Genomic DNA, 459,839 nt, shown 5'->3' with positions numbered 1-459,839 from the left:
CATCGCCGACGGCCGTCGCGGCGGCGGTTCGCCCTCGCATCCGACGCCCGCCGAGGTGACCACCGAACTCACCGGCTTCGCGGTGGAGGAGGAGAGGAAGGCTCATGTCTGACGTCCTGATCCGGGAACCGGTCGCCGCATCCGCGCAGGCCGCGGCCGGGCCACACGGACCGTCCCGGCTCCGGGGAGCGACGAGCGCCCTGCGCCGCTACGGGGTTCTCGTGGTCTCGACGACCGTGCTGCTCCTCGCCGTCGGCTTCGCCCTGTTCCCCTCGGTCTTCGCGTCCGGTGATCCGCTGCAGGGCGTCCCGGCCGACAAGTTGCAGGGGCCGTCCGCGGCGCACTGGTTCGGCACCGACAACATCGGGCGCGACGTGTACACCCGGGTCGTACACGGTGCGGGCCTGTCCCTGACCGCGACGCTCGTCGCCGTCGGAATCGCTCTCGTCGTCGGCTCGCTCGTCGGGTTGCTCTCCGGTGCGGTCGGCGGAGCGGTCGACGGGCTACTCATGCGGGTCGTCGATGTTCTGCTGTCCATCCCCGCCCTGCTGCTGTCCCTGGCGCTCGTCACCGCGCTCGGATTCGGCACCATGAACGTGGCGATCGCGGTCGGCGTCGGGCTCGTCGCGAACTTCGCCCGCGTCATGCGGTCGGAGGTCCTGCGCGTGCGCCGCGCCCTGTACGTCGAGGCGGCGTTCGCATGCGGTGCCCGCTGGCACACCGTCCTGCGCCGGCACGTGCTGCGCAACTCGTACGCCCCCGTCGTCGCGCTCGCGGCGGTCGAGTTCGGCATGGCCGTGCTCGCTGTGTCGTCGCTGAGCTTCCTCGGCTTCGGCGCGGTGCCGCCCACCCCGGAGTGGGGATCGCTGATCTCCGAGGGCAGGAACTACCTGACCACCGCCTGGTGGATGACGACGCTGCCCGGCCTGGTCATCGTGGCGGTCGTCCTGTCGGCGCATCGCCTCGGTCACGCCATCGAAGAACGGGGCACTCGATGACCGCGCCCCTGCTGGACGTACGCGACCTGCGGGTCGAGTACGGCAGCCGTCGCGACCCGGTCACCGCGGTGGACGGGGTCGGCTTCACGCTTTCCCGGGGTGAGGTCGTCGCGGTGGTCGGCGAGTCCGGTTCCGGCAAGTCGACGACCGCACACGCGATCCTCGGCCTGCTGTCGGGCAGCGGCCGGATCACCGGCGGCACCGTCACGTTCGACGGGCAGCGACTGGACACCCTGCCCGAACGCGCCTTCGAGAAGGTGCGCGGTGCCCGCATCGGACTCGTGCCACAGGACCCCACCACGTCCCTGAACCCGGTCGTCCGCATCGGTGACCAGGTCGCCGAGGTCCTGCGTATCCACGGTCTCGCCGACCGGCGCACCGCGAAGATCGACGCGCGGCGCATCCTCGCGGAAGCCGGGCTCGACGATCCCGAACTCCGTGCCAGGCAGTACCCGCAGGACCTGTCCGGCGGGCAGCGGCAGCGCGTGCTCATAGGCATCGCGCTCGCATGCCGGCCGGACCTCGTCATCGCCGACGAGCCGACCAGCGCCCTCGACGTCACCGTGCAGCGGCGCATCCTCGACCACCTCGACAGCCGCATCGCCGAGACCGGTACCGCGGTCCTGCTCATCACCCACGACCTCGGCGTCGCCGCCGACCGCGCCGACCGCATCGTCGTGATGAGCCAGGGCCGGATCGTCGAGACCGGGCCGGCCCGGCAGATCCTCGAGAACCCCCGGCACGAGTACACCCGGGCGCTCGTCGCCGCCGCACCGAGCCTCGCCGGCGCCGCGGCCAGGCCCGGCCGCGGACCCGCGGAACCCCTGCTCACCGTGTCCGGGGTCTCGAGGACCTTCCGCATCGACCGGCGCACGTCGCTCGAGGCGGTGCGCGACGTCTCCTTCTCGGTTCCGCGCGGTCGCACTCTGTCCCTGGTCGGCGAGTCCGGTTCCGGCAAGTCCACGGTGTCCCGCATCGCGATCCGACTGGAATCCGCCACGTCCGGGCAGGTCCGGTTCGACGGGCGGGACATCACCGCGCTGCGCGGCCGGGACCTGCGCGAGCTCCGCCGCCGGGTGCAGATCGTCCACCAGAACCCCTATGCGGCCCTGAATCCCAAGCTCCGCATCCGCGACGTCGTCGCCGAACCGCTCGAAGCCTTCGGCATCGGCACGAAAAGCGAGCGCGCCGAACGTGTTGCGGAGCTGATCGGGCAGGTGGCGCTGAGCACGGCACACCTCGAGCGCAGACCCGCGGAACTGTCCGGCGGACAACGACAGCGCGTTGCGATCGCCCGCGCGCTCGCGCTGCACCCGGAACTCCTCGTGCTCGACGAGCCCGTCTCCGCGCTCGACGTGTCGGTCCAGGCGCAGATCCTCGACCTGCTCGCTCGCCTGCAGGACGAGCTGGGGCTGAGCTACCTGTTCATCTCCCACGATCTTGCCGTGGTCCGGCAGATCAGCGACACCGTCGCGGTGATGCGGTCCGGCGAAATCATCGAATCCGGGACCACCGCAGAGATTTTCGACAGACCACAGCACGAGTACACGAAACTGCTGCTCGATGCCATTCCAGGGAAGGTTCGGCATGCCCGATAGTTCACAGTTGTTGCTCGCCCTCGAATTCCGCGGAACCGGCACGCATCCGCATTCGTGGCGTCGCACGGATTCACGCGCGGAGGACGTGTTCACCGCCCGCTACTGGGCGGATCTCGTGGGCCGCGCGGACCGTGCCGGCGTCGACCTGGCCTTCCTCCCCGACTCGTTCGGTATCGACTCCGGTGCGGACACCGTGCGCGGCCGGCTCGAAGCGGTCGGCGTCGCCGCCCGGCTGTCCGCCGTCACCTCGCGGATCGGGCTGATCCCTACCGCGACGGTGACCCACACGGAACCGTTCCACGTGGCCAAGGCCGTGCAAACCCTCGACCACACCACGGCCGGCCGTGCGGGGTGGCAGGTCGCCGTCTCCGAGGGTGAGGACCGGGCCGCCCTGTTCGGCCGCAAGGGCACCCAGGACACCGGCTCACTGTGGACCGAGGCCGCCGAGGCCGCCGAGGTCGCGGCCCGCCTGTGGGACAGCTGGGAGGACGACGCCGAGATCCGCGACGTCGCCACCGGCCGGTTCGTCGACCGGGACAAGCTGCACTACATCGACTTCGTCGGCGAGCACTTCTCCGTCAAAGGTCCGTCGATCACGCCCCGGTCACCCCAGGGCCGGCCCCTCGTCGCGGTTGCGGCAGCGGACGAGCAGTCGTTCGACTTCGCCGCGGAACGCGCCGATCTCGTGCGTATCGAGGCCGCCGACCTCGGGTCCGCCGCGAACCTGGCCGAACGCCTGCGCGCGCAGGCCGGTGATCGGCGACCGGCGGTGCTGCTCGACATCGACGTGCTGCTCGCCGCTGACGACGCCACCGCCGCCGCGGACCTGGCCCAGCTCGAGAACTGGGCCGGCGCTGCCTACACCCCGGAGTCGCTGTTCTACCGCGGCGGCCCGGCCGGGCTGCTCGCACTCCTCGGGGACGTGGACGGCCTGGACGGCGTGGTGCTACGTCCGCTGGCCCTCGCCGGCACGGTCGCGGCGCTCACCGAACGGGTCCTGCCGGTGTTGCGGCCGCAGGTCCCGACGTCCACCGGAACCCTGCGGGACCGTCTCGGCCTGCCGCGCCCCGCCAACCCCTACGCCACCGCCTGAGGAGGCCGATCACCATGCCGCAGAACACCGTTCGAAAGCAAGTCCACCTGGCCGCGCACTTCCCGGGCGTCAACAACACGACCGTGTGGGCGGATCCCGAATCGAAGAGCCAGATCGACTTCGAGTCCTTCCTGCACCTGGCCCGGACCGCAGAACGCGGACTGTTCGACTTCTTCTTCCTGGCCGAGGGACTGCGGCTGCGCGAGCACCGCGGCCGCATCCACGATCTCGACGTCGTCGGCCGGCCCGACACCCTCACGGTTCTCGAGGCCCTCGCCGGTGCGACGACCCACCTCGGGCTCGCGGGCACGATCAACACCACCTTCAACGAGCCGTACGAACTGGCCAAGCAGTTCGCCACCCTCGACCATCTGTCCGACGGCCGCGCCGCGTGGAACCTCGTCACCTCCTCCGACGCCTTCACTGGCGAGAACTTCCGGCGTGGCGGCTATCTCGACCACTCGCAGCGCTACGTCCGCGCCCACGAGATCGTCGACGTCACCCGGCGGCTGTGGGACGGCTGGCGCCCCGGAGCACCGGTCGTCGACCGCGAAAACGGCATCTTCGCGGCGGATTCCGACATCGCTCCGTTCGACATCCACACCACGCAGTTCGACATCTCCGGGCGGTTCGAGGTGCCACGCAGCCCGCAGGGACACCCGGTGCTCCTGCAGGCCGGCGACTCGGACGAGGGCCGCGAATTCGGCGCCGCCAAGGCCGACGCCATCTTCACCGGCCACGGCACCCTCGAGGAGGGCCACGCCTTCTACGCCGACGTCAAGGGCCGCCTCGCGAAGTACGGGCGCAGCCACGCCGACCTGAAGATCCTTCCGGCCGCGACGTTCGTCCTCGGCGACTCCGCGGAGGACGCGGCCGAGCGGGCCCGCCACATCCGGCTGCAGCAGGTGAGCCCGCAGACCGCGATCGCGTTCCTCGAGCAGGTGTGGGGCCGCGACCTGTCCGGGTACGACCCCGAGGGGCCGCTGCCGGACGTCGAACCGGAGGACAACCTGAACATCACGCGCGGCCGCGTCCGCCACGCCAAGGATCCGCGCGCCGTCGCGCTGGCCTGGCGGGAGAAGGCCGAGGCCGAGAAGCTCAGCATCCGCGAACTGATCATCGAGGTCACCGCGCGGCAGCAGTTCGTCGGCACCCCCGATCACGTCGCCGCCGAGATCGACCGCTATGTGCAGACCGACGCGAGCGACGGCTTCATCCTGGTTCCGCACCTCACCCCCGGCGGCCTCGACGAATTCGTCGACAAGGTCGTGCCGCTGCTGCAGGAACGCGGCAGTTTCCGCACCGAATACGAGGGCACCACCCTGCGCAGTCACCTCGACCTGCGCCACCCGCACGAGATCGACGAAGGAGTTCAGGCATCGTGACCACCACACTCGACCGAGAGACGTTCACCGAGGACTGGCGGAGCTGGCACGCAGCCCGCGAGGAGGCGCTGCGCCGCCCGGACGGCTGGCTCAGCCTGACCGGGCTGTACTGGCTGGACACCGAGCCCACGATCCTCGACGAGGTGCCCGGATTGTGGCGGGTGGACGGCGAGCGCGTGCTCCTCGAATCCGACGGCGGAACCGAGGTGCACGAGCCGATCGAGGGCGCACCCGGTGTCCGGGTCGCGGCCGGCGACGGCTACGCCGAGATCATCCGCCGCACCGGCCGGTTCGCCGTCCGCATCCACGACCCGAAGTCGCCGGCTCTGACGGCCTTCACCGGAATCCCCGCGTACGAGCCTGCGCCGGAGTGGGTGCTGCAGGGCCGCTTCGAGGCCTTCGATCAGGTGCGGACCGTCACCACCGGCGCCGTGGTCGACGGCCTCGAGCACCACCACAGCGCGGCCGGGCTGATCCGCTTCACCCACGACGGCGCCGAGCACCGCCTCGTCGCCTTCGGCGACGGCTCGGGTCCGCTGCGCGTGCTGTTCACCGACGGAACCAGCGGCGTGACGACCTACCCGGCCGCGCGGATCCTCGAAGTCGCCGCGCCGACCGCCGACGGCTCGGTCACGCTCGACTTCACCCGGGCCGCCAACCTGCCGTGCGCGTTCACCGACGCGGCGACGTGCCCCATCGCCCCGGCGGAGAACCGGCTGCCGTTCGCCGTCGAGGCCGGCGAACGCACTCCGCGCGACGAGGAGGCCCGGTGACGACCGCATCGAATCCGGTGCCGCTCTCGGTCCTCGACCTCTCCCCCGTCAGCGAGGGATCCACCACGGCGCAGGCGTTGCACAACACCGTCTACCTGGCCCGGAGGACGGAAGGGTGGGGGTACCGCCGGTATTGGGTGGCCGAGCACCACTTCGTCGCCGTCGCGTCGTCGTCGCCGGCCGTGCTGATCGGCGCAATCGCCGCCGCCACCAGCACCATCCGCGTCGGCGCCGCCGCGGTTCAGCTCGGTCACAACACCGCGGCCGGTGTGGTCGAGGCGTTCGGCACGCTGGACGCGCTGTATCCGGGCAGGATCGACCTGGGACTCGGCCGGTCGGGACAACGCCGGGCGGAGGCGCTCGCGGCCGCCCGGTCCGGGGCCGCCGAAGAGGAATCGCACCGCGCCACCGAGGTGCGCGACGGCCTGGTCATTCCGCCGCCGTACCAGCCCGGGCCGTTGCTGTCCTCCCCGCGCCTGGCCGCCGGGTTCGCCGCGTTGCAGCAACCGGGGGCGCAGGCCCCGGACTTCGACGGGCAGGTGGACGACATCCTCGCTCTGCTGGACGGGACCTATCGCACCGAGGACGGGATCGAGCTGCACGCCAGCCCCGGCGAGGGCGCGGACGTCGAGCTGTGGGTCTTCGGGACCAGTGCGGGGCCGTCGGCGTCGCTGGCCGGACGGCTGGGTCTGCCGTTCGGTGCGAACTACCACGTCAGTCCCGGCACCACCGTCGAGGCGGTCGAGGCGTACCGCGCGGCGTTCCGTCCGTCCCGCTTCCTCGACCGGCCGTACGTGGTGGTGTCCGCCGACGCGGTCGTCGCCGACGACGACGCCACCGCGCGTGACCTGGCGGCCACGTACGGGCACTGGACGCACAGCATCCGGTCCGGCCACGGGGCCGTCCCGTACCCGGACCCGGCCACGTCGGCACCGCTGAGCGACGAGGAGCGCAGCCTCGTCGACGACCGGCTGATCACCCAGTTCGTCGGCGCTCCCGCCACCGTGGCGGAGCGGCTCGAGTCGCTGCAGCGCGTTACCGGGGCGGACGAGCTCGTGGTCACGTCGGTGACGCACCGGCACGAGGACCGGCTGCGTTCGTACGAATTGCTGGCGCGCGAGTGGGGGCTCGCCGCGCTCCGCGCCGCATGACCCCGGTGGTGAACCCGCCCGGACGGCGGGTTCACCACCGAATCGAGCATTCCCGACCAATTGTGTAGGATATCGCCCATGGCACCTGAGACCGCAGCGACCGTCGTCGCCCGCTGGTGCCGTCGTCACGTCGATCTGGGCCGGACCTCCTCGGGCATCTGTACGGGCTGACCGCTCACAGCCCCTTCCGCCACGTCGCGCCGGAGTACCACCGGAGCGGCGCATTCTCCAGGAGAAAACCCTTGTCGCACAACACTATCCGGACCATTGATCGCCCCCTGCGTATCGCCGTCGAGCTTGCCGGGCCCGAGGGACCGCACTACTGGGCCGATCTGACCACCGGACGCGCCGACGAACCGGCGCTCGACCTGAGCGCCTCGCCGTCGAACGTGGTCCGGATCCGCGCCGCCGACCTGAGGGAGAGCGCGAAGCTCCGCGAACGGGCACGCTCCGAAGCCCGCGCCGACGGTCGCGATCCCGACAGCATCAGCGTCCTGGTCGATCTCGAGGTGCTCGTCGCCGAGGAGGCCCGCGGCGCCCGCAAGCAGTATGCGCTGCTCGACGGCCGTCGTCGCGCAGACACCCTGTCCTACATCGGCACCCCGCACGGCCTCGCCGGACTGATCGCCGACATCCACACCACCCGCGTGGCCGACGGCGTGACGCTCCTCCCACTCGGTGCCGAGTTCACGATCGAGCACATCGTCGACGGCACCCTGCCGTGGCTCGAATCACGGTGGCTGGCAACGCCGTCGCCCGCTGTGGTGGAGGTCCTGCGCCGCTTCGGCACCGGGGACCGCGGGCTCATCCTGGCCTCCTGACCGTCGTTCGAGACGCGGGGCGAGAGCTTCTTCTCTCACCCCGCGTTTCGTCGTCCGGTCCGCGCGTCCCGCTCGGCAGCGGCGCCGGGCGCCGTCCGGCGAGGACCAGAATTGGAATCGGACCGATTTCAACCGTGGCCCGCGCTCCGCCCCGCCCTTAACCTCGCAACAATGTCCCTCGCATTCCATTGGTTTCTTCCCACCTACGGCGACAGCCGCCTGATCGTCGGCGGCGGCCACGGAACGCCCGCCGGGGCGGCCCGCGGTGATCGGCGCGCCACCGTCGGGTACCTGGCGTCGATCGCCCGCGCCGCCGAGGAGTTCGGATTCGCCGGCGCACTCACCCCTACCGGCGCATGGTGCGAGGACGCCTTCCTCACCACGGCAATGGTGGCGCGCGAATCCGAGCGACTCGCCTTCCTCGTGGCGTTCCGCCCGGGACTGATCAGCCCCACCCTCGCCGCGCAGATGGCGGCGACGTTCTCACTGCACGCCCCGGGGCGGATCCTACTCAACGTGGTGGTGGGCGGCGAGGCCCACGAGCAGCGCGCGTACGGCGACCACCTCGGCAAGGACGAGCGGTACGCCCGCGCGGACGAGTTCCTCTCGATCGTCCGACGGCTGTGGGCCGGCGAGACCGTCACCCACTCCGGCACGCACCTGAACGTCTCGGAAGCCGCGCTGGCCACGCTCCCGAGCCCTGTCCCCCCGCTGTACTTCGGTGGATCGTCCGCCGCCGCGGGCCGGGTGGCCGCCGAGCACGCCGACGTCTACCTCACCTGGGGTGAGCCGCCGGCGGCCGTCGCCGAAAAGATCGCATGGATCCGCGAACTCGCCTCCCGGCGCGGACGCACCATCCGGTTCGGCATCCGCCTGCACGTCATCACCCGGGACACCGCCGCCGATGCGTGGGCGCAGGCCGACCGGCTGATCGCGGCACTCGGCCCCGACACGGTGACCGCGGCACAGGCGGGTCTCGCACGCAGCGAGTCCGAAGGACAGCGCCGCATGCTCGCCCTGCACGAGAACAACCGGCGCAGCGGAGACTGGCGCGACGCCCGCAACCTGGAGGTGGCGCCGAACCTGTGGACCGGGGTGGGTCTCGTGCGCGGCGGGGCCGGGACGGCGCTGGTCGGCAGCCATACCGAAGTCGCCGACCGGATCGCCGAATACGCCGCGCTGGGCATCGACGAGTTCGTGCTCTCGGGATACCCGCACCTCGAGGAGCTGTACTGGTTCGGCGAGGGGGTGCTACCGGTCCTGCGGGAACGCGGCCTGTTCACCGGCGGTGCCGACGGCGCCGTGTCCGGAAGCGTTCCCTTCCTTCCCGCCGGGGTCCGCTGAGATGGGCACTGCCGAGGTCACATCCGGGATCGTCGACGGCGACCACGCGCTCGAGACGGCCACGGTGCTGGGCCGGCGATTCGCCGAGAACGCCACGCTCCGCGACGCGAACCGCGAACTGCCGCACACCCAGATCCGCGAGTTCGCCGGATCGGGCCTCGGCGCGGTGACGGTGCCCCGCGCGTACGGCGGGATCGACGTGCCCACCGAGACGCTCGTGGAGATCTTCCGGCTCCTCGCCGAGGCGGATCCGAGTATCGCGCAGATCCCCCAGTCCCACTTCACCTTCCTCGAACTGCTCCGGTCGCAGGGAACCCCGGATCAGCAGGAGTTCTTCTACGGTGAGGTGCGGTCCGGAGCCCTGTTCGCGAACGCGCAGAGCGAACGCGGCCCCCATCCCGTCGACGTGGACACCACGGTGCTCGTCCCGTCCGGTGCGGGTTTCACGCTCTCGGGCCGCAAGTTCTACAGCACGGGCGCCCTGTTCGCGGACTGGATCGCCGTGCGCGCCAGTGTGGTCGGCGACGGCGGCACCCCGGGCCGCGGCACTCCGAAGGCCGTGGCGTTCGTGCCCCGCGACGCCGCCGGGCTCACCGTCGTCGACGACTGGGACGGCATGGGGCAGCGCACCACCGCCAGTGGCACCGTCACCCTCGACGGCGTGACGGTGCCCGCCTCGTCGATCGTCCCGTACTCGGGGCTGTTCGACGGGCCCACCACCTACGGGGCACAGGCACAGATCCTGCACGCCGCGATCGACGTGGGGATCGCGACCGGCGCCCTGCGCGAGGCGGTCGTGCAGGCCGGCCGCGCCCGTCCCCACTTCGAGGCGGGAGTCGACCGCGCGGTGGACGATCCGCTACTGGCTCAGCTCGCCGGCGAGGTGACCGTCACGGTGCGGGCGGCCCAGGCCCTGCTGACCGTCGCGGCCCGCGCGGTGGACTCCGCGCGCACCGACCTCGACGCCGACACCGCCGCGGCGGCATCGATCGACGTCGCCACCGCGAAGGTCGCGGCGACCCGCGCCGCGCTCGACGCCGCGAACGCGGTGTTCGAACTGGGCGGCACCCGAAGCGCATCCGGCGCGGCCAACCTGTCCCGCTACTGGCGCGACGCACGCACCCACACCCTGCACGACGCGACGCGCTGGAAACTGCAGCACATCGGCCGTTGGACGCTGGACGGGACATCTCCACCACGGCACGGGGTGATCTGAGACGACCGCACGCCCGTTCCCCGGCGCCAGTATTGAACTCTGGCCGATCGCAACCGGTGCCATCGCGGGCCCGATTGTCCATCGTTGTGTCGACATCGACGCCACACCGAGGAGCATGACAGGTGAGCAGTTCAACGATCCAGACGCCGGCCGTGACCGACGACGAACTCCGGGAGCGCTTCCGGCCGATTTTCGACCGGATCGCCGAGGGAGCCGTCCAGCGCGAGCACGAGCGCCGGCTGCCGTTCCACGAGGTGCAGTGGCTGCGGGAGGCCCGTTTCGGCGCCCTGCGGGTGCCGGTCGAGTTCGGCGGCTTCGGGGCCACGATCCGTCAGCTGTTCGACCTGCTGATCGACCTCGCTGCCGCCGAGTCGAACCTGCCACAGGCGCTGCGCGTGCACTGGAGCTTCGTCGAGGACCAGCGGCTCGCGGGTGACGGACGAGCCCGGCACTGGCTCGCGGCCGCCGCGGACGGCACGCTCGTCGGCAACGCCATCACCGAACCGGGCGTGGGTGCCGCCGACCGCTACCGCACGACCCTCACCCGCAAGGGCGGCGACTGGGTCCTCGACGGAATCAAGTACTACAGCACCGGAAGCCTGTACGCCGACCACATCCTCGTCGCCGCGGACCGCGACGGCGAGCGGGTCTCGGTACTGGTGGACGCGCGACAGGAGGGCGTCGAGCAGACCGACGACTGGGACGGTTTCGGCCAGCGGCTCACCGCGAGCGGTACCACCACCTTCACGGGAGTCGTGGTGCCGGAGGACCGCATCCTCGGGCCCGGCTACGGCGCCCCGGGCCGCACCTACGCGACCGCCTACCTGCAGCTGGTGCAGCTCGCGGTGCTCGCCGGCATCGCCCGGCGCGCCGAGGCCGACGCCGTCGACTGGGTTCGGGCGCGCACCCGCACGTTCACCCACGCCGTGGCCGACCTGCCACGGCACGACCCGCTGGTCCAGCAGGTGATCGGGAAGCTGTCGGCCGCGGCCTTCGGTGCCCGCGCCGCCGTGCTCGCCGTCGCCGACGACCTCGACGTCCTTCTCGACGCGGGCGCCGACGACCCCGAACTGCTCGACCGCGCCGAGGCTTCCGCCGCCCGCGCCCAGTCGGTGGTGATCGGGCTCGTCCTCGACGCGACGGCGCAGCTGTTCGAGGTCGGCGGCGCATCCATCACCTCGTCGGAGGCGGCGCTGGACCGGCACTGGCGCAACGCACGGACCGTCGCGGCGCACAACCCGCTGATCTACAAGCAGCAGGCCGTCGGCGCCCATGTGCTCAACGGGGATCCGCTCCCCTACGCGTGGAGCGCGGGCCGTCGCCCCGGAGTCATCGCGTGACCCGGCACATCCGCTTCAACGCGTTCGACATGAACTGCGTGGCCCACCAGTCCCCCGGACTGTGGCGCCACCCCGCGGACCGGTCGCACCGCTACACCGACCTCGGGTACTGGACCGAACTTGCCCGGCTCCTCGAACGCGGCCTGTTCGACGGCCTGTTCATCGCCGACGTGCTCGGCACGTACGACGTCTACGGCGGCACCGACGAGGCGGCGCTGCGGCAGGGGGCGCAGGTCCCGGTGGCCGATCCGCTCCTGCTCGTCTCCGCGATGGCCGCGGCGACCGAGCATCTCGGCTTCGGCATCACCACCGGAACAGGATTCGAGCATCCCTACCCGTTCGCGCGGCGGCTCTCGACCCTCGACCACCTCACCCGCGGCCGCATCGGATGGAACGTCGTCACCGGATACCTGCCGTCCGCGGCCCGCAACTTCGGCGAGGCCGACCAGCTCGATCACGATGCCCGCTACGACCACGCCGACGAGTACCTCGAGGTGCTCTACAAGCTGTGGGAGGGCTCCTGGGAGGACGACGCCGTCGTCCGGGACGCCGAGCGCGGCCTCTACATCGACCCGGAGAAGGTGCACCACATCGGGCATCGCGGTGCGCATTTCACGGTTCCTGGCATTCACCTGTCCGAACCGTCACCGCAGCGGTCTCCGGTGATCTATCAGGCCGGGGCGTCGCCGCGCGGCGTGCGCTTCGCGGCGGAGAACGCGGAGGTGATCTTCGTCGGGCCGCCGTCCAAGCGGGTCCTGCGCGACACCGTGGCCCGCATCCGGGCCGCGCTCGTCGACGCCGGCCGCGATCCGTACTCCGCGCGGATCTACGCCCTCGCCACGATCGTCACGGACGCCACCGACGAGGCAGCCGCGGCCAAACACGAGGAGTACAAGCGGTACGCCAGCCTCGAGGGCGCGCTGGTGTTCACCTCCGGCTGGATGGGTATCGACCTGTCCCGCTACGACCTCGACGAGCCGATCGGCAACGTCGAGAGCAACGCCATCCGCTCCGCGGTCGCGGCCTTCCAGGAGGCCGACGACGACGGCCGCGAATGGCGCGTCCGCGACATCGCCGAGTGGGCGAGCATCGGCGGACTGGGCCCCCGCTTCGTCGGCTCCGGCGAGTCCGTCGCCACCCGGTTGCAGGAGTGGGTGGCCGAAACCGACGTCGACGGGTTCAACCTTGCCTATGCCGTCACGCCCGGCTCGTTCGAGGACGTGATCACCCACGTCGTCCCCGTCCTCCAGGAGCGCGGTGCCTACCCGACGACCTACACCGAGGGAACGCTGCGCCACAAGCTCTTCGGCAAGGGCGACCGCCTCCCCGACGAGCATCGGGGCGCCCGCTACCGGCTCGGCGCGCCCCTCTCGACCGTGACCGACCGCCACCGCGCCTACGTCGGCTGATCCATCACCGCCCACCACGAGGAGTTTCCATGACCACCACTCGACGTTCCGTCGCCGTCGTCGGCGCCGGACTGGCCGGGACCACGGCCGCGCTCGGCTTCCTCGATGCCGGATTCGACGTCACCGTCCTCAGCGATCGGAATCGCGAGTCGCTGCGCAACGACGTGCCGGCGACCGGAACGGCCGTCTACTTCGGCAAGTCCCGCGAGTCCGACGCCCGGATCATCGAGGATCTGTACGCCGACGGACCCCATTCGACCGGCATGAGCACGCGCCTGTATTCGGGCGACGGCGACACCCGCGCCGAGGTCCTCGAGTTCGACCCGGATTTCCGGTACGTCGCGCAGGGCGTCGACGTCCGGCTGCGGGCGGACGACCGGCTGGGCCGGTTCCTCGACCGGGGTGGCCGGTTCGAGGTGCGCGCGGTGACGCCGGAGAGTCTCGATGCGATCGCCGCCGAGCACGACCTGACGCTCGTCGCGACCGGCAAGGGCGGCCTGTCGTCGCTGTTTCCCGTCGACGCCGAGCGCACCGTCTACCGCGAGCCCCAGCGCACCCTGCTGCTGGTGACGCTCCGGGGACTCGGGCACGGCCCGGACACGTGGGGTTACCGCTCCGAGGCGGGGGGCGCCCACAACCTGTTCAACCTGCACACCGAGTACGGCGAGGCCTGGCTCGGCCCGTTCCTGCACAAGGACGCGGGTCCGACGTGGAGCTTCCTCGGCTTCGCCAAGCCGGGCAGCCCGTGGGTCGAGCGGTTCGAGGCGGTCACCGACGTCCACAGCGCCCGTCGCACCGTCGTCGAGCTGTACCGCGACTACTTCCCGCAGGACGCCCCCGAGGTGGAGAAGCTCGAGGTCATCGAGGCCGATCCGTACTCGTGGCTGCGCGGGGCCGTCACCCCGACGGTGCGGCGGGCGGTGGGCCGCACGGCCGGGGGCCACGTCGTCGCCGCGATCGGCGACACCGCCATCGCGTTCGACCCCATCGCCGGCCAGGGCGCACAGAACACCGTGGTGCAGGTGGCGGCGCTGATCGAGGCGGCACGCGGCCACGAGGGCGAGTTCACCGCCGACTGGCTCACGGAGCAGTTCGAAAAGCACTGGGACGCCCGCGGTCACGCCGCCGCGGAGGTGACCCGGCTGTTCCTCGGCGATCCGAAGTACGCCGTGCACGCGGAGTTGCTCTTCCCCGCGGCGACCGTGAGTGAGCCGGTGGCCGCCGCGCTGTTCGGGTTCCTGTCCGAACCCGGCACGCTGCTCGGCATCGACACCCGCGACGACGTGCTGGCGTTCATCACCGCGCATGCCGGCGAGCCGGCCGAGGACGTGCTGGCGCGGTTCCAGCCGAGCGGCGGCTTCAGCGCGTCGCCGCTCGCCGGCGCAGCGGTCCAGCCCGCCTGACGACGACCCGGTCCCGACCGTCGCGACCGCTCGCGACGGTTGGGATCGGGTTGATTCCAACGATTGGGTGCGGCGGGTGCGGACGCTTGAATTGGTGCCCATGTCGACCGAACACATCACCCCCGAGATCAAGTTCGCCTACTGGGTGCCCAACGTCAGCGGCGGCCTCGTCACCTCGAACATCGAACAGCGCACCAGCTGGGACTACGACTACAACGTCCGGCTCGCCCGCACCGCCGAGAACAACGGCTTCGAGTACGCCCTGAGCCAGGTGCGGTACGAGGCCAGCTACGGCGCGGAGTTCCAGCACGAGTCCACCAGCTTCTCCCTCGCTCTCCTGCTGGCCACCGAGCGCCTGAAGGTGATCGCCGCCGTCCATCCCGGACTGTGGCAGCCGGCGGTGCTCGCCAAGCTGGGTGCCACCGCCGACCAGCTCTCCGGCGGCCGGTTCGCCGTCAACGTCGTCAGCGGCTGGTTCAAGGACGAGTTCACCCACCTCGGCGAGCCGTGGCTCGAGCACGACGAACGCTACCGCCGCAGTGCCGAGTTCCTGCAGGTGCTGCGCAAGATCTGGACCGAGGACGATGTCGACTTCCGCGGCGACTTCTACCGCATCCACGACTTCACCCTCAAGCCCAAGCCCGCCAACACGCCCGAGCGGCCCAATCCCGAACTGTTCCAGGGCGGTAACTCCACCGCCGCGATCGCCAATGGTGGCCGCTACGCGGACTGGTACTTCAGCAACGGCAAGGACTACGACGGCATCAGCGACCAGATCGCCGACCTGCGCGCCGTCGCCCGCGAGCACCAGCGCGAGGTCAGGGTCGGCCTCAACGGGTTCATCATCGCCCGCGACACCGAGAAGGAAGCGCGCGACACGCTCCGCGAGATCATCGAGAAGGCGAACCGCCCGGCGGTCGAGGGCTTCCGCGGCGCCGTGCAGCAGGCCGGTGCGTCCACCGGGGACAAGAAGGGCATGTGGGCCGACTCGACATTCGAGGACCTGGTCCAGTACAACGACGGCTTCCGCACCCAGCTCATCGGCACGCCCGAGCAGATCGCCCACCGCATCGTCGAATACCGCCGGCGCGGGGTCGATCTCATCCTGGCCGGCTTCCTCCACTTCCAGGAGGAGATCGAGTACTTCGGCGAGAAGGTGCTGCCGCTCGTGCGTGAACTCGAGGCCGCCGATCAGGACGACCGCGAGCCCGTGGTCGTCTGACGCGGCCCGATCACCGCCACGCGGATCGCAGGACCGGCGCCCAGCGCTGGGCGTAGTCCGCGATCCGCGTGTCGGTGGTGTAGGTGGAGTCGAGCAGGTACAGACCCGGCGCCGGGGTGGTGGCACCGAGTTCGACGAGGACCGGCTCGAGCAGCAGGTCCGGGGCCAGGGCGTGGGCCGGGCCGGCGCCGAGCATGAGCGGCACGGCGGTGACATCGCGCAGGCCGTCGCCGGTGGCGAACTGGTCGAGGAAGAGCTTGAGGATGCCGGTGTAGGTGGCCTTGAACGTGGGGCTGGCGAAGACCACGAGGTCCGAGGCGGCGACGGTGTCCACCGCCGCCTTGACGGCGTCGTCGCCCCAGCCGAGCAGGCCGGGTCCGAGGGTGATCACGTCGACGACGTGGTCCGGTGCGGCGCCGGTGAGCTCGGAGGCCAGGAGGGTGGCGGCGTCGAGGGTGCGGGAGCTGGGCTTGGGGTTGCCGGCGACGACGGTGGTCTTCACGCAGGGGCCTTTCCACACACATTCGGGATATCCCGGCGCGGTGCGCTGCCGGGAGGTTCTGGTCGGACCGCGCTCACCATGTGCACAGCTCTATCACCGCGTAGGTGGTGGCGACGTCCGGCCACCGGACCTCGGCGAACAGCCGCCGCAGTAGACCTTGCCTCTCGCACTCCGATTCGCGTGCGGCCGCCGAAGGGCGACCTGTGGGGAGGTCGTCGTGCCCGGGCGTCATGCGCACCGCCTCGTCAGCAGTTCCGTGATGTGCACGGCCGGGTGCGGGTCGAAGCGGTATCCGCTGCCGCGGACCGTGGAGATGATGCTGCCGAACTGCTGCAATTTGGTCCTGATCCGGGAGACGTGGACATCGACGTTCCGGCCACGACTGTCCACCTCCCGCACCCCGTTCCCGAGGTCACGCAGGACGGCCCGGGACACCACGGTCCTCGGGTTGCGGACGAGATAGGCGAGGATCTCGAACTCGCTGTGGCTGAGCAGCACTCGCCGGCCGTCGAGCAGGACGTCGCGGGCGGGAAGGTCGATGATCAACGGGATGGGGGTCGGGCTGAGCACCGTATGGGTGCTCACGCCCGGAACCAGATCCTGGGCGGCCTCGCGAAGGGCATCGGCGAGCGCCGCCAGGTCACGCGAGGAGTGTGTTCCGATGTCGGGCAGTCGCAGGACGAGAACGAGTTCGGCACCGGCGTCGGTGACTACGTCATTGCGAGTGTCGAGGATTTCCATGTGAGGCTCCGGTCGAGGAGGGGATCCGACGAGCTGACGGGCGATGCGGTGCGGCGACAGCTCGGACACTCGTTCCGGAGACTCGGCAGGCGACTCATGATTCACTCCTCCAATGCGACGGGGCGGTGGTAGGCACCCTCGTGGTACAGCAACGGAATACGCTTTCCCTCCGCCGGATTCGGGTCCTCGTGCGCACGAACCACGACACCGACGACCAGAGTGCTGTCACCGAGCGGAATCAACCGGTCGACGACAACCCGGAGCCAGACCGGCGTGCCGTGCAGGACGGGTTCACCGGATTCGATTCGGGTCCAGAGCGACTCGTCGGAGAACCGCTCCGCCGCGCTGCGCGCGAAGCGCTGCGCGAGATGCTGCTGATGCTCGCCCAACAGGTGGATCACCAACGACTCGGCCGAGCGGACGGCGCCGATGCTCGACGACGTGTCGGTGATGTTGAACGAGACCAGCGGCGGATCGAGGGAGAGCGAAGCGAAGGACGTCGCAGTGAACCCGACCGGGCCGGAGCCGGATTCGAGAGTGACGATCGTGACCCCGGCGGGGTGCCGCCGAAGGGCCGAGCGGTATTGGTCGCCACGGACGCCCGGAGCGTGCTCCGATGCGGCGGTGGCGGAGCATTCGAGGGCATTCGACATCGACAGGGACATAGCCGTTCCTTGAAGGAGGTACATACCGAGACGGAGGGAGGAATCGGGAAGACTCGTACTCAGGTCAGGAGGCACAGAGACACGAGCGGGTGCGGCACAGGTCCACGTGCCTGCGGCTCCACGCTGTTTCGGTCATAGTGCTCGATCCTCACCTGTCTGCAGTCGATCGTGGCCGTCCCCGACGGTCTTCGTCGGGGCACAGCCGAGGCGGTGCCGGGGTTGCCGGCGCCCCTAGCTCGTCGGGAAACCCCTTTCGCGCAACGCGTCTCGAAGTCGGCGGCGCGATCCCAGGGTACCCGGATCCGTCAGTCGTGCCACGATTCGCCCGGTCCAGCTGCCCGGCAGGCCCTGTCCACGGTAGAAGTCCTCGGCGCGGGTGTCGTACCGGGCGATACCCGCGTCCTGCGCCTCGAGTCGGTAACGGTCCCGGTGGCACACCACGTCGAAACCGAGTCGCGGCTTGACCTCGGCCCGCTCCGCCGGATCGGGGAAGCCGACCGAGAGGCCGACGACCGGGAAGACCCGCTGCGGCAGTTCCAGGACGTCGGCGACGCGCTCGGGCTCGTTGCGGATGCCACCGATGTACACGGTGCCCAGGCCGACCGATTCCGCCGCGACCACGGCATTCTGCGCGGCCAGGGCCGCGTCGACCACGCCGAGCAGGGTGCCCTCGGCGAAGTCCGCGTTGACGAGTTCTCGGCCGTGGACCGTAGCGATGCGCTCCGAGCGGGCGAAGTCTGCGAGCCAGACCAGGAAGAGCGGCGCGTGGCGGACCGCATCCTGATCGCCCGCAAGGGTGGCGAGCGCATCGATCCGCTCGCGGTCGGTGACGGCGACGACGGACCACAGCTGCAGATTGCTCGAGCTGGCCGCGGACGACGCGGCGGCGACGACGGCGCGCAGATGATCCTCGGGGACGGGACGGTCGAGGAACCGGCGCACCGACCGGTGCGCCAGCTGAGTCGCCAGCACCGCGTTCCAGGGGCCGGCCGTGTCGGCAGCACCGAAGCGTCGTTCGAGAGCACCGCGTCGTTCGAGAGCACCGCGTCGTTCGAGAGCATCGGAGCGAGCGACCACCCGATCCGCGCCGGCGCCGGGGTTCGCTGTGAGTGGGTGAGACGTGGTCACGAGTGGAGCCCTTCTGGCCGGTTCCCGGCCGGTCGACGGATCGCTATCGGCTGCCCACCGGCGAATCGGCGGTGAACCCTCTGGCGCGCTCGGTGTCGGATTCGCTCCACAGCGTCGTCGGCGGTACCTCCGCGCGCACCAGCGGCACGACCTCCTCGGCGAATCGACGCAGGGTGTCCTTCTGGCGTTCGAAGTCGAGCACGTGGTTGACGGATACGGATTGGAGGACGTGGCCGAAGCACTCGTGGTAGTCGAGGATCTTCTCGGCCACGCGATCCGGCGAACCGACCAGGGCCGGACCCCGCTCGACCGCCTCCTCGATCGTGCGGAAGCTGGTGGTCTTGCCGACGGCGCCCGGATCATGTTTCCTCTTGTCGGCCTGGCGTACCGCACCTTCGTAGATGGGCCGGTACTCCTCGATCGCCTTCTCCGTGGTGTCCGCGAGGAACAACCCGCCCGAACCCGATCCGACGTAGGCCTTCGCCGGGTCGTGACCGTGTGCGGCGTAGTGCTCGCGGTATCGATCGATCAGGACCTTGTAGTTCTCCCGGGGCTGCAGGGCGTTGGCCGTCACGATCGGGTCTCCCCACTTCGCCGCCAGGTCCACTGCCCGCGCCGACGTGGCGGATCCGTGCCAGATGCGGAACGGCCCGTCGAACGGGCGGGGCAGCGTCGTGACATCGGCGAGTGCCGCTCGGTACTCACCCGACCAGTCGACGTGTTCCTCCCGCAGCAGCCGGCGCAGCAGTTCGTAGTTCTCGGTGAGGTAGTCGTACTGCTTGCCGATGTCGAGGCCGAACAGGGGGTACTGGAGCACCTCGTTGCCCTTGCCGATGACGATCTCGAGGCGGCCCCGGCTCAGCTGATCGACGGTGCACAGATCCTCGGCGACGCGCACGGGATCGAGCACCGACAGCACGGTCACACCCGTGGACAACAGGATCCGCTCGGTGGCCTGTGCGATGGCACCGAGGACGACGGTCGGGCTGGACGAGAGCACGTCGCCGGCATGACGTTCGCCGACCGAGTAACTGTCGATGCCGAGCTGCTCGGCGAGCACGGCCATCTCGACGACGCGGTTCAGGCGCTCCGCGGGAGCGACGACGTCGCCGGTGACCGGATGCGGCGGGTTGAAGATGATGTCGAGGATCTGGAAGCGCACGAACTACAGAGTCTGCCGTCCCGGTGGGCGTCCGCGAAGGGTTGTCCTCGAGGTGATCGGAACCGTTGCACCCGGCCGGACACGTCGCCGTCGTCGTCTCGGCATCGGCGTCACGGTAGCCGTGCACCGGGGTCCGGACCAGGATTGCGATCGTCGTGATCCGAAATCGGTGCAGGTCGGACCCGCCCGAAAGGGCGTGGGTTGTCCGAGACCCGTCCACTGGATAGCGTGACCGTCCGGCAGCACCGAGGGCGGATTCCCGCCACGAACGGGCCGCGCCCGCGGCCCATCGGAGGAAAGATGGTCGGCACCAGTCACGCGCAGGTCGTGATCGCACGCGTCGTGGGCACGCACGCCCCGGCGTGTTGTTGTCGCTGACAGCCGTCCCACCGGACGCACCCGCGTCTCCCGATACCGACATCTCCTCCGGCCGCCGGTGCCGCGTTGCCCGTTTCCCGGGCACCCGGCGCTCGACGTGGCCCGAAAGGACTCCCTGCGATGCCTCCCTCGACCACCCTGCCCGTCGTCGACCTCACAGGCCTCGACGGCGATGCCGCCACCCGGGCCGCCCTGCTCGACCGGCTGCGTCGGGTCACGCACGAGGTCGGCTTCTTCCACCTGACCGGCCACGGCATCGACCCGGCCCTCGCCGACCGGCTGATCGCGGCGGCACGCGCGTTCTTCGCCCTGCCCGACCCCGTGAAGCTGGAGATCGAGAACTCCCACTCGCCTCATTTCCGCGGCTACACCCGCGTCGGGGGTGAACGAACCCAGGGATACGTGGACTGGCGCGAGCAACTCGACATCGGTCCCGAACGGGCTTCGGTGGCACAGTTCGACCCCCAGCGGCCGTGGGAGGTGCTGCACGGTCCGAACCTGTGGCCGAGCCGGGTGCCGCAGCTGCGGACGCTCGCGCTGCAGTGGATCGAGCAGGCCGGCGCGGTCGGCCGCCGGCTCCTCCGGGCATGGTCCGAATCCCTCTCCGCACCAGCCGATTTCTTCGACGGCGCGTTCGCGGACCCCGATCCGCTGCTGAAGATCGTACGGTACCCGGGCCACGACCGATCGATCACCGGACAGGGTGTGGGCAGTCACAAGGACGTGGGAGTTCTCACGCTGCTCTATCCGGAACCCGGAAGCACCGGCTTCCAGGTGGAGATCGACGGCACCTGGGTCGACGTCGAACCCCTGCCCGGACACTTCGTCGTCAACATCGGCGAACTCCTCGAACTGGCCACCGGCGGCTACCTGAAGGCGACGACGCACCGGGTCCTTCCGCCGGCTCCCGGCACCGACCGGGTATCCCTGCCGTTCTTCCTCAATCCCGCACTGGATCAGGCGTTGCCGCATGTGCCACTGCCCGGCGCACTCGCCGCCGAGGCCCGCGGCGTCGGTGCGGACGAGCACGGTGACGCCTTGCACGCCGTGTATGGGCTCAACGCGCTCAAGTCACGACTGCGGGCCCACCCCAACGTCACCGAGCGCCATCACGCCGACCTCTCGAACTCCCCCCTCCTCGCCGGCCGGCCCGGCGATCTCGACGAAAGCGAACACTCCGAATGACTCTGCGCCGCACCCTGTCCGTGGTCTCCGCCGTCGCCCTGGCCACCGGGCTGGCCGCCTGCTCCGCCTCCGGGACCGGCGAGGACACGCTCGTGATCTCCGCCTCCGCGACACCGCACGTCGAAATCCTGGAACACGTGCGGCAATCCGGTGCGCTCGGCGACGTCGTCCTCGACATCAAGCCCGTGACCGGCGAGGTGGACCCGAACGAGTTGCTCGAAGCCGGTGACGTCGACGCCAACTTCTTCCAGCACCACCCGTACCTCGCCGACTGGCAGCAGCAGAAGGGCGTGGACAACCTCGAGTCGGTCGCCTCCGTACACCTCGAACCGCTCGGCCTGTACTCGAACAAGATCGCCGCGGTTGCGGACCTGAAGGACGGCGACACGATCGCGCTGCCGAAGGACACGACCAATTTCGCGCGTGCGCTCTACCTCCTGGAGTCGGCGGGCCTGCTCGAACTCGACAAGCCGCTGTCCGAAGCGGACATCGCGACGGTCACTGCCGCGAACATCGTCTCGAATCCGAAGAACCTGAGGTTCGTCGAGCTCGAACGCGCGCAGCTCGCGCGCACCGTCGACGATCCGGCGATCACGGCCTCGGTCGTCAACTCGAACTACGCGCTCGAAGCGGGGCTCAACCCCGCGGACGACAGCATCGTCCGGGAATCCGTCGACAACAACCCGTTCGAGAACATCCTCGTGGTGCGATCGGAGGATGCGTCCGATCCCGCCGTCACCGCCCTCGCGGACGCCCTCGAGTCGCCCGAGGTCGCCGCCTGGATCGCCGAGAACTACGACGGCGCGGTCGTACCCGTCCACGAGGTCGGCGCGTGATCGTCGTCGACGGACTCACCAAGTCGTACCCGGCAACGGGCGGCACCGGCACGATCGACGCACTCCGCGGAATCGACCTGAGGATCGACGAGGGAGAGGTCTTCGGCATCGTCGGCCCCAGCGGTTCCGGCAAGTCCACGCTGCTGCGGTGCCTGAACCTGCTGGAACGCCCCACGAGCGGACGCATCCTCCTGCGCGGCGAAGACCTCTCGCACCTGTCCGAAGGCCGGCTGCGCGGGTCCCGTCGCCGCATCGGCACCGTGTTCCAGCAGTTCAACCTCCTGCACTGCCGCACCGTCCGCGCGAACGTCGAGTTTCCGCTCGAGGTCGCCGGCGTACGGAGGACGGAGCGACGGGACCGGGCCGAGACGTTGCTCGAGCTGGTCGGGCTCACCGACAAGCGGGACGCCTTCCCCTCGCAGTTGTCCGGCGGGCAGCAGCAGCGCGTCGGCGTCGCGCGCGCACTCGCCGCCGAGCCCGACGTCCTGCTGTGCGACGAGGCGACCAGTGCCCTCGACCCGGCCACCACGGAGCAGGTGCTCGATCTGATCGCGACCGTCAACCGGACCCTCGGCGTCACCATCGTCGTCGTCACCCACGAGCTGTCCGTGGTGCGCCGGATCTGCACGTCGGCGGCGCTGCTGGACGGGGGCCGCATCGTCGAATCCGGTCCCGTGGCCGATCTCGTGGCCGACCCCGTCTCCCGCCTCGGTGATGCGCTGCTGCCGGCGGGCGTCGGCGAGCAGAACGGGGACGTGACCGCGCTCGTCACCGCCCGCGGCGCTGCCGTCGCCACGCCGTGGCTGTCCCGGCTCTCCCGCGACGTCGGGGTCGACGTCGCGGTCGTCGGCGGCCGGGTCGACCGTGTCGCCGGTACCGACATCGGCAAGCTGCACGTGCGTTTCGACGGCGACGTGGATCGCGACGCGGTGGACCGATTCTTCGCCGCCCTGCCCGACGTCACCGTCGCGTGGACGACCGGCGTCGTGGCGAGGGTCGGGGCATGAACAAACTCAGCTGGTACGACGCCCTGCCCGAGGTGTGGGCCGCCACGCTCGACACCCTCTACATGGTGGGCGTCGCCTTCCTCCTCACCGTCGTGGGCGGGGTGCTCGTGGGTGTTCTGCTGCACGTGACCGCGCCGGACGGGCTGCGCCCGATCCGCACGCTGTATCTCGTGGTCGGGGCCGTGGTCAACGTGTTCCGTTCGCTGCCGTTCCTGGTCCTGCTGATCGCGCTGATCGGTGTGACCCGTCTGGTGGTCGGGACTGCGATCGGGCCGACCGCCGCGCTCGTCCCCTTGACGATCGGCGCGATCCCGTTCTTTGCCCGCATCGTCGAGAGCGCGCTGCGAGAGGTTCCGCGTGGGCGGGTGGACGCGGCCCGGGCCATGGGGGCCTCGAACCGGCAGATCGTCACCAAAGTACTTCTTCCCGAATCACTTTCGTCTCTGATCTCCGGCGCCACCCTCACCGCGGTTCTGCTGGTCGGCTACTCCGCGATGGCCGGGGTCGTCGGCGGCGGCGGGCTCGGCGACTTCGCCATCGTCTACGGGTACCAGCGCTTCAACACCCCGGTCCTGATGGTCGCGGTGGTGGTGTTGATCGTGCTCGTGCAGGCGCTGCAGACCGCGGGAGACGTCGCGGTGCGGGCGCTCGCACACCGGCGATGAAGTTCGCTTCGCGGCGGCGCGGCCATGCCTACCGCGGCCCCGTCTCATATCGAATCGATATGAGGTGATGCCGAAACACCGTCTATCCGCGACGCGCGCCACCCGCCAGGGTGGAGACCATGGCCACTTCTCTCCAGACGCTCTCGGCCCCGGCCGCGGTACGCCTGCGCGCTCCGCTTCCGGGCCTCGCCGTCTGTGCCGCGGCGGCAGCGGCGGCCCTCGTCGCCGCCCGGCTCGCCGGGGGCATCAGCCCCCTGCTGATCGCCATCGTCCTCGGCGCACTCCTGGCCAACACGACCTCGCTCCCGGCGTCCACCGAACCCGGCCTGGCCGTGGCCTCGCGCCGGTTGCTCCGGATCGGGGTCGCCCTCCTCGGTCTGCAACTCCTCGTCACCGACGTGCTCGCCCTCGGCTGGGGCGTGCTCGGCCTCGTCGTGGCCGTGGTGGTCGGCGGCATCGCCGGAACGATGGCACTGGGCAGGATCCTCGGGCTCGACTGGACGCAGCGCCTGCTCGTCGCCTGCGGCTTCTCGATCTGCGGCGCCGCCGCCGTCGCCGCGGTGGACGGGGTCGTCGACGCTCGCAAGCAGCACGTGGTCACCGCCGTCGCACTGGTGGTCGTCTTCGGCACCGCCATGATCCCCGGCCTGCCGCTCGCGGCCTCCGCGCTGGGACTCGACACCACCCAGGCCGGCATGTGGGCCGGCGCCGCGATCCACGAGGTGGCGCAGGTCGTCGCCGCGGGGGAAGCCGTGGACGCCGGCAACGCCGGGGCGCTGGGCGCGAGTGCCCTTGCGGTGGCCGTGACCGTGAAGCTCGCCCGGGTCGCGATGCTCGCGCCCGTGGTCGCCTGGATCGGCGCGGTGTCCCGCCGCCGCAGCCGCGAGCAGACCGAAATGCGGCGGCCCCCGCTGGTGCCGCTGTTCCTGCTCGGCTTCCTCGGCTGCGTGGCCCTGCGCGCCACCGGCCTGCTCCCCGACCCGGCTCTGGACGTCGCCCGGCTCGCGCAGACGGCGCTGCTCACCGCCGCCATGTTCGCGCTCGGCACCGCCGTACGCATCGACGTCCTGCGGGGCGTGGGCTGGCGGCCCTTCGCGCTCGCCGCCGCATCCACGGTGTGGGTCTCGGCGATCGCCCTCACCGGAATTGTGCTGCTGGGATAGCGGATACGCTCCACAGCCGCGCGCCGATCGGCCACACACAACAGTCGTGCCGCACGCGGGTGACCGGAAGGTTCGCGGCTGGACGCGGTGGCCCGGCACGACGGCCCGGCCGAAACGGATCTCGCGGGAAGCACTTCGGGCACCGGTGGCCGCTGTTACCGTCGGCGAGATGACACCGGTGGCGAAGGTGGGCTCCACGATCCGCGTCGCGATCGCCGCGGCACTGTCCGTCGCGCTGCTCGGCGCCTGCACGTCGGCCGGGGACGACTCGTCGGGGACCGCCGAATGCATCCACGTCCCCAACGGCACCCCGCTGTCCGCCGCGCCGCCCGCCCCGTCGACGTCCGAAAGGGACCTGGCCACCAACCCCGAGGTCGCCACCGGCTACCGCGACGACATGACGGCGGTGACGACCGCGTCGTACGCGGTGTCCACCGCCAACCCGGTCTCGACGGAGGCGGCGTGCAAGGTGCTGCGCGACGGCGGCACCGTCGCCGACGCGCTGGTCGTCGCGCAGACGGTGCTCGGGCTCGTGGAGCCCCAGTCGTCGGGGATCGGCGGCGGCGCCTTCCTGCTCTACTACGACGCGGAGACCGGGCAGGTGCAGGCGTACGACGGCCGGGAGACGGCACCGACGTCGGCCACCGAGAACTACCTGCGCTGGATCAGCGACACCGACCGCACCGCGCCCCGGCCCGACGCCCGGGCCAGCGGCCGCTCGATCGGGGTGCCCGGAGTGGTGCGCCTGCTCGAGGAGGTGCACCGCGAACACGGGGGCACGGAGTGGGCCCGGTTGTTCGACCCGGCCATCTCCCTCGCCGACGACGGGGTGGTGATCAGCGACCGGATGGCCGAGTCGATCGCCGACTCGGCGTCCGACCTCGCCGTCGACGACGAGGCGCGGGCGTACTTCCTGAACCCCGACGGCACGCCCAAGACCGCGGGCACCGTCCTGGTCAACCCCGCCATGGCGAAGACGCTCGGCGCCATCGCGTCCGGCGGCGCCGACGCCTTCTACACCGGAGCCCTCGCCCGGGACATCGTCGACGCCACCGCCACCGAGGCGGGCGGCCGCACCCCCGGGACGATGACGGTCGACGACCTCGCCGGCTACGAGGTGAAGAAGCGCACCCCCCTCTGCACGCCGTATCGGGCACACGAGGTCTGTGGCATGCCGAACCCGTCCTCGGGCGGGATCGCGGTGGCCGCGACGATGGGCATCCTCGGGAACTTCGACCTGTCCGCGCTGGGACCGACCGACGTCGACGAGAACGGTGGCGAGCCGACCGCCGACGCCGTGCACCTGATCTCCGAGGCCGAGCGCCTCGCGTACGCGGACCGCGACAAGTACGTGGCGGACTCGGACTTCGTTCCCCTGCCCGGCAATTCGCCGCAGACACTGCTCGACGACGACTACCTGCGCGGGCGTGCGGGCCTCATCGACCCGGGCCGGAGCATGGGCACGGCACAACCCGGCGACTTCGGGCCGGTGCCCCTGGGCACCCCACCACAGGATCGCGAACACGGCACCAGCCACATCTCCATCGCCGACGAATACGGCAACGTGGCCTCGATGACCACGACGATCGAATCGGCGTTCGGGTCGTTCCACATGGTCGACGGCTTTCTGCTGAACAACCAGCTGACGGACTTCGCCGCCGAACCCGTGGACAAGGCCGGGGTGCCGGTGGCCAACCGCGTCGAACCGGGCAAGCGACCGCGCAGTTCGATGGCGCCGACGCTCGTCTTCGATCGCAATCCCGACGGCAGCCGCGGCGACCTGCGCATCGTCGTCGGCTCGCCGGGCGGTTCCGTCATCATCCAGTACGTGGTCAAGACGCTCGTCGGGATGCTCGACTGGGGCCTGGACCCGCAGCAGGCGGTGTCGGCGGTAGCGTTCGGCGCGGCGAACACCCCGGTCACCGGGGTCGGGGGCGAGCATCCGGCGATCGACGGCAGCGACGACGGCGCACGCGATCCGCTGGTGGCCGAGCTGCGCGCGCGAGGCCATCAGGTGGCGGTGCTCCCGCAGTCCAGCGGACTGAGTGCGCTCCGCCGGGACGAGTCGGGATGGGTCGGCGGCGCGGACCCCCGTCGCGAGGGCGCGGTGATGGGCGACGCCACCGGATAACGATCCGACGCGCGGTACGGCCCATCGAGTCACGACTGGATAACCACACGGGGTCTCGTCGACCTGCAGGAATAAGATCGACAACCATCGATCGCCGTCACGGCGGATGACTGGGAGCGGATGGATCGGGGTGCCCGGATGCGGATCGCGGACGTGCTGCGGAACAAGGGGCCGGTCGTGGCCACGGTCGATCCGGACCTCTCGGTCGACGAGATGATCGGCGAACTCGCCCGCCACAACGTGGGCGCCCTCGTCGTGGTGGAGGGCGACGCCGTGATCGGCATCGTCTCCGAACGCGACGTCGTGCGCCGGCTCCACCAGCACGGTCCCGCCCTGCTCGACGCCCGTGTCCGGGACATCATGAGCACGACGGTGTCCACGTGCCTGCCCACCGACACGGTGAACAGCCTGGCCGAGACCATGACCGAACGCCGGATCCGGCACCTGCCCGTCGTGGTGGACGGCCACCTGGTAGGCATCGTCAGCATCGGTGACATCGTGAAGAGCCGGATCGACGAACTGCAGTGCGAACGCGACCAACTCGAGTCGTACATCGAGCACGGCTGAACCCGGGGCACCGGATTTCAGGGGGATTCTCCGGGTGATCCCGGATTACCCTGCGGCGCCTGCCGGACGACAGTGGACCATATGGCGAAGCGTCCGGGGCAGCGGTGGCGGCAGGCGACGGTGTGGCTGCACGTGGTCACGTCCGTGGGATGGATGGGCCAGGCCCTCGCGCTGCTCGTCCTGTTGACGCTGAGCCGCACCGCGGTGGATCCCGCCGTGCGGGTGGCCGGCACGACCATGGCGCAGCACCTCGACGGCACGCTGCTCGCTCCGCTGGCCAACGCGTCGGCGTTCACGGGCTTTCTCCTCGCGGCGGCGACGCCGTGGGGATTCCTGCGCTACTGGTGGGTGGCGATCAAGTTCGTCCTCACCGTGGTCCAGGTGAACCTGGGGATCCTCCTGCTGTCGGCGGGCCTGAACGGCTCGGTGGCCGCCGCCCGCGACGGCACGTCCGGACCGGCGGGACCGATGATCGCGGGCACCGCTCTGATGATCAGCGCCCTCGCGTTCCAGGCGTGGTTGTCGGTCGCGAAACCGTGGGGCCGCACCCCGTGGTCGGCCGGGAAGGCGAAGCTGCCCGCCGCGCCGCCGTGGGTCTTCGCCATGGCGACCGGCGCGGTGGCCGCCGACCTCGCCGTCGCGACTCTGCTCGGCCATCCGCTGCCCGCCTTCGCCGCCCTGGCCCTGGTCGTCGCGGCGACGACCAGGGCCAGAGCGATCCGCGAGGCGAGCCCTCAGCCGGCCTACGGCTGAGGCACCGGCGTGGTCGTCGGGGTGGTGGTTGCGGCCGGCGTCGTGGTCCCGGGGGCACTCGACTCCGCGGTCGTCGGGGCGACGGTCGTCGGCTCGACGGTCGGCAGCGGCTCCACGGCCGGCAGGGGCTCCACGGCCGGCAGCGGGGACGGCGCTGCGGGCGAGGGGGCCGGGGCCGCGGGCGAGGGAGCCGGGGCCGCAGCCGGGACGGGCGGCACCGGTGCCGGCGAAGCCGACGAGGAGGCCGCGGCCCGAGTCGGCGACGCCGGGGTCGACGACGTGGTCGTCGGCGTGGTCGTGGTGGCCCCGGCCGCGGCCTTCTCCACGTCGCCGTCCGTCGTCGGCGGGAGCGGCGCCGGATCGATCGGCTTCGACGAGACGACGAGCTGCGGAGCGGTCGCCTCGGCCTCGGCCTTGTCGAGCTCGCCGCTCTCGGCCTGCTTCGCCAGATGGGTCAGCCATGCCGCCGCGTACTGCGCGGACGTCAGGGGCTTTCCGTTCTCGGGGTCGGAATCGCGCCAGTAGTCGAAGTGGTGCCCGGTGTCCGGCCCGAGGGTCTGCTGGTACGGATCGCTCAGCGCCACCTCGAGGGTGTTCTCGTTGTCGGCGATGAATCCGATGACCTCGTTGCGCAGCTTCGCGGGCAGATAGGTCAGGTCGATCAGCTCACCGGAGGTGATCTCGCCGTCCGTGCCGGTCGAGGCGACGTCGCGGACGGCCGGTTCGTAGGACGGATCCGACACCTTGACGAGGACGTCGAGGAAGGTCTCGTCGCTCTGCATCCAGTTCTCCTGCGACTGGATGTCGGCGAACGCGGCCATGGCGATCCGCCCGAGGACCGTGGCGACGTCCAGCGCGGTCTCCGGGGTGAGCCCGTCGCGCTCGAGCGCGTCGACGTTCAACTGCCGTCCTACGTTCACCGCGAGCTGCAGCAGGGCGATGTTCTCCGGAGCGGAGCAGGTCAGGTCGCCCTCCGAGCAGAACGACGCCACCTTGCCGTCCAGCGCCCCGAAGCTCCCCGAGGTGCCCGGCAGCGAACCGCTGCCCGACGCGCTGTTCCGGCCCGACTGGTAGGCGAGGTCGAATCCGTCCGGGTTGCGGAACTCGTCCTCCGCGCCGGGGAACGGTCCCTCACCCGCCGTGCGCCCGGCGTCGGCCAGGATGACCACACCCACGACCGAATCCGGATCGACGATCTCGTACGACCCGTCCTCGGCGCTTTCCTGGTTGCCGATCTCCATCGCCACGCGGCGCGCCACGTCGGCGCCCTCGCTGTACCCGACGACGGCGAACTTCGTGTCGGGGCATGCCTGGCGGATCGCCTGCATCACGGTCTCGGCGTTGTCCACGCCGGCCTCGACGGCGTCGTCGTACGACGACATGTTCGCCGGGTACTCGACGTACACGGCGGAGTAGGAACCCTCGGGCACGTCGTCCCGCGGCGCGTTCACGACCTCGTCGACCCAGGGGCTGCTGAAGTCGGTGGACGATGCGGCCGGCAGGGGGTTCCCGTCGGCGTCGAGGAGCATCGCGTGGGTGCCGGGGCGGGGACTGTCGTTGCGCCCGCCGACCGCGATGCTGACCATGTCGTGGCACTCGGTGACCGAGGCGGTCAGCGTCGTCGGGGCCGTCGACGGAGCCGACGGTTCCGAGACAGCGACGGCGACCACCGCCGCCGCGCCCAGCGCCACGGGTGCCACCGCAGCCGCGACAATCCGCTTGTTTCGCACCGCCCAGTCAAGTGCCATGGTCAATCCCCATCCGAAGTCGGTCCGTGCCGACGACCCTGATTGTGGTGTCGACGCGTCGGTCGGAAAGTCGTTCGAGACGGCAATCGTGTTACATGTCCGCGTCGTAGGCGTGGTCGCGATGAGTTCCCGGCGCCCGGGCGGTCGGTATCCGGTAGGCGGAGCGACACGGGCATCACGTCGGAAGGAGGGACCCGTTGCGGACACTTGCCATCACCCAGAACGTCACCCTCGACGGTTCGATCGAGATGCTGGGGGACTGGTTCGACCCCCAGGGTCAGGCGGAGGTGGACAATTCGGATCATCTGGCGGAACTGCACCGGCAGGACAGCGAGTCCGACGCGCTGGTGCTCGGCCGACGGACGTTCGAGGACTTCCGGGGCTACTGGCCGGGGCGGACCGAAGATCCCACGGGCATCTCCGCGTATCTCGACCAGGTGCAGAAGTACGTGGTGTCCTCGACCGTGACGGATCCGCAGTGGCAGCACACCACCGTCCTCTCCGCCGAGCCTCTGGCCGCGATACGCGCCCTGAAGGCGCGTACGGGCCGGGACATCGTGGTCACCGGCAGCATCTCGCTGTGCCACGCCCTGATCGAGGCCGGACTCGTGGACGAATACCGGCTGTTCGTCCATCCCGTCGTGCAGGGCCGCGGACGCCGGTTGTTTCCGGACGGATTCGCGTTGCCGCGGCTGCGCCTGCTCGCAGCGAACGCCTTCCGTTCCGGCATCACCTTCTCCCGCTACGCGGCGGGCTGATTCCCCTGCGGCGGCAAACAGCCTCGGCACCGTCGGCGGCGCGAGTAGGCTACCGGGCATGGCCGATCTGTCCGGCGACGTGCGGGCTCTGCTCGGGGCGCGGAACATGGCGCACGTCGCGACGCTCATGCCCGACGGCTCGCCGCACGTCTCCCCGGTGTGGATCGCGGTCGAAGGTGATCACTTGGCGATATTCTCCGCTCAGGAGAACCGGAAGGTCGCCAATCTGCGCCGTGACGGGCGCGTCGCCGTGTCGGTCTGCGATGAGCACAACCCGTATCGGTCGGTCGTCGTCCGCGGCCGGGTCGTCGAGGAACTCGAAGGCGACGAAGCGGTCGCGATCATGGACCGAATGAGCAACCGCTACATCGGCAGCGACTTCCCCATGCGCTCAGCGATCGTGTCGCTCATCGAACCCGAGCGAGTTCACCTGCAGGATCTCCCGTTCCGACATCCCTCGGACGCCGGAACCTGAGCCACAACACTCGAACGATCGGTTCCCGGGCCGCCCCGGCGCGACGGCGACCGTGATCCGCACGCCGCACCGGAATTCGCGCGCTGAACTGCCGCAGCGAATTCCGGTGCGGCGCGTGAATTTTCGGTCAGAGCGGATCCCGACCCCCACCATCCCCGGACCGTAAGCACAATGGCCGTTTTCGCTGAGTGAAATAGATTCTGCCTGATCAATTTTCGCGGTCGACCCCGCGCCGCGGCCGAGTTGACGTATCGCAGCGCGCGCAGTCACAATCCGAACGATCACTCGGTTACGAACAGGTGTGCACTATGCGAACAAGCTCGGATCGGACCGCCGCCCAGGCGCCCCGACACGCAACCCGCTCCGCGAGTCTCGTCGTCGCGCTGTGCTGGGTCGCGGTACTTCTCGACGGCTTCGACCTCGTCGTTCTCGGCGCGGTGAATCCGGCGTTGCTGGACTACCCGGACTGGAACCTCGACGCAGGCGGCCTCACGGTCATCTCGACCGCCGGCCTGGTCGGCATGACACTCGGAGCCCTGGCTATCGGCACCCTCACCGACGTCCTCGGCCGGCGACGCACCCTCATCTTCTCCGTCACCGCCTTCTCGGTGCTGACACTCGCGTGTGCTTTCGCGACCTCGCCGGAGATGCTCGGCGGCCTGCGCTTCCTCGCGGGTCTCGGGCTCGGCGGCGCACTGCCCACCGCGTTGGCGATCGTCGCCGAATTCATGCCCGGCAAAAAGGGATCCGCGTCGACGACCGTCATGACCGGCTATCACGTCGGCGCCGTGGCGACCGCGCTGCTGGCCCTCGTTCTCCTCGAAAGTTCGGGGTGGCGTTCGATGTTCATCGCGGGCACCCTGCCGGCGTTCGTCCTCGTCCCGCTGATGATCCGCTACCTGCCCGAGTCGCCGGCCTACCTGTCGGTGCGAGGCCGGCACGACGAATCCGAGCGCATCGCCGCCGACTACGGACTTCCGCCCATCGATGTGACCACGGTGCCGTCGGACACCGACTGCCCCGCGGATGTCGCGAAGACCTCGAAACCGGGATCGCCGGTGCGGACTCTGTTCTCGCCGCAGCTGCTGCGCACCAGCGTGTCCATCTGGGTCACCTCATTCATGGGCCTGCTCCTGGTCTACGGCCTCAACACCTGGCTGCCGACGATCATGCGGGAAGCCGGATACGACCTCGGTGCGTCGCTGTCGCTGCTGCTCGTGCTCAACGCCGGTGCCGTCGCGGGCCTGCTCGTCGCCGGCCGCGTCGCCGACCGGATCGGTGCCCGCACCGCGGGCATCGCATGGTTCACGCTCGCCGCGCTGTTCCTCGCCACGCTCAGCATCAACCTCGCCTACGGCGTCTACGTGCTGGTGTTCCTCGCCGGGTGCTTCGTCTTCAGCTCCCAGGTACTCGTCTACGCCTTCACGAGCGCGGCCTACCCGGCCGAGGCACGCGCCACGGCGCTCGGCTGGTCCGCCGGCGTGGGCCGCATCGGCGCGATCTGCGGTCCGATCCTCGGCGGCGCGCTGCTGCAGGCCGGCGTCGCCTACCCCTGGGGCTTCTACGCCTTCGCCGCCGTCGGCGTACTCGGCGCCCTCGCGCTGTCGACGAGCCGGCCGGTGCGGTAACACTCGAAACTTGCTCACTGATTCGGAATTTGCCGCGTCAATTGCGTGGGTAGATTCCGAATCGGTGAGCGAATCCGTCGGACGTCGCTAAGTGATGCGAACCGGATCTCTCAGCCCCGCGCCATGTCCACGAACCGCGACAGGTGCAGCTGGTGCGCGACGGTGATGGTGGCGGTCGGACCGTTGCGGTGCTTGCCGAGGATCAGGTCCGCCTCGCCGCCGCGCGGGTCGTCACGTTCGAATGCGTCGGGCCGGTGCAGCAGGATCACCATGTCGGCGTCCTGCTCGAGACTGTTGTGCACCGAGATGCCGTCGGCAACGAAGTTGTGTGTGCCCGGGACGGTCCCGTCGAACACGTCCTGCTCACCGATGCTGGTGACGGACACGATCTCGTCCCAGTACACATTGTTGGTGGCGAGCATTTCGATGTCGGCGGTGTCGAGGACGCCCGCCACCTGGGCCAGACTCGATCGCGAACCCCCTGCGGACCGCGAAGCCGCGGCCGCGACCAGCTCACGGGGGGCGAGCTCCTCGACTGCGAGGAGCCGGCTCAGCGTCGCCTCGACGTCGGGTGTCAGGGTGTCGGCGTCGTGGCGTACGAGCTTCGGCCCGAGCTGAGCGAGCACCCACTGCGCCGCAGTGCCGTGTGCACCCACGTCGTGCAGGAAGACGGCCTGATTCTCCGGACCGGTGACGACAACATCCCAGCCCGAGCCTGTTCCGGCCGCGGCGATCCGAGCGAAGACACCGATTCGCAGGAGAAGGCGGGCCAGGTCGTCGGCGAGGCGCCGGTCTGCGGACGGATACCGGACAGCGGCTCGTCCTTCGACCGCGTCCCACGCGACGATCCCGTTGCCCTCCCAGACGTGGCACACGAGCGCGGCGATCTGTTCCTTCGGCAGCGAGAATGCCTGTGGCGGAACAGAGCTATCGGCGACGGTGCGCTCAGCCAGCGCGACGACGTCGTCCTCCGAGACGGCGTGCGTCTCGAGGGGGGCAGGAACCGCGCGGGGTACTGCGACGCGCTCCCCGGCCGTCAGCTCGCCGAGGGGAATCCACCCGTCCACGGTGAGGAAGGGATGGTTCGCGGTGGCCTCGACCTGACGCCCGGAGTCGAGCGTCAGACGGAACACTTCCTTGCGTCCGCTCGGGAACACCTTGGTCATCGGGCGGGCGACCATACGCATGCGCTCGTCCAGCGACCAGACGACGGGCTGTTCACCACTGGCCAGCAACTCGCCGAGGGTGACCTCGCAGCCGTTGTCCGCGCGCAGGACGCGGGTGCTCGCAGTGAGGCAACCCGACTCGCGAAGATCGGAGACCATCGGCTTCTTGTCGGTGCGCTGCTCGGGGCCACGGTTGAGCTGACAGATCGCGACCACCGGGACCTCGAGCTCCTTCGCGAGAAGCTTGAGGCTACGGGAGAATTCGGAGACCTCCTGCTGGCGGGACTCGACCTTCTTACCGGAGGTCATCAGCTGCAGGTAGTCGACGACGATCAGCCGGATGTCGTGTTTCTGCTTGAGGCGCCGCGCCTTTGCGCGGATCTCCATCATCGTCAGGTTGGGGGAGTCGTCGATGTACAGCGGCGCTTCGCTGATCTCGCTCATCCGCCGGGCGAGCCGGGTCCAGTCGTCGTCGGTCATGCGGCCCGAACGCATGTCGCCGAGCTTGATCTTCGCCTCGGCCGAGAGCAGCCGCATGACGATTTCGGTCTTGCCCATCTCGAGGGAGAACATGACGGAGGCCATGCCGTGCTTGACGGAGCAGGACCGCAGGAAGTCCATGCCGAGCGTGGAGTTGTGGGTGGGGATCATGGACCGTCCGGCGAGGTACAGGTGCTCGCCGTCGACCTCGACGCACCGCACCGGCACGGACTCGACGGGGCGGACGGCGACGATGCGGCGTTCCCGCGGCACCCCCGTGCGGGTCTCCTTGTGCGCCTTGGCCTTGCTGGGGAGGACGAAGACGTCGTCGTCGGTGGCGAAGCGCACCGTGGAGCCGGTGGTGGTGCAGGTGTAGCCGAGGCCGGCCAGGAGCTCGGCGACGTCGTCGCGCAGTCGGGCGCAGTCGGATTCGAAGCGGACGGTGCCGTCGTCGCCGACGTGGCCGCCGGCGTCGAGCAGACCGGCGAGCAGCTCGCGCCGCTGCCGTTCCGACGCCCGCTGGTAGGCGCCGGGGATGCGGGCGCCGAGCGTCATGAGTTCCTCGGCGAACCCGCCCTCGCCCTGCACCCGCATGTGCACGTGGGGATCGGCGGAGGGGCCGCCGAGCCAGGCGCCGAGGGTGAACGGGGCGACGGGCAGATCGGCGACGGGCAGCTGCAGCGCGGCGACATTGCCGACGACGTGACCGTCCGCGAGGGACGCGGCGATCTCCCCGGTGGTGCGCACGCGCGACGGGCCGCCGTCGGAGGTGACCCACTGGTGCTGTTCGTCGGCGACGAGGACGGTGCCGTCGGAGAATTCCACCTCGAAGCACGGCCGGCCGTGCAGCACCTCGGTGGCGGCCAGCACCCGGGTGGGGCGGCCGTGGGCGTCGAGGAGTTCGTCGCCGGCGGCGACCTCGCCCATGGTCGTCCAACCGCCGGGGGTGGGCAGGGGAGTGTCGAGGGCCAGCGCCTTGCCGACGCCCGGACGGGCGGCGACGATGATCATCTGCCCGGGATGGAGGCCGTTGGTGACCTCGTCGAGCTCGGCGAATCCGGTGGGCACACCGAGGGAGATGCCGCCGCGGCTGGCGATCGAGTCGATCTCGTCCATGGTGGGCTGCAACAGCTCTTCGAGCGGGACGAAGTCCTCGGACGTGCGGCGCTCGGAGACCTCGAAGATCTCGGCCTGGGCCCGGTCGACGACCTCGGCGACGTCCTGGCCCTCGGAGCCGGCGTAACCGTACTGGACGATGCGCGTTCCGGCCTCGACGAGGCGGCGGAGGATGGCCTTCTCGGCGACGATCTCGGCGTAGTAGCTCGCGTTCGCAGCGGTGGGCACGGTCTGGGTCAGGGTCACCAGGTAGGCGGCGCCCCCGATGCGGCGGAGTTCTCCGCGCCGGTCGAGTTCCGCGGACACCGTGACGGGGTCGGCGGGCTCACCGCGGCTGTAGAGGTCGAGGACGGCGTCGTAGACGGCCTGATGGGCGGGACGGTAGAAATCGCCGGGCCGCAGCACTTCGAGCACGTCGGCGATGGCGTCCTTGCTGAGCAGCATGCCACCGAGCACGGACTGCTCCGCAACCATGTCCTGCGGGGGCTGGCGGCCGAAGTCGCCGGCCGGCTCCTCGGGCGGTCCCGGGTAGTCGGAATGGCCCCGATCGTCTACTACAGCCACGCGACGCCGTCCTTCCCCTTCTCGGCACCTCCGCCGCGGACAGACCCCGTCCACCGGCGCTCGACACCACTTCTACCCGGCCCCACCGACACGTCGTCCGGGACGCGCGCGCTCGACGTTAGGCACTCGGAGGGCGGCGTCCAAATCCGCCTGTGCACACAACTGTGGATGAATTGTGGAAAGGGGAGGACGGCCTTGTGCACCCCTTGGGGACAACCTGGGGACAACGCATCTCACACTTCGCATCGCTGCTGTTCAGACCGGGAAAAACGACTTTCACAGGTGTGGAGAACAATCGATTCGGCGTGTCGCCACGGATGTGTTTCCGGGCGTGTTCCGTCCTCCCGGCCCCGGAATGCCGTGCCGCGGATCACAAACCTACCGGTACCCCTGTGGGGTTATCCACAGCCCCTGTGGAAAGACGACGAAGAGCCCTGCACACAGTGTGTGCAGGGCTCTTCGGGAGCCGGAATCAGGCGGCCACGACGTTCAGATCGAACTTCGCGGTCACGTCCGGGTGCAGCTTCACGACGACCGTGTGCTTGCCGGTCGACTTGATGTGCGCCTTGGGCAGCTCGATGATGCGCTTGTCGACGACCGGGCCACCGGCGGCCTTGATGGCGCCGGCGACGTCGGCCGCGGTGACCGAGCCGAACAGCTTGCCCGAGTCCCCGGCGGTCTTCACGGCCAGGGAGACGTTCTCGAGGCCCTCGATGGCGGCCTTGAGCTCCTTGGCATGATCGAGGCCGCGCACCGCACGAGCCTCCTGGGCGCGGCGGATGCCCTCGACCTGCTTCTGGGCACCACGGGTGGCGACGATCGCCAGGCCGCGGGGCAGCAGGTAGTTGCGGCCGTAGCCGTCCTTGACCTCGACGGTGTCGCCAGGCGCACCGAGGTTGTCCACGTCAGCGGTGAGAATGAGCTTCATCGTGTGTCCCTCCCTTTCCTTAGCGAGCCGTCGAGACGTAAGGAAGCAGGGCCACCTCACGCGAGTTCTTCACAGCGATGGCAACGTCGCGCTGGTGCTGCACGCAGTTGCCCGTGACACGGCGAGCGCGGATCTTGCCGCGATCGCTGACGTACTTACGCAGCAGCGTCGTGTCCTTGTAGTCGATCTGCACGTTCTTTTCCTTGCAGAAGGTGCAGACCTTCTTCTTCAAAACCTTTTCGCGCGCGGGCGCCTTAGGCATGGTCTTTCTCCGTACTTTCCGAATGTTCCGATCGAAGGTCGGATCAGAACGGGGGTTCGTCGTCCCCGCCGAAGGAGCCCGCCGCCGCCGGCGCGCTGCCCCACGGGTCGTCCCCGCCGGTGCTCGCGCTGGCACGAGCCCCACCCGATCCTCCGGAGGAACCACCGAAGCCGCCCCCGCCACCGCCACGGCTGGCCTTGTTGACCTTGGCCGTCGCGTAGCGGAGCGAGGGGCCGATCTCGTCGACCTCGAGCTCCACGACAGTGCGCTTCTCGCCTTCACGCGTCTCGTAGCTGCGCTGCTTGAGGCGGCCCTGCACGATCACGCGCGAGCCACGGGTCAAGCTCTCGGCCACGTTCTCCGCCGCCTCGCGCCAGATGTTGCAGCGCAGGAACAGCGCCTCGCCGTCTTTCCACTCGTTGGACTGACGGTCGAAGATGCGGGGCGTCGACGCGACGGTGAAGTTCGCGACCGCAGCTCCCGCCGGGGTGAAACGCAGCTCGGGATCAGCCGTCAGATTGCCGATGACGGTGATGACGGTGTCGCCTGCCATGTGGTTCCTCCTGCTGTGTGTGGAGTCCTGATGCGCCCGAGCCTACGGCCGGACGCCGACAGACTCACTTGCCGTGGCGCAGAACCTTGGTGCGGAGCACCGACTCGTTCAGGCCGAGCTGGCGATCCAGCTCCGCAACCGTGGCGGGCGTAGCGCTGATGTCGATCACCGCGTAGATGCCTTCGCTGTGCTTGGCGATCTCGTACGCGAGACGACGCTTACCCCACACGTCGACCTTGTCGATCTTGCCGCCGTCCTGGCGAACGACGTTGAGGAACGTATCCAGCGACGGGGCGACAGTGCGCTCGTCCAGGCTGGGGTCGAGAATGACCATCAGTTCGTAATGACGCATAAGACCTCATCACCTCCTATGGACTATGGGCGGTCACGGACGGTCCGTGACAGGAGGGTCGTTGCGTCAGCAACCCATGCAGGCTACACGATGCGCCCTTGACCAGCGAAATTCGCCTAGGGTGAAGAACATGCGCACGAGTTCCCGGACGCCCGCGCTCGTCGCCGTCGTGACGTGCGCGCTCGCCATTTGGCTCGGCTACCTGAACAAGGCCCGCTGCGCCGCACCACCGTTCGACCCGCAGGGGCGCAGCGTGCGTTTCGACGCGGTCAAGGACGCCACGGTCTGCTACTCCGACATCCAGCAGTTGTGGATCGGTCGCGGCATCAACCTGCACCTGTTCCCGTTCCTCGACGGCGGCATCACCCGCGACGGCGTGCTCACCGGCGGCACCGTCGAGTACCCGGTGCTCAGCGGCATCCTCATGTGGGTGGGGGCCCTGCGCGCCGACACCGACGCCGAGTTCCTCCTGCACTCCGCGCTGCTGCTGGCACCGTTCGGCCTGCTCGTCGCCTGGTACCTCGGCCGGCTGGCCGGGTGGGCCGCGCTGCTCTGGTCGGCCACGCCGCCCCTCGTGATGTACGCGTTCCTGAACTGGGACCTGCCCGTCGTCGCGACCACCGTCGGGGCCGTCGCCGTGCTCGGGGTGCGCCGCTGGCCGCTGCGCACCCGCGCGGTGATCGCCGCCGTCCTGCTCGCCGTCGGGTTCTGTCTCAAGGTGTATCCCGGCATCTTCGTGCTGCCGCTGATCGCATACGTCCTCACCGGCGGGGGCGAGCCCGGGCCGCGGCGGGACGTGCGGGGCGCGGTGGCGGTGGGCGCCGCGGCGGCGGCGACGGTGATCGCCGTGAACCTGCCGTTCGCGCTGCTCGGGTATCCGGGGTGGCGCGCATCGTTCGAGTTCCAGGGCAACCGCGCGGCCGACGCCACGAGCAATTCGATCTGGTACTGGGGGCTGCGGCCCCTCGTCGGGGGCTATCAGGACACCGAGGTCACGGCCGAGTACAACGACCTCGTCTCCGTCGTCTCGCCGTTGCTGATCTGCGCCGCCTTCGCGCTGGCGCTGTGGCTGGGGTGGCGGCGGTACCGTCGCGACGGCTGCTATCCCTGGGTGGCGGTCGGCGCCGCGATGCTGTGCGGATTCCTGCTGCTGCACAAGGTGCATTCGCCGCAGTACACCCTGTGGTTGCTGCCGTTCCTGGTGCTGCTGCGGGTGCGGTGGCCGCTGATCGTCTCGTACCTCACCGTGGACCTCGCGATCGGCATCGGCGTGTTCCTGTGGTTCGACGCGACCATGACCCGGACCGACACCACGATCCCGCTGCTGCTCACCCTCGTCGGGGTGTGGGGCCGGGCCGTGCTGCTCGTCGTACTGTTCTTCGTGTTCGCCGGCGCGCCGCTGCGCCGGCCCGACCCGACCCCACCCGACGAGGAGCGGCCCCGGATGCCGGCGATGAGCGGAAAACCCGGATGAGCACGGCCTGGTACGAGCAGCCGGTGCTCGGCGGCACGCGGATTCGCCTCGAACCGCTGGCCGCGGGACACGCGCCCGGCCTGCTCGCGGCCGTCGACGATGCCGACGCGATCTTCCGGTGGACGTCCGCCGACCTCCGGACACGCGACGACACCGACGCGTTCGTCCGTACCGCGCTCGACGATCCGGACCGCCTGCCGTACGCGGTCGTCGACAAGTCCGTCGGCGCCGTCGTCGGCACCACGTCGTACTACCTGATCGATCCCCGGCACCGGACGCTGGCGGTCGGGCACACGTGGCTCTCGCGCGCGGTGCACGGTGGCGCCGCCAATCCCGAGTCGAAACTGCTGTTGCTGCGCCGCGCCTTCGACGATCTCGGCGCGGTCCGCGTGGAGTGGCACACCGACGAACACAACGCGCAGTCGCGCGCGGCGATCACCCGGCTCGGCGCCGGGTTCGAGGGCTTGCTGCGCAAGCATCGGCGACGCCGCGACGGCAGCTGGCGCACCACGGCGCTGTTCGCGATGACCGACGACGACTGGCCGGCCGCCCGGGTGGGTCTCGAGGCGCGGGTGGCCGACCGTCTCGCCAGGTGACCGCGGCTGGTCTACCCTTCCGCGCGGGGGGACCCCGGAACAGGCTGGGATCCCGATGGGGTGATCGAGGACGACGATGAGCGACTATCCGCAGTACCCGCCGAACAATCCGGGCGGTTATCCCCCGCCGGGCGGATACGGGTACTACCCCGGCCCGCAGTTCGGGCCGCCGCCCGAGAACAACCTGGTGTGGGGCATTCTCACGACGATCCTGTGCTGCCTGCCGCTCGGTGTCGTCTCGATCATCAAGGCGAGCCAGGTCAACTCCCTGTGGGCGCAGGGCCAGTTCGATGCCGCACGCCGGGCGGCCGACGACGCGAAGAAGTGGGCGATCTGGTCGGTGGTGGCGAGCGTGGCGGTGTGGGTGGTGATCGTCGTCTTCTACATCGTCGTCCTCGCCGCGGCGGTCTCGTCGTCGAGCTACTGAGGCATCCGGTCGTGCAGACGCTCGCCGCCCGGCTCGCCGCACCCGTCGGGGTGGCGGCCGTGTCGGCGTGTGTGTGCGCGGCCGTCGCGTGGGCCGACCCGACGACGCCGGGCGGCCCGATCCCGCCGTGCCCGACCCGCGTCCTGTTCGGCATCTGGTGTCCCGGGTGCGGATCGTCGCGGATGCTGTATTCGCTGCTGCATCTCGATGTTCCGGACGCCCTGCGGTACAACGCGCTCGGGGTGCTCGCCGTGCTTCTCCTGGGGTGGTCGTTCGCCGTGTGGACGGCCGGCCGGGTCCGTGACCACCGGATCGCCCAGTGGTACCAGTGGCGGTGGGCGCCGCAGCTCGTGCTGTGGGTCGTGCTGGGCTGGTTCGTCGTCCGCAACCTCCCCGTCGCGCCCTTCAACGCGCTCCGCGTGTAGACGGCGCTCGTCGCGGACGAGCACTCGCGCGCGAAAATGCTTCCCGCGCAAGTTTTTACGCGCGCAGGCAGCACCCGTCGCGCGCGGCTCGGGCCGGGGCTACGGGACGGTGCTCGTCGCGGGTGTCTGCCGATCGGCCGATTCGGGAGGTGATGTCCGCCGGATGCCGGGACGGAGACGGCCCGGGAGCCGGCGCGGGGGAGCGTCGGAGGCATGGTCGAGCACGCCACCCACGGGGTCGTCGACGAAGCCGTAGCGCACGAGATCTTCGGCCGGCCGGAGAATCTGCCGGACGACGAGCGCGCACAGCGCCACGACCGCGAGGTCGCGCAGCAGGACGGTGGTCGTGAACCACTGCTCGGGCAGGCCCTTGTTCTCGGCGCCGAGATAAAAGTACATGCGCGGCACCCAGACGAGGGCGTCGATCGTCATCCACGCCAGCAGGATCCGCCGGTGCGGCAGAGCCAGCACGGCGAGCGGCACCAGCCACAGCGAGTACTGGGGGCTCCACACCTTGTTGGTGAGCAGGAACGCGGCAACCACGAGGAAGCACAGCTGGGCGAGGCGGGGGCGGCGCGGAGCCGTCCACGCAAGCCACGCGATGCCCGCGCAGGCCACGGCGAACAGCAGCAGCGACACCGAGTTCAGCGTGGAGGTGTCCCAGCCGGACCAGCCGGTCAGCGACCGCACGACGTTGTAGATCGAATCGGGGTCCGCGCCGCGGTCGGTGTTGAGCCGGAAGAACTCGGCCCAGCCGCGCGGGTAGAGGACCATGATCGGCAGGTTCACCACGAGCCACGCGACGGCCGCGGCACCGGCCGCCTGCCCGAGCGCCCGCAGCTTCCCGGTGCGCAGGCACAGCAGCAACAGCGGGCCGAACAGCAGCAGCGGATACAGCTTGGTGGCGGCACCGAGTCCGAGCAGCACCCCGGCGAGCACCGGTCGCCGTCGCGCCCAGGCCAGCAACCCGCCGGCCGCGAACGCGGTGGCGAGCGCATCGAAGTTGGTGAAGGCGTGCACGACGACCAGCGGCGAGGCGGCGACGAGCGCCGCGTCCCAGATGCGGCGGCCGGCGGAGAGGGCGGTGGCCCACACGGTGGCCAGCCAGGCCATGGCGAGACCGACGGCGACGATGTCGAAGTAGATCGCCACCTGCAGGCCGCCCGGAAGCCACGACGTGGCGTCCCAGGCCTTCGCGGCCCGCATCGAGACGTACTGGTAGAGGCCGGCGAGGATCGGATACTCCATGTACCGGACCTGGGTCTGCCCGTCCGGGCCGGGCTCCTCCCACGACGTCTTGTACGGGAAGGCGCCGGTACTCAGGCGTTCGGCGCCATAGAGCGGCACGACGTCGGAGTAGCACATGGCGACGTACTGCCGGTTGTCGCTCCAGTCCAGTCCGAGCGCGCCGCCCTCGCCGACCGGTCCCTGTTGGATGCAGGCGGCCTTGGTGAACCAGCCGAGGGCGAGGAACACCACCGCGAGGAGCAGCATCGCGCGCAGCGGCGTGAAGAAGCGAGTGCGTCCGAGCAGGGCGTACCGCCCGACGGGTCCGCCGATGACGGTGGACAGGCGCGACACCGTCGGGTCGGTCCATCCGGGTGCGTCGCGCCAGTCCGCGGATCGGCGGTCTGCGACGAGCGGACCCGGCGACGCGAGCTCTCTCTTCTCGGTCACCCCGCGAGGCTACCCGCCGGGTGTGGCGCCGACGGGGTCCTCCTGGAACCGGCTGTTGCCGGACTGCTGGTCTTCACCGGTGCCGGTCGAGTCGTCCTGTGTCCCGAAGCCCGGCGTGTCCGCCTCCGTGGTGGGAGTCGGCGTGGGCACCCGCTGCGTGGTGGTCTGCGGCGCCACCCCCGGCATGGGGATGGTCACGCCCGGGAGGATCTCGACGTTGCGGGTCGTGATCTCCGGCGGCGTGGGCAGCTCCGGCGTCGTCCGCTCGGTCGTCGTGGGGGTCGGCGTCGTGGTCTTCGGCGGCGCCGGCGCGGAGTACGCCGGCACGCCGGCCTGTCCGGCGATCGGTTCGGGCGTCGGGAACTTCTCGACGTCGGTGCCGTCGAGGGCGCCGTCCATCGTGTCCTTCCAGATGTCCGACGGCAGGCCGGAGCCGTAGATCATGCCGCCCCAGCTGTTCTCCAGGGGCAGGCCCTGTTCGGTGCCGACCCACACGGCCGTGGACAGCGACGGCGTGTAGCCGACCATCCAGGCGTCCTTGTTCGAGCCGGTGTCCCCGAGCTGGGCGGTGCCGGTCTTGGAGGCGGACGGCCGGCCGCCGGCGAGGGCGTGCCCGTTGGAGTACGCGGCGATCGGCATCATCGCGGCGGTGGTGTTGTCGGCGACGGCCTCGTCGACCCGCTGTTCCCCGGCCGGGGTGCCGCGGTCGAGCAGCACCGTGCCGTCGGCGGTGACGACCTTCTGCACGAAGTAGGGCTCGTGGTAGGTGCCGGACGCGGCGAGCGTCGCATACGCCGACGCCATGTCGATCACGCGGGACTGGTACTGCCCGAGCACGATGCCGTAGTTGGGGCCGACGCCGCCCGGCTCGGTGAGGGTCTCGCCGACCCCGGGGATCTCCTCGGGGATGCCGAGCTGGTGCGCCATGTCGGCGATGGCCTGCGGGCCGTTGTCCATCTCGAGCATCATCCGGTAGAAGCTGGTGTTGAGCGACCGCTTCAGCGCCTCGGCGATGGTGCAGGTACCGCAGTTCTCGCCTTCGACGTTGCCGATCGAGATGCCGTTGACGGTGAGCGGGCCGCTGTCGTACATGGCGGACAACGGGTTGCCCTGGTCGAGGTTGGCGGCCAGGCCGAACACCTTGAACGACGATCCGGTCTGCAGGCCGGACTGGGCGAAATCGAACCCGGCGCCGTCGTCGCCGCCGTAGTAGGCGCGGACGGCGCCGCTGCGCGGATCGACGGACACGACGGCGGTGCGCAGCTCCTCCGGCTCGCCCTCCATGTTGGTGCGGACGGCGTCGAGCGCGGCCTCCTGCGCCTGTGGGTCGATCGTGGTGGTGATCTGGAGTCCCTCGGTGTTGAGCAGGGTCTCGTCGATGCCTTCCTCGGAGAGCTCCCGGAGCACCTGGTTGCGCAGCAGGCCCTCCGGCCCGTTGCTCTGGCCGCCGTTGTCGACCTCGGCCAGCGGCACGTACCGCGGGTACTGCATCGACGCCCGGTCGGCCGCGTTCAGGGTGCCGGCGGACACCATCCCGTCGAGGACGTAGTTCCAGCGCGCCTGGGCGCCCTCCGGGTTGGTCTCCGGGTCCAGCAGCGACGGCAGCTGGATGGAGGAGGCGAGCACCGCGCCCTCCTCGACGCTGAGCTCGCCGACCGGCTTGCCGAAGTACGCCGTGGAGGCGGCGGCGATGCCGTACGCACCGCGCCCGAAGTAGATGGTGTTCAGGTAGGCGGCGAGGATGTCGTCCTTGGACCACTGGTTGGCCATCTTGGACGCGAGGACGAGTTCCTTCATCTTGCGGGTGAGGGTGCGCTCGGAGCCGACCAGCGCCGTCTTCACGTACTGCTGGGTGATGGTCGAACCACCGCCGGCGCTCTCCCGGCCGAGGATGTTGTCGCGGGCCGCGCGGGCGAAGCCGCTGACCGAGAATCCCGGGTTGCTGTAGAAGTCGCGGTCCTCGGCGGCGAGCACGGCGTTGCGGACGTGCTCGGGAATCTCGTCGAGCCGCACCTCGGTGCGGTTGCCTTCGGGCGGCACCACCTTGGTGATGACGGTCGAGCCGTCGGCCGCGTAGACGGTGGCCACCTGGTTGGTCTTCAGGTCACCGGGTCGCGGGACCTCCTGGACGACGTAGGCCAGCATGAACGCGAGGATGGGCAGTACCAGAGCCAGCGCCACGGCCGCGTAGCCGACGCGCCGCACGGTGCGCCAGCGCGTCGACTTGGGCTCGCCACCACCGCGGGGCGGCTCGTCGCCACCGCCGCGCGCGGTGGGCGGAGGCGTGGGGGGGACGCCCGCCGGGCCCGGGCGGGCCGCCGGCCGGCCGGTTGGGCGGCTGCTGACGGTTCTGGTTCGGCATCGGGGGCCGGTTCTGGGGCGGCAGTTGCCGGGTGCGGTCCTGCGGCGGCTGCTGCGGTCGCGGCGCTTGTGGGTTCCCCGCGGCGAACTGCTGCGGCGGGTACGGCTGCGGCCCGCCCTGCTGGGGGCGCGGCTGCGGCGGATAGGGGCGTCCCGGCGGCGGCATCCGCCGATCCATGGGCGGCCCACCCCCGGGTGCGCGTCCGGGCGGGGGTCCCCCCACGGGTCCCGGTCGCCGCGGCGGCGGGGGACCTGCCGGTCCGTTCCCGTGCGGCGGCCTCGGCCGTTCGCCCTGCGGATCGTTGTGGGGGGAACTCACGTACTCATCTCCAACCGGTAGCGCGGACGCGGTGGCACGCGTCCTCGTTTCACGTCTGCAGACTTCGGTCTCGTCGGGCAGCGCGCGTTCGGGCAGTGCAGTGTTCTTCGGGCAGTGCAGTGTCACAGGGGGACGGGGTCACCGGGGACGGGGTCACCAGAGACGGGGCGGTTCAGCAGGGGTCGCGCACGGCTCACTCGCTCGCGGTGCGGCGGCTCTGGCCGGTCGACCTGCGGCGGGGCCGCTTGGGCGCGGGTTCCGCCCCCAGGACATAGGACTGGACAAGGTGGTTCCAGCTGCACGTGCGGCACACCTCGACCACGTGGACGGAGAACTCCTCCTGGCTGGCGGCCAGGCGGACCAGTTCCTCCGCGGTGCGGGCCGACCCGGACACCGGGCCGAGCTTGTCGCCGAACACCCACGACACGAGTGTCAGCTGCTCCTTGCGGCAGATCGGGCAGACCACGTCACTGCCCCGACCGTGGAACTTGGCGGCGCGGAGCAGGTAGGGGCTGGCGTCGCACACCTCTGCGACGCCGGTCCGCCCCGAGTAGACCTGGGCGAGCAGCGACCTGCGCTGCAGCGCGTAGTCCACCACCTGCCGCTGTATCCGCACGGGTCCAGAGTACGTGCGGACGGCACGTGGGTGGGCGGGGTGTGGGGCGCGCGACTGCGCGACGCGCCCATATCGGGCGTTCTAGGCTGCCCGGGTGGTGAGCCGACACACGCCGCGAACGCGGGCACGCGACATCGACCGGGCACTGGTCTGTGGCCGTCTCGACACCGCCTACACCGACGGCCAGCTCGATTTCGGGGAGCACCGGGATCGGACGGCCCGGGCGATGTCCGCAAAGACGCTGGGCGAGCTCGCGGACCTGGTCCGCGACCTGCAGCCACCGGAGGATTCCGGGGACCTCGCAGCGCCGCCGCCGGGCCGCCGGCCCGGTCTGCGCCGGCCCGGTCTGCGCCGGGCCGCCGCCGTGACGGTCGCGGTGGCGGCTGCGGCGGCCGGCGCGGCGGTGATGCTATCGGATGGGGACGGCCCGGCGCCGGGACCCGCGGCGGTGCGGGAACAGCCCGCCGCGCCGGTGGCGGTCCCCGACGACGGTGTCGATCCGATCGTGGTGACCCCGGTCCGGCCGCTCGAGCCCGGCGGGTTCGAGGCGGTTCTTGCGGCGGTGCGGGGCCGCTTCGGCGACACGGTCGTGTACCGGCTGGTCCTCCGTCCGGAGCGGGCCCACATCGAACGGGCGCTGCCGGACGAGCCGGGCCGGATCGCGACCTACACCTACGCGGGTGGGGCACTGCGGGCCCAACCGGTGACGGTGCAGCGCTTCCCCGGCTACCAGGACTTCGACCTCGGCGCGGTCGACGCGGGGGCCGTGACCGCCCGGATCGCGGAGGCGCCCGCGCTGGTCGGCCTGCCCGGCGGCACGGTCTCGCACGTGTCGTTCGCCCACGACGGCACCCCGGCGGTGACCATCTACGTCGAGTCCGGCGACGGCACGCGGTACGTGAAGATTCTGTTCGACGGCGGCGTGCTGGGCGTGTTCTGAGCTGCGTCGTTACGATCTCCCGCATGATCGGCCGCCATTCGCCTTCCACCAGGGCACGCGACGCCGATCGGGCTGCGGTCCGGGCGCGGCTCGACGCGGCGTATGCGGACGGTCAGCTCTCGGGCGCCGAGCACGAGGTCCGGGATGCGCGCGCCGGTGCGGCGGACACGCTCGGCGAGCTCGACGAACTGGTCGCCGACCTGCAGGCGAGCCCGGGCGCCGCCGCGGCGGCACGGGTCCGCGCCTGGGGTCCCTGGGTGTTCGCCGGGACCGTGGTGACGGCGGCGGTGGTGGCGGGGGTGGCGACGTTCCGCTGGGTGCGCGCCGACCCGCCACCCGCCGGGGCGCAGCAGGCGCTGTACCTCGACCCGGCGGCGCTGCGACCGGTCGTGGTGCCGACGCCGAGCCTGGTGACCCGGGCGGGCCTCGAGCAGTACCGGGCCGACCACCTGGCGGCGTTCGGGAACACGCTCGTCGACAAGGTGGACTTCTTCGAGCAGCACGCGAGCATCACCCGCTCCGTCCCCGACGTCCCGGACCGCATGGTGTCGTACACCTACCGCGGCGGTTTCGACCCGGACCATGCGCCCCGGACCCGTGCCGTGGACACCCCGGTGGTCGACCTGGCGACGCTGGACGTCGACGAGATCGCCCGCTACGTCGCGGGGGCGCCGCAGAGCGTCGGCGTGCCGGACGGCACGGTCGGCCACATCTCGGTCGGCTTCTCGTACGACCAGCCGTCGGTGCGCATCTTCGTGCGCAACACGGCGGGCGAGACCGGATTCCTCGAGGTGACGCCGCAGGGCGAACTGATCGAGCTGCATCGGTTCGAGAACCGGGGGACCCGGTGAGGGCCCGGCGTGTGGTGATCGCGGCGACGACCGTCGCGGTGGGGGCCGTGACGGGCGCGCTGGCGGGAGTCGTCGGGAACGCGGCGGACGGGCCGGAGCCGCTGCCGGACCTGACGTCGCCGCAGGGGCTGGCTCGGTTCGTCGAGGACTATCGGGCCGAGTTCGGCGACACGCTGGTCGACGACCTGACCCTGTTCCCGGAGCATGCGTCGTTCGACCGGGCGGTGGCCGGCGATCCGCACCGGTATCTCTCGTACACCTTCGACGGCGAGTTCGACTCGTGGAGCAGTCCGAGTACCCGGCCGTCGGATGCGGTGGCCTTCGATCTGGCGGGCCTGGACCTGGTCGCGGTGTCGGAGATGATCCTCGGCGCTCCCGCGACGCTGCGGGTGCCCGACGGCCGGGTGGAGCAGGTCGGCGTCGACGTCGACGACGAGGGCCGGGCCACGGTCGTGGTCCACGCGCGGCGTCCCGGCACCGATCAGGGCGGGCATCTCGTCTTCGCGTTCGACGGCACGCCGATCGCGGTGTTCCCGTACGAACCCTGACCGATTTACCGATACCCGTTGTTACATGCACTCCGCTCCAGTATCGTCCTATATATCGGTGCGATATAATCGACAATCGCATCACTCGGATAAGTTCATCGACACGGTGGAGGAGGCCCTTTGCTCGAGCTGGCAATCCTCGGGCTGCTCCTCGAGTCGCCCATGCACGGCTACGAGCTCCGCAAACGACTGACCGGACTGCTCGGCGCGTTCCGCGCCTTTTCCTACGGTTCCCTCTACCCGACGCTGCGACGTATGCAGGCCGACGGACTCATCGAGGAGGACTCGGGAGCACCCGGCACCGTCATGCGACGAGCCCGTCGCGTGTACCAGCTCACCCCGGAGGGCCGTAAGCGCTTCTCCGAGCTGGTGGCCGACACCGGGCCGCAGAACTACACCGACGACGGTTTCGGCGTGCACCTCGCCTTCTTCAGCCGCACCCCCGCCGAGGCGCGGATGCGGATCCTCGAGGGCAGGCGCCGCCAGGTCGAGGAGCGCAGAGAAGGGCTCCGCGACGCAATCGGGCGGGCGAGCGGCACCTTGGACCGCTACACCCGTCAGCTTCATCAGCTCGGGCTCGAGTCGAGCGAGCGCGAGGTCCGCTGGCTCAACGAATTGATCGCCGCCGAGCAGTCGACAGCACAACGCAACACAGAAGGAGAACCCGACCATGGGTGAGAACAGCACCTCGGTGCGCGTGGCCATTGTAGGCGTGGGGAACTGTGCCTCGTCCCTGGTCCAGGGCGTCGAGTACTACAAGGACGCGGAGGCGGGCACCACCGTTCCGGGCCTGATGCATGTCGAGTTCGGCCGGTACCACGTGCGCGACGTCCAGTTCGTCGCCGCGTTCGATGTGGACGCGAAGAAGGTCGGCTTCGACCTCTCCGAGGCGATCTTCGCCAGCGAGAACAACACCATCAAGATCGCCGACGTACCGCCGAGCGGCGTCACCGTCCAGCGCGGCCACACCCTCGACGGCATCGGGAAGTACTACGCCGAGACCATCGAGCTCTCCGAGGCCGAGCCCGTGGACGTCGTGCAGGCGCTGAAGGACGCGAAGGTCGACGTGCTCGTGTCCTACCTGCCCGTCGGTTCCGAAGAGGCCGACAAGTTCTACGCCCAGTGCTGCATCGACGCCGGCGTCGCCTTCGTCAACGCGCTGCCCGTGTTCATCGCCTCCGACCCGGAGTGGGCCGCCAAGTTCACCGAGGCCGGCGTCCCGATCGTCGGCGACGACATCAAGTCGCAGGTCGGCGCCACCATCACCCACCGCGTGATGGCGAAGCTGTTCGAGGACCGCGGTGTGCAGCTCGACCGCACCATGCAGCTCAACGTCGGCGGCAACATGGACTTCAAGAACATGCTCGAGCGTGAGCGCCTCGAGTCGAAGAAGATCTCCAAGACCCAGGCCGTCACCTCCAATCTCAAGAAGGAGATGGGCGCCAACGACGTCCACATCGGCCCGTCCGACCACGTCGGCTGGCTCGACGACCGCAAGTGGGCGTACGTCCGCCTCGAGGGCCGCGCCTTCGGTGACGTGCCGCTGAACCTCGAGTACAAGCTCGAGGTGTGGGACTCGCCCAACTCGGCCGGCATCATCATCGACGCCATCCGCGCCGCGAAGATCGCCAAGGACCGCGGCATCGGCGGCCCCGTGCTGCCGGCCTCCGCCTACCTGATGAAGTCCCCGCCGGTCCAGATGGCCGACGACAAGGCTCGCGCCGAGCTCGAGGCCTTCATCATCGGCGCCGACGCCTGATCCGCGGCTTCCACCGCCTCTGTGGCCGAATGTCACATTTCTTCGATCCAACTGAAGGAATGTGACATTCGGCCACTTCGCGTCGGGAGCGGGAACTCACACCATCCGGCTGACGACGGACAGCGGCAGCACCTTCATCGCATAGGCGAGCGGCGTCCACGGCCAGCTCGGGACGTACGCCTTGTGCGGTTCCTTCTCGATCGCGGCCGCCAGCGCGCGGCACCCGGTCTCGGTGTCGACGATGAACGGCACGTTCTCGACCTTCTCGTTGATCTCCGAGCGGATGAACCCCGGGAAGATCGTGCTCACCCGGATGCCCGTGCGGGCCAGGTCCGCACGCATGCCCTCGCCGAGCGCCGCGACGGCGGCCTTCGACGCCGCGTACGTCGTGAGATTGCGCGGCATCCCGCGCACCGCACTCACCGACGAGATCAGCACCACGTGACCGGCGTTGCGGGGGCGCATGAGCTCGAGGGCGGCCTCGCTCTGCGCCAGTGCGCCCAGGAAATTGGTGTTCGCCGTCTGCGCATTGGCGCGGAAGTAGCCCGTGCCCAGCGGCTGTCCCTTGCCCAGGCCCGCGTTGACGATCACCCGGTCGAGGCCGCCGAGTTCGTCGTCGAACTCCCGGAACACCGTGAACACGTCCTCGTGCCGGTCCACGTCGAGCCGCCGCACCGCGACGGTGATGCCCGGGTGCTTCGCGAGCAGTTCGTCGCGCAACTCCTCGAGTCGCTCGATCCGTCGCGCCGCGAGGGCGAGGTTGCGTCCCCGCGCGGCGAATTCGCGGGCCATGCCGGCGCCGAGGCCGGAGCTCGCGCCGGTGATCAGGATGTTCCTCCGCGTGCTCATGCACGTCCCCCCTCGATCTCGTCGATCAGCGTGTTGCACCGCGAGTCCAGGTAGCCGACGATCACCCAGAAGTCCTTGAACGCCGGGTTGGTGGTCTGCCCGTGGTGGTAGCGGTAGTAGATCTGCTGGGCGATCACCGCGAGCCGGAAGAGCCCGAAGACCTCGTAGAAGCCCCAGTTGTCCACGGCGAGGCCGGTCTTCTGCGAGTAGTAGTCGACGATCTCGCGGCGGGTGAGCATGCCCGGCAGGTCCGACGGCTGCCGCTTGGTGGCGACCAGCATCGGATCGTCGTCCGCCTGCACCCAGTAGGCGAGGGACGAGCCGAGATCCATGAGCGGATCGCCGACGGTGGCCAGCTCCCAGTCCAGCACCGCGACGGGCTGCAGCGGGTCGTGCTCGTCGAGCACCACGTTGTCGAGCCGGAAGTCCCCGTGGATGACCGCCGATGCCACGTCGGCGGGCTGGGTCTCGTCCAGCCACTTGGTGACCCGCGCGAAGTCCGGGACGTTCTCGGTGCGCGCCTTCTCGTAGCGCGCGGTCCATCCCGCGACCTGGCGCGCGACATACCCCGAGCCGCGACTGAATTCGCTCAGACCCGTGGACGCGGGGTCGACGCCGTGCAGTTCGACGAGCAGGTCGACGATCCGCAGGCACAGCGTGCGGGTGCGCTCGGGTGTCAGGTCGAGCTCGGCCGGCGGGTTCGCCCGCAGGATCGTCCCCGGTACCCGCTCCATCACGTAGAAGTCGCTGCCGAGCACGCTGTGGTCGGTGCACAGGCCGACCATGCGCGGCACGTACCGGTAGGCGGGCGCGAGCAGCGACTGGATGCGGTACTCGCGGACCATGTCGTGACCGGAGGACGGCTTGGCTCCCACCGGCGGCCGGCGCAGCACGAGGTCCCGGTCGGGGTAGCGCAACAGATAGGTGAGATTCGAAGCGCCACCGGAGAACTGGTGGACCTCGGGGGTCCCGGCGATGCCGGCGTGCTCGCCGAGCCAGGCCGCGACGGCCGCGACGTCGAAGGCGTCCTCGTCGCGGACGGCGCGGGCGTTGTCGGGAATCGTCACTTGCGCCCCTCCGGGTTGTTGTACTTGCCGAGTTCGAAGCGGGCCACCAGGCCCTGGTGCACCTCGTCGGGGCCGTCGGCCAGGCGCAGCGCCCGCGCGGCCGTCCAGGCACCGGCGAGCGGGAAGTCGTCCGAAAGACCTGCGCCGCCATGGATCTGGATGGCGAAGTCGATCACCTGCTGCACCACGCGCGGGGTGGCGACCTTGATCTCGGAGACGGCGGAACGCGCGCCGGACAGGCCCTGGGTGTCGAGCAGCCAGGCGGTGTTCAGCACGAGCAGCCGCAGCTGATTGATCGCGATGCGGGCGTCGGCGATGCGCTCGCGGTTGCCGCCGAGGTTGACCAGGGGCTTGCCGAACGCGACGCGGTCGAGGCCCCGGCGGCAGGCGAGTTCGAGGGCGTGCTCGGCGAGCCCGATCAGGCGCATGCAGTGGTGGACGCGGCCGGGACCGAGGCGGCCCTGGGCGATCTCGAATCCGCGGCCGGGGCCGGCGATGATCGCGTCGAGCGGCAGGCGCACGTCGGTGAACGACACCTCGCCGTGGCCGCCGGGCTCGTCGTAGAAGCCCATGGCGGACAGCATCCGCTCGACCTTCACCCCGGGGGTGTCGATCGGCACCAGCACCATCGAGTGCTGCTGGTGCTTGGGTGCGTGCGGGTCGGTGAGGCCCATGAAGATGAGGATCTTGCAGTCGGGGCTGCCGATGCCCGTGCTCCACCACTTGCTTCCGTTGAGCACCACCTCGTCGCCCTCGACGACGGCGGTGGCCGCCATGTTCGTCGCGTCCGAGGACGCGACACCGGGCTCGGTCATGCAGAACGCCGAGCGGATCTCGCCGTCGAGGAGGGGACGCAGCCAGCGTTCCTTCTGTTCGGGGCTGCCGTAGTGGTAGAGCACCTCCATGTTGCCGGTGTCCGGGGCGTCGCAGTTGAAGATCGACGACCGGAACGGGGAGCGGCCCATCTCCTCCGCCAGGGGGGCGTATTCGACGTTCGACAGGCCCGCACCGAGTTCGGAATCGGGGAGGAAGAGGTTCCACAGGCCCTGGGCGCGGGCCTTGCGCTGCAGTTCGCGGAACTCGTCGGGCACCGACCACGTCGCGGCACCCGAGCTGTCGCCGCGCGCCGCGAAGGGGGCGACCCGCTCCCGGCGCAGCCTCTCCTCCACGGGCACCACCTCGGTGGCGACGAAGCTGCGCAGCCGCTCGAGATACTCGCGCGAGCGTTCCGATTGACCGAAATCCATGAGGCCTCCGTGGCTCTAACTGAGCAATGCTTAGTTAGACTAGCCGGGCGCGCAGCACACCATCAAGAGGGAGGGACCATCCGTGAGCACCGAGAAGCGGCGGCGCCTGCCTCCGGAGGAACGCAAACGCCAGCTCGTCGCCATCGGCCTGCAGGAACTGGCCGCCCGGCCCATCCATGCGTTGTCCGTCGACCGGGTCGCCGAGATCGCCGGGATCTCCCGGGGTCTGCTGTTCCGCTACTTCCCCACCAAACAGGACTTCTACGTCGCCGTCGTGGCCGCGGCCGCGCGGCGCCTGCTGCGGGCCGCGGTCCCCGATCCCGACGACACCGATCCGTTGCGCGCCGTCGTGTATGCCTTCGTCTCGTTCATCGACCGGCACGGGCAGAACTATCAGGCGCTGTTCCACGGCGGATTCGGCGCCGACCCACAGATCCGGGAGATCCGCGAGGCCATGCGGGGCACCATGGTCGAACGGACCCTGACCGCGCTCGGCACCGAGGGCGACGCATGGACGATCATGCGGTTGCGGGGCTGGTGGGCGATGGTCGAGTCGCTCTCGATCGACCGGACCGCCGAGCCGTCCGTGTCGGTCGACGACGTCGTCGACCATGCCGTCCGGCTCATCCGCGAGGACCGGGTCTGACCGCCACCAGGCAGCCGGTCGACGGCCGGATCTCGTGGAAGGCCGGCTCGTCGAATCCGGCCCTCCGCAGTGCGCCGGCGTAGTTGCGGACGTCGACGGCGGCGATCGGGTCGACCGCCCGGGCGACGTCCGAGGCGCCGGCCTCGTCGTGACGGTGGCGCATCGCACGGGTCAGGACCCGCACCGTGATCGGGCGGATCCGGTCGGTGGGGTACATGTCGGCGAGCAGCAACCGGCCGCCCGGACGGAGCACCCGGAAGAACTGGGCCAGCGCGTCGTCGCGCCGGTCTTCGGGGATGTGGTGCATCGAGAACGTCGCGGTCACCGCGTCGAACGACTCGTCGGGGTCGTCGAGCTCCTGCGCCGTACCGACGCGGAACTCGCAGTGGGGCAGCCTTCGCGCCCGTGCGGTCGCGTGGTCGATCATCTGCCGCGACGGGTCCACCCCCACCACGTGCCCCGTGGGACCGACCCGCTCGGCCAGAACGCGGGCGAATGCCCCCGGTCCGCAACCGATGTCGAGAACGGCCTGCCCGTGCTGGAGGCCGAGCAGGTCCGCCGCCGCGGCGTCGACCCGCGATCGCCGACCGGCGAAGAAGATCGTGTTGAAGGCGGCATAACCACGGACCCGGGTGATCAGCACCCCCGGTCCGTCGTCGTGGACGGTGGACTGTCGCTGGAAGTCGTTGTGTCTCATGGCTCCATGGTTACGACGGTCGCCGCGCGACGCCAGGAGCGAAACCCCGGAAAGTGTCCGGTTCCGGACACTCGGGCGCACAATGTGCGGTAACGCCGACGACCGCAGGAGAACCCGTGCCGCCCACCGAGGACCGCCGGGTCCGACGGACCCGCAACGAACTGCACCGAGCCCTGATCGAGTTGCTCACCGAGAAGGGCTACGACCGCGTCTCCGTCCGCGACATCCTCGATCGCGCCGACGTCGGCCGCTCCACGTTCTACCACCACTTCCGCGACAAGGACGACCTGCTGGTGGTCAGCTGCACCGAATATGTGCAGCGGGCCGTCGAGGAACGCGCTCGGGGACGGCGGACGCCGTGGGGACCGGTGCGCACCGTGTTCGACCTGTGCGAGCAGCACCCGCGGTTGTACGAGGCGCTGGCCGGCCGGCGCAGCGACGCCGTGCTCGTGCGCGCCACCACCCACATGGTCCACGAGGTCCTCGCCGGCCACCTGCGCGAACAGTGCGAGGCGGGGGAGGCGGAGTGCGATCCGGCGGTGCGGTTCCTCGCGTGGGGGATCGTCGGCCTGTTCGGTCCTGTCGCCGCGGGCGAGCTGACGGCCGCGCAGGCGTTCGCCACGTTCGAGGCCGCGGCGCGACCGTGGCGTCTCTCGGACCCCGGGCCGGTCCGACCCGGGGGTCCGGCGGCGGTACCGCTCACCCCCACGGCGGCGCCATCACCTATCCGGGAATCTGGATCGTCACGCCCGGCAGGACCTCGATCTGCTGCGGCACCTGGATCTCCGGCGGCAGCTCCACCGGCGGCGCCGGGATCGTGATCGGCGGCAGCTCCGGCAGCTGCAGCTGGGGCAGCTGCACGGGCGCCGGGGCGTTGTTCGACGGGGCCGTCACCCCGGTGTCGACGGGCACGCCCGCCTGCCCGCCGATCGGCTCGGGCCACGGGAAGCTCTCGACCTCGGTGCCCTCGAGGGCACCGTCCATCGTGCCCTTCCAGATGTCCGACGGCAGCATCGAACCGTAGATCGACCCGCCCCAGCTGTTCGTGATCGCGGTGCCGTCCGGCGTGCCGACCCACACCGCGGTCGACAGCGACGGGGTGTACCCGACCATCCAGGCGTCCTTGTTCAGGCCGGTGTCACCGAGCTGGGTGGTCCCGGTCTTCGCCGCCGACGGCCGCCCGCCCGCGAGCGCGTGTCCGCGCGAGTACGCGGCGATCGGCTGCATCGCCTGCGTGACGTTGTCCGCGACGGCCGGGTCGAGGCGCTGCTCGCCCGGGGACGCGGGCCGGTCCAGCAGCACCTCGCCCTCCGCGTTGACGACCCGCTGCACGAAGTACGGCTGGTGGTAGGTCCCCGACGCGGCGAGCGTGGCGTACGCCGACGCCATGTCGATCACCCGCGACTGGTACTGGCCCAGCACGATGCCGCCCTCCGGCGCGCCGCCGTTGTGGCTGAGCGTGGGGCCCTCGATGCCGGGAATCTCGAGCGGGATGCCGGCCTCGTGGGCGGCGTCGGCGATCTTCTGCGGCCCGTCCTCCATGGCCAGCATCAGCCGGTAGAAGCTGGTGTTCAGCGACCGCTTCAGCGCCTCGGCGATGGTGCACACGCCGCACGACTCGCCCTCGACGTTGCCGATCTCGAGATTGCCGACGGTCAGCGGAGCGCTGCTGAACCGGGCGTTCAGGCCGATGCCGTCCTTCAGCGCCGCGACGAGGCCGAACACCTTGAACGCCGAGCCGGTCTGCACGGGTGCCTGCGCGAAGTCGAACCCGGCACCCTCCTCGCCGCCGTAGTACGCCCGGACCGCGCCGGTGCGCGGATCGATCGACACTACGGCCGTGCGCAGGTTCGCCGGTTCGCCCTCGAGGGTCTCGCGAGCCGAGTCGATCGCCGCCTGCTGCGCCCGCGGATCGATCGTCGTCGTGATCTGCAGGCCCTCGGTGCTGAGCACCTGGCCGCTGATGCCCGCCGCCTCGAGCTCGCGGATCACCTGGGTGCGCAGCAGCCCCTCCGGTCCGCCGGCTTCGTTGGCCTGCGTCGCCTGCGCGGCCGGCACCGTCGGAGGAAACTCCTGGGCGTCGCGTTCGGCGGTGTCGAGCTCGCCCATCTCGACCATGCCGTCGAGGACGTAGTTCCAGCGCGCCTCGATCGCCGGCCGGTTGAACTCGGGGTCGAGCGCCGACGGGGTCTGGATCACCCCGGCGAGCACAGCGCCCTCGGCCACCGACAGCTCCCCGACCGGCTTGCCGAAGTACGCCTGCGCGGCGGCGGCGATGCCGTAGGCGCCGCGGCCGAAGTAGATGGTGTTCAGGTACGCCTGCAGGATCTCGTCCTTGGACCACTGCCTGGCCATCTTCGTCGAGATCACCAGCTCCCGCATCTTGCGGGTGACGGTCCGGTCGGCGCCGACGAGCACGTTCTTGACGTACTGCTGGGTGATGGTGGACCCACCGCCGGCGGTTTCCTTGCCGAGCACGTTGTCGCGGGCCGCGCGGGCGAAGCCGCTGACCGAGAAGCCCGGGTTGCTGTAGAAGTTGCGGTCCTCGGCCGAGAGCACGGCGTTGCGCACGTGCTCCGGGATCTCCGCGAGGTCGACCTCGACACGGTTGCCCTCGGGTGGCACGATCCGGCTCAGCTCGGTGGTACCGTCCGCGGCGTAGACCGTCGCGACCTGATTGGTCCTCATGTCCGACGGGCGGGGCACGTCCGTCGACATGTACGCCACCGCGAACGCGAGCGCCGGCACGAGCACCAGAACGGCCACCACGGCGAGCGCGATGTTGCCGACGATGCGCCACCGCCGCGCTTTCGCAGCGGCGGTGGGTTTCCTGTGCTGGGGGTTCGACGGGGTCGTAGAACTCACACGTACCACTTTCTCGGAAAGATCCGGGTCCGACGAATGATCGCACCCTCTCGATCGCATGGTACGGAGTTCCGTCCCGATGTGACGGGTACCGCAGGCCGCGCGGACACCGCCCGGCCCGCGCGCCCCGGCGGACAAACCGCCTCCGAGCTGCGGCGATACGGCACCCCTCAGGAGCCCGCGCGCCGCCAGGCCCGGAACGTCAGCCCCCACGCCGCCACGCACCCGAGCAGCACCAGCGACGGGACCACCCCGGGCGAGGCGGACAGCAGCTCGGCGACCGCACCGACCAGCGCCAGCAGCGTGACCATGGTCAGGAACCCGAGCAGCAGCTCGAGCCGCTGCCGGCGCGACGGCCGGCGGCTCACGACTTGACGCCGCCGGCGGTCAGGCCCGCGATGATGCGACGCTGGAAGATCAGCACCATCACCACCAGCGGCACCATCACCAGGGTGCCGCCCGCCATGATCGACGCATACGGCGTCACATACGGGTCGGTCCCGGTGAACCGGGCCATCGCCACGGTCACCGGGGCGGTCTTCTCGCTCGACAGCTGCGACATGAGCAGGAACTCGTTGACGGTCGCGATGAACGCGAGGATCGCGGTGGTGAACAGCGCCGGCGCCGCGAGCGGCAGCATGATCATCCGGAACGCCTGGCCCCGGCTGGCGCCGTCCATGCGGGCGGCCTCCTCGAGCTCCCAGGGCAGCTCGGAGAAGAACGAGGTCAGCGTGTAGATCGTCAGCGGCAGCACGAACGAGATGTTCGGGATGATCAGGGCCTTGTAGCTGCCGATCCAGCCGATGTCGGTGAACAGTTGGAACAGCGGCGTCACCAGTGCGACGACGGGGAACATCGACGCGCCGAGGATGATGCCGGTGACGAAGTACTTGCCGCGGAAGTCGAACCGGGACAGCGCGTAGGCGGTGAAGACACCGACCAGCAGCGCGATCGCGGTGGTGGCCCCGGCGATGATCACGCTGTTGAGCAGCGCCCGGGAGAAGTTGACCTTGGCGGACGGGTCCAGGGCGTCCGCGAAGTTCTGCAGCGTCGGGTTCGTCGGCCACGGCGTGGTGCTGAACGTGTCCGCCGGGTCGCGCAGCGCGGTGACGATCATCCAGTAGCACGGGGCCAGGCCCCACACGACGATGAGTGCGACGCCGGCGTAGGTGCCGATGCTGCCGCGCAGGGCCTTGCCGGTGCCCGGTCGGCTCATGCCGGGGTCCCCTTCCGCTGTTCTTCCTGCGTGCGCACCGCGTTGGCGCCGAGGAACCGGACCAGGACGAACGCCACCGCGAAGATGATGAGAAACGTGATCGTCGACAGGGCCGACGCGGAGTTCGCGCCCTGGCGCATCTGGTCGACCACCAGCACCGAGATGGTGGAGGTGGCCGGGTTGGAGCCCATCATGATGGCGGGCAGGTCGTACATGCGCAGCGCGTCCATCGTGCGGAACAGGATCGCGACCATGAGCGCCGGCTTCACCAGCGGCAGCGTGATCTGGGTGAACCGCTGCCAGGCGGACGCGCCGTCGACCTTGGCGGCCTCGTACACGTCCGACGGGATCATCTGCAGCCCGGCCAGGATGAGCAGCGCCATGAACGGCGCGGTCTTCCACACGTCGGCGACGATGATCGCGAACCGCGCGGGCCACGGGTCGGCCGTCCACAGGATCTCGGTGCCGAGGATCTGGTTGGCGATGCCGTCGTTGGCGAAGATGAAGAACCACAGCTTCGCGGTGACCGCGGTGGGGATCGCCCACGGCACCAGCACCGACGCGCGCAGCAGGCCGCGACCGCGGAACGACTTCGCCATCACCAGCGCCATCGCGAACCCGATGACCGTCTCCAGCGCCACCGTCACCACGGTGAAGAAGAAGGTGTTGCCCACCGAACCCCAGAACTGCGAGCCGAGGGTGCCCGGCGGGCACGGGATCGAGCCCGTCGCGGTGCCGCAGCTCTGCGTGATCCAGCGGACGTAGTTCTCGACGCCGACGAAGCCGCCGGTGACGAACCGGCCCGTCTCGGGATCGAGCTTCTTCGCGTCGCCGTGGAACGACATCCACACCGCCCGGCCGAGCGGATACAGAATGACGACGGCCAGCACGACCAGTGTCGGCGCGACGAACGCCCACACCGGTATCCGCCGGCGCGCCTTCACTGCCGCGGCCGGCGGCTCGGGGGGCTCGGGAGCCCGGTGCCGGCCGCCTCCACGGCCACGGTCGGGACCGATCACTGCGGTCCCGACCGTGGTGGTGGGCGACTGGTCCGCGGGCTCGACCTGCGGCTTCGCCATGTACTACTCCTGCATCAGTTGCCGGCGGTCTCGATGCCGGCCTTGGTGTCCGCGAGCGCCTGATCCACCGTCTTCTCACCGCGGATCGCCGCGTAGGCGTTGTCGCGGATGGCCTTGGAGACCTGCGAGTAGTACGGGGTGACCGGACGCGGCTGCGCGTTGGCCAGGGATTCCTTCAGCGTCGCGAAGTACGGGTACTGCTCGAGGATCTGCGGGTCGTCGTAGACCTCCTCGAGGACCGGCGCGCCACCGGCCTCGGCGTAGTAGGTCTGCGACTTGCGCGTCTGCATGAACTCGAGGAAGTCGCGGGCGGTCGCCGGCGCATCGGAGAACGCGCTGATGCCGACGTTGTAGCCGCCCAGGGTGGAGGCGCCGGGGCCGTCCACGCCCGGCAGCACCGCGATGCCGTAGCGGCCGGCGACCGACGAGGACTCACCGTCGGTGAAGAAGCCCGGCCAGGTGCGCATGAACAGGGCGCGGCCCTCGCCGAAGGCGTTCTGCGACTCGCCCTCGGTGTACGTCTGCGCGGCCTCGGGGATGGTCCCGTCCTTGAACGAGTCGACGACGAACTGCAGCCCCTCGGCGGTCTTGTCGTCGATGGCCGGCGTGGTGCCGTCCTCGGCGACGAAGCTGCCACCGTAGGCGTTGACGATCTCGGAGACGTTGACCGTCAGGCCCTCGTAGTTCTTGAACTGGCCGACGTAGCAGTCGATGCCCGCCTCCTGCGCCTTCGGGCACTGCTCCTTCAGCTCCGCCCACGTGGCGGGGGCCTTGTCGACCAGGTCGGTGCGGTAGTACAGGAACGCGCCGTTGGTGTTCTTCGGCGCCGCGTACAGGGTGCCGTTGTAGGTGGCGGAGTCGACCGTGGCGGGCAGCAGGCCGCCGGTCTCGATCGCGTAGTCACCCTCGAGCGGCCGCAGCCAGCCGTTGGCCGCGAACTCGGCGGTGTTGGTGACGTCCACGGCGATGAGGTCGTACTCGTCGCTCTGGGCCTGCATGCGCTGGGTGATGTCGTCGCGCTGCTGGTCCGCTTCCTTGCCCAGCGGCTTGAAGGTGACCTGCTCGTCCGGGTGCTCCGCGTTCCAGTCGGCGATGATGCTCTCGAGCGCCGTGTTCAGCGGATCCTGACCCTCGACGATCGTGATGGGGCCGCGGCCCTCACCGCCGGCGGCGGTGCCCCCTTCGCTGCCCGAGTCCGAGCCGCCGTCGGAGGAACAGGCCGTGAGCACCAGCAGCGACGCGGCGGACGCCGCGACCGCCGCGCGGCGCATCGCCTTCGAGTTCAGAATCATGAATGACTCCCCGTTGAGATCGTGAGAAAAGCCTCGTCGGCGGCACCCGGCCACCGACATCGGCCCTTACTCTGGCATGGAGGGCACCGGACTGCAGGGATTCCGCGCGACCTTGATCGGTTCCGTGTCGTGCCCTGCCGCTAGGCTCAGCCCAGGCGACGTCCGTCGGATGTGGTGAAGACGTGCACCTGGTCCGGGTCGAACCGCAGGTGCACCCGCTCGCCCTTGTGGGGCGGATTGCGCCAGTCCCCGCGCGCGACGACCTGCTGCGGGCGGCCGGCGATCTGGGCGCGGCCGTAGATGTAGGCGTCGGAGCCGAGTTCCTCGACGACGTCGACGTCCATCCCCAGGCCGTCGGGCGCGATCTCGAAATGCTCGGGACGGATGCCGACCACCACCTCCGACTCGGTGACCCGGCCGACGACGTCGCGCGGCACCTGCACGGCGGTGTCGCCGAGCATCACCCCGCGGTCGAAGACCGGCAGCCTGAACAGGTTCATCGCCGGCGAGCCCATGAATCCGGCGACGAACACGTTGGCGGGCTTGTTGTAGAGCACGCGCGGCGACGCGCACTGCTGCAGAATCCCCTTGTCGAGCACGGCGACGCGGTCGCCCATCGTCATGGCCTCCACCTGATCGTGCGTGACGTAGACGGTGGTGGTGCCGAGGCGGCGCTGCAGCTGCGCGATCTGGGTGCGGGTCTGCACGCGCAGCTTCGCGTCGAGGTTGGACAGCGGCTCGTCCATCAGGAACACCTGCGGCTGGCGGACGATGGCGCGGCCCATGGCGACACGCTGCCGCTGCCCACCGGACAGCGCCTTGGGCTTGCGGTCGAGGTACTGCTCGAGGTCGAGCATCTTCGCGACCTCCTCGACCCGTGCGCGGATCTCCGCCTTCGGCGTCTTGGCGAGCTTGAGGGCGAAGCCCATGTTCTCGGCGACGGACATGTGCGGGTAGAGGGCGTAGTTCTGGAACACCATCGCGATGTCCCGGTCCTTGGGCTCCTGCGCCGTGACGTCGCGGCCGCCGATGAGGATGCGTCCGCTGTGCACCTGTTCGAGTCCCGCGAGCATCCGCAGGGAGGTGGACTTGCCGCAGCCGGACGGGCCGACCAGGACGAGGAACTCGCCGTCCTCGATCTCCAGGTTCAACGCGTCGACGGCAGGCGTGGTCGACCCGGGGAACAGACAGGTCGCGTGGTCGAAGGTCACTGGGGCCATGGCAGGAGAATAGGCGACCCCGTCGCCGTGGTGTCCTTTCGGATCACCACGGGTCCGAAAGGGCACCACGGCGTAGCCTGCCTGGGTGAGTTCGGAGAAGATGCTGACCCGCATCGGTGGCCTGCTCCGTCAGGCGGAATCCACCGACAACCCCCACGAGGCCGACGCGTTCCTCGCCGCCGCGCAGCGGCTGGCCACGGCGGCGTCGGTGGATCTGGCGGTGGCGCGTGCCCACACGGCGGGCCGGGAGCGCCGGGCCACCCCCGTGCAGCGCCTGATCACCATCGGCGAGGCCGGCCGGAAGGGGTTGCGGACGTACGCGCAGCTGTTCCTGGCGATCGCCGCCGCCAACGACGTCCAGTGCGACATCACCACGACGTCGACGGTGATCTACGCCTACGGCTTCGCCTCCGACATCGACGTGTGCGAGGCGCTGTACTCCTCGCTGCTGGTGCAGATGGTCCGCGCCTCCGACGCGTACCTGCGCTCGGGCACCTACAAGGAGGAGACGACGGTGCGCACGGTGGTCGAGACCCGCGGGGGACGGCGGGTGCGGGCCCGGGTGCGCCGGCCCGTCGCGGCCGTCACCGCGCGGCTGAACTTCCAGTCGGCGTTCGCGGCGCGGATCGGCCGGCGGCTCGCGGAGGCGAAGCAGGACGCGGAGCAGGAGGCGGCGGCCGCCGCACCGGGCACGGCCCTGGCACTGCGGGACAAGCAGATCGAGCTGCGAGACTTCTACCGCAGCACGTCCGAGGCGCGCGGCAGCTGGCGCGGGCCGGGGGTGGGGGTGGGGCACTCGTCCGACGCCCGTCGCGCGGGGGACCGGGCGGGACGGCAGGCGCGCCTGGGAACGACTCCGGAACTGCCGACTCCGGCCCGGCGGTTGCCGCGGTGACCCGGCTGCGCGACACCCAGAGGACCGCCGTCTACGAGGCGGAGTCCTTGGTACGCAAGATGTTCGACCGCGCCGACGAGCGCGGACTCCGGGTGGTGGAGCTGGCCGGGTCGCAGGTGACCCTGCCGGTGGAGCGGCGCTTCGCCTCCATTGATTCCGTCCAGGCGTACGTGGACTCGGTGCTGGCGCTGAACTGGGTGCGGGCGCGCTGGTCGCGGGCGTCGGTGCGGGTGCGCGTTCGGGCACGCGCCGGCCATGCCGCCGCTCACTACGAAAGCGATTGCGCCACAATCGCGCTCCCGGAGCACCGCGCGAACACCGCGTGGGCGTTCCGCGAGCTGGTGGTGCTGCACGAGCTGGCGCACCATCTGGATGCGTCCGATCCGGACGATCCGGCGGAGCCGCCGCACGGACCCGCGTTCGTCGACCGGTTCCTGACCCTGGTCGGCGAGATCATCGGGCCCGAGGCGGCGTTCGCCCTGCGCGCCTGCGGCTTCGCCGCCTGCGAGTGACGCCCGCCGACGGTGCGCGGGGAGGCTCAGCGGAGATCGGAACGATGTGACCTGTTCTTGAATCGCCCTTGGGCATTCCTTACCGCGTGGGTGAGGTGGTCGCCGAACTGCTTGACGCGCCCGGAGACCTGGCCGCGCCTGCCCACGCTCTGCAGGTTCTTGTTTCCGGTCCGCTTGCCCAGGTTGTACCGGGTCTTGCCGACCACTTCCTCGGCCTTGTGCATCACCTTGTTGGCGAGGTGAGCCATGGTGCCCTCCTTAGCATTTCTGCGGGGACGGAGCCGCGCCCCGTCGAGGGTTGTCATACCCCAGGGGTGCCGCCGGGAAACACCTCCGGGACATACCGATCGGTCCTTTATCACACCCTGGTGGTGCCGCACGCGCATTCCTGTTGATCGTCAGCGAACCGATGTTTGAAATGCGTAGTGTGGGCTACACCACATTCGAACCGCACCGCGGGCCCGACGCACCGGACCAGACATCGTGCGCAGCCGAGAACCTGCCCGCATCGCGGCCACTTGCAGGCGAAGGAGAATGGTCATGAAAGGTGGGGCACGAGTCGCTGCCGGGGTGAGTATCGGGTACTTCCTCGGTCGCACGCACAAGATGCGGCTGGCGTTGATGCTCGCGGGGGCAGGCCTGACGGGACGCCTGCCGAGCAACCCGCAGGACATCCTCAAGCGTGGGGCCTCGATGGTCGGGTCCTCCCCGGAACTCGTCAAGATCACCGATACGGTTCGTGGCGAACTGTTGATGGCCGCCCGCGCGGCCGCGGTCACCGCCGCGAGCAACCGGATCGATTCGCTCAACGATCGGCTCCAGCAGCGCGCCGCCGGACGTTCCAAGGCTGCCGAGGAGGAGCCGGAGGAAGAGGAGTACGCCGGCGAGGAGCCCGAAGACGAGTACGCCGAAGGCGAATACGAGGAGGAGCCGGGCGAGGAGTCCGCCGAAGAGGAGGAGTACCCGGAGGAGGAAGCCGAAGAGGAGGAAGCCCCGGAGGAGGAAGAGGGCGCTCCGGAAGAGGCCGAGGAAGCCGAGGAGGAGGCCCCGAAGCCCGCGCGGCGGCGGCCGGCCGCCCGACGGCGCACCTCGGAATCCGCGAGCCGTCCCAAGGCATCCCGGGCCAAGTCGAAGCCACAGGAACCGGAGGAGTCCGGCGACGAGGGCGAGGAGCCGTCGAAGCCCCGGCGACGCAGCACCCGCGCTGAGACACCCTCCACCGGACGCGCTCCGGTCCGGCGCACGAGGAAGTGAGTCCGATGACGCGATCACTCGGAGACGCCACCCGCCGGCTGGGCAAGACCGCCACGGAGACCGTCGGCAAGGCCGGCAAGACCGCCGCCGGCACCGCGGGACAGGCCGGTAAGACGGCCACCGGGGCGGCCGGAAGCGCCGGCAAGGCGGTGCAGGACCTCTCACCCACCAAGCACCTGCAGAAGTCACTACAGGGTCTGGCCGGGACGTTTGCCGAGCGTGCCCTGTCGACGGTCTCCGACAAGGTGACCGGGACTGCTGGGCGCCTCAACGACTATGCCGAGGGCGGGGGCGGCAACCTGATGAGCGCCTTGACCGGCGGCCAGAAGTCCGCGGAGGGCGAGTCGTCGGTCAAGTCCGCCATGAGCACCGGCCTGGAGAACATCAAGCAGACCGCCAAGGACAAGTTCGAGGGCGTCAAGGAATCCCTCGGCGGAGGCGGCAAAGGCAAGGGCGCCGGCGGCAAGAAGATCAAGCTCACCAATATCGTCGAGCAGATCGACGTCGGCGTCCCGATCGAACTTGCCTACGACATGTGGACCCAGTTCGCGGACTGGCCGAAGTTCATGAAGAAGGTCGAGCAGGTCGAGCAGGCTTCCGACGAGAAGCTGCAATGGACCGGGAAGGTTTTCTGGTCGCGACGCACGTGGGAGTCGACGATTCTCGAACAGGTTCCGTTCGATCGGATCGTGTGGCGCTCGAAGGGCGCCAAGGGCTACATCGATGGGGCGGTGACCTTCCACGAGCTCACCGACAACCTGACCCGGATCATCATGGTGCTCGAGTACCACCCCAAGGGGCTGTTCGAGAAGACGGCCAACCTGTGGCGGGCCGTGGGTCGACGAGCACGACTGGAGTTCAAGCACTTCGAACGCCATGTGATGACCGAGGCCGTCCTGCACGCCGAGGACATCCAGGGCTGGCACGGCGAGATCCGTGACAGCGAGGTCGTCAAGGACGACGAGACCGCCCGGCGCGAAGAGGAGGAACAGGAGCAGGAGGACCAGGAGCAGGACGTCGGGGACGAAGGCGCCGAGGACGAACTCCCCGAGGACGAGACCGAGGACGAACTCCCCGAGGATCAGGACGAGGAAGACGAAGGCCTGCAGGACGAGGAGGACGAGGAGCCGGAGGAGGAAGACGAAGGCCTGCAGGACGAGGAGGACGAGGAGCCGGAGGAGGAAGACGAGGAGCCCGAGGAGGAACCGGCACCCTCACGGCGACGGCGCGCGGCCACCCGTAAGGGTGGCAGGCAAGGAGCACGCACATGAGCATCCAACCCGCCGGCGGCGGGGGCGGCGGAGGCGGCGGCGGCACCATGGCCCGTCCGAATTCGTCGGGCCTGGCCGATGTCATCGACACCATCCTGGACAAGGGACTCGTCATCGACGCGTTCGTGCGGGTGTCGCTGGTGGGCATCGAACTGCTGACCATCGACGCACGCATCGTCGTTGCCAGTGTCGACACCTATCTGCGATTCGCCGAGGCGGTGAACCGGCTCGAGATCTCGCAGAACGAACCGAAGGGCCTGCCCGACCTCGTCGGTGACATCACCCAGGGCGGCGCGAAGCACAAGACCAAGGGCGCGCTCGAGGCCGCGGGCGAGAAGGTCATGGACTTCCTCGGCGACGTGGAGGACAAGCGGCAGCCGGCCAGCCGACCGAAGAGAAGGGGGGATTGATGTCCACCGATCAGGCCGCAGAGGCACCCGAGAGCGAAGGCGGGCAGAGCACCGCGATATACGTGTACGGCATCGTGCCGGCCGACGTGGAGCCCGAGGAACACGCGAAAGGCGTGGGGAAGCCCCAGAGCGACGTCGCGGTGGTGCGCCACGGCGACATCGCCGCACTGGTCAGCGAGATCTCGGTCGACCGGCCGCTCGGCACGCCCGACGATCTGAAGGCGCACGCGGAACTGCTGGACGGTTCCGCGGCCGTCGCGCCCGTGCTGCCGCTGCGATTCGGGGCGGTGATGACGGATGCGGAGGCGGTGGAAAGGGAGCTGCTCGAGGAGCACCACGACGAGATGAAGGCAGCACTCGACGAACTCGAGGGCCGCGCGCAGTTCGTGATCAAGGGCCGCTACGTCGAGAACGCCGTCCTGCGCGAGGTGCTCGACGAGAACTCCGAGGCCGCCCGGCTGCGCGACGAGATCCGCGACAAGCCGGAGGACGCCACCCGCGACGCCCGCATGGCCCTCGGGGAGATCATCAGCCAGGCGATCGAGGCCAAACGCGCCGAGGACACCCGCCGGGTGGTCGACGCCCTCGAAGCCCTCGAACCGATGGTCAACGACCGCCAGCCCACCCACGAGGAGGACGCGGCCCACGTCGCCGTCCTCGTCGAACTCGACCGTCAGGGCGAACTCGAGGAGGCGGTGGGTTCGCTCGCGCAGGAGTGGGACGGCCGGGTCGAGATGACGCTGCTGGGCCCGATGGCGGCGTACGACTTCGTGATGAAGCGGGAACCGGAGGGCTGACGCATGGGACTGATCTCGTCCATCCTCATGTTGCCGTTCGCCCCGGTCAAAGGCGTGATCTGGCTCGGCGAAGTCATCCAGGACCAGGTCGAGCAGACGCTCCACGACCCGGCGACCATTCGGAGGGAGCTCGAGGAGATAGACGAGGCGGCGGCGGCCGGACAACTGTCGGAGGACGAGAAGGAGAAGGCCCAGCAGGCCGTCCTGGACCGCATGATCCGACCGGGCGGTGGCACGACATCCGCCGAAGGGAGGGAGTGAGACCCCGTGAGCGGCAAGACGACGCCCGAGGATTCCGACGACGTCCAATCGTCGGAACCGGGTCAACTGCCTGCGCTGACGGCAGGCGAGGCCGCCGCGACCGCGATCGAGCAACTCACGCGACTGACCTCGAAGGAACCGCAGGGGGCCACCTCGGTGGAGCCGGCCGATCACGGCTGGACGGTGGAGGTCGAGGTGCTCGAGGATCGGCGCATCCCGTCGTCGGCGGACATGCTGGCCCTCTACGAGGTGGAGATCGACCTGGACGGAAACTTGCTGGCCTACCGCAGAACCAGGCGATACGGCCGCGGCAGCAGCGACATCGGGGGAAGGGACCGGACATGACGGTGATGGGGGGCAGCTCGTCGCCGCAGCCGTCCGGGGGCGGTCACCAGTCGACGAACCTCGGCGACATCCTCGAGCGGGTCCTCGACAAGGGGCTGGTGATCGCCGGCGACATCCAGGTGAATCTGCTCGACATCGAGTTGCTCACCATCAAACTGCGGTTGGTGATCGCCTCCCTCGAGACGGCCAAGGCCGTGGGCATCGACTGGTGGGAGTCGGATCCGTGGCTCAGCAGCAAGGCCCGCAACCGCGAGATCGATCGGGAGGACGACAAGCTCGAACTCGAGAACCGGCGGCTGCGCGAGCGGATCGCCGAACTCGAGTCCGGGCAGGGCCGCGAGGCCGTCGAGAGCGCTCGCGTGGAAGAGGAGGATCGTGACTGACGGAACCGGAGTGTGGTTGTACGCCGTGACGGACGACGGGCTCGCCGAGGAGGACCTCGGCGAGCTCACCGGCGTCGCGGGAGAAGCGGTGCGCGCCGTGACCGCCGGGGGGCACGCCGCCGTCGTGGGTTCGGTGCCGCTCGAGGTGTTCGGGGAGGAGCCGTTGCGGCACAACCTCGAGGACCTGCAGTGGCTCGAGGCGACGGCCCGGGCGCACGACGCCGTGGTGTCCGCCCTCGTGCGGCGGGGTGCGGTGATCCCGCTGCGCCTGGCCACCGTCTATCTCGACGACGCCCGCGTGCGCGATCTGCTGGACGAGCGGCGTGCGGACTTCGAGTCGGCGCTGACCCTGGTGACCGGCCGCACGGAGTGGGGGGTCAAGGCGTACGGCGACCGGCGGGCCCTCGCCGACGCGGTGGCGGAGGCGCAGATCGCGGGCAGCGCCAAGGGCTCCGGCACCGCCTACCTGCTCCGTCGCCGCGCCCAGCTGTCGGCGCAGGAGTCCGTCGAGCGCGACGCCGCGGCCCGCGCCGACGAGATCCACTCCCGGTTGGTGCGGCAGGCCGCCGCCGGCCGGCGTCAAGCCGCGACGGATCCGGCGCTGAGCGGCCGGCGGGACTGGATGGTGCTCAACGGAACCTATCTGGTGGACGACGACCGCGCGGACGAGTTCGCGGCGACGGTCGAGGAACTCGGCAAGGAGATTCCCGGGATCCGGCTCGAGCTGACCGGGCCGTGGCCGCCGTATTCGTTCGCCGGTGTGGAGCGGACATCCCCATGAATCACGTCAGCGAGAGCGCCGACGGCGAACGCCGCATCGCCCTCATCGACCTGCTGGACCGGGTGCTCGCCGGCGGGGTCGTCATCACCGGCGACATCAAGCTGTCCATCGCGGACGTCGACCTGGTGCAGATCTCGCTGCGTGCCCTGATCTCGTCCATCAGCACGCTGTCGGTCACCGGGATCGAACCGCCCGTCCCCCGCGACGCCCTGGAGGCGCCGGATGAGTGAATTCGAGGGCATTTCACCGCGTATCGACTCGGATCCCGAGTCGGTCGAGCGTGGGCTGGTCACGCTCGTCCTCACCCTCGTGGAGCTGCTGCGGCAGCTGATGGAGCGGCAGGCGCTGCGGCGCGTGGACGAGGGGGACCTGAGCGACGAGCAGATCGAGCGCATCGGCACCACCCTCATGCTGCTCGAGGAACGCATGGGGGAGTTGCGTGACCACTTCGGGCTCACCCCCGAGGATCTCAACATCGATCTCGGACCGCTGGGGACGCTGCTGCCCCGGGAGTGAGCCCGCGCCGCTCACATGCCGGCGACCTCGATGCGGTCGTGGTCCGCGACGGCCCCGGCGAGGATCCGCACGTGATCCTCCACGGTGCCGAGCGTGTGCTCGATCGCGGTCAGCCGGCTCACGTAGTGGCCGACCGGGTATTCGGCGGTGATGCCGATACCGCCGTGCATCTGGATCGCCTCCTGCCCGACCTTCCGTGCCGACCGGCCCACCTGCAGCTTGGCCCGCGACGCGATGGTCGGGTCGACGATGCCGTCGGCGAGGGCCATGGTGGCGTACAGGCTCATGCTCGACGCCAGCTCGAGCAGCACGTACATGTCGGCCGCGCGGTGGGTCAGGGCCTGGAAGCGGGCGAGGGGAGCGCCGAACTGCTTGCGCTGCTTGAGGTAATCGGTCGTCAGGCGCAGCGTCTCGGCCAGCGCACCGACCGCCTCCGCGCACAGGGCTGCCTGGGCCCGTACCTGGGCGGCGGTGATCGCCGCCGTGGCGTCCACGGCCTCGCCGAGCGGCACGGCAGCGGCCGAGTCGAGGACGAGTTGCGCGGCGCGGCGCTCGTCGTGGGTGCCGTACGCGGTGCGGGTGACGCCGGCCGCGTCGGCGTCGACGAGGAACAGCCCGACACCGCCCTGGGGAAGACGGGCGGACACGACGAACGTCTCGGCGCAATCCCCGTGCAGCACAGGGTTCTTGCGGCCGGTGAGGGCCCAGGTGTCGCCGGTGCGGGCGGCGGTCGTGGCGACCTCGGTGGCGGGCCACCGGCTGCCGGGCTCGTCGTGGGCGAACGCGAGCAGCAGCGCGCCCTCGGACAGCCGCGGCAGGAGGTCCGCGCGCTGCTCGTCGGTGCCGACCTCGGCGACGAGGCCGCCCGGCAGGAACACCGCATTCAGCAGCGGTTCGGGGGCCAGCGCTCGGCCGATCTCGCCCATGACGGCCATGACCTCCACCGGTCCGGCGCCCATTCCGCCGTGCTCCTCGGCGAACGGCAGGCCGAGCACACCGAGTTCGGCGAGCTGGCGCCACACGTCGTCGCTCCAGCCGCGGTCGGTGTCGGCGACCTTGTTACGGGTCTCGGTGTCGTAGGTGCCCGAGAGCACGTCACGGACGGTCTTGCGGAGCAGGTCCTGTTCGGTATCGAGTTCGAAGTTCATGACAGTGGCTCACAATCCGAGGATGGAGGAGGCAATGATCGAGCGCTGCACCTCGCTCGACCCGCCGTAGATGGACACCTTGCGGTAGTTCAGGTAGGTCGGGGCGGTGTGCTGCGCCCACTCCGGCGAGTCGATGCCCGCGGCGCCGACGGGCAGCGAGTCGGGTCCGGCGATGTCGGTGAGCAGTTCGGTGACCGCCTGCTGCAGCTCCGAGCCGCGCAGCTTCAGCAGCGACGACGCCGGATTGGGCTTGCCGTCGGCGGACCCGGCGACCACCCGCAGCTGCGTGAGCTCGAGCGTGAGCAGTTCGTTCTCGAGCTCGGCGAGGCGCGCGGCGAACAGCGGGTCGTCGATCAGGGTGCCGGATCCGGTCCGGGTCTGCGCGGCGAGCTGCTTGGCGCGGGCGAGCCGCACCTTGGTGGCGCCGACGCGGGCGATGCCGGTGCGTTCGTTGCCGAGCAGGAACTTCGCGTAGCTCCAGCCCGCGTTCTCCTCGCCGACCAGGTTCTCGGCGGGGACCCGCACGTTCTCGAAGAAGACCTCGTTGACCTCGTAGCTGCCGTCGACGAGCTTGATCGGGCGGACGGTCACGCCGGGCGTGGTCATGTCGATGAGCAGCATCGAGATGCCGGCCTGCTTCTTCGGCGCATCCGGGTCGGTGCGCACCAGGCAGAAGATCCAGTCGGCGTGCTGGGCGAGGGTGGTCCACGTCTTCTGGCCGTTGACGATGTAGTCGTCGCCGTCGCGCACCGCGCGGGTCTTCAGGGAGGCCAGGTCGGAGCCGGCCTCGGGCTCCGAGAATCCCTGGCACCACCAGATGTCGAGGTTCGCGGTGGCGGGCAGGAAGCGCTCCTTCATCTCCTGCGAGCCGAACTGCGCGATCACGGGACCGATCATGGACGCGTTGAACGGCAGCGGATCGGGCACCGAGGCGAGCTGCATCTCGTTGAGCCAGATGTTTCGCTGCACGGGGGTCCAGTCCTTGCCGCCCCACTCGACGGGCCAGTTCGGCACCGCCAGACCCTTGGCGTTGAGGATCTGCTGGCTCCGGACGACCTCGTCGCGGTCCAGGTGCCGGCCGGCAGCCACTTTCTCTCGGATCTCGGCGGGGAACTCGGTGGTGAAGAACGTGCGCAGTTCGTCGCGGAACGCGAGCTCTTCGTCGGTGAGCTTCAGGTTCATGGGGGCCTTCCGTCACGGTTGTGCCTGTGCGAGCGCAGCATGGGACCACGGCCCGATCCCGTTTTCACGCTGCATGATTCGCGGAGGGATGGGGGCTCGTTCGCCCTGGTGCTGCGTACACCCGTACTGTAACTTGACACTGTTAGGTTGTCCAGGCCGACCCCCGGGACCGACCCCCGGACCGACGCCGAGGAAGGAGCGCCGATGGCACGACCCCGTACCCCGCTGCTCAGCCGCCCGCTCATCCGCGAGACCGCCCTGCGCCTCGTCGACGCGCACGGACTCGACGAACTGTCCATGCGCAAGATCGCCGCCGAGCTCCATGTCAGCGCGCCGTCGCTGTACAGCCACTACTCGAACAAGGACGAGCTGCTCGACGACATCGCCGACCAGGTCGGCGAGTCCGTCGACATCAGCGGATTCGACACCGACGACTGGCAGGAGGCGCTGCGCGTCTGGGCGAGGTCCTACCGCGCCGCTCTCGCCGAGCACCCGAACCTCGTACCGTTCCTCGCGCGCAGCCCGGGCCGGCGCGAGGTCGCGCTCGATCAGGCCAACGCCGTGCACGGCGGCCTGACCCGGGCCGGGTGGCCGCCACGGACCGCGACCCTGATCGGCGCGTCGATCAAGTACATCGTCGTCGGCTCGGCCATCGCCTCGTTCTCGGGCGGCTTCCTCGACGACCTCACCATCTACCGGGAGCGCTATCCCCATCTGTCCCAGGCACACCGGCTGCGCGAGCACGCGGACGAGATCGACCGCGACGGCTTCGAGCTGGCGCTCGAGTCGTTCCTGCAGGGCCTGGCGCAGCGGTTCGCGAGCCTCACCGGCGCGGATCGCTGACCGGTCTGTAGGTACGGCGCAACCGCACGAACCGCAGATGCCGGCCCGCCGCCCGGTAGTCGGCCTCGCTGCCGTCGACGTCGAAGCCCATAGCCGCGCACAACCGCGGCGCGACCTTCGGGTGCCGGCGCCCGTACCGCGCCATGAACTCCGCCGCCTCCTCCGGATCGAGGAACTCCGCGGCCACCGCGACTCGTTCGCGGCCCGACTCGATCCGCGCCGCGGGATGCGCCCGCAGGTTGCGGTACCAATCGGTCTGCTTCCCGAAGCCGACGGCCACGACGAATCCACCGGACGTGTCCTCGTGGTTCACCACCTCGAGCACCGTCTGCCGCGGCACTCCGCTGCGCCGGCCGACGTGGTGCAGCAGCAGGAACCGGCGGCCCAGCACCCGCCCCAGCCCGATCCGGTAGAGGTGGATCGGAGCGCGCAGGAATCGGCGGCGCAGTCCGGTCGGTGGTGCGGCGGGCTCGGTGATGCGCATTCCTTCACTGTGCGCCCGATCCGTCCGCTGCACCACCGGGACGCCCACACGGATCGGCTGCGGGACCGGCGCGACGGCCCTACCGTTGACTCATGCACCGTCCCATTCGCATCGGTCTTCAACTGCAGCCCCAGCATCAGCCCGACTACGGGAAGATCCGCGACACCGTGCTCCGCGCCGAGGACGCCGGCGCCGACATCGTCTTCAACTGGGACCACTTCTATCCCCTCTCCGGGGACCCGGACGGCGCCCACTTCGAATGCTGGACGATGCTCGGCGCGTGGGCCGAACAGACCGAGCGCGTCGAGATCGGAGCGCTCGTCACCGGCGGCGGCTACCGCAATCCCGATCTGCTCGCCGACATGGCCCGCACTGTCGACCACATCAGCGGCGGCCGGCTCATCCTCGGCATCGGCGCGGGCTGGTTCGAGAAGGACTACGTCGAGTACGGCTACGACTTCGGCACCAAGGGTTCCCGGCTGAAACTGCTCGGCGAATACCTGCCCCGGATCACCGCGCGGCTCGCGAAGCTCAACCCCCCGCCGACCCGGCACATCCCGCTGCTCATCGGCGGCGGCGGACCCCGCAAGACCATCCCGCTGGTGGCGCAGTACGCCGACATCTGGCACAGCTTCGGGGACCTCGACACCCACACGGAGAAGGCGGAGATCCTCGCGGCGCGCTGCGCCGACGCCGGCCGCTCACCGAACGAGGTCGAGCGGTCCGTGCCGTGGCCCGGAACCGCGCACGCGGCCGCCTTCGTCGATGCGGGCGTCACCCTGTTCACCGTCGGTGTCGGCGGTCCCGACTACGACCTGAGCGGCCTCCTCGAGGCGATCGGGTGGCGGGACGAGAACTCCGCACCGCCGCTGTCCGGGCTGGCCTGACCGGGCGGCTCCAGGGCCGGGATGCGGCAACCGGGCGGTCCGGTTCCCGGCTGCCTGCGCGCACATCGTCGTTGCGTCCGCCTGGTCACTCTGTTTACTGTAGTTGAAGCCACGTATGGTCGACCCCCGCGGAAGGCGGTGAGCGGCGTGAACCCTGAAGGCGTGTGGATCGCCGGTGGATACCAGTCCGACTTCGCGCGGAACCTGACCCGGGAGGACCGGAACATCGCGGACCTCGTCGCGGAGACGGTGACGGAAACGCTGCGCGACGCCCGCATCGACGTCGCCGACGTCGGGGTGATCCACGTCGGCAATGCCTTCGGACAGCTCTACACCGGCCAGGGACACCTCGGCGGCATGCCGGCCTCCGTGCTGCCCGAGCTGTGGGGGATCCCGGCCACCCGGCACGAGGGGGCCTGCGCGTCCGGCTCCCTTGCCGTGCTCGCCGCGATGGCCGATCTCGAGGCCGGGCGCTACGACTGCGCCCTCGTGCTCGGCGTCGAACTCGAACGGTGCGTCCCCGGCGACGCCGGCACCCGGGTCATGAACGCCGCGGCCTGGGTGGGACAGGAAGGCGCCGACGCGAAGTACATGTGGCCGTACATGTTCGACAAGATCGCCGACGAATACGACCGCCGCTACGGCCTCGACGACGAGCACCTGAGGGCGATCGCGGAACTGAACATCCGCAACGCCCGCGCCAATCCGAATGCGCAGACCCGCAACCGGACCTACGGACCCGGCAGTTTCGGCCCGGACGAGGCCGCCAATCCGGTGGTCGAGGGACGCCTCCGCAGGACCGACTGCAGTCCGCTGACGGACGGCGCCGCGGGCGTGGTGCTGCTGAGCAACCGCTACCTGAGCCGGCACCCACGCACCGTCGACGACATGTCCCGCATCCTCGGCTGGGGCCACCGCACGGTCGGACTGTCCTTGTCCGGCAAGCTCGCCCGCGACGGCGACGATCCCCTCGTCATGCCCCACGTGCGCGCCACGATCGTCGACGCGTTCGAGCGGAGCGGCATCGGCGGCGTCCGGGACCTCGACCTGATCGAAACACACGACTGCTTCACCGTCAGCGAATACCTGGCCGTCGACCACTTCGGGATCACCGCCCCCGGCCGGAGCTGGCAGGCGATCGAGAACGGCGACCTCGAAATCGGCGGCCGCATCCCCATGAATCCCAGCGGGGGCCTTCTCGGCGGCGGGCATCCGGTCGGCGCCACCGGAGTCCGGATGCTGCTGGACTGCCACCGCCAGATCACCGGCCGCGCCGGCGACTACCAGGTCCCCGGCGCCACGCGAGCCGCGACCCTGAACATCGGCGGAAGTACGACCACCACGGTCAGTTTCGTCGTCGGCTGAAAGGACATCCATGGAACTCGAGATTCTGGGACGGGCACTGTCCACCCTGCCCGCGGACGACGACCACCCGTACCGCACCGGTCCGTGGCGCCCGCAGCACACGGAGCGGCGTGCCGACGACCTCGAGGTGATCGGCGACCTGCCGGCCGACCTCGACGGCGTGTACCTGCGCAACACCGAGAACCCGGCGCACCCGGCACTCGAAGGTCTCTATCATCCCTTCGACGGTGACGGCATGATTCACGTCGTCGGATTTCGCGACGGAAAAGCCTTCTACCGTAACAGATTCGTGAAGACCGACGGCTTCCTGGCCGAGCAGGAGGCCGGTGGCCCGTTGTGGGCGGGCATCGCCGAACGGCCGCAGAACTCGATCCGCCAGGACGGCTGGGGCGCCCGCGGCCGCATGAAGGATGCCTCCAGTACGGACGTCACCGTGCATCGCGGCGTCGCCCTGACCAGCTTCTGGCAGTGCGGGGACCTCTACCGCCTCGACCCGACCACGCTCGAGACCCTCGGCAAGGCGACGTGGGACGGCCGATTCCCCTCCGACTGGGGCGTTTCCGCGCATCCCAAGGTCGACGTCCGCACCGGCGAACTGCTGTTCTTCAACTACGGCACCGACGCCCCGTACCTGCACTACGGCGTGGTCGACGCCGACGATCGGCTGGTGCACTACGTCGACATCCCCCTGCCCGGCCCCGCCTGCCCCACGACATGGCGTTCACCGAGAACTACGCGATCCTCAACGACTGCCCCCTGTTCTGGATCCCGGAGGCCCTCGCGCGCGGCAAGTACGTGCCGCGCTACCACCCCGACCTGCCGATGCGGCTCGGCGTGATTCCCCGGCGCGGCCGTCCCGACCAGATCACCTGGTTCGACGCCGACCCGACCTACGTGCTGCACTGGACCAACGCCTACGAAGACGGCGACGAGATCGTGCTCGAGGGATTCCATCAGGAGACACCGGAACCGCCGGACGACGGCACCGGACCGATCTACCGGCGGCTGTTCCGTTCGCTGGCGCTCGACCGCATGGGCACCCACCTGCACCGCTGGCGGCTGAACCTGCGCACCGGCTCGCTCACCGAGGAACGGCTGTCCGAGTCCGTCACCGAATTCGGGATGATCAATCCGCATCACGGCGGCGTCCGCCACCGCTACACCTACGCCGCGACGGGCGTCCCGGGCTGGTTCCTCTTCGACGGCCTCGTCAAACACGACGTGCAGACGGGGGCGGAGGAGCACTACTCGTTCGGCGAGGGCGTCTTCGGCAGCGAGACCGTGATGGCGCCCCGCACCGGGTCGGCCGCCGAGGACGACGGCTACCTGATCACGATCACCACCGACATGAACCGGGACCGGTCCGAATGCCTGGTCTTCGACGCGCGGCAACCGGGGGACGGACCGCTCGCGCGGATCGGACTCCCCGAACGGGTCTCGAGCGGCACCCACTCGACCTGGGCGGCGGGCTCGGACCTCCCGGGGTGGCGGGACGCGGACCGGGCAGGCGACGTCCTGAACCTATGATCAGCTGTCGATGGCAGGTTCCGGCACGGTCACCGAACTCGAGCCGGGCGGTGACAACGCGATCGCGGTCACCCTCGGCATCCTCGGCGACGAGTGGAACCTGTGGATTCTGCGGTACGCGTTGCAGGGCGACCGCCGATACCGGGACTGGATCGAGCGGGGGGAGATCTCCAACGCGGTGCTGACCGCGCGCCTGGCCCGCCTCACCGACGCGGAACTCCTCGAGCGGGTGCAGTACCAGGAGCGGCCGGCTCGACACGAGTACCGGTTGACGGCCCGCGGCCACGGCGTGTGGCCGGTTCTGCTCGCCATGTGGGCGTGGGAACAGCAGTGGGCGCCCGATCACCGGGGACAGCTCCCGGCCAGGCGGCACGCGGTCTGCGGCGCCCGGTTCACGCCGGTGCTCGTCTGCGGCCACTGCGACCGGCCCGCCGGCGCCCCCGACGTGGACGCGCAGCTCGGCCCCAGCGGACAGTGGCCGCGCAGCGTGCCGGCCGCGAGCGGTCGCCGACGGTCCGGCCGTGCTCGCGCGCCGGAGATCCTGCCGCACACGATGGAACTGCTCGGCGACCGGTGGTCGGCGGCGCTGCTCGGGGCGGCGTTCCTCGGCGCCACCCGCTACGGGCAGTTCGCCGAGCGCATGGGGGCACCTCCGACGGTGGTGGCCGACCGGCTCCGGCGCTTCACCGAGCTGGGCGTCCTGCAGGAACTACCCAATCCCGACCGCCCGGCGTGGGTGACCTACCACCTCACCGACAAGGGGCGGGCGTTCTTCCCCGTCGTCGCCTGCATGATCGACTGGGGGCTGCGCTGGTTCCGCGCACCGGAGGGACCGGCGATCGTCCTGCGTCACCGCCACTGCGGCCACAGCTTCGCACCCGCACTGACGTGCAGTCACTGCAGGGAGCGGCTGCGGGCCTCCACGGTCTCGATCGAACCCACCGGCGGCTGACCCGCCCCGGCACACCCGTCGGACGGCGCGATTCGGATTAGGCTCCCACCATGCCCGAATCCGTGATGGCGAAACGGAGCACCGTGGCGGCGCTGCTCCTGGCGGTGCTCCTGGCGCTGACTGCGACGGCCTGTTCCTCGGGCGGTGGTCGACCGTCGGCTCCCCAGGACCTGTGTTCCCCGCCCGGGGTCGGCGGGGCCTCCGCCGCACCGACCAATCTCGACACGTCGGCCGCCGCCGCGGAGGACCGCTACACCACCCCGGGCGTGGTGCCGCTCGAGTCGATCGACGTTTCCGGGCTGAACCTCATCACCCCCGGTGTGCTCACCGTAGGCACGCTCTCCGACGCGCCACCGAGCATCTGCGTGAACTCCCAGGGCGAGTTCACCGGCTACGACAACGAACTGCTGAAGGCCATCGCCGAGAAACTCGGTCTCCGCGTGGAGTTCGTCGGCACCGAGTTCGCGGGCCTGCTCGCCCAGGTGGCCGGCCGGCGCTTCGACGTCGGCTCGTCGTCGATCACCACCACGGACGAACGTCGCCGGCTGGTCGGCTTCACCAACGGCTACGACTTCGGCTACTTCTCGCTGGTCGTGCAGAACGGCAGTCCCATCCGCGGCTTCGGGGACCTGAACGCGTCCACCCGCATCGGGGTCGTGCAGGGAACCGTCCAGGACGACTACGTCGTCAACACCCTCGGTCTCGATCCGGTGAAGTTCCCGGACTACAACACCGCGTACGCGAACCTGAAAACCGGCCAGATCGACGCGTGGGTGGCGCCGTCGCAGCAGGCCGAGGGCGCGATCGCGCCGGGTGATCCGACGTCGATCGTGCAGAACACGTTCAGCCTCAACAACTACGTCGGCTGGGCCGTGTCCCGGGAGAACCAGGCGCTGATCGACGCGCTCAACTCCGGGCTCGACGCCGTGATCGCCGACGGCACCTGGGCCGAGCTCTACACCGAATGGGTCCCCCGGGAACTGCCCGAGGGCTGGAAGCCCGGCAGCAAGGCCGCGCCGGAACCCGACCTGCCGGACTTCGCGGCGCTGGCCGCCGAAAACACCGCCAGCGGCGAGGAGCCGGCGGCCACGGCCCCGAAGTCCACGCTCGAACAGCTGCGCGAGACGTTCTTCTCGTGGGAGCTGTACCGGCACGCCTTCCCGGATCTGCTGAAGACCGGTCTGCCGAACACCCTGATCCTGGCGCTGACCTCCGGGCTCGCCGGCACGGTCCTCGGCATGCTGCTCGCCATGGCGGGGATATCGCGCACCCGCTGGCTGCGCTGGCCCGCCCGCGTCTACACCGACATCTTCCGCGGCCTGCCCGCGGTGGTGATCATCCTGCTCGTCGGCCTCGGCCTCGGCCCGGTGGTGCAGGGCGCCACGGGCAACAACCCGTACTGGCTGGGCGCGGCGGCGCTGGCGCTGCTCGCGGCCGCATACATCGGGGAGATCTTCCGCTCCGGCATCCAGTCGGTCGAACCGGGGCAGATGGAGGCGGCCCGGGCCCTGGGCTTCAGCTACCGCCGGGCGCTGACACTGGTGGTGATCCCGCAGGGCGTGCGGCGCGTGCTGCCCGCGCTGATGAACCAGTTCATCTCGCTCATCAAGGACTCGTCGCTCATCTACTTCCTCGGTCTGCTGGCCACCCAGCGCGAACTGTTCGCCGTCGGCCGCGACCTGAACGCGCAGACCGGCAACCTCTCGCCGCTCGTCGCGGCGGGCCTGTTCTACCTCATCCTCACCGTGCCGTTGACTCATCTCGTGAACTACATCGACCACCGCCTGCGCACCGGCCGGCCCGAGGCCACCCTCGACCCGCTCGAGCAGGAACTCGTCGTGGAGAGGGGCTGACCGATGCCGACCACCATCCGGGACAGCGTGTCCCTCACCGGGACCGGACTGCACCTGGCCTTCGGCACCAACAAGGTGCTGCGCGGCGTCGACATCCACGTCGACGCCGGCAAGACCGTCACCGTCATCGGCCCGTCCGGCTCGGGCAAGTCGACCCTGCTGCGCGTGCTCAACCGGCTGCACGAACCCGACGCCGGCGACATCCTCCTCGACGACCGCTCGGTGCTGAAGGACAACCCCGACGAGCTGCGGCAGCGGATCGGGATGGTGTTCCAGCACTTCAACCTCTTCCCGCACAAGACGGTGGCCGAGAACATCGCGCTCGGCCCCCGCAAGCTCAAGGGGCTGTCGAAGGAGCAGGCCCGCGCGCTCGCCCTCGAACAACTCGATCTCGTCGGCCTGAAGCACAAGGCCGACTCCCGTCCCGGCAACCTGTCCGGCGGGCAGCAGCAGCGCGTCGCGATCGCCCGCGCGCTCGCGATGGCCCCGCAGGTGATGTTCTTCGACGAGGCCACCTCGGCGCTCGACCCGGAGCTGGTCAAGGGGGTCCTCGCCCTGATGGCCGATCTCGCGTCCGGCGGCATGACGATGGTGGTCGTCACCCACGAGATGGGCTTCGCCCGCTCGGCGTCGGACACGGTGGTGTTCATGGACCACGGCGCGGTCGTGGAAACCGGTCCCCCCGACGAACTGTTCGACGCCCCGAAGACCGAACGACTGCAGCAGTTCCTGTCGCAGGTGCTGTAGGCCGCTCCGCGGCCGGTGCGTCCTTCGGGTTGCCCCAGCCGCCCAAAGGACGCACCGGCGCGGTGCGCGAGGTCAGCCTCCTTCGGAAGTGCTCAACCGCTGCGCCGCGTCGTAGAGCGAATGGGCGTGTAGTTCGAACAGGGCGACGAGATCGACGCTGTCGCCGCCGATCTCCTTGGCGATGAACAGCCCGTCGGCGCCGGCCATCGCGTACGTGGTCAGCAGGGCGACCGAGCCGTCCGACAGGCCGGGCGCGAGGTCGCGGATTGCGTCGACGAGGCGGAGGCGTGCTTGCTCACGCACCTGCAAGAACATTGTGCGGGCGCTCGGTTCGACCGGGCGCCGCTCGAGGGTGAGCATCAGCCCCAGCCGCAGGAAGTCCGGTGAATCCAACAGCGTCTTCGCGACCTGCATCGCCAGGGCCACGATGCGTTCGCGTGGGTTGTCGCCGTCCGGTACGGTCCACCCGGACAGCCAGGTGTCGAAACTGCGCTCGATCACCGCGGCGATCAGCTCGTCCTTGTCCTTGAAATGCCAGTAGATCGAGCTCGCAGGCAGACCGCACTTCTTGCTCACCAGCGCAATGCTGGTGCCCTCGTAGCCGCGCTCGGCGGCGACCTCCACGGCGGCGTCCAGAATCCGGCGACGGGACTCCTCGCCGTTCGCGCGGCGCTGCCGGGTCCTCTTCTGCTCGTCCACGAGCGCTCCTCAGGTTGCGACGGTGTGTATTGACTCACACTGCACGCCAGCTTACTGTAGTGACCACTACAGGAACAATCCCTGATCTTCGGCGGCCGGATTCCACCCCGCCGATCGACACCCTTCCCCGCTCGACGAGAGGTCTCGACGTGACCGACATCCCGCACTACGACGTCGCCGTCATCGGCTACGGCCCCACCGGCGTGACCGCCGCGAACATCCTCGGCCAGATCGGATTGAAAGTGCTTGTGATCGAGCGCAATCCGGACATCTACGGCAGGGCGAGGGCAATCTCCACCGACGAGGAGGTGCTGCGAATCTGGCAGCAGGTCGGCCTGGCGGACCGCCTGCAGGAGGACATGCTCGCCGGCAACGCCGCTACCTTCGTCGACGCGAACGGCGCACCGTTCACGGAGATCGCACCGGTGTCCCACGGATCCGGTCACCCGCCTCAGCAGTTCATCTACCAGCCCGCACTCGAGAAGGTGCTGCGCGGCGGGGTCGAACGATTCCCCAACGTGGATGTCCTGCTCGAGCACGAGTGCCTGCGGGTCCTCCAGGACGCGACCGGGGTCGAGCTGATGCTGGCCGACCTACGGAACGACGCCTTCGAACGCGTGCGTGCGTCCTACGTGATCGCCGCCGACGGTGGCGCGAGCCCCACCCGTGCTCAGCTCGGGATCGGCTACGAGGGCCGGACCTACGCCGAACGGTGGGTGGTCATCGATACGAAGGTGCTGCAGGAGTGGCCGGGCCACGATCGGCTCCGGTTCCACTGCAACCCCGACCGTCCGACCGTGGACTGCCCGACACCGCTCGGACACCACCGGTGGGAATTCCCGGTCCGCGACGACGAGGACGAGGACGAACTGGTCACCGACGCAGCGATCTGGCGCGTACTCAACAACCAGGGCATCACCGACACGCAGGTGAAGATTCTCCGCGCAGTCGTCTACAGCCACCACGTGCGCTTCGCCGACCGCTGGCGCGTCGGCCGGGTCTTCCTCGCCGGCGACGCCGCCCACGCGATGCCGCCGTGGATCGGCCAGGGCATGTCCGCCGGGGTGCGCGACGTGGCAAACCTGTGCTGGAAGCTCGCCGCAGTGCTCGACGGCACCCTGCCCGAATCGATCCTCGACAGCTACCAACTGGAACGCCTGCCCCATGTGCGGGAGGTGACCGACCGCGCGGTCAAGGTGGGCCGGCTCATCACCCAGCGGCACCCTGTACTCGCGGCCGTGCGTGATCGGTTCTTCCGGATTGCCATGCGGGTACCGGGGATTCCCGAATGGCTACGCGACAATCGGTGGATCCCGGACGCCTTCTACCCCCGAGGCCTGCTGGCCGGCCCGAAGGCGGTCGCGTCGGCGGCGGTGGGATGGCTCGTACCGCAGCCGTGGGTGCTGGACGAGAAGGGCAGCCTCGAACGCCTCGACGACGTGCTCGGTGGGCGATGGACGATCCTGCATGTCGGCTCGCCGGACTCGTGGCCCGGCTGGCGCACCGCCGGCGTACCGACCGTGCGCCTGGCCGGTCCCGGCGCCGCCCCGGCCGCCGACACCGTCGTCGACACGAACGGCACCCTGATCCGGTGGATGCGCGCCAAGGGTGCCACCGTCCTGGCCCTGCGGCCGGACGGGGTCGTCTACGCCGCCGCCGGACCCGACACCAACCTGGCGCCGCCCCCGCCGGGAATGAAAGCCACCCCATCCATTCGCCTTTCCGAGGAAACGGAGACCCTCGCATGACCCGCACAGCGCTGACCGAACGCACCGTGACCGTCGCCGGCAAGGACATCTTCTTCGCCGAAACCGGAGAAGGGCCGGCGGTACTGCTGCTGCACGGCGGCGGGCCCGGCGCCTCCGGGGTGTCCAACTATTCCCGCAACATCGACGAGCTCGCCCGGAAGTTCCGGGTGATCGTGCCGGACCTGCCCGGTTACGGACGCTCGAGCAAGGGCGTCGACCGGTCCGATCCGTTCGGCTACCTCGCCGACAACATCCGCGGACTGCTCGACGCCCTGAACCTCGGCCGTGCCCACCTGGTCGGCAACTCCTACGGCGGTGCCTGCGCCCTCCGCCTGGCTCTCGACACCCCGGAACGGGTCGAGAAGATGGTGCTCATGGGCCCCGGTGGCATCGGCACCACGCGCGGGCTGCCCACTCCCGGCCTGCAATCGCTGCTGTCGTACTACACCGGCGACGGTCCCTCACGCGACAAGCTCGAAGGCTTCATTCGCAAGTACCTGGTCTTCGACGGGGCCACCGTACCCGACGAGGTGATCGACGAACGCTACCGGTCGAGCATCGATCCGGCCGTGGTGGCCGATCCGCCGCTGCGCCGTCCCTCCGGGCCCGGCGCCCTGCGCACGCTGTGGGGCATGGACTTCACCCGCGACCGGCGACTGCGCCGGCTCGCCACCCCCACGCTGGTGATCTGGGGCGCCGACGACAAGGTCAATCGTCCGAGTGGTGGCCGCATGCTGGCACACACCATGCCCAACTGCGACCTGCTGCTCGCCGCGAACACCGGCCACTGGGTGCAGTGGGAACGCGCCGACTTCTTCAACGCCGTCACCACGGCCTTCCTCACCGGGAGCACCCGATGACCACCGCGGACTCGCTGTTCGGCTCCGTCCACCTCGGTTACGTCGTCATCGAGACGAACAAGTTCGCCGACTGGCACCGCTTCGGCCGCGACGCGATCGGCCTGCACGCCGACCGGCTTTCCGCCCAGGCCATGCGATTTCGGCTCGACGACCACGAATGCCGGTTCCTGCTGCAACGCGGCGACGCGGAGGACGTCACCGCCCTGGGCTGGGAGATCGACGATCACGGATCGTTCGACCGAATCGTCGCCCGGGTGCGCGACCGCGGCGTCCCGGTCACCGAAGGCACCGACGAGGAGGCGGCCCTGCGCGGCGTCGAACGCCTGCTGCGCTTCCCCGGGCCGAAGGACATCGACCAGGAGATCTTCACCCGTGCCCGCACCACCACCACGCCGCTGGCGATGAGCAACGCCGGATTCGTCACCGGCGCATCGGGAATGGGACACGTCGCGATCACCTCGACCCGGCCGCACACGCTGCACGGCTACTACGGCACCGTCTTCGACGCCCGGCTGTCCGACTACATCGACGAAACCATCAGCGGTGCCAAACTCAAGATCCGCTTCCTGCGCGTCAACGAACGCCACCACTCGGTGGCGATCGCCGCGGTGCGGGGTCTTCCCGTCGACCCGGTCCGCACCCGGATCCAGCACCTGAACATCCAGGTCACCGAGCTCGACGACATGACCCGGTCCTACCAGCGTGTCAAGGAACTCGGCTTCGACATGGCCCTCGGCGTCGGCCAGCATACAAACGATCGCGAGCTGTCCTACTACGCTCGCACACCGTCCGGGTTCGAGTGGGAGGTCGGCTGGAACCCCATCGTGGTCGACGAATCTACCTGGGAGCCGACCACGCACCGCGGCATCAGCATCTGGGGCCACACCCCCGAGGGGCAGACCGTCGTCGACAAGCTGGCCCAGTTCAAGACGGCCGCACTGTCGCTGCGCCGCCCCGAGCAGACCGTCCCCGCGCTCAGCGGAACCGGAATCGCCGACGACTGATCGCTCCTCGGTGGGGGTTCCGCATCCGCACGATACCCGGTCGGTCGCGACAGCAGTCCGAGGTCGCGGCCGACTGGGGGCGCGGATGTGCCGAGGGGCGGGCTCACCGCCCGTTCACCTTCTCGTTCCCTTTACCTGGTTTCGGTCTCCTACGGTGCCCGCGTTGAACCGATTCGACGAGGGAGTACCTGTGAGTCCGAAGCCCCTGCCGCTGATCGTCACGCACGACGGCACATCGTCGCGCGCCGCCGTCACCTGCCGCTACAAGTGCGGCAACGCGTGTTCCCACGCGGTGCCCAACACCTCCGGGGGCGAGTACTTCGGCGACATCGTGCGCACCGCCCTGACCCGGCGCGGCGTGCTGCGCGGCGGCGCGATGGCGGTTCTCGCGGTCGGTGCGGGCGGCGTGCTCGCCGCGTGTTCCGACGACGCGGGCAGCACCGGCGGCGCCACGACGGCGGGCCCGGCGGACCTCGGCCCCGTGCCCACCGGCACCGACTTCACCGCCGTCGCGCCGAACACCGACGACGCCGTGACCGTCCCCGAGGGCTACGACCAGACCGTCGTGATCCGCTGGGGTGACCCGGTGCTGCCCGACGCGCCGGCCTTCGACATCGGCAACCAGACCGCGACCGCGCAGGAGAAGCAGTTCGGTTACAACAACGACTTCGCCGGGCTGCTGCCCGTCGACGGCGTGCCGAACACCTACCTGCTGGTGGTCAACCACGAGTACACGTCCGAGCCGTTCATGTTCGCCGGCTACGACGCCGAGAACCCCACCGAGGAGCAGGTGCGCATCGGCTGGGCCAACCACGGGCTGTCCGTCGTGCAGGTCAAGGGCGAGGCCGGATCCGGGCGCCTCACACCCGAATTCGGCCCGTACAACCGCCGGATCACCGGCCTGACCGAGTTCGCCCTCACCGGTCCCGCCGCCGGAAGCGACCTGGTCAAGACCGCCGCCGACCCGACCGGAACCCGCGTGCTCGGCACCCTGAACAACTGCGCCGGCGGGCTCACCCCGTGGGGCACGGTGCTCTCCGGCGAGGAGAACTTCAACCAGTACTTCGCGAACGCCGAGAACGTCACCGATCCCGTGGCCGCCGAGCGACTGGCCCGGTACGGCCTCGAGGGCGGCGCCTCGGAACGCCTGTGGGAGCGCTTCGACCCGCGCTTCGACATCGTCGCTACCCCCAACGAGGTCAACCGGTTCGGCTGGGTCGTCGAGGTGAACCCGTGGGACGCGACGTCCGTGCCGGTCAAGCACACCGCGCTCGGCCGGTTCAAGCACGAGGCCGCGACGATCCACGTCACCGGCGACGGCACCGTCGTCTCCTACAGCGGCGACGACGAACGCTTCGACTACATGTACAAGTTCGTCTCCTCCCGGACGATGCAGAGCGGCACGTCGCAGGCCGCGATGCGGCACAACATGACGCTGCTCGACGCCGGAACCCTGTACGTGGCCAAGCTGACCGGCGATGCGCCGGACGAGATCGACGGCAGCGGTACGCTTCCCGCCTCCGGCACGTTCACCGGCACGGGGGAGTGGATCCCGCTGCTGCGCACCGCCGAGGACGGCCGCGGCGAGTCCCTGGTCGACGGCATGACCGCCGAGGAGGTCGCCGTGTTCACCCGCCTGGCCGCGGACAAGGTCGGGGCCACCAAGATGGACCGGCCCGAGGACTTCGAACCGAACCCGGTCACCGGCAAGATCTACGTGGCGCTGACCAACAACTCCAAGCGCGGCGAGGAGGGCAAGGCCGCGGCCGACGTGGCGAACCCCCGCAACAACAACAAGAACGGGCAGGTGCTCGAGCTCGACGACGACCACGCGGGCACGTCGTTCACATGGAACCTGCTGCTGGTCTGCGGCGACCCGGAGGCCGCCGACACCTACTTCGGCGGCTTCGACAAGGCTCAGGTCAGCCCGATCTCGTGCCCGGACAACCTGGCGTTCGACCCGCACGGCAACCTGTGGATCTCCACCGACGGCAACGCGCTGAAGTCCAACGACGGGCTGTTCAGCGTCGTGCTCGACGGTCCGCGCCGCGGCGAGACCCGGCAGTTCCTCACCGTCCCCGTCGGCGCGGAGACGTGCGGGCCGATCGTGCAGGAGAACCGCGTCGTGGTGTGCGTGCAGCACCCGGGCGAGACCGACGACGCCACGTGGGACAACCCGTCGTCGCACTGGCCCGACGGGGGCACCGCCCAACCGCGCCCGGCCGTCGTCGCGGCCTGGAAGTCCGACGGCCTGATCGGCGCCTGACCCCGTGCGCGCTTCTGGTAGTAGCCGCTACCAGAAGCGCGCACGGGCGCCGTCAGGCGTCGAGGCGGCGCGCGAGGTCGACGAGGTCGTCGGCGATCACGTCCCAGTCGTGTTCGGCGTGCAGGTCCGTGGTCTGGGCCGGGCCGTGTTCGGTGGGTCGCGCGAAGAACGCGGTCTTCAGGCCGCAGGCGCGCGCGGCCGCCAGGTCCTCGTTGTGGGCGGCGCACATGCACACCTCGCCCGGCTCCAGGCCCAGGATGTCTGCCGTGCGCAGATAGGCCTCGGGCATGGGTTTGTAGGCCTGGGCGACCTCCGCACCGAGGATGGCATCCCAGGGCAGACCCGCGCGCTTGGCGATATCGACCATCATGCTGACGTTGCCGTTCGACAGCGGCGCGACGACGAAGCGCTGCTTCAGCCGCGTGAGCCCCTCGACGGCGTCCGGCCACGGATCCAGTTCGTGCCAGGCACGGTTGAGCTGATCGAGTTCGTGCCCCGGTATGCCCGCCGGGTCGATGCCGAAGCGGCGCAGGGCGTCGTCCAGGTTCTCCCGGTGCAGCACGTCGAGACGCACGAAGGGCCGCCTGCCCTCGCGTACCGCCTGCATGGCCGGTTGGTAGCGCGCGCGCCAGGCATCCGCGAACTCCGCGGGTTCGACACTGCTCCCGTGACGAGCCAGGAACGGTGCCGCCGCGCGCGCGATGCTGGTGCGCCAATCCACCACACTGCCGAACACGTCGAAGACGAGTGCCTTCACGCCGGGCATGCTCATACGGTGCCTCCTGGAATCGACCGACCGTGCCGATGTTGTCACAGTCGGGATACCCGGCGCGTCAGCGCAACACCGCCTCCCCGAGGAACTCGCACGCCTGCAACGCCAGCGCGATGTCCAGCTTGTCGTGCACCGCGGGCGCGCGGGTCGGGTCGCCGAGGGCCTTGTTGATCCGGTACTTGACGGTGTTGCGGTGCAGGTTCAGCCGTTCGGCGGTGTGCAGGTGGCTCTCACCGGTGGCGAAGTAGGTGCCGAGCGTGACCCGCAGCATCGCGGCCTGCTCGGTGTCGTCGGCGAGCGGGCCGAGGATCTCGCCCACCCACGCCCGCGCGGCGTCGAGGTTGCGGGCGAGCAGCGACACCACGGCGACGCCGCGATCCCCGAACCCGATGACCCGCCGGGTGCACGTGGCCTGGGCCACCGCGATCGAATACGCGGCCTCGGCCTGTTCGTGCGAGCGCCGGAAACCGGCGAGGCCGGAGCCGGGCAGGCCCAGCGCGAGGCGGCCGGCGGGATGGGATCGGACGACGGAATCGAGTGCTGCCGTGTCGATCGTCGGCCGGTGCCGATCGAACGGCAGCCAGGCCCACACCGTGCGCCGGTCGATGGCGGTGAGGATCGGCGGGGCATCCGACCCGAGGTGCACCGCCACCGCGCGCACCAGCCGGTCCAGGGGATTGATCGCGCCGTCCGCGGATTCGGTTGTCGTCCAGACGATCACCCCGACATGACAGCGGTCGAGCCGGTACCGGGTCTCCGCCTCGAACGCCGCGACGTCGGTTTCGGATCCGTCGACGAGGCCGTGGATGAGGGCGGAGTGCACGTTGCCGCGCACGGCCGACCACCGGCGTCGTTCCTTCTCGTACGCGTCGAACACGTACAGGGTGATCCAGTCGATGTACCGGTAGACCACCGCGGAGATGTGCTCGATGACGTCGAGTGTCACCTGCGGCGGGAGGTTCATCGACCGCACCTCGTCGAAGCACAGCCGCATGAGGTCGTTCTGTCCCATGTGGTACGCACGGACGAGCGAGTGCGACGGCACGTCGCGCTGCGCCAGCCGCAACGCATATTCCACTGCCGCCGTGGTGGGTTGGAGGTGTTCGGCGGGGATCTCGTTGGTGAGCACGTGGATGATCGTCGCGATGTTGCCGTGCACGCTCGCCTCGAGCAGCTCGACGAGATGCGGATCCTCGTCGAGGTGAGCGATCTCCCGCGCCATCATCGCGGTCATGGAACGGGTGATCTCCCGCTGGCGGGCGTCGAACCGGCGCGCGACCTCGGCGACGACGCGCTGAACCTCGTCGGCGGCCGACGGTGCGCCCGTCGACCGCCCCGAGACCACCGGCTCAGCCACGGCCGGCGCTCCGCAGGTGCCGCAGCGCCGATTCCGCGGCGTTGTAGCCGCACATCCCGTGCGCGCCCGCCCCGGGCGGGGTCGAGGCCGAGCACAGGTAGACCCCGAGAACCCCGGTGCTGTAGGGGTCCAGAGCAATTCGCGGCCGGAACACCACCTGCAGGTCGGCGTTGGCGCCGCCGATGATGTCACCGCCGACCTGGTTGGGGTTCTGTCGCGCGAGGTCGGCGGGCGCGGTGACCGCGGTGGCGACGATGCGGTCCCGGAACCCCGGGGCGAACCGCTCGATCTGGGCGACGATCGCGTCCGTCGCGTCGCCGGTGTAGCCGGCTGGGACGTGGGCGTACGCGTAGAGCGGATGCACGGAGCCGCGGGAGCGGGTCGGGTCGGCGACGTACTGCTGGCCGAGCAGCACGAACGGCCGCTCCGGCATGCGTCCCGTCGCGACGTCCCGTTCGGCCCGGGCGATCTCGGCGAACTCGCCGCCGAGGTGGACGGTGCCGGCCTTCCCGCATTCCGGGTCGGCCCACGGAACGGGACCGTCGATCGCGAAGTCGACCTTGAAGGCTCCGGGAGCGTGGCGGAACCTGCGGTAGGCCTTGGCGATCCGCGCGGGTACCGCGTCGCCCAGGATGCCGAGGGCGGCCTCGGGGGCGACGTCGAGGAGCACGACGTCCGCGGGCGGCAGATCCGCGGCACGGCGGACCCGGACCCCGGTGTGCACCTTGCCGCCGTGCTCCGCGAGCTGCGCGGTCAGTGCCCGCGCGATCGCGGCGGAGCCGCCCTCCGCCACCGGCCACCCGTAGCGATGGCCGGCGGCGGTGATCATCAGACCCACGGCGGACGTGGCGGGCCGGTCCAGCCGGTGGTAGGCGTGAGCGGCGACCCCGCCGAACAGGGCACGTCCCTTGGGGGTGCGGAACCAGCGGGCCGAGGCCGTGGCGGGCAGCAGGGCCCGGGGCCCGAACGCCGCCAGCCGCAGCGGGTGCCGCGGGACGTTGAGCACCGGCCGCATCAGGTCCGCGGCGAGCCCGTCGAACCCGGTTGCGAGGTCGGCGAACATCCGCCGCCACCGCGGGCCGTCCTCGCCGAGGCCGGCCGCGGTGACGTCGAGGGATCGGTGCAGCAGGGCTGCCTCGCCCCCGTCGAGGGGATGGGCGCAGTCGATCTCCGGCCACCGCCACCGCAGCCCGTAGCGATCGAGGCCGAGGGTCTGCAGGTAGGGGGAGCCGGCACCCATGGGGTGGAAGGCGGAGCAGTGGTCGTGGACCAGGCCGGGCACGGTGAGCTCGCCGGAGCGGGTGCCGCCACCGATCTCGTCGGCTGCCTCGAGAACCTGGACGTCCACGCCGCTGCGGGCGAGGTGGACGGCGGCAGCGAGCCCGTTGGGTCCGCTACCGACCACGACCGCCGTACTCACGCTGTGACCTCCCGCTGTGCGGCTGCCCGGTGGGCGCCCTCACGGTCCATTGTCCACTGCACGTCGAACGGGATGGGCCCGTTGGGCAACCAGGGCTGCTCGGCGACGGCGTCGGCGACCCTGTAGGTGCCGCGTTCGATCACGCCGAGGGCCGCGTCGATCACCTTGTATTCCTGGGTGCCCTTGTGGATCGGCTGGGATTCGATCCAGGCGACGACGAACTCGCCGGGCGCGAAGTTGCAGCGCCGCTGGATCGCGGCGATCAGGTGCTCGTTGTGCAGGTGCCCGTCACCGAAGTTGAAGGCGACGATCGAGTTGCAGGAGAACTCGGCCTCGCGCAGGTCGTAGGTGTCGATGTCGTCCCCGAGGTGGCGCATCATCAGGGAGATCAGCGCCCGGCCCTGGCTGTGCATGGACCGCCAGCCCAGGAGCTGGTGCATCACGACGTCCGCGACGTCGGCGGGGTAGGTCGCGAGCAGCTGGGTGCGGGTGTTCTCGGCGGCCCGCACGATGTGCCGGTTCAGCTTCTCCTCCGCACCCGGGGCGAACGCCCAGGTGGCCGAGGCCCAGTTGCCGGCGTACTGCCGCATCGACGGCAGGAACGAGACCAGGTCGGGGCGCAGGTTGCCGAGGACCGGGAAGAAGCACAGCGCGGCGGTGATCGCGCCCGCCAGCCACAGCGACGACATGTCGGTCACGGCGTAGCCGTCCCAGGCGGGGAAGCCCCAGAACAGGAAGACCGTGGCGTAGGCGAACAGCAGGTTCCATTCCAGCGGCACCGCGAGCGGGAACGTCGAGGCGATGAAGAAGTGGAACGCCACCATCAGCAGCACCGCGAGCAGCGTGAGCGTGCGGTTGGTGGAGAACAGCAGCACCAGCGGGGTGACGATCTCGACGAACGTGCCGAGGACGTGGGCGACGCCGCTGCCGAGGTGCGAGGGCCGCAGGTCGTTCGGGAAGCTGCGGTAGTGCATGCGCTTGACCCGCTTGGACAGCATCCACGGGGTGTTGCTGATCATCGGGGGGACCACCATGGCGAAGTGGCGGCCGAACTTGGAGACGCCGGCGCCGACCCAGACGGTGACGATGAGCAGCTTGAAAGCCACGATCATGTCGACGAAGGGCAGGAAGGTGAAGAACACCATCGCCGGCAGGTACTGCTCGCTGCGGGCGGCGATGAAGATGACCTTGTCCCGCAGGCCGATCACGATCAGCAGCACGATCAGCGGCGCCACGACCGCGGGGCGGACGAGGCCGGCGTTGTCGGCGACGAGCGCGTCGACGGAGGCGGAATGCACACCCGGAAGAACGACGGCGACAATCAGATTGGCGAGCAGAAGGGCGTAGAGCGCCACGTCGCCGACGGTGCGGCGGTCACCGGACGTGCCGGGCACCTTGCCCGGCCACGGTGGGAGCCGGATCGTCTCGGGCTTGAGCCAGTACCGGAAGCCACCGGTCATCGGCTTGAAGTGCCCGGCGAGCGGCCCCCACGACCCGGCGAGACCGAGCGCCTCGAGCAGCACGGTCCACAGGATCAGCTTCTGGTAGACGATCGGCTGGTTCCACCACGACGAGACGTCGAGCCACGACAGGCCCGAGGTCAGCGTCGCCAGGGCGGTGCCGGCGCCGATGTAGAGGAACAGCAGCTTGAGGATGTAGACGGTGTGCACCATTTTCGGCGTGCCGAATCCGTAGTCGACCCAGTGGGTCGACATGGCCCGCAACCGATCCCGGAACGGGAGGTCGCGGAACGTGGCGGGGTCCACTTCCGGGAAGTGGCCGGTCTTGAAACCCATGGGAATTCGCCTTTCGGGTAGGGGTTGCCGCCCCACCGGCCCGGGGCCGGCGAGTCGGGGTGGAGCGTGTGGTGTCCTCGGGAGCGGTCAGGCGTGCACGGGAGCACCGTGGCTGCGCCGCAGGCCGGGTTTGTCGATCTTGCCGACGGGGTTGCGCGGCAGGGCGGCGACGACGTGCACCTCGGCGGGCACCTTGACCCTCGTCAACCGCTCGGCGAGGTGGGCGAGCAGTTCGGAGTCGGTGACGGTCCGCTCGGGATAGGTCACGACGTACGCGACGGGAACCTCGCCGTACACCTCGTGCGGCGCGCCGATCACGGCGGACTCGAGGACCGCGGGGTGCGTGGCCAGGGCGTTCTCGATCTCCTTGGGATACAGGTTCTCCCCGCCGCGGATGATCATGTCCTTGATGCGGTCGACGAGGGTGAGGTATCCGTCCTCGTCGAGCCGGCCGACGTCGCCGGTGTGCAACCAGCCGTCGACGACGGTGCGGGCGGTCTCCTCGGGTCGGCCGAGATAGCCGCGCATCACGTTGGGCCCCTTGATGAGCACCTCGCCGGTGGCCCCGGCCGGCAGGTGCCGCCCGTCGGGTCCGGCGATGGCGATCTGCTGGCCGGGCAGCGCGGGGCCGACGGTGCCGAGCTTGCGGGGGCCGTCGATCGGGTTGCACGCCGACGCGCAGGTGCCCTCGGTGAGCCCGTAGCCCTCGACCACGACCAGGCCGAAGCGCTGCTCGACCCGATCGAGAAGTTCCTTCGAGATCGGGGCCGCGCCGCAGATCGCGAAGCGCAGCGACGAGGTGTCCACCGGGGTGTCCAGCGGCTGGGAGACGAGCAGGGCGTAGATGGTGGGCACGGCCGAGAAGTAGGTCGGCCGCAGCCGTGCCACGTCGTCGAAGAACCGGGCCGGGGAGAACCTGCCGGTGATGCTGAGCTGCGCCCCGGCCAGGATCGGCGCCAGGAAGCTGACCGCGATCGCGTTGACGTGGAACAGCGGCAGGATCAGCAGGCAGTGGTCGGCCTCGGTCAGCTGCAGGTGCGTGCGGAACGAGTCGGCCATGAACTGCAGGTTCGCGTGGGCGAGCTGCACGCCCTTCGGGCGGCCGGTCGAGCCGGAGGTGTAGATCAGCAGGGCGGTGTCGTCGGGACGGGGATCGGCGCCGGCCGACCATCCGGCCGGCGGGGCGGTAGCCATGTCGTCCACGTGGATCAGCGGGCGGCCGCCCGACGGGGCGTCGGGACCGGCGCCCAGGACGAGTACGGCTCCCGCATCGTCGATCTGGTACTCGGCCTCGGTCGCGGTGAACGCGGGATTGACGGGGGTGGCCGTCGCACCCAGCCGCCACGCCGCCATGAGGGCGACGAGGAGTTCGGCCCGGTTCGGCAGCATCACCGCGACGACGTCACCCGCAGCGATCCCGTGCTGCTGGAGTTGCGCCGCGAAACCGTCGACTCTGCGGGCAAATTCGGCGTAGGTGAGTTCCCGGTCGTCGTCCCGCACGCAGGGCCGGTCCGATTCGCGGTGCCACACCAGATATTCGATCGTCACTACCGTCGGTCCTTTTCTCTTCGGCTGACCACAACGGTAGTGACGGGGATCACGTCCCGACTACGGCCTCGCGGGCTCGAGTTCCGACGGGGTGTTGTCCTCCGAGCACAACACCGCGCCGCCGGCTGTCGTTGCAGCCGGCGGCGCGGAGCGGATCGTCAGTGGGCCGGATTGCCCGAGGGGGCGGGCTGCGGCCCGCCGGGTCGCGGCTCCGCGTCGACGTGCATCGCCCGGGCCAGCGCCCTCTCCTCCGGCGGGGTGGCCCGTTCGCCCCCGCGCCGGCGCAGGTACCGGGTCTTGAGGTGGTACGCGGCGACGATGACCGCGAGCGCGATCAGCGACTGCACCAGTTCGGCGCGGGCGCCGGTGAACCACATGCCGACGAGGATCGCGACGATGACCGCCGTGACGACGACCGGCAGGACCGGGTAGAGCCACACCCGGAACTGCAGGATCTCCGGCGACGTGCGTTCCCAGCGGCGGCGCAGCACCAGCTCCGACAGGCAGATCATGATGTACACGAACAGGCAGATCGCACCGGACGACGTGACCAGGTACAGGAAGATCGTGTCGGGCCAGACGTAGGCCGCAACGATGCACACGTATCCGACGAACGTGCACGACAGCACGCCCTTCAGCGGGACACCGCGGGAGTTGACGGCCGTCATCCACGCGGGTGCGTCGCGGTGGGCACCGAGCACGAACAGCATGCGCGAGGCGGTGTAGAGCCCGGAGTTCAGGCACGAGAGCACGGCGACCAGCACCACGAAGTTGAGGATCTCGGCGGCCCCGGGGATGCCCAGGACGTCGAGGGCGGCCACGAACGGGGATTCGCCGACGACATAGCTGTCCCACGGCAGCATGGTCACGAGCAGGAACGTCGCGCCGACGAAGAACGCCAGGATCCGGAACACGACGGTGCTGGTGGCGCGGCGGATCGCCGCGGCCGGCTCCTTCGACTCGGCCGCGGCGATCGTGACGAGCTCGGCCCCCGTCATCGAGAAGATGACGGCGACCACCCCGACCATGACGGGGGTGAAGCCGTGGGGCAGGAAGCCGCCGTGTGCGGTCAGGTTGCCGAAGGACAGCTCGGCCCCGGGCCAGACGCCCAGCACGTAGAGACCGGCCAGGACGAGGAACGCGATGATCACCGCGACCTTGATCCCGGCGAACCAGTACTCGGCCTCGCCGAAGTTGCCGACCGACAACAGGTTCACGACGGTCATGATCAGCAGCAGGCCGGCGGCCATCAGCCACAGCGGCACCCCGGGGAGCCAGCGGCCGAGCAGGGTGGCCCCGACCACGGCCTCGATCCCGACGACGACCACCCAGAAGTACCAGAACAGCCAGCCGGTGGCGAAGCCTGCCCAGTTGCCCATGGCGTCGCGGGCGTATTCGGTGAACGAGCCGGTGCAGGGCTTGGCGACGGCCATCTCCCCGAGCATGCGCATGACCAGGAAGACGATGAGCCCACAGATCAGGCAGGTGAGGATGGCGCCGGGGCCGGCCTGGCCGATGATCGCGCTGATCCCCACGAAGAATCCCGCGCCGATCACCCCGCCCATGGACAGCATGGTGAGATGGCGCTTCTTCAGCGCGTGACCCAGGGTGTCGGACCTTTCGGCCGGTGAATCGGTGTGCACGGCACTCCCTTCGAGACCTGGTGTGCGGCGCCGTGGGGTGCCGGTTCCGGCGTCCCGGCGGCGCTGTCGCTCGGATGGGAGAACCCTACGACCGCAATGTGACCCACGACATGTCCGTGATGTACACAATCGTGGGTCACACCCGCCGTCGGGGCGATTGTCCGTCGGATTCAGACCGGCTGCGCCTCATCCGGCGCCGCCTCGGGTGCCTGCGACGTTTCGGGTCCCTGCGCCGCCTCGGGTTCCGAGGGCGCACGATCCGTCACCCGCGGGGTGAGCAGCACGTAGCTGCCCGCGGCCAGCAGCACCGTCACCACCGGGGCGAGCTGCGCCCACGTCGCGCTGACCTCCTGCACGGTGAGCGCGATGCCGGCGACCGAGGAGATCAACCACGCCAGCGCCCCACCGGACGCGGTGCGGGGCATGGCGTGGCCCCGATCCCGCAGCACGTAGACCACCGCGATCGCCACCCAGGCGGTGATCAGCACGCCCTGCCAGGCGAGGGCCTGCAGCAGGTACCCCAGCACGTCGGTGAGCATGAGCAGGTATGCGAGCACGGCGGTGACCACCACCCACACCGCTCGGGGCACGTCGATGCGCAGTGCCCGGTGGACGAACACCTGGAGGTTGGTGGAGGCGAGATAGAAGTTGGCCGAGTTGATGCGGGTCTGGGACACGATGATCAGCAGCACCCCCGCGAAGCCGAGGGAGCCGACGACCGCCTCGACCACGCCGGTCTCGGTTCCGGCGATGTCCCAGGCGCCGAGGAGATAGAGGCCGACGAGCCCGTTCACACCGAAGGTCAGCGCATAGAACACCCAGCCGAAGGTGACGGTGCCGTGGAAGGCGGCGTCGGTGCGGCGACCGAGCCTCGCGTAGTCGAAGGTGTACATCATCAGCACCCAGACGCCCATGTAGACGAGGTAGGCGGTGAGCCAGCCCGGAAGCGGACCCGATGCCACCGTGGCGGTGAGCCATCCGGTGGGGTAGCCCTGGCGCACGGTCGCGGCCACCACGACGGCGACCATGCCGACGAGATAGAACGGCAGCAGGATCCCGTTGAGCTTGTCGAGCCACGCGGCGACACCCCCGATCACCACGGGAATCATGTACACCGTGCAGAGCAGGTACCACAGCCTGATGTCGCCGCCGAAGTACTCCTGCAGAGCCACGGCGACGATGGAACCCTCGAAGACCCCGTAGTAGAGCGCGGTGGCCGCGAACAGCGCCGGGGCGAGCAGTGAGCCGACGGCGCCGAACATGCGCCGGGACAGCAGCTCGACCGACAGGCCGGTGTGGATCGCATAGCGGGAGAGCACCAGATTGACGACGCCGAAGGTGGCGATCGAGGCAGCCATCCCGGCGAGGGTGGCCGGTACCCCGACCGCGCCGGCCGAGGCAACCGCGATGTAGAGCCAGAACATGGCGCTGAACATGGCCCACCAGGCCATCGTCAGCGACCAGCGGGACAGACGCCCGGATTCGGGCACGATTTCCCGCTCCGCGGGGGATCCGGGAGCAGATTCGGTGAGGTGATCGGACATGGGGTCGCCTCTCGGGGGGAGGGAATCCGAACCGGCGCAGGGGCGCACGACCGCCCGCAGCACCGGGGGCGGGAGGTTCGGCAGGGGAGCTTCGAGGGAGGGTGGAGAGCGCGAAACCCGTTGCGGGGCAGCGGTGAAACTGCCCCGCACGGGCTTCAGGACCAGTGCGCGACGGAGCGGGTCCGCAGCAGATCGCGGAACTGGGCGGTGGTCGTGGGCAGCAGCTCGCCGGTACCCCAGTCGACGATCACGCCGTAGCGGCGCACGAGATCGAGCATGGACAGCTCACCGCTGCGGTAGCGGCCGGCGACGGCTTCGGGGTCCTCGTCGAGCCAGCCCTTGCGCGACACGCGGATCTCCTCGCGGACGCGCTCGGTGGCGTCGTGGTCGAGCTCGTAGCGGTCGATCTCGGGGTCCACCGGCACGACGACGACGCCGTAGTCCAGGGCGGCGCGCTCGACGGAGACGTACCCGTCGATCACGTCCTCGAGCACGGCCTCCGGGTCCCGCTGCAGCGGATCCCCGTAGCCACCACCGCCCGCCGACGGCCGCTCGAACGAATCTCCGGACTGGACCGGCACATTCGAGAACACGGACCCGAGGAAGCGCTCCTCGGGGGTGCCGCGGTTGAGCCACACACCGTGCGGGATGGACGGCAGGCCGCCCTCGATGCCCCAGGTGACCGAGCGGGAACGGTCACAGCAGTACGACATCACGCTGCTGTCGCTGTCGGTGAGGATGCCGCCCTTGGACAGGCCGCACCCGCCGCGGTATTCCCCGGGCCCACCGGAATCGGTGATGATGGCGTGCTCGCTGGTCAGCACGGGGGTGAGGCGTTCCTGCCCCTCGCACGGCTGCACGGCCAGGCCGATACCGAACACCGGTGCGGTGGCGCTCGATCCGTCCTTCGAGCTGCGTCCGCCCCAGCCGCCGGCCATCCAGTCGTACCACATGAAGAACGGCCGGTCGTCGGTGCGGGCGTCGCGGCCGCCGACGAGCAGGTACTCGAGGTTGAACGAGCACGCGATGGCGCGGGAGGGCACGACCTTCGACCACAGTTCGAAGATCGCGTTCATGATCTTCTCGTAGGGACCGGAGCAGAACCCGGTCACCGCGTGTGGCCAGCCCGCGTTGACGACGGTACCCTCCGGTCCGAGGTCGGTCCGGATCGCGTTGTACAGGCCCGAGTTCAGCGGCACGTCGGGGAAGAACGACTTGGTGCCCGCCACGATCCCGGAGAACGCGGTGCCGTAGCCGCTGTTGAGGAAGCTGGCGACCGCCGGTGCGCTGCCGGTCAGGTCGTAGCTGAGCTGGTCGCCCTCGATCGTCATGGTGACGCGGATCGGGACGAGCCCCTCGGGCCGGGCGGGATCGGAGTCGAGGTAGTCCTCGGTGGTCCACGTGCCGTCCGGCAGGTCGGCGACCCGGCTGCGCACGATGCGCTCGACGTAGTCCTGGACCTCGCGCATCGCGTCGGTGACGGTGCCGCGCCCGTATTTGTCGACGAGTCGGTGGATTTCACGTTCACACACGCCCGTGGCCTCCGCCTGGGCGTGTAGGTCGCCCATGCTGATCTCCGGCGACCGGGTGTTCGCGACGAGCAGTTTCGCGACGTCCGCCAGGAATCGGCCCTCGTGCCACACCCGGACCGGGGTGATCCGCAGGCCCTCACCGAAATGCTCGGTGGCGGTCACGTCGAACGACCCGGGGACGCTGCCGCCGATGTCGGCCCAGTGACCCTTGTTCTGCGCGAAGGCGATGAGGACGCCGTCGGCGAAGATGGGCCGGACGAAGCTGACGTCGTTGAGGTGGGTGCCGCCCCGGTAGGGGTCGTTGACCATGAAGATGTCGCCGGGGTTGATGTCGGAGCCGAATTCCTCGAGCACGGCCTTGCACTGGAAGTGGAGGGTGCCCACGTGGACCGCGATGTCCTGGCTGCCCTGCATCACGGTGTTGCCCTCGGCGTCGCAGAGCGCGGAGGAGAAGTCCCGCGAGTAGATGACGAACGAGTAGCAGGTGCGCAGGATCTGCTCGGACATCAGGTCGACCGAGGTGGCGAACGCGTTCTTGAGGACCTCGAAGGTGACCGGATCGAGGGTGGGGGACGTGGTGGTCATCGGGTCTCCTGGATGTCGATGCGGATGTTCGCCCACTCGTCGATCGTGGCGGTGGTCCCCGGGGGGACGACGGTGGTGGAGTCGAGCTGGGTGATCACGGCCGGGCCGGGGATGCGCGTACCGAATTCCAGTGTGTCGCGGTCGAAGACGGGGGTGTCGAGCCGGCCGCGCGCCTCGTCGAAGTAGACGTTGCGCCGCTCGACGGGCGCCGGCTCCGCGGTGGTGGGTTCGGAGGTGCGCGGGAAGTTCGGCTTCGGCGTGGTGCCCACCGCGCGCAGCCCGATCTGGTAGATCTCCACGGGTGTGTCGTCGCGCCGGAACGAGTAGTCCCGTTCGTGCTCCTCGTGGAACCGCTCGACGGCCTCCGCGAGGAAGCCGGGGCCGCTGCCGGCCGCGACGGTGAGCGAACGCCACTGCCCCGCGTAGCGCATGCTGATATGACGATCGAGGACCATCCGTTCGGGTTCGACCCCCTCGTGGCGGAGACGCTGCGTGCCCTCCTGCTCGAGCCGCAGGAATTCGCGCTCGAGCGCGGTGGTGTCGACCTCGTCGACGCGGCCCTGGAACATGGCCGACAGGTCGTGCCGGATGTCGACGAGCAGGCACCCCTGCGCCGAGGTGATGCCCGGATGGGGCGGCACCACGACGGTCGGAATGGACAGTTCCTTCGCGAGGGCCGCGCCGTGCAGGGCGCCCGCGCCGCCGCAGACGACGAGGACGAAGTCGCGCGGATCGTAGCCGCGCCGAATGGACAACAGCCGCACCGCATCCGCCATGTTGGCGTTGGCCACCTGGATGATGTTGCCGGCCGCGGTGTCGGCGTCGAGACCGAGCGGTCCGGCCACGCTCTGCTTGATCGCGTTCTCCGCGGCCGCCACGTCCAGGGTGAGGCCGCCGCCGATGAGGGTGGTGCCCAGGCGGCCGAGCAGCACGTTGGCGTCGGTGTTCGTCGGCTCGGTGCCGCCGCGCAGGTAGCAGGCGGGTCCGGGGGAGGCGCCGGCCGACTGCGGCCCGTTGCGCAGCGAGCCTGCCTCGTCGAGCCAGGCCAGCGATCCGCCGCCGGCGCCGATGGTGAGCACCTCGATGCTGGGGAAGGAGATGGGGAAGCCGTACTCGACCTGCCACTGCTTGGTGGTGCGGACCTCGCCGTCGTAGACGAGCGAGATGTCGGTGCTGGTACCGCCCATGTCCAGGCCGATCGCGTTGGGGTATCCGCAGCGGGTGGCGATGTCGGCCACGGCGATCGCGCCGGCGGCGATGCCGGAGGCGGCGAGCCGGACGGGATACTTCTCCACCATCGCGGGGGTCATCGAGCCCCCGCCGGAATGGAGCAGGAGCAGGTCGCCGTCGTATCCGTCGGTGCGCAGCTGCGCTTCGAGCCGGTTGACGTACCCGCTGACCAGGGGTGCGAGCACGGCGTTGGCGACGGTGGTGGAGGCGCGGTCGTACTCGAAGATCTCGGGGAGGATCTCGCTGGAGGTGGAGACGGTGACGTCGGGCAGCTCGGCCTCGAGCAGTGCCCGCACGCGCTGCTCGTGTGCGCTGTTGACGTAGCTGTTGATCAGGCACACCGCGACGGTCTTGATGTTCTTGCGGCGCAGGATGCGGGCGATCTCCCGGACCTCCGACTCGTCGAGCGGGGTGACGACCTCGCCGGCGTAGTCGATGCGTTCGGTGACCTCGTACCGATCACGGCGGCGGATGTAGGGGGTGCCGACGTCGACGTACGTGTCCCACAACTCGTCCTTGGTGCCGTCGCGGATCTCGAGCACGTCGCGGAACCCGCGGGTGGTGACGAGGGCCGCGGGCGGGAAGTTGCGGGTGATGAGCGCGTTGGTCGCGACGGTGGTGCCGTGGGAGAACAGGGTCACCTCGGTCAGGTCGATGCCCGCGGTGCGCACACCGTCGATCACGGCGCGCATGGGATCGTCCGGGGTCGAGGGAACCTTCGCGATGCGGGTGGTCGATGCGCTCTCGTCGAAGATGCACACGTCCGTGAAGGTGCCTCCGACGTCCACGGCGACGCGCAGGTGGGGATTGCGGGATGTGATCATCGTCATACTCCTGGGTCGGGTGGAACCCAGTATTCGGCCTGGTCGCGGGGCCATCAATTGGAGAAAGTGAATCGAGTTCCCCGAATCGTTGGAGATCTTCACACCCATGGGAGAAAGATGTCGGGCATGCTTCCGGACCGTTTCCGGCTCGTCGACCTGCTGCTCGAACCCGACCTCGGGCTCCGGCTGGCGACCGATGCCGACCCCAACGTGGGAATCACCGGCGCGCACCCGATCGAGATCGAGAACCCGACCCGGTGGCTGCGGCCGGGGTCGATGATGCTCACCACCGGCTCGCGCTTCCCCGGCCACGAGCACCCGCAGCAGGCCTATCGCGAACTGATCCGCGAGCTCGTGGGGTCCGGCATCGCCGCGCTCGGGTACGGCGTCGGGGTGATCACCGACGACGTCCCCCGGCCCCTGCTCGACGAGGCCGAGCGCCATCGGTTCGCCGTGGTGGCGATCCCGCCGGAACTGCCGTTCATGGAGGTGGTCGGACGTGTCAATGCCGCGGCGCAGGCGCAGGACTCGATGCTGCTGCGCCGCACGCTGCAGATGCAGAACCACCTGCTCGAGGCGATGACGGCCGAGTCCCCGGAGGCCGACCTCGTGGCCCGGCTCGCCGGGCTGCTCCGCAGCAGCGTGGTCCTCTACAACGAGGTCGGCGACGTCGTGGCCTCGGCGGGTGGCGCACCGGTGCACCTGATCCGCAATCAGCTGCGCGGCCGGGACGGCCGGCTGCTGTTCCGGGTGGGCCGATGGTCGGTGAGCGCGCACTCGATCTCGCCGGGCGGCCAGCACTATTGGTTCGCCCTCGCGTCCAAGAGCAACGAACTCACCGATCCGCTCACCGCGCCCGCCGTCGAGGTGTCGCTGAGGCTGCTCAACACGATCGAACGCACCCGCCAGCGCGCCACCATCGAGAACCGCGCGCGGCACGCCGCACTGGTGCGGGCGCTGGCGTCGGGCGATCCGGCCGATTCCGACACCGTCCTGGACCAGCTCGAGATGCTGCGGTTCGGCCCCGAGCCCGATATGCGGATGCTGGCCTTGTCCGCCGCACCCGACTACGACAACCGCCGATGGGTGTTCCGGGCGAACTCGCTGCTCGATGCCGTCGAAACGGACGTGTCCGGGCTGGCCCGCGACATCGGGCTGACCCTGCTGCTCGCCCGGGGCGAGGGGGGCCTCGTCGGAGTGGTCCCCGCCCGGGCGGAGGCTCTCGACTCCTGGTCGAACAACCTTCCACAGGGGTTGACGTGCGGCTCGAGCGAGCCGTTCACCGATCCCGCGCGCGGGCCCGACAAACTGCGCGAGGCGCGCTGGGCGCGACGGGCCGCCGAGCGGCTCGGCCGCAGCACCCAGCGCTTCGAGGACGTGAGCCTCGCGGACTGGTTGCTGGCGGGCCGCGACCCGGGGCCCGCCCTCGCGCGCGCCACCGCGGTCCTGGCCCCACTGCTCGACGGCCACGACGACCTGGTCGATTTCCTCGTGCTCCACCTGGCCCGGGACCTGGACGTGGGGCGGACGGCGCGGGAGCTGAACCTGCATCCGAATACCGTGCGGCACCGGGTGAAACGAGTCGAGGACCTGCTGGGCCGGTCCCTGCGGTCCCCCCGGGACGTCACCGACGTGCATCTGGCCCTCGAAGTCCTCGCCGAACACCCCACCTCCTAGCCGCCCGGTGCGGGGAAGGATCGTCATCATGGCCATCACCGTGCGTCGGCTCACGACGCTGCCGGAGCTCGGGCTCACTCTCGTGGCGGGTCGCGACGGAGCCGACCGTGTCATCGAGTGGGCGCATCCGATCGAGCTTCCCGACCCCACCCCGTGGCTCTCGGGCGGAGAGCTGGTGATGACCACCGGACTGGAGATCGGCGCCGGCGCCGACGAGCAGTTCGCGTACCTCCAGGGTCTGGTGGGGGCCGGCTGCGTGGCCTTGGCGTTCGACACCGGCACCCGGTTCGACCGCGTGCCCGACGGTCTGCGCGCCGCGGGTGACGCGCTGGGGTTCCCGGTGCTCGCCGTGCCCGCCTCGACGCCCTTCATCGCCATCACCCGGGCGGTCATCGACGAACTGACCGCCGACCAGGTCCGCGCGGTGCAGCGGGTCGTCGATCAGCAGGAGCGGCTGGCCCGGGCCACACTGCGCGGAGGTGTGCCCGCGGTCGTGACCGCGCTCGGTCAGGCCCTCGCCGGAGTCGTCGCCGTCGTCGACGCCGACGATCGCGTACTCGCCGAATACGGGTCCGACACGACGCGGGCGGTCCGGCATGCGCGCGGGGTGGCGGAGTCGGCGTCCCGATCTCCGCGGCGGCGGCAGATGAGCAAGGTGCTGGCCGACGCCGCCGGGCACTACACCGTTCAGAGCATCGCGGCGGCCCAGGACCTCTACGGATACCTCGCCGTCGGCACCGCGGAGCCGCTCCCGCCGGCCGACCGTCTGCTCCTCGCCCACGCCGTGTCGCTGATCTCCATCGAGCTCGGCAAGCCCGCGAAGGTGCAGAGCGCAGAACAGCGGCTGCGGGCCGTCGTCACCCGGACACTCTTCGACGCACCCGAACGCATGGACGCCGGCCTGCTCCGCTATTTCGGGTTCGAACCGACCGACACCGTCGCCGTCGCCGTGCTGACGGAGGTCGGCCCGCTGCTGCCGGCGGAACGGCAGGTCGGCGCAGTCCTCGCCGCGGAGGGCGTACCCCATCTGGCGGCCTCGGTCGGCACGGATGTCGCCGTGGTTCTGCCGGCCGACCGGGCACGCGAGATCGCGACCCGGGTCCAGGACCGGGTCCGCGCGCAGCTCGGCCGGCCGGTCCGGTGCGGGCTGGGCGGTCCGTGCGGCGTGAAGGACGCGAACACCAGTGTGCAGCAGGCTCTCTCGGCGGTCAGGGCAGCGCGGAACGGGGGCCGGACACCGGTGGAGTTCGCCGAGCTCGGTACCTTCTCGGTGTTGCTGGGCATGCAGGACCCGGACGCGCTGCAGGCCATCGCCCGCACCGGACTCGAAGCACTCGATGCCTACGACGCGAAGCACGGATCGAGCGGAAGACTGGTCGAGACCCTCGCCGCGTACCTCGAGCACAACGGCCAGGCCGAGAGCACCGCCGCCGCGCTGGGCATCCACCGGCACACCCTGCGGAACCGGCTCGCCCGCATCACCGAACTCACCGGCCGCGACCTCGACTCGATCCACACCCGGGTGGAGTGGTGGCTGGCCGTCAAGGCCCGGGAGATGCTGGACGGCCGTGGCGGATAGGTGCCGACGTCCGGTCGCAGCGCCTCGACGAGATCCTCACCCCGGCCGCGCCCCGGAAGATTCAGGTGCGGTACGCGTCGGCGCGGTGGGAGATCGCGGTGACTCGGACCTGGCGGGTGTTCTCGTCGATCAGGTACAGCACCCGGTAGGAGCCGCGGCGGGCGGAGCAGGCCGGTGCCAACGGTGGGGCGAGTTGGTTGCCGACCCGGTGCGGGTTTTCGAGGAGGGGTCCGGTGAGGAACTCGTACACCGCGGCGGCGACCTTCTCGGGCAGGGTCCGCTCGAGCGCACGAGCAGCGGTACGGGCCACGATCAGGGTGTAGGGCTCGCCGGGAACGCTCACTCGTCGCCGGGCTTGCCCGCGGACATGATCTCGGCGAGGGATGCGGCATCGAGGCTGTCCCCGGCCTCGATCTCGGCCATTCCCGTGAGGTGGTCGGCAAGCAGGGACTTCTCGGCCAGCACGGCAATGGTCTCGCGCAGCGCGTCGTAGTCGTCGGCACCGAGCAGCACCGCGGCCCGGTGCCCATTTCGGGTGATCTCGAACCGCTCGTGGGTGCGCTCGGCCTCGTCGACCAGACGGGAGAACTGCGCCCGCGCCTCGGCCACCGGAAGAGTCGTCATGTACATAATTGTAGCCAACATTTCGGCTGACCGCTGCGACCTCGACTCGATCCACACCCGGCCGGAGTGGTGAGCGGCCGTCGAGGTCCGGGAGATGCCGGGCGGCCGTGGCGGACGATCCGGACCCGAGCGGGGGATGCAACGCGGCGCAACAGTTGTGGCGCGCGATCGTTTCGAGTGTGCTCCGAGTCACATTCTCACGAGTCGCATTCTCACGGGAAGGACACTCCGATGCTCCACGCTCCCACGGCCGGTCCCGAACTGCGCCGGCGGAGCTGACGAAGAACCCTCGAGGACACGGTCCGCGATCCGGCAGCCGACTCCGGCCACCACACCACTCACCGATCTCCTCGGCCGACGTTCCCCTCGCCCCTCGTTTCGAGGGCATCACAGAAGGTTTCGGTACCCCATGCCCGAACGCTCGCACGCCGACACGTCCCCGGGGTGGCTCGGATTCGGTGTCGCCAACACCGCCGTGATCACCACCGCCTCCGTCGCGGCGTGGTATCTGCTCGCCGACCCGCGGCTCAGCCCGTTCGACCTGTATCCGTTGCCGTTCAACGCCGCCCTGTTCTGGGCCCTGCTGTTCGTCGTGTGGGCCGGATTCAACCTCGAACTCTGGGGATTCGACCGGCTACGGCAACCCTGGCGCGGCATTGCGTTCCTCGGCGCCGCATCGGCTTTCGCCGTCGTTGTCACGTATGCCCTGGCGAGCGGAATCGGCCACCTGTATCCCGACTACGCGGCCGCGCGTCCCGACGGCCTGGGCTACTTCACGGGCGCGTTGTTCGTCCTGTTCGGCTTCTCCACGTGGGTCCTGGTGGTGCTCAACTGGGGACACTGGCCGTGGACCGATCTGGGCCTGAAACAGCCGTGGGTCGGCGCCTGCGAGATCGTCTCCCTCCTCGTCCCCACCGCACTGCTCTATCTCGTGTTGGGTGTACCCGCGGTCTCGGAGACGGTTCGGGAGGGCACAGCACTGGTCGGCATCGACACACTGCTCGGCTGGTACTACTCGATCATCGTCGCGATCGTGCTCACCGGACAGACCTGGGAGAACTGGCCGTGGCGGCTCGCCGGCAGCCGCATGCGGGTCGCACTGGTCTCGACGGTCGGCAACATCGCGCTCGGCACCGTGCTGTTCGCGGCACTGCGCGCCGTGTGTGTGGTGCTCGTCGGTCCCGGCACGGCAGCCGAACCGGGCTTCCCGCTCGATCAGTTCCCGGCCCAGCTGGGCGTGTGCTGGGTCGCATGGATGATTCTGTGGGCCAACGCCTTCGGCAACAGGCCGACGGGCGGCGGGGCCGTGGTGAACCTGCTGTCCCGCGCAGCGATCACGTTCGCCCTCGCCGTGACCACGTTCGTCCTGTACTACTACGTGATCGCCGAGATCGTGCTCCACGAGCCGGCCGTCGCCGGCGGCCTGCACGGCAACGCCCTCGGATTCATGGACTTGTTCGCGTTGGTGACGCTCCTGTACGTCGTCGGCTTCGAGTCCTTCGGTCTGCGACGGCCCGCAGCCACCGTTCCCGCCCCCGAGGATCGCGCCGTCGCGCATCCCTGATCGAGGGAGGGGACGGACGACGGAGGCGCCCGCCGTTCGGTTCGGTGCGGCACGACGCCCGTCCCGCCGCGGCCGGACGCGACGGGACGGGCACTCCTCCGGTTCCTGCCGGTCAGTCCGCGGCTCCACCCAGGGGTGGCGGGGCCGAACGGTACCGGACCGGAGTCCTGGAGAAGCTCAACGGATTTCCGACCTGCGGCGTGGCGCTTCCCGGCACGGACACCACGGCGTCGAGGCCGAGACGCCGGGCGAACTCGAATGCCTCGGCGACGTCGTTGATGGGTCCGGCCGGAACACCCACGCGGGAGAGTTCGTCGTACCAGTGGTCGGCCCCGGCCGTGACGAGGATCGAGGTGATCTCGGCGCACAGTTCCTCGCGGTGTGCGACGCGCAGCGGGTTGCTGCGGAAGCGCGGATCGGTGGCCAGCTCCGGCGCGCCGATCGTCTCGGCGAGCCGCGTGAACTGCTTGTCGTTGCCCACCGCCAGCGCCAGCGGCCGGTCCTTGGTCGTGAACACCTCGTACGGGGCGATGCTGGGGTGCCGGTTTCCGAGGATGGCGGGCACCACCCCGGCACCGAGGTACGCCGACGCCTGATTGACGAGCGACGACAGGAGCGCGGAAAGAAGGTTGGTCTCGACGCGCTGCCCCTCGCCGGTGCGCTCCCGATGATGCAGAGCGGCGAGGATGCCGGCGAGGGCGTGCAGGCCGGTGAGCACGTCGACGACCGCGACACCCACCTTCGTCGGCGTACCGGCCTCGGGTCCGGTGATGCTCATGAGCCCACCGACGGCCTGCACGAGCAGGTCGTAGCCCGGCAGGGCCGCTCCGTCCCCGCTCCCGAACCCGGTGACGGAGCAGTAGATCAGCCCCGGGTTCACGTCGAGCAGCTCGTCGTAGCCCAGGCCGAGCCGCTCCATGGTGCCCACCCGGAAGTTCTCGACCACGATGTCCGCGCGCGCCACGAGCCGGCGGGCCTCGGCGCGGCCGTCCTCCGACGCGAGGTCCAGGACCACGGAGGTCTTGTTGCGGTTCACCGAGTTGAAGTACGTAGCCGAGCCCTCGTCGTCGTAGGGCGGTCCCCACGCGCGGGTGTCGTCGCCGGTGCCGGGACGTTCGATCTTGACGACCTCGGCACCCATGTCCGCGAGCATCATCGTGGCGTAGGGGCCGGCGAGGACCCGGGTGAAGTCGGCGACGACGATGCCGTCGAGTGCGCCCCTGCTCATGCGATCGGCCTCCCGCCGCGAAGGTAGACGGTCGTGGTGTGGGTGAAGAACTCCCGTGCGGCGCGGCCCTGTTCCTTCGGGCCGTACCCGCTCTTCTTCGCGCCGCCGAACGGGACGTGCGGGTCGGCGCCGGCGGATTCGGAGTTGATGTGCAGGATGCCCACGTCCAGGTCGTCGAGTGCCCCGAGGGCGCGGGTGAGGTCCTGGGTGAACACCGCCGCCGACAAGCCGTACTCGCTGTCGTCGGCGAGCGCGAACGCCGTCTCGGCGTCGGCCGCCCGGCACACGGCCAGTACGGGCCCGAACAGTTCCTCGCGCCACACGTCGAGCCGGGTGCCGGGCAGCTCGAGCACGGTGGGCGGCACGTAGAACCCGGCCGCCAGTTCACCGTCCTCGTAGGGCCGGCCCCCGCACAACACTCGGGCACCCTGGCGTACCGCCTCGTCGACCCCCGCCCGGATCGACGCCCGCGCCGCGGCGTCGACCACCGGACCCATGTGGACGTCCTCGTCCAGGGGATTGCCGACGGTCCACTTCCCGATCCGGGCGACGAGTTCACCGACGAACTCGTCGGCGACGTCGTCGGTGACGATGAGCCGGGAGGTCGCCGTGCACTTCTGCCCCGACGACCGGAACGCGCCGAGCAGCACCTGTTCGGCGGCGAGATCGAGGTCCGCGTCGCCGAGCACCACCGCCGCGTTCTTGCCGCCCATCTCCGCCTGCACCGGCACCCCCCGGGCGGCTCCCGCCGCCGCGAGGCTCCGGCCCACCGCCGTGGAACCGGTGAAGGTCAGCGCGTCGACACCCGGATGGTCGGCGATGCCGGCGCCGACCGCCCGGCCACCGATGACGAGGTTGAGCACCCCCGGCGGCAGGCCGGCGTCGGCGAGGGCCTGCATCAGCCGCATGGCCAGCAGCGGCACGGTGCCCGCCGGCTTCCAGACCACGGTGTTGCCGTAGGTCAGTGCCGGGGCGATCTTCCAGGCGGGGATCGCGATGGGGAAGTTGAAGGGGGTGATGACCCCGACCACGCCGACGGGCTTGCGCGCGACCAGGATCTGCTCACCGCGGCGGGGGGAGGCGAACATCTCGCCGGCCTCCCGGTCGCCCTCGCCGCCGTAGAAGCGCAGGATCTGGGCCGCGCGGAGCACCTCGGCGACGCCTTCGCCCCGCGTCTTGCCCTCCTCCCGGGCAAGTTCCGCGCCCCACTGCGACGCGGACGATTCGACGACGGCAGCCGCCCGGGCGAGGACGGCACCGCGCTCGTGCGCCGGGGTTTTCGCCCATGGCCGGGCCGCGGCGCGCGCGGCGGCCACGGCCCGGTCGACGTCGTCGCCCGTGGCCGCACGACCGCGGGCCACGGTGACGTCCGGCTCGGCGGGGCTGATGCTCGCCAGGGCCTCGGCCCCGCCGTCGAACCACTCGCCGTCGATGTAGTGCTGCAGCAGAACGGGTGTCGTCATCGTGTGTCCCTTCGACGCTTCGACGGTGCGGGTCAGCGGAATGCGGCGTGACCGGTCAGGGCGCGGCCGATCGAGAGCAGGTGCATCTCGCTGGTGCCCTCGTAGGTCAGCACCGACTCGAGGTTGTTGGCGTGCCGCAGCGGCGAGTACTCGAGGGTGATGCCGCTGGCGCCGAGAATGGTCCGGCATTCGCGGGCAATGGCCAATGCCTCGCGCACGTTGTTGAGCTTGCCGAGGCTGATCTGCTCGGGGGTGACACCGGACTCGTCCTTGAGGCGGCCGAGGTGCAGTGCGAGCAGGAAGCCCTTGCCGAGCTCGAGCGTCATGTCGGCCAGCTTCTCCTGGGTGAGCTGGTAGGCGGCGAGCGGGCGGTCGAAGACCTCCCGGGAGGCGGCGTAGTCCAACGCGGTCTCGAGGCTGTTCCGGGCCGCGCCGAGCGCGCCGAACACGATGCCGAACCGGGCCTCGTTGAGGCACGACAGGGGAGCCCCGAGGCCGCGGGCGAGGGGAAGCTCGGCCGAGCCCGGCAGGCGCACGTTGTCGAGGACCAGCTCGGAGGTCACCGAGGCCCGCAGCGACAGCTTGCGGTGAATCCTGTTGGCGGTGAAGCCGGGTGTGTCGGTGGGAACCAGGAACCCGCGGACACCCTCGTCGGTCTGGGCCCACACCGTGGCGACGTCCGCGAGATTGCCGTTGGTGATCCACATCTTGGTGCCGGTGAGGATCCAGTCCGAACCGTCCCGGCGGGCGCGGGTGCGCATTCCCGAAGGGTTGGACCCGAAGTCGGGTTCCGTCAGGCCGAAGCACCCGATGGCGTCTCCGGAGGCCAGGCGGGGCAGCCATTCCTGCTTCTGTTCGTCGGATCCGTAGCGGTGGATGGAGAACATCGACAGCGAACCCTGCACCGAGACGAAGCTGCGGAATCCGCTGTCGCCGGCCTCGAGTTCCAGGCAGGCCAGGCCGTAGCTGACGGCGTTGGTGCCGGCGCAGCCGTACCCGTCCAGGTGCATGCCGAGGACGCCGAGGGCGCCGAACTCCTTCGCCACTTCCTTGGGCAGCGTCGCGGATTCGAACCAGTCGCCGACCTCGGGGACGAGCCGGGTCTCGACGAAGCGGCGGACGGTGGCGGCGATGTCGCGTTCGTCGGCGTCGAGCAGTGTGTCGGCGCCGAGGAGTTCGAGCGGTCGCAGCGGACCGGTCGTGCGGGCGGGTGCGGTGGTGGTCATGTGCTGGTCCTCGCGGAGTAGGGAGCGGTGGTGGTCAGAGGGCGGCGAACGCGTCGCGCAGCACCGAGAACGCCTCGGTGAGCAGCTCGTCGGAGATCGACAGCGGCGGCAGGAAACGGAGCACGTTCCCGAACGTGCCAGCGGTCAGGGTGAGGACCCCGTGGGCCTGGCAGTACCGGACGATCTCCGCGACGGCCTCGCGGTTGGGAGTGGTCGTACCGGGCTCGACGAGTTCGACGGCGATCATGGCGCCGCGTCCGCGGACGTCGCCGACGACGGGGTGGTGGGTGCCGATGTCGCGCAGTTCCCGCAGCATCAGCGCGCCGATTTCCTGAGCCCGGTCGAGCAGATGCTCCGCTTCGATCGTCTCGAACACCCCGAGGGCCGCCGCGCACGCCGCGGGGTTGCCACTGTAGGTGCCGCCGATGCCGCCCGGGTGGGCGCGATCCATGATCTCGGCCCGGCCGGTGACGGCCGCGAGCGGAAGCCCGCCGGCGAGTCCCTTCGCCGTGACGATCAGATCCGGCACCAGGCCTTCGTGCTCGCAGGCGAACCATGCTCCGGTGCGGGCGATGCCGGTCTGCACCTCGTCGGCGACGACGAGGATGCCGCGGTCCCGGCAGAAATCGGCGACGCGGCGGAGGAATCCGTCGGCGGGGACGATGAACCCGCCTTCGCCCTGGATGGGTTCGACGACGACGCACGCCACCTGGTCCGCGCCGATCTGGGCGTCGACGAGCAGCCGGAACTGCTCGAACGCCTCGTCCGCGGCGCGGTCGGGCCCGCTCGGCCACCGGTAGGGGTAGGCCATCGGCGCGCGGTAGACCTCCGGGGCGAACGGACCGAAGGAGTGCTTGTAGGGCTGGTTCTTCGCCGTCATGGTCATCGTCATCAGCGTCCGGCCGTGGAAGGCGTGGTCGAACGTGACCACGGCGGAACGACCGGTCGCCGCGCGGGCGTACTTCACGGCGTTCTCGACGGCCTCGCTGCCGGTGTTGAACAGTGCCGTGCGCTTGGCGTGGGTTCCGGGGGTCAGCCGGTTGAGGACCTCGGCGACCTCGATGTACGGCTCGTACGGCGTGGCGAGGAAGCAGGTGTGGGTGAACTGCTGCAGCTGCGCGGTGGCACGTTCGACGACGCGCGGCGCGGAGTTGCCGACGGTGGTGACGGCGATGCCGGAACCGAGGTCGATGAAGGAGTTCCCGTCCACGTCGACGAGCACACCCCCGCCGCCCGCCGCCGCGTAGATCTCGGCGCCACTGGCCAGGCCCGCCGGCAGCGCGGCGGCGCGGCGCTGCGCCAGCTCGCGGGACCGGGGGCCCGGGATTTCCGTCACGATGCGGCGTGCCTGCTCGAGTCCGGGCCCGCCCCGTACGAGTTCCACTGCGGTCATGTCCTTCTCCCTCCGTCGGTTTCCTCGAACTGTAGGGGCGAGAACGCCGGTCACTTATGGACTGGAAGTACAAGTTCTGACGCATACATGGACATCGAGTACATGTCCGTCTCCAGGGGTCGCCCGCAGACTGGCGGCACACCACGGCCCACACCGGGTGATCGAAAGGACACGCCGATGACCACCGATACCGCCACCACGCATCGACACGAACCGCTGCCCACCGACGTCGCCGGGGCCGCGCGGCATCTCGCCGGGTCACGCGGGGAGCATCCGGCCCTCCTGTTCGTCGAGCGCGCTGCCCGCGACGGCGTCGCCGACGCCGTCATGAGGTGGCCGGGCCGCGATCCGTCGCTGTCCGACTCCGTCCACACCTTCGAACACTTCGGGCTGCGGATCGACGATCACGAACACCTGACGGGGGACGGCGAGGATCGCCGGGTGCATCGGTTCGCGTTCGTCACGCCCCCGGAGTGGGGGCCGGGTTCGCCTTGCCGGGTAGCGGCGGTCGTCGACGCCCATGCGCAGGGCCGCACCGTCGTCGACCGGTACGCCCGCCTCGCCGTCGTCGCCGATGTGGACGTGCGGGACATCGCCCTGGTCCGGGCCGCCGGCCGCTTCGCCCGCCAGGCCGGTCTGATCATGTCGGAGCGGTACATCGTCGATACCCTCTGCCGGCATCCAGGATTCGTCGAGGCCCTCGTCGCCTGCTTCGCCGCGCGCTTCGACCCGGACCGGCGCGACCGGGACGTCGCCGCCGAGCGGGCGGAGCGGGCGCTCGCCGCGCGGCGCGGTGCGGCGGAAAGCCTCGACGAGGACCGCATCCTGCGCAGCCTGGAGTCGTTCGTCACCGCCACCGTGCGCACCAACTGGTACCAGCGCGACGAACACGGCGCACCGAAATCGTACGGCGCATTCATGCTCGATTCCGGACGTCTCACCGATCCCGGGCCCGTCGTCCCCCACCGCGAGATCTTCGTCCACTCGGACGACATGGAGGGCATCCACGTGCGGAGCGGCACCGTCGCCCGTGGCGGTGTGCGATTCTCGGACCGCCCGGAGGACTACCGCACCGAGGTACTCGGCCTGATGAAGACCCAGGTGGTGAAGAACGCTCCCATCGTCCCCGTCGGCGCCAAGGGTGCGTTCGTGCGGCGAAACCCGGATGTCTCTCCGGCTCAGGCCTATTCGACGTTCATTCGGGGAATGCTCGATCTCGTCGACAATATCGTCGACGGGAAGATCATGCACCCGGACCGTACGGTCGTCCACGGTGGGGACGACGGATATCTGGTGGTGGCCGCGGACAAGGGCACCGCAGCGTTCTCCGACCTGGCGAACTCCATCGCAGCGGAGTACGACTACTGGCTCGGCGACGCCTTCGCCTCCGGCGGATCCAGCGGATACGACCACAAGGCCATGGGCATCACCGCGCGCGGCGCGTGGGTCGCGGTTCGCGAGCACTTCGCCGACCTCGGCGTCGACGTGGACACCACCGAGGTGACGGCGGTGGGGATCGGAGACATGTCCGGCGACGTCTTCGGCAACGGGATGCTGCTCTCCCCGCACCTGCGCCTCGTCGGCGCCTTCGACCACCGGCACATCTTCCTCGACCCGGACCCGGACCCGGCCCGCGCCTACGCGGAGCGCCGCCGGCTGTTCGAGCGTCCCGGATCGAGCTGGGACGATGTCGACCGCGACGTCCTCTCGCCCGGCGGAGGGGTGTGGCCTCGCTCCGCGAAGTCCGTCACCGTCCCGGAACCCGCACGGCGCCTGCTCGGTCTGCCGCACCCCACCACCACCCCGAGCGAGTTGATCAAGGCGCTGCTGACCGCACCGGTGGACCTGCTCTGGAACGGCGGCGTCGGCACCTACGTCAAGGCCACCTCCGAAAGTCACACGGATGCAGCGGATCCGGGTAACGACGACGTCCGCGTCGATGCCTCCCAGCTCCGCTGCCGCGTCGTCGGCGAGGGCGGCAACCTCGGTTTCACGCAGCGGGCACGCATCGAGTTCTCGGCGGCGGGCGGCCGCATCAACGCGGACTTCATCGACAACGCGGCCGGCGTCGCCACCTCCGACGCCGAGGTGAACCTGAAGATCGCCCTCGAATCCGCCCGGCGCAGCGGACGTCTGACACTCGAGGAACGCAACCGCCTGCTCGGCGACGCCCGTGACGAGGTGGCCCGCACCGTGTTGCGCACGAGCCGGGACCAGTCGGTGGCGCTCGGGCTCGCCGTCTCGCGCGCGGCCCGGCTCCTCGGCCGGCACGAGCGGCTCATCAGCCACCTCGAGACCGGTGACGGGATCCGCCGCAGCACCGAGGTACTGCCCACGGTGCAGGAGCTGGCCGCGCGGGCCGGGGCCGGCCGCGGGCTGACCAGGCCGGAGATCGCGGTGCTGCTCGCGCGGTCGAAGAACGTCGTGTGCCGGGACCTGCTCGAGTCGGATGTGCCCGACGACCCTGTCTTCGCCGACGTCGCCCAGGCGTACTTCCCCGAACGCATGCGCGGACTGCTGCAGGACGAGATCCGGGATCATCCCCTGCGCCGCGAGATCGTCGCGACCCGGATCGCCTCCGACCTCGTCGACCACGTCGGACCGGGGATGATCTATCAGCTCGAGGAACGACTCGGGGTGCGCACGCCGGCGGTCGCACGGGCGTACGCGGTGATCCGGGCGGTGTTCGACACGGACCGGTTGTGGGCCGAGGCGCGGGACCGCCCCGGTTCCGGCGCCGAACGCTGGGCGCGGCTCGGCACCGTGCAGAATTTCGTCGAGCATGCGGCCTCGTGGATCCTGCGGCTGCGGCCGTCGCCGCTCGACGTGAGCGCCGAGATCACCCGGCTGCGTGCCGGAGTGGAGGACCTGCTGAGCGACACCGGGGCGGACGGGGGGCCGGACTTCCGGCTACTCGGCGAGTACCCGGCCCTGGTCGACACGGCGTACACGCTGAACTGCCCGGCGCGCACCGTCGCCCGGGTGCACGCCGGCACGGGTTCGCTGCTGGGGCTCGACGGGACGTCGCCGGACCTGTCCGCCGGATCCCACACCTGGTGGGACAGCACGGCGATCGCCACGGTGCGGGACGAGCTCGCCGAACGCCACCACGCCCTCGTCGCCGCGATCCTGCGCCGGGACGGCACCCCGATCGCTCCGGCCGACGTCGACGAGGTCCTGGCGCGGTGGCAGCGGCGGGTCCCGGACGCGATCGCCCGGGTGACGCGCCTGACCACCGAACTGCGCGAGGACGGGCTCGTCGATCTGCCGCGGGCGTGCACGCTCGGCGCGGAACTGCGCCTGCTCGTGCGCGAGAGTCATTGATTGTGGTGCCCTTTCGGATCGGGGGAGATCCGAAAGGGCGCCACGGCGGCGAGCCACCAGAGTGTCACGGCGGCGAGCCGCCACAGTGTCACGGCGAGCCGCCACAGTGTCACGGCGAGCCGCCACAGTGTCACGGCGGCGAGCCGCCTATATTTCGAGTTCGCCCATGCGGGACCACTCGACGCCGGGGATCTCGGTGTGGAGGATCCGCGGGGTCTCGCTCAGCGCCGGGCGCATGGCGTCGAGCCCCTTGCGGAAGTGGTCGGCACCGACGTGGGCGGCACCGGCCTCACCGTCGCGGAACGCCTCGACGAGCACGTACTCGGACGGGTCGTCCACGCTGCGCGACCACTCGAACCACAGATTGCCCGGTTCGGCCCGCGTCGACTCGGTGAATTCCTTTGTGAGGGCGACCCAGTCGTCCCGGTATTCGCGACGGACCCGGAACCTGACCACGATGAAGATCATTGCGCACTCCCTTCCTGTCGAGCCGTGGTGGGCACGGCGGCGGCCGGTTGCCTCGGAGGGAAGCGACCGACGAGGCCCGGCCGCCGCCGAGACGATCCCCCGGCGATCAGTAGATGTTGGACGGGCGGACCATGCCCTCGGCCAGGTCCCCGAAGCCGGGCGCGTGGATCGCCCCGGGGTTGCCGAAGACCTCCTCCACGATCGCGGTCTCGGTGGTGATGAGCAGCGCCGCGATGGACGCGGCGCTCTCGAGCGCGGCGCGGGTGACCTTGAACGGATCGACGACGCCCTCGTCGAACATGTCGCCGTACTTGCCGGAGAGCGCGTTGAACCCGTGTCCCGACGGCAGCCCCGCGACGACCTCCACGACCTCGTCGCCGTCGAAGCCGGCGTTGACCGCGATCCACCGGAGCGGCTCGGGCAGGGCACGCCGCACCACGTCGCGGCCGATGCCTTCGTCGCCGGGCAGGTCGAGCTCGGCCAGCGCCCGGTGCGCCTGCCCCAGGGCGGTGCCGCCCCCGGCGACGATGCCGTCCTCGAGGGCGGCCCGGGTGGCGGCCAGGGCGTCCTCGACGCGCAGCATGCGTTCCTTGAGTTCGACGCTGGTGGCGCCGCCGACGCGGATGACGGCGACCCGCCCGGTGAGCCGGGCGATGCGCAGCTGGAGGCTGTCCTGGTCGGCGTCGATCCGGGCCCGTCCGAGCTGCGCCTCGAGCTGCGCGATCCGCGCATCGAGGAGACTCTGATCGCCGTGGCCGCCGACGATCGTCGTCTCGTTCTCGGTGACGGTGATGCGGTCGCAGGAACCGAGGTGCTCGGCCGTCACCTCGGACAGTTCGACGCCGGTGTCCTTGGCGACGACGTGCCCGCCCAGCGCGACCGCGAGGTCCTGCAGCTCGGCGACGCGCCGGTGCCCGAAGCCGGGCGCCCGCACGACGACGGACTGCATGGTGTTGTGCATGTTGCCGCCGACGAGGAGCTGCAGGGCGGGGCCGTCGACGTCCTCGGCCAGCACGACGAGGGGCCGATCGGCGCGCTTGGCCGCCTCGATGCTCGGCATGATCTCCTGCACCTGGGTGATCTTCTTGTTGGTCAACAGGATCAGCGGATTCTCGTGGACCGCTTCCATGCGTTCGGGGTTGGTCACCATGTAGCCGGAGATGTAGCCGTGGTCGAATTCGATGCCGTCGACGACGCTCACCGACATCCCGAGGGTCTCGCTCTCCTCGGTGGTGACGATGCCGGACCTGCCCACGTGGGAGACCGCCTCGGCGATGGCCTCGCCGATGGCCTCGTCGTCGCTCGCGGCGAGGGTCGCGATACGCTCGAGATCCTTGCGTCCGTCGACCTGCACCGACCGGTCCCGCAGTGCCTCGACGACGACGGGAACGGTGCGTTCGATGCCGCGCCGCACCCGCATGGGATTGGCACCGGCGTCGACGGCCCGCATCCCCTCGCGGACCATGGCCTGCGCCAGCACGGTCGCGGTCGTGGTGCCGTCACCGACGACGCCGTTGGTCTTCATTGCCACTTCCTTGACCAGCTGCGCGCCCATGTTGGCGAACGGGTCCCGCAGCTGGATCTCGCGGGCGATCGTGACACCGTCGTTGGTGATGGTGGGTGGGCCGGTCAGCTTTTCGAGCACCGCGTTGCGGCCCTTGGGGCCGAGGGTCACCTTGACCGCGTCGGCGAGCGCGTTGACCCCGTACTCGAGAAGGAGGCGTGCCTCCTGGTTGAACCGCAGATCCTTGGCCATGGCTGGGTTTCCTTTCGTGCTGACTGTGCGGGGTGCGGTTCAGGGGACGAGGATCGCGCGGCCGCGGACCCGTCCCGCGTCGAGGTCGTCGATCGCCTGCTGGAACTGCTCGAGCGGATATTTCGTGGTGTGCAGCGTGACTTTTCCCTGGGCGGCGAGGGCCATGAGCTCCTGCAGGTCGTTGTAGGAGCCGACGAGATTGCCGATGAAGTTGATCTCGGTGGAGATCACGTCGATCGTGGGGACGTCGATGTTCTCGCCGTATCCGACCACGTAGTAGTTGCCGGCGCGGCGCAGCATCGCGACGCCGTCCTTCGTGGCGCCGCCCTCGCCGACGAAGTCCACGACGGCCTCGGCGCCGCGGCCGCCGGTCAGCTCGAGGACCTGCTGCACGTGGGTGCCGTCGGCGACGATGCCGTGGTCGGCACCGATCCCGACGGCCAGCGCGACGGCGGCCGGGTTGCGGTCCACCACGATCAGGGTCGCCGCGGAGACCGCCTTCAGGACCTGGATGCCGATGTGGCCGAGGCCGCCCGCGCCGATCATGACGCACACGTCGCCCGGTCGCGTCGCCCGCGCGGCCTTGGCGACCGCGTGGTAGGCCGTGAGCCCGGCGTCGGCGAGGGCTGCGACGTCGGACGGCTCGAGCGAGTCGTCGATCCGGACCACGCTGCGTGCGGTGGTGCGCAGGTACTCGGCGTAGCCACCGTTGGTGTCGATGCCGGGGAACCGGCTGTTCTCGCAGTGCACGTCGTCGCCGAACCGGCACGCGCGGCAGAGTCCGCACGTGATGAGGGGGTGGAGGATGACCTTGTCGCCGACGGCGACGTTGGTGACGGCGTCGCCGACGGCGTGGACCCAGCCGGCGTTCTCGTGGCCGATCGTGTACGGCAGGACGACGCCGCTCTTCTCGGCCCACTGCCCCTCGAGGATGTGGATGTCGGTGCGGCACACGCCCGCTCCGCCGATGCGGACGACGACGTCGAGCGGGCCCTCGATCTTCGGCTCGGGGATCTCCTCGAGCTGGAGCTTGGTGTGGTACCCCACCACCTGCACGGCCTTCATGACACTCTCCTGACGATTGCGGAACAACTGGTTCGGACGTCGGCGACCCGGGGTGTTGCCGATCCGCCGTCGCTGTCGGCGTACCGGGTCGCGAGCAGCCCGCGGCAGAAGTGTGCGTTCCCCTCCATGGAGATCCGCACGGACTTGGCGAACCGCAGCCGCATCGGTACCGCCTCACGGGGGATCGGCCGCCCGTCGTCGTCGACGAACACCCGGCTGGCCGGGCACAGGCTCAGGCCGATGTCGAGCCGCCGGCGTATCAGGGCCGCCTTCTGCCGGCCGGGCGGGATGTCGCTCAGCGTCAGCGACGGGATGTCGTCGACGGTGAGCTCCGAGTGCTTCAGCAGGTTCTCGAGGCAGCGTTCCAGGGCGGCGAGGTGCGCCTTGCGCCGGAACGTGCGGCGCAACTCGTCGAGGTTCTCCTCCGCCTCGGAGCCGAAGGTGCCCCGGTAGCCGGCGTCGGCGGCGAGCCCGCGGTTGATCTTGCCGCTGTCGTGGTGGTCGTCGAGGAGGATCCGCACGTGCCCGATGTCCTCGATCGCCCGCAGGGCGTCCTGCGCGTCGGATGCCATGAGGTAGGCGAAGTTCGGCGAACAGAACGCGGTGGGCAGCCGCAGGTGCACGGTCACCCCGTCGTCGTCGAGGACCACCGACCGCACGAAGCCGAGATCGGTGATCGGTTCGTCCAGTTCGGGATCGACCACGGTGCCGAGCGCGGCGAGCACGTCGCTGCCCGACACCGGAGCCGCGGTCACGACGACACCGCCTGCTGGGCTCCCGCGGCGACCTCGACCCCCTCCTGTCCGGCCGGCTCGGGCAGCCGCAGGTGTTCCGGGACGTCGATGTCGTAGAGCGCCGCGGCGTTGAGGCCGAGGATCTTCTTCTTCTGTTCGACGGTGATCGGCGCGTATTCGGTCATGTCCTGCGGGATCTGGAAGTCCACGAACTTCTCGATCAGCCACTTCGGGGTCCACAGCGCGTAGTCGCTGGCGAACAGGATCTTGTCCTCGCCGATCCAGTAGAGCAATTCGCCGATGATCTGGGCGAAGTACCGGGGACGGGTGTGGATGAACGGCATCGCCACGGCCAGACCGCCGTACACGTTGGACTCCTGGGTGGCGATCCAGCAGAAGTCCTCGAGCCGGGGCAGGCCCACGTGTTCGACGACGAAGCGCAGATCGAGGTAGTCGGTGGCGACCTTGTCCACGTCGGCGACGTCGAAGGCGTCACGGTCCAGCGGCCGGATGGTGGGGCCCTTGTGCACGTGGATGTTCTTGATCCCCAGCTCGATGCACTCCTCGAGGTAGCGCCTCGACCACGGGTCGTCGAGCTTGTATCCGCGGGAGTCGCCGTGCCATTCGGCGGTGTAGAGCTTGACGCCCTGGAGGTTCATCCGTTCGGCGTCCCGGCGCAACTGTTCGAGGCCGGCCTCCCCGTAGCGGGGATCGTAGGCATGGTTGTACGTGAGCTTGTCGGGGTGCTTGCGGGTGAGCCCGAACGCCTCCTCGGTCTGCCCGAACCCGTTGCGGTAGAAGTCGCTCAACAGGGTGGCCTGGAAGATCGCGTGGTCCACGTGACCGTCCACGAACAGGTCCTTCATGAGGCGTTCGCCGCCGTAGTAGGTGTAGGTGTCGTAGTCCCACACCTCCTCCTCGGGGCTGAGGTTCTTGTGGTAGTCGTAGAAGCAGTCGATGAACTGCCGCCCGTGCACGTTCTTCTGGTTCGACTCGCGGCCGTCCCAGATGTGCACGTGCCCGTCCACGATGAAGTACTGCTGCCCGTCCTTCTCGTACATCGCTTCCCTCGTTCTGTCGTGTGCCGGTGGTGGATCGGGAGCCGTCCGGACCCGGTCTGCGGGCCCGGACGGCCGCGGTCAGTGCGCCGTGAGATCGAATCCGATGTACTCGGCGGCGTCCTCGGGACTGGCGAAGAGCATGGTCTTGTCATCGAGGTGCACCATGCGCCCGTAGTGGGTGGAGCTGATCTCCTCGAAGACGGAGCCGTCGAAGTCGGAGCCGAGAGCGTCGGTGAGTTCCTCGTAGTCGAACTCGAGGCGGTTGACGCCGTCGACGCGGATCATCGACGGGTACTCCGTCAGCTGCACGCCGTCCTTGGCGCCCATGACCTCGGCGACCACGCGGCCGATCGGGGTGTTCATCAGGGTGACGCCACACATGTTGGAGAACTCGGTGGACGATCCGAATTGCATGCTCACTTGTCCAGCTCCTTCGCGATGTCGAGCCCGATGTCCTCGAGCAGGGAACGGAACTTCGCCTCGGCCGCCTCGAGGCTGGAGGCGAAGGTGACCGCCTTGTCGGCCGGCTGCGACCAGATCGGCTGCAGGGCGCGCGCGGCGTCGAGGCAGCGCGGCACCCAGGTCGCCAGCCAGGTCCCGAACAGCTCCCTGTTCGATTCGCCGAACTGCTCGTCGCGGGTGAGCAGCCGGAAGAGGTTGCGCGTGTACGCGAGATCCCGGTCGTAGTCGTGCTCACCGGTGCCGACGATCGTCGGCGTGATGTAGTCGCCGTTGCGGGCGGCGATCTGCATGACCAGTTCGCTGCGGAACAGCGAGCCGACGAGCTGCTCGAAGACGATGTTGGTGGCGAAGAGCAGCTCGCACCAGTCCGGCACAGCGGTGAGCCGTTCGACGACCTCGCGGGTGGGCTGCCATTCGGGCGCCGACTGCCAGACCTCCTTGTGGGCGGCCCCGTCGAACGGTATCCCGGCCTCGGACAGGTCGAGGTTGAACAGCGCGAGGTCCTGTGCGAACCGCATCTTGTGTGCCGCGTTGACCGCCACCGCGGTGTTGATCATGTTCGTGGGCCCGGACCGCTGGATGGAGGTGAACACGTGCAGCGCCAGGCCGTTCTCGGCGTGCATCCAGGCGCCGAGGTTGCGTTCGATGAACTTCAGCCACGGCGTGTTCCAGCCGTCGTAGGCACGGGCGCGCTTGGCGTTCTGCAGGCACAGATCGACCTGGCGCACGACCGCCGCGTTGTTGCGGTAGATCGTCTGGTCCCACTCCTCGTTCGGGTCGAGGAAGGCGTGCCAGTTCGACGACTTCGCAGCCGTCCATTCCTTCGGGTATCCGCCCGGTCCGTCGCCGAAGCCGTAGATCCAGCCCTGCGACAGGTGCCGCTCGGGATCGGGCTGCACGTCGACGGTGACGTCCTCGTACATCGTCGACCGCTTCTTGGCCGGCGTGTAGTAGGTGAAGGTGCGGCTGCGGGAGCTGGGAAAGTCCAGCGCGCCGGCTTCGGAGTCGGTGAACTCGATCTTCGGGAAGCTACGGTGCTTGGAGTCGGTAGATGCGGTCATCTCGTTTCTCACTTCTGTCGGTGAAGGAGCAGGGTGGTTTCCTACGGCGCCTACTCGAAGGCGGGGCTGGTGAACTTGTCGTAGAAGATCTGGTCTTTCGGGGTGTTGTGCACCTCGAGCAATTCCAGGGCTGCATCGACCATGGGGGGTGGCCCGCACAGGTAGACCTCGCTCCGGTGGATGTCCGGCTCGCGGCGGTCCACGATGTCGGTGACGTTGCCTTCCTCGACCTCCGGGAGTCCGGACGGCACCGGCTCCGCCGACTCCGAGAGGCAGGGCACGAACACGAAGTCCGTCAGAGTCTTTCCCAGTTCGAGGATCTCTTCGAGGTAGAACAGATCCGCCGGCGTGCGGGCACCGTAGTAGAACCGGACGGGCCGGGTGCTGCCGGTCTCGCTCATGTGCCGCAGGAGCGAGAGGATCGGGGCCATGCCGGCGCCGCCGCCGATGAAGACCACCGGCAGGACGTGACCGTCCTTGAGGGTGAAGGATCCGTACGGTCCGGTCAGGGTGATCTCGTCGCCCACCGAGATGCCGTCCTCGAGCAAGCCGGCGAACTTGCCACCGGGGTACTTCTTGATGAGGAACTCGACATGTCCCGGCGTCGATCGGGTCGTCGCCATGGAGAAGGACCGATGTTCCTCGGTTCCCGGTATCTGCAGGTCGGAGTACTGACCGGGTTTGAACTCGTACTCCGTGGGTTCGACGGGCTGCAGTTGCAGCGACACAATGTCCTTGGTCATCGGCTCGATCGCGGTGATCCGGGTGCGCACTTCTTGAATGGGGATACCACCCAGGAGTTCGTCCTCGTCGAAATTGAGCAGTTCGATGGTGCAGTCGCTGTATGCAGTCGAGCGGCAGAGCAGTACGTGCCCCTCGTCGGTCTCGGCGTCGTTGCAGGCGAACGTCGAATAGTCCTCCATCTGGATGTCGCCGTCGAGGACAAAGGATTTGCAGGCCGAGCAACGCCCCTCGCGGCAGCCGTGCATCAGATGGATGCCCTGCCGGAAGGCGGCGTCGAGGATGTACTCGTCCTCGCCGACTTCCATCTCGATGTCGACGGGCTCGAAATTGATGCGGTGCTTGTCGGCCACGGGGGTGTCTCCTGGGCTCGTGGAATGAATGGTGAGGCGGTGGGTGGCGCCGGAGTGGCCGCGGCGCCACCCACCGAGCCTGAATCAGGCAGGAACTGCGCCGCCGGCGCGGTACGCGGCGATGTGGGCGTCGCGTTCTGCGTCGGACATCTGGTTCAGCAACACGTTCGGGCTCTGGAAGGTGTTGCCCCGCACGTCGTCGAGGGTCCACATCTTCTTCGGGTCGAGGTCGAGATGCGGCTGACCGACGAGGGTCTTGCCGTCGTCGCGCACGTACCCGAGGTCCTGCACGATGTCGGCGAGATCCTTGTCGTGGTGCAGGGTCTCCCATTCACGGAAACCGGTGAGGCGGCCCATGTTCGGGGTGGGACGTCCCTCGTACTCGCTGCGGAACGCGACGGCGTCGGTCCAGTAGCAGGTCTCCGAGCAGTAGGTCCGCCACTGGTCGTCCACCTTCTCCACGACCATGTCCTCGCGGATGAGGGCGGGCACCATGCACGTCCAGCAGCGGTGCGGGTACTGGTATCCCACCTCCTCGAACGCTATCGGCTTGTTGCGGCCGGGGTAGGCGAGGCGGTTGTAGTTCTCCCACCACTTGCCGTACTTGGAATACCAGCCCGGGTACTTGTGCTCGAACCACTCGAAGTCCGCGTCGGTCATGGCGTCGATCCGCCAGTAGTTCACCGGCCAGCCCGTCGCGAAGAACCGGGCCACCTCGTGGACGTAGCCCTTCTCGGTGATGCGCTTCCACGCCTCCTCGACGAGGTCGTGCGGAATGGTCAGCCCGTACTTCTCGAGCGGGATGAGGTAGCTGCGGTAGTAGTCGTCGTAGATCCACCGCCGCCACATCTCGGCGTAGCTCTCGCGATCCTTGCGGCGGTCCTTGGTGCCGTACTCGATGAAGGTGCCGATCGCGGCGTCGACCACGCAGTGGTTGTTCCACCACGCGTAGCGCAGGTCCCGCTCGAGCAGCGGCCGGTTCCGCTCGTCGGCCAGCGCCATGAGCAGGATCGAGTAGCCGTTGGAGATGTGCCGCGACTCGTCGGACTGCACCGAATGGAACACGGTGGGCAGCAGGTAGTCGCCGTTGGCGGCCGCCTCGTCGGGCATCGCCACGAACAGGGTGTTCGTGAAGGCCGTCTCCGCGACCACGGTCAGGTAGATGTTGGCCGCGGTGATCGCGTCACCGGTGATGAAGCCCTCCCCGAACTGCCGGCCGATGGTGCCCGCGTAGTTGTTCGCGAACGCCTTCTCGGTCATGTCGAACCCGGCGGGGTCGATGTAGTTGTTCATGTAGAGCTTCTTGAGGTTCATCTGGATCGTCGAGTGACGAACCTCGTCGATCATCTGCACGGCGAGCCCGTTGTGGATCTCGGGGTTGGGCACCGCGTCGATGGCCATCGGCATCGCGCGGGCCGCCGAGATCTCCGGGAACGGGATGATCGAGAGGAACAGCTTCTGCCACTCCAGCCAGCGCTGCTGGACCTGCCGGAACATGTTCCCGCGGATGGCGCCGTCCATCGCGCCGTAGACCCGGTTGTCCTTCTCCTCCTCCATGGGGAAGTAGGACCGCATGATCTGCTTGAGAGGGTCCTTCTTGGGGGCCTTCTCGAACGTGTAGTCGGTGCCGAAGCGGGTGGCCGGCGTCGCGAACGTCGGTTCCCACGACAGCTCGGTGATCTTCGCATGGGCCTTGGTCAGGCTCTGCCTACTCAATGTGCGCCTCCTGGATCGGGAGCCGGCTCGGTGCCAGCCGTGGACGGTGGGGTGTGGATGCAGATACAACCCGCGGGCGCCACCCCGATCTGTCTCAATGTGAGACGCAGGTCACATTCGGCACAATTACCCTTGTGGACGCAGGGCCCGATGAGAATGTCCCCGTGACAACTCCAGACGACCGGGAGACCGAGGTGGGTGAATTCAGCCGAAGCAGTTCCCAGGACCACACGTCACTCCGGGAGGCACGCGAGGCGTTCCACTCGGCCGATCAGGCCGCGGACGATCCCGGCGACCGCCGGGTCCGGAACTGGCTGCGGGTCTCGTGGCTGCGGTCTCGGGCGGCGAAGGTCGACGTGGACCGCCCGAGCGCCGGCTACGTCGAACCGCTCCCCGTCGACACCGTCCTCACCCGCGCGGCCCGCCCGGTGCTGTCCGCGCTGTCGGCGGAGATCGAGAACGAGCCGGTGTCCCTGATCCTCACCGACGCCAAGGGCACCGTGCTCAGCCGCTACGGCGGCGACCGCGGCCTGCTGACCGCCCTGGACCGGGTCGACCTCGCTCCCGGCTTCCGCTACGCCGAGTCCCAGGTGGGGACCAACGGCATCGGGACCGCGCTCGAGGTCGGTGCACCCCTGCTGATCCGGGGGGACGAGCACTACAGCGGGCACCTGCGGTTGTTCTCCTGCGCCGGGGCCCTGGTGACGCACCCGATCACCGGGACGCTCCTCGGCGTCGTGGACCTGACCACCAAGACCGAGAACACGAACTCGCTGCTGTTGTCCTTCGCCAAGCTGGCCGCCACCCGCATCAGGGAACGGATCCTCGAGGAGGCCAACGAACTGGACCGGGCCCTCCTGCACGACTACCACGCGGCCTGCCAGCATTCGGGTCGCCCGGTCATCGCCGTCGGCGACGAGGTCCTGATGATGAACGCCCAGACCCAGCAGCAGTTCGACTCACGCGACCAGGCCGCGATCATCGACCGGACCCGCGACGCCCGCGGGCGGGCCGAACCGTTCACGATGCTCGCCGACCTGCCGAGCGGGATCACGGCGCGGCTGTCCTACCAGCCGACCTTCGTCGAGGACAGGCTCGCGGGCGGGGTCGTGCGGATCAAGGAGCAACTCGCCCGGACCCGGAGCCCGCGCGCCGCGAAGCAGCCGGCGTTGCGCGCGCTGGCGGGTCGCAGCGCGCAGTGGCAGCACACCGTCCACGGCGTCGTCGAGGCCTGCCGGCGACGGGAATGGCTCGTGCTCGACGGCGAGCCCGGGGTCGGCAAGACCGCGCTGATCCGGGCCGCGCACGAGCACGTCCGGAGCGACCGCGGCCTCGCGGTGCTCGACGCGGCCGCGGTCGACGGCGGGGAGCTGCTGGAGCAGGCGTCGGCCACGCTCGAGGGCGGCTCGGACCTGGCGGTGCTGCACGCCCATGCGCTCGGCGACGACGATCTCGCCGGTCTCGGCCAGCTCCTGCAGACCGTCACGCCGGACACCCTTCCGGACGACCCGTGGGTGGCGCTGACCATGCAACCCCCGCAGGAGGAGAGCGACACCCACTCCCTGCTCCGGCTCTTTCCGAAGACGCTCTCCGTTCCCCCGCTGCGCCATCATCTCGAGGACGTCCCCGAGCTGGTGCGCTTCCTCCTCGACGCCGCCGGCGCCACCGACCTCACGCTCTCGCCGGCCGCGGCGAACCAGCTCATGCGACTGTCGTGGCAGGGGAACGTGACCCACCTGCGCAGCGTCCTCGAGGAGACCTGCCGGCGCCGGCGCTCGGGGACCGTCGAGATCGGCGACCTGCCCGCCGAGTGCCGGGCGACGACCCGCCGGAACCTGACCCGGCTCGAGTCCCTCGAGCGGGATGCGATCGTGGACGCACTGGCCCTGCACGGAGGCGACAAGGCGGCGGCCGCGAAGGCGCTCGGCATGTCGCGGGCGACGATCTACCGCAAGATCCGCGAGTTCGGCATCACCCTCTGATTCCGAATATCAAGTGCCCGTGTCAAATTGAGACATCGGGACACCGCTCCTCAGGAAACACTGCTGAGCGCAGAGACGTTCGCCCCACCAGCCCGGGGTGACCAGACAGGAGTGATCGATGACCGACCACAACGGACTCACCACCGCCGCCGGCGCGCCGGTGCCGGACAACCAGAACAGTCTCACGGCCGGGGCGCGCGGACCCATGCTGCTCCAGGACGTGTGGTTCCTCGAGAAGCTCGCGCACTTCGACCGCGAGGTCATCCCCGAACGACGGATGCATGCAAAGGGTTCCGGAGCATTCGGCACCTTCCGCGTCACGCACGACATCACCCGGCACACCAGGGCCGCGGTGTTCTCCGCCGTGGGCAAGCAGACCGAGGTGTTCGTCCGGTTCTCCACGGTCGCGGGGGAGCGCGGTGCCGCCGACGCCGAACGCGATATCCGCGGCTTCGCCGTCCGCTTCTACACCGAGGAGGGCAACTGGGACGTCGTCGGCAACAACACGCCGGTGTTCTTCTTCCGCGATCCGCTCAAGTTCCCCGACCTCAATCACGCCGTGAAGCGGGACCCCCGGACCAATCTGCGCGATCCCGAGAACAACTGGGACTTCTGGACCAACCTGCCGGAGGCACTGCACCAGGTCACGATCGTCATGTCCGACCGCGGCATCCCCGACGGGTACCGGCACATGCACGGATTCGGCTCGCACACCTTCTCGTTCGTCGATGCCGAGGGCACCCGTTCGTGGGTGAAGTTCCACTTCCGCACCCAGCAGGGCATCAGGAACCTCACCGACGAGGAGGCCGCGGCCGTGATCGCCGGCGACCGCGAATCCGCCCAGCGGGACCTGTACGAGGCGATCGAATCCGGCAACCACCCGAAGTGGACGCTGTACGTGCAGATCATGCCCGAGGCCGACGCGGCGACGTACCGGTACCACCCCTTCGACCTGACCAAGGTGTGGTCCAAGAAGGACTACCCGCTCATCGAGGTCGGCGAGCTGGAACTGAACCGCAATCCGGACAACTACCACGCCGACGTCGAACAGGCCGCCTTCTCCCCGGCGAACATCGTTCCCGGCATCGGGTTCTCACCCGACCGGATGCTCCAGGGCCGGCTGTTCTCGTACGGGGACGCCGCGCGCTACCGGCTCGGCGTGAACCACCACCAGATCCCGGTGAACTGCCCCCGGGCCGCCGCGCACGTGAACTCCTTCCACCGCGACGGCGCGATGCGCGTGGACGGCAACCAGGGCAGCGTCCCGAGCATCGAACCGAACTCGTACGGCCGCTTCCGGGAGCAGCCCGAGTACGCCGAACCGCCGCTCGCGGTGGGCGCGGTCGCGGACCGGTTCGACCATCGGGCGGACGACGAGAACTATTTCGAGCAGCCGGGAATCCTGTTCCGCGGCATGTCCGCCGAGCAGCAGACCGTGCTGTTCGAGAACACCGCGCGTGCCATCACAGGGGCATCGGCGGCGACGATCGAGCGGCACATCGCCAACTGCACCCAGGCCGATCCGGCCTACGGCGAGGGAGTTCGCAAGGCCTGCGAGGCACTCGGCGCGCTGTGAGTCCCGTGGTGTCCCCCGGCCCCGTGCGGGTGCGGGGGACACCGCCTCACCCCAGCCAGTCCAGTACCGCGGCGGCGGTCCACGACTGCTGCATGCTGCCGAGCGGCTCGCCGGTGAACGGCTCGTAGTACTCGGCGAACGAGCCGTCGCTGGCCTGCCGCAGACCCTCCGCTCGCAGCAGGTGAGCGCGCTCCGCCCACCCGCGGCGGGCGAACGTCCACGAGAACAGCCACGTCATCACCGGCCACACCGGCCCGCGCCAGTACTCGCGCGGACGGAAATCCCGGGAGACGGGGGAGGTGGACGGCGGCACCGCGTAGCGCAGGTCGGGGTGGCCGCAGAACTTCGGGCCCTCGAAGGTGCGCAGCAGGGCCCGTTCGGTGCCGCGGGGCAGGCCACCGCACAACAACGGCGCGAACATCGCGAGCGTGTCGGTGGCCATCCAGCGGCCGCTGCGCAGGTCGAAGTCCTTGGCGGCGCCGGTGCGCGGATCGGTGGTGTCGAGCACGCCGCGGCGGAACCGGTCGGCGTACTCGTGCAGCTCGCGGACGTCGGCGTTCGGGCGCGAATGCTCCTCCCCGATGACGGCGAGCACGTCGCACGCGAGCGCGAACACGGCACTGACGAACACGTCCTCGACGGCGAAGCTCATGGCCGTGGCCAGGGCGTCGTCGTCGTAGCGCACTTCCTTCATCTCCTCGAGCAGCCACAGGTAGCGGGCGTACTCGGCGTCCGTCGGCCGCTGACTCGGGTCGCCGACGTGGGCGAGGTCCTCGCGCCGGAACGTCGGCACCGCGCCGGCGACGACGTTCGCGTAGGCCGCGTCCCACCGGGGCGAGTTGTCCATGCCCGATTCCCAACCGTGGTAGAGCGCGATGCGGCCGTTGCCGTCGAGGTCCCGGGCGCGGGCCAGCCACCGGTGCCAGCGCACCAGGTCGGGCCAGCGGCGGTCGAGGAACTCCTCGGCGACGGCGCGGGTGCTGCGGCCGTGCCGGCGGCTGTGGTCGAGGATGCGCTGCACCGCGATGGCGTGCACGGGCGGCTGGGTGATGCCCGACGTCTGCGGGCCCAGTGGCGCGGCGGCGGCGAGATCGGTACAGGCCCAGCGCGCCGGACCCGGAAAGTAACCGTCCACCCCGCTCGCGAACACGATGTGCGGGATCATGCCGTTGCGCCACTGCGCCGAGAGCAGGGTGTCGAGTTCGACGACGGCCCGCTCGACGCTCAACGGGGCCAGCCCCACCGCGACGAACGCCGCGTCCCAGCTCCACATGTGCGGATACAGCTTCGGGGCGGCACTGGTCATCGTGCCGAGGTCGTTACCGCGCAGCAGGTAGGCAGCCCGCGCGGCGAGCTGGGTGTGGGTGAATCCGCGGTCCGGCATCGCATCATTGTGCGACCGTCCCGGCGTGGGCGCGCGCCGAGGGGCAGGTGGACCGCCCGTCGCGGGGTGCCGGAAATCGGACATCTTCACGCGTCCCGACCGTTGTTTCTGTCCGAAACGGCGCATCGATCGGTGCCGACGCCCACCAACCTTCCCGCACGAGACCTACGGTGGGATCCGGAAACCGTCCCGCGGACCCGAGGAGTATCGGCAGATGAGGATCACCGGCGCAGTCCTGGAGGAGATCGGCCGGCCGCGGCCGTTCGCCGAGTCGAAACCGATCAACGTGTCCGAACTCGAGCTCGACGCGCCGGGACCGACCGAGCTGCTGGTAAAGATCGAGGCGGCCGGGGTGTGCCACTCCGATCTGAGCGTCGTGGACGGCAACCGGGTCCGCCCCGTACCGATGCTGCTCGGGCACGAGGCGGCCGGCCGCATCGTCGAGGTGGGCTCCTCCGTCGATGACTTCCGGGTGGGGCAGCGGGTGGTCATGTCGTTCCTGCCGAGATGCGAGGCGTGCGACAGCTGCGCGGAGGACGGCCGGCTGCCCTGCACGACCGGGTCCGCCACCAACAACGCCGGGGAACTGCTGCACGGCGGCCGTCGCCTGCACCGCGACGGCCACCCGGTGCACCACCACCTCGGGGTCTCGGGTTTCGCGACGCACGCGGTGATCGACCGCGCGTCGGCCGTCGCGGTCGACGACGACGTGCCGCCCGACGTCGCCGCGGTGCTCGGCTGTGCCGTGCTCACCGGCGGGGGCGCCGTTCTCAATGCGGCCCGGCCGCGGCCGCAGGACAGCGTCGCGATCGTCGGCCTCGGCGGGGTCGGCATGGCCGCCCTCCTCACGGCCGTCGCGCAGGGTGTCTCGCGCATCGTCGCGATCGACACCCTCGACGACAAGCTCACCCGCGCCCGCGAGCTGGGAGCACACGAGACCTACACGCCGGCCGAGGCGGTCGAGCGGGGCGTCAAGGCCCGGTACGTCATCGAGTGTGCCGGCAGTGCACGGGCGTTCGAGACCGCGTTCGGTCTCACGGCGCCCGGCGGCACGACCGTGACGGTCGGCCTGCCCGCGCCGGCCGCGACGGCGGCGATCTCCCCGTTGACGGTGACCGCGGAGGCACGCACGATCGTCGGCAGCTACCTCGGTTCGGCCGTGCCGCGCCGCGACATCCCCCAGTACGCGCGGATGTGGCGGGAGGGCCGGCTCCCGGTGGAGGAACTGATCTCCGCACGGATCCCCCTGTCGCGCATCAACGAGGCCATGGACCAGCTCGCCGACGGGCTGGCCGTGCGTCAGGTCATCATGTTCGACGACTGACGGTAAGAGGCCGAGTGCCGGTCGGTCCGGGACCAAGGTCCCGGACCGGATATCTTGCGGGAAGTGGTTTTCCGGACGGCCGAGCGACCCGTCGAGCGGCACGGGACGAGGTGCCCGGCCGACCCGGCCACTCGGTCCCTCGCTGGGCGCCGGAGTGCTCCGGCCGATGGGCACAGTCGGCGGGAGACTTTGGGCCCTTTCTCCGAGTCCTCGGTCCCGCCGACGGCGACAGAGTCGAGGGAGCGCTCCCGGTCCCGCCGGTGTGCGGTCGGTGCCCGCACCGCCCGGCTCGCCTGCGCGCGAGCATGTCCACACCTGTGGAACAACCTGTTGATCAGTACCTTTCGACCCGATCGACTACCGCCTCGGCTCCCGCGCCCGTCCCGTCTGTCCGGGCACAGCGGCCGTTGCCGACACCCGCCGCCGGGCCTTCGCCGCCCCGCGGACGTGCTCCACGTCTCATTGCCGATGCCGATGCCACGGTGCAAGAGTCAGCGCGCCGACGGTCGACGGCTCCGCTCCGTTCCGGGACGAACGCCTGCGCCGCCGTCTCGTCGGCCGAACGGGAGGACGCGGATCCACCCTCTCGCGGCAGCAGGTCGGAGGTCGATGCCCCACCCGGACGACGGTGGGGCCGAAGTCAGGAGTCGTGGTCATGGTTGATGTCGCGCCGATACTGAGGAGGCCGGACGCGCAGCGGCCGTATCCTCCGACCCGCCGCCCGAAGGGCTCGACGATCCTCACGGTCGTCACCTCCACCGACCACAAGGTCATCGGCGTGATGTACATCGTGGCGGCCTTCGCGTGGTTCCTCATCGGCGGCCTCATGGCGCTGCTCATCCGTGGTGAGCTCGCCGTGCCCGGCCTGCAGTTCCTGTCCAACGAGCAGTACAACCAGCTGTTCACCATGCACGGCACGATCATGTTGCTGCTGTACGCGACTCCGGTGTTCTTCGGCTTCGCCAACTATCTGCTGCCGCTGCAGATCGGCGCTCCGGACGTGGCCTTTCCCCGACTCAATGCGGTGGGCTTCTGGCTCTACGTCTTCGGCGGGCTCATGGCCGCCACCGGCTTCCTCACCCCCGGGGGCGCGGCCGACTTCGGGTGGACGGCGTATGTGCCGCTGACGAACTCGCTGCACTCGCCCGGCGTCGGTGCCGACCTGTGGATCCTCGGACTCACCGTCGGCGGTCTCGGCACGATCCTCGGTGCGGTCAACCTCATCACCACCATCGTGTGCCTGCGCGCCCCCGGCATGACCATGTTCCGGATGCCGATCTTCACCTGGAACACCTTCATCGCCTCGCTGCTGATCCTGCTGATCTTCCCGCTGCTCGCGGCGGCGCTGATCGCCCTGTTCGTCGACCGCCAGTTCGGCGCTCACATCTTCGACCCCGGAACGGGCGGAGTCATGTTGTGGCAGCACCTGTTCTGGTTCTTCGGTCACCCAGAGGTGTATGTGCTGGCGCTGCCGTTCTTCGGCATCGTCTCGGAGATCTTCCCGGTCTTCTCGCGCAAGCCGATCTTCGGCTACTCGGGTCTGGTCTACGCGACGCTGGCGATCGCGGCGCTCTCGATCGCGGTGTGGGCGCACCACATGTACGCCACCGGCGCCGTGCTGCTGCCGTACTTCTCCTTCATGACGTTCCTGATCGCGGTGCCCACCGGCGTGAAATTCTTCAACTGGATCGGCACCATGTGGCGGGGGCAGGTGACGTTCGAGACCCCGATGCTGTTCGCAGTGGGCTTCATCATCACCTTCCTGTTCGGCGGCCTGACCGGCGTCATCCTCGCCAGCCCGCCGCTCGACTTCCAGCTGCACGAGTCCTATTTCGTCGTGGCGCACTTCCACTACGTGCTGTTCGGCACCATCGCCTTCGCTACCTACGCCGGCGTCTACTTCTGGTTCCCGAAGATGACCGGGCGCATGCTCGACGAGCGTCTCGCCAAGTGGCACTTCTGGCTGACCTTCCTCGGCTTCCACACCACGTTCCTGGTGCAGCACTGGCTGGGCAACGAGGGCATGCCGCGCCGCTACGCCGACTACCTGCCCTCGGACGGGTTCACCACCCTGAACATCATCTCGACCGTCGGTGCCTTCGTGCTCGGCGCCTCGACCCTGCCGTTCCTGTGGAACGTGTTCAAGAGCTACCGGTACGGCCAGGTCGTGACCGTCGACGACCCGTGGGGTTACGGCAACTCCCTCGAGTGGGCGACGAGCTGCCCGCCGCCGCGGCACAACTTCACCGAGCTGCCGCGCATCCGCTCCGAGCGCCCGGCGTTCGAGCTGCACTACCCGCACATGAGCGAAAAAATGCGGTCCGAGGCGCACGTGGGCTGGGGTTCGCACGCCCAGACCGCTCGCGCGATCGAGGGGAAGCACTGACATGGAGGACGGACGCCGGTTCCGCCGGTACACGACACTCGGCGAGACCCGCACCCGCCCCGACCCGACGGCCCTGCTGATCGCGATGCTGGTGCTCGCGGTGCTGCTCGCGTCCCCGTGGTGGCTGGCCCCGGCCCCGGCCGTGCTGCTGATCGTCGCGGCCCTCGCCGGCACGGTCGCGGTCGGTGCCACCAGCCGGAGGACGATCGTGCCGACCCGGTGGTCTTGACGTCCCGCCCGGGCTGAGTACTGCATCGACAGTGTCTGATGTGGGGGTGTGTGGTGGCGCGCGGGCACTGGTCCGGCCGGCGCTGCGCCAGTTCGACCAGTGCCGGCACCAGGCGGAGATTCCGTGGAGCATGTCGTCGCGCCCCTGCGGGAGCGTGGGTACGGCGCCACGGCGTGTGCACGCGAGGCTCCGGCCGCCACCACATCCTTACGGTGCCGTAACTTACGGTGTCGTAACTTACGCTAGGGTAGTCGCATGGCCATCTCAGATCTTCAGGAATTCGCGCATCTGACGGACGCGGATGTCGAGGCCCTCGGCCGAGAGCTCGATGCCCTCCGGCGCGACATCGAGGACTCCCGCGGCGAACGCGACGCCCGATACATCCGCAACACCATCAGGTTGCAGCGCAGCCTCGAGCTCGCCGGGCGAGTGACCCTGTTCGGCAGCCGGCGCCGTCCGCTGTGGTTGCTCGGCACGGGTCTGCTCGGCGTGTCGAAGATCATCGACAACATGGAACTCGGGCACAACGTGATGCACGGGCAGTGGGACTGGATGAACGATCCCGAGATCCACTCCGCGAGTTGGGAATGGGACAACGCCGACCCGTCAGCGCACTGGAAGCAGACCCACAACTATCTGCACCACAAGTACACCAACATCCTGGGCATGGACGACGACGTGGGATTCGGCCTGATCCGGGTCACCCGGGACCAACGGTGGAAGCCGTTCAACGCCGGCAACCTCGTCTACAACGCGTTGCTAGCGCTGCTGTTCCAATACGGCGTCGCCATCCAGCACCTCGAACTCGGCAAGGTCGCCAGGGGCCGGGACGATCGTGCCGAAACCAGCCGTAAGCTGCGTGAGGTGGGCCGGAAGGTGGGCCGACAGATCGGCAAGGACTACGTGTTGTACCCGGCCCTCACCGGGAGGGCGTGGAAGTCCACCCTGACGGCCGACATCACTGCCAACGTGATCCGTAATCTGTGGACCAACGCGGTGATCTTCTGTGGGCACTTTCCCGACGGCGCGGAGAAGTTCACCAAGGCGGACGTCGACAACGAGAGCCAGGCCCGCTGGTATCTGCGACAGATGCTCGGCAGCGCCAATATCTCCGGTGGTCCGTTGATGGATTTCATGACGGGCAACCTCAGCTATCAGATCGAGCACCACCTGTTCCCGGACCTGCCGTCCAACCGGTATGCCGAGATCGCCGTGCGGGTGCGCGCATTGTGCGGCAAATACGACCTGCCCTACACCAGCGGTCCGCTCGCGGTGCAGTACCTCAAGACGTGGCGCACCATCGCGAAACTGTCGCTGCCGAACAAGTACCTCAAAGACACTTCGGACGCCGCCCCCGAGACCGCATCCGAACGCGGCTTCGGCGGGATGCCGGTTGTCGATCCCGTCACCGGCCGGCGGCGCGGACTGGCCACCACGATCCGCGCGAACCGCCGGATTCGTGGCGTGCGGCGACTTCTGGGGATGCGCTGATCGACGCGTAGGTGTTTCGAAGTGCCGTCGTGCGGACTCACAGCCGGGCACGGCCGACGAGATGATCGCCGCGCACCCGCCGAACCAGTGGCGCCGCACCCCCGCCTGCACCGGACCCCGGCGCACCAGGTGCACCGACCTCACCACGGTCGCCGGGTCCCGGGGGCGGGCCGATGGTCATCCGCCGGCGCTGTGGGTTGCGGCGAAGACGACGAACACCACGAACAGTGCCGCGGTACCGAGCACGGCACCGGTGAGGGCCTCCCGATGGTTCGTTGCCAGGCCCTTGTCGACCCGGTCCAGGCCGACCCAGCCGCAGACCACCGCGGCCAGCCCGGCGGGAATCGTGATCAGGTCACCTATGAGGGGAACGAAGGCGAACACCGCGGCGGTGATTCCCGCGACAAGCGCGGTGCTACCCGCACCGTTGCGGAACGGCGACTCGGTGGAACGGTGTGGCGGCATACCAGCTCCCCATTCAGGACAAGGCGATCATGTCCGTCCATGGTGCCTCGCACCGCTGGATCTCGCCGCACTACCCGTGCGCCGGGCAGGGGCGTCTCGGCTCGGCCGCGGCGCATGCCGTGACCGGCGTCCCTGCGTCAAGGCCGGGTCTGCCGGGCACGCAGGGCGGCGATCATACGGTGGAGTTCACCGAGGGTGACCCACAGTCTGCATGCTTCGTCCTCGAATCGTTGGGCACTGACCGCGAAGCCGTGCCGTTGTTCATCGGCGGCGCAGTGCTCAGCAAAGTTGATCCGCGCTGTGACCTGCTCGAATTCTCGCTCGAGCACGCCGAGAAAGAGCTGAGCCTGTGCCCGGTCGGCACGGCGGGCCGCAGCCTCGGCATCGGCTGGCCCCACCGGACCGGGGCGGACGGATGCGATGATCATGAGAGTTCGAGGGTCGCGTCGCGGACCATGTCGAGTGTGCTGGCGTGCGAGGGGCCGGTCGGAGTGCTCGCAACAGTGTGGAGCAGCAGGGTCACGGTCGGGCGCGGGTAACGGTAGCGGGCGCAGGCCGCACCAAGGCAGTCCTCGATCACGGCACTCACCTCGCGTTGCTCCAATGCCGCAGCCGCAGGAATGCTCGCGTCCGCGATGGTGATCGCCAGTTGACTCAGTAGCACCCCGTGGCGGCGCCGGATGTGTTCCATCGCGGCGACCGCACGGTCGATACACGCGTCCAGGCAGCGTTCCCCGGCCCCGGGAGTCTCGAGTGCGCAGCACATCCCCGCCAGGCGCAGGTGCTGTCGGTGCAACACCCGCTCGACGCCGGCATCGATCGTGCCGACGTCCGCGGCGCACTCGGACACGTCGATCCAGACGTTCTGCTTCGGCCGTGATCGGGCGAACAGGTGCCAATGGGCGAGCATTGCGGACCTTCTCCTTGATCAGGTGGCCCGCGCCGTTGCGGGTCCTTCCACCCATACCGCCGCCGAGGATCGAAACGGATGCGTCTTGACGCTTTCCTTAGAGGATGTCTCATTTGGCGAGCTTCTTCCAGCACGTCAGCGCGGCAGCGAGTTGGAGAAAGCCAGCGAAGTGCTCGCCGTGACATTCGTAGCGCATCGTCAGCCGGCGGTAGCCGGTCAGCCACGCCAGAGTGCGTTCGATCTTCCACCGGTACCGGCCGAGACGCTCGCTGCTGTCGACGCCACGGCGAGCGATGCGCGGGACGATGCCCCGCTCACGCAGCCACCGACGGTGGACGGCGGCGTCGTAGCCCTTGTCCGCCCGCAATCGGCCGGGTCGCCGGCGCCGCGGACCACGGCGCGACCGCACCGCCGGGATCGCGGTCACCATCGGTTGCAGCATCACGCTGTCGTGGGTGTTCGCCGAGGTCACCGCGGTCACGAGCGGAATGCCCTCGGCATCGGAGAGGACGTGGATTTTCGATCCGTTCTTCCCGCGATCGACCGGACTGGGACCGGTCAAAGATCCCCCCTTTTGGCCCGGACGTGCGCGGCGTCCAGGATCGCGGCGGACCAGTCCAGGTCCCCGCCGGCCCCGAGCCGGTCGAGAACCTGGCGGTGCAACTCGTCGAACACCCCGGCCTTGACCCAGGTCGCGAAGCGGCGGTGCGCGGTCGGGACACTGACCCCGAACGACGGCGGCAGGTGCCGCCACGCGCAGCCACTGGTGAGCACATAGACGATCGCGGTGAACACCGCCCGATCGTCCAGCGCCGCACGCCCACCGCCCTGAGGCCGCGCCCGAAACCCAGGCAGCATCGGTTCGACGATCTCCCACAACGCATCCGGCACCAACCGGGAAGACAACGCATCAACCACGACATGCATCATGCCGCACACACGATCTAATCCATAAGAGACACGCTCTTATGCTCTGGACCGAAAGCTTGATGCGGTGCTTACTCATCACCCAGCTTCGCGGGGCCCGTGGCGCCCTCGCTCGGAACGGGGGGCGACTGGCGGAGGCTCGGAGCATTCGGCATGCAGATCGGAGTACTCGAGCATCGGAGCGCATCCCGTGCCGGCGGTCGGGTTCGATCGAGCGATGCAGGAGAAGCGAATCGGGGCGCAGGCCACAACGCGGTGTGCTGTTGCCCGCCGTGACGGGCACGGGGCGGCGGCTCCTCGCTCCGGAGGCGTAGAGATTTCGCAAGGATCCGACGGCGAGTCTTCCCTGCCGGGTCGGGGCGGGCCGATGCTCGTTGGTGGTCGAAACCCGTCGACGCGAAGGAAGGATACGTGCGCGTGAGCGACATGCTGACCACGTGGATGCTCCTCGGGGCGTTCGTGACAGCCGCCTTGGTCATCCGCTACCTCAACACCGCTTCGGACCGGCCGACGGCCCGGGCACCGCTGCGCTATGTCCGCCGGCCGGTGCCGCCTTCTGGGATCCCGGTGGTCCGCTACTGCTCGCCGGCTCCGGCCGCAGGGCGGACTCGACTGCAAATTCCCGCCGGCCGACGACGATGTGCTGCTGCTGATCGCGGTCGGATGACCACCCTCGTGCCGCTGTGCGCGATCGGCGTGTTCGTCGATTTCACCCTTGCCCAAACGGCGATGGTGCGGCACTGATGGTGCACGCGTGGGCCCGGGTGGCGCATGCGGATACTGCTCAGTGGTACGGGTACGGTCCTGGCCGGCACCGCCGGTGCCTGGCTCCTCGCGGTTGCTTTGCCGCTGCTGGTGGCCGGGATGTGCACGGTCCGCCGGACGTTCCGGCATCGCCGGTACGTGTGCCGGTGGCCGATGCCGTCGTCTGCCACACCCGCAACCGTCTCGCCTCGGTCCATGCCACCCCGTGCGAGCGTGACCTCTCACTCCGATCGGAGAATCCCGATGTTCGACGCTCTTGCCCCCGTCCTGTTGCTGATCGGCGTCCCCACCCTCGTCCTGCTGACAGTTCGCCGCCTCAACCTCCGCGACTGCCGGCACGAGCCACCTGCCGACAGCCCGCATACCGGAGGCCGCACCGTAGGGTCGGAACCGCCGCACGGCCCTACCGACCCACATCCGCCGGGGTCTCGACGGACCCGCCACACGCCCCCGCGCGGGTGCGGTCCGTCGGTCGCCGATGGGGAGTGTCCTTATCGGACACTCCCTGTCGCGACAACCACACCACCGGTCCGAGTCGGCAAAGCGCGGGGGAATCGGGTCGGAATCGAGGATGACGTGGCGTGAGCACTCGGCGGCCGGCAGCTCGGAGCATCCGCACGCGTGCGCAGTGGAGACCCGTCAGGGGTGGCTCACTGTGTGAGGAACGTTGGCGAGTGGTCGGTGTGGAAGCGGGGCAGGGCGGCGCAGAGGGCGGACAGTTCGTTGCCGCTACGAAGGACGGTGCCGTCGGGCCGGACGATGACAGCGCGCGCCCGGCCGCGGCGTAGCCAGCGGTGCAGATCGGTGTCCGGCCGAGCCAGCAGGACTGTGCCACCCCGTTGTTCGATGGCGGTGCGTTCTTCCGGGGTCGGGGAGACGGAGGTGACCACCGCGAACCGGCCGGCGACGACCTCGGCGAATCGGCGACCCTCGTCGAGGACCGGATTCGGGATCAGGCGGCCCGCTCGGCTTCTGCGTAGTCGGGGTCGCTCGATGAGACTGGAGCGGTGAAGAGCCGGGGTCTCGTTGTCCATGATCTTGTCGTTGAGGCCCGGCACGCGGTGCAACAGCGGTAGGGCGACGCGGCGGATGAGATTACCGAGTTCGCCGCCCTCGGTCATGGCCATTCCGACGAACTTGGCCCGCCGGATCAGCGCCAGTGCGTGGGGCTTGCGTTCGATCTCGTAGGTGTCCAGAGCGCTCTCAGGCAGATCCCCGCGGAGGACGCCTGCAAGTTTCCAGGCGAGGTTCATCGCGTCCCGCATCCCCGCCCCCATCCCCTGTCCGATGAAGGGCGGTGTGAGATGGGCGGCGTCGCCCAGCAGAAACACGTGCCGGTCGCGCCATCGGTCCGCGATCCGGGCTCGAAAGGTGTACTCGGCCAGACGGACCAGCTCCAGGTCTTCGGCCGGTGTGTTCCTTGTCCATGGCGAGATGAGGGGATGCAGCCGGGCCATTTCGCGATAGTCCTCGGCGCTCTCACCGGGATTCAGACGGAACTCCCAGCGGTAGCGCGTTTTTCCGATCCGCATGTACGTTGCCGCGCGCACGGGGTCGCACACCTGGTGCACGCCCTCCCACTCGCCGAGGTCTGCGGTGGTGGCGACGTCGACAACCAGCCAGCGTTGTTCGAACTTCAGATCCCGCATCGTTGCCTGAATCTGTTCTCTGACCATGCTGTTGGCGCCGTCGCAGCCCAACACGTATCTGGTCCGTACCGATTCGTGCACGCCGGTGCTTCGGTCGGTGAAGTCGACGCGAATGCCGCCGGTCTTGTCGTGGGCCAGCCCGGTTACTTCGACGTCGCCGCGCAGAGAGGCCCCTGGGTACCGTTCCAGATTGGCGCGCAGGATCTCCTCGAACTGCGGCTGATCGAACATGTTGGCCTCGGGGTAGCCGTGTACGCCCGGACCGGGGTCTCGGTGGAACTCGGTGAGAATTCGCATGTTCCGGTCGAGGAGCCGCAACCCGAGGCACGGCCGGGAGATCGCCGCGAACTCGTCGGCGATCCCGAGGTGCGCCACGATCCGGTGGATCTCCCCGTCGAGGTGGACCGCTCGCGGCTGCGCATAGACGCCCTCCCAGCGCTCGAGTATCAGGCACTCGACGCCGTGGCGAGCAAGCAGGGTGGCGGCGGTCAGTCCGGTGGGCCCGGCACCGACGATGACGACCGGGACGGCCTGCCCGCTCATCGGATCGATCCGAACAGGACGAGGAGGTAGGCGAGGATCAGCGCACCGACGAAGACGGCGGGCATCATCTCACGCAGGCCGTCACCGTTGCGTACATGCGTGACGACGGCCCCTACCATCAGCAGCAGGAGCCCGACGCCGGCTGCGGCGCCCAGCGCCGGCACGAGCCCGCCGAGCAGGAGCCCGGCAGCGCCGGCGACCTCGAACGCACCGATGCCCCGATACGTGTCGACGGACATTCCGACATGGGCTGCCCGTTCCCGCATCGGCGAGGTCGCCGACATCTTGCTCACGCCGAGGAGGAGACAGAGGACTGCGAGTGAGGTGGCCAGAACCAGTGATGCGACGGTCATTTGCGCACCATTACCTTCCAATTGACGGCGTATCGGTCCAGGATCGCTTCGACGGCCGGTTCACCGGCCGATCCGTGGACCTCGATGGTGGCAAGGATCGAACCGTCCACTACGGACGCGTGAACGCTGTCGATCCCTGCGATGGGGGCAAGGGCATGCTCGAGTTCGCGCCGTGTCGCGTCGGCGCGCAGCGCGAGCTTGTAGGGCTTGCCGACCGCGGTGACGGGCAATGCGTCGAGGATGGTGACCGAGGCAGGTGCCGCGGCCCGTTCGGGGACGTGCTCACCCGCCCAGACCCGTAGCTCCTCATCGGTGACGCGGGAGTCTGCGACGACGGTGACGTACGCGACGGGCACTTCGCCGGCGTGCGCGTCGGGGCGTCCGACGGCGTTGACCGCGGTCACCTCGGGGTGGGCCGACAGGGCGTCTTCGATGATCGCCGGATCGATGTTGTGCCCGCCCCGGATGATGACGTCCTTGGCACGTCCCATCAGGTAGACGAAGCCGTCGTCGTCGACACGGGCCAGGTCGCCGGTATCGAGCCAGCCGTCGATCAGTTTGCCCATGCCGTCGAGAACATGGCCGTATTCGTCGCGGCCGGTGACATAACCCGCGAACACCGTCGGTCCGCCGACGGCGAGGATTCCCGTCGCTCCGGTGGGGAGCTCTTCCCAGGAGCCGTCGTCGCGGACGCGTACCACTTTGACGTGTTGGTAAGGCATCGGCAGCCCGACCGAGCCGGGGCGTGGCGCGTCGGTGAACGTGCGGACACTCGCGCAGGTCGCTTCCGTCAGACCGTAGCCTTCGAGAAGGGACACACCGGTGTGGTGCTGGAAGTTCGCCCTGACGGCAGCCGGTAGCGGCGACGCTCCGACGATCGCCGATCGCAGGCTGCTGATGTCGGCATCGACCGGGTGCTGGGCGAGTGTCGCGTATACGGTGGGCACCGCGCTCATCGCCACGATGCGATAGTGCTCGACGATCTTCCAGAATTCGCGAGACAGTGCCGGGTCGCGGTAGCCGAGCGGGCCGGCCCACACCACGGTCTGCCCTTTGAACAGTGGTGCCAGCAACGTGACCATCAGCGCATTGACATGGAACAGCGGTAGGGCCGCGAATACGACGGAATCGCAGTCCCACGACGAGTTCGCGGCCAGCATCCACGAATTGGCGATCTCGTTGCCGTGGGTGTGGGCGGCCAGCTTCGGGACGCCGGTGGTACCACCGGTGTGGAACAGCGCGGCCAGGTCGAGCGCACGGGGAGGATCACCGACGAAGTCGGAGGAGTCGATACGGGCCGAGAGCGCATCGAGGTAGCCGACCCGCACCCCGTCGACCTCGGGCAGGACCGCAGGCGCTCCGGCGGCGCCGGTGGGCCGCAGCGCCAGCACCGCGTCCACCCCTCCGCTCACGGCAATCTCGTGCGCGGCTTTCCAGATGTCGGCTGCCAGTTCCGGGCCGGCCGCGACGAGCACGCGGGCACCCGAGCGGCGCAACAGTTCGGCGATGTGCTGCGGCGACTGTGCGGCGTTGAGGGGTGCAGCGATGCCCGCGAGTTGCGCGGCGAGAGTCGCGGGGATCGATTCGGCGCAGTTGGGTGCCATCAGGGCCACCGCGTCGTGGCGCCGCACGCCCAGCCGATGGAACAGATTTGCGTAACGATGGACATCGGCAAGCAGTTCGGAGAAGCTGCGCTGCAACGGATCCCGCCACCGCGCGCCGTCGGGCAGGACTGTGAGGGCGATGCGATCCGGCCACAGTCGGGCCGCTCGGGTGAGCAACGCGTAGGTGGACTCCGGAAGCCCCCGATCCCGCAGCGGCACAGCCTCGATCGCCGGCAGATCCGTGGGAGCCGCATATCGCGGCCAGAGCAGGTCGGTGCTCATTGCGCGTACCTCACCACCGTGCGCTGCCGCCCCAAGTCGATCGTCCCGTCGTCTGTGGCGACGGTGGCTTCGATGACGTCGCCGTCCTGTAGATAGTTCGAATTCCTGGCCTGGCCCGCAAAGAAGAGCTTCCATTTGACGGCCGGCGGCAGCAGGGAGGAGAGGATTTCGATCGGCTTCGGTGGGGCGCTCAGCGCCGTCCCGACCGGTGTTCCGGTCAGCAGCAGGTCTCCGGCATCGAGGCGTTGGAACCGGGTCAGCGCCTGCAGAGTCTCGGCCGGCTGGTAGATCATGTCGGCAACGGTCATGTTCTGGCGAGGCTCACCGTTGACCCAGAGCCGCAGGCGCAGGTCGGTGAACCGCTTCAGTTCGTCGGCATCGAGCAGTACGAGCGCGGGGCCGACCGGGGTGAATGTCGGGTACGACTTGGCCTCGTAGAACTGCGTTTTGGGAAGCTGGACGTCGCGCGCGGAGATGTCGTTGGTGACAACCAGGCCGGCGACGTGATCGGCGAGAGTATCTGCGGTGATCGTGGTGCCGACGGGGAGTTCACGCCCGAAGACGAGCCCGATCTCCACCTCGTAATCCAGTAGCCGGACATGGGCAGGACGGATCACGTCGTCGTGGGGACCGCTGATCGAACCGGATGCCTTTCGGAAGAAGGTCAACGGAATGGTGTCGGGGTTCATCCCGGCGTCCTCGACATGCGAGGCGAAGTTCGTCATCTGTGCGACCACCCGGCAGGGGGCGGTGACCGGGGAGAGCAACGAGAGGGTCTCGACGGGCACGGTGCCCTCGCTGGACGCCGCTGCCTCGACGGCTGGTCGGTCGGCCAGCAGTTGAGCGGTGGTGGTGGCCTCGGTGTCTACCCGGGCGGCACCCGTCGGTGTGACGACCCACCAGGCGTCGGCGGTGCGGAGGACAGAGATGGTCATGAGCTGGCAACTTTCAGAAGGCCGCGTAGGCGGTGGAGGTCGAATTCGTTGTCGGCGCGCAGCGCGAGGGCGATGGCGCGCAGTTCCTGGAGTGAGTCCCGACCGGGGCTCAGTCCGAGGAAGTCCTTGGTGGCGGGCGGCCCCCACTGGGCCAGTCCGGACGCGGTCATCGGTGCCCAGCCCGCCTCGAGCGTGTTGTCGAAGAGATCGCCGTCGCTGAAGTGCTCGACCATGAATCCGTCGGGGTCGCGCCAGTAGTCGAAGATCTGGCTGCCTTGGATGTGCCGGCCGATGCCCCAGGACCGGCGGTAGCCCCGGTCGAGCAGATACTCGCCTCCCGCCGCGAGGGAGTCCAGGTCGGCGACCTGATATGCCGAATGCACATAGCGGTTGGCCGGGCCGAGAACCATCGCGAGAGTGTGATGGTCGGTGGGCGTGGCACCCCGGTCGCAGCGGATGAAGCTCATGATCGGGCCCCGGGCCCGTTGCCCCGGGTAGTAGAGGAAGTCGCTGACGATCAGTCCGAGGTGCTCGAGGTACCAGTTGAGCGTTTCGAGGTACTTCGTCGTCTGGAGCACGACGTGACCGAGCCGTTGCACGGTGGCCGGCGCGCGGGGTGGCCGCTGGGTGGCGTTTACCCGCCCGCGGTCGTGTCCGAAATTGAAGTGGAGCGGAGCCTGGGCGGCCAGCGCCGGCAACTCGAACGTGTCGGACACCACGCGGACTCCGAGAGCGCTTGGATCCACGAGATCGACAGCGATCCCGCCGAGGCTCTCGGGGAGGGGCACGACCGCACCTCCGACTGCGTCCGCGAGTCGCAGCACGTCGGTCGAGTCGGCTGCCCGGAAGGCGGGACCGACGAACCGCGATCGCGGGCCTCGGCGGATGAGCACGCAGGGCGACCCGGGGTCTGTCCCGCGCAACTGCAGTTCGTGTGCGGTTCGAAGCGCCGTCGTGAAGCCGAAGGCATGGGCGAACGCCTCTGCCCGCTCGAGGTCGGGCTTCTCGAACTCCAGCCACGCCAGGTCGTGCACCTTGATGATCGGATCGGCGGCCCTGCCCCGATGCTCGCCCGCCAGGCCGCCCTGCTCACTGTGCAGACCGGTATGGGGGTCGTGGTGGACGTTCATCGATCACTCCCTTCGAGTTATGATGATATCGTCACTTACGAGGATATCGTCAGTCAAGAGTTTTTGAGGAATTCGTCACAATTGATGGCGCTCAGGGCGCGCATGGCCAGGTCAGCGGTGAGTTCTCCCACGCGGCGGGGGAGACCCCGAAGTCATGGCTCGACAGCCCGTTCCGGGGGCGCCGTGGTCAACTTCGTCGCACTGGGCGATCGGCGGTGGCCGGGCCCTCTCGAGGGTCGGCCGGCTGCTCGCGACGTGCTACCCCGTTCATGTCGACGCCGACCATTTCGACGACGGCAGGGGAATTGCCGCCGCGTCTCGGTGGCGGACCCAGCACGTCGGACAACCCCGGACAGGTACGGCGTCGACGGGATGCTCATGACTGGAAGGTGAGGGTGCAGCATTTGCTCGGACAAGGCAGATTCAAACCGATTGACGTGGTGACCGAAGTGACCAGCGCGGCCGAGACGAATCGGAACGAGATTCCCGTGGAGCATGTCGTCGCGCTCCTGCGCGAGCGCGTGTACGGCGCGATGACGTGTTTGGCGACGCTCGCCGTCCTCGTCCGCTACACGGCCCCCGAGACGAGCCCACGGGCTCCGTTCCTGGATGTCGCGGTGGCCACCGGCGGGCTCTGGGCAGCGAGCCTGCTGGCCGACTGGGTAGCACACCTCGGCGCGCACCACAGCGCTCCGCGCGGGAGGGCAGCGCTGCGGATGCTGCAGGCCTCCGGCCAGATTGTGGCGGCCGCGGTCTTGCCCCTGCTGATATTGGCGGCCGCCGCCGTGGGACTGCTGCGCACATCCACAGCGATGTGGATCGCGATGGGGATCCTCGTCGTCGAACTCGGCGTAATTGCTCTTCTTGCCGTGCGGATGGCCCAGTTACGTTGGTGGCAGCAGCTGTTGACCGTCCTCGGCATGGTCGGTGCGGGCGTACTCGTGGTGGGAATCAAGATTCTCGCCCACTAGGTTGGACCGTGCGTGGGGACTGCTCACACATCGGGGCATCTACTGAGGTTGAGGAATTCGTCAATATTGATGATGCGCCGGTAAGGTAGGCGAGGTCAGGCGGATCAGGAGAAGGGCGGACAGGCATGACCGAGCAGATCACCGATGCACCGAACCGCCTGGACCGACGCAAGGCGCGTACCCGCGCCGCACTCGTACGCGCAGCCCAATCGTTCATGGCGGCAGGGAAACTGACCGCCCCGATCCTCGAGATCACCCAAGCCGCAGATGTCGGGATGGGGTCGTTCTACAACCATTTCAAGACCAAGGAGGAGCTGTTCCACGCTGCCGTGGAGGAGGCCCTCGACCGCCATGGCGCGGCGCTCGACGAACTGACCGCGGAGCTGGACGACCCTGCCCAGGTCTTCGCGCAGAGCTTCCGTCTGACCGGACGCCTCCATCGCAGGAATCCCGAACTGAGCAAGGTCCTACTCAGCAACGGGCTGAGTCTGGTCAGCTCGGACAAAGGCTTGGCGCCGAGAGCTCGCCGAGACATCGAGGCAGCTGCCCGCTCGGGACGGTTCAGCGTGCGCGATCCCGAACTGGCCCTGACCATCGCAGCAGGGACTGCACTGTGCCTGGGTCAACTGCTGCACGACCACCCCGAGCGTGACGACGCGGAGGCCACCGACCAGGTCACCGAGGACCTGCTGCGCATGTTCGGCGTTTCGGCCGACGAAGCCCACGAAATCTGCCGACGCCCCTTACCCGACGATCGACCTCGGGACGCAATCGGCACATAGCGTGCGCCGAGATGTCCGGACCTGCCGGTTGCTGTGCACAGGTCGACTCCAGCGACTCGGCCTGCCCGGCGACCGGCTCCCGACGGTCCTCCCGGCCCGGCTACCCTCGATGCCATGGGCAGGCAGCGGGAGCGTCGGGCCGCGGCCGGGTCCGGTCGCGGTCCGGCCGAGGGCATCCACGACATCGACACCGGCACCTGTGAACTGGTCAAGGATCGGTACCGGCCCGACGGCTGGGTACTCGAGGTCAACGGCGTACCCAGCTCCCACATCGATCTCACCGATCCCACGCTCCTCGAGTTCGAGTACATGCGGTGGATCGCTCACCTGCTCGAGTCGCAACGACCGCGCGACGAACGGTTGCGGGTCCTGCACCTCGGCGGCGGGGCCTGCACGATGGCCCGCTACCTCGCCGCCACCTACCCGAATGCACGGCAGGTGGTTGTCGAGATCGACGGGCGCCTGGCCGAATTGGTGCGGGACTGGTTCGACCTGCCCCGCGCCCCGCTGCTGCGGATTCGGGTGGGGGAGGGCCGTGCGGTCCTGACCTCCCTGACCGACGCGACCCGCGACGTGATCGTCCGCGACGTCTTCGCGATCAACCGGACGCCCGTCGCGCTGACCACGGTCGAGTTCACCCGGCACGCTCGCCGGGTGCTCGATGCGGGCGGCGTCTACGTCGTCAACTGTGGTGACACCCGGGATCTGACCACCGCCCGGCGGGAGGCGGCCACCATCGGCAGCATCTTCGAGCACACCGCGATCATCGCGGATCCGGCGATGCTCAAGGGCCGCCGCTACGGCAACATCGTCATCGCCGGCAGCGACGCACCGCTCGGCCAGTCCCCGGCCCTGGCCAGGGACCTGCTCGGCGGGGGAGTGCCCGCCCAGGTCTGGACCGACGCACAGGTCCGCCGGTTCGCCGCCGACGCCCGCGTCCTCCTCGACGCCGAGTGCCGACCGCCGGCCACGGTCCCGGCCAACGAGGTGGCCACCGGCTGACCCGTCAGCCCGTCCGGCCGACCGTCCAGGCGAGCAGGTCCTCGACCGGCCACGTGTTGATCACGTCCCCGGCTTCGACCCCGCGTTCGGCGGCCCGTTCGCAGCCGTACCCGATCCAGTCCAGCTGCCCGGGCGCGTGCGCGTCGGTGTCGATCGCGAAGCGGCAACCGAGATTCAGTGCGAGGTCGATCAGCCGCTCGGGCGGGTCCTGCCGCTCCGGGCGCGCGTTGATCTCCACCGCGGTGCTGTGGTCGCGGCACGCCGAGAACACCGTCTCGGCGTCGAACCGCGACTCCGGGCGGGTGCCGCGACCACCCTGCACCAGCCGGCCCGTGCAGTGCCCGAGCACGTCGACGTGCGGGTTCTGCACCGCCTTCAGCATCCGCTTCGTCATGACCGCCCGGTCGGCCCGCAGATTCGAGTGCACGCTCGCCACCACGACGTCGAGTTCGGCGAGCAGACCCTCGTCCTGGTCGAGGGTGCCGTCGTCGAAGATGTCCACCTCGATCCCGGTGAGAATGCGAAAGGGGCGACCGCTGTCCGCGAGGACGCGGTTGAGGTCGGCGACGACCCCCAACTGGGTGCGCAACCGCTCGGCCGTGAGCCCGTTGGCCACCTTCAGCCGGGGGGAATGGTCGGTGAGCGCGCAGTATCGGCGCCCGAGTGCCGCGGCGGTCCGCATCATCTCGGCGATCGGGCTGCCACCGTCCGACCAGTCCGAATGCACGTGGAGATCGCCCTGCAGGGCCTCCAGCAGTTCCGCGCCGCCGCGGCCGATCGGCTCGGCCTCCGCGCGCACCTGCTGCAGGTACGCGGGCACCCCGTCGAAGGCTTCCCGGATCACGGTGGCGGTCTTCGGGCCGACGCCGGCGAGGGCGGTCCAGCTGTCCGTACGGCGCCGTGCGGCGCGCTGCTCGGGGCTCAACCGGGCGACGACGTCGGCGGCGTGGCGGTAGGCCTTCACGCGGTAGCTCTCGGCCCGGTCGCGTTCGAGCCAGAACGCGACCTCCCGCAGGGCGTCCACCGGGTCCATGCGTCCATTCTCGCCACGACAGTCCGTAGCGTGGGGCGCATGCGCACAAATGCGAGGTGGTGGCGGACGGTGACCGGAACCGCGATCGGGGTGGCCGGAGGGACGCTGGCGCTGGCCGGGGTCTCGGCCCGGGTCGCGGCGCCCGCGGCGGGGCGGCTGTACACCCTCGCCGACGCGCCGACGGCGCCGGTGGTGATCGTGCCGGGTGCCCGGGTCCGGAATGGATGGCCCATGCCGATGCTGCGCGGGCGCCTCGACGTCGCCGTCGCTCTGCTCGCGGACGGCCGCGCCCGCAGCGTGCTCGTCTCGGGCGACGCGGGGGGCCGGTCCGGGGACGAGATCGCGGCGATGACCGGCTATCTGGTGGCGCACGGCGTGGGACGGGAAGTGATCGCCACCGACCCCTACGGGCTCGACACATACGACACCTGCCATCGCGCCGCACAGGTCTACGGCGTGACGACGGCCCTGATCGCCACCCAGGACTTCCATCTTCCGCGGGCCGTCGCGCTTGGGCGGCGCGCAGGGATCGACATGGCCGGCGTGGTGGCCGGGTGCGACTGCCGGCTGCGCACCCGGGTGCGCAACGTGCTGCGCGAGTATCTGCTGTCGCGGCCGAAAGCGCTTGTGGAGATGCACTTTCCGCGGCCGCCGCGCGTGGGGTCGGCCACGGACGGCACGTCGACCGGGATCCTCGCCTAGGGTCGTCGCATGCGACCTTCAGCCCTGATCACCGGTGGCGGCCGCGGCGTCGGCGCCGCCATCGCCCGGGAACTCGCCCCCAGCCACGACCTGCTGCTCGGGGGCCGGCGCGCGGAGTCGCTCCGGGCGATCTGCGAGGAGATTCCGGAGGCGGTGCCGTGGCCGGTCGACCTGCTCGACCACGAGGCGGTGGCCACGGCCTGCTCGGGCATCGACCGGTTGGACGTGCTGGTGCACAACGCGGGCCTCGCCGAGCTCGGGACGATCGCCGACGGCGGAATCGCGCAGTGGCGGGAGATGTTCGAGTCGAACGTGGTGGCGGTGGTGGAGCTGACGCGTCTGCTCCTGCCCGCGCTGCGGGCCGCGAACGGCCATGTCGTGCTGCTCAACTCGGGGGCCGGGCTGAACGCGAAGGCCGGCTGGGGTGCGTACGCCGCCAGCAAGTTCGCGTTGCGCGCGTTCTCCGACGTCCTGCGGCAGGAGGAGCCGGCGCTGCGGGTGACATCGGTGCATCCTGGCCGGATCGACACCGACATGCAGCGTGCGATCGTCGCGAGCGAGGGCCGGATCTACGAACCGGAACGCTTCCTGAAGGCGTCGACCGTGGCGCGCGCAGTGCGCCAGGCGGTCCAGACACCGGCCGACGCGCACCCGACGGAGATCGTGCTGCGGCCCCGCTGAGCCGTCGTCAGAACGGCAGCGGAATCACGACCGGCGCCCCGTTCGGCAGCTGGATGCGGATCTGCGGTGGTGGCGGCGGGGCAGGCGCCGGAGCCGGTGCCGGTGCCGGTGCCGGGGGAAGCGGCTCCGGCGCAGGCGGCGGGGGAGGCGGCGGTGGTGGTGGCGGTGGCGGTGGCGGCGGCGGTGGCGGCGGTGGTGGCGGCGGCTCCGGGGGTGGCGCCGGGGCCCGCGGCGCGGGCGCCGCAATGTCCACGTCCGGCACCAACGCGGGAGACGGTTCCGGTGCGGGCGGCGGTACCGGGTCGATCGCCCCGGGTGCCGGTTGTTTGGGGCCGGCACCGATGGGCACCGCCAGCAGATTGCCGGTGGTGACGTCGACGACGGTCAATTCACCGACGGGCGCCGCACCCGGCTGCACCACGAACAGCCGTTCCTCGTCGAGGCCCGACCAGCCCTCGCCTTCGAGATCCTGACCCGAGGACAGGACGGGGGAGAGCAGCGGGCTCCCCGGTGCACACCGCACGCGGGGGACGCCCCGGTCGTCGACGAGAACGACGGTTCCGGCCTCGAGGACGGACTGCACGGGCACCGCGCGCCCGCCGCGATACTCGTGATCGGTGACCCGGGTGTCCGCACGCAGCAGCACCGGCGTCAGTGTGCGCAGGTATCCCCGGGCGTCGGCGACGTCGAATACGTCGAGCCAGGCCTCCTGCTTGGCCGGGTCCTGCTCGAGCGTGCCGGCGAGCCGCTCGCGGTCGCACAGCTCGCGCTCCAGGCTGCCGCCGTAGAGCCCGGTCCGGTCTCCGGACACCGTCACCGGGCCGTCGTCGGGAACGGGAAGCTCGGCCTGCGGTGCCGGTGGAACGGCGACCGGTACCTGGTCGGGCAGGAGCAGGACGCTCCACGGATGCTCCCCGCGCGACGTCGCGAGGTCCAGGCGTACCGGCTCGGTTCGCGACGGACCGTCCGTGGAGCATCCCCCCACGGCGAGCGCAGTCAGCGCGAGTACCATCCCGAATCCGCGCGCAGCGGTGCCGGCGGCCACCCGCCCATGGTAGGCGGAACCCCTCCGCATCTCGGGTGGTTTCGGTCGGCTTCAGCCCTCGGGCGTCAGCCGGAGGCGGGCGATCCGACGGCCGTCCAACTCGCTCACGGTGAGGCGATGGCCGTCGACGGTGATGCTGTCGCCGAGTCGTGGAAGGCGCTGGAGGCGGTGCAGCATGCACCCCGCGACGGTCTCGTAGGGGCCTTCGGGCAGCCCGATCCCGGTGGCGCGTTCGAAGTCCTCGACGATCAGCAGACCGTCCACCTGCTGTGTATCGGGCTGCGCCGGAGCGGGCGTGACCGAGGCCTGCTCGGTCGGTTCGAACTCGTCGCCGATCTCGCCGACGATCTCCTCGACGATGTCCTCGAGCGTCGCGATCCCGGCGGTGCCGCCGTACTCGTCGACGACGAGGGCGATCTGGTCGTTGTTCCGGCGCATCAGCGACAGTGTCGCGAGTGCCGGTTTGGAGCCGGGCAACGAGAGGATGGGCCGGCACACGTCGGCGACGGTCGAGGCGTTCGCCGGATCGGCGAGCAGCAGGTCGCGCAGGTGCACGAAGCCCACGACGTCGTCAAGCGACGATCCGACGACGGGGTACCGGCTGTGCGTACCCGCCAGCGCCTGTTCGCGCGCCGCCGGGATCGGGGTGTCGGCGGGCAGGAAGTCGACCTCGGTGCGCGGACGCATCACCTCGAGCAGCGATCGCTGTCCGGCGTCGAACACCTCCGCGAGCACCGTGCGCTCGTCCTCCGGCACTGCCGAATGGCCGAGCAGCAGTTCGCGCAGCTCCTCGTGGGTGATCTCCTCGCTCCGGCGCGCCGGGTCGGCTCCGAGCAGCCGGACGAGTCCGTCGGTGGAGACCGACAGCAGCCGGATCACCGGTCGCATCAGGGTGGCGAACCGGTCCAGGGCCGGTGCGGTCAGCAGCGACACCCCGGTGGCCCGCTGCAGGGCGATGCGCTTGGGGACGAGTTCGCCGAGCACCAGGGAGAGGTAGGCGATCACGAGTGTGGTGCCGATGAGGGCGGCGGCGCTCGCCGCCGCGGCGGGCAGCCCCCACGACTCGAGGGCCGGGGCGAGGTTCGGTGCGATGGTCGAGGCGCCGTAGGCAGCGGAGAAGAACCCGGCCACCGTGACGCCGATCTGCACCGCGGACAGGAAACGGTTGGGATCCTTCGCCAGCGCGGCCGTCCGGCGGCCGCGCCGGCCGCGTTCCTCGAGTGCACGAATCTGACTCTCGCGCAGCGACACCAGGGCCAGCTCGGTGCCGGCGAAGACGCCGCCGATCAGGACGAACACCAGGACCAGCAGGATGTCGACGAGCGCCGACCCGGTCATGGCGGCCACCCGGGACCGTCGGCCATGTCGTGTCTCCTCACCGGGAAGACGCGGGATACGGCTCCCAGTCTAGGAACGCGGCGGCGGTTCGGATACCGATCGCACGGCCTCCGGAGGGGGATGTTCCACGTGAAACAGTTCGGGTTCAGGAGGCGGGGAGGGTCTGCATGTCCTCCTGGCTCCAGTAGGCCTTCATGCTCGTGATCCGCGCGTCGTCGTCGAAGGTCATGACGTCGATGACCTCCATGACGAGATCCTGCTCGCCGAGGTGGGTGGTGAGCCGGAACAGGAAGGCCGCGTTGCCGGCGGCGATCTTCAGGGTGAGCAACTCGCCGGTCTGGGTGAGCGGCTCGATCATCGAGTAGAACTCACGCAGGGACGCCTCGGTGGTGCGAACGTCCGTGCCGATCGGGTCCTCGACCGTGGCACCGGGGGCGTAGAGGGCGAGCACCTCGTCGGTGGTCCCTTTCGCGACCGACCGGATGTAGGACTCGACGGTGGCGCGGATCGCGGCGGGAGTCGGGGCCATGCGAAAACCTCCGTTGCTAGAACGTGTTCTAGCAACGGAGGTTAGCAGCGCGCGCCGGGACTGGGAATGCCCGGCGTTGCCGCCGCTGCGCCTCGGCCCGCGCACCGGGACCCCCACGCCGGGGGATCAGGCCCCCGCGTCGGCCGTCGGGAGCAGGCGTTCGAGGACGTCGGCGAGGGTGATCAACCCGACCACCCGGCCGTTGTCGGTGACGGTGGCCAGGTGGTTGCGGGTCTCGCGCATGGTGCGCAGCGCCTCGTACACCGGCACCGCCGTCTCGAGGGTCAGCGCCGGGCGCATCAACTCGGCGGCGGTCACCCCGTCGGCGGCGTGCAGGCTGTCGCGCACGTGCACCACCCCGTCGACGTGCCCGTTGCCCCGCACGAGCAACCGCAGGTGCCCGGTGCGCCGGGCGGTGTCCCGGATCTGCGCGGCGTCCGCGTCAGGGGTGACACTGCTCGGGCGGGCGTTGGGGCGGACGATGTCGCCGACGGTGAGGGCCTCGAGTTCGAGCGCGCTGGTCAGGTGCCCGTGGTAGCGCTCGTCGAGGGTGCCGACGGTGGCCGAGTGCTCGACCAGGTGCCGCAACGCATCCGGGTCCTGTCCGGCGCCGACCTGGTCGACCGGGACGACACCGACCCGCCGCAGGCACCAGTTGGCCAGGTGGTTGAGCTGCACGATCACCGGCCGGGTCAACCACATGAACGCGCGCATCGGGAGCGCGAGCATGGTCGCCGACTTCTCCGGGTGCGCGATCGCCCAGGACTTCGGGGCCATCTCCCCGACCACCAGATGCAGGAACGTCACGATGATCAGCGCCAGGACGAAGCCGGCGACGTCGGCCAGCCAGAGCGGAGCGCCCCAGTCCTCGAACACGGGAGTGAGCCAGTGGTGCACGGCGGGCTTGGTCACCGCACCGAGGGCCAGGGTGCACACGGTGATGCCGAGCTGGGACCCGGCGAGCAGGACCGACAGCTCCGAGGCGCTGCGCAGCGCCGCGCGGGCGGCACGGCTGTGCGGGGCGGCGTCCTCGAGGCGGTGCCGGCGGGCGGCGATGAGCGCGAACTCGACCGCGACGAAGAAGGCGCTCGCCGCGATCAGCCCGACCGTCACGGCGAGCACGACCCAGGGATTACTCATCGCCGGTCACCTCACCGTCGGTGCGCACGGTCACCAGCACCGAGGACGGCACGCGCCGGTCGATCTCGCGGACCTCGGCGATCAGCGTCCGCGCCGGGGGTGCGCTCTCGTGCACCAGATCGGCCGGGTCGGGCTCCAGCGGGATCGCGACGGTGTCGCCGACGGCGGGCAGGCCGCCGAACTCGGCGATGACCAGGCCGGCGAGGGTTTCGTAGTCGCCCTCGGGCAGCTCCTGGTCGAGGGTGCGGGCGACCTCGTCGAGGTGCACGTCGCCGCGGATGACCCAGCCCTCACCCTGGCGGGTGATCACCTGCGTCTCGACGGCGGTGTCGTGTTCGTCGGCGATCTCCCCGACGAGTTCCTCGGCCATGTCCTCGACGGTGACGACGCCGGCGAAGCCGCCGTACTCGTCGACCACCAACGCCATCTCCTCCTGCCCCTCGGTCAACCGGGCCAGCACATCGGGCAGCGGCAGCGTCGTGGGCACGATCACCGCGGGCCGGCACACCGTCCCGGCCGTCCCGGTCGTCGCGTCCAGGGCGAGCAGATCGTGCAGATGCACCACACCGCGCAGGTCGTCGGCGGAAAAGCCGACCACCGGATACCGGGTGTGGCCCTCGCTCATCCTCGCCAGCACCCGCGTCACGGGTTCCCCGGCGCGGACGTAGTCCACGCGGGCACGCGGAATCATGGCGTGCTCGGCGGTGCGGGTCGGGAAGTCGAGGATCCGGTCGAGCAGGGTCGACAACTCCGTGGGCAGATCGCCGGCGTCGCGCGATTCGGCCACGATGTGCTCGAGGTCGCGGACGGTGGCCGAGTGCTCCACGTCGTGGACAGGTTCGATCCGCAGCGCGCGCAGCAGCAGGTTCGACGAGGCGTCGAACAACCTGATCAACCAGCCGAACAGCTTCAGGTAGAGCGTGGTGGACAGCGCCAGCCATCGAGCGACCGGCTCGGGCCGCGCGATCGCGAGGTTCTTCGGGAACAGCTCACCGAAGACCATCTGCACCACGGTGGAGAACAACACCGCCAGCACCGTGCCGACCGCCACCCCGACCGCGGTCGGGATGCCGACACCACCGAGGAGCTCCCCAAGGCCGCTGCCGATGAGCGGTTCGGCGACATAGCCGACGAGCAGGCCGGTCACGGTGATGCCGAGCTGAGCGCCGGAGAGCATGAACGAGGTGCGGCGGGTGACCGACAGGGCGCGGGCCGCGGCGGCGTCGCCGGCTTCGGCACGCGCCTTGAGCCGGGACCGGTCCACCGCCATGTAGGCGAATTCCTGGGCCACGAAATAGCCGGTCAGGGCCGTGATGGCCAGGACCACGAGGATGCCGAGTGCGATACCGAGGACGGTCAGCACGGTCGGCTCCGAGGGGCGGTGACGGACGGGGCGTCACTCGGGGGCGGGGAGGGTCTTCGAGGTTTGCGCTTGGCGCGTCTCATGGCTCTCTCTGCAATAGGCGACGACTTCCTGTCACAGAATACGACGAATCGGGCCGCCGACGAGTTCCCTCGTGCGGTGCCGACCCGGTCACAGGGGTCCGGCACCGCACGACGACGCGACACCCGGGCGACGACGGCGCGAATACCGCGCCGAAGCCGTCGGCAGTGCTTGGCTGTTCTGGCAGACGGCCACATCGTGAGGAGCCTCGATGAGCGACACCACCGCTTTCCCCCTGCCCGGGCACGCCGGCACCCTGTCCGCCCGGTGCTGGGTCCACGACGACCCGCGGTACGTCGTGCTGCTGTGCCACGGCTACGGCGAGCACGCCGGCCGCTACGAATACGTGGCCACCCGACTGGTCGCCGACGGTGCCGTGGTCTACGCCGTCGACCACGCCGGGCACGGGCTCAGCGAGGGGGAACGCGTCCTGATCGAGGACTTCGAGAAGGTCGTGGACGACTTCCGTCTGCTCGACGTCAAGGCCCGCAGCGAGCACCCCGGCCTGCCGGTGGTGCTCGTCGGGCACTCCATGGGCGGGCTGATCGCCGCCCGCTACGCGCAGCGCTACGGTTCCGAACTGACCGCGGTGGTGCTGTCCGGCCCGGTGCTGGGCCGCTGGCCCGCCCTCGAGGCGATGCTCGCGGCGGAGGAGATCCCCGACGCACCCATCGACCCCGCGACGCTGTCGCGCAACCCGGAGGTGGGCCGCGCGTACGTGGACGATCCACTCGTCTGGCACGGCCCCTTCAAGCGGCCCACCGTCGAGGCACTGCAGCGTTGCCTCGACGCCGTCACCGGGGCAGGCACCGTCGGCGACGTGCCCGTCCTGTGGCTGCACGGCGAGGACGACCAGCTCGTCCCGCTCCCGGGCAGCCGCGAGGGCTGGGCCACGTTTGCCGGACCACGGTCGACGTCGAAGGTGTATCCCGGGGCACGGCACGAGATCTTCAACGAGACCAACCGTGACGACGTGCTCGACGACGTCGTCGATTTCGTGCGTGGGGTCCTTCCGGATCGGGGGTGATCCGAAAGGACACCACGGCGGCGCAGCCGCCTACTTGACCACGTTCACCATCTTGCCCGGTACGACGATCACCTTCCGCGGCGCGGCACCCTCGAGGAGGGCGGCGATCTTCTCGTCCGCGAGCGCCGCGGCCTCGATCGCCTCCCGGTCCGCGTCGGCCGGCACGGTGATACGGCTGCGCACCTTGCCGTTGACCTGGATCGGGTACTCCACCGTGTCCTCGACGAGCCACTTCTCGTCCGCCACCGGGAACGGACCGTGGGCCAGCGACTCGGTGCGCCCGAGCCGCGACCACAGCTCCTCGGCGACGTGCGGGGCCACCGGGGCCAGCATGAGCACGAGCGGCTCCACCGCCGTCCGCGGCGCCCCGTCCGGGTACGCCTTGGTGAGGTGGTTGGTGTACTCGATCAGCTTGGCGATGGCGGTGTTGTCGCGCAGGCCCGCGTAGTCGTCGGACACGCCCGCGATCGCCTTGTTGAGGGCGCGCAGCGTCTCGTCGGTCGGCTCGGCGTCGGTGACCCGCAGCGCGCCGGTCTCCTCGTCGATCGCGGCCCGCCACACCCGCTGCAGGAACCGCTGCGCCCCGACGACGTCCTTCGTCGCCCACGGCCGGGACTGGTCCAGCGGGCCCATCGACATCTCGTACACACGCAGCGTATCGGCGCCGTAGTCGTCACAGATCTGGTCCGGCCCAACGGAATTCTTCAGGGACTTGCCCATCTTCCCGTACTCGCGGTGGACTTCCTCACCCCGGTGGAAGAACTTCCCGTCGCGCTCCTCGACCTCGTCGGCGGGCACGTACACGCCGCGCGAATCGGTGTACGCGTACGCCTGGATGTAGCCCTGGTTGAACAGGCGCCGGTACGGCTCGGACGAGGTGACGTAGCCGAGGTCGAACAGCACCTTGTGCCAGAACCGCGCGTACAGCAGGTGCAGCACGGCGTGCTCGACACCGCCGACGTACAGGTCGACCCCGCCGGGGTCGTGCGGGCCGTGGATCTGCGGGCGCGGACCGGTCCAGTACGCCTCGTTCTCCTTGGCGCAGAACTCGTCCGGGTTCGTCGGGTCGATGTAGCGAAGCTGGTACCACGAGCTGCCGGCCCACTGCGGCATGACGTTGGTGTCGCGGGTGTAGTGCTGCAGCCCGTCGCCGAGGTCGAGTTCGACGTTCACCCACTCGTCGGCCTTGGCCAGCGGGGGCGACGGCTCCGAGCTCGCGTCCTCGGGATCGAACGACACCGGCGCATAATCCTCGACGTCCGGAAGTTCCACCGGCAGAGTAGATTCCGGCAGAGCGTGCGGGTTGCCGTCGGTGTCGTAGACGATGGGGAACGGCTCTCCCCAGTACCGCTGCCGGGCGAACAGCCAGTCCCGCAGCTTGTACTGGATGGTGCCGGTGCCCGCACCCGACTCCTCGAGCTTCGCGACGACCGCCTTCTTCGCGTCGGCGACGCTCAGCCCGTTGAGGTAGCCGGAGTTCACGAGCGCCCCGTCGCCGGTGTACGCCTCCTCCGAGATGTCGCCGCCCGCAATCACTTCCACGATCGGCAGGCCGAACGCGGTGGCGAACTCCCAGTCGCGCTGATCGTGGCCGGGCACGGCCATGATCGCGCCCGTGCCGTACCCGGTGAGCACGTAGTCCGCGATGAACACGGGCAGCGACTGCCCGTTCACCGGGTTGACTGCGTAGGCGCCGAGGAAGACGCCGGTCTTCTCCTTGCTCTCCTGCCGCTCGAGATCGGACTTCGCGGCGATCGACGCCCGGTAGGCGGCGACGGCCTCGGCCGGGGCGGCGGCGCCACCGGTCCAGCGCTCGTCGACACCCTCCGGCCATGCAGAAGCGACGATCTCGTCGACGAGTGCGTGCTCGGGCGCCAGCGTGACGTAGGTCGCGCCGAACAGCGTGTCGGGGCGCGTGGTGAACACCTCGATCGTGGCATCCGGACAGCCGGCGGCGGATTCCCCGGCGCCTGGCTCGCCCCGGACGGCGAACGTCACCTGCGCCCCGTGCGAGCGCCCGATCCAGTTGCGCTGCATGGTCTTGACCTTCTCGGGCCAGTCCAGGTACTCGAGGTCGTCGATGAGGCGGTCGGAATAGGCGGTGATCCGCATCATCCACTGCTGCAGGTGCTTGCGGAACACCGGGAAATTGCCGCGCTCGGAGCGGCCCTCGGCGGTGACCTCCTCGTTGGCCAGCACCGTGCCCAGACCCGGGCACCAGTTGACGAGGGAGTCCGAGCGGTACACCAGCCGGTACTCGTCGAGGGCGGCGAGCCGCTCCGCCTTCGACAGCGACGCCCAGTCGCGTCCGTCCGCGAGCGCGCGGGTGCCGGCGTCGAGCTCGGCGGCGAGCTCGTCGATGCGGCGCGCCTTGTTCTGCTCCGGGTCGTACCAGGCGTTGTAGATCGTCAGGAAGATCCACTGGGTCCAGTGGTAGAAGTCGACGTCCGTCGTCGCGACCGAGCGGCGCTCGTCGTGGCCCAGCCCCAGCCGGCGCAGCTGCCGCTGCATGTTCTCGATGTTCGCCTCGGTCGTGGTGCGCGGGTGCGTGCCCGTCTGCACCGCGTACTGCTCGGCCGGCAGCCCGAACGCGTCGTAGCCCAGCGTGTGCAGGACGTTGTGGCCCAGCATGCGGTGGTACCGGGCGTACACGTCGGTGGCGATGTAGCCGAGGGGGTGACCCACGTGCAGGCCCGACCCGGACGGGTAGGGGAACATGTCCTGCACGAACAGCTTGTCCTCGGGAACGTCGCCGGCGAGCGGGCCGACCGGGTTCGGCGCGTTGAACGTGCCGCGCTCACGCCACAGATCCTGCCAACGCCGCTCGATCCGGCCGGCGAGATCGGCGGTGTATCGGTGTTGCGGGGTGGCGTCGGACGACGGTGTGGAGGGCTGCGCAGGACGAGTCACGGTGGTCGCTATCTACTTGGCTGACGTCATTTACCTCCGACCAGGGTAGAGCCTGGCCCGACCCGGCCCGACCAGCGGCTGTGCCTCCCACGTATCCTCGAGGGGTGCTGATCGTCGCCATCGTCTTGTTCGTGCTCGCTCTCGCCGTCGGCGGGATCGCCGTCGCCGGACTGACCGGGCGGCTGCCGCGTAACCGGTGGGCGGGCGTGCGCACCGCCGACGCCCTGCGCGACGAGACGACGTTTGCCCTGGCCAACAAGGTCGCCGCCCCCAGTCAGCTCGGTGCGGCAGGCCTGCTCGTCCTCGGCGGCGTGGGCGCGCTCGCGCTCGATACGGTCCCGGGTCTGATCGCCGTCGTGGGTGCCGTGATCGCGGCCTTCTTCACCGCCGGTGTGGGCGGCTCCATCGGCGCCCGCGTCGCGGCGGCCAGCGCACCGGCCGAGACCGCCGGGTGCGGCACGTCGTGCGGGGCGTGCAGCCTGCGCGGCGCCTGCGAGCCGACCGCCTGAGCGCAGCGCACGGCGCAGGGTGACCGCCTGAGCGCAGCGCACGGCGCAGGGTGACCGCCTGAGCGCAGCGCACGGCGCAGGGTGACCGCCTGAGCGCAGCGCACGGCGCAGGGTGACCGCCTGAGCGCAGCGCACGGCGCAGGGTGACCGCCTGAGCGCAGCGCACGGCGCAGGGTGACCGCCTGAGCGCGGTTCCCTCCGGTCGAGAGGTTCTCAACCCCGCGTCCGGGGGAGATACTGACAGGGTGACTCCGGCACTGGCCGGTGCCCGGCTGAAGTCGACGATCCGCGACGCGGCCGCCGCGGCGACGGACTCCGCCGAGTTCCGGGAGGTGGTCCTGGACGCGATCCGCGCCCGGGTGCCGTACGACGGGGTCTGTCTGGCCACCATCGATCCCGCGGCTCTCGTCCCGACCACACTGACGACCCGCGGATACGAGGTTCCGCGGGCCTATGCGTCCGCCCTCGAGTTCGAGTACGGCGAGGACCCCCAACCGGGCCGGTTCGACTCGCTGCTGCACCGGGAGGTCCCCATCCGGACGCTCCGCGAGGTGACCGGCAACCGCGTCAGGAGCAGCCGGCAGTATGCCGAACTGCTCGCGCCCTACGGGATGCAGGACGAGGTACGCATGCTCTTCCGCGGCCGCGACGGAGCCTGCTGGGGCGCGTGCACGATGAGCAGGCGGCCCGGCCCGGAGTTCGCCGACGAGGAGCTCGAGACCCTGGGGACGGTGCTCACCGACATCGGGGAGGGGTTGCGCACCACCCTGTTCCGCGACGGCACCCGCACCCCCCACCCCGGCTCCGAGGGACCTGCCGTCGCGATCGTCGGCCCCGACGACGAGTTCGAGTCGATCACCGTCCCCGCACTCGAGTACTTCGAACGGCTCGGCTGGGGGCCGCCCGGCAGGCCCGTGCCCACCGCGCCCGCGGTGTCAGCAGCACTGTGGCTGCGGCGATCCGGGACGGATTCCGCGGTCTTGCGGGCCCGCACCCTCGACGGTGAGTGGGTCGTGATCCGCGTCGGGCGGTTCGACGGCGAGCACCCGCCACGGCGCGTGCTGATGACCGTGGAGCGGGCGCAACTCCCGGAGATCGTGAGCCTGGTCGCGGCAGCGCACGGGCTGACCCGGCGCGAGTCGGAGGTACTCACGCAGGTTCTCGCCGGCAGGACCCGTCACGAGATGGCCCGTGTCCTGGGCATCAGCCCGTACACGGTGCAGGATCACCTCAAGGCCGTGTTCGCCAAGACCGGCGTCAACAGCCGCGCGAGTCTCGTCGCCAAGCTGGCCCACACCGAGTACGTACCGCGCCTCGGCCAGCGCATCGGCCCCGACGGCTTCTTCACCGAACGACGTTCCCCGGAGCCGGCTTCGGCCCCGAAGAGCTGAACCGCGCGCCCCTCGGCGACTCGGCCTGCGAAGCTCATTCCCAGCGCCGCACGCGCCGGTAGCGCGGGTTCCACCAGAACCGGTGCACGAGCCGCAGCGGCACGGGCAGCTCGCTCAGCACGCGGCGGGCCTGCTCGGGGGTGGCCCCCTCGACGACGTACGGACCCAGCTGCGCGATGTCGCTGTAGGCCAGTTCCTTGACGGCGGCCTTGGACAGCGCCTGCCATTCCTGCGCGGTGATCACCTCCTTGATGAGCGGGAACGCGTCGCGCTCCTCGTGCGCGAGGTGCGACTGCAGCAGCGCCACGAGGTCGTCGATCCGATGCGGCACCTGCCGCGGGCCGTGCTCCCGGTCGTCGAACGCGTCCTCCAGTGCGGCGAGCGTGGGATCGATGAGGGAGTGCTCGGCCTCCATGTCGTCGAGCACCGCGAGGTCGTCGGGGCGGTCCGCGAGCTTGCGGCGCATCAGCGGCCAGATGTGGGTGTCCTCGATCCGGTGATGGTGGTGCAGTTCCCGGCTGAAGCCGCGCCACCCGACGAGCAGGGCGTCGTGCGTCTCGTCGTTCTCGGTGCCGTAGGTCTGGGCCACGTGCGCCAGGCGCGTGGCGTCGCGGCGGAACGCGGCGTGCAGCAGCGTCATCACGTCCATGTCCTCGTCGGTCAATGCAGTGGACTTGGTGGTGGTCATGTCGTCGACCTCGATCCCGTCGTGCTCGAACCCTTGCTTTCGAGCGTGCGACCGGCGAGGGCGGCGCTCAATCCCACATTCGGGGGAGATCGGGAGGCGGGCGGCGGCGGTTCGCCGTTCCCTACGCTGGGCCCGTGACCACCCGCCGCGTGATCGACCCCGCCGGGGCCCTGTTCGGGCTGGGGCTGCCCCTCGTCGCCGCCGGGGCGGCGCTGCTGCTGCCGCGACTGTGGGAGTCGCGCCTGCCCCCGCGGATCGCCACGCACTGGTCCGGGTCGGCACCGGACGGATTCTCGGACCCGGCGTCGTTCTCGTGGACGATGGCGCTGGTGATCCTGCTGGTCGGCGGCGGCTGCAGCGCGATCGCGGCGCTGGCCCCCGCAATGCTGATGATGCGGCGCTACATGCTGGTGCTCGGTCTCGGGGTGACCGGCCTGCTGTTCACCCTGTGCGCGACGGTGCTCGTGGGCCAACTGGACGCGCCGGCCGAGCAGGCGCAGCTGCCGATGTGGAGCATCGGGGCGGGCGTCGCGCTCGGCGTCGCCGTCGGGATACTCGGGGCGTCGCTGCTGCGGGACCACCGGGTCCGGCGATCCGCCGTCGCCCGCCCCGATCCGGCGCTGCCGCGCGGCCCGGTCGAGCTGCCGATCGTCGAGCAGGTCGGCACCGGAACGCGCACCACCCTCGTGCTCGCGGCGCTGGTCCTGGCCCCCGCGGTCCTCGTGTGCGGCGCGGCGCGCAGCTGGTGGCCGCTGGCGATCTTCCTGCCGGTCGCCGTGCTCGTGCTGAGCCTGCTGCGGTTCCGCGTCGTCGTCGACGACACGGGCGTGCGGGTGCAGAACCTCGGGATGACCGCGGTGGACTACGGTCTCGACGAGATCGTCGGCGCGAAGGTCGCTCACGTACGTCCCTTCCAGGACTGGGGCGGGTGGGGACTGCGCGCCAGGGGCCGGGGCCGGTACGGCCTCGTCACGATCACCGGTCCCGCGCTCGTGGTCACCGTCGCCGGAGGGCAGGAGTTCACCGTCACCGCGTCGCAGGCCGAGCGCATGGCCGGCGCGCTCAACACCCTCGCCGATCGTCGCTGACCGGTGCGATCCGAGGACGCGGGCTACGCGAACAGCCCGCGCGTACGCGGCTGATCCGGTCTAATGGGAGCGATTGCCGACGAGTACGGAGGCCGACGTGAGCCATCGGAAGCAGTTGCACCCAGACGGAGTCCTCGAACCGGCGTACACCGGGCGCATCGACAGTGAGCCGGTTCCGGCGCTGCGGCTGCCGAAGCACTCGATGGATCCGGGGGAGGCGTACCGGTACATCCACGACGAGCTGATGCTCGACGGCAGTTCGCGGCTGAATCTCGCCACCTTCGTCACCACGTGGATGGAGCCGCAGGCCGATGTGCTCATGGCCGAGACGTTCGACAAGAATCTCATCGACAAGGACGAGTACCCGGCGACCTCGGCGATCGAGGAACGCTGCGTGGCGATGGTCGCCGACCTGTTCCACGCGCCGGGACTGTCCGACGTCGATCCGGCGTCCGCGACGGGTGTGTCCACGATCGGCTCGAGCGAAGCGGTGATGCTCGCGGGCCTGGCGCTCAAGTGGCGCTGGCGGGCCCGGCGGCAGGCGGCGGGCGAGGACACCTCACGTCCGAATCTGGTGCTGGGCAGCAATGTTCAGGTGGTGTGGGAGAAGTTCTGCCGCTACTTCGACGTGGAGGCGAGGTACCTGCCGATGGAACCCGGCCGCTACGTGATCACCCCCGAGCAGGTGCGGGAGGCGTTGGACGAGAACACGATCGGTGTCGTCGCGATCCTCGGCACCACGTACACCGGTGAGCTCGAACCGGTGGCCGAGATCGCCGGGATGCTCGACGACGTGGCCGACGCGGACGGTCCCGACGTGCCGCTGCACGTCGACGCGGCGAGCGGCGGATTCGTCGTGCCGTTCCTGCATCCGGAACTGGAGTGGGACTTCCGGGTGCCGCGGGTGGTGTCGATCAACGTCAGCGGGCACAAGTACGGCCTGACCTACCCTGGCATCGGGTTCGTGGTGTGGCGCGACAAGGAGTACCTGCCCGAGGACCTGGTCTTCCGGGTCAACTACCTCGGCGGGGACATGCCGACCTTCACCCTGAACTTCTCCCGGCCCGGGAACCAGATAGTCGGCCAGTACTACAACTTCCTGCGGCTCGGCCGCGACGGGTACCGCCGGGTGATGAAGACGCTACGGTCCACCGCGAGCCGGCTGGCCGAGCAGATCGCCGGGATCGAGGGGATGCGCCTGATCTCCGACGGCACCGCCATCCCGGTGATCGCGTTCGAGCTCACCGGGGATCCGGGCTTCACCGTGTTCGACGTCTCGCACGAGCTGCGGACACACGGCTGGCAGGTGCCGGCCTACACGATGCCGGCCGACGCCCAGGACGTGGCGGTCCTGCGGATCGTGGTCCGGGAGGGGTTCAGCGCCGACCTCGCGCGGCAGCTGTTCGCCGACCTCGCGCGGGTGTGCGCCGAGTTGCGGAAGGAGGGACCGCTCCGGCACACCAGCGAACAGCACTTTGCGCACTGACCGCCGGGTCACTCAGTTCCGCTCGACCTCGATGGGGTGCGTGGCCAGCAATGCGAGCGGTAGCGGCTGCCGGCGCAGCACCCGCGCCCACAGGTCGACTCGCGGCGGTCCGAGGATGTCCTGGGGGAGGGCGGAGATGACCATCCAGTCGTCGTTGCGGAGTTCGCCATCGAGCTGGCCGGCGCTCCACCCGGCGTAGCCGGCGAAGATGCGGATGCCTTCCACGAGCGGGCCGATGACGGCCGGGTCGGAGTCGAGGTCGATCATGACCACCCGCCCGTCGATCCGGCGCACCCCCGGCACGCCCTCGACGGAGACGCCGACGCGCAGCGTGCCCAGGCACAGCGCCGAGTCGCGCCGGACGGGGCCGCCGACGTAGAGCGCCTTCGGATCGGCGCTGAGCGCCGTCCACTGCGGCAGCACGGCCTGGACCGCGGTGTCGCTGGTGCGGTTGAGCACCACGCCGAGGCTGCCCACGTCGCCGTGCTCGATGATGTAGACGACCGTTCGCCGGAAGGTCGGCTCGACGAGGTCGGTGGCCGACACGAGCAGGGTTCCGGGCCGGACGGCCGGTGTCGCCGGTGCCGTGCGGTCCTCGGGTTCGTCCTGATGCTGCGCCACCCCGACATCATCCCACCGTCGCCGACGGCGCGTGGCGGCAAGGCGGGGGAGTTGTTCAGGACAGCCCGACGGTCTCGGCGAGCACCGCGAGGTGATGGTCGAACAGCTGCCCGGGGTCGGTGAAGGTGTCGGTGCCGTACTGGCCGAAGACCTCGAAGTTCACGGCCCCGAACAGGGCGGCCCAGACCAGCACGCCGCGCGCGAGGACGGCGTCGGGAACGCCGGTGCCGAGTTCGGCGCGGATCCGGCCCAGGTCGGCGGTGAGGGTGTCCGGCACGGCGACGGTGGTGGGGATGCGGAGGGTGCCGGCGGCGTGGGCGTCGTCGAGGATGCGGACGAGCCGGACGACGACGCGGGTGCCCGGACCCGTGGTCCGCTCGGCGGGGGCGTGGTAGCCGGGGACCGGGCTGCCGAACAGCAGGGCATAGCGCGCGGGGTCGCGCAGCGCCCAGGCGCGCACCGCGTGGCCGAGCACCCGGAACTGCTCGGCGTGGGCGTCCGCGGCGACGTCGGCGAGCGCGCCGTCGACCGTGTCGGCGAGTTCGGTGTAGCCGTCGACGACGAGGAGGGTGAGCAGTTCGTCGCGGCTCGCGACGTAGCGGTACACCGCCGAGGAGACGACGCCGAGGTCGCGGGCGACGGCGCGCAGGGACAGCGCGGCGGCGCCGTGGGTGGCGAGGTGTTCGCGGCCGATCCGCAGGATGTCTGCCATCGTCTGCTGCCGGGCGCGGGCGCGGGGGGTTCCGGTCATGTCCCTCACCCTGCCAGATGTGCGAGCACCGTCAACAACAGTGAGCAGTGCTCTTGACTTTGCCCACTCGGGGGCGCATCGTGGTGTCAGACAGAGAGCAGTGCTCACATTTCGAAGGAGCTGACCACCATGTCGAATCTGCAGGTCGTCACCGGAGCCGGGCCCGTCGGCTGGACCGTCGCCGAACAACTCGCCGACCGGGGCCACCGCGTCCGCGTCCTCACCCGGTCCGGCAACGGCCCCGAGCACCCGCTCGTCGAACGCCGCCGGGTCGACGTCTCCGATCCCGCCCGGCTCGGCCCCGCGCTCGAGGGTGCCGGTGCCGTGTACCACTGCATCCACGGCTCGGCCTACCGCGCCGACACCTGGGAGCGCGAACTGCCGGCGGCGGAGAGCACGGTCCTCGAGGCGGCCGGGCGCACGGGCGCGGTGGTGGTCTTCCCCGAGAGCCTGTACTCCTACAGCGAACCGGACCGGGTCATGACCGAGGACTCGCCGCGCGCGAGCACCACCGGCAAGCGGGGCGTGCGGGCCCGGCTGCTGGACCGCCGCGCCGAAAGCGCCACCCCGACCGTGAGCGTGGTCGCCTCCGACTTCTTCGGCCCCCACGCCCGCACCGCCCACGCGGGCGAGCGGATGGTGCCGGCCATCCTGGCCGGGCGCAGCCCCCGCGTGCTCGGCTCACCCGACGTACCGCACTCGTTCACGTACGTGCCGGACCTGGCTGCCGCCATGATCGCGGCCGCGGCGAATCCCGCGGTGTGGAACCGGGTCCTGCACGCTCCCACCGGTCCGGCCGGCACGCAGCGCGACCTCGTCGCCGCGTTCGCCGCGGCCGCGCAGGTGCCGGCTCCGAAGGTCGGCACGATTCCCACCTGGATGCTGCGCGGCGCCGCGCTGGTCAACCGCGACGCCCGCGAACTGACCGAGATGCTCTACCAGTTCACCGATCCGTTCGTCATGGACTCCGCGTACAGCGAGGAACTCCTCGGCCTGCGCCCGACGCCGCTGCCCGAGGCCGCGGCCGCGACGGTGCGATGGTGGCGCGAGCGGTGACACTCACTTCCCGGTCTGGGAGGCGGCCGCCCGCTCGTCGAGGTCCGCGAGCGTGATCGGGTGCCGCGGGGGCTCGTCGACGACGACGGTGCGGGTGACCCGGAGCTCGCCGTCGACGTGCAGCAGCTCCCCGCAGCGCAGGTCCGACCAGCCCGGATCCTCGTCCATGCGCTCGCTGGCGACCACGACCGCCGGGTGCCGTGCCAGGTGGCCCGAGCGCACCCGGACCGTGCCGGCCTCGCTGGCATGCTCGAGATGGCGGCCGCCGTGCGGGCCGCCGGCGGGACGCTCGAGGACGAACAGGTCGTGGGTGTCCGGATAACGCAGCGCCCACAACTGCGTCGCGGTCGTGAGCACGACGTTCAACGCATAGACGGGCAGATTCTCGGCGGCCCACCGGACCGCGGCGGTCAGCCCCGCGCCGACGGCGCCGCCGTGCTCGTCGATGCGACGGGTGACGAGCGCGAAGAAGCGCTCCGAGTCCGTCTCGCCCGTCACCAGGTCGCGGTACGGGCCGAGCTCGGCCTCGAGCCGCGGCAGATCGCCGAGGACGCCGTTGTGGGCGAACAGCCGCCCGCGCTGCTCGAACGGGTGCGTGTTGCCCACGTCCAGGCCTCCCGTCGAGGCGAACCGGATGTGTGCGAGGAACGTCTGCGAACGCCGCTCCTTCGCCTCCGTGGCGAACGCGCGGTCCTCGTACGCCGCCAGCGGCTGCTTCTCCACCACCGGGCGGCCGTCGTCGGTGAACGTCCCGAGCCCGGTGCCGTCCGGTTCACGCCGGCTCTGCCGGGCGAGCGAATCCGATGCGTCGAGCAGCCAGAAGGTGGCGTGCACCCGGTGCGGCGCGGCGGTCAACCCGAACAGTCGGCACATGACGGGACGTCCCCTCTTCCGGAAGTTGCCGGTTGCGCCGAGGGTAGGCCGGAAAACCTCGCCGGGGAGGCGGAACCGTCGTCGCGGGGCGACCCCGCACCGGACGGATAGTGTCGGACACTGTGCGGGAGTCGAGACGGCAGGCGTGGCGATCCACGGCGACGGCTCTGCGCCGATCGCCGGGACTGGCGCGGCTGACGGTCGTCCGCTTCGCCAGCCAGTTCGGGGACGGACTGTTCCAGGCCGCCCTCGGTGGGGCGATCCTGTTCAATCCGGAGCGCCAGACCGATCCCGCCGCGATCGCCGCGGGATTCGCGGTGTTGCTGCTGCCCTACTCGGTGGTCGGGCCGTTCGCCGGCGCGCTGCTCGACCGCTGGGAGCGCCGGCTGGTGCTGCTCGCCGCCAATGCCCTGCGCGGCGTGCTCATCCTCGCCATGTCGGCGCTGCTCCTCACCGGCGGCGGATCCACCGCGCTGCTGCTGCTCGCGCTCGCCGCCGTCGGCGTCAGTCGCTTCGTGCTCGCCGGGGTGTCGGCGTCCCTCCCGCACGTGGTGCGCCAATCATGGCTCGTACCAGTCAATTCCGTGCTCGCGACGGTAGGATCGGGGATCTCTGCCCTCGGGGCGGGCATCGCGGTCACCACGATCGGCCTCGTCGGGGAAGGCGACTTCGGCTCCGGGGTGGCGGTGGCGCTCGGCGTCTCCGGCTCCGTGGTCGCCGCGCTCGCCGCCGGCGGCTTCGCCCGTCATGCGCTCGGTCCCGACCGTGCCGTGCTGCGCCACCCGATCCGGGCCGTCGCCGCCGGTCTGCACACCGGTGCCACGGCGGTGTGGGAGGCACCGGGGGTCACGGTCGCGATGATCGGTATCGGTGCGCACCGCATCGTGTTCGGCATCGACACACTCATCATGGTGCTGGTGCTGCGCGACGCCGACGGGGCCACGCTGCCGGGCGGGCTCGTCGGGTTCGGCGTCGCCGTGGGCGCCACCGCCACCGGGATGCTCGTCGCGGCGGTCGCCGCCCCGCTCGTCATCCCGCGCCTCGGCCGGCCCCGCACCGTCGTCACGGCACTGATCTGCGCGGGCGTCGTCCAGCTCGTCCTCGTCACCGGGTTCGACGAGACGGGACTGCTCGTCGCCGCGTTCCTGCTGGGTCTCGTCGGTCAGACCATCAAGCTCACCGGGGACGCCGCGATGCAGATCGAGATCGACGACGCCCGTCGCGGGCAGGTCTTCGCCCTGCAGGACACCGTGTTCAACATGGCGTTCCTCGCGGCGATCGTCGCGGGCGCCCTGGTCGTCGCGCCCGACGGCCGCAGCCCGGCGCTCGCGCTCGCCGGGGTGGCGGTGTACGTCGCCGGTCTGGTCGCGGCGACGACGATCCGGCGGCTCCGCATGTGAGTCTCCGCGGTTTCGGGCGCCGGATTTGTTAGGTTCTCCGGGGCATTTCCCCGAGTATCCGGAGGAGAACGCGATGGCACGCAGGCACCGCACGCCGCTGGCTGTTCTCGCCCTGGTCTCGTCGATCCTGCCGCTGTTCGCGCTGCCCGCCCAGGCGTCGCCCGCCCCGCCCGTCAACTCGTGCGGCGAACCGGGCTTCGATCCCGCGGTCGAGCCCCCGGACCCCGACGCGCCGCAGCTGCCACGGATCGAGATCCCGCCCGTCGTGAAGATCCCCCTGCCGTACCCCGAGCTCGTGCCGGTCCCGGTCCCCGGCCCGGCGCCGGACAACACCCGCGTGCCGCAGGAGCCGTTGCCCGCCGACCCGTGCGCCGACCCGTGCCCGGACCTCGGTCTCGCGACGGGCGCTCCCGACGCCCTGCCCGGCGGCTCGAGTGGCTCGAGCGGCTCGAGTGGGTCCGCCGGCCCGAGCGGGTCCTCGAGTTACCTGCCGCGCGTCGAGCTGGATCCGCAGCCGGAGACGATCCCGATTCCCGTGCCCGGCGCGCCGGGTGCACCCGTCCCACCGGCCCCGCCACGGGAGAATCCGCCGTTCGAGCCGGGTACCGTCACCGCCCGGCCACCCGCCCCCGCCGTGGGCGACGTCGAGCTGGTCTCCCAGCTGACCGGTCCCGGCTCGGAGAACCGCACCGATGCGCGCTGGGCCGTGCACGGCACCGACCTCGGCATCATGTGGGAGACGCGCCCCGGCGAGGTCGCCCTCGCCTTCGGGGACACGTTCGGGCTCGAATGGACGCCGCCGGGCGGGGCCGGCGGAGACTGGCGCAGCAACGTCCTGGCATTCAGCCGCGACACCGACCTGGCGGACGGCCTCACCATCGACGCGATGGTGCAGGACAGCCCCTGCCACGCCGCGGAGATCCTCGACGCCTGGCATGTGAAGAACTTCGAGACGACCGTCATCCCCACCTCCGGCTTCGCGATCGGCGACCGCCAGTACCTGAGCTACATGTCGGTGCGACGGTGGAGCGTCGTGCCGGGCATGTGGTACACCAACCACGGCGGCATCGCCTACTCCGACGACCACGGCCAGACGTGGACGAAGGACCCGCATGCCCGCTGGGACAACGTGTTCGGGCTCGGCCGGTTCCAGGTCGCGACGATGGTGCCGCACGGCGACCACGTCTACATGTTCGGCACTCCGAACGGCCGCGTCGGATCGGTGGGCCTGGCCCGCGTGCCGGTCGACGACGTGCTCGATCCCTCCGCGTACCAGTACTGGGTGCACGACCGCTGGATGCCCGTCTTCGAGCAGCTCGCCACCCCGCTCGCCGACGGCGCGGCGAGCGAGCTGTCGGTGCGGTTCGACGTCGGACGAGGCCGCTGGCAGATGAGCTACCTGGAACCGATCGCGGGCGAAATCGTTCTCCGCGAGTCGGATTCGCCGCAGGGCGTCTGGTCCGATGCCGCGACGCTGGTACGGACCTCGGACTACCCGAAGGCATACGGCGGCTTCATGCACCCGTGGTCCCACGGCGCGGACCTGTACTTCACCGTCTCCGAGTGGGACAGCTACAACGTCTACCTGATGCGCGCCCGCCTGAACTGAATCACTCTCGCGCGCAGCGTAAGCCGAGCGAATGTATCGTTCACCTCCTCAGTCCGACGGAACGATACATTCGCTCGGTCAGCGGGCGGCATGGATGCGGACCTCGGTGGCCTTGACGACGAACCACATCGTCGCACCCGGTGCGAGCGCGAGATCGGCGGCCGCGGACGTGGTGACCTCGGCGGTGATTCCGGACTCGGCGGCCCGGACGAGGACGGTGGCACCGTGGACCTCGAGCTCGCCGACGACGACGGCGAACGAGTTGCGGGGACTGCCGTGGGGTTCCCCGGGATAGACCGCGACGGCGGCGGGGGTGAACACCGACACCGCCGAATTCCCTGGGGCACAGTCGTCGTCGAGCACACCGCGGACCCGGCCGACGGGGGTGTCGAGTCCGTCCGCGGTGACGGTGCCGGCGAGCAGGTTCAGGCCCGCGATGCGGGCCGCGAAGGCACTGCGCGGCCGGGACAGCACGTCGCGCACCGTGCCCTCCTCGACGATCCGGCCGTCGTCGAGCACCACGGCCCGGTCGGCGAGCGCCAGGGCATCGAGGGGGTCGTGGGTGACCACCAGCGCCGTGCGTCCCGGACCGCGCAGGACGGTGCGCAGCAGCGACCGCACGGCCGGGGCGGCCGTCACGTCGAGGGCGGCCATCGGTTCGTCGAGCAGCAACAAACGCGGGTCGGCCGCCAGCGCGCGGCCAATCGCGACGCGCTGGGCCTGCCCCCCGGAGAGCTGGTGCGGCCGGCGGTCGGCGAGCTCCGTCGCGTCGACGGCGGCGAGCTGCCGCAACGCCGCGGCGCGGGCGGCCGATCGGCCTCGGCCCGCGCTGTGGGGAGCGAAGGCGACGTTGTCGAGGACGCTCAGGTGTGGGAACAGCAGCGGCTGCTGCGCGAGCAGGGCCACCCCGCGACGGTGCGGCGGCACGGCCACGCCCGCCGCGGTGTCGGTGAGCACGCACCCGTCGAGTTCGATGCGACCGTCGTCGGGCTGCAGCAATCCGGCGATCACGTTCAGCAGCGTCGACTTGCCGGCGCCGTTGGGTCCCAGGACCGCGAGCACGCGGCCGGACTCCACGGCGACAGCCAGGTCGACGTCGCGGGACCCGACCCGGGCACGCAGCCGCAGGCCGGTCACAGGCCGCCCGCGATCCGCCGCCCCCGCGCGGCGACGACGATCACGAGGGCGGCCACGACGAGCAGCAGCGACAACGCCACCGCCGCGTCGGCGTCGGTCTCGCGCTGGAGATAGATCTCGAGCGGCAACGTGCGGGTGACACCCTGGAGGCTGCCGGCGAAGGTGAGGGTGGCCCCGAACTCGCCGAGGGCCCGCGCGAAGGCCAGCACGGTGCCGGACGCGAGGCCCGGCAGCACGAGCGGCAGGGTGACCCTGCGGAAGACGGTGGTGGGCGGCGCCCCGAGCGTCGCGGCGACCGCCTCGTACCGGGTGCCGGCGGTGCGCAGGGTGCCCTCGAGGCTCATCACCAGGAACGGCAGCGCGACGAACGTCTGCGCGAGGACAACTGCCGTGGTGGAGAACGCGATACGGATTCCGAGCAGCTCGAGGTGCTCGCCGATCAGTCCGCGGCGCCCGAAGGTGTACAACAGTGCGATCCCGCCGACCACGGGCGGCAGCACGAGCGGCAGCAGCACGAGCGAGCGCAGCACCGGAAGGAAACGCACCGTGCTGCGCGCGAGCACGGTCGCCATCGGCACGCCGAGCAGGACACACAGCACCGTGGCGGCCACCGCGGTGCGCAGGCTCAGCGTCAGGGCCTGCAGGGATGCCTCGGACGTCACCAGTTCCGGGAAGCGCCGCCAGTCGACGGCGAGGATCAGCGACAGCAGCGGCAGGGCGACGAACAGTCCGCCGACGATCGCGGGGACGTGGATCCACGTCGGCAGCCCGGCCGGTCGGACGCGCGTCACGGGGCCGCGAATCCCTTCTCGGCGAGGATCCGTCGTCCCTCGGGACCGGTCACGTACGCGACGAACGCCGCCGCCGTCACGGGGTTCGCGCCCTCGGCGAGGACGGCGACGGGGTAGGTGTTGACGGCCGCCGCGGACTCGGGGAACGGCACGGCGGTCACGTCGTCGCCGGCGCGCAGAGCGTCGGTGACGTAGACGAGCCCGGCGTCGGCCTGCCCGGTGGCGACCTTGCCGAGCACGTCCGTCACCGAGGATTCCTCGCTGACCGGCTCGAGGGTGACGCCGGCGACGTCCTCGACGCGGGCGGCCGCGGCGCCGCACGGTACCTGCGGCGCACACACGACGACGTCGAGTCCGGGACGGCTCAGATCCGCGAAAGTCTGCACGTCCTCGGGGTTTCCGGGTTCGGTGACGATGGTGAGGGTGTTGGCCGCGAAGTTCACGGGTTCGCCGGCCACGAGACCGGCATCGACGGCCCTGGTCATGTTCGCCGTGTCGGCGGAGGCGAAGACATCGGCGGGGGCACCCTGGGACAACCGCGCGACGAGGTCGGCCGAGCCGGCGAAGTCGAAAACAACATCCGTGCCGGGATTTTCGGCCTCGAACCGCACTTCGATCTCCCGGAACGGTACCTGCAGCGACGCGGCCGCGAACACGGTCAGCTCGCCGGTGACCGCCGTGGCGGGCGCAGGGTCGCCGTCGCCACCGGAGCCGCACGCGGCGAGCATCAGCGCCGAGAGCACGACGACGACTGCCTCCCGCCGTCTCACGACGCACCCGCCGGGGTTTCGACGATCACCGTCGTGGCCTTGACGACGGCCACCCCGAGGCTGCCCGGTTCGAGGCCGAGTTCACGGACGGCCTCGGTGCTCATCAGCGACACGACGCGGTGCGGGCCGCACTGCATCTCCACCTGCGCCATGACGGTGTCGGACACCACGCGGGTCACGATCCCGGCGAACCGGTTGCGGGCGGAGCTGCCCACGCCGAGCAGATCGGGTGCCTCGTCCGCCTGACGGCGGGCGAACTCGGCAAGGTCGGCCCCCTCGACGATCTTGCGGCCAGCCCCGTCCTTGCCGGCCGGGAGGGCGCCCTGGTCGATCCACCGCCGGACGGTGTCGTCGCTGACGCCGAGCAGCCGGGCGGCATCCTTGATGCGAATCTGCGTCACAAAGCAGACACTACTTCCGCTTCTGCGGACATATCAAGCGTACTGAAACGAATTTGCGGATCAGTACACGTCGCGCACGTAGCGCTTCTCGGCGGCGAGCTGCTTGACGTACGTTTCGGCGTCCTCCTCGTCGAGCCTGCCGTGCACCTGCACCACCTCGCGCAGCGTCTCGTCGACGTCCTTGGCCATCCGGCTCGCGTCGCCGCACACGTAGAAGTGAGCACCGTCCTGCAACCACTTCCACAGCTGCGCCCCGTGCTCGCGCATCCGGTCCTGCACGTAGACCTTCTGCCGCTGGTCGCGGGAGAAGGCCAGGTCGAGCCGGGTGAGGAAGCCGTCGGCGTGCATCGCCTCGATCTCGTCCCGGTACAGGTAGTCGGTGGAGGACCGCTGATCGCCGAAGAACAGCCAGTTCCGGCCGGTGTGGCCCATCTCGCGGCGATCGTGCAGGAAGGCGCGGAACGGCGCGATGCCGGTGCCGGGACCGACCATGATCATCGGGGTCTCCGGCGTCCGGGGCGGCCGGAAGTGGGTGCTGCGCTGGACGAAGATGGGGATGTCGACGCCGTGACTGTGGTCGGCGAGGAAGCTCGAGCACACCCCGGCCCGGCCGATGCCCTCGTAGCTGTAACGCACCACCGAGACGGTCAGCTGCACCTCGCGGGGGTTGGTCCGCGGGCTCGACGAGATCGAGTACATGCGGGGCTGCAGCCGCTTGAGCACGGGCAGCCACTCCTCGATCGGCGCCTTGAACGGATACGCCGAGATCACGTCCATCGCCTGTTTGCCCCACAACCACTGCTGCAGCTCGATCTTGTTACCCGGTCGCAGCAGCTTGGCCAGCTCCGTGCTCTGGGTCTGCTCGTGGACGAACCGCAGCAGCTCCGGGGTCACCCGAGCGATCTCGAGGTGCCGGGTGGCGGCCTCGCGCAGGGGAATGGTCGGCAGATCGGCGAATTCCACGGGTGTTTCCGGATCGAGCGCGGTGACCTGCAGCCATTCGTCGACCGTCTCGGGTCCGTTGGTGGGCATCACGCCGAGCGCGTCTCCCGCCTCGTACACGAAGTCCGGGTCGTACAGCTCGAATCCGAACTGGCGCACGTCCTTCGACGACCCCGGCCCACTGAGCGGGACGTTCCGGGTCAGCCGGGTGACGAGCGGCACCTTCCGGCTGTAGGCGGGTTCGGGCTTCGCCGGGGGTCCCGGGGTGGGCGCGGCCGGTGCGGCACCGTCGGGACGCACGAGTTGTTCGACGACGGCGAGCCATTCGCCGGCCGGTTCGTCGTAGTCGGGCTCACAGTCCACCCGTTGCGTGAGCCGGGTGGCCCCGAGTTCGGCGAGCCGCTCGTCGATGCGGCGGCCGTGACCGCAGAAGTCGTCGTAGCTCGAGTCCCCGAACGCCAGCACGGCGTAGCGGGTGTCGGGAAGGCGGGGCGTGTCGTCACTGTTGAGGGCGTTCCAGAAGGCGGTGCCGTTGTCCGGGGCGTCGCCGTCGCCGAAGGTGCTGGTGATGACGAGCAGGTCGCGCACCCCGGTCAGCGCGGACACGTCGTAGTCGTCCATCCCGACCAGGGCGGCGGGCCGGCCCGCGGCGCGGAGGCGCTCGGCGCACATCCGGGCGAACTCCTCGGCGTTGCCGGTCTGCGACGCCCACGCCACCACCACCGGCGGCGCCCCGTCGGCCTCGTCGCGGTCCGGTGCGGCGTGCGCGAAGTGCCCCGCGAGCAGCCCGTCCACCCATGCCCGGGTGGCAGCCGGAAGGGGAGCCGACGCCGGGAGCACCGGCACACCCGCCTGTCCGGACTCCCGGAGTCCCGTGAGAAATCCAGTCAGATAACGCTTTTCGAGATCATCGAGCACGGGCGGCACGACGTCCCCCAGTCCGAGCGTCGAGGCGAGCCGGTCGGCCGGTGCACCCGACGCTTCGGGCCGGGCGGGCGTTGCCACCTTGGTCAGCGACACCGCGCACACCTTGAACTCCGGCTGCAGCGACGCGGGATCGACGGCGTCGTTGGTGACCGCGTTGACCGACAGGTACTCCCCGAACATGTCGTTCCAGTGGAACGGGGCGAAGCAGCATCCCGGCCGTACCCGGTCGGTGACCACGGCCGGCAGCACCGCCCGGCCCCGGCGGGACGCGACCTCCACCTGGTCACCGTCCGCGATCGAGAGTCGTTGCGCATCGCCGGGATTGATCTCGACGAAGGGTCCGGGGTTCAGCTTGTTGAGCTTGGCGACCTTCCCCGTCTTGGTAAGAGTGTGCCACTGGTGCTGGACGCGGCCGGTGCCGAGCACGACGGGGAAGTCGTCGTCGGGCATCTCGGCCGGCAGCATGTGTGGTCGGGGGTGGAACGCGGCCCTGCCGGTGGCGGTGGCGAACCGCAGCCGGGGGGCGGTGCCGTCCTCCGACCTCAGCAGGGTCTGGCTCACCCCGTCGTTGAGATAGCGGATCGGGTTCCGGTCGGTCGCGGCGTCCGGCGGGCACGGCCATTGCACGGGGGTCTCGCGCAACCGGTCGTACGTGATTCCGCGCAGGTCGTATCCGGTCCTGGGGTTCCAGAAGCGCGTGATCTCCTCGAAGATCTCCTCGGGGCAGGAGTAGGTGAACGCCTCGGCGTAGCCCATGGCGCAGGCGACGCGCGCGATGATCTGCCAGTCCGGCAGGGCCTGGCCGACCGGATCGATCGCCTGCTGCAGCAGCGTCAGGTTGCGCTCGGAGTTGACCATCACCGCCTCCGACTCCGCCCACAGCGCTCCCGGCAGCAGGACGTCTGCATACGCGGTGGTTTCGGTCTCGAGAAAGACGTCCTGCGCGACGACGAAATCGGCCTTCTCGAGAGCTTCGACGACGGTGCGTCGATTGGCCACGGAGGCAACCGGATTGGTGCAGATGATCCAGCAGGCCCGGATGGTGCCCGCGGCCATCTGCTCGAACATGTCGACGGTGCCCTTGCCGACCGTGGTGGGGATCGCGCCGGGCGGCAGCCCCCACTGCTGTTCGACGAAGGCCCGCTCGGCGTCGACGAGGACGGAGCGCTGCCCCGGCAGGCCGGGCCCCATGTAGCCCATCTCGCGGCCGCCCATGGCGTTGGGCTGGCCGGTGAGCGAGAACGGGCCGCTGCCGGTGCGGCAGATCGCGCCGGTGGCCAGATGCAGGTTGCAGATCGCGTTGGTGTTCCAGGTGCCGTGGGTGCTCTGGTTCAGGCCCATGGTCCAGCACGACATCCAGTCACCGGCCTCGCCGATCCACCGGGCGGCCGTGCGGATGTCCTCCTCGGCCAGTCCGGTGATCTCCGCGACGCGTGCGGGGGTGTAGTCGGCGAGGAACCCGGGCATGGCGTCCCAGCCCTCGGTGAATTCCGCCACGAACGCCCGGTCGACGTGCCCGTTCTCGACGATCAGGTGCAGCAGGCCGTTCAGCAGCGCCAGGTCGGTCCCCGGCGCGATCTGCAGGAACAGGTCCGCCTTCTCGGCGGTGGCCGTGCGGCGGGGGGTCGACGACGACGAGCTTCGCACCGGCCTTGACCCGGTTCATCATCCTGAGGAAGAGGATGGGGTGGCAGTCGGCCATGTTCGCGCCGCTGACGAAGAACAGGTCCGCGTGGTCGAAGTCCTGGTAGGAGCCGGGCGGGCCGTCCGCGCCGAGCGACTGCTTGTAGCCGGTGCCGGCGCTGGCCATGCACAACCGCGAGTTGGACTCGACGTTGTTGGTGCCGACGAACCCCTTCGCGAGCTTGGTGATCAGGTACTGGGCTTCGAGGGACATCTGGCCGGAGACGTAGAAGGACAGGGCGTCGGGTCCGTGCTCGTCGAGCACCTCCCGCAACCGGCGGGCGGTCTCGGCGATCGCGGCGTCGACCTCCACGGGCACCGGCGCACCGCCGCGTTCGGCGCGACGGTACGCGCTCTCCATCCGCCCGCCGGCGGCCAGCATCTCGGCGCTGGTCGCCCCCTTCGTGCACAGGCGCCCGAGGTTGGTGGGGTGCTCCTTGTCGCCGTACGCGTCGAGCACCCGGCGGGCGCCGGTGGCGGGGTCGAGGCCGACCTCGAGCACCATGCCGCAGCCCACGCCGCAGTATGAGCAGGCGGTCTTGACCTTCGTGATCTCGCCCTGCATCGAACCGCTCCTCACCTGGGTCGGCCACGTTCCTCCGGCCAGGTCTCATGCTCCCGACACCGTGTTTCGTGGGCATTAACCGTGGTGAGTCCCCGGTGACATCTGGCTCACGATTCGCCGCGCGCGGCGGTGAGAGGGCCCGAACGGCCCGATCGGCGGCCCCCGGGCGCCGGAACGACGCACGGCACCCCGCGGGCTGTGTCAGCCGGCGGGATGCCGCACGAGGGGTGTGGATGATCGGCCCCGGGGGCCGATCATCGAGCGCTGCTCAGGCGAGGTCGAACCGGTCGAGGTTCATCACCTTGTTCCACGCAGAGACGAAGTCCTGCACGAACTTCTGCTGCGCGTCGGCGCTGCCGTAGACCTCGGCGATACCGCGCAGCTGCGAGTTCGAACCGAAGACGAGGTCGACGGCCGTGGCCGTCCACCTGACCTCGCCCGTGGCGCGATCACGACCCTCGTACACGTTCTCGGTCGACTCGGACACCTTCCACTCCGTGCGCATGTCGAGCAGGTTCACGAAGAAGTCGTTGGTCAGTGCCTCGGGCCGATCGGTGAACACGCCGTGGGCGGATTGCCCGAAGTTGGCGTTCAGGGCACGCATCCCGCCGACGAGAACCGTCATCTCCGGAGCGGTCAACGTCAACAGGTTCGCCCGGTCCAGCATCAGCCGCTCCGGCGGCAGCTTCTCGCCGGCGCGCAGGTAGTTGCGGAACCCGTCGGCCGCGGGTTCGAGCACGGCGAACGACTCCACATCGGTCTGTTCCTGCGAGGCATCGGTGCGGCCCGGCGTGAACGGGACCGTGATCTCGACGCCGGCGTTCTTCGCTGCCTGCTGGACGGCGGCGCAGCCGGCCAGGACGATCAGGTCCGCGAGCGAGACCTTCTTCGCAGACTGCGCGCCGTTGAAGTCCTGCTGGATCCGTTCGAGGGTCTGCAGCACCTCGGCCACCCGGCCCGGTTCGTTGATCTCCCAGTTCTTCTGCGGCTCGAGGCGGATGCGTGCCCCGTTGGCTCCGCCGCGCTTGTCGGTGCCGCGGAAGCTCGCCGCCGACGCCCACGCCGCGGCGACCAGCTGGGGGATGGACAGGCCCGATTCGAGGATCTTGCTCCCGAGGGCGGCGATGTCGTCCGCTCCGATCAGTTCGTGATCGACCGCGGGAACCGGGTCCTGCCACAGCTGCGGCTCGGGGACCCACGGTCCGAGGTAGCGCGCGACGGGTCCCATGTCGCGATGCAGCAGCTTGTACCAGGCCTTCGCGAATTCCTCCTCGAACTCCTTCGGGTTGTCCAGCCAGCGCCGGGTGATCGGTCCGTAGATCGGGTCGAGTCGCAAGGAGAGGTCCGTGGTCAGCATCACCGGCGAGTGCCGCTTCGACGGGTCGTGGGCGTCGGGGACGGCGTCGGCGCCGGCCCCGTCCTTCGGGATCCACTGCCACGCACCGGCGGGGCTCTTGGTCTTCTCCCACTCGTAGCCGTACAGGGTTTCCAGGAAGCTGTTGTCCCACTGCCGGGGGGTGGGCGTCCAGGCGCCCTCCAGACCGCTGGTGATCGCGTCCCCGCCCACGCCGGTGCCGAAGGAGTTCTTCCAGCCGAGACCCTGCTGCTCGATGGGAGCGGCCTCCGGCTCGGGACCGACGTGGTCGGCCGTGGCGGCGCCGTGGGTCTTGCCGATGCTGTGACCACCGGCGATGAGCGCCGCGGTCTCGACGTCGTTCATCGCCATCCGGCCGAACGTCTCCCGGATGTCCCGGGCCGCGGCGATCGGATCCGGGTTACCGTTGGGCCCTTCCGGATTCACGTAGATCAAGCCCATCTGCACGGCGCCGAACGGGCCGGACAGTTCCCTGTCGCCGGCGTAACGCTCATCCCCGAGCCACGTGTCCTCGGGTCCCCAGAACACCTCGTCGGGCTCCCAGATGTCCTCGCGTCCGAAGCCGAAACCGAACGTCTTGAACCCCATCGATTCGTAGGCGCAGTTGCCGGCGAAGATCAGCAGGTCCGCCCACGAGAGCTTCCGGCCGTACTTCTGCTTGATCGGCCAGAGCAGCCGCCGCGCCTTGTCGAGGCTCGCGTTGTCGGGCCAGCTGTTGAGGGGGGCGAAGCGCTGGGCGCCCTTGCCGCCGCCGCCCCGGCCGTCGGCGATGCGGTATGTGCCCGCGGCATGCCAGCTCATCCGGATGAAGAGCGGCCCGTAATGGCCGTAGTCGGCCGGCCACCACTCCTGCGACGTCGTCATCAACTCGAAGATGTCCTGTTTCAGGGCCTCGACGTCGAGGGTCGCGAACTCTTCGGCGTAGTTGTAGTCCGGGCCCATCGGATTGGAGAGGGGCGAGTGCTGGTGGAGAACCTGCAGGTCCAGCTGGTTCGGCCACCAGTCCCGGTTGGTCCTGGGCCGATGCGGCTTCGGCTCGGGGGACGGGATTACCGGATTTTCGCTTTCACTGTTGGACACGTCGGCCCTTCCTTCCGGGTTTCGGTGAATCGGACGGTGATCACGGATGTGATCGCGAAGCGTGTGCTGCCGAGCAGTCGGGGCACATGCCCCAGTAGATGACCTCGGCCTCGTCGACGAGGAAGCCGCTGTGGTCGGACGCGGTCAGGCAGGGCGCCTCGCCGACGGCACAGTCGACGTCGGCGATGGCCCCACAGGACCGGCAGACGAGGTGGTGGTGGTTGTCCCCGACACGCGACTCGTACCGGGCGACGGAACCGGACGGCTGGATCCGCCGCACCAGACCCGCACCGGTCAGGGCGTGCAGCACGTCGTACACGGTCTGCCGGGAAACCTCCGGCAGACCGGTGCGCACGGCTCCGAAGATCGTCTCCGTGTCGGCGTGCGGATGCTGGTGCACCGCCTCCAGCACCGCGATCCGGGGCCGGGTCACGCGCAGCTCCGCCGTACGCAACTGCTCCACGTAATCCCGCGTCGAGGGCACGTGGATACTATGACGCACTTTTCTGGAATGAGTCACGACTTTGGGTAACCGCAGCGTGATCAGAACTCGCGCGTGTGTTCGGTGGCGCGGGTGGCGGTCGCGCGGACCCTCACCCGTCCGGCTACCCGGCCGCTAGGGCTTCGGCTGCTGCGCCCACCACTTCAGCAGCTCGGCCTCGGCCTCGTCGCGGTCGAGGGGACCACGGTCGAGCCGCAGCTCCTTGAGGAACTTCCAGGCCTGCCCGACCTGCGGGCCGGGTTTCAGGCCGAGCAGCTCCATGATGGCGTTGCCGTCGAGGTCGGGCCGCACCTTCGCCAGGTCCTCCTGCTCGGCGATCCGCTCGATGCGCGTCTCGAGATCGTCGTAGGTGGCCTGCAGCGCCGCGGCCCGGCGCTTGTTGCGGGTGGTGCAGTCCGCCCGGACCAGCTTGTGCAGCCGGGGCAGCAGGTCACCGGCGTCGTGCACGTAGCGCCGGACCGCCGAGTCCGTCCACTGGCCCTTGCCGTAGCCGTGGAACCGCAGGTGCAGGAACACGAGCTGACTGACGTCGTCGACCATCTGCTTGGAGTACTTCAGGGCCCGCATCCGTTTGCGGACCAGCTTGGCCCCGACGACCTCGTGGTGGTGGAAGCTGACGCCGCCGCCCGGCTCGTTGTGCTTCGTGGCGGGCTTGCCGATGTCGTGCAACAGTGCCGCCCAGCGCAGCACGAGATCGGGATCCCCGTCCTCGAGGTCGATGGCCTGCCTGAGCACGGTCAGCGAATGCCAGTACACGTCCTTGTGCTGATGGTGCTCGTCGATCTCGAGCTTCATCGCCGGGATCTCCGGGATCACCCGCTCGGCGAGGCCGGTCTCGACCATGATGTCGATGCCCTCGATCGGGTAGGCACCGAGGATCAGCTTGTCGAGCTCGGCCTGCACCCGCTCGGCGCTGATGCGCAGGATCTCGTCGCCCATGGCCACGATCGCGTCGTGCACCCGCTCCGCCAGACCGAACCCCAGCTGGGAGACGAACCGCGCCGCGCGCAGCATCCGCAGCGGATCGTCGTGGAACGACTCGCTCGGCATCGCGGGGGTGTCGATGACCCCGGCGAGCAGGGCGTCCATCCCGCCGAGCGGGTCGACGAAGTCCTCCGCGCCGGTCGGGCCGATCCGTACCGCCATGGCATTGACGGTGAAGTCGCGGCGGATCAGGTCGTCCTCGAGGCTGGTGCCGTACTCGACGATCGGGTGGCGGGTGACACGGTCGTACGCGTCGCTGCGGAACGTGGTGATCTCGATCTGTTCCGGGCCCTTGACCGCGCTGATCGTGCCGAAGTCGATGCCGGTGTCCCACTGGTGGTCGGCCCAGCCGCGCAGCAGCGCCTGCACCTGCTCGGGCCGCGCGTCGGTGGTGAAGTCCAGGTCGGTGCCGAGGCGACCGAGCACCGCATCGCGGACGCTCCCTCCCACCAGGTACAGCTCGTGACCGGCGGCGGTGAAGCGCTCACCGAGCGGGGCCAGGATGTCCGACAGCGCACGCAGCGTCGCGTCGGCGCCGGCGAGCAGTCGGGCGCGCCGCTCGGTGTCGGTGGAGGGAGAGTTCACGTCTTCGAACCTTACCGAGGTGGCCGAACGCGCAGTCGCGCGATCCGGACGTGCCTGGTTGGACCGCCGGGCACGTCCCGCCAACTAGTATCGATGAGGTGTCGCCCGCAGAACGTGCCAACCGCAACCGCCGCACCTCGCGGCGGCGTGGCGCGGGCGCCAAGTCCGGTGGCCGGGCCACCTCCGACGCGGCGAAGCCTCACCTGCGCACGGTCCGCGAGACATCGGCCGGGGGACTGGTGGTCGACGGCCTCGGCGGGCCCCCCGACAAGTTGTGCGCGGCGTTGATCGGCCGCACGGACCGGCGCGGCCGGCTGCTGTGGTCGCTGCCGAAGGGACACATCGAGAAGGGCGAGACCGCCGAGCAGACGGCGATGCGCGAGGTCCACGAGGAGACCGGGATCCACGGCACCGTCCTCGCTACGCTCGGCAGCATCGACTACTGGTTCGTCACCGAGGGCCGGCGCGTCCACAAGACCGTGCACCACTACCTGCTGCGTTACCTCGACGGCGAGCTCTCCGACGCCGACGTCGAGGTCACCGAGGTGGCCTGGGTGCCGCTGCCGGAGCTGCGCTCGCGCCTGGCGTACGCGGACGAGCGCAGGCTCGCCGACGTCGCCGACCAGCTGATCGCCGAGATGGATCCGTCGATGCTGCTCGGACCCGGCGGACCGGAGGCCCGTCTCGGATGACCTCGGCAGCTCGCCGGGCCGCGGCGGCCGTTCTCGCCGTGCTCGCGCTCGTCCTGACGACGGCGGGTGTGGCCGTCGCCCAGCCGCGCAGCGACGCGTCCGACGCCCCGCGCTTCCTCGAGCTGCGCATCGACTCGGTGACGCCGACGACGATGTCCACCAGCAGCGAGCCGGTGGTGACCGTGACCGGCACGCTCGAGAACGTCGGCGACCGCGATGTCGAGGACATCGCCGTGCGGCTGCAGCGCGCCCCGGCGGTCGGCTCCGCCGAGGAGCTGCGCACGGCGCTGACGTGGGATCAGACCGCCTACGACCGCACCGGGCCGTTCGAATCGGTCACCGACGTCCTCGAGCGGGGTGAGGAGCGGCAGTTCCGCCTCGAGCTGGCGCTGCGCTCGGCCGACAGCCCTTCGCTGGGTATCGACACCCCCGGGGTGTATCCGCTGCTCGTCAACGTCAACGGCGCTCCCGAGTACGGCGGTCAGGCACGGCTCGACGACGCCCGGTTCCTGCTGCCCGTGCTGGGGGTGCCCGCGGGCGAGAGCAGCGAGAGCCGGCCCGTGCCCCCGGACACGTCCGCACCCGTGGGGGTCACCATGCTGTGGCCGCTCGCGGACCGGCCGCGCCTCGCGGCGGGGGTGCCCGGATCGGCGACGGACCCGGTCCGTCTCGTCGACGACGACCTCGCGACGTCGCTCGCCGACGGCGGCCGGCTCGACGGACTGCTCGACGCCGCCGAGCGCGCGGCCACCGCCGAGGACCGCCGCGTCGCCGACGCGATGTGCCTGGCCGTCGACCCCGATCTGCTCGTCACCGTCGCCAACATGACCCGCGGCTACCTGGTGGTCGAGGACACGGCCGAACCGAGGGGCGACGCCCACGACGGGGAGGGGACGGCCGCGGCCGTCGCGTGGCTGGAACGGCTGCGCACCCTGGCCGCGTCGATGTGCACGGTCGCGGTGCCCTTCGCCCAGGTCGACGTGGCCGCCCTCGCCGAACTCGACGACGCCTCTCTCGCCGGGCCCGCGCTCGCCGCACCGACCGAGATCGTGAACACGATCCTCGGGATCACCACGACCCGGGAGGACGTGGTCTGGCCCGACGCCGGGGTGCTCACCGAGCAGGCGGGGGCGCTGCTCGCCGCCGACGGCCCGGTGAAGACCCTGCTCGCCGACACGGCGGTCGACGCCGCGGACTCGGACGCGGGCACGGGTCCGATGCCCGTGCGGGGGGTGGACGGCCTGTCCACGGTCCTGTTCGACAGCGCCGCCGCCACCGCGCTCGCCGCGCTGGGCGACGCTCCCCAGACGCCGTCGTTCACCGCCGAGGACGCCCGCTACGACCTCACCGAGGATTCCCCGGGCGCCCGGCTGCAGGACGCGCTGGGCGCCCTGAGCTGGTCCGCGCTGCGCACGTCGGAGAGCGCCACCCGGACCGTGTCCACCGGCGACGGCGCGTCCGCGGCCCCGGGCTCCGCGCTGTTCGTGCCGCCGCAGTCGTGGAGTGCGTCCGGCGACGACGCCGCCGCGGTCCTGTCGATGGTCGGCACCCTGATCCGCTCCGGCCTGGCCACCCCGCGTCCGTTCGACACCCTGTTCGCACCCGCCGCCGGGGACGCCCCCACCGTCGCGCTGTCCTACCCGGAGCAGGCCATCGTCGACGGTGCGTCGGCGGAGGTGATCGACGCGGCCCGCGAGCAGGCACCCCGGCTCGACTCGTTCCAGGAGGCGCTCGTCGAGGATCCGCAGGCGCAGCTGACACCGCAGCAGTTCACCGCACCGCTGCGCGAGGACCTGCTGCGCGCGATGAGCCTGGCGGGCCGGCGCGGGCCCGACCCCGGCGCCGCCGCGCGCGACGCGGGGCAGCGCGGCGAGGAGGTACGCGACGCCGTCGACGGGATGTTCGCGGGAGTGACCGTGCTCTCACCGGGCGGTGTCTACACGCTGACCTCGGAACAGAGTCCCCTACTGTTGGTCGCGCGCAACGATCTGCCCGTGGGCATCACCGTGCGGCTGCACGTGGACGCGCCGTCGGCGATGAAGATCACCGACATCGGGCCCACCCAGCTGCCCCCGCGCGGCAGCCGCACCCTCACGGTGCCGGCGCAGATCAGCGACTCGCGGAAGATCGGTGTCGAGTTCGCCCTGACCACGGAGTCCGGGCTGCCGCTCGGCACCCCGACGAACGTGACGGTACGGTCCAACGCGTACGGCCAGGTTCTCGCGATCGTCACCGGCTGTGCGGGGGCGCTGCTGCTGTTCCTGGCGGGCCGTCGTCTCCTGCACCGCTTCCGCGGCGAGCCCGATCCAGCCGACGAAGGGTACGAGAAACGATGACCGGGAACCCCACCCGTGAGGACGTCGCCCCGCCCGCCCCCGCGGCGGCGGAGCCGGTCCCGCGCAAGAACCCCGGCCTGCTCGCCGCGACCGGCTCGATCGCCTTCGCGACCCTGATCAGCCGCATCACCGGCTTCGTCAAGCAGGTGCTGTTGCTGACCCTGCTCGGCGCCGCCGTCGCGAGCTCGTACACGGTGGCCGCCCAGATCCCGAACATGATCTCCGAGCTGGTGCTCGGCGCCGTCCTCACCTCGATCGTCGTGCCGGTGCTGGTCCGCGCGGAACGCGAGGACCCGGACGGCGGTACGGCGTTCGTCCGGCGCCTGTTCACCGTCTCCGTCACCGTGCTCGGCCTCGCCGCCCTGCTGGCCACCGCCGCGGCGCCGGTCCTCGTCACCCGGTTCTTCCTCGACGACACGGGCAAGGTGTCGACGACGCTGACCACGGCGCTGACGTATCTGTTGCTGCCGGCGATCCTGTTCTACGGCCTGTCGGCGCTGCTGACCGCCATCCTGAACACGCGGCAGGTGTTCAAACCGGGCGCGTGGGCGCCGGTGCTGAACAACATCGTCGTCATCACGGTCCTGGTCCTGTACTTCCTGCTGCCCGGGGAGATCACCCTCGACCCGGTGCGCATGAGCGACCCGCACCTGCTGCTGCTCGGCTGCGGCGTCACCCTCGGTGTGGTGACCCAGGCGATGTCCCTGGTGCCGGCGCTGCGCCGCGAGGGGATCAGCCTCAAGCCGCTGTGGGGGCTCGACGACCGGCTGCGCCAGTTCGGCGGCATGGCCGCGGCCATCGTGCTGTACGTGCTCATCAGCCAGGCCGGCATGGTGTTCGCGACACACGTCTCGTCGAGCGCCGACGCGGCCGGCCCGGCGATCTACAACAACGCGTGGCTGCTGCTGCAGCTGCCGTACGGCGTCCTCGGCGTCACGGTGCTCACCGCGATCATGCCGCGGCTGAGCCGCAACGCCGCCGAGGAGGACACCCCCGCGGTGGTGGACGACCTGTCGGTCGCGACCCGGCTGACGATGATCGCGCTGATCCCGATCGTCGTGTTCTTCACCGTCGCCGGCCCGCAGATCGGCACGGCCCTGTACGGCTACGGCAGCTTCGGCGAGGGCAACGCCGAACGGCTGGGCCAGGCGGTCAGCTGGTCGGCGTTCACCCTGATCCCGTACGCCCTCGTCCTCATCCATCTGCGCGTGTTCTACGCACGCGAGCAGGCGTGGACCCCCACGTGGATCATCCTCGGCATCACCGCCGTGAAGATCGGCCTGTCCGCGATCGCGCCCGTCGTCGCCCGCAACGACGACCAGGTGGTGCTGCTGCTGGGCGTGGCGACCGGCCTGGCCTTCACCGTCGGGGCGTGCATCGGCGGCTTCCTGCTGCACCGCGCCCTCGGCGACCTGCGGATGGCGAACGTGGGCCGGACCGTGTGGCACGTGGTGATCGCCTCGGCCGCAGGTTCGGGGGCGATGCTGCTCACCGATCGGCTGCTGCGGCTCGGTGCGCTGAGCGACCGGTTCGGCGGCATCGGCTCGATGGTGCGGGTCGCGATCACCGGCGCGCTGATGCTGCTGGTGACCCTCACGGTGATGTGGTTGCTGAAGGTGCCCGAGATCCTGGCGATCACCGCGGCGGTCCGGCGCAAGGTCGACGCGCTGCGCGGACGCACGCCCGTCGAGCCGGCCGTCGCCGAGGCGGATGCCGACGAGATCGCCGAACTCGAGGCGGCCCGCTTCGAGGAATCGGAGGCCGAGAAGACCATCGTGTTGCCGCGCCTGGACTACGGCGACTACGGGGTGGCCCCGTACGACGCGGTCACCGAGGTGATTCCCGCGATCAGGGACGTGCCGAGCCACATCGATGCACACCGGCAACTCCCGTACCCTGGTCGACGGCAGGTTCGTACCACCCGGGACGGATCGCGCCGGTTCGCGGATGCCGGACGGCCTCCCGGTTACCTCCGGGGCGGGCGAGTCGAACAAGAAGGAGTGAGGGTGAGCGACGACCACGCTACCGGTAAGTCCACGGTCGATGAGTCCGCATCGACGGACCCGGGTTCGGTGTCCACGGACGCCGACGGCACGTCGACGCAGTCCCCGCAGGCCGGCATCCCCGACCGTTCCGCCTCGCCGCAGAAGTCCGCCGGCAGCCCCGCCGAGAACCGCTCCGGTGCCGGCCGGCCCCGCCGCGATCCCCACGTCGACACCGGCGTCATCCCGATCGGCTCACCCCAGCTGCCTCCGCTGCGTGTGCCGGGGTCCGCGCCGCGCACCCCGATGCGCGGGCCGAAGCTGATCCCCGGCGCGTCGGTCGCCGGTGGCCGCTACCGTCTGCTCGCCCCGCACGGCGGCGCGCGCGGTCTGCGTTTCTGGCAGGCGCAGGACGTCAAGCTCGACCGCGAGGTGGCGCTGACGTTCGTCGACGCCGAGCAGCGCGCCGGGGACGTGACCGGTCCCGACGGTCCGCAGGCCATCCTGTCGCGCACCCTGCGGCTGGGCCGGATCAACTCACCGGGGCTCGCACGGGTGCTCGACGTGGTCCGCGGCAGCTCGGGCGGCATCGTCGTCGCCGAGTGGACGCCCGGTCGTTCGCTGCGCGAGATGTCCGGCACCGAGCCGTCCCCGCTCGGCGCGGCCCGCGCTGTGCAGGCCCTCGCGGCCGCGGCGGAGGCCGCGCACCGCAGCGGCGGCGCCCTCTCGATCGATCACCCCGACCGGATCCGCATCAGTGTCGCCGGCGACGCGGTGCTGGCCTTCCCCGCCACCTTCGCCGACGCGGACGTGACCTCCGACGTCCGGGGCCTCGGCGCGAGCCTCTACGGCCTGATCACCGCCCGCTGGCCGCTGCCCGAACAGGCCGCGCCCGGGGAGCAGCCCCCGGCGCACACCGGCGGCACGATCGGCGGGATGCGTCCGGCGGACCTGACCGCCGAGGGCATCGCGGTCGAGCCCCACACGCTGCGGCCGGAGGTGCCGTTCGAGATCTCCGCGGTGGCGGTGCGTGCGCTCGCCGCCGACGGCGGAATCCGGACCGCGGCCACCGTGCAGCACATCCTCGGCCAGGCCTCGGTCGTGGACCAGAAGACCGACATGATCCCGGCGCTGCGGCTCGGCCAGCGCAGTGCCGGCGCCACCGACCACGCCCTCGCGGACCCGGAGGCTCTCGCCGAGGAGAAGAAGCGATCCGAGCGGATGCTGTTCGCGCTCGTCGGCCTCGGCATCACCACGGTGGTGCTCCTCGCCCTGATCGGCTGGTGGATCGCGAACCTGCTCGCCGGAGGCAACTCCGACGAGCCGCTCACGAGCCAGGACTTCGGCCTCACCCCGACCTCCGAGGCGCCGTCGGAGCCGGTCGCCCAGGCGCCGGCCCCGGCCGCAGCGGCCGGACCGGTGGCGGCATCGGCGGTGTCGGTGTTCTCCCCGCAGGGCACCCCGGATTCGCCGGCGACGGCGCGGTTGGCCATCGACGGTGATCCGTCGACGGAGTGGAGCACCGACGCCTACTTCCAGCCGTTTCCCGCCCTGAAGAACGGTGTGGGACTGATGGTGGCGCTCGCCGAGCCGGCCGCGCTCTCGTCGGTGTCGGTGACGTCGGACAGCCCGGGCACGAAGGTCGAGATCCGCAGCGCACCGTCGGACCAGGCCTCCCTGGACCAGACCCAGGTGATCGGCTCGGCGACGCTGCGGTCCGGCGTCACGGAGATCCCCGTCGAGGCCGAGGGCCGCACCTCCGATGTGCTGGTGTGGATCACGGGGCTGAGCACGTCCGGCGGCGGCAACAAGAGCTCGATCGCCGAGGTGACGTTCACCGCCGCCGAATAGCCCGGCGCACGCGCCTCCGGTCGCCCACCTCGATCGGCTACCATCCGCGCGTGCGAATTTTGGGGGGGGATCGCAGGAATTGCCGTGTCCGACGCCGAGTTACTCGCGGCGCACGCGGCGGGGGACCGACGCGCGTTCGCGCAACTGCTCGAACGGCACTACGACCATCTGTGGCAGGTGGCGCGCCGCACCAGCTATTCGCCCGAGGATGCCGCGGACGCCCTGCAGGAGGCGTTACTGTCGGCGCATCGTACGGCGGGGAAATTCCGGAACACCGCGGCGGTCCGCAGCTGGCTGCACACCATCGTGGTGAACGCGTGCCTGGACCGCATCCGGCGCAACAAGGCGCGACCGACCGTCCCGCTGTACGACGACGGCACCGATGCCCGCGACGAACGGGATCGCATCGCGGAGCGGGAGATCGCGCTCGATATCGAGGCGGCGTTGTTCACCCTGCCACCGGAGCAACGCGCCGCGGTCGTCGCGGTCGACGTGGAGGGCTGGCCGGTGAGCGAGGCGGCCCGGCGGCTCGGCGTTCCCGAGGGCACGGTCAAGAGCCGCTGCGCGCGCGGGCGCCGTCGGCTCGCGGTGCTTCTCGGTGACCTGCGGGATACGGGGAACCGATCGTGATCGGCGGCCGTCTTATCCTGGTGAGGGCACCGGAAGGCGGGGAGGACGGCGGATGACCGAGGACGAGCTGCCGCGGCCGCCGTATTCTGCCGACCTGCTCGCCGACCTGCACGCCGGGGTCCTGGACGACGACGTCACCGCCGGATTGTGGCCGGCGGTGCGGCGGGATCCGGACGCCATGGCGGTGATCGCCGCGCTCGACTCCGTCAGCCGCCGGCTCCGGGCCCTCGGTGCGGCCGAAGGTGTTGAGAGCCCGCCGATCCCGCCGGAAGTGGCGGCCCGGATCGATGCGGCCCTGACCGCCGACGCCGCCGCGCGTCGACGGCGACGGTGGCTGCTCGCCGCGGCCGGGACGGGGGCTGCGGCCGCGGTGGCGATCGGATTCGCCGTTACCGCCCACGGCGCCGGACGCCCCGATGCCGCGGCGCCGATGGCCGCGCCCGCCGCTGCCGCGCCGGCTTCTGCTGCACCGGCTTCTGCTGCACCCGGTGCCGACGTGCTCGACCCGGCGACCTGGCGCGCGATGATCGGCGCGTCCGACCCCGGCCCGCTGTCGGATCACGCAGTACTTCGAGAATGCCTCGAGGCCAACGGCATCGACGAATCCCGGCCACTGCTGGGGTCACGCACGATCCGGTTCGACGGCCGGGAGGCGGTCGCGCTGGTCCTGGGTGATGCCGCGTCGCCGCGGTTGACGGCACTGGTGGTGGGCACGGGATGCGGCGCTTCCGATCCGGCGACTCTGGTGATCCGTCAGATCGGCTGAGTCGCAAGGAGTTCAACCGTCCGCGGCGGGCAGCAACAGATCGAGGATCCGCTCCCGCAGGGCGGACGTGTCGTCCTCGGCCGCAACGATGCTCGCGAACAGCGCCGCACCCGCGGCGAGGACGAGCACGGCACGTGCGTCGAGGTCGGCGGGAGAGGAGCCGTCGCCGTGGGAGAACAGTGCCGTGCTGGGGCCGCTGAAGGTGCGCCACAGGGTGTTCCGCAGATCGTCGTGATCGCGGAGTGCGGCGATGAGCCCGGGCAGGGCGGCGCGGACGTCGGGGCGGGCGAACAGGTCCGCGCTGCCCCTGACGACCCATTCGATCCAGCCGCGGCGGTCCGTCCCGTGCATCGGGGTCAGGTCCGGCGCGGAACCGAGAAGCGAGTCGAGCACGAGGTGCACCTTCGACGGCCACCGCCGGGTGAGGGCCGCCCGGCTCACCCCGGCCCGGGCCGCGATGCCGCGCAGGCTCAGGTGTTCCCAGCCGACCTCGAGTAGCATCGCGCGGGTCACGGCGAGGACCTCGGCGTCGATGCGCGGATCGCGGGGGCGGCCGGCGGGCGTGGGGGAGCGGTGGGATGCGGTCATCACCGGTAATTGTGGTGCACGGCACGGCGCGGCACTATAGTTGCAACACGTTACAGAACCACTGGCATCGAAAGTAGGGGCATGACCTCGTCGCGACCCGCCGTGTTCGAACCCGTTCGGCTCGGACCGCTCACCCTGCGCAACCGCATCCTCAAGGCCGCGACGTTCGAGGGCGTCATGCCCGGCGGTCGCGTCACCGACGAACTCGTCGAGTTCCACGCCGAGGTCGCCCGCGGCGGCACCGCACTGACCACCGTCGCGTACTGCGCCGTCGCACCCGGCGGGCGCGTACACCGCAACACCGTCGTCCTCGACCGCGACACCGTGCCGGGTCTGCGCCGCCTCACCGACGCCGTGCACGCGGAGGGCGCGCTCGCCTCGGCGCAGATCGGGCACGCCGGACTCGTCGCCAATCAGATCTCCAACGGGACGAAGACCCTCGCCCCGTCCACCCGCATCAGCGCCCCCGCCATGGGCCTGGTGCGGGGCGCGAGTCTCGCGCAGCTCGATCAGGTCGTCACCGATTACGAGAACGCGACCCGCTGCGCCGTCGAGGCCGGATTCGACGCGCTCGAGGTGCACCTGGGACACAACTATCTGCTCAGCTCGTTCCTCAGCCCGAATCTCAACAAGCGCAGCGACCGCTACGGCGGCAGTCTCGAGAACCGAACCGCGTTTCCCCGGCGCGTTCTCGAGGCGGTCCGCAAGGCGGCCGGCGACTCGGTCGCCGTCATCGTCAAGTTCAACATGACGGACGGCGTCCCCAAGGGACTGTGGCTCCACGAGAGCCTGCCCATGGCGCGGCTGATCGAATCCGACGGCCACATCGACGCGATGGAACTCACCGGCGGCAGCTCCCTGCTCAACGGCATGTACTTCTTCCGCGGCGACGTCCCGCTGGCCGAGTTCGTCGCGTCCCAGCCCAGGCTCGTCGGGCTGGGACTGCGGTTCTACGGGCCGCGGCTCTTCCCGACCTACCCCTTCGAGGAGGCGTTCTTCCGCCCGATGGCTCGGCAGTTCCGTTCCGAGCTGCGCACCCCGCTCATCCTCCTCGGCGGCATCAACCGGATCGACACCATCGAGAACGCGCTCGACGAGGGATTCGAGTTCGTCGCGATGGGCCGGGCGCTGCTGCGAGACCCGTACCTCGTCAACAAGTTCCGGGACGAGCACGTGCGCGAAGGGCTGTGCATCCACTGCAACAAGTGCATGCCCACCATCTACACCGGAACCCGGTGCGTCGTGCGCGAATCCCTGCGCGACGTGGAGCACAGCACCTGACGGGGCGCCGGCCCGCAGCTATCCTGCAACACCATGGACGGTGGGCGGTGACGAACGCGACGACCCCGCCCGTGCAGGTGCGGGTGCTGGGCGCCGTCGCCGCGCTCGTCGACGGGCAGCCCGTCGCCCTCGGCGGTCCCGTCCGTCGTGCGCTGCTCGCCCGGCTGGTGGCGGCACGCGGGCACCCGGTCTCCGCCGACCGGCTCGTCGAGGACCTGTGGGGCGGGGCACCGCCGGCCAAACCGGTGGCGGCGCTGCAGGCGCACATCTCCCACCTGCGCCGGGTGCTCGGTCCGGGCCACGACCCGCTGCCACGGAGCGCCGCCGGGTACGCGCTGAACCTGCCTGTCGCCGCGGTGGACGCGTGGGCGTTCGAGGACGCCGTCACCCGCGCCGTCACCGCACCCCACGACCGGCTCCGGCACCTCGGGCAGGCCCTCGAGCGGTGGCGGGATCCGCTGCCCGACATCGATCGATATCCCTGGGCGGCAATCGAATCCGACCGGCTCGGGGAACTGCGCCGCACGGCGGTGGAACAGTACGCCGAGACCGCGCTCGAACTCGGTGCTCCCGTCGCGCCGCTGATCGCGTCGCTGAGCGACATCGTCGCGGCGGACCCCGGCCGCGAACGCGCCGTCGGGCTCCTGGCGCGCGCCCGGTACCGCGCCGACGGCCCGGCCGACGCCCTCGCCGTCATCCGCCGCTCGCGGCAGTACCTGGCCACCGAACTGGGCCTCGACCCCGGTCCGGCACTACGGGCCGCCGAGCACGAGATCCTCACCGGTACGGCCGGTCCTGCCCGGGACCGAGCGCCGATCGCCGACCACGTCCGCCCCGCCGAACTCGGCGTCCTGCTGGACGAGGCCGGACGCGCCGCCCGCGGTGAGACGCGTCTGACGTGGCTGGCCGGGGAACCCGGGGCGGGCAAGACCCATCTCACCACGCTGCTCGCCGGCGCCCTCGAGGGCGACGGCTGGCAGGTTGCCCGCGGCAACTGCCCCGAGGTGGACGGAGCGCCACCGGGGTGGCCCTGGATCGAGATCCTCGACGCCCTCGCCCACACCGACCCCGACGGCACGGCCACGATGACGTCCCGGCTGGCCGTGCCCGGCACCGGCCTCGACACGTTCGGGCTCGCCCGTTCGCTCACGCGGCACCTCGGCCGCATCGCCGCCGACCGTCCGCTGCTGCTCGTCTTCGACGACATGCACCGCGCCGACGAACCGACCCTGCACCTGCTGCGCCTCACCCTCGCCGCCCTGCGAACCCGGCCGCTGCTCGCCGTCGCCACCTATCGGCCCACCGAGGCGGGGAGCGAACTCGCCGCCGTCCGCGCGGCGACGAACGCATGCCCCGGCCGGCAGATCCGCCTCGCCCCGCTGACCGACGACGGCATCGCCCGCCTCGTCCGCGAATGCGGCGTCGTCGCCCTGGCGCCCGAGGACATGGCGTTGCTCGTCGCCCGGACCGACCGAAATCCGTTGTTCGTCAGAGAATTTGCTCTGCTGATCGCCGACCGGGGCGTCCGGGCACTCCATCACGACGTGCCGGCCGGGATCGCCGACGTACTGCACCACCGCATCCACACGCTGCCCGAGGCCACCGTCGCCGTGCTGTCCGCGGCCGCCGCCCTCGGACGCGAAGCCGACCTGGACGTGCTCGCCGCGATGTGCGGAACCGACCTCGAGTCCCTCCTCGAGCCACTCGAGCCGGCCCTGCGCGCCCGCCTGCTCGAGGAACCCGCACCCGAGCGGATCCGGTTCACCCACAATCTCGTCCGGGAAACCCTGTACGCGGGGCAGTCACGCCTCCGGCGCACCCGTCTGCACGGCGCGGCCCTCGCGGCGTTGTCCGCCCTGCGGCCGGCCGAGGTGGCCGCGACGGCACACCATGCGGCGCTCGCGGCCACCCCGTCCACCGCCCACCACGCCGTCGCGCACCTCACCGCGGCGGCCCGTCGCGCCGACGCTCTCGGCGCCCGAGCCGATGCGGTCACCCTGTGGGGCGCTGCGGTGTCGGCACACGAGATGTCCACCGTCGTACCGGAAGACGGCCTGCTGCCACTGCTCACCGGATACGTCGGAGCGCTCGCCCACACCGGCGACGTGGTCACCGCACGCGTCGTGCGCCAACGCGCCGTGGATCTCGCCCGGCGGATCGGTGACCCGCCGGCCCTCGTTGCGGCGCTCACTTCGTGGTCCGCGCCGGTCACCTGGACCGTCCGGGTCGACGACGAACCGGACCGGCGCATCCTCGACCCCGTGCAGTCACTCCTCGCCACCACCGCCCTCGGCGACCACGACCGGGTCCTGCTGCTCGTCACCGCCGTCTTCGAACTCGAGGGCGCCGACTCGGTGGCCGCCCTCGCCGCGGCCCGCCGCGCGCACGCCCTCGCGCGGGGAACCGCCGACGCCGGGCTGCGCTGCCGTGCGCTCAACGCCCTCGGATTCGTCGCGTACGGCCCGGACCTCGTGGCGCAGCGGCGTGACATCGCCGCGGAACTCCTCACCGTCGCCGGCGACGCGGGGGACGCCGCGTATCAGGCGCAGGCACACTTCCAGTGGTTCCTCGCCGCCGCCGCAGACACCGAACTCGACGAGGCCCGTCGCCACGCCGAACTCGCCGTGCGGTACGCGGCCGGCCGGCAGCTCTCCCAGTTGCTCGGCGTGGTCGAACTGTTCCGAGCCCTGGTGCGCCTCCTCGCCGGCGACGAGGACGGCGCACAGCGCGGATATGACACCGTCGCAGCACAACTCGAGGCGGAGGGTACCGCCTCGGCCCGGTGGATCGGTACCGTCGGACGCATCGGTGTGGCCACGGCGCGCGACGACTTCGCTCCGCTCGTCGCCGAGTTGTCCGCACTCGAATCGGCACGGCCGCACAGTGTCCGGTTCCCGTTGGTCCTCGCCCTGCTCGACAGCGGTGAACACGAACGGGCGCGGCAGTTGTGGCGCGCCCAGCGGCCGTTCCGGCGCGACTACTACTGGCTGGCCATGACATGCCTGCGCGCCCGTGCCGCGGCCCGGCTCGCGGACACGGCGACGGCCCGGGACTGCCATGCGCAGTTGCTGCCGTTCAGCGGCCGCATCGCCGGCCTGGATTCCGGCTCGTTCCACGCCGGCCCCGTGGACGCTGCCCTCGCCGAGACCGCGGCGCTGCTCGGCGATGCGGACTCGGCACACCGATTCCACGATGCGGCCGAGACACTCACCGCGACGGTGTCGGCACAACTGCACGACCCGGCGTGGGCGGCGTGGCGTTGAGCCCGTTCCGTCGTGTCGCGGACAGGACGCACAGCCCGATCGCCGCGAACGCGCAACCGCGTGGAATTTCGACGACCAGTCCGGTCACGCCCGGCATCGCCGGAATCGGCAGCAGGAGAACGACACCGCCCGCCGCCATGAGGGCGCCGATCCACACCGGTACCGCACGCGAACGGATCAGCGCGATGCCGAACAGGATCATGCTGCCCATGAAGACGAGTCCGCTGACGGTCTGCAGGAGCACATAGGGCTCGTAGTCGAGGAGGGTATCCGACCCGGAGATCGCCCCTGCCGTCGCCGGATCGCGCGAGAACGGCACGGAGACGAAGGCTTCGATCACCAGGTGCGAGAACGCCACCAGCACCGAGGACAGGAAGTATGTGACGTACGCGACGAGACCGAGCATTCCGGTTCCGGCGGCGACCCAGGCGTACAGCGCGGGCACACCGAGCATCAACAGCAGCGTTCCCGACAGCAGGAGGACGTGGGGGAGGGGATTGATCGGAGCGGACAGCGCCGGCACCGAATGCGCGGCGCCGTCGACGACGGGATGCAGGAGGCCGCCGGCGAGGTTCAACGGGAACGCGGCGACGACGGACACCGCGCCGAGGCGGTACAGCAGTGCGGGAGTTACGGTCATACCGTCAGCGTGACGATTCGGCCTTGCGGTTCCCTTGCCGTCCGTTTGCCGTCCGGGTGGGCAGGGTACGCCTCGGTGTGGCGTGACGCACGGCACTCGAGGAACAACACCCCTTACCCTGTTGTTGACCCATGTTGTGGACCACTGACGTCTTGTGGACCACTGACGTCCCGGTCACGGGCCTCCAGGCTCGACCGTCCCGTATCGAAGTACCAGCAGACAGAAGTACCAGCAGACACCGGAAGGCTCGCATGACCACTGAATCCACGATCCACGACCTGATCATCGTCGGTTCGGGCCCGGCCGGATACACCGCCGGGATCTACGCCGCCCGCGCCGAGCTGTCCCCGCTGCTGTTCGAGGGAACCCAGTTCGGCGGCGCCCTGATGACCACCACCGAAGTCGAGAATTTCCCCGGCTTCCGCGAGGGCATCACGGGACCGGACCTGATGGACCAGATGCGCGAGCAGGCCCTGCGCTTCGGCGCCGACATCCGCACCGAGGACGTCGACGAACTCGACCTGACCGGCCCGATCAAGAAGGTCGTCGCCAACGGACAGACCTACCACGCCCGCGCCGTCATCCTGGCGATGGGTGCCGCCGCGCGCTACCTCGGCATCCCCGGCGAGGAGCAGCTCCTCGGCCGCGGCGTGTCCGCCTGCGCCACCTGCGACGGCTTCTTCTTCCGTGACCAGGACATCGCCGTCGTCGGCGGCGGCGACTCCGCCATGGAGGAAGCCACCTTCCTGACCCGCTTCGCCCGCAGCGTCACCCTCATCCACCGCCGCGAGGAATTCCGCGCCTCGAAGATCATGCTCGACCGCGCCCGCGCGAACGAGAAGATCCGCATCGTCACCAACGCCAAGCCCGTCGAGGTGCTCGGCGACACCGCCGTCACCGGCCTGGTCCTCGAGGACACCGTCACCGGCGAGCGCAGCACCGTCCCGGTGACCGGCATGTTCGTCGCGATCGGCCACGACCCGCGCAGCGAACTCGTCCGCGGCCAGATCGACCTCGACGACGCCGGCTACGTCCAGGTGCAGACCCCGACCACCGCCACCAACCTGCCGGGCGTCTTCGCCGCCGGCGACCTCGTCGACCACCTCTACCGCCAGGCCATCACCGCCGCCGGCACCGGCTGTTCCGCCTCGCTCGACGCCGAACGCTGGCTCGCCGAGCAGGAAGACCGCCACCCGATCACCGTCAACGCCGGATACTGACCCCTTCCACACCCATCGAGTAGGAGCCATCGTGGCCGAGAAGAACACCGTCACCATCTCCGACGCCTCGTTCGTCGAGGACGTCCTGCAGTCCGACAAGCCGGTACTGGTCGATTTCTGGGCGACCTGGTGCGGCCCGTGCAAGATGGTGGCTCCCGTTCTCGAGGAGATCGCCGGGGAGCACTCCGAGAAGCTCAAGATCGCCAAGCTCGACATCGACGCCAACCCCGCCGCGGCGCGCGACTACAAGGTCATGTCGATCCCGACGATGATCCTGTTCTCCGGTGGCAAGCCGGTGAAGACGATCGTCGGTGCGAAGGGCAAGGCGGCTCTCCTCCGCGACCTCGCCGACGTGCTCTGAGTCACCGTTTCCCCGTCGACACGGATGCGCCCGGATTATTCGTGATCCGGGCGCATCTGCGACAATCGAACGATGGTCTGGTGTCACACCGGGCACAGCAGGTCAGCAGCACGGAAAGGGCCGAGACATGCACCGACTGCGCTACGGCGACCATGGCCCTGCCGTCGCCGAAATCCGGAGCACCCTCACCGGCCTCGGATTTCTGCACGGCGAGTCCGACGTCTCCGCCGGCGACAGCTGGGTGGGCTCCGATGCGGTGTTCGACCGTGAGCTCGACAGCGCGGTGCGTGCGTTCCAGCAGCAGCGCGGTCTGCTCGTCGACGGCATCGTCGGTCCCGCCACCTACCGGTCGCTGAAGGAAGCCTCGTATCGGCTCGGCGCCCGCACCCTCATCTATCAGCTCTCCGCACCGCTCTACGGCGACGACGTCGCGACGTTGCAGCGGCGCCTGCAGGATCTCGGGTTCTACGTGGACCGGGTCGACGGCTACTTCGGGCCGCGCACCCACGAGGCCCTGAGCTCCTTCCAGCGGGAGATCGGCCTCGCACCCGACGGCATCTGCGGCGCGGAGACCCTCCGGTCGCTGGAACTGCTCGGCACCCGGGTCACCGGCGGATCGCCGCACGCCATCAGCGAGGAGGAGATCGTCCGCCGGTCCGGTCCGCACCTGAGCGGCAAGCGCATCGTCATCGATCCCGGCCTCGGTGGCCGCGACCACGGCATCATCGTGCGCAGCCCGCACGGCGACATCTCCGAGGCCGACATCCTGTGGGACCTCGCTCGTCGCCTCGAGGGCCGCATGGCCGCGACCGGAATGGAGACCTTCCTCTCCCGGCCGTACCACGCGAATCCGTCGAACATCGAGCGGGCCGGCACCTCCAACGCGTTCGGCGCGGACCTGATGATCTCCCTGCGCTGCGACAGCAGCCCCAATCCGGCCGCGAGCGGCATCGCGAGCTTCCATTACGGCAACGCGCACGGCTCCGAGTCGATGATCGGTCAGGTGCTCACCGGATTCATCCAGCGCGAGGTGACGGCCCGCACGCCGCTGCGGGACTGCCGTAGCCACGGTCGCACCTGGGATCTGCTGCGCCTGACGAACATGCCGACCGTGCAGATCGACCTCGGCTACCTCACGAACACGCAGGACGCCGCAGTCCTCGCCACCCCGCGTTCGCGCGACATCATCGCCGAAGCCATCCTCATCTCGGTCAAGCGGCTGTACCTGCTCGGTCAGGACGACCAGCCCACCGGCACCTACACCTTCGCCGAACTGCTCGCCGAGGAACTGTCGATCACCGAGACCCGCTGAGCGGTTCGCTCAGCGAGTCGCCCCCACCGGGGTACGCCCCGACATTCCCGCGACGGTGAGCGCGGCCTCCTCGAGCAGTCGATCCAGCGCCGCCTCGACCCCCACCTTCCATTCGTGGTCGCGATCGAGTTCGAGCCGCAACCTCGGGAAGCGGTGGTGGGGAGCGACGACCTCGAAACCCATGTCCTCGAGGAAGCCGGCCTCGACCATGCACTCGGCGGGGGAGCAATCCCGTGCGGCCGTTGCCCCGGGAACGTCGCTCTCGTCCTCGCCGGCAGTCCGATACCCGAACGCCTCGATCGCGCGCACGTTGCGGCGGACCAGATCGGAGATCACCGCGCGGATCAGTGCCGCCCCGAGATCGCTGCCCTCCGCGAGCGGCTCGATCCGGACGGTGGTCAGCAGGATGGCATCCGCGCTCACCGGGGACGTCGGGAACAGCTGAGCGCGCGGCACCATGTTCGGCGGGGCGTAGAACGCGCTACCGGCGGGCTTGTCGTCGAGCGTGGCGACCTGGGCGCAGGAACCCCACTGGAGCATGACCATCGACAGCCATGCCTCCTTCTCGAACTCCGGATCGTAGAACCCGCCCGCGTCGTGTACCGCCGCGGGGTCCATCTCCCAGAACACACAGCGCCGGGCGTGTGCCGACAGCTGATCCATTCCGCCCAGGGTGAGTGTTGTGACTCGAGTCGACACTGGGTTACTCAGCCTCCAAGTCCGTATCCTCGACTGTCGTCCTGACGTGCCGAGGCGTCAAGAGGGGTTGGCCTGAGATTCCATCATCGCCACGATCCGCTCCAGGTCGTCGACCGAGCCGAACTCCACAACGATCTTGCCCTTGCGCTTGCCCAGGCTGACTGTGACACGGGTGTCGAAGGAATTGGACAGGCGCTCCGCGACGTCCTGGAGGCCGGGCATCTGGATGGGCTTGCGGCGCTGCTGCGGTGCGGGGTCCTTCCCGTCGCCGCGGTTCGCCAGCATGACCGCCTCCTCGGTGGCCCGCACGGAAAGGCCCTCGGCGACGATGCGCGCGGCGAGCACCTCCTGGGCGTCGGGTCCGGCCTCGAGCGACAGCAGCGCGCGAGCGTGCCCGGCGGAGAGCACACCCGCCGCGACCCGCCGCTGGACGGGGATCGGCAGCTTGAGCAGACGGATCATGTTGGTGACCACCGGCCGGGATCGGCCGATGCGGGCCGCCAGTTCCTCGTGGGTGACGCCGAACTCTTCGAGCAACTGCTGATACGCCGCCGCCTCCTCGAGCGGGTTGAGCTGGACCCGGTGGATGTTCTCCAGCAGCGCGTCACGCAGGAGGGACTGGTCGTCGGTCTCACGGACGATCGCCGGGATCGTGGCGAGACCGGCCTCCTGGCCGGCCCGCCACCGGCGCTCGCCCATGACGAGCTGGTACCGCTCTCCGTCGAGCCTGCGCACGACGATGGGCTGCATGAGCCCGAACTCACGGATGGAGTGGACGAGTTCGGCGAGCGCCTCCTCGTCGAAGACCTGCCGCGGCTGGCGCGGGTTCGGCTCGATCTTGTCCGCCTCGATCTCGAGGTAGACCGCTCCGGCGGGGGAGGGGAGGGGCGTGTCCGCCGGCGCCGGGGCGCCGTTGCCCGCGGCCTTCGCGGCCGGGGGAGTCGCCTGTTCGGTGGCGGTGGCCTTGTTCGACGTGGTTTTCGGAGCGGCGTTCTTGCGGTTGTCGCCGATGATCACGTCGGCCGCAGCGTTACCGAGGCCGGGGGCGGCCGCCGGGCCGGTCGGAATCAGCGATGCCAGACCCCGCCCCAACCCGCCTTTGCGTGTCGCGCTCATTCGTTCCCCTGCTTCTCGTTCCGGTATCCGCGTGCCGCCAGTTCGCGTCCCGCGTCGAGGTAGCTCATCGCACCGCGCGAACCTGGATCGTAGTCGAGAACAGTCATCCCGTAACCGGGAGCTTCCGAGACCTTCACGCTGCGGGGGATGACGGACCGCAGCACCGCGCTGCCGAAGTGGGCGCGAACCTCCTCCGCGACCTGATCGGCGAGCTTGGTGCGGGCGTCGTACATGGTGAGCAGCACGGTCGAGACGTGCAGTTCGGGATTGAGGTGCGACTGGACGAGTTCGATGTTGCGTAGCAGCTGGCCGACCCCCTCCAGCGCGTAGTACTCGCACTGGATGGGGATGAGCACCTCCTTCGCCGCCACGAGCGCGTTGACGGTGAGGAGACCCAGCGACGGCGGGCAGTCGATGATGACGTAGTCGAAGTCCTCATCGCCGAGCGCGGCGGGGGAGAGAGCGTTCTTGAGACGGTTCTCCCGCGCGACCATCGAGACGAGTTCGATCTCGGCGCCGGCGAGGTCGATGGTGGCCGGGATACAGAACAGGCGCTCGCTGTGCGGGCTCTGCTGGATGGCTTCGGCGGCCTTCACCTCCCCGAGGAGCACCTCGTAGCTCGACGGGACGCCGGAGTGGTGCGGCACCCCGAGGGCGGTGCTGGCATTGCCCTGGGGGTCGAGATCGACGACGAGGACGGTCAACCCCTGAACGGCGAGGGCCGACGCCAGGTTCACCGTGGACGTGGTCTTGCCGACGCCACCCTTCTGGTTCGCGATCGTGATGACGCGGCGGCGCGCCGGCTTGGGGAGTGCGTTCACGGAACTCGGGTGAAGTACCTGGCTGGCTCGGTGCGCGGCGGCGCCGATCGGTGTGTCCAACGGCGAGAGCCCCTCGTACGGAATCGGAGAGAACTCGTCCTCGACGGACTCGGACTCGGCTCCCGTCGGCCTCTGCGCCTCGGTTTCACGTGAAACAGCGGATTCAGATCCACCCGACATTGACCGCTCCTTTGTTGTCGACACACCCGGTTGGCACGGTACATCCCCCTCGCGAAACCACGCCGGTGGTCCACGACCGGCCACCCCGGCCGACCACCGTTTCGGTCCCGCGACCGGGCGGAGTGAGCCGAGGCGTAGTGGCTGATGCGTGAACCCGGAAAGCGGGTTGCGCCGGCGCAGGTTGGCGACCCTGCCGGCCCACTCCGTTTCCTCGTTTCGACCAGTATCCCATCCACCTTCCGGAGGAGTGCGACGACGTCGCCGACGAAGATGATGTTTCACGTGAAACCTGACGTTTCACGTGAAACAGAGATCCCCGCCGGTGTCGTTTCACGTGAAACGCCACCGGGTGGCGGCGGCGGACCGGGCGCCATCCGAGCGGGCGGGAAATTATCTGTCACAGTGACGAAATGCCATCGAGTGGATGGATGGGCGGTTGCCGCGAAAGATCCGCACTCCCGGACGAATTCCGTTCGTGATCCCAAAAGCCAAGGCAAGCAACAACTTCGGGCGAAACTGGGATCAAAGGAACGGCAGACGGCGGACTTCCACGCGGTCTCGGCGGCGCAGAACCGGAGTTCGCAGTCGAGGAGGGGATTTCCGGACGCGGCGCACGCGGTGAGCGGCGGGTGATGCAGGTGCCGTCAGGATGCGGCCTTCCGCGTCACGCCATCGGGACGCGAGGGGCGGCTCGCACGGATTGCAGCGACAACAGTGGCGCCTGCTCGAGAGAATCGTTCAGCTCGAGAGTCTCGAGTCGCGCACATCTCGAGTCGGCGCACTCGAGGCGGGGGACCGCTCGAGTGGGGAGGGGGGCGGTTTCACGTGAAACCTGATCAGCGCTTCTTGCGCCGTCGCACCGGCCGCGGCATCCGCTCCGCCTTCACAACGAGGGTGGGGGTCTCGAGCAGACCCACGCCGCACTCGAGGACCTCGAGGTTGCCGGCACCGAGACGGGCGAGTTCGTCGCGATCGCGTTCGATCTCCTCCGCCGCGCTGGAGCCCTTGAGCGCCAGCATCCGTCCGCCCTCGTGCACGAGCGGCAGCGACCACTTGGCGAGCTTCGCCAGCGGCGCCACCGCACGCGAGGTGACGACGTCGGATCCGCCGGCTTCCTTCACGACGCCGGGCTGCTCCGCACGGCCGCGGATGACGAGCACGTTGGCCAGGCCGTGCGTTTCGACGAACTCGGCCAGATACACCGACCGTCGCAGCAGGGGTTCGACGAGGGTCACATGCAGATCGGGGCGGGCGATCGCCAACGGGATACCCGGAAGCCCGGCACCGCTGCCCACATCGACGACACGTTCGCCTTCGTCGATCAGTTCACCCAGCACTGCGCAGTTGAGCAGGTGGCGGTCCCACAGGCGGGGGACCTCGCGCGGACCGATGAGACCGCGCTCCACACCGTCGGTAGCGAGGGAATCCCGGTACTGCTCGGCAAGACCGAGTCGCTCACCGAAGACGCGAACGGCGATCTCGTGGATGCGCGCCTCGTCCTGTTCCACGTGAAACATCCTCTCCCGACGACACTGGCCTCGAAGAAGGGAGGGATCCCGACGCACCCGCCGAGATCCCTCCCACGCACTGCTGTCCGATCGATACTGCTGTCCGATCGATACTGCTGTCCGATCGATACTGCTGTCCGGTCAGTTCTTGACGACGACGACCCGGCGCTGCGGCTCGGCGCCCTCGCTCTCGCTGGACACACCCTCGATCTTGGCCACGGCGTCGTGGACGATCTTGCGCTCGAAGGGCGTCATCGGGGTCAGCTCCTCGCGCTCCCCGGTCTCGAGTACCCGCTTCGCGGCGGCCGTACCGAGCTGGCTGAGCTCTGCGCGCTTGCCCGCCCGCCACCCCGCGATGTCGAGCATCAGCTTGCTGCGCTCGCCGGTGACCTGCTGCACCGCGAGGCGGGTGAGCTCCTGCAGGGCATCGAGTACCTCGCCGTCGCGGCCGACGAGCTTGGACAGATCCTTGCCGCCGTCGATACTCACGACCGCACGGTCGCCCTCCACGTCGAGATCGATGTCGCCGTCGAAGTCCAGGACGTCGAGCAGCTGCTCGAGGTAGTCGCCGGCGATTTCGCCCTCCTCGATCAGGAGATCGTCCTCGGAGTCGGAATCCGCATCGAGATCCGGCGTCTCGGTGGTCACGTCGGCATCCTCCTGTGCCTTGTCCAGGTCACTGGCCATGATTCGCTCTCTCTTCTTCGGTCAGCGCCGCTTGCGCTTGGAGTTCTTCGAGCCGCTGGGGCGTTTCGATCCGGCGACGTTCTTCGGGCCTCCGGCCGGCGGGGCGGACGGCCCGGCACCGCCGGAGGTGTCGTCCGCGGCCGGCTTCTCCAGCGAGATCTCCGAAGCGTCCGCGGCACCGGCGACAGCGTCCTCCCCGGTGGTGGACGGAGCCTTCTTCTTCGCGGCCCGATCGGGACGGGCACCCGGCTTGGGGGCGTTGTCGCTGCGGCGTGCGATCGCGGCCTGCTTCTTGGCCTCTTCCTCCTGGTCGATCTTGCGGAAGACGATGTGCTGCTGGGCGTAGGTCCAGATGTTGTTGCTCACCCAGTACAGGAGGATGGCGATCGGCAGGAACGGGCCGCCGACGATGACGCCGAGCGGGAACACCCACAGCGCCAGCTTGTTCATGATCGCGGCCTGCGGATTCGCCGCGGCCTGCGCGCTCTGCCGCGCGACGGAGGCGCGGGAGTTGAAGTGGGTCGCGATGCCCGCGACGATCATCAGCGGAATCGCCACGAGCGCGATGTCGAGGCGGGAGGGGATGCCGCCGAACGGCTCGAACGCCACCAGCGACGCCTCGGGCTGGGTGATCCACGCCGAGATCGGCGCGCCGAACAGGCGCGCACTGAGGAAGGACTGCACGTCCTCCGGGCTGAACGCATAGTTTCCGAGCTGGGCGTTCTCCTCCGGTGACAGGCCGAGCTGACCGAATCCTTCACCGGTGCGGTTGAACGAGCGCAGCACGTGGAACAGACCGATGAACACCGGCGCCTGCAACAGGACCGGGAGGCAACCCATCAGCGGGTTGAAGCCGTGTTCCTTCTGCAGCTTCTGGAGTTCGACGGCCTGCCGCTGCCGGTCGTTGGAGTACTTCTTCTGCAGCGCCTTGATCTGCGGTTGCAGTTCCTGCATCTGCCGCGTCGTCCGGACCTGCTTGACGAACGGCTTGTACAGGATCGCGCGCAGCGTGAAGACGAGGAACACCACGGACAGCGCCCACGTCGCGCCGTCGTCGGGCTCCAGTCCGGGCAGGGCCGTGAAGGCGTTGTGCCAGACCCAGAGGATCCAGGACACGGGATAGTAGATGAAGTCGAGCACGGCTCTATGTACTCCTCAGGTCGTCCAAGGTCGCCACCCAGCGGCGTCGGTCCGAAGTCTTCAGTGCCGGTCAGGGACCCCGGTCGACCGATCGATGCCGCCGCTCGGGCACCGGATCCCAACCCCCAGGGTGCCAGGGCGCACATTTGAGCAGGCGGACGACCGTCAGCACGGAGCCGACCACGAACCCCCGGGTTCGCAGCGCCTCGACGGCGTATTCGCTGCAGGTGGGGGTGAAACGGCAGGTCGGCATGCGTGTCGGAGACACGTACGTGCGATAGAGCTCGATGCAGAAGATCAACATCCGGGCCGGTGCGGAGCGCACCGACCGCAGCACGCCGTCCGCGTTCATCCCGTCCGTGTTCATCCCGGCCGCCGCGCCGTCGCGACCAGACCCAGTCGGGCGAGGCCGGAGCGAACCTGCCGGTCGAGTTCCTGCGAGGAGGCCGAGGCGGCACCCGGAAGCGCCCGGACGACGACGTCTGCGCCGGCGGGAACCTCGTCGACGAGAGTCGCACAGATATGACGAAGCCGGCGTGCGACTCGATGTCGAATCACCGCCGGCCCGACAGCCTTGCTCACGACGAATCCGAACCGCGGACCGCCGAAACTCACCACCAGCTCGGCCTGCTCCCGCTCGATCGCGTGAACGACCAGATCTCGCCGCCCCTGTCGGCGGCCACGACGAACGGTCTCGGAGAAGTCCGCGCGGCGCCGCAGGCGATACGGCTCAGGTAGCACCCCGAGCTCCCGGAATCGGGGATCAGGCGGTGAGCGAAGTGCGGCCCTTGCGGCGACGCGCCGACACGATCGCACGACCCGCACGGGTCCGCATCCGGAGACGGAAGCCGTGAACGCGCGCGCGGCGTCGGTTGTTCGGCTGGAACGTCCGCTTGCCCTTGGCCACGGTCAACACTCCTCGAAGTTCTATGACGCCGGTCGGCGTCCTCGGTCCAACGTGTACGGAAATCGCATGACACGTGCCGTACGCGAAAAATACTGCGTGGCAGCACGGATCCGTCACTGCTGTATGAGTGACTGTTCGAGGCTACTCGGCGGCAAGCACGAAATCAAACCGCGCCGGCTCGGCACACGCAAGACGACACGCCGCACACCCATTTTCCCGTGCGTCACGTTCGCAACACGAAGTCGTGTGACTCCGTTCACATTCCGGTACGCTCCCGTTCATGGTTTCGCCGGGGTTGTTCCTCGTCGCCCACCACCGCGGTGAGCGGGGCCACTCGCTTCCGCCGCGCGGGCACCGGCGCTGCGCCCGGCCGCCGGTCTGCGCGCGGGCCGGCACGCGCAGTCGCTAGCCCGGGCCGCGCGCGCCGGGCTTCTCGAGACATGTCACACTGGGCACTTCGTGTCCGAGCCGGACCTCGCGTCTCGTCCTCGGTGTGCCCCGCTCTCTACAACTCCCAATCCACATCCCACAGGCCGCCACCCTGTGGTTGTCCACATCTGTGGATAATCGTGTGGAATTCGGATCGAGAGAACTGGGGAGGACGCGACGTGAACGACGAGCCGAACGCGCTGGCCGACGTGTGGCCGGACGTCGTCGCGGAGCTGACCGCCGACGGCGAGGGCCTCAGCAAGGGCCAGAAGGCGTGGCTCGCCCTGGTCAGGCCGATCACCCTGGCGCAGGGTTTCGCCCTCCTGTCGGTTCCGTCCTCGTTCGCGCAGGAGGCCATCGAGCGGGATCTGCGCGAGCCGATCCTCCGCGCGCTCCACCGCACCCTCGGCCATCGCGTCGAGGGACTCGGCGTGCGCATCGAACCCTCGGCGGCCGTCGACGATCCCGCCGAGGACCCCTACGCCGTGCCCCGGGACACGCTGCCCCTCGAGGGCCTGCCGCCGGACCCCCGCGCGCCCGAGCCCCACGCGTTCGATACGCGGCCGATTCCCACCGGACCGCGCGAGACCGACCCCCGCGACATGGTGCATCCGTTCCGGCGGCGCCGCCCCTCCTCCCTCGACCACGGCATGCTCGAGGTCGACACGGGCGAACTCGAGGAGGTCGACGACGACCGGGAGGCCATGACCGCGGTCCGGGAGTCGTGGCCGTCCTACTTCACCCAGCCGCCGCCGCCCGCCGCCGCGGCACCGACCGGCAGCAGCAGCCTCAACGCGAAGTACACGTTCGACACGTTCGTCATCGGAGCGTCGAACCGGTTCGCCCACGCGGCCGCGGTGGCGATCGCCGAGGCGCCCGCCCGCGCGTACAACCCGCTGTTCATCTGGGGTGCCTCCGGCCTGGGCAAGACGCACCTGCTGCATGCCGCCGGGCACTATGCGCAGCGCCTGTTCCCGGGCATGCGGGTCAAGTACGTCTCCACCGAGGAGTTCACGAACGACTTCATCAACAGCCTCCGCGACGACCGCAAGGTGGCGTTCAAGCGCAGGTACCGCGAGACGGACATCCTCCTCGTCGACGACATCCAGTTCATCGAGGGCAAGGAAGGTATCCAGGAGGAGTTCTTCCACACCTTCAACACCCTGCACAATGCGAACAAGCAGATCGTGGTGTCGTCCGACCGTCCCCCGAAGCAGCTCGCGACGCTCGAGGAGCGCCTGCGGACCCGGTTCGAGTGGGGCCTGATCACCGACGTCCAGCCGCCCGAACTCGAGACCCGCATCGCGATCCTCAGCAAGAAGGCGCGGATGGACCGGCTGGACGTGCCGCACGACGTCCTCGAGTTGATCGCCAGCAGGATCGAACGCAACATCCGCGAACTCGAGGGTGCGCTGATCCGGGTGACGGCCTTCGCGTCCCTCAACCGGCAACCGCTGGACCTGACGCTGGCGGAGGTGGTGCTGCGGGACCTCATCCCCGACTCGACGGCTCTCGAGATCAACTCGGCCACCATCATGGCGGTGACCGCCGAGTACTTCGGCACCTCGATCGACGACCTGTGCGGGCCCGGCAAGGCGCGGCCGCTGGCCCAGGCGCGACAGATCGCGATGTATCTGTGCCGCGAGCTCACCGACCTCTCGCTGCCCAAGATCGGGCAGACCTTCGGCCGGGACCACACGACGGTCATGTACGCGGACAAGAAGATTCGCAAGGAGATGACCGAGCGGCGGAAGGTCTACGACCAGGTGCAGGAGCTGACTGCGCGCATCAAGCAGCGCTCCAAGCGCTGAGCCGTACCGCCCTGTGGCAGGGGCCCGGACGATCGCGTCCGGGCCCTTCGTCGTATCCAGGGACGGGCCGGCGGTAGGCGGTGAGTGTGATTCTCGAGACGGATGGGCAGTGACTCACACCTGTGGACAACCGTGTGTACAACGTGGGATCTTTGTGGACGGACGGTGTACCGATGTTGAACACTCTCGAGATGTCCACATCCGTCCTCGAGAATTCCTCGAGTTCATCCTCGAGAGTGCGGGGCTCGAGAAGCCCGCCCCACCAGCGTAGACGGTCGTTCGTCCACAGATTCCACAACCCCTATTACTACTTCTGTGTTTTCTCTCGAAGATTCCTCTTTCAAAACAGGCTTGTGGAGGACTCGAGTGCACAGGGTCTCGAGAGCCGCGTCCCCCTCGAGCCTCCGGCTTTCCAAGTGCTCCATGAGCGCATACCGTGGAGCGACGTCCCCGCTGCCGACCTCGGTGTCGGGGTCCTGTGCCAGACTTCGTTGAATCGATCGACAGCCATCAGAGCGAAAGGATCCGCCGGGCGATGGAGCTTGGAAGCATGAAGTTTCGTGTCGCTCGCGAGGACTTCGCCGACTCCGTCGCGTGGGTTGCGCGCAGTCTTCCGTCGCGGCCGCCGGTGCCGGTGCTCGGCGGCGTCCTCCTCGGCGCCGACGAGCAGGGACTGACCGTCTCCGGGTTCGACTACGAGGTCTCCGCGCAGGTCCATGTCTCCGCAGAGGTCATCACCCCCGGGCAGGTGCTCGTGTCGGGCCGCCTGCTCGCCGACATCACCCGCGCGCTGCCCAACAAGCCCGTCGACGTGGTGCTCGACGGAACGCGGGTGCTCATCAACTGCGGTAGCGCGAAGTTCTCCCTGCCGACCATGCCGGTCGAGGACTACCCGCAGCTGCCCGAGTTGCCGCAGCAGACCGGTTCGCTGCCCGTGGAGGTGTTCGCCGAGGCGATCAGCCAGGTCGCGGTCGCGGCCGGCAAGGACGACACCCTGCCGATGCTGACCGGTATCCGTGTGGAGATCGACGGCACCCACATGGTGCTTGCGGCCACCGACCGGTTCCGCCTCGCGGTCCGCAAGATCGAGTGGATGCCCACCGCCGACACCGCGACCGCCGCGGTCCTCGTGCCGGCCAAGACTCTCTCCGAGTCGGCGAAAACCGTTGGCGGATCTTCTAATTCGCCCGTCCAGCTCGCACTGGGTGCCGGTTCGTCGGTCGGCGCCGAGGGCCTGCTCGGCATCGTTGCGGACGGCCGGCGCACCACCACACGCCTCCTCGACGCCGAATTCCCCAAGTTCCGCCAGTTGCTGCCGACCGAGCACACCGCGATGGCGACCGTCGACATCGCGCCGCTCGTGGACGCGATCAAGCGCGTCGCGCTCGTCGCCGAGCGCGGGGCGCAGGTGCGACTCGAGTTCACCGATGGCGGTCTGCTGTTGTCGGCCGGTGGCGACGACGCCGGGCGCGCGGAGGAGTCCCTCGCCGCGGAGTTCCAGGGCGAGCCGCTGATCATCGCGTTCAACCCCGGGTACCTGCTCGACGGTCTCGGCTCGCTGCACAGCGAGAAGGTGTCGTTCGGCTTCACGACGCCGAGCCGTCCCGCGGTGCTGCGACCGGCGCTCGAGGAAGCGCCCGAGCCCGACGCCTCCGGTACGTTCGCCGCCCCGGACAGCGACTACACCTATCTGCTGATGCCGGTGCGCCTGCCGGGCTGACCCGGGGGCAGGAAACGGTCGGAGCCCGTGTACGTTCGCACCTTCTCGTTGCGCGACTTCCGTTCCTGGGAAGCCGTTTCGCTGAATCTGGCGCCGGGGCCGACGGTGTTCCTCGGTCGCAACGGGCACGGCAAGACCAACCTGCTCGAGGCGCTCGGCTACCTGTCGACGCTGACCTCGCACCGGGTGTCCGGCGATGCCCCGCTGTTCCGGAGCGGGACGTCGCGCGCCCAGGTGGGTGCGGTCGTCGTCAACGGCGGCCGGGAACTGGGTATCGACGTCGAACTCAACGAGGGCCGGCCCAACCGGGGCCGGATCAACCAGTCCCCGACCCGGCGGCCGCGCGAGATCCTCGGCATCCTGCGGACGGTGTTGTTCGCGCCGGAGGACCTGTCGCTGGTGCGGGGCGACCCGGGCGACCGGCGCCGGTTCCTCGACGAGCTGCTCGCCACCCGCATCCCGCGGATGAGCGGGGTCCGCGCCGACTACGACAAGGTGCTGCGACAGCGCTCGGCCCTGCTGAAGACGGCCGGGGGTGCGCTGCGCCGCGGCAGCCGGTCCGGCGACGGGGCGAGCGCCCTGGCGACGCTCGACGTGTGGGACGGCCATCTCGCGGCACACGGGTCCGAGCTGCTCGCGGCCCGCGTCGCGCTGCTGCACGAGCTCGCCCCGCACGTCGCCGAGGCGTACCGATCGATCGCCCCCGAGTCACGACCGGCGCTGCTCCGTTACCGCAGCACGGTGGGCGAGGCGCTGCCGCCGGAGTTCGCCGACCCGGCCCGCGCGCCGCGATCCGACGACCGTGAGGTGCTCGAGGCCGCGTTCCTGACCCGGCTGGCGCAGGCGCGGACGAAGGAGATCGAGCGGGGCGTGTGCCTGGTGGGCCCCCACCGCGACGAACTCGACCTGATCCTGGGTGATCAGCCGGCCAAGGGATTCGCCAGCCACGGGGAGTCCTGGTCGTTCGCGCTGGCGCTGCGCCTGGGCGCCTTCTCGCTCCTGCGGGCCGACGGCACCGACCCGGTCCTCATGCTGGACGATGTGTTCGCCGAGCTGGATCGGCGTCGTCGCACCGCGCTCGCCGCCGTCGCGGCCTCGGCCGAGCAGGTACTCATCACCGCCGCGGTCCCCGAGGACGTGCCGGCGGAGCTGTCCGCGGTCCGGTTCGGGGTGCGGGCCGAGGACACCGACCGGGGACGGCTCTCGGTGCTGACCCGGCTCGACGGCGGCGATCCCTCGCAGCCGGATCTGGACGGAACCGTGGACGGAGCACTGCGATGAGCACCGAGAATCCGGGCGAACAACCCCCCGAGCCGCCGCTGCGCGGGATCGACCTGGCCCGTCGCGCGCTGGAGGAGGCCCGTGCGGCCGCGAAGGCGAGCGGGAAGTCGGTGGGGCAGGGGCGCGCGTCACGCGGGGCGCTGCGACCACGGCGCCGCCGTCGCGGCTGGTCGGGCCCGGGCCCCGACGAGCGGGACCCGCAGCCGCTCGGCGCGCTGGCGAACTCGCTGGCCAAGCAGCGGGGATGGTCGGGGCGCGTGTCGGAGGGCACGGTGCTGGGCAGTTGGGCGCGCGTGGTCGGCGACGATATCGCCTCGCACGCGTCGCCGACGACGCTGCGCGACGGGGTGCTGCACGTGTCGGCGGAGTCGACCGCGTGGGCGACCCAGCTGCGCATGATGCAGGCGCAGATCCTCGCGAAGATCGCCGCCGCGGTCGGGCACGGGGTGGTCAAGGAGCTGCGGATCACCGGGCCGACGGCGCCGAGCTGGCGTAAGGGGGAGCGGCACGTCCGCGGGCGCGGACCGCGGGACACATACGGCTGATCCGACCCTGGATTTATATGTAACCCGATGTTACGTTGAAATCGGCCGGTTGTGCGCTGCCGCACACGTCCGCATCGGGAGGTACGTCCATGTCCACACCACTCATCGAACCGGACCGCGTCCTGCTCCAGGCCCGCAACGTCGAGTTCGACTGGAGCACGCTGCCCCTGCACTGGGTGCCGGGCGATCCGTTCAGCACCCACGTGCTCAACGTCCTGCATCTGTTGCTGCCGGCGGGGGAGGAGTGGTTCGTCGAGACGTTCAAGGAGGCGCTGCCGCTCATCGAGGACGAACAACTGCGCGAAGACGTCGTGGGATTCATCGGCCAGGAATCGGTGCACTCCCACGCTCACCAGGGGGTACTCGAGCAACTCGAGTCGAAGGGTCTCGATCCCACCCCGTTCGCGGACCAGATGCGGTGGCTGTTCGGCCGGTTGCTCGGCCGGCGACCGCTGACCGGACTGCGCGCGGAGAACTACCTCGTCGAGCGGCTCGCCATCATCGCCGCCGTCGAGCACGTCACCGCGTTCCTCGGGGACTGGGTCCTCAATGCGAAGGGCCTCGACGCGGCGGGCACCGATCCGACCATGCTCGACCTGCTGCGCTGGCACGGCGCCGAGGAGGTCGAGCATCGCAGCGTCGCCTACGACGTGATGCGCTACTTCGACCCCGGGGAGGCCCGGCGGATCCGCACCCAGCTCCTCGTCACCCCGGTCCTCGTGTGGTTGTGGATCCGCGGTGCCCGATTCCTCATGGCCCACGACCCGGACCTGGCGCGTGCATCGAAACATGTGCGTGCACCCCATCTTTCGGACTGGCTGGCGGCGAGTCGCCGCGGCACGCTACCCGGCCCGGTGGACCTCGGCAGGCGCATGTCGCGGTACTTCCACCGCTCGTACCACCCGAGCCACGAGGGCTCGACCGGTCAGGCGGTCCGCTATCTGGCGTCCTCCCCCGCGGCCCGGGCGGCAGCCCGATGACCGGGGTGCTGCCGCGGCACCGTCGCCCGTCGGACCTGCACGGGCGGAACCGGACCGACCGTGCGATGGGCCTGCTCGGATCCGTCGTGGAGAGCTACCTGCGTCTCGTCACGGCTCTCGGCTACGACGGCGCCGCCGGTGCCGGGGACCCCGATCTGCAGCTGAATCTGGTTGTCACCGAAAAGGACCCGGTGACGGCCGACGGCGACGTGGTGCGGTTGACGCTGCGTGCCCCCGGCGGCGCCGAGCTGCCGGCGTGGCACCCGGGTGCCCACCTCGACTTCCATCTGCCCTCCGGGCGGCGACGGCAGTACTCGCTGTGCGGCGATCACGAGGACCGCACCCGCTACACCGTCGCGGTTCGCCGGATCCCCGGCGGCGGGGGCGGGTCGCTCGAGATGCATGCCCTCGAACCGGGCGACCCGGTGGCCGTGCGCGGTCCGCGCAACGGGTTCCCGTTCGTCGCCGAGGGTGCGGCCCTGTTCGTCGCCGGCGGGATCGGCATCACTCCCGTCCTGGCGATGACCCGCGCCGCGGACCGTGCTGGAATGGACTGGCGGCTCGTCTACACCGGACGCACCCGGGCCGCGATGCCGTTCCTCGACGAGATCGGAACATGGGATCCGTCAAGGGTTTTCGTACGTCCGGACGACGAGTACGGCACGCCGACGGGCGCCGACCTGCTCGCCGGCGCCCCCGCCGGCGGGGCCGTCTACTGTTGTGGGCCCACCCCGATGCTGGACGCGGTGCGTGCCGGCATCGATGCCACGGGGGCGTCGGCCCTGCACTTCGAGCGGTTCGGTGCCCCACCCGTCGTCGACGGCCGGGCCTTCGAGGTCCAACTGGCGAGCACCGGAGAGGTGCTCGCCGTCCCAGCCGACGAATCGGCGCTCGAAGTGATCCGCCGGCGCCGGCCCGGCATCGGCTACTCGTGCCGGCAGGGGTTCTGCGGAACCTGCCGGGTGCGGGTCCTGTCCGGCACCCCCGACCACCGCGAGAACCGGCTCACCCCCGAGGAACGTCGCGAGGAGATGCTCGTCTGTGTCTCGCGCGCCGACGGTGGCCGGCTCGTACTCGACCTCTGAGGGAGAACATGACCACTCGTACCGTCACGAACGGAGCCGTCCGCCTCCACGTCGTCGAGGAGGGCAACCCGCAGGGGCCGACCCTCGTGCTGGTCCACGGCTGGCCCGACACGCATGCCCTGTGGGACCGCGTGGTGCCCGCGCTGGCCGGCGACTTCCGGATCGTCCGGTTCGACAACCGCGGTGCCGGCGCGTCGACCGTGCCGCGCGACGTCGCGGCCTACCGGCTCGAACTGCTCGCCGCGGACCTGTTCGCGGTGATCGACGCGGTGAGCCCGGACGCGCCGGTGCACCTGCTCGGGCACGACTGGGGGTCGGTGCTGGGCTGGGAGGCCGTGTGCGAACCCGGGGCGGCGGAGCGGATCGCGTCGTACACCTCGGTGTCCGGGCCGAACCTCGACCACCTCGCGCTGTGGATGCGTCGCCGGCTGGGGGAGCGGCGCCCGCTCGGCCCGCTCGAGCAGGCCGTGGCGTCGTCCTACACGGTGCTGTTCCAGACCCCCGGCCTGCCCGTGCCCGCGCTGCGGTGGTGGTTCTCCCGGCACTGGCCGGGATTCGTCGGGTTCTTCGACCGCTCCGACCCGGCCCTGATCGGACCCGTCGCGCCCACGCTCGCCGACGACATGGTGCACGGCCTGAAGCTGTACCGGGCGAACCTGCGCCGGCGGCTCCGCGCGCCGCGCGAGCGGCGCACCGACGTCCCCGTTCAGCTGATCCAGGGCCTGCGGGACCGGGCGGTGCGGCCGGTCGGGTACGAGGACACCGAGAAGTGGGTCACCGATCTGCGCCGGGAACCGCTCGACGCCGGGCACTGGTCGCCGCGCTCGCATGCCGGGGAGCTCGCGGCCGCGACCGCGCGCTTCGTGCGCGACGTCGAGGCGCGGCACACTGTCCGAACCTCGTCGCCCTAGCGATTCACCCTCCCGTACTCGCGACGCCGCGCCTGCGGGCCGGTGAGCGGCGTCGGCGGCCCGTCCTGTGTCGGGCGGGGCAAGTACGCTTCCGGGCAGTAGGATGAATTCCGAATGCGTGCGCGTGTGCGCGAGACCCAGGCGGAAGAAGGAGAGCTACCAACCCGTGGCTGCCCAGAAGTCGAACAAGAGCAACAGTGAGTACGGTGCTTCCTCCATCACCGTCCTCGAGGGTCTCGAGGCGGTGCGCAAGCGCCCCGGCATGTACATCGGTTCCACCGGTGAGCGCGGCCTGCACCACCTGATCTGGGAGGTCGTCGACAACTCGGTCGACGAGGCGATGGCCGGCCATGCCACCAAGGTCGAGGTGACCCTCCTCGAGGACGGCGGCGTGCAGGTCGTCGACGACGGCCGCGGCATCCCCGTCGGGATGCACGCCTCCGGCATCCCGACCGTCGAGGTCGTGCTGACCCAGCTGCACGCGGGCGGCAAGTTCGATTCCGATGCCTACGCCGTCTCCGGCGGTCTGCACGGCGTCGGCATCTCGGTGGTCAACGCGCTGTCCACCCGGCTCGAGGTGGAGATCGACAACGACGGCTACCACTGGGAGCAGACGTACCTGTCGTCGAAGCCCGGCGAACTGATCAGGGGCGAGCCCACGCGGGCCACCGGCACCACCGTCCGGTTCTGGTCGGACCCGGACATCTTCGAGACCACGACCTACAACTTCGAGACGGTCGCGCGGCGCCTGCAGGAGATGGCCTTCCTCAACAAGGGCCTGACGATCACGCTGACCGACGAGCGGGTCGCCCCCGAGGAGGTCACCGACGAGGTCGTCAGCGAACTCGCCGAGGCACCGAAGAAGGCCGAGGAGCAGGAACAGGCCGAGGCCGAACAGCATCACAAGGTCAAGACCCGCGTCTACCACTACCCGGGCGGCCTCGAGGACTACGTGCGGCACATCAACCGCACCAAGCAGCCGATCCACAACTCGGTCGTCGGCTTCACCGCGAAGGGCACCGGCCACGAGCTCGAGGTCGCGATGCAGTGGAACTCGGGCTACTCCGAGTCGGTCCACACCTTCGCCAACACGATCAACACCCACGAGGGCGGCACCCACGAGGAGGGCTTCCGCGCGGCCCTGACCTCGGTGGTCAACAAGTACGCGAAGGACAAGAAGCTCCTCAAGGACAAGGACCCGAACCTCACCGGCGACGACATCCGCGAGGGACTGGCCGCGATCATCTCGGTCAAGGTCGGCGAACCGCAGTTCGAGGGCCAGACCAAGACCAAGCTCGGCAACACAGAGGTCAAGTCGTTCGTGCAGAGGGCCTGCAACGAGCACCTGTCGCACTGGCTCGAGGCGAACCCGGCCGACGCGAAGACCATCGTGACGAAGGCGGTCTCGTCCGCGCAGGCCCGCGTCGCCGCCCGCAAGGCGCGCGAGCTGGTCCGGCGCAAGTCCGCCACCGATCTCGGCGGGCTGCCCGGCAAGCTGGCGGACTGCCGGTCGAACGACCCGAGCAAGTCCGAGATCTACATCGTCGAGGGCGACTCCGCCGGTGGCTCCGCGAAGTCGGGACGCGACTCGATGTACCAGGCGATCCTGCCGCTGCGCGGCAAGATCATCAACGTCGAGAAGGCGCGCATCGATCGCGTGCTGAAGAACAACGAGGTCCAGGCGATCATCACCGCCTTCGGCACCGGTATCCACGACGAGTTCGACATCGCGAAGCTGCGCTACCACAAGATCGTGCTGATGGCCGACGCCGACGTCGACGGCCAGCACATCGCCACGCTGCTGCTGACGCTGCTGTTCCGCTTCATGCGTCCGCTGGTCGAGCACGGCCACGTGTACCTGGCGCAGCCGCCGTTGTACAAGCTCAAGTGGCAGCGTTCCGAGCCCGAGTTCGCGTACTCCGACCGGGAGCGTGACGGCCTGCTCGAGCGCGGTCTCGCCGCCGGCAAGAAGATCAACAAGGACGACGGCATCCAGCGTTACAAGGGTCTCGGCGAGATGAACGCCAAGGAACTGTGGGAGACCACCATGGATCCCAGCGTGCGCGTGCTGCGTCAGGTGACGCTCGACGACGCGGCCGCAGCCGACGAGCTGTTCAGCATCCTGATGGGCGAGGACGTCGAGGCACGTCGCAGTTTCATCACCCGTAACGCCAAGGACGTTCGCTTCCTGGACGTCTGACCGGGTTCCGCGGCGCCGGAGAGGGCGGCGGAAGGGGTGTGTGACGAGGTTCACACCACCGCTTTCGCCGCCCTTCGGCGCGTCGGGTGCGCGTTCCCGGGCCGCGAATGTTACTGGTCGGTAGAGTTTTCGGCTCGGTGACCGGCTCGGGGCGCGACTCCCGCCGGTTCCGGGAGTGGTCGTGCTCCTTTCGTTATCCGCACTCGGACGGATATGGTGCGTGCACTCAGGAACGTCTCTTCCGACCACTCCACCCGCAGCCGCACCTCCTCGACACCGAGCGGTGTGGCGCGGGTGTGGGTCGGCGGCGGAAACCGGGTGGAAAGTGAGCTGTGAAGATGAGTGACGAATCGCCACCTCGGCAGCGGTGGTGGAACATCGAAGGGTGGGGCCTTCGCTGGAAGGTGACCGCCGTTCTCGCCGTTCCCGTGACCGTGGCAATGGTGCTGGGCGGCCTGCGCGTGCAGCAGGAGCTCTCCAACGCCGTCCACTTCTCGTCCGCTGCCGACCAGGTGGCCGTCGTGCCCGACCTCGTCGACTTCGGTACCGCCTTCGGTACCGCCTCCGCGACGCTGGCCGCCGGCACCGGCATCACGAACGAGATCGAGAACCTCGACGCGACACTGGAACGCGTCCGGGCGGTGTCCCAGAATCCGGAGCTGGATCCGGTCATCGCCGCGGACCTCACCCGCACCGTGGCCGCCGCCGAGGCGCTGCGAGACCGTATCGCGGCCGGCAACATCCCGCTCCCCGAGCTCAACGAGCAGACCAATGCCATCCGCAAGGACCTGATCCGCATCGTCGAGGCGATCGTCGAGCCGATCGAGGATCCGTCCGTGCTCGCCGAGGGCACCCGGCTCGTCGACGCCTGGGCGTCGCAGCGCTACCTGTTCGATCAGGTGATGGGCATCGTGGCGATCCTGCGGGACCCGGACCAGCCGGGCACCACCCTGGTGTCCGCGTCCGGCTCCGAGCTCGCCATGCTCGAGACGCTCGCCCGGTCGTATCCGGCGTCCGACGCCCAGATCCAGGAGCTGCGCAACGGCGTCGCCGAGCGCACCGCGATGATCGACGCCGCCGGCGACGGGCCGCTGCCCATCCTGAACCTGCGCTCGTCGCTGCTGCAGAGCGTCGAGGTCTACGGCACCCTCATCGACGAGGCGTCCGACGCGATCAGCGAGACCGTTCTCGCCCGCGCCTCCGACACCCGCTCCGCCGCCCTCCGCGACACCGCGATCGTGCTCGGTGCCCTGCTCGCCGCGCTCGTCCTGGCGCTTCTCGTGTCGCGGTCGCTCGTCGGCCCGATCCGCCGCCTGCGCTACGGCGCTCTCAAGGTCGCCCGGCAGGAACTCCCCGACGCCATCGACCGCATCAAGGTGGGTGACAACGTCGAGGACATCGAGTTCACGCGGGTCCCGGTGCACACGACCGAGGAGGTCGGCCAGCTCGCCCGCGCCGTCGACGACATGCACGGGCAGGCCCTGCGCCTCGCCGGCGAGCAGGCCCACCTCCGCCTGCAGATCAACGACATGTTCGAGACCCTCGCCCGGCGCAGCAAGTCGCTCGTCGAGCAGCAGCTCGGCCTCATCGAACGACTCGAGTACGAGGAGAAGGATCCGGCCCGGCTCGAGAGCCTGTTCCGACTCGACCACCTCGCGGCGCGCATGCGCCGTAACGGCGACAACCTGCTGATCCTCTCGGGCACCCGGATGCGGCGCGGCCACTCCGCGCCCGTACAGCTCGGTGACATCCTGCGTGCCGCGATGTCCGAGGTGGAGGACTACCAGCGCGTCCAGATCGGCTCGACGCCGGAAGGCGCACTCAGCGGCACGGTCGCCACGGACATCGTCCACCTGCTCGCCGAGCTCGTCGACAACTCGCTGCGGGCGTCCCCGCCGGACAGCACCGTGACGTTCAGCTTCGCCCGGGCCGTCGACGGTGGCCTGCTCGTCGAGATCGCCGACCGCGGTATCGGGATCCCGGCCGAGGAACTCGACGCGATCAACGAGCGGCTTGCTCTCGGTGGCGAGGTCGGTCCCGACACCGCCCGCCACATGGGTCTGTTCGTGGTCTCGCGCCTCGCGGCGCGGCACGGCCTCACCGTGCGGCTGCGCCCGACGTTCGACACCGCACGCAACCCGGGCATCACCGCCAGCGTCCACATTCCCGACGTGCTCCTCGTCTCGCCGCTCGCCCTGTCGCAGACCGGGCCGCAGCCGCGCATGGGCGAGGACGGCCGTCCGGCCGAGGCCCTGGCTCCGCGGCCGCCGCGCGACGTCGCGGCCCCGGCCCTGCCGGAACGCACCCCCGCGCCGGAATCGCCGCTGCCGCAGCGCCAGCCGGCACCCGTTCCTCCGGAGCCATCCGCGGGTCTGCCGCAGCGCCAGCCGGGGACCACTCCCGGTCTGCCGCAGCGCCGCCCCGGCTCGACTCCCGGTCTGCCGCAGCGTCAGCCGGGTGTCACCCCGGGTCCTGTGCCGCGCCAGCCCACGCCGCTGTCGGAACTGCCCCGACGGCAACCCGGTCCGACGCCGGTCCTGCCGCCGCGCCGCTCGGAGACGGTCTCGTCTGCTCCTGCTCCCGCCGCGGCCGCTCCGGCCTCGCCCGAGTCGGCTCCGTCGTCCGCGGGCAGCGGTCTGCCGCAGCGCCGGCCGGGTGCCACGCCGGGTCTGTCGCCGCAGCCGGCTCCGGCCACCGCGGGCAATGGTCTGCCGCAGCGCCGGCCGGGTGCCACGCCGGGTCTGTCGCCGCAGCCGTCCGCTGCTGTGCCGGGCAGCGGTGCGTCGGGGAACGGTGCGTCGGGGAACGGTGCGTCGGGCAGCGGTGCGTCGGGCAACGGTCTGCCGCAGCGCCGCCCTGGGAGCACTCCCGGGCTGCCGACGCCGCCGGCCGCCGCCGATTCCTCCCTGCCGCAGCAGCATTTCGAGCAGTCCGCAGACCCGGCCGCCGCGTCCGCCGGCCACGGCAGCGCAGCAGCCGACGGGCAGCCGGGCCGCGCCGCACGGCATCGGTACCGGACGAACCCGGCCAAGACGGCCGCGTTCTTCCAGCCGCGCCCCGACGTCAACTCGCTGCGTCCGGGTGCCGGCACGCCGATCTTCGCCGACATGATGTCGAGCTGGCTCGTCGATCCGACGAGCCTGCCGGAGGACCGTCGGCCGGAGTGGAACTCGCGGGCGGACGTCGGTTGGAGGGCCGCCCAGGAGGCGGCGCAAGCCCCGGTGGAGCAACTCACCACCGCGGGTCTTCCGCGACGTGCACCCGGTCATAGGCTGGTGCCCGGTGCGGTCGCCTCCCCGGCGACCGGATCTGTGCCGGCTGTTCGGCGGCGCGACCCGGAGGCCATCCGGGCCAACCTGAGCCGTCACCAGCAAGGGGTTCGCAACGGGCGGGCCTCCGCGCACGCGTCCACCCAGACCGACGAACAGGGAGTTCGATGAACATTGACCATGGATCCGACGTAACTCGTCCTCTGGACTGGTTGGTGTCGAACTTCGCGCGCGAGGTTCCCGGCGTCTCCCACGCCGTGCTCGTGTCCGCGGACGGCCTCCTGATGGCGGCCAGCGCACACCTGCCTGTCGACCGTGCCGAGCAGCTCGCTGCCGTCACGTCCGGCCTGGCCAGCCTGTCCAACGGCGTGTCCCAGCTCTTCGAGGGCGGCGGAGTGCTCCAGTCCGTCGTGGAGATGCAGCACGGTTACCTGCTGCTGATGAGCGTGGGTGACGGCTCGCACCTTGCGACCCTGACCGCCTCGGAATGCGACATCGGACAGGTCGGTTACGAGATGGCACTCCTGGTCGATCGTGTGGGGGCGTCGGTCGAGGCCACTCCGCGCATCGGTCTGGGGTCCTGACGTCGAGGTGGCCATGGAAGAACGCAAGCCGGAGTCGCCGCCGGCCCAGCCCAGTCTGGTCCGGCCGTACTCACTGACTTCGGGACGGACCAGCCCCGCGGTCGAGCTGGCGTTGGAGGCACTGATCCAGGTCCTCCCGGGCACGGACGACCGTGCCCGGGACCTGGACAACATCAATGCCACGATCGTGGCTTTGTGCAGAGAGTCCCCGTCGGTCGCCGAGATCGCGGCGCGGGTGGGTGTGCCGATCGGGGTGGCGCGCGTACTCGTGGCGGATCTCGTCGAAGCCGGGCACGTACGGATCCTGGCCACCCTGAAAGACGATTCGAGCGACGCGGAGCGTCGTGAGCTGATTGAAAGGGTCCTCAGTGGACTTCGCGAACTCTAACTCCCCGAAGCGGGTGACCTCGACGAAGATCGTGATCGCCGGGGGCTTCGGTGTCGGCAAGACCACGTTGGTGGGGGCGGTCTCGGAGATCGTTCCGCTGCGCACCGAAGCGCTGGTCACCAACGCCAGCGACGGCGTCGACAACCTGAGCGCGACGCCGCAGAAGGCCACCACGACCGTCGCGATGGACTTCGGCCGGATCAGCCTCGCCGAGGATCTCGTGCTGTACCTGTTCGGTACGCCGGGGCAGCACCGGTTCTGGTTCATGTGGGACGACCTGATCCGAGGTGCGATCGGTGCCATCGTGCTCATCGACACCCGGCGTCTGGACGAGAGTTTCGCGGCGGTCGACTTCTTCGAGGCCCGGAACCTGCCGTTCATCGTCGCGATCAACGAATTCGACGACGCCCCGCGGTACCCGACCGAGGACATCCGTCAGGCCCTCGCGGTCTCGGCGGACGTGCCGATCGTCTCGATCGACGCTCGGCAGCGCGAGTCCGCCAAGTCGGCGCTCGTGACGGTCACCGAGTACGCGCTGCGCAAGCTGCATCAGCCGGTAGCGCCCTGATGGACACGCACGTGCACCTGTTCGGCATGGGCACGTGGGTGATCGTCCTGGCGTACGCGACGTCGGCGATCGGGTTGCTCGTGGGACTGGCCAGTGCCCGCAAGTCGTTGTCCGCCGGTTCGGAACGGGCGCGGCTGTACTGGCTGATGCGAGCCGCGCTCTCGACCGGGGGCGTCGGGGTGTGGCTGGCGCACTTCCTGCCGATGGCGGGTTTCACGGTGGACGGCAGCATCATCCGATACGACCTGCTCGGCATCGTCTTCTCGATGGCGGTGGCGCTGGTGTCCGCCTTCGTCGCCATGGTGGTCGTGCAGCCGAAGCGGGTGTCGCGCCGGGCCCGGCCGTCGCGCGGTGCCGTGGCGGCACGGCTGCTGGGCGGGTCGCTGGTCCTCGGCGCCGGGATCGCCGGCGTGCACTACTCGATCATGTGGGCGATGGAACTGCAGGGCACCGTCGCATACGACCTGACCTACGTGGCGGCGTCCGTGGTGGCGGCCTGCCTCACCGCGGTGGTGGTCCTGTGGCTGGTCACGGTCGCCGACAGCAGGTGGATGCGGATCGGCGGCAGCATCTTCGCCGGCGCGGCGGTGATCGGCGTGCACTTCCTCGCGATGGCGGCGGTGCAGGTGACGGTGGATCCGGCGACCGCGGCCCCGTCGGGGGTCGAGGTGTTCGCCGTCCTCTTCCCGGTGTTCGTGCTCGGCATGCTGATCCTGACGGTCCCGATCATGGCGTTGCTCATGGCTCCCGACCGGGTGGCGGCCGCACTGGAGGCCGAGGCCGAGGCGTGGGCGCAGCAGCACAGCCCGGCCGATCCCCGGCGTCCGGCCACCTGAGCGCACGGGGGCGGGACCTGCCCCCGTTCGAATTACATCGATGCGATACGCTCCGATCGCTGTCGAGGGGGCGAAGTCGCAGCCCGTATCGATTCGGTGTGGCGCGCCACCGCACGAGTGCGGACCGACTTCCGCGTGCCACGCTCAGAAGGTCACGATGTCGCACGAAATGCACCACTTCTCCATGGGGATGTGGGTGTTCTTCCTCGCCTATGCCACCTCCGTCGTCGGATCGTTCGTCGGGCTCTCCTGCGCCCGCCAGGCGCTGATCGCCCCGACCGGCCGCGGCCACCGCCGCTGGATGGCCATGGCCGCCCTGTCCGTCGGCGGTGTGGCCGTCTGGCTCATGCACTTCATCGGGATGATGGGCTTCGACGTCCCGGGTACCGCGGTCCGTTACGCGCTGGGACCGACCGTCTTCTCCGTCGCGCTGTCGGTGGCCGCCACCTGGTTCGGGCTCTGGCTCGTGAGCTCCCGCACCGCGTGGGTGAACCGCGTCCCGTCTCTCGTCCGTCTGTTCGTCGGCGGTGTCGGGATGGGCCTGGCGGTCAGCCTCATGCACTACAGCGGCATGTGGGCCATCCGGATCCAGGGCTCGCTCGAGCATGACACGGCGTTCGTCGTGGCCTCGGTGGCCATCGGTGTCGTCGCGGCCACGGTCGCCCTGTGGCTCGCGCAGGCCGCGGACCGGTGGACGCTCCGGGTACCGGCCGCCCTGCTCATGGGCTGCGCGGTCGTCGCGCTGCACTACACCGGCATGGCCGGTGTGCGCGTCCAGGTCGACCCGACCGTCCCGCTGCCGGCGGGCCAGACCGTCACCGCCCTGCTGTTCCCCTCCTTCGTGCTCGGCATCGTCGTTCTCACCGTGCCCATCGCGGCGCTGCTGCTCGCGCCCAGCCGGAGGGATCTGGCACTGGAACAGGAGTTCGCCCGCTGGACCACCGACGACGGCACCGACTCGTCGCGGACCGTTCCGGCGCGATCGTGACGTGAATTCCGGGCGACGTGCAGGGTCGGTCGAGCGGAATCGCCGCATCGGTCGGTGTGCGAGCTGACCTGCACCTATAGACTCGTGTGGTTGCGAGACGCGCGCCGGGCGGAAGCCCGCGGCGTTCGAGCCGAGTAGAAGAAGGAGCTCATGACCGACACCACGTTGCCGCCGGAGGGGCCGGGGCACGACCGCATCGAGCCCGTCGACATCCAGCAGGAGATGCAGAGCAGCTACATCGATTACGCGATGAGCGTGATCGTGGGCCGCGCCCTGCCCGATGTGCGGGACGGTCTCAAGCCGGTGCACCGCCGCGTCCTGTACGCAATGTACGACAACGGGTTCCGCCCGGACCGCGGCTACGTGAAGTCGGCACGTGCCGTCGCCGAGACGATGGGCAACTACCATCCGCACGGCGACGCCTCGATCTACGACACGCTCGTGCGACTCGCGCAGCCGTGGTCGATGCGCTACCCGCTCGTGGACGGCCAGGGCAACTTCGGTTCCCGCGGCAACGACGGTGCGGCCGCGATGCGGTACACCGAGTGCCGGCTCACGCCGCTCGCGATGGAGATGCTGCGGGAGATCGACCACGAGACGGTCGATTTCCAGCCGAACTACGACGGCCGCACGCTCGAGCCGGTGGTTCTCCCCAGCCGTATCCCCAACCTGTTGATCAACGGTTCCGGCGGCATCGCGGTGGGCATGGCCACCAACATCCCGCCGCACAACCTCCGTGAGGTGGCCGAGGCGATCTACTGGGCGCTCGAGAACTACGAGGCCGACGAGGAAGCCACCCTGGCGGCCGTCATGGAGCGCATCAAGGGGCCGGACTTCCCGACGGCGGGCCTGATCGTCGGCGGCCAGGGCATCAAGGACGCGTACACCACGGGCCGCGGCTCGGTGCGGATGCGCGGTGTCGTGGAGATCGAGGAGGACGCCCGGGGGAAGACCTCCATCGTCATCACCGAACTGCCGTATCAGGTCAACCCGGACAACCTGATCACCTCGATCGCCGAGCAGGTCCGGGACGGCAAGATCGCCGGCATCTCCGACATCCACGACGAGTCGTCGGACCGTGTGGGCATGCGCATCGTCGTCACCGTCCGCCGTGATGCCGTGGCGAAGGTCGTCCTCAACAACCTCTACAAGCACACGCAGCTGCAGACCGGCTTCGGCTGCAACATGCTCTCGATCGTCGACGGCGTGCCGCGCACCCTGCGGCTCGACCAGATGATCCGGTTGTACGTCAACCATCAGGTCGAGGTCATCGTCCGCCGGACGCGGTACCTGCTGCGCAAGGCGGAGGAGCGGGCCCACATCCTGCGCGGACTCGTCAAGGCGCTCGACGCGCTCGACGAGGTCATCGCGCTGATCCGCGCCTCGGCGACGGTGGAGGACGCGCGCACCGGCCTGATCGGGCTGCTCGACGTCGACGAGATCCAGGCCGACGCGATCCTGGCGATGCAGCTGCGCCGCCTCGCCGCTCTGGAACGACAGAAGATCGTCGACGAACTCGCCGAGATCGAGCGCGAGATCGACGACCTCAAGGACATCCTCGCCAAGCCCGAGCGCCAGCGCGCGATCGTGCGGGACGAGCTGAAGGAGATCGTCGACAAGTACGGCGACGACCGCCGCACCCGCATCGTCGCGGCCGACGGCGACGTCTCCGACGAGGACCTCATCGCCCGCGAGGACGTGGTCGTCACCATCACCGAGACCGGCTACGCCAAGCGCACCAAGACCGACCTGTACCGGTCCCAGAAGCGTGGCGGCAAGGGCGTCAAGGGTGCCGACCTCAAGCAGGACGACATCGTCAAGCACTTCTTCGTGACGTCCACGCACGACTGGCTGCTGTTCTTCACCACCAAGGGCCGGGTGTACCGGGCGAAGGCCTACGAGCTGCCGGAGGCCAACCGCACCGCGCGCGGCCAGCACGTGGCCAACCTGCTGGCCTTCCAGCCGGACGAGCGGATCCAGGGCGTCATCCGGCTCAAGTCCTACGAGGACGCCCCGTATCTGGTGCTCGCGACCCGCAACGGCCTGGTCAAGAAGTCGCGCCTGTCGGACTTCGACTCCAACCGGTCCGGCGGCATCGTCGCGATCAACCTGCGCGGCGACGACGAACTGGTCGGCGCGGTGCTGTGCTCGTCGGACGACGACCTGCTGCTGGTGTCCGCGAAGGGACAGTCGATCCGTTTCGCGGCGAGCGACGAGGCGTTGCGGCCGATGGGCCGGGCGACCTCAGGTGTGCAGGGCATGCGGTTCAACGAGGACGACGCCCTGCTCTCCCTCAACGTGGTCCGCGAGGGCACGTACCTGCTGGTCGCGACGTCCGGCGGGTACGCCAAGCGCACCCCGATCGAGGACTACATGGCGCAGGGCCGCGGCGGCAAGGGCGTGCTGACCATCCAGTACGACCGCAAGCGTGGCACTCTGGTCGGAGCGCTCATCGTGGACGACGACGACGAGCTGTACGCGATCACCTCGGGCGGTGGCGTCATCCGGACCCCCGCGAAGCAGGTGCGCAAGGCCGGCCGACAGACGAAGGGTGTGCGGTTGATGAACCTGGGGGAGGGGGACACGTTGCTGGCGATCGCACGCAACGCCGACGAGCCCGAGGAGAGCGCCGTACTCGAAGCGAAGGAGTCGTAAGTGAGCACTCCCCAGGGACCGAACGGGGCCGAGCAGGGGCCGCCCGCTCAGCCGCCGAAGGGACAGAACGGACGAGAGGTGCCCGGGAAGCAGGCTCCCGAGGTGAAGCCGGAGGGCGCTGCGGCGCCGTCGGACGCGCCGGGTGCCGCCCGGAACCCCGCCGCGGGAGCGAACCCGGGCGCGCCGGCCGACGGCGCGGCGAAGCAGGGTCCCGCCACGCCGGAGAGCGGGACGTCGCCGGCGGGGCGTCCCGGGCAGCAACGGCCGGGTGGCCCCCCCACGCCGCCGTGGCAGCGCGGGAGTCAGCAGGAGGCGCCGCAGAACGTGCCGCAGACGAATCTGGCCCGCCCGGGTCAGATGTCGTCCTCGACCGGGCGTCCCGCGGTGCCCACCTCGGGCGACGCTGTGGGTGACAAGACCGCCACGCGGCCCGGGAGTGACAAGACCGCCACGCGGCCCGGCGCGGCCCCGACCGGATCGCCGCAGCCCGCAGGACAGCAGCCGGGCCCGGCGAAGCCGGCGGCGGCTCGCCCCGGCGTGAATCCGGCCGGCGGCCGGTCCGGTGCCGCGACGCCGCCGACCCGCCCGGTGGTCACCGGCACGGCGGCCGCCTCGATGAACGCGCCCACGACGGGGATGCCGGGTGCGGACCGGTCGGCGGCCAAGACGAAGGCGGCCGTCATCGACGGTCCGACGCGGCACATCGAACGCAAGGACCTGGCGAAGGACCTGCCGGACCTGTCGACGGTGAAGCATCCGCTGCCGTCCGCGCCGGCCGAGGAATCCGCGGCTGCGCAACCGGCTGCCGTGGTGGCGGCCGCGGCCCGGGTCCCGGGTGAGCCGCTGCGGGCGACCGTGCAGCTGCGCCGCATCGATCCGTGGTCGATGCTGAAGATCTCCTCGGTGATCTCCGTCTCGTTGTTCTTCGTGTGGATGGTCGCCGTGGGTCTGCTGTACGGCGTGCTCGCGGGCATGGGCGTGTGGGAACGGCTCAACAGCGCCTTCACCGACATGGTGTCCGACACCGGTGGGGGTGGCCTCATCACCGCCGGCCAGGTCTTCGGGTACGCGACGGTGATCGGGCTGGTCAACACGATCCTGCTGACCGCTCTGGCCACCCTGGGGGCGTTCATCTACAACCTGTGCACCGACCTCGTCGGGGGCGTGCAAGTCACCCTCGCAGACCCGGACTGAGCTGGGAAAACGTGACCCCGCCGAGCCGATTTTGGACTTCGCGGCTCGGTGGGGTAGTGTTCCAACTCGGTTCGAGGGCCTATAGCTCAGGCGGTTAGAGCGCTTCGCTGATAACGAAGAGGTCGGAGGTTCAAGTCCTCCTAGGCCCACTCCCCGTGCCGAAAGGGCAGCGAGCATGAAGGTTCTTCTCACTGTGGGAACCGTGGTGCTGGTGGCCGTCGGACTCGCTCGGATGTTGCGGAGCGAGGACGAATGGCACGAGGTCACCGGCCGCTGAGGCGGCAGACGGGGCCTTAGCTCAGTTGGTAGAGCGCTGCCTTTGCAAGGCAGATGTCAGGAGTTCGAATCTCCTAGGCTCCACAACGCACACTCGAATATCGACGACAGGCCCGGACATCACGGATGTCCGGGCCTGTCGTCGTGCCCGGTCACTTCTCCTCGGCGAGCTCGTCGAGGACCGCCGAGAGCCGGCGCATCGCGGCCAGTGCGCCGGCCAGGTCTTCCTCGCCCACGGCGTCGGCCAGGCGACGGGCGAAGGCGGCATGCGCCGGATCGATCCCGGACACCGCCTCGCGTCCCGCCGGGGTCGGCGCGACGAGCTTGGCGCGCCGGTGGGCCGGGTTGGGCAGGTACTCGGCGAGGCCTCGCTCGACCAGCAGGTCGGCGATCCGCTGCACGCTCTGGCGGGTGATCCCCATCGCGCGGGCGATGCCGGCGACCGGCAGGGGTTCGCGCAGCACGGCACCGAGGACCTGCCACCACGCCGCGGTGAGCCCGGCCGGGCGCGCGAGGGATTCGGCGACCTCGAGGAACTGTCCGTTGAGCCGGAACGACGTCAGGGCGAGGCCGCTGAGCAGTTCTTGTTCCGGGCGCTCGCTCATCCGGCCATGAGTTCGTAGAAGCCGGCGGGGTCGCGTCGGCCGTAGAGCTTGAACCAGGATTCGAGGACGTGCGGCTCGAACACCTCGAGGCGTTCGAGGATCGCGCGGGCGAACTCGACCGGGGCGGTGGCACTCGCGGTGATCAGATTCCGGTCGGTGACGGCCGGTTCGTCGCGGTAGAGATCCCCGCCCGCGTAGCCCACACTCGCCAGGAACTCGGCGGCGTTGCTCGTGTGCGCGCGATCGTCGAGTAGGCCGGCGAGGGCGAGCCCGCCCGTGGCCCCGCAGATCGCGGCCACCGGGACCCCGGCCTCGAGGAAGTCGCGCGCCCGTTCGGCGAAGGGGGTGAACTGCTCGGTGTTCCAGATGTCGTTGCCCGCCAGGACGAGCATCGCGCTGTTCTCCGGCCGCACCTCGTCCAGGGTGGTGTCGGGGAGGATGCGGATTCCGCCCATGGTGGTGACGGGTTCGCGCGTGGCGCCGACGGTGGCGACGGCGTAGCGGCCGGGATGCTTGTGCCAGAGGGGCTTGTTGATGTGGGCGATCGCATGACCGACCTCCCAGTCGGCGAAGGTGTCGTACACGGCGACATGCACTGTCTCAGTCATGACAATATGCTGTCGATTTGACAGCCTGTTGTCAATAGGGGGCACCCGGAAGATCTCAGCCCGTTTCACGTGAAACGTCGATGAGCTCGAGCAGATCGCGGACCGCCCGGCGGACCTCCTCCAGGTTCCGGCCGGATTCGATGAGTTCGGTGCCCTTGTGGACCACGGCGCCGACCAGTTCGGCGGCCAGTTCCGGATGCGTGGTCCCGTGCTCACGCAGGGCCTCGACGAGGGGGAGCACGAGCTCGCGGTGCAGCGTCTGCATGCGTTCGTCGGTGAAGGCCTGCGGCGTGACCGTGGCGAGCGCTCCGACGAGCGCGTGCTCGCCCTCGGCGACGAGCCGGAGGTTGGCGTCGACGTACGCGAGTACCCGGCCGGCCGGATCGCCGGCCTCGTCCATGGCGGCGATCACCTTCGCGTTCCAGCGCGGGAACATGTCCTCGACGACCGCGCGCAGCAGATCCTCCCGCGACCGGAAGTAGTGGTAGACGCTGGAGCGGGCGAGCCCGGCCCGGGCCGCGACCTCGCCCAGGCTCGGCGGGCGCTCCGGCGACTCGGTCAACAGTGCGTGAGCCGCATCGAGGAGTGCCCGTAGTTGGGTTGCGCGATGCTCGGCGACGGTAGCCGCAGAGATCTTCGGCACGGGCCCTCCTCGTGCGGTCAGCCGCGGGCGTGCAGCCTGCCGTCCACCATCTCCAGGATGCGGTCGCAATGCTCCAGCACGTCGTGGTCGTGGGTGACCATGATGCCAGCCACCCCCGCATCGTGGGTTTCCCGGGCAAGCAACTCGACCACCTCGTGGCTGCGGGTGCGGTCGAGGGCGGCGGTCGGTTCGTCGACGAGCAGCAGCGCCGGCCGCGAGACGAGGGCCCGGGCGATGCCGACCCGCTGGCGTTCGCCGCCGGAGAGCTGTCCGGGTCGCCGGTCGGCGCGATGGCTCATCCCGACCGCCCCGAGCAGCTCGTCCGGATCACGTCCGGGGCGACCGGTGATCTTCGGGACCAGCCGGAGCTGGTCGCGGGCGGTCAGGGCGGGAACGAGGTTCCCGGACTGGAAGACGAAGCCCACCCGCTCTCGCCGCAGCCGGGTCAGCGCCCGATTCGGCAGGGCGGAGACGTCGATCCCCGCCAGCGTGACGACACCCGTGGTGGGGCGGGTGAGACCGCCGGCGACGGCCAGCAGACTCGACTTGCCGGCGCCCGAGGGCCCGACGATCGCGACGAGCTCACCGGCGGCGACGTGCAGGTTCACGTCGTCCAGTGCCACGACGGTGTTGTCGCCGTCGCCGAAGCGGAGGGTGACGCCGGACAGGGCCAGGCCGGTGGTGGGGATGGTCGAGGTGGTCATCGGTTCTCTCCGAGTGCGGTGAGGGGATCGACGCGGGTGACGCGGACGACGGCAACGGCCGCGCCCAGCAGTCCCAGCAGGACCAGGGTCGCGGCGCCGGACGCGACGGGGCCGGTCTCGAGCGCGAACGGCATGCCGCTGCCCTCGAGGCCCGACCCGAGGCCGAGGCCGAGGAGGACTCCGACGGTCACCGACGCGAGGAGCACGACCGTCGCCTGTGCCAGGCCGTCGCGCAGGAGGAAACCCGTGGAGGCGCCCATGGCCCGCAGCACGGCCAGTTCCCGGGAGCGCTGGACGGTCCAGATGCTGAAGAAGGCGCCGACGACGAGGGCGGAGATCGCGTACAGGAAGCCCTTGATGAGGGACATCGTCATCATCTCGGCGGAGTAGCCGGGGGAGGCGTCGAAGGATTCCTCGAGGGTCTTGGCGGCGGTGCCGGCGGCGGCATCGCCCGCGGCGAGGTCGGGCAGCCGGTCGTCGACACCCCGGACGGCGACGACGCTCGCCTCGGTGTAGACGCGCGGATCGGGTAGCTCGCCGGCCCGCGTGCCGGCGTGGATCTCCTGCCAGGTTCGCAGCGGCAGGTAGGCGACGTCGACGTGGCCGAAGGTGCGCTTGTCGGCGGTGAAGCCGGCGACCGTGAGTTCGGTGCCGAGGCGCTCGAGGACGATGGTGTCGCCGACGGCGATGCCCGCCTCGCGCACGGTGTCGCTGACCAGGATGTCGGTGTCGCCGGTGAGGGGACGCCCCTCGGCGGGCGCCGGTTCGAGGAACGAGCCGGGTTCGATGCCGAAGAGGGTGAGGTCGACGGGTGTGCCGGACGCGGTCCGGGCGTTGACGATGGCGTTGCCGAGCAGCGCGGCGTCGGCGACGTCCGGCCGGGCGCGCCACGCGGCGGCCTGGTCCTCGGTGACGACGGATCGCGAGAACGCCGAGTCGGTGCGGGTGCCCTCGGCGAAGGCGAAGGCCTGGACCGGGGTGCGCTGGAGGGCCGAGACGCCGTCTGCCACGAGGCCGGAGGACAGGCCGGACAGGATGACCATCAGCACCGCCACCAGGGCTACGACGGTTCCCATGAGGAGGAAGCGGGTGCGCGCGAACCATAGTTCGCGCAGCGCGAGGAACATGTGGGCTCCTGACGAAGATTTTATCGACGAACGGTCGACATCGTATCGACAATGTGTCGACAAGTTCTGTGAGGCCGGTTACTACTTCCGGTAGTAGAGGGCGCGTATCCTGGCTGCATGTCTGCCGAGAAGGACTTCGCCGCACGCGTGCGCGGCGCCTTCGTCGGCGGCATGTCGGGGGCGGTGAGCATTGCCGCCCATGCGCTCGCCGGCGGGGCCGCGCCGGGACAGGCATCCGCGGTGCTGCTGCTCGCCGCCGCGGCCGCGGCGGGTCTGCTCGCCGCGGGCACGCGCCTGCCGATCGTCGGCGTGCTGGCCGCCGGGCAGGTGGTGGGCCACGGCGTCCTCTCCCTCGACACGGGACACGTCCACGTCCCCGGCGCGGGCATGCTGGCCGCCCACACGGCCGCGATCGTCGTCGCGGCGCTGCTCGTCCGCGGCGCCGAACACGGCTGCCGCGTCGGGCTCACCGCGGTGCGGCGCGCGAGTGTGCCGCCGTTCGCGCCGGCGCCCGTCGCCGTTCCCGGCTGGACGCCCGTCGCACACCATCCCCGGGTGCGGCGCGGCCTGCTCGTCGCCGCAGGTCTCGGCACCCGAGGTCCTCCCCTCACGGTCTGATCCCAGCTCACCTCACGGTCACCGCTACGCGGGACCGCGCGCACGCGTGCGCACCCGGACCGATTTCGGAGAACCTCATGAAGAAGACCCTGTTCCTCGCTGCCGCCGCGGCCGCGACCCTGTTCGCCGCCGGATGCTCGTCCGACGAGCCGGCCGCCGCCTCCGCGGACTCGCTCACCGTCTCCTCGGCGTGGGCGAAGGCCGCCGAATCCGGCATGACCGGTGCTTTCGCCGAGCTCGAGAACACCGGCGACTCCGACATCCACATCGTCTCCGCCGCCAGCCCCAGCTCGGCCCGCACCGAGATCCACGAGATGGCGGCCGGCGACGGCGGCGCCATGGTGATGCGCGAAAAGGAGGACGGCCTGGTCATTCCTGCGCACAGCACCCACTCCCTCGCGCCCGGCAACGACCACCTGATGCTGATGGACCTCGTCGAGCCCGTCCTGCCCGGCACCGAGGTGACCTTCGAGCTGACCTTCGAGGACGGCTCGACCACCGAGTTCACCGCGCAGGTCCGCGACTTCTCCGGCGCACGGGAGAACTACCAGCCGAGCGCCGGCATGGGGGCGAACCACGGTGGCTGAGCTGAGCCGGCGGCGCCTCCTCGGGGGCGGCGCCGCCGTCCTCGGCGTCGCGGGCATCGGCGCGGCCGGGATCGGGACGGGCCTCGGCTATGCCGCCACGCGGGAGCCCGAGCCCACCGGCGGGCGCACCGTCGCCTTCCACGGCGTGCACCAGGCGGGCATCGACACCGAACCGCAGGCCTTCGCCGCATTCGTCGCCCTGGATCTGCGCCCGGGCCTCGACCGGCGGGCGCTCGTCGGGATCATGAAGGTGTGGGCCGAGGACGGCCGCCGGCTCACCGAGGGCAGCCCTGCCCTCGGCGACACCGAGCCCGAACTCGCCCACGATCCCGCGCGGCTGACCGTGACCGTCGGATTCGGTCCCGCCGTGTTCGACGTGGCCGGCCTGGCGGCGCAGCGGCCCGAGTGGCTGCGGCCGCTGCCCGCGTTCTCGATCGATCGCCTCGAGGAGCGCTGGTCGGGCGGTGATCTGCTGGTGCAGGTCTGCGCCGACGACCCGGTCACCGTCTCGCACGCGACCCGCACGCTCGCCAAGAGCGTGCGGTCGCTGGCCACCGTGCGCTGGGTCCAGCGCGGGTTCCGCAACGCGGCGGGCACCAAGCCCGCCGGCACCACGATGCGCAACCTCATGGGCCAGGTCGACGGCACGGTCAACCCGGCCGCGGGAAGCACGGACTTCGACCGGCAGGTGTGGAATCCCGGAACCCCGGCCTGGCTGGCCGGGGGCACGTCCGTGGTGGTGCGGCGTATCCGCATGGAACTCGACACGTGGGACGAGTTGGACCGGCCGGCCCGTGAACTCGCCGTGGGCCGGGACCTGGCCTCGGGGGCGCCGTTGACAGGCAACCGGGAGCACGACGATCCGGACTTCGCCGCCACCGACGTGCACGGCATTCCGGTGATCCCCCCGGAATCGCACGTCGCGCGGGCGCGGCCCCGGAACGCGAACGAGCGGTTCCTGCGGCGCGGCTACAACTACGACGACCCGGACGGCGCCGGGCTGCTGTTCGCGTCGTACCAGGCCGACGTGGACGCCCAGTTCGTTCCGGTGCAGCAGCGGCTCGCCGAGCACGACGCGCTGAACCCGTGGATCACGCCGATCGGGTCGGCGGTGTTCGCCGTCCCACCCGGATTCGGCCCCGGCGGATATCCGGGGGACACCCTGCTCGAGGGCTGACGGGCAGCGCTCCCGGCCGGGATCTGCTCGACGATCCCGGCCGGGGGTCCGTCGTACCTACAGTTTGTATGGTTCCCGTCACGCCCCGCCGAAATGGCGCTACCGTCGAGATGGACACGCGTCCATCCGGGCGAGGGAAGGCGGGCACACTCATGACCACAGCACTGCCGGAACGTCAGGGCTTCGGAACGCTGCGCGCGGGAGGTCTGCACTGGGACGCCTTCCCGCTGCGGCTGTTCGCGAAGGGAAACGCGAAGTTCTGGGATCCGCTCGAGTTGGACTTCAGCCGGGACGCGGCCGACTGGAACGAGCTCAACAGCGAACAGCACCGCAGCGCCACCTATCTCGTCGCGCAGTTCGTGGCCGGCGAGGAGGCCGTCACACAGGACATCCAGCCGTTCCTACGGGCGATGGCCGCCGAGGGCCGGCTCGGCGACGAGATGTACCTGACCCAGTTCTGCTTCGAGGAGGCCAAGCACACCCAGGTCTTCCGCCTGTGGATGGACGCGGTGGGCCTGACCGCGGACCTGCACTCCTACGTCGCGGACAATCCGTACTACCGGCAGCTGTTCTACGAGGAACTGCCCCATTCGTTGCGCGTCCTCGAGACCGATCCGAGCCCTGCCAATCAGGTCCGCGCCAGCGTCACCTACAACCACGTCATCGAGGGCAGTCTCGCCCTCACCGGGTACTACGCCTGGCAGAAGGTGTGCACGAAACGCGGAATCCTGCCCGGCATGCAGGAACTCGTGCGCCGGATCGGCGACGACGAACGCCGGCACATGGCGTGGGGCACGTTCACCTGCCGCCGCCACGTCGCAGCCGACGACTCGAACTGGGATGTCGTACAGCAGCGCATGGGGGAGTTGCTGCCGCTGGCGCTCGGCATGATCCAGTGGGTCAACGACCAGTTCGAGGAGCAGCCCTTCGGCCTCGACCCCGACGAGTTCGTCGCCTACGCGGCCGACCGGGCCCAGCGGCGGCTCGGGGCCATCGAATCCGCGCGCGGCCGGCCGGTCGAGGAGATCGACCTCGACTACAGCCCCGAGGTGCTCGAGGACAAGTTCGGCGCGGAGGACGCCGCGGAGCTGAACTCGCTCACGGAGGGCTGAACTCCGCGGTAGTAGCAACCCGAACGGTCAGAGCAGCGCGACGGCCGCGACGGCCAGCAGCAGGATCACTGCCACCACGGCCCCGATCGCGGAGTAGTTCCTGCTCGGCCGCGTGGTGACGGTGGTGACCGTCGCCCCGAAGGCCTCGTCGGCGCTGCTGTCATCGGACCGGGTGTCATCGGACCGGGCGTCGCCGGACCGGGAGTCGGAGGCGGTCGTTGCCGGGACGGGCGCGGGGCTCCCCGGTGCGCCGGCCGCCCTGTCTCGTTCCGCGGCCGCCTCGGCCCTCGCTCGTTCGGCCGCTTCGAGTTCCCGGATACGTGGGATGCCACCGGTGAGGACGTCGGTGACGTCGTACGACGGTGGCAGTCCGATCCGCGCCTTGACCACGCGCGCGGGCGTGAAACCCGCCGCCAGGATGGCGGCACCGAGGGCGGCGGTCTGCTCGGGGCCGGGGCCGACGAGGGTGCGCACGCCGAGTTTCGCGGCGAGGCTGTCCGCGATGGACTGCACATGCGAGCGGTCGCGCGCGACGAACCCGTCGCCCATCACCACCACGGCGTCGAGGTTGTGCGAAAGCCAGCCGAACGCGCCGAGCGCGGTGGCCAGCTGGGCCGCGGGAGACGGGGCGCTCTTGGCGGCGAAGCGGAACGCCTTGCCGGCCGACACACCGGAGCGCACGAGATTGACGGTCGAGCCGCCGTCGTCGACGTGGAAGATGCCGACGAGTTGGCCGGGGGTCTCCGAGATCTCCGACGCGTACCAGGTGGCCGCGGCCTCGGCGTCCGAGACGAGGGCGATGTGCCGCAGATCCGCGTAGTCGAGCGCGGCCCGCAGCGCGGCCACCGTGGACTGGTCCCACCGCGACGGGTAGGTGGCGGTGACAGCGGGCAGACCCCCGTCGGGCCCGCCGTCCGGCGGCAGCGGCTGGCACTCGTGCAACAGGCAGGCGATCGCCGTGGCCATCGAGTCCTCGGCCCGGTAGATACGCCCGTCACTGGCGGTGACGCCGGCGGGATCGCCGACGCGGCCGAGGAAGCCCGACAGGTAGCGGGCCTCGCCGGCGGGATGCGGGGCGCCGCCGAGGACGGTGGTGCCGTCGGAGTCGATGTGCAGGACGGTGTCACGGGCTATGACGACGGGATCGGGGCTGCCGGGGTCGTTGGAGGCGAGCACCGCGGTGGACACCACGCTCCCGATCCGGAGACCGACTCCCACAGCCATGTCACACCTCCCGTAGACAACGATCGGCGTACATCTTGCTACCGACTCGGCCACGTCCGGGGAAGCCGCGCCGTAGGACCGCGCGGGAGATTGCCGTGCCCACTAGGATCCGCGCGTGACGTAAGCACAGCCCGTATGCCCCTGTGGTTACCAGGCCGATCACCCGGTGGTCGTTCGCCCTGCTGCTGCGGGAGCCGGACTGGTTGCGCGAGCCGCTCGGCCCGGATGTGGATCCGGGCATGCGGTGGCTACCGTTCGTCACGTTCTGGCAGGTCACGCTCGACATGGTGTTCTCCGCCGACGTCCCGTCCGGGTTCGGCCACGCCTACGGGCCGTAGGCCGCGCAGTTGTGGGCGGACATCCTCGCCCCGACGGCTGGGACGACGCGGTCACCCACCGGGTGCAGAACGCCCTGTCCGCCCAGCCCGGCGACGAGTGACGCCGCTCCGTCGCCGTGGCACCGTCAGGTTCTCGGCCGGAACGCCCGCCGGGGCGGGAACGCCTGCCGGGCGTGGGTCAGCAGGAACACGCTGATCACGATCACCCACGCAGGGAAGACGAGCGTGAGCCACAGCGCCTCGGTCACCGCGAACAGCAGGACCAGGGCGAGCAGGTACGTGGGTAGGACCAGCCATCGGGGCATGAGTCCGGTGCGCAGCCAGATGGTGGCCAGCGAGATCATGAAGACCGCGGCCATGCGGATCGAATAGACGTTGCTGATCTGCAGGATCAGCGCGTGCGCGAAGGCGGCGGATTCCTGGGCGGGCACCGCCTCCGCCCGGTCCGCCAGGAGCAGCCCGCCGGCGCTGGCCATCGTGACGAGGATCAGCGCCAGGAACAACAGGCCGCTACCGACGAAGACCGTCGAGAAGAACTGGTCCTCGAGGTCTCCCAGCCGGTGCCGGAGCGCACCGATGAACCACAGGAACGCGATGCAGGCGAACTGGGCCAGCGTCAGCGCCACGGTGAGCCGTGAGCGGCCGGCGTCCAGCCACTCGGTGCTGCCGAAGGGATCGGCGGGGATCGCCTGACGGATCAGGACGATGCTCGTCGCGAACAGGACGGCGAACACGATCCCGACGACGGCGGCGGTGTGCGGTGTGGTCAGTCGGTGCAGTTGCGGTTCGCTGCGCTCCCCGGTCATGACCGGATTGTCCCCGACCAGCGGCGATGCCCGGGGGCGAACGACGGACCGCGGTGCGAATCGGGGTTCGCGAGCCCCCGGATCACGTACTTACGCGCCGGTAAGTTAGGTGTTACAGTGCGTACCGCTTGTGTCGTCCGACACACGGAAAGCTACCTGTGAAGGGACCATGGGGATGGGGATGGGGATGGGGATCACCAGACGGTGGATCGGCGCTGCGGCGACGGCCGCGGCCCTGACAGGAGCGATGCTTGCCACGCCGGCGACGGCGAGCGCGGATGCGAACTTCTACGATCCTCCGCTCGACCTGGTCGGAGCCTCCGGCGACGTCCTCCGCAGCGGGCCGTCCGACCTCTCCATTCGCGTCCCGTCGCCGCAGGGCGTGTTCCCCGCGCAGGGCACCCGGCTGCTGTACCGCAGCCTCGACGCCACCGGCGAACCCAGCGCCGTCGGCGGCACCTACCTCGAGCCGTCGCTGCCGTGGAACGGGCCGGGGCCGCGACCGCTCGTCGCCATCGCGCCGGGCACCCAGGGCCAGGGCGACCAGTGTGCACCGTCCAAGCAGCTGAACTCGCTCGTGTCCTACACCCCGCCGCTCGACCTGTTCACCGAGTACGAACTGCTCTCGATCAACACCATGCTGCTGCAGGGCATCGCCGTCGTCGTCACCGACTACGACGGGCTCGGCACACCGGGGCACCACACGTACGTCAACCGGCTCGCCGAGGCGCACGCGGTGCTGGATGCGGTCCGGGCGGCGCAGAGCCTGCCCGCCACGTCCATCACCCCCGACGGTCCTGTCGGCCTGTGGGGGTACTCCCAGGGCGGCGGTGCCGTGGCTGCGGCCGCAGAACTGCAGCCGACCTACGCGCCCGAGCTGAACGTCGTGGGGGCCTATGCCGGCGCGCCGCCCGCGGACCTCGAGGCCACGCTCAGCCAGGTCGACGGAACGGCGCTCACCGGCGTGATCGGCTACACGATCAACGGCCTCGGCGAGGCCTACCCCGAGCTCCGGGATCTCGTCGACGCCGAGGTCAACGACCGTGGACGCGAGATGCTGCATTCGGTGGCGAACCAGTGCGCGCCGGAGACGATCTTCCGTTACGGCTTCCAGCGCACGAGCGACTACACCCGCACGGGTGAACCGCTGAGCGTGGTCGTCGATCGGTTGCCGGAGGCGAAGGAAGCCATCGCCGCGCAGCGGATCGGACGTCTGCAGCCGTCGGTGCCGGTACTCGTGCAGCACGGGACGATGGACGACATCGTGCCCTACGGACAGGGTCGCCAGCTCGCGGCGGACTGGTGCGCCCTCGGCGCCACCGTCCAGTTCTCCCCGAACACCACCCCGCCCGTCCTGCCGGGCCTGGCCGTCAATCACGCGCTTCCTCTGGTCGCGGGGATGCCCGAGGCGGTCGCCTACCTGAACGACCGGTTCGCGAATCGGCCCGCCCCGTCCAACTGCGGCGCCTTCTGACCCACGACGGCGTCGGATCCGCCGCAAGGGGCGGTCAGCCGCGACAGCGATTGCTGTCGCGGCTGACCGGAGCCCGCGCGGCCGGCGGCCCGTTCACACCACCGGATGGTCGGCGCCGAGGAATCTGCGGGCGAGGTTCTGCTCCACCGACGGCCCGGGCGACCATTCGGCGATCCACGGGCCCGTACCCTCGCTGGGATCGATCACGCCCTTCTCCAGCCAGGTGTAGCGCCCGTCGAGGACGTCGGCCGTGAGCTGCCGGTCGGCATCGTCGGTGTGCGTCCACAACGCGGCGAACAGCGAGTCCACGCGGAGCTTCGCCTGGAGGCAGAAGACGTCGGCGAGTTCGTAGGCCGCGTCCGTATCGGGGTGGCCGTCGGTGTGGTACATCTGCGCCCGCACGCAACTCGCCGACATGGCGAACAGCTCCGCGCCGATATCGACGAGCCGCCCCAGGAAATTCTGCCGCTTCTCCAGACCGCCCTGCCACCGGGCCATGCCGTAGAACGTGGACCGAGCGAGCTTGCGTGAACACCGCTCCACGTAGCGCAGATGGTGTGCCAGGGGACCGAATTCGCCGTACGAGGTGGGTAGCTGGCCCCTGCCCGCCACCAACTGGGGCAGCCACTTGGCGTAGAAGCCGCTCGCCTTGGCGGCGGCCCGGGCCTTCGTGTCCAGAGTGGCTTTCGGATCCGCCAGCTCACCCGCCACCCGCAGGTGGGCGTCGACGGCTTCGCGGGCGACGAAGAGCCGCATGATCTCGCTCGAGCCCTCGAAGATCCGGTTGATCCGCAGGTCCCGCAGGAGCTGCTCGGCGGGCACCATCCGCTCACCCCGGGCCGCAAGCGACGCCGCCGTCTCGTAGCCGCGTCCCCCTCGGATCTGCATCAACTCGTCGGCGATCTCGCAGGCCACCTCGCTGGACCACAGCTTGGCCAGGGCCGCCTCGATGCGGATGTCGTTGCGGTCCTCGTCGCACATCTGGCCGGTCAGTTCCACCACGGCCTCGAGGGCGAACGTGGTGGCGGCGATGTATCCGATCTTGCCGGCGATCGCATCGTGCCGGCCCACCGGCCGACCCCACTGGACGCGGGTGCCGGACCATTCCCGGGCGATCTTGAGCGCCCACTTGCCGGCACCGGCGCACATCGACGGGATCGCGAGCCGGCCGGCGTTGAGGGTGGTCAGGGCGATCTTCAGGCCGTCGCCCTCGCGGCCGATGAGGTTCTCCTTCGGCACCCGCACCTTGTACAGCCGGGTGAGGCCGTTCTCGATCCCCTTCAGGCCCAGGAACGAGTTGCGGCGTTCGACGGTGATGCCCGGGGTGTTCGCCTCGACGACGAACGCCGAGATGCCACCGCGGTGGCCCTCGCTGCGCGGCACCCGCGCCATCACCACCAGCAGTTCGGCGACCACTCCGTTGGTGGTCCACAGCTTCAGGCCGTCGAGTTCGTACGCGTCGCCGTTCTCCACCGGCACCGCCGTCGAGGCGAGACGGGCGGGATCGGAACCCACGTCGGGTTCGGTCAGCAGGAAGGCCGAGATCGCCCCTCGCGCACACCGCGGGAGGAAAGCGCGTTTCTGTTCGGGTGTCCCGGCCAGCTTCAGGGGTTCGGGCACTCCGATGGACTGATGCGCCGACAACAGAACGCCCAGGCTCGGGTGGGCGCTGGCCACGAGCATCAGCGCGCGGTTGTAGGCCACCTGCGACAGTCCCAGGCCGCCGTACTCCTGGGAGATCTTCATGCCGAAGCAGCCGAGCTCGGCCAATCCGGCGACGTATTCGTCGGGGATCCGGGCCTCGCGCTCGATGCGGCTGCCGTCCACACCCTCGCAGAAGCGGCGAAGCTCTGCCAGGAACCCTTCGGTACGGGCCTCCTCGTCGGGGGTGGGCCGCGGGAACGGATGGATGAGGTCGAGGGTCAGACGTCCGAGAAACAACTCCTTTGCGAACGACGGCTTGTGCCAGGTGGTCTCGCGGGACTCCTCTGCGAGCGCGCGCGACTGTTCCTCGCTGGCGTGTACCTGTTGTGCCATGTGATGCCTCCCCGATAGGACTGCTACCGGCGAGTATCCACCTGTTCTGTGATGCACATCACGCGATTCGGCGGATCGGTACCCATGAGTAACCGACGGCGCGGGGGTGGGGCGGATCACGGTCCGACGGGGCTGCCGTCGCGACAGAGCCCCCGCCCGTGTCCGTAGGCTGGACATGTCATCGACGACGTACCCGAGCACCTCCACCTTCCCGCTCGCGCGGACCACCGCTGGAGGCCGACATGGAATTCCTCGCGTCCGTACCTGTTGTGCTGCTGTTGACCGTCCTGATCTATGTCGTGGCCGGCCGGATCGTCGACCTGGAAGTGCGCGTCACCGAACGACAACTGCAGAAGGAAGGGCAGGCCGCGATCGACGCGACCTGCCCCGGATCCGATTCCGTCCCGTGACCCCGGGCGGAACTCAGTCCTGCTTCTTCGGGCCCCCCGCGGGACCGGCCGCCGGCTTCGGCTTCGCCGCGGTTCCCTTGCTGCCGGTGGCCTCGCTCTTCGGCTCGGCGGCCGGCTTCGGAGCCGTTTCCTCCTTGGCCGCGTGCTTTCCGGTCGGGGGCGCCTCGGCCATCCCCTTCGTGACGGTGGTGGGCTCGGCCTTCGGCGTCGCGGCTGCCGTCGGGGTCGCCTTCGGCGCCGGCGCGGGCACCGCGGGGGCAGCCGTCCCGCCCTCGGGCCGAGGTGCGGCCTTCCCCGTCGCGGCCGATTCGGGCTTCGGGGCCACGGCCTCGGGCGTCGCGGCCGGCCCGGGCTTCGCCTCGGGTGCGGCAGCCTCCGGCTTCGGTGCGGCAGCCTCCGGCTTCGGTGCGGCAGCCTCCGGCTTCGGTGTGGCAGCCTCCGGTGTCGCGACCGGGCCGGGCTCGGGGGTGACCGGCTCGATCCGCGGCGGCTCCGGCGCGACCGGCGGATGATCCCCGAGACGGCTGCGGTAGAACACAACTCCGCCGGCGGCGACGACGCCGAGCGCGCCGACCGTCACCAGGATCCTGCGGCCCCGCCCGCGGGGTGCTGCCTCGATCGTCGCCGCGGCTCGCGCGCGGCGGCACTCCCGGCTTCCTGCCATGTTCCGGGCGAGGTCGAGACCCTTGCGGGCGACCAGCAGGCCGGTGAAGAGCGGCCCCCGCGCGAGGGCCGTAGCGCCCTGCCCTGCGAGCTTCAGGTAGCCACCGGCGCCCTCGGACTTCTTCGGGGGGCGCACGAGTTCGCTGCCGGCGCCGGACCCGATCTTGGTTCTGGACTCGCTCACACTCGTCATGTACCCACTTTTGCACAGCGGACCCCCGCGGCCGGGGTTCGCGAGACGGACCGCCCCGGTGTCGCAGACCCGGATGGCACGATGGAGGGGTGACTTCACCTCAAAAGACCGCAACCGCGACTCTGCACACCAACCGCGGCGACATCGTGATCTCGCTCTTCGGCAACCACGCTCCGAAGACGGTCGAGAACTTCGTCGGCCTCGCGAACGGCACCAAGGAGTACAAGACCCAGAACGCCAAGGGGGAGACCAGTGGCCCGTTCTACGACGGTGCGGTTTTCCACCGCGTCATCGACGGCTTCATGATCCAGGGCGGCGACCCGACCGGCACCGGTCGTGGCGGCCCGGGCTACCAGTTCGCCGACGAGTTCCACCCCGAGCTGCAGTTCGACCGCAGCTACCTGCTGGCCATGGCCAACGCCGGCCCGGGCACCAACGGTTCGCAGTTCTTCATCACCGTCGGGCCGACCCCCCACCTGAACCGACGCCACACCATCTTCGGTGAGGTCGCCGACGAGGCGTCGAAGAAGGTCGTCGACGCGATCGCCACGACGGCGACGGACCGCGCGGACCGCCCGGTCGAGCCCGTCGTCATCGAGAGCATCACCATCTCCTGAATCTCCGGAAGAGACCGATATGACGAACCCCGGCTGGGGCCACGCGGCCGGCGGGGGCGGCCACCCGCCCCAGCCGCGGTGCGTCCGGCATCCCGATCGCCCGACCCTGCTCTCGTGCAGCCGATGCGGGCGACCGGCCTGCCCCGACTGCCTGCGGCCCGCCGCAGTGGGTCAGCAGTGCGTCGACTGCGTCGCGGCCGCCCAGCGCGATGTCCCGCAGGCCCGCACCGTCGCGGGGGCGCCCATGCGGGCGCAGACGAACACCCCCCTCGTGACCTACATCCTGATCGCGCTGAACACCGCGATCTTCGCGATCACCGCCGCCCAGTCCGGCAGCGTGATGAACAACGAGCGCTCGTCGAGCCTGTTCTTCGAGTGGGCGCTGTGGCCGCCGATGATCGCGGTGCGCGACGAGTACATCCGCGTGCTCGGCAGCGGGTTCCTGCACTTCGGTGTGCTGCACCTCGCGGTCAACATGTTCGCGCTGTACGTGATCGGGCGTGACACCGAACTCGTCCTCGGCCGGCTCCGGTACCTGGCCGTATACCTGGTGTCCATCCTCGGCGGATCCGCCGCGGTGATGCTGCTCCAGACCGACGCCGTGACCGCCGGTGCCTCCGGCGCCGTGTTCGGCCTGCTGGGCGCGCAGGCGGTGATCCTGATGCGGCTGCGGCGCAGCCCCGCGCCGGTGCTGATGATCGTCGTCCTCAACGTCGTCATCAGCATCACCATCCCGGGCATCTCCCTGTGGGGACACCTCGGCGGCCTGGCCGCGGGTGCGGCGGCGACGGCGGCGCTGTTGTTCGCGCCGCGGGCGCTGGGCGCGGGCGACGACCGTGCCCGCTTCGTCCGGACGGGCTGGCTCGCGCTGGCAGCCGTCACGGTGGTCACCGTGCTGGTCCTCGTGCTGGCGGTCCTGCGCCTGCGGGCTCAGCTCGGCGTCTGATCCGGCGCCAGCCCCCGCACCGCGAGCGCGTCGTACACCGTGCGGGGGTCGGTGCCCAGGTCCCAGCGCCCGAAGATCAGCAGCTGCTCGTCGCCGCGGGGATCGCGCACGTCGATCTCCAGCATCGGCACGCGACGGCCGAGCCGCGGATACGCGACGATCCGCACCCGCATCAGGGCCGCGCGGGGCAGCTCGCGTCGTCCCGACAGACGGGTGACGGCCAGCCCGGCGCCGTCCGGAAGCACCTCGAGCCGCGGACGCTGACGGACCGCGAGGGCCGCGACCGCGAACGCCACCACGGCCGCGAGCCCGACGAGCGTGCGACCGGCGGCATCGGCCGTCGTCGCCGCGGCGACGGCGAGCACGATGCCGCCCGCCGTGAGCGCGGCGATCGCGAGCGGGGGTGTGGACCAGCGGAGCGATTCAGTCGCCACGGGGAGCTTTCCCCAGTTCATCCACAGGTTTGTCCACAGGTGGGGATGAACTACATCCCTGTAACCTCACCGCCATCTCATGGTCATGATCAGGCCGACGATCATGAACCCGAAGCCGATGAGGAAGTTGTACGCACCGAGGTCGTTCATCCACGAGATCTGCTCGGCCGCGAGGTAGTACACCACCAGCCAGGCCAGGCCGACGAGCATGAAGCCGAGCATCAGCGCGACGTACCAGGTGCTCGACGGGCCCGCCTTCACCTTCACGGGGGTTCGGCTCACCGGGTTGATCGTGTAGTCGGTCTTCTTCCGGACCTTCGACTTGGGCATGACGTCCTCGTTCGTGCGGTACCGCGCGGGGCGGACAGGTAGGTTGGGCAGCTACCTGATGTGTACTGCCAGTGTGAGTACACGCTAACGCAGAATCCGGAACGGAGGGTCCACGTGTCGGACGGCCGGGCCCGCGCGCTCGGGTGGACTGCCGCCGCGCTGGCCGTGTGCCTGCTCGCCGGGTTGCTGCTCGGCACCACCCGCGGGGTCTCCGACGGCGCGGAACTGCGCGTGAGCGACTCCGCGCGGCTGTCCGATCTCGTGCGGGCGGCGCAGGCCAAGGCCGACGAGCTCGCCGCCACCCGCGACGACCTCGCGGGACGCGTCGCCGAGCTGCAGGCGCAGGCCGCGGCCACCGACGACGACGTCGCCGCGGTGCTCGCCGACACCGCCGCCCTCGAGGACCCCGCCGGGCTGACCGCACGGCGTGGCCCGGGCGTCACCGTCAGCCTCACCGATGCCCCGCGCGGCGCCGACGGCCGGTATCCGGCGGACGCGTCGCCCGACGATCTCGTGGTGCACCAGCAGGACGTGCAGAGCGTGCTCAACGCGATGTGGGCCGGCGGGGCGGAGGCGATCGCCATGCAGGATCAGCGGATCGTCGCGACGTCGGCGCCGCGCTGCATCGGCAACACCCTGCTGCTGCACGGCCGCACCTACTCCCCGCCCTACGTGATCACCGCGCTGGGCGACCCCGCCCGGCTCGAGGCGGCGCTGGCCGCCGAGCCGGGCATCCGCGTGTACAGGCAGTACGCGGCCCGCTACGGGCTGGGCTACACGCAGCAGGCGTCGGATGCCCTGTCGGTACCCGCCTACACGGGCGGAACGACGCTGCGCTGACGGGTCGGTACCCTTTCCGCATGCGCATCCTCGTCGTCGACAACTACGACAGCTTCGTCTTCAATCTCGTGCAGTACCTGGGGCAGCTCGGTACCCGCGCCGAGGTGTGGCGCAACGACGACGAGCGGCTCACCGGCCCCGGCGCCGCGGACCGGATCGCGGCCGAGTTCGACGGGATCCTCCTCAGCCCCGGTCCGGGCACCCCGCAGCGGGCCGGCGCCAGCATGGACCTCGTGCGTGCCTGCGCCGCCGCGAGCACACCGCTGCTCGGCGTCTGCCTGGGCCATCAGGCGATCGGTGCCGCCTTCGGCGCGACGGTCGACCGTGCCCCGGAGCTGCTGCACGGCAAGACCAGCTCGGTGTGGCACGACGGCACCGGTGTGCTGGCCGGCCTGCCGGATCCGTTCACCGCGACGCGCTACCACTCGCTCACGGTGCTGCCGCAGACGATGCCCGACGAGCTCGTGCCGACCGGATACACCGAGAGCGGCATCGTCATGGCCCTGCGGCATCGCGAGCTGCCGATCCACGGCGTCCAGTTCCACCCCGAGTCGGTCCTCACCCAGGGCGGTCACCGGATGCTGGCGAACTGGCTGGCCGTGTGCGGCGAGGCGCCGGACGAGCAGCTGGTGGCCCGGCTGGAGGCGGAGATGGCGAAGGCGCTCGCGGGCGGCGCCGCCTGAGCCGTCCGCTCCGCGGACCGATATCCGAGCGCAGCTCAGCGGATACCCAGCACGCCCACGCCCACGGTGATGGTCTCCGAGTTGGAGATCTCCGACCCCGGGGGCTGCTGCTGGGCGATGACCTTGCCCACGAGCTCCGGGTCGAGGGTGGCCTCACGGTTCTGCACGAGCTGCGCCGGCGAACCCGTCCAGCCGGCCGCCCGCAGCGCCGTCAGCGCCTCGGACACCGTCCTGTTCGTCAACGCCGGCATCTCGATGCGGTTCCCGTTGGACACCTGGATGGTGACCGTGTCGCCCTTCGTGGCGCTGGTTCCGCCCGCCGGGCTGCTCGACACGACCGTCCCGGCCGGCTGGCTGGAGTCGATCTCGTCGACCACGACGGTGAAGCCCGCGGCCTCGATGTTGTCGCGCGCCACCTCGGTGGCCTGACCCACGACGTTGGGCACGCGGATCTGCTCGGGGCCGCTGCCGAGCGTCACGCTCACCGCGCTGTCGCGGTCGGCGTCCGCTCCCGCGGCGGGACTCTGGTCGACGACGGTGTCGCGTTCGGCCGCCGACGACGGCGCCCGCGCCACATTCGGATCGAGCCGCAGCCCGGCCTCGGCCAGGGTCTGCAGCGCCTCCTGCTGGTTCATGCCCGCGAGCCGCGGGATCTGCACCTGTTCGGGCCCGCTCGAGACCTCGAGGGTGACGGTGCTGCCCTCCTCGGCCTGGACCCCGGCGACCGGCCGGGTGTTGACGACGTTGCCGCTGGCGACCACCGCGTCGGGCTTCATCTGCACCGACACCTCGAACCCGGCATCCTGGAGCCTGCTCTCCGCGATCTCCGCGGCGAGGTTGCGTACGTCGGGGACGGGGATCTGCGCGGCGCTCGAGCCGGGGCCCGAGGTCCACAGGAACACGCCGACGATGCCGACGATCACGACCGCGGCCAGGCCCAGCAGCGTGTTGCGCAGTGCCCGGGAACGTTGCGGCGCGGCCGAGGTCCCACCCGCGACGACTCCGGCGGCCCCGCGGTCCGTGCCGTTGCGCGGTGTCCCGGCGCCGTCGACGGCCCCGAGGATGGTGGTGCGGTCCTCGTCGGTCATCACCATCGGCGCGCTGGGCTTCTGGCCGCTGAGCACGCGGATCAGGTCGCTGCGCATCTCGGCGGCGCTCTGGTAGCGGTTCGCGGGGTTCTTCGCCATCGCCTTGAGGATCACCGAGTCCAGCTCCGGCGGGACGGCGGAGTTCACCGACGAGGGCAGCGGCGGATCCTCCCGGACATGCTGGTACGCGACGGCCACCGGGGAGTCGCCCTGGAACGGCGGCTTGCCGGTGAGGATCTCGAACAGCACACAGCCCACCGAGTACACGTCGGAGCGGGCGTCGACCTGCTCGCCGCGGGCCTGCTCCGGCGACAGGTACTGGGCGGTGCCGATGACCGCGGCCGTCTGCGTCATCGGGCTCGCGGCGTCGGAGATGGCCCGGGCGATGCCGAAGTCCATCACCTTGACCGCGCCGGAACGGGTGATCATGACATTCGCGGGCTTGACGTCGCGGTGGACGATCATGTTGCGGTGGCTGAAGTCCAGGGCGGCGCACACGTCGGCCACGACCTCCATGGCCCGCTTCGGGGTCATCGGCCCCTGGGAGCGCACGATGTCGCGCAGCGTATCGCCCTCGACGTACTCCATGACGATGTACGGCAGCGGGCCGGCCTCGGTCTCCGCCTCGCCGGTGTCGTACACGGCGACGATCGCCGGATGGTTCAGCGCGGCCGCGTTCTGGGCTTCGCGGCGGAACCGGAGATAGAACGTGGGGTCGCGGGCGAGGTCGGCGCGCAGCACCTTGATCGCCACGTCGCGGTCGAGCCGCAGATCCCGGGCCAGGTGCACCTCCGACATGCCACCGAAGCCGAGGATCTCACCCAACTCGTAGCGGGAAGAGAGCTTGCGGGGTGTGGTCATGACTGTCCTCGGGTGACTGGCTCGATCGGGGTGAACGGATTGTCTATGGCTCCGGGTTCGAGACCACCGTCGCCGCCATCCGGCAACGAGACCGTGGTGGTGGTCGTCTCGGCCGTCGTCGTGGTGGCGGCTGTGGTCGTCGTGGCCGTCGTCGTGGTCGGCGGCGCGGTGGTCGTCGGCGCCTCCGTCGTCGTCGGCGGCGGCGGGGTGGTCGTCGTCGGCTCGGGGGTCGTGGTGGGCGCCTGCGTCGTGGTGGGAGGAGCCGTGGTGGTCGGTTCCTCCGTCGTGGTGGTGGTCCGCGGCGGCCGCGTGGTGGTCGTCGCGCGGGTGGTGGTCGTCGGGGCCTGCGTGGTCGTCGTGGACCGCGCGGGGCCCGCGTCACCCGAATTGTCGCCGCCCAGCAGCACCAGCGCCAACGCGACGAGCGCCAGGGCCACCGCCGCCCCGGCCGCCCAGGCGAGGGTCTTCGGGCTGGGGGAGCGCTTGTCGCCGGACGGGGTGGGTCCGGTGGGCGGCTGGTCGCCGCCGTTCGCGTACGTCGGGGCGTAGTACGGCCGCGACGGCGGAGGGGGGGTCGGACCGAGCGCGCGGGTCGCGGCGGTGGGCGCGGTGGTGCCCGGCACCCCGGGCGGCAGGATCCGCGTGGCACCGGTGACCGGCGGCACGTTGCCCGGCGGTGGCACCGGCCGCCCGGCGCGCACCGCGGAGACGGCGTCGGCGAACTCGCCGCCGCTGGTGTACCGGTACGCCGGATCCTTCGTCATGGCGATCTCGATGAGTTCACGCACCCCCGCCGGCAGGTCGGTGGGCAGCGGCGCGGGCGTCTCCTGCACGTGCTTCATCGCGACGGTGACGACGCTGTCGCCGAGGAACGGTCGCCGGCCGGCGAGGGCCTCGTACCCGACGACGCCGAGCGAGTACACGTCGCTCGCCGACGTCGCCTCCTGGCCGAGAGCCTGCTCGGGCGCGATGTACTGAGCGGTGCCCATGACCATGCCGGTGCGCGTCACCGGCGACGCGTCGACGGCCTTGGCGATGCCGAAGTCGGTGATCTTCACCTGGCCGGTGGGGGTGATGAGGATGTTGCCGGGTTTGACGTCGCGGTGCACGACCCCGGCGTCGTGGGCAGCCTGCAGCGCCCGCCCGGTCTGCTCGAGCATGTCCAGGGTGTGCGGCAGCGACAGCCGGCCCACCCGGGCGAGGACGGCGTTGAGGGGCTCGCCGTGCACGAGTTCCATCACGAGGTACGCGATGGACTGGCCCTCGGCGTCGGTGGTCTCGCCGTAGTCGAACACGCCGGCGATGCCGGGGTGGTTGAGCTGCGCGGTGGTGCGCGCCTCGAACCGGAAACGGGTCAGGAAGTCCGCGTCGCCGGAGAGCTCGGCCTTGAGGACCTTCACCGCCACCCGGCGGTCGAGACGGGTGTCGAGCCCCTCCCACACCTGTCCCATGCCGCCGGTGGCGATGAGCCGTTGCAGCCGGTATCGGTCGGCGATCATGGCGCCGCTGTGCAAAGCCATAATCAGCCTCTCTGCATTCCCGCCGCGATCACGGCACGTCCGATCGGCGCGGCAACCGAGCCTCCCGTGGCGGCGAGTGCGCGGTCGCCGCCGTCCTCCACGATGACCGCCACGGCAACTGTCGGCTGCTGGGCGGGCGCAAAGGCGATATACCACGTGTGCGGGGGAGTGTTACGGGGGTCGTCGCCGTGCTCGGCGGTACCGGTCTTCGACGCGATCTGGACCCCCGGGATCTTCCCCTCGCCGCCGGAGAAGTTCTCGGATCCGATCATCAGGTCGGTCAGGGTGGCCGCGACCTGCGGCGACATCGCCTGTCCCGCCGACACCGGCGTGGTCTCCGCCAGCACCGACAGGTCCGGCGACTGCAACTGCGACACCAGATGCGGCTGCATCCGGACGCCGCCGTTGGCGACTGTGGCGGCAATCACGGCGTTCTGCAGCGGGGTGAGTGCGACGTCACGCTGACCGATGCTGGACTGGCCGAGCGCGGCGCCGTCGGGGATCGGCCCGATCGTGCTCGCCGCGACGGGGACGGGGATGTCCACGGACTCGCCGACGCCCAGCGCCTCGGCCTGCTCGGCGAGGGCGTCCTTGCCGGTCTTCAGGCCCATCTCGACGAAGGCGGTGTTGCAGGAGCGGGCGAAGGCCTCGCGCAGGGTGGCGGTGGGGCCGCCGCCGCACGTCGCGCCGCCGTAGTTCTCCAGCGTGGTCGCGGTGTCGGGGAGGGTGATGTTCGGCGCGGCGGTGAACTGGTCGTCGGGGGTGGTGCCCGCGGCGAGGGCCGCGGCGGTCACCACGACCTTGAACGTCGAGCCGGGCGGGTAGGTCTGCGAGATGGCGCGGTTGAGCATGGGCTTGTCGGGGTCGGCGTTGAGTTCCTCCCACGCCTGCGAGGTGGCGGCGCCGTCGTGACCCGAGAGCCGGTTGGGGTCGTAGCTCGGGGTGCTCACCATCGCCAGGATGCGGCCGGTGCTCGGCTCGATGGCCACGACCGAGCCGGTGTAGCCCTTGGACGTGAGCTCGTCGTAGGCCACCTGCTGCATGACCGGGTCGACGGTGGTGACCACGTTCCCGCCGCGCGGGTCCCGCCCGGAGACCAGATCGAAGAAGCGCCGGCCGAACAGCCGGTTGTCGGAGCCGTTGAGGACCTCGTCCTCGGTGCGCTCGAGCCCGGTGCTGCCGTATTGCATCGAGTAGAACCCGGTCACGGGTGCATACGCGAGCGGGCTCATCGGCTGCTCGGGCGCGGCCGGGTACGTGCGCAGGTACTTGTAGCGGCTGTCGGTGGGGACCGACACCGCCAGGACCTGTCCGCTCGCGGAGATCTGGCCGCGCTGGCGTGAGTACTCGTCGATGAGCACCCGGGAGTTGCGCGGGTCGGTGCGCAGGTCGTCGGCCTTGATGACCTGCACGTAGGTGGCGTTTGCGAGCAGCGCGACGACCATGAACATCACCGCCATCGCGACCTTGCGGAGCGGTGCGTTCATCCGCGCCCCAGCATTTCCGTCGGCGCGTCCGCGATCGGTGGCGGTGCCTTCTTGCGTGGGGCGGCGGGTTCGCGGGCCGCGTTGGAGATCTTCACCAGCAGTGCCAGCAGGAGGTAGTTCGCCAGCAGCGACGAGCCGCCGTAGGACATGAACGGCGTGGTGAGCCCGGTGAGGGGGATCAGCTTGGTGACGCCGCCGACGACGACGAACAACTGGATCGCGATGGTGAACGACAGGCCGGCGGCCAGCAGCTTGCCGAAGCTGTCGCGGACGGCGATCGCGGTGCGCATTCCCCGCATGATCAGGATCAGGAACAGGAGGAGGATGGCGCTGAGGCCGATGAGCCCGAGTTCCTCACCGATCGCGGCGACGATGAAGTCGGTCTTGGCGAACGGCACCTGCGCGGGACGTCCGCTGCCGAGCCCGGTGCCGGCGACGCCGCCGGTGGCGAGACCGAACAGCGACTGCGAGATCTGGTAGCCGGTGTTGTTGTAGTCGGCCAGCGGGTCGAGCCAGGTCTCCACCCGCACCCGCACGTGCCCGAACATCTGGTAGGCGAAGTAGAAGCCGACGACGAGCAGGGCACCGCCGATGAGCAGCCAGCCCACCCGCTCGGTCGCGATGTACAGCATCACCAGCACCGTGCTGAACAGCAGCAGCGACGTGCCGAGGTCCTTCTCGAACACCATGACGCCGATCGAGAGGATCCACGCGGCCAGGATCGGGCCCAGGTCGCGGGCGCGGGGGAAGTCCATGCCGAGCACGTGTTTGCCGGCGGTGGTGAACAGGTCGCGCTTGGCCACCAGCACGGAGGCGAAGAAGATGATGAGCAGGATCTTGGCGAACTCGCCGGGCTGGATGCTGAACCCGGGCAGCCGGATCCAGATCTTGGCGCCGTTGACCTCGGAGAAGCGGGACGGCAGCAGGGCCGGGACCGCGAGGGCGACGAGGCCGATCAGGCCCAGCGTGTAGCTGAACCGGGCGAGGAGCCGGTAGTCGTGCAGCAGCGCGAGCACCGCGACGAAGCCGGCGATGGCGAGCGCCGTCCACAGCACCTGCTGGTTGGCGTCGGGGGAGGGGATCGGCTGCCCGAGGTAGAGCGCGTTCTCCTCGTCGGCGAGGTCGAGCCGGTGGATCAGGACCAGTCCGAGGCCGTTGAGCAGCGCGACGATCGGCAGCAGCAGCGGGTCGGCGTACGGCGCGAACCGGCGCACCGCCAGGTGCGCGGCGAGGAACAGCACCGCATACGTCAGCCCGTACTTGGCCAGATCCAGGGTCACGGTCTGTTCCTGGCTCGCCTCGACCAGCATCAGCGACACCGTGGTGATCGCGATGGCGGCGACGATGAGCAGCAGCTCCGTGCCGCGCCGGGTGGACACGGCGGGAGCCGGGGCGAAACCTCCGGGAGGACTGGGGAAGGAAGCTCCGGGTGCGTGGGACACCGACATCAGGCGCCCACCCGGCAGTTCTGGCCCGGCACCTGCGGAACCGTCGGCGTCGGCTCGGGTGTCGGGGTCGGTGCGGGGGCCGGTGCCGCGGCGGGTGCGGGCTCCGACGCGGGAGCTGCCGGCGGGGTCGTCGGGGCCGGTGCGGGCGCCGGTTCGGGCGCCGGAGCCGGAGCCGGTGCGGGCGCCGGCTGTTCCTCGACGCACACCGGGAGCAGGTCGTTCTCGGCGAGACGGTTCATCTGGGTGCGCGCGTCGTCGAGGGATCCGGAGGGCAGGCCCGCCCGCACCTGCTCGCGGGCGGTCGGCTGCAGGTCGTCGACCAGCATGACGCGGCAGTCGGCCTCCTGCGGGGAGGTCAGGGTCAAGGTTCCGTCGTCGGCGAGGCAGCCGACGAGGGACTGCTCCTGCAGCGAGTAGCCGAGGATGTTGCCGGGTACGCCGCGCAGCACCGTGACGCGGCCGTCGTCGTCGCCGACGTAGTAGTAGCTGCGGATCATCGTGCGGCCCACGGCTGCCCCGGCGACGAGCAGTCCGAGCACCACGACCGCGACGAGCGGCCACCACATCCGGCTGCGCTTGCGCTTGGGCTCGGGCTCGTTCTGCACGACGACGCGCTTGGGTGTGGCCCGCGGCGGACGCATCGCGGCGGCGCGGCCCGCGGCGGTGTTGGGCGGCGGGGTGTCCTCGTCGTCGCCGGACGCGGCGCCGGCGACGATCGGGTGGCTCTGGCCGTAGTCGAGGTCGATGACGTCGGCGACGACGACGGTGACGTTGTCGGGGCCGCCGCTGCGCAGCGCGAGTTCGATGAGCCGGTCGGCGCACTCGTCCTGCGTGCCCTCGCTCAGGGTGTTGGCGATGGTCTCGTCGCTGACGACATCGGACAGGCCGTCGGAGCAGATGAGGTAGCGGTCGCCGGCGCGCGCCTCGCGCACGGTGAGGGTCGGTTCGACCTCGCTGCCGGTGAGGGCGCGCATGATCAGCGATCGCTGCGGGTGACTGTGCGCCTGCTCGGGCGTGATGCGGCCCTCGTCGACGAGGGACTGCACGAACGTGTCGTCGCGGGTGATCTGGGTGAGCTGGCCGTCGCGCAGCAGGTAGGCGCGCGAATCGCCGATGTGGGCGAGGCCGAGCTTGCTGCCGGCGAAGAGGATGGCGGTGAGCGTGGTGCCCATGCCGTCGAGTTCGGGTTCCTCCTCGACCTGATCGGCGATGGCGGCGTTGCCCTCGCGCACGGCGGCGGCGAGCTTGCCGAGCAGGTCCCCGCCGGGTTCGTCGTCGTCGAGGTGGGCGAGCGCCGCGATCATCAGCTGCGAGGCGACCTCGCCGGCGGCGTGGCCCCCCATCCCGTCGGCGAGGGCGAGCAGGCGGGCCCCCGCGTACACGGAATCTTCGTTGTTGGAACGAACCAAGCCGCGGTCGCTGCGGGCGGCGTAACGCAGTACGAGGGTCACGGGCGGAGCTCGATCACGGTCTTCCCGACCCGGACAGGTGTGCCCAGGGGTACGCGGACGGCGGTGGTGACCTTGGCACGGTCCAGGTACGTGCCGTTGGTCGAGCCCAGGTCCTCGACGTACCAGTCCGACCCGCGCGGCGACAGGCGGGCGTGCCGGGTGGAGGCGTAGTCGTCGGTGAGGACGAGGGTCGAGTCGTCGGCCCGGCCGATCAGGACGGGTTGGGTGCCGAGCGTGATGCGGGTGCCCGCAAGCGCGCCCTGGGTCACCACCAGGAACTTCGCGGACTTGCCGCGGCCCAGCGAGGGCAGCACCGACTGGTTGCGCGGCGAGTAACGCGGGACCGGACGTGCGGCACCGGCGTAGATGTCCGACCGCAGCGTGCGCAGGATCGCCCAGATGAACAACCACAGCAGGAGCAGGAACCCCGCCCGGGTCAGCTGCAGAATCAGCCCCTGCACGGCTCGCCCTCCTTCTGCGTATCGGCCCGGTGCGGTGTCGTCCGGTGCGCTGCGGTCACCCACAATACGGACCCCGGGCGACGAGACGCATCGTCCGGCGCGTTGCCGACGCGTCGGATGGGTCTCGTGCCGGTTCCGATCGGGTCTCGGTCCCCGGCGTTCAGAGAATGCGCACCAGGATCTCCGAGTGTCCCGCCCGGATCACGTCGCCGTCGGCGAGCTGCCAGTCCTGCACGGGCGCGCCGTTGACGGTGGTGCCGTTGGTGGAACCGAGATCCGAGAGCATGGCCACCTGCCCGTCCCAGCGAATGTCGATGTGGCGCCGGGAGACACCGGTGTCCGGCAGCCGGAACTGGGCGTCCTGCCCGCGTCCGACGATGTTGCTGCCCTCCCGGAGCTGGTAGTAGCGCCCGCTGCCGTCCTCGAGCTGGAGCGTCGCGGTCAGCACCCGGCCGGCCTGCGGGGGCTGGTACGCGCCGGCGCCGTAGCCCTGATCCGCATAGCCCTGATCCGCGTACCCCTGGTCGGGGTAGCCCTGCTGGCCGTAACCCTGCTCCGCGTAGCCCTGGTCGGGGTAACCCTGTCCGGCGTAGCCCTGCTGGCCGTAAGCCTGGTCGGCGTAGCCCTGGTCGTAGCCGCCGGGCTGGGCGTACCCGCCCTGGTAGCGGTCGTCGCCGTAGGCCTGCTGCGACGGGTACTGCGGGGAGTAGTCGCGCCCGTAGTCCTGGCTGTACGCCTGTCCGGAGTGGCCGCCGTAGCCCCGCTCCTCGCCGTAGCCCCGGTCCTCGTGGCCGCCGGCCCGGCCGTAGTCCTGCTGGTCGTAGCCGCCGGCGTCGTAACCGCCCTGCTGCTCGCCGCCGTAGGGCGCCTGCGCGGCGGGATACGCCCCGCCGTTCCGCTGGCCCTGCTGGTAGCGCTGATCCTGGCCTACGTGCGCGTGACCGTTCCGCGCGTACTGCGGTTCGGCGCTCTCGGCGGGGTCACGGCTTGGGTCGTAGCCTGGATTCTGCGTCATCGAGCCAACTCCTGGGTCGGGGGTCACGGTTGAACGGTTGTGCGGTGTCCGCGAGGCCGGGGCGCGCACCGGTGAGCGCCCGACGTCGGGGTCGACCGACCCGTGCGTGCGGAACTGCCCGGTGTGCAGTGCCGCCGACGACTCGAATGCGACCTGGATCTGACCGTAGGTCTGCCACCCCTGCTCGCGGATGAAGTCCTCAAGGTGACGCGCGAACGCCTTCACCGTCAAGTCCCGATCCGCGGCGAGGGCTTCGTGATCGGATTCGCTGATCGTGATCACGTACCGGTTGGGAGCCAGCATGTGGCCCCGGTCGAGCTGCTGGACGCCGTCGGTGGCTTCGCGCTGGAGCGCGGCCTCCACTTCCTGCGGAACTACACCGCCACCGAAGACGCGCGCGAACACGTCGCTGACGGCAGCCTGCAGCTTGCGCTCGAATCGCTGCGCGATACCCACGGCGACCCCCTTTCCGGTCTGCGTGTCGCAATGCAGAGCTCGCTTCTGCATGGTATCGACTTTTCGTCCGATCCGGCCCGGTGGAGGGGGCGGCGCTGCCCCGGCGGGCCGGTGCAGCGCCGGCAAAGGGCCTCTGTGCAGGCGAATCGTTGTTCGGCGGGAGGGTGTGTTACTGTTCTCCAGTCGCTCGGGCGAGTGGCGGAATGGCAGACGCGCTGGCTTCAGGTGCCAGTGTCCTTCGGGACGTGGGGGTTCAAGTCCCCCTTCGCCCACCATGAGCAGTTCCACGAACTGCGACGGACGAGGTCACGGACTCGAAAGAGGTCGTGGCCTCGTTTCGTTGATCGATCGGACGGGCGGTCCGATTCGGGTTCGGTCTTCGGCCGTGTTGTCATAGAGCGGTGATGACCCTGACACAGCCCTGGTGGCCGTACTTCTAGCGGCCTTGTCGACTGTGTTGTCCGGCCGCCTTCTCCGCGGTCGGTGACGCTCACTTTCCTGTACGACGGTGATACCGGTCGGCGGGTGAGGTGGCCTCGATCCGAGAGGAACCACCCCGTGACCCACGACATCGATTCCGCACCCACGACAGGTATCGGCGAGATGCTGATCAGCTCCCGTTCACTGGACGAGTACCGGTCGATGTTCAATCTCACCGACGTGGACCTGTCCCGCACAATCCTGGACTGTCCGGGTGGCGCCGCGGGGTTCACCAGCGCAGTGAACCGACTCGGCGGTGACGTGACCGCATGCGATATGGCCTATTTCGACCGCGAGACCGAACAACTCGCCGTCGTTGCGGTAGCTGAAACCGATCGTGGTAACCGGTACATCCGAGCCCACGCCGAACATTACGACTGGACGTTCTTCGCCGATCCCGACGAGCATGCACGCGTGCGTCGGCAGGCAGTCGAGGAATTCGCCGCAGATATCCGCCGGCATCCGCGCCGCTACGTTGCCGGGCGGTTGCCGTCCTTGCCGTTCCCCGATGCCGCTTTCGATCTCGTGCTCAGCTCGCACCTGCTGTTCAGCTATTCCGACCGCCTCGATCACACCTTCCACCTCGACGCGATCCGGGAACTGATGCGTGTCGCCCGCGGTGAACTGCGGGTCTTTCCGCTCGTGGTCTCGGGCTCCTCGGTTCGCTATCCCCGCGTGGACGAACTGCTCACCGACCTTCGGAACCACGACATCGCCGGTGAAGTCGTCGAGGTCGACTACCGGTTCCAAAGGGGCGCTCACCACATGCTGGTGTGCCGCCACATCACCTCGCATGCTCCGGAAGCTGCAGGTTCGGCCTGATACGGACTCGCGTCTCGGGTCAGGAAGTCCGCAAGGGTGGCCCTCGCCGAGCAGGACGGGTAATGCTCCGGGGAACTCAGGGAAAAGCTCTGGAACGCCTCTGCAGAAAGTGCTGCCGACCAGGTATCGCGAACCGCACACCATCACCTCGGGCCCCCGATCCATACGGATCGGGGGCCCGAGTCGTTGTCCGGTCGCTCGGCGCGCCCGCTCAGGAGCCGGAGCCGGCGAAGCGCGTCCGCAGGTTCGCGATCATGCAGTGCAGTTCCCGCTGGGTCTCGCGCAGCCGCCGGGCCTCCGCCTCGTATCGCTGTGCGGCGGCGACGGAGCCGCTGCCGCGTTCGATCCGCGCGCAGGTCTCGGCGGTCGTGAGTGCCGCGGCGACGCTGTCGTTCTCGCGGTGGAGGATGCCGAGGAACACCTGGCCCTGATGGGCGTCGGCGACGGTGTGCTCGTCGCCGGCCGCCGCGAGGTCGACGAGGTTCGTCGCGCCCCCTCGCGCGGGCCGGGCGGTCGTGCGGGTTGCCGTGCGGGTCGTGCTCATGGCGAGCAGTCTGGCACGTACCCGCGTCCTGCATGCAGGATGCACGGACTGTTTTGCCCGACTCGGGACGTTTGCCCAGATGGTTGAGTGTTCAATCAGTTGCCCTGTGACGGACATCTCCGCGCATCCGCGTCCGGGGACGGTTCCCGGGGCTGAACAGGGCCAAACCTGATGTGACTCACTTCACGGAACTTTTGTTTCCGTACCCTAACCACCCCCTGTTACCCTTTCGATACCGCTGACCGCAGCTGATTTAATCGCTGCGGTCAGTTGTTATTTATGGGGTTTTTACGTTCGCGTGCTAGGTGATCCGGCCGCTCTCAGATTCCTGTGGTGCCCCGCGGATACGCCGCCGTGACGTCCGTCAGCACGTTCACCAGATACGGCACCCCGGACGCGAAGGCCCGGTCCAGCGCCGGACCGAGCTCCCGCGGATCCGTCACCAGCTCACCGCCCGCCCCGAGAGCGGTCGCGACCAGGTCGTACCGCGTGCCCGGCGCCAGGTCGGCTGCCACGTCGTACCCGTACAGCAGCTGCATCGGTCCCTTCTCGAGTCCCCACGCCGAGTTGTTGCCCACCACGATCACCACGGGCAGCTCGTGCCGCACGAGGGTGTCGATATCCATCAGCGACAGACCGGCAGCACCGTCGCCGAGCAGCAGCACCACCTGACTCGACGGCCGCGCCACCCGCGCCGCGACGGCCGCGCCGAGCCCGGCGCCGAGACAGCCGTACGGCCCCGGATCGAGCCACTGCCCGGGCCGCTTCGGCTCGACGAACTTGCCGGCGAACGACACGAAGTCGCCGCCGTCGCCGATGACCACGGCGTCTTCGGCCAGCCGCGGCAGCAGTTCGCCGTAGATCCGGGCCGGGTGGATCGGATCGGCCTCGGCGGCCAGCAGGGCGGCGTCGCGCGCCGCGGCGGCAGTTACTTCGTCGCGCAGTCCGGTCACCCAGACGTCCGTGTCCGGGCGCGACGACAGCGCCGACAGGATGCCGTCGAGGCACGCCGTGAGGTCGCCGGACACCGAGCCGGCGAGTTCGGCGTGTGCCGACACCTGACCGGGGGAGTCGGCCACGTGCACCACCCGGGCCGTGGGCGCGCCGTCGCGCCCACCGAACCGGCCGTAGCCGAGGCGGAAGTCCAGTGGGGTGCCCACGACGATCGCCAGGTCGCAGGTCCCCACCGCGGTGCCGCGGGCCTTGGTGACGAGGAGGGGATGGCCACCCGGGACCACCCCGCGGCCCATGCCGTTGGTGATCACCGGGATGCCGGCCTCGTCGACGAACCGCAGTGCCGCCTCCTCGGCGTGATCGGCCCACACGTCGGTACCCAGCACCAGCAGCGGCCGCCGTGCCCCGGCGAGCAGGGCGGCGATCTCCGCCAGCGACTCGGAGTCGGGCTCGAGCCGGACCGCGGCCGGCGGCGACGGACGCGGCAGGGTGGCACGGCCGAACAGTTCGTCCATCGGCACGTCCACGAACGCCGGCCCCCGGTGCGACGTGCGGGCCGCCGTGAACGCCTCGTCGACCAGCGGGCTGACGCGATCCACGGTCGCCGCCGTCTCGGACAGCTTCGTGACGGTGGACAGCAGCGGCGGCTGGTCGAGTTCCTGCAGGCTGCCCGTGCCCCAGCGGGCGTTGGGTGCGCGGCCGCCGAGCACCACCAGCGGCGACCCCGCGAAGTGCGCCTGGGTGACGGCACTGACGCCGTTCGTCACGCCCGGCCCGGCGGTGAGCACGGCCAGCCCGGGATGCCGCAGGAGCTTGCCGGTGGCCTCGGCGGCGAACACCGCGGTCTGCTCGTGGCGCACGTCGATCAGCCGCATGCGTGCTTCACCCTTGACCGCGGCGTCGTACAGCGGGAACACGTGCGCGCCGGAGAGGGTGAACATCGTCTCGACGCCGTGGGAGCGGGCCACCGCCGCGGCGTGATCGCCGCCGTGCCCCTCGAGGTCCGGGCTCATGGCGCGAAGGGTACGGCCGAGGGCACTGCCGTGGGGCGGGTTCGGGGGAACACGAGCGTGGTCGCCGGGCCGGGGGTCCGGGGCGGAGGCCGGCTTCCGATCGAAAGTTGTTGCAGTACAGCAGGACAGACGCACCGGTGGATGCGTCACGCCCCTCGCCGGGTCGCGAGGCCGACCACGGCGTCGCGCAGGCCCGTCCAGTGCTCGGCGGTGGTCACCCGGCTCGCCGCGTACGACGCCCGCACGAGAAGCCGGGTGGCGCGTCGCCGGGCCCGGTCGTACCGGCCGAGCGCGTCGCGCACGTCGAACCGGGCGAGCAGATCCGCGAGGGTGGCCGCGTCGACGATCGCCTCGCAGGCACCGCGGCCGAGGTTGGGGGTCATGGCATGGGCGGCGTCGCCGAGCAGTGCGACGTTGCCGCGCACGTACGACGGCAGCGGCGGGGACTGGTAGATCTCGTGGTGGAGCACCGTCGCCGGATCCAGGCGGTTCAGCACGTCGCGCACGGCCGGATGCCAGTCGCCGAACCGGGCGACGAGGTCGTCGACGCCGCCGGTGGTGCCGGCCGGCGCGCGGACGGCGGCGAACCAGTTGATCAGGCCGCCCTCGCGGGGCGTGATGCCGAACAGCGCACCCGCCCCCCACGTCTCGGTCGCGGTGTCCACGGTGCCGTCCACCCAGCCGCGCCACGCCGCGATGCCGGCGTGGACGGGCCGGTGGTCCGGGCCGAAGAGGGCGTCACGGGTCGGACTGCCCAGGCCGTCCGCGCCGATCACGACGTCGTAGCCGGCGAGCTCGGTCAGCGGCGGAGCGGGCCGGCCGAGCCGTACCGCCTCGTCGGGCAGGCCCGCGGCGAGCAGGCCCAGCAGGGCCGGCCGGGCGAGCAGTACGGCGGGACGCCGGGTGCGAAACCGTGCGAGCTCGCGGCCGTCGGGCCGCATGATCGCGCCGCGGTCCAGTGCGACGCCGAGCCGCTCGACGCCGCCGCCGAGCCCTGCCGAGGCGAGTGCGTCGAGCGCGGCCGGCCACATTCCCAGGGCCGTCCCGGTGGGCGGCAGCGCGGGGGAGCGCTCGAACACGTCGACGTGCCAGCCCCGCCGGATCAGTGCATTCGCTGCGGTGAGCCCGCCGATGCCCCCGCCGAGGATCGCGGCCTTGCCGCCGTTGTTCCTGGTCATGAAGTCAAGGTACTACGGATGTAGTGTCATGTCACTACTGTTGTAGTGTCGAGATGTGACCGACAAGCGCGCAGCGGTGCTCGACGCCGCGATCGACCTGCTCGGCCGGGAAGGGTTGCGCGGGCTCACTCATCGCGGGGTGGACGCGGCCGCCGGCGTGCCGGCCGGTTCCACGTCGAACTACTTCCGCACCCGCCGGGCCCTGCTCGAGGGCGTCCTCGACCGCCTCGTCGAGCGCGACCGGGCCGACGTCGCCGTCCTCGGCGGCGGAAACCTCCCGCGCACCGAGGAGGAGCTCGTCGACATGCTCGCCGGGTACGTGATGTTCGCGACAGGCCCCGATGCCGTACGTACCCGCGCCCGGTTCGCGCTGTTCGTCGAGGCCACCGCCTCGCCGTCGCTGCGACGGTCCGTGCAGCGCCGCCGCGACGAACTGCGGGGCATGGGCCTGGCGGTGCTCGCCGCCCTCGGGTCCTCGGATCCCGTCGCCGGGGCGCGCGTGCTCACCGACCACCTCGACGGGATGATCCTGCACCGTCTGACCTCGGACGATGTGGATCTCGACCCGCGCGACGACCTCCGCCGGATGGTGCGCGCGCTGCGGTGACGAGGCGCGCCGGGCGGCCGTGCGTCAACCGCGTGTTAACGGGCGGTCACCGGCTCGTTAGGGATGGATAGGGTAGCCTTGGTTGCGTCGTCCCCCGGCGGCTGACATATCGTTGTATGCAACACGGTGGACACACGACGTCCAAGCCGACCGGGAGGTCCGGCCCGAGCTGCCGAAAATTGGCACCCGCATCGTCGCGGAAGGGCGGATACTGAACGGTGATCGGTGCCGATCCACCACGTGTCGGTACTTGCTCACGCAAGTAGATGGCCATCAGCGCTGCTGGTCGTCGCTGCAATCTAACGCAACGAAGGCTAGGTATGAAGCATCTTCCCGGGCCGCAAGGGCTCTACCACCCGGCGAACGAGCACGACGCCTGTGGTGTCGCATTCGTCGTCGACATGCATGGTCGCCGCAGCCGGGACATCGTGGAGAAGGCGATCACCGCTCTGGTGAACCTCGAGCACCGCGGCGCAGCGGGCTCCGAGTCGAACACCGGCGACGGTGCCGGCATTCTCATCCAGGTCCCGGACCGCTACCTCCGTGAGGTCGTCGACTTCGACCTGCCGCCGATCGGCTTCTACGCCACCGGCATCGCCTTCCTGCCGCAGGACGAGAAGGCCGCCGACGAGGCCGTCGCCGCGGTCGACGCGATCGTCGCCGAGGAGGGCCTGCAGGTCCTCGGCTGGCGCGAGGTTCCCGTCGACCCCTCCGACCTGGGAACGCTGGCCCGGCAGGCGATGCCGAGCTTCCGCCAGATCTTCATCACCTCGCCCGACCGGACCCTCGGTGGCCTGGAGCTCGAGCGGCGGGCCTACGTGGTCCGCAAGCGCACCGAGCACGAGCTCGGCCGCGAGGGCGCCGGCCAGGACGGCCCCGGCAGCGAGACGGTGTACTTCCCGAGCCTGTCGGCGTCGACCTTCGTCTACAAGGGCATGCTCACCACGCCGCAGCTCGAGGGCTTCTACCGCGATCTGCAGGACGAGCGCGTCGAATCGGCGCTGGGCCTGGTGCACTCGCGCTTCTCCACCAACACCTTCCCGTCGTGGCCGCTGGCGCACCCGTTCCGCCGTGTCGCCCACAACGGCGAGATCAACACCGTCACCGGCAACGCCAACTGGATGCGTGCCCGCGAGGCGCTCATCGACTCCGACGTGTTCGGCGGCCGCGAGAAGCTCGAGAAGATCTTCCCGGTCTGCACCGAGGGCGCGTCCGACACGGCCCGCTTCGACGAGGTGCTCGAGCTCCTGCACCTCGGCGGCCGCAGCCTGCCGCACGCCGTGCTCATGATGATCCCCGAGGCGTGGGAGCGGCACGAGTCCATGGACCCGGCCCGTCGCGCGTTCTACGAGTACCACGCGGCGCTCATGGAGCCGTGGGACGGCCCGGCGTCGGTGTGCTTCACCGACGGCACCGTCGTCGGCGCGGTCCTCGACCGCAACGGCCTGCGCCCGTCGCGCGTGTGGGTCACCGACGACGGCCTCGTGATCATGGCCTCCGAGGTGGGCGTGCTCGACATCGAACCGCAGAAGGTCGTGCGCAAGCTGCGCATGCAGCCCGGTCGCATGTTCCTCGTCGACACCTCGCAGGGCCGCATCATCGACGACGAGGAGATCAAGAGCGCCCTCGCCGCGGAGCACCCCTACCAGGAGTGGATCGACCAGGGCATCGCCCGGCTCGAGGATCTGCCCGAGAGCAAGTACACCTACATGTCGCACGAGCGGGTCGTGTTGCGGCAGCAGGTGTTCGGGTACACCAGCGAGGAGGTCAACCTCCTGGTCAAGCCGATGGCCGCGACCGGCGGCGAGGCGCTCGGCTCGATGGGCACCGACACCCCCATCGCCGTGCTCTCCGCGCGTCCGCGAATGCTGTTCGACTACTTCTCGCAGCTGTTCGCGCAGGTCACCAACCCGCCGCTCGACGCCATCCGGGAGGAGGTCGTCACGAGCCTGGGCGGCATGCTCGGGCCCGAGGGCGACCTGCTGAACCCGACCGCCGACTCGTGCCGGCAGATCCTCGTCTCCGCGCCGGTCATCGACAACGACGACCTGCAGAAGCTGATCCACGTCAACGACGACGGCAAGTTCCCCGGCTTCAACAGCGTCATCATCCGCGGTCTGTACCCCGTCGCCGAGGGCGGCGAGGGTCTGCGCCGCGCGCTCGAGAACATCCGCGGCGAGGTCTCCGAGGCCATCGAGAAGGGCGCGCGCCTGATCCTGCTGTCGGACCGCGAGTCCGACGAGAACCTCGCGCCGATCCCGTCGCTGCTGCTCACTTCCGCGGTGCACCACCACCTCGTCCGCGAGAAGACCCGCACCAAGGTGGGCCTGCTCGTCGAGGCCGGCGACGCCCGCGAGGTGCACCACATCGCCGCGCTGTGCGGTTTCGGTGCGGCCGTGGTCAATCCGTACATGGCCTTCGAGACCATCGACGAGCTGCTGCAGAACGGCGACCTGCCGGACGGCATCACCCTCGACAAGGCCCTCGCGAACTACATCAAGGCCGCCTCGAAGGGCGTGCTCAAGGTGATGTCCAAGATGGGCATCTCCACGCTCGCCTCCTACACCGGTGCGCAGCTGTTCCAGGTGATCGGCCTCTCGCAGGAGGTCGTCGACGAGTACTTCACCGGGATGCAGTCGCAGCTCGGCGGAATCGGCCTCGACGAGATCGCCCAGGACGTCGCCGCCCGGCACTCCCTCGCCTTCATGGACCGTCCGTCGGAGCACGCCCACCGCGAGCTCGAGGTCGGCGGCGAGTACCAGTGGCGCCGCGAGGGTGAGTTCCACCTGTTCAACCCGGACACGGTGTTCAAGCTCCAGCACGCCACCCGCACCGGGCAGTACTCGATCTTCAAGGAGTACACCAGGCTGGTCGACGACCAGTCGGAGCGGCTCGCGTCGCTGCGTGGCCTGTTCGAGTTCCGCAAGGGTGCCCGCCCGGCGGTGCCGCTCGAGGAGGTCGAGCCGGCGAGCGAGATCGTCAAGCGGTTCTCCACGGGTGCGATGAGCTACGGCTCGATCTCCGCGGAGGCGCACGAGACCCTCGCGATCGCGATGAACCGCCTCGGCGCCCGCTCGAACTCCGGTGAGGGCGGCGAGCATCCGGACCGCTTCACCCCGGACGCGAACGGCGACTGGCGTCGCTCGGCGATCAAGCAGGTCGCCTCCGGCCGGTTCGGTGTCACCGCGCACTACCTGACGAACTGCACCGACATCCAGATCAAGATGGCGCAGGGCGCCAAGCCGGGTGAGGGTGGTCAGCTGCCGCCGCACAAGGTGTACCCGTGGGTCGCCGAGGTGCGTGGTTCGACGCCGGGCGTGGGCCTGATCTCGCCGCCGCCGCACCACGACATCTACTCGATCGAGGATCTCGCGCAGCTGATCCACGACCTGAAGAACGCCAACCCGCAGGCCCGCATCCACGTGAAGCTGGTCTCCGAGATCGGTGTCGGCACCGTCGCCGCGGGTGTGTCGAAGGCCCACGCCGATGTGGTGCTGATCTCCGGTCACGACGGTGGCACCGGTGCCTCCCCGCTGACCTCGCTCAAGCACGCGGGTGCGCCGTGGGAGCTCGGCCTCGCCGAGACGCAGCAGACGCTGCTGCTCAACGGTCTGCGCGACCGCATCGTCGTGCAGGTGGACGGGCAGATGAAGACCGGCCGCGACGTGGTCATCGCCGCCCTGCTCGGCGGTGAGGAGTTCGGCTTCGCCACCGCTCCGCTGGTGGTGTCCGGCTGCATCATGATGCGCGTGTGCCATCTCGACACCTGCCCGGTGGGCGTGGCGACGCAGAACCCGGTGCTGCGCAAGCGGTTCACCGGCAAGCCGGAGTTCGTCGAGAACTTCATGCTCTACATCGCCGAGGAGGTGCGCGAGTACCTGGCCGAGCTGGGCTTCCGCTCCCTCGACGAGGCGATCGGCCGGGTCGACATGCTCGACACCACCAAGGCCGTCGACCACTACCGTGCCTCGAAGCTGGACCTGTCGCCGCTGCTGGAGCAGACCCGTTCGCCGATCTTCTGCGAGCAGGACCTGCACTGCACCAAGGAGCAGGACCACGCCCTGGACAAGGCGCTCGACAACGAGCTCATCACGCAGGCGAGGCCGGCGCTCGAGTCGGGTACGCCGGTGACGATCGAGACCAAGATCGCCAACGTCAACCGCACCGTCGGCACCATGCTCGGCCACGAGCTCACCAAGGTGTACGGCGGGGAGGGCTTGCCGGACAACACGATCGACATCACCTTCACCGGTTCGGCCGGCAACAGCTTCGGCGCGTTCGTGCCCAAGGGCATCACGCTGCGGCTGTTCGGCGACGCCAACGACTTCGTCGGAAAGGGCCTGTCCGGTGGCCGGATCGTCGTCCGCCCGCCGCTGAACGCGGCGCCGGGCTTCGTCGCCGAGGACAACATCGTCGCCGGCAACGTGATCCTGTTCGGTGCCACCAGTGGCGAGGCTCTCATCCGCGGCGTGGCGGGTGAGCGGTTCGCCGTGCGTAACTCGGGTGCCACGGCCGTCGTCGAAGGCGTCGGCGACCACGGCTGCGAGTACATGACCGGTGGCAAGGTGGTCATCCTGGGCAAGACCGGCCGCAATTTCGGCGCCGGCATGTCCGGTGGTGTCGCGTTCGTGTACAACCCCGATCGCGACTTCGAGGACAACCTGAACACCGAGCTGGTCGATCTCGAGGACCTCGAGGGCGAGGACTTCCTCTGGCTCAAGGGCGCCATCGAGCGCCATCGTGACGAGACGGGCTCCGAGGTTGCAGCCCGCATTCTGGCCGACTGGTCGCAGCAGGTCAGTCACTTCGCGAAGGTCATGCCTCGCGATTACAAGAAGGTACTCATGGCAATCAAGGACGCCGAGATTCGAGGCGCGAACGTGGACGAGGCGATCATGGAGGCGGCTCGTGGCTGATCCGACCGGTTTCCTCAAGCACGGCTCGCGCGAAACCCCTGTGCGCCGGCCGGTTCCGCTGCGGCTGCTCGACTGGAAGGAGGTGTACGAGCCGTTCCCGCTCGACACCCTCCAGGTCCAGGCCAGCCGCTGCATGGACTGCGGTATCCCGTTCTGCCACAACGGTTGTCCCCTCGGGAACCTGATTCCCGAGTGGAACGACCTGGCCTACAAGGGCAAGTGGAACGACGGCATCGAGCGCCTGCACGCCACCAACAACTTCCCGGAGTTCACCGGCCGGCTGTGCCCCGCACCGTGTGAGGCCTCCTGCGTCCTGGGCATCAATCAGGACCCGGTGACCATCAAGCAGGTCGAGGTCGAGCTCATCGAGAAGGCCTTCGACGAGGGCTGGGTCGCGCCGGTCATGCCGTCGAAGCTGACCGGCAAGAAGGTCGCGGTCGTCGGCTCCGGTCCGGCGGGTCTGGCTGCAGCGCAGCAGCTCACCCGCGCCGGCCACGCGGTGACCGTGTTCGAGCGCGAGGACCGCATCGGTGGTCTGCTGCGCTACGGCATCCCCGAGTTCAAGATGGAGAAGGCCGTCATCGACCGCCGCCTCACGCAGATGGAGGCCGAGGGCACCGTCTTCAAGGCGGGCGTCAACGTCGGTGTCGACATCACCGCCGACGAGCTGCGCGAGCAGTTCGACGCGGTCGTGCTCGCCGGTGGCGCCACCGAGGCCCGTGACCTGCCGATCCCCGGTCGTGAGCTCGACGGCATCCACCAGGCGATGGAGTTCCTGCCGATCGCCAACCGCGTGCAGCTCGGCGACCTGCCGGAGCCGACCATCACGGCGAAGGGCAAGAAGGTCGTCATCATCGGTGGCGGTGACACCGGCGCCGACTGCCTCGGCACCTCGCACCGTCAGGGCGCGGCCAGCGTGCACCAGTTCGAGATCATGCCGCGTCCGCCGGAGCAGCGCGCCGAGTCGACCCCGTGGCCGACCTACCCGCTGATGTACCGCGTGTCCTCCGCGCACGAGGAGGGCGGCGAGCGCGTGTTCTCCGTCAACACCGAGCAGTTCGTCGGCAAGGACGGCAAGGTCGCCGCCCTGAAGGCGCACGAGGTGAAGATGGTGAACGGCCGCTTCGAGAAGGTCGAGGGTACCGACTTCGAACTCGAGGCCGACCTGGTGCTGCTCGCCATGGGCTTCGTCGGCCCCGAGAAGCCGGGCCTGCTCACCGACCTCGGCGTGGACCTGAACGAGCGCGGCAACGTCGCCCGCTCGACGGAGTGGGCCACCAACGTCGACGGCGTGTTCGTCGCCGGCGACATGGGCCGTGGTCAGTCGCTCATCGTGTGGGCCATCGCGGAGGGTCGTTCCTGCGCGGCGGCGGTCGACCGGTACCTCGAGGGTGCAACGGTGCTCCCTTCGCCGATCACCACCACCACGATGCCGCAGCGCTGAGCGCTCGGTGTCACAGCGCTGAGCGCTCAATGTCACAGCGCTGAGGTAGCAGAACCCACGACGGGCGCGCCCACCGGAAATCCGGTGGGCGCGCCCGTCCCGTTTCGTCCGTTCGGGACGGTTCGCGCGTTATGGTCGTGCGCATGGGTCACCGGATCACGAGACGATCACTTGCGGCAGGAATGCTCGGGGCCGGAACCCTGGCGGCGCTGGCGGCCGCTCCCGCCGCCGCGCAGGCCCCCGGCGAGTGCGTGCGCAACGTCGGCGGCGCCGTCACCGTGAACGGAACGCCGCAGGCGCCGCCGGTGGTCGGGTACGACGGCCTGCGCCTCCTCGGAGTCGATGGGGGAGCGGGGAACTCGTGCATCACGAACGTGGGTCCGGGCGGCGTGTCGGTGACCGTGCCGCCGCGCCCGGCCGCCGGTGCGGCCGGTGAATCCTCCGGCGCGCCCGTCGAGATGCGCGTGGACGGCGGTAACGGCAACGTCGCGGTCACCAACCTCGGCGTCGGCACGGTCACCGTCGACCGCGACCGCACTCTCGCCGGGCCGCCGCCGTCCCCGGAGCGGCCGGCGGGGTCCCCGCTCGCGGGCCTCACCCCCGAACTCACGCTCGACGCCGGCACCGACGGCGTCTACGTGACGAACATCGGCGCCGGCAACGTGACGATCGCGGACCACGATCCGACCGTCGGACCGCTGCCGGCGGAGCTGCTGCCTCCCGGTGTCGTGGTCACGGATCCGTTGACCGGCAACGTCTTCGTCACCAACATCGGCGGCTCGGCAGTGACCGTCGTGGACCGTTCGGGGCAGTTGCAGCGCGTGGTGGACCGCGGCACGGTGGGGACGGCGGTCGACTACGGGGCGGGGAACGTGTTCGTCACCAACATCGGCGGAGGAGTGGTGACCGTCCTGCGCGAGTAAAGATGCTCTCCCATCTCGTTCATCTTTGTGTCATATTTCTTAGGCATCATTTCGTGACGGAGTCGAGATCGGCAGGAGACCTCAGGGGGCCGTGGTGGGGTTGAGAAGTGCGTTGACGCTGGTGGCGGTCGCCGCGGCGACCCTGGTGGGGTCGGTCGCGACGGCCCCCGCGGTCCAGGCCGACCCGGCCGGATGCCCGAAGCTACAGGTCGTCGCCGTGCCCGGCACGTGGGAAACCTCGAATACTCCCGATCCTCAGCGGGGCAACGGCATGCTCGCCGCGGTCACCTCCGGCCTTCCCGCCGGCACCCGGGTGGACTACGTCCGGTACGCCGCGACGGCGTTCCCGTGGGAGGGTGAGGTCTACGGTGCCTCGCGGCAGGAGGCCGTCGACAACGCCCGCGGCATCGTCGCCGCCACCGCGGCCGCGTGCCCCGGCGCCCGGTTCGCCCTCGTCGGCTACAGCCAGGGCGCCGACGCGGCCGGCGATCTCGCCGCCGAGATCGGCACGGGCTTCGGCGTGGTCCCGCCGCACCGGCTCGCCGCGGTCGGCCTGCTCTCCGACCCGCGCCGTTCCGAGGCGGACATCCTGGTCGGTCCGCCCGTCGCGGGCAACGGCGCCGGCGGGCCCCGCATCGGCGGGTTCGGGTTCGTCAGCGGCGACGTCCGCACCTTCTGCGCCGTGGGTGACCTGTACTGCTCGACGCCCAAGGACGATTTCGTCACCCGCGCCGCCGGATTCCTCGCGATGGCCTCCGGCGGCGACCCGTCCGCCGTCGACCGGTACCGCGCCGAGGCCGACGCCATCTACCTGGACCTGATGAACGCGGGCGGTCTGCCCATCCTGCAGTCCCAGCTCACCGAGCAGGCCAACGACGAACGCGAGATCAAGCTCCGGCAGTTCTACGAGTCGCAGATCCACCAGGACTACTCCAACTACGCGGTCGACGTGAGCGGCACCTCGGCGACGACGTGGCTGCGGAACTGGCTGGCTTCCAAGGTCTGACGCCGGCCGGTCCGCGAGCCGCGTCGTGCGCGCACGGTGATGCCGCGCGCGGCGCGCAGGGCGGCGCCTGGAGCGCCGCTACAGCGGGCGATCGGATCCTCGATCCCGGTGTTCGTCGGCCGGCGCCTTCAGCAGCCGGTCCAGTTCGTTCCCGGCCTCGTCGTACCCGGCGTCGGAGATCCGTTGCAGCTCGCGCAGGTCGCCGGCCGCGGCCGCGCGCCGAGTGAGCAGGAACCCGGAGCGCACGGATCCCTCGTCCAACAGCTCGTTCAGCTCCCCAAGGTCACCGGCTGCGTCGGCGAGGTCGGCCAGCCGGTCCAGAGCGGTCTCGTTGCCCGCATCGGCCAGTTCGCGCAGGGTCTCCCGATCGAAGTTCGTGTTCGCCATGACTCCATCGTGCAACCCTGCCCATGGGGAAAGGTCAAGTGGGACGATGGCCGGGTGATCACCATCGGGCAGCTGGCCGGGTACGTGGGTGTGTCGATCAAGACCGTCCGCGTCTATCACGACAAGGGGCTGCTCCCCGAGCCGAACCGCGATGCGTCCGGCTACCGGCGGTACGGCGCGAACGACGCCATCGACCTGATCAAGATCCGGACGCTCGCCGAAGCCGGCGTCCCTCTGGCCCGTATCCGTGATCTGAGATCAGCGACCGGCGAGGAGTTCCAGCAGGCGCTGCGCGAGATCGACGACGAGCTCACCGCCCGCATCCGTGGCCTGCGGGCAACGCAAGGGCGCCTGCGCCAGCTCGCCGCCGGGCATCTGACACCGCTGCCCCCCGAGGTCGGTACCCATCTGGAGCGCCTGGATCGTTGGGGCTTCACGCCTCGATGGGTGGAGCTGCAACGCGACCTGTGGATCCTCGTGTTCGCCACCCACCCGGACCGCGCGATCGCACTGTTTCACGACCAAGCCGAGATCCTGGCCGACCCGGCGCTGCGGCAACTCTTCCTCGACTACGACCACGCGCACGACCTCGACGCCGACGATCCCCGCATCGACGACCTCGCCCGCCGGATCACCGGGGCGACCCGGGAACGCTACGGCAGGGACGAACTACCGGAGCTGGATGAAGCCTCCGATATCGCCGCACTCATCCAGGGCGCGGTCAACGCCTCGTCCCCGGCATGGCAGCGACTCGACACGCTCATCCGCACAGAACTGGACCCGTGAGTCGACGTTGCGGACAACGGTGAATCCGTCGGCGGTCGCCGCGTAACGACAGGGCAAACGTCGCAGGATGCGGTGCTCGTGGAAAGTGCTGCTGCACAAGCTGATCTGCGTTCTCGCTGGTTCTCTGTGCCAGGGTGGGTGTGGCTCGCAGAAGTAGACGGGTATGCCGGTGTCGGCGGTGAATTCGTGGTGACGGGCGGAGATGTCCGACAGATCGCTATAGGCTCGCACCTGGCTTTCCGAAGCCAGTGGTACGTCTCCAGCTACGAGAGGACCATGATGGGCTACATCGCCGTCGGCACCGAGAACTCCACCCCGATCGAGCTCTACTACGAGGACCACGGTTCCGGGCAACCGGTGGTACTCATCCACGGCTATCCGCTGAGCGGCACGTCGTGGGAGAAGCAGACCGCCGCATTGCTCGAGGCCGGCTACCGCGTCATCACCTACGACCGTCGGGGCTTCGGACGCTCGAGCAAACCGACGATCGGCTACGACTACGACACCTTCGCCGCGGACCTCCACACCGTCCTGTCCACCCTCGATCTGCGGGACGTGGTTCTCGTCGGCTTCTCCATGGGCACCGGTGAGGTCGGCCGCTATCTGGGGACTCACGGCTCGCAGCGGGTGGCGAAGGCGGCCTTCCTCGGCTCCCTCGAACCGTTCCTGCTGCGCACCGACGACAATCCGACCGGTGTACCCCGGGAGGTCTTCGACGGACTGCGGGCCGCGGTAGAGGCGGATCGGTACGCCTTCTTCACCGACTTCTTCCGGAACTTCTTCAACACCGACGACTACCTCGGCACCCGGCTGAGCGAGGAGGCTCTGCGAGCCAGCTGGCAGGTGGCCGCGGGGGCCTCACCGTACGCGTCGGTCGCCGCCCAGCCCACCTGGCTCACCGACTTCCGCGAGGACATCCCGAAGATCGACGTGCCGGCACTGATCGTCCACGGCACCGCCGACAACATCCTGCCCATCGACGCCACCGCTCGGGAGTTCGCCAAGCGCCTGCCCGCCGCCGACTACGTCGAGATCGAAGGCGCCCCGCACGGGCTGTTGTGGACGCACGGCGAAGAGGTCAACGCGGCCCTGCTCGAGTTCCTCGCCAAGTAGAACGCCGTGCGGGGCTGCGCCGGCCGGTGCAGCCCCGCACGGCGCTCATCGGTCCGGCTCGAAGCGTGCGCCGAATCGCATCGCCGGCGGGGCGAGCCGGCTGATCCACTGCCGGGCCTTCGCTTCCGGCATCACGGTGACCAGGGCTCGGTTGTGCCGCACCGCGGCGACGATCGCCTCACCGACCTTCTGCGGTGGGTAGCTTCGGGTGCGATACAGCGCCGTGACCCGCTCGCGGAGCTTGCGCTGCTCCCGGACGCCGAGTCCCACCATCTCGGCGCTGGGAACCAGGTTGGTGCCCACCAGCCCCGGACAGATCGCGCTCACGCCGATCCCGTGGCCCATCAGTTCCGCCCGCAGGCAGTCCGTGAACATCAGTACCGCGGCCTTGCTCGTCGAGTAGGCGACGAGGCTTTTCTGTGGGGTGAACGCGGCCGCCGACGCGACGTTCACGATGTGCCCGCCGGTGCCGCGCTCGAGCATCTGGTCCCCGAACGCCCGGCACCCGTACACCACACCCCAGAAGTTGACGTCCATGACGTGCTCGAACGTCTCCTGCGGTGTGCCGGTGAAGGTGCCGATCACGGCGATGCCGGCGTTGTTGACGAGCACGTCCGGCACGCCGTGCTGGGAGCGGACCGTCGCGGCGAATCGCCGCACCTGCTCCTCGTCGGCGACATCGAGTTCGTACGCGTGCGCGCCACCACCGTACACCGCTCGGGAGCCACCGGCCTGGGGGTCGGGCGTGTTGAGCATCTCGGCGGTCTCGCGGGCGGTGTCGAGGTTGCGGTCGGCGACCACGACGATCGCCCCCACGTCGGAGAAGGCCCGGGCCGTCGCACGGCCGATGCCGCTGCCCGCCCCGGTGACCACGGCGAGCGTCCCGGTCAGGTCGTGCAGGCGCTGATGTACCACTGTCCCTGCGCGCCATCGGCGCATCTCCGCGATCCGCGATCCCATGGGTTACATCTTCCTCGCCCGGGCCGCTCGTGCACGGCAAGCGCGCGCGGTACCGTCGAGAGATGACGGAACTGCGCGTGGTGGCGACCATTCCGGCGAAGCCCGGGTCGGAGGATGCGGTGCGCGGCGTGCTGGTGGCGCTGGCGGCCGCGAGTCGCGACGAAAACGGCTGCGTCTCGTACGAGTTGTTCGAATCCGCCTCGGCGCCCGGCACGTTCGTCACGGTCGAGGTCTGGACGGGTCAGGAGGCGTTCGATGCGCACATGACCTCCCGGCACATCACGTCCGCCTTGGCGACCGTGGGGGAGCAGCTCGCGGCCGCCCCGGTGATCCATCCGCTCACGGTCGTGGCGTAGCGGCTCGACCGGTCCGAACTCACCCGTTCTCGACGTCGGTGGACGGGCCCTCCTCGGTGGCGCCGCCTTCCCCGGACCACTCGGCGGGGTCGGACAGGACGTCGTCGTCGGCGCCCGGGGTTCCGCTGTCGGTGTCGGCGGTTGCCCGGTCACCGTCGCCGTCGGGTCTGGTCATGTCGCCTCCTGTGGCAATCGTGTCGGGCCGGGCCGTTCGGGCCCCGGCCCGTATGCGTTCGGTGTACCCGTTCGGCACGCGAGTACGCCTGCCGGTGCCGCACCGGAACGCGGCCGATGCGGCACCGGGCCGGTTCGCGGCCGGGGTCCTACAGCGAGTGCTTGCCCTCCGGAGCAGGCGGGACGATCGGCGCGCCCGCGGCGGGGGAAGTGACGGCGGGCCCACCCCCGGCGGCGCCGGGCGCCGTGTTGCCGCCACCCGGGAGGTGGGCCTTCTCCGCGGCCTTCTTCGCCAGGTCGCCGGCCTTCTCCTGCACCTGCGGTGCCTTCTCCTGCACGGTCGCCCTCGCTTCGGTGACCTTCTGCTGCACGGCAGGCTTGTTCCACAGTTGCGCGGACTGATCCCGCATCTTCTCGTAGGTGTCGCGCCCGGCTCTGGTGCCCAGCACGAAGCCCACGGCGGCGCCGGCGGCGAAGGTCAGAACTCTCATCATGGCAATCTCCTGCTCGTCGAATCTCGGTCGTGAGGCCCGGCATCGTCGACGCCGGCCAGCGGTCGCCCCCGACGGATACTCACCGCCCGGTCGGCTGCGCCCTCGCGGAGCCCGCGTCGTCGCGGCTCCGCCCACCCCGTACCGATACCCGGATCCGGTCCGCTTCACACCGGTCGCGACGAACTACCGGCATCCGTCCGGATTCAGACGCGGAGCATGTCGCGCACATGCCCGGTCTCGTTGACCGATGCGGCCCGCCGGGCGCCGTTACGGGAGACGAGGATGCGGGTCACCGACGTGTACTCGATGGGGAACATCAGCGGCCGGTCGAGCCCGAGCAGATCCTGGAGCAGAACGTTGATGACGCCCCCGTGGGCGAACACGGCGACGGTGTCCCCGTGGTCGCAGGTGTCGACGATGTGCTGCGTGGCGGCGAGAACGCGGGTGCGGAATTCCTCCGCATCCACGAAATCGGGCAGCTGACCGGCGCGGATGCGCGCCACGGCATCCGGCGCGAGTTCCTGCGCGACGTGGAACGGGATGTAGTGGTCGAGGTGGTAGTCGTACTCCGCCAGGCCCTCGAGCTGCGTGATCGGTAGTCCCCGGATCTCGGCGAGCGGCGCCGCGGTCTCGAGGGCGCGGCGCTGCGGACTGCTGAACAGCCGCGCGATGCGGTAGGGCTCGAGCGCGGTGGGCAGCCGCGCGGCCTGTGCGTGGCCCTCGTCGGTCAGCGACGGGTCGGCGCGTCCCTCGCTGACCCGCGCGAGCTCGGGTAGGGCGTGACGAATAAGGAGAAGCTGCACGTCACCACGATCCCACGGCGACCGAACGCGCGCTCGGTCGACCCGGTGTTTCACGTGAAACCGGGGCCTCAGCGTCGAGCGCGCGGCTTGGCGAGGGGGAACGCGAGGGACTCGCGGATGCTGCCGCCGGTGACCAGCATGACGATCCGGTCCACGCCCATGCCGAGGCCGCCCGTGGGCGGCATGGCGTGCTCGAGTGCCTGCAGGAAGTCCTCGTCGAGCTCCATGGCCTCCTCGTCGCCGCCCGCGGCGAGCAGCGACTGCTCGGTGAGCCGGGCACGCTGATCGATCGGGTCGGTCAGCTCGCTGTAGGCCGTCCCCAGCTCGATGCCCCACGCGACGAGGTCCCACTTGGCGGCGACGAGCGATTTCGTCGGGTGCGGGCGCGTGAGCGGGGAGACCGATGTGGGGAAGTCGGTGTAGAAGGTGGGGAACTCGGTGCGGGATTCGACGAGATGCTCGTACATCTCCTGCGCCGTCGCGCCGGCGTCCCACTCGGGGTTGTACGGGATCTCGTGCTCGTCGCACAGCCGGCGCAACTCCTCGACGGGGGTCTGCGCGTCGATCTCGGTGCCGAGTGCCTCCGAGACCGCCCCGTGGAACGTCTTCACCGGCCACTCGCCGGAGATGTCGATCTCGACGGGCCGCCCGTCGGGGCCGGGCCGGACGATCACCTCGCGTCCGTGGGCCGCGACGGCCGCGGCCTGGATCAACTCGCGCGCCAGCACCCGCATGACCTCGTAGTTCGCGTGTGCCTCGTAGGCCTCGAGGATCGTGAACTCCGGGTTGTGCTTGAAATCCGCGCCCTCGTTGCGGAACACCCGGCCGATCTCGAAGACCCGTTCCATACCCGCCACGCACAGGCGCTTGAGGTACAGCTCGGGTGCGATCCGCAGGTACAGGTCCAGGTCGTAGGCGTTGATGTGGGTGGTGAACGGTGCGGCGTTGGCGCCACCGTGCACGGGCTGCAGGATCGGTGTCTCCACCTCGAGGTAGCCGCGGGCCTGCAGCTGCTCGCGCAGCGACCGCACCACCGCGCTGCGAGCCGTGAGCAACCGGCGCGCGGTGCGGTTGATCGCGAGGTCCACGTACCGTTGGCGTACCCGCGCCTCGGGATCGGTCAGGCCCCGCCACTTGTCGGGCAGCGGGTGCAGGCACTTGCCGTCCAGCCGCCAGTCCTCCGCAAGCACCGAGAGCTCGCCGCTGCGGCTGCGGCCCGTCACCCCGCTCACCTCGACGAGGTCGCCGAGGTCGAACACGAAGCGGCGGCCGCCGACGCGGCCGCGGTCGACGAGGATCTGCACGTCACCCGACCAGTCCCGCAGCACCGCGAACAGCACGCCGCCGAAGTCCCGGAGCCGCAGGATGCGGCCGGCGATCCGCACCGCGGTGCCCTCGGGTGCGGCGACGGCCGTCGCGGCGGTGTGCGACGGGGGGTTCGCCACCGGGTACGGGTCCACGCCCGACTCCACGAGCCGCTCGAGCTTCGTCATCCGCACCCGCACCTGCTCCGGCCGCCGGGGACCGGTGCGCGACTCCGGCGCCGGCTCGACGTCGGGGGCGGCACCGTCGTCGTGCAGGGTTCCGGACTCGACGAGCGCCGGGGGAGCGGACGTCTGCGTCCCGGTGTGGCGGCGGGCGCTTCGTTCCCGGCCGAAGCTGGGCAGCGTGAGGAAGCCTTCGGCGATCGCCGACGCGATCCCGACCCGGGGCAGCACCCTGTTGTCCGCGAAGCACAGGAACCGCGGCGCCCACTCGGGCTGGTACTTCACGTTCGACCGGTACAGCGCCTCGAGCTGCCACCAGCGGGAGAAGAACACGAGCACCGAACGCCACAGCCGCAGCACCGGACCGGCGCCGATCCGTGCGCCCTCCTCGAACACCGAGCGGAACACCGCGAAGTTCAACGAGATCCGCGTGATCCCGAACTCGCCGCCGTGGGCGGCGAGCTCCGACACCATCATCTCCACGACACCGTTGGGCGCCTGCGGGTTCCGGCGCATCAGATCGAGCGACACGCCGTCGGCCCCCCACGGCACCAGCGACAGGATCGCCACCACCTCGTCGTGGGACATCGCCTCCACGAGCAGGCAGTTCCCGTCGAGCGGGTCGCCGAGACGCCCGAGGGCCATCGAGAATCCGCGCTCGGTCTCGGTGTCCCGCCATTCGTCCGCGCACCGCATCGCCAGTGTCATCTCCGCCTCGGGGACGTCCCGATGCCGGCGGATGCGCACCGTCACCCCCTGCTTGTGGGCACGCGAGACGGCCTGGCGCACGGGCCGCATCTCCCGGCCGGAGAGCGAGAATCCGGCGGTGTGGAGGATGGCCTCGTCGCCGAGTTGCAGTACCGACAGACCGGCCCGGCGGTAGGCGGTGGCGCCGGCCTCGCTCGCACCCATCACGGCCGGCGCCCAGCCGTAACCCCGAGCGAGCGCGAGCCACTCGTCGATCGCGTGCGGCCACGCCTCCGGATTGCCGACGGGGTCACCGCTGGCGAGGCACACCCCGACCTCCACGCGGTAGGTCACCGCGGCCTTACCGCTGGGCGCGAAGACGACCGCCTTGTCGCGGCGGGTCGCGAAGTAGCCCAGCGAATCGTCGCCGCCACGCTCGAGCAGGCCCCGGATCGCGGATTCGTCGCTCCCGGTCAGTGCGTTGGTCGCCCGCTGCGACCGGAACAGCACGATCACCGCCGCGATCAGCGCCAGCGCCCCCAGCAGGCCGAGCAGGGTGTTGACGAATCCGTGTGGGCGCCCGCTGAACTGGTCGTTGTCGAGCAGGGACAGGGCGGTCACCCGGTTGACCGCCCACAGCAACCGCTCGTCGGACGGCAGGGTGCCGGGGAACAGTTCCACGAGCCCCCACCCGATCAGGGTGCCGACGGCGAGCCCGGCGACGAGGACGCCCAGCGATTTCCACACCGCCCCGCGACGAACCCGCGTGTAGAACTCCGGATACGCCGCGAGCAGGAGCCCGACCGTCGCGACCTGCAGCACCAGACCGATCGCCGCGTCGATGCTGCGGTCCGACACCGCCACGAACCCGTTGTAGATCGCGAATCCGGCCAGGTACACCGTGAGGATCCACCACGCGATCCGCTTGCGGCTCGCCAGTGCCGCCGCGAGCAGGCCGAGCACCAGCGCGTACGACAGGCTGGTGTCGGGCGCGTCGAACAGGTACGTGTCCACGTATTCCCGTGGCGTATGGACGAAGTAGCGCAAGGTGGGGGAGATCGACCACAGCGCCACCGCGACGGCGAAGATCCCGAGGGTCAGGCCCACCACGTGCGGGACCGAGTTCAGGCGGCCGCGGGGCCGGGCAGGCAGGTGGGGGTGCGCCGCAGGTGCCGCAGCAACGTCCGCTGACATGCGTCGACGGTAGCGCCGCCCGGGACGTCGTGCTGCTCGGAACCGGGATTTGGTTACGAATCCGTCGTGCCGGACGTCCGGCGGCGCTGCTCGGACCGCCCCGCTTCGTCCCGCGCGAGTGGCTTCACGGTTCGAAGCGGTATCCCATTCCCGGTTCGGTGAGCAGGTGGCGAGGGTGCGCAGGATCGGGTTCGAGTTTGCGGCGCAGCTGCGTGAGATACACCCGCAGGTAATGGGTCTGGGTCGTGTAGGACGGCCCCCACACCTCTTCGAGCAGTTCCCGTTGGCCGACGAGCTTGCCGCGGTTGCGCACCAGCATCTCGAGCATCCCCCACTCGGTGGGGGTCAGGTGCACCGGTGCGCCGTCGCGGGTGACCTTCTTCGCGACGAGGTCGACGGTGAAGTCATCGGCGTCGATCGTCGGTTCGGTCGTGTCCGAGGTGGTGCCGGCCCGGCGGACCGCGGCGCGGATGCGGGCGAGGAACTCCTCCATCCCGAACGGCTTCGTGACGTAGTCGTCGGCTCCGGTATCGAGGGCGGCCACCTTGTCGAGGGCGTCGGTGCGTGCCGAGAGGACGATGACGGGGGCCGTGCACCAGCCGCGCAGCCCGGCGAGCACTTCGATCCCGTCGAGGTCGGGCAGGCCCAGGTCGAGGACGATCACATCGGGATGCTGCTGGGCGGCGGCACGGAGGGCGGAGCGTCCGTCGCCGGCGGTGATCACCTCGTACCCGCGTGCGGCGAGGTTGATGCGCAACGCACGCAGGATCTGTGGTTCGTCGTCGACGACGAGGATGCGGGTCATCGCGGCACCCTGGCCGGCGCGGCGGCGAGCTCGACCACCATGGTGGTCCCGCCACCGGGTGTTTCGGTGGCGGTGACGGTCCCGCCCATCGCTTCGGCGAATCCGCGGGCGACGGTCAACCCGAGCCCCGCCCCGCGGCTGCTGCGGTGGTCCCCGGCGCGGGGAAAGGCGGCGAAGACGTTGCCGGTGTCGCCGGGTGCGAGTCCGGGACCGCAGTCCGCGATGGTGACGGTGGTGCGGTCACCGGAGGTGCCGGCGCCGACGCGGATCGGACCGGTGGGTGCGTAGCGCAGGGCATTGTCGAGAAGATTGGCCAGGACCCGTTCGAGCAGCCCGCTGTCCGCAGCGACCACGGTGTCGTCGACGTCGACCTCGATGCGTTCGCGAACGTTGCGGGCGGTGTCCGAACCGCCGCTCGAAAGCGTGACCATGGCCCGGTGCACCACCTCGTCGAGGTAGACCGGCTGCAGGACGGGCGTGATCACCCCGGCCGCGAGCCGGGAGGAGTCGAGTAGGTTCGACACCAGGCCGGTGAGCTGGTCGGTGGATTCCTCGATGGTCGCGAGCAGCTCCGCGGTGTCCTCGGGGGAGAACTCGACATCGGTGCTGCGCAGGCTCGACACCGCGGCCTTGACGGCAGCGAGCGGGGTGCGCAGGTCGTGGCTCACCGCCGACAGCAACAGCCGCCGCAGGCGGTCGGTCTCGGCCAGGGCCGACGCCTGGGCGGCCTCGGCGGCGAGTTCCTGCTGCCGGACCAGTCCGGCGGCCTGTCCGGCCACCGCGGTGAGGATCCGGCGGTCGCGGGCGCGCAGCTGCGGACCACCGAGCAGGAGGGCGTACGCGCTGTCGTCGACCTCGCAGACGGTGTCGGCGGCCTGCATCGACGTCGGTGGCGCCGACCCGGCCGTCCCCAGGACCTGTGCCGGCTCCCGGTCGGTGCGGACGAGGCTGACGCCGTGCTGGGCGTAGGTTTCCCGGACCTTCTCGAGCAGCCGGGGCAGGTCCGCACCCCGCAGGACCGCGCCGGCGAACAGCGCGAGCAGTTCGGCCTCCTGGGACGCGAGCCGGGCCTCGCGGGCCCGGGCCGCGGCGGCATCGACCAGTGCGGCGACCGCCACGGCGACGACGAGCAGCACCACGGTGGTGACGAAATTGGCCGGCTCGGCGATGGTGAAGCTGTAGCGCGGCTCGGTGAAGAAGAAGTTCAACAGCAGGGCCGACAGCAGGGCCGCGACGATGGCCGGACCGATTCCGCCGAACAGCGCGACGGCGAGCACGACGACGAAATACAGCGTGTGCTGGCCCTCGAAGCCCGTGAAGTGGTCGATCAGCGCCATCACGCCGGTGGCGACGACGGGGATGACGAACGCAGCGATCCAGGACTGCAGTCGCCGCTCGTGGCGGCCCAGCAACGCCATCCTCGGCCCACGGGCGGTGTGCTCGTGGGTCACCATGTGCACGTCGATCTTGCCGGAGTCGCGGACGACCGCCGCCCCGATGCCCTCGTCGAGGATGCGTGCCCACCGCGGGCGCCGGGACGTGCCGAGCACCAGCTGGGTGGCGTTCACCTCCCGCGCGAAGTCGAGCAGCGTGGTGGGCACGTCGTCGCCGACGACGCTGTGCAGGCTTGCCCCCAGGCTCGCCGCCAGAGTCCGGACCTTCCCCATCTGCGGCGCCGAGACGCCGGTGAGCCCGTCGCCGCGGACGACGTGCACGACCATCAGTTCCGCACTCGCCTTGGCGGCGATGCGGCTGGCCCGGCGCACCAACGTCTCCGATTCGGGCCCACCGGTGACGGCGACGACGACCCGCTCGCGGGCCTCCCAGGTGTCGGTGATGGCGTGTTCGCCGCGGTACTTGGCGAGCGCGAGGTCGACCTGGTCGGCGAGCCAGAGCAGGGCGATCTCGCGCAGGGCGGTCAGGTTGCCCTCCCGAAAGTAGTTGCGCAGCGCGGCATCGACCTTCTCGGGCGCATACACGTTCCCGTGCGCCAGGCGCCGCTGCAGGGCCTGCGGGGTGATGTCCACCAGCTCCACCTGGTCGGCGCGGCGCACGACGTCGTCGGGGACGGTCTCGCGCTGCACCACGCCGGTGATCTGTTCGACCACGTCGTTGAGGGACTCGAGATGCTGGATGTTCACCGTCGACAGCACGTCGATTCCCGCGTCGAGCAGTTCCTCGACGTCCTGCCACCGTTTCGCGTGGCGGCTGCCGGGAACGTTGGTGTGGGCGAGCTCGTCGACCAGGGCGACGGCCGGCCGGCGGGCCAGCACGGCATCGAGGTCCAGTTCCTCGAACACCGCGTCCCGGTAGCCGATCCGTCGGGGCGGGACGGTCTCCAGGCCGGCCAGTTGTTCGGCGGTGCGGGCACGACCGTGCGTGTTCACGATCGCCACCACCACGTCACCGCCCCGGGCGATCCGCCGATGGGCCTCGCCCAGCATGGCGAACGTCTTGCCCGCGCCGGGGGCGGCACCGAGGTAGATCCGCAGCCGCCCCCGGCGCGACGCCTCGGGGGCGGCGGTGCGTGCAGTACCGGTCACGACGCCATCATCCACCCGAGGGGACCCCGTCGCAGTCGGGTGCGGTCAGTCCCAGCGCCACGTTCAGCTCGGGCACGTTCACTCGTTCGGCGCCGAGGAACCCGAGTTGCCGGCCCTCGGTGTGCGCGGCGACCAGCTCCCGGACCCGCTGCTCGGGGATGCCGGTGACCCGCGCCACCCGCGGCACCTGCACCGCGGCGTAGGCCGGGGAGATGTGGGGATCGACGCCGGAGCCGGACCCGGTGACCGCATCGACCGGAATCTCCTGCGGCGGCACCTGCTCGCGCGCGGCGATCACGGCACGCCGTTCGTCGACGAAGGCGGCCAGCACCTCGCTGCTCGGGCCCTGGTTGGACGGCAGCGCGGCGGCCGGGTCGCCCGGCGCAAAGGCGTCTGCGTCGGCGACCGAGCCGACGACCCGAGTGTGGAAGAACGGATCGGGCTCGCCGGGCGCGACCTGCGGGTCGACGCCGATCAGCCGGCTGCCGACGACGCAACCGTTCGTGTCGGTCAGTGGCGAGCCCTCGGCGCTCGCCGAACCGAGCCGTCCCACCGCCCACACCGCCGCCGGATAGGCCACTCCGACGATCACGGTCAGTGCGACCAGCATCAGCAGGCCGGCTCGCGCCTGCCGCATCAACCCTGCGAAGAAGTTACCGAATCCCATCAGTGTCACCCGATTCCCAGACGCACCACGAGGTCGATCAGCCAGATCCCGACGAACGGGGTGATCACCCCGCCGAGGCCGTAGACGAGCAGATTCCGCCCCAGCAGCGACGACGCGTTCGCCGGCCGGTACCGCACACCCTTCAGGGCCAGCGGTATCAGCGCCACGATCACGAGGGCATTGAAGATCACCGCCGACAGGATCGCGCTCTGCGGGGTGGCCAGTCCCATGATGTTCAGCCCCGCCAGTTGTGGGTAGATCCCGCTGAACAACGCGGGCAGGATCGCGAAGTACTTCGCGAGATCGTTCGCCAGCGAGAAGGTGGTCAGTGCCCCGCGCGTGATGAGCAGCTGCTTGCCGATCTCGACCACCTCGATCAGCTTCGTCGGATCGGAGTCGAGGTCGACCATGTTCCCCGCCTCCTTGGCCGCGGAGGTGCCGGTGTTCATCGCCACCCCCACGTCGGCCTGGGCGAGGGCGGGCGCGTCGTTGGTACCGTCACCTGTCATCGCGACCAGCCGTCCGCCCTGCTGTTCCGAGCGGATCAGCGCCAGCTTGTCCTCGGGGGTCGCCTCGGCCAGGAAGTCGTCGACCCCCGCCTCGGCTGCGATCGCCTTCGCGGTGAGGGGGTTGTCCCCGGTGATCATCACCGTGCGGATGCCCATCGCCCGCAGCTGGGCGAATCGCTGTGCCATGCCGGGCTTGACGACATCGGACAGCTCGACGACGCCGACCACCGATGCGCCGCGATCGTCGGATCGGGCCACCACGAGCGGTGTTCCGCCGCCGCGGGCGATGTCGTCGACGACGGTGCTCACCGCCTCGGGGATCCGTCCGCCCTGCTCGGCCACCCAGCGGGTCACCGCGTCGGCGGCGCCCTTCCGGATGCGGACCGGGATGCCGGCGTCTCCGGCGGTGTCGAGGCCGCTCATCCGGGTGTGCGCGGTGAATGCGACGAACTCGGCGGAGCGCTCGGCGCCCGACGGGCTCGGATCGAGGTGGAACCGCTCGGCGCACAACTCGACGATGCTGCGCCCCTCGGGGGTTCCGTCGGACAGGCTCGACAGTCTTGCCGCAGAAGCCATTTCGAGATCCGTGACGCCGGGAGCGGGGTGCAGTGCGGTGGCGCGCCGGTTGCCGTAGGTGATGGTGCCGGTCTTGTCCAACAGCAGGGTGTCGATGTCCCCGGCCGCCTCGACGGCACGACCGGACATGGCCAGCACATTGCGCTGCACCAGCCGGTCCATCCCGGCGATGCCGATCGCGGAGAGCAGGGCACCGATCGTGGTGGGAATCAGGCATACCAGCAGCGCGATCAGCTCGACCGGTCCCTGCTCGGCGCCGGCGTACGCACTCATCGGACCGATCGCGACGACCGCGAGCAGGAACACGATCGTCAACGCCGCGAGAAGGATGTTCAGGGCGATCTCGTTGGGGGTCTTCTGCCGGGCGGCCCCTTCGACGAGAGCGATCATCCGGTCCACGAAGGTCTGCCCGGGTGGTGCGGTGATCCGCACGACGATGCGGTCGGAGAGCACGGTGGTGCCGCCGGTGACGGCGCATCGGTCGCCACCCGACTCGCGGATCACCGGCGCCGATTCTCCGGTGATCGCCGACTCGTCGACCGTGGCGATGCCCTCGATCACGTCGCCGTCACCGGGGATCGTCTGACCGGTCTCCACCACGACGAGATCGCCCACGCGCAGCTCGGTGGCCGATACGGATTCCTCGGCGGCCGGACCGGTGAGGCGACGGGCTGTCGTGTCCTGCTTGACCTTTCGCAGGCTCGCCGCCTGCGCCTTGCCGCGCCCCTCGGCGACCGACTCGGCGAGGTTGGCGAACAGCACGGTGAACCACAGCCACGCCGCGATCGACCACGCGAACAGCGTGGGTTCGACGATCGCCGCGACGGTGGCGACCGCCGATCCGACCAGCACGACGAACATCACCGGATTCCGCGCCACATGCCGGGGATCGAGCTTGCGGATCGCTCCCGGCAGGGCCTCTGCCAGCTGACGGGGGCTGAACACGCCCCCGCCGACACGATGCGGGTGGGAGGTGATGGTCTCCCGGTGGGAATGAAGGTCGATGGTCACCGAAGTATCTCCGTGATCTCCGCCGCGGGGCGGGAGGACGAGCCGTGGTCGCGGCGCCGCAGGTGCGTGTGAGGCGCCGAGGGGGAGACGAGGGTCAATGCAGTGCCTCCGCGACGGGGCCCAGAGCGAGGGCCGGGAAGAAGGTGAGAGCCGCAACGAGGACGGCCGTTCCGGTGAGCAGCCCGGCGAAGGCCGCACCGGTGGTGGGCAGCGTGCCCGCACCGGCCGGGGTGCGACGCTGGGCGGCCAGCGATCCGGCCAGGGCCAGGACGAACACGATCGGCAGGAACCGCCCGAGCAGCATGCACATGCCCAGCGAGGACTGGAACCAGTCGCTGGTCACGGTCAGCCCGCCGAAGGCGCTGCCGTTGTTGTTCGACGCCGAGGCATAGGCGTAGAGCACCTCGGTGAACCCGTGGATCGCGCCCGGAGTGCCCGGATCCCCGGAGTTGCCGAGATACCCGGTGGTGGTGGACAGGATCACGGTGATCGCGGTGCCGGTCAGCACCAGCGCCGGCATCACCAGCACCGCCAGCGCGGCAAGGGTGATCTCGCGCCTGCGCAGCTTCTTGCCGAGGAACTCGGGCGTGCGCCCCACGAGCAGGCCCCCGACGAACACGGCGATCACCGCGAGCACCAGCATGCTGTACAGGCCGGTGCCGACTCCGCCCGGCGCGATCTCGCCGAGCAGGATGTTCAGCAGGACGGCCCCACCGCCGAGCGGGGACATGCTGTCGTGCGCCGAGTTCACCGCACCGGTGCTCGTGCCGGTGGTCGACACCGCGAACAGCACCGAACCGGGGATCCCGAACCGGACTTCCTTGCCCTCCATCATCGCGCCGGCGGCGTTCGCCGCCACGCCCCGCGTGCCGGATTCGGCGGCCAGCGCCACCGCCAGGACGGTGCCGTAGAGCAACGCCATCACGCCGAGGACGGTCAGGCCCTGCCGTCGGTTGCCGATCATCGTGCCGAACGTGCGCGTCAGCGTCACCGGGATCAGCAGGATCGCGAGGATCTCGACGATATTGGTGACGGGGGTGGGGTTCTCGAACGGGTGGGCCGAGTTCGCGGCGAGGATGCCGCCGCCGTTGGTGCCCAGTTCCTTGATCGCCTCCTGTGAGGCGACCGGCGCCAGCGCGGTGGTGACCGCGTTGCCGTCCAGTCCGGTGGCGGAGAAGCCGCTGCGGTACGACTGGATCACGCCCTGGGACAACAGAATCAACGCGATCACGAACGCCAGCGGCAAGAGAATCCGCAGGGTCCCGCGCACCAGGTCCACCCAGAAGTTGCCGATCTCGCCGCCGCGCCCGACGCGCACCAGGCCGCGGATCAGGGCGATCGCGACCGCCATGCCGACCGCCGCCGAGACGAAGTTCTGCACCGCGAGGCCGGCGGACTGGGTGAGTGGGCTCATCGTCGTCTCGGGCACGTAGGACTGCCAGTTGGTGTTGGTGACGAACGAGACCGCGGTGTTGAATGCCACCGCCGGACTCACTCCACCCAGGTCCCGGCCGAGCGGCAGGACACCCTGCAGTCGCTGCACCGTGTACAGCAAGAGCACGCTCGCGAGCGAGAAACCGAGCACACTCGCGGCGTATCCGTACCAGGTCTGTTCTGCGCGCGGATCGATCCGGCACAGCCGGTACATCAGGGACTCGATCCGCAGGTCCTTCCACCTCAGGTCGGTGTCGGTCGTGTACACCCTCGCCATGTAGTCGCCGAGTGGAACGTATGCCAACGCCAGGACTGCAACGACCAGGCCGATCTGCAGTCCCGCGGCAACAGCTGGAGTCATCGGATCGTCAGAACCTCTCCGGATCGAGCAGCGCGATCAGCAGGTACACCACCAGTGCCGTCGTGAGCACGACGAGCGCGACGCTCGCCACCCCTGCCCAGGTCATCGGCTCTCACCTCGCACATGCAGCGCGCGCAGGACCAGAGCGCATACCAGGAACCCTGCCAGGATCAGCACCACGTACGCGGTGTCGGCCATGTCGTCTTCCCTTGTCGTAGAGACGAATCAGGCGCCGATCGGCGCCCCGCACCACACTGTCGCACCGCGCCCGTCCGTGGACCGCGATCCATACGGAATCTTGACGCCCGCGGCCGATGTCCTGACGAATTCTTTACACCCCGGGTCCGGCGTCCCTGCGGCGCAGCGCCCGCGGGCCCCGACGCCGGAACGGCTCGGGGCCGCCGGCATCACCGCAGCGCCACGTCGACCAGGCGCGCACGCACGTCGGCCACCTCGTCGAGCGGGGGGAGCTGCTCACGGTCGTACGAGTAGCGGGTGCGCAGGTGCCCGAGCAGCCGGCGCCGATCGGTGTGCAGGTGCGCCCGGGCGCCCACCCAGCAGATCAACACGTTCGTGCGGACACCGCACCGCTGCACCGACCGCGGCTACCGCGACCGAATCGCGGAGTGCTGCTTCGAACATGTTGTCGCAGCCGGTGATCTGAACCTGCTGCTCTACGACGTGACTACCTTCTACTTCGAGGCCGAGAAGGAATAGGACCTGTTCAGGCTCCTCGCCGCCTCAGTTCCATGCGGTACGAGTACCGACGTGGATTGAAATGAGAGGATGTGAACTCGACGAACTTGCCGTCCGCGTCGTAATAAAGACGCTCGATCAGCAGTATGGCGTCTCCAGCTTGACATCCGATCAGCTCAGCCTCGTGCTCGGGGGCGTTCATGGCGGTGATCTCCTGGCGCGCGCCCATGATCGGCTTGGTGAGGAGTTTTTCGGCCGCCCCGATCACGGTTCCTTCGCCGACCGACGGGACCCCGTCCGCGGCCAGTTTCGCACCGAGTTCGGGTTCGACGTAGTGACGTGTCAGGACGAAGGGGAGTCCCTCATAGGAACGTCGAACGGTGGCCTTGCTGACCTCGATGTACGGCAATTCCAATCGGGCCGCGATGGAGGGCTCGACGACGACGGTGAATGGTTCGATCACCTCGGTGTTCGTATCGGGCCAGACGATAATTTCGTCGAGGGAGCCGATCGAGCGGACATAGCGGCCCCGGGTGTCCTGTTGACGCCCGCTCACATAGGTTCCGCTGCCTTGGACGCGGTAGATCAGCCCGTCCGAGAGCAGTATCTGGAGCGCCTCACGCACCGTGTGGCGGCTGACGTTGTGGACCGACTGCAACACGCTTTCGGTGGGCATTTTCCGTCCCACCGAGTAGACACCTGCCTCGATGTCGGCCCGCAACTTCTCGGCCAACTCTCGGTACGCTGGGACACCACGCTCCGCGGGAGCGGCCTTCTTCGTCACCACGGGCTCCTCCTTCTCCCTGATGCGATCGGCAGGGTGTCATCCACCACACTAGCGCTCGTACGGATGAATCTTCAACGTGGGAGACTCGGTAACGGGAATTTACTGCAACGACAGCATATTCGTGGCGTCAGATTGCTTACTACTTCTGCTACCTCGAAAATTGATACTGATGAATCGAGTGTGGAGGTGTGACCGTCTGCGATCACACCTCCACACTCGGTCCTTCCGGCGCCGGAGTTGGGCGACCGATGGACGTCTGTCACCGCAGCACGACGGACCCGATACGGATGTGGGCCCTGTCGCGGTGGTGCTGGTGTCCCCGCCATCCATGTCGGCGGGCGCCTCAGGCCGTGGTCGGTTCCACCTCAGCAAGCAGTTCGTCGTTGTGGGCGCCGAGCTGGGGCGCCGAGTCGGTGCGTGGCTCCTCGTAGGTGTCGGTCAGGAACGGTGTCCGGATCATCCTTCGGCGACCGGCATACGGATCGTCGATCTCGAGGAACATGCGACGCGCGTCAAGGTGAGGGCACCGGTAGAGCTCGTCCACGGTCTGGGTTTCCCCGGCGGGAAGCCCATGGGCGGCGAAACGTTCGACGATCTCGCGGCGGGTGCGCGACCGTGTCCACCGTTCGACTTCGGGGCGGATCACCGATGCAAAGTTCTCGGCCCGGTGAACGACGGTGTCCAACAGTGGATGGTCGAGCAGGTCGGTCCGCTCGATTGCCACACACAGCCGCCGCCACATTTCGTGGGTGGGCAGAATCAGTGCAACATAACCATCCTCGGCCTCGAGGGCACCGAGTGGAGAGTAGCGATCCACCCCGCGCACTCGATGCTCGCCCGTGAAATCCCACAGCATCAGTTCGCGTTCGAGCAGGGACGCCACGGAGTCGTACATGCTCTGATCGACGAACGCGCCCACACCGGTATTCTGACGTCCCTGTAGAGCGGCGAGCACGCTGACGGTGGCGTGGACCGCGGTGAAGACGTCCGCGAAACCGGTCACCGTCGGCAGCGGCGGGCCCCCGGGTTCTCCGGTCACCGACATCAATCCGCCGACTGCCTGGATGGCGGTGTCGAAGGCCGGCCGTTCGGCAAATTCACCTCGATGCGTCCGCAACCGTCCGTAGCCGCTGATGGCGCAGTAGATCAGGCGTGGATTGGCCTCCTTGAGCGCTTCGTATCCGACTCCCATACGGTCGACGGCACCGGGACGGAGGTTTTCCACGACTACGTCCGCGGTCGCCGCAAGGGTCCGGTATCGGGCTCGGTCGCCTTCTGTGCTCAAGTCCAGCGTGACGGACTTCTTGTTGCGGTTGTAGCTCAGGAACCCGCCGCTCATAGATCCGGTCTCGGTCTGCTCGAGCGGATCGTAGATTCTGCGCGGATCGCCGCCGTCGGGCTTCTCGATCTTGATGACCTCCGCGCCCAGGTCGGCCAGCATCATCGCACAGTAGGGGGCGGCGATGTACTGGCCCATCTCGAGCACCCGAATGCCGTCGAGGGGCCTCACGTCAGATTCCTTCGGTTGCGTGCGGGACGAGCATCGGCTTGATGTCCTCCTGTGCCCGCATCCGCGTCAGTGCCTCGGTCGCCTGGTCGAGCCGGTACCGGTTCGGGACCAGTGCGCCGAAGTCGTACTTACCATGTGTGTTCGTCATGAAGTCGAGAGCCTTGCGATATTCGGCGATGTGCCCGGACCAGGTTCCCATGATGGTCAGCTGCTGTCGGGTGATGAAGCCGGGCCGGACCGGGACTTCCTTGCCTGGACCGTCGATCTGGCCGGTGACCATGTAGCGGCCGCCTTCCTTGATCATTCCCAGACCTTCTGGGAACGCGGTGCGTGCGCCGGAGAACTCGAAGACGACTTCGGCGCCGTGCCCGCCGAGCAATTCGCGGACCGCGGCGACCCGGTCTTCGGGTTCGGGATGTTCGGCGACAGAGACGAGGTCGGTTGCCCCGTACTGCTTGGCAATGGCAAGGCGGGTATCGGGAGCGCCGACGGTGATGATTCGTCCGGCGCCGAGATGATCGGCGAGGGCGGTAGCGAACAGGCCGAGCGGGCCCGCTCCCTGGATAACGACGGTTTCCCAGGGATTCATCTTGCCGATGCGTTCGAAAGAGTGCACAACTGTGCGCAGTGCGCAGCTGGCCGCCGATGCCCAAGAGGTTTCCACCTCGTCCGGCACGCGCACTCGTCCCGAATTGGGGAAGACATAGGCGTACTCGGCGAAGCCGCCGACCAGGTACGGGGGACGCTCGCAGTTGGTGAACATGTAGTACTGCCGGTTGGTGCACAGGGTGGGCTGGTTGTCGAACCGGCAGTGGTCACATTGGTTGCATGAAGCGTGGGTGAAGCAGATGCGATCGCCGATTTCGAGCGGTGTCCCGAAGGTGTCTCGCTCGGCGCCGTCACCGAATGCGATCACCCGCCCGACCATTTCGTGTCCGGGAATGACGGGTAGGTCCAGCGCCTGGCTGCCGCCGAGGGAGCCGTCCCATAGGTGCAGGTCCGAGCCGCACACCGTCGCTGCTTCGATACGGACCAGGAGTGCGCCCGGTTCCAGGGTCTGGGGTACCGGAATTTCGCGGATCTCGAGCGGCTCACTGTGCTTGGTGAGCACCGCCGCCTGGCTGGTCTTGGGGATGTCGAATGTGGTGGTCATCAGTTTCTGCTCCTGTTGGTTCAGCCGAGCTTGAACGGGTCACGGCTTTCACCGGTGAGTTCGACCCAGATGGATTTGGTCTGCAGATACGCGTCGAGGCCTTCGATGCCGTTTTCGCGGCCGATTCCGCTCTGCCCGAAGCCGCCGTACGGGACGTTGTTGGCGAGCACACGGTAGGAGTTGATCCAAATCGTGCCGGCATTGAGCCGGTGCGCCACGCGGTGCGCGCGTTGGACGTCCTTCGTCCACACCGCCGCGGCGAGTCCGTAGGTCGTGTCGTTGCCGAGTTGGACCGCCTCTTCTTCCGAGGTGAAGGTGATGACCGACAGCACGGGTCCGAAGATTTCTTCCCGTGCCACGCGCATCGAATTGTCGACGCCGCTGAGGATGGTGGGCTGGAAGAAGTACCCGTCGGCCAGTTCGGTGTCCTGCGGACGCTCTCCGCCGCACACCACTGTGGCTCCTTCGTCGACTCCGAGGTCGACGTAGTAGCGGACCTTCTCGAGTTGCTCGGCGAAGGCGATGGGGCCCATCTCGGTTTCGATGTCGAGCGGATCCCCCATCTTGATCTGGGGTGCGCGTCGTGCGAGTCGCTCGACGACGGTATCGCGGATCGATTCGTGGACCAGCAAACGGCTTCCGGCGATGCAGGTCTGGCCGGTGGCGGCGAAGATTCCTGCCATCACCCCGTTGACGGCCGCATCGATGTCGGCGTCGGGGAAGATGATGTTGGGGGACTTGCCGCCGAGTTCGAGGGTGACCTCTGCGATGTGGTCGGCGGCGCTCTTCATGACCGCGATTCCGGTGGCAGTGGAGCCGGTGAAGGTGACTTTGTCCACGCCGGGTTCGGCGGTCAGTGCGGCTCCTGTGTTCCCCGCGCCGGTGACGACGTTGAACACTCCGGGCGGGAATCCGGCTTCATCGACGAGCTTGGCGAATTCGAGGGTCGACGTCGGCGTCTGCTCTGCGGGCTTGGCGACAAATGTGCAGCCGGCGGCCAAGGCGGGCGCGAGCTTGCTCGCCAGCAGGAACAGAGGGCTGTTCCAGGGAAGGATCGCGGCGACCACGCCGACTGGCTCGCGGCGAGTGTAGGTGAAGAAGTTCGTCTGGGGCGCGGAGATGGTGTCACCGAAGATCTTGTCGGCAGCGCCGGCGAAGAACTCGTAGGTCGCCGGCAATCCGGCCATCTGGCTGCGCGTCTCGCGGATGACCTTGCCGTTGTCGGTGGTCTCGATACGCGCGAGCTCGTCTGCGTGGGGCTCGATCAGCGCCGCCAGTCTACGGATCAGGGCGCCTCGCTGCGCCGCGGACATCGATCCCCACGGCCCGGACAGCGCGCGTCGCGCGGCCGCGACAGCATTCTTGACATCTTCCGGTCCGGCGAGTGGGGCAGTGGCCCAGGCCCGCCCGTTGTAGGGGTTGACGGTCTCGAAAATCTCACCGGAGATGGCGTCGACCCATTCGCCGTCGATGTACATCTTTCGGTGTTGGAGTTCGCTGTTTCGCCGTTCGGCGATGGCGACGTTCTCGGTCATAGTGCTCTTTCTCGTTTCTCGGCCGGATCGAGTGCCCGGCACTGTTGAATTGGGAGCGTCGGTTTCGGGTTTCGATGTACCCCGCATGTCGAGGGGGACGACTGGAAAAGAGCTGTCCTCACGTTCTGACGGAGATGCCCGCCAAAGTCGCACGGATCAACGGGTCGATGGACGGCGCGTCGGGCAACGTGGCCACGCTGTCGATCAAGGTTTCCAGTTCCTTTGTGGACAGCGGAATTTCGTCTGCGAGGCGTTCGGCATTGCGTACGACGCCGTCGGTGTCCCACGACAGCATCGCATCGGAGTCCTCGATGGCGTCTTGGACCGCGGTCCCGTCGACCAGGCCCACAGTGGCGTGTGCGGTTTTCGCCGGGCGTGCCGACTCGGCGACGAGGTCGATCTTGCCGATGAGGTCGAGCACCTGCGGATCGGTGAAGTGTTGCAACAGGCCGTAGGTGATGTCGCCGTGGACGAGCCCGGTTGCGAAGGCGAATCTGGCGCTCATCAGTGTCTGTGAGGTACTGGTGAAGGGCCCGCGCGAGGGCATGCCCGGATAGGTTGCCTCGCGTTCGTTCATCTGCAGCCGGATCGATGCGACCTCGTCGGCGTGGAGACCGGACTCGCGCAGCCGCACCGCGAGCATGGCCGGCGCCTGATTGAACGCACACACCGGGTAGGGCTTGAAGGTTACTTCGAGCATGTTCCAGGACCGCCCGAGGTCGCGGGCGATCATTTCCGCTGCCTCACGCGATCGCGAGAAGCAGTCGAGGAATCCCGCTTCGGCTTCGAAAGCGGCCCGCGAGCCCGCAACTCCGGCTTCGGCAAGTTGCGCTGCCATCAGTCCACTCGTCGCCGCAATTCCCGACTGGAAATGCCATTCGTCAGTTCCGGCACCGAACGATTCGGACGTGCCACCCGAGATCGATGCGGCGATCGCCAGCGCGGAGGTCGTGCGTTCGCCGCTCAGGCCGCGGATTCGTGCGACGGCGGCAGCGGCAGCTACCGGTCCGAACACCGCCGTGGCGCGAAAGGGCGGGGTGGTCAGGTCCGTGAGTGGCTTCGACAGCGCGATGCCCACCTCGTAACCCGCGACGACCGCTGCAAGCAGAGTCCGACCGTCGACAGCGCTGGCCTCTGCTGCCGCCAGAGCGGCGGGTACGACGCTTACGCCTGGATGGAACGTGCCATGTGTGTCCTCCTGCGCCCGGGCATGTAGATGCACTCCGTTGATGAAGGCCGCCGTCGAGGCCGGATGCCACTGGCCGGTCACCAGCGAGCGGGCGTATCCCCGGCGGTTCGGTGGCGAGCTCACTCCGGGGGTAACCTGCTCGGCCCGTCGCCCGAAGCCAGCGGCCGAGCCGGCCATCCCCACCGCCAAAGCGTGGATGAGGCACCCTTTCGCCCGCTCGACGACTGGTAGCGGAAGCGCATCGACCTCCAGATCTGCGGCGAAGGCGCCGAGTCGTTCGGCGATCGTGCTGCCAGCCATGCGCACATCCCTTCCGTGATTCGTGGACACGTCAGTTGCAGTTCCTGCCGGAGCTGCCCGCGGAAGCGGATCCGACCACCACCGTTTCAGAATTTGTCCGTATGACTTGAGACACTATTGCGCAACGATGCGTCTGTCAATCACGACGCGAATCGAACCCGTCCACCTCCAGGATCCGACCACGACGGTCCCGTTATTTGACGGTAATTGCCTGTTCAAGACGTTTCCGTTGTCCAAGTTCCACGTAGCGGCGAACCCGCCCACTCCAAGGGGTTGACGCAAGCGTCGACCATGACTACCTTCCAATCATCCGTACAACTGTGGCTCATCTCACTGTGGGCCGCCAGGGCGGAGGATCATGGGCGCGCCAGAAACACCATCAGATTCGCGCAGGACCAAATTCACGTCGTGGCGAAAGAAGTCCACGACGCTTCCCGAGGAGACCTCGATGACGAACCCACCCCCCGTATTGCCGTCACCCCCCACCACTCCGGGAGAGGCGCCGACGACTGATGCGCTGACCTCATCGGGGACGCTGGCACCCCGGGTGTCTCGACGCGTCGCCGTCGCCGCGGGCATCGGCCACTTCCTCGAGTGGTTCGACTTCGCGGTGTACGGGTTTCTGGCCGCGACCATCGGACAGCTGTTCTTTCCGTCCGGCAACGCCACGACGTCGCTGTTGGCCTCCCTCGCCGTTTTCGGCGTCGCGTTCCTCTTTCGTCCGCTCGGTGGGCTGCTGATCGGGGCGTTCGGCGATCGTGCCGGTCGCCGCGCGGCGCTCTCGTTCGCGATCGTCGTCATGGGCATCTGCACGATCGGCATCGGCGTCCTGCCGACGTACGCCACAATCGGCGTCGCTGCTCCCGCTCTTCTGGTGCTCCTTCGGTGTGCCCAAGGTTTCTCTGCGGGTGGCGAATACGCGGGCGCGGCTGCCTTCCTCGTCGAATATGCACCGGCCCGCCGGCGCGGGCTGTGGAGCAGTGTGGTCTCCGCCGGCGCCGGCATCGGGGTCATGGCCGGGGGTGCGGTGACCTTGCTGTTGACGGCCCTGCTGTCCGACGACCAGATGACGAGCTGGGGGTGGCGTGTCCCCTTCCTCGTCGCCGGCCCACTGGCCGTCCTGGGTCTCTACGTCCGGCTCCGGCTCGAGGACACTCCCGTGTTCCAGGAGCTCCAGCGCGCTCACGAGGTCGAGCATGCCCCGCTGCGCAACGCCGGCAAGCACAGTCGATCCGGAATCCTGTTGGTGTTCGTCTGCACCGCGGTGACCGGCCTCGGTTTCTACTACCTCGCAACCTTCGTGGTCACCTTCCTCAGTGTCGAGGTCCACATGGCCAAGACCTCCGCCCTCGAACTCGCGGTGCTCGGATTGCTCATCTACTCACTCATGTGCCCCGTCGCAGGCATGATCGGCGACCGCATCGGCCGCCGACGCACGATGCTGCTCGGCGCCGTCGGCATTGCTCTGACCGCGGTCCCCTGCTTCGCGCTGCTCTCGACCGGCACCTGGTACCTCGCACTGATCGGTCTGGCAATCCTGGCGGCGTTCGAGGCACTGGCCAATGTCATGCTCGGAGTTCTCATGGTCGAGCTCTTCCCGGCCCGACTGCGGGTGACGGGTAGCTCGATCGGCTTCAACGTCGCGCAGGCTCTCATCGGCGGGCCCGGCCCGTTCATCGCTACCGCCATCGCGGCGGCGGCCGCGCTCATCGTCGCTCCCGCCTTCTATCTGGTCGCGGTTGCAGCGCTGTCGTTCTTGATCCTGCTGCGGTATCTCCCCGAGACTCGCGGAGTGTCGCTGTTCAGTGACGAAGCACCCTCGGTGAGGGACTGACAGGCAGGCATGATTGTGGAGACGCATTCGTATCTGAAGCGTCCCGCGTACCGGCTCGTCGCCGAACAACTTCGGCGGCGAGCCGAACGCGGTGAGTACGCCGTGGGTGACAAGTTGCCTACCGAGGATCAACTTCGACACACTTTCGGCGTCAGCAGGCACACGATCCGGCAAGCAATCGGACACCTGGTCGAGGTGGGCATGGTGCACCGTGTTCAGGGCAGCGGCACGTATTTGATTGGGTACGAGACGAACTCCGTTCGCTATCAGCGTGCGATCGGATCGCTCGACGAGATCATGAGCTGGCCCGGCACCACCACTCGGCTGCTCGAGCCTTTCCGGCGGGGGGTGAGCGAGCCTGCGATCGCTCGTGACCTCGGCGCGGACATCTCAGATGTCCGCTGTGCCCTCGTCCAACGCTGCTACAACGATGCGCCCTTCGCCCTGACTCGGCACTACATGGTTTCCTCATTGGCGGACAACGTGATCGATCGGGCAGCATGGGAGACCGACAGCACAATCATTCAATCGGCGGAGCGGTTACTGCCCGAGGGCATCGTCTCGGCGACCCAGAGCATCCACGCCACTCGAGCCGAAGAAGCTGAGAGCGAACTGATCGGATGCTCGGTAGGGGACGCCGTCTTGCTCATCGAGCGGCTGTACCACGACGCCGGTGGGCGGCCGGTCGAGTTCACCGCCTCCCGCTTCAATCCCCGCCGCTACAGCTACCGGATGGACCTGCGCCGGCACCGCTGATCGGGACGTCCGCGGTCCGCACTGAGCCACCACGAAGTGGTCGGGGTGGCAATCGATTACACGGTTGACCTACCAGGAACGCACGAAGGAGGCGGTGTGGGTCGAGAGACGAGCACCGATATCGGTTCGATCGACGTCGTCCGGGATCGGTATGTCCCGCCCCGGCGAGTGATTATCATTCTCACCGCCACGGCTGTCACCGCGGTAGGACAGATGTACTCGGTATTGGCGCTGTTACCGCAGATGGCCGCTTCCTTCGATGTCAACCCTGCACAGGTGACGGCGACCTCCACTGTGTTCGGCGTCGCCTATGCTGTCGGGTTCCTCGCGGCGGGGCCGCTGGCGTCGCGATTCGGTTCCCATACCGTGATGTCTGTGGGTCTGTGCACCGCTGCCGTCACCACGTTGCTGGCAGCCCTTCCTTCCACGCTGCTTCTCGAACTGATCGCTCGCGCGGGGCAGGGCTGCGCGGCAGCCGCCTTCGCCCCCGCCGCGTTCACGTATATTGCCGAGAACATCGATCCGCGCCAGCGTCTGCTGGCTTTGAGCTGTTTGACCAGCGGTTTCCTCGGAGCGGCGGCAGTCGTTCCCGTCGCCGCACAGGTGATCGCTGTTGCGGCCGGTTGGCGCGCGGTCTTTGTGCTCGGTGCGGGTGCGCTCGCGGTGGCCGCCGTGGTCGTTGTTGTGTTCGTTCCGAGGGCGCGGGCCATCCGCCACCCCCGTGGTGCGCGGCTCTTCGGGGTCTTGGTGACGATTCTGGGCAGGTGGCGGTTGGTCGCGCTGTTCGGTGCTTCGGCCACATTCCTCGGTGGGTATGTCAGCGTTTTCACCACCATCTCGCTGGTGGGCCCGCCGTCGGTTGCCGGAAATCCCGAGGCCCTGCAGGTGCTGCGCTTGATCACCGTGCCAGCACTTCTCGTCATTCCATTTCTGGGTCGAGTGCTGAGGCGGTGGCGACCGGCCCGCCGGGGCGCGGCGGCGTTGGGTGTGGCGGCGATGTCCGTGGCCGCCGGATCGGTGTCGTCGGACTACCTGATAGGACTGTCGATAGCGGTGTTGCTGCTCGTGGCGGCGATTTCCGCTACGGCGTCAGCCATTGTCGAGTCCCTTCTGGTGCAGGTGCGTCCGGAGGAAACGGGCGGTGCAACGGCACTGTACGGATCCTTCACCTTTCTCGGTGCCAGCGCCGGACCAGCCCTCGCCTCGGTGGTCAGTCCTTGGGGTTTCCGGATCGGCATGCTTGCCGCGGCCATCTGGCTCGCCATCGGGGCGGGGTTGATCCTCGTCTCTTCCGCAGGAGCCGGGGCCCGACGATCGATTCAACACGGCACCGAGGGCGCTGTGTCATCCCTGCGGTAGGGAGCTCAAGGCAGGCCGGCATCAGCCGCGAGCGCGGCCGACACGAATTCGTCCGGCAGGTCCGACGACAGCGGCGGATGGCTGGGGGGATGGACGTTGCCGGCGATTTGTCGGAGGGTGTCCATGACGTGTACTCCGCCATCGGCGAGAAACCGCACCAACCCGGCTTTCGCGCATTGGGCTGCTACCCCGGTGAGCAGGCTTCCAGCCTCTTCGCTACGGCCGGATGCGGCGAGGCAGCCGGCCAGCAGCCTGCGGGCCCGTAGCTCAGCCCGGTGGCGTTCGCTGCCCGCAAGTCGCTCCGCCCACTCTCCGGCCCACCGGCATGCGAGCTCGGTATTCGCCAGGGATCCGGTTCGCACCAATCGCGTGATGGCCGCCTCCTCCCGGTTCTGCGCGATAACCTCGTCGAGACCGGACACCTGCTCCGCACGTTCGGCGTAGGTGAGATCTGCAGTTTGCGAGGCATCTGAGGATGGTAGGACGAGATCCAGGCGCGCCGATTCGTTGACGATGGAGCTGTAGAGCCTCGGCAGTTGCATCTGCATGGAGAATCGTGCTCCCTCGTCCAGTCGTGCAACGGCCGCTGACCGGTCGCCGTGTATCACTTTGATTCGGGCTCCGACGACGTACCGGGCAATCTTCAAGTCGACAGCGCCCGCGTGTGGTCCGAGGTCGTATCCGTCGTCGAGTAGTCGCTCGGCCTCGGCGGTGTGTCCCTGTTCGTACAGAACTTCACCGAGGAGCCCGCCGGCTAACCGAGCGGTGTAGGAGCGTCGACCATCCACTTGCTGAGCGATCTTCATCGCGGTGCGGAAACTCGCTTCCGCCAGCTTCACATCCAGTTGCTCGAAGGCCGCTATACCCACCCAGCAGTGTCCGTGTACCGAGTTGTACGGTCCGTTGTTCCGCTGGTGATACGCTGCGGCCCAGTGCTGAAGGGCATAGGCGGCGCGGTAGTCCGCCCGACAGATCTTGGCGAACGTCGCAACGTTCGCTGCGACGGATACGACCCACGGCCGGAAGTCATCGGGACGATCGAGACACGGACGCACCAAGTCGTCGATTCGCGAGGCTCGGTCTGCACGCAATTCCACGACCGCTCTGATCACCGAGGCTTCGGCACGCAGCGCGGGGGTCTCCGACGCGCTGAGGTGGGTGAGCGCGGTATCGACGCGGTCAAGTGCCTGCAGAGCGGGGCCGGGGTTGTAGAGCAGGATGTTCGACCACGCGGCGGCGAGTTGCAGCCGCGGATTGGACATTGTGCTGTCTGTCGGCAGCTTGTCGACAAGTCCACGCAACGTCGACATCTGCGAATGCTCGAGCAGATACGTCCCGTCGCGTTCGACCAGTTTCACTGCACCGGCCGTATCGCCGGCACGCAGTGCGTGATCGACTGCTTCGCTGAGAAAGCGGTGCTCGGCGAACCAGGTGGATGCGGATCGATGCAACTGCGCCGATCGCCCGGGGAACTCGGTGTCGAGTCGGCCACGCAGGAATTCTGCGAACATGTGGTGGTATCTGAACCAGTGCCCTTCGTCGTCGACTCGGCGCAAGAAAAGGTCACGCGCTTCGATCAGCTCGAGCATCGCCTGACCGCGTCGCACATCGGTCAGGGTCGAGGCCAGGTCGGCGCAGATGCGGTCGGGGATGGCGGTGGCCAGTAAGAATGCGCGCGTATCCGTATCGACGGAGTCGAGGACGTTCTCGGCGAGGAAATCACCGATCGCGTGGTGGCGGCCCGAGAGGTGTGCAATGAACTGGGCAGGGTCCGCGGACGAGCGCAGAGAAATCGACGCCAGCTGTATGGCGGCGGCCCAGCCGTCGGTCGACCTCGCCAGATCGGCGATGTCCTCTGTTGCCAGGTCCAGTCCCGAGGCTTCCATGAGGAAGCTGCGTGTTTCTTCTTCGTCGAATCGCAATACTGCCGAATCGATCTCGACTAGTTCGTTGCGAACGCGCATCCGGCTCATCGGCAGTCCAGTTTGCGTGCGACTGGTCACGATGATCTGGACGTGGTGGCAACCGTTGTCCAGTAGGTACGTCAGCGTAGCCACACTCGAGGGATCCGAGACCCGATGCCAGTCGTCGAGGACGAGAGCCAGGTGTTGGTCTTGATCGTGCAGTGTGTTGATCAACGTTGTCAGCACGTGTGGGCACGCGCGGTCACCGTGTGCTTCGAAGGTGTCACGTAATTCGGTCGCCAAGGCCGGCAACGCGGTGGTGATGGCTTCGATGAGATGTGCGAGAAACCAGAGAGGATTGTCGTCGTCTCGGTCGATGGTCAGCCATGCGGTGGCAATGCCCTCGTCGGCGAGCTGATGGAGCCACTGTCCCGCTGCGGTGCTCTTTCCGTAGCCGGTGGGTGCGTGGATGACGGTCAGGCGTCGCCGTCGATCGGTGTGAAGGGCCTGCATCAGACGGTCCCGGGTGATCAGCGTACGGCTCGGTGGTGGGGGTCGGAATCTGGTGGCGGGTGTTGGGGGTGCCGAGTACCGGCCGGAGGGCATCGGGGTCCGTGAGTGCGGTGCCGGGAATCCGAATCCGAACGCTGGTGAAGCGTAGTCCGGAGCGGCACCTGAGTCTGTCGCGCTCCCTTCGGCGTTGTGGTGGGCGCGGCGTAATTGGTCGGCGAAGTCGGCTGCCGTGCAGGGACGATTGCCGCGATCGCGTGCCATCGCGTGCTCGATCACAGTGCAGACCTCCTCCGGAATCTCTCCATACCAGTCGCGTAGCAGGGAGCCGCTCGGATTGGTGATGCGCCGAAACTGGTCGATCAGAGACTCTCCGCGGCGCCGCTCGAAGGCCGCGTGCCCGGTGAGCGCGCAGAACAGAGTGGCTCCGAGGCTATAGAGATCGCTCGCCGGGCTGGGGGGACGCCCGAGTAACACGTCGGGGTCGGTGTAGGCGGGTGACCCGGTGACGACACCGGCCGCGGTCTCGAACCCGCCGGCGATGCGCGCGATGCCGAAATCTGTCAGCTGCGGCTCTCCGTAGGTGTCGATCAAGATGTTCGCGGGTTTGACGTCTCGGTGCAGGATGGATTGCTGGTGGGCAGTCTCGAGCGCGTCGGCCACCTTGATACCGAGGTGTAGGACACGGGGCCAGGGGATCGGACCCGACTCGATCAGCGACTGAAGGGAGCCCGGCTCGTGGTACTGCATGACGAGGTACGGGTGACCGGCACCCGTCGTCCCGACGCGATAGATGGTGACGATGTTGGGGTGCCCGGATAAGCGTCCCATTGCTCTTTGCTCACGGAGAAAGCGATCCACGCCTTCCGGGTCGTGATAGGTCGTGAGCACCTTGATCGCTACGACGCGATCGAGAGCCCGCTCTTCGCAGCGATAAACCACACCGAAGCCGCCCCGTCCGATCTCGGTGGCGCCCTCGAATCCCTCCGCAGCCAGCTCCGTGGCGATGGCTGCAGTCTGGTCGCGCTGCGTTGCCCCCGGATCGGTCTCGGCCACCTACGACCTCGAACCGGCACCTGGTGCCTTGAATCGGCTCATCACCCACCTCGCGCCTACTGAATCAAGGATAATCTGGTAGCCGACCGAACCGGCCCTGAACGCGTCGATACACGCTCGATGACCGCGATGGTGGCTGAGGAGGGGTCAAGCAGAATTCGCGGCCTCGTCCGCGGCACTACCCGTCATCCCCCACCCTGTGTGGGCGGGTGCGGAGCATCGAATCGAGGGCCGTAACCGTGTCAATCGTTACTGGGAGAACGATGGCGCTCCCAGTACCGCATCTCTGAAGGACCGACGACCTGTCATCGAAGCCTGTGTGAACCTCGCCCCCGTCTCCCGCAGCACGATGGCCCTGTCGGCTCCGACCTCGTTGGCGTCGTCGATGGCGGCAGTCGAGCCAGACGCGTACAGCCACCGTGCGGTGCAAGATCGCGGTCAGTGCGTTTGCCGGGTAATAGCGGTGGCACGGCACGGGACCGCCGCGAGGGACCAGGTGGCCGTCAACTGCGAACGTTCACCTCGAGCAGCTGCCGCGGTGACCTGCGCTTCGATCCGGTCCATGCCGACCTCGGTCGGGTGGCAGAGAGGGACTGTTCGGTCGCTCTGCTGCCCGTGGGGCACGCGGACGGGATCTCGCGTGCGCTGGGCCGCAGTATGCCGGTGCTGCTGGGCGGTAGGTGGCGCCCTCTGATCGGGCTGGTGTGCATGGATCGGATTGTGGTCTACCTCGGGACGGACACCGATGTCACGGAAGGAGATCGTGCGGTGTTGTTCGAGGAACTGAGGGCACCACCGGGGGCGCGCCTCGGTGGGCTCGCGCGTTCGGGACGACCCCCGCCGAGATCCTCGGCGGACTGCGTAGTCGGATCGAGTGGCGTTATATCATTGGCGCGCAGCATATTTCCGGTTCAGAGTGCCGCGGGTGCGCTGTCCACCGAGCGGACGGGACAGCACACCCGCGGAAATTGTCGTGAGTGCCGGTCAGTTAACGTGTCGCACCGAGCCGGTGTTCCCGGTCGGTATCGGCCGGTCGCTGCCCGGCATCGTCGATCGCACATGGTCTCCTGCTGAGCGCGATCGTCGAGACGGCCCCAGCCACGCTCCAGAGTGCGAGCCAGGTGCAGATCAGCCAGGTGGAGTGCGTCCAGCTATAGAACAGCGTCGCCATGAAGGGGGCGGTGCCGCCGATGACGCTGACCGACAGCGCCTGACTCAACGCGACGCCGCTGAACCGGACATCGGCATTGAATCGTTCCGCGAGGAAGGCCGGCTGCGGGGCTTGCAGTGCCGAATGCACCACCGCCAGCATGAAGGTGATACCCAAGAACGCGGCCCAGCCCGATCCGGTGTTCATCAGCGCGAACAGCACGAACCCTCCGAACAGGGCGGTGACGCACCCGGCGAGAAGGACAGTACGGCGTGAGAACCGGTCACTCAGATGACCGGATACCGGGAGACTGATCAAGTAAACGATCGATGCGGCGAGCAGTGCATTGAGCATCGTGGTACGGCTGATATCCAAGATGGTGGTGCCGTAGGAGACGGCATAGGTGGAAACCAGATAGAACAGGATGCCTCCGGGAGCAATGACGCCCGCGGCCCATGCGACGTCCCGCCATTGACTGCGCAGTAGTGTGCGCACCGGGGTGCTTTGCTGGGCCGATGCCGTCTGCAGTTCGGTGAAGTCCGGGGTTTCCTCGACGCCGAGGCGAATGAACATCGAGATGGCGAAGAGTCCGGCGCTGAGCAGGAACGGAATCCGCCATCCCCACGTTTCGAAAGCGTCGCCGGAGATGTGGTCACTGACGGTGACGGCGATGGTCGACAACAGGAGTCCACCGGGCACCCCCATCTGGACGGTGCTGCCATACAGCCCGCGCCGGCGCGGGGGTGAATGCTCGACGAGCATCAGTGCAGCTCCACCCCACTCTCCGCCCATCGCGATGCCTTGCACGAAACGGAGAGTGACCAGCAGGAGCGGTGCAAGCCAGCCGACTTGCTCAAATGTCGGAAGTATGCCGATCAGAACCGTTGCGGTGCCCATCATCAACAGCGAGACCACGAGCGTCTTGCGCCGGCCGACCTTGTCACCCATTCCGCCGAAGAGCACGCTGCCCAATGGCCTCGCCAGGAATCCCACCGCGAAAGTCGCGAAGGAGGCGAGGGTCCCCGCCAGTGGGCTGTATGACGGGAAGAACAGGGGTCCGAACACGAGGGCTGCGGCGGTGCCGTACAGGAAGAAGTCGTAGTACTCGAGTGCGGTGCCGGCGAATCCTGCTGCAGTAACACGAAGCATCTTTGCGGTGGAGCGTTTTTCACGCACGCTCATGATGGTTCCTCCAGAGAGAACAGTAATGTGAGGAAGCGGCAACCGTGGCGTAGTGCACGGTTTCCGGGAGTCGGGCAACGTTCACGCGGACTGTCCTCCGTCGATCATGATCGGCACCGGTGACGACGATGCTCGACGGGAGACCAGGTAGTCCACGGATGCTCGATGACTGTCCGGCCGGATCTACCAACGCGGTAGGGCATCGAGGAAGGTCGTCAGCGCGGTTGTCACGGCATCGGGGCCTTCTTCAGTCACCAAGTGACCCGCGCCTGGGATTCGGGCAAAGGCCGATCCCGGTATCCGGGCATGCATCCGTTCGGCAGCTGCAATGTCGATGCCGTTGTCGTCCTCACCGTGCACGATGAGGGTCGGGATCTCTATCTCCGGCAGGCGGGAAAGGCGTTCGTGTTTGCCGATCCACGAGTTGTATTCGCCCCACACCGACCGCGATGGTCTGGTCCGCCACTTGCGCACCCACGAATCGACCAAATCGGGACGGTTCGCGATGGCCTGCGGGCCGAAAATGATGGGAACAAAGGTTTGTGCGAAGCTTTCGGAGATGGGGGCTTCGCTCTTCATGGGTCGGAATACATCGGCGAACCGAGCCTTCTCCTCGCTGGTATAGGCGTCAGCCATCGTGTCCATCAGGACCAGCCCGGCCAGCCGTTCAGGGTGCTTCAGGGCCAGTTCGATCGCCATGAAACCGCCCACGGACATTCCCACCAGTACGAATCGGTCGATTCCTGCTCGGGCGGCCACCTCCAGGCAATCGGAGACCAGCGAGTCGAGGTCGTAGTCGGTGGCATATTCCGATGTTCCGGCCCTGCTGGTGTAGGCGATGGTTCGGTAGCGATCGGCCAGAGCAGCGGTTTGCTCGGTGTACATGGTCCGATCCAGGAGCGTGCCGTGGGAGAAGAGCACCGCTGGTCCGTGTCCCTGGTCTACAACGTCGAAAACCTTCATCGGCTCTTCCCTTTCATGTCATTGGGCCTGAGGCGGAGGGCCGAGGCTCGGGGAGGTTGTGTTCGACAACGGCGGCGAAATCCTCCGGATCGCTCGGAATGTGCGGGGGAGCATGTCAGTGCAGCAGGTCTTCGAGGTTGGAGTTGAGCGCCTTCGGTCGCGGAACCAGCCACAGACCGATCAGCGCGATCAGCGGCAGTACGGCACCAAAGACGATGACCAGTACATTCCAGCTGTAGACGGTCAGCAATGGAGCGACGATGAGCGCAAGAGTTCCGTAGCTGGCCCACAACATGCCAGAACCCCATGCTCCACCCGTGCCACGAATACGGGTGGGAAAGGCTTCTTGCAAGAAGTTCGAGGATCCGCCCCATAGCCCGATGGTGATCAAGACGTAGACGACGAACCAGGGCAAGATCGTCGACGGTGTGGCCAGGTACACCATGAAGATGGCGCAGACAGATCCGAGCACTCCGACGGACGTGAGGGTGTAGTGGGCGCCTTTGCCCCGCGTGAGGAAACTGGCGGCGAGGATGGTGACGATACCGAGCCAGTTTGCCCAGGTTATTGCGCGGTTGGCCTCGAGAAACGAGATGTCCTTCGCCTGCAGGAAGCTCAGTCCGAAATAGGACATGATGGCGTATTGGGGCACGATGAAGAGGAAGAACAGGGTTACTCCGATGGTGCGGCGACGCATATCCGCTGCCCACAGCTGAGCGAGCACACTTTTCTCCGTCTTGGCGACATCAACGTGGAACTTGCTCGCCCCCGTCCGACGGGCATGCTGGAGGTCCTGGAAGTGCGGTGTTTCCTTGATGACGAAGAAGACCGCGATACCGAAGGCCAAGGGGAGTACGCCGACGATCCAGAACACCGCCCGCCATCCCATGCTGGCTGCGATGTGTTCGGAGAAGAAGGCCGATGTTCCGAATCCGATGGCCCACCCCACTGGTACGGTCCCGGTCATCCATCCCCGGTGCTTCGCAGGTACTGACTCGGCAATGAGCACGGTGGCCAGTCCCCACGAAACGTACCCGACTGTTGCGATCGACCGCATTACACCGAATGACACAGTGTTCCAGGAGAATCCAGCAAGAATCGTGAACGCAGAGCAGATTGCGATAGCTGCGACGAAGAGTGGCTTACGACCGAAGCGGTCCGTCAACGGGCCGATGAGGAACATGGCGATGACGCCGCAAGTGAAGAATCCGGCCGCATAGATGTACCCGACGGCATTGTCGGAGAACCCCAGACTCTGCTGGATGAGGGGATAGCTCGTGGGGAAAATCGCGGCGTCGGCGGCGATGGTCGCGTAGCCGAGCACCCCGAGCACCATGACAGCCCAGTGGTAGGGCCTCAGACGGTTGCTCTCCGCGGAAAGTGGAGTGGATGGGCGTTCGCGCAAACCATCGTCGATGGCTGTTTCTGACATCGGGGCTCCTGGGGACATCGAGGAGGAGGGGATCACGCAGTGGCGTGCGCCACACAGTCTGCGGTTTTTTGCATCATTTATCAAGTGTGCAGCCACGAGGGGAGTCGGGAGTGGCACGTATGACCGCTCTGAACTGGTACTTTTACCGACAGGACGGTGCGGCTAGGGTTCAGGTCGACGAACATCCCCCGGATATTTGATACAAGTTACCTGCTCCTACGGGGAAGGAAGGTGGGGGAGTGCCGACACCCCGGCCGATCGCTGTCACTCGCGGAACGAGACCGATCTCGGCGCAGCGGATGGTCCGTCCTCCACCGTGCCATGAGGGGCCCGGCATTCAGACGGGCTGGATGACCGGCAGCCCGACGCGCGGCTCTTCACATCCGTGGTCAGCTCACCGCGTTTCTTCCCACGTCGATGGCGCGGGCCCTGGACGCGCTGGACATCATCGAACGGTCGAGAGCGCAAGTTACGCGCGCGTACACGGGCCGAAGCCATCGCGCTGGGGTGGATGCAGCAGCAACTCGACCTGCCGAGTTTCGGACGCACTCGCCCGCCAGGTCACCGGCCGGTTCACCGTCTCAGCCCGGCCGGTGACCTGCGCCGTCTTCCGACGTGTCTGTTCGCCGTCCTCAGTCGTCGTCGGCGAGGATGCCGTCGCGCTTGAGCTTGGCTATCACGTACTCGCCCTCGAACTGAACATGTTCGCGCGACGCAGCCTCCGCTGCTGCCCCGTCCCCACGCTTCAAGGCGTCGAGCATTTTCTGGTGACTCCGAGTGGCTTCGGGACTCGCGCCGGGCGGTGCCTCGTACACGGCCCGTGGCAGGTTCTTGGCCAGCTGCCGCAGCACCGACAACAGGCGCCGGCTGCCACCCGTCTGGTTGATGAGGGCGTGAAACTCCCAGTTCAGATTATGAAGCACGTCAGGATCGTCGCTGTTCTGCATGAGTTCGTGTAGCTCCTGCAACCGGGCAAGCGTTGGCTGGGTGATACGGGACGCGGCGCGTCGTGACGCGAGCCCCTGCACCATTCCGTAGATTCGGTAGTGATCGTCGATGTCCTCGCGCCGGATGGGGACAACATAAGAACCGCGATGCGGCTCGGAGTCGATCAATCCTTCGGCCTCGAGAGTGATGAGCGCTTCCCGAACCGGCAGACGACTGACGCCGAGATCTTTGGCGATTTGGTCCTGCGGCACTCGCTGTCCCCGAATCAGAGACCCGTCGAAGATCATATTCTTGATGTAGTCGACGACCTGACCACTCATGTTTCGTCGCGCCACCTGCGGACGAGCGTCCTCACGCCGGCCACCGTTCTGTGCAGCACGAATCGGTAGATCGATTCCGGCGTCAGACGCAGTCATCTCGACTCCTAATTTGATCAATCATCAACACGGGCTAGTGTACGTGATCCGTAGGGGGCACCGCTGACGCATCGCCGCGTGCAACACGCCGCCGCACGCCAATCGTCCCCCAAGTAGCGCATCGACGGCTCTGAACAGCGGGTTTGTGCAGTTCGTCGGCCGACCGCTTCTCCTGGCCCGGTACTTCGCTGTCCGCGGCGCCGGGGCCGGACTCGACTTCGAGGCCACGCGGGCGTAACGTGAGTCACATCTGATGTATCACATATCCAATCTGAGAGGCATGATGACACCCATCGCATCGACCGATCACCTTCTCTCCTCGGCTGTCGTCAACCGCCTGAAGACCGCCCCGCACGTCTTCATCGATGGCGGACAGCGCGCAGCGCGCACCGGCGAGGAGATTCCCGTCTTCGACCCGGCAACCGGGCGCCAGATCGCGGTTGCGGCTTCCGGAGGAGTGGACGACGTCGCCGACGCGGTCGACGCGGCCCGGCGCGCGTTTGCCGAGTCGGCCCCGTGGCGGCAGATGAGCCCCCTCGACCGCGGACGCATCCTCCACCGGATCGGCGATCTGATCTACCAGCACGCCGATGACTTCGCTCAGCTCGAGGTCCTCGATGCAGGGAAGGTCCTCGGCGCAGCACGAAACATCGATGTCGAGTTCGCCGCGCGGGCGTTTCACTACTACGCCGGCTGGCCCACCAAGATCGTCGGTTCGACCGTCCCGGTATCTCATCCGAGTATCCACGTGCGCACCGAACGCGAACCGGTCGGAGTGGTGGGCGCGATCACCGCATGGAACTTCCCACTTCTGCTGTGCGGATGGAAGATCGGCCCCGCACTTGCCTCCGGGTGCACGATGGTCCTCAAGCCTTCCGAAGAAACGCCCCTGTCGGCGTTGTGGCTGGCGGAACTCGCCGGCGAGGCCGGACTGCCCCCCGGCGTGCTCAACGTCGTTCCCGGCACCGGCGGGACCGCTGGTCAAGCCTTGGTTGCCCATCCTGGGGTCGACAAGCTCACATTCACCGGCTCGACGAAGGTCGGCAAGCACATCGCTCGCCAAGCCGCGGCCGACGTCAAACGGGTGACACTCGAACTTGGTGGCAAGTCCGCCAACATCATCCTGCCCGACGCCGACGTGACGGAGGCGGTGACCGGTTCTGCGGGCGGCATCTTCTGGCACTCCGGTCAAACCTGCAGCGCACCATCACGATTGTTCGTACACAGAGACATCCATGACGAGGTCGTCGAGCAACTCACCGCGATCGCCGGGCAGTTGAGGATCGGACATGGACTCGACGAGGGTGTCGATTTCGGCCCTTTGGTCAACAATGCGCAACTCGAGCGCGTCCGGGGATACGTCGAACGTGCAAAAATCAAGGGCGCCAAGGTCTATCAGGCTGCGCAGGTTCCCGGCGATCTGACCGGGCACTTCCACCCTCCGACGATCATCGCCAATGCGACCGACGACATGGAATGCGCACGTGAGGAGATCTTCGGTCCGGTTGTCGTCGTTCTCGCCTTCGACCACATCGACGAGGTCATCGAGCGGGCGAATGCCGGCGACTACGGCTTGGCCGCGGGTATCTGGACGACGAATGTGAATACCGTCCAGACGATGACGCGCAGACTGCAGGCCGGGACCGTCTACGTCAACGGCTGGGGGCTGACCGATCCAGCAGCTCCGTTCGGCGGGTTCCACCAGTCGGGCTACGGCCGTGACCTGGGCCCGGACAGCCTCGACGGATATCTGGAAACCAAGTCCGTATGGACCATGCACAGCTGAGAAAATCCTTCGAACGACGATCGGAAGAACCATGAAGACACGCGCCGCCGTACTGACCGCACCCCACGCCCCGTTCGAAATCATGGAACTGGACATCGACGATCCCGGGCCCGGGGAGGTCATGCTGCGAATGTCCGCGGCTGGACTGTGCCACTCGGATCTGCACATGATGGACGGAGATCTGTCGGTGCGCTATCCGATGGTGGGAGGGCACGAAGCCGCGGGCATCGTCGAGAAGATCGGCCCAGGCGTGAAGAAGGTCGCTGTCGGAGACCACGTGGTCTGCAGCTTCACCCCGAGTTGTGGCATCTGCCGGTACTGCTCGACCGGGCACCAGAATCTCTGCGATGCCGGATCGACAATTCTCCAAGGCAGCATGCCGGACGGCACCTTCCGCCTACACAAGGACGGCACCGACTACAGCGCCTTCTGTATGCTCGGCGCCTTCTCGGAACTCGCGACCGTGTCCGAGTACTCGGTCGTGAAGGTCGACGACTGGCTTCCCCTCGACTCTGCAGTGCTCGTTGGGTGCGGCGTCCCGACCGGATGGGGCACCGCCGTCAATGCCGGCAACGTTCGCCCCGGTGACACCACCGTGATCTACGGCATCGGCGGATTGGGCGTCAATGCGGTTCAGGGTGCGGTGCACGCCGGAGCGAAGTACATCGTCTGTGTTGACCCCGTCGAATTCAAGCGAGACACCGCGCTCAAATTCGGAGCGACTCACGTCTTTTCCAACGCCGAGGAAGCACATGCGAAGGTCGATGAACTCACCTGGGGCCAGGGTGCCGATCAGGCCCTCGTGCTGATCGGCACCATGGACGAGGAAACCATCACCGCAGCATTCAAGGTGATCGGGAAGGGCTCGACGGTCGTGGTCACGGGCGTGTCCAATGCCGCCAACCTCACCGTCCACGTGTCGGGCCAGGAAATGGTGTTCATGGAGAAGACCATCAAGGGCACTCTGTTCGGTTCGTCGAACCCGCAGTACGACATCGTCCGGCTATTGCGACTCTACGATGCAGGACAGCTCAAACTCGACGAACTCATCACCACCCGTTACAAGCTCGCCGAGATCAACCAGGGCTATCAGGACCTGCGAGACGGTAAGAACATCCGCGGAATCATCGACTTCTCACTCTGAGCGCTTCTACCGCGGCCGCTTGGGGCTTCCGGTCTCTTCACAAGGGACCGGAAGGTCGCCGTGGCATGCTCGCACATCCGGTGAACTCACTCTTAGCCCAATGCCTCAGCAGCACAAAGGTATACGGTACAACCCTCACGTCCGCCCTCTTGCGAAAACACCGCGGGCATGTCACAGTGAATTTGTCCGTACGTATCATTTATCAAATCGGGAGTTGTAGTGCAGACGCACCGTCACGCAGATCGCGCCGCACTTCGCGCGGCCACCGCAGTGGTTGGGGTCGGCACGACCGAATTCGGCAATTTCCCGGGTTCCTCCGCCGACGATTTGGGCTTGACCGCCCTCGAGGCTGCACTCGCCGATGCCGGACTCACCACGCGCGACCTCGACGGCTTGATCGTGAACCGGGTGAGTAGTTACGAGGTGGTGGCCTCGCGGATGGGAATTGAACCCCGCTGGTCGGCGCAGCTGCCGGCGGAGGGACGCATGACCGGCGTCGCCATCCAGATGGCGGTGCTGGCCATCGCTACCGGAGTGGCCTCCACCGTCGCGCTGGTGTACGGCAACAACGGGCGCTCGGGTGGGCACACCTATGGAGGCGGCGGCGCGAGCGCCAGCGCGGCCGCCGAGGGATACGGCACCAACCCGGCGTTGACCCTGCCGTATGGGATGACCTCGCCCGGAGCCTTCTACGCGATGATGTTCCAGCGGCACTGTGCGCAGTACGGCACCACCGCCGAACAACTGGCGCAGGTTGCGGTCACCCTGCGAGAGCACGCATCGCGGAATCCGCAAGCCGTATTCAAAGATCCCATCTCACACAAGATCTACCTCGAGTCCCGTTTCATCGTCGAACCGCTGAAGATCTACGACTACTGCCTGATCAACGACGGCGGCGTGGCCATGATTCTCACCTCAGCGGACCGGGCCCGCGACTGCGCTCAACCACCCGTTCACGTCCTGGGGTTCGGACAACAAGGGCAGCTGCGCAACTCCGATTTCCCGCCGGACGACTTCTGGCGCGAGGCAATCGGCACCGCCGGGCAACAAGCGTATGCAATGGCCGATTGCACTCGGGCCGACGTGGACGTCCTGATGGCATACGACAACTTCAGCCCCAATGTGCTCTTTACCTTGGAGGGCCTCGGATTCTGCGCTCCCGGCGAGTCCGGAGCATGGATCCAGGACGGCCGCATCGGACTGCGCGGTGAACTGCCGATCAACACTTCCGGCGGACATCTGTCGGAAAGCTACATGCAAGGGTGGGGGCTGAACGTCGAGGCCATCCGCCAGTTGAGGAAAACGTGCGGCGACCGCCAGGTGCACGATGCGACCATCGCTCAGTACCTGTGCGCCGCTCCCGTGGTGACCTCGGTCGTGTACGGAGCACAGGCATGAACCCCCGCTATTCGTTGACCGCCCACCTCGAAGGACTGGCCCGGCACGAGCTGTTGATCAGCGCATGCGCAGCCTGCGAAAACCATCAGTTTCCCCCGAAAGCGGCCTGCACTCGCTGCGGAAACACGGAAAGCCCGCAGTGGACCACGGTGAGCGGTGAGGGCCGGTTGTGGTCCTACGCCGCCTTCCACAGGACTTACCTGACCGACTTCTACCTGCCGAGCCCGTACGTCGTCGCGGTCATCGAACTCGACGAGGGCGCCAGGATCTACGGCAACGTCGTCGGCGCGCCGATGTCCTCTCTCCGGATCGGGCAGCGAGTCCGCGCCGACTTCACCACCATCGACGACGGAGAGTCGCACCTGATCTTCGTCGCAGCCGACAAGGAAGGCACATGACCGACACAGCCCCCTCCCTCGGCCCGCTCCGTGGACTGCGCGTCGTCGAGATTGCCGCACTCGGGTCGGCACCGTTCGCCGCGATGATGCTCGCCGACGCCGGCGCGGAAGTTCTGCGCATCAACCGGCCCGGGCAGCACACCGACGACCCCGGCATCCTCGGCCGGGGACGGACCGCACTGAGCCTCGATCTGAAGGACCTACACGATCGCGACCGTGCTCTGGAGGCCATCGACCACGCCGACGTACTCATCGAAGGATTCCGGCCGGGCGTGATGGAACGGCTGGGGCTCGGACCCGGCACCTGCCTGAACCGCAACCCGGCCTTGATCTACGCCCGAATGACCGGCTGGGGGCAGGACGGACCACTCGCCGCTACCGCTGGGCACGATATCAACTACCTGGCCCTGACCGGTGCCCTCCGGTCCATCGCCCGCCAGGGCGAAGTCCCTGTTCCGCCACTGAACCTCGTCGGCGATTACGGCGGCGGCGGGATGCTGCTGGTCACCGGAATCCTCGCCGCACTCTACGAGCGGGTATCCAGCGGTACCGGCCAGGTCGTCGACGCCGCAATGATCGACGGAACCAGCCTGCTCATGAGCGGTATCTGGAACCGTAAGGCCACCGGGAACTGGTCGGGCGAACCCGGCACGAACAGCATCGACAGTGGTTCGCACTTCTACAACGTCTACCGGACCGCGGACGACGCCTTCATGGCCGTGGGCAGCATCGAGCCGCAGTTCTACCAGCGACTGCTCCTCGGTCTCGGGCTCGCCGACGCCGACCTACCGGCACAGCACGACCGGGCGCAGTGGCCCGCCATGAAGGACCTGTTTGCGCGAATCTTCCGGATGAAAACGCGCGCAGAATGGACACTGGTCTTCGCCGAACTCGACGCGTGCGTATCCCCCGTTCTCGCGCTCGACGAGGCGGTGACCGATCCGCATATGCAGTTTCGGAACACCCTCGTCCGTGGTGATCGCGTCGAGCCGGCGCCCGCTCCTCGCTACAGCAGAACACCGGGCACCGCCGGTGGCCGCGGCGAGAACACAGAGCCAGCCGAGACCCTGATGACCCGTTGGGCGTCGACCGTCCGCGCGGCACCGGCGACAATCAGAACAGGACAGCACTGATGGCGGCAACGACAATTATCAGCAGAACAGTCCACGACGGCCTGACACTCGGGAAGAACATCGGTTTCACCGAGGGGCCCGTATGGACCACAGACGGCCGATTGTTCGTCACGAGCGTCAGTCGAGGCGCGCTGTACGAGATCTTCCTCGACGGGCGCCCGGCTGTGGCAGTCGCCGAAACCGGTGGTGGACCCAATGGCATGACGCTCGGCTGCGACGGGCGACTGTGGATCACCCAGAATGGTGGCGGCGCGATGCCCACCCGATCACAGGTGCCGGTCTCGCCGTCCATCCAGGTCTGGGATCACCGGGCGGCCGCCGCGCCGAGCACCATCTTCAACGGAAGGGTTCACGCTCCGTCGGATTGTACGTTCGGACCGGACGGCGCCCTCTGGTTCACCGACCCGAACGGCCACGGCTTCGGCAGCGCAGCCCTGCCGGGGCGCGTCTGGAGGTACGACCCCGCGGCCGATCACGCCTCAGTCGTTCTCGACGACGTCTTCTTTCCCAACGGCATCGCGTTCGGGCCCGACCCGGAACACCTGTATGTCGCCGAGACCGCTCGTGATCGGGTACGCCGCTATGTGGTCACAGCACACAGCGCGACCGTCGATCATGACTTCCCGCAAATCACCGTCTCGACCCCCGACGGCATCACCATCGACGCTCAGGGCGGTCTGTGGGTAGCAGGCAGCAAATCGGGAAAGGTCACCTACTTCGACTCGACCGGCCAGATGTGTGAGCAGTTGGCGATCGGTGTAGGAACGATGCCCACCAGCGTCTGCTTCGCCGGCGACGCGCTCGACCGTCTGATCGTCACCGTTGCCAAGGGCGGGCGCGTACTCGCCTTCCCTGTCGAAACCTCCGGCTTACCCACCCCGCCTGCTTCTCCGGCCCCACCCGATTCGTCGCCTGCACACCGCGAGGAACTCCAATGACCGCATCAGCTCCTGCCGCTCGCACCTGGGGGGCCCTGCTGCACGAAATGGCCGACCGCTTCCCCACCCGGGCCGCGATCTCGTTCGAAGGGACGGCCACCACCTTCGCCGAACTCGATCACAGGGTCAGCCAATGGTCGAAGGCGCTGCTGGCCATGGGAATCGGCCGTGGTGACTCGATCGCAATACTGGCCGGAAACCGCCCCGAATGGTTGTACACCGCGATGGCCGGGGCGCGGATAGGCGCAGTTGTCGTGCCCATCAACACCTGGTACAAGACCGATGAGCTCGCGTACGCGCTCGACCACGGTGACGTGAAGGTCCTGCTGTTCTTCGATCGGCTTCGCGATACGGACTACGTTCCCATCGTCGCGGGCACCGTCGCGGCGGTCACCGAGGCACCCGGCCCCGACGGCATACTCCATGACACGAAACTGCCGGCCTTGCACCACGTCGTCGAGCTCGGGCAGCACCGCCTCCCGGCTGCCGTATCGCTCCGTCAGTTCCTCGGCTGCGGAGAACAGATCAGCGACGACGCGCTGGCCGATGCGGAAGCCGCAGTCGAGCCGGACGACCTCGCGTACCTGATCTATACCAGCGGCAGCACGGCGCGACCGAAATGTGTCGCGCTCGAACATCACCACGCCATCGTCAACACCTTCAACATCGGCGAACGGCAGGCGCTCGACGAACACGACCGGTCGTTCCTCGCGACACCGCTGTTCTACGGACTCGGTGTCATCCAGGCCCTCGGCGCGACCTGGACCCACGGCGCCTGTGTGGTTCTCATGGAGGTGTACGAACCGGGCCGAGCCCTCGAACTGCTCGAACGTGAGCGCTGCACCGCGTACTACGGGCTCGGAAACATGACCCGAAGCCTCGTCGACCATCCCGACTGCGCTCGCCGCCAACTCAGCCTTCGCAAGGGTGTCCTCGGCCTGAGCAAGGCGGACCGTCGACTCGCCCGCACCGAACTCGGGCTGACCCTGGGCACCAGCATTTATGGATTGACCGAGTCCTACGGGTTGTGCGCGCTGACCGATGCCCACGACCCCGTCGAGCGGGCCGAGGACACCATCGGGCGTCCCCTCCCCGACTGGGACATCCGCATCGCCGACCCGGATACCGACGAGCCCGTACCGACCGGTGAAATCGGACAGATCCTGATCCGCGGCCACGTCATGCGGGGCTACTACAAAGATCCCGACCGCAATCGCGAGGTCATGACACCCGACGGCTTCTTCCGCACCGGTGACCTCGGATACATGGACGAGCACGGATACCTGCACTTCCACTCCCGGCTCTCGGAGATGATGAAGCCCGGCGGCATCAACGTCAGCCCACTCGAAGTGGAACTTCTGGTAGGGGAGATCGCCGGCGTCCGCGAAGTGCATGCCGTGGGCATTCCCGACATCGCGCGCGGGGAGGCGATCGTTGTCTTCGTCGACGCCGACCGAGACGACGTCACCCTCGACCGGATCCAGGACCACGTCCGCAGCAGAGCCGCCAAGTACAAGGCCCCGCACCATGTGATCTACGGAACCAGTGCCAGTTTCCCGCGGGTCGCGAGCGGCAAGGTACCCAAGGCCCGCCTGCGCGAACTTGCGCTCACCGAACTCGGGCTCGACGCCGCCGGGATGCCCACCCCGGCGGTTGACACTCCGCTCTCCGACCACTGACGCAGATGGACTCTCACGTGAATATCGACATCCCCGAGGAAGAACAACTCCTCGTCCAGACCGTCCGCGACTTCATCGACCGCGATGTGAAGCCAGTCGTACACGAGATGGAACACCAGAACGAGTACCCCGAGGAATTCATCGAACAGATGAAGAAGATCGGCATCTACGGACTGGCCATTCCCGAGCAGTTCGGGGGCGCTCCGGTTTCGATGCCGTGCTACGTCCAGGTCACCGAGGAGCTCTCGCGCGGCTGGATGAGCTTGGCCGGCGCCATGGGCGGTCACACCGTCGTCGCGAAACTGCTCACCACCTTCGGAACCCCCGACCAGAAGGCCACCTACCTTCCTCGGATGGCCACCGGCGAACTGCGCGCGACCATGGCCCTGACCGAACCCGGCGGCGGATCCGACCTCCAGGCGATGCGTACCCATGCACGCCTCGAACGGGACGAATACCTCGTCAACGGTTCGAAGACCTGGATCAGCAATGCGCGCCGCTCCGGCCTCATCGCCCTGCTCTGCAAGACCGACCCCCAGGCCACCCCGACGCACAAGGGCATCTCCATCCTGCTCGTCGAGCACGGCCCCGGACTGACCGTCTCGCGTGACCTCCCCAAGCTCGGATACAAGGGCGTCGAGAGCTGCGAGCTCTCCTTCGACAACTTCCGAGTTCCCTCTTCGGCCGTGCTCGGCGGCGCCGAGGGCCACGGCTTCGCCCAGATGATGAAGGGCCTCGAGACCGGCCGGATCCAGGTCGCCTCCCGCGCCCTCGGGGTCGGCCGCGCCGCGCTCGAAGACGCGCTGCAATACGCACAGGATCGGCAGTCGTTCGGCAAGCCGATCTGGAAGCATCAGGCAATCGGTCACCAACTTGCGGACATGGCAACCAAACTCACTGCCGCGCGTCAGCTGACCATGTTTGCCGCCAGTCGATTCGACGCCGGACTCCGATGTGACATGGAGGCGGGAATGGCGAAATTGTTCGCCTCCGAGACCGCGATGGAGGTCGCGCTGTCCGCGCTGCGCATTCACGGCGGATACGGCTACTCGACCGAGTACGACATCGAGCGGTACTTCCGCGACGCCCCCTTGATGATCGTCGGCGAGGGTACGAATGAAATTCAGAAGAACATCATTGCAGCGCAGCTGGTCCAGAGAGGCGGAATGTAGCCCATGACTTCCACGGGTTCACCACTGAGAAGCGACGTTGTCAGCTTGGAGCCCCAGGGCCTCAAGGGTATCGCCTGCCGGGCGTGCAGCCGGCGTTCGTTCCCGGAGCGGCCGCTGTGCCCCATTTGCGGCGCCGACGCCGTCGACAACGTCCTGCTGGCCGACCGAGGTCGAGTCACCAGCTGGACCATCGTTCACCAGGCCCCGCCCCCGTTACAGACGCCCTACACCTTGGTGACCGTCGATCTCGACGACGGTGTCCGGTTGTTGGGCGCGGCGACAGGCACCGTCGCGATCGACGACGAAGTTGCCGTCGAGTTGTTTACGTTGAAGACCGATTCCTCCGGAGAACCACTGTGGTGGTACCGATTCCGGGGCACCGAGGAGAACCGATGAGCGAGACCTACATCGCCGGCGCCGGCATGGTGCGATTCGGCAAATACCCCGTCGACATCACGTTCGAGAAACTCGCCGTCGGCGCTGCCCGCGAAGCGATGTCCGACGCGGGCGTGACCACCAAGGATATCGAATCCGTCTACGTCGGGCACGTGTTCGGCGGCCCGGTCGCCGGCCAACGCGTCGCGGCGCAGATGGGTCTTGGCGGGCTTCCCGTCTCCAACCACGAAAATTACTGCGCCAGCGGGGCGACCGCGATCCGCGAAGCGTGGATCGCGATCAAGGCCGGGCTGTATGACATCGTCTTGGTCATCGGTGCGGAGAAGATGACCGACCGTGTCTCCGGCGGCGTCATGCCCGACCCCACGGACCTCGATGCCATCAACGGCCTGGTCATGGCCGCCAATCATGGAATGAGTGCGCGGCGGTATATGTCCGACCACGGTGCCACTCGCGAGCAGATCGCCGCGGTGGCCGTGAAGAATCACGCCCACTCGGTGCACAACCCGTTCGCTCAATACCAGCGACCGATCAGTTTGCAGGAAGTTCTCGACGCCCGCACCATCGCCGAGCCACTGGGACTTCTCGATTGCAGTCCCATCAGCGACGGTGCCGCCGCAGTGGTTCTGTGCAGTGCGGCCGGTCTCGCCAGACTAGGGCGTTCATCAGCTCCGCGTATCGCCGGCTGCGCCCTGGTCAGCGGCAAAATCGTCACTGCCGACACCAACCTCAACGACGAGGACGTCTCTCGTCGAGCGGGTGAACAGGCGTGGAACATAACCGGATACGGGCCGGAAGACATCGACCTGGTGGAGATGCACGACTGCTTCACCATCGCCGAGATCGTGCGCCTGGAAGGCCTCGGCGTCGTCCCGGTCGGTGAGGGTGGGCGATGGACAGAGAGCGGTAACACCTCGATCGGGGGCAAACTTCCCGTCAACGCCAGCGGCGGCCTCCTCAGCCGTGGACACCCGGTGGGGGCCACCGGCGTCGCGCAGATCTGCGAGCTCACCTGGCAACTCACCCACCGAGCCGGTAGACGGCAAGTCGACGAAGTGAACGTCGGGCTCGCCTATTGCAAGGGAGGCACCGTCAGCGGCACCGACGGTGGCTCGGTCACAGTCCTGCTGGTGACGCGATGACTGCCTCCACGGTCACTACAATCGACCTCACCGATCCCGCGAACCCCGCCGACGTAGCCGCCTCCCCGGTAGTGGTGCTCGTCTTCCGCGGCGCAGACGGTGATCAGACGCTCGACACCGCAGACCTCGAGCATGCGGTGGCACATCCGCTGCTGTCCGCGTTCTCCGCCGTTCAGCATCACTGGCCGTCGATAACCGAAACACACGGTCGCGGTCGGGTGGTCGTCCTCGCCCCCGCGTCTGCGGCCCTGGGGGATCCGCTCAGACCATTGGATTGCGCGGTTACGGGGGCTCTGATCAGCTTCGTCCGGTCGGTCGCGATCGAGTTGCAGCGGCACGGCGGTGCCGCGAACGCGATCTTCTTCGACACCGACCCCAACGAACCGGCCGTTACCGAGCTGATCGCCACGGTGACCGCTGAGCATGCCACTGCGGTGACCGGCCAAGAACTCTACGCCGCCAATGGCGCCGACCTCGGGAGGCTGCACCCATGAACCCCGACCACCAGCAATCCACGCCGCGTGCTCGTGTCGCCTTCATCACCGGCGCTGCGGGCGGCATCGGACGGGGTATCGCCGAACACCTGGCCGAACTCGGATACAGCCTAGGGCTGTCGGACATCTCCGAAGATGCGCTGCAAACCGTAGCGAACGACATCGCCGACGCAACCGGTGTAGCTGTGTCGGCCCGAGCCGCAGACCTCGCCGACCGGCAGTCCATACAAGCCGCCGTCGATGCCACCGTCGCCGATCTCGGTGGACTCGACGTTCTGGTGAACTGCGCGGGAATTCTCAAGGACGCCCGCATCGAGAAAATGGACCCCGCGGTTTTCCGCCAGGTCATCGAGGTCAATCTGATCGGGATGCTGACCACCACCGCTGCAGCTCTGCCGGCGCTGCGCTGCTCTGGAAGTGGCCGGATCATCTCGTTGACTTCGCGTGCCTGGCTGGGCAACTTCGGCTCCACCAACTATGCCGCCTCCAAGGGGGGGATCGCCGGCGTGAGTAGAAGCCTGTCGTTGTCCCTGGCGCCCGACGGCATCACCGTCAACTGCATTGCACCCGGGTTCATCGAAACACCGATGTCGAATTCGATGCCCGCCCACATCCTCGATCGGGTCCGGCACTCCATCCCGGTCGGCCGGGTAGGACGGCCCATCGATGTGGCCCGCGCGGTTGCCTTCCTCGGCGACGCCAACGCCGGTTACGTGACCGGACAGAGCATTCCGGTATGCGGGGGTCGAAGCATCAGCGGCTCGATCAGAAAGGACACCGTCTCCGCGTAACGAGAAGACCCGTCCGGACATTGCGCAGAAGACCGCCCTTTCAGCTGAAGTCAAAACACCACGAAAGGGTCAGCATGCCTTCCAATCCCGTTTACGCGAATCCGAACGATCTTACGAACAAGGTCGTCGCCCCGCTGGTAGCCGATGTCACCGATGACTGTCGCACCGCGCCCGTCCGCGGACCGCGATCCATACGGAATCTTGACGCTCGCGGCCGATGTCCTGACGAATTCTCTACACCCCGGGTCCGGCGTCCCTGCGGCGCAGCGCCCGCGGGTCCCGACGCCGGAACGGCACGAGTCCGGCGGCATCACCATCTCGTCGCGGCGCCGCCAGGAACGCCACGGCCAGGGCGGCGGACACGGCGGCCGGCACGAGCGCCGGGGGGTGCAGATGCTGCAGCGGGACGAGCAGCGCCGCCGTCGCCGCTGCCGGAAGTGCGATCGCCGACAGGACGGCGGGCGCGGCGGGCAGCGGCTGCGGCCGGGGGCGAGCGGTGTGCAGGCGCCGGTGCAGCACCAGGTCGGCGGTGGCGCACAGCTCGGTCAACTCGGCTCGTGCCCCGTCGATCTCCGCGCTCGCCCGGTGCGCGAGCAGCGAGCGCAACCGCGTCGGCGCGATCCGTCCCGGCGCGTCGTCGGGGGGAGCGCACAGCAGCGCCACCTCGACCAGGCGCGCACGCACGTCGGCCACCTCGTCGAGCGCGGTGAGGAGCTGCGCACGGTCGTGTGAGCGGTGGGTGCGCAGGTGCCCGAGCAGCCGGCGCCGATCGGTGTGCAGGTGTGCCCGGGCGCCGACCCAGCAGATCAGGTGGTAGAGCATCTCGCGGGTGCCGTCCCCAAGGTAACCGTGACGGTCTGCGGCGCCGAGATCGACCAGCATCGCACGGGCGTCGTCGCGGACGCCCAGCCGCGCCCCGGCCCGCACCGGCGCATCGGCCAACGGTTCCGGATGCCAGATGCGCAACCGTCCGGATGCCCGCGACACCCCGTCGGCGAGGGTGCCGGAGCGGGGAGGTCCGACGAGCCGGCGCACCGCATCGGACCCGTCCCCGGCGACCTCCACGACCAGTCCCTCGACGGTGCGCTCGGCCGCAAGCGGACGAGCGGTGCGAACGACCACCTCGCGGAGCGGGCGGTACACCGCGGGGTCGGGCAGCCGGGTGTCGAGCCGGGGGAACACGTCGACCAGGCCGGCATCGGCGGTCACCCGGAACGGCGCCAGAAATGCGTCGAGCGCACGACGGAATCCGGTGTCGGCACCGTCGAAGAGGGGATCGCTGTGCCAGGTCAGCACGGTGCCGGGCGCCTCGGCGGTCAACTCCTCGCACACCAGCACCAGTCCGCCGCCGGGCACCTCCCACAGGGACGCACACGCGCCGGGCGCGCCGACACGGGTCCGGCCGGGCGCCGACGGTGGAGTGTCCGCCGCCGGATGCCGGACCGGTCCGAAGGCGACGGGGCCGTCGCCGGGGTCCGTGAGGTGCCGGAACGCCAGCAGGCTCGGTGCCCGCTCGACGTGATCGGCACCGGGGGCGTCGGCTATGCGTGCCGGGAGGAACGGCTCCGTGCCGGCAACGGCGGGAACGGCGGGAGGAAGCCTGCTCGCTGCGACGTCCAGCGGCAGGAACATCACCTTCAGCACCCCGGCCCGAGCCGGGGACGGCATCGGTTCGGCATGCATGGCAACAACATCGGTATACCGGCGCGGCATCTGATTCTTCGCTTTCGGCACGGTGACGAGGTCGGCGCCTCCGGCGCGAAGCGCTCCGCCCCGGCCCGGGGACGCAGCTCCCGGGCCGGGACGGAGGGATCCGGGAGGGTCAGCCCGCGGCGGTGGCGTCCTCGAGTTCCGTCACGCGAGTCAACGCCTCACGCAGTCCCCGGCGGAACCCGCGGGTGTGCTCGGCGCGGGCGAGTGTCTCCAGATCATTTTCCAGGTTCGCTCGAATTCTCCCGAGCGCGTGCTGTGCCGTGTTCATGGGAGATGCGATTCTCTCGTCGTTTTTCTGATGGTGGCAGGCAGTGCGGAATGGCGAGCCAATTCGTCGAGGACGTACAGTCGCGCGGTCCGAATTCCCCGGTGATATCCCGGAAGGAATTCGTCCCCGGGGTCCACGAGGGCGATCTCGATTCCGAGCTGCGCGTAGAGTCTCTCGAGAACTGTTGTTGTGAAATCCATTTCGTTCGGATCGGTCGTCGTCGATCCGCGGTCAGCTCTTCCGCTTGCGGAGGAACTGGGTGGACTCGAGCGCCTTGGCTCGTTTTTCCGCGCGCCGCTCCTTCAGGGTGCGGGCGGACTGTTTGGAACTCTTGACGGCGGGCTTGGCGGCCATTGTCAATCCTTTCCGAATCGGCAATCGCAAACTGGCCACGACCATACCCAACAAAAAAATAAAGTCCAGTTCGCCGGAACGGCGCCCGGCGTCGGTGCCCGCCCGCGGTGGCGGTGCCGCCGGAGACGCGCCGTTTTCGAGGTGGTGGGGGTTCGGGCCGTAGCACGCGCCACCGCCCGAGAAGTCCCCTCCGGGGTATTTGCCCGAAATCCGTTGGTGGTGTGACTCTTTCGAGGGTAATACACTGAGGTCGGGTCGGGATCTTCGAGGGTGAAGGAGAGTCCGATGTCTGCCGGATTCGATCTGGGCGTCGCATTCAGCGCGTTCCTCAAGTGGCTGAGCGTGACGTTCGGTCTCGGTGTCGGGTTGAGCTGAACACGCTCGGTCCCGTGGGGTCGTGTCCGCGCCGGCGATACCTGCCGTGCCGGGTCGGCGGCCCCCGGCGTGTCCCGCAATGCCGTCGGGGGCGGTGTTGCGGGACACGTCGTGCCGTCCTGAACGGTCGACCGTGCGGAACGAGGAACTGCGGCGCGGCGATTCTCGTCCCGACGACTCCCGGGAGAGTCGTCTACTCGTCGACCTCCATGTGACGGATGGAGGGGCCGCCCTTGTGGTCGGTCGAGCGGCCGAGCTTGGAATCGAGCAGGCTGCGGAGGCGGTGCACGGCGCCGTCGAAGGCCTCCTTCACCGATCCCGCGTTGTGGGTGACCGCGATCGGTTGCTGGCCGGCGATCCGCGCCTCGAGGAGACAACGCTTGTCCGTGGTGCCGAACTTGTCCGCGTTCTCGTCGCTGAGGTGGATCTCCACCCGGGTGATCCGGTCGGCGAACCGGTTCAGTGCGGACTCCAACTCCTCCTCGAGGCGACGGGCGATGTCGTCGTCGATCTGGATGTGGCTGTCCTTGTTGAGCTGGATCTGCATCGCGAGCTGTCTCCTTCTCGAGCGCGTCGGTACGGCCGGAGGTCGTTCTCCGTGCCTTCGCGCGCTGCGTCGTGTCGATTCCACCCGAACTCGGTACGGGTGAGCAACCAGGCCGGCCGTGTCAGCCCACCTCTTCCGGTTCCCTGCGCGCGAGCGTGCTCGGCCACCAGATCCGCTTTCCGATGTCGATCGTCAGTGCCGGCACGAGCAGCGACCGGACCAGCAGTGCGTCGAGCAGCACGCCGAACGCGACGATGAACGCGATCTGCGCGAGGAACAGCAGCGGGATCACCGCCAGCGCCGAGAACGTCGCGGCCAGGACGATGCCTGCGGAGGTGATCACCCCGCCGGTCACGGTCAGGGCCCGCAGCGTGCCGCGCCGGGTGCCCACCCGGGCGCTCTCCTCCCGCACCCGGGTCATCAGGAAGATGTTGTAGTCGATGCCCAGCGCGACGAGGAAGACGAAGCCGAACAGCGGCACCACCGGGTCGGCGCCGGGGAACCCGAGCAGATGGTCGAAGACCAGCGACGACACGCCGAGGGTCGCCGCGAAGGACACGACGACCGTCAGCATCAGCAGCACCGGCGCGACGAGTGCCCGCAGCAGCAGGATCAGGATCAGCAGCACCACCGCGATGACGACGGGAATGATCACCGTGCGGTCGCGGGTGGCGGTGTTCTTGGTGTCCAGATCGACCGCCGTGGTCCCGCCCACGAGGGCCTCGGCCCCCGGCACTCCGCCGACCGCGTCGCGAATGCGCTCGACGGTGTTCTCGGCGGCCGGCGAGTCGGCGGGATCCGAGAGGGTCGCCTGCAGCGCGACGCGGCCGTCGACGACGGTCGTCGCACCGTCCGGGCCGGTCACCGGCGCCACCTCGGTGACGCCCTCGACGCGGGCGGCGGCGGCGACGTCGCCGGCCGCGGACTCGCGGGTGATGATCACGGTGGGGGAGCCGGTGCCGGCGTCGAAGTGCCTGCCGAGCATCTCCTGGCCGGTCACGTAGTCGGTCTCGAGCAGGAAGATCTCCGACTGGGCGACGCCGTCGGCCTTGAACTGCGGCAGCAGCATCGCGAAGCCGACGAGGACGAGGCTCGACACCACCCAGATCCGCCGCGGATGGGCGCCGACCCGCTGTGCGAGCCCGTTCCAGAACCGGTGCGCCGACGCCAGGTCGTCCCGATCGGCGTCGGGGTCGGCCGTCGGCCGCTTCGGCCAGAACGCGGCCCGGCCGAGGAGCACCAGTGCGGACGGCAGGAACGTCATGGAGGCGACGAACGAGGCGACGATGCCGATCGCGGCGACGGGGCCGAGGCCGCGGTTGGAGTTCAGGTCGGAGAGCAACAGGCACAGCACGCCGGCGATGACGGTGCCCGCCGACGCGGCGATCGGTTCCAGCGTGGCCCGCCACGCAGTGCGCATCGCGGCGAACCGGTCCTGTTCGAGGCGCAGTTCCTCGCGGTAGCGGGACACCAGCAGCAGCGCATAGTCGGTCGCGGCGCCGAAGACGAGGATGAACAGGATGCCCTGGCTCTGTCCGTTGAGGGCGATGACGTCGGCGTCGGCCAGCAGGTACACGAGCAGGCTCGCCAGCGCGAGGGCGAACACCGCCGAGAGGATCACCACGAACGGCAGCAGGGGACTGCGGTAGACGACGACGAGGATCAGCAGCACCACCCCACCGGCGACCAGCAGCAGCAGGCCGTCGATGCCCTCGAACGCCGTCGTCAGATCGGCGATCTGCCCGGCGGGACCGGTGACGTAGATCGTCAGCCCCTCGGGCGGATCGGCAAGCTCGGCGCGCAGTTCGTCGACGGCGTCCCCGACCTCTCCGGTGCTGTCGATCGGCACGATCATCCGCGCGGCCTGACCGTCCTGCGACGGGACCGGCGGCGGGCCGGCCGACGCCCCCGCGAGGTAGGCAAGGTCGTCGGGGGTGATGCCGGAGGGGCGTTCGGCGACGACGATCGCGGGCACGTACCGGGTGTCGGTGAAGTCCGCATAGAGCTCGCCCGCCCGGGTGGATTCCGCGGAGGCCGGGAGGAACGAACTGTTGTCGTTCTGCTGGACTTCGCTGAGCTTGCCGGCGAAGGGACCGCCGGCGCCGGCGATCGCGAGCCACGCGATGAGCAGCAGCGCCGGCAGCAGCCAGCGGATGCGACGAGGTGAACGCGCCGGCGCGGTGACGGTGTTCAATCTTCCTCCAGGAGAATGCGAGTACGCCGAGCCCAGATTACTCAGCTAGCTGAACAATAGTGAAAAGGTATCTCATGACCGACGATCTCGAGAGCTGGCCGACCGGCCGGCTGCTGTCCACGGCCGCCCGGCTGGTGGAGCAGGCCTGGGAATCGACTCTGCGCGCCCACGGTCTCACCCACGCCGGGCTGGTGGCCCTGCACACGATCGCCGACGGTCCGCGCTCCCAGCGGGAGATCGCCCGGGCCTGCCGCGTGACCGACCAGACGATGAGCCGGACCGTCGAGCACCTCGAGCGGTCCGGATTCGCCACGCGCACCGTCGATCCCGCCGACGAGCGGCGCATGCGCGTCCGGATCACCGAATCGGGGTACGAGCTGTACCGGGCGATGATCGAACTCGAGCGCACCGATGCGCAACCGACCGCGGTGGTGTCCGACCCCGCCACCTTGCGCTCCCTTCTGATCGAACTGGTCCGATCGGCACAGCGCTGAGCCGCCGCGAGGTGCGGGCGATTCCGTCCCCCGGGTCAGCCCAGCGGCAGTTGGGCGAAGATCTGCGTCGGCTGCGCCGACCCGCCCGGCGGTTCGATGCTGAATGCCAGGGCGGTCGAATGCCCGACACCCTCGAGGACGGCCGTGGTGGACGGCGCCACCGCCTCGGCGTCCATGATGCCCGCGGACTCCGGGCCCTCGGGGGTGATCAGCCACATCTGGTAGACGCTGCCCTCGGCGGGCGGCGCCACGTTGTTCATCACCAGCACCCCGGCGTCGGCTTCCTTCGAGTACACCACCGTGGCGACTCCGCCGCCCTCGATCTCACCCGACGTGGTGCGCACGTCCTCCGCCGCGAACACCTGCGCCGAGGTGGGTGCGGTGCCCTCCTGCAACTGGGCGACGACGGCGAATCCACCCACGGCGACCAGCAGTGCGGCCGCCGCGGCGAGCAGGAAGTTGCGGCGCCGGCCGCGCCGCTCGTCCAGCGAGATCGGTGCGACGGGCGGCGCCTGCGGGCCGGATTCGGCGGCGATCGCGTCCAGCAGACGCTCGCGCAGTCCGGCCGGCGGCTCGGTGGCCGTCGACGCCGACACCACGGCCATGGTCTCCCGGACGGCCGCCGTCTCCCGGGCGAACGCCGCCGCCACCTCGGGAGCGGCTTCGGCCACCCGGGACTCGATGTCGCGGCGTTCGGCATCGGACACCGCGTCGAGCGCGTACACGACCGCGAGGTCGATCAGTTCGCGGTCCACATCGCCGAAACCGGGCCGGGCCTCACTCGTCATCGCCCTGCACCCCCAGACACTTGCGCAGACGGAGCAGTCCGTCTCGGATTCTCGATTTCACGGTCGGTAGCGTGACCGAAAGTTGTTCGGACACCTCGCGGTACGTCAGCCCACCGAAGTAGGCGAGTTCGACGGACCGACGCTGCAGATCGGTCAGCGTGCCCAGACAGTGGGCGACCTGCTGCCGGTCCTCGCGCCGGGCCGCCTCCTCGCTGACGACGTCGAACGCCGCGTCGACGTTGCTCGCGCCGTAGCGTGCCTCGCGGTCGGCCCCGGACTGCTCGGACCGCACCCGGTCGACGGCCCGGCGGTGCGCCAGGGTGATCAGCCAGGACAGGGCCGAACCCTGGGCGGCGTCGAAACCGGAGGCGGAACGCCAGACCTGCAGGTAGACCTCCTGCGCCGTCTCCTCGCTGTAGCCGGGATCGCGCAGGACGCGCAGGATCATGCCGTACACGCGGGCGCGGGTCAGGTCGTAGAACTCGGCGAATGCAGCCGCGTCCTGCACCGCCACGCGCGCGAGCAGCGCATCGAGTGTGTCGGTACGTCCGCCGACGCCGGTCATCGGCCCTGTCTGCTCATCGAGCGAAAGCCTAGTCGGGCGATTCGGGCGGCTCAAGCCGTCCTCGGCCGGTCCGTTCGGGCGGCCGGGGCCGGCGGGCGAGGCAAGAGTCGAATCGAGCAAGGCGATCACCTCCGGAACGAATTCTCGAGCGCGACGCCGCCGGCCCGATCCGGCCGGCCGGCGCCACCGCTGCCGAGCACTGCGACGTCGCGCGGGGTGTCAGGCATGGTCTCCTCCTGCCCGCCGGCCGGCCGGGGCCAGGGATTCACGGAGGAATTCGGCGGTGACGGCATGCCACCAGCCCGGCTTGGTGAGCAGGAAGTGGCCGGCCCCCGCGAGCGGCCGGAACTGGGCGTCCACGCCGCGTCCGCGGGCCTGGGCCGCCTGGACCGCGCTCAGGCGCGGATCGCACCTCGTGTCGGCGGTACCGTGCACCACCAGCAGCCGTCGCTCGGGGGGGACGAGAGCGCCGTCGTTGTCGGGCCACCACGGTGCCAGCGCGACGACGGCCCCGACGCCGGGCTGTGCCGCGAGGTGGGCCGCCACCCTTCCGCCCATGGAGTGGCCCACGAGCCCGATCCGAACGTCGCCGCGCCGCCGGTGCACCTCGTCGAGGGCGCGCAGGGCGTCGTGGACGGGACTCATCCGGTTCCCGTTCCATCCGCGGTGGGTGTAGCGCACCTGCCCGACGGTGATGTCGTACATGCTCAGCCGGGAGCGCAGGGATTCGGTCAGCAAGGTCATCCGCAGCGCGGACAGGTGCCACGGCCGGGCGGCGGCCGTGCTGGCCGGCTTGCCACCCGGAAGAACCAGCACGTGTGCGCGGGGCCGGTTCGATGCAATCTCCATGCCGGGTGTTCGGAGCGCGGCCGGAATCGGATGGGTCGAAAAAATCTTGCAGATCCACCCATCCGCCCTTCCGTCCGCGCCGAATGGCAGATGACACACCTGACCGACGTGGTCGCAAGGACCACGACACCGAAGGGAATTGGGGCCATGGTTATCAACACGCGAAAGAGCTTGGCGGCAGTCGGAATCGGCGCAATGGCGATGATGGGTGTCGCGGCGTGCTCGTCCGACGACTCGGGTTCGTCGTCGGCCACGTCGGCTACGTCGGCGATGGAGAGCGCCACGTCGGCGATGTCGCCCACCACCGAGGCCATGGCGTCGGCCCCGGTGGGTCCGGGTTGCGCCGCGTACGCCGAGCAGGTTCCCAGCGGGCCGGGTTCGCTGGAGGCCATCGCGCAGCAACCCGTCGGGACTGCCGTCGCCGACATTCCGATTCTGACCCAGTTGAACGCGGCGATCAGCGGGCAGCTCAACCCGCAGGTGAATCTCGTCGACACGCTCAACGGCGGCGAGTTCACCGTGTTCGCGCCGGTCGACGACGCCTTCGCCAAGGTCGATCCGGCAACCATCGAGAGCCTGAAGACCGATACGGCCACCCTCACCACCATTCTCACCTACCACGTCGTGCCCGGCCAGATCGCGCCGTCGGACATCGAAGGTACCCAGACCACCGTTCAGGGCGGTACCGTCGAGGTGACCGGTGAAGGCGAGGAATGGAAGGTGAACGACGCCAACGTCATCTGTGGCGGCGTGAAGACGGCCAACGCGACCGTCTACCTCGTCGACTCCGTCCTGCTGCCGCCGGCACCGCAGCAGTGACCCGGACCCGGTAGGACCCGAGGAGCGACGTGAAACGAATGATCCGAGGCCTCGCGGCGGCCGTCCTGGCCGCCGCGGGCGCCGCCCTCATGGCGGCACCGGCGCAGGCAGCCCCGCTCACCCCGGTGGCGGAGCTGGACGTGAACCGGTACATGGGCACCTGGTATCAGCTGGCCGCCAATCCCGCGCCGTTCAATCTCGACTGCGTGCGCGACACCACGGCGAACTACACCCTGCTCGACGAGCGCAACGTGCGGGTGGAGAACTCGTGCACCACCGTCACCGGTGAGCGACGGGGGATCGTCGGCAACGCGCGGGTCAACGACACCGCGTCGCTGCATGTGAGCTTCCCCGGTGTGCCGTCCCAGGATTCGCTGGACGGTCCGAGCAACTACATCGTGAGCTACCTCGCGGACGACTACTCGTGGGCGCTCGTAGGGGATCCGACCCGGATCTCCGGGTTCGTACTGTCGCGTTCGCCCGTCGTGGACGACGCTGCGTGGCAGCAGATCCGGACCGTGGTCGAGCAGCAGGGCTACAACAGCTGCCTCATGCTCACCTCGCCCACCACGGAGGGCCTGCAGGAGATCAAACCGCTCTGCACCGTGTGAACCGCCTTCTGCGCGTACCGGACTCGTACCGGTGCCGCTCCGCCCGGCCGAATGTCACATTGCATCAGCTCGATCGATCGCATGTGACATTCGGCCCCCGGCGGGGTGGCGCGGGTGCTCGGTTGCGTTTCCCGCGGGCGCGCGCCGGCTCTGTTAGGTTCGATTCGCGACGTGGGTGAGCCCTCCGAGCGCCGGATCCGGCTCGCCGCGACACGAGGAGCTGGTGAAGATGATTCGCGACGCATGGCGAGGCTTGCGCAAGCCCGTGTTCGTCCCCGCCTCGCTGGTGATCCTGGGGCTGATCGCCTTTGCGGTCGTCTACGCAGGGTCGGCCGAGGGGGCGTTCGATTCGCTCAACCGCGCCGTCACCGACGGCGTCGGCTGGTGGTACATCCTGATCGCCACCGGATTCGTGATCTTCGCGCTGTACTGCGGGATCAGCCGCATCGGCAACATCAAGCTCGGCCGCGACGACGAGCAACCCGAGTTCGGAACCCTCTCGTGGTTCGCGATGCTCTTCAGCGCCGGCATGGGTATCGGACTGGTGTTCTACGGTGTCGCGGAACCCCTGTCGCACTACGTGGATCCCCCGCAGGCGGGACGCATCCCCGGCTCCACGGACGCCGCCGCGAACCAGGCGATGGAGCTGACCCTGTTCCACTGGGGCCTGCACGCGTGGGCGATCTACGTCGTCGTCGGCCTCGGCCTGGCGTACATGACGTACCGCAAGGGCCGTCCGCTGTCCGTGCGCTGGCTCCTCGAACCGCTGCTCGGGCGCGCCCGCGTGGAGGGTTCGATCGGGCACGCGATCGACGCGATCGCCATCGTGGGAACCCTTTTCGGTGTCGCGACGTCGCTGGGCTTCGGCGTCCAGCAGATCTCCGCGGGCCTCGACTACCTGGGCTGGGTGGAGACCGGAAACTGGCTCACCGTCGCGCTGATCGTCGGGGTGACGGGGCTGGCAACCTTCTCGGTGGTGTCCGGCGTCTCGCGCGGCCTCAAGTGGCTGTCCAACATCAACATGGCACTCGCGGCGGGACTCGCGGTCTTCGTCCTGCTGCTCGGGCCGACGCTGTTCCTGTTGCAGTCGTGGGTGCAGAACCTCGGCGGCTACGTGCAGGCCCTGCCCGAACTGATGCTGCGCACCGCCCCGTTCGCCGAGGACGGCTGGTCGGGGGCGTGGACCGTCTTCTACTGGGGCTGGTGGATGAGCTGGGCGCCGTTCGTCGGTATGTTCATCGCCCGCATCTCCCGCGGTCGCACGATCCGCGAGTTCGTCTTCGGTGTCCTGCTCGCCCCCACCCTCGTCGCGTCGCTGTGGTTCACCATCTTCGGCAACGCCGGGATCCTGCGGCAGCGCAACGACGGCGACATGCTCGCCGCCGACGGCACGGTGGACACCAACACGTCGCTGTTCGTGCTGCTCGACGGTCTGCCGCTGTCCGTCCTGACCAGTCTGCTCGCGATCGTCGTCGTCGTGTTCTTCTTCGTCACGTCGTCGGACTCCGGGTCGCTGGTGATCGACATCCTCTCCACCGGCGGTAACCTCGAGACACCGAAGATCACCCGTGTCTACTGGTCGGTGCTCGAGGGTGTGGCCGCCGCGGTGCTGCTGATCGTCGGCGGCAGCGGGTCGCTGACCGCCCTGCAGACGGCGTCGATCGTGACGGCGGTCCCGTTCTCGATCGTCATGGTGCTGGCGTGCGTGTCGATGCTGAAGGCGTTCCGGTACGAGGTCGCCACCGCCCCCCGGTACCTGCAGGTGGCCGTGCGGGAACCGGCCGCCGCCCCGGGTGGGCACAAGGCCGGCCACCGGCCGGGAATCTCCGCCACGTTCGCCGGCCTGGATCCGAGCCGGAACGGAGTCGTGGAGCCCGGTGCGCCCGCCCGCCTCGTCGTCGCCGTGCACGAGGTGCCCGCGAATTCCGTCAGCGTCGACGCGCAGACCGGGCAGGTCGCAATCGCAGACGACGCCCACCCGGAGGATCCGCTGGGCGGCGAGGTGTTCGACACGCCGCACTTCGCCGAGTCCGCCGAGGGTGTGGCCCAGCGCGAGGCCGAACACGGGCGGCAGCCCGCGCCGAACTGACGGCCGCGGCGGCTACTGCCGTCCTTCCGCGGGCCGAATGTCACACCGCATCACTTCACGTGACCGTATGTGACATTCGGCCCCGACGTGCGGTGCGCGGTGCCGGCGATGTTCTCGAGCATGCCCTTGAAGATGATGCCGTGGAACGGCACGAGCGCATACCAGTAGATCCGTCCTGCAAGCCCTTTCGGAAAGAAGATCGCCCTCTGGTGCAGCCGGGCCCGGCCGGGATCGAGCGGCTCGATGCGCCACTCGAGCCACGCCCCGCCCGGCGCCCGCATCTCGGCCCGCAGCCGCAGCAGGGTGGGACGTTCGAGGCGCTCGACGCGCCAGAAGTCGAGCGCGTCCCCGGTGTGCAGGGTGCGCGGGTTCCGGCGGCCCCGGGACAGACCGACGCCGCCGGCGAACCGGTCGAGCCACCCGCGGATCGTCCAGGCGAGCGGGAAGGAGTACCAGCCGTTCTCGCCGCCGATGCTCTCGACCACCTCCCACACCGTGCCGGCGTCGGTGTCGCAGTCGATAACGCGCTCGTCGACGAAGACCGCCTCCCCCGCCCAGTGCGGGTCGGACGGCAGCGGTTCGGCGGGGGCGCCGACGGGCGACGCGCTCGCCCAGGTGGTTTCGACGTCGCCGCGCTCGAGCTTGTGCAGGGCCAGACGGACGGCCTCGCGGTAGCCGGTCAGTCCGCCGGGCGGCGGCGGGATCACCTCGTCGATATCGTGTTCGGCGACCACCGCGTCGTTGCTCAGCGACTCGATCAGCGCCCGGCCCAGCGACGGCGGGATCGGGGTGACCAGCCCGATCCACAGGCCCGCGAGCTTCGGAGTGAGGACGGGAAGCACCAGGATGCGGCGCCGGCGCAGGCCCGCGACCTCGGCGTACACCTGCATCATCTCGCCGTAGCGCAGCACGTCCGGGCCGCCGATGTCGTAGGTGCGGCTGCGGGGGAGGGGAGCGGTGGCCGCGCCCACCAGGTAGTGCAGCACGTCGCGCACCGCGATGGGCTGGATCTTGTTGTTCACCCACTTCGGGGTGGTCATCAGGGGCAGACGGTTGCTCAGGTGCCGGATCATCTCGAACGACGCGGAGCCCGAACCGATCACCACCCCGGCCTGCAGCACCAGGGTGGGCACGCCGGACTCCACGAGGATCCGGCCCACCTGCTCCCGGGAACGCAGATGCGTGGAGAGATCGGCCGTGTCCGGGTGCAGCCCACCGAGATACACGATGCGCTGCACCCCGGCCGCCCGGGCGGCGGCGGCGACGTTCTCGGCCTCGGCGCGTTCGGTGTCGATGAATTCGCCGCGCCCGCCCATCGAATGCACCAGGTAGTACAGGACGTCGATGTCCCGGCAGGCGACGGCCAGGGACTCCGGGTCGGTCAGGTCGCCGCGCACGATCTCGACGTCGCCGGCCCACGGCACGTCCCGCAACTTGTCGGGGGTCCGGGCCAGTACCCGCACCCGGTGCCCCGCGTCGATCAGCAGCGGGGCGAGCCGGCCCCCGATGTAGCCGGTCGCCCCGGTGACGAGGATGCGCAGCGGAGGGGAGCTCATCCGTTCTCCACTCATCCGTTCTCCACGATGTGGCCGAGTTGGTGCCGCAGGCAGGCCTCGAGCTTCGGCCGGCGGAAGCGGTGCCCGTGGTCGACCAGGCACCGCGGGACGACGCACTGATCGGCCGTGGCGACCTCACGCGCGCCTTCCTCGCCGAGCAGCAGCCGCGGTCCGAACCCGGGCACCGGCAGCAGCGCCGGCCGGTGCAGCACCCGCGCCAGGGTGCGGGTGTATTCGTCGTTGCGAACCGGCTCCGGTGCAACGGCATTGATGGGGCCCGCGATGCGGGGGTCGGCGAGGGCCCGGTGGTAGACGTCGAGCAGGTCGTCGAGGTCGATCCACGACAGCCACTGCCGGCCGGTGCCGAGCCGGCCGCCGAGCCCGGCCTCGAACAGGGGGCGTTGCAACTGCAGCGGCCCGCCGCGCGGTGTCTGCACGATCCCGGTCCGCACCAGTACCACGCGCAGCCCGCCCGCGGCGGCGGGCGCGGTGGCGGCCTCCCAGTCGGCGACGACGTCGGCGAGGAACCCGGTGCCGCGCTGCGCATCCTCGGTGAGCGGCTCGTCGCCGCGGTCGTAGCCGTAGAACCCGATCGCCGACGCGGAAACGAACGTCGCGGGTCCGTTCGGAGTGCGTGCCGCGAGATCGGCCAGCAGCCGGGTGGGTTCGATCCTGCTGTCCCGGATCGCGGTCTTGTGAGCGTCGCTGAAGCGCCCGGAGATCGAGGCGCCGGCGAGGTGGACGACGGCGTCGATCCCCTCGAGCAGGTCGGGTGCGGGGTCGTTCGGATCCCAGCGACGTTCGTCGTCGCCGCGCGGTTCGCCGCGTACGAGGCTGACGACGTGATAGCCGCCGGTGCTCAGGTATGCGGTCAGTGCGGTGCCGACCAGGCCCGACGTCCCGGTGACGGCGACCGTGGCGGGCCGCACCCCCTGCTCGTGTGACCATTGGTGGGCGGCGAGGTCGTCGGCGAGCTGACGGTGCCGGTAGAGGAAGGTCTGCTTCAGCAGCTGCTCCGGGACGGGCGTGTCGACCCGGTCGGTGACGCGGGTGCGACGGTCGCCGAGGGCCTCGAAGGTGTGCTCGTGCCGCCACGATACGGCGATCCCCGCGGGCAGCGACGTGAGCCCGTCGCGGCCGACGCTGTCGACGAACCGTGCGGGCGGGTCGTAGGCGTCGGGCTGGTGATCGGCGATCCAGCGCAATCCGCCCGGCAGGCCGAGGACGGCCCGGCCCGACTCGAGGGAGTCGGATTCGGTGATCACCCGCAGCGGCTGCCACGGGGGGAGCAGGCGCCTGACCGCACCCGGTCGGCTGTGCCAATCGAAGACGTCGCGGCGTGGCGCGTCGACGACGCTCGAGTACGTGATGCCCATCGTGCCTTCCTCGGCCTGGTCCGGGTGTGCGGGAGCGGCGCCGGGAGAGCTCCCGGCGCCGCCGTGGAATCAGCTGGGAATCATGTTGATGAGAATGGTGTATGCGTTCACCAGAGGAGTGTGGATCGCCATGAACGCCGTTTCGACGAGTTCTCGCATTGTCGTGTTCCTCTCGGTTGTCCGTCCGGGACGGGGGTGGTCCGTCCCATCGGCATTCGGAGCGGTGCGCGGCCCGGATGGGTCAGCCTTTTCCGCCGATCCGCCCGTACCGGTCGAGTGCCACCTGCCGTTCGTGGGCGTGGTCGACGATCGGCGCCGGGTACCCGTCCGGCGGACCGTCCGGGAGCCGGTGCACGCGTTTGCCGTTCACGCCCCGCAGCTCGGGTACCCAACGGCGCACGTATTCACCCGTCGGATCGAACTTCTCCCCCTGCGTGATCGGGTTGAACACCCGGAAGTAGGGCGCGGCGTCGGTGCCGCTGCCGGCGGTCCACTGCCACCCGTGCTGGTTCGAGGCCAGGTCGCCGTCGACGAGCCGGTTCATGAAATGCCGGGCGCCCCACCACCAGGGCAGGTGCAGATCCTTGGCGAGGAAGGACGCGACGATCATGCGGAGCCGGTTGTGCATCCAGCCCTCGGCGAGCAGCTGCCGCATGCCCGCGTCCACGATGGGGAAGCCGGTACGGCCCTCCTTCCATGCGGCGAAGGCACGTTCGGCGTCGGGGCCGCTGTCGTAGGTGATGTGGTCGAAGCGGCGGTTGTAGTTGCGGCGGGCCGTGTCGGGCCGGTGGTACAGCACGTCCGCATAGAAGTCGCGCCAGGCCAGTTCGCTGCGCAGCCGGTTCGCCGCGCCGCCGTGGTCGGATCGCACGTCGTGCAGCAGGGTGCGCGGGTGGATGCACCCGAACTTCAGGTAGGGGGAGAGCCGGCTGGTGCGGTCGAGGTCCGGTCGGTCCCGCTCGGTGTCGTAGTGCGGCAGGTCGTCGTCGCGGAACTCGTGCCAGCGGTGCAGCGCGGCGGCTTCCCCGGCGGCTGGCAGCGTGACCCCGTCGAGGTCGTCGTCGCCGGGGATCGGCACCCGCGCGTCGAGATTGCCGGGGTCGATCCAGTCGACGGTGCCGGCGTCGGTGGCGGCCGGGGCTCGCCAGCCGTGTTCGTGCCACGCCCGCTGGAAGGGGGTGAACACCTTGTAGGGGGTGTCGTCGGGCTTACGGACGCGGCCGGGCGCGACGGCGTAGGGCGAGCCGGTGCGCACCAGCGGGACATCGCCGAGCGCCCGCTCGACGGCCTCGTCGCGGCGGGTGCCGTAGGGGCCGTGGTCGGAACTGATGTGCACCGCGTCGGCGTCGAGTTCCCGGGCGAGTGCCGGGACGACGGTGACGGGGTCGCCGTGGGTGACGAGCAGCCGTCCGCCCAGGTCCTCGTCGAGGGCGCGCAGGCACCGCATGAGGAAGGTGCGGCGCGGGGATCCGGACGGGCGCAGCAGCGACTCGTCGAGCACGAACAGCGCGAGTGCCCGGTCGGAGGTGTCGGCGACGGACAACAGGGTGGGCAGGTCCCGCAGCCGCAGATCACGGCGGAACCAGACGATACCGGGTCGGCTCACTCGTCCAGTGTGCGTGAGAACGGGGCCCGGCGTGGGCCGGGCGGGCGGGTCGAGGTCGGGCGGGTCGAAAGCACTGCGGGTGAGAGACTGGCCTCATGTCCGACGTGTTCGAAGTGCCCATCCGCGACGAGTCCATCCGGCTCGGTCAATTCCTCAAGCTGGCGAGCCTGATCGAATCCGGCGCCGAGGCGAAGGAAGTGATCGCCGAGGGACTCGTCAGCGTCAACGGGGAGGTGGAGGTGCGGCGCGGGCGGCAGCTGCACGTCGGGGACATCGTGGAGATCGGGGCCGCCGCCGCACGCGTGACGGCCGGGGCGTGAGCCTCGAGGTGACGGCCTGCAGCGCCGGTGCGACCACAGCTGCAGTCTCCGAAATCCTCGATCCCCTGCGACGTTCAGGGGAGACGCCGCACCTGTTTGCCGAGGGCGAACAGACGGCGGGCGAGCCTCATGACGGGAATACCCAGCGGAATCAGGATGATCGTTACGCACAGTAGCCCACCGACGAGCCACACCACCGCCGCAAGGATCCCCACCACCGCCCCGAGCACGGCCGTGAGGATCCCCAGCACCGCATTGAGCAGGCCCTTTAGCGCTCGCATGATGACCTCCTGGTTACCAGTTTGCGCGCATACGGGCCGGGGCGCACTCGTTTTCGGTCGACCTCCCCACACCGGCTCGGCCCGCAGGTGATGCCCGGGTGCGGGAGGCGAAGGCTGTCTCGGAGGTGCTGTCAGTCGGTTTCGTCCGGGTCCTTGTCCTCGCGCCGGTCCAGGATGCCGGCGGTGACGCCGTAGGGCAGGAAGCGCACCGACCGGAGCGGGTCGGTGTTGTTCTTGTGGGCGCGCAGCGCCTCGAGTTCGGTGGGGAAAACCTGCTCGACGCGGGCGGTTCCGTCGCCGTCGAGCGTGTAGATCACCCACACGCCGTCGCCGGTCTCGCCGGCGGTGGGCGGTGCCGGGCGGGTGCGCGGCGCGCCGCCGAGGTCGGGGAAGATGCTCGACCACGGAATCCCGGCGTCCGGTTGCTCGACGAACCGGCCGATCTTGGCGGCCAGGTCCCGCAACCCTTCCCCGGCGTCGCGGAAGACGCGGTCGAGGTCTTCCGGGTCGAATCCGAACGGGTTGTTGTCGCCCATGAGGGCCTCCTGACGTCGCGGGCCGCACGTGCGGCCGTGATCCCTCCAGTGTGGGCACTGCCGCCGAACCTCGCCACCATCGGCTGAGAGGACGGCGGCCCGCGACGTCTGGTGGCAGTTTGTGCGGCCGGACCGGTTCCGCCTTGCGGCACGCAGGGAGGTCCGCGCCGTTCGCAGCGCCACGAGCGTGCCGGTTCCCTATCGGTCCTCGGCGCGGACGACGATCCCGTCGTGGTCGCTGTAGAGCATCTCGCCCGGGTTGAACGTGACGCCGCCGAACTCCACCGGCACGTTCTTCTCGCCGGACCCGGTCTGGGTGCTCTTGCGCGGGTTGGTGCCGAGCGCCTTGATGCCGATCTCGAGGGTGCGCAGGATGGCCGAGTCGCGGACGGCGCCGTTGACGACGACACCGGCCCAGCCGTTGTCGACGCCGCGGCCGGCGATGATGTCGCCGACGAGGGCGGTGTGCACGCTGGCATCGCCGTCGACGACGAGGACGCCGCCGTTGCCGGGCTCGCCCAGGGTCTGCTTGACGAGCAGGTTGTCCTGGAAGCAGCGGATGGTGGTGATCGGGCCGGCGAAGACCTCGCGGCCGCCGAACTGGACGAACTGCGTGTCGCAGCTGCGGATGTCGGGGCCGATCTCGTCGGCGAGGTCGGCGGTGGCCGGAACGTCGTTGGTGGAGGGTTCGCTCATACCGCCGAGAGTAGTGGGGTGACGGCGTCCGCTCGGCGTGGGACGGATAGAGACAGATCATCTGCCTCTTTAGATTTCAAACCGGTAGATTCTTGTATCCTAAGTGCCATCGGGGCTGGGATGGACGACGCACACAGGACGGTGAAATGCCACTCGACGGAAGCTCGACGGTCGTTCGCGTGCCCAAGGCAGGTGAACTGATCGCCGCGAGCCTGCGCCGCCAGATCATCACCGGGGAACTGCACGCCGGCGAGCCGTTGCCGAACGAGGCCGCACTGATGGAACGCTTCGGCGTTTCCCGGCCCACGTTGCGGGAGGCGTTCCGCATCCTCGAGTCGGAAGGCATCATCACCGTCCTGCGCGGCGCCCACGGCGGCGCCCGCGTGCAGGCGCCGGACGGCTCGACCGCCGCCCGCTACACCGGGCTGCTGCTGCAGTACCGGGGTGTCCCGCTGGCCGACGTCTACCGCGCCCGTACCGAACTCGAGGTGGACGCCGTCGGCCTGCTCGCCGCCGCCCCCGCCGGGCGCATCGACACGCTCGCCGAACTGGTCGAGCGGGGCGAGGAACTCCTCGACGACCCCGCCGCCTTCGCCAAGTACGACACCGAGGTGCACCGGGCGGTGATGGAACTCGCCGGGAACCAGACGATGGCGGCGCTCGCGGGGATGCTGCTCGACATCATGGACGCACACAATGCGCTGTACCTGTCCACGCGCGCCGATTCGGCGGAACGTCCCGGGGCGTCCGCGGCGTTGCGTGCCAACCGCAAGCTCGTCACGTTGCTGCGAGGAGACGATGCCGAGGCGGCGCAAGCGTTCTGGCGCAGGCACCTCGACAGCGTCGAGCGGTACATGACGGGTGACTCGGCGACCACGCTCGTCGAGGTGCTGTCCTAGGACCCCGCGCTCCCAGGGCACCGTGCTCCCAGGGCATCGCGCTGCCAGGGCACCGCGTCGAGGGGGAGGTTGCCGCGCCGACATGCGAGTGGGGCGCTACGTAGCAGCCCCCTCGGCGCAGGAAACTCCCGCTCGGCTCAGCGCCCGAATCGCCGCTCGTACTCGTTGCGTTCGCGGTCGGCCCGCACCCGCGCCTTCTCGCCGAGCAGGTTGGGGTCGAGGCCGTGCTGCTCCAGGCGGTGCCGCCGCCAGATCTGCATCAGGGCGATCGCGAAGTACACCAGCGGGATGAAGAGCAGCGCCATCATCGCCAGCGGAATCCACACCGGCCCGGGGATGAGCAGGAACAGCGCCAGGAACGGCACGATCGGCAGGGTGAACCGCACGAGGTAACGCATCGTCGCGCCGGGCCCGACGAGGTCGTTGCGGACCCAGTCCTGGAGCGAGTCGGGGAGCGTGCGGCCGAACAGGTATCCGACGTACTGGGTAAAACTCGGTCGCGCACTACTCGTCATGTATCCGAGGATAGGCCGCCTATCCGTACAGCCCGGTGAGCCGGTCGGAGAAGTTGTCGATGACGATCTTGCGGCGCAGCTTCATGCTCGGCGTGAGGTCCCCGGCCTCGACCGACAGCTCGCGGTCGATGATGGTGAACTTCTTGACCTCCTCCCACCGGTTGAGCTGCTCGTTGAGCTGGTCGATGTACCCGGCGATCAGCTCACGGGTCTTCTCGTCCCGGGCGATCTCCGCGAACGACCTGTCGCCCATGCCGTTCTTCTGGGCCCACTCGTGGATCGCCTCCGGATCGAGGCCCACCAGCGCCACGCAGTACGGCCGGCCCTCGCCGTGGACGATGATCTCGCTCGCGTACGGGCACAGGCCCTTGAAGGTCGCGGCGATGGCGGAGGGCGCGACGTACTTGCCCTGCGAGGTCTTGAACATGTCCTTCTTGCGGTCGGTGATCCGCAGGAACCCGTCGGAGTCCACCTCGCCGATGTCGCCGGTGTGGAACCAGCCGTCGTCCTCGAACGCCTCGGCGTCCGCGTCGGGACGATCGTGGTAACCGCTCATCACACCGGGACCCTTGATGAGGATCTCCCCGTCCTCGGCGATCTTGACCTCGGTCTCCGGGAAGGGCCAGCCGACCGTGCCGAAGCGGTAGGCGAGCGGCCGGTTGAGGAACGTCGCGGCGGAGGTCTCCGACAGCCCGTACCCCTCGAGGACGATGATGCCGACGGCATCGAACCACTGTGCGACCTCGCGGTCCAGCGGGGCGGACCCGGAGACGAAGAACCTCAGCCGGCCGCCGAACCGCTCCCGGATCTTGGAGAAGACGAGCTTGTCGGCGACCTTGTACTGCAACCGGTCCAGCAGCGACGGGTTGCGGCCCTCCTGCTTGGCCTTCGAGACCCGCGTTCCGACCCCGACGGCCCAGTCGAAGATCTTCTTCTTGGCGCCGCCCTCCTCCTCCATCATCGCCTCGATGCGCGCGTGGGCCTTCTCGAAGACGCGTGGGGCCGCGCCCATGAAGGTCGGCCGCACGACGGCGAGGTTCTCGACGATCTTCTCGACCCGGCCGTCGATGGCGGTGGGCATGCCCACCTGCAGGGGCAGGCTCAGCAGCACCTTGCCGAACACGTGCGACAGGGGCAACCACAGGTACTGCAGATCGTCCGGGCCGAGAATGCCGAGGGCATCGACGGCGGCGGCGGTGTACGTCCACGCCGAGTGCGGCAGCCGCACGCCCTTGGGCTTGCCGGTGGTGCCCGACGTGTAGATGAGAGTGGCGAGGTGCTCCGGCCGGATCTCCCGGACCCGATCCTCGACGACGTTCGGCGACTCCGCGATCAGCTGCCTGCCCCGCTCCTCGAGGTCGGCCAGGGTGATCACCCAGTCCCCGTCCCCGGGGCCGTCGATCACCACCACCTGCTGCACGTGCGGCAGCTGTGCGCGCTGCTCGACGAGCTTGTCGACCTGCGTCCTGTCCTCGGCGACGACCACGCGGCTGCCCGAGTTGGACACGATGAACCCCACGTCGGGAGCCTTGGTGGTGGGGTAGACCGTCGTGGTCGCGGCGCCCGCGCACATCACCGCGAGGTCGACGATCACCCACTCGTACCGGGTCGACGACGCCAGCGCGATACGGTCCTCGGGCTCGACGCCGAGCGCGATCAGCCCGGCCGTGAGCAGGCGGACACGGTCACCGACCTGCTGCCACGTCACGCTCTCCCAGCCGTCGTCCTTCGGGAACCGGAACGCCTCCGTGCCGGGGCTGGCCGCGACACGATCGAGGAAGAGCTGAGCCACCGACGGTGCCCGCTTCTCGATCTTCGAGTGGTCGACGGGTTCGTCGGAGATTCGCAGCGCTGTCATACCCCGAGTCTAGGAAGGCCGCACGAACCGTGGGGAGGGTTTCGCCTGTTCGTTCCGGCGTCCGGTCCACCCTCACCGCGCCTGCCGGTGCTGCCGGGCGTACTGCGAGCCGCGGCCGCCCGCAGTACCTGCCGCAGTACTTGCGGTGCGCGATCGGGGGCGCGTCCGTGATCGCGTTGCTGAGCGCGTACAGCTGCCATCGGCCGGGCACCCCGGCGAGCCGGTGCCGGCTGTGCGACGTCGTCGCGTGACTCCTCGATGGGTCATGCAGTCACGGCCAGTCTCACCTCCTCGGCAGGGTCGGTGACGGTCTCGACGGGCTTGTCGTTGCGGGGACGAGCCAGGACGTCCCGTCAACGCCAACGGTTACCGCGAGATCCTGGGCTTGGATGCGACTTCCGCCGAGGAGGGGGCCGGCTGGCCGACCTCTTCCCGCTCGCTGGTCGCCCGCGGGCTGACCGGTGTGAAGCGGCGACCTCCGATGCCCTCGCTGACTGACGTCGGGGATCGGAGCGACCCTGCCCGGCGACTTGTGGCAGAGGTGCCGCACCTCTGCGCGACGAACTTCGCGGCTGTCACGCCGAGGTCGTCGTGGCCTGGGGATACCGCCCGCTTGCGGGGACGATGAAGACACTGCTGCATTCGGTCTACGACCAACCGGATGGTGCTGAAAATTTCCATTTACGCAGCTATCTTCGCGAACCCCGTGGTGGGCGTGTTTTCGGTCGCCGGGACGGTGTCGGCGCCGCCCGGTACCGTGCCCGACCGTGGACACGGAGACGAAACCGGCCGACGACGCGCCGCTCGCGCTGCCTGGGACCCCGCCGGGGCCCGCGCTGCCGGACCTCGCGCCCGATACGGCGGCGCGGATCGCCGAGTCGGTGGCGTCGGCGCGGGCCGCCGGCACCCGCCGCACCTACGCCTCCGCGTGGCGGGCCTTCACCACCTGGTGCGCGCGCGAAGGCCACACCGCGCTGCCGGCGCATCCGGTCACCGTCGCCGCCTACCTCGTGGCGTGCGCCGACACCGTCACCGAGGCGGGGGAGCGGGCCTACGCCCCGGCCACCCTGGCGCACCGCCTCGCCGCGATCGCCCACCACCACCGCCAGACCGGACACCCCAGCCCCACCGTCGACGACCTGGTGAAAGCGACGATGTCCGGGATCCGCCGCGGCTACGCCACCGCGGGCGACCGCCCCCGCACCCCGCGGGCGCCGCTGCTCACCGCCGACATCCTCGCCATCGTCGACAAGGCCCGCGCCGACTGCCAGAACTGGGCCGACGAGGTGGTCGAACGCCGCGACACCGCGATCCTGCTGCTCGGCTTCGCCGGGGCGTTCCGCCGCAGCGAACTCGTCGCCTTGAGCTGCGGGGACATCAGCCTGCACCGGCTCGACGGCCTGCACATCCGCCTCCGCAAATCGAAGACCGATCAGGAGGGCCGCGGCACCGTCCGGGCCCTGCCCTTCACGAACAGCCACACCAGTTGTCCGCCGTGCGCGTGGCTGCGGTGGGCGCAGGTCGTCGCCGCCCACGATGCGGGCGGCCGGCCCGGAGTGATCCGGCTGCTCCGCACAGCCGAGCCGTTCGCGGCGCACGTGTGCCGCGGCACCCGCCCCCGCACCGTGCCGGCCTCTCCGTTGCTGCGCGCGATCCGCCGCAACGGCAACCTCTCCGAGACGGCACTCTCGGGGGCGGGGGTGCACCACGCGATCCGCCGCCGCGCCGCACACGCCGGCTACGACCCCGACCTCGTCGCCCAGCTCGGTGGGCATTCGCTGCGGGCCGGGTTCGTCACCCAGGCCTTCCGCAACGGCGCGAGCGCGCACGCGATCATGCGCCAGACCGGGCACACCACCCCGGCCATGCTCGAGGTCTACGCCCGTGAGCACGCACCCCTGCTCGGAAACGCCGTCACCAACCTCGGACTCTGAGCGCTGATGACCAGCACCGACAGTCGCGATCCCCGCACCGGGCTGCGCATCTCGGCCCGCTACCGCCACGACTGGGGATTGTTTGCGGACTGGTGTGCCGCGGCCGACCGCAGACCGCTCCCCACCGGCTCCGAAACCTTGGCGGTGTTTCTGCACGAGAACCCGGCAGCGATCGCGACCCAGCGACGTCGGCTGTCGGCAATCAACGCCGTACATACCCGCCATGGCTACCCGCCGCCGGGTTGTACCGAAACCGTGCGCCGTCACCTCGACGCTGCCCGCGCCCACCGCCGCGACCGCCTCGCTCGGATGCTCCTCCAGCGCGCCGCCGAACTCCCCACCGAAGGCTGGCCCAGCGGACTGTTCGGCCGCCGCGACGCCCTGCTCCTAGTCCTCGCCGCCACCGGCATGACCTTCACCGACATCACCCGGCTCCGCCGCCGCGACATCCGCCTCGACGGAGACGTCCTCGTGGTCACGACCCGGGCCGGCGAACACGTCCGTCTCCCGCCGGATCCCGAGACCGGAAACAGCCCCGCCACCGCGATCTACCGGCGGTGGGCAGACATCCAGACGTTCCTCGACCAGTATCCCGGCACCCACCTGATACGCCATTACCTCACCGACCCGGCTGAAGTCATCGCAGATCCACTCACTGTGAAACAGGCGCGGCAACCGTTGCTGTGTCCGATCGACCGCTGGGGCCACCTACCCCATGCACAACCGATGACACCGCAGTCGGTGTCGACGCTGGTGCGGGCACATCTGTCAGGCCATGCACCGTTGCGTAAGACACTGCCGGTCCCTGCGCGGGACGAGGTCGTTGTCTGGGGCGAGCCCGAGATCGACCTCGACCCGTCCTATTACGAGCGTGGCACCGCCGCCCGCCGCCGCGACCACGAGACCCTGAAGGACCTCACCGATGCTTTCGACGAGATCGAAAATCGAGCTGACGCGCTATTGAAGGAGTTGCTCGTTGTGATGGAGGGAGCACCAGCCTCTGAGCTGGGAAATTTAGGAGATTCCGGGTTTGGGGTTCCTCTCGCAACACGCCTCAGAGCGCCACTTCGAGAGGTAGATGCGCCCGCCTGAGCTTCATTCATGTGCCCGAGCCAACTGGTACTGAAGCGTGTGTGGTAAGAACGCATTGGATCCGGGCGAAGCCCTTGCGGCGGAAGTAACTAATCCTGAGAGGTGCAAGCCTGTTGGCGGTCATCATTATTATCGGCCTGATTGCATATGCAAGAATGGTCGACGCCCGGATCCACTTACGCCGGAAGAATGGTGTCAAAGTGCAAAAACCGATTGACCTTCTGGGGCAGCGTTCATACGACTCGTATCGCTGCCGATTGGAGGCATCTCGGCGACTTAAGAAATTAGGTCACTGGTGGAATGCGGCCCAATTCAGTCTTCCGACAGCCCTCATTTTTGTGTCGATTTTTTCCCTATCTGCGCCCGGAGATCCGTCAGCAATCGCGCGCGTCGTGATTGGAGTCTCGGTGCTTTCATTAGTGGCATCGGTTGTCGTTACTTTCTTAGACTACTCAGCCAGGGCTAAAGCCTTGGAGATAAACTATCGCGCACTCCAGGCTTTCTCGGTCAGAATCGAGACCATGCTGGCGAGCGGTAAAGATATTGCTGACGATGGAGTTCGACTGCTGCAGCTGGAGTATGACTGGCTGCTCGATAAAGCTGAAAACCATAGTTCAGTCGATTATAAAACATATAAGGGGTCAAAATCTCGTTTTTATGAAAAAAGAATTCCAACTCTCCTGCCCGGACTTCTTGTGCTGCTCTCCATCGGTGTGATCGTTTTTGCGATAATCGGTATGTTTCAGTCGGGAGGCTAGAGATGGAAGTGTCGAGTCAACCGCCAGATTTCAGCGTCGACGCACTGCGGTCCGTATACAAAGAGAAGGTTCAGGGAAGCAGCGCCCGTGGGCGCGATGGAGTGTCGGCGAGAAACTTAACTGATTCCCAGGTCGAGAGGCTCATCCAAGCAACTTCCGCAGCTCTGATGGATGGAACTTATAGACCATCTCCGTACCGAGAATTTCTGAAGTTGAAGGGGTCCGGAAAGGCGCCAAGGGTAATTTCAATCCCGACTGTCCGCGACAGGCTAGCATTGGCGGCACTATCGACGCATCTTCGAAATAGTATTCCAGAAATTTGTTTTCAAACTCCGCAGAAGATAGTTTCTAGCATAAAGAAATCGATAAGCGGCAGCGAGTATCGAGATTTCATTCGAAGCGATATCGTTTCTTTCTATCCCAGTATTTCACATTTGGCAGTACGGAGCAAACTCACACAGTATGGTATTTCAAGTCCAATCGTTGACATGATAATGCGTGCCATCGAGAACCCGACAGTTCCGGATGGAGCCCCAAAGGGGGCTGCAACTTTTGTTGATGCGGGCGTTCCTGCGGGAACGCCGTTGGCTAACGTTCTCGGAGAGGTGGTCCTTCATGACTTCGATCACTCAATGAGGAGCATCCCTGGCGTTGCTTTTTTTCGCTATGTAGATGACATCGTCGTGCTGAGCCGCTATGGGAAAAGGGGGACTGTGAAAGAGAGCATAGACTTGAATCTTCGCTTGGTCGGATTGAAGTCGCACCCCAAAACTTCCCGAGATAAGCATTCCGCCGGTAGAATCGATCTTGGTTCATTTGAATATCTTGGCTACACGTTCGAGGGTGGGAAGGTGACCGTTGGGAAGATTCGCCATGCGAACCTAATCAACAATCTGGCTCGTCCGTTGACGATGTTGAGGCGGTCTCACGCGGAAGGCGCGCACGATTTAGATCGAATTCAAAAGAGAGCAGAATGGTGGCTCAATTTCAGAATTACTGGCTGCGTCGGGGACGGTAAACGTCGCGGCTGGTTACCGTACTACTCCCAGATAGACGACATAGGACTCCTGCACCACCTCGATAAGGTCGTTGAAAATCTGATTTCCCGCCTGCCTAGTGATAGGGTCGTGCGCCCCAAGTCCTTCTTGAAGGCTTATGCGTATACGCATGATCCGCAACGCGACCCGGGTCAATATATTGTAAATTTTGACCAAATAAAAACCACTCGAGAGAAACGAAAAATTCTCCAAACCGCCAGTACATATTACAATATTCCGACCGGCAGTGAGAGTGTGGAAAAATTGTACCGGCGCTTTGTGTCTTTCGCATGCACCGAGTTGGAATCGGATGTCGGCCGAATCTCTTGAAGCGCCGGCTCCGGGTATGTTAATACCAACATCAAAAATTGTACAGATCCGGACTGGCCGACAGCTGGGCGAGGAGTTGTTCTGAGCCTGCTGCTGTAAGGCCCTGGACTCAGGCCCTCCATGATGTACGTACCGGAGAATTCCGCTAAGGGCGGCGTCGTCGCAGTATCCGTAGTTGGCGGCTTTATGGGTTCTAGTAACTATTGCCTTGGCCTGCCTGTTCAGCCGCTCGGCGACGTACTGGCGGAAGTGCTCGACGATGATGGGATCTGGGTCCAAAGAGACCGGAAGTTGCTTCTGTACTGGCAAGGAATTCGGTTGGTGGTCGCAGCAGTACGCGGAATGATTGGCCGATCGAGCTCCTCGGCACAGATAGGACAGGTGATAGAGGACTATCTCAAGGGCTCACCCGTCTCGTATAAAGGGTCGGTGGCAACCGGTTCCCCATCGACAGGATCAAAAGACATGAACGCAGTTGATCGCGGCGAGTCAACCGGTTCGACCTTTCGTGAGTTCGGTGAGCTCCTCCAGTCGACCTGGGATCAGCTGGACCACGCGCGGAACATTCCCACAGGCTTCGCCGAGCTCGACGAAGTCACCACCGGCTTGCCACGTGGTTCCCTCACCGTGATCGGTTCCCACCCCGGGGTGGGCTCGAGCACCCTTGCCCTGGGAATCGCACGCAGCGCAGCGATCCGTCACGGCATTCCTGCTGTGTATCTCACGCTCGACGACACCGCCGAGAGAATCACCCAACGAGTACTCAGCGCCGAAGCGAGGATCAAGCTCTACGACCTGCGGTCCCAGCGGATGAGTGACGACGACTGGACCCGGCTGGCACGACGAGCACAGGAGATCCTCGAGTGCCCCTTGATGATCACCCGTCCCGAGAGCCGGGAGATCACCACCCTCGTCGACCAGATCGGGGACCTTGTCACGCACCTGCAGGCCGGGCTGGTTGTCGTCGATTCGCTGCACCTGGTGACCGCGCGAAACGCACTGCCGTACGAGAACCGTGAACGTGAAGTTGCCGAGGTCACCCGGGTGTTGAAGCAGCTGGCCCTGGACAACGACATCGCCGTGGTGACCACTGCGCAGTTGTCCGCCAATCCCGGCCCCCGGATGCCCTCTCCGCCCGCGCCGACGTTGGCCGATCTTCGAGATTCCGGCACCGTGGCTCACGTCGCCGATTATGTGGTGCTCCTCTACCGCCCCGATGCGTGGGATCGCGATGATCCGCGGGGAGGCGAGGTAGATCTGATTCTTGCCAAGAATCGACACGGCCCTCCCTGTACGTGCACGGTGGCCCATCAGTTGCATCTGAGCCGATTCGTGGACATGGCTCGAGGATGACGAGAAATGGGGGGCCGCGCCGGAGGACGGTGGGGTGATGACACGGTGCGGGGCCGGTCACCCCTGGAGGAGCAGTCCGGGAAGCGTGCCTCTGGAGAAGACAGACCTGGAGTTGGCGTCCGGGGGTGGCATGAATCCAGCAGGGGAGGTCCTGCGCGGTGCAGTGCCGAGGCTGCACCGCCGCTGCAGAATGTAGGGCCAAGGGGTGCGAAAGGATGCAGGGGTGGCACAGAAGAAGCGGGTGCCCGTGCAGATCCGGGCGAGTATCGAAGCGCAGCTCCGGCAGAGCGCACGCGAGACGGATCGTCCCTACGATGCGGTGCGTCGGCAGTTCGTGTACGAGCGGTTTCTCGACCGGGTGTTCAGTGGCGATCCGCATGGATGGATTCTCAAGGGCGGGGTGGGGATGATGGTGCGCGTCCCCAATGCCCGGCACAGTCTCGACATCGACCTGGTGGGATGCCACGACGGGGACTCGGTGCAGGCCTTGATCACGCTGGCGCAGGACGAGACCGACCCTTTCCGCTACACCATCACTCCCAAGCGTGAGACCGACAGCATCGAGGGCACCCGATTGACGGTCGTCGCGTCGCTGGGTGGCCGCAAGTTCGAGGAGTTCCGCATCGACCTGGTCAATGAACGGTCCCTGATCGGGGAGGTGGAACGCCGATCACTGATGGGTATGGTCGACGACAAACACGGGGATTTTCCCCGCAATGCGGACACGGTCCAGCTCTACCCACTGGCGGATCAGATTGCGGACAAGATCTGCGCAATCCACGAAACACACGGCGCCGGTCATCCGTCGAGTCGCACCCGAGATCTGATCGATCTGCTGCTCATCGCCGAACACCTGCAGCCCGAGCTGGCAGCGACCGTCGCGAGTGTGACGGCCGAACGTGACCGCCGGCAGATCACTCTTCCCGAGGCGATGACCCCACCGCCGTTGTGGGCCTCGAATTGGGCGAAGGACACCAACGTGGTGCGTCACCTCGATCCGGCCTTGCGTGTGTTCACCCATGCCGTCGACGCAGCCGGCCGCTGTTTCGATCAGGTGCTGTCCCATGTGGCCGCCGGTACCCGGCCTGCTGCCGCACTATGGCACCCGCAGCACCAGCACTGGGCCGAGTGAACCCTAGCCTTGCCCTGACGATGCTGCTGCTGGTACTGCTGCTGCTCGTCGGCCTGGCGGTCGCGGTCGCGGTCATCAGCTACATGACGGTCACATGTGGTTGTTCTCGGGACGACTCTCGCGTTCGGGAGGCGACTCGGACAGCTGCGTGGCGACCAGGGCAAGAATCTCGGCGAGCCTGCCCGGGTCTGGCTTATGCAGGGCGCTCTTCGCGGCCGGTGCCTCCGACGAATCGGTGTGTGGGAGGACCTTGTGGAGAGGGGTGTGTGGGGGCCCAGTGGTCTGGAGGTGCTGCGTAAGTGCCTGGGCGAGCAGGGTGGATGCTCGTTCGAGGGAGTCAGTCGTGGGGGAGCGATCGAGTGCGGCGAGCGCGTGGATGTTGCGGGGTACCCCGGTGGTGCGCACAAGCGCGGCGGTGAACTCGGTGCCGTTACGGTACCCGTACGCCGGGGCAGGGGCATCGAGGACGGCAGAGACTTCCTCGGTGGTGGTGTGATCGGTGACCAGGGCATCGAGGACGACGCCGGCCAGGTGGCCGGAGTCCGTGCCCACGGCGGCGAGATCGGCGATGGTGCGCGTCGCGGTGGTCACCGGCAGTCCGTCGACCACCGTCCAGTCCTCGGCGGTCAGCGTCGTGGTGTGCAGCCGGGTGTGAGGGAGACGCAGCCGGATGCGCCGCACCGTGGACAGTTCGGCGATGTCGGCGTCGATGTCCCCGAAACGGTGTACCCGGGCGGCACTACGATGCGAGATCACCCCGGTGGGGAATTCCTCGTCGAGCCGGACCCACGCGAACCGGGTCGGATCGAGCAAAAGCCATGCCATCCGCAGTTGCCGATGCTCGTCCTCGGGGGCCGGACCCACCAGATAGAGGCCTTGACGGAGACGTTCGATCCGCCCGTCGGCCGTGAACTCGCTCAGTCGTTTGCGGCTGATACCGAGCTCGGCGGCTTGGGCGGTGGTGATGAGACCTCGTTGATCTTGGGAGACTTCCCGAAGGGTGTTGATGTTCGTCTCCATGGCACAAATGTACCCTATATGCGGCACGTTTGTTCCGAATTATGGGAACAAACGTGCCAGGAATTGATTTGTGGGTGGTGGCAGTCCTGCACCGGATCGGACGGTTACAAGCGAGGAGGCGTGGTCGCAGGAGCGGTCCGCAGACGCGTGAAGTGTTCACGTGAGGAGGTCCGCAGCGCGAAGGAGGATCTCGCCCGTGCGGGCCGCATGCTGCTTTTTCCGACGCAACAGTTCATCGAGGCGGATACGCCCGTCGAGCACCATCGCCAGGTCGTAGCCCTCGGCGAGAAGTAGCATTCGCCGACCGCCGTCTCCGCTCAATTCGATTGCGTTGGGTTGGAATCCGCTGATGGAGAGGAAGAGCCCCAGGGTGTTGTCGAGTTTGCGCCGTACCTTGTCGGCGAAGATCGACAGGTCTGCCGTGGTGCTCAGCTCCTTCCTCCATTTTGCCTCCAAGAGGTAGTCCGTTCCCTCGAAGGTGAAGGCTCCGTCGATCTGTTCGCCCTGGATCCGGAACGGTCCCTTCACGTCGATGTCGTACAGCGTGAAGAGCCGATTCAGCAAGCCTTCCAGAGCGTATCCACGTGCCTGCGCTTCCTGGGAGTGCATGGTGAGGAACTCGGCGTGCAACTCGGCGGTTTCGCGTGCGAGGGCCTGTTCTCGTTCGGCCCTTTCTTGGTCGAGACGGCGACGCTGCGCGGCCGCCTCGGCTTCCGATCGCATGGCCCGGTAGGGTTCGACCAGGTTTCGTAGGGCGTTCAGGGCTGCGATCGCGGTCTCGTACTTGGCGATGCCGTCGTCGAGCCGTTTGAGGGGAGACGGGTCGATTTCGACGGTCGCCAGGATCAGGCCGATGAGGGTGTCGAGATAGCGGTGCTGGTTCTCGGCGAGGGTGGTGACCAGCTGACGGACAATGGCTCTCTTGTATGAGCCTCCGCTCCAGTCGAGCTGCGCGATCAGCTCCGGCTCTCCCGTGGCGCTTCGCAGGAAGGCCCTGAGATCGTCTTTATACCAATACGCGCACGCCAAGGTCTCCTGTAGCGGCACCAGCACTGCAGGGGACACCATCTTCGTAGCCACCGGCACAGTGTATTTCTCAGTCCCGTGCTGCTCGTTTTCTGTACACTCACGTTCTGCGACACGTGACCTTTGATGGCGCTGACACCCCAGGACCTGCACCGATGCGGCTCAGGGTGCGGTTGACATATGGACCGGTTACCGGCGTTCGATGAGGACCGGTGTTCTCCGATGCTCCAGCTTCGTCGGCGCCCAGGCAGCGGCCCGCGTCGGGGGGTACGGTGTGGACTTCTGTGATGCGGGCGCGGTGCCGGTCATTCCGTCGCTGGGTCGCTGGTGCCGGGCTGTGCATGCCGCGTCGGCCGTTGGGAGCACGGTCGGTGTCACTCGTCGGCGCACTTGCACAGGTGGGCGATCAGGCCTCCGGCGCGAATCCATTTGGATTCGACCTGGTATCGATCCGTGCATGCGCATCGAATCGACGCTCGCCGGCGCATGCATTGCGAACCTTGACCAGCACTGGTGTGTGGACGCCAAGGCCTGCGTTGAGTCCGACGATCTCGATCTCCTCGTCGCCGCTGAGATCAGCTGGCGACAGTCGCGGGCATTCGACGGGTAGCACTCCCATGGCGACGAGATTCGTGCGGTGGATGCGTTCGAAGCTCTGGGCTATGACTGCTCGGACACCGAGTAGTCGGGTGACTTTCGCTGCCCAGTCCCGGGCCGATCCGGTTCCGTACGAGTGCCCTGCTACGACAACCGTGGGCACGTGGCGGCTCGCGTAGACCGTGGCTGCATCGTGGACGGGAAGGATGTCGCCGTCGGGCATCAGACGGGTCCACGGGCCCAGCTTGCCGGGGGTGAGTCTGTTCTCGAGTCGGGGGTTGGCGAAACCTCCGCGCACCATGACGTCGTGGTTGAGGCGGCGGGCGCTGTAGCTGCCGAACTCTTCGGGCGCTACTCCGTGCTCGGCCAGCCATTGTCCGGCGGGCGATTCGGGAAGGATGCGTGCCACCGGTGAGATGTGGTCGGTGGTGACTCCGTCACCGAGCAGGAGCAGTGGTCTGGCCGCAAGGATGTCGCCGTCTACGACGGGGTGGGTCAGGGCGGGATCGGCGAAGGGAGGGCGTCGGATCATCCCGGCCTCGTCGTCCCAGTCATAGCTGTCGCCGACCGGATGAGGAAGGGAGTGCCATTCCGTTGTGATGAGCGGTAAGGCTTCGACGCGGTCAAGTGGGCGCGCGTTGTTGTCACGGATGATCGCGTCGATATCTTCGTCCGTCGGCCAGATCTCGTCCAGGTAGACCGGTTTGCCGTGGCGGTCGGTGGTGATCGGTTGGTCCGCGAGTGAGATCGAGGTACGTCCGGCGATGGCCATCGCCACGACCATCGGTGGTGACGCGAGGTAGGAGAGTGCAACGTCGGGGTGGATGCGTCCGGGAAAGTTGCGATTGCCCGACAACACGGCGGCCACCGACAAGGACTGCTCACGGACCTGTCCGGTGATCGCAGCGTCCAGCGGCCCCGAGTTTCCCATGCAGGTTCCACATCCGAACCCGGCGACGTGGAAACCGAGCTCGTCGAGAGCCTTCTGCAGTCCTGTGGAGTGGAGTAGGTCGGCAGTCGCGCGGGAGCCCGGTGTCAGCGAGGTTTTCGTCCACGGTGCCCGGGTGAGGCCGCGCTCGACCGCGTTGCGTGCCAGCAGACCGGCGGCGATCATGGCTTTGGGGTTGGAGGTGTTCGTGCAGCTGGTGATGGCGGCGATGACGACGTCACCGTCTCGCATCGTGGCACTGTCGGTGGACTTGGGCACCGGAGCACTGGCGGCGAGTTCGGTGGCGGCGAACGTCTGGTGTGGTCGCGAGGGGCCGGCCATCGTCCGCTCCACGCCCGACAGGTCGAGTGCGAGAACTTCGTCGTATTCGGGAATCGGCAGCTCGGGGCTGTACAGCATGTTCTGCGCGGTCAGATAGGCCTGTGCCACCGTGAGTATCGAGTCGGGTCGACCCGTGGTGGCCAGGTAGGCGAGGGTGTGTTCGTCGGCGGGGAAGTAGGCCATCGTGGCGCCGTACTCGGGGGCCATGTTCGCGATGGTTCCTCGGTCGGGCACGGTCAGTGCGGCCAGGCCGGGGCCGTGGAATTCGACGATGCGTTGCACCACTCCGTGGGCGCGGAGCATCGAGGCGAGGGTGAGCGCGACGTCGGTGGCCAGGACGCCGGGTCGCAGTGCTCCGGTCAGGTGAACTCCCACGACGGACGGCACGGGGAGCAGGATGGGCTGGCTCAAGGCCGCCGCGGTGGCTTCGATTCCCCCGACGCCCCAGCCGACAACGGAGAGCGCGTTGATCATGGTGGTGTGACTGTCGGTGCCGACGACGGAGTCGAATCGCGCGAGCGACCCGCCGTTGTGGTTGCCGACGGAGACGACGTCGGCGAGGACCTCGAGGTTGAGCTGATGGCAGATCCCCAGGCCCGGCGGTACGACACGCAGGGTCGGGAACCGTGACTGTGCCCACCGCAGGAACCGGTATCGGTCCGCGTGACGGCGGTATTCGAGGTCCAGGTTCGCGGCGGCCGCCTCGGGGGTGGCGGCGATGTCGACTTCGAGCGCGTGGTCGACCACCAGGTCCATTCGTCGACGTGGGGACACCGACGCGGGGTCGAGGCCGTCCTGCCGGGCACGCTCGGAGAGGGTGATCATGTCGGCCAGGACCGGGAGGCCGGAGGCGTCCTGGAGCAGTACCCGTTCCGGGGTGAACGGGATCGAGGCGGAACGGTCTCCGGTGGCGAGGGCGCGGACGTGGTCGGGGTGCACGGTGCGTCCGTCTTCGTGCCGCAGGAGGTTCTCGACGAGCACCCGTGTGGAGTAGGGCAGTCGTTGCAGCGGGCCGGCGCCGGCCCGTTCGGCAGCGCCGAGATCGAAGAACCGGGTTCTCGTGCCGGGAAGGGTGTGGAGTGCGTGGAACGAGTCGGCGGTCACGACACCTCCGCCGGGGCGTGGGTCGGGACAGTGCGGGGTGATGTTCCGATGTAGGTCGGCAGCAACGGTGGGGGGATCGGTCCCTTGATCCTGCGGCCCTGCCGGCGTTCTTCCCACGAGTGCGCCAGGATCCCGACCGAGCGGGACAGGATGAACAGTCCTCGCCCGAGTTCGGGGGCGAAGCCGAGTTCGGCGTAGATCACCGCGGTGGCTCCGTCAATGTTCATCGGGACGGGCCGTGCCCGCCCGGCCGCGAGTTGCCGTTCGAGTTCCTCTGCGATGCGCAGGTAACGGCCGCCGATCGTGCCTGTTTCGACCTGAGTGCGGACGGCGGACAGCAGCGGGTCCCGGCGTGGATCACGCGGGTGGAAGCGGTGGCCGAACCCGGGGATGTACTCCTTTCTGGCCCGATACTCGGTGATGGATTGTGCGACAGCGGTATCCAGCTCGGTGTCGTTCAGCCGATCGTGGATTTCGCCGAGGAGTTGCATGCACTGCTGACCGGCGCCGCCGTGGACGTCGCCGAGCAGTCCGACACCGGTGGACATCGCACCGTGCAGTCCGACACCGCAGGTGGCGGCCATCCGGGCGGCGGCGATCGACGGTGCCTGCGGTCCGTGATCCACGGCGGCTACGAGTGCCTGCTCGAGCAGCGCGGCCTGTCCGGCGGTGGGTAACTCTCCTCGGACCATCAGCCAGATCATCTCGGCGAAGCCGACGTTGCCGATCAACTGCTCGACGGGATATCCGCGAAATCGAATCACGCCCGGCTCGATGTCGGAGATGGCCGTCGACCACCAATCGGTGACGTGACGGCTCGATGTGTGCTCGATGGCGTTGTCCCGGGCCGCGCTCATATCGCGTTCTCCTCCCGCAGTCGGGCGATGTCGACCGGGCCGTAGCCCAGCTCGGTGAGAATCTCCTCGGTGTGCTGACCCAGCGTGGGCGGGGGAGAGGTCGGCGAGACGCACCGGCCGTCGACGTGGGTGGGCAGGCCCAGCACCCGTACCGAGCCGCCCGCGGCGGCCGGTGAGTCGACGGAGGTGACGAGCTCGCGGTGGGCGATCTGCTCGGAGGCCAGGGCGGTGGGAACGGAGACGACCGGGGCGGCAGGCACGCCGGTGTCGAGCAGGATCGCGTCCCACTCGGTCGCGGACTTCGCCTGCAGGGATTTTTCGAGTTCGCCGCGCAGGGTGTCGCGGTTGCATTTGCGGTCCTCGCGGGTGCGGAACCGCGGGTCGTCGATCAGCTCTTCACGTTCGAGGACCTTGCACAGTTCCTCGAACTGTTCCTGTTTGTTCGCCGCGATGTTGAGCGCCCCGTCGCCGGTGTCGAAGGTGCCGGACGGGGCGGAGGTGATGTTCTCGTTGGCCATCGGGGCAGGTTCCCGGCCCGCGATGAGGTGGTCGGAGACGACCCATCCCATCGAGGTCAGGGCGGCGTCGAGCATCGAGGTGTCGAGATATGCGCCTTCGCCGGTTCGGCGTTGACGCAACAGTGCGGAGGTGATCGCGAAGGCGGCGGCGAGACCTCCGAAGCTGTCGCACACCGGGTATCCGACCCGAAGGGGCGCGGTGTCCGGTGTGCCGGTCACGCTCATGATGCCGGACAGTCCTTGCACGACCTGGTCGTAGGCCGGGCGCCCGCGCATGGGGCCGGTCGACCCGAACCCGGAGACTGCGCAGTACACGAGTCGGGGGTTGATCCGGCGCAGCCGTTCCCACGGAAACCCGAGCCGTTCGAGTACGCCTGGGCGGAAGTTCTCGACGAGCACATCGGCGTCGGCGACGAGCTTCGCGAAGACCTCCTGACCGCCAGGTGATTTGAGGTTGACTGTGACCGAACGTTTTTGCGAATTCTGCGCCAGGAACGAGACGCCGAGAGATTCGGCGCTCAGCTGAGGATCGGCGCCGAGCTGGCGGGCGAGGTCGCCGGTTCGCGGTGTCTCGATCTTGATCACGTCGGCACCCATCAGTGCCAGCTGGTAGCCGGCGAACGGGCCGGCGAGCACGTTGGTCAGGTCGAGGACGCGGACACCTTCGAGAAGGTTGGCGGTCACAGGAACACCTCCACACTGCCGAGCCCGACAGCGCTGATCTTCGCCGCCGCGTCCGTCACTGCGTCCACGTAGCGACCGACCCGGTCGGCCGTGAACCGGGAGGTGGGTCCGCTTGCGGACAACGCGGCGACGACGCGGTTGTCGGAGGAGAAGATCGGTGCGGCCACCGCCGAGGCGCCGAGTTCCCGCTCGCCGTGCGTGACGGAGTAGCCCGCCGCCTTGATGCTGGCGACTTCGCGCTGCAGATGCTCGAGGTCCAGGTCCGGGCGGGTTTGGACCAGACTGCGGATCACCGAGTCCGGCGCCCCGGTGAGCAGGATCTTCGCGGCGGCTCCGGATGCGAGCGGATAGGGCACCCCGACCTGGACCACGCTTCGCACCGTCGTCGTTCCTTCGACCTGGGCAATCGACACGCGGTTGAGGTCCTGTCGGATGTAGAGGTTGACGGTTTCACCGCACGTGTCGACCAGCTGGGTCATGATCTGCCGCGCGTCCGCGCTGATCTCCCAGAGGGACTGCGAGAGCGTCACCCAGCGTAGGAAGCCTGCGCCCAGTCCGTAGCTCGAGTCTCCGCGGTCGAGGATCAGTCCGAGCGAGTCGAGTGTCGCGAGCAGACGGACCACGGTCGTCTTCGGGAGCCCGGTGAGGGCGACCAGTTCGCGGAGCGTGCGGATGGGGTGCTCCACATCGAAGAGTTCGAGCACTTCGACGGCGCGCGCAATGCTCCGCACGCCTCCGTCCGCCCGTGTGGACGCGGTGTCAGTCTCAGCCATGCCTCGACGCTAAACCATTGTGCGGATCATGTAAACCACAGAACGGGTTGACTCTGGGATTTGTTCGTGTTTCGATCGGTGACGCGGAGCACAGACGCCGATTCGTGGTCTATCCGAACCATCCAGTGGAGAAGTCGTAGAAAGAGGGACGTCCGTGAGTGACGAGCAACTGGACCTGGTGGTCGTGGGAAGTGGAGCCGGTGGTCTGGCCACTGCGCTGCAGTTCCTCCAATCCGCTCCGAGTGGACGAGTGGTCGTCCTCGAGCGCACGTCCAAGAACGAGCGCGGCGGCAACACCGCATGGACCGGCGCGTTCTTCCGTCTGGAGGAGGACGGAACTCCGGCACCCGACTTCACCACTCGCATGAGCGAGCTGAGCAAGGGCAAGACCGATGCCGCGATCATTTCGCGCCTCGCCGAGCTGGCCCAGCCGACGATGCAGTGGCTCAACCACAACGGTGTGGCGACCAAGTCGGACATCACCTACTTCCTGACCTCGAAGGGGCCGCGACTGATGCCGGCCGGGGGAGGGGCATCAATCGTCGAGACCCTCTCGGCGCGCATCGAAGAGCTCGGCGGCACCATCGAGTACGGCGTCACCGCACAGGATCTGATCCAGGACGATGACGGAAGCGTGTACGGCGTCGAAGCAGTCGACAGCTCCAACCACCCCAGACGATTCCTGGCACGCACCGTCGTCCTGGCGTCCGGGGGGTTCGAGGGCAGCGCGGCCCTTCTCGACCGGTACCTCGGCGAGCGCGGTCACGAGCTCTCACCGATCGCCCCCGGGGGACGCTCCAACCAGGGCGAAGGCCTCGAGATGGGCATCCGTGCCGGCGCCGACACCGACGGGCAGTTCGAACGCTTTCACGGCGAACCGGTCGATGCCCGCACCCGCTGCGCCGAAGCGCTGGTCATGGTCTATCCCTACGGCATCCTTGTCGACCACCACGGCAAGCGATTCGTCGACGAGGGCGCGGACACCCCGGACAACACGTTCGAATCGGTCGCCTACCGCATCTGGCGGGACGCCGACCAGTTCGCCTACGTCATTGCCGACCAGAAGCTCATGCGCCACAACATCGCCCGCGCCGTACTGACCGATCGCGACCCCGAGACCGCCGAAACCATCGAGGCCCTCGCCGGCCGACTCGACCTCGACCCGGAGACCCTCGCCGATACCGTCGCGACATACAACGCCGCCGCGACAGCAGGCCCGCTCGATGTCACCACTCTCGACGGCGTCGCCACCCAGGGACTCGAACCACCGAAGTCGAACTGGGCCCGCCCCCTGGACGAGCCGCCCTACGTCGCCTGGCCGGTGACGTGTGCGATCACCTTCACCTTCGGAGGCCTGAAGACCGACCAGGAGGCTCGGGTGGTCAACCGCGCCGGCGCACCCATCCCCGGTCTGTACGCGGTCGGCGAGATCGCAGGCATCTACCACCACAAGTACCCCGGGGCCACCTCCGTGCTCCGGGCCCTGGCCTTCGGCCGTCTGGCCGGCAAAACCGCAGCACAGCGGATTGGAACCTCCGTCGCCCCCGCCCTCCGATGAGCGCGCCAACCTTTCAAGGGGAATCATGGTCACGACCTCACCAGCCCAGCCTGGTTCGAGCACACCCCGCCGGGCTGCGATAGCGAGTCTGGTCGGTACCACGATCGAGTGGTACGAGTTCTTCATCTACGGCCTCGCCGCGGCCCTCGTCTTCGGCGAGCTGTTCTTCCCCGGAGTGGACGAGCACACCGGACGGCTTGCCTCCTTCGCCACCCTCGGTGTTGCGTTCGTCGCGCGTCCGGTCGGCGCTGCCGTCTTCGGTCACTTCGGCGACAAACTCGGTCGTAAGACCACCCTCATCGCAACTCTCGGGATCATGGGTACCGCCACAGGATTGATCGGCGTGCTGCCCACCTACGACTCGATCGGAATCTGGGCACCCGTGCTCCTCGTGGTCCTGCGGCTGTTCCAAGGTCTGGCAGTCGGCGGTGAATGGGGTGGGGCAGTGCTGATGTCGGTCGAACACGCCCCCGCATCGAAGCGCCGCCTCTACGGCTCTGCACCTCAGATGGGCAGCCCCCTCGGACTCGTCCTCGCCACAGCCGTGATGTCGGCCGTGGCCACCCTCCCCGACGAGCAACTCTTCGATTGGGGCTGGCGAATTCCCTTCCTCGCCGGCTTCGCTCTGGTGCTCATCGGCTTGGCGATCCGACTCGGGGTCGAAGAGTCCGAACAGTTCCGGCAGATCAAGGACGCGGGCGAGACGGTCCGCCTGCCGATCCGAGATGTGTTCGCCCGCGCCAAGAAGAGCCTGGCGATCGGCATCGGTCTGCAGGCCTCGGTCAACGTGGTCTTCTACATCATCTCCGTCTACTTCCTCAGCTATGCCACGAAGTCACTCGGCCTCGAACGCAACACCGCCCTACTCATGGTGATGATCGCCGCGGTGATCGACCTGGCCGCACTGCCCTACCTGGCATCGTTGAGCGACCGCATCGGCGCCCACCGTGTGTTCTTCGCCGGCTCGGTCTTCACAATTCTCGCCGCCTTCCCCTTCTTCGGGCTACTGCGCGGCGAGCACACGGTTCTGACCTGCGTCGTCATTGTCGTCATGATGGTGGGCGCCCACGCCACCACCTACTCGGTCGTGTCGAGTCTCATCGCCGACCAGTTCGACACCAAGGTCCGCTACAGCGGCACTGCCTTGAGCAATGCCCTCGGAGGACTCCTCTTCAGCGCCCCCACCCCGTTCATCGCCGAAGCCATCGTCGGCAACGGAGGCAGCACCTGGTGGCCGCTGTCGTTGATGATCATCGCCGCCGCCGCCGTCTCCCTCGTCGCCATCGCCGTCGCCCCACGGCATCCCTACGTGAACGGCGCGGCCGACGAGACGAGAAGCCAGGCGCCCGCACGACCGACCCTCCACGCCTGACCAACCCGATGACGAACCCGGAAGGACCCTCATGACTGCCACCGATACGAGCACCACGACTCAGGCAGGCGGTGACACCGAACGCTACGAGATGCTCATCGACGGCGCCTGGAAGGCGGCATCCGACGGTGCCACATTCGAGTCGATCAACCCCTTCGACGCACAGCCGTGGGCTCAGGTCCCCAGCGCGACCACCTCCGACATCGACGAAGCCGTCGCCGCTGCGCGACAGGCCTTCGACGAAGGACCGTGGTCCCAGTCCACGCCCCTACAGCGCGCCACACTCCTGCGCAAGTTCGGCGACCTCATCCGTGACAACGCCGACGAACTCGCGCGGATCCAGGTGCTCGAGAACGGCAAGCTGATCCGCGAAGTGTCCGGTCAGACCCTCGCCCTCGCGAACCACTGCTACTTCTTCGCCGGAGTCGCCGAAAGCCCCACCGGTGAAACCCTCGCCAGCAGCGTGCCCAACATGCAGGTCTTCACCGTACGAGAGCCGATCGGTGTCGTCGCCGCCATCACGCCGTGGAACAGTCCGCTCGCACTGCTGCTGTGGAAGCTGTGCCCGGCATTGGCCGCGGGCAACACCGTGGTCATCAAGCCCTCCGAGATCACCCCGGTCTCCACCCTCGTTCTCGCCAAGATCGCCCAGGAAGCGGGCTTTCCCGACGGGGTGGTCAACGTGGTCACCGGCGCGGGGCAGGCGGGCGCAGCACTGGCCGCCCATCCCGGCGTCGACAAGATCGCCTTCACCGGCTCCACCGCCGTCGGCAAGAAAATTGCCGTCACCGCCGCCGAGCGCCTCGCCCGCGTGTCACTCGAACTCGGCGGCAAGTCCCCGAACATCGTCTTCCCCGACGCCGATCTGCCGAACGCGATCAACGGCGTGATCTCGGGCATCTTCGCGGCCACCGGCCAAACCTGCATGGCAGGCTCGCGGGTCCTCGTCCACGAGGACATCTACGACCAGTTCACCCAGGCCCTGGCCGAGCGGACCGCGCAGATCAAGCTCGGCGACCCCCTCGACCCGGCCACCGAGATGGGCACGGTCGCCTGCCAGGCACAGTTCGACAAGGTCCTGGACTACATCGAGGTAGCCAAGGAGGACGGCGCCACCCTCGCCACCGGCGGATCACGCCCGACCGACCCCGAACTGAGCCGCGGACTGTTCGTGCAACCGACCGTCTTCACCGACGTCACGAACGACATGCGCATCGCCCGGGAAGAAGTCTTCGGCCCCATCGCCGTCGTCATCAAGTTCACCGACGAAGACGACGCAGTCCGCATCGCCAACGACACCCCGTTCGGACTGGCCGCCGGGGTCTGGACCCGTGACGTCGCACGTGCCCACCGCATGGTCACACGACTCCGAGCCGGCAGCGTATGGGTCAACAACTACCGCAAGACCAATCACGTTGCCCCCTTCGGCGGCTTCAAGGAAAGCGGCCTCGGTCGCGAGAACGGATTCCACGCCATCGAGGAATACACCGAAGTCAAGACCGTGTGGATCGACACCGGCAACACCATCACCGACCCGTTCAACCCCCGCGCATAGGGGCCGTCGACTGCGCAGTCGGATGAACCACCGCAAAGGTGCTCGGCTCGACCGAGAAGCGCGATCACGAAGCGTCTCTACATCTCTCGATGTAGAGATGCTTCGCTCGACCCCACCTGGTCCGGTGTCTGCAACAGCACGACCCGCAACATCTAACGAGATTACGGACGTTGCCTTCGCCGATCGACAGGCGCATCAGGCCCGTGGGAGACAGCCGATAGGTGACCGCGTCTCAAGAATGCGGGACGGTCAAGGAAATACTCCAACCCCTCCATTACTTGACGTAATCTCGGTTACCGGCGTGTCGGATTCTTCGGTATCCGCGCTGCGGTGCTTCGTCGAGGGTGCAGTACGCGTCGGCGTCGTCTTGAGACTCCGACGCGTGCGCGAACGGGTGTGGTGGTTGCCCCCGGAATGCCTACGCCAACTCCACCGCAGGGCTCGCCCTGGTGCAGTGCATGCGTACGGTCGATACCGCCGTTGATCCGGTGCGGGGGCTCGGGTCGACGGTGGTACGGCTGGCGGTGAGTGTCAGCGTGGGGCCATGCGGATGGCACCGTCGAGCCGGATGGTTTCGCCGTTGAGCATCGGATTGGTGATGATGGCTTCGACGAGTTGCGCGTATTCGGCGGGATTGCCGAGGCGGCTCGGGTGTGGGACTTGTGCTCCGAGGGTGGTGCGCACGTGCTCGGGCAGGGTGCCGAGCAAGGGTGTCAGAAACAGTCCGGGGGCGATGGTGTTCACCCGGATCTGCAGGGATGCCAGGTCCCGGGCGATGGGCAGGGTGGCGCCGACGACGCCGCCTTTGGACGCGGAGTAGGCGGCTTGTCCGATTTGACCTTCGAACGCGGCGACGGAGGCGGTGTTGACGATGACGCCGCGTTCGCCGTGGATCGGCTCGTTCGTCGCCATGGCGTGAGCGGCGAGGCGGATGACGTTGAAGGTACCGATCAGGTTGACGTCGATGATCTTTTTGAAGGCCGTGAGTGGGAAGGGTCCGTCCTTGCCGACCGTTTTGACGGCGTTGCCGATGCCGGCGCAGTTGACGGTGATGCGCAGGTTGTTCTCGGCGTTGGCAAGGTCAACGGCCGCGGTGACGGCGGTCTCGTCGGTGACGTCGGCGGGTGCGAAGTGGACGGCGTCGCCGAGGGCGGTGAGCGCGTCGGTGTGCGCGGTGGGAAGGTCGAGGGCGACGACGCGCGCGCCGGCCTGGGCCAGGGCCGTGGTGGTGGCCAGTCCGAGTCCGGAGGCACCGCCGGTGACGAGCGCGGTGGTTCCTGCAATGTTCATGTCGGTCCTGTTCTCTGGGTCGATGCGGTGTCGTTGGGGTCAGGAGATTCGTTCGATGATCGTGACGTTGGCCTGGCCGCCGCCTTCGCACATGGTCTGCAGTCCGTAGCGGCCGCCGGTGCGTTCGAGTTCGTGCAGGAGGGTGGTCATCAGCCGGGTGCCGGTGGCGCCGATCGGATGTCCGAGGGCGATTGCACCGCCGTTGGGGTTCACCCGCGCCGGATCGGCGTCGAGATCACGCATCCAGGCCAGGACCACCGGAGCGAAGGCCTCGTTGACTTCGATGACGTCGAGGTCGTCGATGCGCATCCCGGTCCTTTTCAGGGCCCGCTGTGTGGCGGGAATCGGAGCGGTGAGCATCAGGACCGGATCTGCGCCGAGGACGGTCATGTGGTGGATGCGTGCGCGTGGGGTGAGGCCGTATCGGCGGACGGCATCGGAGGAGGCGATGAGCATTGCCGATGCTGCGTCGGAGATCTGGCTCGCCACAGCGGCGGTGAGCCTGCCCCCGGGAGTGAGGGGGCGCAGCGTCGCCATCTTCTCTACGGTGGTGTCGGGGCGTGGTCCCTCGTCGATCGTCACCCCGGCGAACGGGGTGATTTCGGCATCGAATCGGCCTGCAGCGATGGCATGCAGCGCCCGCCGGTGGCTTTGGAGGGCGAATTCCTCCATGGCGTCGCGGGCGATGTGCCACTGTTCGGCGATCAGCTCGGCGCCGCGGAACTGGGAGATCTCCGCGTCGCCGTATCGGGCGTGCCAGGTTGTCGCGCCGGAGTACAGGTCGGGGGACCCGTAGGCCTTGCCGGCGTCGACGGCGGACAGGAGTGGGAACTGGCTCATTTTTTGCACCCCGCCGGCGACGATCAGATCGGCGGTGCCGCTCATCACGGCTTGGGCGGCGAAGTGCACTGCCTGTTGGGACGAGCCGCATTGTCGATCGAGTGTCACCCCGGGCACGGTCTCGGGCAGGCCCGCCGCGAGGGCGGCGGTGCGGGCGATGTCGCCGGCCTGTGCACCGATGTTGTCGAGACAGCCGAAGATGACGTCGTCGATTCCGGCGGGGTCGAGGTCGTGGCGCCGAACGAGGGTGGAGATGACGTGGGCGGCGAGGTCGACCGGGTGGGTGGCGGCGAAACCGCCGCCCCGCTTTCCGACCGGGGTTCGCACGGCGTCGACGATGTACGCCTCGAGCATCGAATTTCTCCTCGCGAAAGAGTGGTGGGTCAGCGGGTGTGCGACCGGGTATGGATGTAGGCGTCGACGGTCGCCGTCAGCACCGGCCGACCGTGGTGGCCGGTCAGTTCGGCCTCGAGGGTGGTGAGAGCGCGGTTCCGGACCTCGTCGAGGACGACGTTGCGGATGTGCACGGTGCCGGTGAGGGTGTCCCCGGGTCGCACCGGGCGCAGGAACCGGACTTCGCGCAGGGAGCGGCCGGCGATGACGTGCCAGTCGGAGAAGACGTTGTCGACGACGAGTTTCTGGTACACGGACAGGGTGTGCAGGCCACTGGCGATCAGCCCGCCGTAGGCACCGGCTTCGGCGGCGTCCTTGTCGACATGGAAGCGTTGGGGATCCCAGGTGGAGGCGAAGTCGATCAGCTCGTCTTCGGTGATCGTGTGTGCCCCCAGCCGATACGTCCGGCCGACCTCGAGATCTTCCCCGTACACGAGGGCCGATGCGCGAGCAGCGATGTCGGGCTTCACGATGCGCGCACTTGCTCACGCAGGATGTGTTTGAGGATCTTGCCCGACGGATTCCGCGGAATTTCCCGGAGGACGAGGTCGCGGGGGAGCTTGTAGTCGGAGACGTACTCGGCGGCGAACGTGCGGAGGTCGTCGAGCGTCACCGTGCGTCCTTCCGCAGGGGTGACCACGGCAACGATCGTCTCGCCGAACGTCTCGTCGGGGCGACTGACGATCGCGACGTCGCGTACGTCGGGATGGGCGGCGAGCGCGTTTTCCACTTCGACGGAGTACACGTTGCGGCCACCGGTGATGATCATGTCTTTGAGCCGGTCGACGATGGTGATGTAGCCGTCTGCGTCGCGCACCGCCAGGTCGCCGCTGTGCAGCCAGCCGTCCCGGAGGGTTGCGGCGGTGGCTTCGGGGTTGTTCCAGTAGCCCTTCATGAGCGTCTCGCCGCGCACGATCATCTCCCCGGTCTCGCCGATGCCGACGTCGTTGCCGTCCGAGTCGACCAGTCGCACTTCGGCGTTGGTGATTGCCCAGCGGCCGGTCGCATCCGGACGGGCTTTGACCTCCTCGGGGGTGGAGTAGATGCCGGTAGGGCCGCCTTCGGTTTGTCCGCACAGTTGGAAGAAGCCGACGTGCGGCAGTGTCGTGACCAGCTTCGCGGCGGCGCTGGGCGGCATCGGTGCGGCACCGAAGAATCCGAGGCGCCACGCCGACAGGTCGCGGGTGGTGAGATCGGGCAGGGTGAGCATCATCTGGTACATCGTCGGCACCCCGAGGAACACGGTGATGCGATGCTTCTCCAGCGCGTCGGCGACGGCGGCGGGGTCGAAGGCCGGCAGGACGACGTGGGTGGTACCCATCGAGAACCCGGCGAGGACGAACAGGACGAGTTCGGCGCAGTGGTACATCGGTGCGACGTGGAGGTTGCGGTCGAACGAATTCATCCCCAGGGCGCTCATGGAGTGGCCCACCCACAGCATCCGGTGGTGGTCGAACAGCGCACCCTTCGGCACACCGGTGGTGCCGGAGGTGTAGATGATCATGCAGTCGTCGTCCTCGGCCACCTCGACCGTGGGCGGGTCGGCCGGCATCGTCGCTGCGATCCGGTCGAAGTTCTCGAAGCCCGATGTTCCGTCGAGCGAGAGGATCCGGGTGCTCGACGGATCGTCCATCTGGGCCAGCCCGCGTACCGCCCCGGCGGTGTCGCCGCCGAACAGCAGCACCGAGGCGCCGGAGTCGGTGAGCAGGTAGTGCAGTTCGCGGGTTGTGACGCGGGGATTGAGGGGCACCGCGATCGCGCCCACCCGGTAGGCGGCATACAGCGCCAGGAGGAACCGATCGGAGTTCGGTGAGAGCACGGCGACGCGATCGCCCTTGGCGATCTGCAACGACAGCAGTGCGTGGGCGTACCGGTCGATGTCGGCGTCGAGTTCCCGGTAGGTGCGTTCTCGGTCGCCGAAGACGAGCGCGATGCGGTCGGGATGCCGTCGGGCGTTGAGTGCGAGCTGCCCGGCAAGTGTTGCCATGGTGTGTTTTCCTCGAAGAAGTGGGCAGGGATTGCGGGGATTACAGGGAGCGGCTGATGAGCACTTTCATGATCTCGTTGGTGCCGCCGTAGATCTTCTGCACGCGCGCCGCCGCATACATCTGGGCGATGGGGTATTCCATCATGTAGCCGTAGCCCCCGAAGATCTGCAGGCAGCGGTCGATGATCTCGACCTGCTTGTCGGTGCCCCACAGTTTCGCCATCGACGCGGTCGCGGCGTCGAGGGTGCCGTCGAGATATCGCGCGATGCAGTGGTCCATCAATGCCTTGCCCGCCAGCACCTCGGTCTTGCATTCGGCGAGCACGAACTGGGTGTTCTGGAAGTCCAGGATCGGCTTGCCGAACGCCCGGCGCTCCTTGGCGTACTTGACGGTCTCGATCACCGCGGCTTCGGCCATCGCCACCCCGGCGATCCCCAGGATCAGGCGTTCGCGGGGGAGCTGCTCCATGAGCTGGTAGAAGCCGCGGCCTTCGACTCCGCCGAGCAGGTTCTCTACCGGCACCCGCATGTCGGTGAACGACAACTCGCGGGTGTCCTGCCCGTGCTGGCCGATCTTGTGCAGCACCCGGCCACGCTCGAACCCGTCGAGTCCTCGGGTTTCGGCGACGAACAGGGAGATGCCGGTGGCGCCGGCCGACGGGTCGGTCTTGGCGACGATGACCAGCAGGTCGCAGTGGGTGGCGTTGGAGATGAATGTTTTCGAGCCGTTGACAACGTAGTGGTCGCCGTCGCGGATCGCGGTGGTGCGCACGGCCTGCAGGTCCGAGCCGGTGCCGGGTTCGGTCATGGCGACCCCGATGACCATCTCGCCGCTGGCCATCTTGGGGATCCAGCGCATTTTCTGCTCGTCGGTGGCGTAGGCGGCGATGTAGTGCGCGACGATCGTCGAGTGCACGTTGAAGCCGAACGCGGTGTCGTGCGCGAGCGCGAGTTCCTGCTGGACGACAGCTTCGTGGCCGAAGTTGCCGCCGCCACCGCCGTACTGTTCGGGCAGGCCCAGGCACAGTAGTCCGGCATCGCCCGCCTTGGTCCAGAATTCGCGGTCCACGTGATGCTGCTGGGCCCAGCGTTCCTGGTGCGGGGTGGCTTCCTTGCGGAAGAATGCGGCGGCGTGCTTGCGCAGCAGCGCCTGATCGTCGCTCTCCCAGGGGGAGCGGTAGTCGGGGAACAACTCGCTCATGATCGTCTCTACCTTCCGGTGAATGCGGGGGCGCGCTTGGCGAGGAAGGCGGCTTGGCCTTCACGGCTGTCCGCGGAGCGCAGCGCGAGGTCGAAGTTGCGTTTTTCGTGCTCGAGTCCCTGCGACAGCGACGTCTCGTACACGCGCACGGCCGCGTCCTTGGCGAGGGCCACCGCCAGGGGTGAGTTCTTCGCGATGCGTTCGGCGATCGTCAGCGCCTGGGGGAGGGCCTCGCCGTCGGGGACGAGCTCGGCGACGATGCCGGCGTCGTATGCCTTCTGTGCGGAGATGGCGTCGCCGGTCAGCAGCATCGCCATGGCTTTGGACTTGCCGACGGCGTGGATCAGTCGTTGGGTGCCGCCGCCGCCGGGGATGACGCCGAGTTTGACCTCGGGTACCCCGAATTTCGCGGACGTGCCGGCGATGACGATGTCGCAGGCCAGCGCCAGTTCGCAGCCGCCGCCGAGCGCGACGCCCTCCACGGCGGCGAGGACGGGCTTGCGGTAGGTGCCGAGGTCGGCCCAGATGTCGCCGCCCGATGCGGTGCGCTCACCGAGCAACGATTGCTCACGTAGCGCGTCGAAGGCGGTGATGTCGGCGCCGGCGCAGAACACGCCGTCGGCGCCGGTGAGCACCACCGCCCGCACGGTGTCGTCGTTCTTCATGTCGGCGAGTTCGGTGGTCAGCGCGGCGAGCAGTTCGGCGTCGAGGCTGTTCTTCGCGGCGGGGCGGTGCAGGGCGAGGACCGCCACCGCACCTTGCCGAGTGGTCTGCAGGACTGTCGTGGTCATCGGGTCTCCGTGTAGAGGTCGGCGTGCTGGGCACGCAGGCTCTTCTTGTCGAGCTTGCCGACGCTGGTACGCGGCAGGGCATCGACGTAGAGCACGGTGTCGGGGAGTTGCCATTTGGCGAATGTGCCGTCGAGGACGCTATGGATGTCGGTGAGGTCGAGCTCATCGCCGTCGACCGTCACCACCAGGGCGACGGGGCGTTCCTGCCATTTCGGGTGGGCGACCCCGATGACGGCGGCTTCCTTGATCTTCGGGTGGCCGACGAGGGCGTTTTCCATGTCGATCGAGGAGATCCATTCGCCGCCGCTCTTGACGACGTCTTTGAGTCGGTCGGTGAGCTTGAGGTAACCGTTCGCGTCGATCGTGCCGACGTCGCCACTGCGCCAGTAGCCGTCGAGGAATCTGTCGGCGTCGTCGTCGAGCTTGTGGTAGCGCTCGATGATCCACGGACCCCGCAACAACACCTCGCCCTGGCTCGTGCCGTCGTGTGGCAGATCGTTGCCCTCGCCATCGACGATGCGTATGTCGATGCCGTTGATCGGCAGGCCCTGGGAGCGTTTGAGATCCCACTTCTGCTCGTCGGAGATCTTGCCGCGCAGCGACGGCTTGAGCGCGCCGTTGACCGTCACCAACGGGGTGGTCTCGGTGGCGCCGTAGGCGTGGATGACGTCGGCGCCGGTGCGCTCGTAGAAGCCGCGCATCAACGACAGGGCCGGTTCGGTCGCCCCGGAGAGCAGGCGGGTGCGCCGGAAGTCGGGCGCGTGATCGAGGGTGGTGATGTAGTCGAGCATGGGCTGGAAGATCGCCGGTGCGCCGTTGGCGACGGTGACCTGTTCGGCGATCATCGCATCGACCAGCACGGAGGTGTCCTCGGCGACGTAGCGGCCGGGCAGCACGATCTTCGCGGCGCTGTAGGCCGCGGACTGCGGCAGACCCCAGCTCTGTCCGTGGAACATCGGGGTGATGAGCATGACCGCGTCGTCGCTGCGCATCCCGAGGTTCGCGGCCTGGGACAGGGTGTGCAGACAGATGCCGCGGTGTGAGTAGTAGATACCCTTCGGGCGTCCGGTGGTGCCGGTGGTGTAACACGCGCTGTAGGTGGAGGTCTCGTCGATCACGGGCCAGTCGATCTCCGGTTCGGCGGCCTCGAGGAGATCTTCCCAATGGACGACCCCGGGCAGGGAGGTGTCGATCTCCGACATCGGCTTGTCGGTCATCACCACCCACGTCTCCACACCCGGGGTATACGGGGCGAGCGCTTCGGCGACCGGCAGCAGCGACTCGTCGACCAGCACCACCGACGCCTCGCTGTGACCGGTGACGTAGCCGAGATCCTCCGGGACCAGACGCAGATTCATCTGCAGCATCACCGCGGCGAGGCCGGGTATGGCCCAATACAGCTCGAAATGCCGCTTGCTGTTCCAGTCCAAGATGCCGACCACGTCGGCCGGACCGACCCCGAGCGAGCGCAGCGCGTTGGCACTGCGGATGATCCGGGTGTAGGCGTCGGCGTAGGTGTAACGGTCCCAGCCACCGTCGGCGGTACGGTAGACGATCTCCTGTTCCGGGTACGTGCGGGCGGAGTGCCGGATCACGGTGGTGGTGTTGAGCTGGTAGTGATCGCCGTGGGTGGACGGCAGACCCTTCACGATCTCCTGTGCCATGACGGTGCCTCTCAGATGCGTTCGATGATGGTGGTGTTGGCGGTGCCATGCGCTTCGCAGATGGTCTGCAGACCCACCCGGCTCTCGGAGCGTTCGAGTTCGCACAGCAGGTCGGTGAGCATCCGGGCGCCGGTGGAGCCGAGCGGGTGGCCGATCGCGACCGAGCCGCCGTTGACGTTGAGTTTGTCCTCGGGCACCCCGAACTCCTGCGCGAACATCAGCGGCACGCCGGCGAAGGCCTCGTTGACCTCGAAACGGTCGATGGCCTCGACACTCAGCCCGGAACGCTTCAGTGCCTTGTGCGTGGCGTCGAGGACGGCGGTGAACTGGATGATCGGGTCGGCGGCTGCCACGGTCAGTGCGCGGAAGCGGGCGCGGGGAATCAGGCCGTGGGCTTCGGCGAATGTGCGGTCGGCGATCAGCATCGCCGCGGCGCCGTCGCTGAGCTGGGACGAGTTCGCCGCCGTGGTGCGCCCGTCGGCGGCGAACACCGTCTTCAGCGACGCGATCTTCACTGGGTCGAGATGGTCGCGGATCCCCTCGTCCGCCGTGATCGCCTCGCCCGCAGGGTTGTGCGGATCGGCGGTGATCGGCACCAGCTGCTCGCGGAATCGGCCGGCGCGGGTGGCGGCGAGGGCGCGTTCGTGGCTGCGGATGCTGTACTCGTCGAGTGCGGCGCGGGTGAGCTCGAACCGCGCGTTCATCAGCTCCGACGACGGGCCCTGCGCCATCAGACCGCCGTCGTAGCGGGCGAGTTCGAGAGGGCCGTACTGCGGGCCGAGCGGGGCTCCCGGCCGGAACGCGGACGGCATGGACACCTGCGACATCGATTCGACACCGCACGCGACGGCCAGATCGTAGGTGCCGGCCATTATGCCCTGGGCGGCGAAACTCACCGCCTGCTGACCCGAGCCGCACTGTCGGTCGACGGTGACCGCGGGCACCGATTCCGGCAGCCCGGCCGACAGGACGGCGTGGCGGGCGATGTTGGAGGACTGCTGGTCGTGCTGGAGCACGCAGCCGGCGATGACGTCGTCGATCAGCATCGGGTCGATGCCGGTGCGCTCGACCAGATGCCGCAGCGTGTGGCCGAGCAGGTCGGCCGGGTGCCACGCACTGAGGACTCCGCCTCGTTTGCCGACGGGGGTGCGCACCGCGCCGACGATCACTGCTTCGCGCATGGTAGTGGTTTCCTCCTGCAGGTGGGGGTTGGTCACGCGGCGGCGATGCGCGTGAGGGGAATGTCGGCTTTGACTGCGAGCCGTTCGCAGTCGTCGACGGTGTGCGTGCCGAAGAACCGTTCGAGACCCTCGTGGGTCAACTCGTCGCCGAGGACTTCGGCGAGGCGGGTGGCGAAATGGGGCTCGAGTGCACCCAGCGCCACGTAGCCGTCGGCTGCCCGGTAGATCCGGTAGGACGGCAGGGCGCCGCCGAGCGGGGCACCGGTGCCCATGAGTCCGTGCCGAACCGCGGCACCCGCATCGGACGCCGCGTGGTCGAGGACGACCCGACGGCGCCCGCCGCGTCCGGTAGCGGTGCGTTCGAGAAGAAGGAGCACGGCAGCAGACACGGCGCGTTCGGCGCCGAGCAGGTCGGCGACCGGAACGGTGGGCATCGACGGTGGAGTGAGGGTACCGTACGCGGCCTGGTAGTTCAGGTCGTGTCCGGCGATTTCCTCCAATTCGCCGTCGTAGCCGACGATTTCGACATGGCCGAGGCGAGGAAAAGTCGCGGTCACCTGACCCAGACCGAGGCGCTGCGCAGCGGAGGGACGCATCGCGGTGACGAGCAGGTCCGCGGAGTCGAGCATGCCGTCCAGGCGGACGCGGGAGTCGGAATCCTTCAGATCCAGCACCACGATGTCTTGGCCGGCAACCAGTTCTGCATACCAGTGGGGGGCGACGCCGGCGAGTGGGTCACCGGCCGGCGACTCGACCTTGGTCACGCGGGCGCCGAGTCGGTGGAGGCGATGGGCTGCGAGCGGGCCGGGCAGGTTGGGGGCGAGGGTGACGACATCGATGCCGTCGAGAATGCGGGTCATGGGGAACCTTCCCATCAGGTACTATACGAATGTATAGCAGACGGGATGACTGTATAGGAAGAGCTACGTCGCTATGCTGCTGAGAAATGAGGAATCGGATGGAGCCAGGACACGACCCGCGGATGAGTACGAACGATCTGACCGCCAAGGCCCGCATCCGCAACGCCGCCCTCGATTTGTTCGGCACCAAGGGCGAGGACGGCACCTCGATGCGTGCGATCGCGTCCGCTGCGGGGGTGACCGTCGGTCTGCTCGTGCACCACTTCGGCACCAAGGACGGCATCCGCGCCGCCGTCGAAGACCACGTCGTCGACCACTTCGCCCACGCCATCGCGCACGCCCCGAACCAGGGCACACCCCAACAGATCGCCACCGCCCGCGACGCCGCGGTGGCGCGCATGCTCGACGCGCATCCCGAGGTCGTCAACTACATGCGCCGCGCCCTGCTCGAACCCGGCGACACCCGCAACACGCTCCTGGAAAAACTCACCGATCTCACCCGGCGCGAGGTGGTGGCGTTGCGCGAGGCCGGCCTCGCCTCGACCGACCGCCACGAAGCCACCCAGATCATCGAAACGATGATCCGCCAAGTAGGCCAGCTGTTCCTGCAGCCGATGGTCGACGCCATGTGGGAAGACCTGACCCCGCTGCGTACGCCGGGCCAGGAGAAACCGGCCCTCACGGTTACCGTGCGGAAGGCGACCTCGCGCCCCTGAACGCGCGCCGCGAAGGCGATAGCCGACCACTGCGTCGGTCAGCTCCAGCGACGTACCGTCGGCAGTCTCGATGCGTCTTTGCCTCCGCGAACCGGAGCTATCGATACATGTCCGAAAAGCGCTGGAGCATGAGGCGTGGCCGGCGCATCCGGTGACTCTCCCCGCCTATCGGGTGGCCGCCGCGGACACCGTCACCGGAGAGGGAACCCGAGCCTTCGCGTTGGCGACCCGGCGCACCGTCTGGTGACACTCGGATACCGGCACCGGAGGCCAGCCAGCCCGATCCCGGCGGCGACGACCTGGTGCGCGCGACCATGGCCGATCGGAGTTGCGCGTGCTGTTCGCGTTCGACCCGCAGCGCAAGGCGATCTTTTTGGTGGCCGGCGACAAGGCCGGGAAGTGGGACAAGTGGTACCGGGTGAACATCCCCCCGTGCCGACGATCGCTTCGACGGTCACCTGAACCGACTCGAAGGGAAGTGAGATCGATGGGCATCAGCCTCGAAGACGTGCTCGCCAAGCGCCCGGTGCGACGGAACCCGGTCGAGGCGCGCAAGGCTCGGATGTTCGACCAGGTCCGCGCCTACCGACTCAAAGTGTTGCGCAAGGCACAGCCTCTGACCCAGAAGCAGGTGGCCGAGCGGCTAGAGGTGGGGCAGAACCGGGTCTCGACCATCGAGCGCGGTGAACTCGACCGTATCCAACTCGACACACTCCGTCGCTACGTCGACGCGGTCGGCGGCACGTTGCGTATCGAAGTCGAACTCGGCGACGACCGGTTCCAGATCGCGTAGACCGCATGGCTGGGGAAGGTGTACCTGCGTTCCCCAGCGCAGCAGAAGTGGGAGAGTTCCTCTCCGTCGAGCGCGCGACAAGCCAACTGAAGCCATCCAGCGCTGGGTTCCCTCGTGGGCACAGAAGCGCTCCGTCGAATAATCCGGTGGCGGAGCGCAGACTCCGGGAGCGTCGGTTGACCATCGGTCAGTTTGAGCATCAGTCGCAGGCCGTAGGAGAGTGCACCCTAGATCGAGCGTGCATGCCGTGCGCGGCCCTCGTTTCGGGGTCGTCTCGGTATAGGGGTGTCACGCTGTGGCCGTCTCGCTGAGGGCGTCGTAGGTGGCGCGCAGGTACTGCTCGCTCCGGGCCGATCCGATGATGCCCGGCCCCATCTTGTTCATCGCGTAGGTGAACGTCATTCGGCGGTCGAGGTCCATCACTGTCATCGATCCACCCCATCCACCCCAGAAGCAGATCCGACCGTCCGGGATGCTCGGCATGGTGTCGTGGCGCGGCAGCGCGTATCCGATGCCCCGCCGGAACGGCACACCCAGGACAAGGTCGACGTCGTTGTTCTGCTCTTCGAAGATCTTGTCGATCGAGGTGCTGTGGAGGAGGCGGACGCCGTTGCTCTCACCGCCCAGCGCGATGGTCGAGAGGATCCGTGCGAGCGAGCGTGCGTTGCCGTGACCGTTGAGGGCTCCCATGTCGGCGTGCCGCCACCCGGGGGTATTGGCGGCGTTCGCGTCGGCTACCGGTCCTGTCATCGTCTTCACCATGACGCTGTCGGGATCGAGTGCGGCGAGGTCGATCTCGAAGGGGGGCGGTGCGGCGATCTCGGCGATACGGCCCCCATCGTTCTCGCGGGCGCCGATCTGGAAGTCGGCACCGAGCGGACCGGCGACGTGTGTGGCGACGAACTCCTTGAACGGCTGACCGGTGATGCGGCGGACGACTTCTCCGACGAGGTGGCCCTGGTTGTTGGCGTGGTAGCCGGCGGCCGAACCCGCCGGCCACCACGGCGTCTGCTGCGCGAGCAGGGTCGTCGACTTGTCCCAGTCGTACATGTCCTCGAGGACGAAGGGCTGCTCCCAGCCCGACACCCCGGAGGTGTGCGAGAGGATGTGCCGGACCTCGATGTCGCTCTTGCCGTGGGCGGCGAACTCGGGCCAGTAGCGCGCGACGGGTGCATCCAGGTTCAGCTCGCCGGCGTCGACGAGCATCAGTGCCGCCAACGCCAGTACCGACTTCGTGCTCGACCACACGTTGACGATGGTGTCCTCGGTCCACGGCGTGGACCGGGCCTGGTCGCGGAATCCTCCCCAGATGTCGACGCGCGTCTCTCCGTCGATGTCGATGACGAGGGCGGCGCCGAGTTCTTCCCCGGACGAGACGTTCTGCTCGAAAAGGTGGCGCACGGCGGCGAAACGGTCGTCACAGTATCCGCCGATGGTCGGTTCATCCATAGTGGTGTCCTCGAGATCTGGGTGGGTGGTGGTGGCGCCGGATCCCGTCGGGTCGACGGGATCCGGCGTGGAGTGGCCGGGGCACTCAGCGGAAGGTGAGGCCGTCGAAGCTGCCCGCCGCAAGCCAGTGGTCCATCATGCGGAAGAACGCCGCCGAGCCTGCCGGATAGCCGACGTTGAGCCGATCCTTCGATTCGGCGGGTTTGCCTTCGTTGTTGTAGTAGCCGGGAGTGCATTCGGGATTACCGAGGGGCCGGCCGTGGTCGAGGAGAAGCTGCACCCACGCCTGCTCGGCTTCCTTCGTCGTCTCGACGCTGGAGGTGCCGGTGCTCAGCACGTGATCGACTATCGCAGCGACGACGCGGGCGGCTTCGACGAAGTTGTGGGGGATGTTCGATCCGAGGGCTGCGCCCTGCATCAACTGGAGCACGAATAGGTTGGGGAATCCGTAGGTGTGCATGCCGTGCAGGGTTCGTGTGCCCTGCGCCCAATGCTCGGACAGCGTGACCCCGTCGCGTCCGGTCGGGTCGAATCCGGCACGGTCGGTGTAGCCGGTGCCGAGGAACTCGAACCCGAAGGCGTAGACGATGCAGTCGACCTCGTACTCCACGCCGGCGACGACCACGCCGTGTTCGGTGATGCGCTCCACCCCCCTTGCCGTCGGTGTCGACGAGGTGTGTTGGGCCGGTTGAACGCCGGCAGGTAGTCGTCGCGGAAGCACGGACGCTTGCACATCTGACGGAACCATGCCTTGAGCTGCTCGGCGGTGGCGGGATTGGTGACGATCTCGTCGACGCGGGCGCGGATGCGCTCCATCTGCTCGTCGTCGGCGTCTTCGAGTGCCCGTTGCACATTTTCCGGCGAGTAGTGCTCGATCGGTACGGATTTGACGGCCGCACGCATCCTCTGGCCGAGCGCGGTCCACCCGTCTCGGACGAGGTCCTCGTGTTCGATCGCCAACTCGCTCGGGTCGGTGAGCACGCCGTCCCAGATGGTGGTGAAACTGTCCAGCCAGCGCTTCTGCCAACCGGGTGTCGCGATCTGCGCGAACCACTTCTCGTCGATCGGGTGGTTTCCCCGTTCGTCGACAGCCGACGGTGTGCGTTGGACGACGTACAGTTCCCTGCAGTACTTGGCCAGTTCGGGCACGCATTGCACCGCGGTCGCGCCGGTTCCGATCACTGCTACACGCTTGTCTGCGAGCGTGTCCATCGGCGCGCCCAGCGCGTCGCCGCCGGTGTAGTCGTAGTCCCACCGGCTGGTGCGCCCCGCATCCTCACTGGTCTGATGCTGCACCCTCAAAGGGGCGTACTTGCTGCCGACGGCCCTCACCTGCACCTTTCTGGCCTGGTGCTTGCACCAAATCTGTCTGTCTGGCACTGTGATGAGTGCACGGGGCATTAGCTCCGGTGAAGTGGACCCGGCAGCCTTCCGGACGGTTGGTGAGCCGGGTTTCGCGTTTCTACCGCACTGCCACGGTCTTGGTGATCAACGGCCGGACCCGGGCAGGCCATTCGCCGCCCTTGGCCAGACACCAGGCGACCGCGTCGGGAATCCACAGCATCGGTTCCTGCTTGGCGCGCAGATGGTGATACGTCAGCCGATCCCGGATCCCGTGTTTGCCGGTGGCGTCGAACAACGTGCGGCGATCGGACTTGACGGTGGAATCGTCCTGCTCGAGCACCAGACGCGAGACCGACAGCTCGGCAAGGTCGTCCACCAGTGCCTCGAGGCATCGTGGGCGCCCGACCTTGGGTGTCAGCCCGGTCGCGTCGTAGACGTGCACCTGCACGTCCAATGTCTCCAGGGCCGAGCAGATCGTGCGTCGGCGGGCATCGCGCTCGGACTTGAAGTGGATCCGTTCCTGACCCTTCATTCTCAGCGCCGTCAACGTTCTGCGCGCCTGATCGGGCGCCGACGGATCCGCCACTGCGGCCACCACCAGGATGCCGCGGACGGTGTTCTCATCGACGAAAGCGTGCACGAGAGGTCAGCCTAGAGCGACGCCACTTTCCCCTTCCGGATCCCCTTCGATGCGCACCGGAGACAGGTGCGCACCTCGAGGGCCCGCATCTCTCCACCCGCGTACTTTCGATTCGCTCACTGCCGACACGGCGCAGGAGGTCGACCGTCCTCGGGCCTGCCGACTGTCACCGGTCCGGGGCGCCGGGGCCGGGCGCACCGCTCGGGCCTTCGCGCCGGCATCCCGGGACGCCCCGGATTGATTTTCTGCACCGAGTGCCGTAAATGTGGTTGAAGGTTGCACGACCGTCGCCGTCGACTCGGCGAGGCCCGCTGCCGCGCACCGCCACCCCCTGCCGGCGGTGCGCGCGCATCTCAGGCCGACGAGTCGCCCTCCCGGACGCCCCGCCTTCCCCTGGGGCGGGGTGTCCGGACCCCCTCCCCGTCGCCAGGCGACCACTCGCAGAAGGAAGAAGGCACGTTTCGATGATCTCCACCCTGGTCCTCCGCCCGGTGGCCCGCACCCTTGCCGTCGCGCTGATCTTCGCCGATACCGTCCTGGCCACCCGGGTGCCGCCGCTGCCCGACTGGGACGACGCCGGCCATCCCGCCCGCTACTGAACACCCACGGCCGTTCCGAGTACCGCATCCTGCTCCGAACAGACCTGCATCGCACCGACGCCGCCGTGGCATACCCCGCACTCCGATCGATGACACGCGCTGGCGGACACATGCGTGCGCTGCATCCATGCCACGAATGCAGCATTCGCATCGCAGCGGACCGGGCCTACGGCTCGACACCGCCGCCCCGGGTCTTCGCACTCGGGAGGCGCTTGTTCCGCTTTGTAGTCGAGGTACTCGGCTCAGCCCGCAGCACAGCCGCGTTCGTACTCGCTCGCAGCCCTGCTGGGCGTGCTTGCCCGGCATGGTTGACCGGAGCTCACGGGCGGCATTCCTGCTCCCCCGGCTCGATGCTGCGTCGCAGGCAGGGCCCTCAGTTCTGATCGTCCGACGATGCGAAACGAACGTCCCGCCAGAATTCGCACCGCAGAGCCAATGACCGGTGCTGATCCCACTCCCGCAGCGCCGCCACATACCGGGCATGTGGGGCGGTGTCCCGTTCGACGCTGAGCTCGAGAACGGGAAATCCAGCCGCCGCATCGCTTCGGCGACCCTCACCCGGACCGCTCGGCCGTTGAAGTCCTCGAACGGATGCACGTGCAGCGCAGCTCGACCGTGGCGTGGGAGTCCTTCGGCGGTTCGCCTTCCGGAACCGTGAATCGCCAGTACGTGACAGGCGACAGTTCGTCCGTCAGGACGTGCATGCCCGATTCAGCCCGGTAGACGCTCGTGGTGCCGTTGAAGAACTCTCCACGATTCGGTCCCATACCGCTGCTGCTACGGCATTCACCCCGCAGACGACCCCTCGCAGGTGCGATGTCACTGGGCAGTGGCAGGCGAACCGACCGGCTCCACGGCAGCGCTGCCCGTGACGGGATAGACGGCGTACTCCACGCCCGAGAGGTACTGGACGGTACGCACCACCTGGCATGAGTAACCGAACTCGTTGTCGTACCAGACGTAGAGAATGGCGGTGTCACCGTCGACGATTGCCGCGTTGGCGTCAATGATGCATGCCGCGCGTGAACCGATGAAGTCGCTGGACACGGCGTCGGTTGCCGCGGTGTAGTCGAGATTCCGACTCAGTGCGCCTGTCAGCGATTCCTGACGAAGATGTTCGAGCACTTCATCTTTGGTGGTCTCACGCCCCAGCTGAAGGTGGAGGATGGCGACGGAGACGTCTGGGGTGGGTACGCGGATCGAGTTACCGGTGATCCTTGCCTGAAGGCCGGGAAGCGCCTTCGCCACGGCCGACGCGGCACCTGTTTCGGTGAGCACGAGGTTGAAGGGCGCCGATCGGCCGCGCCGATCGGCCTTGTGGTAGTTGTCCAGCAGGTTTTGGTCATTGGTGAAGGAGTGCACGGTCTCGACGTGGCCTCGCGCGACACCGAACTCGTCGTCCATGGCCTTCAGGGGCGGGACAATGGCATTGGTGGTGCACGATGCGCACGAGACGATGTTCTCGGTCGGGTCGAGGTCGCGGTGATTGACGCCGTGCACAATGTTGGGCACGTCGCCCTTGCCGGGCGCGGTGAGCACCACCTTGGCCACACCCGGGCGGAGGTGCTGCGACAGCCCGTCGCGGTCGCGCCAGATCCCGGTGTTGTCGATCAGGATGGCGTTGTCGATGCCGTACTCGGTGTAGTCGACGCTCGTCGGATCGTTGCTGTAGATGAACTTGATGACGTTGCCGTTGGCGATCAGGGTGTTGTTCTCTGGGTCGACCTTGATCGTGCCGTTGAACTGCCCGTGGACCGAGTCGCGACGCAGCAGCGAGGCGCGCTTGGTCAGGTCGTCACTACCTCCCTTTCGGACCACCACGGCGCGCAAGTTCAATCCATTTCCCGAGCCGGCCTTTTCGATCAGGAGTCGAGCCACCAGTCGACCGATGCGCCCGAATCCGTACAGGATCACATCCTGCGGCTGCGGAGACGTCGGAGCGGTACCGGCCAGTTCGGCAAGACTGCGTGCAACGAACTCAGGGATCGACACTCCGTCGCCGTTCGCCCGGTAGTTCATCACCAGCAGTCCGAGATCGATCTTGGAGGGCCGGAGGTCGAGATGCGTCAGTGCCTCGAGGAAAGGGAACGTCTCTTCGACGGACAGCTCGTCGCCGCTGATCTGTCGGGCGAAACGATGGGTTCGCAGGATGCTGATGACCGACTTGTTCACCAGGGAGCGGCTGTGAAGCAGAATGGTCACCGAGCGCGTGCGGTGTAAGCCACCGATGATCGGGATCATCGCTTCCGCAAGAGCCTCCTCGGAGTTCCACTGTGCCAATTCTGCTGTGCTCACTGTGCTCCTCTGCCTTTCCGGCTCGTGGGACACGTCCGGTGGTTGGATGCCGGCCCGGACGAGACGCACGTCACTCGCCGGTCAGCGTTCCGGATCGGTGGAACAGTTCACGACCGACGCCGATCAGGACGTGCGCAACACCAAGCATATGGAAGCGCTCCCTCGGATCGACAAGCCGGTCGCCGAAACCGTCCCGGGGGCGTGGAGCTGCCGCCTCACGCGAAGAATGCCACGGACAACCTGCTGTCCTATCCATCAGTAGCAGCAGGAGGAGGCTTCTTCGTGTGAGTGAGCGGCGGCGGCGCACAGCAGCAAGCAGAGGCCGATACTCCCCCTCGCTGCGGTGCGGACGCAGGTCACATCCTGGTGGATCGGATTCGGTCACGTTCCAGCGGGCGCACGCGGGAAGGCGCATGTGCGCGCCCTCCGCGACCATGGCGAAGAAGAGCGGGGCTCAGGCTCGACGCATGGGCTCATGTCGGCCGTAGCCATCCCGGTCTGTCCGTCGATCGCGTGCGGGGCAGTGGAGTGCTAGACCCGGCCGCCGCGTCCGAGGCGATGGCCGCAGTGGCTCGGAGCCTGCACGGAGCGGAGCGAGTGGCAGCGTTGACGGTTACCGGGTCTTCGCCTACGTCGACGTCCAGGGACCGGACGCAGGGTGCGCGTTCGACGCCGCCCGCGAGGAAGCGGCGTTGCATCCGCTGTCCGACACGCGCCTGCTCGGCCTTGTCGAGCAGGCACTCGAAGTCGGCTTGCACCCGACGAAGCTGCGCACCCTGTCCGGCACGGGAGTCGGGATCATGCGACGCGACTTCGGGGTCGAGTTGCCCGCGCCCGGCAACGACTGCCTCTGACAGCGCAACACAGGCGAGGCTCCCGGAATCCCTGGTTCCGGGGGCCTCGCCCGTGGCGTAGGAACGTCGTTCCGGCACGAGCCGGAATGACGTTGGCGCCACCACTACCGCGTCCAGCACAGCCGGGCGCGTACGGTCGCCACGTCTCGCACCTCCAGCACGAACACCACCTCGATCCGATCGCCGGTCGGTCGCCGGACGGCACCAGCAAAGATGCCGTCGTGGCGCTGTTCGCTGCCGCCGATCCGGCCGGATTGATCGGCTGGGACGGTCCCGGTCCTGAACCCGTGTTCCCACGCCAAGCGGGCACAGGCGCGATGGCACCTTCCTCGCCCGTCGTTCCGTCCAACTCTGCTGCACCGCAACATGAGTGGTGGGTAATCGTGCTTATCCACCACACCTGGTGGGGGGCTCACCGGCCTGCCGCCGGGCAAGGACAAGCGTCACGCCTCAGAACATGTCGATGGTGTGTGGGCTCGAGGGATTCAGAGTCCGGGTATCGGGGGCAGTTCCGGTAGGGGGAGCGGCGGGGGTGGGGGAAGTGTGGGCAGTTGGTACTGCGGGAGACCGGGAATGAGGGGGGCTGGTTCCGGTGGGGGTGGCGGAGCCGATGTGTCGGCCGGCGCACTGTTCTGCGTCCGGGGGGTGGTGGGCGTCTGGGTCGGACTGTGTGTCTGCGGCGGGTTCGTGGTGCGCGCTTCGGTCTGTGCGGGGATCGTCGGCTGCGTGTCGACCACCGGCGGGGCGGCTTCCGGGGGCGGGGCCACGTCCGCGGTCGTGGTGGGCGGTGGCGGGGCGGTGGGCTGTGCGTCCCGCTCGGAACCCTGCAGCAGGTCGGTGCCGAGGCCGAGGCCGATCGCCGCGACGACGGTGACGACGCTGCCGGCGAGGAGGAGGCGTCGAGGTGTCCGCGGCGGTGCGGTCGTCTCGACGGTGTGCCGGGTGTCGACGGTGTTGCTCGTCTGGTGGGGCGCGGGTGCCGTTGTCGGGGACATCACCGTGCCGCCCGCCTCGCCGGTGGCGGGGCGGGCCAGCAGCGCCGCACCCTCGGCCGCGACGAGTTCGGGTTGTGCGGGCACGATCACCGGGAGGTCGAGCCGGGACTGCATCACGGAGGTGACCAGCGGGATGTGCGCACCGCCGCCGAGGAGCACCGCGGCGTCGGGAGTGCGGCCGGAGCGGCGGATGACCTCCCGGGTGAGGTGGGCCGAGGCTTTTACGGGGCCGTCGATGAGCGAATCGAAGCTGTCCTGGGAGAGCAGCAGCAGACCGCCCTCCCCGGGCATGCACACCGCGCCGTGGGTGGACAGCTGCTCCTTCGCGTCGCGGCACCGGGCGGTGAGGGCGAGCTGTGCTGCCGGGTCGGCCGGCGTGGTGAAGCGGTGCAGTTCCAGGTGATGGTGGTAGATCAGCCGGTCGAGGAGGTCGCCGCTGATCCGGTCCGAGCGTGCGGTGCTCAGCACGAGCCCGGTGGGGCGGTCGACGACGGTGACGGTGAGGCCGGAACTGCCGAGGTCGTAGAACACGAGCGTCTCGTGGTCGCCGAGATCCCCGGACGTCTCCAGCCTCTCGAGCGCGGCCGTCACTTCGGGGACCAAGTGGAAGTGGCCGATCTCGAGTCGGGTCATCGCGGCCTGGACGGCACCGGCCTGCGCCTGGTTCCGGTACGCGACGCCGATGGCCTGGGCCTCGTCGATCTCGTCGGTTTCGGCGAGCACCGTGTCGAGGGATGCGGCGGCCGGGTCTCCCGGCCGTTCGAGGGTCGCGGTCACCGACCGTGATCGGAAGAGCGGACCGTGGGGGCTCTCGGTGTCGCGGCACGCGAAGCGCACAGCGCTGGCCCCGACCGACACACCGAGAACCGACGTCATGACGCCGACTATAACGGTTCGGTCACGGGTCGCGCGCACGGAGCCGGTCGGCTCGGTGCTGCCGGTACACCACCGCCGCGCCGCTCGGTCCTGGACCCCACCACTACGCGGCTCGGCCGGATCAGCCCGCGACGTCGTGCAGATGGTGCTCGACGTCGTGCAGCAGATACTGGCACAACTGCGCGACGGTGAACCGGCGGCCGTCGCTGCGCAGGCCGTCGCGCCGCCAGTCCTCGACGCCCTCGACGATCTTGACGGTCTCGTCGGTGCGTGACGCGATCTGCCGGGCCACGGCGGCGGGATCTGCCGCCCAGAACCGCCGGCGGATCGCCTCGGCCTCGCCGTCGTAATCGGCGAACGTCGGGGTGTCCTCGGTGATCATCGCCCGCACTCGTTGTCCGAGGACGGCGATGAGGTCGCGCGCGTGGGAGGCGTACTCGAGCGTCGACCACACCCTCGGAGCGGGACGCTCGGCGACGTTCGGCCGTCGCAGCACGGCCTGCCAGCGTGGCACGCCGGCGCGCAAGCGTTGACCGGTCGTGGCCGGATCGTGCAGCGTGTACCCGCACTCGGGGCACCCTCGGTCGAGCACGAAGGTCCAGTCGCGAGTGTCGGGCATAGCGGGTTCCGGCGCGGTGTCCATGGCCCCATGGTGCCGCTGTACGGGCTCTTCCGGTCCTGGAGTGCCTCGATCGCGCGGGTGAGGTTGCCGCAGTGCAGCAGTGACGGGATCCGGTAGGGGGTCGGGTTGCCGAATCGGAGGGCGTGACGGGGCAGTGCTTCGAGTCGGGCGTTGATCGCCGCGGTGGGTCCGTTCGAGGCGCGGTGGTCGACGCAGGCGAGCACGTCGGCTCTGCGTCGGTGCAGGGTGCGTCCGAGTGAGGCGAGGTCGTCGAGACCGTCCGGAACTGACCGATGGTCTTCGTTGAATAGCGCACGACAACGGCTCCGTACGGTTCGGCGTTCGGGACCAGCCGTTGGGGGGCGGCGGGGCGCGGTGTCGCCGCCATCCTGCTACCGGGTGCGCATGAGGGCAATATTCGTGCACGAGGTGCCGCTCGGCGAAGCCGAGGACAAGCTCTCGGCGCTGGTCGACAGCGACGAAGCCACGCACGACGTCATCGCGATCACCCGGTACGGCAAACCGGCCGCGGTCCTGATGTCGGTCGACGATCTGGAATCACTGCAGGAAACGATCTACTGGCTGTCTCGCCCCGGCACCGCCGAGTCGCTCGCGGCCGCCGACGGCGATCCTGCTCAGTGCTGACTCGCAGGGCCGGATCTTGGGGAACCGGATCGGTGGCGCCGTCCCGGTTCCGGCCTCATCACAACCGAAGCCTGGCAGGCCGAGCCCGCCACCGAGACCTCGCCTGCTGATTCACACGAGGGTCACGCAGGGGTGATCGTGGTCTTCCGGTCCACGATCACCGCGCCTGCCGGTGCTGCCGGGCGTGGGCGAGAGCCGCGGCCGCCCGCAGCACCTGCGGTGCGCGCCGGGCGGTGCGGAGCACGGCCCGGTCGAGCACGGACAGGTCGAGGGACCGGTGCGCGATCGGGGGCGGGTCCGTGATCGCGTCGGTGAGCGCGTACAGCTGCCACCGGCCGGGCACCCCGGCGAGCCGGTGCCGGCCCCGGTCGGCGAACCTCAGGCCCGAGCCGGTGCCGAGGTCGCGGGTGGTGCGGGAGACCAGGATCTCGCCGGGACCGGCGGTCGCGCCGATGCGCGCCCCGATGTGCACGGTCAATCCGGTCAGCTCGGGTCCGGCGTGCTCGACGGTGCCGGTGTGGACGCCGGCCCGGATCTCGATGCCGAGGCCGCGGGCGTCGTCGCGGATCCGCGCGGCACAGCGCACGGCCGCGGCCGGGCCGTCGAAGAGGCTCAGCGTCCCGTCCCCCGTGACCTTCACGAGCCGGCCGCCGGCCTGCTCCACCTCGGCCCGGACCCGTCGTTCGTGGGCGGCGCGCAGGTCGCGGTAGGCGCCGTCGCCGATACGGGCGAGCAGTTTCGTCGAGCCGACAATGTCGGTGAACAGCAGCGACGCGAGGCTGCGGTCGGCGTCGACCGGATGCTGCATCCCGGTGGCGAGTTCCTCGACGTGGTCGAGGATCGGCCGCCACGCCTCCCCGAGCGAGGCGCCGGGCAGGGCGTTCGGCAACAGGTGGAACGAACCGCGGGGGATCTGCCGCGCGACGAACTCGGCGGCGGCGCGGGGCACGGGGCTGGCGGCCGGGAGCAGCACCCGGGCCGGGCACTGGATCGACGGCAGGGCGCTGGAGTAGTCGAGCCGGAAGATCCACTCGAGGTGCGCCTGCGTCGTGGTCGGTGTCGCGGAGCAGCGTTCGAGCATCGCCATCAGCCGCCGGTTGTAGGGGTTGTCGGCGTGGTGCTCCCACATCCGGACCGAGGCCCCGGAACCCCACTCCCGGCCCACGGTCCGCCAGTTGTCGACGAACTCCGCCCGCCGCACCGGCGTCCATCCGTGCGGCTCACCGTCGCCGCCGAGGAGACGCTCGGCGAACGGCTGGACGAGGACCAGGCCGGCGACGCGGTCCGGGGCGCGGGCGGCGACGAGGCACTGCGGTCCGCAGGTGCTGGCGACGCCGACGAGGGTGGCCCGGCGCATCCCCACCTCGTCCATCACGGCCAGCACGTCGTCGGCCTGCTCCTCGAGGCTGGGCACCCGGTCCAGCGGATCGGACAGCCCGATCCCGCGGCGCTGGAAGTACACCGAGCGGCCGAAGGTGCCGTTGCGTTCGATCAGGTAGTGCAGGTGGGGGTCGGTCCACATCAGGTCCAGGTGGGTCTGGATCTCGAGGAACCACACGACGTCCACCGGGCCTTCACCCACCACCTGGTACGCGAGGCCGTGGCCGTCGCGCGGAAGATACCGGGTGACCGGTGGGTCCATCTCCTCAGGCTAGCGGGGCTGCCGGGCGGCGAACAGCCCGCTCTGTGACAAGCACCACGCCGCGCGGTAGGTTGGTGTAACTGCAAGAACTACTCACCAGTAGGGGTACGACATGCCTGCTCCCAGCGCCGCCACCTTCGCACGGTTGGCCGAGCTCATCGCCATCCCGGACGCAGCGAGCCGTCCCACCCGCTCGGTCGTGGAGGCTTTCACCGGTCGTGAACTCGCGACGGTTCCCATCGGCACCGCCGACGACGCCAGGGCCGCCCTCGAGCGGGCCCGCGTCGCGCAGGCCGACTGGGCACGCCGCTCCGTCGAGCAACGCGCCGAGATCTTCCACCGCTACCACGACCTGGTGCTGGCCCACCGCGAAGAGCTGATGGACATGGCCCAGGCCGAGACCGGCAAGGCCCGCGCGTCGGCGCAGGAGGAGGTCCTCGACATCGCCCTCACCGCGCGCTACTACGCGCGCACCGCGCCCCGGCTGCTGCGTCCCCGCCGCGCCACGGGCATGCTTCCCGGCCTGACGAAGACCACCGTGCGCTACCACCCGAAGGGCGTCGTCGGGGTCATCGCCCCGTGGAACTACCCGATGACCCTCGCCGTCTCCGACGCGATCGCCGCCCTGCTCGCCGGTAACGCCGTCGTCCTCAAGCCCGACAGCCAGACCCCCTACTGCGCGCTGGCCGTCGTCGAACTGCTCTATCGGGCCGGGCTGCCGCGCGACCTGTTCGCCGTGGTGCCCGGGCCCGGCTCCGTCGTGGGCACCGCCCTCGTCGAGAACGCCGACTACCTCATGTTCACCGGCTCCTCGCAGACCGGCAGCCTCCTCGCCGAGCAGGCGGGCCGCCGCCTCATCGGCTTCTCCGCCGAACTCGGCGGCAAGAACCCGATGATCGTCACCGCCGGCGCGAACCTGCGTGAGGTCACCGACGCGGCCGTGCGGGCGTGCTTCTCCAACTCCGGGCAGCTGTGCATCTCCATCGAACGGATCTACGTGGAGAAGTCCGTCGCCCCCGAGTTCCTCCGCATGCTCGGCGAGCGGGTGCGGAACATGACCCTCGGGCCGGGTTACGAGTACGGCGTCGAAATGGGCAGCATGGTCAACGAGACCCAGGTCAAGGCCGTCTCCGGGCACGTCGACGACGCCGTCGCCAAGGGCGCCACCGTCGTCGCCGGCGGCCGGGCCCGGCCCGATCTCGGCCCCCTGTTCTACGAGCCGACGGTGCTCACCGACGTCCCCGAGGACGCCGAGTGCTACCGGGAGGAGACGTTCGGTCCGCTCGTGTCGGTGTACCCGGTGGACAACGTCGAGGAGGCGATCCGTCGCGCCAACGACACCGAGTACGGGCTCAATGCCAGCGTGTGGGCGGGCACCAAGGCGCAGGGCGAGGCCATCGCGGCGCGGGTGCGGGCGGGCACCGTCAACGTCGACGAGGGCTACGCGCCGGCGTGGGGCAGCACCGACGCGCCGATGGGCGGCATGGGCATCTCGGGTATGGGCCGCCGGCACGGCGCCGAGGGCCTGATCAAGTACACCGAGCCGCAGACGATCGCGACCACCCGGGTGATGAATCTCGGTGGGCCCCGTGGGGTTCCGCCGAAGCTGTGGTCGAAGGTGATGCCGCCCTTCGTCAAGGCGATGCAGTGGCTGCCGGGCCGGTGACGGCCGGCATTTCGCCGAGCGGGACACAAGCGGTGCGACGAACGCGATAATCCGGCTGTGGGCGATCGCCAGGTGCTGCACGGTGCGACGGAGAACCTCCGGGTCCAGCGGCGCCGTCTGCTCGTGTGGTACCTGGCGGTCAGCACCGGGCTCGTCGCGGTAGGAATCGTTGCGGCCCTGCTCGATCCGGCCATCGCCCGATCCGGCAGCTTCGCCGGCATGGCCTCGGCGCTGGCGCTGGGCATCGCGGGGCTGGTGATCCTGCGGTGGGCGCCGCGGCGTCTGGGACGCACCCCCATCGTCGCCGCCACCGCGTGCGCGGTCGTCGCGATGCCGGCGGTGATCGCGTTCCACGTCGATCCCTCCCGCATCCTCATCAGCGTCATGGGATCGATGTTCCTGTCGATGTATCTCGCGGCGTTCTGGCCACCGCGGCAGGCCGTCCTGTGGATCGGGGCGCTCACCGCGGCGACCCTCGGCGCCGCGGCCGTCGCCCCGACGCGCCTGCTGTGGGTCGGTTACGTGATCGTCGCCGCCGCCCTGCTCGGCTCCGGGGCGATCTTCGGGGCCGTCGGACGGCTGCTGGTGAACGCGGCGACCCGCGATCCGCTCACCGGCCTGCGCAACCGCGCGGGTCTCGACCTCGAACTGCGCTCGCGGCCGCGCGACCGTGGTACCCGGGTCTGCCTGGGCCTGCTCGACGTCGACGGATTCAAGGCGTTCAACGACGAGCACGGGCATCCCGCGGGTGACGCACTGCTCCGCGATGCCGCCGGGGCGTGGGCGCAACAGGTGCCGCGCGGTGGAATCCTGGCTCGTCTCGGCGGCGACGAATTCCTCGTCGTGCTCCCGGACACGGACGAAGAGGAGGGGCGCGCGGTGCTCGAGGACATGGCCCGCGCGAATCCCGTGCCGGTCAGCTTCGGGGTCGCGGCGGGCGTCGTCAGCGACCCCATGGACCTCTACCACGACGCCGACTTGGATCTGTATCGGGCCAAGGCCGCGACCTGGGCGCACCTGCCGGACCGGTTGGCGCCGCTGCCCCTGCCCGCCGTCCTCGATCTGCTGCCCGTCCCCATCATCGCCGTGCGCGACGGCGGCGCCATCGCCTACGCCAATCCCACCTTTGCCGCGCTGCTCGGCGTCGACGCCCGGGACGTGGAGGACCGGGCGCTGCACGAGATCTTCACCGGCGGCACGTGGCCCGACGGTTCCGTCACCGTCCGCTCGCTGCACGACCGGACCGGGCAGCTGTGCGAGTTCGGCCGCCCGGACGGGACCGTCGTGCAGGCGACGGTCGGCGCCGCCCGGATCCGGTGGGAGAACACCCTCGCGACGCTGGTCGTGCTCGGCGACGTCACCGAGCAGCCGAGCTACGCGTCGGGCTGACCTGTGCCCGCGGACGCGCGACGGATCCGGGGGCCGGGGATTACTGTCGCAGGTGTGCCGGGCACGGTGACGCTCTTCCTCGCCGGAGACGTGATGACCGGCCGGGGTGTGGACCAGATCCTCCCGCACCCCGGAGGTCCCACGCTGCGGGAGTCCTACGTGAAGGACGCCCGGGACTACGTCGAACTCGCCGAGACCCGCAGCGGCGCGATTCCGCGGCCCGCGGGATACGACTGGCCGTGGGGCATCGCGCTGTCCGTGCTCGACGAGTGCGCCCCGGACGTTCGGATCGTCAACCTCGAGACGTCCGTGACCACGTCGCGGGACTACGCGCCGGAGAAGGGCATCCACTACCGGATGAATCCGGCGAACGTCGAGGTGGTCACCGTCGCACGGGTCGACGTGTGCACCCTGGCCAACAATCACGTGCTCGACTTCGGCGTCCGTGGTCTGCGCGAGTCCGTCGAGGTCCTCACGGCGGCGGGACTGCGGCTCGCCGGCGCGGGCGGCGACGATCGGCTGGCGTGGCGGCCGGCGACGGTCCCGGTCGGGGCGTGCCGGGTGCGGGTGTGGTCGGTGGGCGCGGTGTCGAGCGGGATCGCCCCGTGGTGGGCCGCGACGGCGACGCGGCCCGGGGTGGCGCTGTTGCCGGAGGTGTCGGAGGCGGGAGCCGACGGGCTGCTCGCCCGGATCGACGCCGACCGTGCAGCCGGCGATGTGGTGGTGGTGTCGGTGCACTGGGGATCCAACTGGGGCTACGCGGTGCCGGACGAGCACGTGCGGTTCGCGCACCGTCTGATCGACGGCGGCGTCGATGTGGTGCACGGGCATTCGTCCCATCACCCGCGGCCGCTGGAGGTCTACCGCGGCAAGCCGGTGCTGTACGGGTGCGGCGACCTGATCAACGACTACGAGGGCATCGGCGGCTACGAGCGCTTCCGCGACGAGTTGCGCCTGCTGTATGTCGTCTCGTTCGACGCGGACTCGCGGGAGCTGCGGGAGTTGCGGATGATGCCGGTGCGGGCGCGGCGGATGCGGCTCGAACACGTCACGCAGTCGCAGGAGCGCTGGCTGCGCGCGGCGCTCGAGGAGTCGTCGGCGATCTTCGGCACTCGGTTGCGGGCCGCGGGGGACGGCGGCCCGTGGATCCGGCTCGAGCGGTGAGCCGGCGCGGTCAGCCGCCCGGACGCGCGACGGGAACGCCGTCGACGACGAGGTCCACCGCCTCGTTGTAGAACGCGACGTGGCCGGCGATCGGTGCGACGGCGAGGAGGGGATCCGGGTACGACCAGGCGACGTTCTCGGCCCGCGGCGTTCCGGTGAAGCTCCAGTACCGGGCCGTACCCTTGTAGGGGCACGACGTGTGCAGTTCCGTCTCCTCGAGTACCGAGAAGTCGACGTCGGCGGGCGGGATGTAGTACCGCACGGGCAGGTGGGTCTCGAACAGCAGCACCGGGTTCCGGGTCTCGGCGACGACCGTGCCGGCGATGGACACCTGCACGTGCCGGCTGCTGGGCAGCGCATCGACCCGGTGGTGCGGGTCGCGGGGATGAACGAAGATCTCCGTGTCCTCCTCGTACCAGTTTTCGATGCCCGCTCCCCGGCGGCCGAACCATTCGAAGCCGATGTACTCCTCGAGTCCCGCGACGTCGAGCACGAACGCCGCGGCGGGCGCCCGGGTCTCGTCGTCGGTCAGGTCGAACCACCGCGCGACGTCGTTCCTGTCGCCCGGTGCCGGGGCGGGCGCGAGGAGATCGGTGCGCACGTCGTCGCGGGGGAACAGGTAGAAGGGGACGGGATGGCCGGGCGGCCACACGAGCAGCGCGCGGATGGTGTCGACCACGGTGTGACCGGCCCAGGTTCCGCGGACCCGCCGCTCGCTGGGTTCGTACAGGTAGCCGTCCGACGGGGGCGGACGGCGGCGGGTGGCGGACCTGCGGGCCATGACCCGACGGTACGCCGGCCATCCGGGCACCGAGGACCGCCGGGCGCACGGATCACCGGCGGACACGGATCACCCGGCGGGCACGGGTTCGTCGTCGCGCGTGACGGCGTAGACGCCCGGGTCGAACGCCGACACCCGGCGACGGAGCGCGGCCGACGACCACGGCCAGTTGAAGCTGTTGCGGCCGTTGGCGTCGAAGAAGTAGCTGCGGCATCCGCCGGAGTTGTAGACCGTGCCCGGCAGGGCGGCCTGGACCTCGTCGTTGAAGGCGTCCTGGACGTCGCGCCGCACCTCGAGGGTGCGCCAGCCGCGGCGCACCGCCGTGTCGATCGCGGTCGCGACGTGCTCGAGCTGGGCTTCGAGGATGAGGAACGCCGACGTGTGACCGGTGCCGAGGCTGGGGCCGAGCAGGACGAACGCGTTGGGAAAGCCCGCGACGGACGACCCCAGGAACGCCTGCGGGCTGCCCTGCCAGTGCTCGTCGAGGCTGCGTCCCTGTCCGTCGAACATCCGGCCGGCGATCGGCATGTCGAGGATGTGGAAGCCGGTGCCGAAGACGACGGCGTCGACCTCGGCTTCGCTGCCGTCCTGGGCGATCACGGTGGAGCCGCGGATCTCGCGCACCGCGCTCGGGTGGACCTCGACGTGGGGGCGGGTGAGGGCGGGGTAGTAGGTGTTCGACATGAGCAGCCGCTTGCAGCCCAGGGTGTAGTCGGGGGTCAGGGCGCGGCGCAGCCGCGGGTCGCGGACCTGCGCCCGCAGCTGGGCGCGGCCGATCCACTGCAGTTGCCGCATGAGCCACGGGTGCCGGAAGCCGAGGCCGAGGGCCTCCATGAGCGCGTACTCGGTCGCCTCGACCAGTCGTCGCGCGCCCGGGACGCGGGCGAGCAGCCGGCGCTCGAACCCCGACAGCCGGCGGTCGGGCTTGGGCAGCACCCACTGCGCCGTCCGCTGGTACAGGTGCAGCCGCGCGACGTCCGGCGCGATCTCGGGGACGAACTGGACGGCCGAGGCTCCGGTGCCGACGACGGCCACGCGCTTGCCGCGCAGGTCGTAGTCGTGGTTCCAGCGCGCCGAGTGGAACACCTCGCCGGGGAACTGCGACAGACCGGGGATGTCGGGTACGAGCGGTTCGTTCCACGGTCCCGCGGCGGCGACGAGGAACCGCGCCCGCACGGTCCCGCCGGTGGTCTCGAGGGTCCAGCGCGCGTCGATCGGGTCCCAGTCCGCGCGCAGCATCTCGATCCCGAACCGGACGTGGGACCTCACGCCGCGGGCGTCGGCGGTGTGCTCGATGTAGTCGCGAATCTCGTTCTGCCCGGCGAAGATTCGGCTCCAGTCCCGGTTCCGGGCGAAGGAGTACGAGTACAGCAGCGAGGGCACGTCGCAGGCGCATCCGGGGTACGTGTTGGCGCGCCACGTGCCGCCGAGGGTCCCGGCCTTCTCGAGGACGACGAAGTCGGTGATCCCGCGCCGTCGCAGCGCGATCGCCGCGCCGATGCCGGAGATCCCGGCGCCGATCACCACCACCCGGTATTCGTCCATCGCGTCGTCCCCTCGTCTCCCGTGATCCCCATTCGAATACCGTCGGTATCCGGATAACCACAGTATCCGAACTTCGGCCGCTCCGGTACCGTCGAGTCGTGGCACGACCGACCCGCCAGGAGACTCAGGCACGCACCCGTGAGGATCTGCTCGCCACGGCGGCCGAGCACTTCCTCGAGCGCGGCTACGCCGCGGCGTCCCTCGACCAGATCGCCGAGGACGCCGGTTATTCCAAGGGTGCGGTGTACTCCAACTTCCGCAACAAGGACGAGTTGTGCTTCGCGGTGCTCGATCGGATCCGGGCCGAGCGCATGGGCGAGATCGCCGCGACGCTCGCGGCCGGTGCGACGCTCGACGACGTGGTGACCGCGTTCGGGGTGTGGGCCGAGCGCACCATCGGCGACCGGCGCTGGACCCTGCTCGAGATCGAGTTCTCGGTGCGCTCCCGGCACAACGAGGAGATCCGGTCCCGCATCGCGGCGGGTGCCGAAGGGGTGCGCACGCTCATCGCCGAGCTGATCCGCTCGCTCGCCGACCGGTACGACGTCACGCCCACGATGGATCCCGGGCAGGCGTCGGCCATGCTGCTCGGGCTCGGCATCGGCCTGGGCCTGCAGCGCGCGATCAGTCCCGAGCTGTCGGCGGCCGCGTTGACGGACGCGGTGCGCACGTTGATGCGGCCGCGGCGGTGAGGTCGGCGGAACCTACCGGGCTCTGTAGGTCAGGCAGTTGGCCGCGTGCTCTCCGCTGCCGGTGCCGCCCACGCGGATCTCGCTCGCGGTGCACTCGAGATCCTGGTTGTGCACGCAGTCGGCGCGCTGGCAGGCGCCGACCATGCTGCTGGTGACGGTGTCCAGGCCGCCCTTGGTCGACAGCGGGATGAACGTCTCGCAGTCGGCGCTGCCGTTGTGCCCGGCGACGTTGATGGCGTAGGCGTGGCAGCCGTCGTGGTTGTAGGAGCAGGTGCCGACGCTGCACTCGGTGACGTGCGGCATTTCCATCGTGGTCATGATCGATCCTTCCGGAGGACGGTTGTCCACTATGGGATGCAGACCATGGTAGTGGTGCGGCGGGTGTGCGAACAGGGTAGTGGCCGAGCGGATTTCGTTGGTGTCCGGTGCATTTCGAGAACACCCGTGTTGCGTAAACCGGGTCGGCTCACACCCGGGCCGCGGCGGGCTCGCGCACCGGTTCGAGGCTCGGCCGCCGGGCGACGGGGATGGCGAGGGTGACGGCGGCGGCGACGGGGGCGACACCGCAGCCGATGAGCATCCCGGTGCGGAACCCGCCCTCGGTCGGCAGGCTGTAGCCGCCGACCGGCACGCTCATCTGCGACAGGACCACGCCGACCACCGCCGCCGACACCGAGGTGCCCACTGCGCGCATCAGGGAGTTGACGCTGTTCGCCGACGCCGTGGCGGACTGCGGCACCGCACCCATGATCAGCGCGGGCATGGCCCCGTAGGCGAAGCCGACACCGGCGCTGCCGATGCAGACGACGAGCATCAAGCCCCACGTCGAGCCCATGAGCAGCAGGGACACCCCGTAGCCGGCGGCGATGACCAGGCATCCGATCAACAGGGTGACCTTCGGGCCGCGGGTCGCGGACAATTTTCCGCCGATCGGTGAGACGGCCATCATCACCAGGCCGCCCGGTGCCATCCACAGTCCCATGGCCGGCATCGACTGGCCCAGGCCGTAGCCGGTCTCGGCGGGCAGCTGCAGCAGCTGCGGCACGATGAGCGACTGCGCGTACATCCCGAACCCCACCACGACCGAGGCGGCGTTGGTCGGCAGCGCCTGGGGCCGGGCGGTGGCCCGCAGGTCCACGAGCGGATGCGGCCGGCGCAGCTCTCGCCGAGCGCATCCCCGACCCCGAGGGGGGCGTCGCGCGCAAGTTCCGCATCACCGCGGAGGGTGTCCGTCGCCTCGACGACGAACGCGCCCGCTCCGTCGCCGGGCTCGAGCGGGTGCTGGTCGACTGGGATCCCGCCGAGGTCGCCGAGTTCGCCCGCTGGCTCGAACGGTTCAACACCGACATCGAGCGTCTGGCGGGGCGCCCCTGGCCCCGGCCGGTGAGCTCGCCCGGATCGTCCCCGTCCCACCCCGAGGGCCGCAGCGGGTCCTGAGCCCGCGCCCGCCCGGCGGCGTGGAGCGACACGAGCGCGGCGTCCGCCGTTGACATTGACGTCAACGTCAACGCATGCTGTGCGGGTGACGACGAGCGAAGCCCAGGAACGGGCCCGGTCCGCCCGGCGCGACAGCGACGGCCCGCGCCGGCAGGCCCTGCTCGAGACCGCCCGCGACTGCTTCGGCGAACTCGGCTACGAGCGCACCACCGTCGCGGTGATCACCGGCCGCGCCGACGTCTCCCGCGCCACCTTCTACGCGTACTTCTCCTCCAAGGAGGAGGTGTTCCGCGCGCTCGCCACCCTCGTGTGCCGGCAGTTCCTCGACGCCCAGCACATGGAGGGGCGGGCGGTGGACGACCTGCGCCGGGTGCTGCGCACCACCACCCGCGCCTTCATCGAGTCCGTCTACGTCAACGGCCGCATCCTCGAGCTGATCGAACACCGCGCCCGCCTCGACGAGGAGGTCGGCGCCGAGTGGGAGAGCGTGCGCGAACGCCTCGTGGGCCGCTACGTGCGGTTCGTCGAGCGCATCAACGCCACCGGCGAGGTGCTCCCGTGCGCGCCACCCGAACGCATCGCCCGCACCCTCGCCGACGCGCAACGCGCCGGCGCCCTGCGTCTGCTCGGCGCCCCGAGACAGGAACAGCAGTCCTACATCGACGACATGATCGCGATGTCCGAACGGCTCATCGGCTTCCGCTGACCGGCCCCGACCGACAGGACCCCCGACACCCATGCTGCTCGTAGCCAACCGCGGCGAGATCGCCCTGCGGGTCATCCGTTCCGCCACCGAACTCGGCCTCGACACCGTCGCCGTGTATGCCGAGGACGACGCGGACAGCCCGCACGTCGCCGCCGCCACCCGCGCCGTCGCGTTGACCGGTGCCGGACCGGCCGCCTACCTCGACGGGCAGGCGCTGCTGCGCGCCGCCGCCGAGACCGGCTGCACCCTCGTTCACCCCGGATACGGATTCCTCAGCGAGAACGCCGAATTCGCCGAAGCGTGCGCCGCGGCCGGGGTGACGTTCGTCGGACCCGAGCCGCAGGTGCTGCGGATCTTCGGCGACAAGGCCGCCGCCCGCCGCACCGCCGTCGCCGCACAGGTGCCCGTGCTGCCCGCCACCGACGGGGGCGTCACGGCCGGCGCGGCCCGCGACTTCCTCGCCGCCCACCCCGGCGGCATCGTCCTGAAGGCGCTCGCCGGCGGGGGCGGCCGCGGCATGCGGATCGTGCGCGACGCCGCGGACCTCGACGACGCCTTCCGCGCGTGTACGGCCGAGGCGGAGTTGGGTTTCGGCAACGGCGCGCTGTTCGCCGAGGCCCTGTGCGCTCGGGCCCGGCACATCGAGGTGCAGGTCGTCGCGGCCCCCGACGGCGCGGGCGGGGTGCGGGCTCTCGCGCTCGGTGACCGGGACTGCAGCGTGCAGCGACGCCACCAGAAGCTCGTGGAAATCGCTCCGGCGCAACGGCTCGGCGCGACGGTGCGCCGCGCGCTGCACGAGGCCGCGGCGCGGCTGTGCGCATCGGTGGGCTATCGGGGTCTGGCCACCGTCGAGTTCCTCGTCGCCGGCGACGACGCGGTGTTCCTCGAGGTGAACCCCCGGATCCAGGTGGAGCACACGGTCACCGAGGAGGTCACCGGCGTCGACCTGGCCGCGACGCAGATCGCGATCGCCCGCGGTGCCCGGTTCGACGAACTCGGCCTGCCCGGCGGCGTCACCGCCGACGGCGCCGGCGTGCGCGGCGAGCCCGCCGCCGCGAGGGGCATCGCCGTCCAGGCTCGCGTCAACACCGAGACGATGCGCCCCGACGGCCGGGCCGTACCCGCCTCCGGCACGCTCACCGTGTTCACGCCGCCCACCGGACCGGGCGTCCGCGTCGACACCTACGGCCGTCCCGGGCTGACGACCAGCCCGCGCTACGACTCGTTGCTGGCCAAGGTGATCACCCACACCCGCATCGACGACTTCGCGGCGGCGCTGCGCAAGACGGACGCGGCGCTCGGCGACCTGCTCGTCGAGGGTGTCGCCACCAATGCCGAGTTTCTGCAGAACATCCTGCGCGACAAGGACTTCGCAGCATCCGACGTGCACACGTCGTGGCTGGACGAACGGATCGCCGACCTCGCCGTCGCCGGCCCCGACGGCGCACCGGCCGTCGCGCCGGAACTGCACGCGGGGGAGGAGGCGGTGCGCGCCGACATGGTCGGCACCGTCGTCGAGACCGCCGCCGACGGCGACGCGCTCGCGCCGGGCGCACCCGTCGCGGTGCTCGAGGCGATGAAGATGCAGCACGTGGTGTCCGCCTCCGGATCGGCGACCGTGGTGCGCCTGCTGGTGCGGCCGGGGCAGACCGTGCAGCCGGGGGAGGTGCTCGCCGTGGTGCGCGCCGGGTCCGGCGACGCGGCCACCGGCGACGGGGGTGAGCGGGACCTCGACGCCGTGCGCGACGACCTCACCGAGATCCGGAACCGGCACGCCCGCACCCTCGACGCCGCCCGGCCCGACGCGGTCGCCAAGCGGCACCGGACGGGCCGTCGAACCGCGCGGGAGAACATCGCCGACCTCGTCGACGACGGCACCTTCGTCGAGTACGGGCCGCTCGTGCTCGCCGCGCAGCGCAGCCGGCGCAGCGAGGAGGATTTGATCGCCAACACCCCCGCCGACGGGCTCGTCGGCGGTCTCGCCCGCATCGACGGTGCCGAATCGGTGGTGCTCTCCTACGACTACACCGTCCTCGCCGGCACACAGGGCATGCGCAACCACAGCAAGACCGACCGGCTGCTCGCACTCGCCGCCCGCCGCGAGGTGCCGCTCGTGTTGTTCGCCGAGGGCGGCGGCGGACGGCCCGGGGACGTCGACGCCGGACCCGGACAGGGCTTGGAGCTGTCGACGTTCCGCGCGATGGCCGCCCTGCGCGGGCGCGTCCCCACTGTCGCGGTGGTCTCCGGGCGGTGCTTCGCCGGCAACGCTGCCCTCGCCGGCGTGTGCGACGTGCTGATCGCCACCCCCGACACCAACATCGGCATGGGCGGGCCCGCGATGATCGAGGGCGGCGGGCTCGGCGTGTACCGGCCCGAGGACATCGGCCCGATCGACGTGCAGCGCCGCAACGGCGTCGTGCACCTCGCCGCACGCGACGAGGCGCACGCCGTCGAACTGGCCCGGCAGTACCTCGGCTACTTCACCGCCGCCGCCGGCGAGTGGGCGGCCCCGGACCCGCGGCTGGCGCGCCACGTCGTTCCCGAGAACCGGTTGCGCGCCTACGACGTGCGCGCGGCGATCGATGCGATCGCCGACGTCGGTTCCGTGCTCGAACTGCGCGGCGACTACGGTGTCGGCATCGTCACCGCCCTCGTCCGCGTCGAGGGCGCGGCGTACGGGGTGCTCGCCAACAGCAGCCACCACCTCGGCGGCGCGATCGACGCCGAGGCCGCGGACAAGGCCGCCGACTTCCTCGAGCTGTGCCAGGCGCACCGCCTGCCCGTCGTGAGCCTCTGCGACACACCGGGATTCATGGTCGGACCCGAGTCGGAGAAGGAGGCCACGGTGCGCCGGTTCGGCCGGCTGTTCGTCGCCGGTGCGCGCCTGACCGTCCCGTTCGGCACGATCATCCTGCGCAAGGGTTACGGCCTCGGCGCCATGGCCATGGCCGGCGGGTCCTTCCATGCACCCGAGTTCACCGTGGCGTGGCCCACCGGCGAGATCGGCGGGATGGGGCTCGAGGGCGCGGTGCGGCTCGGCTTCCGCAAGGAACTCGAGGCCGCACCCGACCGGGCCGCGCGCGACGAGCTGTTCGCGCAGCTCGTCGCCGCCGCCTACCAGCACGGCAAGGCCCTGCAGGCCGCGACGATCTTCGAACTCGACGACGTCATCGATCCCGCCGACACACGGGCCTGGGTGTCGCGGCTGCGCATGTCCTGAGCGCCGGTGGGTACCCGTCCGTCACCGAAGGGAGGTGGCGGTGAGCAGGCAACCGGGAGCCGAGGAGTTCGTGCCGGAGACCACCGACCTGGCCGAGCTCGCGGCCGCGGCGGGCGGCTGCCGCGGATGCGAGCTGTACCGGAACGCCGAACGCACCGTGTTCGGCGCCGGCCCGGCCACGGCCCGGCTCGTGCTCGTCGGCGAGCAGCCTGGCGATCAGGAGGACCGGGCCGGGGAGCCGTTCGTCGGCCCGGCCGGGCGGCTGCTCGACCGGGCCCTCGAGGAGGCGGGGATCGACCGCGGCGAGGTCTACGTGACCAACGCGGTCAAGCACTTCAAGTTCGAGCGGGCCGCCGCCGGCGGGCGTCGCATCCACAAGAAACCGGCACGCGGCGAGGTCGTCGCGTGCCGGCCCTGGTTGGTCGCCGAACTGCGGGCCGTGCAGCCCGACGTGCTCGTGTGCCTCGGCGCCACCGCGGCCCAGTCGCTGCTCGGCCCGTCGTTCCGGGTGACCGCGCACCGGGGGGAGATCCTGCACCTCGACGGGGAGGTGCAGATTCCGTCCGCTCCGGCCGTCGTCGCCACGATCCACCCGTCGGCGATCCTGCGCGGACCGGCGGAGCAGCGGGACGAGGCCCTCGCCGGGCTGGTCGCCGATCTGCGGGTGGCCGCCGGGGTGCTGTAGTACCTACAGATGTCCAATACCTACAGCTGTTCGGTACCCATAGCGGTTCAGTCGTCGGACGCCGTCCCGGCGAGGGCGTTCTGCACCCGGTGGGTGGCCGCGTCGTCCCAGCCGTCGGGGGCGAGGATGTCCGCCCACAACTGCGCGGCCTCCGGCCCGTACGCGTGGCCGAACCCGGACGGGACGTCGGCGGAGAACACCATGTCGAGCGTGACCTGCCAGAACGTGACGAACGGCAGCCACCGCATGCCCGGATCCACATCCGGGCCGAGCGGCTCCCGCAACCAGTCCGGCTCCCGCAGCAACAGCTCGAACGACCACCAGGTGATCGGATCGCTCGCGTGCTGCCAGAACACCACCCGCGGAAACTGCCACGGCCCGGGCAGGTCCGCATCGTCCGGGCGGGACGCGAACCGGATGTGGCGGCCGGCGTCGACCACCGGCAGCCGCTCGAGCGACCCCGGGTCGCGGTCCGCGGTGATCTCCCCCCACGGCTGCGCGAAGTTCGGGGTACCCACCAGCAGCGCCCCGTCGGTCCGGGCGACCAGGTCCGGCCCCGACGCGAACGCCGCCTGACCGCCGTACGAGCCCAGGCTCTCGCCGAACACCACCAGCGTCGGCCGCTCCGGCTCGGGCCGCGCCGACCACGCCGCATACACCGCCTCGAACAGCGCCCGCCCCGCCAGCCGGGGCGTCTCCCGGTCGGCGACGAACGACAACGCGCTGGGCAGGAACGAGTACTGCATGGCCGCGATCGCCGAATCCCCGCCGGCGACGTATTCGAAGGCCCCGGCGACGTTCGCGTTGACCCAGCCGCGGCCGGTGGTGGTCACCACCGCCAGCACCCGGCGGTCGAATGCGTCGGTGCGCTCGAGCTCGGCGACGACCCGGTCCGCGATGCCCTCGACCGTGTCGGCGGATTCGCGGCCGGCATAGACCCGGATCGGGGTGCGCGCCGGCGCCCCGGTGACGGTCTCGATCTGCTCGGCGCTCGGCCCGCCCGCGACGAAGGTGCGGCCCTCCCGGCCCAGGGTGTCCCACGCCTCGTTCGAGGCCGGCGATCCGGACCGTTCCGGCAGCCCGGGCTGCACCACACCCGGTGCGGTGCCCTGATCGGCCACCTCGGATGAGCGTTCCGCCACGCCCAGCACACCCCGGTGGACGGCGCCGTCGAGCACGAACACGCTCAGGAGCACCACAAGGGTCACCGCCCCGAGCCGGGCGACGGGTCCGGGCACGTACCGCCGGCCCAGCCGGGTCAACCGGTTCGTGCCCGCACGCAGGCCCCGGCCGATCGCCAGCAGCGCCAGCGCGACGACCAAGGCGATCAACAGCACCAGCAGATAGAACGAGCGCTGGGCCCGCGGCACCCCCACCAGGTCCCGGATGATCTGCTGCCACCACGACCCCAGCACGAGGAACACCGGCACCAGCACCAGCGCCGCCCCGGCCAGAATCCACCAGCCGACCCGGCGGGTCCGCTCCGACCACTGCGGATCGACGCCGCAGCGCCGGACCACCCAGGCGAGCAGGCAGCCGATCCCGTAGCCGGTCACCAGGCTCAGCCCCGACGCCACGCCCTGCAGATACCACACCCGCGGCAGCAACGACGGCGTCATCGACCAGACGAAGAACACCAGCGCGAAGCCCAGACCGATCGGGTGGAACCGGCGCCCGTAGCCGAGCAGCCGAGCGCGCGGCGTGACCACCCGGCCGGGCTCGACGTCAGCGGTGGTAGTCAGCGCAGGGCCTTGGCCTTGAGCCGGTCGAACTCGTCGCCGGTGATCGTCCCGGCCTCGAGCAGTGCCTGGGCCTCGGCGATCTCGGCCGCCGGGGATCGTCCGGCCACCTTGCGGATGTAGTCGTCGGCCGCGTGCTGGGCCGCCTCGTGGGCGGCCGCGTGCCGCTCGGACATGCCGCGGCCCCGCACCAGCAGGTAGACGAAGGCGGTCAGGTACGGGAGGACGACCAGGAAGATGATCCACACGACCTTGACCACGGCGGACGTGGAACGGTCACGGAACAGGTCCGTCAGCACCTGGAACAGGATCAGCAGGTACGCGACGAACGCGAAGACGACCAGGGTGTACCACAACAGGTCCCACAACGAATCCAGCATCACGCACACGCCTTTCACGGTTCGGAGGTGCCCGGGAAACGGACGGAAAGGACACCCGGACGCAAACAGGTACACGGTCTTCGCCGGGCACCGGAACACGGCGGCGCAGAATGCACCGTGGTGACGCGAAATGCACCACGATTGTTCCGGGGTGCGGGTCGAGGTCCAGCGTGGTCGCAGCCCGGTGCGGTCGAGCCCGGTGCGGTCGAGCCCGGTGTGGTCGAGCCCGGTGTGGTCGAGCTCAGTGCGGTCGCAACTCACTCGGGCTCACGCCGCGCACCGCGCGAAGGGCGCGACGCAGCTCGGCGCTGGACGTGAAACCGGCGATCGCCGCGATCTCGGCGACCGTGGTGCGGGCATAGGCGGGTTCCTGGAGGAGCACGGCGGCGCGGTGCGCGCGCAGTCGCCGGATCTGGGACGCGACCGTGGTGTCGTGGGCCGCGAAGGCGCGCTGCAGGCTCCGCAACGACATCTGCAGCCGCTCCGCGATCACGGTCGGAGTCAGCCTCGGGTCGCTGTGATGGGCCCGGACGAGGGTGAGGGCGCGGGTGTACGCGCTGCCGCACAGTTCGCCGGAATCGGCGCCGTAGCCGAGCGATTCGTGGTGCAGCCCCACCACGAGCTCGATCAGGGCGTTCTCCACGCCGCGCGGGGCCGCGGTGGTGTTGTGACGACCGCGTTCGCGGAGCATGGCCATTCCCACCGCGTTGAGCGCGTGCGTCGACATGGTGGGCTTGGCCGGCCCGAACGTCACGGCCGTCTCCTCGAGATCGAGTCCGCGTTCCTCGAGCCGGTGCCGGGGAATGCGCACCAGGAGCAGGTCCGAGCCGTCCGCATCCGCGGCCTCGTATCGATTCCACCCGACCTGCAGGACGATCCGGCCGCTCTTGACGTGTACCCGGGTGGTGCCGTCGTCGACCACCCGCTCGCCGGTGAGCATCAGGAACAGGTTCGCGACCTCGCCGTCCTCGACGACGCCGGCCAGAGCACGATGCGGTGACATCTGCACCCGGCCGACACTGATCGCCCCGACGTTGCAGATCTCCATCCGGAACCGGAACTGCGTCACGTCGGGGACGGACAGCTCGGTGCGGCTCCCGGCATCGGAGGCCATCGCCTCGAAGCCCTGCCGGCCCCGCAGTTCGATCTTCCGATACACCCTCGTCCCTTCCGCCCCGGCGCGTCCGTGGCTCGGTGCGTCAGCGTGGCATGCGGCACCGGCCGTGGCGGGGGATAGGGGCGACGGATAGCTCACACTCCGCGGGGATCGGGGCCGAAGGTCTCTGGCGTCGCCTCCCCGGCCGGATCATGCTGGACCCATCGGGCGCCCGCACCGCCGAGTCGGCGTCCGGGGAGGTCGACGGTGTCCACCCCTGCTCCGCACACATCCCAGGCCCGGCGCGACGGGTCGCACCGTCCGAGCACGGCGTCGACGGTGCTGCTCGCCTGCGGGGTCGTGTCGTCGCTGTTGTACGTGGTTGCGCACGAGATACTCGCGGCTGCGCTCTACGACGGCTACAGCCGGTTCGATCAGGCGATCAGCGAGCTGACGTCGGTCGGCGCGCCGACCCGGGCGCCCCTGACCGCTGTGGGATTCGTGTACGACGTGCTGATCGTCGCCTTCGGGATCGGCGTGTGGCGGACGGGCCGCGGCGTCCGCCCCCTGCGCATCGCGGGAGTTCTCCTGGTGGCCTACGGATTCGTGGGACCCCTGTGGCTGCCGTTTCCGATGACCGGACGTGAGGACATCGAGGCCGGGGCCGCCATGCCGCTCGCCGACACCATGCACCTGGTTCTCAGCGCGGTGACGGTCTCGCTGTGGTGCGCGATGATCGGGTTCGCGGCCGCTGCCTTCGGAACCTGGTTCCGGGTGTACTCGGCGGTCACGGTCGCGACGATCCTGGCGTTCGGAGCATGGACGGGCCGGTACGTGCCGGCGGTCGCCGCCGCCGAGCCGACCCCCGGTATGGGCGCGGTCGAACGCGTGATGTTCGGTGCGTTCGTGCTGTGGGTCGCGGTGCTGGCGGTCGTTCTGCTCGTCCGCCGCACCCGGCCGGCATCGCTTCGCGGTGCGTCAGGAGGACGACGTGCCGTCGCCCCGAGCGGGGGAGAGCCATCGTGAGACCAGCGCGCCGAGCGTGCCGTCCGCGGTGAGGGCGCGCTGCGCCTCCTCGAGATCGGCGCGTAGCGCGGCATCGCCGAGGCGCACCGCCAGGGCGATCTCCTCGCGGGTGATGTCGTACTCGACGATGTCGACGTGTGTCCGGTCGCGGGTCAGCCACGTCAGGACGGGACCGAGCTTCATGAAGGCGTCGCACCCGCCGGTCGACAGCTCGTCCAGGGCACGGTCGATCTCGTGGTACGCGTACACCCGGATCCCGCCGATCCGTCCCTCGGCGAGAAGGCGTTTCACCACCGGTTCGCTGGTGTTCCCCTGCTGCACCCCGACGGTCAGGCCCGCCAGGTCTGCCACCCCCTGTACCGCGGGGTGACGGGCGGTGTCGACCGCCAGGGACTGCCCGGACACGAAGTACGGCGCGCAGAACGAGGCCCGCTCGCGGCGCGGATCGGTGACGGTGGTGCCGGAGGCGACGACGTCGAAGCGCCCCGCCGCCAGCTCGTCGAAGATCGTCTCGAAGTCGTCGCCCTCGTGCGGGACGAATTCCCACCGCAGCCCGAGGTGCCCGGCGAGGGCCCGGGTGAGGTCGACGTCGAACCCCACGGGCCCGCCACGCTCGTAGAACTCGAACGGCGGATCGGGCATCGCCGATCCCACCCGCAGTGCGGAGGTCCGGGTGGTCATCACGGGCGGCCCGGGTGCGGTCGGACGCGGGTCGTCACAGCACCGGTTTCGGACATCGGCAACCGTCCCGTCCGTTGTGCCTGTCCGTTTCGTCGCACTCTTCTCGACACCTCCCATTGTGCGCGGTCACACTCCCGCAATCCAGACGCCGGGACGCCGCGGGGCCAGCTCAGGCGCTGGTGGCCAGCGCCGCAGCGAGCCCGAACGCGACGGACGTCGCGGCGACCTCGAGTACCGCGTTGCGCAGCGACGCCTCCGCGGTGACCCGGTGCGCGGCCGCGGCCGGCACCCACGTCCGCCGCCACCACCACGCCAGCGCCAGCAGTGCCGTCAGGGTCAGCGTCTTGGCCAGCACGATGCGGCCGTATCCGGTGTCGACGAGCGCCGTGACCGAGCCGAGCCGTACCGCCGCGTCGACGACGCCCGTCGCGGCGAGCACGGCGACGCATCGCACCGCGAGCACCGAGTACCGGGGGAGCAGCCGGGCCCACGCGCCGCGGGACCGGACGGTCAGGGCCAGTGCGACGAGCGTGCCGAACCACAGCGCCGCCGCGAGGGCGTGCGCCGCGTCGAGCAGCGATCCGAGGGCCTGCTGGGACATGTGGCCGGTGACCGGCCGGGCGATGAGCGCCAGCGCAGCGGCGACGAGGACCGGGACCGTGGGCCACGCCGCCGACCGGCGATACGCGAGGGCGGCGACGAGGGTGCACACCAGCACGCACAGCAGCGCGGCCACGCCGATCCGGCCGGCGCCCGCACTGCCGAGGTACTCCGCGAAGCGCGACACCCCGAGCCGCGACACGGGGACGTTCGTGGTGTCCGCGGCCTGCAGCACGAGCTGCACGACCTCCGTCAGCACCCAGAGCCCGCCGAGACCGGCGATCGCACGCCAGACGTCGCCGGGGGCGACGGGGGGCCGCCGCTCGTCGCGCACCATGACACCGAGCGTGGCCAGGCCGAGCACCGTCGCGCCGACGCACAGCGACAGCGCCCGCACCCAGCTCGACGCGGCCGGGTTCGCCAGCAGCCATCCGGCGGCGACGCCCGTGGTGGCGCCGACGCCGGCGGTGAGCAGCCACGCCCGGTGCGCGGCGGTGCCGGTGCCGCTCGTCGTCAACGCCCCGCCATCGGCGTCAGGCCTTCTTCGGCTTGCGCAGCACGAACCACAGCACGCCGGCGAGGACGGCGATGCCCACGACGACGAAGACCCACACGGCCGGGCCGCTGTCCTCGTCGCTGTCCGCCGCGGGCGCCGCGGCACCGGCGGCGGCCGCCGCGCCGGGAGCGCCCGGACCGTCCTGCGTGAGGGTGAAGACCTGGGTGCCGGTGACCGGATGGCCGTCCGCCGAGGTCACGCGGTAGGCGATGGTGTACTCGCCGGCCGGGCCGAGATCGCCGACGGCCACGGAGACCGTGGCGTCCTCGACGAGGGGATCACCCTTGGACCACAGGTTGCCGTCCGGGCCGACGACGGTCAGCGCGGCGAAGGACTCCTGCAGAGCCTCGTTGAAGGTCAGGCTCACGCGCTCGGGGCCCTGCGCGATCTGCTCGCCCGGCGCGGGTGTGCTGGCGATGACGACCGAGTGCGCGGCGGCCGGGCCGGCCGCGAACAGCAATGCCGCCGCGACCGCGCCGAGGAGCCCGGCGAGCCGGGCGAGGCCGAGGAGCCCGGCGAGCCGGGCGAGAGCGAGTGGGGTCTGTCGCCGGCGTGCGGCGACGGTGTTCGGGATGTTCATGGGTTTCTCTCTCCGGTGGGGTGGGTCGCGGTCACGCCGCGACGGGCGGCCCCCGCCGGGAGATGCACGGTGCCGGCCGGGCCGACGCGACGGTCCGGCCCGCCACGACCGGCAGCACCGTCCGGGCTGCCTCGATGCGAGGGGGCGCGGCGGTCCATGCCGCCCGCACCGCCCGGGTCAGCGGCCCGTACAGGCGTTGCGCCGCCTCGAGCAGGGCCGCGCACGCAACGACCGCGACGGTGTGCGCGACGAGCATCGGCGCCGACGCGTGCAGGTGGCCGGTCGTGACCGCGGCCAGCACCAGGTGCGTCGCCCCTTGCCCGGCCGCGAGCAGCACCGCGGTGGGCACCGCGCGGAGGTGGGCGGCGACGAGCCCGACCCCGGCCGCGACGGCGAGCAGCAACGCCACCGCCGCGTTGCCGGGCACGCCGCCGCCGGCGCCGCCGTGCGCGGCGACCGCCAGGGCGGCGGTCAGCGCTCCCGCGGCGGCGCCGCGCAGGGTCGAGCCGGGCGTCACGCTGGTGTCAGCGCACGCCGAGGCGGGCGAGCAGGTCGGCCTCGATGCCGTCCAGCTCCCGCGAGATGCCGGCGTGCGCGGCCTTGCGGCGCGGTGCCGGCATCTGCTCGGCGGCGTGCACCGCGGCCGTCAGGTCGGAGAGCCGGCCCCGGATGGCGTCGGCGAACTTCTGGGTCTCGGCGTCCTTGGGATGGCGCTCGAGGATCTCGCCGAGCGACTTCTCGGCCCCGGCGATGCGGGCGCTCAGGTGCGCGCCGTGACCGGTGTACTCGCCGAGCTGGTCGACGGCGACGCCCATGCGCTGGGCGCGCGCGGCGTCGAGCTGACCGCGCAGCGCGGTCACACCCTGGTACACCAGCGGCACGAGCACCGGCGCGAGCAGCCGCACGACGGCGAGGTAGCGCCGCACCTTCGCCGCGGTGAAGCCCTTCTGGGCGGCGGCCTTCTCCTGGGCCTTGAGCGTGGCGAGCTGCTGCTTCTCGACCCGGGTCTGCGATTCGATCAGCGCCTTGTCGGCCTTGAGCTGGGCCTTGGCCGCCTTGATCTCGGCCTTCGTCAGGCGGCTGTCGCGCTTGCGCTGATTCTTCGCGTTGAGTTTGGCCTCGAGCCTCGCCTTGTGCTTGAGAGCCTTCGCCTCCGCCTTGCGGGTGGCGCGGCGCTTCCGCCTCTTGAACAACGCCATCGAACAGGACCCTCCATTCGGTGTACGGCGCCCACGGCGCCACGGGTCAGCCTATCCGTGACGGGGGTTTCCGGTTGACCCTAGGTGGACGAATACTGTTCTTCACTGTGAACGTATCCAGCGAGAGACGGACCTCGCCGGTCCTGATCGAGGCGAGCGCGCTGACCCGCTGCCGGCACCGGGTCCATCTGGACGCGGCCTTTCCGGACGAGTTGGCCGCGGCCCCGGAGCACCCGGGAGCCAAGCAGCGGCAGGAGGCGGCGGCCACCCACCGCGAGGCCGTGCGGCAGCGGCTGTTCGACGCGAACCCCGGCGACTGGGCGCGGATCGACCCCGAGGGGCCGGCGTGGCGGCGCGCCGAAGCCACCCTCGACGCGTGCCGTCGCGGCGCGAACCGGATCTGGGGCGCGGTCCTGCCGTCGGAGCCGGACTCGGGCCGGCGGGGCCGGGCCGAGATCCTGCTGCGCGACGTCGAACGCGGCGGCTACATCCCGGTGATCGTGGTCAATCACAAGGTCACCGACCCGGGCCGGGGCGCGACGACGTCGGGGCTGTTCGCGTGGGAGCCGGTGGTCGACGAGACCCGCAAGGTGCGCAGCCAGGTGCGCGACCAGATGCGGGTGGCCCACCTGTACCGGATGCTCGAGCGTCACGGTCTGGCCAGCCCGGCGCAGGTCGGCGGCGCCATCGGGTACGGCGGGGACTGCATCCTGGTGCACGATCTGAGTGCGGTCCTCGAGGACTACGACGCGCGGCTGGCCGACCGGCTCGCGATCGCCCGGGGCGAGACGCCGACGGAACCGTTGCAGATCGGGGAGTGCAAGACCTGCCCGTGGTGGCCGCGGTGCCGTGAGCAGCTGAGTGCGACGCATGACGTGTCGCTGGTGGCGCCGGGGCAGCGCGCGGCGGTGCTGCGCGAGCTGGGCGTGCACACGATCGACCAGCTGGCCCGCTGGGAGGGGGACCCGCCCGAGACCTGGCCGCAGGGCTCGTTCGAGGACACCGTCGTGGTGGCCAAGGCGTGGCTGGCGGGTGCGCCGCTGGTGCGGCGGCACGACCACGTGCACGTGCGGCGTGCGGACATCGAGATCGACATCGACATGGAGAGCTACCACGAGCACGGCGCGTATCTGTGGGGCACGCTGCTCAACGTCGGCGGGATCTCCGCGTACCGGGCGTTCGTCAGCTGGGATCCGGTGCCCACCGATGACGAGGCCCGCTCCTTCGCCGAGTTCTGGACGTGGCTGTCCGCGGAACGGGCCGCCGCCGCCGCGAGTGGGAAAACCTTTGCCGCCTATTGCTATTCGCGTACCGCGGAGGACAAGTGGCTGCTCGGCTCGGCCCGCCGGTTCGCCGGTTTCCCGGGGGTACCGACCGAGGACGAGGTGCGCGAGTTCATCGACTCGCCGCAGTGGGTGGACATCTACCAGGTCGTCACCGATCAGTTCGTGTGCCCGAACGGCAAGGGACTCAAGAAGATCGCGCCGATCGCCGGGCACCGCTGGCGGGACGAGGAGGCCGGTGGGGAGGCGTCGATGAGCTGGTACCGCGAGGCCGTCGGCTACGACGGGGACCCCGACCCGCAGCAGCGACGTCGCCTGCTCGAGTACAACGAGGACGACGTGATCGCCACGAAGGTGCTCCGCGAGTGGATGAGCGAGCGTGCGGTGCAAGAGATCCCGCACATCTCCGACCTGTAGATCACTCCTGCGGGGGCGTCACCGCCTCGGCGAGCCGGATCAGGGCGTCGACCACCGGCGGGCCGAACATCACGGGATCGTTGTGCTCGGCGCCCGGCAGGGCCACCTTCTCGACGAGCCGGCGGGCGGCGCCGGCGACGGCCTCGCTCTGCCCGGGCGGGACGATCGTGTCCGCGGTCCCGTAGACGACGGTGATCGGCACGTCGAGACGCGCGACGGTCTCGGCGACCGGGAAGCGGTCCCACATCAGCCCCGTGGGCAGCAGCGGGTAGTGGTGCCGGCCGACGGTGGGCAGATCGACGAACGGCGAGCGCAGCAGCATGCCGGCGGGCGGATGCTCGGCGGCGAGCCCCGTCGTCACCCCGGTGCCCAGGCTCTCCCCGAGGTAGAGCAGCCGGTCCGGTCGGACGTTCTCGTGCTCGAGGAGGTACTGCCGGGCGGCGCGCACGTCGCGGGCGAGGCCGTCCTCGCTCGGGCGGCCGGGGTTGCCGCCGTAGCCGCGGTAGTCGAAGAGCAGAGTGGCGAAGCCGGCCTCGGCGAGCGCCGACGCCAGCGGCGCGCGGTCGACGCGGTTGCCGCCGTTGCCCGAGGCGAGCAGCACCGTGAAGCCCCGCGCCGTGCCGCGGGGCGGGACGTACCAGGCGCCGAGTTCGAGCCCGTCGGAGGTGGTCAGCAGCACGTCGCGGGCGCCGGGCAGCAGCGACTGCGCCGGTGGCGGCGGGGACCTGTCGGGCAGGTAGATCAGCCGGCGCTGCCCGAACCACAGGGCCGACGCGAGCACCGCGACGACCGCGACCACGAGCCACACCAGGCGCATGGCACCAGTGTGCCGTGGTGTCCTATCGGATCCGGGCGGATCCGAAAGGACACCACGGCGGCGGAGCCGCCTATCGCGGCGCCATGCGCAGCGCGCCGTCCATGCGGATGGTCTCGCCGTTGAGGTAGTCGTGCTCGGCGATCATCTGCACGAGCTGGGCGTACTCGGACGGCTGGGCGAGGCGGGACGGGAAGGGCACGCCCGCCTCGAGGCCCTTGCGGTATTCGTCGGTGACGCCGGCGAGCATCGGGGTGTCGACGATGCCGGGGGCGATGGTGTTGACCCGGATACCGTACTGGGCCAGGTCGCGGGCCGCGGGGACGGTCATGCCGTGGACGCCGCCCTTGGAGGCGGAGTAGGCGATCTGGCCGATCTGGCCCTCGAACGCGGCGACGGAGGCCGTGTTGATGATGACGCCGCGCTGGCCGTACTCGTCGACGGGCTCGGTCTTGGACATCGCGTCGGCGGCCAGGCGCAGCACGTTGAACGTGCCGAGCAGGTTCACGGTGATGACGGTGCGGAACAGCTCGAGGTCGTGCGGGCCGTTCTTCGACAGCACCCGGCCGGCCCAGCCGACGCCGGCGCAGTTGACGACGAGGCGCAGCGGCAGGCCCGAGGCGACGATCTGATCGACGGCGGCCTGCACGTCGTCGGCGCTGGTGACGTCGGTGGCGATGAGGGTGACGCCGGCGGGCGCCTTGTCGCCGACGCGCTCGATGGACTGCGCGAGGTCGAGGCCGAAGACGGTCGCGCCGGCGTCGGCGAGACGCTGGGCGGTGGCTGCGCCGAGACCGGAGGCCGCGCCGGTGACCAGTGCGGCGGTTCCCTGAATTTCCACTGCCGTGCTCCTTTCGTGGCGCCACCGTCCGGCGTGCGCCTTGTCGACGCTCGCACCTTAGCGCGCGTTAGCTCGTGCGGATCGGCAGCGGTGGTGGGGCCGTCCCGCGCCGGAGCTGTCGTGCGGCGACTAGCGTCGACCACGGTAACGCCCGGTAGCGGAGGAGGGGCACCGTGGAATCCGACAGTTCGATCGCCGGGTTGTGTGACGCGGTGATCGCCGACCTCGACGCGTTGTCGGCCGAGGCGGTCGACCGGATCCGCGAACGTCTGCCGACCTACCTGGTGGTGCCGCCGGACGAGCACCGCGAATCGACCCGGCAACAGTTCCTCGTCACCCTCCGGTTGCTCGCGGATCGTCCCGCAGACACGCACCCGGCCGGCCCCGAGTTCGAGCGTGCCCGGCAACTCGGCAGGCAACGGGCACTGCAGGGGTTGACCCTTGCGAATGTGATCGAGTCCTTCCACATCGGGTCGCGAGAACTGTGGCGCGCTCTCGTCGAGCACGCGCCGGAGCCCACCACGGAACTGCTGCACGCCGGGGGGCTGCTGTGGGACCTCGTCCATGCGGGGACGACCGCGGTGGCGATGGGACACGACGACGCCACCCGCACGGCGCAGGCGGTACGGGCCAATCGCCGCGCGCTGCTGTTCGAACTGCTCGAGCAGGGACACCCGACGGAGGAGGCCCGAACGCTGGCCGCTGCGCTGGGGCTGGACCCGGACGGGATGTTCCGAGCCGCATGCACGCCGTCCGAGGCGTGGTCCGATGTGCAGCTGCAGGGACTGCAGCACGCCCTGGACGACGGACCGGCGCCGGCGCTGTGCAGCCGACGCGGCACCACGGTCGTCACCGTCTTCCAGACGGTCGCGAGTTCGGTGGTCGTCGACGCGATCCGGCACGTGCGCCCCGACATGTCGGTGGGATTGGGGCTCGCCCGTCGGGGCCTGGAGGGGGCGACAACGAGCATCGGTGACGCCCGGCGCGCGCTCGCGCTGGTGCGGGGCCGGGCACAGATCGCCGACTTCGACGAGTGCTGGCTGCCGGCGATCCTCTTCGAACACAGGGAAGAGCTGGCGCCGATGTTGGCGAAGGGGGCGGAGATCGCGGCCCGGCACCCGCACCTGGCCGAAGCGGTCTCGGCGTTCGCCCAGAGCGGGTTCTCGGCCAGCGCGGCCGCCCGGAGACTGCACCTGCATCCCAATTCGCTCGCGTACCGGCTCGAACGCTGGCAGCAGTTGACCGGGTGGGATCTGCGCACGGTCGACGGGCTCGTCCGGTCGATGGTCGCGCCGGCGCTCTCGTGAAATTGCCGAACAGGATGCCCGAAGTTCGGCTCTGTTGCCGATGGTCACGGGCGAAGCGAAGGCCGAGTATGAACCGGGACACAAGATCGGCCCTCGGGAAGGAGTGCTCATGACCGACGCAGCGCAGACAGGTCCGGGGATCGAGGTGCCACGGCCACCGACGTTCGGCTCGGTCGACGGGGAGCGCCTGCACCGCAAGCAGCGCCTGGCCGCAGCGTTCCGGCTGTTCAGTGCATGCGGCTTCGACGAAGGCGTCGCCGGCCACATCACAGCTCGCGATCCCGAGCATTCCGACCACTTCTGGGTCAACCCCTTCGGAGTGCACTTCAGCCTGATCCGGGCGAGCGATCTGATCCTGGTCAACCACGAGGGCGAGATCGTCGAGGGGAACCGGCCCGTCAATCGGGCGGCCTTCGCCATCCATTCCCAGGTCCATGCTGCGCGTCCGGACGCGGTGGCCGCCGCGCACGCGCACTCCCTCTACGGCAAATCGCTGTCGAGCCTGAAGATCGGACTCGAGCCGCTGACGCAGGACGCCTGTGCCTTCTACGACGATCACGCGGTGTTCGACGACTACACCGGTGTGGTGCTCGACGTCGAGGAGGGCCGGCGTATCGCCACCGCCCTCGGCGACAACAAGGCCGTCGTGCTCGCCAATCACGGGCTGCTCACCGTGGGTCAGACGGTCGACTCGGCCGCGTGGTGGTTCATCACCATGGAACGGTCGTGCCAGGCCCAACTGATCGCCATGGCCGCCGGCACCCCCCGCCCCCTCGACGCCGCCACCGCGAAGTTGACGTACGACCAGGTCGGACTCGAGTACGCCGGATGGTTCCAGTTCCAGCCGCTGTATCAACGCATCGTCGCCGCCCAGCCCGATCTGCTCGACTGAAGCGGGCCCTGGCGCGGCCGCCCGGCACCGGGGCGGCCGGGGTCACGACTCCGGCCCGCCGTCGCGCCCGAGGCGCGTCGCGCCGACGCCCGCGGCGACGAGGCACGCGGCGGCGCCGAGCAGCAGTCCGGCCCGGCCGCCCCACTGTTCGCTGACCCACCCGGCGATCGGGCCGCCGATCGCGGTGGAGCCGAGGAAGGCCACCGCGAACAGCGCCATCACGCGCCCGCGCATGCCGGGGGCCGCGGCGAGCTGCAGGGAGCTGTTGGTGGTGGCGGTGAACGCGACGCTGAGGACGCCGACCAGCACCATCGCGGCGAGCATGAGCTCGAGCGTGGGCGCCACCGCGGCCGCGAGCAGCACCACGCCGAACACCGCGGAGGTGGCCACCACGGCGGTCGTGCCGGTGCGACCCCACGTGGCGACGGCGAGCCCGCCCACGACGGCGCCGGCGCCCATCGCGGCGGTGAGGAAGCCGTAGGTCTCGGCGCCGGCACCGAAGGTCTGCTGCGCGACCACGGGCAGCACCACCTGGAACTCGTACGCCAGGCAGCCCACCAGCGCCATCGTCAGCAGCGGTACCGCGAGTGCCGGGGTCTGCCGCACGTGTGTGAGCCCCTCGCGGAGCTGGCCGCGGGCGCGGGCGGCGGGTGGCGACGGGCGCAGCAGGGACAGGTCCAGGCTCGCCAGGGAGGCGACGACGGCGACGAAGCTGAGCGCGTTGAGCAGGAAGCACACGCCGAGACCGCCGACGGCGATGATCAGGCCCGCGACGGCCGGGCCGATCAGGCGCGCGACGGACGCCAGCACCGACTGCAGGCTCACGGCATTGCGCAGGTCCTCCGGTCCGACGAGTTCGAGCATGAACGACTGGCGGGCGGGGTTCTCGAAGCACTGGTTGAGTCCGAGCACCACGGCGAGGACGTACACGTGCCACAGCTGGACGGCACCGGTGACGGTGAGCAGGCCCAGGATCAGGGCCTGCACACCCATCGCGGACTGCAGGCCGATCATGAGCCGGCGCTTGTCGACGCGGTCGGCGACCACCCCGCCGTAGGGGCCGAGCAGCAGCATCGGCACGGTCTGCAGGGCCAGGACGAGGCCGATCGCGGTGCCGGAGCCGGTGAGCTCGAGCACCAGCCACGACTGGGCGACCGTCTGCATCCACGTGCCGATCAGGGAGACCGCCTGGCCGCTGATGTAGCGCCGGAAGTTGGCGCCGCGAAAGGCGGCGAAGGTCTGGCCGCGCAGGTCGGTGAGGACGGTCATCGGCGCTCCTCCGCGGAGCGCCGGCACATCTGCTCGGCGAGCGCTTCGAGCGCCGACAGGGCGTCGTGCAGGGCGTGGAGCCGCTCGGGGGACAGTTCCGCGAGGTGCTCGGTGAACACTGCGGTGCGCATGCGACGCAGGTCGGCGAACGTACGGGCACCGGCCTCGGTGATGTGGGCGCGGACGACGCGCTTGTCGTCCGGGTCCGGGGAACGGGTCAGGAGTCCGGCGTCCTCGAGCTTGCCGAGCATCCGCGAGAGCATCGTCGGATTGAGGCCCTCGATCTCGGCGAGCTCGCGCACGCCGACGGTCTCGCGCCGGGCGACGGTGGCGAGGATCGAGAACTGGGACCGGGTGAGTCCACCTGCGCCGGCGGTGCGGCGGTCGACGCGGCGCGCGATGCGGCCGAGCGCCACGCGCAGGCGGTTGACGTCTTCCTCGTCGAAGCGGTCGTGTGCGGTCGTGATGCCCACCTCCATTTACTTGCCTATCGGCAAGCATACTCCTGGGGAGGCGGACGCGGAGGCACCCGCGCGGTGCTCTACCGCTCGGCGGGTGCCTCGACGGCGACGGGGACCCGTGCGACCTCGGTCCGGCGGCGCAGCAGCGCCCGGCCGGTCACGACGGCGAGCGCGACGGCGAGGGTCACCCCGCCCGCGACCGGGCCGGCGGACGTGCCGGGGGCCAGGCCTTCGCCGAGCATCCAGGCGCCGAACCCGAAGAACAGCGTCGCCGCCGCCAGCCGGATCGCGTTCTCGGGCAGGTGCTTGCCGAGGACGGCGCCGACGACGATGGCCAGCGCGTCGGCGGCGACCATGCCGATCGTCGAGCCGACCCACACGCCGGCCCAGTCGTTGTCCGCGGCCAGGGCGATGGTGGCGAGCATGGTCTTGTCGCCGAGTTCGGCGAGGAAGAAGGCCGACAGGACGGCGAGGAAGGCCGAACGGGTGACGCGGGCGGCCTTGCCCTGCTCGTCCTCGTCGAGGGAGTCGCCGCGCAGCGTCCACAGGCCGAAGAACAGGAAGGCCAGGCCGCCGACGATCGCCATTGCCGAGGTGGGGATCGCGAGGCCCAGGTAGTGGCCCACGGCGACGGACACGAGGTGCACCGCGGTCGTGGCCGCGAGGATGCCGGACAGGACCACCCACCAGCGGTAGCGCAAGGCGAACGTCATCGCCATGAGCTGCGACTTGTCGCCGAGTTCGGCGACGAACACGACGGCGAAACTCAGGACCAGGGCGGACCACATACCGGGGGTTCCTCCTCCTCGCGTGTCGGTGTGGAGGAGGTGGGGACCTTCCTCCGGCCGGGCGACGCGGGTGCGTCGCGGCCGAAGGTCTCGCCCACCGGTGCGGAATCCGGTTCGCCGGGCCGGGCTGAACGCCAGTATGTCGACCGGGCGATTGTGGGCTACTCCCCTTCGCTTAGGCAACCATAACGTGGGCTGCACGAAAAGGCAAAGGCGGCAATAAGTTTGGAAACCCGAACTTCGAGGTGCGGGTTCCGGTCAGGCGGCGAGCAGCATGGCCAGAACCGCGGTGTCGGGATCGCTGTTGGGATCGACTCCGACCCGGCTGACCAGCGACGTCACCGTCCCGTCGGCCTCCGCCTCCACCCACGCGGCCCGGTGCTCGAGGCCCAGGTGCGGCAGCCCCGGCAGCAGCACGCACCCCGACGCCGCACCCGTGCACTCCGGCAGCGACGGCCGCGTCTCCGACGGCGGGTGCAGCATGATCAGGGCGGGCGGCTGGTGCGCAGCGAACCGGCCCGGTTCCACCGCCTCGTCGCCGATCACCGGACCCTCCGCGAGCACCAGGCCCACCGTGCCCGGCGCGGGGTCGTCGGGCAGTTCCTCCCGTACCCCGAACACCGTCGACGTGGTCAGCAGGCCGGGCAGCGACGCCACCCGCACCGTCACCGCGAGCAGCTGCGCCCATTCCCGCGTGCTCTCCGGCCACCGCCCCGAAACCACGAATCCCCGCAGGGATCCTCCGGTGTGGAAGGCGGCGAGGCCGATCTGTTCGTTCCCACTCATCCCGCTACCTCCTCGGTGTGACGACAGTCGATGACCGATACACGCCGTTGGGTAGGTGAAGAATGACCGTTTCGTCCGCTGGCACACAAGAGCCCCCGAGTGCCAGCCCCGTCGCGCGCCCCTCCGGAACGCGCGAAGGGGATGCCGGAATCCGGCATCCCCTTCGCGAGGTGCGACGCGACTAGACCAGCAGACCGGCGGTCTGGGTGCGGGCGCGGTCGAAGCGGGCCTGCACGTCGGCCCAGTTCACGATGTTCCAGAAGGCCTTGACGTAGTCGGCCTTGACGTTCTGGTACTGCAGGTAGAAGGCGTGCTCCCACATGTCGAGCATGAGCAGCGGGGTCAGGCCGATCGGGATGTTGCCCTGCTGGTCGTACAGCTGGACGATGATCAGCCGCTGGCCGATGGAGTCCCAGGCCAGGATGGACCAGCCGGAGCCCTGGATCGAGTTCGCGTTCGCCGAGAAGTGGTCGCGGAACGCGTCGAACGAACCGAACGCATCGTCGATCGCGGCACCGAGCTCGCCGTCCGGCTTGTCGCCACCCTCCGGCGACAGGTTCTTCCAGAAGACGGAGTGGTTGGTGTGGCCACCGAGGTGGAAGGCCAGGTCCTTCTCCAGCTTGGTGGCCTGCGCCGCCATCGTGCCGTTCTCCCGCGCCTCCGCCATCTTCTCGAGGGCGGTGTTGGCGCCGGCGACGTAGGTCGCGTGATGCTTGCTGTGGTGCAGCTCCATGATCTTCGCCGAGATGTGCGGCTCGAGCGCGGCGTAGTCGTAGGGCAGGTCCGGAAGCGTGTACTCAGCCACGAAGGATCCCTTCTCTTCGGGCCCGGCGGGGCCCGTGCGTGATTTTCAAGTACTTCTGGGTTTCCACCCAAACCCATAAGTACACCCTCTGCAATACCGCCCGCGCAGCCGGTTGTGCGGGGCGGCGGTGGCGGCGGAGGGCGTCGCGTCGGCGTCCGAAAAGGGACCGACGACCTACCTGCGGAAACGCCGGACAATTCGGCCGGCGGGTGAACGGGCCCTTAACATCGTCGGGTGTTTCGGCCCCTCGCGAGCGACGGGACGCACGACGCCCCGGCGCCACGTGTGGACCTGCCCGGTGTGAACCTGCTCCGCACCGTCGCCGTCCTGGCGGTGCTGTACTCGCACATCTCCTTCTATCTCATCGACGACCTCGGCACCGGCTGGTGGGTCATCGACGTCGTGTACCGGGTGCTCGTCGAGGGCGCCGGCCTCAATCAGCACCTGTCCTTCCTCGGGGTCGCGATGTTCATGACCCTGACCGGGCTGCTCATCACCCGCTCCGCGATCCGCGACGAACCGCGGCGCTTCCTCGTCGCCCGCAGCGCGCGGCTGCTGCCGGCGTTCTGGGTTGCGATCCTCGCCGCGATCCTGCTGGTGCGGCTCGGGATCAACGGGATGTTCAGCGGCCAGACCGGCGTCTCCGGCGTCGAGGCCGTGCTCAGCTTCTTCCTGGGCGGGTTCTTCCTGAAGCCCGAGGTCGCGGTCCTCGGGGTCACCTGGACCCTCGCCGTGCAGATCACGTTCTATCTGTACTGCGTCGCCGCCCGGCCGCTCCTGCGGACCCGGCCCATCGTGGTGCCCGTCCTCGGCGCCGTGGTGTGCATGCTGGTGCTGCTGTACAACCTGTACCTGCCCGAGCCGTACACGGTGCCGTTCCTGTCCAAGGTCGCGGCCACGATGCCGACCGTGTTCCTCGGCCAGATCGTGTACCTCGGCTGGGCGCGGCTGACGTCCCGGCGGTGGCTGATCGTCGCGCTGCTCGCCCAGGTCCAGGTGGTGCACCTGGCCACCGACTACCAGGTCTACTGGGCCGGCAGCCGCTACCTGTGGACCATCGTCGTGGTCACCGCGTGCGTGGTCCTGCTCTCCCGCATCGACGGCCGGTTCGCCCGCTCGCGGGTGCTGCACTGGACCGCCACCCGCAGCTACGCGATCTATCTGGTGCACACGCTGGTGCTCTACCGGGTGTACGAGAACACGGTCGCCCACCTCGGCCGCACCGGTGCCGTGCTCGCCTTCGTGGTGGTGTGCGCGGCCGTCGCCGAACTGCTCTACCGCGGCGTCGAGGTGCCGGCCGCCCGCTGGATCACCGCCCGGTGGTTGTCGCCACGCCCGTCGCCCCAGGTGGCGGCCGAGACGGAACCCGTGGAGAAGCCGCGCGCGTAGCATCGAGGCATGTCCTGGTTCGACGACATCCTCGCCCGTGCGGGTTCGAAGTCGGTGATGGTCACGCAGGAGCAGGCGCTGCCCGGCCGCGCCGAGCCGCTGCCCGTTCCCGACACCCATTACGTCAACGGGCACCGCATCATGCCGCCGTTTCCCGAAGGGATGCAGACCGCCGTTCTCGGCATGGGCTGTTTCTGGGGTGCGGAGAAGGAGTTCTGGGGGCTCGAGGGCGTGTACTCCACGGCCGCGGGATATGCCGGGGGATACACCCCGAATCCCACCTACGAGGAGGTGTGCTCGGGCCGGACCGGGCACACCGAGGTGGTGCTGGTCGTGTTCGATCCGAAGGTGATCTCCTACGAGGGCGTCCTCAAGCAGTTCTGGGAGAACCACGACCCCACGCAGGGCATGCGGCAGGGCAACGACCACGGCACCCAGTACCGCTCGGCGATCTACACGTTCGACGAGGGGCAGATCGAGATCGCCGAGGCCACCGCCGAGAACTTCGGCGCCCGGCTCGCCGCGGCCGGCTACGGCGCCGTGACGACCGAGATCGCGCCGCTCACGCAGTTCTACTACGCCGAGGACTACCACCAGCAGTACCTGGCGAAGAACCCGAACGGCTACTGCCCCGTCCACGCCACCGGGGTGAGCTGCCCGGTCGGCCTCGGCGCCTGACGCCACGCCCCGCGCCGCGCTCGGTCCCGAACGGATCGGCATCGGCGACTTCCGGGTTGTGTGACGTTGGCCGGAACGCCTTGCCGTCGTTAGCTGTGCGTATCACTCTGGAAAGAGGGAGTTGTCACGGGGGAGAGGATCGAGGCCGAGATGATGCGGAACACGAGCGGATACCTGCGGGTCCTGCGGCGGGGGCTGCGCGGCCGCCACCCGCTGATCCGGCGCACCGACCGTGCCGAGGCGCGACTCGCCGTGGCGGTGCTGCTCCTGGTCCTGGCGACGATCCCCCTCGCCGGCTGGGTCGGCGCCCGCACCTGGGACACCCAGTCGGCCCTCGCCGTGCAGCAGACCGCCGAACGCACCCTCGTGACGGCGAAGACGCAGGCTGCGGCCGAGACCACGGACGCCACTGCCGGCGAGCTCACGATGGTGGCCTCCGCGTCCGCGCCCGCCACCTGGGCCTGGGGCGACGAGAAGCGCCGGGGTGACGTCACGGTGGACTACGGCACACCCGCCGGCGCCGACGTGCAGATCTGGGTCGATCCGAACGGCGAACAGGCGCTCGCGCCGCTGAGCGCGACGAGCGCGAAGATCTCCTCGGTCCTGGTCGGGCTTTCGCTCTGGTTCGCCGCGGCCCTGCTCGCCGCCGCGGTGTTCGGCTACGGCCGGTGGCGGCTGGATCGCACCCGCAACCGGGAATGGAGCCGCGAAATCGCGGCCTTCCTCGGTTCCACCAGCAGCCACTGACCGCGCCTCGTCGTCACACTTCCGGCATGACCTCCCGCGCCACCAGTTCGAGGTGGTCGAGGTCGGCCAGATCCAGCACCTGCAGGTAGATGCGCTGTGACCCGGCCTCGGCGTAACGGGCGATCTTGTCGACCACCTCGGCGGGCGTGCCGGCGAGACCGTTCTCCCGCAGCTCGTCCACCTCGCGCCCGATCCGGGCGGCGCGGCGGGCGATCTCCGCCTCGTCGCTACCGCAGCACAGCACGAGCGCGTTCGAGTACGTCAGCTCGGAAGGGTCGCGGCCGGCCGCGCGGCACGCGTCCTGCACGCGGGCGAACTGGGCCGCGGTGGCCTCCACCGACTGGAACGGGATGTTGAATTCGTCCGCGTACCGGGCCGCGAGGGCCGGAGTACGGCGCTTGCCCCCGCCGCCGATCACGATCGGCGGACCGGAGCGCTGGTGCGGCTTGGGCAGCGCCGGTGAATCGACGATGCGGTGGTGCGCACCCTCGTACGAGAAGGTCTCCCCGACCGGCGTCTGCCACAGCCCGGTGATCACGGCGAGCGACTCCTCGAACTTGTCGAAGCGCTCCTTCAGCGACGGGAAGGGGATGCCGTAGGCGAGGTGCTCCTCCTCGTACCAGCCTGCCCCGAGCCCGAAGTCGACCCGGCCGCCGCTCATGGCATCGACCTGGGCGACGGTGATCGCGAGGGGGCCGGGGTGGCGGAACGTCGCGGAGGTCACCAGGGTGCCCAGCCGGATCGTGGAGGTCTCCCGGGCCAGGCCGGCCAGCGTGATCCAGGCGTCCGTCGGGCCGGGCAGGCCGGCGGAGTTCATCGCGAGATAGTGGTCGGAACGGAAGAAGGCGCCGTAGCCGAGCCGCTCGGCCGTCTGCGCGACGGCGAGCAGGTCGTCGTAGGTGGCACCCTGCTGAGGTTCGGTGAAGATCCGTAGTTCCATGCCGTCGATCATTTCAGTTCGCCGGAGACCACGTCGGTCTGCGTCGAAGCGCGCACTCGCCGCCGACGGTGCGCCGGAAGCCGTGAACCGTGCGCGGTGGTGGTGCAGAAGATGCCTGTGGGGCAACGAATGACGCGAGCAGCCCGGCCGCTCACCGCCGAAATGTTCCCGGAGTGAGGCGATGTGCCGCTGTGGAAACTGAGCCCTCTGTGGATGAAGCTGTGGAAACTGTGGATAACTCCCGGGCGGAGGCGTTTTCACACGACCCCGCCGGGACGGGGCGAATCGGGCGGGCGGCCCTTCTCCATGGGGTGGGCGGGATCCCCGGTGGTCGCTGCATGCGCCGCAGCGGCGTGCCAGTATTGACGGTGTGAGCTTCCCCGACGTGCCCACCGTCACGGTCGCCGACGTGCCGCCGATCGGTCCCGAGGTCGTGCTGCTCGACGTGCGCGAGGCCGGCGAACGGGATCTCGGGCACGACGGCGACGCCTCGGCGAAGATCTGTTGATGGCCGCCTACCAGATCTGCGTCCGCTGCGGACACCGCTGGCCCGTGTCCTGGCAGCCCCGGCAGTGGTGCCCGGGCTGCCGCGGGCTGCTGCTGTCCCCCGACGACACCGCGGCCCCCGTTCCACCGGGGCGCCGCAACTTCCGCTGGGTGGCACGGCCGCCGCAGGCCCGCTCCGGCCAGGACGGTCCCCGGCCGCGACGGCGGCCGGCGGGCCCGGCTCCGCGCTACCACGAGGTGCCGCGCTGGGGCCTTGCCGATCCTCGCCCGGCCGGCGAGCCGTCGACCCCGTCGCGTGAGGAAACCCTCGCGGATCTCGCCCCGACCCTGCTCGCCGGAACCGCCGTCGTATTCGGCCTCGCCGCCGTCGCAGAGGCCGTCCGCTACGGGCTGCTGCTGTACAACCGCACGCGCCTCGTCGACCCGCTCGCTCTCGCGGCGTCCGACGCCCTGGTGTGGGCCACCCAGTTGTGCGGCCCTGCCGTCGCCCTCGCCGCCGGGGTCGCGGCGACGCTGCGGCTGATCCGCGTGCGGCGACGGATGTTCGCCGCCCGCGGTGCCGCCGACCCGCGCGGCCGGATCTCGCTGCTGCTCGGGTGCCTCGTGCCCGGCGTGAACCTCGCGATGCCCGGCGTCTTCCTCACCGAGATCACCGGTCCCGACGACCCGCGGCTACGGCGAGCCGTGCGCACGTGGTGGGTGCTGTGGGCGCTCGGCGGCGTGCTGTTCGTCGTCAACGTGCTGTGGCGGCAGAGGGACACCCTGCAGGCGCAGGCCGACGGGGTGCTGCTCGCCGCGGTGACCGCCGCCCTCGCCGCGGCCGTCGCCGTCGCGGCACTGCATGTGGTGCGGCTGTTCGACGACGAGGACCTGCGGGGCCGTCCCCGCCGCCTGCCCCGCCGCACCGTGGCGACCGGCCCCAAGTACGAACCCATCGCGCCGATCGAACCGGTCGGCGCGCGCACCGACGAGGCGGTGGCCTCGTGACGGCGGCCGGCGAACCCCGCGTCGTCGCGCACCGCGGGGCCTCCGCCGCCAGGGCCGAGCACACCCTCGCCGCCTACGAACTCGCGCTGCAGGAAGGCGCCGACGGCCTCGAATGCGACGTGCGGCTCACCCGCGACGGGCATCTCGTGTGCATCCACGACCGCACCGTCGACCGGACCTCCACCGGCAGCGGCCTGGTCAGCGAGATGACCCTCGCCCAGCTCGGGGAGCTCGACTACGGCACCCCCGGCGAGCCGGCGCGCCTGCTGACGCTGCGGCAGCTGATCGAGCTGACCCTCGACTGGACCAGCCGGCCCGTCAAGCTGTTCGTCGAGACCAAGCACCCCGTGCGCTACGGCGGGCTCGTCGAGGCCAAACTCCTCGCCGAGCTGGCCCGCTTCCGGCTCGCCACCCCCGCCTCCGCGGACTTCTCCCGCATCGTCGTGATGTCGTTCTCGGCCGCCGCGGTGTGGCGGGTGCGGCGGTCGGCGCCGCTGCTGCCGACGGTGCTCCTCGGCGACACCTCCCGCTATCTCGGGGGCAGCGCCGCCACCACCGTCGGGGCCACCGCGATCGGCCCCTCGATCCTCACGCTGCGCCAGCACCCCGAGCTCGTCGACAAGGCGGCTGCCGCGGGCCGCGCCACCTACTGCTGGACCGTCGACGATCCCGCCGACGTCGAACTGTGCCGCGACCTCGGCGTCGGCTGGGTGGCCACCAATCATCCGGGGCGCACCAAGCTTCTGCTCGGCGCTTCGCGCGGCGTGTAGTTTTGCGCCGTGGCCAAGAAGAGTAAGAGAAGCAGCGGACCCAAGCCCGGCAGCAACCGTGCCGCGAAGCTCGAGCAGCGCCGGCTCGCCCGGGAGGCCGAGGCTGCCACGGTCACCCGGCCGTTCGAGGGTCTCGCTCTCGAGTGCGACCTGGTGGCCCTGCGCGAGTTCGTTCCGTCGGCGGTGTTCACGTTGCCGTTGACCACGCCCGGCCGGGCCGTCCGCGCGGCCACCGTGCTGCCCGGGGCCGTCGCCGCGCTCGCCCGCGAGGAGGGCGACGAGACCACCGCGTACGTCGGGCTGCAGCTCGCCGCCGCCGGCCCCGACCCGGCCGCCGAGCTCGGCGCGGCGATCGCGTGGGCCCGGGAGGCGGAGGCCGGCTCGTCGCTCGCCGTCGCCGAACCCGGACCGGACGAGCCGCGCCTGCACGATCTGATCGACGTCGACGTCGTCCCGGAGATCACCGTGCACCAGGACTTCGACTGGTGGATCCCCGAGGGCGTCGAGGTCTCACCCGACGTCGCGCACACCGTCAAGCACGCCAACGACGCGATCATGCCGTCCGCACGGCTCGAGGGCGAGGGCGTCGTCGCCGCCTGGTGGGTGGATGCCGGTGAGAAGGCGCACCTGCGCTGGGTGCGTCCGGAGGACGAGGACACCCTGATGTCCGCGTTGTCGCGGGTGCACGCCGCGGGCGGACTGCACCTGGGGGAGGGCTCGCGGTTCGCCGGGTCGTTCCGCACCCACGGCCTGCTCGTGCCGGTGTTCGATCTCGACCCCGAGCGGCACCCCAACGAGTGGGTCGGCCCGACCGCCGAGTTCGGTGCGCGGCTCGACGAGGCCTTGGCGGTCGACGCGCCGCTCACCGCCGCCGAGCGGCGCTCGCGCGACGGCCTGCGCAGTCGTCAGGTCACTCTGCGCTGACCCGTCCCGTCGCCGACCCCGGCCCGACCCCGGGCCGAGCGAATGTATCGTTCCGTCGGCCTACAGAGATGAGCGATACATTCGCTCGGCTCGGGGCGAGCGGGCTCACGACGGCGGCGTCAGCAGTTCCGGCGGAATCTGCTGGTCCTGGGCCAACGCGTCGAAGAACGGCACGGCCCGCGACCGATCCCACAGCAGCACATTGCCGATCCCGGAGACGTCCTCGAAGCCGCCGACCGGGACGGTGGCGGTCACCGTCTCGCCGCGCATCGCCCACCCGAACCGGGCCAGGTGCCACATGTGGTCGCTCTCGTCGACCCGCAACGAGCCGGCGACCCCGGAGGCCAGCGACCACATCCGCACCGGGTTCAGCAGCGTGCTCAGGCCGGTGGCCTTGCTGAGCAGGGCGGACATGAACAGCCGCTGGTTGTTCATCCGGTCGAGGTCGGCCAGCGCCGTCGCGCGGGTGCGCACGAAGCCGAGGGCCTGCGGACCGGTGAGTTCCTGGCAGCCGGCCGGCAGGGAGATCCCCGCCAGCGGATCGTCGATGGCCTGCGGCAGGCAGACGTCCACACCCCCGAGGTCGTCGACGATCGAGGCGAAGCCGCCGAACCCGATCTCGGCGTAGTGGTCGATGTGCACGCCGGTGGCGCCCTCGACGGTCTGCACCAGCAGCGCCGGACCACCCAGCGCGAACGACGCGTTCAGCTTGTCCTGGCCGTGGCCCGGGATCGGGACGTACGAGTCGCGGGGGAGGGACACCATCGTGGTGGCCCCGCCGCCGCTGGGCACGTGGATCAGCATGACGGTGTCGGTGCGGTCCGGGCCGGTCTCCCCACCCGTCGCGAGTTCCTGCTCCTGCTCGGTGCTGAGGCCGGTGCGGCTGTCGGACCCCACAAGCAGCCAGTTGGTGCCCGGCGTGTCGCCGACGCGGTCGTCGTAGTCGGCGAGCGCGTCGACGCGGGTGAGCTTGCCGTCGAGGTAGACGGCACCGGCGCCGACGAGGGCGATCAGCACCAGCACGACGATCGCGGCGCGGCGCAGCAGGCGACGGGCGCCGACGGGGCGACGGCGCGGGGCCGGCTCGGGCGCGGGCGGGGTGGGCCGACGTCGCGGCGGCGGGGCCGGCGGTGGGGGCGCCGCGGCGCGGCGCGGCTCGTCGTACGGTTCGGGGGTCTGTCTGGGCGCCCAGTCGCGCTGCTGCCTCGGCGGTTGCTGCCTCGGGGGTTCGTGTGGCGGCGGGGCCGGCCTCGGCTGCCGCGGCGGGGGTGCCGGCGGCCGGTACTGCGGTGTCGGCGCCTGCGACCAGGCCTGCTGCGGGGCGGGGGGACGTCCGTCGCGACGGATGATCTGCGGTCCCTCCGGCGACGGCGACGACGGCGGCGCCGGCCGGCCCATCGGTGCCGGGCGGCGCGGCGGCGGCATCTGCGGAGGCTGATGCGGCGGCCGGGGCCGGGGCCGAGGGTCGGGATGGTCGCCGTTCACGACCTCCCAATGTACGCAGCCCGGGCTAGGGCAGCCAGGACACGTGCCCGCGCAGCGCCTGGTAGCCGACGAATGCGACGCTGTCGATCAGCGCATGCGCCACCACCAGCGGCCACAGTTGCGACGTGCGCTGCCAGTACCGGCCGAACACCAGACCCATGACGACGTTGCCGAGCCCGCCGCCGAGGCCCTGGTAGAGGTGGTAGCTGCCGCGTAGCAGCGACGAGGCGAGCAGCGAGGAGTTCTCCGACCAGCCGAGCTGCCGCAGTCGGGTGATCAGGTACGCAACGACGAGAACCTCCTCGGCGGCGGAGTTCGCGATCGCCCACAGCACCAGCGCCGGCAGCCGCCACCAATAGTCCTCGAGAGTGCTGGGCGCGACGGTGAGGTTGATGCCCGCCGCCCGTGCCACCAGATACAGGCCGAGCCCGGGGATTCCTATGAGCGCGGCCAGCCCCACGCCGGGGAGCAGGCCGCGGCGCAGCTGGTCCCGGGCGAAGCCGATCGCCTTCGGGCCGATGCCGCTGCGCCACAGCAGGTACACCCCGAGCGCAGCCCATGCCAGCAACCGGACGATGCCGAGCACCTGCCGGGCCAGGTCGATGAACTGCTGCGACGAGCGGGGGACGTTCAGCGCGACGGTCTGGTCGGACAGCGGCTCCGGTGCGAGTGCGGATTCGAGCAGCGACAGCATCGACGACAGCCCGCTCAGGCCGAAGGTGACGAGCAGGACGATGGTGACCTCGACCCACAGGGCGCGGCGGGCCGTCGGGTCGAGGGGCTCGGCGGGTGGCCGGGGCGGTGGCGTCAGCCAGGTACGGATCGTCACGGTCGCGATTGTGCCGCGTCGCGGCGGGCCTCTCACATCCTGATCTTGATCGCGTCCCGACGGGAGTTGACGCCCAGCTTGCGGTAGATCGAGCGCTGGTGGGTTCGCACGGTGTTCACGGACACGAACAGCGCGGCGGCGATCTCCTCCGCTGTCATCGGGGTGCGGAGGTAGGCGAGTATCTCCCGCTCCCGGGCGGACAGCCGAGCGGCGGGGACCCCAGCAGCCGCGAGCGTCTCGTCGGCCCGGACGAGGCGTGCGGTGACGAAGTCGCCGTGGGCGGTTCCCCAGGTCGCATGTTCGGTGAGGAGCCGGTGCAGTGTCGGATCCCGGCCGTCGAACGGTCGCCGGATGTTCTCGGGTGCCGCCACGTCCAGGCTCTTCTCGAGGAGGCGATGGGCTCCGGCGAAGTCGCCCCGTTCCCGCTGCACGAGTGCCGCGGTGACGAGGCGGCTCGCCTCGACGAATGCGCGCGGCTGCACGCCGGGGAGGTTGCGCAACACCTCTACAGCGCGGTTCGGTTGGCGGCCCCGGCGGTACAGCTCCGCCGTCAATGCCGTGACGATGGGAACGTTCGTGGTGTGCCGCAGCGGATCGGCCAGATCGAGCGCACGGGCCGACCCGACCGACCTCTCCGCGAGCAGGGCGTGCGCCAGGCGCGTGTAGATCGGCCAGGGGACCCCGTGCTCCTCGCTCGCGGGTACACCGTCGAGAAGTTCTCGCGCACGGGCGATCTCACGGATGTCTCCGAGTGCGGCGGTCGTCAGCGCGAAGAACACGCGGGCCAGCGACGAATAGGACGTGTCCCCACCGCCGCTCTCGGCCGCGTCGGCGAAGTACTTCAGCGCGTCGGGCAGGGCGTCCCGCCAGTAGGCGATGAAGCCGCGTCCGACGAGGTCGATACCCCCGTCGTAGGTGCGCCATTCGTCGTCCTGTTCGTTCGCCTCGCACTGGGCCGTTGCGACGGCCTCAGTGAAGTGCCCGCCGTACGCGAGGGCGAATTCGAGGTTCGCGGCGGCGCGTCCGGCGAGTACCGTACGCCCGGCCGCGCGGGCCTCCCGGTGCGCGGACCGCAGCAACTGTACGGCTCGCACCGGACGGCGACGGAGCCGCAGTTCCGTCCACCCCAGCAGGAACAACTCGTACGCGTGCGAGCCGCTCGTGTCCGCTTCGGCGACGGACGCGGCGACCCGGTCCACGGCGTTGCCCAGGTCCGTCTGGTCGTGGGCGAGAAACAGTTCCGCAAGTGCGCGCAGGCGGGCGTGTTCGTCGGACCCGTCCGTCCCGGTGCGCGCCGCCGTGGCTCGCTCGTACAACAGGGCGGCACCGGCTCGGTCGCCGACGACGTCGAGGCAGCACGCCCGGATGAGCAGGATGTCCGGGGATTCGCTCCACCGGGGTGGTAGCTCGAGGCACAGCCGTTCGAGGGTCCGCGCGTTCGAGTCGACAACGAGCCGGACCCAGTGTTGCCGGATCGTGCGCACGGCGAGTTCCGGATCGTGCCCGCGCAGTGCGTGGGTGACGGATTCGGCGGGGGAGAGGTCGGCGAGATGGCGTGCCGCAACGCGATGCAGATGATCTGCTCGGCGAGAGTCGCGTCGCCGCAGGATGATCCGACACTGCCGGGCGAACAGCGAGTGCCATCGGTAGACGGTGGCGTTGTCCGCCTCGACGTACCTGTCGAGGAACAGCCCGAGCCCGTAACACTCCTCGAGCAGACTCCCGCTGTCGGTGTGCCCGGCGAGCGCTTCCGCCAGTTCCTGGTCGAGTTGGGTGCACGTCGTGGCGTCCAGCACGAACTCGCGCAGCTGGGGCCGCAGCCGGCCGAGGACCGACTCCGCGACGTAGTCGGTCAGCAAGGGGTCGGTGTCGATCGAATCGTCGGGCACGTCGCCGCGGGCGGCGAGCAGCAGCGCCGAACGCACCGCGACGGGCCAGCCGGAGGTCCGTTCGTGCATCGTCGCGGCGATCCCGGCCGGACAGGATCCCCCGAGCGCTGCTGCAGCCTGCTCGATATCACCGACGGTGAACGCCAGATCGTCGCGAGACAGGACCGTCGCCCGGCCTGCCACCAGATCGCGGTTGAACCATGTGGTCAGGTCGTGGGTTCCGGCCAGGACGAGCCGTAGGTTGCCCGCGGCGCGTTCGGCGAGGGAGGACAGCACCCCGCGGGCCACGTGCGGACCCGCGAGGTGGGCGTCGTCGACGACGAGGACGACCGGTTCGGAGAGGTCCTCGAGCGTCCGGACCAGCCGGTCCGCGCAGGTGACCGGATCCGTCGAATCGCCCACGAACCCGAGAAAGGGCCGCAGCGCGGCCGCATCACCGATCCGAGCGGCTCGTCGCAGGGCCGTGATCATGCCGGCGAGTATCTCGGTGTCGACGTCGTGATACGAGGTGAGGGTCAGCCAGGCCCGGGGACCGCCGCGGTGGCGGAACCACTGCGTCAGTGCCTTCGTCTTGCCGTATCCCGACGGGGCCGTCAGGAGGGTGACACGATGGCGGTCGACCGCGTCGTCGATGCGGGCGTCGAGTCGCGGGCGCGGGACGATTCCGTACGAGGGCTGCGGGGGCGTGACGAGGAACCATGGCGACCGGTTCGACGGCGTCGATACCCCCATCTTCACGCGGCGATCATAGCCGTCACCGGTCGGATCATCCGTCCAGGATGAATCTGCGGCCTCGGAGAAGGGGACGCGGCCGCCGCCGTGTCACTGTCGGCAGCGCTCTGCCTGCCCCTGTCCGAATCGACGAGCCGAAAGGCCAGCGATGCGCTCTCCCGCCACCCGGCGTGATGTCCTTGATCGTCCCGCAACCCCCGACCGACCCGCCTGGGCGATTCCCCGTGGGCTGATCGTGTTGCTCGCCGCGGCGGCCGCCGTCGTCACCGTCGCGGGGGTGTCGGCGTTCTCCGGCGTGGTGGGTCCGGTGTTCCTGGCCCTCATACTCAGCGTCGCCGTGCAGCCGGTCCAGAGCTGGGCGGGGCGGCGCGGCCTGCCCGCATGGGTCGGTCTCCTCGCCTCCCTGGCGGCGGTCTACTCGATCCTCGTCGGCCTCGTCCTCGCCCTCGTGGTGTCCACGGCCCAGCTCGCCTCCCTGCTGCCCGAGTACGACGCCGAGCTCGACGCGCTGCTCGACGGGGTGCGCGATGCGCTGGCCTCTGTCGGCATCGGTGACGAGCAGATCCGGAGCACCCTGGGCAGTGTCGACCTCGGCAGGGTCGTCTCGGCCGTGGAGGCGGCGTTGCAGGGTGCGGTCGGGGTCTTCTCGAACCTGCTGTTCGTCCTGGCCCTGCTGCTGTTCATGGCCGTGGACGGGACGACCATCGGGGCCCGGATGCAGCTCGTGGCCCGGACCAAACCCGAGATCGCCTACGCCCTCGGATCGTTCGCCCACGGAACCCGCAAGTACCTCGTGGTCTCCACCGTCTTCGGTCTCGTCGTCGCCGTGCTGGACGGTGCCGCGCTGTGGCTCCTCGGGATCCCCCTGCCGGTGCTGTGGGCCCTGCTGTCGTTCATCACCAACTACATTCCCAACGTCGGCTTCGTTCTCGGTCTCGTTCCGCCGGCCCTGCTCGGCCTGCTGCAGGGCGGGGTGGGACTGATGGTGTGGGTGGTCGTCGTCTACTCGGTCCTCAACGTCGTCATCCAGTCGGTGATCCAACCGAAGTTCGTCGGCGACGCGGTCGGGCTGAGCGCCACCACGACGTTCCTGTCGCTGATCTTCTGGGCCTGGGTACTCGGCCCGCTCGGGGCCGTCCTGGCGGTGCCGCTGTCGCTGCTGGTGAAGGCGCTGCTGCTGGACGTCGACCCTGCGACCCGATGGGTCGATGCGTTGATCGGCGGAGGACCGACGCCGTCGCCGGGCCCCCACGGGAAGATCGACGGGAGCGGGGCGGTGCCGGGCCGATCGGACGTCTGCGCCTCGTGAGCCCGGCTCCGCTCACCCGCCGAGGAACCGCCCGATCCGGCCCTCACCGGTCCGGAGCGTCTGGACGAGGACCGGCGCTGCCACGACGACCACCGATACGACGAACAACCAGCCGATGGTGGTGAAGACAAGTCCCAGCGCTCCGAACTGGGCCTCGGCGGTCGCGGTGGCGCGCGGCAGGACGACGTATCCGCCCAGTCGGACCGCGGTCAGCCCGACTGCGGTGCACGCCCCGCTCGCCCACAGGACGCGACTCGGCACCGCCCCGACTGTGAGCAGAGCGGGGCACGCCGTCCACACGAACAACCACACGACGGACTCGGTGAAGAGCGCGACGGCCACCCCTGCCGGCGCTCCTGCGGACGCGGCGTGGAGCGCGGCGGTCGACACCGCCGACAGGGCGACGAGGAACAGAACGGCGAACCATCGCCAGGACCGGCGCAGGCCGATGGCGGGCACGGCCCAGATCCTGCCGTAGATCCGGGCCAGGGCCCGCGCGAAGGAGGTTCCGCTGATCGCGAGCATCAGCAGCCCCGCGACCCCGAACGCCGCGAACGACGGATCGACCGGGGGGTGTCCGCCGTATCGGACGAGGGCCGCCGGCGCGTAACCGAACTGGGTTTCGAGCGTGCGGGTGACGATGTCCCGGTCGGTGAGGACCGCGCTCGCGATGATCACCGGGAGCACCGAGGTGAACAGCTGCGCCGCCAACGTCATCGACCGATCGACCATCTCGATCTCCACCAGTCCGGTGAACGCCCGCACGAGCGCGCGACCGGACGCGAGGGTCTCCAGCCGGTCGCGCACCGAGCCGGCGCGCATCGTCGACGCCGTTCGGGCCGGCGACTCGCCGGCACCGGTCAGGCGCAGGTCAGCCCCCGGCCCGCGTCGTCCCGGGCCTTGTCGATCGCGACGATCTCCTCCTGCAGGGAGGCCGCGGCGTCCGGCACCGCGAGGTTCTCGTCGAGGTCCGCCACCGCGTCGTCGAACGACTTCCAGGCCTGGTCGATCGCGTCCACCCGGTCCTGGCCCACGGCGGACAGCGAGTCGGTGACGTCTTCGTAGCCGGCCGCCAACCGTTCCCGCACCTCCCGGATCTCGCCCACCGTGGCCGTCGACGACAGCGAGGTACGGGCCTCGTCCACCGCCGACCGGAAGTCGGCGACGGCGTCGCATGCGGCGGCCTTGTTCTCCTCCGCGGTCGGCGACGACGAGCACGCCGTGCCGAGAACGCCTGTGACACCGATGGCGACGACGGCGGTGGAGATCCTGAGGAAACTGCGGGTCCGGTGCATGCGGTGATACTCCTCGTCGGTTCGTGTCCTGGGGGACGCCCGGGCTGGCGGGCCGATGCAGTCAAGCAGGACGCACGCGGCGGCGCACCGATCGTGGTCCGGAATCGTCCACGGCTGATGAGGGCCCGGTTGCCGGCGGTCCTCCCCGTCGCCGCCGTGCCGACGACCGGGTACGGGACGGTCCGCCGGCCGGGGAGGCGGCCGGTGCTGCACGCCTCGTCCGGCCACCCGTCCGGCCACTCGTCCGCCGAGGAGTAGATCCGTGGCGGGAGGGGCCGAGCCGGCACCGTCGGTGCGACGATCGTCGTCGGCGGACCTGTGCGTACCGCCGCATTCCGGCGCGGGCTGCCGCCCGCGCGAATCCGTCACCTTCGGGAGCTGTCACCGTGGACTTCTGGGACTCGCTGTGGAACATCGTGCTGGTGTTCTTCTGGGCGTTCGTGTTCGTCGCCTCGCTCGTCGCGATGTTTTCCGTCGCGATGGATCTGTTCCGTGACAAAGAACTCAGCGGGTGGTGGAAGGCGTTGTGGCTCGTGTTCCTCGTGTTCCTGCCGCTGCTCACGGCGCTCGTCTATCTCGTCGCCCGGGGCAAGGGGATGTCCGAGCGGTCGGCGCGCGAGTACTCGGAAACCCGTCGCGCGACCGAGGAGTACATCCGGTCCGTCGCGTCCAGCGGCCCGGCCGAGGAGATCGGGCGGGCGAAGGCGCTGCTCGATGCGGGGACGATTTCCCGGGCCGAGTTCGAGTCTCTCAAGGAGCGCGCCCTGGCGGGTCGAGCGGCCTGAGTCGGCCGTCCTCCCGGTCGGGGCGTGAAGCGGTCCGGCGTCGCGTGCGGCCCACTCGTCCGGGTGGGCCGCACGCGACGTGCCTGTCCGGGGTTCCTCCGGTCGGCCGCGGCCGGACACCCCGCAGCCGCATGAGTGCCGAAAGACGTTCGCCCCGATAATCATTCGAATTCGGACTCAGCGTCTATGCTGTCGCCATGTTGCTCATCGGAATCCTCGTGTTCGGGATGGTCGTCGGCGCCGCGGCCCAGTTGCTGCTCGGCAGGTCGGCGGGACGGATCGATTGGACCCTCGCCTTCGCTGCGGGGCTCGCCGGGTCGTTCGTAGGCGGGCTGCTCGTCAGCCTTCTGGCCGGCGACGGACTGTCGCTGCGGCCGAGCGGGATCATCGGCTCGCTCGTGGGGGCGCTGCTCGTCACCGGTGCGGTGGGCTGGTGGCGGGCGCGTTCCGCCACGCCGAAGCCCTGACCCCCGGAGGGCGGGCGCGGAGCGGTGTGCCGGCGTCGAACGGGTCCTCGTCGGTCGTTCGCCGGGGATGACATTTCCGTCCCTGCCTGGCGGGTCGTCGGTGGGCGGATCACGATGACCTCCGGTCGGCCGCGTCACGATGCGCGGCCGGACCGCCGCGACGACCTACCGAAAGGACCGCCCATGCGGTTGGACGATATGGAGGAACTGGCCCGGGACGCGTACCTGTACGCGTATCCGCTGGTGCTCATGGACATCACCATGCGACAGGCCGTCAACGTGCCGGACGAGGTCACCGAGCCCATGCGGGCGCCGGTCAACCGGTTCGCCCACGTGCGGACGTATCCGGGGGCGGAGGACCGTGACGTGGTCCGCTTCAACTTCGACACCCTGTACTCGTTCGCCTGGGTCGATCTGACTGCGGAGCCGGTCGTCTTCGAAACCCCGGCTACCGGCGGTCGCTACTTCCTCACGCCGATCTACGACATGTGGACCGATGTGTTCGCGGTCCCGGGGTCGCGCACGACGGGGAACGAGGCGGCAGCATTCCTGCTCACCGCGCCCGGATGGGACGGGGAGATTCCCGAGGGACTGCGCCGGCTCGCGGCCCCCACCCCCACGGTGTGGATCATCGCCCGCGTCCAGACCGATGGTCCGGGCGACTTCGCCGCCGTGCATGCAGTTCAGGACGGGTTCGCGTTGACACCGCTCGGCCGCTGGAACTCCGGGTCGTCGTCCGCCCCCGCCCCCGCCCCGGTCGATCCGTCGGTCGACGGCCGGACACCGCCCTTCTTCCAGGCCGACGCGTTGAGCGGCGAAGAGATGCTGGTCCGGCTGAGCCGACTGCTGGCCGTCGTCCCGCCGCATCCGAACGATTATCCGATCCTCCACCGGTTGGAGCGCTTCGGAATCGGAGCGGGGAAGGTCTTCGATCCAGCCGTGCTGGACCGGCCGACGAGAGAGGCGATCGACCGGGGCGCCGCCGCGGCCAAGGCGGCCGTTCTGCGCGGGGTGTCACATTTCGCACCCGAGGTGAACGGCTGGATGAGCCAGCTGGAGAACATCGGGACGTACGGAACGTCGTATCTGAAGCGAGCGGTCGTGGCCGCCGCGGGACTCGGTGCGAACCTGCCCGAGGATGCCGTCTACCCCGGGACCGAGAAGGACTCGGACGGTGAGCTGCTGACCGGCGATCGGCGCTACGTCCTTCGTTTCGACGCCGACTCGCTGCCGCCGGCCCGGGCCTTCTGGTCCCTCACGCTGTACGACCTGGACGGGTTCCAGGTGCCGAATGCTCTCGATCGATTCGCGATCGGTGATCGCGACGAGCTCGTGTACGGCGAGGACGGGTCACTGGAGCTGTACATCCAGGCGGACGACCCGGGCGGCGAAGCGACGAGGAACTGGCTTCCGGCCCCGCGCGGTGAGCGCTTCAGGTTGATGTTGCGGGTGTATTCGCCGGCACCCGCCGTGACGAGCGGCGGGTGGGCGGCTCCGCCGGTGCGGCGAAGATAGGGCCGGTGCGTCGTTCGTGCCGTCAGGCATGTCCCGAGGGACGCAGCGGCGCCGCAGGTACCAGGCCTCACCAGAAGTCCAGTGCCTCCGCCAACGCGGTGGACTGCGCGTGGGTGGGCCGCTGCGCGCCGTCGACGGCGTAGACGGTGGTGCCCACGGTCGCGACGACGAGACCGTGCCGGGCGACGCCCATCGGTGGCAGCTCGGACCAGGTGCCGGTGGTCAGGTCGAACGCCTCGACGTCGGCGAGGACGCGGGTGGGTTCCTCGCCGCCGACGGCGACGATGCGGCCGTCGAGGTGGGTGACACCGAGCCCGCCGCGGGGGGTGGGCATGTCGGGAAGCTGCGTCCAGGTGTCGGTGGCGGGGTCGTAGCGCTCGACGGTGGCGACGTTCTTGTCGGCGGCCAGGTCCCGGCCACCGACGGCGTAGGCGTAGGTGCCGTCGGTGGTGGCGGCGAGGTGCTCGCGCGGGGTCGGCAGGTCGGCGACCGTGCTCCAGCCGCTGCCGTCGAAGACGTCGGTCGCGGCGAGGAGGGTGTCGTCGGCCTGACCGCCGAACACGTAGATCTTGTCCCCGATGGTGACGGCGGCCGCGGCGGCACGCGCCTGCGGCATGGCCGGTAGTTCGGTCCACTGCCCGTCGCGCAGCGCGAACACCCGATCCGACGGTCGGGCGGTGAGGTCGGCGCCCTCGGGCACCCAGCCGCCGAGCACCACCAGCTCGTCCGCGTACTCGACGGCCATCGCGTGGTTGAGCGGGAGGGGGAGATCGGGTCCGACCTTCCAGGTGTCGATGGCCGGGTCGTAGCCCTCCACCCGGGCGGTGGACCCGTTGTTGTCGAGTCCGCCGAACACCCACACGGTGCCGTCGGCGACGGTGGCGGCGGTCTGCTGGCGGGCGGTGGGGGCGTCGCGCAGCTGCCGCCACGCCGGCCCGGGCTGGACGCGGCGCGGCGGGATCTGCAGCGCCTCGGTGACGGAGGTCGACTCGGCGTGGGTGGGTCCGGTGGCGCCGTCGATGGCGTAGACGGTGTCGCCGACCGCGCCGAGGGCCAGCCCGTGCCGCGGGGTCCGCAGGTCCGGCAGCTCGGACCACGTGCCGGTGGTCAGGTCGAACGCCTCGACATCGGCGAGGACGCGGGTGGGTTCCTCGCCGCCGGCGGCGACGATGCGGCCGTCGATGTAGGTGGCGCCGAGCCCGCCGCGCGGGGTGGGCATGTCGGGCAGGGCGGTCCACGCGCCGGTGGTGGGGTCGAAGCGCTCGAGGGTGGCGACGTTCTTGTCGGCGGACAGGTCCCGGCCGCCGATGGCGTAGGCGTAGGTGCCGTCGGTCGCGGCCGCGAGGTGCTCGCGCGGGGTCGGCAGGTCGGCGACCGTGGTCCAGGCGGTGCCGTCGAACACGTCGGTGGGGCGGATCAGGGTGTCGTCGGCCTGGCCGCCGAACACGTAGATCTTGTTTCCGATGGTGACGGCGGCGCCGGCGGCACGGGCCCGGGGCATCGGTGGCATCTCCACCCATTCACCGTTGCGGACGGCGAAGACCCGGTTCGATGCGGTGGCGGTGAGGTCGGGGCCGTCCGGGATCCAGCCGCCGAGGACGACGGGCACGCCGTCCCACGTGACGGCCGTCGCGTGGTTGAGCGGGATCGGCAGGTCGGGTCCGGCCTTCCAGGTGTCGATGGCCGGGTCGTAGCCCTCGTGGGCGGGGGAGGAGCCGGAGTCGTCCAGGCCGCCGAACACCCACACGGTGCCGTCGGCGACGGTGGCGGCGGTCTGCTGGCGGGCGGTGGGCGCGTCCCGCAGCGGTCGCCACGCGGCGGTCGGGGCGACCTCGGTGGTCTCGCCGGCCGCGGCGGTCCCGGCGTCGCCGGGCTGCCGTGTCGCCACGTAGACCGCCGTGGCCGCGACGGCGAGCAGCGCGACGGCGAGCACGGCGAGCAGCACCGGCAGCCGCACGGTTCGTCGCGCTGGGGGTTCGCTCGGGCGGGGTGGGCCGGGCGGCGGTGGCGGTGGCGGTGGGGGACCGTTCGGTCGCGGCGGTGCGGGTTTGACGGGTGCCGCGGTGGCCGTGACGGGTGTGGCCGTGACGGGTTTCGCGAGGGGGTGCCGGCCCGTCGGCTGGTCGTGGAACCGCAGCTCGCCGGGCAGGGCCATGTCGTCGACGTGGCGGCCGTGCCGGGCCTGGGTCTGCTGCAGCTCGCGGCCGAAGTCGGCCGCGGTCGCGGGCCGGCGGGCCGGGTCGACGGACATGGCGTGCTCGATGGCGGCGCACACGTCGTCGGGGATGCCGTGGGGGCGCAGGTCCGGGATGGGCTGGCTGGTGATGCGCAGGAACTGCGCGATGATCTCCTCGCCCGTGCGTCGCTCGAACGCGGCGCGGCCGGTGATGAGGGCGAACATGGCCGCGCCGAGGCCGTAGATGTCCGAGGCCGGGGTGGGCGGCTTGCCCTCGAGCACCTCGGGTGCGGTGAAGGCGAGGGATCCGGTGAAGGCGCCGGTGGCGGTTTCGAAGCCGCCGGCGATGCGGGCGATGCCGAAGTCGGTGAGCTGCGGCTCGCCGTACTCGGTGACGAGGATGTTGGCGGGCTTGACGTCGCGGTGCAGGGTGCCGGCGCGGTGGGCGGTCTCGAGGGCGCCGGCGAGCTTGACCCCGACGCGGACGACGTCCCACCACGGCATCGGCCCGTCCCGGCGTACCCGCACCGCCAGCGAGTCGTTGGGGTGGTAGGGCATCACGATGTACGGCCGGCCGGTGGAGGTGACGCCCACCTGGAGGATGTTGACGATGTTCGGGTGGCCGGACAGCCCGCCCATCGCGAACCCCTCGCGCAGGAACCGTTCGCGGTTCTCGGCGTCGAGGTCGGAGGAGAGCACCTTGATCGCGACGGTGCGCCCGAGGGAGCGTTGCCGGCACCGATAGACGACGCCGAAGCCGCCCCGGCCGACGACGAGGGCGTCGTCGAACCCCGCCGCGGCGAGTTCCGCCGCGATCCCCTGCCCCGCGGGGCGGGTGGCTTCCGGATCGAAATCGGCCATGGTTCCCGGCTTTCGGCGTGCGACGCGCTCGGGGGAGTGCTGACTCGAGGATACCGCCGAAGCGCGGGGCCCGATCAGTGCCTCGCGCGCAGCCCGTTGGCGAACGGGCAGCCCACGAGGCGGCGCAGGGCGCGGCTCAGGGACTCGACGTCGTCGGCGGGTTCGGGGAACGGAATCCGGACGTCGTGGTCGCCGCGGCCGGACTCGAGTCGCAGGCGCAGGCCGTAACGGTCCAGGCCGAGAGGCCGGATGCGGCCGCGCCGGTCGTTGACGGGGATGTGCCGGGCGATGCGGTGGACGAGGTCGCCGTGGTCCTGCTCGAGGTGCTGCAACCATGCGGACTCGACGGCCGCGAACGGGTCCGGCGCGGCCGCGAGGACGTCGGCGACCTCCACGGACTCGGCGCCGGTGGTGTCGGCGGCGACGACGGACGTGAGCCGTAGGCGCAGCAGTTCGGCGCGGTGCCCGACGTCGAGCAGCGCGGGGTGGGGCAGGGTCGCGGCGATGTCGGCGGCGAGCTGGCGGGGTTCGGCGACGGCGTGGGCGGTGCCGCTGAGCCAGATGAGCGAGCGGACGGGGTTGCGCAGCCGCAGCGGCGAGTGGTCGGTCAGTTCCAGCACGGCGTGCAGGCCCGCGGCGCCGCGCTGCCAGGTCAGCGCGACGGCGGCACAGTCGTCGGGGACGACGACGAGCAGGTCGCCGTCGCTGTGCAGGTGGTGCAGCACCGCGGTGACGGGCGCGGCCCCGTCGGTGGCGAGTACGGCGGAGCCGGTGACAACTGCGGCGGAGCCGGTGCGGGCGACGGCGGTGCGGACCGCTTCGGCGGTCGTGGGCGCGGAACGGGCGGTGGTGGCCGGCATCGAATCCTCCTCGGATGGTAGGTGAGGCAAACCTAAGTCATGGTGAGTAGGGTCGCAACACCCCGGCGACTAGCCTGGAGACGTGCCGATCCCGCTCACCCTCGGAATGCCGCCGTCCCGCGAGGAGCCCCGCGGCCTGCTCACCGCCCTGCTCACCCGCCAGCATCCGACCCTCGCCGACGCGCTCGCCGCCCCCGCGCTCGACGCGATCGGCGACCTCGTGGTGCCGGTGTCCACGCTGACCGAGGCCCTCGGGGAGACCACCGGGGCGGTGCGGATCGTCGGTGAACTCGACGTCGCCCCCGACGCGGAGCGCCTGGCCGGCCTGCGCCCGGTCCCGGTCCGCTACCAGCTCGACTGCACCGCGGCGGACCTCGACGACGCGCTCGCCGTCGCGGTACCCGCCCCTCTGACCGTCTACGTCGACGCCGGTGACCTGCCCGTGACGGCCCGCGCACTCGTCGGCGCCGGACACAGCCCCGGCCTGCCCACCGGACGCGACGTGGGGGAGATCGCCGACTTCCTGTCCGTCCTCGCCCACGCCGGCACCGGTTACGTCGCCCGAGCCCGCGACGCCGACGAGGTGCTCGCCCTGCTCGCCGCCACCGTCGCGGCCCTGCGCGGCGACGACGTGCGCGCCGCCCTCGCCGCGCCCGACCCCGGCCGGCTGACCGCCCTGATCCCCGAGGCGGCCGCGGCCGTGCGCGAGATCCTGCTCGCCGTCGAGGTCGACGACCCGGCCGGCGTCGCGCGCGACCTCGCAGCCCTCGGCCTGGTGGCGCGATGACCCCGTTGCCGCGATGACCCCGTTGCCGCGATGACAGGGCCCGGACACGTTCGATGCGTACCCTTCTAGGCGTGCCCCGCATCGCCTACTTCGGCCCCACCGGAACCTTCACGGAGATGGCCCTCGCCCGGTTCGAGGACGCCGGCACCTTCGACGGCCCGGTCGAGCGGGTGTCGGCCGCCAGCCCGCCCGCGGCGCTGCAACTCGTGCGCGACGGCGCGGTCGACGGCGCAGTGGTGCCCATCGAGAGCTCGGTGGAGGGCTCGGTGCCCCCCACGATGGACGCCCTCGCGGTCGGCCCGCGCCTGCAGATCGTGGCCGAAACCGAGCTGGACGTCGCCTTCACCGTCGTGGCCCGGCCGGGCATCACGCTCGACGAGGTCCGCACCGTGCACGCCTATCCGGTGGCCGCCGCGCAGGTGCGCCAGTGGATCGTCGACCACATGCCGAAGGCCGACGTGGTGGCCGCCTCGTCCAATGCCGGCGCCGCCGAGGACGTCGCCGCCGGCAAGGCCGACGCCGGCGTGTCCACCGCCCTGGCCGGGCAGCGGCTCGGCCTGCCGGTCCTCGCCGACGGCGTCGCCGACCACGCCGGCGCCCGCACCCGGTTCGTGCTCGCCACCCGGCCCGCCCCCACGCCGGCGCGCACCGGCATCGACCGCACCTCCGTGATCCTGCAGCTGCCGAACGAACCGGGCTCCCTCGTGCGGGCCATGACCGAGTTCGCCACCCGCGGCATCGACCTCACCCGCATCGAGTCCCGCCCTACCCGCCAGGAATACGGGACCTACTTTTTCCACTTGGACTGTGTCGGCCACATCGACGACGCGCTCGTCGCCGAGGCGCTCAAGGCGCTGCACCGCTTCGCGCAGGTGCGGTTCCTCGGCTCCTGGGCGGCGGTGTCCCAGCACGGTGTGGCCCCGGTATCGGACGAAGAGGATGCGCAGTGGCTGCAACGGCTGCGGCGCGGGGAGGAAGAGCGTTGAGCGGCCGATTGATCCTGGTCCGGCACGGGCAGACGGTGGCGAATGTCGCACGTCGCCTGGACACCAAGCTGCCGGGCGCCGAACTGACCGACCTCGGCGTCGCGCAGGCCCGCACCCTCGGACAGGGCTTCGCGCAGCAGCCGCCGACAGCCCTGTTCGCCTCGCAGGCCCTGCGCGCCCGGCAGACCGCCGAGCACGTCGAGCTCGCCGCCCGTGTGACCACCGTCGTCCGCGAAGGCCTGCACGAGGTGCAGGTCGGTGAGCTCGAGGACCGCAGCGACGAGGAATCCCACGCGCTGTTCATGAAGGTGTACGAGTCCTGGCACACCGGCGACCTGCGCGACCGGGTGCCCGGCGGCGAATCCGGCCTCGACGTCCTGGACCGGTACCTGCCGGTGGTCGAGTCGCTGCGCACCGACTACCTCGACGACGGCTCGGGGGACGTCGTGGTGGTCAGCCACGGCGCCGCCATCCGCCTCGTCGCCGCGCACCTCGGCCGGGTGCCGGGCAGCTTCGCGACCAGCAACCACCTCGCCAACACCCAGAGCGTCGAACTGGTCCCGCTGCCCGGCGGCGGCTGGGAGTGCGTGCGCTGGGGCACCTTCCAGGCGCCGTTCCACGACACCGGACGCGCCGGCGCCGACGATCCGATGGGTTAGCCCCCACCTCGTCGTCCGCGCGCCGTGGTGCTTCCTGCGCGCGTCCATCGCTCGCGGGGAGCCCCCGAGTGCGCAGGCGTCCCGGCCGGGGCCGACGCACAGGTATCCTCGAGCCGTCCGAATGTAGCGATCGATAGGTTGGGTACGGCAATGGGAACTTCCACCGACGACACCGTCGCGGACGGTGTCGCTGCGCCGGACTGGCGTCGCCTCGAGCCGATGGAGCTGACTCCCATTCTCTCCGCGGCGCTCGACGCCTTCTACGAGACCGGGTTCCACGGCACCTCGGTACGGGAGATCGCCCGCCGGGTCGGCGTCACCGTTCCCGCGCTGTACTACCACCACGAGAACAAGGAAGGCCTGCTCATCGCGCTGCTCGAGCTCTCGACCAGCGACGTGATGACCCGGGCCTACGCCGCCGACGCCGACGGCGGCGACGATCCGGTGCAGCGGCTCTCCAACGCCATCGAGGCGATCGTGCTGCGCATGACGAACCGTCCCCGCCTCGCCGCCCTCGAGGGCGAGGTGCGCTACCTCAGCCCCGAGAACCGGCAGCGCTACCGCGCGGTGCGCAAGGAGATCGAGAAGCTCGTCTTCGAGATCGTCGAGGACGGGACCCGGCGCGGGGCGTTCGACGTCGAGGATCCGGCCGAGACGACCCGTGCGCTGCTCGGCATGTGCCAGTCCATCCCGCGGTGGTACCACCGCGAGGGCTCCCTGAGCCCGGAGGAGGTGGCGCGCAAGTACGTCGCGATCGCCCTCAAGACGGTCGGCGCCACCCCTCCCCCGAAGCCCTGACGGGCGGACTCAGCCCCGGCCGAACACCGCCGTCCGCTTCTCCTGGAAGGCGCTCACGCCCTCGTGGAAGTCCGCGGACGCCAGCAGCTCGAGCTGCCCGGCGCGCTCGCGGGTGAACGCGCTGTCGAGCTCGCCGAGGGTCGCGTCGTTGATCGCGTCCTTGGTGGCGTGGAAGGCCTCGACCGGTCCGGCGGCGAGCCGGATGGCGAGCGCGTCGACGGCGGCGGCGAAGTCGTCGTCGGGGTGCACCTCGGCGATCAGCCCGGCCGCGAGTGCCTCGGTGACGGGCAGCCGTTCGGCGAGCAGCGCCATCTTCAGGGCACGGGCACGGCCGATCGACGCGGCGACGAGTGCGGTCGCGCCGCCGTCGGGCATGAGGCCGATGCGGGTGAAGGCGAGCAGCAGGTAGGCGGACTCGGCCGCGACGGTGAGGTCGCAGCCCAGGGCGAGGGACACGCCGACGCCGGCGGCGGGGCCGTTGACGGCGCCGATGACCGGGCGCGGGAAGGCGCGGATCGCGGCGACGGTGCGGTTGGCGGCGTCGATGGTCCCGGCCGACGGCGGAGCGGACAGGTCCTTGCCGGCGAGGTCGGCGCCGGTGCAGAAGGCGCGACCGGTGCCGGTGAGGACCGCGACGCGCACGGCGTCGTCGCCGGCGTGCTTCTCGAAGGCGTCGGCGACGGCCTCGAGGGTGGCGGTGGTGACGGCGTTCATCCGTGCGGGCCGGTTGAGGGTGACGCGCAGGATGCCGTCGTCGACGGTGACGTCGACGCCGACGGGATCGATGGTCATGGGTCCTCCGGGGGGTGGGGTTCTCGGGACGGTCAGGGTCTCTCTGGACGTCAGGGGCGCAGCGCCAGGGCGACCTTGCCGGTGGCGGAGCGATGTGCGAGCGACCGCAGCGCCTCGGCGGCGTGCGTCATCGGGTGGACGGTGGGTTCGGGGATCTGCAGTGCCCCGGAGCGCAGCAGCGGCTCGAGCTGCGCCCATTGCTGGGCGGTGTAGCCGGGGAAGGTACGCACGTATTCGCCCCATCCGGCGCCGAGGACCGAGATGTTCTTGAGCAGAAGACGATTCACTTTGACGGTGGGAATCTCGCCGCCGGTGAAGCCGAGGACCACGACCCGTCCGTTCGGTGCCAGGCTGCGCAGGCTGTCGGTGAACCGGTCGCCGCCGACGGGATCGAGAACGATGTCGACGCCGCGTCCGCCGGTGAGCTCGAGGACCCGGTCCTTGAAGCCCTCCACGGCGACGGTGTGGGTGGCGCGGTTGGCTTTCGCGACCGCGGCCTTCTCCTCGGTGCTCACCACCGCGATGGTCTCGAGTCCGAGCGCGGCCGCGACCTGCAGGGCGGCGACGCCGACCCCGCCTGCGGCGCCGTGCACGAGCACCGTCTCGCCGGCGCGGTAGCGGGCGCGTTCGTCGAGGGCGAAGTGGACGGTCAGGTAGTTCATGAGGAATCCGGCTCCGGCCGTCAGGGACACCGAATCGGGAAGCGGAAAGACGGATTTCGGATCCACCGCGACGGTCTGCTGCCAGGCGCCGCCGGTGGCGAGGACGGCGACGCGCTGCCCCGGGCTCAGGCCGCTGCCGGCCGGGGCGGTGCGCACGGTGCCGGCGCCTTCGACGCCGAGCACGGACGGCAGGGGGCGCACGACCTGGTAGCTCGCTGTGGTCTGCAGCAGGTCTGGGAACGAGACTCCGGCCGCGTGCAGATCGACGACGACGAGGCCGTCCGCGTCGGGCTCGGGAAGGTCCACGAGTCGTACGCCGTCGGGCCCGGTTGCTTCGGTCAGTTGTACCGCCTGCATGAGTTCTCCTGCCGTCCTGGTGGCCGAGCCTGTCTCGGGGTCTTCCGTGTCTCGGGGGTCCGTGTCTTCGGGAATCCGTGTCGCGGCTCACGCGTACGGCCTCATCCATACCAGAACCGTCTGATCGGACGCTAGTTAGATCAGACCATTGACCGATCGATCGATCCGTGGTAGTCCTTTAGCGATCGATAAGTAACGCCGACTGTATCCGATAGGGGCGCACATGGCCGACGAGTCCACCGTTACCGAACCTGCCGCACAGTACGAGCGGCGTGGCGGCATCGCCGTCATCACGCTCAACCGCCCCCGGGCGCTCAACGCCGTGAACGCAGCGCTGGCGACGGCGGTCGGCACGCTGCTCGAGCAGGCGGAGGCGGACGACGACGTGCGCGTCGTGGTGCTCACCGGTGCGGGCCGCGCGTTCTGCGCGGGCGCCGACCTCAAGGCCCTGGCCACGGGCGAGAGCATCGCCGCCGACGGGCACCCTGAATGGGGTTTCGCCGGCTATGCCCAGCACTGGATCAGCAAGCCGACCATCGCCGCGGTCAACGGGTTCGCCCTCGGCGGCGGCACCGAGCTGGTGCTCGCGTCCGACCTCGCCGTCGTCGACGAGGAGGCCCAGCTGGGCCTGCCCGAGGTCAAGCGAGGTCTCTTCGCCGCCGCGGGCGGGGTGATCCGGCTCCAACAGCAGATCCCCCGCAAGGTCGCGCTGGAACTGGCGCTGACCGGTGAGCCGATCTCCGCTGCGCAGGGCAAGGAACTGGGCCTGGTCAACCGGGTCGCACCGCACGGCACGGCGCTCGAGATGGCGCTCGGGCTGGCCGAGACCATCGCCGCGAACGCTCCGCTCTCGGTACGCGAATCGAAGTCGATGATCCACCGGACCGCGCACGGCGCCGACTGGGAGCCGGGTGTGTGGGAGGCCAACGCCGCCGCGGTGAAGGTGGTGTTCACCAGCGACGACGCCAAGGAAGGCCCGACCGCGTTCGCACAGAAGCGGCAGCCGGTCTGGAAGGGTCGCTGACCCCCTGATCTCGGCCCGGGGTCTCGTCGATCCCCTCCGGGGCACCCGGGCCGCTCCAACCCTCGAAAGGAACTCCTCATGACCAACGCTGTCATCGTCGACGTGGTCCGCACCGCGGTCGGCAAGGGCAAGCCCGGCGGCGCCCTGTCCGGCACCCATCCCGTCGAGCTGCTCGCCCACGTGCTGCGTGAGATCACCTCGCGCAACGACCTCGACCCCGCCCTCGTCGACGACGTCATCGGCGGCTGCGTCAACCAGGCGGGCGAGCAGGCCCTGAACATCTCCCGCACCGCCCTGCTGTCGGCCGGCTTCCCCGAGTCGGTGCCGGCCACCACCATCGACCGGCAGTGCGGCTCGAGCCAGCAGGCCGCCCACTTCGCCGCCCAGGGCATCATCGCCGGCGCCTACGACATCGTCATCGCGTGCGGTGTGGAGTCGATGAGCCGGGTGCCGATGGGTACCTCGTCGATGGGACAGGACGCCTCCGGCCCGGGCATCGCCGCCCGCTACCCCGAGGGCCTGGTCAACCAGGGCATCTCCGCCGAGCTGATCGCCGCGAAGTGGAAGTTCGACCGCGAGGCCCTCGACGCGTTCTCGGCGCAGTCGCACCAGCGGGCCGCCGAGGCGATCGCCGCCGGTTTCTTCGACAAGGAGATCGTCCCGATCACGGTCACCAATGCCGCCGGTGAGCAGGTCCGGCACACCGTCGACGAGACGGTGCGCGCCGCCACCACCGCCGAGGCCCTGGCCGGGCTGAAGCCGTCGTTCTACACCGAGGCGTACGCCGCGCGCTTCCCGGAGGCCGGCTGGCACATCACCCCGGGCAACTCGTCGCCGCTGACCGACGGGGCGTCGGCGGTGCTGATCATGAGCGAGGAGGCCGCGGCCAAGCTGGGCCTGACCCCGCGGGCGCGGTTCCATTCCTTCGCCGTCGCCGGCGACGATCCGATGTTCATGCTCACCGCCCCCATCCCCGCGACGAAGAAGATCCTGGCCCGCTCGGGTCTGGGCATCGACGACATCGACGCCTACGAGGTCAACGAGGCGTTCGCCCCGGTGCCGCTGATGTGGGCGCACGAGTTCGGGGCGGATCCGGCCCGGCTCAACCCGCGCGGCGGCGCGATCGCCCTCGGACACGCCCTCGGCTCGTCGGGCACCCGGCTGCTGACCACGCTGGTCAACCACCTCGAGGCCACCGGCGGCCGGTACGGCCTGCAGACCATGTGCGAGGGCGCCGGCATGGCCAATGCCACCATCATCGAACGTCTCTGACCCGCAACCACATCCGAAAGGAATCTCATGATCGTCAACGACAGCGTTGCCGTCGTCACCGGCGGTGCCTCCGGCCTCGGCCTGGCCACCGTCAAGGCCCTGCTCGCCGACGGCGCGCAGGTCGTCATCATCGACCTGCCCTCCTCCAACGGTGAGACCGTCGCCAAGGAGCTCGGCGACCGCGTCCGCTTCGCCGCCGCCGATGTCACCGACGAGGCCGCCGTCGTCGAGGCCCTCGACCTCGCCGAATCGCTCGGCCCGCTGCGCGTCGCGGTCAACTGCGCCGGCATCGGCAACGCCATCAAGACCGTGAGCAAGAAGGGCGCGTTCCCGCTCGCCGACTTCACCAAGATCATCAACGTGAATCTCGTCGGCACGTTCAACGTGATCCGCCTGGCCGCCGAGCGCATCGCCAAGACCGAGCCGATCGACGGCGAGCGCGGCGTCATCATCAACACCGCCTCCGTCGCCGCGTTCGACGGCCAGATCGGCCAGGCCGCCTACTCCGCGTCCAAGGGCGGCGTCGTCGGCATGACCCTGCCGATCGCCCGCGATCTCGCGTCGCTGCTGATCCGCGTCGTCACCATCGCCCCCGGCCTGTTCAAGACCCCGCTCCTCGGCTCCCTGCCGGAGGAGGCGCAGGCCTCGCTCGGCCAGCAGGTGCCCCACCCGGCCCGCCTCGGCGACCCGTCCGAGTACGGCGCCCTGGCCGCGCACATCGTCTCCAACCCGATGCTCAACGGCGAGGTCATCCGCCTCGACGGCGCCATCCGCATGGCCCCGCGCTGAGCGCCGCCTGAGCTGATCGACGCGTGAGAGGACGGGGCCGATGACTGTGGAGCCCGCACCCCCCAGGTTCGCGAACTGGCGGGAGTTCGAGCCCCTACAGCTCGGCCCCATCCTCGATCACGCGCTGGAAGCCTTCGGAGAGAACGGTTTCCACGGAACCACCGTCCGCGACCTGGCCCGCCGGGTCGGGGTGACGGTGCCCGCGCTGTACTACCACCACGAGAACAAGGAAGCCGTTCTCGTCACCCTGCTCGACACCGCCGTCCGGGACCTGATCGAACGCGCCCTCGCCGCCGTCGGTGAGGGTGGTGACGACCCCGTCCGGCGCTTCACCAACTTCGTCGAGGCGATCGTGCTGAACTCGACGCACCGCGCCCCGCAGTCCGCACTCGACTCCGAACTGCGGCACGTGTCCCCGCAGAACCGCCGCAACTACGCCGCGACCCGGAAGCGCCTCGAGCTCATGGCCCTCGACCTCGTCGACGACGGGGTCGAGCGCGGCGTCTTCGCCGTCGACGACATCGCCGAATCCGTGCGTGCCCTGCTCGGCATGTGCCAGTCCATCGCCCGCTGGTTCCGGCTCGGCGGCCCGCTCACTCCCGACCAGGTCACCGCCCGCTACACCGTCATCGCCCTGCGCATCGTGGGATACCGGGCCGCGCCGGACCCGCCCAGCGGCTCGTCGCCGGTGCGGAGGAACTGAGCGCCGATCGCCCGCCGACCCGACCGTCCTTCGCCCTCCTGGGAGAGAACCGATGCACCGCAACCTTTTCGAAGCCGACCACGAGGCGTACCGGGACACCGTGCGCGAATTCCTCGCCCGCGAGGTCGAACCGCACTACGAACGGTGGGAGACCGAGCGGCTCATCGACCGCTCCGCCTGGCTCGCCGCCGGCAAGTCCGGCATCGTCGGCCTCGGCGTCCCCGAAGAATACGGCGGCTCCGGGGTGACCGACTACCGGTTCCGCTGCGTCGTCGCCGAGGAGATCGCCCGCACCGGCACCACCTCCTTCGGCTCCGGCATGAGCCTGCAGGATGACATCGCCATCCCCTATGTCGCCGACCTCGGCACCGAGGACCAGAAGCGGCGCTGGCTGCCCGGCATGGCCGCCGGGGAGCTGATCGGCGCGATCGCCATGACCGAACCCGGCACCGGCTCGGACCTGCAGGCCGTCAAGACCACCGCCGTGCGCGACGGCGACGACTGGATCCTGACCGGGCAGAAGACGTTCATCACCAACGGTATCCACTCCGATCTGGTCATCGTCGTCGCCCGCACCGACCCGCACGCCGGTGCCCGCGGATTCTCCCTGCTCGTCGTCGAACGCGACATGCCGGGCTTTTCCCGCGGCCGCAAGCTGCACAAGGTGGGCCTGGCCGGGCAGGACACCGCCGAGCTGTCCTTCGAGGGCGTGCGGGTGCCGGCCGCGAACCTGCTCGGCACCGAAGGGCAGGGATTCTTCCACCTGATGGAGCACCTGCCCCTCGAGCGCCTCTCCATCGCCGTCGCCGCGATCGCGGCCGCGCGGGCGGCGTACGAGTGGACCAAGGACTACGTGTTCGAACGCAGGGCGTTCGGCAAGCCGATCGGCGACCTGCAGAACACCCGCTTCGCCCTCGCCGAGATGCTCACCGAGATCGAGGTCACCGGCTCGCACATCGACCGGTGCGTCCTGGCGCTCAACGCGGGCGAGCTGACCGCGGTCGACGCCGCCAAGGCCAAATGGTGGGCCAGCGAGCTGCAGAAGCGCGTCGTCGACCGGTGCGTGCAGTTGCACGGCGGCTACGGCTACATGATGGAGTACCCCATCGGCCGCGCCTACGTCGACACCCGCATCCAGACCATCTACGGTGGCACCACCGAGATCATGAAGGAGATCATCGGACGCGACATCGCCGCCGAATACGCCTGATCCACCCCGTATCCGAAGGAGAGACACCATGTTCGATCTGTCCGGCAAGCGGGCACTGGTCACCGGCGGCTCGGCCGGAATCGGGCTGGGCATGGCGCGCGGGCTCGCCTCCGCAGGTGCCGACGTGGCGCTGTGGGGCCGCGGCGCCGAACGCCTCGAGAAGGCGGCGGCCGATCTCGCGACGACCGGGGCGCGCGTGGTGACCCGATCGGTGGACGTGTCCGACGAGGAGGCCGTGCGCGACGGTGTCGCCGCGACGGTCGCGGAGCTCGGCGGCCTCGACATCGTCGTGGTCAACGCCGGAATCGGTGTGCCCCTCGTCAAGTTCGTCGAGTCGAGTACCGAGGACTACCGGAAGGTGACGGCCGCCAACCTCGACGGGGCGTACTTCACCCTGCGCGAGACGGCCAGGGTGCTCGTCGACCAGGGCACCGGCGGATCGGTGATCGTCACCTCCAGCCTGGGTGCGATCCAGGGCGCCGGGCGCAATCAGGCCTACGCCGCCACCAAGGCAGGGGTCCTGGCCCTGGCCAACGGGTGCGCGGTGGAACTCGCCCGGCACCGCATCCGCGTCAACAGCGTGCTGCCCGGCTGGATCGCCACCGACATGACCGGACCGCTCCAGGGCTCCGAATCGTTCACCACGCACGTTATTTCCCGGGTACCGTTGGGCCGGTGGGGAACTCCCGAGGACTTCGCCGGCATCGCCGTGTACCTCGCGAGCGACGCGTCCGCGTTCCAGACCGGATCGTCCACCCTGATCGACGGCGGCTACTCGATCTTCTGACGTCGCCGGAAGTGTTGTCCAGCAAGTTCGTCCACGAGGAGAAGCTATGGCACTGACCGCATTCCTGGAGCTCGAGTTCAAGCCCGACGTGCTCGGGGAGGCCCGCGCGCTGATGGATCGTGTGCTGAAGGAAACCCGCGCGTTCGACGGCTGCCTGGGCCTCGAGGTGCTCGCCGACCGTTCGAACGAGGCCCGCTGGGTGGTCGTGGAGAAGTGGGAGTCGGAGCAGCACGACGCCGCGTACCGCGAGTTCCGGGCCGGGCCCGGTGCGATCACCGATCTCGGTCCGCTGCTCGCGGGTGCGCCGAAGCTGACCTACTACAACGAGGTCTGACCGGCAGGGGTGGGCAGATCCCGCCCTGGGGTGCCTGGCCGGGGGCGGCGCCGTCGCCGACGATCGATACGTCGGATCGACGCCCGCCTACCCGGTCCCGGGAACGGCGGAACCTCCCAGAAAAGGCGGACGCCATGAACATCGAAGAGATGGCCCGGACCCTGCTCACCCTCGACGCCGGTGACGAAGCCGCGCTGCGCAGCGTCGCGGCGATCGAGGACGCCACCTTCGCGGCCTACGCGAGCGACTACGTCGAGGCCATGACGCGGCCCGGCTGCAAGGGCTGCCACGGCGGCTGATCGGCGGGCGTGCAACGGCCGGGGCACCACGGTGCCCCGGCCGTACCGTCCCGACGACCGCCACCGAAGGAACCCCTCATGACCGCTGCGCTGCCGCTGCTGCTGCGCTCGCACCCCCACCTCACCACCGCCTCCGCCGAATCCCGGGACTTCCAGGCCCGCGTCGGGCATCCCGCGGCGACGGATCCGGCGCCGTGTGTCCTCGTCCTCACCCGGGCCGCCGACCGCGAGATCGACGAGCTGTCGCTGTGGCTCGCCGCCCGCGGCATCGCGCTGGTGCGTCTCGACAGCGACCGGTGTGCCGACACGGACGTGCAGTGGGATCCGTTCGCCGGCCTGCTCACCCGCGACGGCCGGACGTTCCGGCCCCGGGCGTGCTGGCTGCGCTACTTCGACGTCGACGCACTGCGCACCGCGCAGACCACCCCCGACGCAGTGCAGCACGTGCGCGACCAGTGGCAGGCCCTCGTCGCCGCCCTTGCCGCCCACCCCGGCCTGCACACGCTCAACTCCGGGGCCCGGCCCGGAACCCCCGACCGCCTGACCCAGCTCGCCGCCGCCCGCGCGGCCGGGCTGCGTGTGCCCGCCACCCTCGTGACCACGCGGCTCGACGTCGCGGCCCGGGCCCTGCCGGGGCCCGGCGACCTGCTGGTCAAGAGCCTCGGCCGGCACTGCGTCGAACCGCAACCCGGCCGCCTGCGGGGCGTCTACCCGCAGCGCGTCAGCCGCGCGTCACTCGACGGCGAACACCGCACGGGCGCACCGGTGCTCGTGCAGGAGTATGTGGCCGCCGACCGGGAGCTGCGGATCCACGCCGTGGGCGGAACGCTGATCGGCTACGCGGTCACCCGGCCCACCCCCGAGTCGCTGTGGACCCGGCCGGAGTCGATCACCGTGCGGCGCTGCGACATTCCCGCCGACGTGGCCGCATCGCTGCGGACGCTCCTCGACCGGTTCCGGCTCGACCTCGCCGCCTTCGACCTGCTCGACACGCCCGGCGGCCCGGTGTTTCTCGAGGTCAACCCCGAATTCGACTGGCGCTGGACCGAACACGGCGCCGGTGACACCGACACCACGAACGCGGTGCGCGCCCTGATCGCCGCCGCGACCGCCCCCGCCCCCGCCCCCCGAGGAGAGAACCGATGACCCGCGTCGCCGTTGCCGAGTATGCGGTGCTGTTCTGGCGTGACGGCACGCTGGTGTGGGACGACTACCTGCACCACCGGCAGTTCGCGCTCACCCCCGACAGCGAGCGGGTGCTGCGCTGGTTCGCGTCGTGGCGCGAACTCGACAGCATCGCCGAACTGGGGGAGCTGCCGCTCGGAATCGCTCGCCGGCTGCTCGAGGCGCAGGTCCTCGTCGCCGAGGGATCGGCCGAGCACGTCGAACAACAGCAGATGCTCGCCGAGTGGGGCACGTGGGGCCCCTCGGCCCGCTACCTGCACTTCGCGGCCCGCACCGGCTCCGACGTCCGGTTCGCCGACGTGCTCGACGACGAGCTGCGGTCGGCGGCCAAGGCGAGCGAGCAGCCCGCCCCTGCGCCGGCCAAGTCCTACCCGCAGCATCCGATGATTCCCGTGCCCGGCGACCGGCCGGACTCGTCCGCGTGGCGGCGCCCGGGACTCGTCGACGCCCTGTTCGAGCGCCGCTCGGTCCGGCAGTTCACCGCCGACCCCGTGTCCCTGGACGCGGTGGGCACCGTCGCCCGCGTCGCGACGGGACCCGTCGAAGTGATCGACCATCCGCAGGTGGGGCAGGTGCTGTTGAAGACCAGCCCGTCCGCCGGCGCCCGCACCCCCATCGAGCTGTACCTCTACGCGAACCGCGTCGACGGGCTCGCGCCGGGGTTCTTCCACTACGCGCCGCTGCGCGGCGGGCTGGAACGGATCGGCGACAGCGTGCCCGGCTCCGTGCTGGGCGCGGCGCTCGGCGAGCAGCCGTGGCTGTCGGACTGCGCGGCGTTGCTGATCTACACGGCGGTACCGGCCCGGACCCGGTGGCGGTACGAACGTTCCCGCGCCTACCGCGACATCCTCATCGAACTCGGCCACGTCAGTCAGACCGTCCTGCTCACCGCCACCGCGCTGGGCCTGGGCGCGGTGACGGCGACGGCGATGCGCGACCGCGAGCTCGAGGACCTGCTCGGCTGCGATCCCACCGCCGAGCCGGCCCTGGCGGTCACCGCGCTGGGCCGCCCCGCCGCCGGACTCGGGTGACGCCCGTTGTCCGCCGGCGGTGGTGCGCTCCGCAACCCCGACTTCGCGCGGCTGTGCGCCGGTCAGGCGGTCGCGCAGCTCGGCAGCCGCGGCTACGGCGTCGCGATCATGTTGTGGGTGCTCGCGGTCAGCGGTTCGGCCGCGACGGTCGGGCTGGTCTCGACCGTGACGATGGGTGCCTTCACGGCCGCGACGGTCCCGGCCGGCTGGATCGTCGACCGCTTCGATCGCCGTCGCGTCATGATCACCGTCGACGCCTGCTCGGCGGCCGCCGCCGCGGTGCTCGCGGGCTGCGCGTGGCGCGGTCTGTTCCATCCGGTGCCCGTCCTCGTCGCGGTGTCGGTGCTCGGGGCGGGGTGGGCGGTGCGCGGACTCGCCGAGGACGCGGCTGTGCCGCAGGTGGTCGAGCGCGAGCAGATCGGCACGGCGTACGGGCTTTTCGAGGCGCGGGGGTACGCGACCGGGGTGGCCGGCCCGCCGCTCGCTGCGACCCTCTACGGTCTCGGCGCCGCGCTGCCCTTCGCGGGCCATGCCGTGTCGTTCGTGGTGGCGGGAGCGGCCGCGGCCCGGGTGCGCACCCCGCTGCAGGCGCCGCGCGTCCCCGGTTCCGCCGCGGAACGGCCGTGGGCCGCCATCCGGGACGGGTTGCGGTGGTTCGCATCCCACCCGTTCGTTCGCACCACCGCGGCGCTGACGGCCGTCGCCGAGTTCGTGGTCAACGGCTGTGGTCTGGTGGTGGTCGTGCTCCTGGCCGGCAGCGGCGCGCCGTCCTCGACGGTCGGGATCGCGCTCGCCGTCGCGTACGGCGGGGGCATGCTCGGGGCGCTGGCGGTGCCGCGGCTCCGCCGCCGGATCCCGGCGCACCGTCTGCTCGTGCTCTCGGCGGGCCTCGGTGTCCTGGCGGTCCTCGCGGCGGCCACGGGGTCGCCGGTCGTCGCCGCCGCCGGTTATGCCGCCCTGCTGGCGGTGACCCCGTCGTGGTCGGTGGTGGTGACCGCACGCTGTGCCGAACTGGTGCCCGACGAGGTGCGGGGCCGGGTCGGCGCGGCGACCGGGCTGGTCACCTCGTTGCCGGCGATGTTCGCCCCGCTGACGGTGGGCGTGCTGACGACGGCCGTCGGCGCGGCGAGCACCGCGTGGATGCTCGCCGCGCTCCTCGGCGGGGTGGTCGTGGCGACCGCGGTCAGCCGGACGGTGCGCCTACAGGCCGGCGAGCCGCTCCCGCGCCGCGCGGTACTCGGTGGCGAGCCGGTCGACGAGCTCGGCGGCGGGGACGACGGCGTCGACCGCGCCGACGCCCTGCCCGGAACCCCAGATGTCGCGCCAGGCCTTCGCCTTCGCGCCGGTTCCGGAACTCTCGCCGGTGCCGAAGTCCATGGCCGACGGGTCCGACACGGCGAGGTTGTTCGGGTCGAGCCCGGCGGCTTCGATGCTGCCGCGCAGGTAGTTGCCGTGCACGCCGGTGAACAGGTTGGAGTAGACGATGTCGGCGGCGCTGGAGTCGACGATCATCTGCTTGTAGCGGGCGTCGGCGTTGGCCTCGGCGGTGGCGATGAACGCCGAACCGACGTAGGCGAGATCGGCGCCGGCGGCCTGCGCCGCGAGGATCGAACGGCCGTGCGCGATCGAGCCCGACAGCAGCAGCGGGCCGTCGAACCACTCACGGATCTCCTGGACCAGCGCGAACGGTGACTGGGCGCCCGCGTGGCCGCCGGCGCCGGCGGCGACGGCGATGAGGCCGTCGGCGCCCTTGTCGACGGCCTTGCGGGCGAAGGTGTTGTTGATGACGTCGTGCAGGACGATGCCGCCGTAGGAGTGGATGGCGTCGTTGACGTCGGTGCGGGCGCCGAGGGAGGTGATGACGACCGGGACCTCGAACTCGACGATCGTGGCGAGGTCTTCTTCGAGGCGGTCGTTGGAGCGGTGCACGATGAGGTTGACCGCGTAGGGCGCGGACGGCGCCTCGGGGTGGTTGGCGTCGTGCTTGGCGAGGGCCTCGGTGATGCGGGTGAGCCACTCGCGCAGCATCGCCTGGGGGCGCGCGTTGAGCGAGGGGAAGGAGCCGACGACGCCGGAGGTGCACTGGGCGATCACCAGGTCCGGACCGGAGACGATGAACATCGGCGACGCCACGACGGGCAGGCGCAGCCGGTCTTGCAGGATCGAAGGCAGGGCCATGCGAATCTCCTTGGTGATTTCGGTGTTACGACTGCCCGAGCCGGGCGGCCATGAGCGGGATGAGGGCCTGCAGGCCCTTCAGCGGACGGGTCATGACCTTGAACGAGATGATCCGGCCGCGGTCGTCCCAGCGGATCAGGTCGATGCCGTTGACGTGGATGCCGTCGAGATCGGCGGTGAACTCGAGAACCGCCGAGTCGTCGTTGTACCACTCGTCGACGTAGCGGAACCCCGCACCGGAGAACACGGTGAGCGCCGCTCGCAGGTAGGCGACGGTCTTGGCCTTGCCTTCCTGCGGTGTGAACACCGCGGGGGAGGAGAACACGGCGTCGTCGGCGATCAGGTCCTCGAGGGCGGCCATGTCCTCGTGCTCGACGATGTGATGCCAGCGTTCGACGACGGGGGGCCGGGTACGAGTGGTCATGGTTCCCTCTCTGTGTTCGTCGCTTCGAGCGTAGGGGCCGCGCCACTAAACAGTCAATGGTGACCGTTCATCCGCGGAACGGCGGTACGGGCAGATCGTCGCGGAACAGGTCCGGCAGGTCGGCGGACACACTGTCCGGGAACGCCGCGGGACGCTTCTCGAGAAACGCAGAGATGCCCTCGCGGGCGTCGCGCCCGACGCCGCGGAGGTTGATGCCGCGCGTCTCGATGCGGTGCGCGACCATGGGGTGCTCGGCGCCCAGCGTGCGCCACATCATCTGCCGCGAGAGCGCCACCGACACCGGGGCCGAGTGCTCGGTGAGGCTGCGGGCCAGCGCATACGCCCGCTCGAGCAGTTCGGCCCCGGGATACAGCGCATAGACGAGCCCGGCCGTGTGGGCCTCGGCCGCGTCGAAGATCCGTCCCGAATACACCCAGTCCAGGGCGGTCTGCAGCGGAACCAGGCGGGGCGGGAACCAGGTGGAGCACGACTCGGGGACGAGGCCGCGGCGGTTGAACACGAAGCCGATGCGGGCGTCGTCGGCGGCGAGGCGGAAATCCGCCGCGAGCGTCATGGTGATGCCGACGCCGACGGCCGGGCCGTTGATCGCCGCGATGATCGGCTTGCGGCACTCGAACATGCGCAGCACGACGCGGCCGCCACCGTCGCGCCGGACGTCGGCGGCCGTGTCATCGCGCCGGACGTCGGCGGTCGCGGCGTCGCTCGGCTCGTCGAGTCGCTGCGCGAACGTGTCGGCACCGCCGGAGAGGTCGGCGCCGGCACAGAATGCGCGCCCGGCGCCGGTGAGTACGACGGCGCGCACGGAATCGTCGGCGTCGCAGCGGTCGTAGGCCGCGATCAGCTCGTGCTCCATCGTGGTGGTGAAGGCGTTGAGCCGGTCGGGGCGGTCGAGGGTGATGGTGGCGATGCCGTCGGCCACGGCGAGTGCGATGTGTTCCACGCCGGCCAGCATGACATGTTTACTGAACGATCGGTAGGTGCGGGGGCGCAGGGCGCGGCGTGCGGGCTTATCCGCGGGTCACGCGGCCGCGGCGGAACTCCCGGCCGCCCCAGATGCCGGACTGCCGGGTCTCGGTGGCGTAGGTGGCGCACGCGGTGGCAAGGGGGCAGCGGGCGCACACGTTGCGGGCGTAGTCGAACGACTCCGACGGGTCCGGGAACCAGGCGTCCGGGGTCGCGTCGCCGCGGCACGCGGCCAGGTCCCAGTCCGGCGTGGCGTCCGACGGGGCGAGCAGGTCGGTGAGCATCGTGGTCACGGGCAGGTCCTCCTTCCGAGGATGGGGATGCAGATCTGGTCGGGGCGGCGCAGGACTTGCGACGGATTCGCTGCCGCCCAGTGCGGTGTCTCGAATCCGCTTGTGGCAGATGGGTTCTCGGTGCCGTAAACGAAGTCGGAGCGGCGGTCACCGGACGAGGGGTGTCCGCCCGGCGGTCAGCACCTGCCGGGTGGTGCCGCCGGCGGCCCCGCATGTCGGGGCCCGGCCGGCGGAAGGATGCCCGCGACGGGATGCCGCATCGGCTGTCGCACCGGCGCAGCCGGGGGTGATGTGCACATCGCATGCCTCCTTCCGTGTCGTGGCCTTCCGTGTCGTGGCCGTCGTCGATCGGTCGGGTCCAACACGCCCCGCGGCCGGGTTCTTCCCGCCCGTGCGCGAACAGTGACGGGTACCTCATGACCCCGGCCTCCCTACATAGGTTTCGGCTATGGGTCGATACCCCGTTCGGACTTTGTCTCGGGCGCCGGTCCGGTGATCGACTCGACGGGACGTTCCGCCCCGTGCCCGGCCGGAACCCCGAGGATCCCGAGGAGACACCACGTGAGCGCTGTACTGACCGAGTTCGGCGACGGCATCGCCGTCATGACCATCAACCGGCCCGAGGCGCGCAACGCCGTCGATCTCGAGGTCGCCAAGGCGCTCGCCGCCGCCGTCGACGAGTTCGAGGCGCGACCGGACCTGGTCGTCGGGATCATCACCGGCGCCGGCGGCACCTTCTGCGCCGGCATGGACCTCAAGGCGTTCACCCGGGGCGAGCGGCCCTCGCTGCCCGGACGGGGATTCGCCGGGCTCACGGAGCGGCCGCCGACCAAGCCGCTGATCGCCGCGGTCGAAGGCTGGGCACTCGCCGGCGGGTGCGAGCTCGCCCTCTCGGCGGACCTCGTCGTCGCCGCCCGGGGCGCCAAGTTCGGCCTGCCCGAGGTCAAGCGCGGGCTCGTCGCCGCGGCCGGCGGTCTGCTGCGCCTGCCCAAGGTGCTGCCCTACCAGCTCGCCATGGAGATCGTGCTCACCGGTGACCCCCTCACCGCCGAGGTGGCGCACGCGCACGGCCTGGTCAACACCCTCACCGAGCCGGGCGCGGCCCTCGACGGCGCGCGGGCGCTCGCCGCCCGCATCAGCGGCAACGGACCGCTCGCCGTCCGTGCCTCCAAGCAGATCATGTCGTCGGCCGTGCAGTACACCGACGCGGAGGCGTTCGCGTCGCAGCGTGCGCTCGTCGAGCCGGTGTTCGCCTCCGCGGACGCGCAGGAAGGGGCCCGCGCGTTCGCCGAGAAGCGCGCGCCGGTGTGGCGCGCGGAGTGACGGCTCCGGGAACCGCTACGACGCGAGGATCCGGGCCTTCTCGGCCTCGAACTCGGCCTCGGTCAGCACACCCTGCGTCTTCAGTTCGGCGAGTTCCTTCAGGGCGGTGATCCGGTCCATGCCGCCGGCGCCGCTCTCTGCGGGGGGAGCGGCGGCCGGCGCCGGGGCGGGCGGTGGTGGCGCGTACTGGGGCTGTTCCTCCGCCGCCCAGCGCCGGCCCTGGCGCCGGGAGACCCGGTTGGAAACAGCGGTGGCGGTTCCGGCCACCACGGCGGTGCGGGCGACCCCGCGAAGCAGTCCGGGCATGACGGTGTTCTCCTCGGGTGGGCGTTCGGCGTAGTCGGAATCGGATCCTGCTGCGGTGGTTCAGGTCTGGGCTTCGAGCGCCTCGAGTGATGCGAGGATGCTCTGAACCGGGATGCGGCCGGAGGCGACGAGTTGGGCTCCGTTGCGGCGCAGGGCGGCCGCGAAGGGTGCGGCCCAGGTGTTCTCGTAGACGACGATCGCCGCCGAGCATCCCGGTTCGAGAGCCGCACCGGCCTCGCCGAGGTCGGTGTCGTCGAGCAGGCCGGTGGCCGCCTCGGCGAAGAGGGTCACGTCGATGTCGCCCTCGAGTCCGACCTCGGAGATGTCGATCCCGCTCAGCGAGCCGTCGGTGTCCTTGCGGACGAAGGCGAGGTCGAGCACGCGGATGATCCCGCGCGCGACGAGGTCGCGCAGCAGCGGCAGGGCCGAGCCGTCGGGCTGACGGTCTGCCGGGAACTCGACGACGAGATAGTCGATGGGACCTATTTCGTCGATGTCGGCATCGTTCACGGGTATACCTCTTTTCGCTGTGCCGGGAACGGGGCCGTCGGGCCGTGTCCACCCGCGTCGACTCGGTGGCTGGTGCACGCGACCGACCCCGGCAGCCACCATCCTGCTCCGCTCGGTCCCGGAATGCCCTCGCTTCGGTCGATGTGGTGACCAAAGGCCTCTCGCATCCCTGGAATGCCGGTCGTCGGGCGGTCGAGGTCCGGCGAAGATCATCAACTCTATGCGAGGCGGCCGGTGGCGCGCGCACAATACCGTACGTCGGGCCGAATCGAAGGGAAGGCGATTGGCATGTCCCAGGACACGAGTGTCAAACACGATGTGGCGGCCGGTACCTCCATGGGCGCCGCGATCATTCTCGTCACGATCGGCATCCTCCAGGTCTTCCAGGGGATCGCCGCCGTGGCGGAGGACGAGTTGTTCGTCGTCGGGATCGAGTACACCTACAAGTTCGACTTCACCACCTGGGGATGGATCCACATCGTGCTCGGTGCGGTGATCGCTCTGGTGGGTTTCGCGCTGTTCACCGGCGCGACCTGGTCGAGGGTGGCGGCCATCGTGCTTGCGTCGCTGTCGATTCTCGCCAACTTCATGTGGCTGCCGTACTACCCGTGGTGGTCGGTGCTCATCATTGCGCTCGATGTGGTCGTCATCTGGGCGGTGGCCACGTGGAATCCGCGCCGGGACTACTACTGACCGCGGCACCGCCGGGCCGGGGCGTCGCCGATGACCGACGGTGAGGCCGGGCCGAGCCTGCCGGGGGTGGGGGGCCGCCGGTTGCTGTGGCTGGCTGTGCTGCGGCCGGCGCTCACCACGATCGTGTTGTTGATCGCGTACTTCGTGCTGCCGTTCGAGGATTTCGACGATGTCTCGGCCGTGGCAGTGCTCGCCGGTGGGTTCCTGGTGGTGTGCGCCGTGTGCGCCTGGCAGATCCGGCAGGTGCTGCGGTCACCGTACCCTGCCGTGCAGGCGATCGAGGCGCTGCTGCTGACGGTCGCCGTCTACCTGGTCGGGTACGCGACCGCGTATCACGTCCTGTCGTACAACGTTCCGGAATCGTTCGACGTGCCGCTCTCACGGATCGATGCCCTGTATTTCTGCGTGACCGTTTTCGCGACAGTGGGTTTCGGAGACATCGTCGCCACCACCCAGGCCGCGCGGGCGGTCGTCACCGCACAGATGGTCGGCAACCTCGTCCTCCTGGCGCTCGGCCTCCGGTTCCTGACCGCCGCCGTGAAGTGGCGCCAACAGCAGAAGAAGACGTGAGAGGGAGAACCTGATGACCGAGACCTCGAGAAGCGAGCCAGTGGTCGAACACCCCACCAGGGAGGAGCGGGCGGAACGGGGGCGGGCGGCCCGCAGCCGGACCCCGCTGTCCGCGCTCGCCGAGTTCGATACGAGCCGTCGCCCCGATCCGCTCGACCTGTTGGAGCGGCAGGCGACGTCCCGGGTGCCGGAGCTGGTTCCGGTGCGCTACGGCCGCATGGCAGAAACGCCGTTCTCCTTCTACCGGGGTGCGGCTCTGGTGATGGCGGACGATCTGTCCCGCGGGCCGACCACGACCGTCCTCACCCAGCTGTGCGGGGACGCGCACATGAGCAATTTCGGAATCTTCGCCACCCCGGAACGCAAGCTGACCTTCGACATCAACGACTTCGACGAGACCTACCCCGGCCCGTTCGAGTGGGACGTCAAGCGACTGGTCACCAGCCTCGTGATCGCCGCGCGGGACAACGGTTTCACGGGCAAGCAGCAGGCGCGCATCGCCCGCGCCTGCGCAGCGGAGTATCGCGAGACGATTGCCCGGCAGGCGGAGCGGGGAAATCTGGCGGTGTGGTATTCGCACATCGAGCCCAGCACCGAACTCACGGAACTGCGCGACGAACTCGACTCCTCCATGAAGAAGCGCCTGCGCAAGACGCTCGAGAAGTCGCGCCACCGGGACAGCGTCCAAGCGCTCGCCAAGTTGACCGAAGTGGTCGACGGCCGGCGCCGGATCATCAGCGCCCCGCCGCTCATCGTCCCCATCGAGGAGGTCCTGCCCGACGCGGACGCCGACGAACTCTACGCGGATCTGCACCAGCGCCTGCGTGACTATCGGTCGACGCTCCAGTGGGACCGGCGGGTGCTCCTCGAACAGTTCGAGTTCGTGCAGGCGGCGCGCAAGGTGGTCGGTGTCGGCAGCGTCGGAACCCGGGCCTGGATCTTCCTGTTGCGCGGCACGGGTGACGACGACCCGCTCTTCCTGCAGGCCAAGGAGGCGCAACGGTCCGTGCTCTCGTACTACGTGGACGGGCCCACGTTTGCCAACGAGGGCGAACGTGTGGTCAACGGCCAACGTTTGATGCAGGCGGCCAGCGACATCTTCCTCGGCTGGCAGCAGGGCCCCGGACCGGACGGCGTCCGGCGAGATTTCTACCTGCGTCAGTTGCGGGACGGCAAGGGCTCGGCGGTCGTCGAGGCGATGACTCCCACCGGAATGACGCTGTACGGGCGGCTGTGCGGACGGGTACTGGCGTATGGGCACGCCCGATCCGGCGACCGCATCGCGATCGCCGAGTATCTCGGTTCCGGCACCGAATTCGACGACGCCATCACGGCATTCGCGATCGCCTACGCCGAACAGAACACACGCGACCACGCCGCACTCCTCGGTGCGATCTCCGAGGGGCGGATCACTGCCCGGCGAGGTATCTGATCCTGACGGACCATCTCACCGAACGGGAGGTCATGCCTCTTCCAACGCCTCGCCGATTCCCTGGAGGAGGCGGTGGTGATGCGCCTCGGCCAGAAGGTGACCCGCGGTGAGAGCAACTGCAACCGGCCATTCGAGGAGCTCGAGGGCAACCAAGGTGCCGATACCCGCGAG

Annotated in this window: 415 protein-coding genes, 3 tRNA genes and 8 pseudogenes (2 of these 426 only partly in view); 213 read left to right on the top strand and 213 right to left on the bottom strand. The window is 69.6% G+C overall.

From position 1 onward, the window contains the following. The 14 genes from JYA75_RS05280 to sfnG form a co-directional block, all read left to right on the top strand. Positions 1–112, top strand: partial view of an ABC transporter permease gene (locus JYA75_RS05280; RefSeq protein WP_203329755.1) — the final stretch only. It extends 920 nt beyond the left edge of the window; the window shows 112 of its 1,032 coding nt (coding positions 921–1,032); its start codon lies off the left edge, out of view; its stop codon occupies positions 110–112. Continuing rightward, positions 105–998 (top strand): ABC transporter permease, encoded by an 894-nt coding sequence (locus JYA75_RS05275; protein ID WP_050036139.1) that lies wholly within the window; start codon positions 105–107, stop codon positions 996–998. Before JYA75_RS05280 ends, JYA75_RS05275 begins: the two co-directional genes overlap by 8 nt. Then, positions 995–2,596 carry an ABC transporter ATP-binding protein gene (locus JYA75_RS05270; protein ID WP_203329754.1) on the top strand — a complete coding sequence of 534 codons (1,602 nt, stop codon included), beginning with the start codon at positions 995–997 and terminating at the stop codon, positions 2,594–2,596. Before JYA75_RS05275 ends, JYA75_RS05270 begins: the two co-directional genes overlap by 4 nt. Then, complete coding sequence (locus JYA75_RS05265) at positions 2,586–3,689, top strand: LLM class flavin-dependent oxidoreductase (RefSeq protein WP_203329753.1); 1,104 nt, start codon at positions 2,586–2,588, stop codon at positions 3,687–3,689. Before JYA75_RS05270 ends, JYA75_RS05265 begins: the two co-directional genes overlap by 11 nt. Positions 3,690–3,703: 14 nt before the next feature. Then, complete coding sequence (locus tag JYA75_RS05260) at positions 3,704–5,074, top strand: NtaA/DmoA family FMN-dependent monooxygenase (protein ID WP_050036142.1); 1,371 nt, start codon at positions 3,704–3,706, stop codon at positions 5,072–5,074. Then, a complete protein-coding gene (locus JYA75_RS05255; protein WP_050036143.1) occupies positions 5,071–5,847 on the top strand; it encodes a DUF1684 domain-containing protein in 777 nt (258 codons plus the stop codon). The genes JYA75_RS05260 and JYA75_RS05255 overlap by 4 nt, the downstream gene beginning before the upstream one ends. Beyond that, on the top strand, positions 5,844–6,998 hold the full coding sequence (locus tag JYA75_RS05250) for an LLM class flavin-dependent oxidoreductase (protein ID WP_050036144.1): 1,155 nt from the start codon (positions 5,844–5,846) through the stop codon (positions 6,996–6,998). Before JYA75_RS05255 ends, JYA75_RS05250 begins: the two co-directional genes overlap by 4 nt. Positions 6,999–7,240: 242 nt before the next feature. After that, positions 7,241–7,819, top strand: a complete 579-nt coding sequence (locus JYA75_RS05245; RefSeq protein ID WP_050036145.1) for a hypothetical protein — start codon at positions 7,241–7,243, stop codon at positions 7,817–7,819. A gap of 171 nt (positions 7,820–7,990) precedes the next feature. After that, positions 7,991–9,163 (top strand): LLM class flavin-dependent oxidoreductase, encoded by a 1,173-nt coding sequence (locus JYA75_RS05240; protein WP_050036146.1) that lies wholly within the window; start codon positions 7,991–7,993, stop codon positions 9,161–9,163. A 1-nt stretch (position 9,164) separates the two neighbouring features. Next, positions 9,165–10,379 carry an SfnB family sulfur acquisition oxidoreductase gene (locus tag JYA75_RS05235; RefSeq protein WP_050036147.1) on the top strand — a complete coding sequence of 405 codons (1,215 nt, stop codon included), beginning with the start codon at positions 9,165–9,167 and terminating at the stop codon, positions 10,377–10,379. Between the two features lie 122 nt (positions 10,380–10,501). Then, positions 10,502–11,719, top strand: a complete 1,218-nt coding sequence (locus tag JYA75_RS05230; protein ID WP_050036148.1) for an acyl-CoA dehydrogenase family protein — start codon at positions 10,502–10,504, stop codon at positions 11,717–11,719. Further along, entirely contained in the window at positions 11,716–13,128 is a 1,413-nt protein-coding gene (locus JYA75_RS05225) for an LLM class flavin-dependent oxidoreductase (RefSeq protein ID WP_050036149.1), read from the top strand. Before JYA75_RS05230 ends, JYA75_RS05225 begins: the two co-directional genes overlap by 4 nt. A gap of 29 nt (positions 13,129–13,157) precedes the next feature. After that, positions 13,158–14,531 carry a styrene monooxygenase/indole monooxygenase family protein gene (locus JYA75_RS05220; RefSeq protein ID WP_050036150.1) on the top strand — a complete coding sequence of 458 codons (1,374 nt, stop codon included), beginning with the start codon at positions 13,158–13,160 and terminating at the stop codon, positions 14,529–14,531. Positions 14,532–14,631: 100 nt separating this feature from the next. Beyond that, positions 14,632–15,753 (top strand): dimethylsulfone monooxygenase SfnG, encoded by a 1,122-nt coding sequence (gene sfnG, locus JYA75_RS05215; protein ID WP_029546686.1) that lies wholly within the window; start codon positions 14,632–14,634, stop codon positions 15,751–15,753. Positions 15,754–15,763: 10 nt separating this feature from the next. On the opposite strand, the gene JYA75_RS05210 is transcribed toward sfnG, so the two are convergent. From JYA75_RS05210 to JYA75_RS05190, 5 genes are all read right to left on the bottom strand, one after another. Then, a complete protein-coding gene (locus JYA75_RS05210) occupies positions 15,764–16,255 on the bottom strand; it encodes an NAD(P)H-dependent oxidoreductase (RefSeq protein WP_050036151.1) in 492 nt (163 codons plus the stop codon). 228 nt (positions 16,256–16,483) lie between these two features. Beyond that, on the bottom strand, positions 16,484–16,996 hold the full coding sequence (locus tag JYA75_RS05205) for a winged helix-turn-helix domain-containing protein (protein WP_043796865.1): 513 nt from the start codon (positions 16,994–16,996) through the stop codon (positions 16,484–16,486). A gap of 101 nt (positions 16,997–17,097) precedes the next feature. Next, positions 17,098–17,661 (bottom strand): flavin reductase family protein, encoded by a 564-nt coding sequence (locus JYA75_RS05200; RefSeq protein WP_043796867.1) that lies wholly within the window; start codon positions 17,659–17,661, stop codon positions 17,098–17,100. 231 nt (positions 17,662–17,892) lie between these two features. Further along, positions 17,893–18,738, bottom strand: coding sequence for an NADPH-dependent oxidoreductase (locus JYA75_RS05195; protein ID WP_082120298.1), 846 nt, complete (start codon positions 18,736–18,738; stop codon positions 17,893–17,895). A 94-nt stretch (positions 18,739–18,832) separates the two neighbouring features. Then, the gene (locus JYA75_RS05190) at positions 18,833–19,951 is read right to left on the bottom strand and encodes an LLM class flavin-dependent oxidoreductase (protein ID WP_050036152.1); all 1,119 of its coding nucleotides are present in this window, start codon (positions 19,949–19,951) and stop codon (positions 18,833–18,835) included. 498 nt (positions 19,952–20,449) lie between these two features. Here JYA75_RS05190 and JYA75_RS05185 point away from each other — a divergent pair, with 498 nt between their 5' ends. The 8 genes from JYA75_RS05185 (at position 20,450) to JYA75_RS05150 (ending at position 28,636) form a co-directional block, all read left to right on the top strand. Next, positions 20,450–21,514: an isopenicillin N synthase family oxygenase gene (locus JYA75_RS05185; protein ID WP_185713303.1), complete on the top strand. Its 1,065-nt coding sequence runs from the start codon at positions 20,450–20,452 to the stop codon at positions 21,512–21,514. After that, positions 21,511–22,350, top strand: coding sequence for a MetQ/NlpA family ABC transporter substrate-binding protein (locus JYA75_RS05180; protein WP_065923293.1), 840 nt, complete (start codon positions 21,511–21,513; stop codon positions 22,348–22,350). Before JYA75_RS05185 ends, JYA75_RS05180 begins: the two co-directional genes overlap by 4 nt. Then, entirely contained in the window at positions 22,347–23,357 is a 1,011-nt protein-coding gene (locus JYA75_RS05175) for a methionine ABC transporter ATP-binding protein (RefSeq protein ID WP_065923292.1), read from the top strand. The genes JYA75_RS05180 and JYA75_RS05175 overlap by 4 nt, the downstream gene beginning before the upstream one ends. Beyond that, complete coding sequence (locus JYA75_RS05170) at positions 23,354–24,022, top strand: methionine ABC transporter permease (RefSeq protein WP_065923583.1); 669 nt, start codon at positions 23,354–23,356, stop codon at positions 24,020–24,022. The genes JYA75_RS05175 and JYA75_RS05170 overlap by 4 nt, the downstream gene beginning before the upstream one ends. Before the next feature lie 119 nt (positions 24,023–24,141). After that, positions 24,142–25,185 (top strand): putative sulfate exporter family transporter, encoded by a 1,044-nt coding sequence (locus JYA75_RS05165; protein ID WP_006943674.1) that lies wholly within the window; start codon positions 24,142–24,144, stop codon positions 25,183–25,185. Between the two features lie 169 nt (positions 25,186–25,354). Continuing rightward, positions 25,355–27,316: a gamma-glutamyltransferase gene (gene ggt / locus JYA75_RS05160; protein WP_185713305.1), complete on the top strand. Its 1,962-nt coding sequence runs from the start codon at positions 25,355–25,357 to the stop codon at positions 27,314–27,316. A 138-nt stretch (positions 27,317–27,454) separates the two neighbouring features. Then, a complete protein-coding gene (locus JYA75_RS05155; protein ID WP_029546697.1) occupies positions 27,455–27,883 on the top strand; it encodes a CBS domain-containing protein in 429 nt (142 codons plus the stop codon). Between the two features lie 81 nt (positions 27,884–27,964). Further along, on the top strand, positions 27,965–28,636 hold the full coding sequence (locus JYA75_RS05150) for a hypothetical protein (RefSeq protein WP_043796876.1): 672 nt from the start codon (positions 27,965–27,967) through the stop codon (positions 28,634–28,636). On the opposite strand, the gene JYA75_RS05145 is transcribed toward JYA75_RS05150, so the two are convergent. Beyond that, positions 28,627–30,384, bottom strand: coding sequence for a cutinase family protein (locus JYA75_RS05145; protein ID WP_185713306.1), 1,758 nt, complete (start codon positions 30,382–30,384; stop codon positions 28,627–28,629). The genes JYA75_RS05150 and JYA75_RS05145 overlap by 10 nt on opposite strands. Positions 30,385–30,581: 197 nt before the next feature. Here JYA75_RS05145 and JYA75_RS05140 point away from each other — a divergent pair, with 197 nt between their 5' ends. The 3 genes from JYA75_RS05140 to JYA75_RS05130 all read left to right on the top strand — a co-directional run bounded on the left by JYA75_RS05140 (position 30,582) and on the right by JYA75_RS05130 (position 33,245). Beyond that, positions 30,582–31,142, top strand: coding sequence for a dihydrofolate reductase family protein (locus JYA75_RS05140; protein WP_185713307.1), 561 nt, complete (start codon positions 30,582–30,584; stop codon positions 31,140–31,142). A gap of 58 nt (positions 31,143–31,200) precedes the next feature. Beyond that, complete coding sequence (locus tag JYA75_RS05135) at positions 31,201–31,617, top strand: TIGR03618 family F420-dependent PPOX class oxidoreductase (protein ID WP_006932325.1); 417 nt, start codon at positions 31,201–31,203, stop codon at positions 31,615–31,617. A 308-nt stretch (positions 31,618–31,925) separates the two neighbouring features. Continuing rightward, positions 31,926–33,245: an aromatic acid/H+ symport family MFS transporter gene (locus JYA75_RS05130; RefSeq protein WP_006932321.1), complete on the top strand. Its 1,320-nt coding sequence runs from the start codon at positions 31,926–31,928 to the stop codon at positions 33,243–33,245. Positions 33,246–33,355: 110 nt separating this feature from the next. Here the strand turns inward: JYA75_RS05130 and dnaB are convergent, their stop codons facing one another. The 5 genes from dnaB to rpsF all read right to left on the bottom strand — a co-directional run bounded on the left by dnaB (position 33,356) and on the right by rpsF (position 38,666). After that, positions 33,356–36,571 (bottom strand): replicative DNA helicase, encoded by a 3,216-nt coding sequence (gene dnaB, locus JYA75_RS05125; protein ID WP_050036156.1) that lies wholly within the window; start codon positions 36,569–36,571, stop codon positions 33,356–33,358. A gap of 472 nt (positions 36,572–37,043) precedes the next feature. Further along, positions 37,044–37,499 carry a 50S ribosomal protein L9 gene (gene rplI, locus JYA75_RS05120; protein ID WP_006932315.1) on the bottom strand — a complete coding sequence of 152 codons (456 nt, stop codon included), beginning with the start codon at positions 37,497–37,499 and terminating at the stop codon, positions 37,044–37,046. 19 nt (positions 37,500–37,518) lie between these two features. Next, positions 37,519–37,761 (bottom strand): 30S ribosomal protein S18, encoded by a 243-nt coding sequence (rpsR, locus tag JYA75_RS05115; protein WP_003938621.1) that lies wholly within the window; start codon positions 37,759–37,761, stop codon positions 37,519–37,521. Positions 37,762–37,804: 43 nt separating this feature from the next. After that, the gene (locus tag JYA75_RS05110; protein ID WP_006932313.1) at positions 37,805–38,314 is read right to left on the bottom strand and encodes a single-stranded DNA-binding protein; all 510 of its coding nucleotides are present in this window, start codon (positions 38,312–38,314) and stop codon (positions 37,805–37,807) included. 64 nt (positions 38,315–38,378) lie between these two features. Then, positions 38,379–38,666: a 30S ribosomal protein S6 gene (gene rpsF / locus JYA75_RS05105; RefSeq protein ID WP_003938619.1), complete on the bottom strand. Its 288-nt coding sequence runs from the start codon at positions 38,664–38,666 to the stop codon at positions 38,379–38,381. A gap of 130 nt (positions 38,667–38,796) precedes the next feature. On the opposite strand from rpsF, the gene JYA75_RS05100 reads away from it, so the two are divergent. The 4 genes from JYA75_RS05100 (at position 38,797) to JYA75_RS05085 (ending at position 41,588) form a co-directional block, all read left to right on the top strand. Continuing rightward, on the top strand, positions 38,797–40,140 hold the full coding sequence (locus JYA75_RS05100) for a glycosyltransferase 87 family protein (protein WP_239010531.1): 1,344 nt from the start codon (positions 38,797–38,799) through the stop codon (positions 40,138–40,140). Further along, positions 40,137–40,736 (top strand): GNAT family protein, encoded by a 600-nt coding sequence (locus JYA75_RS05095; protein ID WP_185713310.1) that lies wholly within the window; start codon positions 40,137–40,139, stop codon positions 40,734–40,736. Before JYA75_RS05100 ends, JYA75_RS05095 begins: the two co-directional genes overlap by 4 nt. A 76-nt stretch (positions 40,737–40,812) precedes the next feature. Then, positions 40,813–41,163, top strand: a complete 351-nt coding sequence (locus JYA75_RS05090) for a CD225/dispanin family protein (protein ID WP_006932305.1) — start codon at positions 40,813–40,815, stop codon at positions 41,161–41,163. A gap of 11 nt (positions 41,164–41,174) precedes the next feature. Next, entirely contained in the window at positions 41,175–41,588 is a 414-nt protein-coding gene (locus JYA75_RS05085) for a DUF2752 domain-containing protein (protein ID WP_006932304.1), read from the top strand. A 99-nt stretch (positions 41,589–41,687) separates the two neighbouring features. Here the strand turns inward: JYA75_RS05085 and JYA75_RS05080 are convergent, their stop codons facing one another. The 3 genes from JYA75_RS05080 to JYA75_RS05070 all read right to left on the bottom strand — a co-directional run bounded on the left by JYA75_RS05080 (position 41,688) and on the right by JYA75_RS05070 (position 46,561). Continuing rightward, entirely contained in the window at positions 41,688–43,265 is a 1,578-nt protein-coding gene (locus tag JYA75_RS05080) for a glycosyltransferase 87 family protein (RefSeq protein WP_203329751.1), read from the bottom strand. 9 nt (positions 43,266–43,274) lie between these two features. Next, positions 43,275–45,470: a transglycosylase domain-containing protein gene (locus tag JYA75_RS05075; protein WP_029546709.1), complete on the bottom strand. Its 2,196-nt coding sequence runs from the start codon at positions 45,468–45,470 to the stop codon at positions 43,275–43,277. Positions 45,471–46,138: 668 nt separating this feature from the next. Continuing rightward, positions 46,139–46,561, bottom strand: a complete 423-nt coding sequence (locus tag JYA75_RS05070) for a DUF5318 domain-containing protein (protein ID WP_065923290.1) — start codon at positions 46,559–46,561, stop codon at positions 46,139–46,141. Positions 46,562–46,655: 94 nt separating this feature from the next. Here JYA75_RS05070 and JYA75_RS05065 point away from each other — a divergent pair, with 94 nt between their 5' ends. From JYA75_RS05065 to JYA75_RS05045, 5 genes are all read left to right on the top strand, one after another. Beyond that, positions 46,656–47,501: a DUF1707 domain-containing protein gene (locus tag JYA75_RS05065; protein ID WP_185713313.1), complete on the top strand. Its 846-nt coding sequence runs from the start codon at positions 46,656–46,658 to the stop codon at positions 47,499–47,501. A 23-nt stretch (positions 47,502–47,524) separates the two neighbouring features. Next, positions 47,525–48,352 carry a DUF1707 domain-containing protein gene (locus JYA75_RS05060; protein WP_185713314.1) on the top strand — a complete coding sequence of 276 codons (828 nt, stop codon included), beginning with the start codon at positions 47,525–47,527 and terminating at the stop codon, positions 48,350–48,352. Beyond that, the gene (locus tag JYA75_RS05055; RefSeq protein ID WP_231772267.1) at positions 48,349–48,900 is read left to right on the top strand and encodes a hypothetical protein; all 552 of its coding nucleotides are present in this window, start codon (positions 48,349–48,351) and stop codon (positions 48,898–48,900) included. Before JYA75_RS05060 ends, JYA75_RS05055 begins: the two co-directional genes overlap by 4 nt. A 120-nt stretch (positions 48,901–49,020) precedes the next feature. Next, the gene (locus tag JYA75_RS05050) at positions 49,021–49,578 is read left to right on the top strand and encodes a PadR family transcriptional regulator (RefSeq protein ID WP_006932293.1); all 558 of its coding nucleotides are present in this window, start codon (positions 49,021–49,023) and stop codon (positions 49,576–49,578) included. Continuing rightward, positions 49,571–50,659 (top strand): inositol-3-phosphate synthase, encoded by a 1,089-nt coding sequence (locus tag JYA75_RS05045; protein WP_006932291.1) that lies wholly within the window; start codon positions 49,571–49,573, stop codon positions 50,657–50,659. Before JYA75_RS05050 ends, JYA75_RS05045 begins: the two co-directional genes overlap by 8 nt. Before the next feature lie 96 nt (positions 50,660–50,755). Here JYA75_RS05045 and JYA75_RS05040 read toward each other — a convergent pair whose 3' ends face one another. Genes JYA75_RS05040 through JYA75_RS05030 form a run of 3 tightly spaced genes read right to left on the bottom strand, consistent with a single transcriptional unit; the run spans position 50,756 to position 53,822 of the window. After that, positions 50,756–51,508, bottom strand: a complete 753-nt coding sequence (locus JYA75_RS05040; protein ID WP_006932290.1) for an SDR family oxidoreductase — start codon at positions 51,506–51,508, stop codon at positions 50,756–50,758. Beyond that, entirely contained in the window at positions 51,505–52,575 is a 1,071-nt protein-coding gene (locus JYA75_RS05035; RefSeq protein WP_043800920.1) for a phosphotransferase family protein, read from the bottom strand. Before JYA75_RS05035 ends, JYA75_RS05040 begins: the two co-directional genes overlap by 4 nt. Continuing rightward, positions 52,572–53,822, bottom strand: a complete 1,251-nt coding sequence (locus JYA75_RS05030; RefSeq protein WP_043800922.1) for an acyl-CoA dehydrogenase family protein — start codon at positions 53,820–53,822, stop codon at positions 52,572–52,574. Before JYA75_RS05030 ends, JYA75_RS05035 begins: the two co-directional genes overlap by 4 nt. A gap of 82 nt (positions 53,823–53,904) precedes the next feature. Between JYA75_RS05030 and JYA75_RS05025 the strand changes: the two genes are divergently transcribed. Then, entirely contained in the window at positions 53,905–54,468 is a 564-nt protein-coding gene (locus JYA75_RS05025) for a TetR/AcrR family transcriptional regulator (protein ID WP_006932287.1), read from the top strand. Here JYA75_RS05025 and JYA75_RS05020 read toward each other — a convergent pair. After that, entirely contained in the window at positions 54,446–55,165 is a 720-nt protein-coding gene (locus tag JYA75_RS05020) for a class I SAM-dependent methyltransferase (protein ID WP_203329750.1), read from the bottom strand. The two genes, JYA75_RS05025 and JYA75_RS05020, sit on opposite strands and share 23 nt — an antisense overlap. Positions 55,166–55,281: 116 nt before the next feature. Between JYA75_RS05020 and JYA75_RS05015 the strand changes: the two genes are divergently transcribed. Then, on the top strand, positions 55,282–55,986 hold the full coding sequence (locus tag JYA75_RS05015; RefSeq protein WP_065923287.1) for a TetR/AcrR family transcriptional regulator: 705 nt from the start codon (positions 55,282–55,284) through the stop codon (positions 55,984–55,986). On the opposite strand, the gene JYA75_RS05010 is transcribed toward JYA75_RS05015, so the two are convergent. From JYA75_RS05010 to ugpC, 6 genes are all read right to left on the bottom strand, one after another. Further along, positions 55,889–58,030, bottom strand: a complete 2,142-nt coding sequence (locus JYA75_RS05010; RefSeq protein WP_185713317.1) for a transglycosylase domain-containing protein — start codon at positions 58,028–58,030, stop codon at positions 55,889–55,891. The two genes, JYA75_RS05015 and JYA75_RS05010, sit on opposite strands and share 98 nt — an antisense overlap. A gap of 170 nt (positions 58,031–58,200) precedes the next feature. Next, positions 58,201–58,398 carry a hypothetical protein gene (locus JYA75_RS05005; protein WP_006932283.1) on the bottom strand — a complete coding sequence of 66 codons (198 nt, stop codon included), beginning with the start codon at positions 58,396–58,398 and terminating at the stop codon, positions 58,201–58,203. Continuing rightward, on the bottom strand, positions 58,395–59,246 hold the full coding sequence (locus JYA75_RS05000; protein WP_006932281.1) for a carbohydrate ABC transporter permease: 852 nt from the start codon (positions 59,244–59,246) through the stop codon (positions 58,395–58,397). The genes JYA75_RS05005 and JYA75_RS05000 overlap by 4 nt, the downstream gene beginning before the upstream one ends. Next, a complete protein-coding gene (locus JYA75_RS04995; protein WP_029546719.1) occupies positions 59,243–60,325 on the bottom strand; it encodes a sugar ABC transporter permease in 1,083 nt (360 codons plus the stop codon). Before JYA75_RS04995 ends, JYA75_RS05000 begins: the two co-directional genes overlap by 4 nt. A gap of 14 nt (positions 60,326–60,339) precedes the next feature. Continuing rightward, positions 60,340–61,617 (bottom strand): ABC transporter substrate-binding protein, encoded by a 1,278-nt coding sequence (locus tag JYA75_RS04990; RefSeq protein ID WP_006932272.1) that lies wholly within the window; start codon positions 61,615–61,617, stop codon positions 60,340–60,342. 146 nt (positions 61,618–61,763) lie between these two features. Beyond that, positions 61,764–62,837, bottom strand: coding sequence for a sn-glycerol-3-phosphate ABC transporter ATP-binding protein UgpC (gene ugpC / locus JYA75_RS04985; RefSeq protein WP_029546720.1), 1,074 nt, complete (start codon positions 62,835–62,837; stop codon positions 61,764–61,766). An 85-nt stretch (positions 62,838–62,922) separates the two neighbouring features. Here ugpC and JYA75_RS04980 point away from each other — a divergent pair, with 85 nt between their 5' ends. Both JYA75_RS04980 and JYA75_RS04975 read left to right on the top strand, forming a co-directional pair. Then, a complete protein-coding gene (locus JYA75_RS04980) occupies positions 62,923–63,732 on the top strand; it encodes a DUF2786 domain-containing protein (RefSeq protein ID WP_065923284.1) in 810 nt (269 codons plus the stop codon). After that, entirely contained in the window at positions 63,729–64,244 is a 516-nt protein-coding gene (locus JYA75_RS04975) for a TIGR04338 family metallohydrolase (RefSeq protein ID WP_006932256.1), read from the top strand. The genes JYA75_RS04980 and JYA75_RS04975 overlap by 4 nt, the downstream gene beginning before the upstream one ends. Positions 64,245–64,270: 26 nt before the next feature. On the opposite strand, the gene JYA75_RS04970 is transcribed toward JYA75_RS04975, so the two are convergent. Beyond that, the gene (locus tag JYA75_RS04970; protein ID WP_006932247.1) at positions 64,271–64,492 is read right to left on the bottom strand and encodes a CsbD family protein; all 222 of its coding nucleotides are present in this window, start codon (positions 64,490–64,492) and stop codon (positions 64,271–64,273) included. A 292-nt stretch (positions 64,493–64,784) separates the two neighbouring features. Between JYA75_RS04970 and JYA75_RS04965 the strand changes: the two genes are divergently transcribed. Genes JYA75_RS04965 through JYA75_RS04920 form a run of 10 tightly spaced genes read left to right on the top strand, consistent with a single transcriptional unit; the run spans position 64,785 to position 70,262 of the window. Continuing rightward, positions 64,785–65,498: a hypothetical protein gene (locus JYA75_RS04965; RefSeq protein WP_050036167.1), complete on the top strand. Its 714-nt coding sequence runs from the start codon at positions 64,785–64,787 to the stop codon at positions 65,496–65,498. A 5-nt stretch (positions 65,499–65,503) separates the two neighbouring features. Continuing rightward, complete coding sequence (locus JYA75_RS04960) at positions 65,504–66,769, top strand: SRPBCC family protein (protein WP_185713319.1); 1,266 nt, start codon at positions 65,504–65,506, stop codon at positions 66,767–66,769. Then, positions 66,766–67,179 carry a gas vesicle protein GvpJ gene (gvpJ, locus tag JYA75_RS04955; protein ID WP_185713320.1) on the top strand — a complete coding sequence of 138 codons (414 nt, stop codon included), beginning with the start codon at positions 66,766–66,768 and terminating at the stop codon, positions 67,177–67,179. Before JYA75_RS04960 ends, gvpJ (JYA75_RS04955) begins: the two co-directional genes overlap by 4 nt. Then, positions 67,179–67,976, top strand: a complete 798-nt coding sequence (locus JYA75_RS04950; protein ID WP_050036169.1) for a GvpL/GvpF family gas vesicle protein — start codon at positions 67,179–67,181, stop codon at positions 67,974–67,976. Before gvpJ (JYA75_RS04955) ends, JYA75_RS04950 begins: the two co-directional genes overlap by 1 nt. Before the next feature lie 3 nt (positions 67,977–67,979). Next, positions 67,980–68,237 (top strand): gas vesicle protein GvpG, encoded by a 258-nt coding sequence (locus JYA75_RS04945; protein WP_050036170.1) that lies wholly within the window; start codon positions 67,980–67,982, stop codon positions 68,235–68,237. Between the two features lie 6 nt (positions 68,238–68,243). Further along, positions 68,244–68,582 carry a gas vesicle protein GvpO gene (gene gvpO / locus JYA75_RS04940; RefSeq protein WP_185713321.1) on the top strand — a complete coding sequence of 113 codons (339 nt, stop codon included), beginning with the start codon at positions 68,244–68,246 and terminating at the stop codon, positions 68,580–68,582. Continuing rightward, positions 68,579–68,965: a gas vesicle protein GvpJ gene (gene gvpJ, locus JYA75_RS04935; protein WP_050036172.1), complete on the top strand. Its 387-nt coding sequence runs from the start codon at positions 68,579–68,581 to the stop codon at positions 68,963–68,965. Before gvpO ends, gvpJ (JYA75_RS04935) begins: the two co-directional genes overlap by 4 nt. Continuing rightward, on the top strand, positions 68,958–69,746 hold the full coding sequence (locus JYA75_RS04930; RefSeq protein WP_185713322.1) for a GvpL/GvpF family gas vesicle protein: 789 nt from the start codon (positions 68,958–68,960) through the stop codon (positions 69,744–69,746). Before gvpJ (JYA75_RS04935) ends, JYA75_RS04930 begins: the two co-directional genes overlap by 8 nt. Further along, complete coding sequence (locus JYA75_RS04925) at positions 69,743–69,976, top strand: gas vesicle protein (protein WP_006932225.1); 234 nt, start codon at positions 69,743–69,745, stop codon at positions 69,974–69,976. Before JYA75_RS04930 ends, JYA75_RS04925 begins: the two co-directional genes overlap by 4 nt. After that, the gene (locus JYA75_RS04920; RefSeq protein ID WP_006932222.1) at positions 69,969–70,262 is read left to right on the top strand and encodes a gas vesicle protein K; all 294 of its coding nucleotides are present in this window, start codon (positions 69,969–69,971) and stop codon (positions 70,260–70,262) included. Before JYA75_RS04925 ends, JYA75_RS04920 begins: the two co-directional genes overlap by 8 nt. Positions 70,263–70,273: 11 nt before the next feature. On the opposite strand, the gene JYA75_RS04915 is transcribed toward JYA75_RS04920, so the two are convergent. Next, on the bottom strand, positions 70,274–71,410 hold the full coding sequence (locus JYA75_RS04915) for an acyl-CoA dehydrogenase family protein (RefSeq protein ID WP_185713323.1): 1,137 nt from the start codon (positions 71,408–71,410) through the stop codon (positions 70,274–70,276). A 9-nt stretch (positions 71,411–71,419) separates the two neighbouring features. Continuing rightward, complete coding sequence (locus tag JYA75_RS04910; RefSeq protein ID WP_029546726.1) at positions 71,420–72,592, bottom strand: acyl-CoA dehydrogenase family protein; 1,173 nt, start codon at positions 72,590–72,592, stop codon at positions 71,420–71,422. A gap of 204 nt (positions 72,593–72,796) precedes the next feature. Between JYA75_RS04910 and JYA75_RS04905 the strand changes: the two genes are divergently transcribed. Continuing rightward, a complete protein-coding gene (locus JYA75_RS04905; protein WP_006932215.1) occupies positions 72,797–73,435 on the top strand; it encodes a TetR/AcrR family transcriptional regulator in 639 nt (212 codons plus the stop codon). Here JYA75_RS04905 and JYA75_RS04900 read toward each other — a convergent pair. Beyond that, positions 73,416–73,919 (bottom strand): nitroreductase family deazaflavin-dependent oxidoreductase, encoded by a 504-nt coding sequence (locus tag JYA75_RS04900; protein ID WP_102800235.1) that lies wholly within the window; start codon positions 73,917–73,919, stop codon positions 73,416–73,418. The two genes, JYA75_RS04905 and JYA75_RS04900, sit on opposite strands and share 20 nt — an antisense overlap. A gap of 92 nt (positions 73,920–74,011) precedes the next feature. Here JYA75_RS04900 and JYA75_RS04895 point away from each other — a divergent pair, with 92 nt between their 5' ends. The 6 genes and pseudogenes from JYA75_RS04895 to JYA75_RS04870 all read left to right on the top strand — a co-directional run bounded on the left by JYA75_RS04895 (position 74,012) and on the right by JYA75_RS04870 (position 81,250). Further along, positions 74,012–74,806, top strand: a complete 795-nt coding sequence (locus JYA75_RS04895; protein ID WP_029546728.1) for an LLM class F420-dependent oxidoreductase — start codon at positions 74,012–74,014, stop codon at positions 74,804–74,806. A 138-nt stretch (positions 74,807–74,944) separates the two neighbouring features. Continuing rightward, a complete protein-coding gene (locus JYA75_RS04890; RefSeq protein ID WP_043800967.1) occupies positions 74,945–76,171 on the top strand; it encodes an acetyl-CoA acetyltransferase in 1,227 nt (408 codons plus the stop codon). A gap of 10 nt (positions 76,172–76,181) precedes the next feature. After that, a pseudogene (locus JYA75_RS04885) lies at positions 76,182–77,698 on the top strand (carotenoid oxygenase family protein). 10 nt (positions 77,699–77,708) lie between these two features. Beyond that, positions 77,709–78,650, top strand: coding sequence for a helix-turn-helix domain-containing protein (locus JYA75_RS04880; RefSeq protein ID WP_185713324.1), 942 nt, complete (start codon positions 77,709–77,711; stop codon positions 78,648–78,650). A gap of 50 nt (positions 78,651–78,700) precedes the next feature. Next, entirely contained in the window at positions 78,701–80,503 is a 1,803-nt protein-coding gene (locus JYA75_RS04875; protein WP_050036180.1) for an ABC transporter substrate-binding protein/permease, read from the top strand. A 3-nt stretch (positions 80,504–80,506) separates the two neighbouring features. Next, entirely contained in the window at positions 80,507–81,250 is a 744-nt protein-coding gene (locus JYA75_RS04870) for an amino acid ABC transporter ATP-binding protein (RefSeq protein ID WP_065923277.1), read from the top strand. Between the two features lie 72 nt (positions 81,251–81,322). On the opposite strand, the gene JYA75_RS04865 is transcribed toward JYA75_RS04870, so the two are convergent. Further along, positions 81,323–81,949: a TetR/AcrR family transcriptional regulator gene (locus JYA75_RS04865; RefSeq protein ID WP_029546733.1), complete on the bottom strand. Its 627-nt coding sequence runs from the start codon at positions 81,947–81,949 to the stop codon at positions 81,323–81,325. A 149-nt stretch (positions 81,950–82,098) separates the two neighbouring features. On the opposite strand from JYA75_RS04865, the gene JYA75_RS04860 reads away from it, so the two are divergent. The 4 genes from JYA75_RS04860 (at position 82,099) to JYA75_RS04845 (ending at position 87,827) form a co-directional block, all read left to right on the top strand. After that, the gene (locus JYA75_RS04860; protein ID WP_203329749.1) at positions 82,099–83,697 is read left to right on the top strand and encodes a bifunctional 3-(3-hydroxy-phenyl)propionate/3-hydroxycinnamic acid hydroxylase; all 1,599 of its coding nucleotides are present in this window, start codon (positions 82,099–82,101) and stop codon (positions 83,695–83,697) included. Then, the gene (locus JYA75_RS04855; RefSeq protein WP_072636715.1) at positions 83,694–84,557 is read left to right on the top strand and encodes an alpha/beta hydrolase; all 864 of its coding nucleotides are present in this window, start codon (positions 83,694–83,696) and stop codon (positions 84,555–84,557) included. Before JYA75_RS04860 ends, JYA75_RS04855 begins: the two co-directional genes overlap by 4 nt. Then, complete coding sequence (locus JYA75_RS04850) at positions 84,554–85,561, top strand: VOC family protein (protein ID WP_185713325.1); 1,008 nt, start codon at positions 84,554–84,556, stop codon at positions 85,559–85,561. Before JYA75_RS04855 ends, JYA75_RS04850 begins: the two co-directional genes overlap by 4 nt. A gap of 190 nt (positions 85,562–85,751) precedes the next feature. Beyond that, the gene (locus JYA75_RS04845; RefSeq protein ID WP_185713326.1) at positions 85,752–87,827 is read left to right on the top strand and encodes a PhoX family phosphatase; all 2,076 of its coding nucleotides are present in this window, start codon (positions 85,752–85,754) and stop codon (positions 87,825–87,827) included. 52 nt (positions 87,828–87,879) lie between these two features. Here the strand turns inward: JYA75_RS04845 and JYA75_RS04840 are convergent, their stop codons facing one another. The 9 genes from JYA75_RS04840 to JYA75_RS04800 all read right to left on the bottom strand — a co-directional run bounded on the left by JYA75_RS04840 (position 87,880) and on the right by JYA75_RS04800 (position 102,084). Further along, positions 87,880–88,599 carry a haloacid dehalogenase type II gene (locus JYA75_RS04840; protein ID WP_168580449.1) on the bottom strand — a complete coding sequence of 240 codons (720 nt, stop codon included), beginning with the start codon at positions 88,597–88,599 and terminating at the stop codon, positions 87,880–87,882. 61 nt (positions 88,600–88,660) lie between these two features. Further along, complete coding sequence (locus JYA75_RS04835; RefSeq protein ID WP_050036186.1) at positions 88,661–89,956, bottom strand: helix-turn-helix domain-containing protein; 1,296 nt, start codon at positions 89,954–89,956, stop codon at positions 88,661–88,663. Continuing rightward, positions 89,949–91,376 (bottom strand): NAD(P)/FAD-dependent oxidoreductase, encoded by a 1,428-nt coding sequence (locus JYA75_RS04830; protein ID WP_072636720.1) that lies wholly within the window; start codon positions 91,374–91,376, stop codon positions 89,949–89,951. Before JYA75_RS04830 ends, JYA75_RS04835 begins: the two co-directional genes overlap by 8 nt. Then, positions 91,373–93,172 carry a DUF3556 domain-containing protein gene (locus tag JYA75_RS04825; protein WP_043800981.1) on the bottom strand — a complete coding sequence of 600 codons (1,800 nt, stop codon included), beginning with the start codon at positions 93,170–93,172 and terminating at the stop codon, positions 91,373–91,375. The genes JYA75_RS04830 and JYA75_RS04825 overlap by 4 nt, the downstream gene beginning before the upstream one ends. A gap of 87 nt (positions 93,173–93,259) precedes the next feature. Continuing rightward, positions 93,260–94,720, bottom strand: coding sequence for an AMP-binding protein (locus JYA75_RS04820; protein WP_043800984.1), 1,461 nt, complete (start codon positions 94,718–94,720; stop codon positions 93,260–93,262). Positions 94,721–94,878: 158 nt separating this feature from the next. Then, positions 94,879–96,363, bottom strand: a complete 1,485-nt coding sequence (locus JYA75_RS04815; protein ID WP_185713327.1) for an amino acid permease — start codon at positions 96,361–96,363, stop codon at positions 94,879–94,881. 170 nt (positions 96,364–96,533) lie between these two features. Beyond that, entirely contained in the window at positions 96,534–97,907 is a 1,374-nt protein-coding gene (locus JYA75_RS04810) for a permease (RefSeq protein ID WP_102800242.1), read from the bottom strand. A gap of 155 nt (positions 97,908–98,062) precedes the next feature. Next, positions 98,063–100,024: a hydantoinase B/oxoprolinase family protein gene (locus JYA75_RS04805; RefSeq protein WP_168580451.1), complete on the bottom strand. Its 1,962-nt coding sequence runs from the start codon at positions 100,022–100,024 to the stop codon at positions 98,063–98,065. Continuing rightward, the gene (locus JYA75_RS04800; RefSeq protein WP_029546737.1) at positions 100,021–102,084 is read right to left on the bottom strand and encodes a hydantoinase/oxoprolinase family protein; all 2,064 of its coding nucleotides are present in this window, start codon (positions 102,082–102,084) and stop codon (positions 100,021–100,023) included. The genes JYA75_RS04805 and JYA75_RS04800 overlap by 4 nt, the downstream gene beginning before the upstream one ends. A gap of 120 nt (positions 102,085–102,204) precedes the next feature. Between JYA75_RS04800 and JYA75_RS04795 the strand changes: the two genes are divergently transcribed. Further along, positions 102,205–103,755: a PucR family transcriptional regulator gene (locus JYA75_RS04795; RefSeq protein ID WP_029546738.1), complete on the top strand. Its 1,551-nt coding sequence runs from the start codon at positions 102,205–102,207 to the stop codon at positions 103,753–103,755. A gap of 28 nt (positions 103,756–103,783) precedes the next feature. After that, a complete protein-coding gene (locus JYA75_RS04790) occupies positions 103,784–105,334 on the top strand; it encodes a PucR family transcriptional regulator (RefSeq protein ID WP_185713328.1) in 1,551 nt (516 codons plus the stop codon). Positions 105,335–105,395: 61 nt separating this feature from the next. Here the strand turns inward: JYA75_RS04790 and JYA75_RS04785 are convergent, their stop codons facing one another. Beyond that, a complete protein-coding gene (locus JYA75_RS04785; protein WP_185713329.1) occupies positions 105,396–105,677 on the bottom strand; it encodes a type II toxin-antitoxin system RelE/ParE family toxin in 282 nt (93 codons plus the stop codon). Further along, positions 105,674–105,958 (bottom strand): type II toxin-antitoxin system Phd/YefM family antitoxin, encoded by a 285-nt coding sequence (locus JYA75_RS04780; protein WP_230304376.1) that lies wholly within the window; start codon positions 105,956–105,958, stop codon positions 105,674–105,676. The genes JYA75_RS04785 and JYA75_RS04780 overlap by 4 nt, the downstream gene beginning before the upstream one ends. A 409-nt stretch (positions 105,959–106,367) precedes the next feature. Between JYA75_RS04780 and JYA75_RS04775 the strand changes: the two genes are divergently transcribed. Continuing rightward, complete coding sequence (locus JYA75_RS04775; protein ID WP_185713330.1) at positions 106,368–107,522, top strand: hypothetical protein; 1,155 nt, start codon at positions 106,368–106,370, stop codon at positions 107,520–107,522. Between the two features lie 112 nt (positions 107,523–107,634). Here JYA75_RS04775 and JYA75_RS04770 read toward each other — a convergent pair whose 3' ends face one another. The 4 genes from JYA75_RS04770 to gabT are packed head-to-tail and all read right to left on the bottom strand — an operon-like array spanning position 107,635 to position 112,832. Then, the gene (locus JYA75_RS04770) at positions 107,635–108,750 is read right to left on the bottom strand and encodes a CoA transferase (protein WP_203329748.1); all 1,116 of its coding nucleotides are present in this window, start codon (positions 108,748–108,750) and stop codon (positions 107,635–107,637) included. Beyond that, positions 108,747–110,213, bottom strand: a complete 1,467-nt coding sequence (locus tag JYA75_RS04765) for an aldehyde dehydrogenase family protein (RefSeq protein ID WP_168580456.1) — start codon at positions 110,211–110,213, stop codon at positions 108,747–108,749. Before JYA75_RS04765 ends, JYA75_RS04770 begins: the two co-directional genes overlap by 4 nt. Before the next feature lie 32 nt (positions 110,214–110,245). Then, positions 110,246–111,439 carry an acyl-CoA dehydrogenase family protein gene (locus JYA75_RS04760; RefSeq protein ID WP_006932150.1) on the bottom strand — a complete coding sequence of 398 codons (1,194 nt, stop codon included), beginning with the start codon at positions 111,437–111,439 and terminating at the stop codon, positions 110,246–110,248. Positions 111,440–111,473: 34 nt separating this feature from the next. Beyond that, positions 111,474–112,832 carry a 4-aminobutyrate--2-oxoglutarate transaminase gene (gabT, locus tag JYA75_RS04755; protein WP_029546739.1) on the bottom strand — a complete coding sequence of 453 codons (1,359 nt, stop codon included), beginning with the start codon at positions 112,830–112,832 and terminating at the stop codon, positions 111,474–111,476. A gap of 177 nt (positions 112,833–113,009) precedes the next feature. Here gabT and JYA75_RS04750 point away from each other — a divergent pair, with 177 nt between their 5' ends. Beyond that, positions 113,010–116,156: an NAD-glutamate dehydrogenase domain-containing protein gene (locus tag JYA75_RS04750; protein WP_203329747.1), complete on the top strand. Its 3,147-nt coding sequence runs from the start codon at positions 113,010–113,012 to the stop codon at positions 116,154–116,156. Positions 116,157–116,303: 147 nt separating this feature from the next. On the opposite strand, the gene JYA75_RS04745 is transcribed toward JYA75_RS04750, so the two are convergent. From JYA75_RS04745 to JYA75_RS04705, 9 genes are all read right to left on the bottom strand, one after another. After that, positions 116,304–116,624, bottom strand: a complete 321-nt coding sequence (locus JYA75_RS04745) for a putative quinol monooxygenase (RefSeq protein WP_029546742.1) — start codon at positions 116,622–116,624, stop codon at positions 116,304–116,306. Between the two features lie 106 nt (positions 116,625–116,730). Then, positions 116,731–118,380 (bottom strand): chaperonin GroEL, encoded by a 1,650-nt coding sequence (gene groL, locus JYA75_RS04740; protein ID WP_006932131.1) that lies wholly within the window; start codon positions 118,378–118,380, stop codon positions 116,731–116,733. 39 nt (positions 118,381–118,419) lie between these two features. After that, positions 118,420–119,445, bottom strand: coding sequence for an NAD(P)-dependent alcohol dehydrogenase (locus JYA75_RS04735; protein ID WP_203329746.1), 1,026 nt, complete (start codon positions 119,443–119,445; stop codon positions 118,420–118,422). Further along, on the bottom strand, positions 119,442–120,200 hold the full coding sequence (locus tag JYA75_RS04730; protein WP_006932129.1) for an iron-sulfur cluster assembly protein: 759 nt from the start codon (positions 120,198–120,200) through the stop codon (positions 119,442–119,444). The genes JYA75_RS04735 and JYA75_RS04730 overlap by 4 nt, the downstream gene beginning before the upstream one ends. Further along, positions 120,197–121,240 carry an amidohydrolase family protein gene (locus JYA75_RS04725; protein WP_185713333.1) on the bottom strand — a complete coding sequence of 348 codons (1,044 nt, stop codon included), beginning with the start codon at positions 121,238–121,240 and terminating at the stop codon, positions 120,197–120,199. The genes JYA75_RS04730 and JYA75_RS04725 overlap by 4 nt, the downstream gene beginning before the upstream one ends. Positions 121,241–121,318: 78 nt before the next feature. Beyond that, positions 121,319–121,660: a propane 2-monooxygenase effector subunit MimD gene (mimD, locus tag JYA75_RS04720; RefSeq protein WP_006932127.1), complete on the bottom strand. Its 342-nt coding sequence runs from the start codon at positions 121,658–121,660 to the stop codon at positions 121,319–121,321. After that, on the bottom strand, positions 121,657–122,763 hold the full coding sequence (locus tag JYA75_RS04715) for an aromatic/alkene monooxygenase hydroxylase subunit beta (protein ID WP_029546746.1): 1,107 nt from the start codon (positions 122,761–122,763) through the stop codon (positions 121,657–121,659). Before JYA75_RS04715 ends, mimD begins: the two co-directional genes overlap by 4 nt. 50 nt (positions 122,764–122,813) lie before the next feature. Next, positions 122,814–123,857, bottom strand: a complete 1,044-nt coding sequence (locus tag JYA75_RS04710) for an FAD-binding oxidoreductase (protein WP_043801009.1) — start codon at positions 123,855–123,857, stop codon at positions 122,814–122,816. Positions 123,858–123,941: 84 nt separating this feature from the next. Then, a complete protein-coding gene (locus JYA75_RS04705; RefSeq protein WP_029546748.1) occupies positions 123,942–125,573 on the bottom strand; it encodes a methane monooxygenase in 1,632 nt (543 codons plus the stop codon). Between the two features lie 164 nt (positions 125,574–125,737). Here JYA75_RS04705 and JYA75_RS04700 point away from each other — a divergent pair, with 164 nt between their 5' ends. Both JYA75_RS04700 and JYA75_RS04695 read left to right on the top strand, forming a co-directional pair. Further along, positions 125,738–127,555: a helix-turn-helix domain-containing protein gene (locus JYA75_RS04700; protein WP_029546749.1), complete on the top strand. Its 1,818-nt coding sequence runs from the start codon at positions 125,738–125,740 to the stop codon at positions 127,553–127,555. A 118-nt stretch (positions 127,556–127,673) separates the two neighbouring features. After that, positions 127,674–129,131 (top strand): catalase, encoded by a 1,458-nt coding sequence (locus tag JYA75_RS04695; RefSeq protein ID WP_006932116.1) that lies wholly within the window; start codon positions 127,674–127,676, stop codon positions 129,129–129,131. Positions 129,132–129,177: 46 nt separating this feature from the next. Here the strand turns inward: JYA75_RS04695 and JYA75_RS04690 are convergent, their stop codons facing one another. Beyond that, positions 129,178–130,515, bottom strand: a complete 1,338-nt coding sequence (locus JYA75_RS04690) for a hypothetical protein (RefSeq protein ID WP_006932115.1) — start codon at positions 130,513–130,515, stop codon at positions 129,178–129,180. A gap of 214 nt (positions 130,516–130,729) precedes the next feature. Between JYA75_RS04690 and JYA75_RS04685 the strand changes: the two genes are divergently transcribed. From JYA75_RS04685 to JYA75_RS04670, 4 genes are all read left to right on the top strand, one after another. Next, positions 130,730–131,839 (top strand): alcohol dehydrogenase catalytic domain-containing protein, encoded by a 1,110-nt coding sequence (locus JYA75_RS04685; protein ID WP_029546751.1) that lies wholly within the window; start codon positions 130,730–130,732, stop codon positions 131,837–131,839. Positions 131,840–132,494: 655 nt separating this feature from the next. Then, entirely contained in the window at positions 132,495–134,225 is a 1,731-nt protein-coding gene (gene ctaD, locus JYA75_RS04680) for a cytochrome c oxidase subunit I (RefSeq protein ID WP_203329745.1), read from the top strand. A 1-nt stretch (position 134,226) separates the two neighbouring features. Next, positions 134,227–134,454 (top strand): hypothetical protein, encoded by a 228-nt coding sequence (locus JYA75_RS04675; protein WP_006947519.1) that lies wholly within the window; start codon positions 134,227–134,229, stop codon positions 134,452–134,454. 255 nt (positions 134,455–134,709) lie between these two features. After that, on the top strand, positions 134,710–135,945 hold the full coding sequence (locus JYA75_RS04670; protein ID WP_006947521.1) for a fatty acid desaturase: 1,236 nt from the start codon (positions 134,710–134,712) through the stop codon (positions 135,943–135,945). Positions 135,946–136,122: 177 nt separating this feature from the next. Here JYA75_RS04670 and JYA75_RS04665 read toward each other — a convergent pair whose 3' ends face one another. The 4 genes from JYA75_RS04665 to JYA75_RS04650 all read right to left on the bottom strand — a co-directional run bounded on the left by JYA75_RS04665 (position 136,123) and on the right by JYA75_RS04650 (position 138,247). Beyond that, entirely contained in the window at positions 136,123–136,410 is a 288-nt protein-coding gene (locus JYA75_RS04665; RefSeq protein WP_006947522.1) for a hypothetical protein, read from the bottom strand. Between the two features lie 137 nt (positions 136,411–136,547). Beyond that, positions 136,548–136,838 carry a hypothetical protein gene (locus JYA75_RS04660; protein ID WP_051446122.1) on the bottom strand — a complete coding sequence of 97 codons (291 nt, stop codon included), beginning with the start codon at positions 136,836–136,838 and terminating at the stop codon, positions 136,548–136,550. Continuing rightward, a complete protein-coding gene (locus JYA75_RS04655) occupies positions 136,835–137,320 on the bottom strand; it encodes a hypothetical protein (protein ID WP_185713340.1) in 486 nt (161 codons plus the stop codon). Before JYA75_RS04655 ends, JYA75_RS04660 begins: the two co-directional genes overlap by 4 nt. A gap of 109 nt (positions 137,321–137,429) precedes the next feature. Further along, positions 137,430–138,247 (bottom strand): IS5 family transposase gene (locus JYA75_RS04650; RefSeq protein WP_239010595.1). Its coding sequence is split into 2 segments (ribosomal slippage): positions 137,430–137,888 and positions 137,891–138,247, totalling 816 coding nucleotides; the frame shifts between segments, so codons are not numbered across the junction. A 417-nt stretch (positions 138,248–138,664) separates the two neighbouring features. Between JYA75_RS04650 and JYA75_RS04645 the strand changes: the two genes are divergently transcribed. After that, complete coding sequence (locus JYA75_RS04645; RefSeq protein WP_203329744.1) at positions 138,665–138,991, top strand: hypothetical protein; 327 nt, start codon at positions 138,665–138,667, stop codon at positions 138,989–138,991. A gap of 671 nt (positions 138,992–139,662) precedes the next feature. On the opposite strand, the gene JYA75_RS04640 is transcribed toward JYA75_RS04645, so the two are convergent. The 5 genes from JYA75_RS04640 to JYA75_RS04620 are packed head-to-tail and all read right to left on the bottom strand — an operon-like array spanning position 139,663 to position 145,508. Continuing rightward, a complete protein-coding gene (locus tag JYA75_RS04640; RefSeq protein WP_203329743.1) occupies positions 139,663–141,204 on the bottom strand; it encodes a bifunctional 3-(3-hydroxy-phenyl)propionate/3-hydroxycinnamic acid hydroxylase in 1,542 nt (513 codons plus the stop codon). Then, positions 141,201–141,557 carry a DoxX family protein gene (locus tag JYA75_RS04635; RefSeq protein ID WP_203329742.1) on the bottom strand — a complete coding sequence of 119 codons (357 nt, stop codon included), beginning with the start codon at positions 141,555–141,557 and terminating at the stop codon, positions 141,201–141,203. The genes JYA75_RS04640 and JYA75_RS04635 overlap by 4 nt, the downstream gene beginning before the upstream one ends. Beyond that, positions 141,554–143,443 carry an acyl-CoA synthetase gene (locus tag JYA75_RS04630; RefSeq protein ID WP_203330147.1) on the bottom strand — a complete coding sequence of 630 codons (1,890 nt, stop codon included), beginning with the start codon at positions 143,441–143,443 and terminating at the stop codon, positions 141,554–141,556. The genes JYA75_RS04635 and JYA75_RS04630 overlap by 4 nt, the downstream gene beginning before the upstream one ends. Beyond that, a complete protein-coding gene (locus JYA75_RS04625; protein ID WP_203329741.1) occupies positions 143,440–144,378 on the bottom strand; it encodes a fumarylacetoacetate hydrolase family protein in 939 nt (312 codons plus the stop codon). Before JYA75_RS04625 ends, JYA75_RS04630 begins: the two co-directional genes overlap by 4 nt. Next, positions 144,375–145,508, bottom strand: coding sequence for a VOC family protein (locus JYA75_RS04620; protein WP_203329740.1), 1,134 nt, complete (start codon positions 145,506–145,508; stop codon positions 144,375–144,377). Before JYA75_RS04620 ends, JYA75_RS04625 begins: the two co-directional genes overlap by 4 nt. A 395-nt stretch (positions 145,509–145,903) precedes the next feature. Here JYA75_RS04620 and JYA75_RS04615 point away from each other — a divergent pair, with 395 nt between their 5' ends. From JYA75_RS04615 to JYA75_RS04605, 3 genes are all read left to right on the top strand, one after another. Further along, the gene (locus JYA75_RS04615) at positions 145,904–146,479 is read left to right on the top strand and encodes a hypothetical protein (RefSeq protein ID WP_203329739.1); all 576 of its coding nucleotides are present in this window, start codon (positions 145,904–145,906) and stop codon (positions 146,477–146,479) included. 125 nt (positions 146,480–146,604) lie between these two features. Continuing rightward, positions 146,605–147,261: a TetR/AcrR family transcriptional regulator gene (locus JYA75_RS04610; protein WP_203329738.1), complete on the top strand. Its 657-nt coding sequence runs from the start codon at positions 146,605–146,607 to the stop codon at positions 147,259–147,261. A 114-nt stretch (positions 147,262–147,375) separates the two neighbouring features. Continuing rightward, a complete protein-coding gene (locus tag JYA75_RS04605; protein WP_203329737.1) occupies positions 147,376–148,263 on the top strand; it encodes a fused MFS/spermidine synthase in 888 nt (295 codons plus the stop codon). 4 nt (positions 148,264–148,267) lie between these two features. Here the strand turns inward: JYA75_RS04605 and JYA75_RS04600 are convergent, their stop codons facing one another. Then, on the bottom strand, positions 148,268–149,296 hold the full coding sequence (locus tag JYA75_RS04600) for a PHP domain-containing protein (RefSeq protein WP_203329736.1): 1,029 nt from the start codon (positions 149,294–149,296) through the stop codon (positions 148,268–148,270). Positions 149,297–149,335: 39 nt separating this feature from the next. On the opposite strand from JYA75_RS04600, the gene JYA75_RS04595 reads away from it, so the two are divergent. Continuing rightward, positions 149,336–149,998: a YdcF family protein gene (locus JYA75_RS04595; protein ID WP_203329735.1), complete on the top strand. Its 663-nt coding sequence runs from the start codon at positions 149,336–149,338 to the stop codon at positions 149,996–149,998. 9 nt (positions 149,999–150,007) lie between these two features. Then, on the top strand, positions 150,008–150,679 hold the full coding sequence (locus JYA75_RS04590) for an SDR family oxidoreductase (RefSeq protein WP_065923261.1): 672 nt from the start codon (positions 150,008–150,010) through the stop codon (positions 150,677–150,679). Between the two features lie 7 nt (positions 150,680–150,686). Here the strand turns inward: JYA75_RS04590 and JYA75_RS04585 are convergent, their stop codons facing one another. From JYA75_RS04585 to JYA75_RS04565, 5 genes are all read right to left on the bottom strand, one after another. After that, on the bottom strand, positions 150,687–151,724 hold the full coding sequence (locus JYA75_RS04585) for a DUF6777 domain-containing protein (RefSeq protein ID WP_203329734.1): 1,038 nt from the start codon (positions 151,722–151,724) through the stop codon (positions 150,687–150,689). A 51-nt stretch (positions 151,725–151,775) separates the two neighbouring features. Further along, on the bottom strand, positions 151,776–153,062 hold the full coding sequence (locus JYA75_RS04580) for a hemolysin family protein (RefSeq protein WP_203329733.1): 1,287 nt from the start codon (positions 153,060–153,062) through the stop codon (positions 151,776–151,778). Between the two features lie 145 nt (positions 153,063–153,207). Continuing rightward, positions 153,208–153,591 (bottom strand): nuclear transport factor 2 family protein, encoded by a 384-nt coding sequence (locus JYA75_RS04575; protein ID WP_050036209.1) that lies wholly within the window; start codon positions 153,589–153,591, stop codon positions 153,208–153,210. 126 nt (positions 153,592–153,717) lie between these two features. Continuing rightward, positions 153,718–154,731 carry a hemolysin family protein gene (locus JYA75_RS04570; protein WP_203329732.1) on the bottom strand — a complete coding sequence of 338 codons (1,014 nt, stop codon included), beginning with the start codon at positions 154,729–154,731 and terminating at the stop codon, positions 153,718–153,720. Beyond that, complete coding sequence (locus JYA75_RS04565) at positions 154,724–156,094, bottom strand: hemolysin family protein (protein WP_072633783.1); 1,371 nt, start codon at positions 156,092–156,094, stop codon at positions 154,724–154,726. Before JYA75_RS04565 ends, JYA75_RS04570 begins: the two co-directional genes overlap by 8 nt. A gap of 292 nt (positions 156,095–156,386) precedes the next feature. Here JYA75_RS04565 and JYA75_RS04560 point away from each other — a divergent pair, with 292 nt between their 5' ends. Further along, positions 156,387–157,202 (top strand): alpha/beta hydrolase, encoded by an 816-nt coding sequence (locus JYA75_RS04560; protein ID WP_029546772.1) that lies wholly within the window; start codon positions 156,387–156,389, stop codon positions 157,200–157,202. Positions 157,203–157,232: 30 nt separating this feature from the next. Here JYA75_RS04560 and leuS read toward each other — a convergent pair whose 3' ends face one another. After that, entirely contained in the window at positions 157,233–160,112 is a 2,880-nt protein-coding gene (gene leuS / locus JYA75_RS04555) for a leucine--tRNA ligase (protein ID WP_203329731.1), read from the bottom strand. A gap of 104 nt (positions 160,113–160,216) precedes the next feature. Between leuS and JYA75_RS04550 the strand changes: the two genes are divergently transcribed. Both JYA75_RS04550 and JYA75_RS04545 read left to right on the top strand, forming a co-directional pair. Then, positions 160,217–160,621, top strand: coding sequence for an SdpI family protein (locus JYA75_RS04550; RefSeq protein WP_006934385.1), 405 nt, complete (start codon positions 160,217–160,219; stop codon positions 160,619–160,621). A gap of 245 nt (positions 160,622–160,866) precedes the next feature. Next, positions 160,867–162,012, top strand: coding sequence for a helix-turn-helix transcriptional regulator (locus JYA75_RS04545; RefSeq protein ID WP_050036212.1), 1,146 nt, complete (start codon positions 160,867–160,869; stop codon positions 162,010–162,012). Positions 162,013–162,046: 34 nt separating this feature from the next. On the opposite strand, the gene JYA75_RS04540 is transcribed toward JYA75_RS04545, so the two are convergent. Continuing rightward, positions 162,047–162,700 (bottom strand): hemerythrin domain-containing protein, encoded by a 654-nt coding sequence (locus JYA75_RS04540; RefSeq protein WP_203329730.1) that lies wholly within the window; start codon positions 162,698–162,700, stop codon positions 162,047–162,049. A gap of 134 nt (positions 162,701–162,834) precedes the next feature. Here JYA75_RS04540 and JYA75_RS04535 point away from each other — a divergent pair, with 134 nt between their 5' ends. Beyond that, entirely contained in the window at positions 162,835–163,788 is a 954-nt protein-coding gene (locus JYA75_RS04535) for a DUF1648 domain-containing protein (RefSeq protein ID WP_203329729.1), read from the top strand. Positions 163,789–163,885: 97 nt separating this feature from the next. Next, positions 163,886–165,274, top strand: a complete 1,389-nt coding sequence (locus tag JYA75_RS04530) for a glutamate decarboxylase (protein ID WP_185713352.1) — start codon at positions 163,886–163,888, stop codon at positions 165,272–165,274. Positions 165,275–165,286: 12 nt separating this feature from the next. Here the strand turns inward: JYA75_RS04530 and JYA75_RS04525 are convergent, their stop codons facing one another. Both JYA75_RS04525 and JYA75_RS04520 read right to left on the bottom strand, forming a co-directional pair. Then, the gene (locus tag JYA75_RS04525) at positions 165,287–165,895 is read right to left on the bottom strand and encodes a YqgE/AlgH family protein (protein WP_006934398.1); all 609 of its coding nucleotides are present in this window, start codon (positions 165,893–165,895) and stop codon (positions 165,287–165,289) included. 55 nt (positions 165,896–165,950) lie between these two features. Further along, positions 165,951–166,646 (bottom strand): TetR/AcrR family transcriptional regulator, encoded by a 696-nt coding sequence (locus JYA75_RS04520; protein ID WP_029546778.1) that lies wholly within the window; start codon positions 166,644–166,646, stop codon positions 165,951–165,953. A 129-nt stretch (positions 166,647–166,775) separates the two neighbouring features. On the opposite strand from JYA75_RS04520, the gene JYA75_RS04515 reads away from it, so the two are divergent. Then, positions 166,776–167,702, top strand: coding sequence for an NAD-dependent epimerase/dehydratase family protein (locus JYA75_RS04515; protein WP_029546779.1), 927 nt, complete (start codon positions 166,776–166,778; stop codon positions 167,700–167,702). Positions 167,703–167,705: 3 nt separating this feature from the next. Here the strand turns inward: JYA75_RS04515 and JYA75_RS04510 are convergent, their stop codons facing one another. Continuing rightward, a complete protein-coding gene (locus tag JYA75_RS04510) occupies positions 167,706–168,575 on the bottom strand; it encodes a class II glutamine amidotransferase (RefSeq protein ID WP_185713353.1) in 870 nt (289 codons plus the stop codon). Between the two features lie 122 nt (positions 168,576–168,697). Here JYA75_RS04510 and JYA75_RS04505 point away from each other — a divergent pair, with 122 nt between their 5' ends. Together JYA75_RS04505 and JYA75_RS04500 are read left to right on the top strand one after the other, a co-directional pair. After that, positions 168,698–169,975 (top strand): MFS transporter, encoded by a 1,278-nt coding sequence (locus JYA75_RS04505; RefSeq protein ID WP_185713354.1) that lies wholly within the window; start codon positions 168,698–168,700, stop codon positions 169,973–169,975. A gap of 73 nt (positions 169,976–170,048) precedes the next feature. Beyond that, on the top strand, positions 170,049–171,584 hold the full coding sequence (locus JYA75_RS04500; protein WP_185713355.1) for a DUF4185 domain-containing protein: 1,536 nt from the start codon (positions 170,049–170,051) through the stop codon (positions 171,582–171,584). A gap of 78 nt (positions 171,585–171,662) precedes the next feature. Here the strand turns inward: JYA75_RS04500 and JYA75_RS04495 are convergent, their stop codons facing one another. The 8 genes and pseudogenes from JYA75_RS04495 to JYA75_RS04460 all read right to left on the bottom strand — a co-directional run bounded on the left by JYA75_RS04495 (position 171,663) and on the right by JYA75_RS04460 (position 183,326). Further along, the gene (locus tag JYA75_RS04495) at positions 171,663–172,721 is read right to left on the bottom strand and encodes an ABC transporter ATP-binding protein (protein WP_185713356.1); all 1,059 of its coding nucleotides are present in this window, start codon (positions 172,719–172,721) and stop codon (positions 171,663–171,665) included. Beyond that, the gene (locus tag JYA75_RS04490; protein WP_006934410.1) at positions 172,718–173,512 is read right to left on the bottom strand and encodes an ABC transporter permease; all 795 of its coding nucleotides are present in this window, start codon (positions 173,510–173,512) and stop codon (positions 172,718–172,720) included. Before JYA75_RS04490 ends, JYA75_RS04495 begins: the two co-directional genes overlap by 4 nt. Next, positions 173,509–174,240, bottom strand: coding sequence for a molybdate ABC transporter substrate-binding protein (gene modA, locus JYA75_RS04485; RefSeq protein WP_051359276.1), 732 nt, complete (start codon positions 174,238–174,240; stop codon positions 173,509–173,511). The genes JYA75_RS04490 and modA overlap by 4 nt, the downstream gene beginning before the upstream one ends. Positions 174,241–174,278: 38 nt before the next feature. Continuing rightward, the gene (locus JYA75_RS04480) at positions 174,279–174,683 is read right to left on the bottom strand and encodes a TOBE domain-containing protein (RefSeq protein ID WP_006934412.1); all 405 of its coding nucleotides are present in this window, start codon (positions 174,681–174,683) and stop codon (positions 174,279–174,281) included. Between the two features lie 60 nt (positions 174,684–174,743). Beyond that, positions 174,744–178,800 (bottom strand): annotated as a pseudogene (locus tag JYA75_RS04475) (bifunctional nitrate reductase/sulfite reductase flavoprotein subunit alpha). Positions 178,801–179,068: 268 nt separating this feature from the next. Next, positions 179,069–181,255 carry a catalase/peroxidase HPI gene (gene katG, locus JYA75_RS04470; RefSeq protein ID WP_168580475.1) on the bottom strand — a complete coding sequence of 729 codons (2,187 nt, stop codon included), beginning with the start codon at positions 181,253–181,255 and terminating at the stop codon, positions 179,069–179,071. Between the two features lie 40 nt (positions 181,256–181,295). After that, positions 181,296–181,739, bottom strand: a complete 444-nt coding sequence (locus JYA75_RS04465) for a Fur family transcriptional regulator (RefSeq protein ID WP_072633798.1) — start codon at positions 181,737–181,739, stop codon at positions 181,296–181,298. 132 nt (positions 181,740–181,871) lie between these two features. Next, positions 181,872–183,326 (bottom strand): CCA tRNA nucleotidyltransferase, encoded by a 1,455-nt coding sequence (locus tag JYA75_RS04460; RefSeq protein WP_029546788.1) that lies wholly within the window; start codon positions 183,324–183,326, stop codon positions 181,872–181,874. Positions 183,327–183,424: 98 nt separating this feature from the next. Between JYA75_RS04460 and JYA75_RS04455 the strand changes: the two genes are divergently transcribed. From JYA75_RS04455 to JYA75_RS04435, 5 genes are all read left to right on the top strand, one after another. Continuing rightward, entirely contained in the window at positions 183,425–184,018 is a 594-nt protein-coding gene (locus tag JYA75_RS04455) for an NUDIX hydrolase (RefSeq protein WP_006934418.1), read from the top strand. Then, positions 184,015–186,354, top strand: a complete 2,340-nt coding sequence (locus tag JYA75_RS04450; RefSeq protein ID WP_185713358.1) for a DUF6049 family protein — start codon at positions 184,015–184,017, stop codon at positions 186,352–186,354. Before JYA75_RS04455 ends, JYA75_RS04450 begins: the two co-directional genes overlap by 4 nt. Then, positions 186,351–190,187 carry a murein biosynthesis integral membrane protein MurJ gene (gene murJ, locus JYA75_RS04445; RefSeq protein ID WP_185713359.1) on the top strand — a complete coding sequence of 1,279 codons (3,837 nt, stop codon included), beginning with the start codon at positions 186,351–186,353 and terminating at the stop codon, positions 190,185–190,187. The genes JYA75_RS04450 and murJ overlap by 4 nt, the downstream gene beginning before the upstream one ends. An 84-nt stretch (positions 190,188–190,271) precedes the next feature. Next, complete coding sequence (gene sigM, locus JYA75_RS04440) at positions 190,272–190,817, top strand: RNA polymerase sigma factor SigM (protein ID WP_006934425.1); 546 nt, start codon at positions 190,272–190,274, stop codon at positions 190,815–190,817. A 52-nt stretch (positions 190,818–190,869) separates the two neighbouring features. Beyond that, on the top strand, positions 190,870–191,583 hold the full coding sequence (locus JYA75_RS04435; protein WP_029546792.1) for a hypothetical protein: 714 nt from the start codon (positions 190,870–190,872) through the stop codon (positions 191,581–191,583). A gap of 12 nt (positions 191,584–191,595) precedes the next feature. On the opposite strand, the gene JYA75_RS04430 is transcribed toward JYA75_RS04435, so the two are convergent. Then, positions 191,596–192,171, bottom strand: coding sequence for a helix-turn-helix domain-containing protein (locus JYA75_RS04430; protein ID WP_203329727.1), 576 nt, complete (start codon positions 192,169–192,171; stop codon positions 191,596–191,598). 81 nt (positions 192,172–192,252) lie between these two features. Between JYA75_RS04430 and JYA75_RS04425 the strand changes: the two genes are divergently transcribed. Together JYA75_RS04425 and JYA75_RS04420 are read left to right on the top strand one after the other, a co-directional pair. Further along, positions 192,253–193,452 (top strand): NADH:flavin oxidoreductase, encoded by a 1,200-nt coding sequence (locus JYA75_RS04425; RefSeq protein ID WP_006934434.1) that lies wholly within the window; start codon positions 192,253–192,255, stop codon positions 193,450–193,452. A gap of 47 nt (positions 193,453–193,499) precedes the next feature. Next, positions 193,500–196,715 carry a BTAD domain-containing putative transcriptional regulator gene (locus JYA75_RS04420; protein WP_203329726.1) on the top strand — a complete coding sequence of 1,072 codons (3,216 nt, stop codon included), beginning with the start codon at positions 193,500–193,502 and terminating at the stop codon, positions 196,713–196,715. Here JYA75_RS04420 and JYA75_RS04415 read toward each other — a convergent pair. Then, positions 196,660–197,355 (bottom strand): hypothetical protein, encoded by a 696-nt coding sequence (locus JYA75_RS04415; RefSeq protein WP_029546795.1) that lies wholly within the window; start codon positions 197,353–197,355, stop codon positions 196,660–196,662. The genes JYA75_RS04420 and JYA75_RS04415 overlap by 56 nt on opposite strands. A gap of 251 nt (positions 197,356–197,606) precedes the next feature. Here JYA75_RS04415 and trxB point away from each other — a divergent pair, with 251 nt between their 5' ends. From trxB to JYA75_RS04400, 3 genes are all read left to right on the top strand, one after another. Next, positions 197,607–198,575, top strand: coding sequence for a thioredoxin-disulfide reductase (gene trxB / locus JYA75_RS04410; RefSeq protein ID WP_185713361.1), 969 nt, complete (start codon positions 197,607–197,609; stop codon positions 198,573–198,575). 31 nt (positions 198,576–198,606) lie between these two features. After that, entirely contained in the window at positions 198,607–198,936 is a 330-nt protein-coding gene (gene trxA / locus JYA75_RS04405) for a thioredoxin (protein ID WP_006934442.1), read from the top strand. 127 nt (positions 198,937–199,063) lie between these two features. Further along, a complete protein-coding gene (locus tag JYA75_RS04400) occupies positions 199,064–200,248 on the top strand; it encodes an N-acetylmuramoyl-L-alanine amidase (RefSeq protein WP_161996661.1) in 1,185 nt (394 codons plus the stop codon). Between the two features lie 9 nt (positions 200,249–200,257). Here JYA75_RS04400 and JYA75_RS04395 read toward each other — a convergent pair whose 3' ends face one another. From JYA75_RS04395 to rpmH, 9 genes are all read right to left on the bottom strand, one after another. Further along, a complete protein-coding gene (locus JYA75_RS04395) occupies positions 200,258–200,947 on the bottom strand; it encodes a hypothetical protein (RefSeq protein ID WP_050036223.1) in 690 nt (229 codons plus the stop codon). A 57-nt stretch (positions 200,948–201,004) separates the two neighbouring features. Further along, the gene (locus JYA75_RS04390; RefSeq protein ID WP_029546797.1) at positions 201,005–202,063 is read right to left on the bottom strand and encodes a ParB/RepB/Spo0J family partition protein; all 1,059 of its coding nucleotides are present in this window, start codon (positions 202,061–202,063) and stop codon (positions 201,005–201,007) included. After that, positions 202,060–203,064, bottom strand: a complete 1,005-nt coding sequence (locus tag JYA75_RS04385) for a ParA family protein (protein WP_029546798.1) — start codon at positions 203,062–203,064, stop codon at positions 202,060–202,062. The genes JYA75_RS04390 and JYA75_RS04385 overlap by 4 nt, the downstream gene beginning before the upstream one ends. A gap of 836 nt (positions 203,065–203,900) precedes the next feature. Continuing rightward, complete coding sequence (gene rsmG, locus JYA75_RS04380; RefSeq protein ID WP_185713362.1) at positions 203,901–204,581, bottom strand: 16S rRNA (guanine(527)-N(7))-methyltransferase RsmG; 681 nt, start codon at positions 204,579–204,581, stop codon at positions 203,901–203,903. 132 nt (positions 204,582–204,713) lie between these two features. Continuing rightward, entirely contained in the window at positions 204,714–205,259 is a 546-nt protein-coding gene (locus JYA75_RS04375; protein WP_029546800.1) for a R3H domain-containing nucleic acid-binding protein, read from the bottom strand. Between the two features lie 21 nt (positions 205,260–205,280). After that, positions 205,281–206,399, bottom strand: coding sequence for a membrane protein insertase YidC (gene yidC, locus JYA75_RS04370; RefSeq protein ID WP_006934450.1), 1,119 nt, complete (start codon positions 206,397–206,399; stop codon positions 205,281–205,283). 70 nt (positions 206,400–206,469) lie between these two features. Then, positions 206,470–206,751, bottom strand: coding sequence for a membrane protein insertion efficiency factor YidD (yidD, locus tag JYA75_RS04365; protein ID WP_006934452.1), 282 nt, complete (start codon positions 206,749–206,751; stop codon positions 206,470–206,472). Between the two features lie 11 nt (positions 206,752–206,762). Continuing rightward, positions 206,763–207,140, bottom strand: a complete 378-nt coding sequence (gene rnpA / locus JYA75_RS04360; protein WP_006934454.1) for a ribonuclease P protein component — start codon at positions 207,138–207,140, stop codon at positions 206,763–206,765. Between the two features lie 22 nt (positions 207,141–207,162). Further along, the gene (gene rpmH, locus JYA75_RS04355) at positions 207,163–207,306 is read right to left on the bottom strand and encodes a 50S ribosomal protein L34 (RefSeq protein ID WP_006934459.1); all 144 of its coding nucleotides are present in this window, start codon (positions 207,304–207,306) and stop codon (positions 207,163–207,165) included. A 608-nt stretch (positions 207,307–207,914) separates the two neighbouring features. Between rpmH and dnaA the strand changes: the two genes are divergently transcribed. The 18 genes from dnaA to JYA75_RS04265 all read left to right on the top strand — a co-directional run bounded on the left by dnaA (position 207,915) and on the right by JYA75_RS04265 (position 229,110). Beyond that, a complete protein-coding gene (gene dnaA, locus JYA75_RS04350; protein WP_044475805.1) occupies positions 207,915–209,546 on the top strand; it encodes a chromosomal replication initiator protein DnaA in 1,632 nt (543 codons plus the stop codon). Between the two features lie 535 nt (positions 209,547–210,081). After that, the gene (gene dnaN / locus JYA75_RS04345) at positions 210,082–211,266 is read left to right on the top strand and encodes a DNA polymerase III subunit beta (RefSeq protein WP_029546803.1); all 1,185 of its coding nucleotides are present in this window, start codon (positions 210,082–210,084) and stop codon (positions 211,264–211,266) included. Between the two features lie 27 nt (positions 211,267–211,293). Beyond that, positions 211,294–212,547, top strand: a complete 1,254-nt coding sequence (gene recF, locus JYA75_RS04340) for a DNA replication/repair protein RecF (protein WP_029546804.1) — start codon at positions 211,294–211,296, stop codon at positions 212,545–212,547. After that, positions 212,544–213,092: a DUF721 family protein gene (locus JYA75_RS04335; RefSeq protein ID WP_043799108.1), complete on the top strand. Its 549-nt coding sequence runs from the start codon at positions 212,544–212,546 to the stop codon at positions 213,090–213,092. Before recF ends, JYA75_RS04335 begins: the two co-directional genes overlap by 4 nt. Before the next feature lie 89 nt (positions 213,093–213,181). Beyond that, entirely contained in the window at positions 213,182–214,072 is an 891-nt protein-coding gene (locus tag JYA75_RS04330) for a metal-dependent hydrolase (RefSeq protein WP_185713363.1), read from the top strand. Further along, complete coding sequence (locus JYA75_RS04325) at positions 214,069–215,157, top strand: PDR/VanB family oxidoreductase (protein WP_050034255.1); 1,089 nt, start codon at positions 214,069–214,071, stop codon at positions 215,155–215,157. Before JYA75_RS04330 ends, JYA75_RS04325 begins: the two co-directional genes overlap by 4 nt. Before the next feature lie 8 nt (positions 215,158–215,165). Beyond that, a complete protein-coding gene (locus JYA75_RS04320; RefSeq protein WP_203329725.1) occupies positions 215,166–216,068 on the top strand; it encodes an alpha/beta fold hydrolase in 903 nt (300 codons plus the stop codon). Positions 216,069–216,234: 166 nt separating this feature from the next. After that, a complete protein-coding gene (gyrB, locus tag JYA75_RS04315; protein WP_072633810.1) occupies positions 216,235–218,268 on the top strand; it encodes a DNA topoisomerase (ATP-hydrolyzing) subunit B in 2,034 nt (677 codons plus the stop codon). Between the two features lie 338 nt (positions 218,269–218,606). After that, a complete protein-coding gene (locus JYA75_RS04310; protein WP_185713365.1) occupies positions 218,607–221,708 on the top strand; it encodes an ATP-binding protein in 3,102 nt (1,033 codons plus the stop codon). Continuing rightward, positions 221,705–222,121 (top strand): roadblock/LC7 domain-containing protein, encoded by a 417-nt coding sequence (locus JYA75_RS04305; RefSeq protein ID WP_006934478.1) that lies wholly within the window; start codon positions 221,705–221,707, stop codon positions 222,119–222,121. Before JYA75_RS04310 ends, JYA75_RS04305 begins: the two co-directional genes overlap by 4 nt. Positions 222,122–222,134: 13 nt before the next feature. Next, the gene (locus JYA75_RS04300; protein ID WP_006934479.1) at positions 222,135–222,509 is read left to right on the top strand and encodes a DUF742 domain-containing protein; all 375 of its coding nucleotides are present in this window, start codon (positions 222,135–222,137) and stop codon (positions 222,507–222,509) included. A gap of 13 nt (positions 222,510–222,522) precedes the next feature. After that, a complete protein-coding gene (locus JYA75_RS04295) occupies positions 222,523–223,077 on the top strand; it encodes an ATP/GTP-binding protein (RefSeq protein ID WP_006934480.1) in 555 nt (184 codons plus the stop codon). Further along, positions 223,077–223,913 carry an MHYT domain-containing protein gene (locus tag JYA75_RS04290; RefSeq protein ID WP_006934481.1) on the top strand — a complete coding sequence of 279 codons (837 nt, stop codon included), beginning with the start codon at positions 223,077–223,079 and terminating at the stop codon, positions 223,911–223,913. The genes JYA75_RS04295 and JYA75_RS04290 overlap by 1 nt, the downstream gene beginning before the upstream one ends. 157 nt (positions 223,914–224,070) lie before the next feature. Continuing rightward, positions 224,071–224,901 (top strand): MHYT domain-containing protein, encoded by an 831-nt coding sequence (locus tag JYA75_RS04285; protein ID WP_185713366.1) that lies wholly within the window; start codon positions 224,071–224,073, stop codon positions 224,899–224,901. A 150-nt stretch (positions 224,902–225,051) separates the two neighbouring features. Next, positions 225,052–227,556, top strand: coding sequence for a DNA gyrase subunit A (gene gyrA, locus JYA75_RS04280; RefSeq protein ID WP_006934483.1), 2,505 nt, complete (start codon positions 225,052–225,054; stop codon positions 227,554–227,556). Continuing rightward, entirely contained in the window at positions 227,557–228,750 is a 1,194-nt protein-coding gene (locus tag JYA75_RS04275; RefSeq protein ID WP_185713367.1) for a DUF3566 domain-containing protein, read from the top strand. A gap of 75 nt (positions 228,751–228,825) precedes the next feature. After that, positions 228,826–228,899: transfer RNA gene (locus JYA75_RS04270), tRNA-Ile, on the top strand. Between the two features lie 138 nt (positions 228,900–229,037). Then, positions 229,038–229,110, top strand: a tRNA-Ala gene (locus JYA75_RS04265). A 68-nt stretch (positions 229,111–229,178) separates the two neighbouring features. On the opposite strand, the gene JYA75_RS04260 is transcribed toward JYA75_RS04265, so the two are convergent. The 5 genes from JYA75_RS04260 to JYA75_RS04240 are packed head-to-tail and all read right to left on the bottom strand — an operon-like array spanning position 229,179 to position 232,713. Then, positions 229,179–229,631: a MarR family transcriptional regulator gene (locus tag JYA75_RS04260; RefSeq protein ID WP_043799097.1), complete on the bottom strand. Its 453-nt coding sequence runs from the start codon at positions 229,629–229,631 to the stop codon at positions 229,179–229,181. Beyond that, positions 229,628–230,239 (bottom strand): type 1 glutamine amidotransferase family protein, encoded by a 612-nt coding sequence (locus JYA75_RS04255; protein ID WP_050034261.1) that lies wholly within the window; start codon positions 230,237–230,239, stop codon positions 229,628–229,630. Before JYA75_RS04255 ends, JYA75_RS04260 begins: the two co-directional genes overlap by 4 nt. Before the next feature lie 55 nt (positions 230,240–230,294). After that, the gene (locus tag JYA75_RS04250) at positions 230,295–230,882 is read right to left on the bottom strand and encodes a TetR/AcrR family transcriptional regulator (protein WP_006934487.1); all 588 of its coding nucleotides are present in this window, start codon (positions 230,880–230,882) and stop codon (positions 230,295–230,297) included. A gap of 17 nt (positions 230,883–230,899) precedes the next feature. Continuing rightward, on the bottom strand, positions 230,900–231,586 hold the full coding sequence (locus tag JYA75_RS04245) for an ABC transporter ATP-binding protein (protein ID WP_168578828.1): 687 nt from the start codon (positions 231,584–231,586) through the stop codon (positions 230,900–230,902). Further along, positions 231,583–232,713 carry an ABC transporter permease gene (locus JYA75_RS04240; protein WP_185713368.1) on the bottom strand — a complete coding sequence of 377 codons (1,131 nt, stop codon included), beginning with the start codon at positions 232,711–232,713 and terminating at the stop codon, positions 231,583–231,585. The genes JYA75_RS04245 and JYA75_RS04240 overlap by 4 nt, the downstream gene beginning before the upstream one ends. Positions 232,714–232,830: 117 nt before the next feature. Here JYA75_RS04240 and JYA75_RS04235 point away from each other — a divergent pair, with 117 nt between their 5' ends. From JYA75_RS04235 to JYA75_RS04220, 4 genes are all read left to right on the top strand, one after another. Then, the gene (locus tag JYA75_RS04235; RefSeq protein WP_185713369.1) at positions 232,831–233,331 is read left to right on the top strand and encodes a hypothetical protein; all 501 of its coding nucleotides are present in this window, start codon (positions 232,831–232,833) and stop codon (positions 233,329–233,331) included. Positions 233,332–233,408: 77 nt separating this feature from the next. Next, positions 233,409–233,918 carry a copper chaperone PCu(A)C gene (locus tag JYA75_RS04230; RefSeq protein WP_006934494.1) on the top strand — a complete coding sequence of 170 codons (510 nt, stop codon included), beginning with the start codon at positions 233,409–233,411 and terminating at the stop codon, positions 233,916–233,918. After that, on the top strand, positions 233,911–235,095 hold the full coding sequence (locus tag JYA75_RS04225) for a Dyp-type peroxidase (protein ID WP_185713370.1): 1,185 nt from the start codon (positions 233,911–233,913) through the stop codon (positions 235,093–235,095). Before JYA75_RS04230 ends, JYA75_RS04225 begins: the two co-directional genes overlap by 8 nt. Before the next feature lie 152 nt (positions 235,096–235,247). After that, complete coding sequence (locus JYA75_RS04220; protein ID WP_006934498.1) at positions 235,248–236,207, top strand: R2-like ligand-binding oxidase; 960 nt, start codon at positions 235,248–235,250, stop codon at positions 236,205–236,207. A gap of 27 nt (positions 236,208–236,234) precedes the next feature. Here JYA75_RS04220 and JYA75_RS04215 read toward each other — a convergent pair whose 3' ends face one another. Then, entirely contained in the window at positions 236,235–237,431 is a 1,197-nt protein-coding gene (locus JYA75_RS04215) for a hypothetical protein (RefSeq protein ID WP_185713371.1), read from the bottom strand. A 149-nt stretch (positions 237,432–237,580) separates the two neighbouring features. Between JYA75_RS04215 and JYA75_RS28710 the strand changes: the two are divergent. After that, positions 237,581–237,766 (top strand): annotated as a pseudogene (locus JYA75_RS28710) (alpha/beta-hydrolase family protein); the annotation flags it as partial. A 128-nt stretch (positions 237,767–237,894) separates the two neighbouring features. Here the strand turns inward: JYA75_RS28710 and JYA75_RS04205 are convergent. After that, positions 237,895–238,575: a hypothetical protein gene (locus tag JYA75_RS04205; RefSeq protein ID WP_043799086.1), complete on the bottom strand. Its 681-nt coding sequence runs from the start codon at positions 238,573–238,575 to the stop codon at positions 237,895–237,897. 187 nt (positions 238,576–238,762) lie between these two features. Here JYA75_RS04205 and JYA75_RS04200 point away from each other — a divergent pair, with 187 nt between their 5' ends. Next, complete coding sequence (locus tag JYA75_RS04200; RefSeq protein WP_239010529.1) at positions 238,763–240,049, top strand: lipase family protein; 1,287 nt, start codon at positions 238,763–238,765, stop codon at positions 240,047–240,049. Between the two features lie 93 nt (positions 240,050–240,142). On the opposite strand, the gene JYA75_RS04195 is transcribed toward JYA75_RS04200, so the two are convergent. Beyond that, positions 240,143–242,086 (bottom strand): acyl-CoA dehydrogenase family protein, encoded by a 1,944-nt coding sequence (locus tag JYA75_RS04195; RefSeq protein ID WP_006942216.1) that lies wholly within the window; start codon positions 242,084–242,086, stop codon positions 240,143–240,145. A gap of 242 nt (positions 242,087–242,328) precedes the next feature. Between JYA75_RS04195 and JYA75_RS04190 the strand changes: the two genes are divergently transcribed. After that, complete coding sequence (locus JYA75_RS04190) at positions 242,329–242,496, top strand: hypothetical protein (RefSeq protein WP_164528058.1); 168 nt, start codon at positions 242,329–242,331, stop codon at positions 242,494–242,496. Positions 242,497–242,509: 13 nt separating this feature from the next. On the opposite strand, the gene JYA75_RS04185 is transcribed toward JYA75_RS04190, so the two are convergent. After that, the gene (locus JYA75_RS04185; protein WP_221776155.1) at positions 242,510–243,352 is read right to left on the bottom strand and encodes an alginate biosynthesis protein AlgP; all 843 of its coding nucleotides are present in this window, start codon (positions 243,350–243,352) and stop codon (positions 242,510–242,512) included. Between the two features lie 89 nt (positions 243,353–243,441). On the opposite strand from JYA75_RS04185, the gene JYA75_RS04180 reads away from it, so the two are divergent. Next, the gene (locus JYA75_RS04180) at positions 243,442–243,969 is read left to right on the top strand and encodes a peptidylprolyl isomerase (protein WP_006942206.1); all 528 of its coding nucleotides are present in this window, start codon (positions 243,442–243,444) and stop codon (positions 243,967–243,969) included. 19 nt (positions 243,970–243,988) lie between these two features. Continuing rightward, a complete protein-coding gene (locus tag JYA75_RS04175) occupies positions 243,989–244,915 on the top strand; it encodes a rhomboid family intramembrane serine protease (RefSeq protein WP_006942204.1) in 927 nt (308 codons plus the stop codon). Here the strand turns inward: JYA75_RS04175 and JYA75_RS04170 are convergent. Continuing rightward, positions 244,900–245,370, bottom strand: coding sequence for a PH domain-containing protein (locus JYA75_RS04170; RefSeq protein WP_037201274.1), 471 nt, complete (start codon positions 245,368–245,370; stop codon positions 244,900–244,902). The two genes, JYA75_RS04175 and JYA75_RS04170, sit on opposite strands and share 16 nt — an antisense overlap. 45 nt (positions 245,371–245,415) lie before the next feature. Then, complete coding sequence (crgA, locus tag JYA75_RS04165) at positions 245,416–245,679, bottom strand: cell division protein CrgA (RefSeq protein ID WP_006942200.1); 264 nt, start codon at positions 245,677–245,679, stop codon at positions 245,416–245,418. A gap of 114 nt (positions 245,680–245,793) precedes the next feature. Here crgA and JYA75_RS04160 point away from each other — a divergent pair, with 114 nt between their 5' ends. Together JYA75_RS04160 and JYA75_RS04155 are read left to right on the top strand one after the other, a co-directional pair. Further along, on the top strand, positions 245,794–246,519 hold the full coding sequence (locus JYA75_RS04160; protein WP_043799077.1) for a DUF881 domain-containing protein: 726 nt from the start codon (positions 245,794–245,796) through the stop codon (positions 246,517–246,519). A 20-nt stretch (positions 246,520–246,539) separates the two neighbouring features. Continuing rightward, positions 246,540–247,202 carry an aminodeoxychorismate/anthranilate synthase component II gene (locus JYA75_RS04155; protein ID WP_006942196.1) on the top strand — a complete coding sequence of 221 codons (663 nt, stop codon included), beginning with the start codon at positions 246,540–246,542 and terminating at the stop codon, positions 247,200–247,202. A 35-nt stretch (positions 247,203–247,237) separates the two neighbouring features. On the opposite strand, the gene pknB is transcribed toward JYA75_RS04155, so the two are convergent. The 7 genes from pknB to JYA75_RS04120 all read right to left on the bottom strand — a co-directional run bounded on the left by pknB (position 247,238) and on the right by JYA75_RS04120 (position 257,040). Beyond that, positions 247,238–249,151, bottom strand: coding sequence for a Stk1 family PASTA domain-containing Ser/Thr kinase (gene pknB / locus JYA75_RS04150; protein ID WP_050034266.1), 1,914 nt, complete (start codon positions 249,149–249,151; stop codon positions 247,238–247,240). Then, on the bottom strand, positions 249,148–250,671 hold the full coding sequence (locus JYA75_RS04145; RefSeq protein WP_044476249.1) for a serine/threonine-protein kinase: 1,524 nt from the start codon (positions 250,669–250,671) through the stop codon (positions 249,148–249,150). Before JYA75_RS04145 ends, pknB begins: the two co-directional genes overlap by 4 nt. 2 nt (positions 250,672–250,673) lie before the next feature. Further along, entirely contained in the window at positions 250,674–252,158 is a 1,485-nt protein-coding gene (locus JYA75_RS04140) for a penicillin-binding protein 2 (RefSeq protein ID WP_050034268.1), read from the bottom strand. Further along, entirely contained in the window at positions 252,155–253,606 is a 1,452-nt protein-coding gene (locus tag JYA75_RS04135) for an FtsW/RodA/SpoVE family cell cycle protein (protein ID WP_029546825.1), read from the bottom strand. Before JYA75_RS04135 ends, JYA75_RS04140 begins: the two co-directional genes overlap by 4 nt. Continuing rightward, positions 253,606–255,057 carry a PP2C family serine/threonine-protein phosphatase gene (locus tag JYA75_RS04130; RefSeq protein ID WP_185713373.1) on the bottom strand — a complete coding sequence of 484 codons (1,452 nt, stop codon included), beginning with the start codon at positions 255,055–255,057 and terminating at the stop codon, positions 253,606–253,608. The genes JYA75_RS04135 and JYA75_RS04130 overlap by 1 nt, the downstream gene beginning before the upstream one ends. Continuing rightward, positions 255,054–255,518, bottom strand: coding sequence for an FHA domain-containing protein (locus JYA75_RS04125; protein WP_006942182.1), 465 nt, complete (start codon positions 255,516–255,518; stop codon positions 255,054–255,056). Before JYA75_RS04125 ends, JYA75_RS04130 begins: the two co-directional genes overlap by 4 nt. 160 nt (positions 255,519–255,678) lie before the next feature. Beyond that, positions 255,679–257,040, bottom strand: a complete 1,362-nt coding sequence (locus JYA75_RS04120; protein ID WP_072633822.1) for an FhaA domain-containing protein — start codon at positions 257,038–257,040, stop codon at positions 255,679–255,681. 138 nt (positions 257,041–257,178) lie between these two features. On the opposite strand from JYA75_RS04120, the gene JYA75_RS04115 reads away from it, so the two are divergent. Next, positions 257,179–257,264, top strand: a tRNA-Leu gene (locus JYA75_RS04115). 283 nt (positions 257,265–257,547) lie between these two features. Next, positions 257,548–258,291, top strand: a complete 744-nt coding sequence (locus tag JYA75_RS04110; protein WP_185713374.1) for a methyltransferase domain-containing protein — start codon at positions 257,548–257,550, stop codon at positions 258,289–258,291. 211 nt (positions 258,292–258,502) lie between these two features. Here the strand turns inward: JYA75_RS04110 and JYA75_RS04105 are convergent, their stop codons facing one another. The 3 genes from JYA75_RS04105 to JYA75_RS04095 form a co-directional block, all read right to left on the bottom strand. Continuing rightward, positions 258,503–258,835 (bottom strand): hypothetical protein, encoded by a 333-nt coding sequence (locus JYA75_RS04105; protein WP_029546827.1) that lies wholly within the window; start codon positions 258,833–258,835, stop codon positions 258,503–258,505. A 320-nt stretch (positions 258,836–259,155) separates the two neighbouring features. Further along, positions 259,156–260,802: an acetolactate synthase gene (locus tag JYA75_RS04100; protein ID WP_185713375.1), complete on the bottom strand. Its 1,647-nt coding sequence runs from the start codon at positions 260,800–260,802 to the stop codon at positions 259,156–259,158. 146 nt (positions 260,803–260,948) lie between these two features. Continuing rightward, on the bottom strand, positions 260,949–261,980 hold the full coding sequence (locus tag JYA75_RS04095) for an FAD-dependent monooxygenase (RefSeq protein WP_185713376.1): 1,032 nt from the start codon (positions 261,978–261,980) through the stop codon (positions 260,949–260,951). Between the two features lie 55 nt (positions 261,981–262,035). On the opposite strand from JYA75_RS04095, the gene JYA75_RS04090 reads away from it, so the two are divergent. The 5 genes from JYA75_RS04090 (at position 262,036) to JYA75_RS04070 (ending at position 270,876) form a co-directional block, all read left to right on the top strand. Continuing rightward, positions 262,036–262,587 (top strand): TetR family transcriptional regulator, encoded by a 552-nt coding sequence (locus tag JYA75_RS04090; RefSeq protein WP_006942168.1) that lies wholly within the window; start codon positions 262,036–262,038, stop codon positions 262,585–262,587. Between the two features lie 320 nt (positions 262,588–262,907). After that, complete coding sequence (gene gltB, locus JYA75_RS04085; RefSeq protein ID WP_006942166.1) at positions 262,908–267,503, top strand: glutamate synthase large subunit; 4,596 nt, start codon at positions 262,908–262,910, stop codon at positions 267,501–267,503. Continuing rightward, a complete protein-coding gene (locus tag JYA75_RS04080) occupies positions 267,496–268,947 on the top strand; it encodes a glutamate synthase subunit beta (RefSeq protein ID WP_050034272.1) in 1,452 nt (483 codons plus the stop codon). Before gltB ends, JYA75_RS04080 begins: the two co-directional genes overlap by 8 nt. A gap of 143 nt (positions 268,948–269,090) precedes the next feature. After that, positions 269,091–269,870 (top strand): PE-PGRS family protein, encoded by a 780-nt coding sequence (locus tag JYA75_RS04075; protein ID WP_239010528.1) that lies wholly within the window; start codon positions 269,091–269,093, stop codon positions 269,868–269,870. 91 nt (positions 269,871–269,961) lie between these two features. Then, positions 269,962–270,876 carry a cutinase family protein gene (locus tag JYA75_RS04070; RefSeq protein WP_185713378.1) on the top strand — a complete coding sequence of 305 codons (915 nt, stop codon included), beginning with the start codon at positions 269,962–269,964 and terminating at the stop codon, positions 270,874–270,876. 78 nt (positions 270,877–270,954) lie between these two features. Here the strand turns inward: JYA75_RS04070 and JYA75_RS04065 are convergent, their stop codons facing one another. Continuing rightward, positions 270,955–271,263, bottom strand: a complete 309-nt coding sequence (locus JYA75_RS04065; protein WP_185713379.1) for a hypothetical protein — start codon at positions 271,261–271,263, stop codon at positions 270,955–270,957. A gap of 9 nt (positions 271,264–271,272) precedes the next feature. Between JYA75_RS04065 and JYA75_RS04060 the strand changes: the two genes are divergently transcribed. Both JYA75_RS04060 and JYA75_RS04055 read left to right on the top strand, forming a co-directional pair. After that, positions 271,273–272,049, top strand: coding sequence for a MerR family transcriptional regulator (locus tag JYA75_RS04060; protein ID WP_338109677.1), 777 nt, complete (start codon positions 271,273–271,275; stop codon positions 272,047–272,049). Positions 272,050–272,328: 279 nt separating this feature from the next. Then, the gene (locus tag JYA75_RS04055) at positions 272,329–273,162 is read left to right on the top strand and encodes an alpha/beta hydrolase (RefSeq protein WP_029546831.1); all 834 of its coding nucleotides are present in this window, start codon (positions 272,329–272,331) and stop codon (positions 273,160–273,162) included. Positions 273,163–273,207: 45 nt separating this feature from the next. On the opposite strand, the gene JYA75_RS04050 is transcribed toward JYA75_RS04055, so the two are convergent. Continuing rightward, entirely contained in the window at positions 273,208–274,122 is a 915-nt protein-coding gene (locus JYA75_RS04050; RefSeq protein WP_006942155.1) for an SDR family NAD(P)-dependent oxidoreductase, read from the bottom strand. Positions 274,123–274,184: 62 nt separating this feature from the next. Between JYA75_RS04050 and JYA75_RS04045 the strand changes: the two genes are divergently transcribed. Then, a complete protein-coding gene (locus JYA75_RS04045) occupies positions 274,185–274,478 on the top strand; it encodes a putative quinol monooxygenase (protein WP_102799439.1) in 294 nt (97 codons plus the stop codon). Between the two features lie 19 nt (positions 274,479–274,497). Here the strand turns inward: JYA75_RS04045 and JYA75_RS04040 are convergent, their stop codons facing one another. The 11 genes from JYA75_RS04040 to JYA75_RS03990 all read right to left on the bottom strand — a co-directional run bounded on the left by JYA75_RS04040 (position 274,498) and on the right by JYA75_RS03990 (position 287,792). Further along, the gene (locus JYA75_RS04040) at positions 274,498–274,653 is read right to left on the bottom strand and encodes a hypothetical protein (protein WP_185713380.1); all 156 of its coding nucleotides are present in this window, start codon (positions 274,651–274,653) and stop codon (positions 274,498–274,500) included. Between the two features lie 148 nt (positions 274,654–274,801). After that, positions 274,802–275,146: a YtxH domain-containing protein gene (locus JYA75_RS04035; RefSeq protein ID WP_029546834.1), complete on the bottom strand. Its 345-nt coding sequence runs from the start codon at positions 275,144–275,146 to the stop codon at positions 274,802–274,804. Between the two features lie 203 nt (positions 275,147–275,349). Further along, the gene (locus JYA75_RS04030) at positions 275,350–275,949 is read right to left on the bottom strand and encodes a histidine phosphatase family protein (RefSeq protein WP_006942144.1); all 600 of its coding nucleotides are present in this window, start codon (positions 275,947–275,949) and stop codon (positions 275,350–275,352) included. 68 nt (positions 275,950–276,017) lie between these two features. Next, positions 276,018–279,317, bottom strand: a complete 3,300-nt coding sequence (lysX, locus tag JYA75_RS04025) for a bifunctional lysylphosphatidylglycerol synthetase/lysine--tRNA ligase LysX (RefSeq protein WP_185713381.1) — start codon at positions 279,315–279,317, stop codon at positions 276,018–276,020. Positions 279,318–279,441: 124 nt separating this feature from the next. After that, complete coding sequence (locus JYA75_RS04020) at positions 279,442–280,122, bottom strand: response regulator (protein WP_006942141.1); 681 nt, start codon at positions 280,120–280,122, stop codon at positions 279,442–279,444. Next, positions 280,119–282,665, bottom strand: coding sequence for a sensor histidine kinase KdpD (locus JYA75_RS04015; protein ID WP_050034278.1), 2,547 nt, complete (start codon positions 282,663–282,665; stop codon positions 280,119–280,121). The genes JYA75_RS04020 and JYA75_RS04015 overlap by 4 nt, the downstream gene beginning before the upstream one ends. A gap of 7 nt (positions 282,666–282,672) precedes the next feature. After that, positions 282,673–283,332: a potassium-transporting ATPase subunit C gene (locus JYA75_RS04010; protein ID WP_044476248.1), complete on the bottom strand. Its 660-nt coding sequence runs from the start codon at positions 283,330–283,332 to the stop codon at positions 282,673–282,675. Positions 283,333–283,337: 5 nt separating this feature from the next. Beyond that, entirely contained in the window at positions 283,338–285,422 is a 2,085-nt protein-coding gene (gene kdpB / locus JYA75_RS04005; protein ID WP_239010594.1) for a potassium-transporting ATPase subunit KdpB, read from the bottom strand. Positions 285,423–285,522: 100 nt separating this feature from the next. Beyond that, positions 285,523–287,223, bottom strand: a complete 1,701-nt coding sequence (kdpA, locus tag JYA75_RS04000) for a potassium-transporting ATPase subunit KdpA (protein WP_006942128.1) — start codon at positions 287,221–287,223, stop codon at positions 285,523–285,525. Between the two features lie 7 nt (positions 287,224–287,230). After that, on the bottom strand, positions 287,231–287,329 hold the full coding sequence (gene kdpF, locus JYA75_RS03995; RefSeq protein WP_065923246.1) for a K(+)-transporting ATPase subunit F: 99 nt from the start codon (positions 287,327–287,329) through the stop codon (positions 287,231–287,233). A gap of 301 nt (positions 287,330–287,630) precedes the next feature. Then, a complete protein-coding gene (locus tag JYA75_RS03990) occupies positions 287,631–287,792 on the bottom strand; it encodes a hypothetical protein (RefSeq protein ID WP_168578840.1) in 162 nt (53 codons plus the stop codon). 4 nt (positions 287,793–287,796) lie between these two features. Here JYA75_RS03990 and JYA75_RS03985 point away from each other — a divergent pair, with 4 nt between their 5' ends. Beyond that, entirely contained in the window at positions 287,797–287,940 is a 144-nt protein-coding gene (locus JYA75_RS03985; RefSeq protein WP_185713554.1) for a hypothetical protein, read from the top strand. Positions 287,941–287,947: 7 nt separating this feature from the next. Here JYA75_RS03985 and JYA75_RS03980 read toward each other — a convergent pair whose 3' ends face one another. The 5 genes from JYA75_RS03980 to JYA75_RS03960 form a co-directional block, all read right to left on the bottom strand. Then, positions 287,948–288,706 (bottom strand): GntR family transcriptional regulator, encoded by a 759-nt coding sequence (locus tag JYA75_RS03980; RefSeq protein ID WP_006942123.1) that lies wholly within the window; start codon positions 288,704–288,706, stop codon positions 287,948–287,950. A gap of 343 nt (positions 288,707–289,049) precedes the next feature. Beyond that, positions 289,050–290,216 (bottom strand): CoA transferase, encoded by a 1,167-nt coding sequence (locus JYA75_RS03975; protein WP_006942122.1) that lies wholly within the window; start codon positions 290,214–290,216, stop codon positions 289,050–289,052. Position 290,217: 1 nt separating this feature from the next. Next, positions 290,218–291,327 (bottom strand): zinc-binding dehydrogenase, encoded by a 1,110-nt coding sequence (locus JYA75_RS03970; RefSeq protein ID WP_241009808.1) that lies wholly within the window; start codon positions 291,325–291,327, stop codon positions 290,218–290,220. A 62-nt stretch (positions 291,328–291,389) separates the two neighbouring features. Beyond that, positions 291,390–292,904: an aldehyde dehydrogenase gene (locus JYA75_RS03965; RefSeq protein WP_185713383.1), complete on the bottom strand. Its 1,515-nt coding sequence runs from the start codon at positions 292,902–292,904 to the stop codon at positions 291,390–291,392. 118 nt (positions 292,905–293,022) lie between these two features. After that, positions 293,023–294,393, bottom strand: coding sequence for an MmgE/PrpD family protein (locus JYA75_RS03960; RefSeq protein ID WP_081637024.1), 1,371 nt, complete (start codon positions 294,391–294,393; stop codon positions 293,023–293,025). A 547-nt stretch (positions 294,394–294,940) separates the two neighbouring features. Here JYA75_RS03960 and JYA75_RS03955 point away from each other — a divergent pair. The 3 genes from JYA75_RS03955 to JYA75_RS03945 all read left to right on the top strand — a co-directional run bounded on the left by JYA75_RS03955 (position 294,941) and on the right by JYA75_RS03945 (position 298,342). Then, complete coding sequence (locus JYA75_RS03955) at positions 294,941–296,227, top strand: MFS transporter (protein WP_006942118.1); 1,287 nt, start codon at positions 294,941–294,943, stop codon at positions 296,225–296,227. 9 nt (positions 296,228–296,236) lie between these two features. Continuing rightward, positions 296,237–296,983: a GntR family transcriptional regulator gene (locus JYA75_RS03950; RefSeq protein WP_185713384.1), complete on the top strand. Its 747-nt coding sequence runs from the start codon at positions 296,237–296,239 to the stop codon at positions 296,981–296,983. A gap of 96 nt (positions 296,984–297,079) precedes the next feature. Further along, complete coding sequence (locus tag JYA75_RS03945) at positions 297,080–298,342, top strand: MFS transporter (protein ID WP_102799435.1); 1,263 nt, start codon at positions 297,080–297,082, stop codon at positions 298,340–298,342. Between the two features lie 5 nt (positions 298,343–298,347). On the opposite strand, the gene JYA75_RS03940 is transcribed toward JYA75_RS03945, so the two are convergent. Further along, on the bottom strand, positions 298,348–301,812 hold the full coding sequence (locus JYA75_RS03940) for a serine/threonine-protein kinase (protein ID WP_203329723.1): 3,465 nt from the start codon (positions 301,810–301,812) through the stop codon (positions 298,348–298,350). Between the two features lie 441 nt (positions 301,813–302,253). On the opposite strand from JYA75_RS03940, the gene JYA75_RS28705 reads away from it, so the two are divergent. Next, complete coding sequence (locus JYA75_RS28705; protein ID WP_338109676.1) at positions 302,254–302,886, top strand: alanine racemase C-terminal domain-containing protein; 633 nt, start codon at positions 302,254–302,256, stop codon at positions 302,884–302,886. On the opposite strand, the gene JYA75_RS03930 is transcribed toward JYA75_RS28705, so the two are convergent. The 4 genes from JYA75_RS03930 to JYA75_RS03915 all read right to left on the bottom strand — a co-directional run bounded on the left by JYA75_RS03930 (position 302,801) and on the right by JYA75_RS03915 (position 307,903). Further along, positions 302,801–304,144 carry an MFS transporter gene (locus JYA75_RS03930; RefSeq protein WP_185713385.1) on the bottom strand — a complete coding sequence of 448 codons (1,344 nt, stop codon included), beginning with the start codon at positions 304,142–304,144 and terminating at the stop codon, positions 302,801–302,803. The two genes, JYA75_RS28705 and JYA75_RS03930, sit on opposite strands and share 86 nt — an antisense overlap. A gap of 183 nt (positions 304,145–304,327) precedes the next feature. Beyond that, complete coding sequence (locus JYA75_RS03925) at positions 304,328–305,107, bottom strand: alpha/beta hydrolase (RefSeq protein WP_185713386.1); 780 nt, start codon at positions 305,105–305,107, stop codon at positions 304,328–304,330. Between the two features lie 115 nt (positions 305,108–305,222). Further along, complete coding sequence (locus JYA75_RS03920; protein ID WP_185713387.1) at positions 305,223–306,539, bottom strand: MFS transporter; 1,317 nt, start codon at positions 306,537–306,539, stop codon at positions 305,223–305,225. A gap of 632 nt (positions 306,540–307,171) precedes the next feature. Continuing rightward, positions 307,172–307,903 carry a GntR family transcriptional regulator gene (locus JYA75_RS03915; RefSeq protein ID WP_006931474.1) on the bottom strand — a complete coding sequence of 244 codons (732 nt, stop codon included), beginning with the start codon at positions 307,901–307,903 and terminating at the stop codon, positions 307,172–307,174. Positions 307,904–308,183: 280 nt separating this feature from the next. Between JYA75_RS03915 and JYA75_RS03910 the strand changes: the two genes are divergently transcribed. The 12 genes from JYA75_RS03910 (at position 308,184) to JYA75_RS03855 (ending at position 320,374) form a co-directional block, all read left to right on the top strand. After that, positions 308,184–309,689 (top strand): aldehyde dehydrogenase family protein, encoded by a 1,506-nt coding sequence (locus JYA75_RS03910; protein WP_185713388.1) that lies wholly within the window; start codon positions 308,184–308,186, stop codon positions 309,687–309,689. Positions 309,690–309,720: 31 nt separating this feature from the next. Beyond that, positions 309,721–310,833, top strand: coding sequence for an NDMA-dependent alcohol dehydrogenase (locus tag JYA75_RS03905; protein WP_185713389.1), 1,113 nt, complete (start codon positions 309,721–309,723; stop codon positions 310,831–310,833). Between the two features lie 219 nt (positions 310,834–311,052). Then, the gene (locus JYA75_RS03900; protein ID WP_168578851.1) at positions 311,053–312,231 is read left to right on the top strand and encodes a thiolase family protein; all 1,179 of its coding nucleotides are present in this window, start codon (positions 311,053–311,055) and stop codon (positions 312,229–312,231) included. Next, positions 312,228–312,629: a Zn-ribbon domain-containing OB-fold protein gene (locus JYA75_RS03895; RefSeq protein WP_081636920.1), complete on the top strand. Its 402-nt coding sequence runs from the start codon at positions 312,228–312,230 to the stop codon at positions 312,627–312,629. Before JYA75_RS03900 ends, JYA75_RS03895 begins: the two co-directional genes overlap by 4 nt. Next, positions 312,626–313,762, top strand: a complete 1,137-nt coding sequence (locus JYA75_RS03890) for a CaiB/BaiF CoA-transferase family protein (protein WP_050034295.1) — start codon at positions 312,626–312,628, stop codon at positions 313,760–313,762. The genes JYA75_RS03895 and JYA75_RS03890 overlap by 4 nt, the downstream gene beginning before the upstream one ends. Next, positions 313,762–314,700, top strand: coding sequence for an SMP-30/gluconolactonase/LRE family protein (locus tag JYA75_RS03885; protein ID WP_185713390.1), 939 nt, complete (start codon positions 313,762–313,764; stop codon positions 314,698–314,700). The genes JYA75_RS03890 and JYA75_RS03885 overlap by 1 nt, the downstream gene beginning before the upstream one ends. Continuing rightward, entirely contained in the window at positions 314,697–316,379 is a 1,683-nt protein-coding gene (locus tag JYA75_RS03880; protein WP_168578853.1) for an AMP-binding protein, read from the top strand. Before JYA75_RS03885 ends, JYA75_RS03880 begins: the two co-directional genes overlap by 4 nt. Positions 316,380–316,396: 17 nt before the next feature. Next, complete coding sequence (locus JYA75_RS03875) at positions 316,397–317,551, top strand: acyl-CoA dehydrogenase family protein (RefSeq protein ID WP_050034298.1); 1,155 nt, start codon at positions 316,397–316,399, stop codon at positions 317,549–317,551. 45 nt (positions 317,552–317,596) lie between these two features. Further along, positions 317,597–317,947, top strand: coding sequence for an OB-fold domain-containing protein (locus JYA75_RS03870; RefSeq protein WP_221776156.1), 351 nt, complete (start codon positions 317,597–317,599; stop codon positions 317,945–317,947). Beyond that, a complete protein-coding gene (locus tag JYA75_RS03865; RefSeq protein WP_203329722.1) occupies positions 317,944–319,089 on the top strand; it encodes a thiolase family protein in 1,146 nt (381 codons plus the stop codon). Before JYA75_RS03870 ends, JYA75_RS03865 begins: the two co-directional genes overlap by 4 nt. Continuing rightward, the gene (locus JYA75_RS03860) at positions 319,086–319,583 is read left to right on the top strand and encodes a hypothetical protein (RefSeq protein WP_165039823.1); all 498 of its coding nucleotides are present in this window, start codon (positions 319,086–319,088) and stop codon (positions 319,581–319,583) included. Before JYA75_RS03865 ends, JYA75_RS03860 begins: the two co-directional genes overlap by 4 nt. Continuing rightward, entirely contained in the window at positions 319,580–320,374 is a 795-nt protein-coding gene (locus JYA75_RS03855) for an SDR family NAD(P)-dependent oxidoreductase (RefSeq protein WP_185713391.1), read from the top strand. The genes JYA75_RS03860 and JYA75_RS03855 overlap by 4 nt, the downstream gene beginning before the upstream one ends. Positions 320,375–320,608: 234 nt before the next feature. On the opposite strand, the gene JYA75_RS03850 is transcribed toward JYA75_RS03855, so the two are convergent. From JYA75_RS03850 to JYA75_RS03835, 5 genes are all read right to left on the bottom strand, one after another. Then, the gene (locus JYA75_RS03850; protein ID WP_185713392.1) at positions 320,609–322,057 is read right to left on the bottom strand and encodes a hypothetical protein; all 1,449 of its coding nucleotides are present in this window, start codon (positions 322,055–322,057) and stop codon (positions 320,609–320,611) included. Positions 322,058–322,196: 139 nt separating this feature from the next. Continuing rightward, a complete protein-coding gene (locus tag JYA75_RS03845) occupies positions 322,197–322,355 on the bottom strand; it encodes a hypothetical protein (protein ID WP_006931502.1) in 159 nt (52 codons plus the stop codon). A gap of 231 nt (positions 322,356–322,586) precedes the next feature. Next, a complete protein-coding gene (locus tag JYA75_RS29080; RefSeq protein WP_006931504.1) occupies positions 322,587–322,709 on the bottom strand; it encodes a hypothetical protein in 123 nt (40 codons plus the stop codon). Positions 322,710–323,277: 568 nt separating this feature from the next. Beyond that, positions 323,278–323,631, bottom strand: coding sequence for an HPF/RaiA family ribosome-associated protein (locus JYA75_RS03840; RefSeq protein WP_006931507.1), 354 nt, complete (start codon positions 323,629–323,631; stop codon positions 323,278–323,280). Positions 323,632–323,752: 121 nt separating this feature from the next. Continuing rightward, positions 323,753–325,825 carry an MMPL family transporter gene (locus JYA75_RS03835; RefSeq protein WP_029546841.1) on the bottom strand — a complete coding sequence of 691 codons (2,073 nt, stop codon included), beginning with the start codon at positions 325,823–325,825 and terminating at the stop codon, positions 323,753–323,755. A gap of 74 nt (positions 325,826–325,899) precedes the next feature. On the opposite strand from JYA75_RS03835, the gene JYA75_RS03830 reads away from it, so the two are divergent. Beyond that, positions 325,900–326,319: a MarR family transcriptional regulator gene (locus tag JYA75_RS03830; protein ID WP_006931511.1), complete on the top strand. Its 420-nt coding sequence runs from the start codon at positions 325,900–325,902 to the stop codon at positions 326,317–326,319. Positions 326,320–326,354: 35 nt separating this feature from the next. On the opposite strand, the gene JYA75_RS03825 is transcribed toward JYA75_RS03830, so the two are convergent. The 3 genes from JYA75_RS03825 to JYA75_RS03815 form a co-directional block, all read right to left on the bottom strand. Next, positions 326,355–327,107, bottom strand: a complete 753-nt coding sequence (locus tag JYA75_RS03825; protein WP_006931512.1) for an anti-sigma factor — start codon at positions 327,105–327,107, stop codon at positions 326,355–326,357. After that, the gene (locus JYA75_RS03820) at positions 327,097–327,672 is read right to left on the bottom strand and encodes a sigma-70 family RNA polymerase sigma factor (protein WP_006931514.1); all 576 of its coding nucleotides are present in this window, start codon (positions 327,670–327,672) and stop codon (positions 327,097–327,099) included. The genes JYA75_RS03825 and JYA75_RS03820 overlap by 11 nt, the downstream gene beginning before the upstream one ends. Before the next feature lie 219 nt (positions 327,673–327,891). Continuing rightward, on the bottom strand, positions 327,892–328,521 hold the full coding sequence (locus tag JYA75_RS03815; RefSeq protein ID WP_185713393.1) for a dienelactone hydrolase family protein: 630 nt from the start codon (positions 328,519–328,521) through the stop codon (positions 327,892–327,894). Positions 328,522–328,668: 147 nt separating this feature from the next. Between JYA75_RS03815 and JYA75_RS03810 the strand changes: the two genes are divergently transcribed. From JYA75_RS03810 to JYA75_RS03800, 3 genes are all read left to right on the top strand, one after another. After that, positions 328,669–329,340 carry a fasciclin domain-containing protein gene (locus tag JYA75_RS03810; protein WP_029546844.1) on the top strand — a complete coding sequence of 224 codons (672 nt, stop codon included), beginning with the start codon at positions 328,669–328,671 and terminating at the stop codon, positions 329,338–329,340. Positions 329,341–329,369: 29 nt separating this feature from the next. Beyond that, positions 329,370–329,951 carry a lipocalin family protein gene (locus JYA75_RS03805; protein WP_043802862.1) on the top strand — a complete coding sequence of 194 codons (582 nt, stop codon included), beginning with the start codon at positions 329,370–329,372 and terminating at the stop codon, positions 329,949–329,951. A gap of 229 nt (positions 329,952–330,180) precedes the next feature. Then, positions 330,181–332,040, top strand: a complete 1,860-nt coding sequence (locus JYA75_RS03800; protein ID WP_221776157.1) for a BCCT family transporter — start codon at positions 330,181–330,183, stop codon at positions 332,038–332,040. 50 nt (positions 332,041–332,090) lie between these two features. Here JYA75_RS03800 and JYA75_RS03795 read toward each other — a convergent pair whose 3' ends face one another. From JYA75_RS03795 to JYA75_RS03785, 3 genes are all read right to left on the bottom strand, one after another. Further along, the gene (locus tag JYA75_RS03795; protein WP_203329721.1) at positions 332,091–333,596 is read right to left on the bottom strand and encodes an SDR family oxidoreductase; all 1,506 of its coding nucleotides are present in this window, start codon (positions 333,594–333,596) and stop codon (positions 332,091–332,093) included. 11 nt (positions 333,597–333,607) lie between these two features. Continuing rightward, positions 333,608–334,972, bottom strand: a complete 1,365-nt coding sequence (locus JYA75_RS03790; protein WP_006931521.1) for a TIGR01777 family oxidoreductase — start codon at positions 334,970–334,972, stop codon at positions 333,608–333,610. A gap of 241 nt (positions 334,973–335,213) precedes the next feature. Beyond that, entirely contained in the window at positions 335,214–336,578 is a 1,365-nt protein-coding gene (locus JYA75_RS03785) for a deoxyribodipyrimidine photo-lyase (RefSeq protein WP_006931523.1), read from the bottom strand. Between the two features lie 95 nt (positions 336,579–336,673). On the opposite strand from JYA75_RS03785, the gene JYA75_RS03780 reads away from it, so the two are divergent. Continuing rightward, positions 336,674–336,898, top strand: a complete 225-nt coding sequence (locus JYA75_RS03780) for an RNA-binding S4 domain-containing protein (protein ID WP_006931525.1) — start codon at positions 336,674–336,676, stop codon at positions 336,896–336,898. Between the two features lie 74 nt (positions 336,899–336,972). Here JYA75_RS03780 and JYA75_RS03775 read toward each other — a convergent pair whose 3' ends face one another. The 3 genes from JYA75_RS03775 to rraA all read right to left on the bottom strand — a co-directional run bounded on the left by JYA75_RS03775 (position 336,973) and on the right by rraA (position 338,411). After that, positions 336,973–337,179 carry a hypothetical protein gene (locus JYA75_RS03775; protein ID WP_006931527.1) on the bottom strand — a complete coding sequence of 69 codons (207 nt, stop codon included), beginning with the start codon at positions 337,177–337,179 and terminating at the stop codon, positions 336,973–336,975. Between the two features lie 131 nt (positions 337,180–337,310). After that, a complete protein-coding gene (locus tag JYA75_RS03770) occupies positions 337,311–337,715 on the bottom strand; it encodes a hypothetical protein (protein ID WP_050034305.1) in 405 nt (134 codons plus the stop codon). A 198-nt stretch (positions 337,716–337,913) separates the two neighbouring features. Next, positions 337,914–338,411: a ribonuclease E activity regulator RraA gene (rraA, locus tag JYA75_RS03765; RefSeq protein ID WP_043796963.1), complete on the bottom strand. Its 498-nt coding sequence runs from the start codon at positions 338,409–338,411 to the stop codon at positions 337,914–337,916. Positions 338,412–338,557: 146 nt separating this feature from the next. Here rraA and JYA75_RS03760 point away from each other — a divergent pair, with 146 nt between their 5' ends. Further along, entirely contained in the window at positions 338,558–339,310 is a 753-nt protein-coding gene (locus JYA75_RS03760; protein WP_006931543.1) for a GntR family transcriptional regulator, read from the top strand. A gap of 137 nt (positions 339,311–339,447) precedes the next feature. Here JYA75_RS03760 and JYA75_RS03755 read toward each other — a convergent pair whose 3' ends face one another. Both JYA75_RS03755 and JYA75_RS03750 read right to left on the bottom strand, forming a co-directional pair. Next, positions 339,448–339,825: a DUF5313 family protein gene (locus JYA75_RS03755; RefSeq protein WP_006931544.1), complete on the bottom strand. Its 378-nt coding sequence runs from the start codon at positions 339,823–339,825 to the stop codon at positions 339,448–339,450. A 19-nt stretch (positions 339,826–339,844) separates the two neighbouring features. After that, complete coding sequence (locus JYA75_RS03750) at positions 339,845–341,683, bottom strand: long-chain fatty acid--CoA ligase (RefSeq protein WP_203329720.1); 1,839 nt, start codon at positions 341,681–341,683, stop codon at positions 339,845–339,847. Positions 341,684–342,035: 352 nt separating this feature from the next. Here JYA75_RS03750 and JYA75_RS03745 point away from each other — a divergent pair. The 7 genes and pseudogenes from JYA75_RS03745 to JYA75_RS03715 all read left to right on the top strand — a co-directional run. Continuing rightward, positions 342,036–342,346 (top strand): annotated as a pseudogene (locus JYA75_RS03745) (transposase); the annotation flags it as partial. A 104-nt stretch (positions 342,347–342,450) separates the two neighbouring features. Further along, positions 342,451–343,617: a site-specific integrase gene (locus JYA75_RS03740; protein ID WP_203329718.1), complete on the top strand. Its 1,167-nt coding sequence runs from the start codon at positions 342,451–342,453 to the stop codon at positions 343,615–343,617. A gap of 6 nt (positions 343,618–343,623) precedes the next feature. Further along, positions 343,624–344,709 carry a hypothetical protein gene (locus JYA75_RS03735; protein ID WP_239010526.1) on the top strand — a complete coding sequence of 362 codons (1,086 nt, stop codon included), beginning with the start codon at positions 343,624–343,626 and terminating at the stop codon, positions 344,707–344,709. Between the two features lie 113 nt (positions 344,710–344,822). Next, complete coding sequence (locus JYA75_RS03730; RefSeq protein WP_203329717.1) at positions 344,823–345,467, top strand: SLATT domain-containing protein; 645 nt, start codon at positions 344,823–344,825, stop codon at positions 345,465–345,467. A 2-nt stretch (positions 345,468–345,469) separates the two neighbouring features. After that, positions 345,470–346,834 carry a reverse transcriptase domain-containing protein gene (locus tag JYA75_RS03725; protein WP_203329716.1) on the top strand — a complete coding sequence of 455 codons (1,365 nt, stop codon included), beginning with the start codon at positions 345,470–345,472 and terminating at the stop codon, positions 346,832–346,834. Positions 346,835–347,299: 465 nt separating this feature from the next. After that, on the top strand, positions 347,300–348,187 hold the full coding sequence (locus tag JYA75_RS03720; protein WP_203329715.1) for a DnaB-like helicase C-terminal domain-containing protein: 888 nt from the start codon (positions 347,300–347,302) through the stop codon (positions 348,185–348,187). Positions 348,188–348,434: 247 nt separating this feature from the next. Then, on the top strand, positions 348,435–349,319 hold the full coding sequence (locus tag JYA75_RS03715; RefSeq protein ID WP_203329714.1) for a nucleotidyl transferase AbiEii/AbiGii toxin family protein: 885 nt from the start codon (positions 348,435–348,437) through the stop codon (positions 349,317–349,319). A 90-nt stretch (positions 349,320–349,409) separates the two neighbouring features. On the opposite strand, the gene JYA75_RS03710 is transcribed toward JYA75_RS03715, so the two are convergent. The 6 genes from JYA75_RS03710 to JYA75_RS03685 form a co-directional block, all read right to left on the bottom strand. Continuing rightward, positions 349,410–350,339 carry a type IV toxin-antitoxin system AbiEi family antitoxin domain-containing protein gene (locus JYA75_RS03710; RefSeq protein ID WP_203329713.1) on the bottom strand — a complete coding sequence of 310 codons (930 nt, stop codon included), beginning with the start codon at positions 350,337–350,339 and terminating at the stop codon, positions 349,410–349,412. A 156-nt stretch (positions 350,340–350,495) separates the two neighbouring features. Further along, positions 350,496–351,419 carry a hypothetical protein gene (locus JYA75_RS03705; protein ID WP_203329712.1) on the bottom strand — a complete coding sequence of 308 codons (924 nt, stop codon included), beginning with the start codon at positions 351,417–351,419 and terminating at the stop codon, positions 350,496–350,498. A 352-nt stretch (positions 351,420–351,771) separates the two neighbouring features. After that, a complete protein-coding gene (acnA, locus tag JYA75_RS03700; protein ID WP_203329711.1) occupies positions 351,772–354,336 on the bottom strand; it encodes an aconitate hydratase AcnA in 2,565 nt (854 codons plus the stop codon). Beyond that, complete coding sequence (locus JYA75_RS03695) at positions 354,333–355,193, bottom strand: citryl-CoA lyase (RefSeq protein ID WP_203329710.1); 861 nt, start codon at positions 355,191–355,193, stop codon at positions 354,333–354,335. The genes acnA and JYA75_RS03695 overlap by 4 nt, the downstream gene beginning before the upstream one ends. Then, positions 355,190–356,395: a CoA transferase gene (locus JYA75_RS03690; protein ID WP_203329709.1), complete on the bottom strand. Its 1,206-nt coding sequence runs from the start codon at positions 356,393–356,395 to the stop codon at positions 355,190–355,192. Before JYA75_RS03690 ends, JYA75_RS03695 begins: the two co-directional genes overlap by 4 nt. Continuing rightward, on the bottom strand, positions 356,392–357,168 hold the full coding sequence (locus tag JYA75_RS03685) for an IclR family transcriptional regulator (protein WP_203329708.1): 777 nt from the start codon (positions 357,166–357,168) through the stop codon (positions 356,392–356,394). The genes JYA75_RS03690 and JYA75_RS03685 overlap by 4 nt, the downstream gene beginning before the upstream one ends. A 154-nt stretch (positions 357,169–357,322) precedes the next feature. Between JYA75_RS03685 and JYA75_RS03680 the strand changes: the two genes are divergently transcribed. Genes JYA75_RS03680 through JYA75_RS03670 form a run of 3 tightly spaced genes read left to right on the top strand, consistent with a single transcriptional unit; the run spans position 357,323 to position 361,653 of the window. Continuing rightward, a complete protein-coding gene (locus JYA75_RS03680) occupies positions 357,323–358,726 on the top strand; it encodes an FAD-binding protein (protein ID WP_203329707.1) in 1,404 nt (467 codons plus the stop codon). A gap of 25 nt (positions 358,727–358,751) precedes the next feature. Further along, positions 358,752–360,098: an MFS transporter gene (locus JYA75_RS03675; RefSeq protein WP_203329706.1), complete on the top strand. Its 1,347-nt coding sequence runs from the start codon at positions 358,752–358,754 to the stop codon at positions 360,096–360,098. Between the two features lie 31 nt (positions 360,099–360,129). After that, positions 360,130–361,653: an aldehyde dehydrogenase gene (locus JYA75_RS03670; protein WP_203329705.1), complete on the top strand. Its 1,524-nt coding sequence runs from the start codon at positions 360,130–360,132 to the stop codon at positions 361,651–361,653. Positions 361,654–362,184: 531 nt separating this feature from the next. Here the strand turns inward: JYA75_RS03670 and JYA75_RS03665 are convergent. Genes JYA75_RS03665 through JYA75_RS03625 form a run of 9 tightly spaced genes read right to left on the bottom strand, consistent with a single transcriptional unit; the run spans position 362,185 to position 371,860 of the window. Continuing rightward, on the bottom strand, positions 362,185–362,943 hold the full coding sequence (locus JYA75_RS03665) for a 3-hydroxyacyl-CoA dehydrogenase (protein ID WP_203329704.1): 759 nt from the start codon (positions 362,941–362,943) through the stop codon (positions 362,185–362,187). Positions 362,944–362,982: 39 nt separating this feature from the next. Beyond that, positions 362,983–364,137 (bottom strand): acetyl-CoA C-acetyltransferase, encoded by a 1,155-nt coding sequence (locus tag JYA75_RS03660; RefSeq protein ID WP_006937359.1) that lies wholly within the window; start codon positions 364,135–364,137, stop codon positions 362,983–362,985. 29 nt (positions 364,138–364,166) lie between these two features. Continuing rightward, positions 364,167–364,646 carry a MaoC/PaaZ C-terminal domain-containing protein gene (locus JYA75_RS03655; protein WP_203329703.1) on the bottom strand — a complete coding sequence of 160 codons (480 nt, stop codon included), beginning with the start codon at positions 364,644–364,646 and terminating at the stop codon, positions 364,167–364,169. Next, positions 364,643–366,163 carry a long-chain-fatty-acid--CoA ligase gene (locus JYA75_RS03650; protein WP_168578863.1) on the bottom strand — a complete coding sequence of 507 codons (1,521 nt, stop codon included), beginning with the start codon at positions 366,161–366,163 and terminating at the stop codon, positions 364,643–364,645. Before JYA75_RS03650 ends, JYA75_RS03655 begins: the two co-directional genes overlap by 4 nt. Positions 366,164–366,203: 40 nt before the next feature. Beyond that, on the bottom strand, positions 366,204–367,364 hold the full coding sequence (locus JYA75_RS03645) for an acyl-CoA dehydrogenase family protein (RefSeq protein ID WP_006937365.1): 1,161 nt from the start codon (positions 367,362–367,364) through the stop codon (positions 366,204–366,206). Between the two features lie 8 nt (positions 367,365–367,372). Continuing rightward, positions 367,373–368,155: an enoyl-CoA hydratase-related protein gene (locus JYA75_RS03640; RefSeq protein WP_203329702.1), complete on the bottom strand. Its 783-nt coding sequence runs from the start codon at positions 368,153–368,155 to the stop codon at positions 367,373–367,375. Then, positions 368,152–369,819: a long-chain-fatty-acid--CoA ligase gene (locus tag JYA75_RS03635; RefSeq protein WP_203329701.1), complete on the bottom strand. Its 1,668-nt coding sequence runs from the start codon at positions 369,817–369,819 to the stop codon at positions 368,152–368,154. The genes JYA75_RS03640 and JYA75_RS03635 overlap by 4 nt, the downstream gene beginning before the upstream one ends. Positions 369,820–369,830: 11 nt before the next feature. Then, positions 369,831–371,000 carry a thiolase family protein gene (locus JYA75_RS03630; protein WP_203329700.1) on the bottom strand — a complete coding sequence of 390 codons (1,170 nt, stop codon included), beginning with the start codon at positions 370,998–371,000 and terminating at the stop codon, positions 369,831–369,833. Positions 371,001–371,032: 32 nt separating this feature from the next. Beyond that, positions 371,033–371,860: a CoA transferase gene (locus tag JYA75_RS03625; RefSeq protein WP_029547289.1), complete on the bottom strand. Its 828-nt coding sequence runs from the start codon at positions 371,858–371,860 to the stop codon at positions 371,033–371,035. 98 nt (positions 371,861–371,958) lie between these two features. On the opposite strand from JYA75_RS03625, the gene JYA75_RS03620 reads away from it, so the two are divergent. The 3 genes and pseudogenes from JYA75_RS03620 to JYA75_RS03610 all read left to right on the top strand — a co-directional run bounded on the left by JYA75_RS03620 (position 371,959) and on the right by JYA75_RS03610 (position 373,369). Next, a complete protein-coding gene (locus JYA75_RS03620; RefSeq protein WP_102799196.1) occupies positions 371,959–372,576 on the top strand; it encodes a TetR/AcrR family transcriptional regulator in 618 nt (205 codons plus the stop codon). A gap of 295 nt (positions 372,577–372,871) precedes the next feature. Beyond that, positions 372,872–373,058 (top strand): annotated as a pseudogene (locus JYA75_RS03615) (type II toxin-antitoxin system RelE/ParE family toxin); the annotation flags it as partial. Positions 373,059–373,063: 5 nt separating this feature from the next. Continuing rightward, positions 373,064–373,369: an XRE family transcriptional regulator gene (locus JYA75_RS03610; protein ID WP_044476017.1), complete on the top strand. Its 306-nt coding sequence runs from the start codon at positions 373,064–373,066 to the stop codon at positions 373,367–373,369. A 288-nt stretch (positions 373,370–373,657) separates the two neighbouring features. On the opposite strand, the gene JYA75_RS03605 is transcribed toward JYA75_RS03610, so the two are convergent. The 4 genes from JYA75_RS03605 to JYA75_RS03590 all read right to left on the bottom strand — a co-directional run bounded on the left by JYA75_RS03605 (position 373,658) and on the right by JYA75_RS03590 (position 376,802). Then, positions 373,658–374,818: a serine hydrolase domain-containing protein gene (locus JYA75_RS03605; RefSeq protein ID WP_203329699.1), complete on the bottom strand. Its 1,161-nt coding sequence runs from the start codon at positions 374,816–374,818 to the stop codon at positions 373,658–373,660. A gap of 85 nt (positions 374,819–374,903) precedes the next feature. After that, positions 374,904–375,278, bottom strand: a complete 375-nt coding sequence (locus JYA75_RS03600) for a hypothetical protein (protein WP_203329698.1) — start codon at positions 375,276–375,278, stop codon at positions 374,904–374,906. Beyond that, positions 375,236–376,114 carry a hypothetical protein gene (locus tag JYA75_RS03595; protein WP_206020489.1) on the bottom strand — a complete coding sequence of 293 codons (879 nt, stop codon included), beginning with the start codon at positions 376,112–376,114 and terminating at the stop codon, positions 375,236–375,238. Before JYA75_RS03595 ends, JYA75_RS03600 begins: the two co-directional genes overlap by 43 nt. A gap of 166 nt (positions 376,115–376,280) precedes the next feature. Further along, positions 376,281–376,802: a hypothetical protein gene (locus tag JYA75_RS03590; protein ID WP_102799199.1), complete on the bottom strand. Its 522-nt coding sequence runs from the start codon at positions 376,800–376,802 to the stop codon at positions 376,281–376,283. 464 nt (positions 376,803–377,266) lie between these two features. Between JYA75_RS03590 and JYA75_RS29075 the strand changes: the two genes are divergently transcribed. Then, the gene (locus JYA75_RS29075; protein WP_006937388.1) at positions 377,267–377,401 is read left to right on the top strand and encodes a hypothetical protein; all 135 of its coding nucleotides are present in this window, start codon (positions 377,267–377,269) and stop codon (positions 377,399–377,401) included. 819 nt (positions 377,402–378,220) lie between these two features. Here the strand turns inward: JYA75_RS29075 and JYA75_RS03585 are convergent. Beyond that, positions 378,221–379,696, bottom strand: a complete 1,476-nt coding sequence (locus JYA75_RS03585) for a glyceraldehyde-3-phosphate dehydrogenase (protein WP_102799200.1) — start codon at positions 379,694–379,696, stop codon at positions 378,221–378,223. Between the two features lie 692 nt (positions 379,697–380,388). Between JYA75_RS03585 and JYA75_RS28700 the strand changes: the two genes are divergently transcribed. Beyond that, entirely contained in the window at positions 380,389–380,550 is a 162-nt protein-coding gene (locus tag JYA75_RS28700) for a hypothetical protein (protein WP_230304382.1), read from the top strand. A 485-nt stretch (positions 380,551–381,035) separates the two neighbouring features. Here the strand turns inward: JYA75_RS28700 and JYA75_RS03575 are convergent, their stop codons facing one another. The 3 genes and pseudogenes from JYA75_RS03575 to JYA75_RS28695 form a co-directional block, all read right to left on the bottom strand. Then, complete coding sequence (locus JYA75_RS03575; RefSeq protein WP_203329696.1) at positions 381,036–382,421, bottom strand: Hsp70 family protein; 1,386 nt, start codon at positions 382,419–382,421, stop codon at positions 381,036–381,038. Positions 382,422–382,542: 121 nt separating this feature from the next. Then, positions 382,543–383,064, bottom strand: a complete 522-nt coding sequence (locus JYA75_RS03570) for a DinB family protein (protein WP_203329695.1) — start codon at positions 383,062–383,064, stop codon at positions 382,543–382,545. A 38-nt stretch (positions 383,065–383,102) separates the two neighbouring features. Then, positions 383,103–383,357: pseudogene (locus tag JYA75_RS28695) on the bottom strand (transposase); the annotation flags it as partial. 106 nt (positions 383,358–383,463) lie between these two features. Between JYA75_RS28695 and JYA75_RS03560 the strand changes: the two are divergent. After that, on the top strand, positions 383,464–383,688 hold the full coding sequence (locus tag JYA75_RS03560; protein WP_203329694.1) for a type II toxin-antitoxin system Phd/YefM family antitoxin: 225 nt from the start codon (positions 383,464–383,466) through the stop codon (positions 383,686–383,688). 157 nt (positions 383,689–383,845) lie between these two features. Here JYA75_RS03560 and JYA75_RS03555 read toward each other — a convergent pair whose 3' ends face one another. After that, positions 383,846–385,330, bottom strand: a complete 1,485-nt coding sequence (locus JYA75_RS03555) for an adenylate/guanylate cyclase domain-containing protein (protein WP_203329693.1) — start codon at positions 385,328–385,330, stop codon at positions 383,846–383,848. A gap of 112 nt (positions 385,331–385,442) precedes the next feature. On the opposite strand from JYA75_RS03555, the gene JYA75_RS03550 reads away from it, so the two are divergent. Genes JYA75_RS03550 through JYA75_RS03540 form a run of 3 tightly spaced genes read left to right on the top strand, consistent with a single transcriptional unit; the run spans position 385,443 to position 389,549 of the window. Then, positions 385,443–386,996, top strand: a complete 1,554-nt coding sequence (locus JYA75_RS03550; RefSeq protein WP_050034323.1) for a succinic semialdehyde dehydrogenase — start codon at positions 385,443–385,445, stop codon at positions 386,994–386,996. Between the two features lie 57 nt (positions 386,997–387,053). Then, positions 387,054–388,385: a diguanylate cyclase gene (locus JYA75_RS03545; RefSeq protein ID WP_161995348.1), complete on the top strand. Its 1,332-nt coding sequence runs from the start codon at positions 387,054–387,056 to the stop codon at positions 388,383–388,385. Between the two features lie 54 nt (positions 388,386–388,439). Continuing rightward, complete coding sequence (locus tag JYA75_RS03540; protein ID WP_161995347.1) at positions 388,440–389,549, top strand: CapA family protein; 1,110 nt, start codon at positions 388,440–388,442, stop codon at positions 389,547–389,549. Positions 389,550–389,559: 10 nt separating this feature from the next. Here the strand turns inward: JYA75_RS03540 and JYA75_RS03535 are convergent, their stop codons facing one another. Both JYA75_RS03535 and JYA75_RS03530 read right to left on the bottom strand, forming a co-directional pair. Then, on the bottom strand, positions 389,560–390,330 hold the full coding sequence (locus JYA75_RS03535; protein WP_161995346.1) for a DUF427 domain-containing protein: 771 nt from the start codon (positions 390,328–390,330) through the stop codon (positions 389,560–389,562). A 69-nt stretch (positions 390,331–390,399) separates the two neighbouring features. After that, positions 390,400–391,875, bottom strand: a complete 1,476-nt coding sequence (locus tag JYA75_RS03530) for an NAD(P)/FAD-dependent oxidoreductase (protein ID WP_065923231.1) — start codon at positions 391,873–391,875, stop codon at positions 390,400–390,402. A gap of 98 nt (positions 391,876–391,973) precedes the next feature. On the opposite strand from JYA75_RS03530, the gene JYA75_RS03525 reads away from it, so the two are divergent. Further along, complete coding sequence (locus JYA75_RS03525; RefSeq protein ID WP_065923230.1) at positions 391,974–392,567, top strand: TetR/AcrR family transcriptional regulator; 594 nt, start codon at positions 391,974–391,976, stop codon at positions 392,565–392,567. A 12-nt stretch (positions 392,568–392,579) separates the two neighbouring features. Here JYA75_RS03525 and JYA75_RS03520 read toward each other — a convergent pair whose 3' ends face one another. Beyond that, a complete protein-coding gene (locus JYA75_RS03520) occupies positions 392,580–392,885 on the bottom strand; it encodes a DUF1540 domain-containing protein (RefSeq protein WP_006935328.1) in 306 nt (101 codons plus the stop codon). Positions 392,886–393,033: 148 nt separating this feature from the next. Continuing rightward, positions 393,034–393,729, bottom strand: a pseudogene (locus JYA75_RS03515) (MFS transporter); the annotation flags it as partial. A gap of 116 nt (positions 393,730–393,845) precedes the next feature. On the opposite strand from JYA75_RS03515, the gene JYA75_RS28690 reads away from it, so the two are divergent. The 4 genes from JYA75_RS28690 (at position 393,846) to JYA75_RS03495 (ending at position 398,615) form a co-directional block, all read left to right on the top strand. Next, complete coding sequence (locus JYA75_RS28690; RefSeq protein WP_238406244.1) at positions 393,846–394,004, top strand: hypothetical protein; 159 nt, start codon at positions 393,846–393,848, stop codon at positions 394,002–394,004. A 79-nt stretch (positions 394,005–394,083) separates the two neighbouring features. After that, complete coding sequence (locus tag JYA75_RS03505; RefSeq protein ID WP_161995345.1) at positions 394,084–394,710, top strand: TetR/AcrR family transcriptional regulator; 627 nt, start codon at positions 394,084–394,086, stop codon at positions 394,708–394,710. 31 nt (positions 394,711–394,741) lie between these two features. Further along, positions 394,742–397,930 carry a carboxyl transferase domain-containing protein gene (locus JYA75_RS03500; RefSeq protein WP_203329691.1) on the top strand — a complete coding sequence of 1,063 codons (3,189 nt, stop codon included), beginning with the start codon at positions 394,742–394,744 and terminating at the stop codon, positions 397,928–397,930. Between the two features lie 34 nt (positions 397,931–397,964). After that, positions 397,965–398,615 (top strand): UdgX family uracil-DNA binding protein, encoded by a 651-nt coding sequence (locus JYA75_RS03495; RefSeq protein ID WP_203329690.1) that lies wholly within the window; start codon positions 397,965–397,967, stop codon positions 398,613–398,615. A 47-nt stretch (positions 398,616–398,662) separates the two neighbouring features. On the opposite strand, the gene JYA75_RS03490 is transcribed toward JYA75_RS03495, so the two are convergent. The 3 genes from JYA75_RS03490 to JYA75_RS03480 all read right to left on the bottom strand — a co-directional run bounded on the left by JYA75_RS03490 (position 398,663) and on the right by JYA75_RS03480 (position 401,893). After that, positions 398,663–400,324: an alpha/beta-hydrolase family protein gene (locus tag JYA75_RS03490; protein WP_006935316.1), complete on the bottom strand. Its 1,662-nt coding sequence runs from the start codon at positions 400,322–400,324 to the stop codon at positions 398,663–398,665. A 29-nt stretch (positions 400,325–400,353) separates the two neighbouring features. Further along, positions 400,354–400,734 carry a PLDc N-terminal domain-containing protein gene (locus JYA75_RS03485; RefSeq protein ID WP_029546925.1) on the bottom strand — a complete coding sequence of 127 codons (381 nt, stop codon included), beginning with the start codon at positions 400,732–400,734 and terminating at the stop codon, positions 400,354–400,356. Positions 400,735–400,975: 241 nt separating this feature from the next. Beyond that, positions 400,976–401,893 carry a helix-turn-helix domain-containing protein gene (locus tag JYA75_RS03480; protein WP_065923227.1) on the bottom strand — a complete coding sequence of 306 codons (918 nt, stop codon included), beginning with the start codon at positions 401,891–401,893 and terminating at the stop codon, positions 400,976–400,978. Positions 401,894–402,097: 204 nt separating this feature from the next. On the opposite strand from JYA75_RS03480, the gene JYA75_RS03475 reads away from it, so the two are divergent. After that, on the top strand, positions 402,098–402,856 hold the full coding sequence (locus JYA75_RS03475) for a DUF998 domain-containing protein (RefSeq protein ID WP_230304384.1): 759 nt from the start codon (positions 402,098–402,100) through the stop codon (positions 402,854–402,856). On the opposite strand, the gene JYA75_RS03470 is transcribed toward JYA75_RS03475, so the two are convergent. The 5 genes from JYA75_RS03470 to JYA75_RS03450 form a co-directional block, all read right to left on the bottom strand. After that, positions 402,809–403,537: an ABC transporter substrate-binding protein gene (locus JYA75_RS03470; protein WP_203329689.1), complete on the bottom strand. Its 729-nt coding sequence runs from the start codon at positions 403,535–403,537 to the stop codon at positions 402,809–402,811. The genes JYA75_RS03475 and JYA75_RS03470 overlap by 48 nt on opposite strands. A 169-nt stretch (positions 403,538–403,706) precedes the next feature. Beyond that, positions 403,707–404,654 carry a CopD family protein gene (locus tag JYA75_RS03465; protein WP_203329688.1) on the bottom strand — a complete coding sequence of 316 codons (948 nt, stop codon included), beginning with the start codon at positions 404,652–404,654 and terminating at the stop codon, positions 403,707–403,709. A 16-nt stretch (positions 404,655–404,670) separates the two neighbouring features. Further along, on the bottom strand, positions 404,671–405,273 hold the full coding sequence (locus JYA75_RS03460; protein WP_232334132.1) for a copper resistance CopC family protein: 603 nt from the start codon (positions 405,271–405,273) through the stop codon (positions 404,671–404,673). Positions 405,274–405,304: 31 nt separating this feature from the next. Then, a complete protein-coding gene (locus tag JYA75_RS03455; RefSeq protein ID WP_029546928.1) occupies positions 405,305–405,790 on the bottom strand; it encodes a hypothetical protein in 486 nt (161 codons plus the stop codon). Between the two features lie 7 nt (positions 405,791–405,797). Beyond that, positions 405,798–406,472 carry a DUF6474 family protein gene (locus JYA75_RS03450; RefSeq protein ID WP_006944681.1) on the bottom strand — a complete coding sequence of 225 codons (675 nt, stop codon included), beginning with the start codon at positions 406,470–406,472 and terminating at the stop codon, positions 405,798–405,800. A gap of 107 nt (positions 406,473–406,579) precedes the next feature. On the opposite strand from JYA75_RS03450, the gene JYA75_RS03445 reads away from it, so the two are divergent. Further along, positions 406,580–408,172, top strand: coding sequence for a TM0106 family RecB-like putative nuclease (locus JYA75_RS03445; protein WP_203329687.1), 1,593 nt, complete (start codon positions 406,580–406,582; stop codon positions 408,170–408,172). Between the two features lies 1 nt (position 408,173). Here the strand turns inward: JYA75_RS03445 and JYA75_RS03440 are convergent, their stop codons facing one another. Both JYA75_RS03440 and JYA75_RS03435 read right to left on the bottom strand, forming a co-directional pair. Continuing rightward, positions 408,174–408,989: an alpha/beta hydrolase gene (locus JYA75_RS03440; RefSeq protein ID WP_006944677.1), complete on the bottom strand. Its 816-nt coding sequence runs from the start codon at positions 408,987–408,989 to the stop codon at positions 408,174–408,176. 70 nt (positions 408,990–409,059) lie between these two features. Next, positions 409,060–409,827: an SDR family NAD(P)-dependent oxidoreductase gene (locus JYA75_RS03435; RefSeq protein WP_006944673.1), complete on the bottom strand. Its 768-nt coding sequence runs from the start codon at positions 409,825–409,827 to the stop codon at positions 409,060–409,062. A 173-nt stretch (positions 409,828–410,000) separates the two neighbouring features. On the opposite strand from JYA75_RS03435, the gene JYA75_RS03430 reads away from it, so the two are divergent. Together JYA75_RS03430 and JYA75_RS03425 are read left to right on the top strand one after the other, a co-directional pair. Then, complete coding sequence (locus JYA75_RS03430; RefSeq protein ID WP_185713420.1) at positions 410,001–411,134, top strand: helix-turn-helix domain-containing protein; 1,134 nt, start codon at positions 410,001–410,003, stop codon at positions 411,132–411,134. A 109-nt stretch (positions 411,135–411,243) separates the two neighbouring features. Further along, the gene (locus tag JYA75_RS03425; protein WP_050036233.1) at positions 411,244–412,026 is read left to right on the top strand and encodes a class II aldolase/adducin family protein; all 783 of its coding nucleotides are present in this window, start codon (positions 411,244–411,246) and stop codon (positions 412,024–412,026) included. Positions 412,027–412,068: 42 nt separating this feature from the next. Here the strand turns inward: JYA75_RS03425 and JYA75_RS03420 are convergent, their stop codons facing one another. The 5 genes from JYA75_RS03420 to JYA75_RS03400 form a co-directional block, all read right to left on the bottom strand. After that, positions 412,069–413,295, bottom strand: coding sequence for an MFS transporter (locus tag JYA75_RS03420; protein WP_072633903.1), 1,227 nt, complete (start codon positions 413,293–413,295; stop codon positions 412,069–412,071). Further along, complete coding sequence (locus JYA75_RS03415; protein ID WP_185713547.1) at positions 413,292–413,711, bottom strand: MarR family transcriptional regulator; 420 nt, start codon at positions 413,709–413,711, stop codon at positions 413,292–413,294. The genes JYA75_RS03420 and JYA75_RS03415 overlap by 4 nt, the downstream gene beginning before the upstream one ends. A 125-nt stretch (positions 413,712–413,836) precedes the next feature. Further along, the gene (locus tag JYA75_RS03410) at positions 413,837–414,544 is read right to left on the bottom strand and encodes a TMEM165/GDT1 family protein (protein WP_185713421.1); all 708 of its coding nucleotides are present in this window, start codon (positions 414,542–414,544) and stop codon (positions 413,837–413,839) included. Positions 414,545–414,802: 258 nt separating this feature from the next. Then, positions 414,803–415,330, bottom strand: coding sequence for a hypothetical protein (locus tag JYA75_RS03405; protein WP_006944656.1), 528 nt, complete (start codon positions 415,328–415,330; stop codon positions 414,803–414,805). 181 nt (positions 415,331–415,511) lie between these two features. Next, positions 415,512–416,135 carry a superoxide dismutase gene (locus JYA75_RS03400; RefSeq protein WP_006944654.1) on the bottom strand — a complete coding sequence of 208 codons (624 nt, stop codon included), beginning with the start codon at positions 416,133–416,135 and terminating at the stop codon, positions 415,512–415,514. Between the two features lie 285 nt (positions 416,136–416,420). On the opposite strand from JYA75_RS03400, the gene JYA75_RS03395 reads away from it, so the two are divergent. The 3 genes from JYA75_RS03395 to JYA75_RS03385 all read left to right on the top strand — a co-directional run bounded on the left by JYA75_RS03395 (position 416,421) and on the right by JYA75_RS03385 (position 418,949). Further along, the gene (locus JYA75_RS03395) at positions 416,421–417,524 is read left to right on the top strand and encodes an acyltransferase (RefSeq protein ID WP_006944652.1); all 1,104 of its coding nucleotides are present in this window, start codon (positions 416,421–416,423) and stop codon (positions 417,522–417,524) included. A 9-nt stretch (positions 417,525–417,533) separates the two neighbouring features. Continuing rightward, the gene (gene msrA, locus JYA75_RS03390; RefSeq protein WP_006944650.1) at positions 417,534–418,202 is read left to right on the top strand and encodes a peptide-methionine (S)-S-oxide reductase MsrA; all 669 of its coding nucleotides are present in this window, start codon (positions 417,534–417,536) and stop codon (positions 418,200–418,202) included. A gap of 150 nt (positions 418,203–418,352) precedes the next feature. After that, positions 418,353–418,949: a hypothetical protein gene (locus tag JYA75_RS03385; RefSeq protein WP_006944648.1), complete on the top strand. Its 597-nt coding sequence runs from the start codon at positions 418,353–418,355 to the stop codon at positions 418,947–418,949. A gap of 13 nt (positions 418,950–418,962) precedes the next feature. Here JYA75_RS03385 and JYA75_RS03380 read toward each other — a convergent pair whose 3' ends face one another. Continuing rightward, positions 418,963–419,889 (bottom strand): LLM class F420-dependent oxidoreductase, encoded by a 927-nt coding sequence (locus JYA75_RS03380; RefSeq protein ID WP_029546935.1) that lies wholly within the window; start codon positions 419,887–419,889, stop codon positions 418,963–418,965. A gap of 370 nt (positions 419,890–420,259) precedes the next feature. Between JYA75_RS03380 and JYA75_RS03375 the strand changes: the two genes are divergently transcribed. The 4 genes from JYA75_RS03375 to JYA75_RS03360 are packed head-to-tail and all read left to right on the top strand — an operon-like array spanning position 420,260 to position 423,077. Further along, positions 420,260–420,397, top strand: a complete 138-nt coding sequence (locus JYA75_RS03375) for a hypothetical protein (protein WP_202916712.1) — start codon at positions 420,260–420,262, stop codon at positions 420,395–420,397. Further along, positions 420,397–421,383, top strand: coding sequence for a DUF4328 domain-containing protein (locus tag JYA75_RS03370; protein WP_161995335.1), 987 nt, complete (start codon positions 420,397–420,399; stop codon positions 421,381–421,383). The genes JYA75_RS03375 and JYA75_RS03370 overlap by 1 nt, the downstream gene beginning before the upstream one ends. Continuing rightward, positions 421,380–422,153, top strand: a complete 774-nt coding sequence (locus tag JYA75_RS03365; RefSeq protein ID WP_050034335.1) for a glycerophosphodiester phosphodiesterase — start codon at positions 421,380–421,382, stop codon at positions 422,151–422,153. Before JYA75_RS03370 ends, JYA75_RS03365 begins: the two co-directional genes overlap by 4 nt. 9 nt (positions 422,154–422,162) lie before the next feature. Next, entirely contained in the window at positions 422,163–423,077 is a 915-nt protein-coding gene (locus JYA75_RS03360) for a DUF5926 family protein (protein ID WP_203329686.1), read from the top strand. Positions 423,078–423,182: 105 nt separating this feature from the next. On the opposite strand, the gene JYA75_RS03355 is transcribed toward JYA75_RS03360, so the two are convergent. The 3 genes from JYA75_RS03355 to JYA75_RS03345 all read right to left on the bottom strand — a co-directional run bounded on the left by JYA75_RS03355 (position 423,183) and on the right by JYA75_RS03345 (position 428,012). Further along, entirely contained in the window at positions 423,183–424,427 is a 1,245-nt protein-coding gene (locus JYA75_RS03355; RefSeq protein ID WP_239010592.1) for an LCP family protein, read from the bottom strand. A 160-nt stretch (positions 424,428–424,587) separates the two neighbouring features. Then, positions 424,588–425,391, bottom strand: a complete 804-nt coding sequence (locus tag JYA75_RS03350) for a CPBP family intramembrane glutamic endopeptidase (RefSeq protein ID WP_006944640.1) — start codon at positions 425,389–425,391, stop codon at positions 424,588–424,590. Between the two features lie 32 nt (positions 425,392–425,423). Continuing rightward, positions 425,424–428,012, bottom strand: a complete 2,589-nt coding sequence (locus JYA75_RS03345; RefSeq protein ID WP_241009816.1) for a LuxR C-terminal-related transcriptional regulator — start codon at positions 428,010–428,012, stop codon at positions 425,424–425,426. Positions 428,013–428,160: 148 nt separating this feature from the next. Here JYA75_RS03345 and JYA75_RS03340 point away from each other — a divergent pair, with 148 nt between their 5' ends. Then, entirely contained in the window at positions 428,161–429,321 is a 1,161-nt protein-coding gene (locus tag JYA75_RS03340; RefSeq protein WP_050034338.1) for an AI-2E family transporter, read from the top strand. A 12-nt stretch (positions 429,322–429,333) separates the two neighbouring features. On the opposite strand, the gene JYA75_RS03335 is transcribed toward JYA75_RS03340, so the two are convergent. Both JYA75_RS03335 and JYA75_RS03330 read right to left on the bottom strand, forming a co-directional pair. Then, the gene (locus tag JYA75_RS03335) at positions 429,334–430,143 is read right to left on the bottom strand and encodes a hypothetical protein (RefSeq protein WP_050034339.1); all 810 of its coding nucleotides are present in this window, start codon (positions 430,141–430,143) and stop codon (positions 429,334–429,336) included. Positions 430,144–430,181: 38 nt separating this feature from the next. Continuing rightward, positions 430,182–430,616: a hypothetical protein gene (locus JYA75_RS03330; protein WP_050034340.1), complete on the bottom strand. Its 435-nt coding sequence runs from the start codon at positions 430,614–430,616 to the stop codon at positions 430,182–430,184. A gap of 386 nt (positions 430,617–431,002) precedes the next feature. On the opposite strand from JYA75_RS03330, the gene JYA75_RS03325 reads away from it, so the two are divergent. The 3 genes from JYA75_RS03325 to JYA75_RS03315 all read left to right on the top strand — a co-directional run bounded on the left by JYA75_RS03325 (position 431,003) and on the right by JYA75_RS03315 (position 433,383). Continuing rightward, positions 431,003–431,401 carry an SHOCT domain-containing protein gene (locus JYA75_RS03325; protein WP_050034341.1) on the top strand — a complete coding sequence of 133 codons (399 nt, stop codon included), beginning with the start codon at positions 431,003–431,005 and terminating at the stop codon, positions 431,399–431,401. A gap of 197 nt (positions 431,402–431,598) precedes the next feature. Beyond that, a complete protein-coding gene (locus tag JYA75_RS03320; RefSeq protein WP_006944638.1) occupies positions 431,599–431,868 on the top strand; it encodes a hypothetical protein in 270 nt (89 codons plus the stop codon). A gap of 183 nt (positions 431,869–432,051) precedes the next feature. Then, the gene (locus JYA75_RS03315; protein ID WP_185713424.1) at positions 432,052–433,383 is read left to right on the top strand and encodes a DUF1254 domain-containing protein; all 1,332 of its coding nucleotides are present in this window, start codon (positions 432,052–432,054) and stop codon (positions 433,381–433,383) included. 67 nt (positions 433,384–433,450) lie between these two features. On the opposite strand, the gene JYA75_RS03310 is transcribed toward JYA75_RS03315, so the two are convergent. Together JYA75_RS03310 and JYA75_RS03305 are read right to left on the bottom strand one after the other, a co-directional pair. Further along, positions 433,451–436,420 carry a serine/threonine-protein kinase gene (locus JYA75_RS03310; RefSeq protein WP_206003456.1) on the bottom strand — a complete coding sequence of 990 codons (2,970 nt, stop codon included), beginning with the start codon at positions 436,418–436,420 and terminating at the stop codon, positions 433,451–433,453. Between the two features lie 74 nt (positions 436,421–436,494). Further along, the gene (locus JYA75_RS03305) at positions 436,495–437,280 is read right to left on the bottom strand and encodes a DUF2470 domain-containing protein (protein ID WP_203329685.1); all 786 of its coding nucleotides are present in this window, start codon (positions 437,278–437,280) and stop codon (positions 436,495–436,497) included. A gap of 82 nt (positions 437,281–437,362) precedes the next feature. Here JYA75_RS03305 and JYA75_RS03300 point away from each other — a divergent pair, with 82 nt between their 5' ends. The 4 genes from JYA75_RS03300 to JYA75_RS03285 all read left to right on the top strand — a co-directional run bounded on the left by JYA75_RS03300 (position 437,363) and on the right by JYA75_RS03285 (position 440,510). Next, positions 437,363–438,067: a hypothetical protein gene (locus JYA75_RS03300; RefSeq protein ID WP_203329684.1), complete on the top strand. Its 705-nt coding sequence runs from the start codon at positions 437,363–437,365 to the stop codon at positions 438,065–438,067. A gap of 71 nt (positions 438,068–438,138) precedes the next feature. Continuing rightward, the gene (gene pheA, locus JYA75_RS03295) at positions 438,139–439,053 is read left to right on the top strand and encodes a prephenate dehydratase (RefSeq protein ID WP_065923216.1); all 915 of its coding nucleotides are present in this window, start codon (positions 438,139–438,141) and stop codon (positions 439,051–439,053) included. Then, positions 439,050–439,712 (top strand): histidine phosphatase family protein, encoded by a 663-nt coding sequence (locus JYA75_RS03290; RefSeq protein WP_006944632.1) that lies wholly within the window; start codon positions 439,050–439,052, stop codon positions 439,710–439,712. Before pheA ends, JYA75_RS03290 begins: the two co-directional genes overlap by 4 nt. Before the next feature lie 150 nt (positions 439,713–439,862). Further along, positions 439,863–440,510 carry a TetR/AcrR family transcriptional regulator gene (locus JYA75_RS03285; protein ID WP_006944631.1) on the top strand — a complete coding sequence of 216 codons (648 nt, stop codon included), beginning with the start codon at positions 439,863–439,865 and terminating at the stop codon, positions 440,508–440,510. A 9-nt stretch (positions 440,511–440,519) separates the two neighbouring features. On the opposite strand, the gene JYA75_RS03280 is transcribed toward JYA75_RS03285, so the two are convergent. Beyond that, a complete protein-coding gene (locus JYA75_RS03280; RefSeq protein WP_065923214.1) occupies positions 440,520–441,302 on the bottom strand; it encodes an enoyl-CoA hydratase in 783 nt (260 codons plus the stop codon). A 50-nt stretch (positions 441,303–441,352) separates the two neighbouring features. Next, the gene (locus JYA75_RS03275) at positions 441,353–442,321 is read right to left on the bottom strand and encodes an NADPH:quinone oxidoreductase family protein (protein WP_006944629.1); all 969 of its coding nucleotides are present in this window, start codon (positions 442,319–442,321) and stop codon (positions 441,353–441,355) included. A 223-nt stretch (positions 442,322–442,544) separates the two neighbouring features. Here JYA75_RS03275 and JYA75_RS03270 point away from each other — a divergent pair, with 223 nt between their 5' ends. The 11 genes and pseudogenes from JYA75_RS03270 to JYA75_RS03220 all read left to right on the top strand — a co-directional run. Beyond that, entirely contained in the window at positions 442,545–443,345 is an 801-nt protein-coding gene (locus JYA75_RS03270) for a crotonase/enoyl-CoA hydratase family protein (protein ID WP_006944628.1), read from the top strand. Between the two features lie 78 nt (positions 443,346–443,423). Next, positions 443,424–444,617, top strand: coding sequence for a thiolase family protein (locus tag JYA75_RS03265; protein ID WP_029546945.1), 1,194 nt, complete (start codon positions 443,424–443,426; stop codon positions 444,615–444,617). A gap of 27 nt (positions 444,618–444,644) precedes the next feature. Next, positions 444,645–445,406 (top strand): 3-hydroxyacyl-CoA dehydrogenase, encoded by a 762-nt coding sequence (locus JYA75_RS03260; RefSeq protein WP_006944612.1) that lies wholly within the window; start codon positions 444,645–444,647, stop codon positions 445,404–445,406. 40 nt (positions 445,407–445,446) lie between these two features. After that, positions 445,447–446,109 (top strand): TetR/AcrR family transcriptional regulator, encoded by a 663-nt coding sequence (locus JYA75_RS03255; RefSeq protein ID WP_043798285.1) that lies wholly within the window; start codon positions 445,447–445,449, stop codon positions 446,107–446,109. Positions 446,110–446,161: 52 nt separating this feature from the next. Continuing rightward, positions 446,162–447,319 (top strand): acyl-CoA dehydrogenase family protein, encoded by a 1,158-nt coding sequence (locus JYA75_RS03250; RefSeq protein WP_006944601.1) that lies wholly within the window; start codon positions 446,162–446,164, stop codon positions 447,317–447,319. Positions 447,320–447,347: 28 nt separating this feature from the next. Further along, the gene (locus JYA75_RS03245; RefSeq protein ID WP_043798289.1) at positions 447,348–448,106 is read left to right on the top strand and encodes an SDR family oxidoreductase; all 759 of its coding nucleotides are present in this window, start codon (positions 447,348–447,350) and stop codon (positions 448,104–448,106) included. Positions 448,107–448,152: 46 nt separating this feature from the next. Then, positions 448,153–448,440, top strand: a complete 288-nt coding sequence (locus tag JYA75_RS03240) for an antibiotic biosynthesis monooxygenase (protein WP_029546949.1) — start codon at positions 448,153–448,155, stop codon at positions 448,438–448,440. 134 nt (positions 448,441–448,574) lie between these two features. Further along, the gene (locus JYA75_RS03235) at positions 448,575–448,739 is read left to right on the top strand and encodes a hypothetical protein (RefSeq protein WP_006944596.1); all 165 of its coding nucleotides are present in this window, start codon (positions 448,575–448,577) and stop codon (positions 448,737–448,739) included. Between the two features lie 78 nt (positions 448,740–448,817). Next, positions 448,818–449,885 (top strand): hypothetical protein, encoded by a 1,068-nt coding sequence (locus tag JYA75_RS03230; protein ID WP_185713428.1) that lies wholly within the window; start codon positions 448,818–448,820, stop codon positions 449,883–449,885. Further along, on the top strand, positions 449,882–450,955 hold the full coding sequence (locus tag JYA75_RS03225; RefSeq protein WP_006944594.1) for a SagB/ThcOx family dehydrogenase: 1,074 nt from the start codon (positions 449,882–449,884) through the stop codon (positions 450,953–450,955). The genes JYA75_RS03230 and JYA75_RS03225 overlap by 4 nt, the downstream gene beginning before the upstream one ends. Before the next feature lie 6 nt (positions 450,956–450,961). Further along, positions 450,962–452,107: pseudogene (locus JYA75_RS03220) on the top strand (MFS transporter); the annotation flags it as partial. Between the two features lie 48 nt (positions 452,108–452,155). On the opposite strand, the gene JYA75_RS03215 reads toward JYA75_RS03220, so the two are convergent. The 4 genes from JYA75_RS03215 to JYA75_RS03200 form a co-directional block, all read right to left on the bottom strand. Next, positions 452,156–453,133 (bottom strand): nitronate monooxygenase family protein, encoded by a 978-nt coding sequence (locus tag JYA75_RS03215; protein WP_185713429.1) that lies wholly within the window; start codon positions 453,131–453,133, stop codon positions 452,156–452,158. Positions 453,134–453,158: 25 nt separating this feature from the next. Beyond that, positions 453,159–453,557 (bottom strand): nuclear transport factor 2 family protein, encoded by a 399-nt coding sequence (locus JYA75_RS03210; protein ID WP_185713430.1) that lies wholly within the window; start codon positions 453,555–453,557, stop codon positions 453,159–453,161. Between the two features lie 67 nt (positions 453,558–453,624). Further along, the gene (locus tag JYA75_RS03205) at positions 453,625–454,518 is read right to left on the bottom strand and encodes a crotonase/enoyl-CoA hydratase family protein (RefSeq protein ID WP_185713431.1); all 894 of its coding nucleotides are present in this window, start codon (positions 454,516–454,518) and stop codon (positions 453,625–453,627) included. Positions 454,519–454,585: 67 nt separating this feature from the next. Continuing rightward, positions 454,586–454,834, bottom strand: a complete 249-nt coding sequence (locus JYA75_RS03200) for a WhiB family transcriptional regulator (RefSeq protein ID WP_006940478.1) — start codon at positions 454,832–454,834, stop codon at positions 454,586–454,588. Between the two features lie 561 nt (positions 454,835–455,395). On the opposite strand from JYA75_RS03200, the gene JYA75_RS03195 reads away from it, so the two are divergent. After that, entirely contained in the window at positions 455,396–456,157 is a 762-nt protein-coding gene (locus JYA75_RS03195; protein ID WP_050034351.1) for a crotonase/enoyl-CoA hydratase family protein, read from the top strand. A gap of 15 nt (positions 456,158–456,172) precedes the next feature. Here JYA75_RS03195 and JYA75_RS03190 read toward each other — a convergent pair whose 3' ends face one another. Further along, the gene (locus JYA75_RS03190) at positions 456,173–456,463 is read right to left on the bottom strand and encodes an SHOCT domain-containing protein (RefSeq protein ID WP_029546956.1); all 291 of its coding nucleotides are present in this window, start codon (positions 456,461–456,463) and stop codon (positions 456,173–456,175) included. Between the two features lie 60 nt (positions 456,464–456,523). Beyond that, a complete protein-coding gene (locus tag JYA75_RS03185) occupies positions 456,524–456,973 on the bottom strand; it encodes a DUF6325 family protein (RefSeq protein ID WP_185713432.1) in 450 nt (149 codons plus the stop codon). Positions 456,974–457,261: 288 nt separating this feature from the next. On the opposite strand from JYA75_RS03185, the gene JYA75_RS03180 reads away from it, so the two are divergent. From JYA75_RS03180 to JYA75_RS03170, 3 genes are read left to right on the top strand one after another with little or no spacing between them, the layout of a single operon-like run. Then, positions 457,262–457,666: a hypothetical protein gene (locus JYA75_RS03180; protein WP_043798307.1), complete on the top strand. Its 405-nt coding sequence runs from the start codon at positions 457,262–457,264 to the stop codon at positions 457,664–457,666. 30 nt (positions 457,667–457,696) lie between these two features. Then, entirely contained in the window at positions 457,697–458,236 is a 540-nt protein-coding gene (locus JYA75_RS03175) for a potassium channel family protein (protein WP_006940470.1), read from the top strand. 13 nt (positions 458,237–458,249) lie between these two features. Beyond that, a complete protein-coding gene (locus JYA75_RS03170) occupies positions 458,250–459,668 on the top strand; it encodes a DUF2252 domain-containing protein (RefSeq protein ID WP_043798309.1) in 1,419 nt (472 codons plus the stop codon). 30 nt (positions 459,669–459,698) lie between these two features. On the opposite strand, the gene JYA75_RS03165 is transcribed toward JYA75_RS03170, so the two are convergent. Continuing rightward, positions 459,699–459,839 carry the 3' portion of a hypothetical protein gene (locus JYA75_RS03165; RefSeq protein WP_006940466.1) on the bottom strand. Its footprint extends 132 nt past the window's final position, so 141 of the gene's 273 nt are visible here — the last part of the coding sequence; its start codon lies beyond the right edge, outside the window — the gene reads right to left on this strand; the stop codon is at positions 459,699–459,701.

This window comes from Rhodococcus sp. PSBB066 (assembly GCF_017068255.1).
In the GTDB taxonomy this organism is placed as follows: domain Bacteria; phylum Actinomycetota; class Actinomycetes; order Mycobacteriales; family Mycobacteriaceae; genus Rhodococcus; species Rhodococcus aetherivorans.
This window is presented reverse-complemented; position numbering and strand designations above follow the sequence as displayed.

Bases quoted from the DNA above. Each gene is read 5' to 3' on its own strand.
- JYA75_RS03225 (WP_006944594.1), top strand. From the start codon at position 449,882: ATGACCCGCGTCGCCGTTGCCGAGTATGCGGTGCTGTTCTGGCGTGAC.
- JYA75_RS04205 (WP_043799086.1), bottom strand. From the start codon at position 238,575: ATGACCGGGGAGCGCAGCGAACCGCAACTGCACCGACTGACCACACCG.
- JYA75_RS03500 (WP_203329691.1), top strand. From the start codon at position 394,742: ATGCTGCTCGTAGCCAACCGCGGCGAGATCGCCCTGCGGGTCATCCGT.
- JYA75_RS29075 (WP_006937388.1), top strand. From the start codon at position 377,267: ATGATCTCCACCCTGGTCCTCCGCCCGGTGGCCCGCACCCTTGCCGTC.
- JYA75_RS03825 (WP_006931512.1), bottom strand. From the start codon at position 327,107: ATGACGAGTGAGGCCCGGCCCGGTTTCGGCGATGTGGACCGCGAACTG.
- JYA75_RS03850 (WP_185713392.1), bottom strand. From the start codon at position 322,057: ATGCATGCCGAACCGATGCCGTCCCCGGCTCGGGCCGGGGTGCTGAAG.
- kdpA (WP_006942128.1), bottom strand. From the start codon at position 287,223: ATGACTCCAGCTGTTGCCGCGGGACTGCAGATCGGCCTGGTCGTTGCA.
- JYA75_RS04895 (WP_029546728.1), top strand. From the start codon at position 74,012: ATGCACCGTCCCATTCGCATCGGTCTTCAACTGCAGCCCCAGCATCAG.
- JYA75_RS03815 (WP_185713393.1), bottom strand. From the start codon at position 328,521: ATGGAGATTGCATCGAACCGGCCCCGCGCACACGTGCTGGTTCTTCCG.
- JYA75_RS03620 (WP_102799196.1), top strand. From the start codon at position 371,959: ATGGAGCCAGGACACGACCCGCGGATGAGTACGAACGATCTGACCGCC.
- crgA (WP_006942200.1), bottom strand. From the start codon at position 245,679: ATGCCCAAGTCGAAGGTCCGGAAGAAGACCGACTACACGATCAACCCG.
- JYA75_RS04910 (WP_029546726.1), bottom strand. From the start codon at position 72,592: ATGAACCTGAAGCTCACCGACGAAGAGCTCGCGTTCCGCGACGAACTG.
- JYA75_RS05235 (WP_050036147.1), top strand. From the start codon at position 9,165: ATGGGCACTGCCGAGGTCACATCCGGGATCGTCGACGGCGACCACGCG.
- JYA75_RS04855 (WP_072636715.1), top strand. From the start codon at position 83,694: ATGACCCGCACAGCGCTGACCGAACGCACCGTGACCGTCGCCGGCAAG.
- JYA75_RS04630 (WP_203330147.1), bottom strand. From the start codon at position 143,443: ATGAGCACCGACCTGCTCTGGCCGCGATATGCGGCTCCCACGGATCTG.
- JYA75_RS03250 (WP_006944601.1), top strand. From the start codon at position 446,162: ATGCACCGCAACCTTTTCGAAGCCGACCACGAGGCGTACCGGGACACC.
- JYA75_RS04795 (WP_029546738.1), top strand. From the start codon at position 102,205: ATGCTTCCGGACCGTTTCCGGCTCGTCGACCTGCTGCTCGAACCCGAC.
- JYA75_RS04185 (WP_221776155.1), bottom strand. From the start codon at position 243,352: ATGACGAGTGTGAGCGAGTCCAGAACCAAGATCGGGTCCGGCGCCGGC.
- rpsF (WP_003938619.1), bottom strand. From the start codon at position 38,666: ATGCGTCATTACGAACTGATGGTCATTCTCGACCCCAGCCTGGACGAG.
- JYA75_RS04695 (WP_006932116.1), top strand. From the start codon at position 127,674: ATGACCGACCACAACGGACTCACCACCGCCGCCGGCGCGCCGGTGCCG.
- JYA75_RS05040 (WP_006932290.1), bottom strand. From the start codon at position 51,508: ATGAGCACGCGGAGGAACATCCTGATCACCGGCGCGAGCTCCGGCCTC.
- JYA75_RS03410 (WP_185713421.1), bottom strand. From the start codon at position 414,544: ATGTGGTCCGCCCTGGTCCTGAGTTTCGCCGTCGTGTTCGTCGCCGAA.
- JYA75_RS05265 (WP_203329753.1), top strand. From the start codon at position 2,586: ATGCCCGATAGTTCACAGTTGTTGCTCGCCCTCGAATTCCGCGGAACC.
- JYA75_RS04065 (WP_185713379.1), bottom strand. From the start codon at position 271,263: ATGGCGAACACGAACTTCGATCGGGAGACCCTGCGCGAACTGGCCGAT.
- JYA75_RS03370 (WP_161995335.1), top strand. From the start codon at position 420,397: ATGGCCGCCTACCAGATCTGCGTCCGCTGCGGACACCGCTGGCCCGTG.
- JYA75_RS03600 (WP_203329698.1), bottom strand. From the start codon at position 375,278: ATGCACACCTACGGATTCCCCAACCTATTCGTGCTCCAGTTGATGCAG.
- JYA75_RS03635 (WP_203329701.1), bottom strand. From the start codon at position 369,819: ATGGCACAGGAGATCGTGAAGGGTCTGCCGTCCACCCACGGCGATCAC.
- JYA75_RS03345 (WP_241009816.1), bottom strand. From the start codon at position 428,012: ATGGGGGTATCGACGCCGTCGAACCGGTCGCCATGGTTCCTCGTCACG.
- sfnG (WP_029546686.1), top strand. From the start codon at position 14,632: ATGTCGACCGAACACATCACCCCCGAGATCAAGTTCGCCTACTGGGTG.
- kdpF (WP_065923246.1), bottom strand. From the start codon at position 287,329: ATGACCTGGGCAGGGGTGGCGAGCGTCGCGCTCGTCGTGCTCACGACG.
- JYA75_RS03810 (WP_029546844.1), top strand. From the start codon at position 328,669: ATGGTTATCAACACGCGAAAGAGCTTGGCGGCAGTCGGAATCGGCGCA.
- JYA75_RS04655 (WP_185713340.1), bottom strand. From the start codon at position 137,320: ATGCTCGCCCATTGGCACCTGTTCGCCCGATCACGGCCGAAGCAGAAC.
- JYA75_RS03210 (WP_185713430.1), bottom strand. From the start codon at position 453,557: ATGACCACTCGTACCCGGCCCCCCGTCGTCGAACGCTGGCATCACATC.
- JYA75_RS03170 (WP_043798309.1), top strand. From the start codon at position 458,250: ATGACCGAGACCTCGAGAAGCGAGCCAGTGGTCGAACACCCCACCAGG.
- murJ (WP_185713359.1), top strand. From the start codon at position 186,351: ATGACCGGGAACCCCACCCGTGAGGACGTCGCCCCGCCCGCCCCCGCG.
- JYA75_RS05020 (WP_203329750.1), bottom strand. From the start codon at position 55,165: ATGAGACACAACGACTTCCAGCGACAGTCCACCGTCCACGACGACGGA.
- JYA75_RS03735 (WP_239010526.1), top strand. From the start codon at position 343,624: ATGACCAGCACCGACAGTCGCGATCCCCGCACCGGGCTGCGCATCTCG.
- JYA75_RS04330 (WP_185713363.1), top strand. From the start codon at position 213,182: ATGTCCACACCACTCATCGAACCGGACCGCGTCCTGCTCCAGGCCCGC.
- JYA75_RS03645 (WP_006937365.1), bottom strand. From the start codon at position 367,364: ATGAGCGAGTTGTTCCCCGACTACCGCTCCCCCTGGGAGAGCGACGAT.
- JYA75_RS05060 (WP_185713314.1), top strand. From the start codon at position 47,525: ATGATCGGCCGCCATTCGCCTTCCACCAGGGCACGCGACGCCGATCGG.
- JYA75_RS04990 (WP_006932272.1), bottom strand. From the start codon at position 61,617: ATGATTCTGAACTCGAAGGCGATGCGCCGCGCGGCGGTCGCGGCGTCC.
- JYA75_RS04415 (WP_029546795.1), bottom strand. From the start codon at position 197,355: ATGACCGTAACTCCCGCACTGCTGTACCGCCTCGGCGCGGTGTCCGTC.
- JYA75_RS04675 (WP_006947519.1), top strand. From the start codon at position 134,227: ATGGAGGACGGACGCCGGTTCCGCCGGTACACGACACTCGGCGAGACC.
- JYA75_RS05205 (WP_043796865.1), bottom strand. From the start codon at position 16,996: ATGGAAATCCTCGACACTCGCAATGACGTAGTCACCGACGCCGGTGCC.
- JYA75_RS04725 (WP_185713333.1), bottom strand. From the start codon at position 121,240: ATGTACGAGAAGGACGGGCAGCAGTACTTCATCGTGGACGGGCACGTG.
- JYA75_RS04765 (WP_168580456.1), bottom strand. From the start codon at position 110,213: ATGACGACACCCGTTCTGCTGCAGCACTACATCGACGGCGAGTGGTTC.
- JYA75_RS04145 (WP_044476249.1), bottom strand. From the start codon at position 250,671: ATGGCTTTGCACAGCGGCGCCATGATCGCCGACCGATACCGGCTGCAA.
- trxB (WP_185713361.1), top strand. From the start codon at position 197,607: ATGACCACTGAATCCACGATCCACGACCTGATCATCGTCGGTTCGGGC.
- modA (WP_051359276.1), bottom strand. From the start codon at position 174,240: ATGCTCGCCGCGTGCGGCTCCGGTGGCGACGGCGACCCTGCGCCCGCC.
- JYA75_RS04240 (WP_185713368.1), bottom strand. From the start codon at position 232,713: ATGTTCCTCGCGCTGCGCGAACTATGGTTCGCGCGCACCCGCTTCCTC.
- JYA75_RS03890 (WP_050034295.1), top strand. From the start codon at position 312,626: ATGACCGACACAGCCCCCTCCCTCGGCCCGCTCCGTGGACTGCGCGTC.
- JYA75_RS04335 (WP_043799108.1), top strand. From the start codon at position 212,544: ATGAGCACCGAGAATCCGGGCGAACAACCCCCCGAGCCGCCGCTGCGC.
- JYA75_RS03755 (WP_006931544.1), bottom strand. From the start codon at position 339,825: ATGACGAGTAGTGCGCGACCGAGTTTTACCCAGTACGTCGGATACCTG.
- JYA75_RS04510 (WP_185713353.1), bottom strand. From the start codon at position 168,575: ATGTGCCGACTGTTCGGGTTGACCGCCGCGCCGCACCGGGTGCACGCC.
- JYA75_RS04610 (WP_203329738.1), top strand. From the start codon at position 146,605: ATGACCGAGCAGATCACCGATGCACCGAACCGCCTGGACCGACGCAAG.
- JYA75_RS05110 (WP_006932313.1), bottom strand. From the start codon at position 38,314: ATGGCAGGCGACACCGTCATCACCGTCATCGGCAATCTGACGGCTGAT.
- JYA75_RS03665 (WP_203329704.1), bottom strand. From the start codon at position 362,943: ATGAACATTGCAGGAACCACCGCGCTCGTCACCGGCGGTGCCTCCGGA.
- JYA75_RS04810 (WP_102800242.1), bottom strand. From the start codon at position 97,907: ATGTCCGATCACCTCACCGAATCTGCTCCCGGATCCCCCGCGGAGCGG.
- gvpJ (WP_185713320.1), top strand. From the start codon at position 66,766: ATGAGCATCCAACCCGCCGGCGGCGGGGGCGGCGGAGGCGGCGGCGGC.
- JYA75_RS03910 (WP_185713388.1), top strand. From the start codon at position 308,184: ATGATGACACCCATCGCATCGACCGATCACCTTCTCTCCTCGGCTGTC.
- JYA75_RS04050 (WP_006942155.1), bottom strand. From the start codon at position 274,122: ATGGGATCGCGGATCGCGGAGATGCGCCGATGGCGCGCAGGGACAGTG.
- JYA75_RS04775 (WP_185713330.1), top strand. From the start codon at position 106,368: ATGCCCGAACGCTCGCACGCCGACACGTCCCCGGGGTGGCTCGGATTC.
- JYA75_RS04020 (WP_006942141.1), bottom strand. From the start codon at position 280,122: ATGACCCGCATCCTCGTCGTCGACGACGAACCACAGATCCTGCGTGCG.
- JYA75_RS04260 (WP_043799097.1), bottom strand. From the start codon at position 229,631: ATGAGCGAGCGCCCGGAACAAGAACTGCTCAGCGGCCTCGCCCTGACG.
- JYA75_RS03895 (WP_081636920.1), top strand. From the start codon at position 312,228: ATGAACCCCCGCTATTCGTTGACCGCCCACCTCGAAGGACTGGCCCGG.
- gabT (WP_029546739.1), bottom strand. From the start codon at position 112,832: ATGACCGCAGTGGAACTCGTACGGGGCGGGCCCGGACTCGAGCAGGCA.
- JYA75_RS05145 (WP_185713306.1), bottom strand. From the start codon at position 30,384: ATGGCACTTGACTGGGCGGTGCGAAACAAGCGGATTGTCGCGGCTGCG.
- JYA75_RS04170 (WP_037201274.1), bottom strand. From the start codon at position 245,370: ATGAACTGGGGAAAGCTCCCCGTGGCGACTGAATCGCTCCGCTGGTCC.
- JYA75_RS05260 (WP_050036142.1), top strand. From the start codon at position 3,704: ATGCCGCAGAACACCGTTCGAAAGCAAGTCCACCTGGCCGCGCACTTC.
- JYA75_RS04875 (WP_050036180.1), top strand. From the start codon at position 78,701: ATGCCCGAATCCGTGATGGCGAAACGGAGCACCGTGGCGGCGCTGCTC.
- JYA75_RS04605 (WP_203329737.1), top strand. From the start codon at position 147,376: ATGGGCAGGCAGCGGGAGCGTCGGGCCGCGGCCGGGTCCGGTCGCGGT.
- JYA75_RS04625 (WP_203329741.1), bottom strand. From the start codon at position 144,378: ATGACCATCTCTGTCCTCCGCACCGCCGACGCCTGGTGGGTCGTCACA.
- JYA75_RS03630 (WP_203329700.1), bottom strand. From the start codon at position 371,000: ATGCGCGAAGCAGTGATCGTCGGCGCGGTGCGCACCCCCGTCGGCAAA.
- gltB (WP_006942166.1), top strand. From the start codon at position 262,908: ATGAAGCATCTTCCCGGGCCGCAAGGGCTCTACCACCCGGCGAACGAG.
- JYA75_RS03570 (WP_203329695.1), bottom strand. From the start codon at position 383,064: ATGGACACCGCGCCGGAACCCGCTATGCCCGACACTCGCGACTGGACC.
- JYA75_RS03330 (WP_050034340.1), bottom strand. From the start codon at position 430,616: ATGCACCGGACCCGCAGTTTCCTCAGGATCTCCACCGCCGTCGTCGCC.
- gvpJ (WP_050036172.1), top strand. From the start codon at position 68,579: ATGACGGTGATGGGGGGCAGCTCGTCGCCGCAGCCGTCCGGGGGCGGT.
- JYA75_RS05185 (WP_185713303.1), top strand. From the start codon at position 20,450: ATGCCTCCCTCGACCACCCTGCCCGTCGTCGACCTCACAGGCCTCGAC.
- JYA75_RS04690 (WP_006932115.1), bottom strand. From the start codon at position 130,515: ATGCCGGACCGCGGATTCACCCACACCCAGCTCGCCGCGCGGGCTGCC.
- JYA75_RS04075 (WP_239010528.1), top strand. From the start codon at position 269,091: ATGGGTCACCGGATCACGAGACGATCACTTGCGGCAGGAATGCTCGGG.
- JYA75_RS04450 (WP_185713358.1), top strand. From the start codon at position 184,015: ATGACCTCGGCAGCTCGCCGGGCCGCGGCGGCCGTTCTCGCCGTGCTC.
- JYA75_RS05095 (WP_185713310.1), top strand. From the start codon at position 40,137: ATGAGCACGGCCTGGTACGAGCAGCCGGTGCTCGGCGGCACGCGGATT.
- JYA75_RS04920 (WP_006932222.1), top strand. From the start codon at position 69,969: ATGAGTGAATTCGAGGGCATTTCACCGCGTATCGACTCGGATCCCGAG.
- JYA75_RS04665 (WP_006947522.1), bottom strand. From the start codon at position 136,410: ATGCCGCCACACCGTTCCACCGAGTCGCCGTTCCGCAACGGTGCGGGT.
- JYA75_RS03380 (WP_029546935.1), bottom strand. From the start codon at position 419,889: ATGGAACTACGGATCTTCACCGAACCTCAGCAGGGTGCCACCTACGAC.
- JYA75_RS04375 (WP_029546800.1), bottom strand. From the start codon at position 205,259: ATGGCCAGTGACCTGGACAAGGCACAGGAGGATGCCGACGTGACCACC.
- JYA75_RS04500 (WP_185713355.1), top strand. From the start codon at position 170,049: ATGGCACGCAGGCACCGCACGCCGCTGGCTGTTCTCGCCCTGGTCTCG.
- JYA75_RS04685 (WP_029546751.1), top strand. From the start codon at position 130,730: ATGAGGATCACCGGCGCAGTCCTGGAGGAGATCGGCCGGCCGCGGCCG.
- JYA75_RS03860 (WP_165039823.1), top strand. From the start codon at position 319,086: ATGACTGCCTCCACGGTCACTACAATCGACCTCACCGATCCCGCGAAC.
- JYA75_RS04285 (WP_185713366.1), top strand. From the start codon at position 224,071: ATGTCGCACGAAATGCACCACTTCTCCATGGGGATGTGGGTGTTCTTC.
- JYA75_RS04040 (WP_185713380.1), bottom strand. From the start codon at position 274,653: ATGACCAGACCCGACGGCGACGGTGACCGGGCAACCGCCGACACCGAC.
- JYA75_RS03520 (WP_006935328.1), bottom strand. From the start codon at position 392,885: ATGACCACGATGGAAATGCCGCACGTCACCGAGTGCAGCGTCGGCACC.
- JYA75_RS04540 (WP_203329730.1), bottom strand. From the start codon at position 162,700: ATGACCACCACCAAGTCCACTGCATTGACCGACGAGGACATGGACGTG.
- JYA75_RS04310 (WP_185713365.1), top strand. From the start codon at position 218,607: ATGAGTGACGAATCGCCACCTCGGCAGCGGTGGTGGAACATCGAAGGG.
- JYA75_RS04035 (WP_029546834.1), bottom strand. From the start codon at position 275,146: ATGATGAGAGTTCTGACCTTCGCCGCCGGCGCCGCCGTGGGCTTCGTG.
- JYA75_RS03440 (WP_006944677.1), bottom strand. From the start codon at position 408,989: ATGCGCCTGGTGTGGCTCGTGGTCGCGGTCGTCGCGGTGCTCGCGTCG.
- JYA75_RS04825 (WP_043800981.1), bottom strand. From the start codon at position 93,172: ATGGGTTTCAAGACCGGCCACTTCCCGGAAGTGGACCCCGCCACGTTC.
- JYA75_RS04290 (WP_006934481.1), top strand. From the start codon at position 223,077: ATGGACACGCACGTGCACCTGTTCGGCATGGGCACGTGGGTGATCGTC.
- JYA75_RS03925 (WP_185713386.1), bottom strand. From the start codon at position 305,107: ATGAAGGTTTTCGACGTTGTAGACCAGGGACACGGACCAGCGGTGCTC.
- JYA75_RS03275 (WP_006944629.1), bottom strand. From the start codon at position 442,321: ATGCAGGCGGTACAACTGACCGAAGCAACCGGGCCCGACGGCGTACGA.
- JYA75_RS03880 (WP_168578853.1), top strand. From the start codon at position 314,697: ATGACCGCATCAGCTCCTGCCGCTCGCACCTGGGGGGCCCTGCTGCAC.
- JYA75_RS04560 (WP_029546772.1), top strand. From the start codon at position 156,387: ATGAGCGACACCACCGCTTTCCCCCTGCCCGGGCACGCCGGCACCCTG.
- ugpC (WP_029546720.1), bottom strand. From the start codon at position 62,837: ATGGCCCCAGTGACCTTCGACCACGCGACCTGTCTGTTCCCCGGGTCG.
- JYA75_RS04750 (WP_203329747.1), top strand. From the start codon at position 113,010: ATGACCACCGATACCGCCACCACGCATCGACACGAACCGCTGCCCACC.
- JYA75_RS04735 (WP_203329746.1), bottom strand. From the start codon at position 119,445: ATGAAGGCCGTGCAGGTGGTGGGGTACCACACCAAGCTCCAGCTCGAG.
- JYA75_RS04245 (WP_168578828.1), bottom strand. From the start codon at position 231,586: ATGACCACCTCGACCATCCCCACCACCGGCCTGGCCCTGTCCGGCGTC.
- JYA75_RS03530 (WP_065923231.1), bottom strand. From the start codon at position 391,875: ATGGACGAATACCGGGTGGTGGTGATCGGCGCCGGGATCTCCGGCATC.
- JYA75_RS05030 (WP_043800922.1), bottom strand. From the start codon at position 53,822: ATGGATTTCGGTCAATCGGAACGCTCGCGCGAGTATCTCGAGCGGCTG.
- JYA75_RS04570 (WP_203329732.1), bottom strand. From the start codon at position 154,731: ATGAGTAATCCCTGGGTCGTGCTCGCCGTGACGGTCGGGCTGATCGCG.
- JYA75_RS03800 (WP_221776157.1), top strand. From the start codon at position 330,181: ATGATTCGCGACGCATGGCGAGGCTTGCGCAAGCCCGTGTTCGTCCCC.
- JYA75_RS04770 (WP_203329748.1), bottom strand. From the start codon at position 108,750: ATGAGCAGGGGCGCACTCGACGGCATCGTCGTCGCCGACTTCACCCGG.
- JYA75_RS05170 (WP_065923583.1), top strand. From the start codon at position 23,354: ATGAACAAACTCAGCTGGTACGACGCCCTGCCCGAGGTGTGGGCCGCC.
- JYA75_RS04515 (WP_029546779.1), top strand. From the start codon at position 166,776: ATGTCGAATCTGCAGGTCGTCACCGGAGCCGGGCCCGTCGGCTGGACC.
- JYA75_RS04780 (WP_230304376.1), bottom strand. From the start codon at position 105,958: ATGACGACTCTTCCGGTGGCCGAGGCGCGGGCGCAGTTCTCCCGTCTG.
- JYA75_RS05150 (WP_043796876.1), top strand. From the start codon at position 27,965: ATGGCGAAGCGTCCGGGGCAGCGGTGGCGGCAGGCGACGGTGTGGCTG.
- JYA75_RS04390 (WP_029546797.1), bottom strand. From the start codon at position 202,063: ATGAGCGCGACACGCAAAGGCGGGTTGGGGCGGGGTCTGGCATCGCTG.
- JYA75_RS03685 (WP_203329708.1), bottom strand. From the start codon at position 357,168: ATGGCTGAGACTGACACCGCGTCCACACGGGCGGACGGAGGCGTGCGG.
- JYA75_RS03335 (WP_050034339.1), bottom strand. From the start codon at position 430,143: ATGCGCGCCGGCTCGGTGCGCGACCGGCTGGAGACCCTCGCGTCCGGT.
- JYA75_RS04880 (WP_185713324.1), top strand. From the start codon at position 77,709: ATGGCAGGTTCCGGCACGGTCACCGAACTCGAGCCGGGCGGTGACAAC.
- JYA75_RS03845 (WP_006931502.1), bottom strand. From the start codon at position 322,355: ATGAACACGGCACAGCACGCGCTCGGGAGAATTCGAGCGAACCTGGAA.
- JYA75_RS04790 (WP_185713328.1), top strand. From the start codon at position 103,784: ATGGCCATCACCGTGCGTCGGCTCACGACGCTGCCGGAGCTCGGGCTC.
- JYA75_RS04800 (WP_029546737.1), bottom strand. From the start codon at position 102,084: ATGACGATGATCACATCCCGCAATCCCCACCTGCGCGTCGCCGTGGAC.
- JYA75_RS03660 (WP_006937359.1), bottom strand. From the start codon at position 364,137: ATGCTCGAGGCGTACATCGTCGACGCCGTGCGAACCCCGGTCGGAAAG.
- JYA75_RS03650 (WP_168578863.1), bottom strand. From the start codon at position 366,163: ATGGCAACACTTGCCGGGCAGCTCGCACTCAACGCCCGACGGCATCCC.
- JYA75_RS05275 (WP_050036139.1), top strand. From the start codon at position 105: ATGTCTGACGTCCTGATCCGGGAACCGGTCGCCGCATCCGCGCAGGCC.
- JYA75_RS03245 (WP_043798289.1), top strand. From the start codon at position 447,348: ATGTTCGATCTGTCCGGCAAGCGGGCACTGGTCACCGGCGGCTCGGCC.
- JYA75_RS04950 (WP_050036169.1), top strand. From the start codon at position 67,179: ATGTCCACCGATCAGGCCGCAGAGGCACCCGAGAGCGAAGGCGGGCAG.
- JYA75_RS04320 (WP_203329725.1), top strand. From the start codon at position 215,166: ATGACCACTCGTACCGTCACGAACGGAGCCGTCCGCCTCCACGTCGTC.
- JYA75_RS03535 (WP_161995346.1), bottom strand. From the start codon at position 390,330: ATGGCCCGCAGGTCCGCCACCCGCCGCCGTCCGCCCCCGTCGGACGGC.
- JYA75_RS04105 (WP_029546827.1), bottom strand. From the start codon at position 258,835: ATGAGCACGACCCGCACGGCAACCCGCACGACCGCCCGGCCCGCGCGA.
- JYA75_RS03405 (WP_006944656.1), bottom strand. From the start codon at position 415,330: ATGAGTGGGAACGAACAGATCGGCCTCGCCGCCTTCCACACCGGAGGA.
- JYA75_RS03960 (WP_081637024.1), bottom strand. From the start codon at position 294,393: ATGGCTGGCAGCACGATCGCCGAACGACTCGGCGCCTTCGCCGCAGAT.
- JYA75_RS04970 (WP_006932247.1), bottom strand. From the start codon at position 64,492: ATGGCTCACCTCGCCAACAAGGTGATGCACAAGGCCGAGGAAGTGGTC.
- lysX (WP_185713381.1), bottom strand. From the start codon at position 279,317: ATGTCAGCGGACGTTGCTGCGGCACCTGCGGCGCACCCCCACCTGCCT.
- JYA75_RS03310 (WP_206003456.1), bottom strand. From the start codon at position 436,420: ATGGCCGATTTCGATCCGGAAGCCACCCGCCCCGCGGGGCAGGGGATC.
- JYA75_RS04960 (WP_185713319.1), top strand. From the start codon at position 65,504: ATGACGCGATCACTCGGAGACGCCACCCGCCGGCTGGGCAAGACCGCC.
- JYA75_RS04305 (WP_006934478.1), top strand. From the start codon at position 221,705: ATGAACATTGACCATGGATCCGACGTAACTCGTCCTCTGGACTGGTTG.
- rraA (WP_043796963.1), bottom strand. From the start codon at position 338,411: ATGAGCGAACCCTCCACCAACGACGTTCCGGCCACCGCCGACCTCGCC.
- JYA75_RS04915 (WP_185713323.1), bottom strand. From the start codon at position 71,410: ATGAACTTCGAACTCGATACCGAACAGGACCTGCTCCGCAAGACCGTC.
- JYA75_RS04640 (WP_203329743.1), bottom strand. From the start codon at position 141,204: ATGAGCGGGCAGGCCGTCCCGGTCGTCATCGTCGGTGCCGGGCCCACC.
- JYA75_RS04995 (WP_029546719.1), bottom strand. From the start codon at position 60,325: ATGGCGAAGCCGCAGGTCGAGCCCGCGGACCAGTCGCCCACCACCACG.
- JYA75_RS04595 (WP_203329735.1), top strand. From the start codon at position 149,336: ATGCGCACAAATGCGAGGTGGTGGCGGACGGTGACCGGAACCGCGATC.
- JYA75_RS03270 (WP_006944628.1), top strand. From the start codon at position 442,545: ATGGCCGACGAGTCCACCGTTACCGAACCTGCCGCACAGTACGAGCGG.
- JYA75_RS04760 (WP_006932150.1), bottom strand. From the start codon at position 111,439: ATGACCACCACCGCACCCGCCCGCACGACCGGTCCGCTGCGACCGCTC.
- JYA75_RS04135 (WP_029546825.1), bottom strand. From the start codon at position 253,606: ATGTCGGTGTCCCACGCACCCGGAGCTTCCTTCCCCAGTCCTCCCGGA.
- JYA75_RS04195 (WP_006942216.1), bottom strand. From the start codon at position 242,086: ATGGCACAACAGGTACACGCCAGCGAGGAACAGTCGCGCGCGCTCGCA.
- JYA75_RS03720 (WP_203329715.1), top strand. From the start codon at position 347,300: ATGAACGCAGTTGATCGCGGCGAGTCAACCGGTTCGACCTTTCGTGAG.
- groL (WP_006932131.1), bottom strand. From the start codon at position 118,380: ATGGCCAAGGATCTGCGGTTCAACCAGGAGGCACGCCTCCTTCTCGAG.
- JYA75_RS03460 (WP_232334132.1), bottom strand. From the start codon at position 405,273: ATGAACATCCCGAACACCGTCGCCGCACGCCGGCGACAGACCCCACTC.
- JYA75_RS03840 (WP_006931507.1), bottom strand. From the start codon at position 323,631: ATGCAGATCCAGCTCAACAAGGACAGCCACATCCAGATCGACGACGAC.
- JYA75_RS04715 (WP_029546746.1), bottom strand. From the start codon at position 122,763: ATGACCGCATCTACCGACTCCAAGCACCGTAGCTTCCCGAAGATCGAG.
- JYA75_RS04580 (WP_203329733.1), bottom strand. From the start codon at position 153,062: ATGACCGGGTCGGCGCTCGTCGACATCCTGCTGGTCCTGGTGTTCGTC.
- JYA75_RS03555 (WP_203329693.1), bottom strand. From the start codon at position 385,330: ATGGACCCACCGGTCACCCGGTATCTTCCGCGCGACGGCCACGGCCTC.
- JYA75_RS03610 (WP_044476017.1), top strand. From the start codon at position 373,064: ATGGGCATCAGCCTCGAAGACGTGCTCGCCAAGCGCCCGGTGCGACGG.
- JYA75_RS05100 (WP_239010531.1), top strand. From the start codon at position 38,797: ATGCGCACGAGTTCCCGGACGCCCGCGCTCGTCGCCGTCGTGACGTGC.
- JYA75_RS04190 (WP_164528058.1), top strand. From the start codon at position 242,329: ATGGAATTCCTCGCGTCCGTACCTGTTGTGCTGCTGTTGACCGTCCTG.
- JYA75_RS03235 (WP_006944596.1), top strand. From the start codon at position 448,575: ATGAACATCGAAGAGATGGCCCGGACCCTGCTCACCCTCGACGCCGGT.
- rsmG (WP_185713362.1), bottom strand. From the start codon at position 204,581: ATGTTTCACGTGGAACAGGACGAGGCGCGCATCCACGAGATCGCCGTT.
- JYA75_RS05090 (WP_006932305.1), top strand. From the start codon at position 40,813: ATGAGCGACTATCCGCAGTACCCGCCGAACAATCCGGGCGGTTATCCC.
- JYA75_RS29080 (WP_006931504.1), bottom strand. From the start codon at position 322,709: ATGGCCGCCAAGCCCGCCGTCAAGAGTTCCAAACAGTCCGCCCGCACC.
- JYA75_RS04045 (WP_102799439.1), top strand. From the start codon at position 274,185: ATGACGGAACTGCGCGTGGTGGCGACCATTCCGGCGAAGCCCGGGTCG.
- JYA75_RS04905 (WP_006932215.1), top strand. From the start codon at position 72,797: ATGGCACGACCCCGTACCCCGCTGCTCAGCCGCCCGCTCATCCGCGAG.
- JYA75_RS03215 (WP_185713429.1), bottom strand. From the start codon at position 453,133: ATGGCCCTGCCTTCGATCCTGCAAGACCGGCTGCGCCTGCCCGTCGTG.
- JYA75_RS03670 (WP_203329705.1), top strand. From the start codon at position 360,130: ATGACTGCCACCGATACGAGCACCACGACTCAGGCAGGCGGTGACACC.
- JYA75_RS03885 (WP_185713390.1), top strand. From the start codon at position 313,762: ATGGCGGCAACGACAATTATCAGCAGAACAGTCCACGACGGCCTGACA.
- JYA75_RS04175 (WP_006942204.1), top strand. From the start codon at position 243,989: ATGACGAACCCCGGCTGGGGCCACGCGGCCGGCGGGGGCGGCCACCCG.
- JYA75_RS04590 (WP_065923261.1), top strand. From the start codon at position 150,008: ATGCGACCTTCAGCCCTGATCACCGGTGGCGGCCGCGGCGTCGGCGCC.
- JYA75_RS03625 (WP_029547289.1), bottom strand. From the start codon at position 371,860: ATGACCCGCATTCTCGACGGCATCGATGTCGTCACCCTCGCCCCCAAC.
- JYA75_RS03830 (WP_006931511.1), top strand. From the start codon at position 325,900: ATGACCGACGATCTCGAGAGCTGGCCGACCGGCCGGCTGCTGTCCACG.
- JYA75_RS05155 (WP_029546697.1), top strand. From the start codon at position 27,455: ATGCGGATCGCGGACGTGCTGCGGAACAAGGGGCCGGTCGTGGCCACG.
- yidD (WP_006934452.1), bottom strand. From the start codon at position 206,751: ATGAACGCGGACGGCGTGCTGCGGTCGGTGCGCTCCGCACCGGCCCGG.
- JYA75_RS03905 (WP_185713389.1), top strand. From the start codon at position 309,721: ATGAAGACACGCGCCGCCGTACTGACCGCACCCCACGCCCCGTTCGAA.
- JYA75_RS03865 (WP_203329722.1), top strand. From the start codon at position 317,944: ATGAGCGAGACCTACATCGCCGGCGCCGGCATGGTGCGATTCGGCAAA.
- ctaD (WP_203329745.1), top strand. From the start codon at position 132,495: ATGGTTGATGTCGCGCCGATACTGAGGAGGCCGGACGCGCAGCGGCCG.
- JYA75_RS03240 (WP_029546949.1), top strand. From the start codon at position 448,153: ATGGCACTGACCGCATTCCTGGAGCTCGAGTTCAAGCCCGACGTGCTC.
- JYA75_RS03760 (WP_006931543.1), top strand. From the start codon at position 338,558: ATGCCACTCGACGGAAGCTCGACGGTCGTTCGCGTGCCCAAGGCAGGT.
- JYA75_RS03950 (WP_185713384.1), top strand. From the start codon at position 296,237: ATGATTGTGGAGACGCATTCGTATCTGAAGCGTCCCGCGTACCGGCTC.
- JYA75_RS04255 (WP_050034261.1), bottom strand. From the start codon at position 230,239: ATGACTGAGACAGTGCATGTCGCCGTGTACGACACCTTCGCCGACTGG.
- JYA75_RS05180 (WP_065923293.1), top strand. From the start codon at position 21,511: ATGACTCTGCGCCGCACCCTGTCCGTGGTCTCCGCCGTCGCCCTGGCC.
- JYA75_RS03470 (WP_203329689.1), bottom strand. From the start codon at position 403,537: ATGACCACCCGGACCTCCGCACTGCGGGTGGGATCGGCGATGCCCGAT.
- JYA75_RS03550 (WP_050034323.1), top strand. From the start codon at position 385,443: ATGCCTGCTCCCAGCGCCGCCACCTTCGCACGGTTGGCCGAGCTCATC.
- JYA75_RS03640 (WP_203329702.1), bottom strand. From the start codon at position 368,155: ATGACCACGACAGTCCTGCAGACCACTCGGCAAGGTGCGGTGGCGGTC.
- JYA75_RS04600 (WP_203329736.1), bottom strand. From the start codon at position 149,296: ATGGACCCGGTGGACGCCCTGCGGGAGGTCGCGTTCTGGCTCGAACGC.
- JYA75_RS04230 (WP_006934494.1), top strand. From the start codon at position 233,409: ATGAAGAAGACCCTGTTCCTCGCTGCCGCCGCGGCCGCGACCCTGTTC.
- dnaN (WP_029546803.1), top strand. From the start codon at position 210,082: ATGGAGCTTGGAAGCATGAAGTTTCGTGTCGCTCGCGAGGACTTCGCC.
- JYA75_RS03575 (WP_203329696.1), bottom strand. From the start codon at position 382,421: ATGACGTCGGTTCTCGGTGTGTCGGTCGGGGCCAGCGCTGTGCGCTTC.
- JYA75_RS04200 (WP_239010529.1), top strand. From the start codon at position 238,763: ATGGGGATCACCAGACGGTGGATCGGCGCTGCGGCGACGGCCGCGGCC.
- JYA75_RS04435 (WP_029546792.1), top strand. From the start codon at position 190,870: ATGACCGAGGACGAGCTGCCGCGGCCGCCGTATTCTGCCGACCTGCTC.
- JYA75_RS03190 (WP_029546956.1), bottom strand. From the start codon at position 456,463: ATGCCCGGACTGCTTCGCGGGGTCGCCCGCACCGCCGTGGTGGCCGGA.
- JYA75_RS04140 (WP_050034268.1), bottom strand. From the start codon at position 252,158: ATGAACGCACCGCTCCGCAAGGTCGCGATGGCGGTGATGTTCATGGTC.
- JYA75_RS03230 (WP_185713428.1), top strand. From the start codon at position 448,818: ATGACCGCTGCGCTGCCGCTGCTGCTGCGCTCGCACCCCCACCTCACC.
- JYA75_RS03265 (WP_029546945.1), top strand. From the start codon at position 443,424: ATGACCAACGCTGTCATCGTCGACGTGGTCCGCACCGCGGTCGGCAAG.
- JYA75_RS04805 (WP_168580451.1), bottom strand. From the start codon at position 100,024: ATGACCACCACGTCCCCCACCCTCGATCCGGTCACCTTCGAGGTCCTC.
- JYA75_RS03425 (WP_050036233.1), top strand. From the start codon at position 411,244: ATGACCGACGCAGCGCAGACAGGTCCGGGGATCGAGGTGCCACGGCCA.
- JYA75_RS05220 (WP_050036150.1), top strand. From the start codon at position 13,158: ATGACCACCACTCGACGTTCCGTCGCCGTCGTCGGCGCCGGACTGGCC.
- JYA75_RS03260 (WP_006944612.1), top strand. From the start codon at position 444,645: ATGATCGTCAACGACAGCGTTGCCGTCGTCACCGGCGGTGCCTCCGGC.
- JYA75_RS03305 (WP_203329685.1), bottom strand. From the start codon at position 437,280: ATGCCGGCCACCACCGCCCGTTCCGCGCCCACGACCGCCGAAGCGGTC.
- JYA75_RS03180 (WP_043798307.1), top strand. From the start codon at position 457,262: ATGTCCCAGGACACGAGTGTCAAACACGATGTGGCGGCCGGTACCTCC.
- JYA75_RS03770 (WP_050034305.1), bottom strand. From the start codon at position 337,715: ATGGGCGACAACAACCCGTTCGGATTCGACCCGGAAGACCTCGACCGC.
- JYA75_RS03915 (WP_006931474.1), bottom strand. From the start codon at position 307,903: ATGACTGCGTCTGACGCCGGAATCGATCTACCGATTCGTGCTGCACAG.
- JYA75_RS04300 (WP_006934479.1), top strand. From the start codon at position 222,135: ATGGAAGAACGCAAGCCGGAGTCGCCGCCGGCCCAGCCCAGTCTGGTC.
- JYA75_RS04095 (WP_185713376.1), bottom strand. From the start codon at position 261,980: ATGACCAGGAACAACGGCGGCAAGGCCGCGATCCTCGGCGGGGGCATC.
- JYA75_RS03780 (WP_006931525.1), top strand. From the start codon at position 336,674: ATGTCCGACGTGTTCGAAGTGCCCATCCGCGACGAGTCCATCCGGCTC.
- JYA75_RS04620 (WP_203329740.1), bottom strand. From the start codon at position 145,508: ATGAACGTCCACCACGACCCCCATACCGGTCTGCACAGTGAGCAGGGC.
- JYA75_RS03450 (WP_006944681.1), bottom strand. From the start codon at position 406,472: ATGGCGTTGTTCAAGAGGCGGAAGCGCCGCGCCACCCGCAAGGCGGAG.
- JYA75_RS04155 (WP_006942196.1), top strand. From the start codon at position 246,540: ATGCGCATCCTCGTCGTCGACAACTACGACAGCTTCGTCTTCAATCTC.
- JYA75_RS04965 (WP_050036167.1), top strand. From the start codon at position 64,785: ATGAAAGGTGGGGCACGAGTCGCTGCCGGGGTGAGTATCGGGTACTTC.
- JYA75_RS04635 (WP_203329742.1), bottom strand. From the start codon at position 141,557: ATGACCGTCGCATCACTGGTTCTGGCCACCTCACTCGCAGTCCTCTGT.
- JYA75_RS03340 (WP_050034338.1), top strand. From the start codon at position 428,161: ATGCGCTCTCCCGCCACCCGGCGTGATGTCCTTGATCGTCCCGCAACC.
- JYA75_RS03775 (WP_006931527.1), bottom strand. From the start codon at position 337,179: ATGCGAGCGCTAAAGGGCCTGCTCAATGCGGTGCTGGGGATCCTCACG.
- JYA75_RS03965 (WP_185713383.1), bottom strand. From the start codon at position 292,904: ATGACCGAGAACGTCGCCATCGCCGAACGGCGAAACAGCGAACTCCAA.
- JYA75_RS03280 (WP_065923214.1), bottom strand. From the start codon at position 441,302: ATGACCATCGATCCCGTCGGCGTCGACGTCACCGTCGACGACGGCATC.
- JYA75_RS03695 (WP_203329710.1), bottom strand. From the start codon at position 355,193: ATGAGCGCGGCCCGGGACAACGCCATCGAGCACACATCGAGCCGTCAC.
- JYA75_RS04430 (WP_203329727.1), bottom strand. From the start codon at position 192,171: ATGACCGCATCCCACCGCTCCCCCACGCCCGCCGGCCGCCCCCGCGAT.
- JYA75_RS03920 (WP_185713387.1), bottom strand. From the start codon at position 306,539: ATGTCAGAAACAGCCATCGACGATGGTTTGCGCGAACGCCCATCCACT.
- JYA75_RS05200 (WP_043796867.1), bottom strand. From the start codon at position 17,661: ATGTCCCTGTCGATGTCGAATGCCCTCGAATGCTCCGCCACCGCCGCA.
- JYA75_RS04850 (WP_185713325.1), top strand. From the start codon at position 84,554: ATGACCACCGCGGACTCGCTGTTCGGCTCCGTCCACCTCGGTTACGTC.
- JYA75_RS04120 (WP_072633822.1), bottom strand. From the start codon at position 257,040: ATGCAGAAGCGAGCTCTGCATTGCGACACGCAGACCGGAAAGGGGGTC.
- JYA75_RS03385 (WP_006944648.1), top strand. From the start codon at position 418,353: ATGATGCGGAACACGAGCGGATACCTGCGGGTCCTGCGGCGGGGGCTG.
- JYA75_RS04235 (WP_185713369.1), top strand. From the start codon at position 232,831: ATGTCTGCCGAGAAGGACTTCGCCGCACGCGTGCGCGGCGCCTTCGTC.
- JYA75_RS04925 (WP_006932225.1), top strand. From the start codon at position 69,743: ATGAATCACGTCAGCGAGAGCGCCGACGGCGAACGCCGCATCGCCCTC.
- gyrA (WP_006934483.1), top strand. From the start codon at position 225,052: ATGACCGACACCACGTTGCCGCCGGAGGGGCCGGGGCACGACCGCATC.
- JYA75_RS04575 (WP_050036209.1), bottom strand. From the start codon at position 153,591: ATGGCCCCGACTCCCGCCGCGATCCGCGCCACCGTCGAGTCCTACATC.
- JYA75_RS04055 (WP_029546831.1), top strand. From the start codon at position 272,329: ATGGGCTACATCGCCGTCGGCACCGAGAACTCCACCCCGATCGAGCTC.
- pknB (WP_050034266.1), bottom strand. From the start codon at position 249,151: ATGACCACACCCCGCAAGCTCTCTTCCCGCTACGAGTTGGGTGAGATC.
- JYA75_RS05130 (WP_006932321.1), top strand. From the start codon at position 31,926: ATGCGAACAAGCTCGGATCGGACCGCCGCCCAGGCGCCCCGACACGCA.
- JYA75_RS03485 (WP_029546925.1), bottom strand. From the start codon at position 400,734: ATGCTGGATTCGTTGTGGGACCTGTTGTGGTACACCCTGGTCGTCTTC.
- JYA75_RS04010 (WP_044476248.1), bottom strand. From the start codon at position 283,332: ATGGGATTCGGTAACTTCTTCGCAGGGTTGATGCGGCAGGCGCGAGCC.
- msrA (WP_006944650.1), top strand. From the start codon at position 417,534: ATGTCCTGGTTCGACGACATCCTCGCCCGTGCGGGTTCGAAGTCGGTG.
- JYA75_RS04840 (WP_168580449.1), bottom strand. From the start codon at position 88,599: ATGAGCATGCCCGGCGTGAAGGCACTCGTCTTCGACGTGTTCGGCAGT.
- JYA75_RS04670 (WP_006947521.1), top strand. From the start codon at position 134,710: ATGGCCATCTCAGATCTTCAGGAATTCGCGCATCTGACGGACGCGGAT.
- JYA75_RS04660 (WP_051446122.1), bottom strand. From the start codon at position 136,838: ATGATCATCGCATCCGTCCGCCCCGGTCCGGTGGGGCCAGCCGATGCC.
- JYA75_RS03795 (WP_203329721.1), bottom strand. From the start codon at position 333,596: ATGAGCTCCCCTCCGCTGCGCATCCTCGTCACCGGGGCGACCGGCTAC.
- JYA75_RS03285 (WP_006944631.1), top strand. From the start codon at position 439,863: ATGGGAACTTCCACCGACGACACCGTCGCGGACGGTGTCGCTGCGCCG.
- JYA75_RS05165 (WP_006943674.1), top strand. From the start codon at position 24,142: ATGGCCACTTCTCTCCAGACGCTCTCGGCCCCGGCCGCGGTACGCCTG.
- JYA75_RS03710 (WP_203329713.1), bottom strand. From the start codon at position 350,339: ATGGAGACGAACATCAACACCCTTCGGGAAGTCTCCCAAGATCAACGA.
- JYA75_RS03930 (WP_185713385.1), bottom strand. From the start codon at position 304,144: ATGAGCGTGCGTGAAAAACGCTCCACCGCAAAGATGCTTCGTGTTACT.
- JYA75_RS03725 (WP_203329716.1), top strand. From the start codon at position 345,470: ATGGAAGTGTCGAGTCAACCGCCAGATTTCAGCGTCGACGCACTGCGG.
- JYA75_RS03315 (WP_185713424.1), top strand. From the start codon at position 432,052: ATGCGGTTGGACGATATGGAGGAACTGGCCCGGGACGCGTACCTGTAC.
- JYA75_RS04325 (WP_050034255.1), top strand. From the start codon at position 214,069: ATGACCGGGGTGCTGCCGCGGCACCGTCGCCCGTCGGACCTGCACGGG.
- JYA75_RS03790 (WP_006931521.1), bottom strand. From the start codon at position 334,972: ATGGGCATCACGTACTCGAGCGTCGTCGACGCGCCACGCCGCGACGTC.
- JYA75_RS05045 (WP_006932291.1), top strand. From the start codon at position 49,571: ATGGGTGAGAACAGCACCTCGGTGCGCGTGGCCATTGTAGGCGTGGGG.
- JYA75_RS04870 (WP_065923277.1), top strand. From the start codon at position 80,507: ATGCCGACCACCATCCGGGACAGCGTGTCCCTCACCGGGACCGGACTG.
- JYA75_RS04215 (WP_185713371.1), bottom strand. From the start codon at position 237,431: ATGGCTGTGGGAGTCGGTCTCCGGATCGGGAGCGTGGTGTCCACCGCG.
- JYA75_RS04220 (WP_006934498.1), top strand. From the start codon at position 235,248: ATGACCACAGCACTGCCGGAACGTCAGGGCTTCGGAACGCTGCGCGCG.
- JYA75_RS05000 (WP_006932281.1), bottom strand. From the start codon at position 59,246: ATGAGCCGACCGGGCACCGGCAAGGCCCTGCGCGGCAGCATCGGCACC.
- JYA75_RS04100 (WP_185713375.1), bottom strand. From the start codon at position 260,802: ATGAGCCCGGACCTCGAGGGGCACGGCGGCGATCACGCCGCGGCGGTG.
- JYA75_RS05135 (WP_006932325.1), top strand. From the start codon at position 31,201: ATGGCCGATCTGTCCGGCGACGTGCGGGCTCTGCTCGGGGCGCGGAAC.
- JYA75_RS03320 (WP_006944638.1), top strand. From the start codon at position 431,599: ATGTTGCTCATCGGAATCCTCGTGTTCGGGATGGTCGTCGGCGCCGCG.
- JYA75_RS03605 (WP_203329699.1), bottom strand. From the start codon at position 374,818: ATGGATGAACCGACCATCGGCGGATACTGTGACGACCGTTTCGCCGCC.
- JYA75_RS03750 (WP_203329720.1), bottom strand. From the start codon at position 341,683: ATGACAGCGCTGCGAATCTCCGACGAACCCGTCGACCACTCGAAGATC.
- JYA75_RS04745 (WP_029546742.1), bottom strand. From the start codon at position 116,624: ATGATCTTCATCGTGGTCAGGTTCCGGGTCCGTCGCGAATACCGGGAC.
- JYA75_RS05270 (WP_203329754.1), top strand. From the start codon at position 995: ATGACCGCGCCCCTGCTGGACGTACGCGACCTGCGGGTCGAGTACGGC.
- JYA75_RS03820 (WP_006931514.1), bottom strand. From the start codon at position 327,672: ATGACCGGCGTCGGCGGACGTACCGACACACTCGATGCGCTGCTCGCG.
- JYA75_RS04400 (WP_161996661.1), top strand. From the start codon at position 199,064: ATGCACCGACTGCGCTACGGCGACCATGGCCCTGCCGTCGCCGAAATC.
- JYA75_RS03255 (WP_043798285.1), top strand. From the start codon at position 445,447: ATGACTGTGGAGCCCGCACCCCCCAGGTTCGCGAACTGGCGGGAGTTC.
- JYA75_RS03855 (WP_185713391.1), top strand. From the start codon at position 319,580: ATGAACCCCGACCACCAGCAATCCACGCCGCGTGCTCGTGTCGCCTTC.
- JYA75_RS04900 (WP_102800235.1), bottom strand. From the start codon at position 73,919: ATGCGCATCACCGAGCCCGCCGCACCACCGACCGGACTGCGCCGCCGA.
- JYA75_RS04520 (WP_029546778.1), bottom strand. From the start codon at position 166,646: ATGACCGGAACCCCCCGCGCCCGCGCCCGGCAGCAGACGATGGCAGAC.
- JYA75_RS03175 (WP_006940470.1), top strand. From the start codon at position 457,697: ATGACCGACGGTGAGGCCGGGCCGAGCCTGCCGGGGGTGGGGGGCCGC.
- JYA75_RS04385 (WP_029546798.1), bottom strand. From the start codon at position 203,064: ATGTCGGGTGGATCTGAATCCGCTGTTTCACGTGAAACCGAGGCGCAG.
- ggt (WP_185713305.1), top strand. From the start codon at position 25,355: ATGACACCGGTGGCGAAGGTGGGCTCCACGATCCGCGTCGCGATCGCC.
- JYA75_RS03420 (WP_072633903.1), bottom strand. From the start codon at position 413,295: ATGACCGTCCTCACCGACCTGCGCGGCCAGACCTTCGCCGCCTTTCGC.
- rplI (WP_006932315.1), bottom strand. From the start codon at position 37,499: ATGAAGCTCATTCTCACCGCTGACGTGGACAACCTCGGTGCGCCTGGC.
- JYA75_RS04425 (WP_006934434.1), top strand. From the start codon at position 192,253: ATGACCTCGTCGCGACCCGCCGTGTTCGAACCCGTTCGGCTCGGACCG.
- JYA75_RS05240 (WP_050036146.1), top strand. From the start codon at position 7,991: ATGTCCCTCGCATTCCATTGGTTTCTTCCCACCTACGGCGACAGCCGC.
- JYA75_RS04945 (WP_050036170.1), top strand. From the start codon at position 67,980: ATGGGACTGATCTCGTCCATCCTCATGTTGCCGTTCGCCCCGGTCAAA.
- rpsR (WP_003938621.1), bottom strand. From the start codon at position 37,761: ATGCCTAAGGCGCCCGCGCGCGAAAAGGTTTTGAAGAAGAAGGTCTGC.
- JYA75_RS03675 (WP_203329706.1), top strand. From the start codon at position 358,752: ATGGTCACGACCTCACCAGCCCAGCCTGGTTCGAGCACACCCCGCCGG.